The 461,373-nt window shown below is 40.9% G+C and carries 370 protein-coding genes, 11 tRNA genes, 3 rRNA genes and 11 pseudogenes (2 of these 395 cut by a window edge); 193 read left to right on the forward strand and 202 right to left on the reverse strand.

Annotated features, from left to right (window positions below):
- From ACZ5A8_RS05425 to ACZ5A8_RS05465, 9 genes are all read left to right on the forward strand, one after another.
- Positions 1–192 carry the 3' portion of a carboxymuconolactone decarboxylase family protein gene (locus ACZ5A8_RS05425; protein WP_229390919.1) on the forward strand. It extends 171 nt beyond the left edge of the window, so 192 of the gene's 363 nt are visible here — the last part of the coding sequence; its start codon lies off the left edge, out of view; its stop codon occupies positions 190–192.
- A 177-nt stretch (positions 193–369) separates the two neighbouring features.
- Complete coding sequence (locus ACZ5A8_RS05430) at positions 370–1,215, forward strand: TrmB family transcriptional regulator (RefSeq protein ID WP_464532673.1); 846 nt, start codon at positions 370–372, stop codon at positions 1,213–1,215.
- A gap of 305 nt (positions 1,216–1,520) precedes the next feature.
- Positions 1,521–2,561, forward strand: coding sequence for a prephenate dehydratase (locus ACZ5A8_RS05435; protein WP_464532674.1), 1,041 nt, complete (start codon positions 1,521–1,523; stop codon positions 2,559–2,561).
- Positions 2,562–2,853: 292 nt separating this feature from the next.
- Positions 2,854–3,747 (forward strand): DUF7502 family protein, encoded by an 894-nt coding sequence (locus tag ACZ5A8_RS05440; protein WP_464532676.1) that lies wholly within the window; start codon positions 2,854–2,856, stop codon positions 3,745–3,747.
- A 285-nt stretch (positions 3,748–4,032) separates the two neighbouring features.
- A complete protein-coding gene (locus ACZ5A8_RS05445; RefSeq protein ID WP_464532677.1) occupies positions 4,033–5,007 on the forward strand; it encodes an AAA family ATPase in 975 nt (324 codons plus the stop codon).
- A gap of 30 nt (positions 5,008–5,037) precedes the next feature.
- On the forward strand, positions 5,038–5,169 hold the full coding sequence (locus ACZ5A8_RS05450; RefSeq protein ID WP_464532678.1) for a hypothetical protein: 132 nt from the start codon (positions 5,038–5,040) through the stop codon (positions 5,167–5,169).
- Complete coding sequence (locus ACZ5A8_RS05455; RefSeq protein ID WP_464532679.1) at positions 5,166–6,047, forward strand: DUF58 domain-containing protein; 882 nt, start codon at positions 5,166–5,168, stop codon at positions 6,045–6,047. Before ACZ5A8_RS05450 ends, ACZ5A8_RS05455 begins: the two co-directional genes overlap by 4 nt.
- 2 nt (positions 6,048–6,049) lie before the next feature.
- A complete protein-coding gene (locus ACZ5A8_RS05460) occupies positions 6,050–7,927 on the forward strand; it encodes a DUF7408 domain-containing protein (protein WP_464532681.1) in 1,878 nt (625 codons plus the stop codon).
- Positions 7,924–10,413: a vWA domain-containing protein gene (locus ACZ5A8_RS05465; protein WP_464532682.1), complete on the forward strand. Its 2,490-nt coding sequence runs from the start codon at positions 7,924–7,926 to the stop codon at positions 10,411–10,413. Before ACZ5A8_RS05460 ends, ACZ5A8_RS05465 begins: the two co-directional genes overlap by 4 nt.
- Before the next feature lie 358 nt (positions 10,414–10,771).
- On the opposite strand, the gene ACZ5A8_RS05470 is transcribed toward ACZ5A8_RS05465, so the two are convergent.
- The 9 genes from ACZ5A8_RS05470 to ACZ5A8_RS05510 all read right to left on the reverse strand — a co-directional run bounded on the left by ACZ5A8_RS05470 (position 10,772) and on the right by ACZ5A8_RS05510 (position 18,468).
- Positions 10,772–11,368 carry a diacylglycerol/polyprenol kinase family protein gene (locus tag ACZ5A8_RS05470; protein WP_464532683.1) on the reverse strand — a complete coding sequence of 199 codons (597 nt, stop codon included), beginning with the start codon at positions 11,366–11,368 and terminating at the stop codon, positions 10,772–10,774.
- A 96-nt stretch (positions 11,369–11,464) separates the two neighbouring features.
- Positions 11,465–12,520 carry a lysylphosphatidylglycerol synthase transmembrane domain-containing protein gene (locus ACZ5A8_RS05475; RefSeq protein ID WP_464532685.1) on the reverse strand — a complete coding sequence of 352 codons (1,056 nt, stop codon included), beginning with the start codon at positions 12,518–12,520 and terminating at the stop codon, positions 11,465–11,467.
- An 860-nt stretch (positions 12,521–13,380) separates the two neighbouring features.
- Positions 13,381–14,559 (reverse strand): sugar phosphate nucleotidyltransferase, encoded by a 1,179-nt coding sequence (locus ACZ5A8_RS05480; protein WP_464532686.1) that lies wholly within the window; start codon positions 14,557–14,559, stop codon positions 13,381–13,383.
- A gap of 108 nt (positions 14,560–14,667) precedes the next feature.
- Positions 14,668–15,069, reverse strand: coding sequence for an OB-fold nucleic acid binding domain-containing protein (locus tag ACZ5A8_RS05485; RefSeq protein ID WP_464532687.1), 402 nt, complete (start codon positions 15,067–15,069; stop codon positions 14,668–14,670).
- Between the two features lie 178 nt (positions 15,070–15,247).
- A complete protein-coding gene (locus ACZ5A8_RS05490; RefSeq protein ID WP_464532689.1) occupies positions 15,248–15,718 on the reverse strand; it encodes an FKBP-type peptidyl-prolyl cis-trans isomerase in 471 nt (156 codons plus the stop codon).
- Positions 15,719–15,851: 133 nt separating this feature from the next.
- Positions 15,852–16,409: an FKBP-type peptidyl-prolyl cis-trans isomerase gene (locus tag ACZ5A8_RS05495; protein WP_464532690.1), complete on the reverse strand. Its 558-nt coding sequence runs from the start codon at positions 16,407–16,409 to the stop codon at positions 15,852–15,854.
- A gap of 3 nt (positions 16,410–16,412) precedes the next feature.
- Positions 16,413–16,895 carry an FKBP-type peptidyl-prolyl cis-trans isomerase gene (locus ACZ5A8_RS05500; protein ID WP_464534026.1) on the reverse strand — a complete coding sequence of 161 codons (483 nt, stop codon included), beginning with the start codon at positions 16,893–16,895 and terminating at the stop codon, positions 16,413–16,415.
- Between the two features lie 181 nt (positions 16,896–17,076).
- Positions 17,077–17,748: an SdpI family protein gene (locus ACZ5A8_RS05505; RefSeq protein ID WP_464532692.1), complete on the reverse strand. Its 672-nt coding sequence runs from the start codon at positions 17,746–17,748 to the stop codon at positions 17,077–17,079.
- 150 nt (positions 17,749–17,898) lie between these two features.
- Positions 17,899–18,468, reverse strand: a complete 570-nt coding sequence (locus tag ACZ5A8_RS05510; protein WP_464532693.1) for an HdeD family acid-resistance protein — start codon at positions 18,466–18,468, stop codon at positions 17,899–17,901.
- Positions 18,469–19,100: 632 nt separating this feature from the next.
- Between ACZ5A8_RS05510 and ACZ5A8_RS05515 the strand changes: the two genes are divergently transcribed.
- On the forward strand, positions 19,101–21,197 hold the full coding sequence (locus ACZ5A8_RS05515; protein ID WP_464532695.1) for a PGF-pre-PGF domain-containing protein: 2,097 nt from the start codon (positions 19,101–19,103) through the stop codon (positions 21,195–21,197).
- Between the two features lie 331 nt (positions 21,198–21,528).
- On the opposite strand, the gene ACZ5A8_RS05520 is transcribed toward ACZ5A8_RS05515, so the two are convergent.
- A tRNA-Ala gene (locus tag ACZ5A8_RS05520) sits at positions 21,529–21,600 on the reverse strand.
- Positions 21,601–21,826: 226 nt separating this feature from the next.
- Between ACZ5A8_RS05520 and ACZ5A8_RS05525 the strand changes: the two genes are divergently transcribed.
- Together ACZ5A8_RS05525 and ACZ5A8_RS05530 are read left to right on the forward strand one after the other, a co-directional pair.
- Positions 21,827–21,903: transfer RNA gene (locus tag ACZ5A8_RS05525), tRNA-Ile, on the forward strand.
- A gap of 63 nt (positions 21,904–21,966) precedes the next feature.
- Positions 21,967–22,040 (forward strand) — tRNA-Ile (locus ACZ5A8_RS05530).
- 640 nt (positions 22,041–22,680) lie between these two features.
- Here ACZ5A8_RS05530 and ACZ5A8_RS05535 read toward each other — a convergent pair.
- Both ACZ5A8_RS05535 and ACZ5A8_RS05540 read right to left on the reverse strand, forming a co-directional pair.
- A complete protein-coding gene (locus tag ACZ5A8_RS05535) occupies positions 22,681–23,094 on the reverse strand; it encodes a transcriptional regulator (RefSeq protein WP_229390902.1) in 414 nt (137 codons plus the stop codon).
- Positions 23,095–24,346: 1,252 nt separating this feature from the next.
- On the reverse strand, positions 24,347–24,748 hold the full coding sequence (locus tag ACZ5A8_RS05540) for a transcriptional regulator (RefSeq protein ID WP_229390957.1): 402 nt from the start codon (positions 24,746–24,748) through the stop codon (positions 24,347–24,349).
- Between the two features lie 662 nt (positions 24,749–25,410).
- Between ACZ5A8_RS05540 and hdrA the strand changes: the two genes are divergently transcribed.
- From hdrA to hdrB, 3 genes are read left to right on the forward strand one after another with little or no spacing between them, the layout of a single operon-like run.
- On the forward strand, positions 25,411–27,840 hold the full coding sequence (hdrA, locus tag ACZ5A8_RS05545; protein ID WP_464532696.1) for a ferredoxin:CoB-CoM heterodisulfide reductase subunit HdrA: 2,430 nt from the start codon (positions 25,411–25,413) through the stop codon (positions 27,838–27,840).
- The gene (hdrC, locus tag ACZ5A8_RS05550) at positions 27,837–28,547 is read left to right on the forward strand and encodes a ferredoxin:CoB-CoM heterodisulfide reductase subunit HdrC (protein ID WP_322222065.1); all 711 of its coding nucleotides are present in this window, start codon (positions 27,837–27,839) and stop codon (positions 28,545–28,547) included. The genes hdrA and hdrC overlap by 4 nt, the downstream gene beginning before the upstream one ends.
- Entirely contained in the window at positions 28,501–29,445 is a 945-nt protein-coding gene (gene hdrB, locus ACZ5A8_RS05555; RefSeq protein WP_464532698.1) for a ferredoxin:CoB-CoM heterodisulfide reductase subunit HdrB, read from the forward strand. Before hdrC ends, hdrB begins: the two co-directional genes overlap by 47 nt.
- 473 nt (positions 29,446–29,918) lie before the next feature.
- On the opposite strand, the gene ACZ5A8_RS05560 is transcribed toward hdrB, so the two are convergent.
- From ACZ5A8_RS05560 to ACZ5A8_RS05570, 3 genes are read right to left on the reverse strand one after another with little or no spacing between them, the layout of a single operon-like run.
- On the reverse strand, positions 29,919–30,455 hold the full coding sequence (locus ACZ5A8_RS05560; RefSeq protein ID WP_464532699.1) for a UPF0228 family protein: 537 nt from the start codon (positions 30,453–30,455) through the stop codon (positions 29,919–29,921).
- Positions 30,456–30,482: 27 nt separating this feature from the next.
- A complete protein-coding gene (locus tag ACZ5A8_RS05565; RefSeq protein ID WP_464532700.1) occupies positions 30,483–31,409 on the reverse strand; it encodes a C39 family peptidase in 927 nt (308 codons plus the stop codon).
- Positions 31,393–31,665 carry a hypothetical protein gene (locus ACZ5A8_RS05570; protein WP_464532701.1) on the reverse strand — a complete coding sequence of 91 codons (273 nt, stop codon included), beginning with the start codon at positions 31,663–31,665 and terminating at the stop codon, positions 31,393–31,395. Before ACZ5A8_RS05570 ends, ACZ5A8_RS05565 begins: the two co-directional genes overlap by 17 nt.
- Before the next feature lie 647 nt (positions 31,666–32,312).
- On the opposite strand from ACZ5A8_RS05570, the gene ACZ5A8_RS05575 reads away from it, so the two are divergent.
- Positions 32,313–32,516, forward strand: a complete 204-nt coding sequence (locus ACZ5A8_RS05575) for a hypothetical protein (protein WP_464532703.1) — start codon at positions 32,313–32,315, stop codon at positions 32,514–32,516.
- 116 nt (positions 32,517–32,632) lie between these two features.
- Here ACZ5A8_RS05575 and ACZ5A8_RS05580 read toward each other — a convergent pair whose 3' ends face one another.
- Positions 32,633–33,043 (reverse strand): pyridoxamine 5'-phosphate oxidase family protein, encoded by a 411-nt coding sequence (locus ACZ5A8_RS05580; protein WP_464532704.1) that lies wholly within the window; start codon positions 33,041–33,043, stop codon positions 32,633–32,635.
- A gap of 464 nt (positions 33,044–33,507) precedes the next feature.
- Between ACZ5A8_RS05580 and ACZ5A8_RS05585 the strand changes: the two genes are divergently transcribed.
- Positions 33,508–34,017, forward strand: coding sequence for a GNAT family N-acetyltransferase (locus ACZ5A8_RS05585; RefSeq protein WP_464532705.1), 510 nt, complete (start codon positions 33,508–33,510; stop codon positions 34,015–34,017).
- Between the two features lie 115 nt (positions 34,018–34,132).
- On the opposite strand, the gene ACZ5A8_RS05590 is transcribed toward ACZ5A8_RS05585, so the two are convergent.
- Complete coding sequence (locus tag ACZ5A8_RS05590; protein WP_229390887.1) at positions 34,133–34,552, reverse strand: pyridoxamine 5'-phosphate oxidase family protein; 420 nt, start codon at positions 34,550–34,552, stop codon at positions 34,133–34,135.
- Between the two features lie 174 nt (positions 34,553–34,726).
- Between ACZ5A8_RS05590 and ACZ5A8_RS05595 the strand changes: the two genes are divergently transcribed.
- The gene (locus ACZ5A8_RS05595; protein ID WP_464532707.1) at positions 34,727–34,915 is read left to right on the forward strand and encodes a hypothetical protein; all 189 of its coding nucleotides are present in this window, start codon (positions 34,727–34,729) and stop codon (positions 34,913–34,915) included.
- A gap of 408 nt (positions 34,916–35,323) precedes the next feature.
- Here ACZ5A8_RS05595 and ACZ5A8_RS05600 read toward each other — a convergent pair whose 3' ends face one another.
- From ACZ5A8_RS05600 to ACZ5A8_RS05610, 3 genes are all read right to left on the reverse strand, one after another.
- Positions 35,324–35,488: a hypothetical protein gene (locus ACZ5A8_RS05600; protein ID WP_464532708.1), complete on the reverse strand. Its 165-nt coding sequence runs from the start codon at positions 35,486–35,488 to the stop codon at positions 35,324–35,326.
- Between the two features lie 11 nt (positions 35,489–35,499).
- The gene (locus ACZ5A8_RS05605; RefSeq protein ID WP_464532709.1) at positions 35,500–36,051 is read right to left on the reverse strand and encodes a hypothetical protein; all 552 of its coding nucleotides are present in this window, start codon (positions 36,049–36,051) and stop codon (positions 35,500–35,502) included.
- Between the two features lie 382 nt (positions 36,052–36,433).
- On the reverse strand, positions 36,434–38,896 hold the full coding sequence (locus tag ACZ5A8_RS05610; protein WP_464532710.1) for a HEAT repeat domain-containing protein: 2,463 nt from the start codon (positions 38,894–38,896) through the stop codon (positions 36,434–36,436).
- An 824-nt stretch (positions 38,897–39,720) separates the two neighbouring features.
- On the opposite strand from ACZ5A8_RS05610, the gene ACZ5A8_RS05615 reads away from it, so the two are divergent.
- Entirely contained in the window at positions 39,721–41,031 is a 1,311-nt protein-coding gene (locus ACZ5A8_RS05615; protein WP_464532712.1) for an SEC-C metal-binding domain-containing protein, read from the forward strand.
- A gap of 63 nt (positions 41,032–41,094) precedes the next feature.
- Here the strand turns inward: ACZ5A8_RS05615 and ACZ5A8_RS05620 are convergent, their stop codons facing one another.
- Positions 41,095–41,961 (reverse strand): hypothetical protein, encoded by an 867-nt coding sequence (locus ACZ5A8_RS05620; RefSeq protein WP_464532713.1) that lies wholly within the window; start codon positions 41,959–41,961, stop codon positions 41,095–41,097.
- Positions 41,954–42,973, reverse strand: a complete 1,020-nt coding sequence (locus ACZ5A8_RS05625) for a hypothetical protein (protein ID WP_464532714.1) — start codon at positions 42,971–42,973, stop codon at positions 41,954–41,956. The genes ACZ5A8_RS05620 and ACZ5A8_RS05625 overlap by 8 nt, the downstream gene beginning before the upstream one ends.
- A gap of 236 nt (positions 42,974–43,209) precedes the next feature.
- Between ACZ5A8_RS05625 and ACZ5A8_RS05630 the strand changes: the two genes are divergently transcribed.
- The gene (locus tag ACZ5A8_RS05630; RefSeq protein WP_464532716.1) at positions 43,210–43,341 is read left to right on the forward strand and encodes a hypothetical protein; all 132 of its coding nucleotides are present in this window, start codon (positions 43,210–43,212) and stop codon (positions 43,339–43,341) included.
- Positions 43,342–43,466: 125 nt separating this feature from the next.
- Here ACZ5A8_RS05630 and ACZ5A8_RS05635 read toward each other — a convergent pair whose 3' ends face one another.
- The 5 genes from ACZ5A8_RS05635 to ACZ5A8_RS05655 form a co-directional block, all read right to left on the reverse strand.
- Positions 43,467–43,700 carry a DUF2795 domain-containing protein gene (locus tag ACZ5A8_RS05635; RefSeq protein WP_464532717.1) on the reverse strand — a complete coding sequence of 78 codons (234 nt, stop codon included), beginning with the start codon at positions 43,698–43,700 and terminating at the stop codon, positions 43,467–43,469.
- A gap of 22 nt (positions 43,701–43,722) precedes the next feature.
- The gene (locus ACZ5A8_RS05640; protein ID WP_464532718.1) at positions 43,723–43,845 is read right to left on the reverse strand and encodes a hypothetical protein; all 123 of its coding nucleotides are present in this window, start codon (positions 43,843–43,845) and stop codon (positions 43,723–43,725) included.
- Positions 43,846–44,361: 516 nt separating this feature from the next.
- A complete protein-coding gene (locus ACZ5A8_RS05645) occupies positions 44,362–45,633 on the reverse strand; it encodes a hypothetical protein (RefSeq protein ID WP_464532719.1) in 1,272 nt (423 codons plus the stop codon).
- A gap of 382 nt (positions 45,634–46,015) precedes the next feature.
- Complete coding sequence (locus ACZ5A8_RS05650) at positions 46,016–46,465, reverse strand: transposase (protein ID WP_464534028.1); 450 nt, start codon at positions 46,463–46,465, stop codon at positions 46,016–46,018.
- The gene (locus tag ACZ5A8_RS05655) at positions 46,462–46,836 is read right to left on the reverse strand and encodes an IS5 family transposase (RefSeq protein WP_464534029.1); all 375 of its coding nucleotides are present in this window, start codon (positions 46,834–46,836) and stop codon (positions 46,462–46,464) included. Before ACZ5A8_RS05655 ends, ACZ5A8_RS05650 begins: the two co-directional genes overlap by 4 nt.
- Positions 46,837–46,908: 72 nt before the next feature.
- Between ACZ5A8_RS05655 and ACZ5A8_RS05660 the strand changes: the two genes are divergently transcribed.
- The 10 genes from ACZ5A8_RS05660 to ACZ5A8_RS05705 all read left to right on the forward strand — a co-directional run bounded on the left by ACZ5A8_RS05660 (position 46,909) and on the right by ACZ5A8_RS05705 (position 56,803).
- Entirely contained in the window at positions 46,909–47,334 is a 426-nt protein-coding gene (locus tag ACZ5A8_RS05660; RefSeq protein WP_464532721.1) for a GNAT family N-acetyltransferase, read from the forward strand.
- A 152-nt stretch (positions 47,335–47,486) separates the two neighbouring features.
- Entirely contained in the window at positions 47,487–47,957 is a 471-nt protein-coding gene (locus ACZ5A8_RS05665) for a GNAT family N-acetyltransferase (protein ID WP_464532722.1), read from the forward strand.
- A gap of 621 nt (positions 47,958–48,578) precedes the next feature.
- On the forward strand, positions 48,579–48,878 hold the full coding sequence (locus ACZ5A8_RS05670) for a hypothetical protein (protein ID WP_464532723.1): 300 nt from the start codon (positions 48,579–48,581) through the stop codon (positions 48,876–48,878).
- A 180-nt stretch (positions 48,879–49,058) separates the two neighbouring features.
- Positions 49,059–50,465: an MATE family efflux transporter gene (locus ACZ5A8_RS05675; RefSeq protein WP_464532725.1), complete on the forward strand. Its 1,407-nt coding sequence runs from the start codon at positions 49,059–49,061 to the stop codon at positions 50,463–50,465.
- Between the two features lie 132 nt (positions 50,466–50,597).
- The gene (locus ACZ5A8_RS05680) at positions 50,598–51,512 is read left to right on the forward strand and encodes an ABC transporter ATP-binding protein (RefSeq protein ID WP_464532726.1); all 915 of its coding nucleotides are present in this window, start codon (positions 50,598–50,600) and stop codon (positions 51,510–51,512) included.
- 1 nt (position 51,513) lies between these two features.
- A complete protein-coding gene (locus ACZ5A8_RS05685; RefSeq protein WP_464532727.1) occupies positions 51,514–52,887 on the forward strand; it encodes a COG1361 S-layer family protein in 1,374 nt (457 codons plus the stop codon).
- 39 nt (positions 52,888–52,926) lie between these two features.
- Complete coding sequence (locus tag ACZ5A8_RS05690; RefSeq protein WP_464532729.1) at positions 52,927–54,156, forward strand: ABC transporter permease; 1,230 nt, start codon at positions 52,927–52,929, stop codon at positions 54,154–54,156.
- A 331-nt stretch (positions 54,157–54,487) separates the two neighbouring features.
- Positions 54,488–54,955: a MarR family winged helix-turn-helix transcriptional regulator gene (locus tag ACZ5A8_RS05695; RefSeq protein WP_464532730.1), complete on the forward strand. Its 468-nt coding sequence runs from the start codon at positions 54,488–54,490 to the stop codon at positions 54,953–54,955.
- Between the two features lie 167 nt (positions 54,956–55,122).
- Positions 55,123–56,355 (forward strand): homoaconitase large subunit, encoded by a 1,233-nt coding sequence (hacA, locus tag ACZ5A8_RS05700; protein WP_464534031.1) that lies wholly within the window; start codon positions 55,123–55,125, stop codon positions 56,353–56,355.
- A gap of 190 nt (positions 56,356–56,545) precedes the next feature.
- Positions 56,546–56,803 carry a DUF8180 domain-containing protein gene (locus tag ACZ5A8_RS05705; protein WP_229390878.1) on the forward strand — a complete coding sequence of 86 codons (258 nt, stop codon included), beginning with the start codon at positions 56,546–56,548 and terminating at the stop codon, positions 56,801–56,803.
- Between the two features lie 208 nt (positions 56,804–57,011).
- On the opposite strand, the gene ACZ5A8_RS05710 is transcribed toward ACZ5A8_RS05705, so the two are convergent.
- The 10 genes from ACZ5A8_RS05710 to ACZ5A8_RS05755 form a co-directional block, all read right to left on the reverse strand.
- Positions 57,012–57,956: a hypothetical protein gene (locus ACZ5A8_RS05710; protein WP_464532731.1), complete on the reverse strand. Its 945-nt coding sequence runs from the start codon at positions 57,954–57,956 to the stop codon at positions 57,012–57,014.
- A gap of 84 nt (positions 57,957–58,040) precedes the next feature.
- On the reverse strand, positions 58,041–59,603 hold the full coding sequence (flaJ, locus tag ACZ5A8_RS05715; RefSeq protein WP_464532732.1) for an archaellar assembly protein FlaJ: 1,563 nt from the start codon (positions 59,601–59,603) through the stop codon (positions 58,041–58,043).
- Positions 59,600–61,459 carry a type II/IV secretion system ATPase subunit gene (locus ACZ5A8_RS05720; protein WP_464532734.1) on the reverse strand — a complete coding sequence of 620 codons (1,860 nt, stop codon included), beginning with the start codon at positions 61,457–61,459 and terminating at the stop codon, positions 59,600–59,602. The genes flaJ (ACZ5A8_RS05715) and ACZ5A8_RS05720 overlap by 4 nt, the downstream gene beginning before the upstream one ends.
- Before the next feature lie 61 nt (positions 61,460–61,520).
- A complete protein-coding gene (locus tag ACZ5A8_RS05725) occupies positions 61,521–62,309 on the reverse strand; it encodes a DUF7125 family protein (protein WP_229390874.1) in 789 nt (262 codons plus the stop codon).
- 88 nt (positions 62,310–62,397) lie between these two features.
- Complete coding sequence (locus ACZ5A8_RS05730; RefSeq protein ID WP_229390873.1) at positions 62,398–62,940, reverse strand: flagellin; 543 nt, start codon at positions 62,938–62,940, stop codon at positions 62,398–62,400.
- Entirely contained in the window at positions 62,940–63,434 is a 495-nt protein-coding gene (locus tag ACZ5A8_RS05735) for a flagellin (protein WP_229390872.1), read from the reverse strand. The genes ACZ5A8_RS05730 and ACZ5A8_RS05735 overlap by 1 nt, the downstream gene beginning before the upstream one ends.
- Before the next feature lie 516 nt (positions 63,435–63,950).
- Entirely contained in the window at positions 63,951–64,658 is a 708-nt protein-coding gene (locus ACZ5A8_RS05740; protein ID WP_464532735.1) for a hypothetical protein, read from the reverse strand.
- 83 nt (positions 64,659–64,741) lie between these two features.
- Positions 64,742–65,332 (reverse strand): archaellin/type IV pilin N-terminal domain-containing protein, encoded by a 591-nt coding sequence (locus tag ACZ5A8_RS05745; RefSeq protein WP_464532736.1) that lies wholly within the window; start codon positions 65,330–65,332, stop codon positions 64,742–64,744.
- A 502-nt stretch (positions 65,333–65,834) separates the two neighbouring features.
- A complete protein-coding gene (locus ACZ5A8_RS05750; protein ID WP_464532738.1) occupies positions 65,835–66,686 on the reverse strand; it encodes a 2-oxoacid:ferredoxin oxidoreductase subunit beta in 852 nt (283 codons plus the stop codon).
- Entirely contained in the window at positions 66,673–68,397 is a 1,725-nt protein-coding gene (locus tag ACZ5A8_RS05755; protein WP_464534032.1) for a 2-oxoacid:acceptor oxidoreductase subunit alpha, read from the reverse strand. The genes ACZ5A8_RS05750 and ACZ5A8_RS05755 overlap by 14 nt, the downstream gene beginning before the upstream one ends.
- A 599-nt stretch (positions 68,398–68,996) precedes the next feature.
- On the opposite strand from ACZ5A8_RS05755, the gene ACZ5A8_RS05760 reads away from it, so the two are divergent.
- A complete protein-coding gene (locus tag ACZ5A8_RS05760; RefSeq protein ID WP_322221675.1) occupies positions 68,997–69,287 on the forward strand; it encodes a hypothetical protein in 291 nt (96 codons plus the stop codon).
- 251 nt (positions 69,288–69,538) lie between these two features.
- Here the strand turns inward: ACZ5A8_RS05760 and ACZ5A8_RS05765 are convergent.
- From ACZ5A8_RS05765 to ACZ5A8_RS05780, 4 genes are all read right to left on the reverse strand, one after another.
- Positions 69,539–70,670 (reverse strand): IS630 family transposase gene (locus tag ACZ5A8_RS05765; protein WP_464532739.1). Its coding sequence is split into 2 segments (ribosomal slippage): positions 69,539–70,238 and positions 70,237–70,670, totalling 1,134 coding nucleotides; the frame shifts between segments, so codons are not numbered across the junction.
- Positions 70,671–71,227: 557 nt separating this feature from the next.
- Entirely contained in the window at positions 71,228–72,484 is a 1,257-nt protein-coding gene (hmgA, locus tag ACZ5A8_RS05770; protein ID WP_464532740.1) for a hydroxymethylglutaryl-CoA reductase (NADPH), read from the reverse strand.
- 197 nt (positions 72,485–72,681) lie between these two features.
- Entirely contained in the window at positions 72,682–72,867 is a 186-nt protein-coding gene (locus ACZ5A8_RS05775; RefSeq protein ID WP_464532742.1) for a hypothetical protein, read from the reverse strand.
- A 271-nt stretch (positions 72,868–73,138) separates the two neighbouring features.
- Positions 73,139–73,507, reverse strand: coding sequence for a DsrE family protein (locus ACZ5A8_RS05780; protein WP_048065599.1), 369 nt, complete (start codon positions 73,505–73,507; stop codon positions 73,139–73,141).
- A gap of 816 nt (positions 73,508–74,323) precedes the next feature.
- Here ACZ5A8_RS05780 and ACZ5A8_RS05785 point away from each other — a divergent pair.
- From ACZ5A8_RS05785 to ACZ5A8_RS05830, 10 genes are all read left to right on the forward strand, one after another.
- Positions 74,324–76,345, forward strand: coding sequence for a methyl-accepting chemotaxis protein (locus ACZ5A8_RS05785; protein ID WP_464532743.1), 2,022 nt, complete (start codon positions 74,324–74,326; stop codon positions 76,343–76,345).
- A 356-nt stretch (positions 76,346–76,701) separates the two neighbouring features.
- A complete protein-coding gene (locus ACZ5A8_RS05790) occupies positions 76,702–78,699 on the forward strand; it encodes a methyl-accepting chemotaxis protein (protein WP_464532745.1) in 1,998 nt (665 codons plus the stop codon).
- Between the two features lie 88 nt (positions 78,700–78,787).
- Positions 78,788–79,267 carry a chemotaxis protein CheW gene (locus ACZ5A8_RS05795; RefSeq protein ID WP_464532746.1) on the forward strand — a complete coding sequence of 160 codons (480 nt, stop codon included), beginning with the start codon at positions 78,788–78,790 and terminating at the stop codon, positions 79,265–79,267.
- Positions 79,264–80,064, forward strand: a complete 801-nt coding sequence (locus ACZ5A8_RS05800) for a CheF family chemotaxis protein (RefSeq protein ID WP_229391850.1) — start codon at positions 79,264–79,266, stop codon at positions 80,062–80,064. The genes ACZ5A8_RS05795 and ACZ5A8_RS05800 overlap by 4 nt, the downstream gene beginning before the upstream one ends.
- A 17-nt stretch (positions 80,065–80,081) precedes the next feature.
- The gene (locus ACZ5A8_RS05805) at positions 80,082–80,444 is read left to right on the forward strand and encodes a response regulator (RefSeq protein ID WP_229391849.1); all 363 of its coding nucleotides are present in this window, start codon (positions 80,082–80,084) and stop codon (positions 80,442–80,444) included.
- Between the two features lie 13 nt (positions 80,445–80,457).
- Positions 80,458–81,510, forward strand: a complete 1,053-nt coding sequence (locus ACZ5A8_RS05810; protein ID WP_464532747.1) for a protein-glutamate methylesterase/protein-glutamine glutaminase — start codon at positions 80,458–80,460, stop codon at positions 81,508–81,510.
- The gene (locus ACZ5A8_RS05815; protein WP_464532749.1) at positions 81,500–84,244 is read left to right on the forward strand and encodes a chemotaxis protein CheW; all 2,745 of its coding nucleotides are present in this window, start codon (positions 81,500–81,502) and stop codon (positions 84,242–84,244) included. Before ACZ5A8_RS05810 ends, ACZ5A8_RS05815 begins: the two co-directional genes overlap by 11 nt.
- Positions 84,237–84,839 carry a chemotaxis protein CheC gene (locus ACZ5A8_RS05820; RefSeq protein WP_464532750.1) on the forward strand — a complete coding sequence of 201 codons (603 nt, stop codon included), beginning with the start codon at positions 84,237–84,239 and terminating at the stop codon, positions 84,837–84,839. Before ACZ5A8_RS05815 ends, ACZ5A8_RS05820 begins: the two co-directional genes overlap by 8 nt.
- Positions 84,836–85,498 carry a chemotaxis protein CheD gene (locus ACZ5A8_RS05825; RefSeq protein WP_464532752.1) on the forward strand — a complete coding sequence of 221 codons (663 nt, stop codon included), beginning with the start codon at positions 84,836–84,838 and terminating at the stop codon, positions 85,496–85,498. The genes ACZ5A8_RS05820 and ACZ5A8_RS05825 overlap by 4 nt, the downstream gene beginning before the upstream one ends.
- A complete protein-coding gene (locus ACZ5A8_RS05830) occupies positions 85,489–86,301 on the forward strand; it encodes a CheR family methyltransferase (protein WP_464532753.1) in 813 nt (270 codons plus the stop codon). Before ACZ5A8_RS05825 ends, ACZ5A8_RS05830 begins: the two co-directional genes overlap by 10 nt.
- A 114-nt stretch (positions 86,302–86,415) precedes the next feature.
- On the opposite strand, the pseudogene ACZ5A8_RS05835 reads toward ACZ5A8_RS05830, so the two are convergent.
- Both ACZ5A8_RS05835 and ACZ5A8_RS05840 read right to left on the reverse strand, forming a co-directional pair.
- Positions 86,416–87,432: pseudogene (locus tag ACZ5A8_RS05835) on the reverse strand (IS110 family RNA-guided transposase); the annotation flags it as partial.
- A gap of 386 nt (positions 87,433–87,818) precedes the next feature.
- Positions 87,819–88,055: pseudogene (locus tag ACZ5A8_RS05840) on the reverse strand (IS110 family transposase); the annotation flags it as partial.
- Between the two features lie 930 nt (positions 88,056–88,985).
- Between ACZ5A8_RS05840 and ACZ5A8_RS05845 the strand changes: the two are divergent.
- From ACZ5A8_RS05845 to ACZ5A8_RS05890, 10 genes are all read left to right on the forward strand, one after another.
- On the forward strand, positions 88,986–89,570 hold the full coding sequence (locus ACZ5A8_RS05845) for an archaellin/type IV pilin N-terminal domain-containing protein (protein WP_464532755.1): 585 nt from the start codon (positions 88,986–88,988) through the stop codon (positions 89,568–89,570).
- Positions 89,571–89,581: 11 nt separating this feature from the next.
- Entirely contained in the window at positions 89,582–90,175 is a 594-nt protein-coding gene (locus tag ACZ5A8_RS05850; RefSeq protein WP_464532757.1) for an archaellin/type IV pilin N-terminal domain-containing protein, read from the forward strand.
- A 71-nt stretch (positions 90,176–90,246) separates the two neighbouring features.
- Entirely contained in the window at positions 90,247–90,948 is a 702-nt protein-coding gene (locus ACZ5A8_RS05855) for a hypothetical protein (protein WP_464532758.1), read from the forward strand.
- Complete coding sequence (locus tag ACZ5A8_RS05860) at positions 90,930–91,409, forward strand: hypothetical protein (RefSeq protein ID WP_464532760.1); 480 nt, start codon at positions 90,930–90,932, stop codon at positions 91,407–91,409. The genes ACZ5A8_RS05855 and ACZ5A8_RS05860 overlap by 19 nt, the downstream gene beginning before the upstream one ends.
- Entirely contained in the window at positions 91,375–91,887 is a 513-nt protein-coding gene (locus tag ACZ5A8_RS05865; RefSeq protein WP_464532761.1) for a flagellar protein FlaF, read from the forward strand. The genes ACZ5A8_RS05860 and ACZ5A8_RS05865 overlap by 35 nt, the downstream gene beginning before the upstream one ends.
- 1 nt (position 91,888) lies before the next feature.
- Positions 91,889–92,605, forward strand: coding sequence for an archaellum protein ArlH (arlH, locus tag ACZ5A8_RS05870; protein WP_229391838.1), 717 nt, complete (start codon positions 91,889–91,891; stop codon positions 92,603–92,605).
- A 36-nt stretch (positions 92,606–92,641) separates the two neighbouring features.
- Positions 92,642–94,486 carry a type II/IV secretion system ATPase subunit gene (locus tag ACZ5A8_RS05875; protein ID WP_464532763.1) on the forward strand — a complete coding sequence of 615 codons (1,845 nt, stop codon included), beginning with the start codon at positions 92,642–92,644 and terminating at the stop codon, positions 94,484–94,486.
- A 12-nt stretch (positions 94,487–94,498) separates the two neighbouring features.
- Positions 94,499–96,124: an archaellar assembly protein FlaJ gene (flaJ, locus tag ACZ5A8_RS05880; protein ID WP_229391836.1), complete on the forward strand. Its 1,626-nt coding sequence runs from the start codon at positions 94,499–94,501 to the stop codon at positions 96,122–96,124.
- Positions 96,125–96,126: 2 nt separating this feature from the next.
- Positions 96,127–97,095, forward strand: a complete 969-nt coding sequence (locus ACZ5A8_RS05885) for a hypothetical protein (protein ID WP_464532764.1) — start codon at positions 96,127–96,129, stop codon at positions 97,093–97,095.
- Between the two features lie 144 nt (positions 97,096–97,239).
- Complete coding sequence (locus ACZ5A8_RS05890) at positions 97,240–97,419, forward strand: hypothetical protein (protein ID WP_464532766.1); 180 nt, start codon at positions 97,240–97,242, stop codon at positions 97,417–97,419.
- Between the two features lie 771 nt (positions 97,420–98,190).
- On the opposite strand, the gene ACZ5A8_RS05895 is transcribed toward ACZ5A8_RS05890, so the two are convergent.
- The 8 genes from ACZ5A8_RS05895 to cobA form a co-directional block, all read right to left on the reverse strand.
- On the reverse strand, positions 98,191–100,800 hold the full coding sequence (locus tag ACZ5A8_RS05895) for a valine--tRNA ligase (RefSeq protein WP_464532768.1): 2,610 nt from the start codon (positions 100,798–100,800) through the stop codon (positions 98,191–98,193).
- Positions 100,801–101,139: 339 nt separating this feature from the next.
- Positions 101,140–101,793 (reverse strand): HAD family hydrolase, encoded by a 654-nt coding sequence (locus tag ACZ5A8_RS05900; protein WP_464532770.1) that lies wholly within the window; start codon positions 101,791–101,793, stop codon positions 101,140–101,142.
- A 310-nt stretch (positions 101,794–102,103) separates the two neighbouring features.
- Positions 102,104–102,868, reverse strand: coding sequence for an HAD family hydrolase (locus ACZ5A8_RS05905; protein ID WP_464532771.1), 765 nt, complete (start codon positions 102,866–102,868; stop codon positions 102,104–102,106).
- A gap of 171 nt (positions 102,869–103,039) precedes the next feature.
- Positions 103,040–103,990 (reverse strand): phosphotransferase, encoded by a 951-nt coding sequence (locus tag ACZ5A8_RS05910; RefSeq protein WP_464532773.1) that lies wholly within the window; start codon positions 103,988–103,990, stop codon positions 103,040–103,042.
- A 354-nt stretch (positions 103,991–104,344) separates the two neighbouring features.
- Entirely contained in the window at positions 104,345–105,022 is a 678-nt protein-coding gene (locus tag ACZ5A8_RS05915) for a molybdopterin-dependent oxidoreductase (protein ID WP_464532774.1), read from the reverse strand.
- 620 nt (positions 105,023–105,642) lie between these two features.
- The gene (gene ahbC, locus ACZ5A8_RS05920; RefSeq protein WP_464532776.1) at positions 105,643–106,842 is read right to left on the reverse strand and encodes a 12,18-didecarboxysiroheme deacetylase; all 1,200 of its coding nucleotides are present in this window, start codon (positions 106,840–106,842) and stop codon (positions 105,643–105,645) included.
- Positions 106,843–107,135: 293 nt separating this feature from the next.
- Complete coding sequence (locus ACZ5A8_RS05925; protein WP_229391827.1) at positions 107,136–107,927, reverse strand: uroporphyrinogen-III synthase; 792 nt, start codon at positions 107,925–107,927, stop codon at positions 107,136–107,138.
- Between the two features lie 27 nt (positions 107,928–107,954).
- Complete coding sequence (gene cobA, locus ACZ5A8_RS05930) at positions 107,955–108,722, reverse strand: uroporphyrinogen-III C-methyltransferase (protein WP_464532777.1); 768 nt, start codon at positions 108,720–108,722, stop codon at positions 107,955–107,957.
- A gap of 593 nt (positions 108,723–109,315) precedes the next feature.
- Here cobA and rnz point away from each other — a divergent pair.
- Complete coding sequence (gene rnz / locus ACZ5A8_RS05935; RefSeq protein WP_464532779.1) at positions 109,316–110,233, forward strand: ribonuclease Z; 918 nt, start codon at positions 109,316–109,318, stop codon at positions 110,231–110,233.
- 149 nt (positions 110,234–110,382) lie between these two features.
- On the opposite strand, the gene ACZ5A8_RS05940 is transcribed toward rnz, so the two are convergent.
- The 3 genes from ACZ5A8_RS05940 to ACZ5A8_RS05950 all read right to left on the reverse strand — a co-directional run bounded on the left by ACZ5A8_RS05940 (position 110,383) and on the right by ACZ5A8_RS05950 (position 113,551).
- Positions 110,383–110,643 carry a hypothetical protein gene (locus ACZ5A8_RS05940; RefSeq protein WP_229391824.1) on the reverse strand — a complete coding sequence of 87 codons (261 nt, stop codon included), beginning with the start codon at positions 110,641–110,643 and terminating at the stop codon, positions 110,383–110,385.
- Positions 110,644–111,034: 391 nt separating this feature from the next.
- Positions 111,035–112,153 (reverse strand): AAA family ATPase, encoded by a 1,119-nt coding sequence (locus ACZ5A8_RS05945; RefSeq protein ID WP_464532780.1) that lies wholly within the window; start codon positions 112,151–112,153, stop codon positions 111,035–111,037.
- Between the two features lie 246 nt (positions 112,154–112,399).
- Positions 112,400–113,551: an ISH3 family transposase gene (locus tag ACZ5A8_RS05950; protein WP_464530343.1), complete on the reverse strand. Its 1,152-nt coding sequence runs from the start codon at positions 113,549–113,551 to the stop codon at positions 112,400–112,402.
- Between the two features lie 549 nt (positions 113,552–114,100).
- Here ACZ5A8_RS05950 and ACZ5A8_RS05955 point away from each other — a divergent pair.
- Both ACZ5A8_RS05955 and ACZ5A8_RS05960 read left to right on the forward strand, forming a co-directional pair.
- Positions 114,101–114,289, forward strand: coding sequence for a hypothetical protein (locus ACZ5A8_RS05955; RefSeq protein ID WP_464532782.1), 189 nt, complete (start codon positions 114,101–114,103; stop codon positions 114,287–114,289).
- Between the two features lie 266 nt (positions 114,290–114,555).
- Entirely contained in the window at positions 114,556–115,086 is a 531-nt protein-coding gene (locus ACZ5A8_RS05960) for a hypothetical protein (protein ID WP_464532783.1), read from the forward strand.
- A 188-nt stretch (positions 115,087–115,274) separates the two neighbouring features.
- Here ACZ5A8_RS05960 and glmU (ACZ5A8_RS05965) read toward each other — a convergent pair whose 3' ends face one another.
- The 5 genes from glmU (ACZ5A8_RS05965) to ACZ5A8_RS05985 form a co-directional block, all read right to left on the reverse strand.
- On the reverse strand, positions 115,275–116,468 hold the full coding sequence (glmU, locus tag ACZ5A8_RS05965; protein ID WP_464532785.1) for a bifunctional sugar-1-phosphate nucleotidylyltransferase/acetyltransferase: 1,194 nt from the start codon (positions 116,466–116,468) through the stop codon (positions 115,275–115,277).
- On the reverse strand, positions 116,465–117,769 hold the full coding sequence (gene glmM / locus ACZ5A8_RS05970) for a phosphoglucosamine mutase (protein ID WP_464532786.1): 1,305 nt from the start codon (positions 117,767–117,769) through the stop codon (positions 116,465–116,467). Before glmM ends, glmU (ACZ5A8_RS05965) begins: the two co-directional genes overlap by 4 nt.
- Positions 117,770–117,917: 148 nt before the next feature.
- A complete protein-coding gene (gene glmS / locus ACZ5A8_RS05975) occupies positions 117,918–119,774 on the reverse strand; it encodes a glutamine--fructose-6-phosphate transaminase (isomerizing) (RefSeq protein WP_464532787.1) in 1,857 nt (618 codons plus the stop codon).
- A 23-nt stretch (positions 119,775–119,797) separates the two neighbouring features.
- Positions 119,798–121,015 (reverse strand): bifunctional sugar-1-phosphate nucleotidylyltransferase/acetyltransferase, encoded by a 1,218-nt coding sequence (gene glmU / locus ACZ5A8_RS05980; protein WP_229391817.1) that lies wholly within the window; start codon positions 121,013–121,015, stop codon positions 119,798–119,800.
- Between the two features lie 223 nt (positions 121,016–121,238).
- The gene (locus ACZ5A8_RS05985; RefSeq protein WP_464532789.1) at positions 121,239–122,207 is read right to left on the reverse strand and encodes a calcium/sodium antiporter; all 969 of its coding nucleotides are present in this window, start codon (positions 122,205–122,207) and stop codon (positions 121,239–121,241) included.
- Between the two features lie 146 nt (positions 122,208–122,353).
- Here ACZ5A8_RS05985 and ACZ5A8_RS05990 point away from each other — a divergent pair, with 146 nt between their 5' ends.
- From ACZ5A8_RS05990 to ACZ5A8_RS06010, 5 genes are all read left to right on the forward strand, one after another.
- Positions 122,354–122,659, forward strand: a complete 306-nt coding sequence (locus ACZ5A8_RS05990) for a hypothetical protein (protein WP_464532791.1) — start codon at positions 122,354–122,356, stop codon at positions 122,657–122,659.
- Positions 122,660–122,956: 297 nt separating this feature from the next.
- On the forward strand, positions 122,957–123,160 hold the full coding sequence (locus ACZ5A8_RS05995; protein WP_464532792.1) for an ABC transporter permease subunit: 204 nt from the start codon (positions 122,957–122,959) through the stop codon (positions 123,158–123,160).
- Between the two features lie 965 nt (positions 123,161–124,125).
- Complete coding sequence (locus ACZ5A8_RS06000) at positions 124,126–125,379, forward strand: replication protein A (RefSeq protein ID WP_464532794.1); 1,254 nt, start codon at positions 124,126–124,128, stop codon at positions 125,377–125,379.
- On the forward strand, positions 125,380–125,949 hold the full coding sequence (locus ACZ5A8_RS06005) for an RPA family protein (RefSeq protein ID WP_229391813.1): 570 nt from the start codon (positions 125,380–125,382) through the stop codon (positions 125,947–125,949).
- Positions 125,950–126,350: 401 nt separating this feature from the next.
- Complete coding sequence (locus ACZ5A8_RS06010) at positions 126,351–126,572, forward strand: hypothetical protein (protein ID WP_229391812.1); 222 nt, start codon at positions 126,351–126,353, stop codon at positions 126,570–126,572.
- A gap of 144 nt (positions 126,573–126,716) precedes the next feature.
- On the opposite strand, the gene ACZ5A8_RS06015 is transcribed toward ACZ5A8_RS06010, so the two are convergent.
- The 5 genes from ACZ5A8_RS06015 to ACZ5A8_RS06035 all read right to left on the reverse strand — a co-directional run bounded on the left by ACZ5A8_RS06015 (position 126,717) and on the right by ACZ5A8_RS06035 (position 130,980).
- Positions 126,717–127,262: a metallophosphoesterase gene (locus ACZ5A8_RS06015; protein WP_229391811.1), complete on the reverse strand. Its 546-nt coding sequence runs from the start codon at positions 127,260–127,262 to the stop codon at positions 126,717–126,719.
- A 279-nt stretch (positions 127,263–127,541) separates the two neighbouring features.
- Complete coding sequence (locus tag ACZ5A8_RS06020) at positions 127,542–128,330, reverse strand: DUF7839 domain-containing protein (protein ID WP_464534034.1); 789 nt, start codon at positions 128,328–128,330, stop codon at positions 127,542–127,544.
- Positions 128,330–128,851, reverse strand: coding sequence for an ArsR family transcriptional regulator (locus ACZ5A8_RS06025; RefSeq protein WP_322222515.1), 522 nt, complete (start codon positions 128,849–128,851; stop codon positions 128,330–128,332). The genes ACZ5A8_RS06020 and ACZ5A8_RS06025 overlap by 1 nt, the downstream gene beginning before the upstream one ends.
- Positions 128,852–128,915: 64 nt before the next feature.
- Entirely contained in the window at positions 128,916–129,953 is a 1,038-nt protein-coding gene (locus tag ACZ5A8_RS06030; RefSeq protein ID WP_229391809.1) for a deoxyhypusine synthase, read from the reverse strand.
- Between the two features lie 529 nt (positions 129,954–130,482).
- The gene (locus ACZ5A8_RS06035; protein WP_229391808.1) at positions 130,483–130,980 is read right to left on the reverse strand and encodes a pyruvoyl-dependent arginine decarboxylase; all 498 of its coding nucleotides are present in this window, start codon (positions 130,978–130,980) and stop codon (positions 130,483–130,485) included.
- Positions 130,981–131,565: 585 nt separating this feature from the next.
- On the opposite strand from ACZ5A8_RS06035, the gene ACZ5A8_RS06040 reads away from it, so the two are divergent.
- A complete protein-coding gene (locus ACZ5A8_RS06040) occupies positions 131,566–132,216 on the forward strand; it encodes a hypothetical protein (RefSeq protein ID WP_229391807.1) in 651 nt (216 codons plus the stop codon).
- Positions 132,217–132,363: 147 nt separating this feature from the next.
- On the forward strand, positions 132,364–133,323 hold the full coding sequence (locus tag ACZ5A8_RS06045; RefSeq protein WP_464532797.1) for a nitrilase-related carbon-nitrogen hydrolase: 960 nt from the start codon (positions 132,364–132,366) through the stop codon (positions 133,321–133,323).
- Positions 133,324–133,520: 197 nt separating this feature from the next.
- Here ACZ5A8_RS06045 and leuS read toward each other — a convergent pair whose 3' ends face one another.
- The 4 genes from leuS to ACZ5A8_RS06065 all read right to left on the reverse strand — a co-directional run bounded on the left by leuS (position 133,521) and on the right by ACZ5A8_RS06065 (position 142,991).
- Positions 133,521–136,421, reverse strand: a complete 2,901-nt coding sequence (gene leuS / locus ACZ5A8_RS06050) for a leucine--tRNA ligase (RefSeq protein ID WP_464532798.1) — start codon at positions 136,419–136,421, stop codon at positions 133,521–133,523.
- A 361-nt stretch (positions 136,422–136,782) separates the two neighbouring features.
- Complete coding sequence (thrC, locus tag ACZ5A8_RS06055; RefSeq protein WP_464532800.1) at positions 136,783–138,000, reverse strand: threonine synthase; 1,218 nt, start codon at positions 137,998–138,000, stop codon at positions 136,783–136,785.
- A 535-nt stretch (positions 138,001–138,535) separates the two neighbouring features.
- Positions 138,536–138,925, reverse strand: a complete 390-nt coding sequence (locus ACZ5A8_RS06060) for a DUF1622 domain-containing protein (protein WP_464532801.1) — start codon at positions 138,923–138,925, stop codon at positions 138,536–138,538.
- Positions 138,926–140,117: 1,192 nt separating this feature from the next.
- Positions 140,118–142,991, reverse strand: a complete 2,874-nt coding sequence (locus ACZ5A8_RS06065; RefSeq protein ID WP_464532803.1) for a DUF3458 domain-containing protein — start codon at positions 142,989–142,991, stop codon at positions 140,118–140,120.
- A gap of 218 nt (positions 142,992–143,209) precedes the next feature.
- On the opposite strand from ACZ5A8_RS06065, the gene ACZ5A8_RS06070 reads away from it, so the two are divergent.
- From ACZ5A8_RS06070 to ACZ5A8_RS06090, 5 genes are all read left to right on the forward strand, one after another.
- Entirely contained in the window at positions 143,210–144,295 is a 1,086-nt protein-coding gene (locus ACZ5A8_RS06070) for a DNA cytosine methyltransferase (RefSeq protein WP_464532805.1), read from the forward strand.
- Between the two features lie 30 nt (positions 144,296–144,325).
- On the forward strand, positions 144,326–146,149 hold the full coding sequence (locus ACZ5A8_RS06075; protein ID WP_464532806.1) for an AAA family ATPase: 1,824 nt from the start codon (positions 144,326–144,328) through the stop codon (positions 146,147–146,149).
- Between the two features lie 23 nt (positions 146,150–146,172).
- On the forward strand, positions 146,173–146,604 hold the full coding sequence (locus ACZ5A8_RS06080) for a very short patch repair endonuclease (protein ID WP_464532808.1): 432 nt from the start codon (positions 146,173–146,175) through the stop codon (positions 146,602–146,604).
- A 198-nt stretch (positions 146,605–146,802) separates the two neighbouring features.
- Positions 146,803–147,552, forward strand: a complete 750-nt coding sequence (locus ACZ5A8_RS06085) for a DUF3427 domain-containing protein (RefSeq protein ID WP_464532809.1) — start codon at positions 146,803–146,805, stop codon at positions 147,550–147,552.
- Positions 147,553–147,978: 426 nt separating this feature from the next.
- Entirely contained in the window at positions 147,979–149,223 is a 1,245-nt protein-coding gene (locus tag ACZ5A8_RS06090; protein WP_464532811.1) for an IS110 family RNA-guided transposase, read from the forward strand.
- Between the two features lie 60 nt (positions 149,224–149,283).
- On the opposite strand, the gene ACZ5A8_RS06095 is transcribed toward ACZ5A8_RS06090, so the two are convergent.
- On the reverse strand, positions 149,284–149,826 hold the full coding sequence (locus ACZ5A8_RS06095) for a protease inhibitor I42 family protein (RefSeq protein ID WP_464532813.1): 543 nt from the start codon (positions 149,824–149,826) through the stop codon (positions 149,284–149,286).
- Between the two features lie 581 nt (positions 149,827–150,407).
- Here ACZ5A8_RS06095 and ACZ5A8_RS06100 point away from each other — a divergent pair.
- The 4 genes from ACZ5A8_RS06100 (at position 150,408) to ACZ5A8_RS06115 (ending at position 153,212) form a co-directional block, all read left to right on the forward strand.
- A complete protein-coding gene (locus ACZ5A8_RS06100) occupies positions 150,408–150,698 on the forward strand; it encodes a hypothetical protein (RefSeq protein ID WP_464532814.1) in 291 nt (96 codons plus the stop codon).
- 394 nt (positions 150,699–151,092) lie between these two features.
- Positions 151,093–151,341: a hypothetical protein gene (locus tag ACZ5A8_RS06105; protein ID WP_464532816.1), complete on the forward strand. Its 249-nt coding sequence runs from the start codon at positions 151,093–151,095 to the stop codon at positions 151,339–151,341.
- Positions 151,342–151,666: 325 nt separating this feature from the next.
- Positions 151,667–151,957 (forward strand): hypothetical protein, encoded by a 291-nt coding sequence (locus ACZ5A8_RS06110; RefSeq protein ID WP_229391264.1) that lies wholly within the window; start codon positions 151,667–151,669, stop codon positions 151,955–151,957.
- A gap of 553 nt (positions 151,958–152,510) precedes the next feature.
- Positions 152,511–153,212: a helix-turn-helix transcriptional regulator gene (locus ACZ5A8_RS06115; RefSeq protein ID WP_464532817.1), complete on the forward strand. Its 702-nt coding sequence runs from the start codon at positions 152,511–152,513 to the stop codon at positions 153,210–153,212.
- Positions 153,213–153,888: 676 nt separating this feature from the next.
- Here ACZ5A8_RS06115 and ACZ5A8_RS06120 read toward each other — a convergent pair.
- On the reverse strand, positions 153,889–154,083 hold the full coding sequence (locus tag ACZ5A8_RS06120) for a hypothetical protein (protein ID WP_464532818.1): 195 nt from the start codon (positions 154,081–154,083) through the stop codon (positions 153,889–153,891).
- Positions 154,084–154,173: 90 nt separating this feature from the next.
- On the opposite strand from ACZ5A8_RS06120, the gene ACZ5A8_RS06125 reads away from it, so the two are divergent.
- The 3 genes from ACZ5A8_RS06125 (at position 154,174) to fae (ending at position 155,553) form a co-directional block, all read left to right on the forward strand.
- Positions 154,174–154,314: a hypothetical protein gene (locus ACZ5A8_RS06125; RefSeq protein ID WP_464532820.1), complete on the forward strand. Its 141-nt coding sequence runs from the start codon at positions 154,174–154,176 to the stop codon at positions 154,312–154,314.
- A gap of 161 nt (positions 154,315–154,475) precedes the next feature.
- Positions 154,476–154,766 carry a hypothetical protein gene (locus tag ACZ5A8_RS06130; protein ID WP_464532822.1) on the forward strand — a complete coding sequence of 97 codons (291 nt, stop codon included), beginning with the start codon at positions 154,476–154,478 and terminating at the stop codon, positions 154,764–154,766.
- Positions 154,767–155,070: 304 nt separating this feature from the next.
- Positions 155,071–155,553: a formaldehyde-activating enzyme gene (gene fae / locus ACZ5A8_RS06135; RefSeq protein WP_464532824.1), complete on the forward strand. Its 483-nt coding sequence runs from the start codon at positions 155,071–155,073 to the stop codon at positions 155,551–155,553.
- A 310-nt stretch (positions 155,554–155,863) separates the two neighbouring features.
- On the opposite strand, the gene ACZ5A8_RS06140 is transcribed toward fae, so the two are convergent.
- The gene (locus tag ACZ5A8_RS06140) at positions 155,864–156,514 is read right to left on the reverse strand and encodes a potassium channel family protein (RefSeq protein WP_464532826.1); all 651 of its coding nucleotides are present in this window, start codon (positions 156,512–156,514) and stop codon (positions 155,864–155,866) included.
- A 176-nt stretch (positions 156,515–156,690) separates the two neighbouring features.
- Positions 156,691–158,166, reverse strand: a complete 1,476-nt coding sequence (locus ACZ5A8_RS06145; protein ID WP_464532827.1) for a TrkH family potassium uptake protein — start codon at positions 158,164–158,166, stop codon at positions 156,691–156,693.
- A gap of 869 nt (positions 158,167–159,035) precedes the next feature.
- Between ACZ5A8_RS06145 and ACZ5A8_RS06150 the strand changes: the two genes are divergently transcribed.
- The 3 genes from ACZ5A8_RS06150 to ACZ5A8_RS06160 all read left to right on the forward strand — a co-directional run bounded on the left by ACZ5A8_RS06150 (position 159,036) and on the right by ACZ5A8_RS06160 (position 161,395).
- The gene (locus tag ACZ5A8_RS06150; protein ID WP_015410979.1) at positions 159,036–159,443 is read left to right on the forward strand and encodes a DUF1699 family protein; all 408 of its coding nucleotides are present in this window, start codon (positions 159,036–159,038) and stop codon (positions 159,441–159,443) included.
- A gap of 531 nt (positions 159,444–159,974) precedes the next feature.
- Complete coding sequence (locus tag ACZ5A8_RS06155; RefSeq protein WP_464532829.1) at positions 159,975–160,772, forward strand: helix-turn-helix transcriptional regulator; 798 nt, start codon at positions 159,975–159,977, stop codon at positions 160,770–160,772.
- 17 nt (positions 160,773–160,789) lie between these two features.
- Positions 160,790–161,395 (forward strand): hypothetical protein, encoded by a 606-nt coding sequence (locus tag ACZ5A8_RS06160; RefSeq protein WP_464532830.1) that lies wholly within the window; start codon positions 160,790–160,792, stop codon positions 161,393–161,395.
- A gap of 37 nt (positions 161,396–161,432) precedes the next feature.
- On the opposite strand, the gene ACZ5A8_RS06165 is transcribed toward ACZ5A8_RS06160, so the two are convergent.
- Positions 161,433–161,885 (reverse strand): flavodoxin domain-containing protein, encoded by a 453-nt coding sequence (locus tag ACZ5A8_RS06165; protein WP_464532832.1) that lies wholly within the window; start codon positions 161,883–161,885, stop codon positions 161,433–161,435.
- Positions 161,886–162,090: 205 nt separating this feature from the next.
- The gene (locus ACZ5A8_RS06170) at positions 162,091–163,854 is read right to left on the reverse strand and encodes a PAS domain-containing protein (protein WP_464532833.1); all 1,764 of its coding nucleotides are present in this window, start codon (positions 163,852–163,854) and stop codon (positions 162,091–162,093) included.
- 565 nt (positions 163,855–164,419) lie between these two features.
- Here ACZ5A8_RS06170 and ACZ5A8_RS06175 point away from each other — a divergent pair.
- Entirely contained in the window at positions 164,420–164,554 is a 135-nt protein-coding gene (locus ACZ5A8_RS06175; RefSeq protein ID WP_464532835.1) for a hypothetical protein, read from the forward strand.
- A gap of 127 nt (positions 164,555–164,681) precedes the next feature.
- Here the strand turns inward: ACZ5A8_RS06175 and ACZ5A8_RS06180 are convergent.
- The 3 genes and pseudogenes from ACZ5A8_RS06180 to ACZ5A8_RS06190 all read right to left on the reverse strand — a co-directional run bounded on the left by ACZ5A8_RS06180 (position 164,682) and on the right by ACZ5A8_RS06190 (position 172,236).
- A pseudogene (locus ACZ5A8_RS06180) lies at positions 164,682–165,861 on the reverse strand (IS256 family transposase).
- Positions 165,862–166,442: 581 nt separating this feature from the next.
- The gene (locus ACZ5A8_RS06185; RefSeq protein WP_464532836.1) at positions 166,443–171,449 is read right to left on the reverse strand and encodes a PKD domain-containing protein; all 5,007 of its coding nucleotides are present in this window, start codon (positions 171,447–171,449) and stop codon (positions 166,443–166,445) included.
- Between the two features lie 436 nt (positions 171,450–171,885).
- The gene (locus ACZ5A8_RS06190) at positions 171,886–172,236 is read right to left on the reverse strand and encodes a cupin domain-containing protein (RefSeq protein WP_464532838.1); all 351 of its coding nucleotides are present in this window, start codon (positions 172,234–172,236) and stop codon (positions 171,886–171,888) included.
- 275 nt (positions 172,237–172,511) lie between these two features.
- Between ACZ5A8_RS06190 and ACZ5A8_RS06195 the strand changes: the two genes are divergently transcribed.
- Positions 172,512–172,652 (forward strand): hypothetical protein, encoded by a 141-nt coding sequence (locus ACZ5A8_RS06195; RefSeq protein WP_015411109.1) that lies wholly within the window; start codon positions 172,512–172,514, stop codon positions 172,650–172,652.
- 66 nt (positions 172,653–172,718) lie between these two features.
- On the opposite strand, the gene ACZ5A8_RS06200 is transcribed toward ACZ5A8_RS06195, so the two are convergent.
- From ACZ5A8_RS06200 to ACZ5A8_RS06225, 6 genes and pseudogenes are all read right to left on the reverse strand, one after another.
- The gene (locus tag ACZ5A8_RS06200; RefSeq protein WP_464534035.1) at positions 172,719–173,198 is read right to left on the reverse strand and encodes a GrpB family protein; all 480 of its coding nucleotides are present in this window, start codon (positions 173,196–173,198) and stop codon (positions 172,719–172,721) included.
- Positions 173,195–174,652: pseudogene (gene tnpC / locus ACZ5A8_RS06205) on the reverse strand (IS66 family transposase). The gene ACZ5A8_RS06200 and the pseudogene tnpC overlap by 4 nt, the downstream one beginning before the upstream one ends.
- A gap of 437 nt (positions 174,653–175,089) precedes the next feature.
- On the reverse strand, positions 175,090–175,422 hold the full coding sequence (locus ACZ5A8_RS06210; RefSeq protein WP_464534037.1) for an SAM-dependent methyltransferase: 333 nt from the start codon (positions 175,420–175,422) through the stop codon (positions 175,090–175,092).
- 698 nt (positions 175,423–176,120) lie between these two features.
- On the reverse strand, positions 176,121–176,375 hold the full coding sequence (locus ACZ5A8_RS06215; RefSeq protein ID WP_229391623.1) for a PRC-barrel domain-containing protein: 255 nt from the start codon (positions 176,373–176,375) through the stop codon (positions 176,121–176,123).
- Positions 176,376–176,522: 147 nt separating this feature from the next.
- Positions 176,523–178,889 (reverse strand): CDC48 family AAA ATPase, encoded by a 2,367-nt coding sequence (locus ACZ5A8_RS06220; RefSeq protein WP_464532839.1) that lies wholly within the window; start codon positions 178,887–178,889, stop codon positions 176,523–176,525.
- Between the two features lie 638 nt (positions 178,890–179,527).
- Positions 179,528–180,637: a transposase gene (locus ACZ5A8_RS06225; RefSeq protein WP_464529534.1), complete on the reverse strand. Its 1,110-nt coding sequence runs from the start codon at positions 180,635–180,637 to the stop codon at positions 179,528–179,530.
- A gap of 236 nt (positions 180,638–180,873) precedes the next feature.
- Between ACZ5A8_RS06225 and ACZ5A8_RS06230 the strand changes: the two genes are divergently transcribed.
- Positions 180,874–181,644 (forward strand): NAD+ synthase, encoded by a 771-nt coding sequence (locus tag ACZ5A8_RS06230; RefSeq protein WP_464532841.1) that lies wholly within the window; start codon positions 180,874–180,876, stop codon positions 181,642–181,644.
- A gap of 185 nt (positions 181,645–181,829) precedes the next feature.
- Here the strand turns inward: ACZ5A8_RS06230 and ACZ5A8_RS06235 are convergent, their stop codons facing one another.
- A complete protein-coding gene (locus tag ACZ5A8_RS06235) occupies positions 181,830–183,122 on the reverse strand; it encodes a TiaS agmantine-binding domain-containing protein (RefSeq protein ID WP_464532843.1) in 1,293 nt (430 codons plus the stop codon).
- Between the two features lie 156 nt (positions 183,123–183,278).
- On the opposite strand from ACZ5A8_RS06235, the gene ACZ5A8_RS06240 reads away from it, so the two are divergent.
- The 4 genes from ACZ5A8_RS06240 to ACZ5A8_RS06255 all read left to right on the forward strand — a co-directional run bounded on the left by ACZ5A8_RS06240 (position 183,279) and on the right by ACZ5A8_RS06255 (position 187,831).
- Positions 183,279–184,265: a transcriptional regulator gene (locus ACZ5A8_RS06240; protein ID WP_464532844.1), complete on the forward strand. Its 987-nt coding sequence runs from the start codon at positions 183,279–183,281 to the stop codon at positions 184,263–184,265.
- Between the two features lie 165 nt (positions 184,266–184,430).
- Positions 184,431–185,039 carry a phosphoribosylglycinamide formyltransferase gene (purN, locus tag ACZ5A8_RS06245; RefSeq protein ID WP_464532846.1) on the forward strand — a complete coding sequence of 203 codons (609 nt, stop codon included), beginning with the start codon at positions 184,431–184,433 and terminating at the stop codon, positions 185,037–185,039.
- A 665-nt stretch (positions 185,040–185,704) separates the two neighbouring features.
- Positions 185,705–186,943 (forward strand): bifunctional serine hydroxymethyltransferase/L-allo-threonine aldolase, encoded by a 1,239-nt coding sequence (gene glyA / locus ACZ5A8_RS06250; RefSeq protein ID WP_464534038.1) that lies wholly within the window; start codon positions 185,705–185,707, stop codon positions 186,941–186,943.
- 24 nt (positions 186,944–186,967) lie between these two features.
- Positions 186,968–187,831, forward strand: a complete 864-nt coding sequence (locus ACZ5A8_RS06255; protein ID WP_464532847.1) for a bifunctional methylenetetrahydrofolate dehydrogenase/methenyltetrahydrofolate cyclohydrolase — start codon at positions 186,968–186,970, stop codon at positions 187,829–187,831.
- A 1,015-nt stretch (positions 187,832–188,846) separates the two neighbouring features.
- Here the strand turns inward: ACZ5A8_RS06255 and ACZ5A8_RS06260 are convergent.
- On the reverse strand, positions 188,847–190,442 hold the full coding sequence (locus tag ACZ5A8_RS06260; protein ID WP_464532849.1) for an IS1634 family transposase: 1,596 nt from the start codon (positions 190,440–190,442) through the stop codon (positions 188,847–188,849).
- Positions 190,443–190,789: 347 nt separating this feature from the next.
- Between ACZ5A8_RS06260 and ACZ5A8_RS06265 the strand changes: the two genes are divergently transcribed.
- A protein-coding gene (locus ACZ5A8_RS06265) for an IS630 family transposase (protein WP_464531321.1) occupies positions 190,790–191,921 on the forward strand; the annotation gives its coding sequence in 2 pieces (ribosomal slippage) (positions 190,790–191,223 and positions 191,222–191,921; 1,134 coding nt in all).
- Between the two features lie 498 nt (positions 191,922–192,419).
- Here the strand turns inward: ACZ5A8_RS06265 and ACZ5A8_RS06270 are convergent.
- Entirely contained in the window at positions 192,420–192,620 is a 201-nt protein-coding gene (locus ACZ5A8_RS06270) for a hypothetical protein (RefSeq protein WP_464532850.1), read from the reverse strand.
- 339 nt (positions 192,621–192,959) lie between these two features.
- Between ACZ5A8_RS06270 and folP the strand changes: the two genes are divergently transcribed.
- The 6 genes from folP to ACZ5A8_RS06300 all read left to right on the forward strand — a co-directional run bounded on the left by folP (position 192,960) and on the right by ACZ5A8_RS06300 (position 199,564).
- Positions 192,960–194,186, forward strand: coding sequence for a dihydropteroate synthase (gene folP / locus ACZ5A8_RS06275; RefSeq protein WP_464532852.1), 1,227 nt, complete (start codon positions 192,960–192,962; stop codon positions 194,184–194,186).
- A gap of 2 nt (positions 194,187–194,188) precedes the next feature.
- Positions 194,189–194,803 (forward strand): methylenetetrahydrofolate reductase C-terminal domain-containing protein, encoded by a 615-nt coding sequence (locus tag ACZ5A8_RS06280; RefSeq protein ID WP_229391612.1) that lies wholly within the window; start codon positions 194,189–194,191, stop codon positions 194,801–194,803.
- 24 nt (positions 194,804–194,827) lie between these two features.
- Complete coding sequence (locus ACZ5A8_RS06285) at positions 194,828–195,706, forward strand: methylenetetrahydrofolate reductase (protein ID WP_464532854.1); 879 nt, start codon at positions 194,828–194,830, stop codon at positions 195,704–195,706.
- A 1,371-nt stretch (positions 195,707–197,077) separates the two neighbouring features.
- Positions 197,078–197,899 (forward strand): coenzyme F420-0:L-glutamate ligase, encoded by an 822-nt coding sequence (cofE, locus tag ACZ5A8_RS06290; protein ID WP_229391610.1) that lies wholly within the window; start codon positions 197,078–197,080, stop codon positions 197,897–197,899.
- A gap of 269 nt (positions 197,900–198,168) precedes the next feature.
- Positions 198,169–198,435 carry a thioredoxin gene (gene trxA / locus ACZ5A8_RS06295; protein WP_048141242.1) on the forward strand — a complete coding sequence of 89 codons (267 nt, stop codon included), beginning with the start codon at positions 198,169–198,171 and terminating at the stop codon, positions 198,433–198,435.
- Between the two features lie 721 nt (positions 198,436–199,156).
- On the forward strand, positions 199,157–199,564 hold the full coding sequence (locus ACZ5A8_RS06300) for a DUF1699 family protein (RefSeq protein ID WP_229391609.1): 408 nt from the start codon (positions 199,157–199,159) through the stop codon (positions 199,562–199,564).
- 133 nt (positions 199,565–199,697) lie between these two features.
- Here ACZ5A8_RS06300 and ACZ5A8_RS06305 read toward each other — a convergent pair whose 3' ends face one another.
- From ACZ5A8_RS06305 to ACZ5A8_RS06320, 4 genes and pseudogenes are all read right to left on the reverse strand, one after another.
- On the reverse strand, positions 199,698–200,579 hold the full coding sequence (locus ACZ5A8_RS06305) for a DUF1638 domain-containing protein (protein WP_464532856.1): 882 nt from the start codon (positions 200,577–200,579) through the stop codon (positions 199,698–199,700).
- Between the two features lie 374 nt (positions 200,580–200,953).
- The gene (locus tag ACZ5A8_RS06310; RefSeq protein ID WP_464532858.1) at positions 200,954–201,826 is read right to left on the reverse strand and encodes a DUF1638 domain-containing protein; all 873 of its coding nucleotides are present in this window, start codon (positions 201,824–201,826) and stop codon (positions 200,954–200,956) included.
- A 112-nt stretch (positions 201,827–201,938) separates the two neighbouring features.
- Entirely contained in the window at positions 201,939–202,517 is a 579-nt protein-coding gene (locus ACZ5A8_RS06315) for a TetR/AcrR family transcriptional regulator (RefSeq protein ID WP_464532859.1), read from the reverse strand.
- A 140-nt stretch (positions 202,518–202,657) separates the two neighbouring features.
- Positions 202,658–203,328, reverse strand: a pseudogene (locus ACZ5A8_RS06320) (nitroreductase family protein).
- Positions 203,329–203,878: 550 nt separating this feature from the next.
- Here ACZ5A8_RS06320 and ACZ5A8_RS06325 point away from each other — a divergent pair.
- Positions 203,879–204,127, forward strand: coding sequence for a hypothetical protein (locus ACZ5A8_RS06325; protein WP_464532861.1), 249 nt, complete (start codon positions 203,879–203,881; stop codon positions 204,125–204,127).
- 84 nt (positions 204,128–204,211) lie between these two features.
- Positions 204,212–204,397 carry a hypothetical protein gene (locus tag ACZ5A8_RS06330; protein WP_464532862.1) on the forward strand — a complete coding sequence of 62 codons (186 nt, stop codon included), beginning with the start codon at positions 204,212–204,214 and terminating at the stop codon, positions 204,395–204,397.
- A gap of 161 nt (positions 204,398–204,558) precedes the next feature.
- Here ACZ5A8_RS06330 and ACZ5A8_RS06335 read toward each other — a convergent pair whose 3' ends face one another.
- From ACZ5A8_RS06335 to ACZ5A8_RS06350, 4 genes are all read right to left on the reverse strand, one after another.
- The gene (locus ACZ5A8_RS06335; RefSeq protein WP_464532864.1) at positions 204,559–207,717 is read right to left on the reverse strand and encodes a type I restriction endonuclease subunit R; all 3,159 of its coding nucleotides are present in this window, start codon (positions 207,715–207,717) and stop codon (positions 204,559–204,561) included.
- A gap of 4 nt (positions 207,718–207,721) precedes the next feature.
- The gene (locus ACZ5A8_RS06340; protein ID WP_464532866.1) at positions 207,722–208,027 is read right to left on the reverse strand and encodes a hypothetical protein; all 306 of its coding nucleotides are present in this window, start codon (positions 208,025–208,027) and stop codon (positions 207,722–207,724) included.
- Positions 208,028–208,039: 12 nt separating this feature from the next.
- Positions 208,040–209,485: a restriction endonuclease subunit S gene (locus ACZ5A8_RS06345; RefSeq protein ID WP_464532867.1), complete on the reverse strand. Its 1,446-nt coding sequence runs from the start codon at positions 209,483–209,485 to the stop codon at positions 208,040–208,042.
- A gap of 107 nt (positions 209,486–209,592) precedes the next feature.
- Positions 209,593–211,332, reverse strand: a complete 1,740-nt coding sequence (locus ACZ5A8_RS06350; RefSeq protein ID WP_464532869.1) for a class I SAM-dependent DNA methyltransferase — start codon at positions 211,330–211,332, stop codon at positions 209,593–209,595.
- A gap of 422 nt (positions 211,333–211,754) precedes the next feature.
- Between ACZ5A8_RS06350 and ACZ5A8_RS06355 the strand changes: the two genes are divergently transcribed.
- The 4 genes from ACZ5A8_RS06355 (at position 211,755) to ACZ5A8_RS06370 (ending at position 218,367) form a co-directional block, all read left to right on the forward strand.
- Positions 211,755–212,774: an MBL fold metallo-hydrolase gene (locus tag ACZ5A8_RS06355; RefSeq protein ID WP_322223800.1), complete on the forward strand. Its 1,020-nt coding sequence runs from the start codon at positions 211,755–211,757 to the stop codon at positions 212,772–212,774.
- Positions 212,775–213,127: 353 nt separating this feature from the next.
- Complete coding sequence (locus tag ACZ5A8_RS06360; RefSeq protein ID WP_322223802.1) at positions 213,128–213,541, forward strand: EMC6-like membrane protein; 414 nt, start codon at positions 213,128–213,130, stop codon at positions 213,539–213,541.
- Positions 213,542–214,135: 594 nt separating this feature from the next.
- The gene (locus ACZ5A8_RS06365; protein ID WP_464532871.1) at positions 214,136–215,902 is read left to right on the forward strand and encodes a ribosome biogenesis/translation initiation ATPase RLI; all 1,767 of its coding nucleotides are present in this window, start codon (positions 214,136–214,138) and stop codon (positions 215,900–215,902) included.
- A gap of 272 nt (positions 215,903–216,174) precedes the next feature.
- Positions 216,175–218,367 (forward strand): ATP-dependent DNA helicase, encoded by a 2,193-nt coding sequence (locus ACZ5A8_RS06370; RefSeq protein ID WP_464532873.1) that lies wholly within the window; start codon positions 216,175–216,177, stop codon positions 218,365–218,367.
- Here the strand turns inward: ACZ5A8_RS06370 and ACZ5A8_RS06375 are convergent.
- Complete coding sequence (locus ACZ5A8_RS06375) at positions 218,354–218,629, reverse strand: hypothetical protein (RefSeq protein WP_464532875.1); 276 nt, start codon at positions 218,627–218,629, stop codon at positions 218,354–218,356. The two genes, ACZ5A8_RS06370 and ACZ5A8_RS06375, sit on opposite strands and share 14 nt — an antisense overlap.
- Before the next feature lie 38 nt (positions 218,630–218,667).
- On the opposite strand from ACZ5A8_RS06375, the gene ACZ5A8_RS06380 reads away from it, so the two are divergent.
- The 3 genes from ACZ5A8_RS06380 (at position 218,668) to ACZ5A8_RS06390 (ending at position 221,003) form a co-directional block, all read left to right on the forward strand.
- Positions 218,668–218,799, forward strand: a complete 132-nt coding sequence (locus ACZ5A8_RS06380) for a hypothetical protein (RefSeq protein ID WP_464532877.1) — start codon at positions 218,668–218,670, stop codon at positions 218,797–218,799.
- A 388-nt stretch (positions 218,800–219,187) separates the two neighbouring features.
- Positions 219,188–220,489: a histidinol dehydrogenase gene (gene hisD / locus ACZ5A8_RS06385; RefSeq protein WP_464532879.1), complete on the forward strand. Its 1,302-nt coding sequence runs from the start codon at positions 219,188–219,190 to the stop codon at positions 220,487–220,489.
- Positions 220,490–220,589: 100 nt separating this feature from the next.
- Entirely contained in the window at positions 220,590–221,003 is a 414-nt protein-coding gene (locus ACZ5A8_RS06390; RefSeq protein WP_229391593.1) for a DUF1699 family protein, read from the forward strand.
- Positions 221,004–221,254: 251 nt separating this feature from the next.
- Here the strand turns inward: ACZ5A8_RS06390 and ACZ5A8_RS06395 are convergent.
- Positions 221,255–222,412: pseudogene (locus ACZ5A8_RS06395) on the reverse strand (IS630 family transposase).
- 484 nt (positions 222,413–222,896) lie between these two features.
- Here ACZ5A8_RS06395 and ACZ5A8_RS06400 point away from each other — a divergent pair.
- Positions 222,897–223,304, forward strand: a complete 408-nt coding sequence (locus ACZ5A8_RS06400) for a DUF1699 family protein (protein WP_464532881.1) — start codon at positions 222,897–222,899, stop codon at positions 223,302–223,304.
- 233 nt (positions 223,305–223,537) lie between these two features.
- On the opposite strand, the gene ACZ5A8_RS06405 is transcribed toward ACZ5A8_RS06400, so the two are convergent.
- The gene (locus tag ACZ5A8_RS06405; protein ID WP_464534040.1) at positions 223,538–224,836 is read right to left on the reverse strand and encodes a TrpB-like pyridoxal phosphate-dependent enzyme; all 1,299 of its coding nucleotides are present in this window, start codon (positions 224,834–224,836) and stop codon (positions 223,538–223,540) included.
- A 402-nt stretch (positions 224,837–225,238) separates the two neighbouring features.
- Entirely contained in the window at positions 225,239–226,585 is a 1,347-nt protein-coding gene (gene thiD / locus ACZ5A8_RS06410; RefSeq protein ID WP_464532882.1) for a bifunctional hydroxymethylpyrimidine kinase/phosphomethylpyrimidine kinase, read from the reverse strand.
- A 578-nt stretch (positions 226,586–227,163) separates the two neighbouring features.
- On the opposite strand from thiD, the gene ACZ5A8_RS06415 reads away from it, so the two are divergent.
- The 3 genes from ACZ5A8_RS06415 (at position 227,164) to purF (ending at position 229,202) form a co-directional block, all read left to right on the forward strand.
- Positions 227,164–227,382, forward strand: coding sequence for an LSm family protein (locus tag ACZ5A8_RS06415; protein WP_048121098.1), 219 nt, complete (start codon positions 227,164–227,166; stop codon positions 227,380–227,382).
- A gap of 142 nt (positions 227,383–227,524) precedes the next feature.
- Complete coding sequence (locus ACZ5A8_RS06420) at positions 227,525–227,695, forward strand: 50S ribosomal protein L37e (RefSeq protein WP_229390947.1); 171 nt, start codon at positions 227,525–227,527, stop codon at positions 227,693–227,695.
- A 49-nt stretch (positions 227,696–227,744) separates the two neighbouring features.
- A complete protein-coding gene (gene purF / locus ACZ5A8_RS06425; RefSeq protein ID WP_464532884.1) occupies positions 227,745–229,202 on the forward strand; it encodes an amidophosphoribosyltransferase in 1,458 nt (485 codons plus the stop codon).
- Between the two features lie 552 nt (positions 229,203–229,754).
- Here purF and ACZ5A8_RS06430 read toward each other — a convergent pair.
- The 8 genes from ACZ5A8_RS06430 to ACZ5A8_RS06465 all read right to left on the reverse strand — a co-directional run bounded on the left by ACZ5A8_RS06430 (position 229,755) and on the right by ACZ5A8_RS06465 (position 238,325).
- The gene (locus tag ACZ5A8_RS06430) at positions 229,755–230,168 is read right to left on the reverse strand and encodes a secondary thiamine-phosphate synthase enzyme YjbQ (protein ID WP_464532886.1); all 414 of its coding nucleotides are present in this window, start codon (positions 230,166–230,168) and stop codon (positions 229,755–229,757) included.
- 1,242 nt (positions 230,169–231,410) lie between these two features.
- On the reverse strand, positions 231,411–231,545 hold the full coding sequence (locus ACZ5A8_RS06435) for a hypothetical protein (RefSeq protein ID WP_255680417.1): 135 nt from the start codon (positions 231,543–231,545) through the stop codon (positions 231,411–231,413).
- Between the two features lie 153 nt (positions 231,546–231,698).
- The gene (locus ACZ5A8_RS06440) at positions 231,699–233,135 is read right to left on the reverse strand and encodes an MATE family efflux transporter (RefSeq protein WP_464532887.1); all 1,437 of its coding nucleotides are present in this window, start codon (positions 233,133–233,135) and stop codon (positions 231,699–231,701) included.
- Positions 233,136–233,222: 87 nt separating this feature from the next.
- The gene (locus tag ACZ5A8_RS06445) at positions 233,223–233,552 is read right to left on the reverse strand and encodes a TrmB family transcriptional regulator (RefSeq protein ID WP_464532888.1); all 330 of its coding nucleotides are present in this window, start codon (positions 233,550–233,552) and stop codon (positions 233,223–233,225) included.
- Between the two features lie 40 nt (positions 233,553–233,592).
- Positions 233,593–234,054 (reverse strand): MarR family winged helix-turn-helix transcriptional regulator, encoded by a 462-nt coding sequence (locus tag ACZ5A8_RS06450; protein WP_464532889.1) that lies wholly within the window; start codon positions 234,052–234,054, stop codon positions 233,593–233,595.
- A 556-nt stretch (positions 234,055–234,610) separates the two neighbouring features.
- Complete coding sequence (locus ACZ5A8_RS06455; protein ID WP_464532891.1) at positions 234,611–235,531, reverse strand: cache domain-containing protein; 921 nt, start codon at positions 235,529–235,531, stop codon at positions 234,611–234,613.
- Positions 235,532–236,029: 498 nt separating this feature from the next.
- The gene (locus ACZ5A8_RS06460; protein WP_464532892.1) at positions 236,030–236,443 is read right to left on the reverse strand and encodes a hypothetical protein; all 414 of its coding nucleotides are present in this window, start codon (positions 236,441–236,443) and stop codon (positions 236,030–236,032) included.
- 409 nt (positions 236,444–236,852) lie between these two features.
- Positions 236,853–238,325 (reverse strand): MATE family efflux transporter, encoded by a 1,473-nt coding sequence (locus ACZ5A8_RS06465; RefSeq protein WP_464532894.1) that lies wholly within the window; start codon positions 238,323–238,325, stop codon positions 236,853–236,855.
- Positions 238,326–239,077: 752 nt separating this feature from the next.
- Between ACZ5A8_RS06465 and ACZ5A8_RS06470 the strand changes: the two genes are divergently transcribed.
- Positions 239,078–239,566, forward strand: a complete 489-nt coding sequence (locus tag ACZ5A8_RS06470) for a rhodanese-like domain-containing protein (protein WP_464532896.1) — start codon at positions 239,078–239,080, stop codon at positions 239,564–239,566.
- A gap of 212 nt (positions 239,567–239,778) precedes the next feature.
- Here ACZ5A8_RS06470 and ACZ5A8_RS06475 read toward each other — a convergent pair whose 3' ends face one another.
- A complete protein-coding gene (locus ACZ5A8_RS06475; RefSeq protein WP_464532897.1) occupies positions 239,779–241,056 on the reverse strand; it encodes an ATP-grasp domain-containing protein in 1,278 nt (425 codons plus the stop codon).
- Positions 241,057–241,172: 116 nt separating this feature from the next.
- Between ACZ5A8_RS06475 and ACZ5A8_RS06480 the strand changes: the two genes are divergently transcribed.
- Both ACZ5A8_RS06480 and ACZ5A8_RS06485 read left to right on the forward strand, forming a co-directional pair.
- On the forward strand, positions 241,173–242,324 hold the full coding sequence (locus ACZ5A8_RS06480) for an ISH3 family transposase (protein ID WP_464532661.1): 1,152 nt from the start codon (positions 241,173–241,175) through the stop codon (positions 242,322–242,324).
- Between the two features lie 248 nt (positions 242,325–242,572).
- Positions 242,573–243,784, forward strand: a complete 1,212-nt coding sequence (locus tag ACZ5A8_RS06485; protein WP_464529477.1) for an ISAzo13 family transposase — start codon at positions 242,573–242,575, stop codon at positions 243,782–243,784.
- 9 nt (positions 243,785–243,793) lie between these two features.
- On the opposite strand, the gene ACZ5A8_RS06490 is transcribed toward ACZ5A8_RS06485, so the two are convergent.
- The 11 genes from ACZ5A8_RS06490 to cfbD all read right to left on the reverse strand — a co-directional run bounded on the left by ACZ5A8_RS06490 (position 243,794) and on the right by cfbD (position 255,438).
- Positions 243,794–244,030, reverse strand: coding sequence for a hypothetical protein (locus tag ACZ5A8_RS06490; protein WP_464532898.1), 237 nt, complete (start codon positions 244,028–244,030; stop codon positions 243,794–243,796).
- 497 nt (positions 244,031–244,527) lie between these two features.
- Positions 244,528–244,893 carry a cupin domain-containing protein gene (locus tag ACZ5A8_RS06495; protein ID WP_464532900.1) on the reverse strand — a complete coding sequence of 122 codons (366 nt, stop codon included), beginning with the start codon at positions 244,891–244,893 and terminating at the stop codon, positions 244,528–244,530.
- 41 nt (positions 244,894–244,934) lie between these two features.
- Entirely contained in the window at positions 244,935–245,588 is a 654-nt protein-coding gene (locus ACZ5A8_RS06500) for a hypothetical protein (protein ID WP_464532902.1), read from the reverse strand.
- A 397-nt stretch (positions 245,589–245,985) separates the two neighbouring features.
- Positions 245,986–246,480 carry an SRPBCC family protein gene (locus tag ACZ5A8_RS06505; protein WP_464534041.1) on the reverse strand — a complete coding sequence of 165 codons (495 nt, stop codon included), beginning with the start codon at positions 246,478–246,480 and terminating at the stop codon, positions 245,986–245,988.
- A gap of 323 nt (positions 246,481–246,803) precedes the next feature.
- Positions 246,804–247,478 carry a PHP domain-containing protein gene (locus ACZ5A8_RS06510; protein WP_464532903.1) on the reverse strand — a complete coding sequence of 225 codons (675 nt, stop codon included), beginning with the start codon at positions 247,476–247,478 and terminating at the stop codon, positions 246,804–246,806.
- Positions 247,479–248,304: 826 nt separating this feature from the next.
- Complete coding sequence (hflX, locus tag ACZ5A8_RS06515; RefSeq protein ID WP_464532905.1) at positions 248,305–249,591, reverse strand: GTPase HflX; 1,287 nt, start codon at positions 249,589–249,591, stop codon at positions 248,305–248,307.
- On the reverse strand, positions 249,588–249,983 hold the full coding sequence (locus ACZ5A8_RS06520) for a DUF2209 family protein (protein ID WP_464532906.1): 396 nt from the start codon (positions 249,981–249,983) through the stop codon (positions 249,588–249,590). Before ACZ5A8_RS06520 ends, hflX begins: the two co-directional genes overlap by 4 nt.
- Positions 249,984–250,172: 189 nt before the next feature.
- Positions 250,173–251,225: a tRNA-intron lyase gene (endA, locus tag ACZ5A8_RS06525; RefSeq protein WP_464532908.1), complete on the reverse strand. Its 1,053-nt coding sequence runs from the start codon at positions 251,223–251,225 to the stop codon at positions 250,173–250,175.
- A 496-nt stretch (positions 251,226–251,721) separates the two neighbouring features.
- Entirely contained in the window at positions 251,722–253,257 is a 1,536-nt protein-coding gene (gene cfbB, locus ACZ5A8_RS06530; protein WP_464532909.1) for a Ni-sirohydrochlorin a,c-diamide synthase, read from the reverse strand.
- Between the two features lie 158 nt (positions 253,258–253,415).
- Complete coding sequence (gene cfbC, locus ACZ5A8_RS06535) at positions 253,416–254,213, reverse strand: Ni-sirohydrochlorin a,c-diamide reductive cyclase ATP-dependent reductase subunit (protein ID WP_322223397.1); 798 nt, start codon at positions 254,211–254,213, stop codon at positions 253,416–253,418.
- A gap of 112 nt (positions 254,214–254,325) precedes the next feature.
- Complete coding sequence (gene cfbD, locus ACZ5A8_RS06540) at positions 254,326–255,438, reverse strand: Ni-sirohydrochlorin a,c-diamide reductive cyclase catalytic subunit (RefSeq protein WP_464532911.1); 1,113 nt, start codon at positions 255,436–255,438, stop codon at positions 254,326–254,328.
- Here cfbD and ACZ5A8_RS06545 point away from each other — a divergent pair.
- On the forward strand, positions 255,437–255,580 hold the full coding sequence (locus ACZ5A8_RS06545) for a hypothetical protein (RefSeq protein ID WP_464532912.1): 144 nt from the start codon (positions 255,437–255,439) through the stop codon (positions 255,578–255,580). The genes cfbD and ACZ5A8_RS06545 overlap by 2 nt on opposite strands.
- Positions 255,581–255,774: 194 nt before the next feature.
- Here the strand turns inward: ACZ5A8_RS06545 and cfbE are convergent, their stop codons facing one another.
- The 4 genes from cfbE to ACZ5A8_RS06565 all read right to left on the reverse strand — a co-directional run bounded on the left by cfbE (position 255,775) and on the right by ACZ5A8_RS06565 (position 259,140).
- On the reverse strand, positions 255,775–257,307 hold the full coding sequence (cfbE, locus tag ACZ5A8_RS06550) for a coenzyme F430 synthase (RefSeq protein WP_464532913.1): 1,533 nt from the start codon (positions 257,305–257,307) through the stop codon (positions 255,775–255,777).
- A 27-nt stretch (positions 257,308–257,334) separates the two neighbouring features.
- The gene (gene cfbA / locus ACZ5A8_RS06555) at positions 257,335–257,727 is read right to left on the reverse strand and encodes a sirohydrochlorin nickelochelatase (RefSeq protein ID WP_229391692.1); all 393 of its coding nucleotides are present in this window, start codon (positions 257,725–257,727) and stop codon (positions 257,335–257,337) included.
- A gap of 650 nt (positions 257,728–258,377) precedes the next feature.
- Positions 258,378–258,536 carry a hypothetical protein gene (locus ACZ5A8_RS06560; protein ID WP_464532915.1) on the reverse strand — a complete coding sequence of 53 codons (159 nt, stop codon included), beginning with the start codon at positions 258,534–258,536 and terminating at the stop codon, positions 258,378–258,380.
- Positions 258,537–258,906: 370 nt separating this feature from the next.
- Entirely contained in the window at positions 258,907–259,140 is a 234-nt protein-coding gene (locus ACZ5A8_RS06565; protein ID WP_464532916.1) for a hypothetical protein, read from the reverse strand.
- A 293-nt stretch (positions 259,141–259,433) separates the two neighbouring features.
- Here ACZ5A8_RS06565 and ACZ5A8_RS06570 point away from each other — a divergent pair, with 293 nt between their 5' ends.
- Complete coding sequence (locus tag ACZ5A8_RS06570; protein ID WP_464532917.1) at positions 259,434–259,817, forward strand: hypothetical protein; 384 nt, start codon at positions 259,434–259,436, stop codon at positions 259,815–259,817.
- 498 nt (positions 259,818–260,315) lie between these two features.
- On the opposite strand, the gene ACZ5A8_RS06575 is transcribed toward ACZ5A8_RS06570, so the two are convergent.
- Both ACZ5A8_RS06575 and ACZ5A8_RS06580 read right to left on the reverse strand, forming a co-directional pair.
- Positions 260,316–260,669, reverse strand: coding sequence for a DUF488 family protein, N3 subclade (locus ACZ5A8_RS06575; protein ID WP_464532919.1), 354 nt, complete (start codon positions 260,667–260,669; stop codon positions 260,316–260,318).
- Between the two features lie 533 nt (positions 260,670–261,202).
- Positions 261,203–262,489: a hypothetical protein gene (locus ACZ5A8_RS06580; RefSeq protein WP_464532920.1), complete on the reverse strand. Its 1,287-nt coding sequence runs from the start codon at positions 262,487–262,489 to the stop codon at positions 261,203–261,205.
- Between the two features lie 587 nt (positions 262,490–263,076).
- Here ACZ5A8_RS06580 and ACZ5A8_RS06585 point away from each other — a divergent pair.
- The 3 genes from ACZ5A8_RS06585 (at position 263,077) to ACZ5A8_RS06595 (ending at position 266,138) form a co-directional block, all read left to right on the forward strand.
- The gene (locus tag ACZ5A8_RS06585; protein WP_464532921.1) at positions 263,077–264,825 is read left to right on the forward strand and encodes an SIR2 family protein; all 1,749 of its coding nucleotides are present in this window, start codon (positions 263,077–263,079) and stop codon (positions 264,823–264,825) included.
- Positions 264,826–265,345: 520 nt separating this feature from the next.
- The gene (locus ACZ5A8_RS06590) at positions 265,346–265,588 is read left to right on the forward strand and encodes a hypothetical protein (protein WP_464532923.1); all 243 of its coding nucleotides are present in this window, start codon (positions 265,346–265,348) and stop codon (positions 265,586–265,588) included.
- Between the two features lie 367 nt (positions 265,589–265,955).
- Complete coding sequence (locus ACZ5A8_RS06595) at positions 265,956–266,138, forward strand: hypothetical protein (protein ID WP_464532924.1); 183 nt, start codon at positions 265,956–265,958, stop codon at positions 266,136–266,138.
- 42 nt (positions 266,139–266,180) lie between these two features.
- Here ACZ5A8_RS06595 and ACZ5A8_RS06600 read toward each other — a convergent pair whose 3' ends face one another.
- Positions 266,181–267,533 (reverse strand): OB-fold nucleic acid binding domain-containing protein, encoded by a 1,353-nt coding sequence (locus tag ACZ5A8_RS06600; protein WP_464532925.1) that lies wholly within the window; start codon positions 267,531–267,533, stop codon positions 266,181–266,183.
- 477 nt (positions 267,534–268,010) lie between these two features.
- Here ACZ5A8_RS06600 and ACZ5A8_RS06605 point away from each other — a divergent pair, with 477 nt between their 5' ends.
- Both ACZ5A8_RS06605 and ACZ5A8_RS06610 read left to right on the forward strand, forming a co-directional pair.
- Positions 268,011–268,358, forward strand: a complete 348-nt coding sequence (locus ACZ5A8_RS06605; protein ID WP_464532927.1) for a hypothetical protein — start codon at positions 268,011–268,013, stop codon at positions 268,356–268,358.
- A gap of 133 nt (positions 268,359–268,491) precedes the next feature.
- A complete protein-coding gene (locus tag ACZ5A8_RS06610) occupies positions 268,492–268,923 on the forward strand; it encodes a hypothetical protein (protein ID WP_464532928.1) in 432 nt (143 codons plus the stop codon).
- Between the two features lie 778 nt (positions 268,924–269,701).
- Here the strand turns inward: ACZ5A8_RS06610 and ACZ5A8_RS06615 are convergent.
- Entirely contained in the window at positions 269,702–270,289 is a 588-nt protein-coding gene (locus tag ACZ5A8_RS06615) for a hypothetical protein (protein ID WP_464532930.1), read from the reverse strand.
- Here ACZ5A8_RS06615 and ACZ5A8_RS06620 point away from each other — a divergent pair.
- Together ACZ5A8_RS06620 and ACZ5A8_RS06625 are read left to right on the forward strand one after the other, a co-directional pair.
- Positions 270,276–271,427 carry an ISH3 family transposase gene (locus ACZ5A8_RS06620; protein ID WP_464530343.1) on the forward strand — a complete coding sequence of 384 codons (1,152 nt, stop codon included), beginning with the start codon at positions 270,276–270,278 and terminating at the stop codon, positions 271,425–271,427. The genes ACZ5A8_RS06615 and ACZ5A8_RS06620 overlap by 14 nt on opposite strands.
- An 832-nt stretch (positions 271,428–272,259) precedes the next feature.
- Positions 272,260–272,976 (forward strand): hypothetical protein, encoded by a 717-nt coding sequence (locus ACZ5A8_RS06625; RefSeq protein WP_464532931.1) that lies wholly within the window; start codon positions 272,260–272,262, stop codon positions 272,974–272,976.
- A 17-nt stretch (positions 272,977–272,993) separates the two neighbouring features.
- Here the strand turns inward: ACZ5A8_RS06625 and ACZ5A8_RS06630 are convergent, their stop codons facing one another.
- Together ACZ5A8_RS06630 and ACZ5A8_RS06635 are read right to left on the reverse strand one after the other, a co-directional pair.
- On the reverse strand, positions 272,994–273,353 hold the full coding sequence (locus tag ACZ5A8_RS06630; protein WP_464532933.1) for a hypothetical protein: 360 nt from the start codon (positions 273,351–273,353) through the stop codon (positions 272,994–272,996).
- Between the two features lie 586 nt (positions 273,354–273,939).
- On the reverse strand, positions 273,940–276,048 hold the full coding sequence (locus tag ACZ5A8_RS06635; RefSeq protein ID WP_464532934.1) for a KAP family P-loop NTPase fold protein: 2,109 nt from the start codon (positions 276,046–276,048) through the stop codon (positions 273,940–273,942).
- A 304-nt stretch (positions 276,049–276,352) separates the two neighbouring features.
- On the opposite strand from ACZ5A8_RS06635, the gene ACZ5A8_RS06640 reads away from it, so the two are divergent.
- A complete protein-coding gene (locus ACZ5A8_RS06640) occupies positions 276,353–278,479 on the forward strand; it encodes a DUF262 domain-containing protein (protein ID WP_464532935.1) in 2,127 nt (708 codons plus the stop codon).
- A gap of 1,570 nt (positions 278,480–280,049) precedes the next feature.
- Complete coding sequence (locus ACZ5A8_RS06645) at positions 280,050–280,892, forward strand: potassium channel family protein (protein ID WP_464532936.1); 843 nt, start codon at positions 280,050–280,052, stop codon at positions 280,890–280,892.
- A 643-nt stretch (positions 280,893–281,535) separates the two neighbouring features.
- Here the strand turns inward: ACZ5A8_RS06645 and ACZ5A8_RS06650 are convergent.
- Positions 281,536–281,985: a DUF1249 domain-containing protein gene (locus ACZ5A8_RS06650; RefSeq protein WP_464532938.1), complete on the reverse strand. Its 450-nt coding sequence runs from the start codon at positions 281,983–281,985 to the stop codon at positions 281,536–281,538.
- Between the two features lie 369 nt (positions 281,986–282,354).
- Here ACZ5A8_RS06650 and ACZ5A8_RS06655 point away from each other — a divergent pair, with 369 nt between their 5' ends.
- The 3 genes from ACZ5A8_RS06655 to ACZ5A8_RS06665 all read left to right on the forward strand — a co-directional run bounded on the left by ACZ5A8_RS06655 (position 282,355) and on the right by ACZ5A8_RS06665 (position 284,773).
- Positions 282,355–282,546: a hypothetical protein gene (locus tag ACZ5A8_RS06655; protein ID WP_464532939.1), complete on the forward strand. Its 192-nt coding sequence runs from the start codon at positions 282,355–282,357 to the stop codon at positions 282,544–282,546.
- A 177-nt stretch (positions 282,547–282,723) separates the two neighbouring features.
- Entirely contained in the window at positions 282,724–282,888 is a 165-nt protein-coding gene (locus ACZ5A8_RS06660) for a hypothetical protein (RefSeq protein ID WP_464532940.1), read from the forward strand.
- 166 nt (positions 282,889–283,054) lie between these two features.
- Positions 283,055–284,773, forward strand: coding sequence for a hypothetical protein (locus tag ACZ5A8_RS06665; RefSeq protein WP_464532942.1), 1,719 nt, complete (start codon positions 283,055–283,057; stop codon positions 284,771–284,773).
- Between the two features lie 595 nt (positions 284,774–285,368).
- On the opposite strand, the gene ACZ5A8_RS06670 is transcribed toward ACZ5A8_RS06665, so the two are convergent.
- Positions 285,369–285,593: a hypothetical protein gene (locus ACZ5A8_RS06670; RefSeq protein WP_464532943.1), complete on the reverse strand. Its 225-nt coding sequence runs from the start codon at positions 285,591–285,593 to the stop codon at positions 285,369–285,371.
- A 199-nt stretch (positions 285,594–285,792) separates the two neighbouring features.
- Between ACZ5A8_RS06670 and ACZ5A8_RS06675 the strand changes: the two genes are divergently transcribed.
- Entirely contained in the window at positions 285,793–285,918 is a 126-nt protein-coding gene (locus ACZ5A8_RS06675) for a hypothetical protein (RefSeq protein WP_464532944.1), read from the forward strand.
- A gap of 144 nt (positions 285,919–286,062) precedes the next feature.
- On the opposite strand, the gene ACZ5A8_RS06680 is transcribed toward ACZ5A8_RS06675, so the two are convergent.
- Positions 286,063–287,085 carry a sensor histidine kinase gene (locus tag ACZ5A8_RS06680; protein ID WP_464532946.1) on the reverse strand — a complete coding sequence of 341 codons (1,023 nt, stop codon included), beginning with the start codon at positions 287,083–287,085 and terminating at the stop codon, positions 286,063–286,065.
- A gap of 159 nt (positions 287,086–287,244) precedes the next feature.
- Here ACZ5A8_RS06680 and ACZ5A8_RS06685 point away from each other — a divergent pair, with 159 nt between their 5' ends.
- Positions 287,245–288,882 carry an IS1634 family transposase gene (locus ACZ5A8_RS06685; RefSeq protein ID WP_464532947.1) on the forward strand — a complete coding sequence of 546 codons (1,638 nt, stop codon included), beginning with the start codon at positions 287,245–287,247 and terminating at the stop codon, positions 288,880–288,882.
- Between the two features lie 299 nt (positions 288,883–289,181).
- Here ACZ5A8_RS06685 and ACZ5A8_RS06690 read toward each other — a convergent pair whose 3' ends face one another.
- The 3 genes from ACZ5A8_RS06690 to ACZ5A8_RS06700 form a co-directional block, all read right to left on the reverse strand.
- Positions 289,182–291,599: a PGF-pre-PGF domain-containing protein gene (locus ACZ5A8_RS06690; protein WP_464534043.1), complete on the reverse strand. Its 2,418-nt coding sequence runs from the start codon at positions 291,597–291,599 to the stop codon at positions 289,182–289,184.
- Entirely contained in the window at positions 291,559–291,756 is a 198-nt protein-coding gene (locus ACZ5A8_RS06695) for a hypothetical protein (protein WP_464532948.1), read from the reverse strand. Before ACZ5A8_RS06695 ends, ACZ5A8_RS06690 begins: the two co-directional genes overlap by 41 nt.
- Positions 291,757–292,020: 264 nt before the next feature.
- Complete coding sequence (locus tag ACZ5A8_RS06700; protein ID WP_464532950.1) at positions 292,021–293,010, reverse strand: tocopherol cyclase family protein; 990 nt, start codon at positions 293,008–293,010, stop codon at positions 292,021–292,023.
- Positions 293,011–294,089: 1,079 nt separating this feature from the next.
- Between ACZ5A8_RS06700 and ACZ5A8_RS06705 the strand changes: the two genes are divergently transcribed.
- The 5 genes from ACZ5A8_RS06705 to ACZ5A8_RS06725 all read left to right on the forward strand — a co-directional run bounded on the left by ACZ5A8_RS06705 (position 294,090) and on the right by ACZ5A8_RS06725 (position 302,551).
- On the forward strand, positions 294,090–295,631 hold the full coding sequence (locus ACZ5A8_RS06705) for a flippase (RefSeq protein ID WP_464532951.1): 1,542 nt from the start codon (positions 294,090–294,092) through the stop codon (positions 295,629–295,631).
- 528 nt (positions 295,632–296,159) lie between these two features.
- The gene (locus ACZ5A8_RS06710) at positions 296,160–296,975 is read left to right on the forward strand and encodes an IS5 family transposase (protein ID WP_464532952.1); all 816 of its coding nucleotides are present in this window, start codon (positions 296,160–296,162) and stop codon (positions 296,973–296,975) included.
- 692 nt (positions 296,976–297,667) lie between these two features.
- On the forward strand, positions 297,668–300,064 hold the full coding sequence (locus ACZ5A8_RS06715) for a glycosyltransferase family 4 protein (RefSeq protein ID WP_464532954.1): 2,397 nt from the start codon (positions 297,668–297,670) through the stop codon (positions 300,062–300,064).
- Positions 300,065–300,074: 10 nt separating this feature from the next.
- Positions 300,075–301,109 (forward strand): glycoside hydrolase family 130 protein, encoded by a 1,035-nt coding sequence (locus ACZ5A8_RS06720; protein ID WP_464532955.1) that lies wholly within the window; start codon positions 300,075–300,077, stop codon positions 301,107–301,109.
- A gap of 86 nt (positions 301,110–301,195) precedes the next feature.
- Positions 301,196–302,551 carry a glycosyltransferase gene (locus ACZ5A8_RS06725; RefSeq protein WP_464532956.1) on the forward strand — a complete coding sequence of 452 codons (1,356 nt, stop codon included), beginning with the start codon at positions 301,196–301,198 and terminating at the stop codon, positions 302,549–302,551.
- A 784-nt stretch (positions 302,552–303,335) separates the two neighbouring features.
- Here the strand turns inward: ACZ5A8_RS06725 and ACZ5A8_RS06730 are convergent.
- The 15 genes from ACZ5A8_RS06730 to ACZ5A8_RS06800 form a co-directional block, all read right to left on the reverse strand.
- On the reverse strand, positions 303,336–303,617 hold the full coding sequence (locus tag ACZ5A8_RS06730; RefSeq protein ID WP_464532957.1) for a hypothetical protein: 282 nt from the start codon (positions 303,615–303,617) through the stop codon (positions 303,336–303,338).
- Between the two features lie 1,968 nt (positions 303,618–305,585).
- Entirely contained in the window at positions 305,586–306,026 is a 441-nt protein-coding gene (locus ACZ5A8_RS06735) for a DUF2267 domain-containing protein (RefSeq protein WP_229388336.1), read from the reverse strand.
- Between the two features lie 146 nt (positions 306,027–306,172).
- Positions 306,173–307,465: a TIGR00341 family protein gene (locus tag ACZ5A8_RS06740; protein ID WP_464532959.1), complete on the reverse strand. Its 1,293-nt coding sequence runs from the start codon at positions 307,463–307,465 to the stop codon at positions 306,173–306,175.
- Positions 307,466–307,683: 218 nt separating this feature from the next.
- Entirely contained in the window at positions 307,684–308,163 is a 480-nt protein-coding gene (locus tag ACZ5A8_RS06745) for a YgaP-like transmembrane domain (protein WP_464532960.1), read from the reverse strand.
- 106 nt (positions 308,164–308,269) lie between these two features.
- Positions 308,270–308,731 (reverse strand): hypothetical protein, encoded by a 462-nt coding sequence (locus tag ACZ5A8_RS06750; RefSeq protein WP_464532961.1) that lies wholly within the window; start codon positions 308,729–308,731, stop codon positions 308,270–308,272.
- Between the two features lie 399 nt (positions 308,732–309,130).
- A complete protein-coding gene (locus ACZ5A8_RS06755) occupies positions 309,131–309,952 on the reverse strand; it encodes a transglutaminase-like domain-containing protein (RefSeq protein ID WP_464534044.1) in 822 nt (273 codons plus the stop codon).
- A 381-nt stretch (positions 309,953–310,333) separates the two neighbouring features.
- Positions 310,334–310,588: a hypothetical protein gene (locus ACZ5A8_RS06760; RefSeq protein ID WP_464532962.1), complete on the reverse strand. Its 255-nt coding sequence runs from the start codon at positions 310,586–310,588 to the stop codon at positions 310,334–310,336.
- Positions 310,589–311,061: 473 nt separating this feature from the next.
- Entirely contained in the window at positions 311,062–311,874 is an 813-nt protein-coding gene (locus tag ACZ5A8_RS06765) for an alpha/beta fold hydrolase (protein ID WP_464532964.1), read from the reverse strand.
- Positions 311,875–312,146: 272 nt separating this feature from the next.
- The gene (locus ACZ5A8_RS06770; protein ID WP_464532965.1) at positions 312,147–314,384 is read right to left on the reverse strand and encodes an amino acid permease; all 2,238 of its coding nucleotides are present in this window, start codon (positions 314,382–314,384) and stop codon (positions 312,147–312,149) included.
- The gene (locus tag ACZ5A8_RS06775; RefSeq protein WP_322223439.1) at positions 314,371–314,568 is read right to left on the reverse strand and encodes a hypothetical protein; all 198 of its coding nucleotides are present in this window, start codon (positions 314,566–314,568) and stop codon (positions 314,371–314,373) included. The genes ACZ5A8_RS06770 and ACZ5A8_RS06775 overlap by 14 nt, the downstream gene beginning before the upstream one ends.
- 197 nt (positions 314,569–314,765) lie before the next feature.
- The gene (locus tag ACZ5A8_RS06780) at positions 314,766–315,074 is read right to left on the reverse strand and encodes a hypothetical protein (protein ID WP_464532967.1); all 309 of its coding nucleotides are present in this window, start codon (positions 315,072–315,074) and stop codon (positions 314,766–314,768) included.
- A gap of 190 nt (positions 315,075–315,264) precedes the next feature.
- Positions 315,265–315,612 carry a hypothetical protein gene (locus ACZ5A8_RS06785; protein ID WP_229388356.1) on the reverse strand — a complete coding sequence of 116 codons (348 nt, stop codon included), beginning with the start codon at positions 315,610–315,612 and terminating at the stop codon, positions 315,265–315,267.
- A gap of 514 nt (positions 315,613–316,126) precedes the next feature.
- Positions 316,127–316,369, reverse strand: coding sequence for a hypothetical protein (locus tag ACZ5A8_RS06790; protein WP_464532968.1), 243 nt, complete (start codon positions 316,367–316,369; stop codon positions 316,127–316,129).
- 432 nt (positions 316,370–316,801) lie between these two features.
- Positions 316,802–317,308, reverse strand: coding sequence for an SRPBCC family protein (locus tag ACZ5A8_RS06795; RefSeq protein ID WP_464532970.1), 507 nt, complete (start codon positions 317,306–317,308; stop codon positions 316,802–316,804).
- A gap of 243 nt (positions 317,309–317,551) precedes the next feature.
- Positions 317,552–317,728, reverse strand: coding sequence for a hypothetical protein (locus ACZ5A8_RS06800; RefSeq protein WP_464532972.1), 177 nt, complete (start codon positions 317,726–317,728; stop codon positions 317,552–317,554).
- 461 nt (positions 317,729–318,189) lie between these two features.
- On the opposite strand from ACZ5A8_RS06800, the pseudogene ACZ5A8_RS06805 reads away from it, so the two are divergent.
- From ACZ5A8_RS06805 to ACZ5A8_RS06815, 3 genes and pseudogenes are all read left to right on the forward strand, one after another.
- A pseudogene (locus tag ACZ5A8_RS06805) lies at positions 318,190–318,456 on the forward strand (ISH3 family transposase); the annotation flags it as partial.
- A 69-nt stretch (positions 318,457–318,525) separates the two neighbouring features.
- On the forward strand, positions 318,526–319,737 hold the full coding sequence (locus ACZ5A8_RS06810) for an ISAzo13 family transposase (protein WP_464529477.1): 1,212 nt from the start codon (positions 318,526–318,528) through the stop codon (positions 319,735–319,737).
- 19 nt (positions 319,738–319,756) lie between these two features.
- Positions 319,757–320,662 (forward strand): annotated as a pseudogene (locus ACZ5A8_RS06815) (ISH3 family transposase); the annotation flags it as partial.
- Between the two features lie 86 nt (positions 320,663–320,748).
- Here the strand turns inward: ACZ5A8_RS06815 and ACZ5A8_RS06820 are convergent.
- From ACZ5A8_RS06820 to ACZ5A8_RS06840, 5 genes are all read right to left on the reverse strand, one after another.
- The gene (locus tag ACZ5A8_RS06820; RefSeq protein WP_464532973.1) at positions 320,749–321,363 is read right to left on the reverse strand and encodes a DUF5946 family protein; all 615 of its coding nucleotides are present in this window, start codon (positions 321,361–321,363) and stop codon (positions 320,749–320,751) included.
- Between the two features lie 108 nt (positions 321,364–321,471).
- A complete protein-coding gene (locus tag ACZ5A8_RS06825) occupies positions 321,472–321,990 on the reverse strand; it encodes a nucleotidyltransferase domain-containing protein (protein WP_464532975.1) in 519 nt (172 codons plus the stop codon).
- A 728-nt stretch (positions 321,991–322,718) separates the two neighbouring features.
- Positions 322,719–323,171 (reverse strand): hypothetical protein, encoded by a 453-nt coding sequence (locus tag ACZ5A8_RS06830; RefSeq protein WP_464532976.1) that lies wholly within the window; start codon positions 323,169–323,171, stop codon positions 322,719–322,721.
- Positions 323,172–323,770: 599 nt separating this feature from the next.
- On the reverse strand, positions 323,771–325,015 hold the full coding sequence (locus ACZ5A8_RS06835) for an acyltransferase family protein (RefSeq protein WP_464532978.1): 1,245 nt from the start codon (positions 325,013–325,015) through the stop codon (positions 323,771–323,773).
- Positions 325,016–325,659: 644 nt separating this feature from the next.
- The gene (locus tag ACZ5A8_RS06840) at positions 325,660–325,947 is read right to left on the reverse strand and encodes a hypothetical protein (RefSeq protein ID WP_464532980.1); all 288 of its coding nucleotides are present in this window, start codon (positions 325,945–325,947) and stop codon (positions 325,660–325,662) included.
- A 339-nt stretch (positions 325,948–326,286) separates the two neighbouring features.
- Here ACZ5A8_RS06840 and ACZ5A8_RS06845 point away from each other — a divergent pair, with 339 nt between their 5' ends.
- Together ACZ5A8_RS06845 and ACZ5A8_RS06850 are read left to right on the forward strand one after the other, a co-directional pair.
- Positions 326,287–326,658, forward strand: coding sequence for an alpha/beta fold hydrolase (locus tag ACZ5A8_RS06845; RefSeq protein ID WP_464532981.1), 372 nt, complete (start codon positions 326,287–326,289; stop codon positions 326,656–326,658).
- A gap of 194 nt (positions 326,659–326,852) precedes the next feature.
- The gene (locus tag ACZ5A8_RS06850) at positions 326,853–327,056 is read left to right on the forward strand and encodes an alpha/beta fold hydrolase (RefSeq protein WP_464532983.1); all 204 of its coding nucleotides are present in this window, start codon (positions 326,853–326,855) and stop codon (positions 327,054–327,056) included.
- Between the two features lie 158 nt (positions 327,057–327,214).
- Here ACZ5A8_RS06850 and ACZ5A8_RS06855 read toward each other — a convergent pair whose 3' ends face one another.
- Positions 327,215–327,853, reverse strand: coding sequence for a NosD domain-containing protein (locus ACZ5A8_RS06855; protein ID WP_464532984.1), 639 nt, complete (start codon positions 327,851–327,853; stop codon positions 327,215–327,217).
- 212 nt (positions 327,854–328,065) lie between these two features.
- On the opposite strand from ACZ5A8_RS06855, the gene ACZ5A8_RS06860 reads away from it, so the two are divergent.
- A complete protein-coding gene (locus tag ACZ5A8_RS06860) occupies positions 328,066–328,464 on the forward strand; it encodes a cupin domain-containing protein (protein WP_464532986.1) in 399 nt (132 codons plus the stop codon).
- Positions 328,465–328,885: 421 nt separating this feature from the next.
- Here ACZ5A8_RS06860 and ACZ5A8_RS06865 read toward each other — a convergent pair whose 3' ends face one another.
- The 4 genes from ACZ5A8_RS06865 to ACZ5A8_RS06880 form a co-directional block, all read right to left on the reverse strand.
- Positions 328,886–329,029: a hypothetical protein gene (locus ACZ5A8_RS06865; protein WP_464532987.1), complete on the reverse strand. Its 144-nt coding sequence runs from the start codon at positions 329,027–329,029 to the stop codon at positions 328,886–328,888.
- An 89-nt stretch (positions 329,030–329,118) separates the two neighbouring features.
- On the reverse strand, positions 329,119–330,975 hold the full coding sequence (locus ACZ5A8_RS06870; RefSeq protein ID WP_464532989.1) for a PGF-pre-PGF domain-containing protein: 1,857 nt from the start codon (positions 330,973–330,975) through the stop codon (positions 329,119–329,121).
- A 560-nt stretch (positions 330,976–331,535) separates the two neighbouring features.
- Positions 331,536–332,261, reverse strand: coding sequence for an Acg family FMN-binding oxidoreductase (locus ACZ5A8_RS06875; RefSeq protein ID WP_464534046.1), 726 nt, complete (start codon positions 332,259–332,261; stop codon positions 331,536–331,538).
- Positions 332,171–332,509, reverse strand: a complete 339-nt coding sequence (locus ACZ5A8_RS06880) for a hypothetical protein (protein ID WP_464532990.1) — start codon at positions 332,507–332,509, stop codon at positions 332,171–332,173. Before ACZ5A8_RS06880 ends, ACZ5A8_RS06875 begins: the two co-directional genes overlap by 91 nt.
- 335 nt (positions 332,510–332,844) lie before the next feature.
- On the opposite strand from ACZ5A8_RS06880, the gene ACZ5A8_RS06885 reads away from it, so the two are divergent.
- From ACZ5A8_RS06885 to ACZ5A8_RS06910, 6 genes are all read left to right on the forward strand, one after another.
- Complete coding sequence (locus ACZ5A8_RS06885) at positions 332,845–333,288, forward strand: SRPBCC domain-containing protein (RefSeq protein WP_464532991.1); 444 nt, start codon at positions 332,845–332,847, stop codon at positions 333,286–333,288.
- 256 nt (positions 333,289–333,544) lie between these two features.
- Positions 333,545–335,320 (forward strand): RNB domain-containing ribonuclease, encoded by a 1,776-nt coding sequence (locus tag ACZ5A8_RS06890; protein WP_464532993.1) that lies wholly within the window; start codon positions 333,545–333,547, stop codon positions 335,318–335,320.
- Between the two features lie 542 nt (positions 335,321–335,862).
- The gene (locus ACZ5A8_RS06895; RefSeq protein ID WP_464532994.1) at positions 335,863–336,534 is read left to right on the forward strand and encodes a phosphoribosylanthranilate isomerase; all 672 of its coding nucleotides are present in this window, start codon (positions 335,863–335,865) and stop codon (positions 336,532–336,534) included.
- 389 nt (positions 336,535–336,923) lie between these two features.
- The gene (locus ACZ5A8_RS06900; RefSeq protein WP_464532996.1) at positions 336,924–337,664 is read left to right on the forward strand and encodes a hypothetical protein; all 741 of its coding nucleotides are present in this window, start codon (positions 336,924–336,926) and stop codon (positions 337,662–337,664) included.
- 455 nt (positions 337,665–338,119) lie between these two features.
- A complete protein-coding gene (locus ACZ5A8_RS06905) occupies positions 338,120–338,848 on the forward strand; it encodes a transposase (protein WP_464532997.1) in 729 nt (242 codons plus the stop codon).
- Positions 338,849–339,479: 631 nt separating this feature from the next.
- Positions 339,480–340,097 (forward strand): 30S ribosomal protein S3ae, encoded by a 618-nt coding sequence (locus tag ACZ5A8_RS06910; RefSeq protein ID WP_229388636.1) that lies wholly within the window; start codon positions 339,480–339,482, stop codon positions 340,095–340,097.
- A gap of 219 nt (positions 340,098–340,316) precedes the next feature.
- On the opposite strand, the gene ACZ5A8_RS06915 is transcribed toward ACZ5A8_RS06910, so the two are convergent.
- Positions 340,317–342,839 carry a DNA topoisomerase I gene (locus ACZ5A8_RS06915; protein WP_464532998.1) on the reverse strand — a complete coding sequence of 841 codons (2,523 nt, stop codon included), beginning with the start codon at positions 342,837–342,839 and terminating at the stop codon, positions 340,317–340,319.
- Between the two features lie 680 nt (positions 342,840–343,519).
- Between ACZ5A8_RS06915 and thiC the strand changes: the two genes are divergently transcribed.
- Positions 343,520–344,806: a phosphomethylpyrimidine synthase gene (gene thiC / locus ACZ5A8_RS06920; protein ID WP_464533000.1), complete on the forward strand. Its 1,287-nt coding sequence runs from the start codon at positions 343,520–343,522 to the stop codon at positions 344,804–344,806.
- 71 nt (positions 344,807–344,877) lie between these two features.
- Here the strand turns inward: thiC and ACZ5A8_RS06925 are convergent, their stop codons facing one another.
- Positions 344,878–345,795: a DUF2156 domain-containing protein gene (locus tag ACZ5A8_RS06925; protein WP_464533002.1), complete on the reverse strand. Its 918-nt coding sequence runs from the start codon at positions 345,793–345,795 to the stop codon at positions 344,878–344,880.
- A 304-nt stretch (positions 345,796–346,099) separates the two neighbouring features.
- Here ACZ5A8_RS06925 and ACZ5A8_RS06930 point away from each other — a divergent pair, with 304 nt between their 5' ends.
- Positions 346,100–346,597 carry an N-acetyltransferase family protein gene (locus ACZ5A8_RS06930; RefSeq protein ID WP_464533003.1) on the forward strand — a complete coding sequence of 166 codons (498 nt, stop codon included), beginning with the start codon at positions 346,100–346,102 and terminating at the stop codon, positions 346,595–346,597.
- A 39-nt stretch (positions 346,598–346,636) separates the two neighbouring features.
- Here ACZ5A8_RS06930 and ACZ5A8_RS06935 read toward each other — a convergent pair whose 3' ends face one another.
- Positions 346,637–347,041, reverse strand: coding sequence for a DUF3303 domain-containing protein (locus ACZ5A8_RS06935; protein WP_464533005.1), 405 nt, complete (start codon positions 347,039–347,041; stop codon positions 346,637–346,639).
- Positions 347,042–348,445: 1,404 nt separating this feature from the next.
- On the opposite strand from ACZ5A8_RS06935, the gene ACZ5A8_RS06940 reads away from it, so the two are divergent.
- Complete coding sequence (locus tag ACZ5A8_RS06940) at positions 348,446–349,762, forward strand: DEAD/DEAH box helicase (protein ID WP_464533006.1); 1,317 nt, start codon at positions 348,446–348,448, stop codon at positions 349,760–349,762.
- 257 nt (positions 349,763–350,019) lie between these two features.
- On the opposite strand, the gene ACZ5A8_RS06945 is transcribed toward ACZ5A8_RS06940, so the two are convergent.
- Together ACZ5A8_RS06945 and ACZ5A8_RS06950 are read right to left on the reverse strand one after the other, a co-directional pair.
- The gene (locus ACZ5A8_RS06945; RefSeq protein WP_464534047.1) at positions 350,020–355,641 is read right to left on the reverse strand and encodes a tetratricopeptide repeat protein; all 5,622 of its coding nucleotides are present in this window, start codon (positions 355,639–355,641) and stop codon (positions 350,020–350,022) included.
- Between the two features lie 470 nt (positions 355,642–356,111).
- Positions 356,112–356,636 (reverse strand): annotated as a pseudogene (locus ACZ5A8_RS06950) (O-acetyl-ADP-ribose deacetylase).
- Between the two features lie 495 nt (positions 356,637–357,131).
- Here ACZ5A8_RS06950 and mtaA point away from each other — a divergent pair.
- Positions 357,132–358,151, forward strand: coding sequence for a methylcobamide:CoM methyltransferase MtaA (mtaA, locus tag ACZ5A8_RS06955; RefSeq protein ID WP_464533008.1), 1,020 nt, complete (start codon positions 357,132–357,134; stop codon positions 358,149–358,151).
- A 1,043-nt stretch (positions 358,152–359,194) separates the two neighbouring features.
- Here the strand turns inward: mtaA and mtaB are convergent.
- Together mtaB and mtaC are read right to left on the reverse strand one after the other, a co-directional pair.
- Positions 359,195–360,580, reverse strand: a complete 1,386-nt coding sequence (gene mtaB / locus ACZ5A8_RS06960; RefSeq protein ID WP_464533009.1) for a methanol--corrinoid protein co-methyltransferase MtaB — start codon at positions 360,578–360,580, stop codon at positions 359,195–359,197.
- Between the two features lie 13 nt (positions 360,581–360,593).
- Positions 360,594–361,376 carry a methanol--corrinoid protein MtaC gene (gene mtaC, locus ACZ5A8_RS06965; RefSeq protein ID WP_464533011.1) on the reverse strand — a complete coding sequence of 261 codons (783 nt, stop codon included), beginning with the start codon at positions 361,374–361,376 and terminating at the stop codon, positions 360,594–360,596.
- Between the two features lie 1,123 nt (positions 361,377–362,499).
- Here mtaC and ACZ5A8_RS06970 point away from each other — a divergent pair.
- The 5 genes from ACZ5A8_RS06970 to ACZ5A8_RS06990 all read left to right on the forward strand — a co-directional run bounded on the left by ACZ5A8_RS06970 (position 362,500) and on the right by ACZ5A8_RS06990 (position 369,410).
- Positions 362,500–363,977, forward strand: a 16S ribosomal RNA gene (locus tag ACZ5A8_RS06970).
- 84 nt (positions 363,978–364,061) lie between these two features.
- A tRNA-Ala gene (locus ACZ5A8_RS06975) sits at positions 364,062–364,134 on the forward strand.
- Between the two features lie 119 nt (positions 364,135–364,253).
- Positions 364,254–367,160, forward strand: a 23S ribosomal RNA gene (locus ACZ5A8_RS06980).
- A gap of 78 nt (positions 367,161–367,238) precedes the next feature.
- Positions 367,239–367,360 (forward strand): 5S ribosomal RNA (gene rrf, locus ACZ5A8_RS06985).
- Together the 16S, 23S and 5S rRNA genes with 1 tRNA gene alongside form the textbook arrangement of a ribosomal RNA operon.
- A gap of 529 nt (positions 367,361–367,889) precedes the next feature.
- A complete protein-coding gene (locus ACZ5A8_RS06990) occupies positions 367,890–369,410 on the forward strand; it encodes a NosD domain-containing protein (RefSeq protein WP_464533012.1) in 1,521 nt (506 codons plus the stop codon).
- Between the two features lie 238 nt (positions 369,411–369,648).
- Here the strand turns inward: ACZ5A8_RS06990 and cbiZ are convergent, their stop codons facing one another.
- Positions 369,649–370,251, reverse strand: coding sequence for an adenosylcobinamide amidohydrolase (cbiZ, locus tag ACZ5A8_RS06995; protein ID WP_464533013.1), 603 nt, complete (start codon positions 370,249–370,251; stop codon positions 369,649–369,651).
- Positions 370,252–370,792: 541 nt separating this feature from the next.
- Here cbiZ and ACZ5A8_RS07000 point away from each other — a divergent pair.
- The 6 genes and pseudogenes from ACZ5A8_RS07000 to ACZ5A8_RS07025 all read left to right on the forward strand — a co-directional run bounded on the left by ACZ5A8_RS07000 (position 370,793) and on the right by ACZ5A8_RS07025 (position 386,584).
- On the forward strand, positions 370,793–375,322 hold the full coding sequence (locus ACZ5A8_RS07000; protein ID WP_464533015.1) for a PAS domain-containing protein: 4,530 nt from the start codon (positions 370,793–370,795) through the stop codon (positions 375,320–375,322).
- Positions 375,323–375,838: 516 nt separating this feature from the next.
- Entirely contained in the window at positions 375,839–378,691 is a 2,853-nt protein-coding gene (locus ACZ5A8_RS07005) for a PocR ligand-binding domain-containing protein (protein WP_464533016.1), read from the forward strand.
- Between the two features lie 550 nt (positions 378,692–379,241).
- Entirely contained in the window at positions 379,242–380,156 is a 915-nt protein-coding gene (locus ACZ5A8_RS07010; protein ID WP_464533018.1) for a PocR ligand-binding domain-containing protein, read from the forward strand.
- A complete protein-coding gene (locus tag ACZ5A8_RS07015) occupies positions 380,116–382,365 on the forward strand; it encodes a PAS domain S-box protein (RefSeq protein ID WP_464533019.1) in 2,250 nt (749 codons plus the stop codon). Before ACZ5A8_RS07010 ends, ACZ5A8_RS07015 begins: the two co-directional genes overlap by 41 nt.
- A gap of 371 nt (positions 382,366–382,736) precedes the next feature.
- Positions 382,737–384,117, forward strand: a pseudogene (locus ACZ5A8_RS07020) (PAS domain S-box protein); the annotation flags it as partial.
- Positions 384,118–385,039: 922 nt separating this feature from the next.
- Positions 385,040–386,584, forward strand: coding sequence for a sensor histidine kinase (locus ACZ5A8_RS07025; RefSeq protein ID WP_464533021.1), 1,545 nt, complete (start codon positions 385,040–385,042; stop codon positions 386,582–386,584).
- A 536-nt stretch (positions 386,585–387,120) separates the two neighbouring features.
- Here the strand turns inward: ACZ5A8_RS07025 and ACZ5A8_RS07030 are convergent.
- The 6 genes from ACZ5A8_RS07030 to purD form a co-directional block, all read right to left on the reverse strand.
- Complete coding sequence (locus ACZ5A8_RS07030) at positions 387,121–389,715, reverse strand: CheR family methyltransferase (protein WP_464534049.1); 2,595 nt, start codon at positions 389,713–389,715, stop codon at positions 387,121–387,123.
- 12 nt (positions 389,716–389,727) lie between these two features.
- Complete coding sequence (locus ACZ5A8_RS07035; protein ID WP_464529477.1) at positions 389,728–390,939, reverse strand: ISAzo13 family transposase; 1,212 nt, start codon at positions 390,937–390,939, stop codon at positions 389,728–389,730.
- 79 nt (positions 390,940–391,018) lie between these two features.
- Complete coding sequence (locus tag ACZ5A8_RS07040) at positions 391,019–391,522, reverse strand: chemotaxis protein CheB (protein WP_464533022.1); 504 nt, start codon at positions 391,520–391,522, stop codon at positions 391,019–391,021.
- A 454-nt stretch (positions 391,523–391,976) separates the two neighbouring features.
- Positions 391,977–392,061, reverse strand: a tRNA-Leu gene (locus tag ACZ5A8_RS07045).
- Between the two features lie 239 nt (positions 392,062–392,300).
- Positions 392,301–393,209 (reverse strand): ornithine carbamoyltransferase, encoded by a 909-nt coding sequence (argF, locus tag ACZ5A8_RS07050; protein WP_464533024.1) that lies wholly within the window; start codon positions 393,207–393,209, stop codon positions 392,301–392,303.
- Positions 393,210–393,307: 98 nt separating this feature from the next.
- Entirely contained in the window at positions 393,308–394,609 is a 1,302-nt protein-coding gene (gene purD, locus ACZ5A8_RS07055; RefSeq protein ID WP_464533025.1) for a phosphoribosylamine--glycine ligase, read from the reverse strand.
- A 389-nt stretch (positions 394,610–394,998) separates the two neighbouring features.
- Here purD and ACZ5A8_RS07060 point away from each other — a divergent pair, with 389 nt between their 5' ends.
- Positions 394,999–395,310 carry a carboxymuconolactone decarboxylase family protein gene (locus tag ACZ5A8_RS07060; protein ID WP_464533027.1) on the forward strand — a complete coding sequence of 104 codons (312 nt, stop codon included), beginning with the start codon at positions 394,999–395,001 and terminating at the stop codon, positions 395,308–395,310.
- A 274-nt stretch (positions 395,311–395,584) separates the two neighbouring features.
- Here the strand turns inward: ACZ5A8_RS07060 and pyrE are convergent, their stop codons facing one another.
- Both pyrE and ACZ5A8_RS07070 read right to left on the reverse strand, forming a co-directional pair.
- A complete protein-coding gene (gene pyrE, locus ACZ5A8_RS07065; RefSeq protein WP_464533028.1) occupies positions 395,585–396,148 on the reverse strand; it encodes an orotate phosphoribosyltransferase in 564 nt (187 codons plus the stop codon).
- Positions 396,149–396,314: 166 nt separating this feature from the next.
- Positions 396,315–396,842: a CDP-2,3-bis-(O-geranylgeranyl)-sn-glycerol synthase gene (locus tag ACZ5A8_RS07070; protein ID WP_464533030.1), complete on the reverse strand. Its 528-nt coding sequence runs from the start codon at positions 396,840–396,842 to the stop codon at positions 396,315–396,317.
- Between the two features lie 296 nt (positions 396,843–397,138).
- Here ACZ5A8_RS07070 and ACZ5A8_RS07075 point away from each other — a divergent pair, with 296 nt between their 5' ends.
- From ACZ5A8_RS07075 to ACZ5A8_RS07095, 5 genes and pseudogenes are all read left to right on the forward strand, one after another.
- Positions 397,139–398,158: a cytochrome c-type biogenesis CcmF C-terminal domain-containing protein gene (locus ACZ5A8_RS07075; protein ID WP_464533032.1), complete on the forward strand. Its 1,020-nt coding sequence runs from the start codon at positions 397,139–397,141 to the stop codon at positions 398,156–398,158.
- Between the two features lie 24 nt (positions 398,159–398,182).
- Positions 398,183–399,244, forward strand: coding sequence for a cytochrome c biogenesis protein CcsA (ccsA, locus tag ACZ5A8_RS07080; protein WP_464533034.1), 1,062 nt, complete (start codon positions 398,183–398,185; stop codon positions 399,242–399,244).
- A 1,090-nt stretch (positions 399,245–400,334) separates the two neighbouring features.
- A complete protein-coding gene (locus ACZ5A8_RS07085) occupies positions 400,335–400,733 on the forward strand; it encodes a transcriptional regulator protein (RefSeq protein ID WP_048126797.1) in 399 nt (132 codons plus the stop codon).
- A 291-nt stretch (positions 400,734–401,024) separates the two neighbouring features.
- Positions 401,025–402,204, forward strand: a pseudogene (locus tag ACZ5A8_RS07090) (IS256 family transposase).
- Between the two features lie 284 nt (positions 402,205–402,488).
- Complete coding sequence (locus ACZ5A8_RS07095; protein ID WP_464530608.1) at positions 402,489–403,733, forward strand: IS110 family RNA-guided transposase; 1,245 nt, start codon at positions 402,489–402,491, stop codon at positions 403,731–403,733.
- A 179-nt stretch (positions 403,734–403,912) separates the two neighbouring features.
- Here ACZ5A8_RS07095 and ACZ5A8_RS07100 read toward each other — a convergent pair whose 3' ends face one another.
- The 8 genes from ACZ5A8_RS07100 to ACZ5A8_RS07135 form a co-directional block, all read right to left on the reverse strand.
- On the reverse strand, positions 403,913–404,119 hold the full coding sequence (locus ACZ5A8_RS07100; RefSeq protein WP_416182822.1) for a MoaD/ThiS family protein: 207 nt from the start codon (positions 404,117–404,119) through the stop codon (positions 403,913–403,915).
- Positions 404,116–404,244: a hypothetical protein gene (locus ACZ5A8_RS07105; RefSeq protein ID WP_255420867.1), complete on the reverse strand. Its 129-nt coding sequence runs from the start codon at positions 404,242–404,244 to the stop codon at positions 404,116–404,118. The genes ACZ5A8_RS07100 and ACZ5A8_RS07105 overlap by 4 nt, the downstream gene beginning before the upstream one ends.
- 498 nt (positions 404,245–404,742) lie before the next feature.
- Positions 404,743–404,814, reverse strand: a tRNA-Gly gene (locus tag ACZ5A8_RS07110).
- 12 nt (positions 404,815–404,826) lie between these two features.
- Positions 404,827–404,901: transfer RNA gene (locus tag ACZ5A8_RS07115), tRNA-Phe, on the reverse strand.
- 58 nt (positions 404,902–404,959) lie between these two features.
- A tRNA-Val gene (locus ACZ5A8_RS07120) sits at positions 404,960–405,033 on the reverse strand.
- A 69-nt stretch (positions 405,034–405,102) separates the two neighbouring features.
- Positions 405,103–405,174: transfer RNA gene (locus ACZ5A8_RS07125), tRNA-Gly, on the reverse strand.
- A gap of 15 nt (positions 405,175–405,189) precedes the next feature.
- Positions 405,190–405,261 (reverse strand) — tRNA-Phe (locus tag ACZ5A8_RS07130).
- Positions 405,262–405,487: 226 nt separating this feature from the next.
- Positions 405,488–405,561: transfer RNA gene (locus tag ACZ5A8_RS07135), tRNA-Val, on the reverse strand.
- Positions 405,562–405,848: 287 nt separating this feature from the next.
- Between ACZ5A8_RS07135 and ACZ5A8_RS07140 the strand changes: the two genes are divergently transcribed.
- Positions 405,849–407,165 carry a methanogenesis marker 16 metalloprotein gene (locus ACZ5A8_RS07140; RefSeq protein ID WP_464533036.1) on the forward strand — a complete coding sequence of 439 codons (1,317 nt, stop codon included), beginning with the start codon at positions 405,849–405,851 and terminating at the stop codon, positions 407,163–407,165.
- Positions 407,166–407,820: 655 nt separating this feature from the next.
- Here ACZ5A8_RS07140 and comE read toward each other — a convergent pair.
- From comE to ACZ5A8_RS07155, 3 genes are all read right to left on the reverse strand, one after another.
- Positions 407,821–408,975, reverse strand: coding sequence for a sulfopyruvate decarboxylase subunit beta (comE, locus tag ACZ5A8_RS07145; protein ID WP_464533037.1), 1,155 nt, complete (start codon positions 408,973–408,975; stop codon positions 407,821–407,823).
- Positions 408,976–409,073: 98 nt separating this feature from the next.
- Positions 409,074–410,324, reverse strand: coding sequence for a cysteate synthase (locus tag ACZ5A8_RS07150; protein WP_464533039.1), 1,251 nt, complete (start codon positions 410,322–410,324; stop codon positions 409,074–409,076).
- A gap of 626 nt (positions 410,325–410,950) precedes the next feature.
- Positions 410,951–411,496 carry a hypothetical protein gene (locus tag ACZ5A8_RS07155; protein WP_464533040.1) on the reverse strand — a complete coding sequence of 182 codons (546 nt, stop codon included), beginning with the start codon at positions 411,494–411,496 and terminating at the stop codon, positions 410,951–410,953.
- 2,209 nt (positions 411,497–413,705) lie between these two features.
- Here ACZ5A8_RS07155 and ACZ5A8_RS07160 point away from each other — a divergent pair.
- The gene (locus tag ACZ5A8_RS07160; RefSeq protein WP_229387132.1) at positions 413,706–413,915 is read left to right on the forward strand and encodes a zinc ribbon domain-containing protein; all 210 of its coding nucleotides are present in this window, start codon (positions 413,706–413,708) and stop codon (positions 413,913–413,915) included.
- Positions 413,916–414,122: 207 nt separating this feature from the next.
- Here ACZ5A8_RS07160 and ACZ5A8_RS07165 read toward each other — a convergent pair whose 3' ends face one another.
- Complete coding sequence (locus ACZ5A8_RS07165; protein ID WP_464533042.1) at positions 414,123–414,893, reverse strand: tetratricopeptide repeat protein; 771 nt, start codon at positions 414,891–414,893, stop codon at positions 414,123–414,125.
- A gap of 209 nt (positions 414,894–415,102) precedes the next feature.
- On the opposite strand from ACZ5A8_RS07165, the gene ACZ5A8_RS07170 reads away from it, so the two are divergent.
- Complete coding sequence (locus ACZ5A8_RS07170) at positions 415,103–415,597, forward strand: hypothetical protein (protein WP_464533043.1); 495 nt, start codon at positions 415,103–415,105, stop codon at positions 415,595–415,597.
- Between the two features lie 43 nt (positions 415,598–415,640).
- Here ACZ5A8_RS07170 and ACZ5A8_RS07175 read toward each other — a convergent pair whose 3' ends face one another.
- On the reverse strand, positions 415,641–416,405 hold the full coding sequence (locus ACZ5A8_RS07175; RefSeq protein WP_464533045.1) for a tetratricopeptide repeat protein: 765 nt from the start codon (positions 416,403–416,405) through the stop codon (positions 415,641–415,643).
- Positions 416,406–416,861: 456 nt separating this feature from the next.
- Between ACZ5A8_RS07175 and lonB the strand changes: the two genes are divergently transcribed.
- The 3 genes from lonB to ACZ5A8_RS07190 are packed head-to-tail and all read left to right on the forward strand — an operon-like array spanning position 416,862 to position 421,608.
- Positions 416,862–418,952: an ATP-dependent protease LonB gene (gene lonB, locus ACZ5A8_RS07180; protein WP_464533046.1), complete on the forward strand. Its 2,091-nt coding sequence runs from the start codon at positions 416,862–416,864 to the stop codon at positions 418,950–418,952.
- A gap of 2 nt (positions 418,953–418,954) precedes the next feature.
- Positions 418,955–420,295 (forward strand): TldD/PmbA family protein, encoded by a 1,341-nt coding sequence (locus tag ACZ5A8_RS07185; protein ID WP_322225102.1) that lies wholly within the window; start codon positions 418,955–418,957, stop codon positions 420,293–420,295.
- A gap of 2 nt (positions 420,296–420,297) precedes the next feature.
- Positions 420,298–421,608 carry a TldD/PmbA family protein gene (locus tag ACZ5A8_RS07190; RefSeq protein ID WP_464533047.1) on the forward strand — a complete coding sequence of 437 codons (1,311 nt, stop codon included), beginning with the start codon at positions 420,298–420,300 and terminating at the stop codon, positions 421,606–421,608.
- Between the two features lie 3 nt (positions 421,609–421,611).
- Here ACZ5A8_RS07190 and ACZ5A8_RS07195 read toward each other — a convergent pair whose 3' ends face one another.
- The gene (locus ACZ5A8_RS07195; RefSeq protein ID WP_464533049.1) at positions 421,612–421,806 is read right to left on the reverse strand and encodes a hypothetical protein; all 195 of its coding nucleotides are present in this window, start codon (positions 421,804–421,806) and stop codon (positions 421,612–421,614) included.
- A 157-nt stretch (positions 421,807–421,963) separates the two neighbouring features.
- Here ACZ5A8_RS07195 and ACZ5A8_RS07200 point away from each other — a divergent pair, with 157 nt between their 5' ends.
- On the forward strand, positions 421,964–423,250 hold the full coding sequence (locus ACZ5A8_RS07200) for a transposase (protein ID WP_464530109.1): 1,287 nt from the start codon (positions 421,964–421,966) through the stop codon (positions 423,248–423,250).
- 627 nt (positions 423,251–423,877) lie between these two features.
- On the opposite strand, the gene ACZ5A8_RS07205 is transcribed toward ACZ5A8_RS07200, so the two are convergent.
- From ACZ5A8_RS07205 to cooS, 5 genes are all read right to left on the reverse strand, one after another.
- Positions 423,878–424,327 carry a universal stress protein gene (locus ACZ5A8_RS07205; RefSeq protein WP_464533050.1) on the reverse strand — a complete coding sequence of 150 codons (450 nt, stop codon included), beginning with the start codon at positions 424,325–424,327 and terminating at the stop codon, positions 423,878–423,880.
- A gap of 901 nt (positions 424,328–425,228) precedes the next feature.
- On the reverse strand, positions 425,229–426,167 hold the full coding sequence (locus ACZ5A8_RS07210; RefSeq protein ID WP_464533051.1) for a nucleoside recognition domain-containing protein: 939 nt from the start codon (positions 426,165–426,167) through the stop codon (positions 425,229–425,231).
- A 220-nt stretch (positions 426,168–426,387) separates the two neighbouring features.
- Positions 426,388–426,846, reverse strand: coding sequence for a universal stress protein (locus ACZ5A8_RS07215; protein ID WP_464533053.1), 459 nt, complete (start codon positions 426,844–426,846; stop codon positions 426,388–426,390).
- Positions 426,847–427,586: 740 nt separating this feature from the next.
- Complete coding sequence (locus tag ACZ5A8_RS07220; protein ID WP_464533055.1) at positions 427,587–428,102, reverse strand: 4Fe-4S dicluster domain-containing protein; 516 nt, start codon at positions 428,100–428,102, stop codon at positions 427,587–427,589.
- Positions 428,103–428,115: 13 nt separating this feature from the next.
- Positions 428,116–429,990: an anaerobic carbon-monoxide dehydrogenase catalytic subunit gene (gene cooS / locus ACZ5A8_RS07225; RefSeq protein WP_464533057.1), complete on the reverse strand. Its 1,875-nt coding sequence runs from the start codon at positions 429,988–429,990 to the stop codon at positions 428,116–428,118.
- An 890-nt stretch (positions 429,991–430,880) separates the two neighbouring features.
- On the opposite strand from cooS, the gene ACZ5A8_RS07230 reads away from it, so the two are divergent.
- The 15 genes from ACZ5A8_RS07230 to ACZ5A8_RS07300 all read left to right on the forward strand — a co-directional run bounded on the left by ACZ5A8_RS07230 (position 430,881) and on the right by ACZ5A8_RS07300 (position 442,303).
- Positions 430,881–431,063 (forward strand): methytransferase partner Trm112, encoded by a 183-nt coding sequence (locus ACZ5A8_RS07230; protein ID WP_229387168.1) that lies wholly within the window; start codon positions 430,881–430,883, stop codon positions 431,061–431,063.
- Between the two features lie 14 nt (positions 431,064–431,077).
- Positions 431,078–431,836 carry a DUF7524 family protein gene (locus tag ACZ5A8_RS07235; protein WP_464533058.1) on the forward strand — a complete coding sequence of 253 codons (759 nt, stop codon included), beginning with the start codon at positions 431,078–431,080 and terminating at the stop codon, positions 431,834–431,836.
- Between the two features lie 402 nt (positions 431,837–432,238).
- Entirely contained in the window at positions 432,239–433,843 is a 1,605-nt protein-coding gene (gene pyrG / locus ACZ5A8_RS07240; RefSeq protein WP_464533060.1) for a glutamine hydrolyzing CTP synthase, read from the forward strand.
- Between the two features lie 246 nt (positions 433,844–434,089).
- Entirely contained in the window at positions 434,090–434,239 is a 150-nt protein-coding gene (locus tag ACZ5A8_RS07245; RefSeq protein ID WP_464533061.1) for a hypothetical protein, read from the forward strand.
- A 475-nt stretch (positions 434,240–434,714) separates the two neighbouring features.
- A complete protein-coding gene (locus tag ACZ5A8_RS07250; protein ID WP_229387174.1) occupies positions 434,715–434,852 on the forward strand; it encodes a hypothetical protein in 138 nt (45 codons plus the stop codon).
- A gap of 444 nt (positions 434,853–435,296) precedes the next feature.
- Entirely contained in the window at positions 435,297–435,881 is a 585-nt protein-coding gene (locus ACZ5A8_RS07255) for a DUF4013 domain-containing protein (RefSeq protein ID WP_464533063.1), read from the forward strand.
- A 592-nt stretch (positions 435,882–436,473) separates the two neighbouring features.
- Positions 436,474–436,998, forward strand: coding sequence for an outer membrane protein assembly factor BamB family protein (locus tag ACZ5A8_RS07260; RefSeq protein WP_464533064.1), 525 nt, complete (start codon positions 436,474–436,476; stop codon positions 436,996–436,998).
- A gap of 416 nt (positions 436,999–437,414) precedes the next feature.
- The gene (locus ACZ5A8_RS07265) at positions 437,415–437,792 is read left to right on the forward strand and encodes an ATP-binding cassette domain-containing protein (protein WP_464533066.1); all 378 of its coding nucleotides are present in this window, start codon (positions 437,415–437,417) and stop codon (positions 437,790–437,792) included.
- 123 nt (positions 437,793–437,915) lie between these two features.
- Positions 437,916–438,617 (forward strand): SAM-dependent methyltransferase, encoded by a 702-nt coding sequence (locus ACZ5A8_RS07270; RefSeq protein ID WP_322225089.1) that lies wholly within the window; start codon positions 437,916–437,918, stop codon positions 438,615–438,617.
- Between the two features lie 610 nt (positions 438,618–439,227).
- A complete protein-coding gene (locus ACZ5A8_RS07275) occupies positions 439,228–439,359 on the forward strand; it encodes a hypothetical protein (protein WP_464533067.1) in 132 nt (43 codons plus the stop codon).
- A gap of 3 nt (positions 439,360–439,362) precedes the next feature.
- Positions 439,363–439,668 (forward strand): RNA polymerase sigma factor, encoded by a 306-nt coding sequence (locus ACZ5A8_RS07280; protein WP_464533069.1) that lies wholly within the window; start codon positions 439,363–439,365, stop codon positions 439,666–439,668.
- 125 nt (positions 439,669–439,793) lie between these two features.
- Complete coding sequence (locus ACZ5A8_RS07285) at positions 439,794–439,964, forward strand: hypothetical protein (RefSeq protein ID WP_464533071.1); 171 nt, start codon at positions 439,794–439,796, stop codon at positions 439,962–439,964.
- A gap of 74 nt (positions 439,965–440,038) precedes the next feature.
- Positions 440,039–440,323 (forward strand): DUF4368 domain-containing protein, encoded by a 285-nt coding sequence (locus tag ACZ5A8_RS07290; RefSeq protein WP_464533072.1) that lies wholly within the window; start codon positions 440,039–440,041, stop codon positions 440,321–440,323.
- Between the two features lie 80 nt (positions 440,324–440,403).
- On the forward strand, positions 440,404–440,790 hold the full coding sequence (locus ACZ5A8_RS07295) for a hypothetical protein (RefSeq protein ID WP_464533074.1): 387 nt from the start codon (positions 440,404–440,406) through the stop codon (positions 440,788–440,790).
- Positions 440,791–440,926: 136 nt separating this feature from the next.
- Entirely contained in the window at positions 440,927–442,303 is a 1,377-nt protein-coding gene (locus ACZ5A8_RS07300) for an MATE family efflux transporter (protein ID WP_464533075.1), read from the forward strand.
- Positions 442,304–442,583: 280 nt separating this feature from the next.
- Here the strand turns inward: ACZ5A8_RS07300 and truD are convergent, their stop codons facing one another.
- The 6 genes from truD to nifS all read right to left on the reverse strand — a co-directional run bounded on the left by truD (position 442,584) and on the right by nifS (position 448,946).
- Positions 442,584–443,900: a tRNA pseudouridine(13) synthase TruD gene (truD, locus tag ACZ5A8_RS07305; protein ID WP_464533076.1), complete on the reverse strand. Its 1,317-nt coding sequence runs from the start codon at positions 443,898–443,900 to the stop codon at positions 442,584–442,586.
- Positions 443,901–444,083: 183 nt separating this feature from the next.
- On the reverse strand, positions 444,084–445,325 hold the full coding sequence (locus tag ACZ5A8_RS07310; protein WP_464533078.1) for a transglutaminase-like domain-containing protein: 1,242 nt from the start codon (positions 445,323–445,325) through the stop codon (positions 444,084–444,086).
- Positions 445,326–445,445: 120 nt separating this feature from the next.
- Positions 445,446–445,793 (reverse strand): peptidyl-tRNA hydrolase Pth2, encoded by a 348-nt coding sequence (pth2, locus tag ACZ5A8_RS07315; RefSeq protein ID WP_322221238.1) that lies wholly within the window; start codon positions 445,791–445,793, stop codon positions 445,446–445,448.
- Positions 445,794–446,029: 236 nt separating this feature from the next.
- Positions 446,030–447,046, reverse strand: a complete 1,017-nt coding sequence (mptN, locus tag ACZ5A8_RS07320) for a tetrahydromethanopterin:alpha-L-glutamate ligase (RefSeq protein WP_229387202.1) — start codon at positions 447,044–447,046, stop codon at positions 446,030–446,032.
- A 165-nt stretch (positions 447,047–447,211) separates the two neighbouring features.
- On the reverse strand, positions 447,212–447,601 hold the full coding sequence (gene nifU, locus ACZ5A8_RS07325) for a Fe-S cluster assembly scaffold protein NifU (protein ID WP_322221243.1): 390 nt from the start codon (positions 447,599–447,601) through the stop codon (positions 447,212–447,214).
- Positions 447,602–447,755: 154 nt separating this feature from the next.
- Positions 447,756–448,946, reverse strand: coding sequence for a cysteine desulfurase NifS (gene nifS / locus ACZ5A8_RS07330; protein WP_229387206.1), 1,191 nt, complete (start codon positions 448,944–448,946; stop codon positions 447,756–447,758).
- A gap of 235 nt (positions 448,947–449,181) precedes the next feature.
- Here nifS and ACZ5A8_RS07335 point away from each other — a divergent pair, with 235 nt between their 5' ends.
- Positions 449,182–449,643, forward strand: coding sequence for a CidA/LrgA family protein (locus tag ACZ5A8_RS07335; RefSeq protein ID WP_464533080.1), 462 nt, complete (start codon positions 449,182–449,184; stop codon positions 449,641–449,643).
- Positions 449,644–449,659: 16 nt separating this feature from the next.
- On the forward strand, positions 449,660–450,361 hold the full coding sequence (locus ACZ5A8_RS07340; RefSeq protein ID WP_464533082.1) for an LrgB family protein: 702 nt from the start codon (positions 449,660–449,662) through the stop codon (positions 450,359–450,361).
- Positions 450,362–450,546: 185 nt separating this feature from the next.
- On the opposite strand, the gene ACZ5A8_RS07345 is transcribed toward ACZ5A8_RS07340, so the two are convergent.
- Complete coding sequence (locus ACZ5A8_RS07345) at positions 450,547–450,951, reverse strand: FxsA family protein (RefSeq protein WP_229387212.1); 405 nt, start codon at positions 450,949–450,951, stop codon at positions 450,547–450,549.
- 821 nt (positions 450,952–451,772) lie between these two features.
- Here ACZ5A8_RS07345 and ACZ5A8_RS07350 point away from each other — a divergent pair.
- Together ACZ5A8_RS07350 and ACZ5A8_RS07355 are read left to right on the forward strand one after the other, a co-directional pair.
- Positions 451,773–452,036 carry a hypothetical protein gene (locus ACZ5A8_RS07350; protein WP_464533083.1) on the forward strand — a complete coding sequence of 88 codons (264 nt, stop codon included), beginning with the start codon at positions 451,773–451,775 and terminating at the stop codon, positions 452,034–452,036.
- 742 nt (positions 452,037–452,778) lie between these two features.
- Positions 452,779–453,966, forward strand: coding sequence for a tetratricopeptide repeat protein (locus ACZ5A8_RS07355; protein WP_464533085.1), 1,188 nt, complete (start codon positions 452,779–452,781; stop codon positions 453,964–453,966).
- 804 nt (positions 453,967–454,770) lie between these two features.
- Here ACZ5A8_RS07355 and ACZ5A8_RS07360 read toward each other — a convergent pair.
- Positions 454,771–455,454, reverse strand: a complete 684-nt coding sequence (locus ACZ5A8_RS07360; protein WP_464533086.1) for a metallophosphoesterase — start codon at positions 455,452–455,454, stop codon at positions 454,771–454,773.
- A 687-nt stretch (positions 455,455–456,141) separates the two neighbouring features.
- Here ACZ5A8_RS07360 and ACZ5A8_RS07365 point away from each other — a divergent pair.
- The 7 genes from ACZ5A8_RS07365 to ACZ5A8_RS07395 form a co-directional block, all read left to right on the forward strand.
- Positions 456,142–456,495, forward strand: coding sequence for a hypothetical protein (locus ACZ5A8_RS07365; protein ID WP_461653219.1), 354 nt, complete (start codon positions 456,142–456,144; stop codon positions 456,493–456,495).
- 1,554 nt (positions 456,496–458,049) lie between these two features.
- Positions 458,050–458,589 (forward strand): reverse transcriptase N-terminal domain-containing protein, encoded by a 540-nt coding sequence (locus ACZ5A8_RS07370; RefSeq protein ID WP_464533088.1) that lies wholly within the window; start codon positions 458,050–458,052, stop codon positions 458,587–458,589.
- A gap of 130 nt (positions 458,590–458,719) precedes the next feature.
- A complete protein-coding gene (locus tag ACZ5A8_RS07375) occupies positions 458,720–459,067 on the forward strand; it encodes a reverse transcriptase domain-containing protein (protein ID WP_464534050.1) in 348 nt (115 codons plus the stop codon).
- Between the two features lie 304 nt (positions 459,068–459,371).
- Positions 459,372–459,608, forward strand: coding sequence for a hypothetical protein (locus ACZ5A8_RS07380; protein WP_464533090.1), 237 nt, complete (start codon positions 459,372–459,374; stop codon positions 459,606–459,608).
- Positions 459,586–460,461, forward strand: a complete 876-nt coding sequence (gene ltrA / locus ACZ5A8_RS07385; RefSeq protein ID WP_464533091.1) for a group II intron reverse transcriptase/maturase — start codon at positions 459,586–459,588, stop codon at positions 460,459–460,461. Before ACZ5A8_RS07380 ends, ltrA begins: the two co-directional genes overlap by 23 nt.
- Positions 460,462–460,540: 79 nt before the next feature.
- Complete coding sequence (locus ACZ5A8_RS07390) at positions 460,541–460,843, forward strand: group II intron maturase-specific domain-containing protein (protein ID WP_464534052.1); 303 nt, start codon at positions 460,541–460,543, stop codon at positions 460,841–460,843.
- A gap of 52 nt (positions 460,844–460,895) precedes the next feature.
- On the forward strand, positions 460,896–461,373 hold the 5' portion of the coding sequence (locus ACZ5A8_RS07395; RefSeq protein WP_464533093.1) for a group II intron maturase-specific domain-containing protein. 140 nt of this gene lie beyond the right edge of the window; 478 of the gene's 618 nt are visible here — the first part of the coding sequence; its start codon is at positions 460,896–460,898; its stop codon lies beyond the right edge, outside the window.

The following is a 461,373-nucleotide window of genomic DNA, read 5'->3' on the forward strand; positions in this document are numbered from 1 at the left end:
ACCAAGATTCTAATCGCGCTTGCAGTCGTTGCATCCAAGCAGTGTGAAAGGTGTACTGTTGTACAGATGCAGAGTGCACTCAAGAACGGCGCTACCAAAGAGGAAATAATGGAAGTTATGGACGTCATATTCATCACCTCGGGGGCGCCTGCCGTAGCAGCTTGCAGAGACGCGTTGAAATTACTCAAATAAAGTTAAAATATAAACTGAGAACCGTTTCAGGCCAGGTATATCTTTTCCGGACCTTCCGGAGCCAGAAATTTTCTTATATAATCAGAAACTTTTTGCACCAGATGTCAGTATTTCCTGGCATCTTATGCACATATCTTTTTTCGAAACTGCTTTAAGATATTAAATCCAAGTTTCGGCATGCAAAATGAAAGGCTCCTCCAGGATATCGGCCTCAACGCCTATGAGGCGGCTGCCTATCTTTCTTTGTTGAAACTTGGTGTTTCCGAAGCAAGCGCCATCTACAGAGATTCGGAGGTGCCCTACGGGAAAATTTATTCTGTCCTTGAGTCCCTGGTCGGAAAAGGGTTTGTGGAAGTTCAGGCTTCAAGGCCCAAAAAGTTCAGGGCGGTTGACCCTGAGCTCTCTCTGGACACTATTTTTGAGAGGAGAAAGGCCGAAGTTGAAAGGGAAATCGCGGTTTTAAAAGGCTCTATCGAAGAAGCAAAACAGGCCCTGGCAGTTATCCCTATTCAAAAGCGAAAAAATGAAATTTTCTGGACAACTGCTATCACTGAATCTGAAATTAAAAAATTTGCTGTTTCTATTTACGGAGAAGTTAAAAAGTCGATCTGTATTCTTCCTCCAGTTTTCGGAATACCCATTGTTTTTTACCTGCTCCCGGAAATAACAAAAGCTATTGACAGAGGAGTCCGGATCAGACTGATGGTTTCCCCGCGTTTCAGAGCTCTTACTTCTATGCTCTCAAATCAGGAGGGAGAAATCCCTGAAAAACTGAAAAAAGGCCTTGATATCAGGCTGGTCCAGAATTTCAACTCCTGTTTCGGCATCGTTGATGATAGCGTAGTCGTCCTTTTCCAGCCCCATCCCGCAGACAGGGACAGAGTCCTTTCAGTCGTAAAAATCCGAGACACCGGGCTTGCAAAAAATCTAAAAGAAGAATTTGAACTCCTGTGGAATACAGGAGAAAAACTCGACCTCCACGAGGAACTGGAAAAGCAAACAATCAATGAGAAGAAAACCTGAGACGCCAAACACGATACCAGCTCCCATCAATCATCTCTCTCGATAGAAAATCGACATTAATCAACTATAGATTAACCTTCTCGAACGAAGCTAGCACCAGTATCTTATTAGTCCTCCTGAGCTCAGCTTATTGCTACACTTATAACTTAATCCTCTTGAGCTCAGCTTATTACTACACTTATAACTTAGTCCTCTTGAGCGAAGCGAAAAGGACCTCGTGCTCCCGAAGCGAAACTCGGGCAGCGAAACTCGGGCAGCGAAACTCGGGCAGCGAAACTCGGGCAGCGAAACTCGGGCGGGTAACTATGCCATCAAAAATTATTATTACCATCCCCCCAATTAACCTTCAGATGATTATAGGCGTAATGGGTCCGGAAGGCTCGTATTCGGAAAGAGCTGCAAAGCTCTGGGCGCTGGAAAATGGCATGAGGGCTGCAGAGTTTAGGTACTTCGCAGACATAGAAGATGCTTTCCTGGCTGCAGTTAAAGGAAAAGCAGATATCTCTGTGATTCCTGTAGAAAACTCCATAGAGGGTTCCGTAGGAGTAACTCTCGATCTCCTCCTTGAAAACGAGGCTGTTATAGTCGGAGAAATAGTCGTCAAAATAGAGCACTGCCTCCTCTCAAAAGGAGAGCCTGAGAAAATCAAGGTTATTCTTTCCCATCCTCAGGGGCTTGCCCAGTGCAGGCATTTCCTGAAGAAGCATTTTCCTGAAGCGGAACTCCGAAGTACGGGCAGCACTTCCCATGCAGCCAGACTGGCAGGGGAATTTGAGGAAATGGCAGCAATTGCCTCCCCTGAGGCTGCAGAGCGTTACGGGCTGAAAATCCTGCTCTCAAATATCCAGGACAGAAAAGAAAATCACACTCGTTTTATTGTTATCCGGGCTGAAGAAAAAATTTCATCGGAGAAAACCTTAAAGGCTGCAGGTGATAAAAGGGAGCCTTACTCTGAGCCCTGCAGAAGTGCAGGATCTGAGTTACATTCCAGACCCGAAACCCCCGAAACCGGGAAAGAAAAAATAAGGCTTTCTGCCTGCAAAACCTCCCTTATCGTATACCTGGAAAAAGACCGACCAGGAGCATTATATGAACTTCTGGGGGCTTTTGCAAAAAGAGGAATTAACCTTACAAAAATAGAGTCCAGACCCTCTAAAAAGGAGCTAGGAGATTACTACTTCTACATCGATTTTGAAGGTCACACAAGCGATGCACTTATAAAAGATGCCCTGGAAGATATAAAATCAAAGGCTGGTCCAAAATCAAAAGCCAATACATTAAAAGCACTGGGTTCCTATCCGGCCTTCAAGACTTCAGGTTCATCAGGCTTGAATACAGGAACGTAAACAGGTTCCTTCTGGCCGCAGAGGTGCTGCAAGCTTCTCTGGATTCCGGACAATCAAGGAGCCTTCAGGTTCAGAAAAGAGCTTCAGGTTCAGAGAGGGGACATGCTATGATACATGTGGGAGATACTCACAGTTGGAACTTACAGCTGGAACGTGTACCTTTATATAGTATCTTTATATAGTATCTTTCTATAATATCTTTCTATAGTATCTTCACATGTCTTTATGCAACTTTATAGAACATTCTTAAGTACAGCGAACGCCGGGACTTCCGGTTGCAGAAGGGAGCAGAATGGCTCTGGAGATTGAAAATATCGTAAATAAACATGAATCGGTTCTGAAAAAATATAGAGGACTCTATGTTTTTGCAGACCTTCTTGCAGCGTTTCTGGTTCTCTATGCCCTTTTTGTACTCCTTAACATGAGGGATATTTTTTTAATGTTCAGCACCTTCGAACCTTATACCGGTGCAAAATATAGCATACTTGGTGCCGAAATTGCCTTTGAGACTCTGGGGTTGGTTACTCTTGCCTTTATCTTCTCTCTTATACTTACAGCAGTCAGGTTTTACAGGGCTGATAAGAAAGATGCGATTTCCTTTCTCGAAGAAAAATACCCTATACTCAGGGAGAGGATGAGGACAGCCTATGACAACCGGGACACGGATAACATTATTGTCCGTGACCTTATAGGCGGCGTTGTAATCGATTCGAAGCCTGTGAAATCTTCTGTCTTCCTGGATCGAAAGAAGCTTGCAAAGGATCTCCTGGTAACCGTGTTTGCTGTCGCGCTTCTGGCATATGTTGCCCAGACAGGATACCAGACGACTCTCAGCCCTTACGACCTGAATGAAGTAATCGAAACCATTACCTTGCCGGGATCGGGTTCGGATCTTGTTTCTGTAGAGGAAGATGGCGGGACTTCCGGAGATCCGCAGAACGATGACGAACTTTTTGGAGAACCTGCCGTTATCGTAGTCGAAGGTACGGAAGTGGATTTAAAGATACCTCCGGGCGCAGGACAGGGCTTTACGAGCCAGGAAGAAGGAGAGCAGAATAACAAATCATTTGTCCAGTCAGGTATCTACAACTCGGACCCCACTGCTTCTCAGGCTTACTACGAGAACCTTCCTGAAGGGTACAGAAATGTTATTCAGAGTTACTTTGAACAACTTGCAGAAGAATGATATGAAAATTTATATTGAGTTGAATAAAAAATTATCTTAAGTTAGATTTAATTGAAAAAGAATTATCTTAAGCCAGACTTACCTGTATTCGGTTTAATTGAAAGTTATTGAAAGCAGTTTTGAAATTATAGGCTGTTTTTTTGAATAACAGGCTGTATAGGTAGCAGACTGTATTTGGAGTAACAGGTTGTTTTTGAATGGCATTCTGTTGCAGGAATGAATAAGGTTCAGCAAGAGCGGGCATCGGGACTCGCGAAAAACAGCAATCCAAAGGGTGAAGCAGATATGAGTGAGAATAATATTGATTCAGGTGAGGCCTCCACGACCTACCAGAACGCAGGCAGGATTTTTAAAAATTTCTTTGATGAAATAGGAAATGTCATCGTGGGTCAGAACAGGGTAGTAGAACAGATCATAATCTCAATCCTGTGTGAAGGGCATGCCCTTGTGGAAAGCAATCCAGGGCTTGGAAAAACCCTGATGATCTCCACAATCGCACAGGCAATGAACCTGAAGTTCAGCAGAATTCAATGTACTCCTGACCTGATGCCTTCTGACATCACAGGAACGAATGTGATTGAGGAAAAGGACAACAAAAAAGAATTCAGGTTTGAAGCCGGACCTGTCTTTGCAAACATCGTGCTTGCGGATGAGGTCAACCGTGCCTCCCCGAAAACCCAGTCAGCCCTGCTCGAAGCCATGCAGGAGAAACAGGTCACAGTCGGAAATGATACCTTTCTTCTTGACCGCCCCTTCTTTATTCTTGCTACCCAGAACCCCATAGAAATGGAGGGAACTTACCCCCTTCCTGAAGCCCAGTTAGACCGCTTTCTCTTAAAGGTCCTTGTAGATTACCCCTCCTTTGAAGAGGAGATGGAAATCATAAACCGTTATACAAAGTCCGAAGTCCCGAAGATTACAAGGGGTCTGGACAAGTCTACACTCCTCGATTTGCAGAAGCTTACGCGGCAAGTTCCTATCTCCGAAGAACTCAAGCAACGAGTCCTTTCTATTGTGTCAATGACCCGCAAAGACAAAGAGCATATTGAGTATGGGGCTTCTCCCCGTGCATCCATCGGCTTGATCCTTGCGGCAAAAGCAAGAGCCCTGATACAGGGCAGGAACTTTGTGAGCAAAGAGGACATTGATTATATGGCTTATCCGGTCCTTCGCCACAGGCTGATCCTGACCTTCGAAGCCGAAAGAAGCGGGATGAGCCCTGATGAAGTCGTTGAGGATATTCTCAAAAAAGTTAAATGAAACAGCCAGTCAATAACATAAATTGAAAAAATGAAATCTGATAGACCTGTAACTGAGCAGGCTCTGAGATTTGAAATGCATAAAAGTAATACAAAATTAAAACCCCATGGTTTTTTCCAGTTCCGGGCAAAACCGGGCTTTTCGGTTGACGATCCAGAATGACTCGCACAAAACAAAAAATCGAAACGGATTTTTTCAGGCAGCTTGATCGCTTTACTTTTTCGGTCCGGAAGAGAGTATCTACGGTCTATGCCGGAAACCGTCCATCAACCCGAAGCGGACACGGCATCGATACTATCGGGTTCAGGGAGTATGACTCAAGCGACGCTTTAAAAGATATAGACTGGAAAGCTTATGCCAGGACTGAAAAACTCTATGTGCGGCAGTTTGAGGAAGAAAAAACCCTTACAACCCATATCCTTCTGGATGCCAGCAAAAGCATGGACTATCCTGAAAAGGGGACATCAAAGTTTGAGTATTCTGCCATGCTCGCTGCAGGTTTTGCTTACATGGTAACGAAATATAATGATAGGTTTGCCATATCCACCTTTACGGAAGAAATTAATATCAATAAACCCCGCAGAGGCCGGAAGAACCTTATGCGGACAATCGATCGGCTTAGCGAACTTCAACTGTCGGGCGGGACTTCCATAGGTGAGGCGGTCATTAAATACAGCCGGGAGATCAAGTCCAGGTCCCTTGTAATCCTGATTTCGGACTTCATGCAGGACCCACAGGCAATAGAAACAGCTCTGTACCGGCTCTCAGACCACGACCTTATCGTTATACAGGTGCTTGATCCCACTGAAAAAGAGCTTCCCATTCAGGGAAACAGCAAACTTGTAGACCTTGAAACAGGAGAAGAAATAAGGACTTATATCAGTGAAAAGTTCAAGGAACGCTATACTCGGAAGCTTGATGACCACAGTGCAGGGATTAAAAAAACCTGTATGAAGGTCGGAGCCGAATTTTACACCTTTACAACCGATACTCCTATCTTTAATGCTTTCTACCATACAATCAGGAGACGGAGACGCTAAAAATGCCTTTTCAAAACCCCTTTGCTCTTGCTGCCCTCCTGAGCGTAATCCCGCTTATAATTATTTACATGCTCCGCCCAAAACCAGCGGTGCTTTCTATTCCCTCGTTAATGTTTGTCCTCAAGCTTGAAAGGGAACGAAAAAGGGTTTATGCTTCTATTACAAAAATCGTGCGTGACCCTCTTTTTCTGATTCAGCTCCTTATGCTGATCCTTCTTTCCATTGGTGCGGCAGGTTACTATTATACCTCAGAAGAGCCCCTTAGTGGAGAGCATACAGTGCTTATCCTGGACACTTCGGCAAGTATGCAGGTTGATTCCCGTTTTGAAGATGCGGTTGGAATTGCTGATGGCTATGTGAGCAAGAAAAACAGCATAATCCTTGCCTCCAGCACCCCTCAGCTCGCCCTCGAAGGCGGAAGCGCTTCGGCTGCCGGAGAAATATTTGATAAGGTCAACCCCGGAGCCGGTATTGCTGACCTGTCCGCAGCCATTACTACAGGTATGCGCCTTCTCTCTAATGAAGGAGGCAGAATTATTGTCATTTCAGACTTCACGAACTGGGGAGGAGACGACCCTGTAGCTTCCAAAAACCTGGCTGAATCTTACGGACTTGAGGTCAATTTCGTAAAGGTCGGAAAGCCTGCAGACAATATAGGAATCATTAATGGCTGGATTGAAGCCATGGATGGAGAATACGGTTACACCGGTGTGGTCAAAAACTACAGGAGCGAAAGCAGAACTGTTGAAATCACGACCGGAAGAGGGACTTCGGGAAATGCTTCAAAGTCGTTTACCCTTGATGTTCCTGCAGGTGGCACAAACCAGTTCACACTTGCAAACCTTGCTCCAGGGATTACCACAATCAGCCTCAATGTTAAAGATGACCTGTCTGTTGACGACAGGGCTTACATCTCCATTCCGGATACCTCAGGGCAGCAGATCCTCTACGTCACGGATAATGGAAAGCTGCCTTCAAAAACAGCGCTTTCCCTGCTTCCTAACAGTGACCTGAAAATCCAGAAATCCGTACCTTCTTCCCTTGACAACTATACGCTTGTTGTGCTTGCCCAGAAAGAAACTCCAATTGCCAACAGTTCGGTGGAAAGGATCGAAACTTATGTGCGGAACGGGGGTAATGCAGTTTTCATTGCAAGCGAAGCTCTTGCCCCTGAGAAAACCGAGGTCGACCTTATTAAGCTCCTGCCTGTAAAACCTATCGGAGTTGAGGAAGCAGAAAATGGGCTTGAGGTTGAAGAAGTCCTTCAGAGCAGCATTACACAGGACCTGCAAACCGACGAGATTTCGGTCCGCAAATACATGAACGCAACTGAGAGGACAGGTTCTACAACTCTCGTAGCCACGGAAAACGACGTTCCTGTCCTGAGCTACTGGCAGGTAGGTAAGGGGACCATCTTTTATATGGGGCTTAATGACGAGCTCGGGGACGGAGCCTGGAACAATTTCCATAACCTGCCTGAGTACCCGGTATTCTGGATAAAACTCGTTGAATGGCTCGGGGGCATTGGGGACATTTCGGAATACAATCTTGAAACTGGCACCCTGACCTCCCTTTCAAAGACCGAGGAAGTCCGCACGCCTTCAAAGACCCTGACAGCAAATCGTTTGCTCTTTGACGAAGTAGGGATATACGAGATTTCGGACAAAAAAATTGCAGTCAACCTCTATGATGACCGGGAATCGAATACTACGGTAGATGCGTCGGAACTTATCAGCCGGGCAGTTGCAAATGATGAGACCAGGCTGGTCCGGGCTGACACCTATACTGCAAGGAATGATATTACCAATTATATTATAGGAATTCTGTTCCTGCTTATACTGCTTGAAATCCTTATCGTCCGCGGGAGGGGTGAACTGTGAACATAGCTCTTGAGAGCCCCGAGATGCTTCTCCTCATAATTCCAGTACTTATTGCAGGTTTTTATTTACTGCGAAAGACAAAAACAAAACTTGTGGAGTGGAGAATGCTTGTTGCCCTTCTCCTTGTCCTTGCCCTGGCTTCACCCTACACAACTGTTACCCGGACTATCAATGAAGAAGACCCTTCGCTTGTGCTTGTTCAGGACCAGACAGCAAGTATGGGAATTTTCCCCGACGAAACAGGCACCGACCTGTACGAAGCCCTCACAGCGAACACCCCGACCACCCTCGTGCAGCTCACCGGGGAAAAGACCTCTATCGGGGACGCTGTGACCCAGTATTCCGGGCTCGGTAACCAGATTGTCCTTGTTACTGATGGGAATAATAATGCGGGAAAGGATCTTACTAAAGCCCTGGAGTTTGCAAGAGATACCAGTACTCCGGTCTATCTTGTCCAGCCCGAGCTTGAAACAAACGACCTCAGCGTTGAGGTGCTCGGGGACAAAACAGTGGTCGTGGACAACCAGAATGAGTTTGAGATAGTTGTCCGCCAGGCTTCGGAACAGAGTGTCAGCTATTTCCTTGAAATTTTTGTGGATGGACAGCTTTCCCAGAGCAGACAGTTCACGCAGGATGCCCGGAATAATACCATTCCAATTAATCAGAACTTTACTACCCTGGGTGCCCATAACATAAGTGTAAAAATTACCCCTTCCGGAGAAGACTTAAACGAAATTAACAATGAGTTCTATAAGTCTCTTTACGTAATCCCTAAACCGAAACTCACACTTGTAACAGGTGAGACCGGTTCTCCTCTGGCTAAAGTCCTGAGTAACCTTTACAAAGTCTCGGTTGTAAATGGCTACCCCGGAGCAGGGAATATTACAGATAGTAAGGTCCTGGTGCTCGACAACCAGTTCATAAACACTCTTTCAGAGGCTGAGATAAGGGAAATTAAAAGTTACGTCAGCAATGGGGGCGGGCTTATTGTCATCGGAGGAGATAGGGCTTATAACTACGGAAGCTACCTTAATTCTTCACTTGAGGAAGTCCTGCCTGTAATTTCAAAACCCTCCGAGTTTAGGGGAGGGAGAAACCTTGTCCTGATCCTTGATGTCTCCCCAAGCACAGTTGCTCATAGCACTCAGGCAGATATCCTATCAAATGCCATCAGGATCCTCGAGAATGATAACCTGAAAGATGCAAACGTTGGCATTATAGCATTCGGTAACGCGGCATATGATGTTTCAGGTGGATTTGTGTTTATGGGGCTTCCTCATAACCTCGCCCTTTTGAAAGAGAAAGTCTCGCAGCTGACCCCCACTAACCAGACTGAAACCTCACTGGACCAGGGGCTTGGTATAACAAAACAGATGTTTGAAGGCGAAGACGGTGAGCTTGATGCTATTATAATCTCTGACGGTGGAATTGAGGCCTCATACGACCAGAGCGTTCAGACTGCACGCGAGCTGAGAGATATGGGTGTAAACCTTTACTTTATCCATGTCCGCTCTTCTGCTCCTTCTCAAACTGATAAGACCCGAAACTTCTATGCTGAAAAATTAATGCAGGATCTGGGGCTTGAAGGCAACTATCAACATATCAACATGGGTGAGAGAGCAAATATCATATTTGAAGAGACTGTTGAGTCTCCTGATGAAGAAGAAGAGGAGGAAATTGAGGATATCGGGTCCTATTTGCTTCTTGAGTACTCTCCTGATCATTTCATTACCAAGAGTGTAAACCTTACCAGCACGACTATCACAGGATATAACCAGGTTACACCAAAAGCCGGAGCTGAACGCCTGGTCATTACGGTTACAGGGCAGCCTGTGCTCACCACATGGCGGTTCGGGCTCGGACGTGTTGCAGCCTTTACCACGGATAATGGGGAAGGTGGAGGCACTCAATGGTCTTCGGTCCTGTACAATGGGTCAAACAGCAGACTCATTTCAGGCATGACTAACTGGGCAATTGGAAATCCTCAGGCTGAAGAAGGAGCTGTCGTTGAAGCTCCGGATACATGGCTTGGCACCCCTTCTGATCTGACTCTGGTAATGTACGATGAAGGAATCCCACAGCTTAAACTGAACGGAGCCCGGCTTGACCTTGCCCTTACGGGCAGGAACACATATGAAACAAGCATAAACCCGAAAAATATCGGGATTAATGATATTTCCGGCTACCCGCTTGCAGTAAATTACCCTCTTGAGTACCTTGAAGTCGGGCTCAATAAAGATATCGAATCTCTTATTGTTGCGACCGGAGGGAAGATTTATACTGAAAAGGAGGCAAGAGCCCTTCTCCTTAAAGATGCTAGACAAAACTCCGAAAGAGAATCAAACGAGCCGGTTAGCCTGAAAATGTATTTACTTCTTGCAGCTCTTGTACTTTACCTTGGGGAAGTCCTGGTCAGGCGTCTGAGGGAAATGAAAAGACTTAAACAGGCACAGGGTGAAACAGGGGCGGGTGAGGTAGCAACCTGAAATTCTTCCTGCTCACCTTTCTCTTTTTCAGTCTTTTTACTTTTTACTTTTTAATTTTGCTCGTTCTTCTGTTATTTTTACTTTTGTTCGTTCTTCCGTTCTTTTTGCTGCCTGCTTTTTCAACTCGCCGACTGTTTTTTTGGTTTATCTTCTCATTTCTTTAGGCAGACCACCAGACAAACTGGCAAAGACGTTTATATTTACTGTGAATTGCGGTTTCCGGGGTCAATGAATATATTTCTCAGGCCGGTGGCTGGTTACCGCCGTGTAGCCCAGAGGAAAAGGCCTGAAGGTGTCTTTTTCAGTATTCCGAAATCGATCAACCGATTAATAATATGCCGCCCTTTTTCTATTCTAATTATAAATACACCAGCAGTAACAAGGTCATCTGCCCGAAGAAACCTGAAAAAACCGGAATCACAAGGTTATCATCTATCTGGTTTACTGCTGTTTCCGTAAGGGTTGCAAAAAAAGCCATAACAATGGACACAAAGGGATCCCCGACTATAACGAGTCCGACCAGCAGATCAATTATAAATTCGGAAGCCGAACCTTCAAGAGATTTATCATTTTTAAAGATTTTTTTGAAAATCCTTTTTTTTCCGTAGAATTTTCCTATAAGGGCTGCAGCCAGGTCTCCGAAGGTTGTCATGAGGATTGCAGCATAAGCTATTTCCCTGTTGAAGAGGGAGATTGCTGCAATTGCGCCCAGGGCGAAGAAAATGTGTCCTCCGCAGCTATCAGCTTCATGTTCCCTGTACATCATATAAAAAAAAGGAATTTTCATGCCCTGTTCTAGCCGGAAGTATTCCAGAAAAAGGACTACTACCAGGAAAAGCATGAGCACCCAGAGGATTGTCTCTTTCCCGAAAAGTTCGTAGATGAGCACTATAAAAATTGAGACCAGATGCACACTTTTTCTCAGGACTTCAAAGACGACTTCTCTGGAGGGCATAGCTAAGGTTTTGTGAGAATAGAATATAAATTTATACTGGTCTGTTGTCCTGAAGTTTTCTCTACTGTACTGAAACTTTCCAGACCTGATGTTTTTTCAGGCACTATGCTGGGGTTCGGCAGAGTCTCCGATTAGTTTTTTAATCAGGTTCATGTCTTTAATTATTTTCAGACTTATGAGCCCTCCTATTAAAAGGTTCATGTGGTATGTCAGGGCTCTCCAGGCAAGCACGGTAATTCCCAGAATGGATGAATCTACAAAAATAGAGAATATAGAGGCTGCTCCTAACTCAGCAACTCCGCTTGCTCCAGGAGTTGCGGGTATTACCATAATAACAGCCAGGAGCACCTGGGCTGCAAGCACAGTGGTAATTGAAGGTGTTTGCGAAAGACCCATCAGGATGAGGATGAGCAGTGAAAAATCTACGGTCCAAAAAATAAAAGTGCAGGCAATTCCCCAGAGCAGCCCTTTTTTACCTTCCGAAAAGAAGACCCTCACGCTGTCGTGAAAATGGTCTATTTCCCTGTCTATCTGCTCCATGAGGTGTGAAACTGCAGCATCTGTCTTTTTTCCAAAGAAAGGGGCAAACCTGCCTGTCAGCCTGCGAGTTACATATTTTACTTTTTCAGGTTTCCAGACACCGTAAATAAAGAAGACGAGAAGTACAAAGACAAGGAAATTTGCTGTCAAGAAAGCTGCATCGAACTTATAATCCGAAAGGATATCTCCAAGAATGTAAAAGGCAAAAGGCAGGCAGGAAAAGATGAAAATAGCATCAAGCAGGCGTTCCCCTACAACAATTGCAGTAGCCTTGCCCAGAGGAATTCCGCTCCTGTTCAGGCTGTGAACTCTGAGGAACTCTCCGCCTGCAGAAGAAGGTGTAATTCCGGCTAGAAATGTGCTCGATATAACTATTTCTGTCACCTTCAGGACGCCGATCCTGTAACCTAGGGCTTTGCAGAGAGCGCGTGTCCTCAGTCCCCATACCGGGTATGAGATAATATGAAGGATGGCAGCTGCCAGAATGTATTCCAGCCTTATCTTTCTCAGAGCTTCAACAGTATCCGAGTTAAAAGTCAGGCATGTAACCAGGGCAATTGATACTGCGCTGATAACCAGCGACCCTATAAGCCATTTTTTATACCTGGTCATTGAAATCTCTGAATTTTATTCTTTAGTAAAGGCCTTATCTTATTTAAGGAAATCTGTTTCTTCAATATATAACGAACGGCATAGGAGAAATGATACAGGCCCGACGAAACTGTTTTCTTAACTTTTAAGTAAAATATTAAAATAATTCCATTGTTCTTATAAGATTTTTATATATTCTAAGTATTTACGCCTATTAATTACCCACATTTATAAACAGTCCTTTTTTTAAGTATGTAGCACCAAAAAACAGGACATTGATAATGAAATAGTAATGAAATTGATAATGAGCTGATCCCAAAACTCAAAATTACTCTTACGAACTTCAAATTTGGAATAGTCAATCGAGGTTCGGATCATCAAAATAGTTCTAGATATAGGAATGAAAATGGTTTTGGGATGGGCTCAATGAAATAGATAGTGAAATAGATCGTGAAGTAGATAGTGAAATAGATAGTGAAATAGGTAGTGAAATGGATACTCAAAAAATAGATAATTATCCGTGTCACGAAACAACAATTATCAAATAAAAATCCAGCATAGAGCTTATGAATAATTACAAAAGCAAAATTCGGATCAGTGAAAAACTTAATTTGAATCTGAAAGAACCCGTATTTCCAGGCTATAAATAACTTTTACTTGAGTTTAGGGTGAATCCTGAACATGTCTTTTGACCTGGAATACGGGTCCTTATGTAGATTCTACATATGTAGATTCTTCTTACGTAGATTCTTCTTACGTAGATTCTTCTTACGTAGATTCTTTCTGCTTTTCTATTTATTCACTCTTAACTTTAGAATCCCTTAATTTCAGATGCATTCTTAATTTTAGATTGGTTTTATTCTTTTTTTTAAAGCTGTATTTCAGGAACCTTCATGAGTGATCTCATAATCAGAGTTGATGACAGTTTCCTTTATGCTGGAATTGTTACAGATCACCACTTCAGGCCAGATTTTTACTCCCGAATGTATGGTCGAACTATTCCCTATAATGACTTTATGCCCAATTACTGTCCCATTCTCAAGGCTGCACTCTTCTCCTACACTTGTTTCATCTGCAACTACAGCTCCAGAGATGTTGGAGTTTTTACCTATGCATACATCATCAAAAAGGTAAGAAGAAAGAATCTTTGCATTATTATCGATAGTGCAGTTTGAACCTATCACACTGTAAGGCCCTATAAGGACATTATCGCCAATTACGGTGTTTTCCCCTATGACAATTGGTCCAACGAGTGAAGAATTCGAACCTATGGACACATTGTTTCCTATGGATAGGGGACCTCGTATCCTTGCATTTCTTGTTGTAAAGTTTCCTTCTATGGTGGTTCCGGGAAGGGCATCCAGCATCCAACGCTGGGCCTGTCTGTAAGCTGCTGAACTTCCTACATCAGTCCATTTTCCCCGGACAAGCATGCCGTTAATTCTCCTATCTGCTGAAAGCAGAGCAGGGAAAAGATCTTTTGCAAAATCATACTTTTTATTTTCAGAAATCCAGTCAAAAATTTCAGGATCACAGATGTAAATGCCTGTACTTGCAAGGTTGCTAAAAATCTGTCCGGATTTGGGTTTTTCAAGGAAACGGTGAATCCGGTTGTTTATATCCATGTCCGCAATCCCGAATTCCCTGGGATCGTCAATGGAAAGAAGCCCTATGGTTACTATTGCATCGTTTGTCTCATGGAAGCGGTACATCTCTCTCAGGTCAAGATTAAGGACATGGTCCCCCCCAAGCACGATAAAGGGCTCATTTTTCAGGTACTTTTCTGCATTTTTAACCCCGCCTGCGGTCCCCAGCTTCTCTTTTTCATACACGTAGTCGATGTGCACTCCGAACATATGCCCGTCTCCGAGCTGTTCTTCTATGCGTTCTCCCATATATCCCAGGGTCATGACTATTTCATTGAACCCTTCTCTTGAAAGGTGTTCTATCAGGTGCCGGACTGACGGTTTATTGAGAATCGGTATGCTCGGTTTCGGGTGTTTGAAGGTCAGCGGTCTGAGCCTCGTCCCTGCGCCTCCGCACATGATACATGCTTTCATACTTCTTCAAATGCTGTTCTATGAATATATTGTTAACGATCTGTTTATTGTCAATGCTCGGTTTATCGTTAACGATCTGTCTTTCCTGTTTTAAAGCTTAAAAACGGCTTATTTAAGAGTAGTAATATCTTCTTTCCTTTCAACTCTTATCTCTTTCTTCCCCTTATACTCAGAGATAATGCCTGTTATGCTGATAAAATCCCCTTCATTAATTAATTCTTCCAGGGCTTCAGCCCCTGCTGTGTTCGGGATGAATACGCTTAGGACTTCGGAGTCGAAGTTCACTTCTAAAAGCAGATGATCTCCGGTATAAGTAAATCGCTTACTTAAAACCTCGGCGTCAAGAGACACTTTTTCCCCAACTTCGGATTCGTGGGTGTACTGCAGGGCTTTTCCTCCTTGTTTCTGTCCAGCTCCTGCAAGATCCTGCCCGAAGAACAGGTACGCTGTTGAAAGAGAGAACAATGCCATTACGAGCAGCACTACCACGACTTTCTCTTCCTTTTCCATCTTCCGCCACTTTCCAGTTTGTGGGTTCTGAAATTATGCTTTTGAATCACTTTAAAGATGAATTTATTTGAAGAATCAGCTTAATTTTTAATCAGCTAATTTTACAAGATCGGTTTGCAATAAAGATAAAACTTATTCCAGAATAGAGACAAGTTTTAGTTCACAATACAGATAAATTTTATTTAACAATAGAAACAAGTTTTATTTCAAGGATCAGAGTTTTGCCTGCAAGTTCATGGTTGAAGTCAAGGGTTGCGTAAGTTTCCGTGGAATCGAGCACTTTAACTTCCCTTCCCCCGGGAGTTATGATTTTTGTTCCTATCTCCGGAGGCTCCGTTAGTTCAAGCCTTGAAAGAGGAATTTTCTGAACGAGATAACTTTTATATTCTCCGTAGGCTTCTTCAGGTGCGATTTTAAGGGTTTTTTCTTCTCCTTCTCGCATTCCAAGGACCCCTGCATCGATACCTTTTACCACCTGGCCTGTGTCTGCCCTGAAAAAGAAAGGCCTGTATTCCTTTCCTTCGCTGTATATTCCAGCTTCAAGAGCTTTTTCTTTTATCGTAGTATCGAATACTGTTCCGTCCTCAAACTTTCCAGTATAACTAATAAGGAGATAATCTCCCTTTTTCACAGTACGAGAGTTCTCCATTATATTTTCTCCTGATAATTTTTTTCTTTACAGCTTTTTCGGCGCCCTTTTATCTTTTTCTGGCTGCCGGAGGGGTGCAGTTTTTTTAAAGAAATATAAACCGGGTTTTAAACCGGTTTACCTTATTCAAACTTCACTCTATTGAAATCAGCTCTAAATCGAAAACAAGAGTCTTGCCTGCAAGTTCGTGGTTAGAGTCAAAAGTAACATGCGTTTCATTTACATCAATGACTCTGAACTGGCTACCGTATATGCTGCTGTATGTCTGCCCGACTTCAGGCTTCTCCGACATGTTCAGTTCTTCAAGGAGAATTGCCTCAATTTTTGCTTTATCATATTCTCCGTAAGCTTCTTCGGGAGGAAGTGTAATGGTTTTCTCTTCTCCCACTCTCATCCCGATTACGCCTTCGTCAAAGCCTTTGATCATTTGACCCGCACCAACTGTAAAGGTTAGGGGGCTGTAATTTCTTCCCTCAATGTATATGTCTTCTTCCTGTGCTACCTCACTTATAGAGGTATCAAATACGGTGCCGTCTTCGAGTCTTCCCACATAGTCTACCTGGACGGTATCGCCGGACTTTACAGCCCTGCCTGTCCCGGTTCCATTATCCGTGCACCCGGTTCCAAAGATTATGCTCCCCAGGAGCAGCATTGTCAGGAAAAAAATTGCCCCCCTCCTCCCTGCCCTCATTTTTTACTCCTCCACTGAAACGACTTTTACCTTGAATATCAGGGTCTTGCCTGCAAGTTCATGATTGAAGTCCACAATGAAGCTTTCCTCGCCTACTTCTGTGACAGTGCCTTTGAGCCCGGTCTCCGTGGCCAGCTGCATCCCCACTGCCGGAACAAAATTTACAGCATCACGTGGCAGTTCTCTTGCGTACTCTTCCATATATTCTCCGTATGCTTCCTCGGGAGGGATTTCAATAGTTTTTTCTTCCCCAACTTTCATTCCGACTACACCCTCGTCAAAACCTTTAATCATCTGTCCCGCTCCCACGGTGAAGGTCAGAGGTTCATAGTCTCTCATTTCGTTGTATATTCCTGCCTCAGAAGCCGCTTCTTTTTCCGATGTGTCGAAAACCGTTCCATCTTCCAGTTTTCCCACATAATTGACGGAAATAGTATCTCCATTTTCGACTGTTTTATTCGAATTTTTAATTATATCCTCAGTCATAACAATCAATATGACAAAATGAGAACATCTTAGATAAACGTACTGATAAAAAAGGTGTTAGAAACCGGTTAAGATGATTCCTGGAAATAGGAAACGCAGGAATCTTTAAACCTTATTTTTTAAGTTTTGATTAAGAATTTCAAATTCTCTGAGTTCTCCCTTTCAGTTCTCTCATTTTCTTTCACTTACCGATTTCATTTTCTTTATTCCTTTTATTTTCTTTAAGTTCCTTTTGATATTCGATATATGAGTAAACAACAGTAAACCCGGCTACAAAAATTACTGGTACCAGTATGAAGTAGATTGCAAGTTCCGGAAAGAAAGCCCCGAAGATTGCTGCTATTCCTGCGATCTTGAATAGTTTCCCTCCAAGCCGGTTAGTCCTTTTCCACACTCTATCACTGCTGAGGGTCCAGGGTGTCCTGATACCGATGAACCAGTTCCGTTCCGCATTTTCCGTAAGTATCCCGATGTAGTAAAATAGAAGCCCTATCCCCAGAGGAAGTATGGCGTTGGGGCTGATCTTAATTCCTGTGTTCCAGAGCAATATCTGGATATGGACAGCGACCATAAATAAAATTAAAAGTACTATAAACCCGTCATAGTAGTTCCTGAATTTTGCTATATTTTCCTTCCGGGGGTCGATTCTGGGAATTACCAGGAACATAATTGTAAGACCCGTAATCACGAGAGGCATGAAAAATAGCCCCCAGAGTTTCGACATATAGCCGTCTACTTCTCCCTGAGAGTTCCAGTGAGTTGCCATCTGTTCAGGCACCTGCGGGTAAAAATAGATTGAAATGATGAAGGAAAGAAGGACCAGTCCCGTTATCGCTGCTGTAGCTTTCCGCATGTAAGTTTTTTAGATTTTTCATATATTTAAAAATACGGAATGCTTAAAGGCCTGTCAATGCCAGTCGACTTGTTGCGGGCCCTCTAAATCCTCTAATACATATAAAGTCGGGAGTGCCTATCTGCCTGTAAGTTTTCTGTGTCCGGAATCTTAACCCGTATATGAGTCACTTTTTCCGGACCTCATTCTAAGCCCGCCAATCAGTGCCGCAATTCCGCCTATCACAAGGGAGATACCGTATATCCAGGGCAGGACAATAGCACCTGCCAGGGGGTTGATCAGCAGAAGTATCCCGAGGGCAATTGTCAGAATCCCGAGAACCGCCATTCCCAGTCCACCTCCCTTAAATGCCCAGACAAGTCTGATTGCACCATATATAATACTCCATATCCCGAGTATCATTACAAGGATCGCCAGAATTACAAAGGGACTGAAAGGGTACACAATTACTACAAGCCCAATAAGAATACCCATGATACCGGAAAGTAATTTCCATCCCGCGTTCTCTCTATCCATCACCAGTGAGAGGATTGAAAGAACTCCTCCCAGAAGCCAGAAAATTCCGAGTATCCGAACCAGCGCTATGGTGGTCACTATGGGCGAAAATAACAGGTACAAGCCTATGATAACTGCGAAAACTCCTTCAAGTACAACCAGCCACCAGGGAACCTGCAGTACCTCGTATTCCACAGCACGGTATTCTGCAGTTTCTTGTTCCATAAACTTACCTCCAGAATGCTTTAAATAGCAAATTTGATGCTTTCGGCTACCCTGATAAAATTACAGGTATCAAAAAAAATATGTTTATCTAATTACAAGTCTTCTGACCCTTCTGTAAATTACAGCCTGGACAAGAGGGTAACCTCTGCTCTATATTATATATTGTATTTTATATAAATCAATACTTATTTATTTAATCTTCTAATGTTTTGTGCAGTGCACAGATTCTGTATGGGTTATTTCTCCGCTGGTTGATATTCAATTTTGAATGCCCTTGAACATCTCTATTTTCAATCTCTTCTGCACACAGAAAACCGGAAAGTACATAGATCGAAACGTGAGACGAATTAAAGTGTGTGAATATTCTGAAAAAACGTCAGCTTAATATTGACAGGCTAACTAAGAAATAACAATCTTTCAGTAGAAATGTAAAACGATTAGTTAATTTTATATAACATTGTCAATTTTGTAAAATAAATTCATTTTAAAAATTAAAGAGTCTATCTTAAGGAGTTTTTATGTCTGTAAATACAATGTCTCAACCATATCAGTGCACCTTATGCGGTCAAAAGTGAGAATTTGTGTTAACTATCGATGTTGGGATGCTAAAATAGTTTTTAGGGGTTTTTCTTGTGTGGCGAATAAAAAGAGCATTATCAATTCTATTTACAGTGGCTCTTGCACTTCAGGCTATTGCTGGCAGTGCGGCAGCTGCAATACTTTATGTTGATGACGATGGGTCTGGAAATTATACAACAATCCAGGATGCAGTTGACGATGCGGCTTCTGGAGATACTATAATTGTTAATCCGGGAACTTATACTGAAGAAATTACCATTTCAGTGCCTGACCTGGTTCTTGCATCAAGTAGTCAATATAATGCCGTAATCAGATCTACAGAGAATGCTTTCAATTTGAAAGCTAATAATATTACAATTAAGAGCTTCAATATAATAGGTACAGGTAGTGCAGGTTACTATGGCATTGCCGACTCTTCTCCCTCCTGTACTATTCAGAATAATAAAATTTCTAATTTTTATATCGGCATTGGAGTTTCTAATGTGGATGGAGGGGGAGGCGGCTCAATCATTAATAATGATATTTTTGATTGCGGTGACGGAGTTTTACTCTTTTCCAGTAGTGTTAATGAAATAAGTGGAAATAGGATTTCAAACTGTGAAACAGGAATAGATATAATAGATTCCTATGGCACTCGATTTTATAATAATAATTTTAACAACACCCGAAATGTACAATCTGCTGCTGATAGTCACTGGAATACTACGAAAAAATCTGGAAAGAACATTATTGGAGGCCCTTATATTGGTGGAAATTACTGGGCAACACCTGCAGGGGATGGCTTCTCTCAGACTCATCTAGACGCTAATGGTGATGGGTTTGCTGAAGTACCATACGAAATGAATGAGGTGAATATTGATTCTTTACCTCTGGTAACTCCCAGGACGGAGCCTGGACCGATACTCCCTGCAGCAAATTTCAAGGCAAATATCACCCAGGGACCTGCTCCTCTTGTTGTCCAATTTACCGACATTTCTCAAAATGCAACATCAAGGAACTGGGACTTTGATAACGATGGAAAGGTGGACTCTACAGCTGAAAGCGAAATTCATGTATATATAGATCCAAGAACTTATACCGTTAATCTCACCGCAATAAACGTGAATGGGACCACTTCAAAAACTGCTGTTATAACTGTGCTGGAAAAAGGAAATGATGTACTTCCTACAGCAGACTTCAGTACAAATGTTTCCAGCGGGATTGCTCCCCTTTCAGTCCTCTTTACTGACCTTTCACAAAACGCAACATCAAGGAGCTGGGATGTTAACAGTGACGGAACCGAAGACTCAAGTGAAGCAAGCTTTACTTATATATACACCTCTGCAGGGACTTACACAGCTAAACTGACCGCAATCAATGCAAATGGCACGTATACAAAAACTATGACAATAGCTGTTGAGGAGAAGAGTAGTGGAGGAAGTAGTGGAGGGAGCAGCAGTGGAGGAAGCAGCAGTGGAGGAAGCAGCGGCGGTGGTGGCGGATCCCCTGAGCTCGCAAAGAATGTAGAGGTTAAGGAGCTCTCCCAGGTATTTATCACAAATGGAAAAGCTGTAAAGTTTGACTTCACGAAGAATGCGACCTGTGTTGTGTATATTGGTTTTGATGCAATCAAGAACGTAGGCAAGACCACAACCATTGTTGAACAATTAAAGAATAAGTCTGCACTTGTTTCCGAACTGCCTTCCGGGGAAGTTTATAAGTCTTTTAACGTGTGGGTCGGAAACAGCGGGTATGCAACCTCAAAGAACATAGAAAACCCTGTTATTAGTTTCAAGGTTGAAAAGGCCTGGCTACAGAATCAAAAGATAGACAAGTCTTCCATTACCCTTAACAGGTACGAGGAAAAAGTATGGGTGCAGCTGCCAGCCAGCCTGTCAGGAGAAGATGAGAAATACCTGTACTTCACAGCAAAGGTTCCCGGTTATGCGTCCTTTGCAATAACAGGCAAGTCTACCCTGCAGGTTCAGGACGAAAACTCCCAGATTCCTGCCGAAAATAGATCGGCTGGTGCATTTTCCTCTGAAGACAATGGGACTGAGGGAGCTGAGCCAGATGAAAGCAGCAGGAATGGTAGTACCCTTTTAAGCGTCGGGATCGTTATCGGGGCTCTAGTGGTAGCTGGAGTGGTACTGAAGAGCATGAAGAAATGAGACTGGAACGTTTCATAACGTTCCATTTTACATACTTTTTTGTAAGAAATAATTGATTGTAAAGCCTGCTTCTCTGAAGCTTTTCTCCTTTTCGGGAAAGACCACTCTCCTGGATCGAGCGTGACAGCAAAGATCATTGCTATAACCCATAAATTAGTTCTCTTGAGCGTAGCGAAAAGGACGCGTACTCCCGAGGCACAATTCGGGAAGGACAGCAGGATTCAAAGGACTGAGCCTTCATTTTCAGGTTGGCTCATATAAAAAACAACTCTAAAAAAGGCATTGATCTGATAAAAGAGAAATCCAAAAATGTTAAGCTAATTATTTTCAGTGGACCGGTCGGGAATTGAACCCGAGGCCTCTACCATGCCAAGGTAGCGATCTTCCCCTGATCTACCGGCCCATGTTACGTTTTGCTTTGTCAGCACTCCCTCATACACTCAGTATGGTATATAAAACTGTCGCCATGCAGGCTCAGCTTCCTGTAAATAAAATTTAGAGTCTGAGAAATTCCGAATATTCGAGCAAAAGTTATAAGTAGTAATTCGAGTATTAGAAGTGTTGTCGGATTGGGACGCTTTCCCTAAAAAAGCCTTTCAACTCCGGTAATTAGAAAAAACCTGACATCTGGGCCCGTAGCTTAGCTTGGTGGAGCGCACGGCTGATAACCGTGAGGTCCTGCGTTCGAATCGCAGCGGGCCCACCACAATTCAACAATCTCTTTTCAGAGAAACTTTCAGGTTTTCTTAACTGCATTTACATTCATTTCGGGCCCGTAGCTTAGCCTGGTGGAGCGCACGGCTGATAACCGTGAGGTCCTGCGTTCGAATCGCAGCGGGCCCACATATATTTCTTAACTTTTTTCTTTACTTAACTTATTTCTTAACTTTTTTCTTTACTTAACTTATTTCTTAACTTTTTTCTTTACTTAACTTTTTTCTTTACTCTCTGTTAAATCTACTCTCTTTTGTTTTTACCATAAGATTTTTCTGTGGATCTTATCTGTCGCTCACTGTCTGTTTCTTGCTTATTTCTTCTAGATTCCCCTGATCACTTCTATTTATGAATTTCTTATAGGCGTCCTCATTTTTTACTATCTAGATTTCTCTTTTTTTCTCTTTTTTGCGGGAAAGGCTGCTCTTCTACGTCGGGAGTAACTGGAACAGTTTCGTAGAGCGAATAACGTTGTACTGTCAAAAATCTATAATTCGATCCGCTTGATCACAGCGAAAAATCCCGAAATGAAACTCGGGCGGCAAAACTCGGGGTTGACAAGAATATCAATAACTAAAGAATATCAATAACCGAAGAATATCAATAACCGAAGGATAGCAAACAACAGAAAAGGTGCAGGTAAGGAAAAAATTGAGGGTAGGGGTAATCCCCTTAAGACAGAACGGTTTTCAGATAGTATAAGTCGACGCAATTTTTTGTATGGGGGTTTGCACCGGACTCAGGACCATTCCATTCCCTATCATAAATTTCAGGCAATGTGCTTCAGGCGTTCTATATTCCTCAGCACAAGTCTGCTTTCGGCTATGATTTCTTCTTCGATCTTGCTGACAATACGATCCATAGGGACTGTGAGCCTGTACAGTTTGATCGGTCTGCCCTTTCCTTTTGATTTCTTTTCTTCCCGGATGTTTATCCAGTTGTTTTCGCGGAGGTACCGCATTGCAACACTGACTTCCGGCTGTCTCAGGCCAGATACCATTTCAATGCTCTGGGAAGAGATCTCCCTTCCTTTTGCAAGACAGGCAAGGGTAAGAGCAATTGGCCTGCTAACATTAATCTTTCTAAATAATTCTATCATTTCATATTCGCTTGATCCCATGGATATGGGAATCTCTTTCGTTATGTCAGTAGTTTCTATAGCTAAACCACTTTCATCTACCATTAAATCACCCGAAGAACCATTATAGAGTGAATTAATATAAATATTTACTTATGTTTTATTTTTAATATATGTCAATTTATAATTATATTTCATACTGTTACTGTGGTTGACATTTCAGTAAATCCGGCTGATGATTCTGTTTTCATTAAACTGGGTATGGTTAACTTTTCTGGTTCCTCTTCTAAATAAAATTCATTCAGTGCCCTGACCTTTCTCTCCTTAAATTAATTAATTTAATATGTGGGGGCGAATTCATGAAACTTTTCTATTTAAGTTCCTCTAATAACTACCCTGGCTCCAAAAGAGGTCTAAAAAAGCTTTAATTAGTTTTCGAATACTGTTTTTCCTTCGTTCCATTAAAGAACCATTTTAAATGCAGTTCATAGCACGAAAACTAAGTCCTCTGTAACTTAACTTCAGGATAACTGCATAATGAAATGTATAAATGAATCTGCAGGTAGAAAGTAACAAACAAAAAATTATGAGACAAAAGCAATGCACCTATAGCAATGTACCTAAAGCAGTGTACCTAAAGTAGTGTACCAAAGCAATCTACTTAAAATAATGTACCTGAATAATGTACGTAAAATAAAGTATAATAGTACTGATAAATAATGGACTGGCAATTATAGTGCCAATAATTGACTTATACAGACTGCATCAGGTAATTCGAGCAACTAGAATGGGTTGTGGAAGCAATGAGTTGTAGAAGCAATAAGTTGTAGAAACAATGAGTTGTAGAAACAATGAGTTGTAGAAACAATGAGTTGTAGAAACAATGAGTTGTAGAAACAATGAGTTGTAGAAACAATGAGTTGTAGAAACAATGAGTTGTAGAAACAATGAGTTGTAGAAACAATGAGTTGTAGAAACAATGAGTTGTAGAAACAATGATTGTTAGGGACATTGAATAATTGATAGCTAGCCAATTTCAAAACTTACAATTACCTCTCTAAATTGTGAATTTTGAGTGATCAATTGAATTTCTAATCACTGAAAATAGTTCTGAAGCTCTTATTGATACGGGAATAAAATTGGTTTGGGATAAGCTCAGAATGAATTTCGGGGTTCAAGCCTGGACCTGAATAAAAAAGAGAAGGTAAAAAGAGAATAAGAAAACTTTAATTTTAGTGCTTAAGTTATGGAAAGGTGTTTCCTGATTATACCATCAGATTTTTAATTTGAGATCGAACTTTTTACATATGAGCATGTAAGAAAAAACTATCATAACCTCAATTTTTTTACTAATTTTTCAAGAAAGATTTTTTAGACGTTCTATATTCTGGAGTATAGTCCTGCTTTCCTCAATGACGTTTTCTTCTATTGTGTTAATAATTGTTTCCATCTGGACTGTCAGTTTGTAGAGCTTTACAGGTCTGCCTTTGCCATGGTTCTTTTTTTCTTCCCTCATATTTATCCAGTCATTTTCACGAAGGTAGCGCATTGCAATACTGACTTCTGGCTGTCTCAGACCTGACACCATTTCTATACACTGGGAAGAAATCTCTTCTCCTTTTGAGAGACATGCAAGGGTTAAGGCAACTGGTCTGTTGATATTAAGCCTTCTCAAAAGCTCGACCATTTCGTACTCAACCTCTCCCATCTTAAAATCATTGTCTTCTGAAATTAGCCCATTATCTGCCACAACTATCATCTGCCATTTATACCGGTAGAACACCTCATACTAGGCTCCGGTATTATGTTTTATCCAGTATATCAGATCATAGAAACATATTATTCTCAAACGAGTAACTTTGATTAATTCTTTTAAAGATTTTCTTTAATAAATTATCTCAGTCATTATTTTCAAATAAATATTATTTCTTTTCCTTATATATCTCTATCTATATATTTTGGACATGAGAAATACCTGACAAATACCTGTAAGAAAAACCTGCCAAATCTGGTATCTCAGTCGATTTAAATAATAATACTCTCTCCCTATATATAATTATATGCATATAAAAACTTTCTGACAATAGGAGACGCTAAATTTGTTTATGAAATCTATCTAACGACAGAGTAAGGAATAGTCAGGCAATGAGCCCGGCAATGAGTCAGGCAATGAGTCAGGCAACGTGATTTTTCGCAGGGCTTCATTCAGGTATATATAGGATTAAAGCATTTGACATTATACTTTATTCGATACCTGGACACCAACCAGAACATAACTGCAACATCCGGGCATTGAACTATACCTTTCCTTAAAAATCTATCCTGATTTTGCAACAACTTCTTTTAAAATGGCCTTTCTGGGTCAGTTTGTATGCCTTTTCCGGCAAGCCTTAAATACAAATCCCTGAAAGATTTAGTATAATGACTGATGGGACGACTGACGGGCTGGACAAATCTGCCGTATTTATCTGCCACTGCAGCGGGAATATTTCCGAACATGTTGATATAGATGCGGTGAAAAAGACCCTTAAGGCAGAGGGGATCTCGGTTTTTGATTATGAGTACCTGTGCTCAAGCCAGGGGCAGTCCCTGATAAAAAATAAGATCCTGGAAGGGAACCTGGACAGGGTAGTAATAGGTTCGTGTACTCCTTCCAAGCATGGCACTCTCTTTAAAAAGTGCGTACAGGAAACCGGGTTGAACCGGGGAGGGCTTGAGATTGCAAATCTAAGGGAGCAATGTGCCTGGGTGCATCCTGACAGAACAGGAGCTACTGAAAAAGCTCTTTCCCTCCTGAGAGCCAAGCTAAAACGCCTGGAAAATATCGAGCCGCTGGAAGAGATAAAAGTGGATATTGCTCAACAGGCCCTTGTGATAGGTGGCGGGATAGCAGGGATTACAGCTGCTCTGAACCTTGCAGATAACGGAATTTCCACTTTCCTTGTTGAGAAAGATTCAAGCATAGGCGGGCAGATGGCGAAAATCGGGAAGATATTTTCACCTGATAAACTTGCGGAAGAGTGTGCAATGTGCTCTCTCAGCCCTCTTATGAATGAGGTCGCAGCCCACCCGAAAATTACACTTTTGACCTGGACCGAAATTGAAAGCCTGAGCGGAAGCGCTGGAAACTTTATGGTCAGGCTAAAGAAAAAACCGAGATACGTAAAGGACAGCTGTACAGCATGTGGAAGGTGTAGTCGGGTCTGTCCTGTCCCTGTTGAAGACGAGTTCAACTGCGGATATATGGACAAAAAGGCAATTTCTCTTCGCTTCTCTCAGTCAGTTCCCAAGATCTACTGTATTGATCCCGATTATTGCCTGCAGTTAAACGGGGAAGCCTGTGGAAAGTGCGCAACTACCTGTAAAACCGGAGCAATTGACTTTTCCCAGAAAGAAGAAATTATTGAACTTAATGTAGGTGCAGTTATTGTTGCCACCGGGTTTGAGGAGTATGACGTATCCCAGAAACCCCAGTACGGTTACGGGATTTTTGAAAACGTGCTGACCCAGATGGAACTTGCAAGAATCATGGGCATCAATGGCCCTACAAAAGGTGAACTTCTCAGGATTTCTGATTTCAGTAAACTCTCTAATGCTCCTAAGTCTACAACCTGTACTTCAGGGTGCGAAAGTTCCTCTGACCACTCTTCTGATAATTCCTCTGTCGCCGAAACACCGAAAAGAATAGTGATGATCCAGTGTGTCGGTTCAAGGGACGAAAAAGAGGGGGGGAACCGCTACTGTTCCAGATACTGCTGCATGGCGGCTCTGAAACACGCAAGCCTGATCAAGAAAAAATATCCTGAAACAGAAATCACCATCTGTTATATTGACGTGCGCGCTTTTGGTTTTTACGAAAACTATTACCGTGCAGTTCAGGAGACCGGCGTCAATTTTGTGAGGGGAAGGCCTGCAGAAGTCATTGAAAAGCCGGACAAGAGCCTTGTTGTAAGGGTCGAAGATACCCTTAACCAGAAAATAAGGGAACTTCCTGCTGATCTTGTCGTACTTTCCGCAGCAATGGTCCCTTCTCCGGGGACCAGGAAAATTGCGAGTGTGCTGAACCTGAGCCAGGATGAAAGCGGCTTTATTAAAGAAAGGCACTCCAAGCTAAAACCGGTAGACAGTTCTCTTGACGGGATCTTTGTTTGCGGCACCGCCCAGAGCCCTAAAGATGTTACTGATGCTATTGCCCAGGCCGGACTTGCAGCCGTAAGGGCACGGGCTTTCATTACGGACAGTCCGAAATCGCTGGATAACGAAATTGTGGCAATAAACCAGTTGCTCTGCACGCGGTGTGGAGAATGCCTTAAGTGTCCTTTCAACGCCCTCTCCTTAAATGAGAGCGGAAGGGTTGTACTTGACCCTCTTATCTGCACAGGCTGCGGATACTGTACCGAGCTCTGCAAGGATGGAGCTGTTCAGGTTGCAGGCTTTACGAAATCTCAGTTAAAAGCTGAGATTGAAGGTGTGCTCGAAGAAGGGGATATGCTTGGCTTTGTAAACAGCGGGATTGCTTCACTTACCTGCGATAATATTGGTAACAGCGTACTCACATATCCTTCAAATGTTAAACTGATCAAGGTTCCTACTACTCTGGTAGTTGGCGGAGACCTGGTGCTGCACGCCTTCAAGCATGGTGCGTCTTCTGTTCTTTTTGTAGAGGATCCGCCTGACAGCCCGAGAGCCGAAGTGATATATCCTCTTACTACCAGCCATTTTAAAAAACTCAAAGAAGAGCTTGGGGATTCAGGAAGCCGGATCTATTTCAAAAAAACCTATGTTCCGAACACGAAAGGGCTTGCAGGAACTTTTACCAGCCTTGCCCGGGAAGGAGAGATGATAAAATGATGTCATACGTAAACGAATACGACACCCCGGAGTGTAAAACTCTTGCAGAGACCGCAAAAAAAAGCATCCGAACCCCTGAATCTATGGGACTTGACCGCTGTATCCAGTGCGGAGCATGCACAGCTTCCTGTCCTGCAGCCCGGTTTACGGACTACAGCCCGCGACAGATCGTAAAAAAGGTGCTGGAAAACGATCGCAGTGTGCTTGAATCTGAAATGATCTGGTCCTGCTTCTACTGCTACTCCTGCAATGTTCGCTGCCCCAGGAACAATAGTCCTGTAACAATCGTACAGGTATTGCGGCAGATGGCAATTAACGAAGGAATCGGGGTTGAAAAGCTTGCCTATTTCCTTGAGATCGGAGAATGCCTTTCAGAAAACGGAGCCAGCAAGGTACCTGGCGCCGGCATCAGGAACATGGAAAAGGATCTTGGAGAACGCTGGATTAATATTAAAAGGAATCTGGAGCCCATCCGCTCCGAACTGGGGCTCAGTTCCAGGGATGTCAGGGACACCCATGGAGAAGTTCAGGCCATTCTTGAGAGCACAGGCTATTTTGAAAGGGAAAAATGGATTAAAGCAAGAATACATGAAAAAAAAATTCGCGGGTTCCTGAAGACAGATTGCAGTGAAAGCGAAAAAAAGAGCGGAGACTTCGGCTTTGAAAGCGATAGAGAGTATACCGGACAGGAAGCTCTTACTGTTTAAGAGCTGCATGGTCGGTCAGGAATACCCTGGTGTGGAAACAGCCACCTGTTATGTTTTTGATCGGCTAGGGGTAGATTACTGTATAAATGATGAACAGTCCTGCTGCACAGGGATCGGGCACTACACCGATATCTTTGAAGGGCTTACAACAACAGCAATTGCAGCCAGAAACTTTGCAGTCGCCAGGAAGTGCGGCTATCCGAACATTACCTGCCTCTGTTCAACCTGCTATGCCATAAACAAGGAAGCATGTGAACTCCTTAATACCAATACTGAGGTCCGGGATAAAGTCAATTCCATCTTTATAGAAAAGGGCTTTGACGACCTTGTTTACGAAAAGGGTGATATGAACCCCCGGACGAATTTCTATCATGCAGTCGAGATCCTTCTGAGTAAAGTCGGAAAGATACAGGAAGAGAAGAAGTTCGATTTCTCAGGCATTAGAGCAGCCGCTCATCACGCCTGCCACTATTATAAAGTCAAATACCTCGATGTTGTCGGAAGCCCCGAAAACCCTCAGCTTATAGACACGATAGCTGAAGCCTGCGGGGCATCTCCTGTCCGATGGTACGAAGACCGCACCCTTACCTGCGGAATGGGCTTTTCCCAGCTCCACCTTAACAAAAGCACCTCTCTCCAGGTCACCAAAACCAAACTCGACAGCCTTCAGAGAGCCGGAGTGGAGTTAATGATCCATATGTGCCCGAACTGCCATATCCAGTACGACCGCTACCAGCCTGTAATCGAAAAAGAGTTCGGGGTAGAGTACGACATGGTGCATATGAATATTGCCCAGTTCGTAGCTCTCTCACTGGGAGCAGACCCCTACAAAGTATGCGGTTTCCAGACTCACTCCGTGCCTCTGGAAGGTTTTCTTGAAAAGGCCGGTTTAATATAAAATTCCGTTTTAAAGTTCAACCGGTCATCTTTTTTATTACATCGGGAGTGAAGAGGTCACGGTTTGAAGCGTTTTTAAAAACATGTATCTAAGTTACTGATTATAAATGTAGTCAATAGATACAGTAAAAATACTTTCATTATTTTCAAGCTCGTTGTTAGCTGGCGTTCTAATCTCACTTAGTGGGTTTGTAAACAATCCCAAAAGCGCTACGAGAGTTAGAAATACAATAAAAATAGTGATTACCTTGCCGATTTTACTCATGCCAACACCTATAAAATGAGGGGAGCATAAATCCCACTTATATACGGTTGATTTTTGAATCAGAGACTTCAATTATTTTTATTTCGAACCAGAATCTAAATGCATATACTTTTCCAACGACTTTTGCTTATCCAATCCACTGTAACTTCTTTTTGAACTTCCACTCCCATATTGGCAAGCCAAGCTTCCCAATGACGAAGCTTGGAGTATTACCCTACAATATCATCCAGACCTACAATCAAAACTTTCTCATTTGTTTCGAGTTCATTTTTTATCCTGATTGCATCCCTCTCCAGAATACAATTCTCTCCAACAACCCAGGGCGCTGATCCATCTCCAAACTGGATATAACACACAACAGCCTTTTTCAACTGAAGGTTATTTTTTTCCAGCATTGCGAGAACATTTTCATCTGGAACAAATTCTTCAGATAACATAATTATGTTATAATTTCCTTTTTTGATTTCAACTACAGAAGTCCAGTTTTCATCTTTCCTTAATTCATATATTTTATCTTCATCAACTTCTATGTAGTACATTCCTCGCCCAATATTAGAATTATAGTCTATGGTATAATTCACGGGTATGTCGTAATTTTCAAGAATGTCTTTAACTTCCGCCTCACTAGTTTCATTTTCAAATTGAATAAGTAAACCAGGTGTTTTAACTTCTTGAGATTGCATCATCAGTGCTAAGAAGGTTAGAAGAGCAATAAAAACAACTACTACTTTGCTAATTTTATTCACATCAATCACCGAAGAAAATGAGGAGTTTTAACTCCTCACATATATACGTTTATTTTCAGAACCGAATGCTTCCCAATAAGGTACACAGAAATATATGGGATTAGGATCACCTATACGCAAATATTCATTCGAACCACTTATTTTGTATCCACGACACATTCGAACATGACCTGGAACTCCACTCGCGAAGGGTCCACCATTGTTAATTTCACTCATAGCTCCAGCAAAAGATACAGTGTCTGTACTGAATGAATCAGGTTTATTCATTCCGTTGCTTGAACAATAATAAAGTAACTGATTGGGATAAGTAACCCCATTAGGAGCTACCTCATTCATCATTTCATATATAGTAGTTTGGTGAGGACTTTCATCATTGTAATATTTAGTAAGCATTTTGGCAGTTGCTGGAGCACAGTAGTAACTCGTTATTTGCGCATACACAGTAGCACCAAGATCTACTTCAACATCGGTTCTCGATTTTGTCATATCGTCACTGAGTTTTTCAATATTTTCTTCCGTGACTGCCGCATAAATACTAACCCCCTTATTAACTGCTGCTTGTTCTATAGATTTAGCAAGTTCATCACTTTTTTGCCAGTGTTTTAGATTATTTTCTATCCCATTCTTTAATCTCTGCTCATATATTGACCATATTCCAGGTTCGGTTTCAGTTGCAGGTTTATCTGGTACCACATCAAGGGTATAAGCATCCACAAATATCCGATGTTCATCTCCTGTTGTTTTGTCCTTTACCGCAGTCATCGCCCCTATTTTAGGATAACTGTATACAACCATTTTAGTTGATTTTATTTCTCCGGTCGGGTAATTTTTTTTGGCAATTTCTTTTGACTTCTTCATGGCTTCAGCTACTTTATAGGGTTCAGGATCAAACGTAATGTCGTTGAATGAATGTCCCAGCGTTTTATTGGCATAAATATCAATTGTACCTATCAATTTTTTTTTCTTTGTATACTGAGAATTGATAAAATAATTTCTGACCATTTATGTCGTAAAGCTCAACCGGTTTGGGATCAACAGATGCCCCTGTCCAGCTTTCAAAGCCTGGTGCATCGGCTGCTATGAAACTTATCATGTTCGCACTGGCATGCTTAAAGGCTTCCTCAGCAGTTACATAATAATCTTTTTCTTCCTGTGCACTTACTGTTGGTATTAACACCATACCAACCAGCAGTGTTGCTAAAACAAGCATACCTACTCCAATTTTTTATGGTTCATACTTTTATCTCCTGTGTATCTTATATCCAGGAGGCAGAATCAGACAAGCTAAGTCTTAAATACAGACAAAGCTAACATAACTCATGCCTTCAAGGCGTGTTTTGTGGAGTTCGGGCGGTACCTGGAAAGCACTTCTGAACTCCATAAATCCCTCTTATCTAACTCCTTATAAGTTTTCTGTGTAAATTCTCAAACAATTCGATTTTCGAACTAATTTTGAGTCTGTAATAGTCTGTAATAATTCCTTGACCTTTGATAGTTTGATGATTTGGCCAGAAATTATATATAATCATATTGCCTCACAATATATTCAAAAACTTATATATAAACGCCTAGATCAAAATTTATACTCATATATAGTGATATTTATAAAATCTCGCCGTTTTATTGCAAAAAAATCAGTGTTTGTATCCAATACGGGCCTGTGGGGCATGTGAATAGTCTAAAATTTGACCGGCCTCGCCAAAAATTATATCATCTCTATTAGACAAATTCTGATAAAATACTGCCCGCACTCTTACCTGTGGAATAGGCTTTTCCCAGTTCCACCTTAACAAAAACATCTCTCTCCAGGTCACCAAAACCAAACTTGACAGCCTTCAGAGAGCCGGAGTGGAGTTAATGATCCATATGTGCCCGAACTGCCATATCCAGTACGACCGCTACCAGCTCGTGATTGAAAAAGAGTTTGGGGTAGAGTACGACATGGTGCACATGAATATTGCCCAGTTCGTAGCTCTCTCACGGGAGCAGACCCCTACAAAGTATGCGGTTTCCAGACTCATTCCGTGCCTCTGGAAGGTTTTCTTGAAAAGGCCGGTATAATCTAAAAACTTGAGTTAATCCCTATTTTAAGATTTTAGCCGGTTATTTTTTTTTCTTTTGATCTTTTTATTCCGTTTTTTTAATCTTTTATTTTGATTTACATCACTTCTGAAAACTCAGATCGATTTCTCCCAGCCCTGTCCCATATCAACGAGAGGCCTCAGCTCAATAATCTCGAAGGTAACCGTTGCATTCATCATCTGCGCAAACTCCTCTCCGGCCATTTTTGCGATCTGGCTTTTAATAATATCAAGCATTTTCCCGGAAGTTGCAGATTCCTTCATCTTCATATAAACCCTGATACCTTTCCATTCCGGATCTGGTTCCATTATCAGGTATATCGCGTAAGGGTTTTCCTGAAGGTTTGCAAACGTGCGGTTCTTCCCTGTTGCAACTACGACTGTTTTTTCATCGATCATATTGGGTGAGCCGAAAATAGCTGAATCTACCTTTCCATCTTTACTCGCTGTGCTGAGAATCCCAATTCTCGGTTGCTTGTTAAAGTAGTCCATCAGTTTTGACATCATATCTAAACCTCTTCTAATAGCCTGTTTTAGCGCTCTTTCCTTTAAGAGTTGAGTTTGCGAAGCTGCTTGGTCACAAAATACTGTCATGAAAAGAACTATAATTAATCTTCAGGCTGCAATAATAATCGTCTTAAGTATGCTTAAAACTTTTTACTCTGATAATCTGTATACTCGAGAGACCTTCGAGACTCTGTAGATGAACATATGTCCAAAATCCATGAAGAATAAGCTAAAGGTATTCAATCGAAACAAATTTACATATATGGAAGAAAAGAATATATTTCTTTTATGTTTATCGTGGTTTCAGTTGTTAAAAGCAAATGTTACAGGAGTAAGAATGAAAGGTATTGAATACAAAACGAGTCTTTTCGGACAAAAGGTAGCTTGCCGGTTTCTCAGCGTACCATTCTCAAGTCTGTACTCTATTGAAATCTGCACTAACTTGTTAACTTTTGAAGTTAGGAATGAGAGATATGGCAGAACAGGTAGAAATTTCTCGGGCCAGCCTTGAAGATGCGATTGAAATCTTAGCTCTCCAGAAACTGGCATACCAGAGTGAGGCTCAGATCTATGATGACTGGTCCATCCCCCCTCTGCTTCAAACTGTCGAAGAGATCAGAGATGAGTTCAGTACCAGTGTGTTCCTCAAAGCCGTTAGCGAGCACTCGATTATAGGATCTTTACGATCTCACGTAATAGAAAATACTTGTCATATAGGCAGACTGATTGTACATCCTAAATGGCAGAACCGGGGGATAGGTACTCGTTTGATGACAGAGATTGAGCTCATATATCGGGATGTAGCTCGATTTGAACTTTTCACCGGATCGAATAGCATCAGAAATCTTCACCTCTATCATAAACTGGGGTATCAGGAGTTCCGGCGGGAGCCGCTGGGCAGCAAAGTTGAACTTGTATATTTGGAAAAGATAGTGATTGGAAAAAAGAAAAATATTGGATATAAAAATTCTTGATTTTTAACAGCCACTACAACCGGAGCGGTGGCGCGATACCCGCCACTTGCAGCCGGGCGCGTCACCACAACTTTGATTTTGATTTGTTATTTTTATCTCTATAACTTCCGAAAATTCAGATCGATTTCTCCCAGCCCTGTCCCATATCAACAAGAGGCCTCAGCTCAATAATCTCGAAAGTGACAGTTGCATATATCATCTTTCCCGCTTCTTCGCCAGCTATTTTTGAGATCTGGCTTTTGATCATATCAAGCATCTCGCCGGAAGTTGCAGATTCCTTCATTTTCAGATAAACCCTGATCCCTTTCCAGCTCATAATATCTGTTCCTGGCTCCATTATCAGGAACATCGCATAAGGGTTCTCCTGGATATTTGAAAAAGTACGGTTGTTACCCGTTGCTATTACAACGGTCTTTTCATCGGTCATCTGAGGTGAACCGTAAACAGCCGAATCTACCTTTCCGTCTTTACTCGATGTGCTGAGAACCCCAATTCTCGGTTGCTTGTTAAAGTAGTCCATCAATTTTGACGTCATATTAAATCCCCTGTCACAAACTTATTTTCTCGCTCTTCCCCTGATAAATTGAATGAGCAGGCCGCCTGGTCCGAAAGTACTGCCCGGAAAAGAGCTTTATTAGATATGCAAGCTGCGATAAATATGAGTCGTAAGTATGCTTAAAACTTCGCCTGATGGGTGGGAATTCCATTTTTGAATTTTGAAAACTACGTGTTTGCCGAAAGCTCTAAAATCCCTATGGACCCTGAAATGCCTAATATCCTGAACATCGTTGCACAGACTGTAGAGACGGATTTTTGGATAATGGAGAAGCTCGATGTTCAGGCAATTGTAGCAGGGATCGGCTCTGTAGAAATCCCCTCAAAAAATGGTGCCCTTTAATCGAACCGGTACCGTATTCCTGGAACCGCCTTCTCGACCCATATCGGAGAAGATTTGTGTGGACTGGACAGAGTTGAATTTACAGGATTTCTACAAAGCCCAGGAATCAGAGTTTTATGTCAAGCAAATCAGAAAAATGGATGTAGAGAAAGTCGTGCTTTTACACTGTGTATTCTTTTATATAACGGATTAGAGAGTGTAAGTAAAAATGTCTAGGGATTGGAAAAAGAAGATGGGGGATAAAGAAGATAAACCCTGAAAATAGTTACCAATTAATAACAATACATCCAGAAAAATATCATTTCTTAGGTTATTTACTCCATTTTGAATTGTTTCCTTTTTTCTGCGAATTCTCCTTGAATTACTTTATCGTTTCTAGACTGGGAACCAGTAAAACATCTGTCTTGATTATTTTTTATTGATCCGTATTTTTTCACTGGATACTTTATCGTTTCTAGGCTGGGAACCAGTGAAACCTTCTCCTTGATTATTTTTTATTGCTGTGTAGTTTTCACTGGATGCTTTATCGTTTCTGGTTTGGGAACCTGTAAAACTTTTCTTTTCATTAGCCATTACATTCCTCTTCATTTTAATATACTCAATAACTGAATAAAGTAGAACATTAACACAATTATACTCGCCATAAATAAAATATATGACCGTTTTAACCAATTAGCTATTTGCTTATTCTGATTACGATTTTTGATAATAATTTCTGTGGTTTCTTCTGTGATCTTTGTATGTAGATCTTTTTTTGGTCTTATTTCTTTATTACAATAACTTACAAAATCCTCAGCTATTAAATACCACCATTCTTTAACGTTGAGTGCTATTATCCCACATAAAATTGATAATGTCATGAGTACTAATATCGAAAAGATTAGAATATGTAAATATATAGCTGAAAATATTTCTTCTTTAATTGCTTCATCAGCTGATGATACTATGGTAGATAAAGAAGCTATGGTTAAACTAAAAATTATACCTACAAAACCGACAATACCTGTTGCTTTACTTTCAATGTCACGAGTTCTTTGCCATTCTATTTGATACATATCAATTATTGAATCGTGTATTATCTTTGCAACCTCGATATCGTTTTGATTATGGTATTTTCGTCTTATTTCACCTGTCATTATTTAGCTCAACACCCTCATCATATAGATTTATACTTTCAATTAAAATAAACGAAAAGTGTATAATTTTTGATAGTATGTATATTTAATAGTTTTGATATTTTATGGATCAACAGGTTAATCTATCTTAGTTAATTTTTCGCTTTTTTATGCTACTTCAAAATAATTCCGATCATCTAAAACCGCCTTCGAAAAGAAGAGCTTCAAAAGCTTATAGGGTTCAAGGGAAGGATGAAACGAAGAAAAGGAGACTGGGGTCTGGAAAAGAGAAGGGGGATAAAGGGTGGAAGGGTGTTTTGAATTTAATCTTCATGATATAGATCATGTTCAAAAAACGGCAGATTTGCTATTGAAAACAACAAGAGGAAGATAGGTATCTACTTTAAACAGGTCCGTACTGCTGATACAGCTGCGCAAATGAAATTATTAAGCTCATTATTGAAGCAAATCCTGAAGATCTTTGTAGCAACATATCTGAGTCTGATTGTTTTAATTCGCTCAGTAAATTAGTAATTTCCTTAGTGTCTTCATTATTAGGAAGTTTCTTAACCAGGACTTCGATGTCCTCTAGGCGCTTTTTCAGATCATTTTTTAAATCGTTTAATTTCTCAGCCTGGGTGGAATTCAATTTATCTATAGATAACGCATTTCGGACTTCTGTTTCATTCAGTTTTTCCAATTCCTTTTTCATAGCATCAAGGTTTAAGATAACATTATGCGAATTCAGTTTGATTTTGAAAATATCATAGCTTATACAACTCAACTTCTGATCCAATTTCTCTTCAATTCTGTTTAAATGAGCCGTCATATCCAGTTGATAAGAGAATTTACTTAAGATATTAACCATAAGAGGGATTTTATCTTCAATTGATGGCTCTGCATACATCATTTCAAGCAATTCGCATGCTTCACCTTTCTGACCTTCTGGAAACTTGGAACAAATGGCCCTCAATGTGTTTTGCATGCTATTTACTTGTTTTCTAAACCCTACTGGATCTCTAACCTCTGAAAGAGACTGACTATTTTGATTTAATTCATCACCCAATTCTTCAAATTGAGTTCCTTTTGTCTGCTCACGAATTAGTCCCGTTCTCTTTTGAATTTCTTCGAGAAGCTCTTTTATATTTCTACCAAAGATAGGCAGTCCTTTTTTCAGAACTCCTGCAGCATGTGGTGCCGCCTCCTCAGAATCTATCATTAGCTCAGCTGCACGATCACAGTATTGCCTATAAAAATTAAGCTCCCTTTTTTTTGCATCTAAGTCCAGATTATCCAGATTCTGGACTTCTTTTAATGCGTTTGCAAGATTTTCAACAGCTTCTAAAAGTAGTTCTTTACTTTTTGAGCCTTCAACTGCATCTTTCGCTTCTTTTAGATATTTGTCTAGTTCTTCCTTAGCTTCCTGTTTTTTGAAAACTATTGTATGGAATGAACGGTAAAAAGGAAGGCAAAACTGAGAGGGATTGTTCCATACTGTAGATTCTTGTGAACCTTTTTCAAAAAATTCAATTGCACTTTCTAATTCCTTTCTATAATCCTCTTCGTTTTCTGCCTGCGAAGCCTTGAAAATAGATATTTTTCCAAGAGATTGGTTTAAGTAGGCTCTTACATCCATTTCTGGATCATTAGTCAGTTTAATTAAATCATTCCATGCCTTTTCTTTATCTATCACATAAGGAAAAACAGAACCAAGGGCAGAAGCAGTCCTTGACCTTGCATAACTGTATTCGTCATTGACCAGTCTATACAGATCATTCCATGCCTGTTGTTTATCTGGTACGTCAGAAAATACATAGCCAATAGTTTCGGCGGCACAAGCCCTCACATAACTATCTTCATCATTGGTCAGCTTGTGTAAGTCATTCCATGCCTGATGCTTATCTGGCATGTGAGAAAACGCAGAACCGAGGGCATTAACAGCCCCAGATCTTACTAAGCTTTCGATGTCATTGACGAGTGTATGTAAATCGTCCCATGCTTGGTCTTTATCTGGCACATAAGGAAACATAGAGCCGAGAGCTTTGGCAACACTATACCTTATATCCTTATTTTTATTATCTGTAAATCTATGTAAATCATCCCAAGCTTGTTTCTTATCAGGCACTTGAGGGAACACAGAACTGTAAGTATCAATAACCAACGAAGTAAAATGATCTCCTTCACTACTAGCTAGTTTAGTTAAGTCATTCCATGCTTTCTGTTTATCGGGTACGTGAGGGAAAACAGAACTATAAATATCGTGGGCCTTTGATAATAAAGTACTTTCTTTATTATTAGTCAGTTGGATTAAGTCGTTCCATGCCTGTTGTTTGTCTGGTACGTGGGAGAAAACAGAACTATAAGTGTAATGAGCCCAAAAAATAAAATTATTTTCTTTATTATCCAATAGGATTAAGTCGTTCCATGCTTGTTGTTTATCGGGTACGTGAGAGAAAACAGAACTATAAGTGTAATGAGCCCAAAAAATAAAACTGTTTTCTTTATTATTAGCCAGTTGAATTAAACCCTTCCATGCCTTCTGTTTATCGGGTATATGGGGGAAAAGAGAACTAAAAATCTCGCGAGACCCCATAGTAAAACTACCTCCTTTATTATTAGCCAGTTGGATTAAGTCTTCCCATGCGTTTTGTTTATCTGGAACTTCAAAAAAAGCAAAACTTAGGGCACCGACAGCCCCACTCCTAACCTCCCATTCTTTATCGGCCGTAAGTCTAATTAAGACATCCCATGCGTTTTGTTTATCAGGAAGTAACGAAAAATCATCTTCTAATTGCTTTAATCCCTTGATACATTCTTTTGGATCATCGCTAAGACATTGCTTGTGAATCTCCTCTTGATCTATCAACTGCCCAACACCAGAAATTTGTATAAAGATTAATGCTTAAAACGGTTTTGTTTTTAGTTCTCTGGATTCCTATTTTTACGACTAGCTGTCAATCTGATTAATAAACTCAACTTCATTATGTCCAAGGCTTTAAAATTTGTATTCAGGATTCCGGGGAGAGAGGAAAGGAAGAAAAGGAGGCAGGGGTCGGAAGGGTGTTTTGGATTAATTCCGGCATATTCAGAGAAAAGGCATCATTATGTAAAACATTCTTTTTGTTTCAGTTCACAAAAATAACAAAATAGTATTTTAATACAGAAACCTTATACATATATGATGAAAGGACGATTCAGTATTACTCTTGATAGTGATCTTCTTGATTGGATCGAGTCATTGATTAAAGAATAAGTGTTTTCCAGTAGAGCTTAAGCTGTCGAATTCTGCGTAGCCCAGCTAAAAAATATAAGCATTGAAAATGTAATGCTGATGCGCTGGGGCAAGAACGATATTGAACCTGTTTTCCTTTCGAAAAACGAAATTCAGACAATCAATAAGGTTTCAAAAAAATTAAATGTCAGTAAGGACGAGGCTTTAAAGATTCTTATCTACCGGGATTAGAGGAGATTAGCAAAGATTCTTAAGGATCAGAAAAAGAGCCGAAGAATAAAGAGAGTAAGCCCAAAAAAGTTATCTTAGATTAATTCATAACAACTATTTTTAGATTTGTTTTCTAATTTTTTGAATTAACTTAAAAGTTCTGCAAATAGAATCATCTCAGAACATATTGAGACACAAAATATGTCAAAGAGATGTGTGATATAACTTTTAGTTTATGTAGTGATACAATGAGTAAGATTGGTAGGAATACTCCCTGTGCATGTGGAAGTGGATTAAAATATAAAAGGTGTTGTATGAATAAATCAAAAGAAAAGATGAAAAATCTATTATTAGATTTTTTAAAAGATCCACAGTTTAAAGATCAATATTATCAAGGTTTAAATAATGGCATCCATCAGCAGTCAATAATCAAGTTCCCTGAAAGCTGGTCATCGTTGACAAAGGATGAAATAGATATTCGTCATGACTATCTCTCTATTTGTTCAGTTGAAGAAATTGAAAGAATTTTATTTCCTTTAAATGCATCAGATATACTACTCAAGTTACGTGCAGATTCTGTTTTGGATAATAGGAGAATTTTTCGCACAATTAGCAAAAGAGCATGCTATGTGAAAAACTCTGAATGGAAACTGACAAATCAATTTGATGATTCCATTTTTGAAATGTTTAAAAGAGAATTAGACGTACAGTATGCGCACAAAACTGATGAAATCTATTTTGGGACTGTCTTTACCGATGACACTTCTGGATGTGTTACTAAAACAGACCTCGGATCAATAATAATAATACCTGAGGCATTGAATAAGTTTTTATATTTTATGAATTTGGGCTTCTATCTTATTAACCACAAAGAAACCATAAACTCAGAAAATACAATTCGTGACGCTATAACCCTAGCTATGAGAATAATGCTATCTTCTGAAGCTTTTGATTTTGAATTAGATTCAAGAGGTGAAGTTCCGGAAAGCATAGATTCTCATGTTGAAGAAGTCACTAAAATTCATCTGTTATTTATAATAGCCCACGAGTATGCACATTTCTTATTAAACCATCTCGATGAAGAGAAGTTAATTGATGCCAATTTCTTTGATGTCTTACCATCTGATTCGGACAATAAATCTGCACCTCGTAGAGTATACACGCACACGCAACTCAAAGAGTTTGAAGCCGATAAATTTGCAATTGAAATATTGTCAGGCAATGACATTGATAAAAAAAGGGAACTTTTATTTTTGTCTTCAGTTTTAATGAGTTACATTGATATTTTTGAATCATTAAAATATTTTATTAAACCTAATTATCCATCAAAGACCCATCCTCCTTCAAATGAGCGCAGAGATAAATTAATGGAGTTAGGTAAGGAAGTATGGCTTAATGATGAGATCGAATTTCTCAGCGAACTGGTTGATGTATCAAAGAACATAAAGACCAGTTTGATAAAAAACTATCGTAATCATCCTTCGAATTTCATAACATATGGATCATTATATTTAAGTGAGTTCAAAAGTGAGAGGAAAATTGATAGGATTGATTACTAAATAATTTATTTTTTAGTGTATAAAGGTAGTTCAAATGGACTTGGTAAAATATTTATTTTGTAATTATTTCTTAACCTTTTTTTTCTTAGTCTTTTTTCCTGGATATCCGTTAAGCGTGGTCTGGGTACTGAATGCCCATTCTCTTATTCCATTAGATACATTTTCCCTTGCTACATGATGTGTTGCTTTGAATTTATCTGTTGCTCTGTATTTTCCATCTTTATATTCCAAGTATCCTTTAAGGTAGTTACTCATCAATAGTTCCATTTGGCTTTGTACTTGATTCTTGAGACGCTCTTTCTTTCCCACGGCTGTGATCTCTGCTAATTTGTCAAGCCCCTCATCTACGATCTGAATCAGAGATTTTCCTTCACAAGAAGGATCAAATATCTGCATTACGATATCCACTAATCCCCTCCTAATTTCTCCGGTCTTGGTGTCCATTTCAGGAAGTAAAGATATTGGGATCTGAGGGAGTTTGGATAAATCGGTACCATTTGATTTAATTAGTGCTTCAGCAAGGATTCTATTTTTTAAACAGTCTGGATTCTCCACTTCCAATTTGTCTTTGAGGATTAACTTACACACTTCACCATCATTTATAGACTCCAACCTTCCAGATATAATCTCTGGGTCTGAACTATGAACTTTAAACCCATATTGATTTAAATACCGAGGGTCTGCATTTTTATACTTATCCAAGTTGTATTCTTTGGAATTCTGGCTAAACGATAACTCTAAAATTAGCCACCCCTCGTTTGAACTGCTTAAGATATCGGGATTTATCAATATGCCATCTTTAGTATAAAGTAAAGTTTCTACTAGATATTTGTCAAAACCTGCGGCTTTGAAGGGCCCCACAAAATTTGTATATCTATGGAATAGCTGGATTGCATTCCTCCATAAAGTAATTCGCTCGTCTTTAGGCAAAAATCTCTACTCCGTCATGACATATTGATGTTTTACCAGCGCTGTTTTCTCCCTGAATTGTAGCGATTCGCGGAACCGCATTCACACAACCTTTCCCAGGAATAGTTAGATATGCATAATTTAGCCCTATATCCAGTAAAACGCGATCCCATGTATGTAGATCTAAGCCTTTAAATCTGCGGAAATCACCTTCATTTTCAACTTCAACTAGCCATAGTTTCATCTCTCCGGTTCCTTTTAATACCTTTTGTGAGAAGAAGTCCAGATTTATTTCTTGGCTGAAATTAATTTCAAAGGCGCCCATTGAGGTGTCACGAATTGTTGTGGCGTAATTTAAAGAATCAAAATACTTATTTGCTATTTCAGAAATTGTTAACAATGTCTCATCCACATCGGTTCCCCTGTTGACAGTAACTTTTCCGTTACTGTACCATTCAGTAGACATTGTTACATGTCCATTGTTTCTTTTGTCCCATCTTGAGCTATGGATCGCAAAATTTTCTTTTGCAGATTCGATAATTTCTTCTAAGCCTCCGATGGGTCTGTTTGGTCTATACCATGCTTTTAAACTAAAATTGCCAGCCTCTTCTTTTGAATAAAGTCCATCTGAAAACTTGAATCCATAGCCTCTGGAAGTCCAATATTCTTTTTTTCCCCAGTAGAGGAGTTGTTTTCTGGATAGCCAACAGTTGTCAAGTCCTTTTTTATTTTCGATCCAGCTTTTAATGAGTTGATCTGAAGTTTTGGCATCTAATAAACTGTAGAGTATCCACACCCTTTTTAAACCAGCATCTAAAAATAATTTGTAAGGGTGCTTCCCTGAAATATTTACATACCACTTCGTAGATTCTAGTTGTTTCCACTTCCCATCGGGAGCTATATAATCCCTTACTTCAATATTACTCTCAATCAGGTATGCTTTCAGCTGGTTAAAAACGGACTTCTTTTTTTCGCCTAATGAATCTTCGTTTTCATCAAATCCATACTGAACTAGCTTTTTGAATTCGTCCAACGTCGATAATGCAATAATCCTATCCCCTTTAATTTAATAATGTACAATATATAAAAGCTAAATGAATCTATCTTAATCCTATTCTTCCGCAATGTTGTAACTTAATTTCATATCTCACTTATTTATGTCTTTATTTTTTGTTCAATAAGATTTATTATTTTATTCTTAATATATTATACAGTCCTATCAAAATTTTATAACCAAATTATATTTAATGTATTCAAAACTTCCTTCCAATGGAAAGAGCTTCAAAAACCTATACTCTGGGATTCCGGAGAAGAAGGAAAGGAAGAAAAGGAGACCAGGGTCGGGAAAAGGGAGAGGGGAGGAGAAAGGGGATAAGGGTCGGAAGGTTTGAGAACTTCTAATTGACCGGCTCGGCATGAGAAATATCTGTTTTCCAGGCTCCACAGGGTACGTTTAAAAAAGAAATAGAGAAGGATTGAATTGATTATCGGTTACTAAAAAAAGGAAAAAAAGTAAGTTACGCTTTTCAGGCAGGGATCCCCATGTAAATTATATGAAGTTCCTCGGCGACATTCTCAACGCTATTGTATTCCTTATCCGGAAGCATGCCAAGTTCCCGCAGTATGTCCGGGATTGCTCCACTCTTCCTTGCTTGTTCAATAATATCGTTCCTTTTTACAGGATAAGCTATATTTTTTAATATAGCCTGAGTTTCCACAGGAAGTTCTGCAATAAATCCACTTTTACTCTCAGTTTCCATAATATTTCCCCTTTAATTTTGTTTAGTTTCCTTTAAATTCCCTGGCAACATCTGCAGCGTTTGTACACTCTTTTTCCGGAGATTGTTTGTATTCCGCAGAGTATCGTCTAGTATTATTACCCTTCGCGCTTAACAGCATCTTCATTTTTGCAGGAAAATCGATGCTTGTTAAGCTTTTTGAAGGAAACCTAACTTTTTTGTTAGTATGGATATTACGATTATCTACTATTTAAACGTTAACATGCTTTTACAAAAAAATAATAAAAATTAACATTTTTTGATATTTTTGTAATAATATGTGGATTATATTAGTAATATTTTGTGATAAAATTAATATAAATGAAATTAATATAAATAAAATGAATAGTAATTTTTTTTCCTTATGGATAAACGACCAGCATAGAGTCCTTAGTGTGTCCAATCATTGACCTGTTGCGGCGGTCTCGCTATGACTAAGGCTTTAAAAACTTATACCCGGGGTTCAGGGAAAAAGGAAAGGAAGAATAAGATAAAAAGCCACGGGGTTTTTGGCCCCATGGCAGTTTACTTCAATTTAATAATTTTTTAATGATTTTACATTCCTTTTTTAAGTAGAATTATTTTTCCAGTGTATGTCAAGAATAGTTTCAATACTACTCTTCACATCACAATTCCAGGGTGCTTATGTATACATCAGATCTTCAAACTCATCTGTGAGATTTTCAAGCTCCGTTGTGATGTTATTATCAAGCTCGGTCACCATATCTTTCTCAGAGCCAACTTTGATAAGCCAGACATCAGAAACCGTGCCGTATGAGGAGGTACGTCCTACCAGTATATATCCTCCATCACGGGTTTCCTGAGCAAACAGTATGGCATCATTATCTTCTCCACCAAAACTCATATTCAACGTTCTGTTCCCGTCAGAATCCGTTTTAATCAGCCACGCCTGGGTGAGGTTATAATCACTACTCGGCTGGGTACTACCGGCAAGCAAAAAGCCTCCGTCTCCGGTTTTCTGAACTGAATAGAAATAGTCTGTATAGGTACCGCCAAATGTTTTATTCCATTCTTCAGTTCCGTTTGCATCCGTCTTAATCAGCCAGCCATCAGTTCCGCCAGCCCCGAAAGATTCCGTAGTTCCTGCCAGTATATATCCTCCGTTATCGAGTTCCTGGACGGAGTATGCATAATCATAACCTTCCCCACCAAAAGTCTGATTCCACTGTTCGGTTCCGTTGGAGTCAATTTTTACTAACCAGGCTTCATCCCTCCCGGCTGAAGAATTGGTGTATCCTGCTATTACATATCCTCCGTCTTTGCTCTGATTGACAGAGGATGCATAGTCCTCATTTACTCCTCCGAAGGTTTTATTCCATTCTTCGGTTCCGTTGGAGTCAGTTTTTATCAGCCAGGCATCAGATGCGCCTGCCCCGAAAGATTCCGTATATCCTGCTAGTAAGTATCCTCCATCCCCGGTATTCTGAATAGAATATGCACGGTCTGTTTTTTCACCGCCAAATGTTTTATTCCACTCTTCAGTTCCGTTAGAATCAGTTTTTATCAGCCAGGCATCAGAGTCTCTTTCTTCGATTTCTTCTCCCTCTTCAAGATAGCCTGCTAGTACATAGCTTCCATCTTCAGCTTCCTGGACAGAGTATGCACAATCATATGCCGGGCCTCCGAAAGTCCTGTTCCATTCTTCAGTTCCGTTTGCATCCAGTTTCATCAAGAGGGCATCAGCATTAGCTTCATCGTAATTAACCATGGTCTCTCCTGCCACTACATATCCTCCATCCTGAGTCTGCCGGGTAGAATATCCACAGTCAAATTCTATGTTTCCGAAAGTTATGTTCCACTGCTCTGCTGGTATCGCACCAGCTGATGATGTACTCCCTACAATCAAAAGCAGGGCTAAAAAACAATAAATAAACAAAAAACCCTTGATTTTCACAATTTTCCCCTCATATTAATATTTTGATAACACTTTAGTAGCATTATCCGTTTAATCATTGTTCCGGTTGTATATAACAGTTAATATTTAATAAATTAATTTTATAAGGTAGGAGGATGATGTTTAATAAATGTGATATTTTTCCAGCGCTTTCTTTAATAATGAACGATTATTTCGTATAACCCGAAAAGATATTAATGAGTCTGTAATTTATTTCATCGGTATCCTCGTTCTACTTCAGGATCAACCATTACTGTTTTTCCTCATTTTGGGATTTTATCGCTTTCAAGGGAGGCATAATCTTTTCAAAAGCGGCTATTTATCTCACAAATCCATTAAGTATTTATATTTCGTTATTTTGGGTTTAAAGGTAGAGCTCGTTTCAAAACTTCTCCTGTAGCTTTTCCCAATAAATAAAGAATGTTGCTAATATCACTAATGCCCTGAATATTCTGTCCAATCTTTCATACCTTAGGATAATTCTTCTGAATCCTGTTCCTATCCTTGAGAAAAACCTTTCTACTGCTGACCTTTTCGCATACGATTTTTTACTAAATCTTCTAGGTCTTCCTCTTTTTCTTTTCTTTCTGTTTCTTTTGTTTTCAGGAATAGAAGCTTTGATTCTTCTCCTGTGCAGGTACTCTCGTACCTGCGTATCATTGTAAATTGAATCTGCTACTATTTCTTCTGGTCTTGTTATTGGTCTGTATCCGGTCCTTACCTTTATTGCTCCAATAGTCTCTTCAAATCTGTAAGGATCATATTCCGCTCCTGAACCAATAACAATGCTTATTGGAAGATCTTCTGAGGTTACGGCTGCATGAATCTTTATTCCTTTTCTCTTTTTGAATCCATTATACTCGACACTTTCCCCCCTTTTTTTGCTTCTACAAAACTGCTATCTATTGCAACAATTTCAAGGGAGAGTTGTCCATTCTGATAAGAATCACTTATGAGAGAATCAAAGATCTTATCCCAAACACTTTCTTCAGACCATCTTTTTAGTCGTCTCCAAGCAGTTACGTAAGATCCGTATTGTTTGGGCATATCTCGCCATTGACAACCTGTAACAAGAACATAAAGAATTCCGTTAATGATCTGACGATCATTTACTCTCTTCCTCCCAACCTTCGGTTGGGGAGGAAGGTGTGAGTGAATATGAGCCCATTGAGCATCAGTAAGTTCTTCGAAATGTATACTAATCCCCTATATAATATAAAATCAAATAATATATAATTTTGAAACAGGCTCAGAATAAAGATTCAGGAGCAAAGCATGAAAGGTATCGAATACAAAACAGACCCTCCTACCTGGCAGGAGTATTTTCAATTATTCTCAAGTACAGGCTGGATGCCAATCCTGAGAATTTCTGAAGGCGACTTAAAAAGAGCCTTTGATAATACTTGGTACTGGATAACTGCATACAAAGATCAGGAAATTGTCGGTGCTGGACGTTTGCTTTCGGACGGAGCTCTATATGCATTGATCTGTGATATAATAGTAGTGCCGGGTTGTCAAAGTAAAGGAATAGGTAGCATGATCTTGAAACAGCTGGTTAAAAAATGCAAGGAGACAGGTCTAAAAAGGGTCTGGTTATTCGCAGCTCCCGGCAAAGCCGGATTCTATGAAAAGTATGGTTTTTCAGTTCGTCCAGACGAGGCACCGGGTATGCAACTGGGAGAATTTGAGTACGAAAAGTAAAAGTATGCCTTTTTGTCAACAACTTGGAACTATTCCGGTATTTTTTTCGGACAAAAGTAGCTTACAGGTTTCTCAGTGTAATATTCTCAAATCTATAATCTGTTGACAATCTGCACTAACTTTATTAACTTTTGAAGCTTGGAATGAGAAACATGGCAGAACAAATTGAAATTTTCCGGGCCAGCCTTGAAGATGCAAATGAAATCTTAGCCCTTCAGAAGCTGGCATATCAGAGCGAAGCTCAGATCTACAATGACTGGACCTTACCACCTTTACTTCAGACCGTCGAAGAAATCCGACGCGAGTTCAATACTCACTTATTCCTAAAAGCTGTCAGAAAGCACTCAATTATAGGATCTGTAAGAACTCTTATAATGGGTGATACCTGCCATATAGGAAGGCTGATTGTGCATCCGAACTGGCAGAATCAAGGTGTAGGAACTCACTTGATGGCAGAAATTGAGATTATGAATCAAGAAGCAACCAGGTTTGAACTCTTTACCGGATCACATAGTGTTAGAAACCTTAGTTTCTATCACAAACTGGGATATCAGGAGTTCAGGAGAGGACAACTGAGCAAACAGGTTGAATTAGTATATCTGGAAAAAATAAACTCTTATTAACACGTTTTTGAAAAACGATTTTTTATGTTCTTCTCAAAGCTCACTTTGATTGTTTAGACGTCAGAACCATGCCGCATATGAGGTACTTCTATAAATTTGGTTTCATAAGGAACTTAAATACGCTTTTTAATTATGGTGATTGGATATCTCTCATGCCCTGGCAATCCACATATATTTATTATGTTATTATTTTTTCCATTGTCTTTTAGACCAGTATTTTTCACTTCAAGTTATTGATAATGAATCTATAGTATTTTTTTGTAGTTATTTTTGTAACGTGTGATGGTGGTGGTGACTTCTATCTTTTCTAAAAAAATCATTTACGTATTTTGGGTTTTTGTGTGTATATTAATTATTTCTAATTTTTATTTTGGTTTCATGAGGAACTATTATATACTTCCTGTATGTATTAAGTATTTGATGATTTCATATGGAACTATTCTATATCTGTCTCCAATTTCAATATAAACCCTCATAATCCCTAGAAATGAGATCTGCGCTACATTAAGCTCAAAAATATTTTCTCCCATGCATCAAATCTATTTCATATGAAACTATCAATTCTCATATTCGATTTCAATACAAGCCGTCCGGATTTATACAAAGTGAAGGATAAAAACTATGGAAAATCAAACAATATTGCTCGGTTCGATTGCCCACATTTACCGGAGTCATATTCCGTATATGGCAAAGGAATTCGAAGCTTATCGGATCGGAAGCGGGCAATTTGAGTTTTTACGGGTTTTATACCACAAAAATGGAATTTCTCAGGAAAACCATGCAAGAGCCCTGAAAGTAAACAAAGCAACAAGTGCCAGAGCCATTCAGAATCTGGAAAAAAAGGTTACGTGTACAGGCAAAGAGATGAAAACGACCTTCGAGCTTACAGGGTTTACCTTACTGAAAAAGGGAAGGAAATGAGATATATTATTTTTAAAAAGTTGAATTCTTTTACAGATATTCTTTTTTCGAACTTTACTCTGGAAGAAAAAGAAATATTCAAGTTATTTAGCCATAGGCTTCAATCAAACTTTTTGATCCTGGATTCGAGCCTCCATCTGACAGGTCGGATGAGATAAAGTAAAATCCAGAGGCGAAAGAATGGAAGAAAAAAGTGAATTTCTCGGTACAGAGAAGATCAGGAAACTCCTGTTTAAACTTTCAATGCCTGTCATCATCGGACTGCTGGTACAGGCCCTCTATAATGTTGTGGACACCTTTTTCGTGGGACTGGCCTATGGAGAAGAAAGTGTCCAGGCTATAGGCGGCCTCTCAATAGCTTTTCCAGTCCAGATGATAATAATGGCTTTTGGGGTCGTTCTCGGAACAGGGGGCTCTTCAATAATCTCACGTGCCCTTGGAGCAAAAGAAAAGGAAAAGGCCGAAAGGGCTCTTGGAAACGTTTTTTCCCTGAGCCTGATTTTCAGCATACTTATAGCCGTTCCCTGTCTTCTTTATCTTGACCCGATTTTGAAGATTTTCGGAGCAACTGCTGGAGTCCTGCCATATGCCAGAGATTATCTTAAATATATTATTTTAGGCGGGATTTTCTTTGTCTTTGGAGTGGCTGCTCAGAATATCGTCAGATCCGAAGGAAATTCCCGCCTTGCAATGAATGTTATGCTTATAGGAGGCGGCCTCAATATTTTCCTTGATCCGCTTTTCATGTTTGGTTTCGAGCTGGGTGTTGAAGGTGCTGCAATTGCAACCGTATTGTCCCAGGCCATAGCTTCAGTTTGTCTCCTGATATACTATATTAAAGGAAAAGGGGCAGTTCACTTCAGGCCAGAAAACTTGAAACTGAATCCTGGAATCATTAAGGAAATCGGGGCTATTGGTACCGGGTCTTTTATCATGGAATGCTCAAGCAGCGTCATGATGATTTTCGTGTATAATGCACTTGCAACTTATGGAGGAGATGTCGCAATTGCCGTTTTCGGCATAACAATGAAGATTAATTCCTTTATCTTCCTGCCCCTTCTGGGTCTGGGTTTTGGCCTGCAACCAATTGTCGGGTTTAACTATGGAGCAAAGAGATACGGTAGGATAGTCGAAGCTGTAAAATTGTCTCTTGTGGCTGCAACGACTTTTGGGGTTCTTGGTCTGATTATCGTTTACCTCTTCGCAGAAAAGCTACTCATTATTTTCAGTGCAGATCCGGAATATCTGGAACTTGGAAAAATTGCTGTAAGGATTATGGTTCTTGGAACGCCTCTGATAGGTTTGAATGTAGTCGCATCAATCCTGTTCCAGGCACTGGGTAAAGCCAGACCTGCTTTTCTTCTTTCCATTAGCCGGCAGCTTCTTTTCCTTATTCCTGCTGTTGTCATCCTTTCTGGTTTATACGGACTTGACGGAGTCTGGGCAGCTTTTCCGGTTTCGGACTTACTTGCATTTACACTTTCCGGATTTATGCTTCTCAGGATATACAGGATCTTCAAAGAAAATAAAGTTTATTCAAAAGTAGGTGCAGGAGAAGAAATCGCAGACACAATATCTCATATCTGACATCTCATAAAAGCTTTAGATCATGATAAAAAACGATAGGATGAGGCATGGAAAATATGAGCCTGGAGAAATTGAACTCAATTTTCTCAAAAAAGATTCGGCTTATCGACGACTAACTTTTAGAGGTTATGTATGACACTAACTAAAATAATAAATTCTTTCAAAACGGTATTGAATCCCTCTAAAATTATGAGCTCGCTTGAAGAGGTAGCGAGTTTCTCTGAAGAATCGGAGAATGATTCAGAGGGGGGTTTAAAGACCAACCCCTACAGTAACTCGGGGAGTGACACTGCTAAAAGTTCTACTGCAGTAAGAACCTCTCAAAACAAAGATGAACTACTTATTAAATTAACCAATGTCTGGAAAATTTACCAGATGGGAGAGGTTGAATTTGCAGCTCTCAAAGGAATAGATCTGGAGATCTATGAAGGGGAGTTCCTAGTTGTTCTGGGTCCCAGTGGAAGCGGTAAAAGTACGCTTATGAATTTGCTGGGCTGCCTGGATATACCCTCGGAAGGCACTGTTTACCTGAACTCAGAAGATATCTCAGAACTTGCTGAATCCGAGCTTGCCCGCATCCGGGGACAGATGATCGGTTTTATTTTCCAGAGTTTCAACCTCATACCCACATTGAGCACGGAAGAAAATGTACTACTGCCTCTGGAATTCCAGGAAGTGGATGTACAGTTAGCCCGGAAAAAGGCTACATACCTGCTTGACATAGTCGGGCTTTCTGACAAAAGAAAAAACCTTCCTTCTCAACTGTCAGGCGGCCAGAGGCAAAGGGTTGCCATAGCACGCTCCCTGGCTGTGAACCCGCCTATCATTCTGGCAGATGAGCCTACAGGAAACCTTGACAGCAAGACTGGGGATTACATCCTGGAATTTCTGGACGGGCTCCACGAAAGAGAAGGAAAAACGATCATTATCGTCACGCATGACCTTGAACTGGTAAAATACGCAACAAGAGTTGTGTACATCAGGGACGGGGAGATCGAAAAAATCGAAAAAATCGAAAAACGAACGAAAAATGAATTGAGGAATTAAAATGCGTAAATTTTCTTTGCTAATAATTTTACTAATATTCTCAGTATTCGTGTGCCTTGGAGCTGGAACAGCATTGGGCGCATCTAATGGAAACATAAACTCTTCATCCGTGCAGGTAAACCTGACTAACCAGAACCCGGACTCTGCTCGCCCTGGAGAACCTGTTGAGCTTACTGTCAGTGTGCAGAATGTGGGAACTAAAGATGTAAAAGATATTACCGTCACCGTCAAACCGGAATACCCTTTCACTGCGATTTCCGGACAATCTCTTGAAAAATCAATTTCCTACCTGAATGCGCGGCAGGATACTAACGAGGGAGGTGTCGTTAAATTCAAGCTCATGACAGATTCTAACGCATCTGCAGGTACCTATGATATAGATATCGTTACTACCTATAAAAGCGGATCCGGATCTTCGTCAACCACATACACTACTACAAAAACAGTTCATCTTGATGTGAGAGGTAAAGAATACGCTCAGATTGTAACCATAGATAAGGCGAATATTGACATTGCAAAGGAAGAGACTCTTGAGTTCATCATAACAAATACCGGAACTTCATCTCTGAAGAACATGGTTGTTTCCTGGAAAGACCCAAAAGGCGTGATTCTTCCCATATACTCAGATAATACCAAGTACATCAAGTACCTGGATGCAGGAGAATCAGTAAACATTACTTACGATGTAATGGCAGATGTAAACGCAGACCCTGGACTTTATACTCTGGACATAACTCTCAATATGGAAAATTATGACTCAAATCAACAAACTATCAACACTACAGCAGGAGTTTTCGTAGGAGGAGAAACTGACTTTGATGTATCTTTCTCTGAAAGTGATGAAGGAGAGATTTCACTTTCAGTTGCAAATGTAGGGAACAATATCGCATACTCGGTGAAAGTATCGGTCCCGAAACAGGACAATTACCAGGTATCGGGAAGTTCATCAACGATTGTAGGAAATCTGGAGAAAGGCGACTATACAATAGCTTCCTTTGACGTTAGCAGTAAACAGAGTTCAGGAGGAGCTACAGGTAGTCAGGGAGCATCGGGTAAAGCACAGGCTGCTGAAGGAGGAAATTTAACTGCTGCTTCCGTGGAAAATAATCCACTGAAAGTCCAGATTGAATATACGGATGCAAAAGGACAAAGAATAACTGTTGATAAGGAAGTTGAACTCGAGATTACTGGTGGTGTGCCTCAACAGAAAGATGGGGTGGTCAGTTCATACCTGCTTTACATTGCAGTAATAGTACTTGCAGGTGGAGCATTTGTGAACCGGAAAAAAATAAAGGAAAAGGTACAGGCAAGGAAAGAAAAAAAATCAGGAGACAAAACGCCTCAAGAAGAGAAATCTGACTTCAAGTCTCCCTGAGATTGAAAAATCAACATCCATAAAAAGGAAGGATGTAAGATGAGAAATTCAACTTACCTTAAAATGGGCATGAATATGCTTGTACACAGCAAGCTCCGAAGCTGGCTGACCATTATAGGAATAGTTATAGGGATTGGGTCTGTTGTCGGCATCGTCTCTCTAGGAGATGCCATGCAGGCAAATGTGGAGAGCAAATTAGCCGAGATGGACCTGACAAAAATAACCATAACCCCGGGATATACAAAAGCGTCATCCAATATGCCTGGACCCCCCGGAATGGGGGGATCATCAACAGATTCTGAATTAACAGATGATGATCTTGAAGCGCTCCAGGGTATGGATGGTATACTGTACATGGCTGGAGAAATTTCGGGTGATGAAAAGGTGAAATACGCAGGAGAAACTTCAACCCTTTCAATCACGGGTGTGGATCCGCAGGTCTGGCAGTACATGACCACTCTGGAAACACAATCCGGAAGGCTGCTTGAGCCAGCTGATAAATATGTTGCAGTCATTGGAAGTGACATCGCCACTGAAATTTATGACCAAAAAATTGGGATCAATCAGGTAATATCAATAAATAACAAATCAGTCCGAGTTGTCGGAATTCTGGAAGAAAAAGGAGAGGGAGATGACTCAAAGATCTACATGCCAATCGATGGAGCGGTAGAGTTGATTGAAGACGCGGAAGAAGATGTCTACGATACAATTACGGTAAAAGCCGAGAGTGAAGAACAGGTGGACACTCTGATGGAAGATATCGAGGAGAAGCTTATGATCTCAAGGCACATTATTCAGGAAGATGACCAAGACTTCTCCGTGACAGCCTCTAAGTCAATGGCTGAGTCCGTCACCGAAATGACCAGCACTATGACTCTTTTCCTCGGAGCCATTGCAGCCGTTTCCCTGCTGGTAGGATCAGTGGGTATTGCCAATACCATGTTTACCTCTGTGCTTGAAAAGACAAAGGAGATAGGGACCATGAAAGCAATTGGGGCTAAAAATCGGGATATCCTTATGATTTTCCTTTTTAACTCCGGAATGGTGGGTCTTGTTGGAGGCATCCTTGGAGTTATGCTGGGATGGATTGTTTCATCTGGCCTTCAGACGATGATGGGAAGTGAAATGACAGGTTCAGGAGGAGGAGTAAGCATTTCCCTGATGGTTGAAGGACTTCTCCTGGCAATTCTTATAGGTGTGATCTCAGGAGTTATGCCTGCGTACAGAGCCTCGAAACTAAAGCCAGTTGATGCATTGAGATATGAATAAACAGAAAAAAGAAAGGGATGATCCCTTTCTTAGTTTCTTACTTTTTTGAATAAATAGTTCTGTTCCATGCATATTGATTAGAAGAAGGATTAACAATCTGAGGATTATATTTAACGTGTAGATTATCTAAATTTCTAATCTCATAAAACACTGATACCAAAATTGTTTTTAATAATTCTTCAAAAAATTATCTCTGAATGGATATATGTTGGGTTAAAAATAAAGCCCGCGTAAACTATGAAGAAGATAATTTTTATCAAAAGTGTGTTTCTAATCTTTAATCTTTCATTTCAAAATAAGTTTTATAGATTAGTAAAAAGGGGTAAAAATTATGGAATACCAGATAATGTTACTGGGCCCGATTGCCCACATCTACCGGAGCCAGGTTGCCTATATGGCAAAGGAACTCGAAGATTACCATGTAGGAAGCGGACAGTTTGAGTTTTTATTGTTCCTTTACCATGAAGATGGGGTTTCTCAGGAAAAACTTGCAAAGGCTCTGAAAGTTAGCAAATCGACAAGTACCAGAGCGATCCAGAACCTTGAAAAAGAAGGTTATGTATACAGGCAAAGAGATGAAAACGATCTTCGTGCTTACAGGGTTTACCTCACTGAAAAAGGAACGGGAATGAGAGATATAATTTTAAAAAAATTGACTTCTTTTGTCAATACTCTCCTTGCGGATTTTACACTTGAGGAAAAGAAAATTCTCTGGCTACTTCTGAATAAAGCTTCGATTAAACTTTTTGAGCCTGGGTTTGAGCCTCCATCTGATATGCTACCTCCCAATTTTGGGTGATGTGAAATAAAAACTAGAGATAAAAATATCTTGGGATTGTTAATTAATAGCATTAGGCATAAAATATATTTCATTATAGTGAGTTCTGGAACCTGAACTCTTTACCATATTTATTGATATTACAAATTATCCTTTGATCATCGAAAGGAGGTTTACTTTTGGGAACAATCAGCGAAAAAATCTTTTCCCGCGCAGCAGGAAAAGAGGCAAATGCTAATGATTTTGTGCTGGCAGATGTGGACTATGCAATGGCACACGACGGCACATCAGTACTTGCAGTAAATGCTTTTAAGGAAATGGAGCTGGAAAAGGTCTGGGACCCTTCAAAGATCGTGATTCCTTTTGACCACATAGCCCCTGCGAACACCGAGACTTCAGCTACCCTGCAGAAGGAGATCAGGGAATGGGTACAGGAGCAGGGGATACCTAACTTCTATGAAGTCGGAGAGGGGATCTGCCACCAGGTGCTTCCGGAAAACGGCTTTGCATTGCCCGGAAAGCTGGTTGTCGGGGCTGACTCTCATTCCTGTACTTACGGGGCTTTCGGCGCTTTTGCAACAGGAGTTGGAGCAACCGATATGGCTGAAATCTTTGCCACGGGAAAACTCTGGTTTAAAGTGCCTGAAAGCTTCAGGATGACGGTTGAAGGCAACCTTGAGAAAGGCGTTTATGCAAAGGACCTTACCCTTTACCTGATAGGAAAGACCGGAATTGCCGGTGCGACTTATAAAGCAGTTGAGTTTTACGGGCAGGCTATCAGCGAGCTTTCAGTCGCAGGCAGGATGACACTCTGCAATATGGCGATCGAGATGGGAGCAAAGACCGGGATTGTCCCTCCTGACGAAAAGACCTTTGATTTCCTGAAAAACAGAGCGGCTGCTCCTTACGAACCCGTCTATGCCGATCCCGATGCTGCTTATCTGCAAGAGTTCACATACGATGCCGGAGATATCGAACCTCAGGTTGCATGCCCGCATCAGGTGGATAATGTAAAGCCTGTAACTGAAGTGGAAGGCACTCAAATAGACCAGGTCTTTATAGGAACGTGCACCAACGGAAGGCTTGAGGACCTCGAGGTAGCAGCAGCAGTCCTTAAAGGAAAAAAGGTTGCGGTCAGGACAATCGTGATCCCTGCATCCCGCTCGACTCTTCTTTCAGCAATCGAGAACGGGACAATGGAAACACTTCTGAAAGCCGGTGTGACGCTTGCGACCCCTGGCTGCGGGCCATGTCTTGGAGCTCATCAGGGCGTGCTCGGAGAAGGAGAGGTCTGCGTTTCGACAGCAAACAGAAACTTTAGAGGCAGAATGGGAAAAGACGGCTTTATTTATCTTGCATCCCCTGCAACCGCAGCAGCCTCTGCACTGACTGGCGAAATCACTGATCCGAGGGCAATCTGAATTCCGAAGGCCGTTTGAACAGGCAGTCCGTACGGCTGCCCTCTATAAAAAGAAGTAAAACCTGACAGAAATTAAAAAGATCCGGAAAATTTATTCTTTTCTTCTTTTTTTATTTTCTTTTTATTTTCCTTTTTCTGTACTTAACAGTATGAAAATCCATCTTAAATCCAGCGGGAATTTATACGATGAATTGCATATATCTGAACAGGAGGGAATAACTATAACTGAAGAACTTAATCACGATAACCTTTCCCATTTGATTGAGCACTGGATCGAGCATAACGAGAGCCACATACAGAGTTTTAGAGAATGGGCTCTGAAAGCCAAAAAAGACGGTTTTCTCGAAGCTTCCGAAGATATTTCTGAGGCTGCCAATAAAATCGAGGAAGCAAATAAACGCCTTAACAAGGCAAAAGAAGGACTTTTCCATCTTCATAGCCATAAATAACTGTAATGGCTAAATGCCGTAACAAATTCTTCATATTTATGTGCCGGGCCTTTTCCCGTCACCTTTTCTCTTTACTTCTGATTTTGTCTTTTTCCGTTAGCTTCTGTTTCTCACAGACTTTGATTTCTTCGTCAGCTCTAATTTCTTCGTCAGCTTTAATTTCTTCATCACCTTTAATTTCTTCATCACCTTTAGTTTTTCATCATCTTTAACCTGTATGTTTTGCTCGAGTCAGGAGAGCTCGCACATTTTTTAAATCAGTAATTAATTCTCCAACTTCCTGTTCTTCCAGATATTTCATAAAACCCTGCTCTTCTTCAGGGTTTAGATCCTCACTATTCAGTAGATCTTCAATCAGGTTACCTCCAAAAAGACTCGTAGCAGGGTTCTTTTTGCTTTCAGGCTTGTTCTTCTCAATAGAACTTTCGCTGGAATTCCCACTGGAAACTTTACTTTCGTTTACTTTCCCCGATGAGAAAGGATGTACGGTTTTTATTTTTTCTTCTTTCTTCGAAAAAACCTTATCCCCATCATTTTTTCCTGTTTTGCTTTTCAGGTCTGCTTCTTCCGCATCATTTACAATAATAGCCTGGCCAGTGGAAGGTATTACATCTTCAGAGATTTTTCCTTCAGATATTGTATCCTCAGGTATTTTATCTTCAGACGTTTTATCTTCAGGTATTTTATCCTCAGGTGTTTTATCTTCAGATATTTTGTCTATTCCTTTAACCTTTATCTCCATTCCACCTACTTTTACCTCTGACAATCCGGTATCTTCAGCATCCAAAGAATCATTTTTGGCTTCAAGAGACCCTGATATTTTTACATGTACTTTTCTGGAAAGCGGAGGAAAAATTTCTTCCCGCCAGGGGAGTTCCGATACTTCTTCGCGTTTTTCTTTTACTGCTTTCTGGATCAAATCAATACGGGTTTCAATCTCTTTTTTTTCTTTTATTAGCTCTCTTATTTTTCTCTTAACCTGCTCTCTACTTTTTGTCAAATCCTCTCTGTCTTCAATGTTTCTTCCGATGTTTACTTCAGCTATTTTTGGTTTGAGCATTAAATCCTTTAAGCTATTCACTTTCAGACTCTTTAACCCGTTATCCCTCAGTTCTCTTAATCCTCTAACCTTTATATTCTTCAGGCTGTTCATCCCATTATCTCCCATAAAGTCTGATTTACTCCTGTTTCAAAACTTTCTTCTAAGACCGTTCTTATGCCTCAATGAGAATATTTTTCATATCTGGAATGTGAATACCCTTGATACGACCGGCGGGACAAGGATCATACAGAGCCCTGAAATTCCGGACATTAGGCCCCCATAGAAAAAGAGTTTGTAATTCCCTCCACCTTCCACAATCTTTACTACGAGAGTGTTTGAAATCGTAAGGATAATTATCACGAAAAAAGTGAATTTATATAGCATGGGTATGCTTTCGGCTACACTAAACATGCTCATCCCTATTCCAGACATCCCACTCATTCCCCCTTCCACGGACGTGTAAGATTCACTCATCCTGGACACGAGTCCGCTGAATTTGGAAATAATCTCTGTTACAAAAATCAGAAGCCCAACCATTACAGTATGTAGGGTTATGGCAAGTCCCCTAAAACCGGAACTGACCAGCTGTCGTTTCATCCTCAGGAGGACAATTGTCAGGCTTGAGGCTGAAACTATGTTCCCTATCTCAGCCGGGTCACCTCCCAGTTCGACTGCATCGGTAAAGATCCTTGAACACCTGTTGATCAGTTCGGAGCCTGTTTCCCCTATGAATTTCTCCCAGCAAAGGCTGGATTTAAACCCCATAGAAAGGCCTGTGTGTAGCTCTTCGACTCCTGGCTTGAGACAACCTATGTTTTCCCGATCAAGTTTTTCCATTGCACTCCTTAAAGTGATCCCCGTTGCTCCGGCAAGGGCCCCTAACGTCTTTACAAAAGCAGGAAAACTGCTGTCCCTTTCATCGATTTTCCGATCATCAACCATAGCAAGGGCTCCTATCGGAAGAGTAAAAAAGGTCACTCCAATCAGGATAAATTCCGGTCTTATCCCAAGCAAAATCAGAGCAGTAAGAGAAACTGCACCCGGAGGTAGTAAAATTCGGCTCAGAAACCTGACCTGCTCCTGTTCTTTTGATTTACGACTGAGGGTATGTACTTTTTTTTCGGCAGGAGCTGATCTGTATATAATGTAAACGGCAAGTCCGCATATGAAAAGAGTTAACAATACAACCAGGGATGCAAGGGTTTCTATATTTGCTGTATTATAAATCATGACCGAAACAAGGACTGTGGTAACAACGAGAGTTACGGATACCATCAGGGCAGTATAACCCTCGGTCCATTTTTTCAGAGATTCAATACTTCGTTCGTACTCGTTAGAGTAGATCTCTTCCCTTGTGATTTTTTCCTGTTTTAGGAAATTTTTCTCAGGCTCCCCCGAAGAAAGGATATTTGCCATCGTGCCAAATAGTTTTGAAAGATAGGCGTCCTTTAATTTCTGGGAAATATACTTACAGGCCTTTGCGTATTCATATCCCCACTTTGAGGCGAGAATATGTACTTGCCTGAAATACTTTGAAGCCTCATATTCTTTCTGGCGCCCGGCATAATCGAATATTTTGTCCCTTTCAATATCCGCAGTTGAGATAGCTGCCATATATGTTAACAGGAAGAGCATATCATCATTGACTCTTTCAGCAATTTTTGTGCTCTTCTGTTTTCGAGCAAGGTTAATGTATTCTTCAACTTCCGATTTTGCAGCATTTATTTTTAAGCCCGGAGCCATCTGCACACACTTCATGATGTTAACCCCGCCTCCTCTAGCTGGATCAGCGTGTTAAATAGCTCATAAAAATTGGTGATATTTGCCTGGTGAATTTTTCTCAGGATTTTTGCCCTTCTGTCAAGTTCAGAATATATCTTTCGTACCTGGTTTTCAGAAATTCCGAGGCGTGGGGCAATTTTATGTTCCAGAAGGTAGGAGTTGTTTTTTCCTGTGAACTTGAATGTGTCTGTGCCTGGGTCCCATTTGAAGATATCCATAAAATTGAAAGCCTGATTTACAGAATCATAGCCCATGATCTCGTTTATGCTCATGACTCTTCGTCCAAGCCCTTTTCCCGGAATGTTTACAGTACTCAGAACAAGAACAACATTCAGGTTATCCACATAACTTTTGGGGACGTTTATAGGGTCACCCGTCAGCCTCTGGATAAGTTTCTCAACTGAGGCGGCATGGAAGGTGGACATTACAGGGTGTCCTGTTTGCATTGCCTGAAAAGCAATATTTCCTTCAACCCCACGGATCTCTCCTATTATAATTTCATTTGGGCGCTGGCGCAGGGATGCTTTTAACAGGTCAAACATAGAGACATCAGATCCGCTGTCATCTCTTGTAGTCCTTGTAACCTCTCGGGTCCAATTCTTATGGGGAACCTGCAGTTCCGGGGTGTCTTCAATAGAGACTATTTTGGAGTCAGGTGGAAGAAAGGTAGTTACTGCATTCATCATCGTGGTCTTTCCTGAGGCTGTTTCCCCTGAAATGAAGCAATTCATTCCTGCCCTGAGCATCATCCACATGTATGCAGCCATTGTGTAGTCGATTGTTCCGAACTCAATAAGTTCGAAGATTGAAATCGGGGTTTTCATAAATTTCCTGATGGTAAAATTGCTCCCCCGCCTTGACACATCTTCCCCGAAAACAATATTAATCCTTGATCCGTCCGGAAGAGCAGTATCGACTATAGGGTCCCTGTAGGTTATTGGTTTTCCTACTTTTTCGGACATCTGTATGACAAAAGAATTGAGTTCTTCAATTTCCTCAAATGAGATTGTTGTTTTAAGGGATGAGAATACCTTATGCTCAACAAAGATCCTGCCAAGTCCACTGCAGCTTATATCTTCTATATTTGGGTCAAGAAGTAAAGGTTCGAGCACTCCCATCCCCACCTTGTCCCTGATCATCAGGTATTTGATTGCATTGAATTCTTCAGGCGTTACAGAAATTTTCTGCAGTTTTCTCATCCGGAATGCTTTGCCAGCTTCCTTCAGGTTTTCAAAAATGCCGGGTTTTTCGTTGTTATTTTCGTTTCTCAGGGAGTCTTCTACCTTGTATCTCAGGGAGCTTTCTCCCTTATATGTATCTTTCTTCTTTCCCCTGCGTTTTCCTCCCAATGCCATTGTATTTTCCTTTAAATTTTCTTCTACTTCACAGATTTTTTCCAGGGCTTTTTCCAGGAGCTTTTTCTTTTCTTCAGGATCTTTTGTAGTAATGTCCTGATCATGTATTACATCGATGAGTAACTTTTCCACTGTCTCTACTGTACTATCCAGATTCTGGAAAAGGCAGGGCTCTATGGGGATATAATAATTTCTTATATCTTCCTTATCCGGATATATATGAACTGCAAGCCCTTTTCCGGAAGGATAGATCAGGTTAGGGGTTTTGATGTTTTTCATGGATCTCGAAATCCTTGGATAGAATTCCGGAAATCCTATTTCTTCTGTAGGGAGCCTGCAGATATAATCAAGGATATGAAGGTTTTCTTCCCTGCCAATAAATTCCTGCATTTCTAAAGAGAGGCTTGAGAACATCTCTTTTCTGGAGCGTCCCCCTTTCTCCGGTGCAGGCAAAGGTTCAAAAGGCAGAGCTTCCATCTCAACTCCTCATTCGGGTTTTTTCTCCGATTGCCGTCTTTCCGGACGCTCTTTCATCTTTTCAGGCTTTAACCTTTGAAAAAGGAATTATTTTCAGCCCGAATTCACTGTCCACATTAAAACTCAACAGATTTCCTGTAGTCTTTCTTGCACCCCTTAGTTTCTGGATTTCCATAGTTTTTACCCACTGGTCCCCTACCTGCTCTATTCTGAGCTCAAAAAAGGCACTGCAAATGGACCTTAGCCTGTAAAGCGTTACCTGAGAAAATGCGTACCCATGCACACTGATGAGAATAGTCTTTCCCCTGTCGCATAGCTTTACGCATTCAGTAAAGAAGTTTAACACCGCATTCTCTGAAGCGTTCACTGCAAAGATCGTCAGAGAATCTATAAGGATCAGTTCTTCTTCACACCTTTTTATGCATTCCAGAAGCATCTGCAGCAGGCTCTCGCTCAATTTAGGATTTTTCTCAATATAGTTTGCATTAATTTCGAATATCTTTGATCTCCCTATTATGAAGTAATCCGAAATCCCAAGCTTCAAGCTCCCCATCTGGTTTAGAAGTTCTTTTGAGGTCTTTTCCGTTGTTAGAGCAAGGACCTTTTTATCCTGGTTCAGAGCTCCCCACATTATTTGCTGCAAAAAAATGGACTTCCCACTATTGTTTCCTCCTTCGAGAAGGCAAAGTGAACCTACAGGGACGCCTCCTTCCAGTTTCCGGTCTATTTCCAGGTTTCCGGAAGATATGAACTTCAATAATGTTCTCTCTTCCTCTTGCAGGTCACTGAATATTTCTTCATAGACCAATTCTCTTTCAAACAGTATTCCCTCACTCTTATTTCCTTCCATTCTCTCTACCCTTCTCTGGAGCCCAGAATCCCTTAATTTTCCTGTCAGCTGGTTTAATTTTCCTGTCAGCTGGTTTTACGGAATAACTCTAAATTCCTAAGTCATCCTCTGAAAGATTATCACTGAAATACTGTGAAGTCTTCACTCCATTGGGGGCAGCTACCAGAAGCCAGTTTATGCTGGAGTTTCCCGGTGGATCTGAGGCATCCAGCCGGACCTGCAATTCCATTTTCTCTCCCGGGTCAAAGACTCCAGGGTTCATCAGGTCAGGAGCAATATCTAATTTTGTCCACCTGTTCTTAGAAAGGACTTCGCCTTCCTGGTAGGGAATCCAGACTGTCTTCACAGTGCCTGATTCATTTTGATAGGCGATGATTACGTCCATGTAAGTGAAATCCCCAATTTTTATCGAGCCTGTGTTCTGCAGGAATACCAGAATATCTTCCCTGTCTGTAGAGACGCCTGTAACCTTTATTTCTGTTTTTAATATTTCATTCCTGTTTTCCTGCATCTCAACGACTGAATTAGAGAGACCGTCTGCCATGTAGAACCCTCCTTTCGAGCAGACATAAGATGCCAGGAGAATAGTTGCAATCGAGACCATTGCTGCAATTATTGACCCGAAACCCATTATGACACCGTAAAATAGGCCTCTTCAGAAACCCCATTGTATGTACTGAACTTGATGAAATATTTCTCTCCGCTAATAGGTAAATCTACAGGTTTAATTTTTATGCGCAGAGTCTCTCCTTTATCCCAGTTATTGTCTTCATTTTGTTCAATCAGGTAGTTCCAACCCGGAACCAGAATTCCGTTTTCATCATAAGGGATGCGTTCAAAGTTCCCCGCCTCTCCGAAAAAGAGGTCAGACTCGGGAATTATGCCTGAAGATATTTCCTTGCATCCCACATTCTTTACCCATACGTGGATTTCAGTACCTTCAGCACCTGTTGCTTCATGCAGAATTTCTATATCTGTCATGATCTGGTCTCCCATAGAGTCCGTACGGCTCATTATGGGGTCTCCGGCAGAGATTACCGAGGGGTACACAGTTGAAACAAAAGCAAATGCACAGATAACGGATGCTATTGTCAGAATTGCAGAGCTTATCGATTCCCCACTCAATTTTTGACCCCCGCCTTACTTTCCTTTCTTTTCAGATCGGATATTCTCAGATCGAATAAATTGATGTTGATCCTGATTAAACTGGTTAACCGGATTGGCTAACTAAACTGGTTATAGACCGGTTAATATCTGACGACATTAATTCATGTCAAATGATACTAGTCTCAGATGAGACTGTTAAATGAAGGTTTTATTAATTCGGTAAGGTGAACCGATTAATGCAAGTCGATTAATTAATGTAAGTCGATTAATTAATGTAAGTCGATTAATTAATGTAAGTCGATTAATTAATGTAAGTCGATTAATTAATGTAAGTCGATTAATTAATGTAAGTCGATTAATTAATGTAAGATGATATTGATTAATCGTAAATCGGAATGTAAGCCGATATTAATCGATTGATGATTGGTTAATTGACTTCATACGAAACAGATTGAAGTTAGTTCAGACTGGACGAATCAGACCTTGGCCGAAGCAGTTAATTTCATTACCTTAGTTTTTCCTCAGCTTTCAAACTCAGTTGAAGACAATCCCTGTTTTCTTCTCTTTTTCTTTCTCTTTCCAGCTCGGGGAGGTTTCATAAAGCGGCTGAATACTCTTTTTAATGTCTTCCGGATTCAGGATTGCACTCAACTGCGAAAGCACCATGATGTTGTCCTTCATGCTAACCCTCTCTTCTACCGCGGGCTCTTCTATTGAAAGGTTTGCAATGTTCTTAATAATCTCTTTTGTGTGTTCAGGGAGCTGTCCAATGAGAGTATAAAGGTTCAGTAGTTCTTCGAGGTTGCTGTGTCCCACTGTTCTGACAGCGTAATCCACCCACCGCATAAGCTCGACAAGCATGAATGTGTCAATTCTTCGGGAACTCTCAGGTTCAGGTCTGTGTATTTCCTGTTTATGAACATTCTGCACAGAATATTCCTGGCCAGCCCCGGCTAATTTCAGGGATTTTTCATTATTTTTTGTAGTTTGATTTCTAGACTCCGAAATTCTTGGAGTGGGCTTGAGTCCGTTTTCTCCATTATCAGCCACAACTAGCTGTTTATTTGCAGATTCCTCTTTCTCCGGTACCCAAATCTTCACTGCTTCAACGCTCGGGATGCCGCAGAAAGGATTTTCATTTTTGTTCACCAGATCTCTTATATCCACAAGTAATTCTTTAATCTCCCCTTTAATGATTTTAAGTTCGGTTTCTATTTTATTTACTCTTTTATCCAGTTCCATACTGACCACCTGAAAACGAAAATGAAATTTTTCCCGTTTTCATAACAGTAAAAGAGGGGTAAGCATCCCTGATGCCCTGCGGATTACTTCAGGTTCATAACGTTATCAATCTGCGGGGGTGTGACTCTGGAGATAGGTACGATTGCACCAACTTTTGGTTTTACTTCAAGCCTGAACTCTCTGTTAACCACATCAGTCATGTTACCTCTCTGCAGCATTGCATCTTCGGGAACTTGAATGGTAATTTGCACTTTTTCGTGCTGCTCCAATATGTTATCTCCGTCGTTATTTCCTATGAACTCTTGAGCCCAGGTTGTATTTGCTTCATAAGCAGCGCTATCGGAGTAGGATACAACCATCATTCCTTCACTACTGTCAACCCCTATATCCATCGGGGACTGACCTGCGGTTAGTTGAAGAGTCAGTATTATCTCGTTCACTTTATTTTCGCTACTTTTTGCAATCACGTCGCCTGCAAGCCCAACGGAAGAAGTTGTCTGTTTTACACCCTCATCAATTGTTGACTTGGCGGTATCAGAGGTCGTAAACCCGGCCCCGAGAATTACATAAGAGAAAACGGCTGCCACCACCACAAAAGCAGTCAGCACGATTGCGGATTCAAGTCCCGTAAAGGCTTTTTCGTCTTTTCTAAAGATGCTAAAAATACCTTTCATTCTGTTTTCACTCCATTATTCAGATTTGAATGAAAGTATATAGAAAAGTCAAAAGGCTCCATTCCCCAGCGCCCTACATTCTAACTTTTTTGATTCAAATTTGCAATAGGAGATATCTACTCAGGAGCTGACATTCATGGTTCCAAGTTAATTGACCCCTATATACATACTCTCAATTTTACAACAGATACTATTATCTTCTAATTTATTAACTTTTGCCAAAAAATTATAAAGTTTTTATATTAGTGTTTATTTAATATTTTGAGGTTATTTAGAAAAGCAAAGATCTTCGGGTAGAGTGTTTTGAGGGGAAAATTAAAATTTTGGACCGAGTGAAGGTAATAAATATCTAAATAATATAGGGCTTACGCACTTGAAGCACAAAATAAAGCACATATGGCGTTGTTACTGGCGTAGTGTTTTAGGCAGTTGAAGATTTAATGCTATCGATTTCTTAGTTCAACCGCGTAAGTCCATAATAAATAGGAAGAAAGTGAAGTTTTCAATAAAACTTCTCAATTTCGTGCTTTACATCCTCAAATGAGAACTTTTTCCTCACAAGCGGTGTTTCGTGGATTGTCGGCACCATTTCTTCCAGGGTTTCCTTATCTTTTTTGTAAAATATGCCGTTAGGGATTTTATCTTCCCATTCCAGAGCCTTTTCGAATGCTTTTATCTGGTTATAAGGGTCATAGTCATCGTCAAGTTTGTAAACTCTTTCCCGGTACCACTTAAAGGTATTTATTTTATTAAAAGTGACGCAGGGCTGAAGAATATCAAGCAGAGAAAAGCCTCTGTGTGTTATGGCAGCTTTCATCAGTTCCTTCAGGTGTTCCTGGTCTCCTGCAAAGCCCCTGGCTACGAAACTGCATTCCTGAGAGATTGCGAGAGAAAGTGGATTAAACGGATGTGCAAGATACCCGAAAGGTTGAGCCGGTGTATGCGTACCTTTGGCTGATGTGGGAGAAGCCTGCCCTTTGGTCAGTCCGTAGATCTGGTTATTATGCACGAAAAGGCTGATATTAGGGTTCCTGCGGATCGCATGAAGAAAGTGGTTCCCACCTTCGGCATAACAGTCTCCATCCCCGGCAACTGCGATTACGTGCAGGGAGTGATTGGCAAGCTTTGCAGCAGTGGCAACAGGTAGTGTCCTTCCGTGAAGCCCGTTGAAGGTGTGGCACTTAATGTAATGGGGCAGTTTTCCTGCCTGTCCTATTCCCGAAACAAGCAGGACTTCCCAGGGCTCGATGCCAAGTTCAACAAGCGCCTGTTTGATGGTTGACAGGATCTGGAAGTTTCCACATCCGGGACACCAGGCAGGGACCTGGCCTTCATAATCTTCAGAGGTAGGCATCTACTTCCTCCTTCAGGTTTTCAATGGTAAACGGTCTTCCATCGTACTTTAAGATCTGGTGGGTAAATTCAAACCCTGTTTCTGCTCTTATGAATTTTGCAAATTGCCCGCTGGCATTGTTTTCTATAGAAATAACAAGGCCTGCATTTTTGAGAAATTCTATATAATCGAAACTATCCTGTTCGGGAAGAGGATAGATCTGGCTGAAATGCATCATCGCGATCTTTCTATCCTTAGAATAAATATCTACTATTTCTTTTATCACGCCATAGGTCGAGCCATGTCCTATAAGAACTATCTCCGGAGATGGATTCCCGTATAGCAACGGAGCTTCGATTTCTTTCTTTATCAGAGGCAGTTTTTTCAGCAGTCTTTTCTGGACCATTTTTATGCGAGTTTCAGAGTCTTCTATTATATGCCCTTCTTCATCGTGCTCATCGCTATCTGCCACAACCAGATGCTTCCCTGCTTCTCCGGGAACCGCAAGAGGGGAAACCCCCGTGTCCGAATATTTGTAGCGTTTGTACTCTTCTACCCCTTCAAGGTCTTTTTCTCTCACTCGATAATCATTATACACAAGGCGCTCGAAGTCGAAATTTTCAAAAGTCCATTCGGACTCTCCTAAATACTGGTCAGATTGGATAAAAACAGGTATCTGGTACTTCTCTGATAGCTCGAAGGCCTTATTGGTAAGATAAAAAGCCTGCTCCGGGGTTCCTGGCTCAAATATTACCCTTGGGAACTCTCCATGTCCTGCATACAGGACAAAAAGCAGGTCTCCCTGTTCGGTACGTGTGGGCAAACCCGTAGCAGGCCCTGGGCGCTGCATTTCTGCTACCACTAGAGGAGTTTCGGTAATCCCTGCAAGGGAAAGGCCTTCTACCATAAGGGCAAACCCTCCTCCCGAACTGCCGGTCATAGCTCTTACGCCTGCAAAAGAGGCTCCTATTGTCATATTAATTGCTGATATCTCATCTTCAGCCTGCTCAATTACCAGCCCGTATTCTTCTGCTCTGGAAGCCAGATAATTTAAAATCCCTGTTGAAGGGGACATAGGGTATGCTGAATAAAACTTGCAGCCTGACACAAGGGCTCCCATCCCTATTGCCTGGACTCCGTCTATGAGCAGGAGCTTTTTTCCATCCGGCTCCGGGATTCCGAAAGCTTCGCAGCGGGGACAATTAGAATGGGCATAGTTATACCCTGCCTCTGCGCAGGCTATATTTTTTTCAATTATTTCTTCCCCTTTTCCCCGGAAAGTTATCTTTAAAATATCATTCAGGACATCAAGCCCCAGGTCAAGCAGCCCGAGCACTGACCCTGTTGCTACGGTATTTGCCATCACACTATTTTTTCCTACATCAAGCGCGATTTTTCTGAAAGGGATATCTATAAACTGAGCCCCTTCAAATTTCTTTTTCATGCTCTCAGAGTCGTAGAGAATAAACCCCTCTTCTTTAACACTGTTTTTGTGAATTTCGATCGTATTCAGATCAAGAGCGAGAAGAATGTCAACAATTTCCTTTGAAGCCGATACTGTACGGTCAGAAAAACGGACCTGATAGAAATTGTGTCCGCCGCGTATCCTGGACATGTAGTCCTGGTGCGTGAATACATAGTATCCTTTTCTGGAAAAGATTTTTGCAAGAGCTCCTCCTATTGTTTGCAGCCCTTGCCCGGCTTCCCCTCCTACCCGAAGTGTATAGTCCAGAAACTAAACCCCCAATTTTCTTTTACTTTTTTACCTGTCCAGGTAAATTTGTTGTTTGAGACTCTAATGTTCCTTATTGATATATATTAAATCTTTAATCTAAACAATTCAGCTCTTTATTTTGATTATTCTAAGGGTCAACTGAAAAATGTTTTTGATACTTGAATAAGAATAAAGCCTGTGTATTTTAATAACTTACAAGAAAAAGAAAATTTTAATAAGCTTATTTTATTCGGCTTTACTTATTTTACCGGCTATTTCTTACCTTTTCTCCTCTCAGTCCCCTAAGGGTGTATTATAATTAAACCTTATATACTCTTGCCTCCGTGCCTGATGTGTAAAACCGAAAAAACCATACTAACAAAGAGTGATATATTACTGATAAAAAACTGCTGATAAAAAAACTGCTGATAAAAAAACTGCTGATAAAAAGGCGATATTCAAATACCTGCAAGAAGTTCACATATTGACAGGAATAGTCCATACAGAGAACCTAACTAAGATTCCTGTCCTTTTTAACTGCAATCAAAATATTCTGTTGACTCGACCTTTAAAGAGGGACGTACGGATAAGGCTGTTTACAAGGAGAATTCATTAAAATGTCACTTCTAGAGCCCGTAAAAAACTTCTTTATCAAAGGCAGGGGCGTCTTACTGGGGTTTCCCCTGATATTCCTGGGCGCTGTTCTGTTTACTCTTCACAAAGTTCTGGGCCTGGTTACAGTCACTCTCGGGATCCTTTTTCTCACGATGAGTGATTATGTTATTGAACATGAAGAGGAAAGTGAAGACGAAATAATAGGGAGGGAATTGCCCGGAGAAAAGGTTAATGAGAATGGAACTGGTGAAGATAACAAAGATAAGGGTGAAATAAACGAAAGAACGAAATAAACAAAATTAATAAAATAAAACAAACAGATACTAATTGCGTGTCTGGACATAATACGGGATAGTATAAACCATAAGCATGCGAATTAATTTAAATTGATAACAGTAAACTAATTAAAAATCAAATAAATCAGGAATTTTAAAACATATATAATATCTTCCCAAAAAGAATACAGCCTATCAAAACAATTCCCAGTATAAGTATATCCAGCTGAAGTACGGCGTATAATATGAAAAAGCAAACTAGTGTCTCGTCAATCCTCAATTGTCGGATAAAGACGTGACAATTTTATCCTTGCATCATCTGTTGTAAATTGCCAATTAACCTTTGAATTTTTGTTGTTTCTATAATTTTGCCATGCGAATACTTCTTTCCTAACAAGCTCGATGTTATCCATTCTCCTTTTTAAACATTGACCTGTAAGTACGTTCAGTTCAATCTCTGCCATATTCAACCAGCTTCCATGTTTTGGCGTGTACACGAACTCAAATCTATCCCATAGCGCCTTTGCTTTGGGTGGTGGAAATGTTTCGTAGAGAGATCCAGGTATATGCGTGTTTAGATTGTCCATTATTAACGTAATTTTATCTGCATTTTCATGTTGAACTTCTATTTCTTCCAGGAAATAAGCCCAGTCTCGCTTTGTTTTTCTTTCTGTAATCTTTACCATTCTTTTCCCTGTCAACGGTTCACAGGCAAGGAATACATTGCACATTCCATTTCGCTCATATTCATAATCGTACCTGGCTGGCTTTCCTGGTGAGCAGGGAATAGGAATCCTGGTTTCTGCAATCAGTTGTTTTGGGGATTCGTCCATACATATAACAGGATTTCGTGGATCGAACGGACGTTTATAAACATCCAGAACCATTTCCATATTCGCAACAAAGCTACTGTTTTGTTCTGGAGGAATTACCCATTGTTTCTTTTGCCAGGGTTTGATTTCGTTTTTTTAAAGTATGGCGTATTGTTTCGTGAGAAATATCCTCGAAATAGCCAAGTTCTACAGCCTTATCGGCTAATAATCTCAAAGACCATCTTGCAAAACCTTCAGGGGGTTGACTGCAACTAAGGGCAACTAAATGGGCTTCAGCATCACCATCAATTTTTTTAGTATAAACACGATCGCTTTCTTTCCCGTTGAGGGCAACTTCAAGGCCTTCTTCAACAAATCGCTTTTTAACACGGTCAATTTTTTTCATGCTAATATTCAGGATACGTGAGATTTCTTCATTGGTTGAATGGTTAACATTCAATTCACTTTTATCGCAATTAAGCAAGATCAGAGCATTGAGAATTTGTTGAGAGTTATGTTTTCCCTTTGAAGCAAGTTCACAAAGAGATCTACGTTCATCTTCGGTAAGTGTCACAGTATATCTAATCATAAATGATATTTATGAAGATCATTCAATATAACTCTTAAGACGTTTAATCGTTGACGAGACACTAGTGAAGTAACTGCACAGGCCAGAATATCAACAGGATTGCTCATACCTGCCTCCATTCTTATTTAGAAATTCACATTATGATAAACATTTCTACTTTGAATGAAATTTTAATATTAATCTAACTTATAATATCTCAAAAATATCATATCTCAAAAATATCTTTTATAAAAGATATTTAAAGTGCCTGAAAGTTGCATGGATTAGTAAATAGTTCTCTTACTCAGTAAAAGTTTACCTGAATTCGTAAAAAGTTTCCTCAATTGCTTAAGATCACCTTAATTACAAAAAAGCAACCTGAATACTTCAAGAAGTAACCTGAATACTTCAAGAAGTAACCTGGATATCTAAAGCAGTAAATTATGAAGAAGAAAATACAATACCCCTCCCTGCTGCTTTCATTATGAAGGGGTTTTTGCTTTTTTAGTGCATAGTCACGATTATGTTTTTCTTACCGGCTGGATTGGACTGAGTTTCCTGTATCTTTTTCCGTGGCTTCAAAACTTTCCACGGCCGAGCTGTGCGTGGGCGCGCGCCAGATGTCCGGCAGCCTGTGCTCCTATAAGAGAAATCTCTCCTGCAAGTACTGCAGAGGCTACGATTTCTGCAAACTTCCGGGAGTTTATGCCCGGAGAGTCTCCTGCTCCTGCCACACCAAGGATATTCAGGCAATCTCTCTGGGTCCCAAGGCCAGTACCTCCTCCGACTGTACCTACAGGAAGGGCTGGCAGTGTGACCGAACAATGGATTTCTTCATATTTTGTAAGTTCCATACTTGTAATTGCGGTGCTGCCTTCAACAACATGAGCAGCATCCTGCCCACAGGCGAGATAGATAGCAGCAATAACGTTTGCAGCGTGAGCGTTAAATCCAATGGCTCCTGCTCTTGCCGAACCAAGCAGATTTTTACTGTAATTTACCTCAAACATTGACTCAGGGGTACATTTGAGAGTTCCTTTGACTACCTCTCCAGGAATGGTAACTTCGGCTACTACAGTCTTTCCTCTCCCAAGGATGGTGCTTATGGACGCAGGCTTTTTGTCAGTGCACATATTTCCTGAAAGAGTAACAGGCTGTGCTCCGAACTCGTCTTCTATAAGGTGCATCACTGCGTCTGTAGCTATGGTGACCATATTCATGCCCATTGCATCTTTTGTATCATAGGAAAACCTGAGATAGACATACGTTCCGGTCACAAAGGGCTTTACTGAGAGCAGTTTTCCGAACCTGGTTGTCTTTTCGGCAACTTCTTTCATCCGCTTAAAAATTTCTGGACTCTTCACCCAGTCGTAAAATTTTTTGGTTCTGTCAAGGCTTTCAAGCTTAAAGACCGGTGCCCTGGTCATTTCGTCTTCAAAAACTCTTACATTTGCCCCACCAGACCTGGTAATAACTGAGCAACCGCGGTTTACACTGGCAACGAGGGCTCCTTCAGTTGTAGCCAGAGGAATATAGTATTCAGATCCCGCATATTCTCCATTTACCTTCAGAAGCCCGGCAACTCCCAGAGGGATCTGAACTGCCCCTATCATGTTTTCAATATTCTTCTTTGTTACAGTTTCCACTTCCAGAGAGAAGTTATGTATATGTTCAAATTCGAGTTTTGCATACTCCTGAATGGCAAGTCTCCGGATTTTTATGGCTGTTAACGGGTCTGCAAACTCTTCAATCTTACGAAAGGCTATATCCCCATCTATAACCTTCTGTAAAAGAAGCTTTTCTTCCTCACCAAGTTCATAATCTTTTAAAAACATGAAACCACCAATTAATCTCTTTATTTCCTTGCTAAAAACTGATATCTTATCATAGTACTATAGTAAGAAGCGCTAATCCGAATATTTTGCTCGTTTGAATATGGCACCCTTGTGTTAAGATCCATTTTTACTCTAAATATCTGCATATTAACATATAATTCATTCCTCAAAAACAGTTTCCATGCTTCTTAGATAGCTTATCTGAATATGTCTGAAAGAATAAAAATTTTTGTCTGTTTTACAGCAGCATTTATAAAAAATAGCTTAAGAATATTTTCTTTATCAAACCTATGTTTAGCAAATATGCCTTCAATTAACCAGCTTGTAATCTTTAGTTCTATCTCTAATTCTGTCTCTAATTCTGTCTCTAATTCAATCTCCAATTCAATCTCTAATTAGATCATTGAAATTAATGTTATTCAACATAATAATAGTAATAATAATAATAATAATAATAATAATAATAATAATAATAATTTTAAAAATATTTTTAAAAGTATGTTTAGAAAGGTAACTTTAAAAAATGGTCATTAAAAAACAGTTGTTAATTGATAATTTTTAACTAATTATTTTAAAAAAGATTTTATTGGAGTTTTAAATACTCTTTAAAGTTGATTTAAGATTGGCTGCTGGTTTTAAAGTTAGCTATCAGATTCAAAAATTTATAATAAGCTGGTTTTCCTCTCTGTACGTCAGAAATAGTTCAGCTACATCTTTTGAGCAAATAAACTCAATTCCCGGGATCAGTTCTTCCTTCTTAAGGCCAATCATATCTGAGGCAAGCTGACAGCATCGAAACTCTACTCCCATCTCAATGCATTCCTGAACTGAGGCATCGTATTTAGGTGACCCTCTCGTTTTATCTTTCTTTGCAAGCAATACTCCCATAGGTCCCCACAGAATAACCAGCACATCGAGTCCTTTACTCCTATAATACTTCGCAAACTTGAGAGTTTCCTGCGGGCTGGTGCTTTCATACACCATATTTTTGAGTAGCAGTAGTACCTTTTCGACTTTTGTCATAAGAACCCCAGGTCTGAATAATACATTTCTGAAACAGATTACCTGGATGTATATAAAGTTTCACATTGACAACGAGGGTATAATCATTTTTTCACTTCATTTATATAAATTTATCAACTCCCTCATAAGCCTATGAAATCTGTACGCTTATGCACAATTTAATTAACTTTATTGTAGTTCGAAAACATTAAGTTGCTTCTCAACTCTTAAGAGGTTTGAGTTCCCTAAACTCAATAAATTTATAAAGTCTAAAGACAATTATAGAACCAATTTTGAAATTGTATCTTGCTGAAATTATAAGTCTTATGCAAGCTGGTCATCTATCTTTACATGGTGCTCTGTTAAGTTACTACTGTAAGACAGTTTCCATGAAGGTATCTCTCAGTCAGGTAAAGTATTTTTTCTATAAACATTCTTCCTCTCCTTCTTCGTTTTTGCTTCTTATTGTACTATGGTGTCAGATCAGACTTTTTTATTTCATAACAGAGCATTTGTAGTTCTATACGGCATAAAGTTAGAAGGTGGAATATTTCATTTTCAATCACTTTTGGAACTGCTATTACAACCCGGAAACATATTTAAAAAATTTCTTAAAATTAACATTTCAACAAATTTTCTCCGCGTAAGTATTACTACACATTTCAATGTTAGATAACTGAATTGTTATGTTTGCTTTTCACTGCCCGAGTGAAGCAAATACTTAGCAGTAATTGAAATTTTATTGTTTGTAAGAGTTTTATTTTCACCTATAATCTTATATACTGCCTATAATTATATTAATAGTTTGTATTTATATATTTAGGAGATTGGTATTTTATGACTTCAAAAGATTGCGATTTGAAGTTTCAACCTCAAAATGACTCTGAAAAAAAATTTATTGAAAATGTGGATTCAAAAGCAAAAGAGATAAGCTGGTTAATAGATAACCTTCCTGTAACTGTTTTCAGAGTATCGAGTGAATCTTCCTGGGCTATACATTATATCAGTAAAAGTGTGGAAAAACTGACCGGTTATTCTAAGCTGGATTTCACTTCCCAAAATATATCGTGGTCTGATATTATTCTTCCAGAGGACCTTTCTCTTGTCGATAAGGTTGTACAGAAATCTATGAAAAACAAAACTCCTTATCAGGCTGAATACAGAATCAAAAAATCCGACGGTAGTATAGTCTTTATTCAGGAGCAGGCTCGTCCGGTAAAAGATGATGGAGGAAACATCAATTATATTGACGGTGTGTTTCTGGATGTAACTCCGCAGATAATACGGAGAGAAGAATCTCAAAGGGTAATTGTTAACAGCATACCCAAGCCATCACTTGCATATTATGTAGATTCGTCTCGAAAGATAAAATATCTTAATGATTACTTTGCAGAAGTTTGCAACCTTAATAGTTCGGATGAAATCGTCGGGATGTCGCCTTCTGAAATAGTGGAAAGTAGTAGTTTGGCACGCGGTAATGAGAAAACTAAATCGATTGCTGAAAAAGTACTGGAAACCGGAGAAGCAGTCTATAATCTTGAAGGATCCGTCAAACTCAGGGGTGCAGATAAATCTCTGTTTATAGTGCTCTCATCCGTCCCAATAAAAGATGAGGCTGGTTCCATTGTTGGCAGTCTTACAATCTTTACTGATATGACTGAGATGAAAGAAAAAGAAAAGGAAGTTGAGGACCTTTTAAATTATACTAATAGCTGTCTGAAGGAGCTTGGCGGAGGCATCAGGCAAATCAGCGAGGGGGACCTTGACGCTCATCTGGAAAAGATCAAGGACGATGATTTTGGCAATACTTTTGACGAGTTCAATAAGCTTGTTACTAATCTTAAATGTGTTATTGAGGATATCCTTGCAGACATGCTCACAACTCTTGAAGAAGCCCGGCAATCGGAAGAAGCCGTCGGCCAGATGAATACCGGTATGCAGCAGATTTCAACCGCAGCAGAACAGATCGCAACCGGTTCAGAAAACCTTTCAAGGCATGCAGGCACAGCAGCTTCGGATATAAAAGCTTCCGAAGAAATTTTCAAAAAGCTCAGCGAATCTTCCACTAAATCTTCCAGCTACGCTTCCCAGGCAGGCAAAACAAGCGAAGAAGCCCAGGACCTCAACAACATGGCTCTGGAAGGAGTGGAGCAGTTTGTTGCAGAAATTTTCAAACTCGGAAACATAGTTCACTCTCTGGATGACGCTGTCAACAACATAGGTGCTGTTACAGGGAAAATCAAATCTATTGCAGATCAGACCAACCTTCTCGCATTGAATGCTGCCATTGAAGCCGCAAGAGCCGGTGAATACGGCAGGGGATTTGCCGTTGTTGCCGATGAGGTCCGAAAACTTGCTGCCGATTCAAGGAAAAGTACTGATGAAATAAATGAGATTGTTACAAACGTCCAGAAAGAGACCAAAAAAGTGACCGAAGCTATTAATGCAGCGGATGTCCAGGCTAAAACCGGAAGCAAAAACATTAAACAGGCTTTGAATAAGAGCCACGAAATTGCCACTGCCGTTGCCACCATAAACTCCATGCTTATTGAACTGGACAGGCTTGCAGATGAAGGTCTGGCCAAGATTGAAAATATTGAGAAAAGTATCAGTGAAACCGCATCCACAGCTGAAGAAAATGCAGCAAGCAGTGAAGAAACCTCTGCCGCTATCGAAGAACAGACAGCTGCCATGCAGCAGGTAAGCACTTCGGTACAGAATGTCAGCGAGCTTGCCCAGAAAACAGTTGACATTCTTCTGGAAAATTTCAATGTTTCGGGAGAAAAGAAAAACAATCAACCCTCTTCTGGAAAGCCACAGCATTTCGATAGGAAGGGAAAGTCTAAAGCGAAATTCTAAATTGTAGTTTGTACTGAATTGTTTGATATAACTTTTCGAGTTCAGGCTAATGGAATTCATCAGTTTGTATTCTGCAATTCCCATTAGCCCTATTTTTCAGGTGTATAGAATGAGTTATAATACTCAAATTGTAAATGTGGATAATAAAGAAAGGGAGATAAAGTCTATTATCTATGGATAAATGAGTTATTATGTCTGTTTTATCCTATCCATATATAAAAGCTATATATAAAAGCAGTTAAGAAATATTTAAAATTTTGGTCAGACGAAATGTTTCTTTTTTTACCTATAAATTTAAATACTTCCTCTAATTATAATCATAGTTATTATATAAATCATTAGGGGATTGATTATATATGCCTTCAACAGTTCTTGATTTAGGAAAGACGAAACAAAAGAACTCACCAAAAAATTTAGTTGAGGATGAGGATTTAAAAGCGAAAGAGATAAGCTTACTTATAGACAGTCTTCCAGTAACTGTTTTCAGAGTATCGAGTGAGTCTTCCTGGGCTATACATTATATCGGTAAAAGTGTAGAAAAACTGACCGGTTATTCTAAACTGGATTTCATTTCCCAAAAACTATCATGGTCTGACATTATTCTTCCTGAAGACCTTTCTCTTGTCGATAAGGTTGTACAGAAAGCAATGAAAAATAAAACTCCTTATCAGGCTGAATACAGAATCAAAAAATCCGATGGCAGTATAATCTTTATTCAGGAACAGGCTCACCCAGTGAAAGATGATGAAGGAAATATCGCTTATATTGACGGTGTGTTTCTGGATGTAACTCCACAGGTTAAACGGAGAGAAGAATCCCAGAGGACTATTGTCAGTAGCATACCCAAACCATCACTTGCACTTTATGTAGATGTTTCCGGAAAAATAAAGTACATTAACGATTACTTTGCGAAAGTCTGTAAGTTTAAAAATATGGACGAAGCAATCGGTTTATCGCCTTCCGACTTAATGGAGAGCAGCACTAAAAAATCACTTGCTGAAAAAGTACTGGAAACTGGAGAAGGAGTCTATAACCTTGAACGGTCACTTAAACTCAAGGCTCTGGATAAGCCTCTACACACAGTAACCTCTTCCGTAGCTATAAAAGATGATGCTGGAGCAATTATCGGAAATCTCACAATCATAACTGATACGACTGAGATGAAAGAGAAAGAAAAGGAAGTTGAGGACCTTTTAAATTATACTAATAGCTGTCTGAAAGACCTTGGGGAGGGTATCAGAAGGATTGGCGAGGGGGACCTTGATGCTCACCTGGATAAGATCAAGGACGATGATTTTGGTAATACTTTTGACGAGTTCAATAAGCTTGTTACTAATCTTAAATGTGTTATTGAGGATATTCTTGCAGACATGCTCACAACCCTTGAAGAAGCCCGGCAATCGGAAGAAGCCGTCGGCCAGATGAATACCGGCATGCAGCAGATTTCAACCGCAGCAGAACAGATCGCAACCGGTTCAGAAAACCTTTCAAGGCATGCAGGCACAGCAGCTTCGGATATAAAAGCTTCCGAAGAAATTTTCAAAAAGCTCAGCGAATCTTCCACTAAATCTTCCAGCTACGCTTCCCAGGCAGGCAAAACAAGCGAAGAAGCCCAGGACCTCAACAACATGGCTCTGGAAGGAGTGGAGCAGTTTGTTGCAGAAATTTTCAAACTCGGAAACATAGTTCACTCTCTGGATGACGCTGTCAACAACATAGGTGCTGTTACAGGGAAAATCAAATCTATTGCAGATCAGACCAACCTTCTCGCATTGAATGCTGCCATTGAAGCCGCAAGAGCCGGTGAATACGGCAGGGGATTTGCCGTTGTTGCCGATGAGGTCCGAAAACTTGCTGCCGATTCAAGGAAAAGTACTGATGAAATAAATGAGATTGTTACAAACGTCCAGAAAGAGACCAAAAAAGTGACCGAAGCTATTAATGCAGCGGATGTCCAGGCTAAAACCGGAAGCAAAAACATTAAACAGGCTTTGAATAAGAGCCACGAAATTGCCACTGCCGTTGCCACCATAAACTCCATGCTTATTGAACTGGACAGGCTTGCAGATGAAGGTCTGGCCAAGATTGAAAATATTGAGAAAAGCATCAGTGAAACCGCATCCACAGCTGAAGAAAATGCAGCAAGCAGTGAAGAAACCTCTGCCGCTATCGAAGAACAGACAGCTGCCATGCAGCAGGTAAGCACTTCGGTACAGAATGTCAGCGGGCTTGCCCAGAAAACAGTTGACATTCTTCTGGAAAATTTCAATGTTTCGGGAGAAAAGAAAAACAATCAACCCTCTTCTGGAAAGCCACAGCATTTCGATAGGAAGAAGAGTTCTAGAATATACTGAATGTCGAATTCAGAGCTGTTCGATTTCAAGGCTAACGGAATGTTGCGGTTAGTATTCTGCACTTTTATCAGCCTTCAGGTGATATAAAATGAGTTATCATAGTCAGATTGTAAATGTGGATAATACTATTCAGGTAATTGTTTTCAGTCTTGGAGAGGAAAGATATGGAGTTGAAATTTCCCAGGTGAAGGAAATTATCCTGCCAACTCAAATCACCAGAATTCCAAATGTACCTGTCTTTGTAGAGGGAGTCTTAAACCTCAGAGGGCAGATAGCAGCCATTATCAACCTCAGGAAAAGACTTGGCAAAGAAGCTAAGAAAAACGATGAAAATACCCGGATTATTGTTGTTGAATACAATAATGCCACGATAGGAATGATGGTTGACAGTGTCAGTGAAGTAAAATACCTATCTTCCCAGAATATCGAGGAGATACCCAGGTTTTTGGCTTTAAGAGACGATTCAAGGTTTTTAAAGGGAGTGGGGAAACTTGAGGACGGGCTTCTTACACTGATGGACCTTAAAGAGTTGTTCAGTGAAGAAGAGCTGAAGGAGATAAAGGGATGACCGATAAAATCCACCTTCGAGCTCCTGTTAAAACTTACGATGGCGGATGGGTGGATGTGGGACTTGTAGTGACCGACAGCAGTCTTATTATAGGCAAGAGAAGCATCCCTCTCGGGGAAATAGAAGATCTGGAAGATATTGATGTAGAGGGTGTTAATTGCATCCAGATTAAAAAAGAGGGAAAATTCATACTTAAACTTCCTCCAAATCTTCATCACCAGGTTTTCAAATTTATTGCATTTAATCTCAAAGCAGACAAGTTTGCAGTGTTTTTCCTATCATCTGCTACTGTTGGTGGCGTTGTCTCATCGAATGCACAATGGGAAAAAGGGTATTTCAGTGTAACAGATGAAGGATTCTGGTTTTTGTCCTCTAAAAACCAGAAGAGAATTCCAATTGAAAATCTCGGGTCTGTTAAAACCGATCTTAGAGATGTAGGTGGGAAACAGAGAAAGGTTCTTGTCCTTTCTCATGTTGAAAAAAGTAATGTAGTAACAAGCCTGGTTCTCTGTCCGGAAAGCACGCTGGAAATGCTTGAAAGCTATCTTCAGCGACTTTTTGAAAAACATAAACCAGCGATTAAACTGTCCGAAGATGAGATGCAAATTCTCACTCTAATTTATTCTGGATTGGATTTTGCATCAATTGAAAATATTATTGGGATATCAACAGACGGACTTAACAGTTATTATGACCGCCTTGTCGATGCCGGGTTGGCTAAAGTTGTAAAAATCAGAAAAGAAATTGAATTGACCCCTCACGGGGTAAGTATGGTTGATAAAATATCTAAAAGATAATTTTTAGGGGGATAAATATGGCAAAAGTATTGATCGTTGACGACACAGCTTTTATGAGAAAACTTTTAAAAAACATTCTTTTCGGTGCCGGATTTGATATTGCAGGGGAAGCCGAAAACGGAAAGCAAGCTGTGGAAATGTATAGAGGGCTCAAACCGGATGTAGTTACAATGGATGTTGTCATGCCAGAAATGACAGGAATTGACGCATTAAAGCAAATAAAGTCCATTGATAAAGACGCTAAAGTTGTGATGTGTACTGCCATCGGGCAGGAGAATATAGTAAAGACAGCCATAAAACTGGGAGCAAGAGGCTACATTATAAAACCTTTCCAGGCTCCTAAAGTCATCGAAGAGATTAAGAAAGTAATCGGTGAATGAATTTCGGGGTAGCATGATCCGTACTCTTATTGTTGACGATTCTGCCTTCATGCGGATGGCAATAAGAAGCATGCTTGCCAGCAGCCCGGATATAAAGATAGTCGGAGATGCGTGTAATGGAAAAGAAGCTGTAGAAAAGTCAAAAGCATTACACCCTGATATTATTGTAATGGACGTTAACATGCCAGTTATGGATGGGCTGACTGCTGTTAAAACCATTATGAATACGGATCCGGTTCCCATCATCATGTTTAGCACTCTGACTACCGAGGGCTCAAAAGAGGCATTAGAAGCTTTGCATCTCGGGGCAATAGATTTTGTTACAAAATCCGAGTCCCACCATGAAGTAAGTAAAGTAGAGAGCGAAATTATTGAAAAAATAAAAAATATCCACAGATCAAACCCGAACATCTTAAGATTACTTAATATGAGGAAATTTAAAGGGGAGGTCGTCAGGGGAAAATGGAAATGTTCCGGGGATTTTGGAATTCTTATTGGCTCATCTACAGGTGGCCCTTCATCTCTTGAACAGGTGATACCCAGGCTACCCGGAGATTTGCCTGCCCCGGTTTTTGTTGTCCAGCACATGCCTGAAGGTAATTTTTGCAGGCAGCTGGCAGAAAGATTGAATTTTCTGTCGGAACTGGAAATAAAGGAAGCCAGAAATAATGAAAAAGTAAAGGCAGGTGCTGTTTATGTGGCACCGGGCGGCTACCACATGACCGTCAGAAAGGCTCTGGATGTCACAAGAATAAAGCTCATTAAAAGCCAGCCGGTCCATGCTGTAATGCCCGCGGTTGATGTAACGGCTGAAAGTATGTTAGAAGTGTATGGAAAAAATATAGTTGCTTCTATCCTTACAGGTATGGGAAATGATGGTGCTTCCGGATTTAAAAAAATACGAGATACAGGTGGCTCCACAATTGCGTGCAGTGAAGACACCTGTGTTATTTTTGGGATGCCAAGAGCTGCAATTGAAGCTGGAGCTATTGATGTTGTGAAACCCATTTTTGATATCCCTGAAGAAATTGTGAGCAGGTTGGAGGTGAAATGCAATGGAAAGTGATATGGCAGCCTATAAAAGCGATTTCCTTCAGGAAATATACGAGTGTCTCGATGTATTTAATCAATCTTTTGTGGACCTGGAAAATGGAGACGCTGCCGCAATTGACGAAATCTTCAGAATAACCCATACAATAAAAGGAATGGCTGGATTTCTCGGATATACATCACTTGAACATCTGTGCCATAGCATGGAAGAGGTCCTTTGTGGCATAAAAAATGGGGACATAGAGATAGATGGTGAACTGGTTGACATTCTGCTTTCGACAGTTGACCGAATCATGGACATTGTTAAACAAATAGAAAACGCAGATAATGATAGTGTAAAAATAGATGACCTCCTGGAAGCTTTTGAAAGTTACGAAAAAACGAAGGATAGTGGACAGGAGACTCTTTGTATACTACCATTGGAAAATAAGGTCTTATCTCCTAAAATAATATCCATGAATCAATCAGAAGAAAATACTTCTACAAACTCTGAATGCCCTGAAATAAAAGAAAATAAGGAAGCCTGCGATCCGGATGACTGTAATCTTGTTCTGGATGTAATTCTTGCTAATGACTGTGTTATGAAAGGTTTGAGAGCAGCGTTAATCATAGAATCTCTCAAAGATATAAGTAAATTAGCTAAAACAGAGCCAGATGAAAATGGGATGGATAAAAACTTTGATGGTCACTTTAAAGTATTCCTTTCAGGGGAAAGCGATGAGGTTGAAGGGCTAATGGATAGAATTTCAGAAATTGAACAATTTAATATTTCTGAAATTAAACCCCTTAATATTGACCGTAATGACGATACTAAATGTGATAATTCTTTCTCTGATAATAAATTTAATAATTCTGCCTCATATGACAAATTTAATAATTCTGTCTTATATGATAAATTTAATAATTCTATCTCAGAGGAATCTCAACTAGATGCCCCCTCAGCTCCAGCTATGGTGTCAGAAACAGCTGTTTCATCCACAAACAAATTAGATACATTTCACTCCTGTATATACAGTCTGGCAGCAAGACTGCGTTGCATTTTAAGTAGAATAAGTAACTCAATAAACTGTTTCAAAATAACCGAATCTGCTGGAGTACTTCCAAAGAAAAAATGTAAGGGTTCTTCTCCTGACGGGTCTAATTCACAGGAGATTCATGTTTTAGAAAACGACTCTGAAATAAATTCTGCAATTCCTTATCAAGAGTCAAAACTGGATGAAAACCGGATCTCAGAGCAAAGTTCTAAAAAATCTCCTGATGAAGGTATTCCTGATAAGAGTATTCCTGGTGAGAGTATTCCTGGTAAGAGTATTCCTGGTAAGAGTATTCCTGACCAGGGTATTCCTGACCAAGGTATTCCTGATAAGGATATTTCTGATAAAGGTATTTCTGATAAGAGTATTCCTGATAAAAGTATTTTCGATCAAGAGCTTCGATTAGATAAAATCCAATCTCTGGTAGAGGACTCTGAAGATCTCCATATTCAGGCATTAAAGCCACAGCAGATCCCTGAAATCGGAGAATCGGAAAAAGACCCAATCAATCACTTCTCTGAATCGGTAACATCCTCAAAAGAACCGCTGGAAACAAAAAGACAGGAAACTATCCGTGTCAGGACCTCCAATCTTGATAATATAATGAATCTTGTTGGTGAGCTTGTTATAAACAAAGGACGTTTGCTTCAGATCTCTCAGGAATATAACTTGCCTGAACTGGAAGAAGCAACCGGGACTCTGGATAAATCAATCTCAAGCCTGCAGGATGAAGTTATGAGAATAAGGATGGTAAAAATTGAGAGAGTATTCAGTAAGTTTCCACGTATGGTAAGGGATTTAAGTAGAAGATTCAACAAAAATATCGAGTTTGAAATTGAAGGGCAGGATACGGAACTGGACAGGACGATTTTAGATGAAATTAGTGATCCTCTGGTTCACCTGGTGAGAAATGCCGTTGACCACGGTGTAGAATATCCTGATGAGCGGAAAAAAGCCGGAAAAAGCGAAGTAGGGCACATAAAACTTTCCGCCAGAAGAGAGAAAAACAACGTAATAATTGAGATTGAAGATGACGGTAAAGGCATAGATGTTGAAGTATTAAAAAAGAAAGCTGTTGAGAAGGGCTTATTATCATCATTTGACGTAGAAAACCTCAGTGAAGAAGAAATTCGAATGATCATTTTTGCTCCGGGTTTTTCGACAAAGGAGTCCCCAACAGAGATATCTGGGAGGGGTGTGGGCATGGATGCGGTAAAAACTGCTGTTGAAAAACTGGGAGGAAAGGTCAGGGTATATTCAAAGAAAGGAGAGTTTGCCAGAATCAGAATTGATCTGCCTCCTACAGTTGCTATAATAAAATCTCTTTTAGTAGAGGTCGGGTCCGAGACGTACGCGATCCCGATTGCTAACGTTGTGAAAGCTTTGAGTGTTGATAGCAGTGATTATAAGCTCGTTAAAGAAACTCCTGTGCTTTATATTCGGGATAAGCTGATACCAACTGTAGGGCTGAAAGAACTTTTCAATGTAGAATGTGATAAATTAGATAAAGAAATCGCCATAATTGTTGAAAAAGAAAATGAGGAAATTGGCCTCATAGTTGATTCTATTATAGACCAGCAAGAAATTGTCATTAAACCACTGGGAAACACTTTCTCAAATTCAAAAGGATTTATCGGTGCCACAATTCTGGGTGATGGGCGTGTAATACCGATTATAGATGTTTCAATGCTTATAAAGGGTGATATTGATGACTGATTTGGAAAATCTTAGTGAAGTGGAACTGGATGTTTTAAAGGAACTCGGGAATATCGGGACCGGGCATGCTGCAACATCTCTCTCTAAATTACTTAATAAGGACGTCTTCCTCTCAGTTCCGAAGGTTAAGATCGGAGAAATAAAAAATCTCTCCAGTGAATTCATTGGCGAGGTTGTTGCAGGGGTAATCATAGCACTGCAGGACCTCGAAGAAAAAAGATCCGGATATCTATATATTATGTTTCCCGAAAAGTCGGCAAGAAAAATTGCAGGCGATTTATTCGGTCTGGAAGAGCTGGATGAGGAAATGTATGAGTCTACAATTATGGAGGTCGGGAACATATTATCCTCCTCTTTTTGTGATGCATCAGCTGATTTTATGGATATTATATTACTCCCGTCCCCTCCCAATTTCGCAGTAGACGTACCTACGGCAGTCATTGATTCGGTAGTTTCGCAAATGGCCAGGAAAAGCGATCATATAATTCTATTTGAGACCTCCCTCAGCTCTGATTCGGATATAGAGATTTATTTGGCTATGCTTCCGGAACCCTGTCTGCTTGATGATATGATGAAAATCCTGGGACAGCTATGAGTAGCAATATTTTATTCGTCTCGAATGAACGTGGGAAAGTGATTTTTTTAACCAGCAGGGATGTACTGGTGAAATCTTTTTGTTCACTTTCGAATACCTGCTCATTTCAGGATTCTTGCCGGTCATGTGATATGGTTAATGCTGCGAAAAGTCACCTGATGGGCACCAGATCAAATTTGAACATTAAAAACCTGGACGGAGAACTATCTGCCGGGATAGGAGAATACAAGATCGGGAAAAATGTCCTCTTAAAAGTAATGGGTCTGGGCTCCTGTATTGGCGTTATTCTTTCCGATGTTTCAACAGGCCTATGCGGAATAGCGCACGTGCTGCTCCCCGGGGCTTCAAATAACGGCGAAACCAAGTATGCAGAAACAGCCATAGAAAAAATGTTTGAAGATATGGTAAAAATGGGGGCAAGGAAAAACAGGATTACTGCAAAGTTTGCAGGAGGAGCCCAGGTTTTTAAGCATATGAACCTGGACATTCTCAAAATTGGCGATAAAAATGCAATATCCGTTGAAGAAACTCTGATTAGAAGAAATATTCCGATTCTTGCAAAAGATGTGGGTGGGGAAGTCGGCAGGAATGTTATTTTTAATCCTGCAGACGGCAGCATGATTGTCAAATATACTAAAGGGGAAGTACTGTGGTTGTAAATATTGACGATGACTTTAACTTTCTTGTACGAAAAATTTCGAAATCATCGGGTATTATTCTGACCGGGTACAGGGATACTTATCTTAGAAGAAGAATCGACCTGAGGATGAAAGTTGTAGGTGCGGATAACTATGCAACTTATTCCGGGCTTCTGGAAAAAAATAAGAATGAGATGAAAGAGGTTATAAATTCCCTTACGGTAAACGTTACAGAGTTTATGCGGGATAAAACTCCATTTATGTTTTTCCGGGAAGAAATATTGCCTGATATAATGGAAAGGAAAAAAAAGTCCAGAAGCAACATGGTCAGGTTCTGGAGTGCAGCCTGCTCCTATGGAGAGGAACCCTATTCGATCGGCATCTGCTCAAAAGAGGTTTTGCCGGAAGACTGGAGCGTCTCCATCTATGCAACGGACATTGACGAAAAATGCCTGAAAGGAGCTTCCCAGGGAATCTACAGCAAAGAGCAACTAAAAAATATGGACCCTTCCATTACACGCAAGTATTTCGAGCCTGCAGGGGAAGACTTCAAAGTTAAAAGCATCCGGAAGCTATTGATCAGATTTCAGAGACATGACCTTACCAGTGAACCTCCGATTTCAAAACATTTTGATGCCGTATTCTGCAGAAACGTTATGATCTATTTTAACGAGAATCAAAAAATAAAAATGCTGAATGATTTCTATAATTCTCTTTCAGATGGCGGTTATCTGATTATTGGCAAGTCCGAAACTTTGCCCGTTGAAATAAGGGAACTGTTTACTCCTGTCAGTGTGAAAGAGAAAATTTTCAAAAAAGTATAATTTGCTGCTTATCTTAAACTGGCTTCTTATTTTTACGGCTGTAAAGATAAGCCTTCGATTTTAGAAGGTTATTTATTTACTTATTTGGCATGAAAGTACATGAGGATATCTTCCTCACGTACTCTCTCTGTCTTCTTTTCCCATAATTGCGAATATTCCACTAATTATTTTGATCCGTTCATCAGCCGAAAATATTTCAGTTTCAACAATCTTTCTCTTTTGAACTTCTCCCTTTTCATACCCTGTCTCATCTTCATACATCTCATCACTTGTGATAAGATGCCATATTATCGTTGCAATTTTCCTTGCCAGGGCAATAATCGCCTTTGCATATCCAATTGACTTCTTTTTTCTGTTAAAAAACTCTTTTAACCTGCTATTCTTCTTTCTTGCTGCTGCTTGAGCAATCTGTGTCATAATCCACCTTGCTACTTTTGATCCTCTCTTTGTGATTCTTCCATTATGGTATTTATCTGCAGATTGATACACATTCGGAACTATCCCAAGCCATGAAGCAAGTTTATCCCCTGAAGAAAAGTCTTTGAAGTTTCCTATCTCAGCAATTAAAGTTGCCGCACTCAGTTCTCCAATCCCAGGGACTGACATTAAAATTTCCATTTCATGTTTATGATTTCTATAAGCGTAATTGAAAATTTCTCTTTCCAGAATTTCGATTTCTTCATCCAGATGTTTTATAATGTTCAGGCACATCTGAAGCCTTATTGCAGCACTCTGAGATATTTCTCTGTCCAGAATCTCTCTTATCTGACCAGCTTTCTTCCGAACATTTGGAGAAAGTGATTCTATAATCTGATCAATATTTTTTCCTGAAGAAATTCCTGATAGAATTGCTCTTCCATTTTTTCCGAAAATGTCTGTTAGCACATCACCTAGATGTAACATTTCAGAAGAAAGAATAGCATGAGCTTCATTTTTTATATCTGTCCTTTTTCTTACAAGAGTTAACCTGAGCCTGACATACGACCTGAATTCCCTGTGCTTTTTAGGAAAAACTCTTGACGGTTGAATCATTTTATTCAATGCAAGTTGTGCAATGACTTCCGAATCTATCTTATCGGTCTTTTTATGTGTAAATGCTTTCATATCTCGCGCATTTCCAACTATAACCGGAGTTTATACTTTATAGTATAAAGCCACATCAAGCGACATGATCTACTTAGGGTCTAACAAAAAATTAATTATGTTGGGTAACAATTCCAAGCATTTTAATATAAAACCGACAAATATAGAACCAATTAAATAAATCGGTGTGGCACAAAAATAGTTAATTTCCCACTATATGGGGTCTAACACAGGATCTCTGTAACAAGACGCCCTATTATGGTTTCTTTAGTATAATATGGTGAAAATCATATAAGTATCAATCGGTGAGCTAGTTCAATATGTGGTGACGCCAAAATTGAACGAAACGAGTTTGGAACTTAATTAATTTCTTGTTAGACCTACATAATATCCATAGCTGTACCACGATTTTTATGAGATCTTATAAACTCCGGTATAACAGGCAAATGATCTATCAATGACTCATAAATCGGAACCCAGAAGTCACTTGTTGATTCACAGGCAACAACATCACATTCTTCTGATGTCACCCAATTTTTAAGGTTTAAAATTCCATCATCATCTCTATCAAAACGTTGTAGCTGTTTTTCACCGGATCTGCTGAGAATAGTAGCAATGACAAAATGTTTGTGAATGTCTAAACCACAAGATTTGTTTATTTCTCCTTCCAATTTACATTACTCCATCATTTCAAGGACAGTGGAATTGCCTCAAAGGCAATTTGGCATCCGTAATCAAAGTCACATCTGGGCCTTCGATGGCAATTCGCTGATTAGTTTTTTGACGGTTTCACAGAACCAAAGAAAAGACAACCTTACTGTCCTAAGGTAATGATGGAGTTAATAAACAAAAAAGTTAGGTATAAAAGGACTTTCATCTTTTTGGGCATGTTATTCGAAGAATATCATGTGCGTTTTTTGTTTAAATTGTTTTATTCATATACTGGCATTTTTCAATTCATCTTATCCATTTTAACTATCGACAAATGTATCCTATGAAGAACAAATACGGAACGTGTGGGGGGTTCATACGCAAAAAAGCCTCTAATTCTATATTTTCATATACATGACTATAAATTGCGGCACTCTTTATTTTATAGAGAAAAGTGAATGGATATATCTGATCTTTGTGATAATCTTCTTTTATTTATCTTCAATTATAGGGTTTCCGTCTATCTGTCGCGGCAATAACGAAAAAAAAGAATCAACTGCCTTTCTAAATGCTTAAAGATGAGATTATTTATATATTAATAATTAGTTTCCTGTGAACTTTCTTATTTTTTTCATTAAAAACTAACTAAATTATATGCCAAAGAAAATTTATGTTTTTTGTTCGTAATGACGCTAAATATAAATACCTTTTTCCTACATCGAAATCGAATTTAAACTAAAAAACAACATCATTTGAATTGAATCCTGTCCTGAATATTCTCTAAAAAATATCCGTAAATTCTCTTTCTGCAGATATAAATCTTTTAAAAGTTCCTCTGTTATTTATTAAATTTTATATAAAGTTAACCCTATAACAGCCGAAACATTTATAATATTAACTGATATTCTATTTACTGTTATAATAGTCACACTATATTGAGGTGATTTATAATGTGGAATCGATTAATTAAAGATGAAAAAGGGTTTACGGGGCTTGAAGCAGCAATCGTGCTGGTAGCCTTCGTCGTCGTAGCTGCAGTTTTCAGCTATGTCATGTTGGGAGCTGGGTTCTATACTACTCAGAAAAGCCAGGAAGTTGTACACACTGGTGTAACGCAGGCAAGCAGCAGCATTGCACCTTCTGGAGATGTAATTGTCACATCAACAGTTAACGACCAGGCAAATGTGATCACATTTTATGTAACTAACACTGCTGGTGGAACAGCTGTAGACCTAGATAAGACAGTAATTACCTATACAGATAATGACGATTTTGTAACGAAGGCGTACAACGCTGGAGCTAATGGATGGGTTTATACCCCGAAGATTTTTGAGACCGGTCACGCAGCCAACCTGCTCGAAAAAGGTGAAAAATATAAGATCGTAGCTACTTTGGATACCCTTGGTGCTACTACACCACCAGAACCAAACGAAGCTGTCAAGATCCAGCTAAAGCCACCAGAGGGCGCAGTCCTTACTATTCAGAGAACAATGCCCGCTTCGCTTGTCGCTACACACCATTATCCGGTTTACTGAGGTGATCTGTAATGTGGAATAAATTACTCAAAAATGAAAAAGGTTTTACTGGTCTTGAAGCAGCAATCGTGCTGGTAGCCTTCGTCGTCGTAGCTGCAGTTTTCAGCTACGTCATGTTAGGAGCTGGATTCTATACAACCCAGAAGAGTCAGGAAGTTGTACATACAGGTGTACAGCAGGCAAGCAGCAGTGTTGAACTGAGTGGAGATCTAATTGCCGAAGGTGATACTGTTGCTGATCCTAAAGAACTTAAAAATATCAATTTATGCTTACAACTGACTTCAGGCGGATCACCAGTTGATATGACTAAAACTCTTATAGTTTATTCATCTCCAACTGTAGCACCAACTGAATTGACACTCGATCCTGATGCCCCTGAAACTGCCGTTGCAGATACCAATTTCGCTGTAACAGCAAGTTATAATGATAACGGTGATTTAATCCTGGAAAGGCTTGAAAAATTTGATATACAGATTGATGTAACTGGTAACGATATAGTCGCTAATAGCGAATTCCAGATTGAAATCAAACCTCCTCAGGGAGCGACCTATACTATTCACAGGCAGGCACCTCCATCAATTAGTGCAATAATGACACTCGTCTAAAATAGAAGTAATAATGACACTCTTCTGAGTGCCATTATTTATTTTTTTGAAAATGCTATAGCTTTGGTGATATGATGAGTGGGGAATCCTTTGACCAGTCAATGATTGATAAAATTGTGGCTACAGCTGAAAGCGACACTATAGAATCCAAAGTTGCAAATCTTGAAGAAGAGGTAACTGAGATCAAAGGCTCTATAAAAAATCTCCTTATGGACATAAGGGAAACGATGGGGGTCCTTGAAAACCCTTTCCAGAATATTCAGGGTATTGCTAATATTTCCGGGGCCATAATAAATCCCAGACCTGCTGAGGATGGTAAGAAGGAAGATCCTAAAAAAGAAGAAGTAAAAGAAGATGAGCCTGATGATACGGATCTGGAAATGGAGCAGGTTCCAAAAAATCCTTTTGAAGATATGAGGCAGGCTGTTAAGAAACTGCCTAAAAGGAATGATTCAAAACTTATTGATCCCCTGTCCTTTTACAGGACCATTGTCTGGAGCAAGGACATGGTGGGGAAATATGACCATGATGCCATAAAGGAATTGATTGAAGTATTCTCTCTCCTGGGATATATTCCCTGTGATATTAAGGATATTATTCTTAGGGTCATTGAGATCCTTGCCAAAAACAACAACCTCGATGACGCAGTAATGGATCTGTACAGACTTTATCATATACTTAATCCGGATGATCTGTCTCTTGATTCAAAGGTACTGGATTACGTCCTGAATGAAAATGATACGGTGAAGAACGCATGGCAAAGGAAGTCATAACTTCAGCAATACTCGTAATAGTGAGTGTTATAGCTGCAGTGACTTTTGTTAATGCCATACTTCCTTCCGTATATGGTCTATCAGAATCTTATAGCTCCGTTGCACGTAATATGGAAGATCAGTTTAAAACAGATGTCGATATCATATTTATTTACCCTGATGAGAACACTGATACTATTTACGTCTGGATAAAAAACGTAGGGTCATCAAATGTACCCCTTTCACAGCTACAATATTGTGACATCTTCATTCTTTCTTCTTCAAACTACTGGAACCCTGGATTTGAAGCGGATTCAAATCCATCCTGGGAATACACTCTTGAAAATGGGGACGGAGACACCTGGAATCGTGGAGAAACTATTAAGGCAGCAATAGAGCTTGATGCCCTGCCAAGTGACATTTATAAAATTACCTTTTTCCTTTACAATGGGGTATCAACATCAGACACGTTCTCGGTGTGATATTATGGGCCTTGATACAATAATCGTCGCGTTCTTTGTGATCGGAACGATTCTGGTTGTTGCAGGTACTATTACAATGGGGGCTAATAATCTTGTAGAATCTTCTTATAACGGATACGTTTCAGCCCATCAAACAATGATGGATAGGCTCCAAACCAGTATTGAAATACAGAATATGCGGTTTAACGTTTCAACTAATCATACCAGCTTCACAGTTGCAAATACAGGTGAAACCAAATTAAGTAACTTTGGACTATGGGATGTTATCCTGGTGAAAGAGGGTCAGGTGTCCTATTTGAATGAATCTCAGTACGATATAACCTATAATAATGATCTTCTAAACCCTCGTATTCTGGACCCTCATGAAAGTATTAACATTGAATTATTAATTGAGCTTGAATCCGATGACAGTTTTATTGTAAAAATTATCACGGAAAACGGTATCGTCTCTTCCGCAGAACATGTGGCAGGTGAATAAAATGGGACAAACAGAGGATAAAAAAGGCATTATTTCAAGTGGCAATGATGAAATCGATAAAAAATTAGGTGAGGGCATCCCGTTAGGTTCTCTTGTGCTCATTGAAGGCGAAAACGACACCGGGAAGAGTGTATTCTGCCAGCAAATGGTGTATGGCGGATTGAATCAGCTTTACAGGATAGCCTATTATTCAACCGAGAATACTGTTAAAAGCATGCTGGCTCAAATGGAAAGTCTGAGCCTCGATATCTCGGATTTTTACAGCTGGGGCTATTTCACGATTTTTCCGGTTCATCTCGAAGGTGTCGAATGGACTTCCGATCAAATGAAAGGAACTCTGCACCTTGTTACAAATCATATTAAAAGTATTAAGGAAAAAGTAATTATAATTGACTCCCTCACAATGTTTACGACTTACTCTGATGAGGATAATATACTTGAATTCCTCACAAGTTTGAAAAATTTGTGTGACAAAGGGTACACAATCTTCATCACTTTGCATCAACACGCTTTCAAAGAGGACACACTTGTCAGAATACGGTCCTCATGTGATTGTCATCTATTTCTGAGAAAAGAACAGCTCACTGACCGCTACATCAGTGTTATGGAAGTTTCAAAAATAAGAGGGGCTAAGAAAAGCACAGGCAATATAGTGAGTTTTGAAGTCCAGCCTGGATTCGGCTTAAAGATAATTCCAATATCACAGGCCAGAGTATAATTAAATTTGAAGTAACTAGTTGCGTATGGGGTTGACATGGATAGTATTGAAGAGAAGCTGAGTCTTGAAGATGGCCGTGCACTTAATGCAGGGGTATATACCAATTTTCCGTTTAAACCAAAAAAATATGATGGGCATGACCATTCAAACCTTAAAACATGCAACCTTTACAAGCTCCTCCCTCCGGAAATGAAAAAAGAGGTTGAAAGCAACCTTCATCTTCTGGAATACCTTCATATCCTGCCCATAGACACAATGGGTATACCCAGATATGTTCCCAAGCTGGAATCAAAACACGGCGATATAGAGGACCCCAATCTGATCTACAAGGTCAACGACCAGATCTATGTGCACATTTATCCAAACAAAAATGACATAAGGGATTTCTATATTCCTATTGAGCCCATACTTCTAACCGGTGTTGGGCGGCTCATTAAAGAAATAGAAATAAAACTTGTAGATCATCTTACAGGGATTGAGTTTGATCCTGAAAATCTGGATGAAAAAGAAAGGATACTGAAAGAATCTCTGGATGCTATTTGCATAATAGGCAATAAAAAGCATGTTGATAATTCTACTTCCGGCGTCAAAAAACTATTAGGGTCCAGATTATTTCCAGCTAAGGATGATCCTGATAAAAATCGTATGTACATGACAAAAGAACAGTATGATGCGCTGAAATATTCAGTTCTCAGGGACAAAATCGGAGTGGGGTTTCTTGACCCCTATATACATGACAATCACATTGAAGATATTACATGCAATGGTCTGGGGCCTATTTTTATTGAACATAAGGTGTTCAAGGGTCTGAGAAGTGTTATTGAATTTAATGACAATGATGCACTCAACCAGTATATCATCAGGCTTGCAGAAAGGATCGGAAAGCCCATAACTTTCAAAAACCCTATAGTGGACTCCACACTCCCGGACGGGTCAAGAATTAATATTGTTTTTGGTGACGATATCAGTAAAAACGGGAGTAATTTCACCATACGAAAATTCGCTGACATTCCGTTCAGTATCCTTCAGGTTATAAAAGGTGGAACCCTGGATTACAGGATGGCAGCTTACCTGTGGATCCTGATCTCCGAAGGAATGAGCGGTTTTATCTGCGGCGAAACCGCAAGTGGAAAAACAACTACATTGAATGGTATTACCGCATTTATAAATCCTGATTCTAAACTGGTTTCAATTGAAGATACGCCTGAATTGCAGATTCCTCATAAAAACTGGACCAGAGAAACAACAAGAGGAAGTACAAGAGGCGGAGGAATAGGGGAGGGTAGCGGTTCGGATGTTACAATGTTCGACCTCCTTAAAGCAGCATTGAGGCAGAGGCCAAATTACATCCTCGTAGGAGAGATCCGAGGTGTTGAAGGAAATGTGGCATTCCAGGCTATGCAGACAGGGCACCCCGTCATGTCAACCTTCCACGCTGCAAACGTAGAAAAATTGATCCAGAGACTTACAGCTGACCCTATAAACATTCCTAAAACGTATGTGGATAACCTCAACTTTGTCATAATCCAATCTGCGGTCCGGAGACCGGATGGTAAACTTGTGAGAAGAGTCCTCAGTATAAATGAGGTTCTCGGATACAATCCGGATAAAGGTGGAATTTCATTCATTGAAGCCTTTTCCTGGGACCCTGTTACTGACTCGTTTATTTTCAGTGCTATGGGAAGTTCATACATCCTTGAAAATAAAATTGCTACAAGGCTTGGAATTCCTGGCAAGAAAAAGAAAGCAATTTACGATGAAATTGAAAAAAGAGCAAAAATACTGGAGAGATTAAGCAATGAAGGAATTGTGAATTACTACGACTTTTTCAATACGGTCGCAAAGATTACAAAACATGGCATGCTGAGGATTCAATTCTAAATGGTGGTCTGAATGGAAGTCTCTGAAACAAAAAACGTTTTAACTAAAAGGTCTAATTCGAACTCCATTTTAGACTGGTTTTCTCGTAAACTCAGAAGTTACCAGAAAGAACTCTATATGAGTAATGATTTGCTTTTTTCTCTCACTTATATGGCGTCAATCTCAACTGCCAACCTGACAAGAGACAAAATATTCACAAGCATATCTGATAAGAAAGAATATTGTCCAAGTAAATACTTTGGTCAAATTAGAGAACTGGCCCAGAACTGGCACTATGATTACGCCAATGCATGTGAACTCATATCCACAAAAGTAAGTCACGAAAGAATGCGGGAACTTCTTAACAGGTTATCAAACGCTATAGCTGCAGGAGAACCTGATAACGAATTTCTCACCAAAGAATGGAAATTGTTTAAGACCAAAAGAAAAGATGAGTTCGAAAGAGAACTTGAAACCACCAAAGAATGGTCAAACGCTTACACAGCATTGCTTGTCTCTACATCCCTTGTAGCTATAATTATATTACTTTCAGTAATTTTATACAATATTGGTGACCCGGCGGATACGCTTTATTCCACAATGTTTATTATATTTTTTATGGCTTTTCTTGGGGTAGGATTACTCTTTTCATCCTCTCCTAAAGATTCTAAAGTCCACGATTTAAGCATAAAATCAAAAGAGCAGGCATACATCCATAAGTGGATGCCTCTTACACTTGTTCTATCCGCTCTGGCTGTTATAATATTTACCATTATACCGGCTTTTATCGGTTCATTTGATTTTTTCATTGATATTAAAGGAGTCGGAATGATTCTTGCAGGAGTTATTATGTTGCCTGTCGGAATTGCGGCAAATAGAGATATTGATAAAATTAACAAAAGGGATGAATGTTATACAACTTTTATAAGTAGCTTAGGGTCTATTGTAAGTGGTTCCGGTCTGACAGTTCCGAAAGCGCTTATAAAGATTGATCCAAAAAACCTTGGAGAGCTTAAAGAAATGAGTCAGGAGCTCTACAAGAAACTGGCAGCCGGGCTGGACCCTACACTGTGCTGGGAGAGATTTGTCGGAGAGACGGGCAGCTATTTGATCTACAAATTTACAAATGTTTTTGTAGATGCTGTAAATTTCGGGGGTAATGCAGGAGTAGTAGGAGAGCTTGTGAGCTCATCCAACCTTGAACTGGTTCTCCTAAGAATGAAAAGGGAACGCGTATCCAAAGGATTTACCAGTCTTGTTATACCTCTGCATGTAGCAATGGTTGCCCTTCTTCTTTTCATAGGGCAGATCCTGACAATCTTTTCTACTATCATATCGACTCTTTTTGCCCAGTTTGAGACTAATAACGGAGAACTTGGAGATCTTATGCCCAGCGGCATGGGTGGCATGAATTTAGGCATATTTGGCGGGGTTCCTGTCGAATTACTTGGCCAGTTTGTTGTAATAGTAATTATTATTCTAACTCTTGCTAACATATTAGCAATTGTTGCTGTAAAAGGGGGACCAATGTACTTAGCAGTCTATTACGGTATTTCTATATTTATCCTCTCAGGGATACTGATGATTATAACTCCTCCTTTAGTGGAAATGGCCTTTTCATTCAATGGCGCACTTGATAATCTAGCAGCAGGTGTATAAATATGGATTTAAAAACCATATACGAAACAAATTTTACGGTCTTCATAGGTATTTTTGTAACTCTGGCTGTAATGGGAACAACAACTCTATATGATAGATATAAAAGTAAAGGCGGAGCCTCATTCAATTTTGAAGAGGTTAAGCTTTTTTCGGACCTGAACCAGAAAATAAAAACATTAAGATCAGAGGGCTTGAAGCATTTTTCTGAGTACAGCAAAAAACTTAGCGGCATATCCCGGAAAAAATCCGGTTCAAGTCGGAAAAAATCCAGTGCAGTCCAGAAAAAATCCAGTTCAATCCATAAGAACTCCAGCAAAAATAATCTTGAAAAAGTGGAAACAATATTCCTGAAAGCAAAAGATGCTATTCAGAAGCTTTTTGTTAACTTACGCAATAAAATTTCATCTCTTTCATCCACTTTATCTCGCAGGAATAAGCATGATAATGAAAAATTTGTTTCTTTATCTGATAAAGAAGAAGCAGACTCAAAATTTGGCTTAACTAATAAAGTTAACAACCTTGATCAAGTAGTCGAATCCAAAAAAGACGAGTTAGATTTTGATGACGACCTTCTAACTAAAATGTCTACTGCAGGCACTTTAAAAACCAATGGTCTTGAAGCTAATATGGCAGAACCGTTTTTTGGTGAGATTTCTTCAGAGATCGATGTATCACTTGATAAGGATTCAATGTTTAATGAAAATGAATTTGAGATTAAAATTGAGGGACTGGACAATGAACCTGTTGAAGATAGTTTCTCGTTTAACGACAATTCTGCGGAGATAAAGTTTGGTGACGAAAGTGACAGCCTATTAGCTTCACTAAAGAATGATATCGTAGTTTCGAAAGAGAAAAGGATCAATTTCATGGATGATATGAAAGGGGAAGACCTGGATCTGAAACTGATGAAATCTGACCTTGAAGGAGTTCTCAGGGATCTGAGAAAATATAGGCGAGGTTCAAAATCATAACTGATCAACAGTTTATTTATTCAAAACTATAACTTCTCGACTGGTTATGATAAAATGGTAAAAATTTACAGTACTGTGAACTGATATCTAAACTTAAAGAACAAAACGAAGTTGTACAATAACACACAAAGTGAGTGATGAAAAATGGTAGATGCAAAATATATCGGACTTATAGTTTTAGCAGTGTTTTCAGGATCAATGCTCGTATACACCTGGCTGTCCCTGTATAATAGATTTGATTCCGGTGTAATGTTCTATGCAGCACTTCTGATCTTATCTTTTTCTCTGATGCTGGTAAGAGGCAAAACATCGGTATCGAATTAAAAATGTTTCTGAGGATTTCTAAATACCTGTACAAGCAAACGCTATGTTGTAAATTCCAGTGAAGACTTGCCTGAATTGCAGGTTAATTGAAATCCTCTACTTTCATGTTTTTCTTTAACCTTTACTCTCAATCTCTTACGAGTAATTAAGTAAGCAGGGCCTTACACAGCCTTCAGGATTTAAATATAATTTAATGTCGCGAAAATCAAGGCTATTTCTTTTATATTATTTTCTCGACCTCTTTCTATAATTCTCTTTGGACATTATGAACTTTTAAAATCAGTTGGTTTCTGATTAATTTGTTAATCTATACCTGAAACAGGAGAGAACCTTTCAGTTTTCTTTTCCCGAGTAGCACGTGGATAGGGGTCTGTCAACCAATAAATGTTACTCTTAACCGGAGCCCGCTTTTTCAATTCAAGCAAATATAAGCGCCTCCGCAGATTGTCTGACAGTCCATCAAAAAAAGAAGCCCGGAAAGCAGAAAAATAGGAAAAAGAAGGAAAAGAAGTCGCAGGTTATTATTTAACCTGTTTTCTTCTTTTTCCTCTTTTTAACGGGGAAGGCCGCTCTCCATCGTCGAGCGTGACAATAAAGATCCGGTATAGCTTATGAGGCTATGCGGGTAGATATATTGTAACTCAGTTCGAGTGAGCTCAGTTCACTGCTCTAACCTATAAATTAGTCCTCTTGAGCACAGCGAAGCGGAGCGAAAAGGACACCGTGCTCCCGAAGCGGAATTCGGGCGAAGCGGAATTCGGGTGCCAAAGCTTACCTGACAATAACGACTACCGCGCCTTTTACATCCAGAACGTCTACCTCACGGCCTCCGGAAATTACTTCTTTCCGGATCTCGACTGCTTCGGGTTCGAGTTCTACTTTTTCTCCGTTTACGATAACGGTTATTTTGCCTGAAGCCGCCTGAGCCTCAACTGAAGCAGGGTCTTCTGCCTGAAGGGCTTTCACAATGGTTCCGGCATCTTTTCTGAAGCGCGGTCCCAGAAAACCCATGTTGGGTTTAACTTCCACAGGCACGTACTCAAATGAAGGAGCACCTTTCATAACCTCCACTTCAGAGTTCGTAGCACCTGCAATATCCCCTGTATCGAGCCTTGCATTGTAGATCTCTATTTTTTTAAGGGGAGAGTTCAAGGCCATTCCAAGGTCTGATTTATATCTGCGAACCTCGCCTGTGATATCTTTGATCATTTCGCCTGCAGATTCGGCTTCTTCGCTTATCAGGCTTTCATTGACTTCAGGCCAGGCTTTCGTGTGTACACTTTCACTGCTGAACCTTGAGTACATCTCTTCTGCAAAGAAAGGTATGAACGGAGCAAGCAGAAGGGAGAGGGTCTTAATTGTTGTGTAAAGCACATACTGGGCTGCTCTCCTGCCCTCAGGATCTTCCCCGTAAAGCCTGCCTTTTACAAGTTCCAGGTAGTTGTCTGCAAGGATTTCCCAGGCAAAGCCGCGGATAGCCTTGAATGTGGAATCAAATTGATACCCGTCAAGGTCCTTTGTGGCAGTGTCCACAAGCCTGTTAAGCTTGCTCAGGAGCCACCTGTCAATTGTATGGAGAGAGTCCAGAGGGAAGCTGGCAGCATTCTCAGGCTCAAACTCCTTTAGGTGGGACATCGAGAATCGGTAGATGCTCCACATTTTCTGCAGGAAGCGTGAGGCTGAAACTACATCTTTCCAGCGGAACATTACGTCCGAACCCGTGGAACCTCCAACAGCTCCCCATTGTCTGAAAGCGTCGGCACTGTGCTGTGCGGTCACTTCTTCGGGAGATATAACGTTTCCGAGAGACTTGCTCATTTTATGCCCGTCAGGTCCAAGCACCATTCCATTGACCACTATAGAGTCCCAGGGCCTCTTTCCTTCAAGAGCCAGGCTTCTCAGGATCGTGTAGAAAGCCCAGGTCCTGATGATGTCGTGCCCCTGGGGGCGAATCTGTGCAGGCAGGCGGAGCTCGTGTTCGCTTTCCCAGCCTGAGACATGCAGGGCAGTAATCGAGGAGTCCATCCAGGTGTCCAGCACGTCTGTCTCGGGCTCAAATTCGGTTGAACCGCAGGCACAGGCTTTCTTTGGTGCATTTTCATTCGGGTCAATCGGGAGCCAGCTCTCTTCGGCAATCATGACCTCCCCGCATTTTTTGCAGTACCAGATCGGGATCGGGGTTGCAAAGATCCTCTGCCTGGAAATGCACCAGTCCCATTCCATTGTGCCTGTCCAGTTCTGGAGCCTGACCTTCATGTATTCAGGGTACCAGTTAATTTCGTCTGCAGCTTTCAGGATACCTTCATGGTTTATTTTTACGAACCACTGGGGCCCGGAAAGAGTTTCTATGGGGGTATCACAGCGCCAGCAGAGCCCGACGTTCTGTTCAAGAGGTTTCTGATCATAGAGGAAATCTGCAGCTTTGAGGTCGGAAATGACAGCTTCCCTGCATTCGGTAATACTCATGCCTTCGTATTTTCCTGCAGCTTCTGTCATCTTGCCCTGTTTGTCGATAGCTTTTACAAGGGGCAGTCCGTACTTTACCCACCAGCGCACGTCCTGCTTGTCCCCGAAAGTACAGATCATCACAGCCCCTGTGCCGAATCCAGGCTCAACAGCTTCGTCAGCAATCAGAGCAACTTTTTGCCCGAAGAGGGGTACTGTAATTTCCTTGCCAATATACTGGCTGTAACGTTCATCTTTCGGGTTTACGGCAACGGCAACACACGCCGCCATCAGTTCCGGCCTTGTAGTTGCGATATCGACCTTGTCGAAGTGGACAAAGTTAAGTTTTGTCTGCCCGGCATCATACTCTACTTCCGCAAAAGCAATGGCAGTTTCACAGCGGGGACACCAGTTGACAGGGTGGTCTTCGTGATAGATATGCCCTCCATTGTACATCCTGACAAAAGATTTCTGTGTTTTTACGAAGTATGAGGGCTCCATGGTGACGAATTCATTGCTCCAATCCACGGAAAAGCCCAGGCGCAGCATTGTTTTGCGCATCTTGTCGATGTTTCCTACCGTAAGCTCCCTGCACATTCTGCGGAACTCTGCCCTGGGGACCTGGTTTTTAGTAATCCCGTGAGTTTCTTCAACCTTAACTTCCGTTGGCAGACCGTGGCAGTCCCAGCCCTGGGGGAACATTACGTTATACCCCTGCATGCGTTTGTACCTGGCTATAAAGTCGATGTAACACCAGTTAAGCGCGTTTCCGATATGGAAATTGCCTGTAGGATAGGGTGGCGGAGTATCAATAATATACTGAGGGCGGGTATCTTCTCCCCAGTTGAAGTGGTACATGGAGAGGTTCCACTTCTCCATCCACTTTTCCTCGATCTCGTTTGCATTATATTCTTTTGGAATTTCCGATTCTGTCATAAAGACACTCCATGATTGGGAAATAAGTGTAAGAATTTCTTGGGTTTTAGAGTGCTTGCGATTATTTAAATATATCTGGTTTTGGATGAAAAGAAATCTCTTACTGTGCAGGAACTTTCAGATTATATGTTTAGTTTTTGTTGATTGCATTTTTTTGCCCGGGGAACCGGCTAACTGCAATGAAAATATTTATTATTGTTTAACAACAGCTAGTCTAAAGGCAAACAAAAAAGGAACAGACAAAAAAAGAGTAAATGGATAAATAACCGTAAAAATTATACAGAAGAATTTAATGGTGCAGTCCCTTTCCTTTACGCTTTCTTCTGTATTCTTATGCCCTTATGCATATTTCCATGCATTATGAATGTGCATCGCATTCATCCCGAGGCTTTGAGGTGGATATATGTCGTTTTCCGGCGTGTCTCCGATAGAAAGCACTTCCCAGGGCTCAAGCCCAAGGCCATCGAGAGCCATACTGAAAAGCCGGGTGTCAGGTTTTTTGATACGGTAGTCCGATGACATAATTACGAAATTAAAGCGATCGTACAGGCCAAGGAATCGAAGCTCCTGTTCCGTAAAAACCCTCTGAGCATTGGAAACAATGCATTTGGGGATATTTCTATATTTTTCAAGCAGGCGCAGGCTCTGAGGATAAGCTTCCAGTTTCTTTAAAGACGCAGTTCTGAAGACCCTGGCAGTTTCAATCCCAAGCCAGAAAGGATCGATTTCTCTAAAGGCATTTTCGGCACAGATCTCGGCAAAAATTTCTTCTATGCGGATATCAGGGTGCTGTTGGCCTGAGTTTCCAAGCCTGCCTATAACTTTCCACCTGTATTCTTCCCTAAATCGGTCGGGTTCTATCCTCACTCCCTGATAGAGTAACCATTTGATCACCCTTTTACTTGTTTCCCGGCTTCCTTCATCTGTTTTGATATCGATGAGAGTTTTGTAGCAATCGAAGATTAAACCTTTAATTTTTCCGTTTTGGAGCATAGAGATTCTCCACTTTATTTTTATAATTCTGTAGGTTTCTGGGCTATTCTATATTATTATTCCATTAATATTGAGATCTATCTCTTATTATATAGTCTTTACGACAATACCTATATTGCATACAAATAGCAATATATAGTTTCTCATTTCTATATAAATTCCTTTAGTACCAAATAAAAATTGATGAATCAGGAGCTAATTATTCAGAGAAACTCTAAAAATCGGAAACAAAAACTCTTAAAAAAAGAACCGCAAATTCTCATTGTCTGTATTTATCTTCACAAAAATAAAATACTCGGGTTTATGGGAATCAGTCAGTGATCCCATAATGTTTCCAGGCTTCTTCAATGGTCATTGCCCGCATCCCGAGTTTTCTAGCTGGAAATATTTCGTTTTCGTAAGAGTCCCCAAGGGACATAACACACTTGGGCTCAAGTTCAAGTCCCATCCTCTTGAGTGCAGTCATGAAAAGCCTGAGATCCGGTTTTTTGTATCCTACATCTGACGAGAAGATCACGAAGTCAAAGTAGTCGTAGAGCCCGAGGAACCGGAGTTCCAGTTCGGAAAAGACCCTCTGCCCGTTGGAGATTATACACTTGGGGACGTTTATGCAGCGCTCAATTAATTTTACGCTCTGAGGAAAGGGACGCAGTTTCCTTATGGAGGCTGCTCGAAAGACCCTGGAGGTCTCAATTCCTAGCAGTTTTTCATCAATTTTCCATATCGAGTTTTCCCCGCAGATCTCGGCAAAGATATCCTCCACCTTTATCTCAGGGTATATCTCCTTTGAGTCTTCCATCCTTTCGTGAACCTTAAATGTGTACATATCCCACAGTTTTTCCGGCTTTATTTTTACCCCATGGTAAGCAAGCCATGCGCTTACAGTCTCATAAGTCTCGATCCTGTGTTCTTCGGTGTGGATATCAATAAGCGTCTGGTAGCAGTCAAAAATAACCCCCTTTATTTGGCAGCTCTCAAATACATCTTCCCCTGCTCCGGCAAGATTGCCCAGAAAGGCTATAGTGTCCTTGCCTGCTTCCGATTCATGGTCCCTGGAAATATTCTTGCCTCCCATATCCCCTTAGTGACTGTTTTAATTCTCTCTATTTCCTTGATTCCTTTTACTTCCTTAATTCTCTCTATTTCCTTAATTTCCTTTATTTCCTTAATTCCTTTTATTTTCTTAATTCCTTCTGTTCCTTAATCCCCTTTATTTCCTTAATTCTCTCTATTAAAATTCTCCCTATTAATTCCCTCTATTAATTGCACCTAAACATTCACGTGCTTCTCTTATCAGATAATTTCTGTAATCGCCCTGGTGGAGCCTTGCCGAACGGAGCAGCCCTATACTCATGAAAAAAGGCAAAATTCTGGTAATTCGGAAAAAATCCTTTTCCCCGCGGCTATACTCCCAGAGAAAGTTCCCTATATATGGTTCGGCTTTCCAGCCTCCACCTTTGTGTAATTCAAACTCGTTCTTGAGTTCTGCAGTAAGAATTCCGAGGTCCCTTACAGGATGTGCCTCAAACCAGGAGCTTTCGAAATCAAGTGCATAGGGTTTTCCTTTGCAAAAAATATAGTTGGAGGGGGTAACATCCCTGTGGACCATACAGCCGTACTCCCTGTCGAGCCAGGAACTGTACCACCATTCCCCAAGGAGTTTGTTGAAAGCCTCTCTCGTGTCATAGTCAAGCTTCAGGTGGTCCAGAACGTCGTGATAGTTCCTGAACTCATTTTCTTTATTGTAGGAAGATTGTGTATTATCATGCAGCTGCCTGAGCATGTGAGCCACCGCAGCAAGTTTCTCATAAAGGTTCTCTTCGCGTTTGAGGTGCCAGCTAAGAGATTTTCCGGGTATGTGTTCGGTAACAAGGACACAATTAAAATCTTTATTTACTGCAAGGGGCTTTGCAACATTTATTATCGAAGCTGCTTTCTTCAGGTTCCGGTACTCGTTCATCATGCCTTTATAAGAGTTATATGCTTTCAGCTTCCCTGTAGGTTCGGCAAAAAATTTTGCCATTACGCTGAAATGCTCTCCTTTGAACTGGTACCTGCAGACGGTGTGAGATGAATTATACTTAAAAACTTTTACATAGCACTGTTTATCGCGAATTCTATTTCCAACAACTTCTTCTACAAGCCAGTCCCTGAATGGGTCTCCAGGGTTTAAAGTATTAACATGGCGATTTGCCACTTCAAATTACCCCCATTTTTCCAGAAACAATCTCAACAATGCTTTGCCTCGCAGATCTATTTCTTTTAAATCTCTTACTTAAACGGCTATATCTCTTAATTTCAAGAGTATTGCAGTGAAATTCTGGTTATGAAACTTAAGCCAATAACGAAATTTAGGCCTACTCAAAAATTTAGGCTGTTCATGAAACTTAGTTATCATGAAAGATAATTAGTAAAAGGTAGTTATAATCAAATCCTGTGATAATCAAACGTAGCTAAGGATTTGATTCTCTGATTTTGATTCTTCAATACTGACAAGAGTATACTATAGCCTGGGTATCTTATATTATTATTGGTGTTCCGATGTGGGCTTTTATCTCTGCCTTTCAAAAGCAGGCCCGCCGACATCAGCTATGTTATTGTATCCGCGTTCTTCCCAATACCCTCTATAAGACGAGTCACTGAGTTCGGTCCTTACTATCCATTTCGCCCATTTGTACCCATACTTGTCTTCAGCTACAAGCTGCAGAGGGAAACCTCTTTCAGGCGGCAGGGTTACGTCATTTAGTTTATATGCAAGTATGATGTCGTTTTCTAATAGATAGTCTTTATCAAGAGAAGTGGAATACCCGTCAGTGTTGTAAAAAATAACGGTTGTTGCATTTTCCATAACTCCTGTTTCTTCAAAGATCTCAGCTATTCTTACTCCCGTCCATTTTGCATTAAAGCTCCAGCCTTCCACACAATTAAGTTCAATAACCTTCGAAGTTTGAGGTAACCCGATTATTTCTTCATACGTAAAATTCCTGGGGTTCTCCACAAGCCCGTCAACCTGAAGCCTGTAACTCTCTCTATCAATATACTGAGTGCCTCTGATAGCATTGTTGCGCTGCTGTGCGATAGGGGTTAACTGTTCGCCCTGATACGAAAGAGTTTCTGTCTCGTTATCATAGATTACTGTTCTTTCCCTATCGGATACGCAGCCTGAAAAGTCTGTAAAAAAGACTGTAAAAGCAACTGAAATAATCAGGAGTAAATGGATTTGTTTCATGTATTTAACCTGCCTCCCCAAATCTTTTCCTTAAATGCTCTTTCCTAAAAATATGCATTCGACATGAATAAATCATTATTTATAAAAGAAATTTCTAGCGTCCCTGTCTCGCCCGAATTGCGCCTCGCCCGAATTGCGCCTCGCCCGAATTGCGCCTCGGGAGTACGCGTCCTTTTCGCTACGCTGCCGCTTCGCTCAAGAGGACTAATTAAAAATATTGGTACAGCTACTCGATGCAGGAGAGCGGTCTTTCCCGCAAAAAAGAAGAGAAATTTAATGTTTGTTGTCTCAAGAAATCGGGAAAAGTTATTCCGGCAAAGATGGCTGGATCCTCGAATTATTCTTTCAGCACCTCGTGCCGTTTAAGTCAGCCTGTGTACAGTATATATAAATGAAAAAGCTGGCTCTACCCGGATTTACGACTCCAAAATATCTACTCTGTAACCGGTAGAGACTCGAAAAATAAAAGGGATAGGAAAGGCCGGGTGGGTGCAAACAAAATAGAATTGGATGCTCTCTAAAAAACGCTTATTTCAGGTTATAAATAAATTCACAGGTAAAATAAGCTGGTAAAAAAGGCTAAAAGTAAAATCCAAAAGTAAAAAAGGGCCTGAAAGATTTCAGGCCTCGTCGTATCCGATTTCTTCTTTTGTGAGGTAACAGGCTGGGTCATCTGCCCAGACATCCCCGTAAATGGCTTCGGCTCGAACTCTGAAGTTTCCGTTGCAGACATCAAACCATTTACACTTTGCACAGCGGTCTCCGCGGGCCTGGATGAGGGGTTTTCTGTACTTGAGTCCGGCCATCAGTTCATCACTCAGGTCGGTCCAGATTTCACTGAAGGGCCTTTCCCGTACATTTCCGAAGGAGTAATGTCTCCAGAACTGGTCTGCATGAACAGAGCCGTCCCAGGAAACGCATCCGATTCCTATTCCTGAAGAATTGCCCTGGTTCATAGAAAGGAGCTCGAAAATTTCGGCAGCCCTTTCCGGGTTTTCTTTCAGCATTTTCAGGTAGATGTAGGGGCCGTCGCAGTGGTTGTCCACGGTAAGGACTTCGGCAGGGAAACCTTTTTCGTGCAGTTCCTTCGTCCTTTCCATAATCAGGTCCACAGCCTGCCTGGACTCTTCGAGGGAGAGGTCTTCGTCTACCATCTTCGAGCCTCTGCCTGCATAGACAAGGTGATAAAAGCATATTCTTGGGATCTTTTCTTTCTCAAGGAGGTCAAAGATTGCAGGTATGTCCCTGACGTTTTGCTTGTTGATGGTAAAACGCAAGCCCACCTTTATGCCTTCTTCCTGGCAGTTATGCAAGCCCCGTAGGGCTGCATCGAATGCCCCCTGCATGCCCCTGAACCTGTCGTTAGTTTCTTTTACGCCGTCAAGGGAGATTCCTACGTAAGAAAGCCCGACCTCTTTTAACTTTCTTGCCAGCTCTTTATCGATGAGAGTCCCGTTTGTTGAGATTACAGCTCTCATCCCTTTCTCTCTGGCATAGGCTGCAAGCTCAGGCAGGTCTTTTCGCATTGTGGGCTCGCCCCCGGAGAAAAGCATGACCGGAGATCCAAATGCTGCAAGGTCATCGATAAGGGCTTTTCCTTCTTCGGTAGAAAGTTCGTCTTTGAACTCTATGTCTTTTGCCTGGGCATAGCAGTGAACGCATTTAAGGTTGCATCTGCGGGTCATGTTCCAGACTACTACCGGTTTTTTGTCTTTTGAAAACTGCAGAAGGTGAGAGGGAAGCCTCTTTGAGTCCCTTCCATAGCGAAGGGCGTCAGAAGGTTCCACGGTTCCGCAGTAAAGTTTTGAAATTCCTATCATATCGATCGTTAATTTAAGATTGTTTTCCGCAATTTTAAGTATTGTTTTTTGAACCGGCTTTTAAGGAGCAGTCTTTTTAGCACACCTTTATCTTGCCGGTTCAAAAAAACGGCTTGAGTTAAACTTCAGACAGGTTTACCGAGAAAGGTTCTAAAGGTTCTGAGCATACTTCCAGCCGATTCTGCCTTATGTAACTCTTTCTTATAACTCTCGGCATGACCTTCTCCATAGCTGGTTTTTCATAGCTGATTTTCATAGCTCCTTCTTCATAGCTGGTTTTTCATAGCTGATTTTCATAGCTCCTTCTTCATAGCCTTTATCAGAGCATCGAAGGTGAACTCATCAGGGATTACATTCGCATTGACTCCGTGTTTTTTCAGGGTATTTCCCGTAGGGGTCCCAATTGCGCCTACAATAGCCCTGCTAAGAGTCTCTTTTATAGTCTCTCCTGCTCCCAGCTTTTCCGCATGTCTCATAAAGCCTCTGACCATCATCGAGCTTGTAAAAGCGAAGGCATCAATTTCTCCTGCGAGGGTGCGTTCTATGAGCTCTTTCTGGGCTGCACCTTCAGGAATGCTAAGGGTGTACACATGAGTCTCATAGACTGTTGCTCCGCATTTTTCAAGCCCTTCTATTAAGACTTTTGCCCCAAAAGCGCTCCTTGCAAGGTCGACTGTTTTCCCTTTTACTTCGGGGCAGAGAGCTTCTACGATTCCTTCGGAACTGTAGTCTGCAGGCAGGAAGGAGTTTTCAATTCCTATTTTTATAAGCTCTTTTTCTGTGTTGGGGCCGATTGCTATTACTCTGCACTTTTTGAGGGACGAAATAAAGTTTTCCTTTTCGGTTTCTGTGAGCTTGTCCAGTGTAAAAGTTATCCCGTTTGCGCTTGTAAAAACAACGTAATCCGAAGTCCCGTTAATGACCCTCTGTACAAAAGGCTCGAAGCCCTCGTCTTTTATGCCTTCAAGCTTTATCATGGGAGCATAGATGGGCTCAAAACCGCAGTCTCTGGCAATTGCCTCGGACTTTTCCCTGTAACTGTCAGGCCTCATGATTGCAAGCACGGGAATTTTATTTTCTGCCATATTCCTTTCTCCTGTCCTTTCAGCGGGTTAAAACTCCACTCCAGTCAGCTGTTCTCCGAGGATATCATGTAGCCGGACTACATCTCCTACAACCGTAATGGCAGGGGCTTTTACTTTTCGTTCTTCTGCCAGGTCAGCGATGTTTTCAAGGGTTCCCACGGTTACCCGTTGGTCAGGCCGAGTACCTTTCTCTATGACTGCAACTGGGGTTTTTGGGTCTTTGCCATACTTCATGAGCTCTTCGGTATTTCGCCCGAGCATTTTAACACCCATAAAAATTACAATGGTTCCGTTAAACTTTGCCAGGGTCTCCCAGTCCAGTCCGCTCTCCTCCTTTGTGGGGTCCTCGTGTCCTGTTATAAAGGTGACCATCGACGTGCTTTCCCTGTGGGTTACAGGAATTCCGGCATATGCAGGCACTGCAATTGCAGAGGTGATCCCGGGCACGACTTCGAATTTAATACCTTCTGCTACAAGCACCTCGGCTTCTTCTCCTCCTCTTCCGAATACATATGGGTCCCCTCCTTTCAGCCGGACTACCATCTTTCCTTCCTTTGCTTTCTGCACAAGCACTTCGTTGATTTCGGACTGGGTCATTGTATGGTTGCCCGCGTACTTCCCCACATCAATCTTCTCTGCAGTTTCCGGCATTGAGTCCAGAATTACTTTTCCCGGAAGCTGGTCGTAAATAACGACCTCAGCACTGTCAATCAGCCGGCGAGCTTTCAGGGTAAGGAGCTCAGGATCGCCTGGACCAGAACCCACAAGATAAACTTTTCCGTAATTTCCTGACATGTGACGACGGTTCCTTTTTTTTCCTTTACAATTGTTGATAAATAATTATCTCTAAATTCTCTTGAATAGTTCTCTTTATCCTTCAGTCCCTTTCCTTCACATCCTGATAGATGAGCTGATACCTTAATGGAGAAATTCCATAACAGGATAGTTTCTTCTGAAGGGGAAATCCATCTTCTAAGAAGGAGAGGTTTGATAGAAATGTAAATCTGTAGAGTTTAAAGAGCTTTTATAATAAATAATGTACTATCTTTATACAATTTTATTGCGTAACTTTTATATATTAATTCTCATGCTTATTTTATATTTCTTATGCCTATTTTGTACGTTACACTTTTGTTTATGGCTTGATTCTTGAAAAAGGGAGTGTAATAGGGAGTGTAATAGAGAGTGTAATGGGGTGAATAGGGAGTGTAATAGAGAGTGTAATGGGGTGAATAGGGAGTGTAATAGAGAGTGTAATCAAAGAGTATAGAGCGACTGGTAATTAATAAATACCTCCGATTTAATTACCTCTGATAGAATTAGTGGTTTATTATAACTGATAATTTCATTTTCCCAGTTAATATTTCATCATAATTAGTGAGTAAATCATGCTTCGCATAACTTTTCTAGGCACTGGCGGGTCCCTCCCGACCCGTAACAGAAATCCGTCAGCAGTAATGATCAATAGAGAAGGGGAGCTTATCCTATTTGACTGTGGAGAAGGCACCCAGCAGCAAATGATGAGGGCAAAGACAGGCATGATGAGCCTATCTTCTATTTTCATCAGCCATTTCCATGCTGACCACTTCCTTGGAATTCCCGGCCTTATTCAAACTATGTCTTTCCTTGGCAGGAGTGAGCCATTGACAATCTACGGTCCTGAAGGGACAAGAGAGTTTACCGAGTTTTTTAAGATCCTTGGCTATTGCAATCTTAAATACGAAATCCGGGGTGTCGAATTGAGACCTGACGACATTGTGGAAGGGGAAGGTTATGTGGTCCGGGCACTGAAGACCGAACACAGCATTCCGAGCCTTGGCTATGCCCTTATTGAAAATTCTCGCCCCGGACGTTTTAACAGGGAAAAGGCAGTCGGGCTTGGAGTTCCTCCAGGCCCCCTTTTTGCGAAACTGCAGAGGGGTAATCCTGTGGAAGTGAACGGAAAGATCGTAAAACCCGAGGAAGTTATGGGAATTCCGAGACCCGGAAGGACAATTGTATACACCGGGGATACCAGGCCCTGTGAAGCAATTCTTGAAGCCAGCAGGGATGCTGATCTCTTAATCCACGACGGCAGCTTCGCCGATGAGATGGCAGACTGGGCGGAGGAGTCCATGCATTCGACAGCCGGAGAGGTTGCAGCTCTTGCAAAAGGAGCCGGAGTCAGGAAACTTGTCCTTACCCACATAAGTTCACGTTATACCGATGATGCGGATCCTGTTCTGAAAGATTCAAAAAAAGTTTTTGAAAATGTTGTTGTAGCTGAAGACCTGATGGAACTTGAAGTGCCATACAGACCTGATTGAACATACTTGATTGAGCCTTCAAATGCCGGATAGGCCTTTTTGCGAAAGGTTTGAAGTTTCCCTTAAAAGCAAGGTTTAAAAATTAGATTAAACTTCTCTACAGGAAACAAACCTGCAGAAAGAATCCTTATCCAGTATAATCGGGTTGTTCAGACAAGTGTCCAGTCCAGTGCTTTGTTTTTAGCGTCGTAGAGTGTAACCCTCATGGTCTTGTCTTCTATTTCATATATTTGCTTGATACCTAGATAGAAAGTATCTCCAGGGTTGATTTCAATTTCACCGTTAACTCTTCCGAAGTATACCCTCCCCTTGGTATCTTTTTCCTCAACTGTCACACCTTTCCAGGCCAGGTTCTGGATCACGTTTATAATGCTGCATTCAAAGCGGTCAACTTCACGTATTTCATTCATGAGAATCCCTTTTAAATCTTGTTTCAGGTCTGGTTAAGACCTTGTTTAAATATGACTTCTGATAAAGAATAATGATTTCTATACATAAAACTATCCCAGAGGCTTTAACAGGGAACCCTCTTTAACGGAAAAATTCTCTTAACAGGAAGCCCTCCTATCAACTTTTTAAATTCTTCATATAAATGGTAAGAATCTGGAAAAAAGTTTCCTTAGACAGAAAAATTAATCTATATGGGGAAAAATTGCAAAAGCAGTCGAAAATAAAGCATCTCATTAACGAATACCGCATCAATGAATATTGAATTAACTGTATTGCATTAACGAAATGATGCATAAGAGAGGTGCTGCAAATATCTCAAGGTAAGGGATAAAAGGCACTTTCTCTTTCGGTTTAGACATATAGATGGGTTGGGTCCGGAGTGAAATCTTTCCTGCCCAATTTTGCAAGGGCTTTTTCAAAGTCTTTGACAGCGACGGTTTCTCTGTCTTCAATAATTGCCTGATGCAGGGCGGTTTTAAGGATTTTTTCGACAATATCCCTGCCTGAAAGCCCTTTAGCCTTCTTCGCAAGTGCCTCAAAGTCACATTCTTCTACCTGCAGAGGGAAGGTCTTCACGTTTGATCTCAGTATATGAACAATTTCTTCTTCCCCAGGAAGGACAAATTCAATCTCCTCTTCGAACCTGCTTCTTACAGCAGAGTCCAGGGAATTGATACGGTTTGTCGAGCAGATTGTACAGACTCCGTCACGTTCAACTATCCCGTCCATTTCTGTTAAAAGGGCATTTACGATTTCGCTTACATCTCCTCTTAGCTCCTGAAATCTCCTGTCGAGAGCTATGGCATCAAGTTCGTCAATGAAGATTATACAGGGAGACATCTCTTCTGCCCGGTCATAGAGCTGGTGGATCTGACGAGCTCCGTCCCCTACATATTCCCCTATTAGCTGGGTAGCCTTGACCGGAATGATCGGCACGTCAGTCTTGTTTGCAAGGGCTTTTGCAAGCATTGTTTTTCCAGTACCCGAGGGTCCGAAGAACAGGATGTTTCTTGGCGCCCATTTCCCGAAACGTTCTGGCTCTTCCAGAAAGCGTTCGATCAGTCTGCACTTCTGCTTTGCAAGTTCCTGCCCTATCACATCTTCAAATTTAACATCAGTTTTTATTTCTGCAGAGGAAGAGATTCCGTTTTCCTCTTCGGTTACGATAATTGACGTTGAGTTTCCTATTATGGATTCTGCAGGTTCCACATCTATAATGCGGTATGCAAAGTCTGGGAACATTCTTTTGTCAAAGAGATAGTCTCCTTTACGGGCAACATACCCGTTCCACTGTTCCCGTGCATAGAATTCAAAAACATCTCTGTTTTCAATAACAGGATATTCTTCCATCATGCCGCTCAGAGGATATCCTTCAGGTTTCAGGATGATAAGTTCGGATGTTGATTTCCCGAACTCGGTATTGCTCTCGTGAGTCTTTTTCGCGTTCACTCTTTGTGAGACCGGTCGCACTTTGTTATCAACTCGAATACTTTTCTATACCCTATAGTAATCTGAAGAGCTAATAAAATTAACCCATGAGCCAGTCTTGAGATTCGATTGCGAAAGCCTTATCTGACTCAGTAGAAAAAAACCAATTTCCTGAAATCACTTTTTCTGGATTTATTTCCAGTCGTTTATCTGTAAGTAAATTACATGGATTTGAGGTAACTTCAGTAGTTCGCTAAAATCTTTCCTCCACTTTTACTCTACCTTCATTTATCTCAAACACCACACTGTTGTCCTCACTCTTAACTTTCTTCTTATCCATTCCTTAATAATAAGTATAAATACTTCAAATCTGAACTTATCCTCATCTATGACCTGAGGTCCTCTTTTGACAATAGTAAAATGTTTATTCTGAATGTATAGCCATATATTTTTTAGTAGAAAGGATACCAATGCATAAAAGTACCTTATAGTTGCGTTTTTAGATGATGTCTTTGGTCTAACCACATTCCTCATCCTGTATGACGATTCAATAGCAAATCTTCTTCTGTAAACTGTACTGACCTTTCTTGGAGACCATTTAACTCCAAAAACAACAAAACCAAGGTTCTCACATCCCTTTTTACCTCTCTTTCCTTTCAGATACTTAACATCAATGATAATGTCTAAAAGAATCTTTTTCTTAGAATTCTTCATGACATATTGTGTACTTCGAGCCTTATTCCCATTCATAAGTTGCTTCATCTTCTCTCCTTTCTTGACAACAGGAACTATGTGAGGAACACCATTACTTTGCAAAAATTCAAACACATCTATAGAATAAAACTCTCTATCAAGGCAGAGAACCTTGATTTTAAAATTCAGTCTTTTGATGAGATAGAGAAAATAGGAGAGGTATTCAACCATTGGTTTTTTCTTTTCTACAGGAAGAACAGATACAGTAAACCTTTCGTTCTTGTTAGTGATGTAGAGGGAGATATATGAGTAAAAAGAGTTTGTTGACTTTTTAGCTTGGCTACGAATTACATATTTCTCGTTAGACGAATCTGTTTTCCCGTAATAAGGATCGTTGGTTAAATCAATGGCAAACTCATAGCTCTTACCTGTTTTGAGAGTTTTTAGGGGATTTTGAAGAAGAATCTTTTCATTGGATAGGATCAATTCGTCCATGTTTAGTTTCTTAAGATGGTAACGTAAAGATGTTTCACAAGCAACAGCAGAATACTGTTTTGAGACAGAATGGACTGAACTCTTATCGACTGCCAAACTCACAACAGTACGAATAATGTCTTCACTTGTAAGTGAACCATTGATCTTGAGGATTACATGAGATGTGAGAGGTTGTAATACAGAATCAATACAGTACTTTGACTTTAATTCGATTTTAAACCTATTTCTGAACTTATTTGTGAAAAAAGACATAGAGAGGCATTTTTCATTACATATAAAGGTATCGAGAAGCTTCCGTAATGAGGAAATCAAAATTAGCGAAGTACTGAACTTATATATTCAATTTCAGGTAACCATTATATATTCAGATACTTAATGTACAGATATGTATTTTCTGAAGAAATCTCAAGGATGTAAGATCTCTCACGGATGTAAAATATTTATAGGAGTAGGAGTAACGATCTTATTGTTTAAAATTTGCTTGAATAACCGTTTATGCAAGCTTTGATAAATATTTTATTCGAGTAAAGAGGCATCCATGGCGAATTCTTTGGCAAATCCTTCAGGTCTACTCATTTAACGAATAAAATTCGATCAAAAGGGAAAGCTAATATATTAAGTCAATAATATAAATATTTTAATTATCAAATTAAAACTATTTTCATAAATAGTTAAAAGCTGTAATTAATTACCCAGCGTGTTACCTATTAACATATTTATTGGTAATACCATATACATATATTCTAAATAACATAAAAAATCTTAAGCATCTAACTAAGTTAGTTCTAGAGTATGATTTATATGTTTACTATGGAGAATACGGAAGGTTTTGACCAGAAAACTCTTGATAAGATGAATGCTGAAGTCAAAAAGACTATGAGCAAGCACGACCAGAAGTCGAAAGATTATAAGAAAATCTGTGAGCAGGTTGAAGACCAGGTCTTTGACAGGTACTGTACTGAGGTGTTCAGACCCTCTCTTAAACTTTAACTCTCGCCGCTGGATAGCTGGATAGAACCTATCCCGGTGAGTTTTTAATTTTTGCTTTTTTTCTTCTTTTTTGCGCTTTTTTGTTTCTTTCGATAGATCTCCAGCAAGAATTCAATAAAACCCTGAAAGCCGGGAAAGTTATTGAATATAAGAAAGCCATGAATTTTTAGTCCCTGGAAAATTTAATTTATTTACTTTTATTAATATCCTGGAAACTTTAATTTATATTGAGAACTTTTTTATATCCTCAACTCTTATTTTCAACTATGGCTTCTTACAGTAAAAATAGAATTCTGGGTTTATTCTTAGTTGTGCTTTTGCTTGCCCCAATAACAGGTGCAGCTTCTAATGCGGGTAATATTACAGCAGCCAGCACCTTTACAACTTCTGTCAATTCCAGTACGGAGAACGATCTTTTTTCCGAATTAAGCGCACAGATGACGCTTTATAATGATAACATTGATAATGTCCCCTCGCTTGTTAAAAGACTGGTCGGAAGTGAGGAAATTGCCGGAAGAATTGAGCTTAATAATAATGAAATGCTCTATGTAACTTTACTTATGAACGGTGGAGAAGTAAAAGACTTTTACAGGTATGACACTCCTAATGACCCGAATTCGAAGTTCGGTCCTTCCATAATCGTTGAATCCGATGAAGATACGATAAGAGAGATACTCGATTCGGATTATCCTTTGAGGAAAGCTGTGGAGAACATGAATGAGGGATCCCTTGATGTGGAAATTGAAGGTTACTTCCGAAAAACCGTGTTATGGGGTATACAGCAACTTTATTCATAAGCCCGGTAGTGTGTTCATAGGTTCCACAAAACAGGCTTAAACAAACTCAAATAAAAAAATAAATTCAGTTAATAGAATTTCAGTTAATCGAATAAATCCGCATAATAAATAATACAGGAGATTTCCCTCCTTAACCCATCAGGTAAAAGGAGGGGTTCCGACTTCTTTTTACACTTTGATCCGGATTCTCAGTGCTTAACCACATCTCCGGGAAGTGTGGCTCTTCCTTTTCCCATCACCACACCTATATTTATACTGGTATTGATACCTGTGTGCACATCATCTCCCATAATTACCCCGAGTTTTCTTCTACCGGAGTCAAGAATCCTTCCTTTCAGCATTACCTTTATATTTTTCCCATCATGGCGGAGATTTGCGACTTTCGTACCGGCTCCGAAATTACATCGGCGTCCTATTACGCTATCTCCTACATAGCTCAGGTGCCCTATATGAGTGCCTTCCATGACAATTGTATTTTTTAACTCCACTGCATTCCCTATCCTGACACGGTTGCCTATTGCAGTTGAAGGGCGGATAAAGCAGTTGGGCCCTATATCACAGTTCTCCCCTATTACCACCGGTCCTTCAATATAAGCACCATTTCGGATGAGGGTACCCTTTCCGATTGAAACTTCACCTTTTATGGTTGCATTTGGCTCCGCTGTACCCTGGCAGTTACCCTTGAGACCTCTTAAGAGGTATTCGTTTGCTTTCAGGAGATCCCAGGGATATCCTATGTCAATCCAGCTGTCTGCAAGGGGACTGTATCCCGCAGGCGCTCCGCTATCGATCAGCATTTGAATAGAGTCCGTGATCTCAAGTTCCTTTCTTACGGAAGGCTGGGTTTTGTCAATGAAGTCAAAAATGGATTCACTGAAAAGATAGATTCCGGCATTTGCAAGGTTGGTAGGGGGGTTTCTCGGCTTCTCAATTATCCTGATTACTTTATTGTCCTCGGTTTCAAGAACCCCGAAGTCTGAGGGATTTTCCACCTCTTTTACGCAGATGACAGCTTCTTCTTTTCTTGAGAGCAGGGCTTTTAAGTCCTCCTGCCCGATGAGCATGTCTCCGTTAAGTACCAGGAATGCCCCTTCAACGTGCCCTCTTGCATAACCTATGGCATTTGCAGTCCCTAACTGCTCTTTCTGCTGCACGTACTCGATGCTCACTCCCCATTTGCTTCCGTCCCCGAAATGGGCTTTTATTTGCTCTTCGAGGTATCCCGTAATAAAGACAAAACCTTCAATGCCCGCTTCTACGGCTGAGTTCAGTATATGTTCAAGTATCGGTTTGTTTGCAACCTGAAGCATCACTTTGGGGCAGTCGGAGGTGAGGGGCTCCATCCTTGTGCCTTTGCCTGCAACAAGGACAACTGCTTTCATTTAAGCGCCTCCTTCACTATTTTTTCTGCCATATCATAGATCTCATCCACATTTTCCCGGGCTTCTGCCGTAATCCTTACCTTCGCTTCCGTGCCAGAGGGGCGGACAAGAACCCAGCCGTTTTCAAGTTCCACGCGGATCCCGTCAATGTCAAGGACTTTTCCGAGAGGTTCAAGTCTTCTTTTTACCCTTTCCATGAACTCTGCTTTCTTTTCGTTTGCACAGGGTAAAGCGCCCCTTTTTGTGGCATAAACAGGGAGTTCTGCCCTGAGTTCGCTTAATTTTTTTTCCCTGACAATCTCAACAAGCTTTGCAGCTGCATAGATCCCGTCAGGGCAGTAGGAAATCTTCGGGAAAATCCAGCTTCCGGAAGGCTCTCCGCCGTAGATGGCGCCGTACTGTTTTATGCCTTCTGCAACATAGACATCCCCAACTCTTGTCCTTATGATTTCCGAGCCTTCAAGATGGTCATCTACCATCATGGAGGTATCCACAGGCACGACCACGGCTCCTTTTTTATCTCCGCACTCAAAACGCCCGAATATTGCAAGCAGGTCATCTCCTGACACGAAGCTGCCTTTTTCATCGACTGCCATCATTCTGTCTGCGTCCCCGTCATGGGCTATTCCAAGGTCAGCTCCGAACGCCACAACTGCTTTTTTGAGCAGGGAAAGGTTCTGGTCGTTAGGCTCAGGGTTTCTTGCCGGGAAATGTCCGTCAGGCTGGGCATTCAGGGTTATTACCTGGCAGCCGAGTTCCTGCAGGAGGTAAGGGGTAATTGTACTTCCTGCTCCGCATCCGCAGTCGAGAACCACACGCAGCCCGGAGCTTCCTACAAGCCCCTCGATCATATCCATATGGTCCCTAATGGCATTTTCGTCTTCAGCAATTTTCCCTATAAGGTCCCAGGTAACCCGTGAAAAATTTTCATTTTCGATAGCGTCTTCAATCTCTTCCTGCTGGGCTGAGTCAAAAGCCATGCCGTCAGGGTTCCACAGCTTTATCCCCACATACTCTGAAGGGTTATGTGAGGCTGTAACCATTACTCCACACTCGTATTCTCTAGCTGCATATGCCAGGGTCGGGGTAGTTACCATGCCCACTTTCGTAACGTTACAGCCTGCTGCAGTCAGCCCTGCAACCAGAGCGTGCTCTATCATAGGCGCCGAAACTCTGGGGTCCCTCCCGATGACCGCAGTTTTTTTCCGGCTTCCGAGCACAAGCCCTACCTGCAGCGCAAGTTCGGGCGTAACTTCCTTATTTACTATACCTCTAATTCCTGAAGATCCGAAGAGTTTCATAAATCCCACTCCATATATCATGAAGTTCATTTCTGTTCTGAAATCCCATATCTGGTTAATTAACCTGGTTTTAAGTTTCAGATCCTGAAATTTTAAGCTTGAAATCTAAGATTTCAAGCTTAAAATTCTGAAGTTCTCAACCTTATCATTATTCGACAGTAACACTCTTTGCAAGATTACGGGGTTTGTCAATAGAGCAGTCCCTGGCAAGAGCAGTGTAGTAAGCAAGCAGCTGAAGCACGACAACACTCAGAAGAGGAGCCAGCAATTCATTGCTCTGGGGAACCCTGAGGACAATGTCTGCATATTTTCCTATTTCCGTGTCCTTACTGTCGGCAACAGCTATTACATAAGCATCCCTGGCTTTTACTTCTTTTATATTGCTAAGCATTTTATCATACGTCTGCCCCCTTGTGGCAATCGCAACTACAGGAGTCCCTTCGTCAAGCAGGGCAATTGGGCCGTGTTTCAGTTCTCCTGCAGCAAAGCCTTCGGCATGCACGTATGAGATCTCCTTGAGCTTCAGGGCTCCTTCGAGAGCTATAGGGTAGTTGAGGTGCCTGCCAAGGAAGAAATAGCTATTTGAACGGGCAAAGTTCTCAGCACATTCCTTTATCGTTTCCTTCTGGTTGAGAATCTGCTGGATTTCTCCCGGGACTTTCCGGAGTTCCGTAATGAAACTTTTTACATAATCAGGGCTTAGCTTGCCTCTTACAAGAGCGAACTTTACAGCGAGAAGATAAAGAAGAGTAAGCTGAGTACTGAAAGTCTTTGTAGCAGCAACTCCTATTTCAGGGCCTGCCCGTGTATAGAGCACACTATTTGCTTCTCTTGTAATGGTGCTCCCCACAACGTTTGTAATTGCAAGAGTAGGACAGTTGTAAGACATAATCTCCCGCACGGCTGCAAGGGTATCTGCGGTTTCTCCTGATTGAGTAATCGCAATTGCAAGGGTTCCATCATTCATAACAGGGTTTCTGTACCTGTATTCCGAGCAGATGTCAATGTCGCAGTGAATTCCTGCTAGCTGTTCAAACAGGTATTTTCCAAGCAAACCTGCGTGCCAGGAGGTTCCGCAGGCGAGAATCTGAACCCTTGAAAGCTTCTTTATTTCATCCTCACTGAGGTTCAGTTCATTTAAGTGTATAGCCCCTTCAAGCTCAGAGACTTTGCCTACCAGAGTATCGTGAATTGCGCTGACCTGCTCATGAATCTCTTTCAGCATGAAATGTTCATAACCTGCTTTTTCTGCGGCTTCAAAATCCCATTCTATCTTTTCTATCTTCTTTTCCCTGAGATTCCCTTCTCTGTCAAATATCTCTACACCGGCAGGGCTAAGCACCACCGTCTCAAAGTCATTTACGAAGATAACATCCCTTGTGTAGTTCAGAAAAGCGGTTACATCAGATCCAGCAAAATTTTCCCCTTTCCCTAACCCTATAACAAGAGGACTGTCTTTGCGGGCAAGTACGAGTTTTCCGGGTTCGTCAGCAGAGAGGATTGCAAGAGCATAGGACCCTTCAATCTCTTTTAAGGCTTCCCTGAGCCCTGCAAGAAGTTCGCGTTGAGCTTCCTTTCTATCCGGCCCTCCATAGATGTGTTTGTGCAGAAGATGTGCGATTACCTCGGTATCGGTTTCGGATTTGAATACGTAACCTTCTCCAATAAGCCGCTCTTTTAATGCCATGTAATTTTCAATAATCCCGTTATGCACAATCGATATTTTTTCCGGATTCCCCCCCGAATTGTGAGGGTGGGCATTTTCCGTACTTGGGCGACCGTGGGTTGCCCAGCGGGTATGTCCGATTCCTACAGTTCCTCCGAGGTTTTTCGGGGTTTCGGATTCTAGATTTATGATTTTCCCGACTGCCTTGTAAGTCTCAATTCCACTGCCAAGAACGGTAATCCCTGCAGAGTCGTATCCCCTATATTCAAGTTTTTTAAGAGATTCTATAAGAACCGGTGCAGCAGCATTTCGCCCTGCATATCCGACAATTCCACACATTTTTTTATCTCCTTCTTAAGAGCTCAGAGGACCACCGAATCACGGGGCAGGTCTCTGTAAATGGTATTTCCGGACTCTACCTGACAGTTGACAGCAATCATTACTCCTGCTTTCACGAGCACCTTGCCTCCTATCCGATTATCGTCCCCAAGTATAGTGCCGAGCTTCGGGGCTTTGTGAATCCTGCAGTTAATGTTTATCTCAAGGTTTTCTTTTTCCTCTGCAGTAAAACCAGGACCAAGGGTATTATTGCTTCCAATTATGGAGTTCGAAATTTGTCCATGGGAAGAAATCCTGCAGTCATTCATTATAATACTGTTCTGAATTTCGGTAAAAGATCGTATGGATACATTATCTCCTATAGTGGTGGAGGGCAAAATTACTACGTTAGGTCCTATATCACAGTTTTCCCCGATTACTACGGGACCTACAATATAAGTTCCGGCACGGATTTTTGTGTTTTTCCCGATTGCAACCTTTCCGCGAATTATCACTCCTTCTTCAAGTTCTCCTTCCTGTTTCAGGTTTCTGGAGGAATTTAACACAATCGCGTTTGCTTTCAGAAGATCCCATGCGTGGACTGCATCCAGCCACTTTGATTCGGTCGGGATTGAAGTAACTACTTTTCCCTCATCAATCATAAGCTGGAGAGTGTCGGTTATCGCATATTCCCCGTTTTCAGATATGGGGGTCTTTTCAATGGTTTCAAAGACTTGAGGTGTAAAAATGTATATTCCGGTGTTTACAATATGGCTTAGGCCTCCTGGCCTTTTTTCCAGAATTCGTGTGACTCTCTTCTTTTCTTTCAATACCACTCCATAACCTGCTGTGTCCTCCATTCTTACGGTTAGAAGGCTCGCATCCCCTTCATAATTATTAAGAAGATCAGCTATGGTTTTTGGCTCTACCAGGTTGTCCCCGTTCAGGACAAGGAATTCGGAATCCCCGGGATTTATTAGTTTTTTTGCCTGTTCAATCGCATGCGCTGTCCCGAGCTGGGCTTTTTGCTCGACATATTTTATATTGACCCCGAAATTCAGCCCGTCTTCAAAATAGTTCATTATGCGTTCTTTTTCATACCCGACAACCAGGATGATCTCATTGATTCCATTTTTCTCAAGCGAAGATATGACATGTTCCAGAATAGGCCTGTTGGCCACAGGAAGCATTACTTTGGAACGAGTAAGAGTAAGAGGCCTGCAGCGCAGTCCTTCCCCTGCTGCGAGGATAATAGCTTTCATAGAGTTAAAGAATCTTTTTTTAGAATTTATACATTGCCTTCAAAACCTGCAGGTCAAAATTATAAAAATATGTTTATATATAAAGAGTGTTCAAAAACATTGTATAATATATGGCAGTGAAAGGATGATCTATAAAAAATGAAAAAATATATATAAGAAGTGAAGATTTTAAAATTTAAAAAGTGAAGAGGCTACACATTTGCTTTAAAATTGGAATACAGGCTTACACATAGAAGATAAAAAGCCCTGCCACATACGCAAGATATGCCCCTAAAATTACGCCTCCTTCCCACCTTTCCAGCTTTTTTCCAGTAATTCCAAAGATTATGAGGGCGAGAGATATAAGGAACATGAATGGGAAATCGTACCCTGTAAGTTGTTCCGAAACGGGCAGCATCCTGATCTGAGATGATGCCCCAAGGATCATGGCAATGTCCATTGTGTTTGCCCCGAGAATATTCCCTATGGAGAGATCCTGGTGCCCTTTCCTGAGGGAAGTAATTGCAGTTGCAAGTTCGGGCAGGGATGTTCCTATTGCAACCGCTGTCAGGGCTATAATTACTTCAGGGATGCCTATCCATTCGGCTATTTTTATCCCGGAATCTACCAGGATTCTGCTTCCTATAACTACGGAAAGGGAGCCAAGAACAAAGAAAGCTATATCTCTCCGAATTTCTTTGATTCTAAGCTTTTCTCTACCTGTTTCTTTATCTCCAAATAATACGCGCTGGGTTTTTGAAGCATGGAACAGGAAAGCAAAAAACACAAGCAGAAGTAAAACTCCATCAAGCTGGTTAACATTTCCATCGCGGCTAATTATGATAAGGACAATTCCTGAAAGGAGCATGAGCCCGCTTTTAATGGGAAATGTATCATCCTTCATAGGGATTGCTTTAACAAGTATAATAGAGCCCAATACAAGCCCTGTATTGCATATGACCGACCCGACAGCATTTCCTATTGTCACATCCGTATGCCCGATATAAGCCGCTGTTGCGGAAACTGCAAACTCCGGAGCCGTAGTTGCAAAACTCACAATCGTAGCCCCTATAAGCATTTTCGGGATCCCGCTTTTGTTTGATATTGCAACTGCAGCTTCAATGAACCAGTCCGAACCTTTGCTTATCATGGCAAGGCTAAGTAGAAAAAGAAAGATCAAAAGCAAGTCCATGGCGTCCTTTAAAGTAGGCAAAGAATATAATTCAAACGCTCCTGTTTTTGCAGTACTTTATAACGTTTTTGGTCATAAAAAGTTATAACTATTATCGACAGTAAATTTACAAAATAAATCAGATGATTTTATAAGGGACAGGGATACCGAATAAATTATCGGGTACTGTGGGGGAACTTAGCCCGTTTTCCTTTCCCTTATCTCTTCCTTTTATTGCCGGCGGTATCAGGATTGCAGTTGTGTTTACAATGGGGGTCGTAACCCTTGGCGGGCTGATTGCCACAGGCGGGCTTGGGGCTGCCCTTCAGAACGGGATTCAGCTACTTGACATGGGGGACGATTTTCTTGTTACCGGGGCCTGGGTGGGGCTGCTTGCGTTGCTCCTGGACGGATTTGCAGGCATACTAGAAAGCAGTCTTAAAGAAGGTATGGGACATGGTCATAACCGCGGAAATCCTGGAGGCTACGCTTGAGCATCTTTTTCTTGCTTATACAGCTCTTCTTATCGGAACCCCTGTTTCTATCCCTCTCATACTCCTTTCCCCTGTATAATGCAAAGCTTGCCTCACTTGTTATAAGGTTTTCCAACCTTATTCAGGCAGTCCCCAGTTTTGCGGCTGTGGCTATAGTTGTGCTTTTTATTGGCATTGGCTTTACCCCTGCGGTTATTGCCATTATGTTGAGAATACTGCTTCCGATCATAAAAAACACTTATATAGGACTTTTTAATGTCGACCCTTCTCTAGATCGAGTCTGCAAAAGGAGTTGGATTGACAGAATTTCAGATTATCAGGCATGTAAGGCTCCCGAATGCATATCCTGCCATATTTGCAGGAATTAAGTTTGCCGCCATCCTTGCCAACAGTATTGCAGTTCTGACAGCTCTTATAGGTGGGATAGGTCTGGGGTCCATGATTTTTGAAGGGCTTACGAATTTCAATAATACCAAAATTCTGGCAGGACCCTGCCTGTGATAGGCATAGCTCTTTTTCTGGATTTTTCTTTCTCGAGAATAGAACGCTGTCTTACTCTGGAGTAGAACGCTGTCTTACTCTGGAGTAGAACGCTGTCTTACTCTGGAGTAGAACGCTGTCTTACTCTGGAGTAGAACGCTGTCTTACTCTGGAGTAGAACGCTGTCTTACTCCGGAGTACCTTAAAAGGTAAACAGGTTCATCTATTAAAATAATTGACAATCACTCTGAGACCATTCGCCTTTATAGAATTATTTTTTGGTAAAAAATTAATGGCGAGTTTGAAATTCTAAATTATGAATCCTGATCCGTACATTTTTACTTCCGGAAAACTATTGTATAGTGTAAAAAATATTTAATTCTTAAAGTTAGGGCATCGAATATAATACAAATCTTTTTATATGTTTTTTAATTCTTAGATGATGCCTGACATCCCAAAATATATCAATATTAAAACACAATCTATTCTAAAGTTACTAGAAAAACTTTCATATGAAGTTACTGGTGTTACGAACAGTGCGATCAACACTGCAAATAACTTTTTATTACAAAGTACCTTGTGGACAGATTATTGGATGGTTATTGGCAATCTAAACAACAGGTCTACTGATGAGCAATTGTATGATTAATGCAACTATCCTGTTACATAACCAATCAGAAAAGCATATAAAAGGAATTTGAGGCTAATTTCGAAGCAGAGGGCAGGGGAAGACAGTAAAGTTTCTTTGAGGATATGTGAGACTGCCTTGAAAGAATGAACTCATTCCTCTAAACCGGATTAATTGTACGGAGCAAATACTTTTTCGGGCTTTGCAATTCTCCATGTCAGGGCTCTTTCAGGGGCAGCCGCTTCCTGCAGGTTGAATACTTTCACCCCGCTTCACACAACTTTATATCCTCTGCGGCGATAATTTAGAGTGCCTCTCAATAAGATAAACTAACCATGAGGCTTGAGGTAGAATTAAGATGAAACAAACTGCAGAATCCATTAGAGACCGGTTTATGAAACTTGGTATCGATGTGCCTGTTGAGGACATCGAAAGCAGACTCGACGAGCTGATTAAGAAGTTCAAAGTGCCTTCAAATGAAGCACAGCGAAGCGTAACAAACTACTTTTTGAAGAAATATTCGATTCCTAAAAATGAATTTTATGTCAGGCAGGCTGAGCCTCAGCTTACCAAAGTTGCGGATATTACGGAAAATGGGCAGTGGGCAAACCTTAGGGCAAAGGTCGTTCAGCTCTGGGAAAATACTCATGAATCCATCTCTCAGGTTGGGCTTCTTGGAGATGAGACTGGAATCATAAAGTTTACCATCTGGAAAAATGCCGAACTTCCTCCCCTTGAGCAGGGAGAGAGCTATCTTCTCCGAAGCGTTGTTGTTGGGGAATACAACGAAAGGTTCCAGGTCCAGGTCAATAAGAACAGTTCCATTGAGAAGCTCTCCGAGCCTGTTGAAGTTGGAGGTGGCGATTTCACTCCTGCAGCAAGGGAAGCCGAACTCAGAAATATTGTAGACCTTGTTGGGAACCAGTGGGCTACGGTAAGAGGGAAAGTTGTCCAGCTCTGGGAAAATTCCCATGAATCTATAGAACAGGCAGGGCTTATCGGAGACGAAACCGGTGTCATCAAATTCACTAACTGGGCAAGTTCCGAACTTCCGGATATGGAAGAAGGCAAGAGTTACATGCTGAAAAATGTAGTCGTTAGCGAGTGGAATGGCAAGGCTCAGGTTCAGCTTAACAAGTCAAGCTCTATAGAAACTCTCGATGAAGATATTGAAGTAAGAACTTCCGTATTTACATACTTCGGGGCAATGATTGACATTCAGACCGGCTCCGGACTTATAAAGCGGTGTCCTGAATGCAAACGGGCTCTGGTTAAAGGCGCCTGTGCAGAGCATGGGAAAGTCAAAGGAGAATATGACCTCCGGATAAAAGCAGTCCTTGACTCGGGGACTTCCACGCAGGACGCCCTGATAAACAGAGAGCTTACCGAAGAGCTTGCAGGTATATCCCTTGACAGCGCCATAGCAATGGCTGCAGATGCCCTTGATCCTGGAGTTGTACTGGACAAATTGAAACACGAGCTTGTCGGCAAATATTATACTGTCAGCGGACACAAGCTTGACCGCTATATCCTTGTGGATTCGATTACTCCAATGGCTTCTCTGGACAGGGAGCTTCTTGATGAAATGCTTGCTGAACTGGAGGTGGAGTAAATGGCAGGTTTCTTCAGAGAAGTATCGCGCAGAGTTTTTGCCCAGGAACTGAAAGACTCGAACCTCACATCCAGGGACGAAAGCGACCAGTATGCTCCGCAGTATCTCCTTACCCCGACAGGGGCGAAAGTGAACCGCATTTTCATTGTGGGCACTCTTATCGAAAAAGAAGATATAGGCACTGACTCCGAATACTGGAGGGGCAGGGTTTCCGACCCGACAGGTTCCTTCCTTATATACGCAGGGCAGTACCAGCCAGAAGCCGCTCAATTCCTTGCCGAATGCGAACTGCCAGCTTTTGTTGCGGTGATTGGCAAGACCAGCACATACACTACAGATGATGGAAATGTCCTGACCTCTATTCGCCCGGAATCTGTCCAGCAGGTGGATGAACTGACAAGAAATCTATGGGTACTCGATACCGCAAAGCAGACCCTCGAACGGATAAGGGCAGTTGAGGCACAGGAAGATGCTAACTCAAAGCTTGCAAAAGAACACTATTCCACTGATATCGAAATTTATCGTGAAATGGTAAGAAAAGCTATCGAGTCCCTTAAAGATAATGTCTGAGTATTGTAAAAGCAATTGTAGTTTAAGTTCTAATTAAGTAATCGTGAAACTCAGGGTTTTTTACCCTGAATTCATTTTTTTAAATCAATAAGCATTTTGCTTCCTGAATGGTCCTGAATCCTTTTCTTCCGTTTATTGTTTTTCTTCCGTTTATTGTTTTGATTTGTTTTTTGCTTCTTGTTTCTTTTTGCTTTTTGTTTCGTTTTTTCTTACTTCTCTTCCATATAATTCACTCCAAAATTATTCTTCACTGAATAAGTTTTTTCCAGTTTTCACGGTATCAGAACAATAAGAGGCAAAATATAGATAAATAAACGAAACATGATATAAAATGAGCAACGAGTGTTTTAATAAGATTTAACGCTAAAATTAGTTAGTAAATTAGTATATGGGATGATCCTGTGAAAACATATCTTGTGGTCTGGTTCAGTAGTGAAGGAGTTCGCCCGTCTGAGGTCAATCAGAGACTGTTGTCCCTGGGTTTTGAACCCATGCAGGGCAGCTATGACTTTGTGTATAACTGGAACAGCAATGTCGGTGTAGAGAAGATCCTCGAGTTTGGGGACAAAGTCTACCTGAGCCTTCAGGGAACAGGTTCAATGTTCAAACTGGAGACTATGTGAACTGACGGAGTCCGTCAAATACATAGTTCCGGAGACCTCGCCTAGCGAGGCATGTGCCTGATTTCTAACAACAAAAACCTTAGCATGTTCTGTTTCTACCTTTTTAAGACTTGCTGGTCAGCCTCAGGCGCTCAGGCTCCTCTTTTATTTATTTTCTTCCTGTTTTTGTGTTTTCAGGGCATCCCGGAATTTTATATATTCACAGCTGTCTCCTTCAAGATTAAGTATCCTGCCTTTAATACTTCCTTTTTCAATTATGAGTTCCACAGCACTCGGATTTGACATTCTGGGTTTTGTCGGAGAACCCGGGCACACAAGCATTACATCCTTCTTTTCAATCAAAGGACGGTGAAGGTGCCCGAAAATCAGGACATCTACTCCCATTTCTTTTGCGAGGTAACCCTGGGCAGTTGTATCCATAACTGAAAGCCCTCCTTCATGCACCACCCCGATATTTACCCCTTCAACTTCAAATTTCAGCCTTTCGGGTAGGAGCTGCCTGAGTTCGAAAGTATCATCATTTCCGTAAACAGCTCTCAGCTTGCCACTGGCATTGAATGCCTTATATGCTTCTACGTTACTGAAATCCCCTGCATGGACAATGAGGTCGCAGTTTTCAAGAATGTTTTGGAGTTGCAGGGGAATTTCTCCTGTCTTAAGGTGGGTATCGGAAATTGCGATCAGTTTCATGGTAAGCCTCCATTATAACGTAAAATATGCCTTTTAAGAATAAAAATGTACAGCGTAAACTGTAAGACTTGAGAGATGCACCTGGACTTGAAATTTACGCTTAATATTGAAAGTTAAGCTTAAACTTGAAATTTATTTAGTCTTTATTTAATCTTAGATCTATTACCAACCAGGTTACCAGAACTGCTATTGATAAAAATTATGAAAAAACAGCAGGTTCGAGTCCCAAATCTATATGTTTAGGACTGTCGAACCGGAAATTAAAACTAAGGAAAAAAATTACTCAAGCGTCAGATCAACAAGTTCGTACTCAAGGTTCTCAGTTTCTAGCCTGTTCAGAAGAGCAGAGACCTGTTCATCCACTGAGACCACCAGGGATGAAAGTCCGTGATATGCAGCCTCGATAACTGATTCATTTGTCCCGAACATGACATTGGGGCTTATGCCTATCTTGCGAAGAGCAATTAACGACTCCACACCTATTGCTGCTATATAGGGTTTTGAACTTGCAAGCATCTTCAGGCGCTCGAGGTCCACTTTTCTTGACCCTCCGCGCTCAACTCTGGGAACCTTACAGATCGTTATGGTTGCGTTTTCCAGGTCTATAAGACCTTTGAGGCTGGTTACTCCCACATCATCTCCCTGGGCGGCATCGGATATGACAGTTCCTGATGCTCCTGTCTTTTCCGTGCTGCTAACATACAGGAGTCCGTGATCCATTTTCAGGTAAACCTGCTGGCCTTCTTTGACCTCTTCTTTTGTTATGGCTGTCCAGGTCGAGACATGGCTGATTATGTCCTCCATGACAAAGCGGGCATATCGCTTCATTTCGGCGGCGTTTTCAAGGACCCATTCTACGCCTTCTTTTGTTATCCTGTACCGGACGCGGCCCTCAGTGACAATCAGCCCATCATTTACAAGCTCCTTAATGTATTCGGAAACGGCCTGGGGGGTTATTCCGATCTTTGCGGCAATCTCTTTTTGCCTTACATTGGGCTGGTGGGCTGCGATCTCAATAAGGACCTGAAACTTGGTTACTCCGCTCTTTGTCTGGAGGATTTTAATCATCAATCGTAATTCTCCTCAACATCTTCAATTACTTTTAGCCTTTGCCCCATTACTGAAAGCCTTTCGGACCTGCGGGCAACAGCACAAATATAGAACGGATTCTTATTAAGAGTCCTTGTGAGGTTGCTCATTGAGGTGTTGCCCTCTTCTACCAGTCTTTCCAGTTCTTCCATAGCATCCTTAACTTCTTCATACGGCTTGAAGGTCAGCATAATGATGTCGCTGAGGTCTTCAAAGGAGCACTGAAAGTTAACCTGAACCTTTGAATAAGAACTGTGGTATTCTTTTGAGGGTTTTTGTCCTGCTTCGGGGACTCTCCACTGACTTTCAAGGAGCCCGGCTTTTTTCAGAATATGAAGGCTTTTTGATGAGTCCGAACCTATAAACTCATCGATTTCCGCTCTTGTCATCCATTTGTTAGAAAGTGCATCGAATATTCTTTTATGGGTTCTGGATCCAAAAGTCCTGAGTAATGGTACTAAATAGGAAGGATCGTTAATTATTCGAGTTCGTTTACCCATTTATGTCCTCTCCTTCTCGCCTTATGTTATCAGCTTTCAAATATAATAAAGATTTGTAATGTGATTATTCGTTATAAGTAATATCAAGCCCTTCGGGGCCATCCCAGGAAAAAACAGGGGCATTACGCTTCAGGTCACGTGATTTCTCGTGCAGTGCATGGACAACAATTGGGAGGGCTATGGTAGCATCCACAAAAACCTGTACCTTTTTTGCCTGAGCTGCGATCTTACCCCAGGAAACTGCTTCATCAAAAGTGCAGCCTGAGAGTCCTCCCCAGTGCGGAGAATCTGAAGTATACTGGATAGCATATTCATGCCCACCGATATCCATTCCCAGAATAGAAGCTATTACTTCTGTCTGCTGGATAAAGTTCTTCGGGACACCGCCTCCTATATAGACTACACCTGTATGTTCTGATTTTTCCACAATCTGAGTGATTTCGTCAACATCTTTTATCTGGTCTATTTCAAGTTTCAGCCCTCTTCTCCTTGCAATAGTAAGCCCTATGCCTATGGAACTGTCTGACAGTGCAGGTACAAATATCGGGACGTTGTGCCTGTATGCACTTACTACTATTGAGTCCTCAGCAGCTCCTCTCTTTACAAGCTCCTTTCCAAGAAGATACATGAACTCTCTTGAGGAACAGGTGATCTCTCCAATTTCCTCTGCAAAATCCGCAATCAGGTTATCTGCAGTTCTGAATTCTTCTTCAACTGCAAAGACATCATAAATCCTGTCCACACCGTGTTCAAAAAGTTTTTCATCATCAGCCAGATGTGAACCCACATAGTGCTTCCTGCCAAGGGCTTCGTGAGAGTCATGGAACAGGTTTGCCCCTGTGCTTACAAGGCAGTCGATCATTCTTTCCCGGATCATATAGGAAATTACCCTGCGCATGCCGGCAGGAACCATGGCTCCGGATAAGCCCATAAGCACAGTCGTGTCCTTTTCTTTGAGCATGTTATGCCAGGCCTGGACCGACTCAGCCAGTTTCCTGCCCTGGAAGCCGGTCTTTAGCATTCCGTCCATTAATTCACTTACAGACCTGTCCTTTACATCAATTGGAACGGTTGGGTTGTTTGTAAATACATTGTGATGCATACCATTCTCCACATAAATAAGCAGATCGCGATAGGTTTTGCCTGTGACCCTTAACATCCTGTCTTACAGGTGCCCGGCAATAAACGGTAAGAGACGCAAATAACGTTAAAGGATTATATATTTTTTATTAAATATCAATATATGCAGACCCTCTTGCCTGAGGACTCCTTACAGATACAGGCTTCTCCGAAGGAAGACAGATTTGCTGTATTTATGGTTATGAGTTAAGAGTGAAATGAGTGTAATAGATTGTTTCTAAGATAGTTGTAAATGGTTGGATAGCTTTCAATGATGTTCAGGTGCTGGATAACAACCTGAATACTTGATAATAACGCTCTGATGAGTGATCTTGGGGGTATATCGGTAAACAAAGCGTTGTAACAGACAGTATCAGTAAATATGTACTATCTGTAAATATACATCATCTGTAAACAAATAATGTCTGTATAATACTGCTATAATGTATATGAAGCAACAGTATTACCTGAGTCCGTGTAAGACTCGAAACCCTGTATGGAACTCATCTTGTTTAAATAATAAAAACTGCTGCGGATATTACTGTCATCCAGTTCCCGCTTTCTTGTAAGAAGGATGATCTGGGAATACTGAAGGTTTTTAGAGGTGCCTCATTTGTCCAGGTGCTGTACATGCTTCCTGCAAGTTTTATGGCATGTTCTCCTACATCCTGTGTATTTTCCCCGTAAGCATGATACTCGGAAATATAGCCATGCTTGCTAATGTCACCGGGAAGTGCGCATCCTACGGAAGTACTCAATGTTCTCCCGGGCTCATTGGAAGATATTCTGGACATTACACAGAAAACTACCTCTCCAGGGCTCAGTTCTTTCAAACCTTCTTCCTTTGTCACAATTTCACATTTGGGGGGCAAGATAGAACTTACAGTTACCAGGTTAAATTTTTCGATACCTGCATCCCGAAGTGAGACCTCAAATGATTCCAGTTGTTCGGGGTGTGTACCGACTCCGCTTGTAAAAAATACTTTTCTTGGAATTAACTTTGCAATCATTTTTACATCCTTGAAATATCACCAGTTTAAGCTTAAATCAGATAGCAATTATTATTTTTAAGCGTTGCCCTTCAATTTCGCTGGACAGAAATCCGATTTGTGTTTCTTCACATGTTAGTGGATTGTAGAAATTCATTTCTATACTATTATATTTTAATGAGTTTTTCAGGAGATTTTAACGTGTTTTTTTCAACCTGAAGTCCTTCTATTTTTATCCATCTCTGTTAATAATTCGATTTGCTCAAAGCTTGTCTGTAACTTCTAAAGTTTTTTACTTTTATGCATTTTTACTGATATTCTCTCTTTTTAATACTTTTTACCGAAATTCTTTTACTTTCCAGCCCTTTATCAAAATCTCTCATAAGCTTTATATCATGCAGGATAATTACATCGTGTGTTACTCCCTGCAATTTTCCTGTCCGCAGTTTTTTTAATCGGGAAAAAATTCAGTTTTTTCCGGAGGCTTTCGGAAGTGCGGACCTGATTACATGCGTTACTGTAGCAGGAGATTGTGTTTTTCTGGCCTAAGGCCTGAAGACAGAACTACTATTAATTAACCCTGATCTCGATATAAAGGCAGAGAAAATGGCAGAGAAACTCAACCTTAAAGTTATAGAACTGCTTGACGGCAGGCAGCTCTCAATAAGCGGACTCTCGCGGGAACTGAAAGCTGGAGGAATAGAAGAACACAGGCTGGTTCTTACTGGCTACCTCAGGGCACTCAGGGACCTTGAACTTCTGGAGGAGATCGAAGTCCCCCCTGCCAAAATCTATGCTCTGCCTGAAAAAGGTAGGGAGCCTCTGCAAGAAAAAAGCAGGGAACTCAGGCTAGCAGATTCCTCCAATCCTGATGACATTTACCTCACTTTCAGGACCCAACTCCTTAAAATCGATCTGGACTTCCGGATTCCTGTCGGAGTGTATGTAATTTCCAGACTTTTCGAAAGGCCCTGTTTCCGCAGGGAGTTAAAACTTGCAGGGATCACCCAGAAGCACCTTGACCAGTACATGGAAAAACCCGGAATTGTTTGTGAAGCCCCCGACTCTTACCTGAAAAAGGCCAGAGCCGATATAACTAAAATAGAGATCCCCCCTGATGACCCTGCATATGAAATCCGGGAGAACAGGGAAGAGGTAACAAAGCTTGCAAATGAAGTACTTGCAGGGATGATAAAACACAGGATAGACCTCGAAGGTCTCGTAGCAAAAAGCAAGCAAACCACTCTGCTGCCCTGAAAGACCAATAATACCAATCCTGAGATATTCAATCCTGAGATATTCAATCCTGAGATATTCAATCCTGTAAACCTTTATACAGATAGAAATTACAAGCAGGACTCAAGCTGCAAATATTAACCTATACCTTATACTGCTGGTCCAAATATGAAAGTTGCCTGTATCCAGATGGATGTGCTTCACTGCAAGAAGCAGGAAAACCTTGAAAAAGCCCTTTACATGGCTTTCAAGGCCGTTGAGAGAGGAGCCGAATTAGTTGTTCTTCCCGAGGTATTTTCCACAGGCTTTTGCTATGAAAATCTCGATCATGCATCAGAAAGCTTTCCTTCCCCGGTTCTTGAGAACCTGGCATGTTTTTCCGAAGCCAACGACTGTATCATCCTGGGTTCAATTATTCAAAAAGATAGTGGGGAAGATATTGGAGAATATATTAGAGAAGAAAGTGGAAAAGGTAGTGGAGAGTCTATTGGAAAATATATTGGAGAAGAAAGTGGAAGAGATGGTGGAAAAAACAATTTTACAGAGAGGGTAAATTATTTTTCCGGAGAAGAAAAGGAAGTACCGGAAAGTAAAAGCTCTGCTCTCTTCTACAATTCTGCTTTCTACTATAATCTCGGCTTTTGTTTTGAGTCCGGAAACCTTGCAGGCACTTACCGTAAAACTCACCCTTTCAAAAAAGAAAATAGTTATTTCTCAAAGGGCAGTTCAATAGAGCCTATTGCCCTGAAAAAGCAAAACCTGAAAATTGGCTTTGAGATTTGTTACGAGATTCGCTTTCCCGAAATTGCAAGAAAACTGGCCATTTCCGGCTCTGATCTGCTTGTGACCACAGCCGCCTTTCCTAACCCAAGGTCCGAGCACTGGAAGATTCTTGCAAAGGCAAGAGCAATCGAAAACCAGATCCCTCACATCGCCTGCAACCGTACAGGTTCTGCTCCTGACTGCAGTTACTTCGGAAACTCAATGATTATCGATGCCTGGGGAGAAGTAAAAGCCGATGCAGGGGATAAAGAATGCGTAATTGTTTGCGACCTTGACCTGTCCGGAAAAGATGAAATCCGAAAAGCAATTCCTGTTTTTGAAGATCGGAGAACCGAGCTTTATTGATTTTTATTTATTGCCATGTGCAAGATTCCTTACTAATTTTAAATCAAGTTAAAGCATACAAAAAAGAATAGAGGAGATACGGAATAGTTTCTTGGCGTTTCCCTCATCTTCGTGGTTATAGAGGTTTTTCCGTATCTTCCATGCTCTTATAGAGTTCCTTGATTATAGGGGTTTGAGAAAATCTCCCCTATTAGTTTTTACTCTTCCTTCTTTGCCTCAATATAAATTGCAGGCCTCAGAGGTTCTGCAAACCTGGACTTTTTCTGCGGGTCATACTCCGACGAATCAGCACTCTGGATTTCAATCGGGCAGCCAATTTCTTTTTCCAGGAAAGAAGCTGATTCTTTCAGGAGAGCCTGTTCATCAAGGCCGAGGTAGGCAAAGGTCTCGTAGCGCTCGGCACTCCCGCTCTTGAACTCGGGCACTATTTTCTGGACGAACTTCGGGATCTCCTTGCCAAAACGCTTCAGGTCAGGGTTTGCCATCAGGGTTTTGATCAGGGTGCCTACTTCAAGGGGAGCTTCTACCTGCAGTTCGCAGGCGCAATTTATGGCTGCGGATTTCCAGGCAGGCGAGGTGTAGAGGTAGACTTTTTGCGGGGTCATCTTTGTTACCCTTATGATCTCTTCAATATCGTTCAGCGTACTCTTTACAGCCTCTTCTGCAAGCTCTGCGCCATCATCTATAAGGTCTTCATTGTAGAGCGGATACTGGGCAAGGGAGATCGGGTCTTCGTGCCCCATGGCTTCCCAGATCTCCTCACAGAGGTGCGGGGTAAAAGGAGTCATAAGCCTTACCCAGTTGTCCAGCACGTAGTAAAGCAGATTTTCTCCGCCTCTCCTCTGGTACCACCTGATATCGTTAAGGAGCAGGAAGAAGGAGTTCTGGATAGCTTCCCGCGTCTGGATGGAGTCAAGGGCAATATTTGTCTCTTTTATGTAATTCTGCATCCTCGAAAGCATCCAGCGGTCGATCTGCTTTAGCTCTGTGCTGAGGTCTGCCCTTTTTCCGCTGTCGATAACTTCCTTTGCAAAGGAATAGAACCTGTCCACCTGCCTGCGGGCGGAATCGATTCCTGCTTTCTGCCAGTCGGCGTCCTGGGTCTGTTCGGCTGTTGAGAGGATATACATCCTTGTTATATCTGCACCGTAAGCGCTGACCGCACTTTCCAGGGTCAGGATAGGCCCTTTGGACTTACTCATCTTCTGTCCTTCAAGGGAGACAAAACCATTTACTGCAAGAGCCCTTGGCCAGTTTTCCTCTTCAAAGAGAGCTACATGATGGAAGAGGAAGAAGAGCAGGTGGTTCGGGACAAGGTCCTTTCCGGAAGACCGAAGGTCAACCGGATACCAGTAGTTGAAGTGGCTGCGAATTTCTTCCACGAGTTCCGGTTTGAGGCCTGTTTCCGCAGAAACTGCTGCAGAATCGCCTTTTCCGAGAAGGACATAGTCGAAGAATGAAAGGGTAAGCTGTTCAAGGGCAAGCTCGCCTCTCTCGATAAACCTGGCAATAATATAATAACTCATATAGATTGTCGAATCCCCGAGGGACTCAATCAACCATTCTTTGTCAAGGGGGAAGCGGGTCCCAAGCCCTTTCCTGCGGGCACATGCCTTGTCCTTGAGCCAGTCAACCTTGTTTTCGAACTCGACTCTGTACTCTGCGGGAATAATCCGCATCTGGTCGAGGCATTTGTAAACCTTTGCTTTCCAATCAGGATTTGAGTAGTTAAGGAACCACTGCCCTTTTACCATATTTACAACACAGGGAGTCCCGCAGCGGCAGACCACGGGTTCGCTGAATTCATAGAAGACTTCTCCTGCGTTTGAAGCAATTAAGTCCCTGGTCAGTATGTCTTTTATTTTGGAAACCGGGTATCCTTTATATTTCCCTGTAAGGTCCTTAAGGACTCCACCGTGGAACTCTCTCCTGTACACGATCTTTGTGGCTTCCTCAGCTTTAGGGTCTTTCTGGTTTGCAATTCCCATGCTCTCGACGATTTCTTTTGCAGGGAATTCACCGAATTCGGGCACCTGGATCAGAGAAATCAGTTCGATTCTCCTGAGGTCTTCGGTTATCCCGTACTCGCTCAGGTCGGCGTCATAGAGGTCGCGGAGGGCGAGGTAGTCAAATGGCGCATGTGCAGGGACACTCATCACTATCCCGCTTCCATTTTCAGGCCTTACGAAGGACGCGGGAAGGGAGATTACTTCATTTCCTGTTACCGGGTTTGTAAGTTTTATCCCTATGATGGATTTTGCAGGCACATCCTCAATATACTCAACTGTCCTGTCCGTAAAGGTGAGTTTCCTAAAAGCTTCCCTGCTGACAACCCAGAACTCTTCGTTTCCGTCTTTCTCAACCCTGGCTTTTACGTAGCCGACTTCGGGGTTGATCCAGAGATTAGTCACTCCGTATGTTGTTTCAGGCCTGAGGGTGGCACAGGGGAGGACCAGGTCTTTATGCCTGAATTTTATTAGAGTATACTCCACGATTGTAGCTTCTTCTCCGTGCAGGATATCGTGGTCTTCAACAGGGTTGTTGTCGTTCGGGCACCATTTCACCGGGTGAGAACCTTTCACGATCAGGTCCTTTTCTCCAAGCCTGATGTACTGCCACTCTATGAACTTTTTGTATGTGGGGTCAGTTGTTGTGAACTTTCGCCTCCAATCAATGGAGTACCCGATCATGCGCATGGCTTTCTCGGCTTCCAGCTTGAAATAATCCACAATTTTTTCGGGGGTATCGAGCGTAGGCAGGATATCTCCGGGGATCCCGTGCAGACGCTCATAGACGTCCATTGTCTGCGGGTCCCGGCTCGCAATCAGTTCGGCAAGTCCCACAATAGGTGTGCCGGTTACGTGGAAGCCCATAGGGTAAAGTACGTTGTACCCGAGCATCCTTTTGTGCCTTGCTACCACATCGCCTATTGTGAAGGTCCGGGTATGTCCTGCGTGCAGGTTCCCGTTAAGGTAGGGGTAGGGGATTGTTATGAAAAACTTTTCCCGCTTATCCGGTTCAGCCTGAAAAATCCGGCTCTCATTCCATTTTTTCTGCCATTTGTCTTCGATATCGTGAGGCTTATAGTCCTGCTCCATTCATTTTCACGCCCACAGATAATTATTATAGTATAAAAGAATCTGAAATAGAATCATAAGATGTGAATAATAACAGCAACGGTTAGGGAAGCTGATAAGACATCCGGAAAAATTTAAAGGATTAAAGGATTGAAGGATACCGGACACCGGCTATCAATCTTTCAACTGCTTACGGTTCCGACACGTAAATACTTATCTTCTTATCTAACTGGTAGGGTTCTCTGATTAATTGACTCTCTGATTAATTGACTCTCTGATTAATTGACTCTCTGATTAATTGACTCTCTGATTAATCTGATTTTTAAATTAATCTGATTAATCTAATTAATCTGATCCTTTAATCGACTACGTTTTTCCGGCTTTATTTTGCCTTTCCAAAAATTGCTTCCCGGATGGATTCTATGTTTGCATCAACAACCGTCGGCTCTTCGCAGATATCAATCACAGTCTGAGGGTCTTTAAGGAGGTGCCCTGTAGTAATGCAAACAACGGTTTCATCCCTGTCTATAACACCCATATCAACAAGTTTCTTAAGCCCTGCAACCGAGGCTGCGCTTGCAGGTTCGACCCCTATGCCTTCGAGCCTTGCCAGGTCTTTCTGGGCTGCAAGGATTTCTTCGTCGGTTACAGACTCCGCAGTCCCGCCGGATTCCCGGATTGCACTGAGGGCTTTTGTTGCGTTTACAGGGTTTCCAATCCTTATTGCAGTTGCAACGGTCTCCGGGTGCTCTTCAGGAGTAATTTCCAGAGCCCCGCATTTTATGGCTTTTACTATGGGACAGGAGCCTTCTGCCTGGATTCCGGTCATTTTCGGAAGAGAATCCGTTATTCCGAGTATTTTAAACTCCCTGAATCCCTTGTAGATAGCAGTAATATTCCCTGCATTTCCTACGGGCAGGACAATTCTGTCAGGCACTTTGAAGCCGAGTTGGTCTGCAATTTCAAAGCCAATGGTTTTCTGGCCTTCCAGCCTGTATGGGTTGATTGAGTTTAAAAGATAGATCTTTTCCTGGGAACAGAGTGTGCGCACAAGAGAAAGTGCATCATCAAAGTTTCCGCGGATGCTGAGGACCTTTGCTCCGTGCATCAGGGCTTGGGCTATCTTTCCAAGGGCAACTTTTCCTGCCGGAAGCAGCACAACAACAGGGATTCCTGCTTTTGCCCCGTAGATCGCAAGGGCGGCTGAGGTATTTCCGGTTGATGCGCAGGCGACGGTCTTCATACCGAGTTCAAGCGCTTTTGTAACCCCAACTGTCATCCCCCTGTCTTTGAAGGAACCGGTCGGGTTCATGCCCTCGTGTTTTACATAAAGTTCCTTAATTCCTATTTTTTCAGCAAGGCGGTCGCATTTGTAGAGGGGAGTCCCGCCTTCCTTTATAGTCACAGGCTCCCTTTCAATAGGGAGAAGTTTTGCGTATTTCCAGACCGAAGGGCATTCGGTCTTCAGTTTTTCCATGTCAAGTTCAATTGAGGAATAATCGTAAATAACGTCAAGCAGCCCATCACACTCGCTGCAGGTATAGATTACTTCATCTTTAGAATACTCTGCACCGCACTCGATACATTTCAAATGATACATTAAATTGCTCCTGTGTCTGATTTTTGGATTTAAGGTTAATGCCGGGTCTAAAACGGTACCTAACTTAAGGTCAGCACGACCCGGAGTTTCAGGTTGACAATCTGGACTTAGAATTTTAAGGTTAATAATCTGGATTTCGGATTAGTATAATATTAGAGTTTAATAATATTTTGTATCCTTAACACGTTACTTGCTTTTAAATTATGCTGTTTTCAGGTTACTCCCTGTCCTGAAGTTGTGCCTGCTCTCAAGTAGCCGTGAAAGAAATGTATGGGTTTTCATCTCCTGAGAATTTCAAGGAAAATAAGTAACTCGAATCTCCTGATAAGTTTATAAAAAGAATCCGATACTTCTGATAAAAATAATCCCATACTTCTGATTAAAAAATCCTATATTTTGAAAAGTTTCTCGAAAAGAATGTACGACCGTTTTTAAGGGCATTTATTCATTCTTTCTGTTTTATTCCCTGTGTTACACAGCAGCGAGGACATGCAAGAAAGGGTACGCTATGGTCTAACTATCTTATGTTCAGTTTTCAATCCAGATGATATACCGTGGCCTCTTTACTCAGGAAATACCCTAGAATTGTCCTTATCAGCACCACAGTTCCCAGTACAATCAGTTCTCCCTGAGTGGGGTCCCTCAGTGTTCTCAGGACATCGGCTGCAATGAAAAATTCCAGCCCAAATACGAGTTTGTTTGTCAGCTCTCTTCTTATATGCTCGTACTTATAATGTTTCTTAAAGGTTTCAAGCAGAATTATCTCTACAGTCGCCCTGAGCCCTCCGTACACTATAAGGACTGAGCCTACAACATTGAACAGGGAAGAGAATGTGTCCAGAAATAGATTTTCAAGGTCCCCTAATGTCCTTCTATCATCCCCGATACCTAAATCATGATATCCTGTAAAAAGCCCCAATAGCATTTATTTTTTCTGAATATATATTCTTCCTGTCTACTATCCTCAAATTGGGTTTATAATCTTCAAATTCGGCTTATAATCTTCAAATTGGGTTTATAATCTTCAAATTCGGTTCGTAATCTTCAAATTCAATTCTGGAAACTACTTCAATGGAGACTAAACTCTTTTTTCTAAAACACAGCTGTACAACAGGACTTCAAGAGAAAAATACATGAAATAGAATAGTGATCCATTATCTTCCGGTTAATATATTCCGGGAATCCGAAAACGGAATTTCCCGTTTTTCTCTTTTGCGTCGCACAGGGCTGCAGCCGGCCCTTCACAAGCTAAGAAAATAATCTCTCTAAATAAATACAACTAAAAGACACCGAAAAATATAGAGAAACGTCACCCTGCATGAAAAACTGTTCTTCTGGCTCCGGAAAGCTGAATTTCAATTTGTAGGATAAATAAATGCCTCCGCCAACCTGTCTGTCGATGTTTCAAAGAAAAAGAAGAAAGAGTAATTCTGAATGCAGTAAAAAGCAGACATTGAAAAGAGCATCTTCATATAGAATTTTATTCTATTTTGTTTGTATCTCACAGACTTTATGTCATTTTTACTTTCCAGTTTTTCTTTTCTTCTTTTTTCTTCATTTTCGTATTTTCGGAAAAGTCGCTCTTCTGCGTCGAGTGTGACAGGACGATCCGGTATGGTGAATAAGGTTGTACTGGTCATGAATATTTGAATAAATCATCCGAGCAAAGCTCACTACTAAAACTCATAACTTAGTCCTCTTGAGCGAAGCGCAGCGGAGCGAAAAGGACCGCGTACTCCCGAGGCTCAATTCGGGCGAGGCGCAATTTGGAAGGTAAAAGCTATAGTTTTATAAGTTAGTCTGCTTGAGCGAGCGAAGCGAGTGAAACAGACCTCGTGCTGTTGCACTTGCAGTGCAACTCCCAGAAAATCTTCGATTTCCTGTGATCCCGAAGCGAAACTCGGGCAGCGAAACTCGGGCAGCGAAACTCGGGAAGTGAAACTCGGGAAGTGAAACTCGGGAAAAATGAACCACATACGGTTGTAGACCAGCACAATTGAAGGGGTGCAAAAAAGATCCCGGAAGGAAAATATTCGTTTTAGGCTCCTTCCGGGCTGAATTGACTGACAGGGTTCAGAGTAACCGGTCCTGTCAGGCAGATTGCTTTTCAGAATAGCTTATTTCTTTTCCAGGCTTTCCGTCAGTAGAGCCGGGACTTTTCCATATATTTTCCCGTAAGTTCCGACAGCTTTCGGGGCTCCGAGAAGGAGTACTCTGGTCCTGTTGTAGACGCTGGGGAACTTCTGAGGGTCCAGTTCTTCAAGGAGGTCTGCTAGGATCTTTACCAGCGGAGCATGGTATTCTGCTTCCATCAGGTCTATGTTTGCAAAGGCATTGAGCAGGTTGACTGTGCTGTATTCGTTTACGGGAGACAGTTTTTTCAGGATCTCTGTAAAAAGAGTCCTGCCTTCTTCGGTCTGGAGGGACTTCTTGCGGTTGCGGGCAAAGCTTCCGTAAAGGGCACGCTGGTCGTTTGTTTGTTCAATCCTGAAGGCTTCTGACCTTTCCATTTCCCTTACCAGTTCGACTGCATCGACACTGCTGTTGTTTCCAATTACTGCAAGGAAGGCTTCCCAGGAAATAAGGTTCTGCTTTGACTCCGCTTCAAAGGCTCTCAGGACTCCTATCTTATCAGGAGCCGAACTGTTCAGGTACGCAGCAAATGCACTCAATCTGTCTGTTGCACAGGCTGCAGTTTCAAACTGCTGTTTTATCAGGGAGTGGATGTCAGGAGTATCGAGGGTTGCAAGGACTCCGAGGCAGATATTTTTGGCCTGCCTGCTCTTGATTACCCTTGCTGTTTCTTCGAGTGACGCATCCCCGGGAACCGAAACATTTTCAAAGAAGTGGTAGGCAGAAATCAGGGAGTTTTTGTATTTCCAGGCAACTGCCTTCAGTAGCTTCTGCTTTACATCATAAAGTGCCTGATAGCGGTGGGCGAATTCTTCATCTTCTACGGACTCAAAGATGGTCAGGAATTGCCCTCCTGCCCTTTCAAGGAGCTGCCGGTCATTAAAGAGCCTGTAGTAAAGTTCTATAAAGTCTTCAGAGGGGGCCGAACCCGAAACTTTAAGGAGCCTCAGCTTTTCCCGGTCCACAAGGGTATGGAAGGCTGTAAACCTGCCTGTGATATCGCTGTCCTTTCTGACCTGCAGCAGGAGTTCTTCCTGGCTTGCTCTGTAAACAAGTTTCCCATAGAAAGAGTACCCCCTGTTCAGGGAGAGGAAGGCAGGCATGTCCACGTTTTCAACCGGAATCTCTGCAGTCTCTCCGCTGACTCTTACCAGCACCTCAGCAAGGTCTTTTCCGTTTTCATCCACAAGGGCTGCTTTGAACGGGAACTCCCAGGGCTTTCCGCCAGCCGGGAAGTGCTGCTTGAGGAAGAAAGTAAACTTCCGGGAAGGCCTGTCGTATTCGGCAGAGACTTCGACCACAGGGAACTTTGTCTGCTTCAGCCAGGTCTCGGCCATCTCTTTTAAAGGCACTCCGCTCTCTTCTTCCATAACTTCTATCCAGTCCTGTGTGGAGGCATTGGAGTGCTGGAACTTTTTAAAATAACGGTCCAGGGCCCGGACAAAAGTATCCTTTCCTATGAGAGTCTCGACCATGCGTACGTATTCAGGGGATTTTACATATGTAACCGCAGTGATAAGGTCATTGGGGTCATTAAAACCGTCAGGGATAATAGGCATGGAAGCAGCTCCCGAGTCCAGGGCAAAAGTCCCGGACGCAGGTGCAAGCAGTTCGAGCACCCTCCCGAGCCTCTGGTAGTCCTCGCCGAAAAGGAAAGCATGGTACTGCTCTTCTACGTGCACGGTCACAGCTTCGTTCAGCCAGATCTCAAACGGGCTCTTTCCCGTGACCTCGGACCCGTTCTGGTTGTGGTAATATTCGTGCACCTTGACCCTTATCATGTACTCAAAAGCAGGGTCCGTTATCTGCGGGAAAGGCATGATGCGGTTTGTGGTAATCGTGGTGTTCCCCACATTTTCCATGCCCCCGAAGTCCGAGTTCTGCATCCCGATTTCCCGGTATACGGTCCCTGTATATCTGTACCCCGGAGTAATGGTTTCGACAAGCTCTGAAAGCTCTTTCCTGATCTTTTCGAGTTCTCCTTCTTCCTGCCCTGATTCGGGTTTTGCCTCAAGTTTAATTTTCTCCCGCCTGCGGACAAGCTCCCAGAGCCTTTCCCTGACCTGCAGCTTATCCTGGTCGAACTGTTCGGGCCCTGTAAAGAGGTAGACCCACATCACACAGTCGTGCAGGATATCGAGCGCTTTTTCGGCAGCCCAGGCATTTGAATCCGGCGGCACCAGGAGTTCGAGCGTGAAAATGCCCCCATCAGGGTATTCAAACTCCCGTACAAAAGTCGAATAAGTCCCTGCCCCGAGGAAGAAGAGATAGGTTGCCATCGGAGTTATCGAATTGTCATAAACAATCTTGTCCCGCCCAGGCTTTACGGTATGCCTCCCTACGAGCACGTCCCCGTTTGTGATAAGGTTCGTGTACCTCGAATCTGCAATAATGGTTGTCTTATAAGTGCACTTTGCAGTCATATCATCAATGCAGGGCACGATCCTCTGGAACCCCCACTGCTGGCACTGCGTGATCTGCTGCGGAGGAGCTCCTGCAGGCGTTTCGTCGTAGTACAGCCCCTCAAGGATATTCCTGGTCGGCCTGCATACCGTATCCGTAACAACCACAATCTCAGTATGCGGCGGGACCTCATCCCTGAAATTAATCTCAAGAATTGCATCATCCTGTCTGTATCTGTAAGAAACCTCAGACTGTATGCAGCTCACAGCCCTGATCTCAAGGTCCCTGCAGTTCAACTCCAGTTTCTCAATAGGAGCATCCTTTGTCCTGACCCTTAACAGGGACTTCACATTCGTCCTGTCGTCATAGATGTCAAACTCCATGTGCATATGCAAAACGTCAACAGTAAGCTCACCGAAGTCCTCGGGATAATATTTGCAAAGTCTACATTTCATAAAAGTGTCACCGGATGAAAGTTATGAGAGTTATATTGTGGATAGAAAAGGGAGGTATGGGATTTAAAGGTGTAGTTTGGGGGAATTCACAAAGTGATACAAAAGTATGAAGCAATTTTTCTATATCTTAAATAGTGATCTTTAATAATATTGAACAAGATACCAAAAGTCTCAATATTAAATTTTTTGATTCTAGAGAGTTAAGTGCAGGGTACAAGATGAAAAGTGAAGAGAAAAACGAATTAAAGGCGGTCGATTTTTTTTGCGGTGCAGGTGGTATGACGTACGGTATGTCTTTGGCGGGAATCAAAGTACTGGCAGGTATTGATAATGACCCCAACTGCAAAGAAACTTATGAAACAAATAACTTCGGGAGTAAATATATTGAGAGAGATATTCACAAATACTCTGTGAAAGAACTTGCCAAAGAAATAGGAATTGTAAAAAATGACGATTCATTAATATTCATAGGTTGCAGTCCGTGTCAATACTGGACGAGAATAAACACTGAAAAGGATAAAAGCCTTGAAACAAAAGACCTTCTGAGAGAATTCCAACGCTTTGTGAAATGGTTCAAACCCGGTTATGTTGTAGTGGAAAACGTGCCTCGTTTTTTAAAATACAAAGACGAAAATGTTTTGGGGGATTTTATCGTCTTTTTAGAAAAAGAATCATACAAGTGTGATCCTGCCATAGTTAATGCGAATTTATACGGAATACCTCAAAATCGAAAGAGATTTCTACTAATAGCAACCAGAGTTTCTGATCATATTCAAATTCCTAAGGGTGAACCTGATGATAAGCTGATTGTAAAAAATTTTATAGGTACACATAAAGGATTCCCGGCTATCGAAGCCGGACATAGGGATGAAACTGATTTTATTCACACTTCGGCAAATCTTTCCGAAAATAACAAAAAAAGAATCCGGAAAACCAAGAAAGACGGTGGGGATCGTTACGGATGGAAAGACGACCCCGAACTTCAAATTGATGCCTATAAAGGCAAAGATGATTATTTCAGGGATGTTTACGGCCGTATGAGTTGGGATAAACCTGCACCCACTATCACAACCAAATTTCATAGTTTATCTAACGGCAGATTCGGCCACCCTGAGGAAGATAGAGCCATATCTTTGAGAGAAGGAGCAACATTACAAACTTTTCCGTTGAATTATGTATTTAAAGGACCAAGTATAGCCTCAATATCCAGACAGATAGGGAATGCCGTACCACCGGAACTTGCCAGAAGAATAGGGGCCTACATTATTAAAAATTGGGAAATTGTTCTTTTCAATAGAGATTAAGATTTGTCAAAATGAATGAAGGAAAAAATAATGGATGAAGATATTGGAAGTCTTATTAATACAATTGACCGTATGAAAAGTAAGGGAGTTTTCAACCCGTTCATATATTATATTCGTTTTCCATATTATAGAAATCTCGAAAAAAATACTAAGGTTACTTTTGATTTCCCGTTAACTGTTTTTGTAGGTCAAAACGGATCTGGAAAAAGCTCTACATTACAAGCACTTTATGGGTGTCCTGCCGATCACAGCATTGGAAAATTTTGGTTTTCAACTAAAGTTGATCCTATAGAGATATCTGGAGAAAGACCTGCCATAATTTATGCTTATCATGAAGATGGGAAACGAGTTGAAGTACTTAAGCAAAGAAGTAAAAGAAAAGAGAATCCAGAGTATTGGGAAACGAGTAGACCAATAATTCGGTACGGCATGGAATTTGTAGAAAGGCGTGATGAAAAAGATAGGAATCCCCCAATCCAAATGGATGTTTTATATCTTGATTTTCGTTCTATATTAAGTGCTTTTGATAAATACTTTTATTATTTTACTCCTGATAACTTAAAATCCAAAACTCCCCAGGATTTTTTGCGAATAAAATCTACTTTTCTGAGAAATGTAATCGATACTGATAAAATTATCAAATGTGGCCCTAAAAAACAAAACAAAAAACCTGAAAATATCTCCAAAGATGAACTAGAAATAATGTCATCAATATTAAATAAAAAATACATAGATGGAAAAATCATAAATCATAAATTTTTTCAAGAGTGGGGCAATTCAATCCTTTTCACAACATTTGATGTTGTTTATTCCGAAGCCTTTGCAGGGAGTGGAGAAATTGCAGTTGCCACTCTTGTGCACGAATTAATGAATGTAAAAAAGAACTCTTTAGTATTACTAGACGAACCTGAAATATCACTTCATCCAGGGGCGCAGAAAAAGCTTAAAAAATTTATATTGGAACAAATAAAAAACAAACATCTTCAAGTAGTAATTTCAACACACTCAGCAAATCTAATAGAAGAATTGCCTCCAAATGCTGTCAAAGTATTCACACAACTTCCTGATGGAAAATTTCATGTAGAAAATGAAAGAATGCCTGAAGAAGCCTTTTATTTTATCGGTCAAAATCCAAACACAAAGAAAAAGATAATTGTCGAAGATAAACTATCTCAAAAAATACTTCAGTCCATTATAAATGAAATTGGTCCAGAAACGGCTCCATTGTTTGATATAGAATTTCACGCAGGCGGAGCTTCCGTGATCAAAACTGATTTTATTAGGGTGTACAGTCAAAATCCTGAATCGAACTTTTTTGTTATTTTTGATGGAGATCAAAAAGTTACAAAAAAACATTTGGATGTAGATAAACTCCCATACGGAAAAATTGATTCAATGGATTCTAAATTTTTAGAGAAACTGAAGGAAAGATTGAAAAAACAAACCGATTGTAACATCAAGTTTCATACTGATGGTAATTCAGAGGGGGGAGATAAAAATCAGGAGTTAAATTTTGTATTGAATTACCTAACATATTATTACAAAAATGTTTTTTATTTACCCCAACTCGTACCCGAGGAAATTATTTGGAACTCGGATCTAGCTAATCATTTGTTAGAATATAATCCAAATAAAAATGAAGTAATAAATAGACTTAACACAACAAAGGATTTCAAAGAGAAATTTAGGATATTGGGAAATGAAATATTTGTTGATAGTAAGAACTGCATTGATTCCACGCATGATATGTTTCTGAAAAGATGGATTCAGAAAAAAGATGACAACTTCATTGAAATTCAAACAACCATTAATAATATAAAATCTATTAATATAAATGAGAGAAAAACAAAGTAAAGAAACTCGGGGACATTTTAATCGTGGACATCTACTCAAAAGAAAAACGCAGTAAAATAATGTCCAAAATCCGAGGAAAGGAAACAAAGCCTGAAATTCTGGTTCGTAAATTCTTGTTTTCAGAAGGTTTCAGGTATCGGATTAATGACGAGAGGTACCCCGGCAAACCCGACTTAGTTCTCCCTAAATATAAAACCGTAATTTTCATACACGGCTGTTTCTGGCATGGGCACGAGGGTTGCAAAGCTTCCAAACTTCCGGAAACGAATGCCGAGTTTTGGGCAAAGAAAATCTCGGATAACGTGGCTCGCGACCGAAAAAATATCGAAAAATTGAAGGATGAAGGTTGGAATGTTATTATAGTCTGGCAATGTGAGATAAAAAGTAAGGCTAAGAGAGAGGAAAGGTTGAAGCTGTTGGTAGAGCAGATCAAAAAAGAGCCTCCGATGAATTGAAAATTGCGTAGTGTTATTCTAGCAAATGAATTTTTATTCACCCATAATATTTTTTGTTTATAATTTATCCACTTTTTTAGAAACTTGATTGGTTTATCCTTAACAAATTTAACACTGGAACCTTTTATGATAAAACTATGGCGTATGAGCCCGAACTTTTAAAAATAGCTTAAGTATTATTATGTATTTTATAGGCTTATGAAAACATCTTACTCTCTGAACCTTTTTTCTAGATACTCACGAAAAGATCTACAGAGACTATTCGAGATAATCGATGCAACAATCAATAACGGGATCTTTCAACCAAAAGGTCATTCTTCGATATGGCTTTTTGTGACTAAACACAAAACTCCCGATAGAACCGATTATAAGGATGATTTTGATGGTCAGATATTGAATTATGAAGGACAATTAAAAGGAAGGACAGATGATAAAATAATCAATCATTCAAAAGAAGGAAACGAAATACTGGTTTTTTATAGAGAAAGGAAAAATGAATATTCAGATTATGCCTTTAAATACCTGGGGAGATTCCGGTATATTTCCCATTCGGGGTATCAACCCAGAAAATTCAGTCTTCAAGCAATTGATATTCCCTTGGATGATGCCGAAAAAATCGATACGGTAAAGGAAGACGAATTCACAGAAGGCGAAGAAAAAACGAGAATTCAAACAAACTACGAAAGAAATCCAAAATTACGTGCTGAAGCCTTGAAATATCACGGAGCAAAGTGTATAGCATGTGGTTTTGATTTCTACGAAAAATATGGTGAGCATGGAGAAGGATTTATAGAAATTCACCATCTTTATCCGCTTTCATCATACGAAGGAAAAGAAATCGTGAATCATAAAACCGATATGGTACCTCTATGTTCAAATTGCCATCGAATGGTTCATAGGAATAAGAAATTATTATCAATCGAGGAATTAATAAATATAATAAATTAATGGTTTCAAGGTGGTTCAACTCGCATTCAAGGAAGTCCTTGACGTCTTCAAAGCTTTCAAAATTCCCAGTCAGGTAAGTCTTACCGTTTGCTATCGAGGCCACTTCAACAAATAAAAATTCTCTCTTAAAAATCTCCTGTCGCCTGAAAAGGTTCCAGCCCCAAAATTTTTCCAACTAAAAAAACGCACATGATATTCTTCGAATAACATGCCCAAAAAGATGAAAGTCCTTTTATACCTAACTTTTTTGTTTATTAACTCCATCATTACCTTAGGACAGTAAGGTTGTCTTTTCTTTGGTTCTGTGAAACCGTCAAAAAACTAATCAGCGAATTGCCATCGAAGGCCCAGATGTGACTTTGATCACGGATGCCAAATTGCCTTTGAGGCAATTCCACTGTCCTTGAAATGATGGAGTAATGTAAATTGGAAGGAGAAATAAACAAATCTTGTGGTTTAGACATTCACAAACATTTTGTCATTGCTACTATTCTCAGCAGATCCGGTGAAAAACAGCTACAACGTTTTGATAGAGATGATGATGGAATTTTAAACCTTAAAAATTGGGTGACATCAGAAGAATGTGATGTTGTTGCCTGTGAATCAACAAGTGACTTCTGGGTTCCGATTTATGAGTCATTGATAGATCATTTGCCTGTTATAGTTGGAAATGCGCGAGATATGAAAGCATTTACACATAAAAAGACCGATAAGATAGATTCGGAAGTCATTGCACAACTTGCATTGAATAAAATGATTCAACCGTCAAGAGTTTTTCCTAAAAAGCACAGGGAATTCAGGTCGTATGTCAGGCTCAGGTTAACTCTTGTAAGAAAAAGGACAGATATAAAAAATGAAGCTCATGCTATTCTTTCTTCTGAAATGTTACATCTAGGTGATGTGCTAACAGACATTTTCGGAAAAAATGGAAGAGCAATTCTATCAGGAATTTCTTCAGGAAAAAATATTGATCAGATTATAGAATCACTTTCTCCAAATGTTCGGAAGAAAGCTGGTCAGATAAGAGAGATTCTGGACAGAGAAATATCTCAGAGTGCTGCAATAAGGCTTCAGATGTGCCTGAACATTATAAAACATCTGGATGAAGAAATCGAAATTCTGGAAAGAGAAATTTTCAATTACGCTTATAGAAATCATAAACATGAAATGGAAATTTTAATGTCAGTTCCTGGGATTGGAGAACTGAGTGCGGCAACTTTAATTGCTGAGATAGGAAACTTCAAAGACTTTTCTTCAGGGGATAAACTTGCTTCATGGCTTGGGATAGTTCCGAATGTGTATCAATCTGCAGATAAATACCATAATGGAAGAATCACAAAGAGAGGATCAAAAGTAGCAAGGTGGATTCTGACACAGATTGCTCAAGCAGCAGCAAGAAAGAAGAATAGCAGGTTAAAAGAGTTTTTTAACAGAAAAAAGAAGTCAATTGGATATGCAAAGGCGATTATTGCCCTGGCAAGGAAAATTGCAACGATAATATGGCATCTTATCACAAGTGATGAGATGTATGAAGATGAGACAGGGTATGAAAAGGGAGAAGTTCAAAAGAGAAAGATTGTTGAAACTGAAATATTTTCGGCTGATGAACGGATCAAAATAATTAGTGGAATATTCGCAATTATGGGAAAAGAAGACAGAGAGAGTACGTGAGGAAGATATCCTCATGTACTTTCATGCCAAAGAAAAGGATCTGATAAGCAAAAATGCCTCTCAGTCAACCTCGACAGTGAGTGTAAAGTTATCCTCTGTGCCGGTTGTATTCTCCCAGGGTTGTTTGTATATGCCGCTTACCTGCTGGCTGCCCTCGCTCGCGGCTTCGATTATCCATGAATGAGTTCCGGGAACACCAGCCATATCTTCAGGAGCTTCATCCTGGGTATAATAATCGTTGAGAATAGTGAGCCCCTCGCTCAGGTTGAGTTGCCAGGAGTAGCCTGTGGACGGGTTTTCCCTGAGTTGAAGGGTAAAATCCTCTCCATTTTTGAGACTTATGCTTGTTCCGTTGTCAGCTTCGGTTACTACCTGCCCTGTTTCCACGGTTTCATTGACTTCGGTTGTTTTATTTTCAGCCGTGTTATTTTCAGTAACATTTTCGCCTGTCACGTTAGACGTTTCCGGAGTTTCAGGCGTAACCTGTTCGGAATCTTCAGGAATTTCATCTTCTGATGGCTCTGCATCTTCGGTACAGCCGGCTGCAAAGACAACAGCAGCAATGACAAAGAGCATTGCTATTATCTTTAAAATTTTCTTCATAACTATTCCCTCAAAAATTCTCTTCCTTTAAGTTCTCGTGTCTAATTTATTGTACTTTCTTACTGGTTATCGTACTTATTTCTGGTATTAATGGTCTCTGAAAATAAATTATTAAAAATTATTGATCATCATATTCTACAGTTTTTTGAAAATCAATATTTCTTGCAGAATTTTGACGAAGGCGGCCAGGTAAAAATAAATCAGGGAGGATTAATATGAAAAATGAAGGTATTATTTATACCGTTCAGAAAACATCCAGACATTCCTGGCAATAAATGTTAGTAGTAACTTTCTTTTGGATTAAAGTTTTTCGTTTTTATCAAAAATGTAAAGTAGAGATATAAAGTAAAGTCAGGTTCAGGTAATCTGCACGTTCCAGATATGTCCGGACTAGCAGGCCGCATACATAATAAATCCCTTAAAAAATCCCCTCCCGCCGGAGAAGTTTCCAGCTCCGCAAATCCCACTTTTATTCAAACTTCCAGTTTTAGAGAATGATTTTTTAATCTAATCCGGAAAAGCGGTATTTCTGAAATATCTTGTTATAAAATGAAGCATAATTTCTATTCAGCGACAGAAGCATGACTCTCACAGTGAATATAAAAGGCGATTTCGCGCCCCAGGAGGCAAGTGAGGTCATCCGCGAAGCTCTTGCGTATAACGAGCGCGTTGCAAAATACAAAATAAAGAAGTATTCGGATATTTGTGGGAATTTTGAGAACAAATATGGGATGAGTTCCGACCTTTTTATGGAGAAATTCGATTCCTGGGAACTTGGAGACGCGAGTGACTTTCTCGATTGGTATGCAGCAAAAAGGGGACTTGATATTTTAAATAAAAGGCTAAAAATTATCTCGGGAATCGATATATGACTCTCATATCCCGTAAACTAAAACCAGCTTCAGTCCCCGCCTTGCACATCTTATCCACATAAGTTATATATACTATCCCACTCAAATAGTAATATTGTATAAAAGTCTCTAAATTGGAGAGTGTTTTTTCAGGTAATGTTGCACCCAGGTATCAATTCCAGTGAACCTTCAGATGCATCCATTGAAGTTTTCAACTTTTTATCTCGTTTTAAGGGCTTCGTAGTACCTACGTTATACGCTTTAAAACGGGATTACTGCTCAATTTGAGCCTGTTGGAAACTGCATATAAATTACCTGAACTGAACCGCAAAAAACATAATTCAAACAAAATAAATTAAACTAAATCAAAAACAGAAACACCCCTTAGAGCTTTATCCAAGAGGTTTGAAACAAGATGTCAGAAGAATCAGATGATCCAGACAGTAGTGATAGTAGTGATAGTAGCAGCCGTCAGAAAATGTTCACAGCAGCCGGAATGGTCCTGTGTGCGATACAGTTTGCCTTCTTCGCATACATGATCTTGATGTTCATGGAGATGGACTTTGTCCAGGGCTTCAAGTTCATGCTGCTTGCATACTCTTCAGCGTTCATTTATAAGAACATGGAGAATTCCGGAATAATCCGTTTTGTAACCCGGAACTGATGACGGTGTGGGTTCATTCCCAAATCCACACTTTTGTATATCTCTATCCTTCTGTCCTGTATCTCAACCATTTTTATATTTCTTTTTTATTAGCTTTCTTTGAGCTTATAGCTTGCATAACTATGTTTTACTATATTTTTATAACTATATTTTACTAAATTTTTATTTCATTTTACCAAATTTCTCTTTCTCTATCTTTCCGGCCTGAACCCTTAATTACTTAAGGAAGGCAAGCTTTCTGAACAAATAGAAAAAGAGATATAGGATTAATTTTTAGTAACCGCAACATTTTTAGTATCATCAATAATTCTTCTATGGGATAAACATGGACCTTACATTGCAGATTGATACCGATTACTCGCTGCAGGAAGCAAACGAGGTTATTCGCTCGGCTCTGGAACATGAGAAACATCTTGCAAAATACAAGGTACAACGCTATGCCATGATCTGCGATGAATTTGAAGACCAGTACGACCTGATCTCCACGGAATTCGTGCAAAAATTCGAAGCCGGCGAATATATGGATGATGAAAAATGTTTTGACTGGTATGCCGCAAAAAGAGGGCTCGACCACTGGAAGATAAAGCTAGCTGTCCTTAATGCTGTCAGGTTCTAACTGGCAGAACGCCTCTCTTTGCAAGAACCATACTCTTTCCGGCAGCCTTTTCTGCCTGAACCTGTAGAATATTTTTTCTCATCTTTCTTTTTCCTTTCTTTTTCTTTTCCTTACTTTTTCTTTTCCTTACTTTTTCTTTTCCTTACTTTTTCTTTTCTTTACTTTTTCTTTTCCTTACTTTTTCTTTTCCTTACTTTTTCTTTTCCTTAATTTTTCTTTTCCTTAATTTTTCTTTTCCTTACTTTTTCTTTTCCTTACTTTTTCTTTTCCTTACTTTTTCTTTTCCTTACTTTTTCTTTTCCTTACTTTTTCTTTTCCTTACTTTTTCTTTTCCTTACTTTTCCTATTTCTTTATTTATTTTCTTTTTTTCCGTACAGTGCAAGAGTGTCTAAAATTTATGCTAATGTATAAATAGCTGTTCTGCCATAGTTTTATCAGTAATATTTTTTTAATGGTGTTTTAATGAAGGAAAAAATTAAATTAACAGATCTGGTTTTTCTGTCGGATAAAAGGAAGAAACTTCTTCTTTTTCTGAAAGATAAACCAAGGAGTATGGCTGAAATTCAGGAACACCTTTCCGCATATCCTGTTTCAATCCTCCCACAGATCAAAAAATTAAAAGAAGGTAAGCTTGTTGTACAGAAAGGGCATATTTATGAACTCTCTTTTATGGGAGTTGTAATAGCTGACAAAATGCCGCCTTTCCTGGGAACTTTGGAAGTCCTTGAAGATAATTTTGACTATTGGACAAAAAGGAATCTTGAAGGGATCCCTCCTTTTTTACGCAAAAGGATTTTTGAACTGAAGAATTGCAAGCTCATCCTTCCGGAAATGAGCCATATGTTCGAGCTTAATCCTGAATTTGTAGAGAAACTTCACCTCTCCACGCATATTCTAGGTTTCGCTTCCTATTTTCACCCCTCTTTTACCACACTCTACCCGGAACTTGCTGAAACAGGAGTTGAAATTTCTCTGATGCTTACAGAGCCAGTGTTCCAGAGGTTCAAAATGGATTACAGAGAAGAATTGTGCTCTTTCCTGAGTTTTAAGAACGTCAGCCTGTTTGTCTTTCCGCAGGATCCTAAAATTGCAGACTTTACAGTAACAGACAGGTTTTTTTTGCTCACTCTTTTCCCCAGGGAGAAGTTCTTTGAACACGAAAGCCTGCTCAGTTCAGAACCTGAAGCCCTTAAATGGGGTACCGATCTTTTCTCTCACATGTTAAAAGAAGCAGTTCAGGTAAAAGAGGTTTGAATTTTCATATTCCATAAAATTTGTTTTATAGCACCTGTTCTATAGCGCTTATTCTATAGCATTTGTTTTATTGCATTTATTTTATAGCACTTATTAATATTACTTATTGTAAATTTGTATTGTTTCAAATTCATTTCTGATAGCTATTTATAAGCTCTTTTCCATCTTTTTACTGGTTTATTTTTCCATAGCTTCTATTCCGTTACCCCACTTTCCGTTTTCTTTAAACCATAAATTTGCATCAAAGGCAAAAAACTACCTTAAAAAATTTGTAAATTATCTTTTTTCCAGCCCTGAATATGTCGGGTATTCTATATGTTTACCTCCAGGAAATACTGTTAATACTTCATTCTTCTCAATAAACCTTAGAGCTTTTCAGAAATAAGACCGGCTTATAAGACCGGCTTAACAGTTTATGAGATTTACTTCTCCAGAGGGAGCTAAGGAAATGATACTCTTCAAAAAATAAAAACAGCTCTATCCTAATTTAGTGATGAGGTGACTTAGTTTACTACCAGGGCATTAATTTGCCAGCACAAAAAATCCGTTGGGTTCATAGAAAATGGAAAGCAGTGTCAGCTAAGTGACTATAAACCGGGATCTAAGTTAGCTTCTAAAATTAGCTTAAATTATCTTTTGAAAAGCAGACAGGGTATGCGGAGAGGGTGGTGGGATGTCAGCAGAAAAGCGAAAATAGATAGGTGTGTGAATTGAAACGAATAGCGGTATTGATACTTCTGTTCTTAGTATCTTCGGTATTAGCGGTAGTTGTGGGTTCGAATTTGAGCTCTGCCGCGGATGTCGAAAATGAACCAATTATTTCAGGCTTTCTGGCATCTCCGGTGTCAGGCGAATCTCCGTTTGCAATCATAACACGCAAAAGGGCTGTTGAGTATAAAGAAGGTGAGCCAGAAAAACCACGGAACCCCTGGAGCTTTCCATAGCCACCAGGCGGTCCGAGATGCCTGAAAAAGCTTCCTGGTCCATACCGGCGGCTGAAGATAAAGACTGGTCAGGAACTTCCACGGCTATCAAAGTACTTGTCGGCGTTATGGTAATACTCCTGATAGGGCTTGCTGTAAAGGAAAAAAATAAACGATAAAAAGAAATTCTGAAACAAGAAAGGAATAAGGTAATTATGAAAATTAAATTCTAAAATGGAAGATTTGAAAAAGAGACTGTCTCAGGTAATAAACCTGTCCAATCGTTTATTTTCATAATTACTTTATATGGAATAGGAGACTATTCTTACTCGGGATAGACATGAGTTTCACGCTCAATATAGAAACTGATTTTTCACCTCAGGAAGTATGTGAGGCTATCCGTTCGGCTCTGGAACATGAAAAACATGTTGCAAAGTACAAGATCAAGCGGTACTCCATAATCTGTGAGGATTTCGAGGCGAAGTTCGGGTACAGTTCAAGTGAGCTCAGGGCGAGATTCGAAGCCGGAAACATGGGAGATGAAAGTGATTTCTTCGACTGGTATGCGGCAAAAAGAGGATTCGACCACTGGAGCAAAAGGCTTGAGATCCTTTCAGGGATTTCCCTGTGAGAAGCAGTCTTAAACTCGATTTTTTCCTGAAAGGCCTGCCCCCTGATTTCTGAAAGTAGACTTTGAAACCCGGAGCATTCTTCTACGGCATCGTATTTATTTTCCGGTTTTTTGCAGCAAATGGCAGGATAGAGCTCCGGACAGTCCTGTTTCCATTTAAAGGCTTTTTGTTAAAAAAGGTTAAACTCTTCTTTTATCAGGGCTGAAGATTGGTAAATTATTTATGTATGTTTTAAAGTATTAAGTGCTTATTTACTCTTTGTAGATCGAGGTGTTAAACCTGGTAAAAACTGTTTTAAAAAGCATGGTTGGAGAAGCCCTTATTGGTTCAGGTCCGGAAATTGCACACATTGACCTTATCATCGGGCCAAGAGGAGGACCAGTAGAAGCAGCGTTCATGAATTCCCTAGCAATGCCCAGGCAGGGGCATACCCCGCTCCTTGCAGTCCTTGAGCCGAATGTCCAGCCAAAACCTGTGACTCTGCTCGTAAACAAGGTAACGATCAAGAATGTGGCGCAGGCTGCCCTGATGTTCGGGCCGGCTCAGGCTGCGGTTGCAAAAGCAGTCATGGACTCGGTAGCTGCCGGAGTTCTACCTGAAGAGCAGGCAGATGACATTTTCATTATCGTCTCTGTATTTATCGAATGGGATGCAAAAGATAAAGATAAAGTCTACGAATACAACTATGAGGCTACGAAGCTTGCAATAGCCCGTGCAATGGAGAGCAGTCCGACAGTTAAAGAGGCGCTGGCCAAAAAGGATTCAGCAAAACATCCATTCGCATAAAATAAACCTGTTCCGGCTTTTTTTATTTCACGAATCTATCATGCTGGAATCCATTTAACTTATTCACTGAGTTTAACTGCAGGCGAGCTATTTCAGATATTGCCGGATTTTCCGAGATGTATCTCCATTATCTGAGATATTCTCTGTATATCTTTCTTTTTTCAGGAATAACTCTGCCTCAGTCTATTTTTTAATATTTTTTTCATCCCGAATTTACAAGGGACTCCACCAACTATCCTGGCGGGATCTCCAAAAAAGAAATAAAAAAAGCATTATAACGGCACTTTCAGGTCGTGTTTAATATATAGCATTATGTTTCTCGAAGTTTCTCATAAATCCTGTCTATATGTCCTGAACGTGTGATTATGAGGAGTTCGTCCCCTTCTTCAAGCCTTGGATTTTCCCGCGCAAGGATAAATTCATTTTCCCTGTAAAGCCCGATACATTCGGTATTTTCCGGAAACTGGACTTCAGAAATCCTTTTGCCGGAATGATGTTTCTCTGTTGTGAGGCTTATTACGCGTACGTCAGCCCTGACAAGGTTGCTCAGCTCGATTGTATCAACTCCGCGAAGGGCATCAGAAATAATAGTTGAGGAGATATGAGGTGGGTTAATCGGAGAGCTAATTCCCAGCTTCTTTGCAATTTCCATAAACTTCGTATCGTCGGTTTTGACAATAACCCTTTTTACTCCTGTTTCCTGTGCAATCAGACCTATCAGAATATTATCCTGGTCATGGTTGGTGCAGGCTACAACCGCATCCGTGCAATCCAATCCAGCTTTTTCCAGGATATTCGGGTGGGTACCCTCTGCATTGATCACGGTGCAGTCAAGTTCTTCAGCAAGCTCCCTGGCAACTTCCTCGTCCCTTTCTATAAGGACAACCTCATTTCCCTGCTGGATCAGCGTGCGGGTCAGGTGCATCCCCAGGGAACTCGCTCCAATAATAATTACTCTCATTTTTTTCTTTCCTTTAATACGGTCTTTTTCTTTTTTCGCAGTCTCTTTACTTTTTCTAATCCCTTTTTTCTAATTTTCCTTTTCTAATCCTTCTTTTCCAATCCTTTTTTCCAATCCTTCTTTCTTCATTTTTTACTTTTATCATCTCTTCTATTCTTTCCTCTTATTAATTTGTTTCAGGCTGTATCTTTTCGGGCTCTTTTTTCTCTGGTTTTACTTCTTCCAAACCATGTCCTGGGAAGTAGCAGGATGAAGAGCGGGATTATCTCTACTCTTCCAAGCAGCATATCGGCACAGAGCACAAGCTTGAGCAGGGAAGGCATGCTGGAAGAGGTCACGCCTGTGGACAGCCCTGCCGTAGCCAGAGCACTTGAAGTCTCAAAAATAGCATCTGCCGAGTTTATGCCGTGAAGCATGAAAATGAAAGCTGAGAACACAAGCACAACTGAATAAAGTAGCACATAGGTCATGATGCGGTAGACTTCTTCGGGATCAACTACCTGTGATTTTACCTTGAGAGGGGTAATTGCTTCCCTGGGGAGGAAAAAGCGGTAGAAAACCAGCCTTATAAGCTGCACGATTACAATCAACCGGAAAAGCTTAATCCCGCCTGTGGTTGAGCCTACGCTGCCTCCGATACACATAATTGCACTGAGAAAACCTTTTGAAGCATCTGAAAGGGGTGCTATGTCTATCGTGGCAAAACCGGTTCCGGTAAGGGCTGAGACCGTCTGAAAAACAGCATCAGGCAGTTTCTGGAGCAGTTCAAGCCCACCTTCTCCTCCTGAAAGTGTTAAAGCAAAAAGTGCTGTCCCGAGTACAGAAAGCCCGAGCATGTACCTTACCTGCGGGTCCCTTATAAGGGTCCCGGGATCCTTCAGGACTTCAGGGTAGAGCGAGAAGCTGATTGCACCCATTATACAGGAAACTGTTATCAGGAAAGGGATCAAAAAGCCCTCATATGCTCCGATGCTTTCAGCCTGTGTTGAAAATCCGCCTGTAGAAATCGCACTCAGAGCATGACAGACAGCTTCATAAAAAGGCATGCCGCTGAAGATCAGGAGTGTCAGTGAGAGCAATGTCAGGACAAAATAAACCGTACCAAGTGTCCTGGCAGTTGCAATTACACTCGGGCGGATCCGGCTTTCTCCGAAATTCACTCTGTAAAGCCTGAATGCCGTAGTCCCGGGACGGATAAGGATCCCAAGCACAAGCACGATTATACCTATTCCACCTATCCACTGCAGCCAGGAGCGGGTGAAGAAAAAGAGCCTTGTAGGAGAAGGCGGGGCAAGGCTCAGTCCTGTTGTTGTCAGGCCCGAGACACACTCGAAATAAGCGTCCAGAAAGGGCATTCCGGTCGAAAGCGCCATTGGCACTGCGGTAACTAAAGAGCAAAGCGGGAAAGTAATGGCTGCAAGGATCAGAGCTTCTTTTAGTTCAAGTTCGAAATCAGGAAGCAGTTTCTGTAGTATAGCACCCGTTCCCGCAGTTAAGAGGGCACTGCTTCCATAGACTAAAGCTGCGTCTGTTTCCCCGAGAACAAATGCAGCAAGCATCGGGACAAGCAGGACTGCTGAAAATACCAGCAGAAGATGTCCAATGTACTTCAGAACTGCAAGGGGATTTACCGGCGAGACAAGCTCATACATAAGAACTAATTATATTTTTTTCTTTAAGTCTGTTTCACTCTGGAAAGACAGTGTAGTAATTCTGTGCAACTGCTTATTTTTTTAAAAGAAGAAAAAACCAGAAAGGAAAAGCTACAAAAAAAGCAAAAAAAAATGAAAGAAAAACTACAAAAAAAGCCAAAAAAAGAAATGACACGAACTACTAAATAAGCTAAAAAAACGAACGCGGCTAAGAAGGGTCCTGTGCGGATATATATAGAACAACAAATAGAACAGAATTAAATATTAGGAAATTTGCAGGTATCTTAATCACTGTGATAAAATCGGGTTAACAGAAAAAAATAAGCCTGCGTTTTTCACGGGGTTTGCGATTTTTGTTTTTACCTGAGAGGGGCGAATCGAGCCGGACCTGAGCTTTACAACGAGTAATTACTTACAGGTAGGATGACCCGGGTTTTGTTCCGGGCCTTTTTGTTGTCTTATGAAAAATTTCCAGGAAATTCTCTACTTTGTGTCCTGTAAATTTTGAGGGCAGGGCAGCTGTTAAACTGTATCTCAAGTTAAAGGGCAAGCTCCTGAAAAAGTAGATCATGGGGCACAGATTTTTCCCTGATGATTTCTATTATTTCTCTCACTTGCGTTTTTTCGTCATTTTTTTCTTAGGGGAGGCTTACTATAGGGCTTGAGGAGTTCTCAAGCCCGAATACTTAAATCCGGTTTTTATTCCTTTTCCGAGATTTTCCTGTCTCTTTTAGAGTTCAGAAAGAGGGCTGAAAATACAGAATACTGTCTGAAAATTAACGGGCGTGGTAGATAAATATTTATAATAAGTATAAGTAGTTTATAATGAGGTAAAAACATAAAAGAACTTTACAGTGGGGGAAGACATAGTGAAAATTAGAGTAGTTAGTTCCAGGGAAGAAATCTTTACACTTAACCCTAATGAGCGTGTTGTTCACCTGGCCTTCAGGCCTTCGAACAAGGACATATTTGCGCTGGTAGAAACCTGCCCGAAAATTGAGGTAATCCAGTTACCCAAATCTTACAGGCGCACGGTCTCAAAGTCCATAGAGATGTTCCTTGAAATGCAGCGCATCCAGCTTATCGAAGGAGATGTCTGGGGTCACAGGAAAGACATTAACGAATATTACAGTATCCCGTCCTCAGTGATTGAGAAGATAAGAGAACTGAAGATGGAGGGCACACCTGCTGAGAGAATCGAAGAAAAAGTTGCAAGGGAAAGCAAGCTGAATCCTGAAATGGTGGCCTATATCTTGACCAAGGAAGCTTCTGCCTGAAATCCTGTCAACCGGGATTATCTCTCGGGATTTTCCCTTATATCTTCAATACAGATAAGATAATGCTGAAAGATTCTGAATCTTTCAAGAATCCTTATTTGTTATGTAATCTCCAGCTTGAAACTTTGAGTTTAAGGAAGATACCCTGACTTGAGATAAGAGAGAACAGCTTCTAGCGATAGCTCTCAAGCCAGGGAGATTATATTTGTTTTTCACTGTACTGCACTTATTCATGTATTACACTTATTCATTGTATTACATTTATTTTTTCACTGTAAATGTTTAATTTTTTAAAAATTTTCTTTGCCAAAATATTTTATTGGTGCTTTTAGAAGCAATTTTATTAGTTTTCAGGGATTAAGTTTATACTTTTGCCGCCGCTTCATCCAGGTGACTCAGATTTATTAAAGACTTTGCTTTTTTGAGTAAAAAGGTGAGAGAGTAATAACTTATATATTTCTGGCGGCTGTAATCTTTTAAGTCTTATTTGTAATCTTTTTAGCCTTATAGAACTAATAAGGAGACCGAAGGGTGAAACTGGAACTTATAGAGCTGATTTTTCTTTCCGATAAACGAAAACAGTTACTTCTTTTTCTGAGAAGTGGACCCAAAAATATGGATGAAATTACGGAAGCTCTTCAGGTAACTTCCACTTCCATTCTGCCTCAGATTAAAAAATTAAAAGATATGTCTCTGGTCACGCAGGAGGACAAAACGTATACGCTCTCACTCATCGGAAAAGTCCTTGTTGAAAAAATGCAGCCACTTGTCAATACTATAGAGCTTTTTGAAGATAATTTTGATTACTGGTCGGAAAAGGACCTGCAGGGGATCCCTTTTTCTTTTCGCAGGAGGCTCGGAGAACTCGGTAAATGTAAACTTATCCAGCCTGATCTCGACCGTATGTTTGAACTCGACCAGGAAGTCGTGGAAAACCTTTCCAGGTCAGGTCATGTTCTTGAAGCCATAGCTTACTTTCATCCACCTATGATTTATCTTTATCAAGAGCTTGCAAAAAAAGGAGTTGAATTATCCCTTCTGATGTCTGAGTCCGTCTTTCAGCGGTACTATATGGACTATATGGAAGACTTCCGGAGCATGATAGCTCTTGAAAATGTCAGATTTTTCCGGTATTCGGGCGAACTGAAAATTGCAAGTCTTACAGTTACGGACAGGTTTTTCCTGATATCCCTTTTCCCAAAGAACCAGAGGCATTTCGACAGGGAGAGTCTTACATGCTACGACCCCTCTGCCCTGAAACTGGGTACTGAGCTTTTTAACGAGCTATTGCTTGATTCGACTCAGATTACCAGTCTACCTAAGGAATGACTTATGCCCCCTAAGGAATGACTTACGCCCCTGAATACATTATTTGTACAGAAATATTTCGTACGGACTATATGCGGATTGCCTGCATATGTGTACAGGAATGCCGGCACAGAAAAAAATTATATTCTTCAAAAGCAGGAGGAATTTTTATAATAGGTTTTTATGAGCAGAAAGCAGCTTACAGTAAACAACTAAAACTGCTTATGTTTGCAGGCTTGCTACTTATCCTGGCATTTTATATCTTTTTTCGTGCAGGGTTTTTCGGCTTTGGCACCGATCCTGATGAAAGATATGCTCTGCCTCTTCTCCTTCTCATTTACCTTGCTGCAATGTGGAGTTTTTTTGGCATGAAATTCCTTATAACTTCCGACAGCGTTGTTGCGTTTTTTCCACCATTCAGGTACAGCATTCCCTTTTCAGATATCAGTTCGGTAGAGATTATGGAAGAATTCCCGTGGTATATGGGTTGGGGCGTCAGAATATGGGGCCGCAAGCTAATTTTTGTGGGAAAGCATGCAAAAGGTGTAGCAATCAGGAAAAATAAGGGTTTTTTCAGAACTGTTATCCTTGTTTCAGAAAGCCCAGATGAATTCCAAAAACGAGTGGAGATGGCCATGAGATAACGTCAGGCCACCCATTTCTTTAACCGCTCGGGCTGGCTTATGATTCCGCCTTTTTGATTTTATGCTTCAGTTTTTCTGCAATATCGATTCCTAGCCTCTTGCATTCCTGCAGATCCTTGTCGGTTGGCTTGTGAAGGATCCGAAGCACGGGGTCCACCACGCTCATTCCCATCTCACGCATCTTCTCGGCTATCATTATGGGTGCTTCTCCGCTCCACCCGTAAGACCCGAAAGCAGCTCCTATCTTGCCCTGCGGGTTTGCGGAAATAAGGGTTTCGTTCATGAACTTTTCCATGGGCAGCAGCATTTTGTAATAAAAAGTCGAAGAGCCAACTGCAATTGCTTGTGCTTCATTGAGCTCTTCGAGCTTCACATCATAAAAACTGACAACCTTTACATCCACATTCTTTGACTCAATCCCGTTCCCTATTGCTTCAGCCATAGCCTTTGTATTCCCTGAGGTACTGAGATAAACTACTATTGCTTTCAACCTGTATCCCCTCCGGCGATATAATAAGTCTTATTAATGCAAACCCCGGAAAATGAGAGCAAAAACCGGCAGTTGCGTATCTAAAGCTCAGAGCTCGAAGGCGTAACCCTGTGACTTTCCTCGCTCCCCAACCAGCATTAATTATAAAAATTATTTTAAATAAGGGTTTCGTCGTCGATATATTTAGAGCTTCAGACAGCTGTTTTTATATCAGGTCTGCCTCTATACGGATAGGCGCTATATAGTTCACAACATGGAGGGCAACACTCTCCAGGAAATTGCGGACATTTTGCGGAATCCTGTCCACAGTATGGGAAGCAAAGTTCAGACTGCCTATTATCTCTCCCCTGTGCTTCATAGGGATTACAGCAACTGCAGTTATCTTTTCGTTCCTCAGCATATCTGCCATTTCTTCAGCAAAAAAACTCAGTTTGTAAATGGGTTTCTCGGTCCAGACCTGCTTTGCTTCCGGGGAGTCTATCCTGTATGCAGAAATATTTCTCACAAATTCGGAGGAAAGTCCCCTGTGTGCAACCAGGTTAATCTGGTCCAGAAGCTCATCTTTCAGGTATATTCCTCCCGCATCTATCTCTTTTATTTGCAAGCAGGCATCAAGGATACGGGAAAGCATGGTCTGGAGGTTCCAGGTAGTGCTCAGCGACATCCCGAGTTCCCGCTGGATCTCAAGCATTTCCTGTGCTTCTCTTCTTTCGGTAACATCGACAACTATTCCTTGAAAGTGTGACGGGTTGCCTTTGCTATCCCGCTGGATATACGTCCTCTCCTCAACCCAGCGGATATTGCCGTCTCCTGTGAAAATTCGATATTCCATCTCAAAAGAGTCGTATCCTTCTCTAATCGAGCGTGCAAGACCTTCCGAAACCAAGTTGACGTCCTCTTTATGAACTATATCTCCGTAAAGGATTTTACCAGTAATGAAATCTTCTGCAGTATATCCAAACTGCGTTACATTTTCTGAAACGAACTCTACAGGCCAGTTCTCAATATTTTTCCAGAGAAAAGCTACTGCTGAGCTTTTATTGATTATCGTTTTCAGCAGTTTCTGCATTTCGAGGGATTTTCTCAGGGCTTTTTCAACTTTTTTCCTGGGGGTTATATCCAGCACTATTCCCTGAAAGCAGGTCACTTTCCCATCTCCCTCTCTCTGGATAAAGGTTCTTTCGTTTACCCAGCGCAGGTCTCCTGCTTTTGTAAAAATTCTATATTCCGAATTGAAGCTCACTTCCCCTTTCTGGATGTGTCTCTCGAGTTCTTCTTCAACTCTTATAAAGTCATCTGGATGTATAATCTTTCCGTACAGGACTCCTCGTGATATAAAATCGTCAACTGTATATCCAAACTGTACTACATTACTCGATACAAAAGCTGCGGGCCAGTACTTTTCATTCCTCCACAGGAAGACAACTGCCGGGCTGTTGTTGATCACTGTGGTGAGCACCTTCTGCATCTTAAGGACTTTTTCCAGTTTTTCTTCGCTTTTCTTCTGTTCAGTGATGTCAAGCACCACTCCCTGAAAGTGGGTTACCTCTCCTTCCGGATTTCTCTGAATAAAGGTCCTTTCATTTACCCAGTGTATTTTCCTGGCTTTTGTAAAAATCCTGTATTCCATATTGAAACCCGGAACCCCGCTTCTTATTCTTTTCTCAAGCCCCTCTTCAACTCTGGCCAGGTCATCAGGGTGTATAATGTCCCCGTACAGTACACTGCCTGATATGAAATCTTCTGCCGTGTATCCAAAGTTTAACACATTTTCGGAAACAAACTCTGCAGGCCTTCTTCTTTCGTTTTTCCAGAGGAATACCACTACCTGACTGTTGTTAATTATGGTCTTCAGGGCCTCTTCTCTTTCCAGAGCTGCATGGAGAGCTTTTCCCCTTTCGCCATCCGCAGCATCTGCTACGCTAGGATAGGTGTTCAGTTCTTCTTTTTCCGAAGTTTCGCTGTCCATTTTCTTCTAACCGCCTGCACAGGATTTTTTTAATAACCGCTTCAGGAATAATACTTTAGGAACTGTATATCTTCAGGATCGCAACCTGGCATGTGTGCGAATTTACCGGTCTGTACATTTGCCGCCTGCAGGTTTGCCTGTAATTTTGGTCCGCTTTCTTTTATATAATTGTGTTTTTATCGAATATCAGTTTATTTGATCCAGGGTTCTTCTTTTTCTATTTAGCTGCACCTTATACGGCCGAAAACTATTTATTCATAAAACTGTGGGTTCGGCTACAAACTTCCTTTATCAGTCGTATTCTTTTTTGCAGCTTCATAGAAATCTATTTATATAAGTTTATAGGTAATAAGATTCCGTATTCCGCATTCGCAGTACGAACCTGCCAGCCAGAAAAACTCCATCACACCACCAAAAATAACCGGCTGGAAAAACTGTAAATCCGCGAGATCCTTCATGAACCCCTTAACTAACTCCAGCAGAAGAATAGCAGCATCCAATCCGGATGTTAACCGACCAGATATGAAGCTAGAGCGGATTCAAAAAATTATGTTGAGTACAGTAAATGTCATCGAATACGGAATACCGAAAATGGCTAAAACCAAAAATGGCTAAAACCAAAAATGGCAAAAATCTAAAATGGCAAAAAAGTCCAACAAACATAAAAACCTCCATAAAAGAATCTGCGGTAAGGTTTTGAGGGAAACCTTACCACAGATTCCTTTGCTTCTAAAACTATTTTGCCCGTAGTTTACTTATTCTCATTTATGGCAGTGTGCTTAATTTTCTGTAAAATTTACTCTCTACCCCTTACTCTTCTTTTTTGATTACTGTTCCATTACTATATACTTGTTTCCTGTGATCCAGTCTTCATTTATATCAATTAGTATTGAGACTACCAGTCTCAATACTGAGTCTTGGTTAGGAAATGCTCCAACTACCTTGCTTCTTCTTTTGAGTTCCTTGTTGGTCCTCTCCATCATATTTGTTGTCCTTATTTTTTTCCAGTGTTTTTCTGGAAACTGCATATAGTTCATTACATCATACTGAAAACTTTCAAGGGTATCAGCTGCGCCTTCATACCCCATACTATCCAGTTCCATAATCAGGTCATTCAACTTCTGACGGTCTACTAATGCTTCTTTTATCTTCTCAGCCACTTCTTTCTGCTTCTTTTTTGGCACTTTCTTGAGAACTTGTCTTGCCAGATGTACATGGCACATCTGCCAACTTGATCCAATAAAGGATTCTCTTACTGCTTTCTGTATTCCTTTATGGCCATCAGAAATAATTAACTTGACACCTCTTAACCCTCTTTTTTTCAGATCATCGAATAGATCTTCCCAGAACATAGAGGCTTCACTGTCTGCTAATCTTGTTCCAAGAATTTCACGGTAACCGTCATCCCTGATCCCAGCAACTACAAAGAGAGCTTTGTTTTCGTAATGAAGCCCATCTCTTACCTTGAAATAAGTCGCATCGATAAGCAAGTAAGGGATTTCATGTTCTATTGGCTTTGAGAGAAATTCTTCAACCTTCTCATCCAGTTCTTTTGTAATCCTGGAAACAGAAGAGGCTGAAATTTCTCCTACTCCTAATGCAGTCATGACCTTTTTCACCCTTCGGGTGGAAACTCCTTGAAGGTAAGATTCAGCTACAGCGGTTAAGATGGCCTTTTCAACTCTTGAATATTTCTCAAAAACCTGAGTTTCAAAGGGAAACTCACGGAATTGAGGCTTTAATAATTCGAGTTTCCCATGCTTGGTCAGGAGAGTTCGGGGTTTGTAGCCATTTCTACTAGCTTTACGTGAATCTGTCCTCTCATAACGTTGTGCACCAGCTTGGAGGAGGGCTTCCTCCTCCATTACAAGGTTTAAAAACCAGGTAATTAGCTGGCGAATTCCATCTTCCTGATCGACAAGATAATCTTTTATGAGTGGGAATAAATTAACCATTGACTCTGCATCCTCTTTTTTTTGTGGTGAAAGGAAAAGGATACAGAGTCAATCATATTTTACAGAACTTTCGGTACACTGCCGGATAATGAACTGATAAATAATAATTTGGTATTATATCTCTCTATTGCAAGGCAAAAAAATTACTATATAATTGCAATTACTCTTATTGGACTTGGATTTACATCCTTCGTTAATCACTTTTCACAGCATCGCATAATATCCGCTATGCTTGCTGCGGGATTTGTTTTAATAGTAATGCTGCTAATACGCAATTCTCGTAGGTATCTATCCTAATTACACAACAAAGATTAATCAATGTAATATATCGAGAAATCACAAGAAGGTGAAAAAAGGAAAAAAAGGAGGATTTAAAGTTGCTGGAGTGGGTAATAAGTTATTTTTTTCCCACTGTTGCTACCGCTTTCTCTGTGAAATTTAAGTTTAATGCGACGGGAACTACTTTTAAGGAGCTTGCATTAAGGCATTAAAAGTTCGGCTTTGTAGAAATCCTCATAAATGACTAATTCCCATTAATTTAAACTGGATGTCTGATGTCTTCTTATCTATTTTTAGCCTCTTGAAGCTGGTATAGATGGTTTCTACAAAGCCGCTTTTTCCGATCTAAGATATTTACTTATTAACTGTGATATATCTAGACCTGGTTTCAGTACTCATGCTTTCTGAATTATTTACTGTTAAACTAACAGTAAATTGTCCTGTTTTATTGTATACGTGTACGGGATTCTTTTCTGTTGAAGTATTTCCGTCTCCAAAAGCCCATGTCCATGAAGCTGGTGATCCGGTGCTGTTGTCAGTAAAACTGACATTGAGCGGTACAGACCCTGAAGTCGGAGATGCGGAAAAAGCAGCGACAAGGGAGTTTGAAACAGCAATATAGCCGGTTTTTGCCAACGTATTACTGCCGTTTGCATTACTTGTTGTCAATGTAACAGAATATAGTCCTGATTTATTGTATGTGTGTACAGGATCTTTGTCTGTTGTTGAATTACTTCCATCTCCAAAAGTCCATTTCCATGCAGTTGGTGACCCTGTGCTCTGATCAGTAAAACTAACGATAAGAGGCGCTTTTCCTGAAGTCTGGGACGCAGAGAAATTAGTAACAGGAGTATTCAGAACGCCTGAGACCGCAATATAGCTGGTTTTTGTCAATGCATTACTGCCGTTTTCATCACTTGCTGTCAATGTAACAGAATATAGTCCTGGTTTATTGAATGTGTGTACAGGATTTTTATCTGTTGTTGAATTACTTCCATCTCCAAAAGTCCATTTCCACGCGGCTGGTGACCCTGTGCTCTGATCAGTAAAACTAACAGTAAGAGGCGCTTTTCCTGAAGTAGGAGACGCAGAGAAGTTGGTGGCAGGAGAAGCTAAAACGCTTGAGACAGCAACATAGCTGGATTTTGTCAACGTATTACTGCCGTTTGCATTGCTTGCTGTCAATGTAACAGTATATCGTCCTGATTTATTGTATGTGTGTACAGGATTTTTATCTGTTGTTGAATTACTTCCGTCTCCGAAAGTCCATTTCCATGCAGTTGGTGACCCTGTGCTCTGGTCAGTGAAACTAACTGTGAGTGGTGCTTTTCCTGAAGCTGGAGATGCAGAGAATTTGGAAATCGGGGCATCTAAAACGCTTGAGACAGCAACATAGCTGGATTTTGTTAATGCATTACTACCGTTTTCATTACTTGCTGTCAATGTAACAGTGTATCGTCCTGATTTATTGTATGTGTGTTCGGGATTCTTTTCTGTTGAATTACTTCCATCTCCGAAAGTCCATTTCCATGCAGTTGGTGACCCTGTGCTCTGGTCAGTAAAACTAACAGTAAGAGGCATACTTCCTATAGTTGGAGTTGCTAAAAAGGCGGTGACAGGGACAATATAGTCTGGATTCGACATCACAGTGCCGCTTTCAGAAATTACTTTTATATAGTTTGATTTTTGCACCCTATCACTGCCTCCCTCATTAGTTGTCGTTAAAGCAACAGTATAGTTCCCTGTTTTATTGTATATATGCATAGGATTCTTTTCTGTTGAATTACTTCCATCTCCAAAAGTCCATTTCCATGCAGTTGGTGCCCCTGTACTCTGGTCAGTAAAACTAACAGTTAAAGGCGCTTTTCCTGAAGTCTGAGACACAGAAAAGCTGGTAACAGGAGTATTCAGAATACCTGAGGTCGCAATATGGCCGGTTTTAGTCAATGCATTACTGCCATTTGCACTACTCGCTGTCAATGTAACAGAGTATAGTCCTGATTCATTGTATGTGTGTACAGGATTCTTTTCTGTTGAATTACTTCCATCTCCAAAAGTCCATTTCCATGCAGTTGGTGCCCCTGTACTCTGGTCAGTAAAACTAACAGTTAAAGGCGCTTTTCCTGAAGTCTGGGACGCAGAGAATTTGGAAACAGGAATAGCTAAAACGCTTGAGACGGCAATATAGTTTGATTTTGTCAACGTATTACTGCCTTTTTCATTACTTGCTGTCAATTTAACGGAATAAAGCCCTGATTTATTGAATATGTGTACAGAATTTTTATCTGTTGAATCGTTTCCATCTCCGAAAGACCATTTCCATGACGTTGGAGATCCTTTGCCCTGGCCTGTAAAATCAACAATAAGAGGCGCTTTTCCTGAAGTAGGGGAGGCAGAGAAGCTGGTGACAGGCCCATCTAGAACGTTTGAAACAATAATATAGCTGGATTTTGTCAATGTATTGCTGCCGTCTGCATTACTTGCTGTTAATCTAACAGAATATAATCCTGCTTTACTGTATGTGTGTACAGGGTTCTTCCCTGTTGAATGTGTGTCGTCTCCAAAAGTCCACTTCCATGACGTTGGAGATCCTGTACTCTGGTCAGTAAAACTAACAGTTAAAGGCACTTTTCCTGAAGCCGGAGACGCAGAAAAAGCAGCAACAGGGGCTTCAAAACCGTTTGAAACAGTAATATAGCTGGATTTTGTTACTGCACTCCTGTTTCCCGTTTCGTTTAATGTCAACGTAACAGAATATTTTCCTGATTTTCTATATATATGCTGAGGGCTCTTTTCCGTTGAATAAGTTCCATCTCCGAAAGTCCAGTTCCATGACGTTGGAGATCCTGTGCTCTGGTCAGTAAAACTAACACTAAGTGGCGTTTTTCCTGAAGTAGGGGATGCAGAAAACACTGGCTGTGCCAGAACAGTTACTGTGGCAAATTTCAAATCAGTACCGTTTGTATTGTTTACTGTAAGCGTTATGTTGTAATTCCCTGCTCTGGAGTAAGTATGTGCCTGGTTTTGCTTTGTTGAACCGGATCCATCTCCAAAGTTCCAGTTCCACCCATCCGCATTCTTCGAGAAATCCGTAAACTGGATAGAAAGAGGAGCATAACCGGATGTGAGATTACTGCTGAAGTTTGCAACAGGAAGTGCTGGTTGTGCTGGGGGATGACTTATAAACTGGCCGAAAGCAATAGGACTGGAACCTGTCTGTACCGTGGCTGCAACCTTATTTGTGGCTACGTCAATTACAGAGACAGTTTTTCCGAGACTGTCGTCGTTGCCGGAGTTCGCTACATATACTTTTGTTCCGTCCGGTGTGACCGCAATTCCGTAAGGATTTTTTCTGACACTAACAGTTGCTGCAACAGTGTCGTTTACCGTATCAATCACAGAGACATTATTGCTACCTGAGTTTGCCACATATACTTTTGTCCCATCCGGGCTGACTGCAATTCCCATAGGCCATTTTCCTACAGGCACTGTGGCTGTGACAGCGTTTGAACCCGTATCAATTACAGAAATAGCATTATTTTCGCAATTCGCCACGTATAGTTTTGTTCCCTCTGGATTGAATGTAATTCCACAAGGACCAAGTCCAACTTTCACAGTCGCCATAACAGTGTTTGTGACTGTGTCAATTATAGAAACATTATTACTGTAGCGGTTCGTCACATATACTTTTGTTCCATCCGGTGTGACTGTAACCCCCAGAGGATTGGCTCCTACAGGCACCCTGGCTGTAACGGTGTTTGTGCCTGTGTCAATTACAGAGACGCTGTTGACGTCACGATTCGCCACATATACTTTTGTTCCATCCGGTGTGACTGCAACTCCACAAGGACTGTATTTCTGTCCCACATCCACTGTGGCTGTAACCTCGTTTATGGCTGTGTCAATTACAGAAACAGTACCACTGTAGCCGTAGTTGGTGTTCGTCACATATATCCTTGTTCCATCCGGGCTGACTGCAATTCCGTAAGGATTTTTTCTGACATTTACAGTTGCTTCAACAGTGTTATTTGCTGTGTTAATTACAGAAACAGTGTTGCTGTTGAAGTTCGCAATATACGCATACGAAGGCGCAGGAGAACCTTTTGGTACAATATTTACTGTGGCAAGCTTTGAATCTGTGCCGTTTGAATTGCTTACTGTCAGCCTAACAGTATAGATTCCTGTTGCAGAATAGGTATGCGTGGGATTCTGCTTTGTTGAACCGGACCCGTCTCCAAAGTCCCAGTTCCATTTGGTTGCATTCTCCGATAAATCTATAAACTGCACAGGTGCAGAAAGAAAAACATAATCTGATGTGATATTGCTGCTGAAGTTCGCTAAAGGATAAGCTGGTTGTACAGGGATAGAACCTATAAACTGGCCTGAAGCATAAGGACTGTTTCCTACGAGCATCGTGGCTGTAACAGTGTTGGTCTCAGTGTCAATTACAGAGACAGCGTTATAGGGGTTAATCGCTACATATACTTTTGTTCCGTCAGGTGTAACTGCAACTCCCATAGGATTGGGTCCTACAGGTATCGTGGCTGTAACTTTATTTGTAGAAATGTCAATTACAGAGACAGTGCTGAAATATTTACCATTATTAGTCACATATACCTTTGTTCCCTCCGGGTTGACTGCAACTCCAAAAGGAGCTCCCTCTACCTTCACTGTGTCTGTAATACTGTTTGTTGCCGTGTCAATTACAGATATGCTCCCGCTATCGGAGTTCGCTACGTACACCTTAGTTCCATCTGGTGTGACCGTAATTTCTTTAGGACCTTTTCCTACTGATACCGTAGTTATAACAGCTTTTGTGGCAGTGTCAATTATAGAGACAGTTTTGTCTCCGTAATTTGTTACATATATCTTTTTTCCATCCGGACTTACTGCCACTCCCGTAGGACCTCTTCCTGTTTTCACCGTACTTACAACAGTATTTTTAGTGGTATCAATTACAGAAATATTGTTACTGGTTGGTTTTGTCACATATACCTGTTTCCCATTCGGGCTGACTGCAACCCCCTGAGGAGAACTTCCTACAGGTACCGTGGCTATAACATTATTTGTTGCCGTATCAATTATAGATACATCGTTGCTATGAGAATTTACCACGTATACTTTTGTTCCATTCGGATCAATTACAGCTCCCATAGGATTAGATCCTACAGATATCGTAGCTGTAACTTTATCTGTAGTTGTGTCAATTACAGAGATATTGTCACTCTCTCCATTTGTAATGTATGCAAATGGGGAGGCACCTGCGATACTCACCAACATTAACAAAGCAAGTGCCGTTATCCCCAAAGTTTTATTGAAGGCCTGCCCCCTAAATATTTTATTCCATTTTGTTCCTTTCATTTTAGACCTCTAAGTATATGGATTATTAGATTGGATTATTAGATTGAATTATTAAATTAGATTATTAAATTAGATTATTAAATTTGTTGAGAATTTTGAAAAATCTTGAGATTTGAACGATTTTTATAACGAATAATATAGTAATCCGTGAAGTTAGAGTTTTTTCGGGTTAAGTTGATTATCGCAACCGAGTGCGACTATATAAATAGCTAGATGAAAAATATTTCATCAGACTGTGCAAAATAATTATAACTTAAATGATAATAATCTTTCTTTTATTGGTTTTACAAATCCACTAAATTCTGTTTTTTCTCAAAAATTTTATAAAAATTATGCTGTAAAAGTGACCCTTATTTTTCGTCCCCACAGAGCAGATTCAATTATATTTTTTATACCGTCAATAAGGAGTCTGGTGTTTTTTGCTCTTACAAATCCACTATTCTTCAGCTCTATGAATACGTTTTCCCCCAAACGCATGAATAGTTCTCGTTCCGGCAATGCATTTTCCCCACTGTTCTGTCCCCTTTGGAATGAATAATTCGTCCCCGGGATTAAGAATAAACTCCCTATCATTTAATACTGCTGTATATTGCCCACTAACGCAAACCATGTACTCATCAAATTCGTGAGCATGTTTCCTGGAAATTCTGTCTGAATAACAGGTCCAGAAAGCCATCTGACTGCCATCTGCACCTTCGTAAAAGTAACCATCAATATTTTCAGTATTTTGCTCCTTACTGCTAATGTGATTACTTTTACTTTTCATAAACTCCGGAAAATCTTTCATGTCTAAAACCTCCCAGCATTTAAGTAATCTACATAATATCAAATTAATGCATGAATTGTAATGTCAAATCAAAAAACAACTCATAGAGAACTTTTATCCCTTGTTCGCAAGTTGAGGTAACATAAAGCAGTAATTGCAAGAATATCTTAATATTTTATGCTATTGATTTTCTTTTAACATAAACACAGGTTTGTATTAACAAAAACAGTTCAGTATCAGTAAGCATTTCAGTATATTTATTACTTTAGCAGACATCAAACTATTGAGGTGAACAAATGCCAGCAAGAAAAGTAAAGAATGATAATAAAGAAAAAGAACTAATGGAAAAACTAGAATCAATAGAAGAAAAAAGAGAAGATACAGCAGAACAAATAAACATAGAAGAGGAACCCGATGAAAGTAAAAGGCCTAAATAAACAGTATGTTACAAATTAACGTCAAAAAATACATGAACTTTATTTGACCAACAAGCAAATTTTTATTCAGAAGCTATTAATTTTTTTAAGAACATTTTGTACAAATTCGCGCTTAGCATTTACATAAGCCGTAATATCAGTTCTGAACTGTTCAGCTAATCTCATTTTGAGTTCTCCATAAGCTTTCACAGCTTCCGGATGATCTCTTAAATAATTGCGAAAAGCAATATGCTCAAGATAACCTTTGCCATTCTTCGGACATACGTAAAGGTGGTAGGGCATAAAGTCATCTAAAAAAGTTCTTTTAAAAGCCTCTCTGCCTTCAACACCCAGATTTCCTTCGTGTTCAAACCCAATTTTTGAAAGCCTGTCTTTTACAGCAGGAAAAATGTCATACGAATCAATGACTACATCAATATCAATAATAGGCTTTGAGGCAAGACCATCAACCGCTGTGCTTCCAACATGATCTGCACTATTTACAAGATCGCCAGCACAATCAACAATCATTGCTTTTATTTTTAAAAATTCGTTGTAACTACTCAGGGTATAGTTAGCGGTGCTCCGCTGAGCGCCGCGAGAATACCTTCTATAACAGGTAAATCGTTCTTTTTAATGGTCGAAATATAAGCTCTAATTCTGCAGAAAGCTTCCGCTCCTTGTATAGTTCTGAAAGTTCCTGATATTTTCTGCTGTAATTTCATCATCCTTATGTCTCTTTCTGCCTGGTTATTTTCAAATGGAACTCTCAAATCATTGAGGAATCTCAGGATCTGTTCTTTGTTTTCTATAAACCTGTCAAGTAGGTTCCTTGCTTTTGTTTTTGGATTTTTACCACGTTTTCCATGTTTTTCAGGGTTTAGAGAAGGTGGATTTTCTTCAATCCCTTTCATGACGATAGCATTGAACCTCTCTTCCAACGCTTTAATTTGTTCAAAATCCAGATCTTTGACTTGCTCTTTGCATTCATCAGTATACTTTTTCATTTCTGTTAACAGTTCATTCATCTCTTTAGCCCATTGCTGTTTATAGTTCTCCTCAATTCCAGTAAGTTCTCTCTGGAGATGAGCGTTGCAAAGAGCATGATCACATTCATAACTGTTATAGGGTTTCCATCCGTCATGAACTGCTATTCCTTTAAACTCTGGAAGAATTCCCATGGCATTAATTGCTTTTGATCCTCTTTTTGAGTGAGCAAAATAACAGGTGTATTTGTCATTAGAAGCTACATGAAGCCAATGCCTTTTTCCTTCAATTTTCATCCCAGTTTCATCACAATGGATAACAGGAGAAGTTATTAACTTCTCCTTACTCATATTTTCAAACTCCTCTAAATTCCGGAAGCATTCTTTTTCTGCTCTGATTATCGTAGCAGAACAGATTTTTATCCCCATAACGTCATCAAAAAACTCTAAAATCCTTTTATAGGGAATAAACTGGTAGTTTTTACAGTAAATTGCTGAAGCTAAAATATTAGGACCATACTGGACGGGATATTTCACAGATTCTGGAAAAGAAGCTTTATTTGATTTTCCACAGTGAGTACAGGTCTTAATCTGACTTCGATGTTCCGTAACAATTAGATTTACAGGAGGAATATCAAAAATTTGTCTTCTCTCATAAGCTTCAACTTCAACATCCTCAAGAGTATGTCCACATTCTTTGCAGCAGGTCAAAGAATGTTCAATTACCTAATCAGGATCATTAACCATATCAAGAGTTGTGCCTGGATGACCTTCTTGACCTCCAGGTTTCTTCCCACTCTTTTTCCGGAGACTCTTGGGATTAGGTTTTTCTTTGACTAAAAAGTCAGTAGAAGGAGGTTTACTGCTGTTTCTGCTATTTTGATTTAAGCGAGATTCTAAAATCCTTACACGTTCTTCTAGTTCAGCAATTCGAATAGCTTGTTCTTCTATGATAGTTTCAAGTCTCTGGATTACAGAAATTACAGCTTCAGGACCAGCTTCATAGATAACGAGGATCTCTTCACGTGTAAGCATAATAACGAAACAAAATAGGATTTAATTTATATGCAATTTTTCCTCGAAAAGAGGAAAAATTGTAGCCTTTCAAAGGCCACCTGAATTGTTACAATTCGTTTTTCCATCTAGGGTCTTATGGCACAACTCTTACAATGCCCTTCATTTTCGCATCCATACTTACCGCTCCTGAATCCGAGATAGCCACGGAAAAGGCTTCTTAAAAAATCCAATTCACAGCTTAGTATCTGTGATTGAAACCAGATTAAAGTAATTTCCACCCTCAGCTTCCATTACTCCAATACTTTACAGGCATAACCATTATCACACGAAAGCCAATCCTTCCAGGCTTCTTCTAATCACTTTAATTCCTTGCATTCTTTTATACTAACTGAATCAGAAGTTTTCCATAAATTATACCACCAGTCGCATGAGTGAAAATTCATATCATCAAACCACTATGGCAATAATTCTGCCGGAACCCCATGTGTAAATTTTTTTTTCAACTCCGGGACTGCAACTGCTATTTGTCCTCCTTTTTTTACAAGTGGGGCTAAATAGTTTTTTAAGTAACTCCCTTCAACTCCAAAATAGTGATAGGTATCCGCACATACAGCGACATCAAAACACTCGTGTGCAAATGGCAAATCATATGCTCCTGCATGTATTGGTATTATTTTATCTTCCAGACCCATTGACTTGATCCTTTCATAATTATCTGTTGCACTGATCCAGAGGTCAGCAGCAAAAACAGTAACCCCGTACTCTTTTGCTAAAAAGATGAAGTTAATCCTCTCTCAGTCAGGGTCAAGTACCCGCATGCCTTTTTCAAGCTTTAATGATTCTGCCATCTCTTCAACAATTTTCATTGAATTCGGTCCTATCACGTTTTTTTAACAAAAGCAGCATCATACTCACTGGATTTCCTAAATACCACAATGACTATTATTGAACTAAATATAATATTATTCTATATATCTGGTCTTTATTTTTGCTCATTTCTCTTTCTTTATTTTTGCTCCTTTCTCTTATTCCTTACGAAAAAAACCGCTCTCTTTCGTCGAGCATGACAAGAACGACTCGATATAGCGAATGACTCTGTATGGATCATAAAAATCCGGAATCCAGCCCTTTTGAGAAAACTCAATACTAAAAATCAGAATCAGTCTTCTTGAGCGAAACAAAGTGGAGCGAAAAGGACCACGCACTGTAGAGTCGTAACTCTGCCGTGATAAAAATAGTTAGTTACAGCGAATAGGCTGTCCTGGCTAGAAATATTTAGAATTCAGTCATTTTCAGCAAGGCTCACTACTATAAACCATAAATTAGTCCTCTTGAGCGGAACGAAGTGGAGCGAAAAGGACCGCATACTGCTGCGATTACATCGCAACTCCCAGAAAATCTCTGATTTCCTGTGAGATCCCGAAGCGAAATTCAGGGAGGAAATAGGCTGAAAGGAAAGTAAAAGATCTTTCCTTCCATTTTTCAATTATGACCTTGCTTTCATTTTGTCTACAATAATATAGTCTTTAATGGCGCTTACGGAATCGAAAGGAATCAGGATATAGTTATCCTCTTTTTTGTATCTCGATACATCAAAGGTTGGATTGGGAGTAACCATAAGGTCAATAATGTGCCCTCCTTTGATTTCGACTACAATATTGCTCAGCGTTCCTATCTCCGTTCCGTCGGTAGCCATCACCTGCTTATTGAAGAGGAGGTTTCTTGCAAATACTTTAGACATTCTGATCTTGTCTCCGTGCTCAGTGTTATGCGGGATTTGGGTAAAGCTGGCTTTTCAGTTTAAATACTTTTACTTTTAATATTTTATTCAATTTGAAGCTATCTTCTTTATAAACTCTTTCCTTTTAAGAGTTACTCATTTAAATTCTTACCTGTATCCCACAAGTCCAGCTGTCTCGACCGGTCTCTGACCTCCTTTAAACTGCTCCTCTATCTTCTCATAGAACTGAGCGATGTTTTCGTTAATTGTGGGTTTTACTTTCTTAAGGGCTTCTCTGAAGTGCCTCATTTCAATCGTTTCTACATCGAAGTTCTCTCTGAGGGCAAACATAACAGCTTCTCTGCATACCGCTTCTATATCGGCACCCACATATCCTTCTGTTATGCCGGCAAGGTTCTCAAGATCTACGTCCTCTGCAAGAGGCGTATTCTTTGTGTGGATCTTAAAGATCCTTATCCTGCCATTACGGTCAGGTGACCCAACGTAAACCAGCCTGTCAAAACGTCCTGGTCGCAGGATTGCAGGGTCAAGCAAATTAGGGCGGTTGGTTGCGGCAATTATGACCACATCTTTGAGAGTCTCAAGCCCGTCCATCTCGGCCAGCAGCTGGTTAAGTACTCTTTCCGAAGTCCGGCTGTCCGTAGATTCCATGCCCTGCATAGCAGCGATGGAGTCGATCTCATCAAAGAAGACAACACAGGGAGCAACCTGCCTTGCTTTCTTAAAGGTTTCCCGAATTGCTTTTTCCGATTCTCCAAGCCACTTTGAAAACATTTCCGGCCCTTTAACGCTTATGAAATTGGCGTGTGATTCCTTGGCAACAGCCTGCGCTATCAGGGTTTTTCCCGTCCCTGGCGGGCCGTAAAGTAGGATTCCCTTTGGAGCTTTTATGCCCATCTGGACAAACTTTTCCGGGTTTTTAATAGGCCACTCGACAGCTTCAATGATCGAATGCTTCGCTTCGGCCAGGCCTCCTACATCGTCCCAGCTAACCGAAGGTACCTCAACAAAGATTTCTCTCAGAGCTGAAGGTTCGGCTTCCATCAGGGCGTCTTCGAAGTTCTTTTTAGTTACAACAATCTTTTCCAGCCGTTCAGGAGGAATTGTTTCTTTTTCGAGGTCAAGGTCAGGCAGGCTTTCTCTCAGGCAGCGCATTGCCGCTTCCTGCACGAGAGCCAGGAGATCTGCACCCACAAAGCCCTGCGTCCTCTCAGCCAGGTACATAAGGTACAGGTTTTGCTTCTCTTTCTTTTCTCTCTCCATGGCACCTTCATCGACTTCGATTTCAGCTTCGATTCCAGTCCCTACTTCAATTCCTGCTTCAGTTTCGGTCCCGGTTATCTTGGTTTCTTCGTCTTTCTCAATTGGCATACCCCGTGTGTGAATCTGCAGGATCTCGTACCTGTCTTTGGTGTCCGGCACTCCAATATGGATTTCCCGATCAAAACGGCCGGGTCTCCTGAGTGCGGGGTCGATTGCATCCACACGGTTGGTAGCCCCAATTACCACGACTTGCCCTCTTTCCTCCATCCCGTCAAGAAGGGTCAGGAGCTGGGCAACCACTCTCCTTTCCACTTCCCCTGTTACGTTTTCCCTTTTAGGGGCAATGGAGTCGATTTCATCAATGAAAATAACCGATGGTGCGTCCTGGGTTGCTTCTTCGAAAATCTTTCTTAATCTTTCCTCACTTTCCCCGTAGAACTTTCCTACTATTTCGGGGCCGGCAATGTAATGGAAGCTTGCCCCGGATTCGTTTGCCACGGCTTTTGCAATCAGGGTCTTTCCGGTCCCGGGTGGGCCGTAGAGAATAACTCCCTTTGGAGGCTCTATGTTAAGGTGGGCAAAGAGCTCAGGGTGTTTCATGGGCATCTCTATCATTTCCCGGACACGCATGATTTCCTGTCCAAGACCTCCGATGTCTTCGTAGGTGGTGACGCCTCTAGTTGCTTTTTCGTAGCCCTGTACCGGCTTTTTCCGGAGCTCAATATTTGTGGATTCCGTGATCAGGACAATGGTGTTTGCAGGGTCAGTCTCAACAGCAACCAGGGGAATTACCTGGCTTGTTGTCAGAGACTCGGTCATTGGCTGAGACATGGAGTTTATAATCGGAATTATGTCTCCCCTGAACACGGGCCTTTTCAGGATATGCCGTTTTATGATCTCATTTGCATGTTCCCCAAACTGCAGTTCAGGTCCACCCTGAGTCATGCTTTCCGGAAGCGCCAGAATTAGCTTTTTTGCTTCCGGGGCTTCGACCTTTTTAATGGTCACTTTCTCCCCTATGGAAACCCCGGCGTTTTGCCGGATAAAGTTATCAATGCGCACGATTCCCTGTTCCCAATCCTGCCTGTCTGCTCTCCACACCTTTGCTGTGGTCTTTTTCTTCCCCCTTATCTCCACAATGTCACCGGGAGAGAGCTGAAGTTTCAGTAGTGCCGTAGGGTCAAGCCGGATAATTCCTCTTCCAAGGTCAATAGGATATGCCTTTTCAACCTTCAACTGTATTTCTTCCATGGATCATCCCGAAAATAGTTGTCTTTTTGATTGTAATTTTATCTGGTAATGACATAAAATGAAAGGATATCGGTTTTTCCCGAAATTTCCGGATCGAATAGTCCTTAACTGCCCGTTTTTTATGGATCGAGTAATTCTTAATTATCTGCTTTCTATATTAGATGCTCTTTTTATTTTAATGCCTGTCATCCGGGAAAATTTGTCCCGTATATGAATTTACCCTGGAACATACCAGAAATAGCATCTACTGTCCATAAGCGCTCAATCTGGCAATATATAGCTATTTTCGTTTTTACCCTTCCGGAAAGTGCACTTTTGCGAGTTTTAGGCGCTTTAATATTCAAATGTCTGAATATTCAGGCGCCGGACAGTTCCCTATCATATTTTTACACTCAAGTATTTATATTATAATGTCCGGAAAGTAAGTTTCTTATATTCTCCATTTATTTAATAAGTTTGCCCTTCTCTATGTTTTCTCTGGAAGGTTAATATATTTACAGCTTCTGTGTATAAAACTGTTTAACACGACCTGAATTAAGCTTTCAGACCTTATAGATCTTATTGATCTTATTATTCAGGCATTCTGAGGATCTCAAATTAGCTTTTAAAATCGCTAATCTAATTTGACATCCATTTCTTTAAAAGTATCTCCCAAATGAATTCTTATTTCCAACTTTATTTTGCATTTCTGTCAGCACCAGCAGTTGGTATGCTATGAAACTCAATAGAGAGTAGAGTCTTCTACTCTCATTTCTCACTCTTCTGATATCAAATTTTACTGTACCCTTAATATGTCCATGTATCTTTTCACATTCAGCTCTCTTTTTATATTGGTCATCAAAAAACTCATCTCTGATGTTCTGGTTTCTCAGGTACATTCCTACCTGTTCTTTCCTTCCAATCTCATATAGAAACTTGAGTTTGTTTTCCATTGGTGCATGAACATCTCCACCGACTCTCCACTTTTTATTTACCCAGTGATTGATTCTTTCCTCTTCACCTTCTTGATTGACTACGGCATTTGAAGCGTAGGAGATGATCGGTTTTGCTTCAAGGCGATACCAAATGTCAGAATGATTAAGGAATGAATCATAACCTCCATCTGCAGAATACAATTCGAGATTAGCGTTCATCTTATTTAGAGCTTCAATATGGTTGATAAGTTCTGGAGAATCACCAGCAACTCCTTTTGTATGAGTCATGAAAACAGGGTAAGTTCCAACCATTGTAATATGCGCTTTATCCATTTTGCATTCATAATGAGGATTGTAATCAGCGTGTTTATCGTATCTTGAAGCTTCAAGTGGAGTGGAATCGATCTTAGCTTCCTTTTCCGCAGAAAGTTTGAGAATTTTTTCACCTAAAAGCATCATTATCTCATTGATTCCTTCCTCTCCAAGCCTATACTTCACAAAATGATGAAGGGTTCCACCTGAAGGAAGTTTAATCTGACCGTTTTCATCAAAAAAAGAGAGCAAGCTACCTTCTTCCTCTGTTATGGAAGAAATGGTTTTATCATACGAAAGCTTCCTGAAACATTTCACAACAAAGAGTTTTATCATAGAAGAAACACTGTATTTAAAGTGCCAACTTTTGTTGGTATAATAAGTACGCTCGACGTGCTTTGCAATATCGTCAATGCAGAGGAAGTACAGGAATTGGCAAATTGAAGTGCTTTCTCTGCTAAGATAGTTATCGAAGGAGTCCTCGAAGAGGACTCCTTTGTATAACATACTGTTTTTCGACATGAGAACGGCATATATGGCATTGTTTAAAGTTGCCGTTATCCAATAAAGATAAGTGCTTATCAGAACTAGCTAAAAAAAGAATAAGTTTTTAAGTCAAAATTCTAATTTGAGATCTTTATTCTTGTGAACCATAATTTAAATTAAATCCCTAACTAAGATAACTTAATTTATAACAGAGTTTCTAACAGAATTTATAACCGAATTCCATCTAATTCATAATTTCAGGAACTGAGAGCATGGACCTTGAAAAAGCACAGAACGGGATTATTGATTTTATCCGGAATGAAACTGGTAAAGCAGGTGTAAACGGAGTAGTTGTTGGCATTAGCGGGGGAATCGACTCCGCGCTTACCGCAACGCTTGCTGTAAAAGCTCTCGGAAAAGACAGGGTTCTTGGCATTCATATGCCAGAAAGTAGCCTTACTCCTGCAGCTGATAGTGAAGATGCGAAAACTCTTGCAGACTGGCTCGGGATTGAGTACAGGACAATTGACATCACATGCGTTATTTCAGCTTTCATGGCTGCAGTTCCGGAGAGTGAATCTGCAGACAGGTTAACCAGAGGCAACCTGAAAGCAAGAACCCGGATGGCCCTTCTTTATTTCCACGCAAACCAGCTGAACCGCATGGTCATCGGGACCGGAAACAAAACCGAAATCCTTCTTGGCTACTACACGAAGTATGGGGATGGAGGGGTCGACCTTGAACCTATAGGCGGGCTTTATAAGACCGAGGTATGGGAGCTTTCCGGCAGGCTTGGGATTCCGGAACCTCTCATTACTAAAAAGCCGTCTGCGGGATTGTGGGCAGGTCAGACCGATGAAGCAGAACTTGGTATTTCTTACGTGAAGGTCGATGAGGTGCTCAGAATGCTTGAAGAAGGCACAGAACTGGGTAAAATTTTGAATAATGTCGGAATTTCTGCTGAACAGCTCAGCTCTGTTAACAGGCGCATCGAGAGAAACGAACATAAAAGAAAAGCTCCGCCTGTGCCGGAACTGTACTGAACTTACCGGATTGAGGGAGAAACAGGCACAGGTGCTGAAATAAGTATGGCATATAGTAGAACCTGCGGGTTGGCTTTACAAACCTGAGCAGTTTAAGTCTGTAGCATCTGAGTAGTTTAAGTCTGTAGCATCTGAGCAGTTTAAGTCTGTAGCATTCGGGCAATTTAAGTCTGCAGCTTTTTCCTTTATCGGGCAGGATAAAGCCTTATATCCAGGTGTTTTTCTCTTGCCAGCGGCTTTGCGAGGTGTCTCCTGGCACAGGGGGGTACTTCATAGAGTCCTGGTTCAAGGTCTCTTTCTGCTTCACACCTGATTTTTAAAAGAGATTGAGCCTGCGTCCTGCATTTTTTGCAGCGGAACCCCTGTCCCTGCCCTGCGGATTTCATGTGTTTTCCGCATTCAGGGCACTTTGGGTTCTCTTCCGTGTAAAGGGGAGCAAGAGCTTTAATCTCTATTTTTTCAATATTCAGGGTTCCGGAAGTGACACTCCCTGAGAGGACGACCCGGTCTCCAGGCACCAGTTTTCGGATAAGTGACCTGAAATTCTTTGTTGGCTCGAAGGCTGCACAGTCGATTTCGCCTTCCTCCAGGTCACGGACAGCAAAAATAACGTGTCCTCCTTCAATGGTCTTCGGGACTGCCGAGACTGTACTTTCAAGTCTATAAGAATGCATATCCCTGATTTCAGCAATCTTCTGTGCTGTCAGGAGGTGCATGTCCGTTCCCTGGTTTGTCCTGTATACGGTAAAGCGCTCAACAGGCTCTGCCCGGATCAGGGCTGCAGCTTTATTAACTATTTCAGGGCTTTCTCCTCTTATCCCGAATAATACCGGGTCTGCTGAATGAGGAACGCAGACTACGAGCCTGTTTGTAAGATCTACCGTATCCCAGGTTTCTGGGTACGTCTGCCTGTCAGCCTCAAAAAAACTTTCCTTATCAACATCGCGTGGAGTTCCCCATTTTTCCTTCTGTCTGTACGCCAGATGCTCGAAAGTACAGTCCCACCCCTCAGGGTTCAGCATTGCCCCACAGGCTGCAAGAGCGCCTATAAGTCCCCTTCCGTTCTTGAAGCTTCTCGAGATAATCCCCAGTTCAGCGATCAGGTTCTTTGCTTTCTCTATTTCGATTACGTCCTTTACAGCCTCTTCCAGAAAACTCATGAGGACGAACTTCAGGTTTTCGTAATCTTTTTCCTGAATAAATACGGCTCCCGGATTGGTTTTTTCGCATTCCATGCGTGCAAGCTCTTCTATTTTGGATGTTACATGTGCAATCACCCTTTCAGGGCAGGCAGTTTTAAGTTTCAGGGCTACTGCTGCGTTCCCTCTTGTCTTATAGGGAATGGTAGGGTTCAGGCGCACAAGGAGGGGTAAAGCTTCTACAGTACCGTATTCCTGCAGTTCTTCCAGCAGCAGTGCTCCCAGATATGTAGTGCACATGCCTTCGTTTGAGTCCGTATCGTCAATTCCGATGATCATTTTTTTTCCGTATCCAGTTTTCTACCTTGATATTTCTGCAATTCCGGAGCGGGGATACCTTAGTTTTCGGGATTCTCCGGCTTGTTTTCTCCCCGTAAACATTATCTATGTTGGAGAAATGTATATATAGATGTTCAAACAGAGATTGATATTGGAATGACAAAAGAGGTTCTCATACATCAAATTATTGATGTATTGTCACGTGCTGGTTTTGCACTCTCTGACAGATGTAATATACGTCCCAGGAGCTTTGACGTTGCCGCACGTAAAGATGAAACACTATTACTTTGCAAGGTTTTATTTAATATTGACGGCCTGAATGAAGAAACAGCAAGAGAAATGAAATATCTTGCTGAGTATCTCGGAGGTTCCGCTATTGTTGTTGGAGCCAAGACAAGGGACCAGCTGCTTGAAGACAGTGTTGTCTACATGCGCTACGATATCCTTGCCCTGAGTGTCCAGACTCTCCATGATTATTTTGTCGAAAATATCCAGCCTCTGGTTTCAGCAGCACCCGGAGGGCTTTATGTTTCAATAGAAGGAGACCTCCTCAAAAAGTCAAGGACAGATCAGTCTATGTCCCTGGGAACCCTGGCTTCCATGGTAGGGGTTTCAAGAAGGACTATCAGCAAATACGAAGAAGAAGGTATGGACGCGTCCATTGATGTAGTACTCCAGCTTGAGGACATTTTCGGAGTCGAACTGGCAAGACCCATAAATATCCTGAAATCCTGCGGGAGCAGAAAACCGAGAAAAAAGGCAGAGCCTGAAAAGGAAGAATCACAGGTAAAACATAATATGCTTTTGCCGGAAGAACTGATCCTGAATACGATTTCAATGCTCGGATATGACGTCCTTCACACTGCGCAGGCACCTTTCAAGGCTATCTCACGGGACAAGTCTTCAGTTATCCTTACAGGAGTCAGCGAGTTCAACACAACAGTAATCAAACGGGCTCATCTGATGAGCAGCATTTCCTGCATTACGGAAACTCAGTCCGTGTTCATCATTAACGGACGTTCCAAGCTGAAATCAGTCGAAAATACGGTACTGATAGAAAAGAAAGAATTAGACAATATAAGTGATTCTCAGGAACTTCTTGATTTCATAGAAGAGCGCAAGGAAACCCGGAGTGGCGCTTAAGCTTCTCTTTTCTCTTCTTTTCTTCTCCTTCCTTCTTCTTTTCCAGGTAATTATGCCCTTTTCTTCGACTGCCTAATTATATTTGGAGCCTTTTCTCTTAATCTGTCACCGATGCCACAAAGATGCAAAAACCTAATATATCACTGTTTCAATCTAAAAGCTTCAATGACGGTAAAGATTGCAGTGCTGGTCTCTGGACGGGGCTCAAATCTCCAGGCGATCATAGATAGCATTGAAAAGGGCTACATAAAAAACGCGGCAGTTAATGTTGTTATCTCCAACAAAGCCGATGCTTATGCGCTCGAACGTGCAGGAAAACACGGGATCAGTGCTGTTTTTCTTGATCCAGTAGGGCGTGACAGAGCCGGATACGATAGGGAAATACTGAATGTCCTCAAAGAGTATGATACGGACCTTCTCCTGCTTGCAGGCTATTTCAGGATCCTGGGAAGCGAAATTATCGGAGCATACAGGCACAGGATTCTGAACATACATCCTTCTCTTCTTCCGGCTTTCAAAGGGCTTCATGCCCAGAAACAGGCTTTTGAGTATGGAGTAAAAGTTGCAGGCTGTACTGTACATTTTGTAGATGAAGGACTCGATTCCGGGCCCATTATTATCCAGAAATGCGTTTCTGTGCTTCCAGAAGATACCGAAGAAACTCTTACTGCCAGAATTCTCGAGCAGGAACATATTATCTATCCCGAAGCTGTCAGGCTCTTTGTCGAGGGTAAACTTAAAGTTGAGGGCAGAAGCGTAATAGCCCTTGATTAATGGCCCTTATACAAGCAGATACTTTGAAGGAACTCACGGATCGGATTTTCAGCCATGCCTGAGACTCCGAGAAGGTACAGGTCCAGATCAAAAAATAAAGTGTTCAATAATATATTAAATGTTAAATGTTGGGCAATTTCCGGCAGATAGGTCATGACTTGCTCAAAAGTAGAAAATAGTCCCAAACCGGAATAGATTTTACCCATTAGTATCCTCATTAATATTCTGACAGTATAAGTATTTGAATATAATACTCACGTGAATATACTGGTCAATCGAAGACTTACTCTATTCCATAACCTCCTGAGTTATTAAATACTCGGGAAATATTTCATGGGTCTTTACCTTTGTACAGGATCCCCTTTCAATTAGAACTCTCTTCATTGGAGCTCCATTCAGTTATATTACTTTCAGTCTGGAGGATCCCAAGACATTTGATAATTCCAGCGTATTGAGAAACCCACAACTGTTTAGAACTTTCAGCCTATCTGGCTTTTCAGTTTGTCAGACAGTTCTTACAGGTTCTAGCAAACTTATTTATGTAAGTAAAAATCCCAGAACGTAAGCAAACTAGAACGTGAGCACCTAACAGTTAATCAATTCACGCTAGCAAGAAACCCTTAATTCGAATAAGTTTTAAATGCATGGACTACAAGGTGACAGTAATGTCTTATATTGAAAAAATCGATCCGGAATTGTTCGAGGCTATCGAAAAGGAAGCCGAACGTCAGGAATACAAACTGAACCTGATTGCGTCAGAAAATTATGCGAGCAGGGCTGTTATGGAAGCCCAGGGCTCAATCATGACCAACAAGTATGCCGAAGGATATTCCGGCAAGCGCTACTATGGCGGCTGTGATTTCGTTGATGTTGCCGAAAACCTCGCTATTGCCAGGGCAAAGGAATTATTCGGGGCAAAGTATGTAAATGTCCAGCCCCACTCCGGTTCAGGCGCTAACATGGCAGTCTACTTCTCTGTACTGCAGCCCGGAGATACCATCATGTCCATGGACCTCTCTCACGGCGGACACCTTTCTCACGGCAGCCCTGTAAGTTTCTCCGGAAAGCTCTATAACATCGTGCCCTATGGTGTAAGCAAAGAGACAGAAGCCCTGGATTATGACGAACTCATGAAAATGGCAAAAGAATGCAAACCGAAAATGATTGTATGCGGAGCTTCAGCCTATCCCCGTGAGATTGATTTCAAGAAGTTCAGGGAAATTGCCGATGAAGTCGGAGCTTACCTTCTTGCAGATATTGCCCATATTGCAGGGCTTGTAGTTGCAGGTGTACATCCGAGCCCTGTGCCTTATGCAGACTTTGTTACCACAACTACCCACAAGACCCTCCGGGGACCCAGGGGCGGAATGATTATATCTAGGACCGAAGAGCTTGCAATAGGGGTAAACAAGGCAGTTTTCCCGGGTATTCAGGGCGGCCCCCTCATGCATATCATAGCCGCAAAAGCAGTCGCCTTCAAGGAAGCCATGAGTGAAGAGTTCAGGCAGGACCAGGCCCGGACCGTAAAGAATGCAAAGGTTCTCTGTTCTTCTTTGAGACAAAAGGGTTTTGATATTGTTTCTGGCGGCACTGACAACCACCTTATGCTTGTAAACCTCAATAATATGAACATTACAGGCAAGGATGCGGAAGCTGCAATGAGCAAGGCCGGGATCATTGCCAACAAAAATACGGTTCCTTTCGAGACCCGCAGCCCCTTTGTAACCAGCGGTGTAAGGCTTGGGACTCCTGCCTGTACCACAAGGGGTATGAAAGAAAAAGAAATGGAGCTTATTGCCGACTATATCGAGGCCGCAATCAAGAATGCAGGAAACGATGTTCTGCTGTCGGAAATCAATGATAAGGTAAGGGATCTCTGTTCAAGGTTCCCGATTTACGATTAATTGAGGAAATAGGGGGTTTACCACTTGTCAGATGAAAGCTATGAGTCACGGATCATAGATGGAAAAGTCCTTGCACAGCAGGTTGAAGAAGAAGTGAGGTCAGGAGTAGAGGACCTCGAAAGCAACCGGGGAGTCACTCCCGGACTTGCTACCATCCTTGTAGGGGACGACCCAGCATCAAAAATGTACGTCCGCCTGAAGCACAGGGCATGCGAGCGTGTGGGTATCAGCGCAGAAGACTACCTTCTTCCTGCAGAAGCCACTCAGGAAGAACTCCTTGCCCTGATCGATTCCCTTAACAAGAACAGGGACGTGCACGCAATCCTGCTTCAACTTCCGCTGCCGAAGCACTTCTCTCCGCAGGAAGCAATGGAAGCCATATCTCCTGCAAAGGATGCGGATGGTTTTCATCCCTATAATATGGGAAAACTCATGATCGGGGATGAAGGGCTTGTTCCCTGCACCCCACACGGAGTAATCAGAGCACTCGAGGAATACGATGTGCCTGTCAAGGGCAAAAATGCGGTTATTGTCGGGCACAGCAATGTTGTAGGAAAACCCATGGCCGCAATGCTTCTGAATCGAAACGCAACTGTTTCAGTCTGTCATATCTTCACCGACGACCTGAAGAAGTACACCCTTGGTGCCGATATCATAGTGGTTGCAGCTGGGGTTAAGCACCTTATTAAAGCCGATATGATTAAAGAGGGCGCTGTAATCTTTGACGTGGGAATCACTAAAGAAGAAGACGGTGTATACGGGGATGTTGACTTTGAAAACGTAATCAAAAAAGCTTCCCTCGTAACTCCTGTCCCTGGCGGTGTGGGTCCCATGACAATTGCCATGCTCATGAAGCACGTGCTTATGTGTGCGGAGAAAAACTTCTGAAACTTTATCCGTTAAAGTCTTTTTCCATGGGTTTTGATGGAAAAACTCATGCATAGCAGCAAACTTGGATGTGAAAAAAATCCAAGTAAACTGCTCAATAATGGGACTCATACGGTTAAAATGAAAAATAAGCAGCATGAGACTTAAAACGGTCTAAGTCAGGATATTTATTACAGACCTCTCATGCTTTTTCGTCATCAAAAAATAGATTTGTTATTTATCAGGCTCCTTGCAAACTTAAGGAGCTTGTAGCCTTTTCACATTTTTAGCTCTTCTCACATTTTTAGCTCTTCTCACATTTTTAGCTCTTCTCACATTTTTAGCTCTTCTCACATTGTCGAGACCGTCACAATTCCTTTGTTGTCTTATCCTTATATTTTTGTATTATTTGATTTGCTTCTTCCATCATAATTGGAAATAGATCGATAGGCACGTTTTCTTTTCCGATTGAAGATGCTACCTTGTATCTAGCGCACAGATTTTATCCCCTTCACAGTACTTTTTCTTATGTATTCTACCCAGAGCACTTTCAATTGGCATCTTGTCATTATAAAAAGGACAGGTGTTTAAGCTTTCACAAACCATTTTTATTCCTTCCTATTATACCTTACTGATAGCATTTAAGCTGTCATGAGATTCCTCTAAGTTCTCTCTAACTTCTTCTTTTTCTTTTCCTCTAAATCATTTGATTTTTGGGTATATTAACTGATGAGTCCTTGTCAAGCTTTTGTTTTTCAGCCATCAATTACAAATATACAATTTTAAATAGATTACATTGTTATTTTTATATTAACTTTACTATAAAATTTATTCTTTGTGACTAACTTTTGATTCTTAACAATGCAAAATATTTGAAAGGCTTGCGCGTTGGTAAAAATTATGATCTGAAAAGTACCATGTTATTTCCTTTATTGAACGAAGAATGAGGGTAAGTCGGATGTATCAATTCTTCTGCACTATTTTCCGAAATGTATTGATTTTGGTATGCATAATCTGACTTTCCGCAGATCCCCACTCAAAAGTAGTATTTTTCGCAATTTTTCCCCATCAACCTTATTATCTTGCCCTTAATTTCATCCATGTTGGCAATTTGAGTTACTACTTTTGAATCAACTTCCACTTTTACTTCTGTAATCTCCCTCATTAGCATAAAAGCCCACTTCAAAGTGGGCTTTTGAGTTTGTTTTTTAACTTGGTCAGGTATTGTTTCCCCTGTTTCTTTTAGCCTTTCTCTTAGTTTCCATTCCGCTACCGAATAAACCATCAAAGTTAAGACCATTATCATTGAAAGAGCTTCAATTCTCTGAGGTTTTTTCAAATAAACTTCTGAAACTCTGAAGCTTTTGTCCTTTATGAACCTGAACCCTTTTTCAACCTTACTTTGATTCTTGTAGTAATCTAGCATCTTTTCAGCATCAAGATTGAGATCATTGCTTGCAATTATAAACCTTCCCTGATACTCTTTTTCAGTCAGTGTAATCTCTTCATTCCTGACTGCTGTTGCATTTACAACATAGTGGACGATAAGCTTTTCATCCTTCTTTGGCCTTCCTCTCTTACCGTTTTCCCTTGTTGAAACTGTGGAAATCTCTACAGTTTCAAGCAAACAGTAAGGATTCTCTTTTTTCCATCTTTCCAGAGCTGCCCTGGCATCCTCTTCACAGGCAAACTCTATCTTCTTTAGATCTTTGAGGTCTTTTTGAGCTTCTTTGACAATCCTTTTAATTTTCTTTTCAAAAGTAACATCTTTTCTTTTCTGCATCTCAGATGAGTGAACAACTACCCATTTTTGCTTGATATCACCATATTCAACAATGGTTTCGTAAAATGAATATCGGGGTTCTTCTCCTTGTTTAAACTCAAGATCAGAAATCAACAAATCTTTTGAAAGGTTTAGTGTTGAAGGTACACGAGTGATCCACTTCATTCCTTTTCTCATTGATTTGATGGTATTGTCAGAATAGAGAGCACTGTCAGCTATGTAATAAACATCATCAGGGAAAGTTATGTTTTCTTGAAGCATTTTCATTGCTTCAATTATGGTTTCTTTGTCTGATGCATTACCAGAGTAAGCTTTTGCAAATAATGGGATTCCATATTGATTTGTTATTATTCCAAGTCCAAAACGCTGAAGGTCATCTCTACCGTCTTTTGCATGACCATAGGTGATTTCGATGGCAGAACTGCAATCGATATGTTTGTAATCTCCATAAACGCTAAAATTAGTAGTGTCACATTGGAGAAGTTGAGTCCTGACGTTCACGATTTCCATCATTTTCAAGGCAAGTTTCATGAAAAGTTGAGTAGAATCTGCTTCATATATTTCGTCAAGAGTTCTACCTAAAACATCATCAGTAAGGTCAGATGCAATGATCCCGGAACCGAGGAGTCTTTCAACAGGAAGAGTTTCAAAATACTGAGAGTACATGTAAAGACGACTGTCTACGAAACCAAGACAGTTGAGGATCATTGCTTTTACTACAATAGAATGAGCTAACTTGTGCTGCCCAAACTTGGGCAGCACTTCATCAATCACTTTTCCAATTTCAAGTTCATCATAAATGCCAGAAACGATTCCATGATGATCAAGAGAACGTGTTGTAACAAACATAATGAAATCCAAAGCAGAATACGACATTTTTGATATTTAGATATTAGCGAGAAAAAGGAATAAATTTATCAGACATCTGCGGAAAGTCGGATAATAGAGAAAGAGTAGATTATGAAATAAATTTTGGAAACGTACTGATATGCATAATAGAGAAAGAGTAGATTATGAAATAAAAAAAGTAGAGATATTCTTAAAAGTGCATTGAAATAAGAATTATTAATGTTATTTTGTAACAAGCCAAATGTAAAGCCCAGTAAAAAGATAAAAATAAACTAGTGTCTCGTCAGCATTAAAATGTCGTAAGAATTATATTGTATAATATTCATAAAGAATCTCAGGGATTCCTTATGAATAGATACACTGTGACACTTACCAAAGAGGAACGTGAAACTCTTTGTGAACTTACCTCAAAGGGTAAACACAACTCCCAAAAAATTCTCAATGCTCTGATCTTACTTAATTGTGATAAAGGTGAATGGAATGTCAACCATTCAATCAACGAAGAAATCTCACGTGTCCTGAATATCAGTATGAAAAAAATTGATCGTGTTAAAAAGCGATTTGTTGAAGAAGGTCTTGAAGTTGCCCTCAATGGAGAAACAAGAGATCGGATTTATGCTAAAAAAGTTGATGGTGATTTAGAAGCCCATTTAGTTGCATTGAGTTGCAGTGAACCTCCTGAAGGTTTTGCAAGATGGTCTTTGAGATTGTTAGCTGATAAGGTTGTAGATCTTGGCTATATCGAAAATATTTCTCATGAAACAATACGTCGTACTTTAAAAAAACGAAATCAAACCCTGGCAAAGGAAAGAATGGGTAATTCCTCCGGAACAAAACAGTAGCTTTGTTGCAAATATGGAAATGGTTCTGGATATTTATAAGCGTCCATTTGATCTACGAAATCCTGTTATATGTATGGATGAATCCCCAAAACAACTTATTGGAGAAACCAGGATTCCAGTCCCCTGCTTACCCGGAAAACCAGCCAGGTATGATTACGAATACAAACGTTGTGGGATGTGCAATATATTCCTTGCCTGTGAACCATTGACAGGAAAAAGAATGGTGAAAATTACTGAAAGAAAAACCAAGAAGGACTGGGCTTGTTTTCTGGAAGAAATTGCACTTCAACAGGAAAATGCAGATAAAATTACGCTGGTAATGGACAATCTAAACACACATGTTCCGGGATCTCTCTATGAAGTATTTCCACCAGCAAAGGCGAAGGCAATATGGGATAGGTTTGAGTTTGTGTACACACCAAAACATGGAAGCTGGTTGAATATGGCAGAGATTGAATTGAATGTACTCACAGGTCAGTGCTTAAAAAGGAGAATGAATAACATTGACACTGTTAAGAAGGAGGCATTGGCCTGGCAAAAGTTCAGAAACAACAAAAATGCAAAGGTTAATTGGCAATTCACAACAGAAGATGCAAGGGTAAAATTAGCACGTCTTTATCCGACAATTGAGGATTGACGAGACACTAGTTTATTTTTTAGTGCTTTTACACGTACAGCTGTTTCACACATATTTATCTCTTCTTTCCCTGAACATCACTCCTCTTTCCCTGAATATCCAATAACATCATATGCTAATTCATGGGTCGATTGCCTGTGCTTCCTTGAGATTAAGGTAGATAACTATCAGTCTTATTATCAATTTAGACATACAGTCTTCAAGTGTCATGCCAAAACAAGTAAATTTGTTTTTTTGTCTCTTACATGTGGAAATTTAACCTTCTTTTTTGAGACCTGCTATTTACGGTTACTGAGTTCTGGTCTTATAAATGCTACTTATATAGCTGCAGTATACTTATCCTTATTGTGATAAACTAATTTTACACATCAATATTTTTATGTATTATTGAAGCCTATTTCATTATAGTCTTGTTTGCCATCAATAAATAGCCAAATAATTTATGGAATCTTGAATTGATAGTCCGGCTCTGATAAAATGTTCGGGCGCTAAAATGAGTTATTTGTAAACCCTAAGCAAATCTACCTGATATATTGATGGTGTACTGGTTCCGTCGTTAGTCTGCCCTGTTTCAGTATAATAACCCAAAAGAATGTCGATATCCCTAAATCCTGTCAGTTTCATATCGCAGGTCTCCGGGAATCCGACACTCCTTAAATTTGCAAACTTAACCGAACATTCACCCCGGTTTCCTTTCAAATCCTCCAGTGCCCGGTTTCGCAGTCGGAAAAATTATTTTTTCTTGCCTGCAGGAAGCCTTTCAGATGGCGAAGTGGAAGGATTTTCAGGGAATACTTGCGGACGACTGAATAAGGTACGTCTGCAGTTTCAATTTAAGGAAATATCGCTTAAAGGGCTTCATAACTGAAAAAGGAATCTCCGAATGGCTTAAAATTCATTGCTATTTAAGAGCAGTGTAAAGAATTATAACTGCTTGCTCACATATATTATTGCTTACGTGCGTTGTTGTCTTGTCACATTTATCGAGCGCTGTTGCGCCAACTGAGTTAAAAGCTATATAGCCTGGTTGTCAAAAAAATGGTCGTTGATACTGATATCTGCGGTATAAAAGTAGGAGATCAATATCCTGCACATATAATGGGCATTATTAATGTGAGCCCTGAGTCTTTTTACAAAGTTTCGATTTCAAGCCCGGAATCTTCACTTGAGGTCGCTCGGAAAATGGTTGAGGACGGAGCAGCTTTTCTGGATCTCGGTGCGCGATCAACATGGCTCTTTGCAGAACATATAAGCAGAAAGGAAGAACTTGAGCGTTTAATTCCTGTACTTGAAGTATTGGAAGGCAATGTAGATGCGGTAATTTCCGTTGATACGATGTTTTCCGAAATCGCAGAAGAGGCTCTCAAAAGAGGGGCTGAGGTCATAAATGATGTTTCCGGTTTTACAGCAGACCCTCGAATGATAGAAGTGGTGGCAGACCACGGCTGTCCGGCTGTGGTCATGGCCTCTAAAGAAATTCCCGGAGATCCTCTGGGCATGGATTCCATTATTGATGCACTCGATTCTATCATACAGGCTGCTGAGGCTGGAGGTATAGCACCTGACAGCCTTATCCTTGACCCTGCAATAGGCAGGTGGACAGAAGAAAAGCTGCCCATGTATGATTTTGAAACCCTTGACGATTTCGAACGTCTGAAGATTTTTGAAAAACCTCTGCTCGCAGCCCTCTCAAGGAAGTCCTTCATAGGAGATGTGCTTGGAAAATCTGCAACCGAAAGGCTCTACGGCAGCCTGGCTGCAGCAGCAATTGCTGTTCACAAAGGCGCACATATTATCCGTACACATGATGTCCCTGAGACTTCTGACGCTATTAAGATTTCAGGAGCCCTGAGAAGCCGGACAAGTGTTGTGAAGGAGGGCAGGTATGAGGTTTCGGTTCTGGAAGTAAAAACTCCTCAGGACGCAGGCATTGCAATGAGAAACATTGGAGCTACAAAAGTCGGTTCGCAGGTGATGCAGGGAAAAAGCATCCATATTATGTTAAAGATAAGGAATCTTACAACCACAGAAGCTCTGATAATAAAACAGGAGATGCTCGCAAGGGGAGGAGATGCAGCCCTTGCGAGGGATGCAGTTTCCCATGAAACGGAAACTACCGATGTGCTTGTTATGGGTACCCTGTTGCAATTTGGACGCCTTGCTCGAAAACTGGATGGACAGGCTCGTTCCCTCCCACTAATTGCAGAAATGATCCGTGAATGTATTGCAAATCGGACTAATCTGGAATACCGATATTTGAGGTAATTATGATCATAACTTCAGCAAAACCCTTTGAAGAAATTCTGAACCTATTAAAAAACGAAGATAATATCTTTGTTATCGGATGCAATGTATGTGCTGCAAAACTGAAGACCGGAGGAGAACCTGAAGTCCTTGAGATGTGCAGGCGTCTTGAAGAGAGTGGAAAGCATGTAGTGGGCTGGGCTCTTCCAACTGCAGCCTGTAGCATTCGGTCTTTTGAATCTCTTGCCGAGAAAAATGAGAAAATAAACGAAGCTAGTTGTATTCTTGTTATGGGTTGCGGCAGTGGAGTTTCTTCTGTTGCCAGTGTTGTCAATTTGCCTATATATGGTTCGAACAATACTCTATCTCTTGGAGGTTCCGGTGGAGGCAAACTTCTTTCTGATCAGTGCGTTATGTGTGGCGACTGTACCATAAGCGAGTATGGTGGTCTCTGCCCTAAATCCCAATGCCCTAAAGCGCTTCTTAATGGGCCCTGTGGAGGATCTGTGGACGGGATGTGCGAGGTCAACAGGGAGAAGAATTGTGTATGGACCCTTATTTATGAGCGTTTAAAAAGGATTAACAGGCTTGACCTTCTTTATGTTTCCCACGCCCCTCAGGAGCATGGTTTTAAATAATTTCATTTCTAATATTCTTATTTAATGCTTTTTAATTTTCGTGAAAAACTGAACTCCAGGAAATTTCTGGTTACTGCTGAAGTTTCTCCGCCCAAGGGGACCAGGTTTTCAGCTCCCCTGGAAGATGCCCGCCAGTTAAAAGGTGTTGCAGATGCTCTGAACGTTACGGATAATCAGTGTTCAATTATGCACATGAGTTCTCTGGCTTTCAGCAAGCTTCTGCTCGATCAGGGACATGAGCCTATCATGCAGCTTACCTGTCGCGACAGGAATAGAATCGGGCTTCAATCCGACCTTCTGGGAGCATACGCTCTGGGAATCAGGAACATCTGCTTGATGACCGGGGATTATCCTACCTGTGGGGATCATCCAGGCTCAAAACCCGTTTATGACCTTGACTCCGTACAGCTCATTGAACTTGTCAGGAAACTCGATTCAGGCATTGATTTTGCAGGAAACAGGCTTGATGGAGGCACTTCTTTTTGTGCAGGTGCAGTCTCAGGCATAGACCCTGAAAAGACAATGCAGTTAATAAAGCTTGAAAAAAAGGTAAGAGGCGGAGCCGATTTTATCCAGACACAGGCTGTGTATGATGTGGGCATATTCGAGGAATTTATGGAAGCAGTAAATCACCTTGAGGTGCCTGTAATTGCAGGTTTGATTCCTCTCAAATCCCTGGGTATGGCTGAATATATGAATAAAAACATCTCGGGAATTCATGTGCCTGAAGAAATCATGCTTCGAATGAAAGATGCATCTTCCCCTCTGGAGGAAGGCCTTTTGATAGCTTCCGAAACGATAAAGGAACTAATAAAACTTTCACGAGGGGTCCATGTTATGCCAATAGGGTCTCATAAAAACACTCCGAGATTGCTTTCCATGGCAGGAATTTCTGAAAAATGATTTGTGTTATATTAAGAAATCCAGTGTAACTGCAATATCTTTTCTGTTACCGAGTTTCGCTTCCCGAGTTTCGCTTCCCGAGTTTCGCTTCGGGAGCACGAGGTCTGTTTCACTCGCTTCGCTCGCTCAAGCAGACTAATTTATAAAAATAACAGATTTTATTTCCCGAGTTTCGCTTCGGGATCACAGGAAATCGAATATTTCCTGGGAGTTGCACTGCAAGTACAACAGCACGAGGTCCTTTTCGCTCCGTTCAAGAGGACTAATTTTTAAGTACTGGTGCAGTTACTCGACGCAGTAAGCGGACTTGGAGACGAAAAGGGACAGAAGCCAGCAGGTAAGAAAGAGTGATGTCACCTTTAGAAACCATCAAATAATTATCAAATAATTATCAAATAATTATCAAATAATTCTCAAAAGGCAACTGACAAAATATATTAATACAAATGAAATAAAAATAAATACTACCTGCAAAACATTCTTTTTCAAGCCTCTTTTTAATTGTTTTCATATTTATTATTCAAATTCTATCTTTCTTTCTGCTTTTTTTGACGGATTTCAGACAAAACGGAGAGGTGTCGTATAATCTTTGAGTTGAAACCTGAGTTTGACAGTATAAATTCAATGTGTAGTGAGAAACTTCAATTTTTTGTCAAAAATCAATTGACAGTATTCATAAATTTCATCAAATTTCCTCTGATTTTCTAGCTTCACAATCACTATAAGGCAAATTAGTAGAGATTTTTATCCAATTTTAGCACTTTTGGCACCTGACATTTTGAATAGTATCTATATTTTATCTGAGATTCATACTATCTGTCAAATTCTATACCAAAAATTTGATCAAAAATTATGAAAATAGCTATCCAGAGAAAGAGAATCATCTGTCAAATTGAATCGTAAAAAATGGGCAAAAATTTGTTGAAATAATATTACTTATTATTCCAACGGATATGAAAACAATCTTTCAACATAAAAATCAAACTGTCAAACTTAGGTTGAAAAGTTGCTTTTTGGGTCAGGAAAAGTATTTTCTAACCAGATGGAGTTTTTTCTCATATTCTATCTTATTTCGGAACAGCATCATTCAATATGTTGTTTTTATCAGGCTGGAAGGCGGCTGCAGATCTGTGGGGCTCAGGGGATGAAGGATGGGAAATGCCATTTCTGGGTGCGCTGGAATATCACCTGAATCTAGAATCGCTTTTAGCGTATTTCTCATTTTAAAACTCTTTTATTCTCTGAATAAGTTTTCTTGAGGCTGTGGATACATTTATCAATACCTTTCGGTATTTTACGGTTTGATTCTGTCTATATTGATTTTATTCTCTCTAAAAACGAGATTAATCACAGTTTTCTAAAGGCATCAAAATGAGTCCAGAAATCACTTCCATCCAGATGTTCGGGATTAAGACCCCTGTTATCAGAGCAGGGGACGACATCGTGCAGATTCTTGAAGCTTCGTTGCAGGGCGCAGGCATCGTTCCAGTTGAGGGGGATGTTTTCGTGCTGGCTGAATCTGCTGTTGCCACAGCGGAAAATAGAATTGTTGAGCTTGCCAGCGTCAAACCAGGGGAAAGGGCATTATCCCTAGGGGAAAAATATGGGATAGATGCGAGGGAAATGGAGCTTGTGCTTCAGGAATGTGACGAACTTTTCGGTGGCGTTCCCGGAGCCGCACTTACGATCACAAAGGGGATCCTTTCTCCTAATGCCGGAATAGATGCTTCGAATGCTCCCGACGGTCATGTAGTCCTGCTTCCTGAAGACCCGAGAGAAAGTTCGGAGAATATTCGGAAAAGGCTTGAGCAGCGATACTCTTGCAGGCTGGGAGTGATTATAGGGGACAGCAGGACTCAGCCTTTGCGGCTTGGCTGCACAGGGATCGCACTCGGGGTTTCGGGTTTTGTGCCCGTGGAGGACGCAAGGGGCACTTTTGATATCTACGGAAAACCCCTGCGCCTGACTTACAAAGCAGCGGCAGATAATCTGGTTTCAGCTGCTGAGCTCCTTATGGGGGAAGCTGGGGAGAGGGTTCCCTGCGTGCTTATCCGTGGCGCTCCGGTAAAAATGGTTGACGAGTCTCCGGAAATGCCAACGATCTCAATGGAAGGGTGTATGTACTTCGGCAATATTATTAAAGGTCGGAAAGAATTTCCGGAAAAAGAGAATCCGGAAACCGGGAATCAGTAAAAAGCTTGCCATAACTCCCTTTTCGGAATACGTTTAAATAGAAGCCCGCAGGATTGAGATAAGCGTTATATATTCTCGGCGATAATATATACAATAAATTGAGTCCCGACCCTGTATCCGGTAATTCCACCTTCAGGTCATCTATCATTCAGGATTGGGGTCCAGCAGCCGTGCCGTACGGACATATAAGATTCCTCTGCACGCTGACCGGAGTAAATAAACTAAAAACAGCAAAAGTCTCAGTCGCTTCAAGTATTGCAGGTGATTTTATGAAACCGATGTTATTGGACTTTTCCGCAACATGGTGTGGACCTTGCAGGATGCAAAAACCTATTCTTGAAGAGCTCGAAAAAAAGTACGGGGATAAGGTTGAGTTCAAAGTTGTCGATGTGGATGAAAACCAGGAGCTTGCCTCAAAGTACGGCATACATGCTGTCCCGACCCTGATCATTCAGAAGGATGGGACTGAAGTAAAGCGCTTTATGGGTGTAACCCAGGGCAGTGTACTGGCATCTGAACTCGATAAACTTCTCTGATCTCTGTATTTTTTCTGAAGAAAGCCGCCCGGGGTTCAGGGAACCTGAGGGCGCGTAACTTTTTAACCGATTTCTTTTTAGAAGGTTTCGTCACAGCCACGTAACCGGAGGTTTTTATTCCCTATATTTCTCCTTACATTTCTCCTTACATTTCTCCTTACATTTCTCCTTACATTTCTCCTTACATTTCTCCTTACATTTCTCCTTACATTTCTCCTTACATTTCTCCTTACATTTCTCCTTACATTTCTCCTTACATTTCTCCTTACATTTCTCCTTACATTTTCTCTGAAAATTTTTCCATCTGATGCTCTAAACCCAATAGTTTTTTATCAACCCCTATCGGAGCTTAATTATTCTTTCTTTCTGCAAAATCTCAGTTAAAATTCAAGTTGAAAATAAGAAATCCAGAGACTAATGATCAGAATTATTCAATTAGTATCTGAAAATATTTTTAGTAGGAAAAGGGGTAAAAGCTGGAGTGAAATCAAAAAGCTTACCTGTATATAGTGGCTTTAATCTTTTTTCGGGCTTTTTAAGGTTTTTTCCCAGAGCCATAATTAAAGAGGATTATCCGATATACTATCTAAATAATGTTAGTGCAATGAGATAACTATTTATAATAAGTATAAGTACTTTCTAATATAGTAAAAACATAAAACAGCTTTAAACAAACTAAAACAACTTAAAATGTAACAAAACTTTACAGTGGGGGAAAAACATGAGAATAAGAGTGGTTAGTTCCAGAGAAGAAATCTTTACACTTAATCCGAATGAGCGTATCGTCCACCTGGCTTTCAGGCCTTCGAACAAAGACATCTTTGGACTGGTTGAAACCTGCCCGAAGATTGAGGTGATCCAGTTACCTAAATCTTACATGCGTACGGTCTCAAAGTCCATAGAAATGTTTCTCCAGATGCAAAGAGTCCAGCTTATCGAAGGAGATGTCTGGGGGCACAGGAAGGATATAAACGAATACTACAGCATTCCATCTTCGGTGATCGAAAAGATTAAGGAAATGAAAAACGAAGGAAAACCTACCGAGGAGATTGAGAAAAAGGTTGCAAGGGAAAGCAAACTGAACCCTGAAATGGTCGCTTATATCCTGAATAAGGAAGCTTCTGCCTGATTTCTAGCAGGGGCATGCCCTTAAGACCGTACTGGAGATAGATCGTACACCTCATCGATTCCACATTTATCATCTAATCTCCAGTTTAATTTTTTAAATCTAACCGGTAAATTTTGACATCAGTAGAATTCACTCAACTCCTTTCCTGAGTCTGATGTTTTTTACAGACATTGTTCCTGGCATTAAGGTAGGAGTTTCTTGCAATTTTCATACTGCCCTTCATTTCAATAATGCTCATATCAAAAGCCCGGGCAAAATTTGAGACATTCTTGTCGAATTCTTCTCCTCTGGAGATCTCATTGCTGATTTTGACGACTCTTTTATATAAAGGGTTTTTCAAAAAATTTTCATCGATATCAGAAGTGCCGAATGATCCATTTTTCATTTCCTTCCAGCTGGAGGCCCACATTGGGGTCAGGTAGAACATGCCTGTGCCATTTCCACTCTGCATAACTTCAGCATAGGCATCGTTACCTCCAAGGGCTACACTGATACAGTCGTCTACAATATCTCCTTTTTCATCTTTAAGAAAATAGAGCGAGCAATCAAAATCTTTAAAATCAGCTTCCAGACTTCTCAAAGAGCGTCCGCAGTTTCCGTAAAACAGAAGGATTCCATCTGAAAAATCTGCCATTTCTTTCATGTTTCGGTAAATTTCAGATTTTAAAAGGTCACAATCTACATGCAAGCCAAGCCTGAGAATATTTACAACTACGGTAATTGTTTCTTTATTCTTTTCCTGTATACTATCATGCATTTTCCCAAAAAATGGAAACTTCAGTAGGAAATTCGGAATCTTCACGTGTGCAGGACTGTTCATCTGTTTTAAAATAAAAGGTATCCTGTCAAGAGGAAAAAGCCTTGCCTGGCAATTTTCGGATTTAAGCTTTCGAACAAACCTGAAGCATTGCCTGTTTTCAACCAGGACCAATCGTGCTGTGTTCTGATCTTTTGAGAGGACATAGACAAGTTCGTCTTCAAGCATTTCACAGGCAATTATGCTAAGTACAGGCATCAGTGAACCATCTCTCACGTTCTGTTATTTTTGAAAAATTAAAAATATGGTGCTATTTGGTTAAAGGTTGGTATTGCACAAAAAAACTAAACCGGGACCTCCAGTTATGAAATCGCCAGTTATTATGTTTCCAGCTATCACATCTACAATATAGTATTTCCAGCCATGACATTCCAGTTATTTCTTGCCATGCTCCTGATAAAGCCTGAGCCCGCCTGTACGCAATATAAAAGCGGAAGCATTGCCGCACTGAAAACTCTAATACTAAATTAAATAACAAATATAAAAATAAATATTATTCTTGTAGCAGAGGGCGACACAAAATTCTTTTTTGAATCATTTTTCTTTATTTTTGATTTCTACTTTCATTATTTTTAATTTACGCTTCCACCATTCTCGATTTCCACTTTCATTTTCCCATAACAATCTTCGAAAACTTCCTGGTTGCCATTATTAAATTCTAATATTTCAAAATCAAACAATTCTGCAAATTCTCTTATAGCGTCATCGAAATTTTCAGTATATTCAAGTCCGGTATTAATTTTTGCAACCCTCTTATAGCCAATTATTTCATGGGTTTTTTTCATCATTTTCAATGCTTTAGCCGGGTCTTTGTGCAGCTTCTCCAGTTCAATAAATTCTCTCCAGCCCTTACTGTACATGGGCGTAAAGAGATAAGTTCCAGCGTCACCAACGCTTTTGAGTAACTTCAGGTAGTTATCCGTTCCTCCCACAGTCGCTCCGATACAGTCATCCACTATTCTGTGCTTCCTGTCTTTAAGGATACGAACCGGACATGGAAAGGAATTTCCTTCGAAGTCTTTTTCGATATCCCCAAGTACATTTCCACATAAACCGTAAAAAACCAAAATCCCGGAAGAGAACGGGGCGAGGGTCTCTACGGTCTCATATACTTTGGTTTTCAACTCTTTCGGATTTTTATGCAGGCCCAACTCCATCAGGTAGATCAGAACCGTATATTTACCACATTTACTGTTTTTCTCACATTCAATGTTTTTCTCACATTCAATGTTTTTATTACGTTCACTATTTATTTCAGAAAGTAAAGGGATATTTTCAATGGGAAGTATTTTGTGCTGAAGGTTTACTTTATTTAGTTTTCCTGAGAATTCCCGGATATTTTCATTTTCAACTACAATGATCTCATCGACCGAAGAGTCATTTTCAAGAATCCAGACAACCTCATCCTGCATTATCTTGCATGAAAGAATACTCATAACGGGCATCAAATTTCTCCTCTATAAAATCAGTATATTAAAAATCAGTATATTAAAAATACCCTACTTACTTACATATAAGTAAGTAGCAGTTCGCAAAAAATCAACCCTTCCGTAAATATCAATCACTCCATCCAAGATCGGATTTTATAAGAGAAATTGATCTGACAAGCGTTTTTCTTCCCTTTATGCTGGACAGCTGCCTGGCGCCCAGCAAGATTTCAAATATTGCATCTGCACGTACCTCCACAGGGTCAGAGAAACTGAACTCTTCCCGCTCCAGACCGGTTTTCAGGACTCTCGAAAGCCAGGTCAGGATCTCATCCAGTAACAGCAGGTGCTGCTTTTTTACCTTTTCCGGAAGCTCTTCAAAATCAAGCATTACCGAACCTGGAGGGCAGATACTTTTGCCTTCATCAAATTCTTTCAGGGCGTAATCAAAATAATATTGGAGCTGCTCACGGGCTGAACCTCCGGATTCCGCTATTTGAGCAATATTTGCAGCAAATTTATATCTGCTGGCCTCCAGAAAGGCTGCAACCAGATCTTCTTTCTGGGGGTAGTAATGATGAATTGCTGCATTTTTTATGCCCAGTTTCCGGGAAATATCTCTATAGCTGAATCCATTATAACCCCGACACTGCAAAAAGTTCCCTGCATAATGGAGTATCTGTTGATTGGTCTTGTTCATCTCTTTCATAACAGCACACTTACTTACTAGTAAGTAACAAAGGGATGTCCATGCATATAAATGTTAGTTTCTCGATTTACTGGATAGATAGAGGCGATCAAACTGGAATCCAAAAACTCATCCTGCAAATATGAAGTTTATTTATTTTTTCATTCCAGCCAGCGTGTGACCTCATCGACCGGAGGGCGGATAGAAGGAGACAGTTCTTTAACCGGGTAGCCTACTGCACATCCTATAAGAGCCCATTCCCCGGGAGAAATTCCAAGGAGTGTGCAGAATGCCGGGTTATCCGCCATTTGAGCTGTAATGGAGACTAGCTGGAATCCAAGACCAAGCGCAGTTGCTTTCAGCCACATGTTCTCCAGACAGTGAGCAAGTGCCTGCTGCTCTACCGGAGGGAAGCTTTCCGCTCGGCCACCACTATGAAGTAGGGAGCCGTGCCGACTCCGGGAACCTGTCCCATTTTTTTGATCATCTCCAGCCGGTTTGCAAACCCGCTGGCCTGTATACGGAGCTGTGGGCCCTCTTCCATATTACGTTCGAGATTTGAAGCCATTTCCAGGACTTCCTTGAAGATGAGGGAAGCTGCCGCTATCATACTTTTCGAGCCATTTTTCATGACGAAAAATCTCCGGAAATAATTCTCTGTGCCATTCACAGCTGCAGCAGCAAAAGGCGCATGAAGCCCGGCGCGGATGATCCCCTTTATATCTCCTTCTGGCGGAAATTCCTGCTTAAACTGCCGATGAGACCTCCGCTCCATAAGGATTTTGTCCAGTATAACATTTTGTTGGTCAGGGGTTTTCGTACTCATGTCCATATCACATCCCAGGTTGTGTAAAACCTTACTTTAAGAAGTTCTCTTTATTTCTTAAGTTCTTTTGCTATACCTCTCAGGAAATTCATAATTTGGGGAGGAATCGGAATACCTAAAGTTGCCATAGACACTAACTGAAAAATACAGGATCAAGAGTAGAAGCGACCCCATACCTCACATAAACTTCTTGATTTATCAACTGCCCAAAATTATAAATTTGTATAAAACTCGTGCTTAATACAGTGAATATTTTGTTTTGTTGTGGTTAAGAGCCTATCCGAAAAGTGTTGTGATCTGTGTAGATGTCCGACATTATGATTTATCGTAACTTCTGCAATGCCGTTAATAGTATATCCTAAGTGTGGTAAAGAGTCTTAGAGACATCTGGAAGAGAGAAAGGGAAGAGCTGGGAAAAGATAGGTCACTCTTGTCCTAATCTTGAGAGTAATGATATCATAAAAGAAATTGTGAAGATAAAAGACATAGAAGAAGAGACCTAAACTATATTATATGCAGAATAAGAAAAGAACTTCTGGAAGGAGGAATAAAAACCATGACAGAAATGACTCTAATCGAAGCACTGGAAAAACTTGCATTAATCACGAAAAAAGGACTAGATGAACCGATTCATATCCCAGGTAATGCAAATGAACTTATAACAATTGGTGAAGCAATTAAAGAAATACAAGATCACGCTTCTGACATTTCTGAAACTGATGATTATATCATATGCAGTGACGGTATTCGGAAAACAGGGGAAGATGGAAGCGAGATTGTATATCAGGTTAAAGAAAGTAATTGACAGCCTTTATTCTCCATTCAAAAACTATATAGCTTCGGTGTCGCTATGCATAAAACTTTTAGGAACTTTAACGGTAAAACCTACATGCTCGATGAACTCAGTTATTTTGGACTTGATAAACCCGATGCCGAGAAGAGAAAAGCGATGTTGAAGAAGAGTGGACTTGGGGTTAGATGCATAAAGAAAGCAAATGGCAAGTACGTGATATATCGTGAGTATATTGGGGATATAAATAAAGAAGATGGCTCTTCATTTTTTAGGGTGGTTTAAGAGCCTATCCAAAAAATGTTTGACCCATTGTAACATTTACAGTAAGGGATATACACATGGAGTAGATACTTAGACATTATAAGCCTGTTATAGCTTTTCAACGTGTATTCTGACTTTTCGGATAGATTCTAAGTAGCCGTTGTTACCATTTTCAGTATTTATTAGTTTGTCCACGCATTTGAAAGTGCTTCGGCTTGCTTCAACACTAGCTCAATGGCATCTGCTGCCTTATCCGGCGGATACTTGTAGCGCTGCAATGTACGGCGGACAAGAATGCGTAGTTTAGCCCTTACACTATCGCGCACCTGCCAATCTACCGTGGTGGATCTGCGCAGTTTCTCGGTAATTTCTACGGCGATCTTTTTGAGAATTTCATCACCTAACTCACGAACTGCACTTTCGTTGTTCGCCAAGGCGTCATAAAAAGCCACTTCATCCGGTTGCAGGCCAAGTTCATCATTGCGTTTGAGTGCTTCTTGAAACTCTTTAGCCATTTGAATCAGTTCTTCAATTACCTGTGCGGTTTCAATAGCACGGTTGTTATACTTACGCAGGGTTTCCTCCAGACGATCGCTGTACTTCTTCTCCTGTACTACGTTATTACTGGTTTTCGATTTTATGTTGTCTTTCAGCAATTTTTCCAGCAGCTCTACTGCCAGATTACGGTAAGGCATCTGCCGAACGTCTTCTAAAAATTCATCCGACAGCAGACCAATATTAGGTTTCTCTAACCCGGCCAGCTTGAACACATCGACAACACCTTCGGCAATCACGGCATTATCCAGAATCTGCTTGAGAGCTGAGTTTATCTCTTCCTGAGTGCGCTTTTTATCGACATAGGTGAATTTACTGATGGCGGCTTTAATGGCTGAAAAAAAAGCGATCTCAGCACGCAGTTCTTTTGCTTCATCCAGGGTGCCGCATAATGAATATGCTTTGTTAATCGCCAGCACTGCATCTAAAAAGCGTTTTTTACCGTCATCAAGCCCCAGGATATGGTTTGACGCAGGCACCAGCAGTTTGTAAGATTGGTCTACAAAGTCACTGTAATCAAAACCATGGAAAAGCCCGTGCACGACATCCATTTTTTCCAGCAAGACCGAAAACGCTTCTTCGGCGCGTAGCGTGGGCTCGCCTCTCCCTTTGGCATCTGTATAGGTTTTCAATGCTTGCTTTAATTCATTTGCAATGCCGATGTAATCCACTACCAGGCCGCCGGGCTTGTTTTTAAATACCCGGTTTACCCGTGCAATGGCCTGCATCAGGTTGTGGCCTTTCATCGGTTTGTCGATATACATGGTATGACAACAGGGCACATCAAAACCAGTGAGCCACATATCACGCACAATTACCAGCTTGAGAGGGTCGTTATTATCTTTAAAACGCTTTTCCAATCTTTTTTTGGTTTGCTTGTTATAGATATGTGGCTGTAACAACTCACGATCGGATGCCGAGCCGGTCATCACAATTTTAATCGCGCCTTTGTTAGGGTCGGTATCGTGCCAATCAGGGCGCAATTCCACAATGGCATCGTATAAATGCACGCAAATATCACGGCTCATGGCCACAATCATGGCTTTGCCATCTATCGACTCCGTGCGTGCTTCAAAGTGCTCCACCAGATCGGCAGCTACTTGCTGAATGCGCGGTTCAGCTCCCACCAGTTTTTCTAAGCGGCTCCATTCCCCTTTAGTTTTCTCGCGGTTAGATGCGTCTTCTTCGTCTTCCACGATGTCTTCAACTTGATCAGATAACTTTTCAATTTCGGCATGATTTAAATCGAGCTTGGCCAGGCGGGACTCGTAATAAATGGCTACGGTTGCACCATCATCGACGGCATCTTGAATATCGTAAATAGAAACATAATCCCCAAATACCGAGCGGGTGTCTTTGTCTTCAAGGGCAATCGGTGTACCTGTAAAACCGATAAATGAGGCATTGGGCAAGGCATCACGCATATATTGGGAAAAGCCGAACACCAGCTTGTTACCTGTAACATTACCGTCTTTATCTTTCACTTTTACAAAGCGACCTTTATGGCCATACTGACTGCGGTGTGCCTCATCGGAAATAACCACAATATTGTGGCGACCGTTTAAGATTGGGTGGGCATCTTCGCCATCTAAAGGCGAGAACTTTTGTACCGTGGTAAAAATAATGCCACCCGATTCCCGCTCAGAGAGCAACTGGCGCAGTTCATCTCGGTCGTTGGCTTGCACCGGTGTTTGCTTAAATAGCTCCTGGGCGTTGGAGAATGTTTGGAACAGTTGACCGTCCAGGTCGTTGCGATCCGTTACCACTAACAGTGTCGGGTTATTCATCTCCGGTTGCTGCAGCAACTTACCGGCATAACAACACATAGAGATACTTTTGCCCGAACCTTGGGTATGCCACACCACACCAGCCTTTTTGCTGCCGGGCACCACCTCGTCCCCATATTTTGCGCGCTTTTCTGCCACACCTTTCGGTTCCTGTGCAGCAATGATCGTGGCTTTTACTGCTTCTCGCACAGCATGGAACTGGTGATAACCGGCTATTTTTTTGATGATTGCTCCACCATCGTTTTCAAAAAGCACAAAAAAGCGGATGTAATCAAGCAACATCTCGCGGTCGAAAAAACCCCGCACCAGGGTTTCTAGCTGCCATTCCAGCAATGGTTTATCATCTTCATTTTTTACAGCACGCCAGGGTGAAAAGCGCTCCTGGTTCGCTGTTAGCGCACCAATACGGGCGTTGTAGCCATCACTTACAACCAGTGCTTCGTTAAAGACAAAGAGATCGCTGATCTCATCTTTGTAGGTTTGCAGCTGATTAAAGGCATCCCAGATATCGGCGTTCTCATCGTTGGGACTTTTAAGCTCTAATACTGCAATGGGCAAGCCGTTAATAAAACATACCACATCGGGGCGGCGCGGTTGTTTTGTACCTTGAATGGTGAACTGATTTACTGCCAAAAAATGATTATTAGCAATGTTTTCAAAGTCTATTAAAAAAGCACGGTCGTGAATCGTCTTGTCATCTTTACGATATTCAACCGGTACACCTTCCAATAACAAGCGGTGAAAGGCGCGATTATTGGTTATCAAATCCAAACTTTCAGACTTTAAAACAAGGGCGATGGCTTGCTCAATTGCATTAAAGGGGAGATGCGGATTAATTTTCTCCAGCGATTCTTGTAGATAACGCTTTAAAATTACTTCGCGGTAATCTCTGCGTTCGGGTTTGTCTGAATCGGGGGCAATGTCAGGGCCATACTCTACTTCCCAGCTGTTAGCACGAAACCATTCAAGGCAGTGTTGTTCTAATTGGTCTTCGTTCATAATTTTACCCTGTTAATTCGGAAATAGTTCGGCCTGACCCGATTTTATCACGATTAAACGGCAGAATCTGTTTTAGCATCTTGTAAAGCAGATTCATATCGTCGGACTCGTTAAAAAATTCTCCCCTATCTTCCAATATTGTTTTATAGGTAGTTTCCAATAACGCTTTGGTTGTATCTAGCATTAATGCAGAATCTTTTTTTGCGACAGAAAATGCAACCCGTTGTATTTGCTCAATCAGGTGTAGCGCCTCTTCGTTATCTATAACTGATTTCGATGTACTCGGTAAAATAAATTCAAAGTCGCTCATTTTAACACATCATTATGGAGTAATTTCTCCTGAGAGTAATTTTGGCAATAAAGAATCACGAATATCTGATAGAGTTTTACATTCCATTGCGGTCTCAGCAATTTTGTTGTAAAAGCCAGATACTAGTTTAGAATAAGATTGCTGAATCTCCTTACTTGGAACAATTACAGGAATAACTTTGAAATTCTTTTTGCTTATTTCAGCAAATGTTGTACCGCTAGATCTCTGTTTGATTGTTTCCATTACAGAATTGCACCACTGAATAACAAACTCTGGTGAAAGTCGGTTATCACAAATCATTGCTATATAACCTTGATTAATAGCAACAGGTATCTTAGCTAATGCCAAGTATCCAACAGGTGCACGAGAGGACATCAAAACAGTATTTATTGGCAATAAACCTGAGCTTATATTTTTAAGTCCAGCAACAGTGATTTTTCGATCTGTTGTTAGTAATATTTTGTCACTTAGATTCGAAAGGTCTTTAGGTGTTGTCCAGTGTATTTCCCCCCCTTCCCAAAACTCGGGATTCTTAGTTGAAGGCGTGCCACCACCCACAACACCTACCTCATCACCAATGGTACTAATCTCCCACTCATCTGGCACTTCCCCCAATTCAGAATCCTGCATTGTGGAGGGAAACAATTCGGCGGTGGTTTTTAGTTGAGTATAATTGTCTGGCTGTTCGGCTTGCAGTTGTTCTAACTCTTCATCGGTCTTGCCGGAGACGGCACTCATGGCGGCGCGGGTTATACCCTCTGCATTTTCACCTGTTTCAATGGCGGCGATTTTGGCTTTGACCGGCTCAAAATCTACAAACCAGCTTTTGAACATAGCTTGCGCCATGGCTTCGAGTGTTTGATTGATTTGGCGATTGAGGTCGATTTTATCGTCAAAAGCTTCTAAAATATTGACAATCCTTTTTTGTTCTTCAAAACTAGGAAGCCCAAATTCAAAATTAAATATGTCTTTTAAAGTTATACTTGCTTGGTTAGCACTACCTTGTGCTCCTGATACAATATATTCTGAGAAATCCTTGTATTTTAATCGATAATATAAAAAAGATTGTGATGAGGCCTCTGCATCTTTGACTCTTAATCTAACAGCGTTTTGATTCAATAATTCTTTTGTAATGTTTTTGGGCACACGGATTACTTTGCCTACTATAGAATCTGGATTGTTTGGCCAGGAACCTACAGTTGCAATTATTATATCGTCGGGTCTTAGCTCATACTCTTCATATTCCTTGGCTAATTCTTCATCAATGTAAGTGCAGTTTTGGAAACTTATGGAATTATTAGTCAAGTTAGAAACTTTTATTATTCTAACTCCTTCATCCTTGTACCATTCTGATTTAAAGGCAAATCCCTTTTTGTGATTGACCAAGTTTCCTACTTCACTGACTTCCCAATCTTCAGGAATCTTCCCAATTTCTGTTTCTTTGAATTTTTGAGTCATTTTATCAATTCCAGAAAATTATGATTCCCCAGATACTTCTGCAATAGATATTATTTTTAGAATTTTAAGGACTCATTACTGGTTTCTTAGTTAAAATGCGTAAAGCCTTAGATGTTATAACTACCATATCCCAAGCCCTTCAAGTTATCTCGAATCATCTGCTCCAGTTTCGCACTATTGACAAACTGCACTTCTAATTCTTGTGTGAGCCGTGTCATCTTCGATTCAAAAGACTCACCATCGTCTTCCTCAGCTTCTGCACCTACATAGCGTCCAGGGGTGAGAACAAAGTCACTCTTTTGGATTAAGGTGAGATCGGCGGAGAAACAGAACCCCGCTTGGTTATTCTCCTCCATCCATTCTTGCTGCCAATTATGGAAAGTGTTTGCGATTTGCTGGATATCTTCATCTTTAAAATCCCGCAGTACACGGTCTTTCATATAACCCAATTTGCGGGCATCGATAAACAAAACTTGGCCTCGTCGATCACGCTTGCCATTCTTAGCACTTTTATCCTTGGTTAAAAACCAGATACACGCGGGAATTTGGGTGTTTGTAAAGAGTTGTCCCGGCAGCGCCACCATACATTCCACTAGGTCTTGCTCGACGAGAGTTTTGCGAATCTCCCCTTCATTATTGGTGTTACTGCTCATGGAACCATTGGCCAATAAAAGCGCCATGCTGCCTGTGGGGGCCAGGTGGTACAGCATGTGCAACATCCATGCGAAGTTGGCGTTACCTGTCGGCGGAGTAAGGATGTGTTTTTGGCCGTTGGTATTAATAGTCCAGCGTGGATCGTCGGCAAGCTTTTCGTGCCACCAATCCTTCATATTAAAGGGTGGGTTGGTCATGACAAAATCGGCTCGCAGGTCGGGGTGCTGGTCGTCTAAAAAGGAGTCGGCGTTCTTTTTGCCAAAGTTGAAATCAATGCCACGAATGACCATGTTCATGGCAGCGAGCTTCCAGGTTGTTGGGTTGGATTCCTGCCCGTACACCGAAATTTGTTTTTTCTGTTCGGAAGCATTGTAATGTTTTACATTGGCATGTCCTTCAATGAATTTGTCACTGGAAACAAAAAAACCGCCGCTGCCCATAGCGGGGTCGTACACACGGCCTTTGTAGGGTTCCAGCATTTCCACGATCAAGGTAACGATGGATTTGGGTGTGTAATACTGGCCTCCCTGTTTGCCTTCGGCAAGGGCAAATTGACCCAAAAAGTATTCGTAAACATGGCCGAGAATGTCTTTGGATTTAAGGTTAAGTTTTTTGCCGTTGTACTCGGGGTTATTAAAACTGGTAAGGCTAAATTCATTGATCAGGCCGATAAGCTTGTCCGCATCCAGCTGGTATTGGCTGATGCGGTTGAGAATGCCTTTGAGTTTTGGGTTGGCTTTTTCTATGTCATCGAATGCATTATCAATAAGCCATGACACGGATCTCAGTTTAACGTCTTCACCCTGTTCATTTTGCCAGATAACGCTGCCAGTAGGAAGAGTAATTACATCTCTCAGATTGTTCCAGCGGGCGGTTTTGGGTACCCAGAAGACATTTTTTTCGGTGTAGTAGTCACCAATTTCCAGCTCGTCTGCTATGGCTTGCTGGTAGGCTCCATCGCTGTCGTAATCTTCGCGGGGCAGGTAATAGATATTGTCGTCATCGTCCTTTTGAAATAGCTCAGTAAGCTCTTGCTGACGCTCTTCGAAGGCATCGGACACGTATTTAAGGAAAATAAGCCCTAACACCACATGTTTGTAATTGGCGGCATCCAGGTTAGAGCGCAGTTTGTCGGCAGCTCTCCAGAGCTGGTTGTCGAGATCCTTTAAAAATTCCTGTTCAAGATCAGTCATTGTTAATGCCTTCCGTTATTGAATTGTAAATCAACTTGAAAAAACAGTGCCGTAATTAGTTATCAACATTTTATAGGTAGTTATCAACAGTTTATAAGTAGATGTATTGGCCATAAATGGAACTTCGGTCCTTAAAGTTTGTTTTTTTCAGCGCTTTAAATTTGCTGAATTCCACTCTAAATCTTGTACCTTGACCGCAGTATGACCTGACTTAAAATTCGTATGAACTTAATAAAGCTTGTAATTCAAAATATGGATTTTGATATAAAACATTTACTAAAATTTGTTTAACTATGTTCAATTAGCGACGGCTCATATTTTAGAAATTATCTTCTATTTTTTTGTAGGAAGTAGTCTAATTACGAATTTATTCGCTTTCCCTATACTTAAATACCTTAAGTATTATCTCCTCAGAGATTGGCGTGATTTCTAAAAAACTAATTGACCTTGGTGTGCTGGCGCTCAGGCAGCGTAACTCCCGAGGAACCTTTAAACCCCATGTCTCACTCCGTTTCAGAGGCAATGAGGGAGATTTACGTACCTTTTCCATTGATACTACCCGGACTCTCGGAAAGCACCCCCAGCCCGACGCCTATCTTATTACCCATGCCCATTCCGATCATCACGGAAAATCAGCTATGCTCTCCCCCAGGGCAGTTTGTACGGAAAAAACCGCAACTGCTCTTGAAATCAGGCACGACAAAAAATATGTGGGCAGCATGTGCAGGCTCGGGGATGAAATTGAAATCGAGGGGGTCAAGGTAAGGACTTGCCCTACGGAACACACTGTCGGCGCCGCGGCTTTTTACTGGGAAAACGATGTAGGGACCAGAATCCTGGTCACAGGGGATGTCAAAGACGCCAGCAAGCTTCCTCCCTGTGATGTTCTTATTACTGAAGCTAATTATGGGGACCCTGAAGACCCTTCCTGTCATTTTGCGGATGATCTTGAAAGTATGAAATGCGCCCTTTTTGAGAGCGGTCCTGTTGCATTCGGGGCATATGAGTTCGGAAAAGCCCAGCGTGCGGTTGAATTAATGAGAGGCTTCGGGTACGACGGCGCAATCCGTATGGAGGCACGGACAAGGGCACTTACGCGGAGCATGCTTGAAGATGCAGGAGAACTTGCAGGGCTTGACTCCGGGAATGAGGATGATGTTTTTGTGGTGGCTCCCTGGGACCTTAACAAGCTTCCATGGAATGTGAAAAAGTACGTTCTAAGCTGTCGTGCAGATTATCCCTATCCAATTATTAAGATAAGCGATCACCTTGATGCGTGCGGGCTTGAGGATATGGTCAGAAAACTCAACCCTGAAGTCACCCTTGTCTACCACCCTGGAGGGCACAGACCCTCAAAATTTTCAAAACATTTAAATTCAATAGGAATCGATTCGATATCTATAGATCAGATAGGCAATGTTTTAAGCAATGAATTTATTTAAACCCTTTAAATCAGTCCTAATAATTTAATTCTAAAAATTTAAATATGATGATATAAATCTGGTACTTTAATTTAATAACTCCGGTCTGATATGTTTCAATTCAAACTTCAGATTCCAGTTTGATAATCTTGTCTAATAATCTTGTCTAATAATCTTGTCTAATAAGTTAAGTTCCAGCATTCTAATTTAAGCTTATGAGGTCAAATTTAACTTTAGTTTGACTAAAATATCATTTACTAGTATCACCGAATCAAATATGATCATTGAAATCTATAATCCCATTTTTAATCATCTTAAGCTTTTAATTATATATTCCCCAGGAAAGATAATCATCGTTCAGGAGAGAATGCAGGTTGAGTAAACAAACCCCGAAGTCAAAATCCAGAAAGGAACCCGCAAAAGTTACAGAGGCTTCCATAGAAAGTGCTGCAGCAAATGTTGAGGCTCCCGAAAAAAAGAGCTTTATCAAGCAAAAGACCCCTGAAGAAAAGCAGAAAGCTCACAGAGAGGGCATTATAAAAACAATTGTTGCTTCAATACTTGGGATAATCGCCGGAGTTGTAATGTTCAGCCAGTATGGGGCAGGCGAAGACAGGATCTGGTACGTCATACTAATGATCGTTATTGGAGTCACATATTATCTCCAGAAGCTTATTTATCCCGCGCTTAAGATAAGTACCAAGGAATTCAAAGCCAAGGACTGGCTTTTTGTCGAGTTCATAATTGTGGACTTTTTCCTTGTGACCTGGACACTGCTCCTGAATTAAAAAAGCTCTTTTCCTGGGCTTCAAAAAGGCTTTTCCCAAAAAAGATAGCCTTTTTACCCGGGCTCTTTTGCTATCGTTTTTTATCTTCGTTTTTAGTTTATCTCCATTTCAAGTTATCTTCATTTCAGTTTATCTTCATTTCAGTTATGCTCTTTACCAATGATAATATTTCACGCATACAACCTTCATGCCTGCGGCATTCCAACGGTTCATATACCAGAGCGGGTATTTCATAACCGATAACTGCTGTATGTGTTTGGTTGCTTTATATGCATTATAATTTATATGCATTATAACCTCGATCATAATTATCGTTACTGATTTGTGTGGCTACTTAGTTACTGAAACAATTAGACGAAAGCGAGTGTAGAATACTTGATGCTTGTCTGCTTCGATGTCTAAGGCATCTCAGTATCGTGCTTGAATAATGAAATAACTCCAAAAACTGAAATCAAGTAACCATATCACATTACTGAACTCATACAACCGGGTTTACATAAACAAATCCACAAACTGAATTTACATGAATAGCCCATATTACTAAATTAGTTTACAATTTAACCAATCAAAAAAACGTAATTTTCGGGGACTAATATGAGAATAGCTATACTTAACAAAGATAGGTGCCAGCCCAGAAGGTGCAGCAAGGAGTGCGAAAAATACTGTCCCAGAGTCAGGACAGGAGACGAGACCATTGTTTTTGAGGCCGACGGAAAGCCGGTCATCTCCGAAGAACTCTGTGTGGGCTGCGGGATATGCATTAATAAGTGTCCTTTTGATGCTATCATGATCATAGGGCTTCCTGAAGCCCTGCAGGAACCCACTCACAGGTACGGGCCAAACGGTTTTGCACTTTTCGGGCTCCCTGTGCCGAGAACAGGTAAGGTAACCGGTATCCTGGGGCCGAACGGGATAGGGAAGAGTACTTCAGTCCAGATCCTTTCAGGAGCCCTTGTCCCTAATTTCGGGCAGGGAAAAGGAGACTGGGATACGGTACTCGAACATTATTCGGGCACGGCACTTCACGACTATTTCAAAGCCGTTATTGACGGAAAGGTAAAGGTTTCCCAGAAGCCGCAGTACGTTGACCTTATCCCCAAAGCTTTCAAAGGCAAGACCTCGGAACTGCTCGAGAAAACCGATGAAAGAGGAGTTCTTGATAAGCTTGTCGATTACCTTGACCTGAAAGGTGTGGTAGACAGGAAAATCACGGAATTGAGTGGTGGGGAACTGCAAAGAGTTGCAATTGCTGCCTGTGCGGCAAGGGATGCCCAGTTTTATTTCTTTGACGAAATAAGCCCTTACCTCGATATTTACCAGAGGATTAACGTAGCCCGCCTTGTTCAGGAAATTTCAAAGGACAGGGCAGTACTTGTGGTCGAGCATGATCTGGCAGTCCTTGATATGCTCACGGATGTAATTCACATAGCCTACGGTGAACCTGCAGGTTTTGGTGTGGTAACTCTTCCGAAAAGTGTGCGTGTCGGTATCAACCAGTACCTGAAAGGTTACCTCCCTGAAGAAAATATAAGGATCAGGCCTGAAGCCATCAGGTTCGAAGTCCATCCCCCAAAGGAGGACACACAGTTTAAGTCCATGATTCCCTTCAATGGCTTTTCAAAGAAGTTCGGGGACGGTTTCTCCCTCAAGGCAACAGGCGGAAACCTGCGTGAAGGCGAGGTGCTCGGGATAGTAGGTCCTAACGGGATAGGAAAGTCGACTTTCGTAAAAGTCCTGGCAGGAGAAATAAAGCCAGACGAAGGGAACCCTGGGATCGAGGTCAAAATCTCCTATAAGCCCCAGTACATCAAAGCAGACACCCCTGTGAGTGTACAGGACTTTTTAAGGGGAATCACAAAGCGGTTCGGGACCAGTTACTATGAGGTTGAGATCTCAAACCCTCTCCAGCTTGAGAAGATCTATGACAGCCTGATCACTGACCTTAGTGGCGGAGAACTGCAGAGAGTGGCAATTGCTGCCTGCCTTTCTCAGGAAGCAGATCTCTATATCCTGGACGAGCCAAGTGCCCACCTCGATGTGGAGCAGCGTTCCATGGTCACCAGAGTCATAAACCGTTTTGCCGAAAACAACCAGAAAACGGCCATGGTTGTTGACCACGATATCTACATGATAGATCTGCTCAGCCAGAGACTCATGGTTTTTGAAGGCAAGCCCTCAGTCTACGGTGAAGCACATGGCCCGTTCAGCATGGAAAGCGGTATGAACAGGTTCCTGAAAAATCTCGGCATCACCTTCCGCAGGGATGAAGAGACCAGGCGTCCCCGTGTAAACAACCTCAACTCAAGGCTTGATAGGGAACAGAAGGAAAGCGGAAACTATTACTATTCTGCTAAGGACTAATTCTGCTAAAGGACCAACCGCAAATGACTGGTTAAGCAAATGACTGATTAAGCAAATGACTGATTAAGCAAATGACTGATTAAGCAAATGACTGATTAAGCAAATGACTAACCCTGCAAAAGCCTGAGTTTTTCTAAATTTTCCATCGAAATTATGAAAAACTCCGGGGTTCCTTAAAAGAGAGCCTCAACTTTTTTGCAGGATTAGTTTTTAGCAGTTGTATCGCGGTTTCAAAATAGTTTTTTATCTTATGTGTGAGTTTCTGGTTTTCAATGAAGATAGAAAGTCTCGACCTGCCCGATGAAATAAAGCGTTTTTATGAAAACTCCGGGATTCTTGAACTTTATCCCCCCCAGGCAGAGGCCGTTGAAAAGGGCCTGCTCGAAGGAAAAAACCTGCTTGCTGCAATCCCTACTGCTTCGGGAAAGACTCTGCTTGCAGAGCTTGCGATGTTAAAGTCCGTGCTTGCAGGAGGAAAGGCACTCTATATCGTGCCCCTGAGAGCTCTGGCTTCCGAAAAGTTCAGGCGGTTTCAGGAGTTTTCCGAACTGGGCATAAGGGTCGGGATCTCAACAGGGGACTATGACCGGCGGGACGAAGGGCTCGGGATAAATGATATCATTGTAGCCACGTCGGAAAAAACCGATTCCCTGCTCAGGAATGAGACTTCCTGGATGCAGGAGATCTCTGTTGTTGTGGCAGACGAAGTCCATCTTATAGATTCTGCGGACCGGGGACCAACCCTTGAGATTACCCTTGCAAAGCTCAGGAAAATGAACCCTTCCTGCCAGATCCTCGCACTTTCAGCAACAGTCGGGAATGCCGATGAGCTTGCAGCCTGGCTTGATGCCGAACTTGTTGTAAGCGAATGGAGGCCCACCGAACTTATGGAAGGGGTTCTTTTTAACGGGACTTTTTTCTGCAAAGATAAGGAAAAGCCTGTTGAGCAGCCCACAAAAGACGAAGCCATAAACCTTGTCCTTGATACCATAAAGGAAGGTGGGCAGTGCCTTGTCTTTGAAAGCAGCAGGAAAAACTGTATGGGTTTTGCAAAGAAAGCGGCTTCTGCAGTAAAAAAGACTCTTTCCGCAGAAGACAGGGAAGCTCTTGCGGGCATTGCAGACGAGATCCTGGAAGACAGTGATACCGATACCTCGTCAGTTCTTGCAACCTGCGTCCGTTCAGGGACTGCATTTCACCACGCAGGCCTTACCTCGCCTTTAAGGGAACTTGTAGAATCCGGCTTTCGAGAGGGGCATATAAAGCTTATCTCAAGTACCCCAACTCTTGCAGCAGGGCTGAACCTGCCTGCCAGGCGTGTGGTTATAAGGAGTTATAGGCGATATTCTTCTGAAGCAGGCATGCAGCCAATTCCGGTACTCGAATATAAGCAGATGGCAGGAAGAGCCGGAAGGCCGAGGCTTGACCCTTACGGGGAAGCTGTACTGCTTGCAAAGTCCTACGAGGAATTGGTTTTCCTATTTGAGAAATATATTGAAGCCGGAGCTGAAGATATCTGGTCCAAGCTCGGGACTGAAAATGCCCTCAGGACGCACGTGCTTTCAACGATCTCGAACGGATTTGCCCGGACAAAGGAAGAGCTTATGGATTTTCTGGAGGCTACTTTTTTCGCGTTCCAGTACTCAAATTTCGGGATCTCCACAGTCGTTGACGAATGCCTTAATTTCTTGAGGCAAGAAGGAATGCTTGAAAAGGATCATGATGTCCTTATTTCTACGGTTTTCGGAAAACTTGTCTCACGGCTTTACATTGACCCTCTCTCCGCAGCCCTTATTGCAAAGGGCTTAAGAGAAGCCGGAACCCTAACCGAACTTACCCTGCTGCACCTGGTCTGCAGCACTCCTGATATGCGCCTTATGTATATGCGGAGCCAGGACTACCAGGAAGTCAATGATTACGTAATGGCGCACGCAGGAGAGTTCTCAAAGGTCCCAAGCCCCTTCAATATTGTCGAATACGAGTGGTTCCTGAGCGAGGTAAAAACCTCTCTCCTGCTTATGGACTGGATCCATGAGAAGCCTGAAAATGAGCTTTGCTTAAAATTCGGTACAGGGGAAGGGGATATCCATGCAACTGCAGACATTGCCGAGTGGATCATGCATGTGACCACCCAGCTTGCCAGACTCCTTGACCTGAAAGGGGCAAAAGAAGCTGCAGAACTTGAAAAGCGGATCCACTACGGGGCAGGTCCTGAACTGATGGATTTACTCGATATAAGGAGCATCGGGCGTATAAGGGCAAGGAAGCTTTATGAGGCAGGCTTTAAATCCACAGCAGAACTTGCAGGGGCTTCCCCTGAACAGATAGCTGCTCTTGTAGGGCCCAAAATTGCTGAAAGGATCTTCAAGCAGATCGGAAAAAGAGTTGCAGTGCCTGAAGCCTTTGATACTGAGCCCCTTGAAAAAAGTTCTCTGGAAGGGCAGAGGACAATCAGTGATTATTGATCTCCCTCATGATCATTGACTCTCTCATGATTATTGATCTTCCCCTTAAGATTATTGATCTCTCCCTTAAGATTATTGATCTTTTAATCTTTCCTTTTTTATTTTCAATTCTTTGCGGTTCTGGATTAATTGTTTTATCTATCCCGGAATACAGAGAGGCATCTTTTGGTTTTCTCTCCCTGCACCGCACAGGGCACAGGCCGGCATGTATGACAGGAAAAAAAGAGCCGTAAATCAGTACCGCAATTATGAAGGATAACATATTAAGAAAAGTGCTCTGGTTTGAGGTAATATTTTCCTTTGGCTCCGAAAACCGGTTTTTCATTCATAGCTAAAATAAGAGCCTCCTCCAGCTTGTCTGGAGGCCCTTCTAAAAAAAAGGAAGAAGTAGAGAGAAGTAGAGAGAAGCAGAGAGAAGCAGAAAGAACTTGAAGGATAAAAGCTAAAAGAAGAAAAAGTAGAACGAAAAGCTTGGAAGAGCCATAATGAGCAATAAAAGCAAAAGTGGGTTACTATCCACCTATTTTCTTTTTCTCTTTTTTATCGTGGGAAAGGCCGCTCTCCTTCGTCGAGCGTGACAAAAACGACACGGAATAGCTAATAAGGTTGTACGGGTCAGAAAAATTTATGGTCATTTCTTATTTTTCTGTTCGTTTCTGTCCTGGAGTCCAAGGTAAAATATTAAATGAGATCAGGGATTTAATGAGAGCAATATTATCTCAAATTATACCAAATTATATCGGATTATACCGGCTTATACAGGACTTATTCCAAACTTATCAAGATCAATTTATATCAGTTTTACCAGGTAATTTCAGAGATGGTCACAATGTTATTCAAAAAGTTGTCTGATGTTTCGGAAGCTGAAATGCAGAAATTAATTTCCCGGGGGTCCGGGCTTGCAGATGTTGGAGAAACCGTTTCCTCCGTACTTTCTGATGTGCGCATGAATGGAGATGCAGCACTCAGAGAGTACACAAAGAAGTTTGATAAAGTTGAGCTTGCCGATTTTGAGGTAAGTGAGGAAGAGTTTAAAGAAGCCATTTCAGGGATCGGTCCTGAACTCCTAAGGCACCTTAAAATTGCAGCTGCAAATATCATGGCTTTTCATAAAGCCCAGATGCCTGAAACCACCTGGTTTATGGAACTTCAGCCTGGAGTTGTCCTGGGTCAGAAGGCAACACCGCTCGAAAGTGTAGGTGCTTATGCTCCAGGAGGCAGGGCTTCCTATCCTTCAACAGTGCTGATGACGGTAATCCCTGCAAGGGTTGCAGGAGTCGAGCAGGTTATCGTATGCACTCCTCCGAGAGCTGACGGCTCCGTACACCCTCTTACGCTTGCTGCTGCGAAAGTTGCAGGTGCAGGGAAGGTTTTCAAACTTGGAGGTGTTCAGGCAATAGGAGCAATGGCGTACGGAACCGAAACTGTCCCGAAGGTGGACAAAATTGTAGGTCCTGGAAATGTTTTTGTGACATCTGCCAAAATGCAGGTAAGGGATGTTGCCGAGATTGATTTCCCAGCAGGTCCGAGTGAAGTTCTTATTTTAGCAGATAATTCTGCAGATGCGGTCATGGCTGCCTCAGATATCATAGCCCAGGCAGAACACGATCCGAGTGCAGTTTCGGTGCTTGTGACAACTTCAGAGACTTTTGCAGAGACTGTTAAACGGGAGGTACTTGTTCAGGCTGAAAGTACTGCAAGAAGTGAGATTGTGAAAGCTTCTCTTGAAAATGCAGCAGTCCTGACTGCAGACTCTCTTGAGCAGGGTATTGACTTCAGCAATAAATTCGCTCCTGAGCACCTGGAAATTATGATGGAAGATTCAGATTTCGTGCTTGACAGAATTAAAAATGCCGGATCGATTTTTATAGGGAACTATGCTCCTGTTCCGGTTGGAGACTATGCCTCCGGTACCAATCATGTGCTTCCCACTGCGGGATATGCCAGGATTTATTCAGGTCTGAATATAAATCACTTCCTGAAGTATTCGAGTATCCAGAAAATCAGCAAGAGTGGGCTTGAAAGTCTGAAAGAAACTGTAATCTCATTAGCTGAGGAAGAAGGTCTGCAGGCACATGCTGACGCTATTAGAACTCGTTTCGGGTACAAACCCTCTAAATAATATTTCTGCTAATCGATATGTATATAAAATGTAAGTGCGTAAACAAAATTTGATTTTTAAATAAATAAAAATTTGATTCTAATAAGGAGTGGGGATTAATATGAAAATCAGAGTAGTTAGTTCACGGGAGGAGATTCCTACCCTGAACCCGAATGAGAAGGTTATCCACCTTGCTTTCAGGCCGTCTAACAGGGATGTATTCATGCTTGCTGAAACATGTCCTAAAATAGAAGCTATACAGCTTCCTAAATCTTACAGAAGGACTGTTTCAAAGTCAATAGAGATGTTCCTGGAAATGCAGAAGATAAATCTCCTTGAAGGGGATGTATGGGGTCACCGGAAGGACATAAACGAATACTACAATGTCTCTCAGAATGTCCTGGAGAAAATTCAGGAATTAAAAGCTGACCGGTTCTCCAATGAGGTGATTGCAGAAAAGCTTTCAAGAGAAAGTAAATTGAATTCTGACATGATTCTTTACATACTCAGTAAAAGAAGTATGGAATTGTCCTGAAGCATGGACTTACCTGCCCTTTCAACCACAACTTTTCGGGGCAAATAGGTTTTTGTTCTGTACCCGTAAAAGATGTCTTACTGAAAAGGGCAGTCAACTTTTTAAGACTAGGTCTTAAAAAGTTTTTTATATATTTTAGACCTTACTTTCTGGATGGGTTTACGGTCTGGGAATTCCATCCTTGATAAATTTTTCTCTAGTTCTCTAGTTTCTCTAGTTCTCTAGTGCATCGATTCCTAATTAACGCCATTTTAGACTGTGATTCCACCAGGCATTTCATCCATTTCTTCCATTTTATATCTCCACGTAAATATAACTTGTTTTTCGTTAATCTGGTTTATATATTGACTAATTCTTTCTTTTAATTCATTCATTGAGTCTACTCTTATTCCTCTCAACACGCTCCTTACCATTTTACTGAAAAAACTTTCGATGATATTCAGCCACGAGGCATGTTTGGGTGTGAAAACAAATTCAAATTTATCAGGAACCGTTGCCAGGTATTCCCGAGTTTCTTCTGATGTATGAACTTTTAGATTATCCAGTATAATTATGATTTTTTCTTCTAAGTATGTTGACTCAAGTCCTTTGAGATATTCAACGAATTCGCAGCGCTTCTATGCTGCTCAAATACTTTATAATAAATTATCCCAGATATCAAGTCAATTCCAGCTAATATTGAAAGAGTCCCATGTCTTTTATACTCATAATCTCTTGCTATTGTAGAATAATGCCCTTCTACTGGCATAAGATCTGGATAAACATTTCCAATTGCCTGAATACCTGGTTTTTCATCGTAAGAAATAATCACTGTTTTAATTTCTTCGTTTTTCTTTTTTTTCACTTAGTCTTTTAGACTCTCTATATGTATCCAGGACATTGGCTGCTTTTTGATCAAAATCGGGATCAACTTTAGCAATGTAATAGCTAATCTTATGTGGTTTTATTTTGCTTGCATTGAGAATCTTTGAAATTGTTCCCTGATTTATCGAAGATAAATCAGGATGTTTCTCTTTGATACAATTCTCCCTGATATATTCAACAAGGAGCCTCTGAGTCCATATTTCATGAGGATAACCAAGATCTTTTGGTTTCATACAAGCAAGTGAGACCACCCAAGCTCGTGATTCAGCATTAATATCTTGAGGTCTTCCACTTCTTGATTTGTCTACCAAGCCTTCTTTAACTCCAAGATCCAAAACTCTTTTTATCCATAGTCTTACAGTTTTGTAATCTACTTTTAACTCTCTGGAGATCTCAGTATCGTTTTTTCCCTGATAGCTTAAAAGTACAATCCTGGATCTTTCAACAATGCTTGCAGTTTGATTTCTGGAACGACTTAACTTGGTCAGATAGTCTAACTCTTGTTGAGTAAATGATAATTTGGGACGAAGACTTATGCGAGGCATAAGTACATTTATAGTCTTACTAATATAATGATTTATGCATATAATTCAGAATCGAAGCACTAGTTTCTCTAGTTCTCTAGTTTCTCTAGTTCTCTAGTTCTCTAGTTTCTCTAGTTTCTCTAGTTCTCTAGTTTCTCTAATTTCTATGTTTTTCCTGATGATTGTAAACTTTTCTCTAATTTCTACGCTTTTTCCAATAATTTACCTCTGATGTTCTAATGGTCAATCTCTAAGGAAACGCATGAATTTACACATAACTTACTTTTTATATTTATAAAAACAATATGAAAAATGATTTTAAGTCTGACGGTGTGAAATTTGTTTATTCATTTATGGACTTTTAATTCTACTTTTCTATATATCTTTTTTTCAAATCTCTTTGACTCAACTGAACAAAACTCCTGGAGAAACATAGAAAAATATTTAAATATTGCAGTATAATGAACTTTATTAACTTGAACTTAACTAGGGTCTGGGGAATGGTATGAAAATAAGAGTTGTCAGTTCCAGAGATGAAATTCTCTCTTTAAACCCGAATGAAAAGGTAATTCACCTTGCGTTCAGGCCTTCGAATAAAGATATTTTTCTGCTTGTTGAAACCTGTCCTAAGCTCGAAATAGTCCAGCTTCCGAAATCATATCAAAGGACTATTTCAAAGTCTATGGAGATGTTTTTAGAGATGCAAAAAATCCAGCTGATTGAAGGAGATGTATGGGGCCATAGAAAAGATATAAACGAGTATTATACCGTTCCTCCCTCAGTAATGACTAAAATAAGGAACATGAAAACAGAAGGAATTCCAGGCGAAAAAATTGCAGAAAAAATGGCGAAAGAAAGTAAGCTCAACCCGACGATGATCCTTTACATCCTGAACAGGAAGCAGTTTGAATAATGGAGAAAAAATCCGGAAAAGAAATACAGAAAAAATACGGAAAAAATTACTTAGATATAAAGGGTGCCTGAAAAGCACCCTTATCCTATTCTATTCTCTCTTTAATTTATATTTTTTAGCCTTTGAACGTAGCCTGTATGCTTAGCCTGTAAAGCCTGGTCTGCATGCTTGACCTGTCGGCCTATACTTATTTTGTACGTTTCCTAGACTGGATTTCTTATTGTCATTGTGGGTTAGACAAGTTCTCCGCTGAAATATTTGTCATAAGAGACCATGTCAAAGTGCCCGTGCCCGCTCAGGTTGAAGAGAATAGTCTTTTCTTCCCCTGTCTGTTTGGCTGCAATGGCTTCGTCGATTGCACAGCGGATAGCGTGGGCAGATTCAGGTGCAGGCACTATTCCTTCTGTCCTGGCAAACTGTACGGCTGCATCAAAAACATTGTACTGGTCATATGAAACAGCTTCTATAAGCCCTTCTGCACATAGCTTGCTTATAATCGGAGAGTCGCCGTGGTAGCGTAGCCCTCCTGCATGGATGGCAGGTGGTGTGTGCTTGTGCCCGAGGGTGTACATTTTAAGGAGCGGGGTCATCTCGGCAGTATCTCCGAAGTCATACCTATACTCTCCTTTTGTCAGGGAAGGGCAGGACGAGGGTTCGACTGCTACCACTCTTGCGTTGTTTTTTCCCTCAAGCCTGTCTTTTATAAACTCAAGCCCAATTCCCCCGAGGTTGCTCCCGCCGCCGCAGCACCCGATAACCACATCAGGATATTCTTCTACCTGCTCAAGCTGCTTTTTGCACTCAGTCCCTATTACGGTCTGGTGGAGCACAACGTGGTTAAGCACACTTCCAAGGGCATACTTTGTGCTCTCATGGGCTACGGCATCCTCTACAGCCTCACTGATTGCGATCCCGAGGCTTCCGGGAGTATCAGGCTGTTCTTGAAGGATCTTTCTTCCGAACTCCGTATCCGGGCTTGGAGAAGGCACGACATTTCCTCCCCAGAGGGTCATAAGGGATTTTCTGTAAGGTTTCTGGTAGTAACTGGAACGGACCATATAGACTTTGCACTCAAGGTCGAAGTAGTTACAGGCAAGAGAAAGTGCACTTCCCCACTGCCCCGCTCCTGTCTCGGTTGTGAGCCTCTCTGTGCCCTCTTTCATATTATAATAAGCCTGGGCAATAGAGGTATTTGTTTTATGGCTGCCTGCAGGACTAACCCCTTCGTACTTATAATAGATCTTTGCAGGAGTCTTGAGGACTTTTTCCAGCTGATGAGCTCTGAATAGAGGGCTTGGCCTCCAGAGCCTATAAACATCAAGCACTTCCTCGGGAATATCGATATACCGATCGCTGCTCATTTCCTGTCTGATCAGTGCCTTTGGGAAAATGGGCTCAAGAGCTTCCGGGCTTATAGGCTGCCAGGTTCTGGGGTCCAGAGGCGGGTCAATTGGAGTGGGAAGGTCGGAAAGGACATTGTACCATCTCTTCGGCATCTCATTTTCGTCAAGGATAATCTTTGTCTGCTCCATGAAAATCTCCTTCAGGTCATTTCTGTACAAAATCGAACTTTGATGTATTTAAGTGTTATCTGTTTTGCATGTCTGGCTTACAAGCCCCACCATTATACTTTTCGGAAATTAGGACAGTTGTTAAAGCCGAGAATTATAGGAATGAAAACAGAAAGGGGAATAATATAGAAATAAGTGAATGAAAACAGAAAAGAGGGAATAAAAAAGAAATAATGAAAAAAAGAAATAATGAAAAAAAGAAATAATGAAAAAAAGAAATAATGAAAAAAAGAAATAATGAAAAAAAGAAATAATGAAAAAAAGAAATAATGAAAAAAAGAAATAATAAAAAAAGAAAGACGAGAATAATTGAATAAAGAAATTGAATAAAAAGAATATCTACGCCAGTTTTTCTACCGGGTATTATTCCATCTCTCTGGCAAGTCTCACTGCAAGTTTTGCAAGCTCTGAAGCACATGTACCGAGGAGCCTGGTCACAGGTTCTTTTCCAACTCCTCCTTCATCATAAATTACTTCAGGCACTCCTCCATATTCCCTAATAGCCTCAGAAATGCCCCAGTCAGCAATATTGACATCTTCAGGCTCTTTAGCCCTGTCAAAAGAGGATATGCCAAGTCCCATCTCTCTGCAGGCATCAAGGATTTCTTTTGAACATTTTATGTTCATAGCTGCTCTAATGTCTGGTTTCTCGCGAAGAGCTGCCAGTGTTATCCCTGCCACGTGCCTGCTGGCTCCAAAGTTAACGCAGCCTACGGGACGTGCCCTTTCCCTGAATTTTACTATCCTGCTTTCAACAGCCGCAATGTCCTCATAATTTCTGGCACCCGGAATTGCCATCCCTATGTTACAGCCAACCTCAGGAATGAACTTTGCAAACTCAGGACTATCTTCCAGGATCAAAACGGCTTCTTTTACATCCTTCAAGACAAGGTAGCGCTCTCTTTCTTCAAGGGTCTTTCCGAGCGGGTTTACAGGACCCACTCCTCTTCCCACAGGTACGTTCCTCCGGATTGCCTGCTCCACGAACTCCTTTGCCTTTCTGGCAGCGGCTTGCAGGCTGTCTCCACAGGCAAGGCAGGCAGTCATTGATGCAGAATAGGTGCAGCCCGAACCATGGGTCCCTCCTTTGACAAAAACACCCGGGACGCGGGTAAAGTCACCGGAGACGGATTCGTATAGAAGGTCAGTTGCGTCAATATGCCCTCCTGTAACAATCACGGCTTCAACTCCAAGGTCTGCAATCTTTCTTGCCGCAAGTCTCGCATCCTCATGAGTTTTGACAGAAACTCCCGCAAGTGCGCCTGCCTCAGAGGCGTTCGGAGTTGTAACCTTACAGAGAGGCAGCAGCTCTTCGATAAGGGCTGAAAGGGCTTCCTTTCGAAGTAGGTCTCCCCCGGCTTCAGCAGCCATTACAGGGTCAAGTACAAGGGAAAGCCTGTGTTTTTTTACCTGCTTTGAGACCTCTTTAATTATTTCCGAAGAGGAAAGCATTCCGGTTTTTGCCCACTTTATATCCATATCCTTACAGACAGCTTCGATCTGGCTTCCAACAGCTTCAGGGGTAAGGTCAAATGCCTTAACAACTCCTGTAGTGTTCTGGGCAGTTACGGAAGTAATGGCACAGGTCCCGTGGACTCCAAACGCGGCAAAGGTCTTCAGGTCAGCAGCAATTCCGGCTCCTCCTCCTGAGTCCGAACCTGCAATAGTCATCACAATATGGGTTTTTGGCACTTGGGGCTTTCCTGTCATTGTATTCCTCTTTTTGATACTCATTTCTTTATATGTAATATACCGGCATATACTGACTTTTTTAAATGTCTGCTCTCTGCCTCTCGGGCCGGGCAAAGGAATTTTTATTTTAATTCCATGAATGATCTGTATTATCTGTAAATACTGCAGAGACTCCCGGACATCTGGTTTCTGAATACTGGTTTCTGAATAAACTGGTTTCTGAATAAACTGATTTTTGAAGAACTGGCTTATATAAAACGGGGTTGCATAAGGTTTTTCAATGTTATGAATTACTATTTTTTAGAAATGCTATTTACTGGAAACTTCTGGAAGCATTTCTTAGAGCGTTGTGTGAAAGTGTTTTAGTAATATTGTATTTTTCCCTCAAAAATAGGGTATTTTTCTTATATTTTGAGTTCATTTATAAATTAGCAATTGAATAGGGTGAATTTCTTCGATACATTTATATATTGTATTTACGACTTTGATGCAAATAATCAAATACTTAAGCGCGGCGATCAGTTTAAGTCTGGATTAACTATTTATATTGATATAGATAATGACTTGATTTATAATGTTTTAAGGGGATTGTAAGGATGGCAAACCGACCTCTGGATATTTTGAACAACGCACTGGACACACCCGTAATAGTTCGATTGAAAGGCGCACGTGAGTTTCGGGGCGAGCTGAAAGGATACGATATTCACATGAACCTCGTGCTTGACAATGCTGAAGAATTAAGAGAAGGAGAAATCGTAAGTAAATTCAGCAGCGTCGTTATCCGCGGTGACAACGTGGTATACGTATCTCCGTAATCTATATCAAGCACTTCATCTATTATCGTTAAACCTCGGTACAGCAGAATCTGTATGGCTGAGATCAATTCAGAATAACAAAATCGCTTCGAATTATCGAATATTACACACTAATAAGTTGATTTTATAAGGAGATTTAGGAATGAGTAAAGGTACGGCATCAATGGGAAAAAGGCAGAAGCGCACCCACGCCAAATGCAGGCGCTGCGGCAGCGTTTCGTTAAACATACATACAAAAGAGTGTACTTCATGCGGCTTTGGAAAAACATCCCGTATGAGAACTTACAAGTGGCAGGCAAAGTGCAAGTACTAAACCTGCCTTCTCAATTTTTTCTATTTTTTACCTGCTCCGGAGGTCAAGATTGAAAGAAGAATGCGGGGTTGCAGGCATAATCCTCCCTGGCGACAGGCCTCAGTCAAATGCTGTTGCATTCAAGCTCTACTACGCCCTTTATGCACTCCAGCATAGAGGACAGGAATCTACGGGTATAATGGTTCATGATGGCACTTCTCCGCTCTCCATCAAGGGCATGGGGCTTGTGCCTGATGTGTACAACAAGGATTCTCTTGGGCGTCTTATAGGGAATGCAGGAGTCGGGCATGTCCGCTACTCCACGACTGGCGGGTCAAAGATTGAAAACTGTCAGCCTTTTATCCTGAATTTCAAGGATGGAACAGTTGCCATTGCCCATAACGGAAACCTGGTAAATGCCAGAGAACTTAAGGATGAGCTGGAAAATGAAGGCCGGATTTTTATCAGCGATTCCGACACCGAGGTCATCGGTCACCTGCTTGTAAAAGAACTGATAAAGCACAATCCCATCGAGTCTATCAGGACTGTAATGCGCAAGCTTGTTGGCTCTTATTCCCTGGTCATCTTTATTAACGGCACTGTCTACGCTGTCAGGGACCCCTTCGGCTTCAAGCCCCTCTGTTTTGGAGAAGTTGACGGTGGATACGGAGTCTTTTCTGAGAGCGTGGCAATCGACACCCTAAACGGCACCCTTATTAGAGATGTCAGGCCAGGCGAGGTTATAATCTTTACAGGTTCAGGTTTCGAGAGCCACCAGCTTACAAACGAACTCCATCCGGCACATTGTGTTTTCGAGTTTATTTACTTTGCAAGGCCAGATTCCGTCATAGATGGTAAACTGGTCTACAAGGTCCGGGAAAGAATCGGAAGGGAGCTTGCCCGCGAGCATGACGTCGAAGCGGATATCATTTCTCCTGTCCCTGACTCGGGGATTACGTCTGCAATCGGCTATGCAAGGGAATCCGGGATCATGTACCTGGAAGGTCTTATGAAGAACCGTTACATAGGGCGCACATTTATTCTTCCGGGACAGGACCTGCGTGAAACTGCAGTCCGGCTCAAGATGAACGCTATTCAGGATAATGTCAAAGGCAAGCGCGTAGTTCTGGTAGACGACAGTATTGTCCGCGGCACGACCTCCAGGCGTATCATCGATATGGTCAGGAAGGCAGGCGCTTCAGAAGTCCACGCAAGGGTCGGAAGTCCGGCAATTATTGCCCCCTGCTATCTCGGGATTGACATGGCAACCAGGCAGGAACTCATCGCCTCATACAAGACTATAAAAGAGGTTGAAGGGCTGATCAGCGCTGACTCTCTCGGGTACCTCAGCATTGAAGGTCTCATGAGAGCTCTTGAGTGTGATAAGAACGATATGTGTGTTGGCTGCCTTACAGGCGAGTATCCTGTAGAAATCCCTGGTGAGAAATGCAGAAAAAAACAGACCCGTCTGGACGATTTCAGTAAGACTGGAAGCTCCTCTCAGGCAGTCTCTTCAGACAGCCTTTAAGGACTTTCTTCTTTTACTTTCTTCTTTACATTTCTTTCTAATATTTTTTGTGTTTTTTTAATTTTTATTAGTCTCTTCTGGTGTTTCTTTCTGGCTACCTTGCATGATTTTTTGGTTCCGTTCTGTGTTTTAATTCTTCCGAATTTTCATGCTCTTCTGAATTTTCATGCTCTTATTCTATCTTTAACCGGAGTTTATAAGATCTCATAAAAATCGTGGTACAGCTATGGATATTATGTAGGTCTAACAAGAAATTAATTAAGTTCCAAACTCGTTTCGTTCAATTTTGGCGTCACCACATATTGAACTAGCTCACCGATTGATACTTATATGATTTTCACCATATTATACTAAAGAAACCATAATAGGGCGTCTTGTTACAGAGATCCTGTGTTAGACCCCATATAGTGGGAAATTAACTATTTTTGTGCCACACCGATTTATTTAATTGGTTCTATATTTGTCGGTTTTATATTAAAATGCTTGGAATTGTTACCCAACATAATTAATTTTTTGTTAGACCCTAAGTAGATCATGTCGCTTGATGTGGCTTTATACTATAAAGTATAAACTCCGGTTTAATATCGTTATATTTATTGTCCTGTGCCTCGGGCCGTCCATCTCGGCAAAAAAGATGCTCTGCCAGGTACCCAGTTCAAGTTTTCCCTGTATGACTGGGAGGGCTTCACTTGCTCCAAGCAATACGGCTTTCAGATGGGCGTCAGCATTATTGTCTATTCTGTCATGTCTGTATCCGGCACCAGGAGGAACGAGCCTGTCCAGTAAGTTAAGAATATCTTCCCTGAGCCCGCTTTCATTCTCATTAATTATAATGCCCGCAGTCGTATGCCTGGTACTGATAATGCATACGCCTTCCTGTATTCCGCTTATTCTGACCTCTTCCTCTACCTCTGAAGTAATGTCTATCAGCTCTATGCGCCTGGAGGTCTCGATGCTAAGTTCCAAATCTTTCCCTCTTAAATTTATATAGTCTGCTGTATTTTTTGTCTGAAAACCTTCTTGACAAATAGTATTTTTGCCTCAGACCTCTTTATCTGTATGGTCTTATTTTATCTATCTTTACTCATATCCCGTTAAGTTTGAAGCCTGTCCACCACATAAATTCCCAAAACGGGAAAGAAATTGAAGGAAAAAATAAATGGAAAGACGAAAACTTGGGTAGAAGATGCTTAAAAAGTAGTAAAAAGGATGAGTAAAAAGTAAATTCTTATTTGCCTATTTTTTGCTCTTTCGTCTCAGGGCCGCTCTCCTTTGTCGAGTGTGACAAGAACGGTTGGTATAGTGAAATAAGGTTTTACGGGTTAGTATCAGTAATTCAGTCTTCTTGAGTGAAGCAAAAGGGACCTAGTGCCAAGAACGTTTAGTTATTGATCACCTGTCAAGATCCGAATCCTTATGTGCTGATGGGGTGCTGCCAAAGACTATGTGCAAGAATTAAATTGCCATGACACTAGCCTTAATTATCAGTCATATAGAAATAAGGCAAATTAGGACAATATCTTAAAAAGTGATTGAAAGCAGAACGGGAGAAATATCGAGAATAATTTATTTTTTGGAAAGAACTGGAAGTTATATCCGGTTCTCTCCTTTTTCCCTTCCCCGATTGTTGTTCGTTTTTTGGGGAGATTTGTATTTTCATACCGCCGTTTTTACATTTTTTGATTACTCCAGGGATGGAGCTGTTGGTGTCTTGATTTTATTTTCTTCAAATTGTTCCGGCTTCATTACCTGTTGGATGTTGTTCTTAAATACGTTTTTTGAAGACAGACTTGAAGACGTTTTTGGGAAGACTTGTTTATTTGAAATATTCCTGAATACGTTTTTTATCTCCTGCTCTTATTGTTTTTCTTTTTTATTGCTCTTTGGAAGTGTTGTTTTTTAAGAGATTTCTTCAGGCTCTTTTTAAGGAATATTTTTTCAGGGATATTTGTTGGGAGATTTTTCAGGAAATAATACTCTTTTCTATTGTCAGGGGTTGACTCTGCAGGGGTTGAATCCGGGCAATTTTTGGTTACAGGCTTTTGTTCTGCTAATTGGTTCAGGTAAATAGGCGTTTTTCGGTGGAGGAAATTTTAGCTTTAATTTCTTTTTTGTGTGTAAAGGTACCCGCCTTCCGAATAACTTTTTAATTTTAGCCTCTGTCACAGAGGGTTAACCCCTCCTGTACTTCAAGGACATTTTTTGGTCTTATTTTTTCTGTGTGGAAATAAGCCCGAAGAGATTAAGGATTTTTGTCTTCGAGGACGGGACAAACTTACGGTCTCTGAGCAAGAACCCGTGCAAAACTGGTTCAAGAGGCTTCTGAGTAACTGTTTCTTTCATTCTGGCTCACCTTTTTGAATTATGTTTTTTATTCAGACGGCAGACGGTATCTTATTACCTACTCATAATATATAAACATTTTCCAAAAGGTGCTTAAATTGCTTTTTCAAAATATTTCTGAGAAAATCTTCTCAAAATTTCCAGGAAATCTTTTCAAATTCCCTGTTCAAGAGGCTTTTTCAGAGACCTGGTTTTCAAAATTGTGCTGAGGTAGAGCCTTGCCCAGACAAAAGTTATTCCAGCTCCAATTGCATTGCCTGCAACAATTCCCCACCAGGCACCTACCTGCCCCATATCCAGAGTAAAGGCGAAAAAAGCTGCGAAGATCGGGGTAAATACTATGGTTCTCAGGAGGTTTGCTGTAAGCGCGCTCATGCCTTTTCCCGCCCCCTGGAAAAAAGATGTCGAAAGCATCCCGAAAGAAACGGATGGGTAGAAGATACAGATAACACGCAGGAAGTGGGTAAGATCTGGAGCTATATGGGTGGCTTCTGCTGTCTGTGTGAAAATAGCCGCAATCTGAGGGGCAAAAATGAAAGTCAATGCAGCAACTCCTCCTTCTATGAGGAGACCCAGTTTAATTGCATAAGTATGGGCAATTTCTGCCTTTTCATAATCTTGCGCCCCGAAAGCGGCTCCGGAAACCGAAACTACAGCCGTTGCAATCCCTATTAGAGGAGCAATTGCAATTGTTGCAACCCGCCAGCCAGTGGAATAGACCGCAACCCCGTCGGTATTGCTTACGTTCACAATAATAAGGTTGAGTATAAGCATGGATAATGACATCGAAAGCTGCTGGGCAGAAGCAGGGACCGTTATTCTGAATATGTCATTTACAATGTTTCTTTCAAAACTGAAGTCTTTAAAATCAAAAGAAACGAAAGTATCTTTTCTGAAAAAGAGCCAGTTCAGCATCATCAATGAAGAAACTGCAAGAGATAGCAGGGTTGCCCAGGCTGCGCCTGCCATTCCCATTTTAAAGGTGTATATGAAAATAGGGTCAAGGACAATATTCAGGACTGCGCCCAGGATCATTGCGTTCATTGCCCGCTTTGAATCACCTTCAGCCCTGAGAATTGAATTAGCTACGTTAGTAAAAAATATTACTATGCTTCCTAGAAATATTACCCTCGCATAAGCTACTGCGAGATCGGTTGTTTCCCCTGCTCCTACAAGAGAGAAGATCTGCGGGGCAAACACATAAAAGGGTATGGTAAATATGAGGGCGATCAGCAGCATCATTATAATTGTATGTACTGCTACGTTGTCTGCTCCTGTTTTATCCCGTGCTCCGATCTTTCGGGAGATGGCTGCTCCTCCTCCTATACCCAGCCCGTTGGATAAAGCCATGCTTATGAAATAAAAAGGAAATACAAAACCCATTGCAGCAAGCGCATCTGCTCCAAGCCCTGAGACCCAGAAGGTATCTACTAGCTGGTAAATAGTCTGGACAGACATTGCGACAATCATAGGGACTGCAAGTTTGATAATGGCTTTTTTCGGGTCCCCTTCAAGTATTTTTACGCCTGCAGTTCCCGGGCTTTTTTCAGGATTGCAGGGATTTGAATCTGCTGCTGTTCTGGATTTCATTTAATTATCTTCCTTTTAATACGGCTTTTTCCCTTCCATTTCAGGACTGGAATCCTTTTCCGGAGCTCAGAGGACTCAGACCTGGAACTAACAGCACCTGTTTTTTATCCCGTAACCTGCAGAATTAAGTTCTTTCAATGTTTCATTCAGGGAGAAAAGGAATTCGTCTCTCAATCGTTCGGTCAGCTGTTCCGGAGCTATGCACCTGAAATATGCCGGAGTTCCTGTTATGACTTCCACGTACTTTTTATTTGACATTCTCTCCAGCGTAGCATAAATTTTTGGTCTCGGAACGTGCGTAAATTCATGGATCTCCCTTGCTGTTGCCTCCCCCAGGCTCAGGAGCCCCACATAGATCTTCGCCTCGTTTTCTGTGAATCCGAGCTTCTTGAGTTTGCCTATGAGCTCAGTGTGCATTGAAGACCTCAATATAGTTTTCCGAAAGTATGGCTTTCCCTTATCGGGCACTTTCATTCAGTTTCTTCAGTGTGACAAGCATTGTCTTCAGGCTTTCCTGGTAAGCTGCAATATCTTCTTCAGCGAGTCTGTTAAGAATTCCGGAAGCATTTTTTTCAAGCTCTTCTTTGAACCAGTCTATGTAAATCTTTCCTTTCTCCGTAAGTGAAACCAGGACCTTTCTCCGGTCTCCGGGGTCTCCCCTCCTGCAGACAAGCTCATCTCTTTCCAGGGCGTCAATCATACTGGTCAGGCTCCCTTTCTGAAGGTCCAGGCATTTTCCAAGAGTTGTAGGCATTATCTCGCCTACTGCCCCTATAATCAGCATAGCCTTATTCTGATTTTTATTCAGGTTATACGAGCTGTTACCTGTCTGATGAAAAGCTCTGGCAAAGTTTTTATGGAAAAGATGGATCATCTCAAACTGAAGTTTTACCGTTTCTTTTATTCGTTCTTCTTTCATCGGTTATCACAATGAGGCGCTTTTTTCAGTCCTGATCCGGATGATAAAGCCAGGGATGGAGCCATCAGAAATTTTTTTACGAGGCGTTTCTGTCCAGTAGATCTTTTTGCGAGGCGTTTTTTAATCAATCTGACTGGTTTCTGACGGGTTTTTACTGGTTTCTATGGATTTTATGGGTTTGACTGGGTTTTAATTTATGTTTTATCATCCGAATCATGACCGTCTTTAATCTTACTATCTTTTTTCTTACTATTTGATTTCAAACTAAAAAGGGGATATGTTTTATTTATATTTTATGATTTGATAATCGAGGATATGTGCCAGTATAAGGATACATGCGAATATATAGAATCGAATCTAAACAGTATAAAAGAGTCAGGTGTATGTGAGTATCAGGCTTCCTGGTGTGATCAACACTTTTCCCAGGTTTCGCATTCGTTAACTGTCAATTCTAGCCTGTGAAAGATTCAAAAAGAGTTGAAAAGATGGTACAAAGAAAGATCTAGCAGACTGGATTCTACCTTATTTCACTATTCATTCTGATATTTTTTCCTGCTTATCCCACAATTTCTTCATTTTCAGCTTTCCAGGCTGGCTGATCTATCACAAGCAGGAGAAGGGAAGAATTTCCCGTATTTTCTACATACTGAACTTCACTTGCAGGAATAAGTACAAGTTTTCCTTTATGGAGGGTGACAGGCACATCGTCAACGAAGACTTTTCCGTTACCTTCGAGGGTATAATATATCTCGGGGTTTGAAAGCTTGTGTGGAAGGCTCTTTTCTCCGGGGTCCATAACCACATATGCAATGCTGTAATTGATCCCGGGATTGCTTTCCATTCTTTCCGGGTGCATGAGCTCACACAAGGAAATGCCTGTTGCATTGATGAATTCGCAATTTCCCGTATCTCTCGTGAAAAGGTAATCTTCCACATAAAAGCCCGAACCTACAAGATACGTTTTCTCTCCGAAAGTAGCTTCTTTTATGAAACCGTATTTTGTGGAGGGTTCTGTTTCGTTGGGTTTTGGCCATTCATAAGATATCCAGCCTTCTCCACTTTCACTGAGAGCGGTTTCAATGAAAAGTTTTCCTAGTGGCTTACCGTTGAAATCCGTAAGCCCACTTACGTCCTGCCCTTCTCCTGTAAGATCAGGAGGATAGACAACCCTGGTTCCATTAATATTCCATACAAAAATGTAGAAATCATCATAAAGCCATTTGCTGTCTTTTTCCCTGAATTCGGGAAAGGCTTCTTCTCCTTTTTCTTCTACAAGGTTTGCAGCCTCACGAACCTTTAGAGCGGTATCATCCTTCTGAGCCGAAAGTTTCGAATGCAGCTGAAGCTGGGAGCAATTTTCTTCCCGGTCTTCTTCACGGACCTGATCCTCCTGCTGGGAGTAGACTGAAATGCTCAGGAACAGAAGAATCAGAGAAATTGACAGGACAAACTGAATGCAAATTTTCGATATTCTCATATTCCAACCCTGGTCATTGTATATTTTTTATATGCTTTAGCAAAAGCCCTGATAGGAGTTTAAGCAAAAGTTCATTTTAGACTCTATTTCCCAAATCTGCCAAGAAAAAGATGATTCATATTTAAGAATCAATGGCTCTGTATTAGAGGGCTTTATTATAATTCAGATGTGTTTAAAAAAGGATATAATTTTGGAAACAGGGGTTCTGAAAAACAATACTGAATGAAGTGATGCATGTAAAACCTGCAGTTATAATTTGTACAGCGTGTTCAACAAAACCAGGTTAAAGATAAAAATAAACCAAAGTTAATACAATCCCGAAAAGCAAAAAAAGGTGATTTGCAGCAAAGGATCGATGCTATGGGAATAAAGGGTTATCTCCCCTGTTTTTCACCATTCATTCAGAGTATCTTTCTTATAAAAAATCTAATTCTACCGGGCTCTTGTAAAAAAAAGGGTTTCGGAACTGAGAAGATCCGGAAATACTGCTTTTATCGGTTAATATTTTGCGTGTATACGCCCGTTGAGAGTTGTATCTTTCTTTTCGCTCCATGTTGCAGTCACAGTGAGGTTTAACTTAAAGCCTGAATGGCAGCTGAAAGAAACCTGTTGATCTTTTGTAACTCCTTGTTTATCGAAAACCACTTTGTCGCCATCTTTTGCGATGAGATGCCAAGTGCCATTATCCGGGGCCGTTATCACCGCGTAACCATCAATAGTTACTCCCCAACTTGTTTTTGAATAATCATAAGCTCCGGTACCATTTTTGATAGACATTGAAAAATTCTGGTCTATGGCACCTCCTAAATTTTCCTCAAGCAATTTCTCCATTTTTTTAAGTTGTCCTTCATTTATTCCAGTTTTCTCCATGATTATTTCATTTAAGTCTTTTTGAATCAAAACTGTCATCATTTCACCTCATTTTTTGTTTAACTCTAGTATAAATTTTTGTTTTTATTCTAACTATAATTTTTAATAATCCTTCTATTATTAATCTGAAACTTCTGCAAATAAGTTAGTTAGATGACTATTTAAAGCTAACAATATAAAAAACTTCCTCACCTTAAAAATTATTTATAACCTCTAAAATTATTCAACGCACAAATTAGTACAATTTTAAACGCCAAAACTCAAATGCTATAACTATGAAATAAACCCGGGCACGAAAAAATTCAATAAAGGCTCTATAATCACAGATATCACGGAAAAAGGAACAAAATAAACAGAAGCATAGATGTTTCCATGCTTTCCGTAATTTATACAAAAATATTTGATTTTGAATGCATACATTTATCGGAGATGGCAGTAAGATTTTAATTTTTCAACACTTCCCTCCCGTCCTCTCGGTCTTTATCATGCATCTCAGGTAGAACTGAGCCCATACAAAAGTAACCAGAGACCCGATGACCGTCCCCATAACAAGTCCCCACCATACTCCGAGCAGTCCCCAGCCGAATTCGTAGGCAAAGAGCAGGGCAAACAAAGGTGTCAGGACCAGACTCCTCAGGAGGGTAGCAACAAGCGCATTTGTGCCCTTTCCTGCACCCTGGAAAAGAGAGGCAGAGAGCATTCCGAAGGCAACAGCCGGATAGAATACGGTCATGATTTTAAGGAGCCTTGTCAGTTCCGGAGCTATCAGGGCAGTATCTTCTGCCTGCGTAAAGGCGGCAGCAATATCCGGAGCAAAGATAAATACAGCAATTGCGATTACTGCTTCTACCAGAAAGCCGGTTTTTGTTGCATAGATAAGGGCACTCCGCGCTTTTTTAAAGTTCCGCTCTCCGAAAGCAGCTCCCGAGACCGAAACTACGGAAATCGCGATCCCTATCAAAGGAGCGACTGCAATGCTTGTGATTCTCCAGGCTGTGGCATAAACCGCAACCCCAACAGTATCGCTTACAGTCACGATAATGAAGTTCATTGTCAGTGCAGTAAGTGCAAGAGCAACCTGCTCTATTGACGAAGGTATGCCTACCCTGAAGATATCTTTGACAATAGCCCTGTTGAATTTAAAAGAACGGAAAACAAAGGAGATATAGGTATTTTTTTTGATAAAAAACCAGTAAAACATGAGCATCCCGGAACTGGCGAAAGAAACCACTGTCGCAAGGGCTGCTCCTGCTACGCCCAGTCCTAACACATATATAAAAAACGGATCAAGAACTATATTCAGGACAGATCCAAGGATCATCGACTGCATAGCCCTTTTTGAATCTCCTTCACTCCTTAGTATGGAATTTGCAACGTTTGTAAAGAAGAATACAAAACTGCCTGCAAAGATAACCCTGGCATATGCAACCCCTAGCGGTGTAGTTTCTCCTGCCCCGCTATACATGAATAAGTCTCTTACAACGGCAAGCCCTATCACTGTAAGGGCAACTGTCATTGTGAGCATAATCACAAAAGCATGCACTGCAACATTGTCCGCTCCGGCTTTGTCCCTGGCTCCTATCCTGCGCGATATCGCAGCTCCTCCACCAACCCCAATCCCGCTCGTAAGCGCCATTTGAATCACAAAAAAAGGAAAAGCAAACCCTACGGCAGCCAGGGCATCCGCACCCAGACCTGCAACCCAGAAGGTGTCTGTCAGGCTGTAAATAGTCTGTACGGACATTGCAACTATAATCGGAATTGAGAGCTTGAGCACGGCTTTTTTCGGGTCTCCTAGAAGGACATTCACACCTTCTGACACTTTTTGAGGCGGGATGATTATTTCTTTTTCCTTCTCATTCCTATTTTCCTCTGCCTCTCTCTCTCTGGTCTTCCCTTTTTCTTCTGCCGTTTCCCTGCTCATTTTTCCCGCCGTTTTTAGATTTTCAAATCTTTTATCCTATCTTTTTTCGGTCTCTTCTGCCTTTAACGTTTTCTTCTTTTAACGCCTTTTCTTTATTTGTTTCTTTCAAACAACTGGCTGGAAGCCTGAAGAGGTCCGATAACTCAAGAACGGTGTGACTTTAACTGTTTTTTAGTCCTTCTTACTGTCTGCAATTGGTTGTTTGATATTATTTTATTCCGGGGCAATATGGCTGCATCTTACATCTTTCCTATCCTGCCCTGCATCTAACGTGGCTGGGGCCGGTAAATTCAATAAAATAATAATCTTTTCAGGCGCTGGAACGATATGTTTCCCATGAACTGCATCCAAATTAAAATTCATTTAAGCTGCCTATTTATAGGGAATCTATTAAGAGATAAAATAAGCTGGATAATATATAGTAGATTATTATTATTATTATTATTATTATTATTATTATTATTATTATTATAGTGAACAATTATTCCTAATACCATATATATTTTAAGTTAATAAATTATATAATTATTGAAGTCCATATTTTGGGTTTTTGCTTTTTTGTACCAATTTACTGTACAATATGGTGGATTGTGACTGAAGAATATTGATAAATGTCTGCATAAAGCAAATGACTACCACTTCTGGGTACTACTTCTAAATGCGGATTTTAATAATAATTAGTAAGTTTGAACGAATGAACCTCAAAATCCCAATATTAAAATTCGGAAAGAACTGAATGTGGAGGAGTTCGATTGAATAAACAATATTTATCGTATTTTGCTGCAGTTCTTTTGGCGGTTCTTATAATCGCACCTGGAATGGCAGCTGCGCATACACACACATACACAAATATGAGTGCCTGTGATGCTAGACAGATGATCGAAAAAGAGGCTGTGTTCCTTCTGGACGTCCGTACACCGAGTGAGTACGAACTGGGGCATATCGAAGGAGCGGTATTGATACCACTGAAAAATGTAAAATCAGACCCTGATGCATTATCTCCCGAAGAACTATTACCAGCACGAATGAAAGAATTACCGTGTAATAAAAATACAAAAATACTTGTTTATTGTAAGGTAGGAACAAGAGGTGCTGAGACAGGCAGTCTGTTGGAAGATGCTGGTTACAAAAATGTATATAACATAGACGGGGGTCTCGACAGGTGGGTAAAGGAAGGATATCCAATTGTAGCTACCTATGAGTCATGGAATAAGGTGTGGTCTAAATTATTAACGCAGTAAAATTATTAGCGAGATAATAAAACATATGGAGCCACTTTCAGAACATTATGATCAGAAAAACATGAAAAAAGCAATTGCTAATGGGTTATATCCTGTGAAATTGCACTTAGCGATTCAATAAAAAAACTCATTAAATCCATTAGCTTTTTTATATTTATTGCAAAATTGTTCTGACTCTCTGTCAGGTATAAATCTCTAAATTTGGTTTTCAGTCAATTTCTGATTTTTACTCTTACGTACTCCTTCAAATCTGTCTTCAAATACCTATCAATCTCTCCAAGATTAATGTTCCTTGTTTCAGTAAAGAGAAACGCAAAAACCGGATACTGCCTGTAATCAAGCTTCCGGAGTTCCAGAGGCTTTTCAAAGCGAGAAACAAAACCCTCGTAATCAAAAGCTTCAATATCTTCCACTTCAATGTCATCCGGCTTTTTTGCAATCAAAAGGCAGTAAGTTCCGTTATCTTTCTCGTTCTCCTGAGCCTCATACTTATCTTTAATGATTTCTCTCCAGTCCGGCTCTAAACCCTCTAAAAAATATCTGTGAACGTTGATCCCGTAGGCATAATACGCGATATCGGCGGTGCACCACCCCGCAAACCTGATCGGATTCATCTCTATGGGTACCAGTCGGTTGTTTTTGTCCACGCGGAACTCGATATGCAGCGGGAAGTCCCTCATTCCCGGTTCTTGCAGCCCCGATCCCTTTAGACCTGCATCCGGCAACTCAGCACCCTGCAGCTCAGAATCCCACAGCTTTGTAGCTTCATTTATTTGCCGCAGCAGTTCCAGGGTTACTTCAAGATAGGTTTCAATAGTCTTTTTTGAAGTCACATAAACTTTGTCTTCAACATCATCTTTCGCCTGAAACAGGTGCTCCAGAATATTCAGGACCACCGGCTTTCCCTCGCCATTATAGTAAGCATCCACAGCCAGTTCCGGCCCTTCGATATAATCTTCAAGCACGAATTTCCATGAACTTAAGACCTGAGTCGGGAACAGTCCCCCGACAGCTTCCATTTCCTGCTTTAAGGCTGGCAGGACATTTTCCCATTCTTCTCTGTCACTGACCTTATAAACTCCCGAACTGAAGAACCCGATTGTCGGTTTGATTATGAACGGCTTTCTAATAGTTTCAATGTCCAGTTTATCCAGGTTTTCAAATTCCACTTCCAGGTAGGAAAAGTCAGGATATATATGCTCAATCAGCTGCCTGAACCTGAATTTATCTTTGAACAGCCCGATTTTTTCGAGGATACCGGTAAACCCGAGGTTATTTGCTATCCATACAAGGGAGAGTTCGGAATTGCTGTATATTTTGCAGGTTTTCTGGTTTTTAAGGAGTTCAATGAATTCGGCGTCTTCAAGAAGTTTTACATCTTTGCTGAAGCCCAGGCATTCAGAAGTTGCGTTTTTCAGGACAGGCAGTTTCATCTCTGTAATGGTGTCCTTTAAAATCCGAGAAACGTATGGCTCATCAAGTATGATCAACTATCCCACCCCTCTTATTGAATTATCAGTTATCCTACTTCAGTACTTCGCTAATTTTGATTTCCTCATTACGGAAGCTTCTCGATACCTTTATATGTAATGAAAAATGCCTCTCTATGTCTTTTTTCACAAATAAGTTCAGAAATAGGTTTAAAATCGAATTAAAGTCAAAGTACTGTATTGATTCTGTATTACAACCTCTCACATCTCATGTAATCCTCAAGATCAATGGTTCACTTACAAGTGAAGACATTATTCGTACTGTTGTGAGTTTGGCAGTCGATAAGAGTTCAGTCCATTCTGTCTCAAAACAGTATTCTGCTGTTGCTTGTGAAACATCTTTACGTTACCATCTTAAGAAACTAAACATGGACGAATTGATCCTATCCAATGAAAAGATTCTTCTTCAAAATCCCCTAAAAACTCTCAAAACAGGTAAGAACTATGAGTTTGCCATTGATTTAACCAACGATCCTTATTACGGGAAAACAGATTCGTCTAACGAGAAATATGTAATTCGTAGCCAAGCTAAAAAGTCAACAAACTCTTTTTACTCATATATCTCCCTCTACATCACTAACAAGAACGAAAGGTTTACTGTATCTGTTCTTCCTGTAGAAAAGAAAAAACCAATGGTTGAATACCTCTCCTATTTTCTCTATCTCATCAAAAGACTGAATTTTAAAATCAAGGTTCTCTGCCTTGATAGAGAGTTTTATTCTATAGATGTGTTTGAATTTTTGCAAAGTAATGGTGTTCCTCACATAGTTCCTGTTGTCAAGAAAGGAGAGAAGATGAAGCAACTTATGAATGGGAATAAGGCTCGAAGTACACAATATGTCATGAAGAATTCTAAGAAAAAGATTCTTTTAGACATTATCATTGATGTTAAGTATCTGAAAGGAAAGAGAGGTAAAAAGGGATGTGAGAACCTTGGTTTTGTTGTTTTTGGAGTTAAATGGTCTCCAAGAAAGGTCAGTACAGTTTACAGAAGAAGATTTGCTATTGAATCGTCATACAGGATGAGGAATGTGGTTAGACCAAAGACATCATCTAAAAACGCAACTATAAGGTACTTTTATGCATTGGTATCCTTTCTACTAAAAAATATATGGCTATACATTCAGAATAAACATTTTACTATTGTCAAAAGAGGACCTCAGGTCATAGATGAGGATAAGTTCAGATTTGAAGTATTTATACTTATTATTAAGGAATGGATAAGAAGAAAGTTAAGAGTGAGGACAACAGTGTGGTGTTTGAGATAAATGAAGGTAGAGTAAAAGTGGAGGAAAGATTTTAGCGAACTACTGAATCTATATGATAAGGAGTTTTTCTGTTTTTCCTGAAATATAGTGTCGGATCCCTCTCAGCTCCAAACTTTACGTTTGCTAATGAATGATATATGCTGGAAATTTCAAATTGTTTTAGGAATAACAAATATATAATTTAAAGTATTTTTATTGTCATATAATATTGATTAAAATCTGTTAGAAATGACAAGGAATTTACTTTAATGCTGCACACAAAATATTCTGAAAAAATTGAAAAACAGATGAAAGCGTTTTATAACACTTTAAATGAGAAAGATCGAAGAAGATATGCAGCCATAGAAGCAATGAAATTAGGACATGGGGGACAAAACTACATAAGTAGTGTTCTAGGCTGTCATTTTCAAACTGTTATGGCTGGAATTAATGAAATCACTAATGGTATAGAAAAACCAGGTAACAGGATTCGAAAGTCTGGCGGAGGAAAAAAGAAAATCATCGATACATTTGAAAATATTGATGAAGTTTTCTTTGACATTCTAAAACATCATACGGCTGGAAGCCCTACGGATAAAGAAATAAAATGGACGAATCTGAGTCTCAAGGGCATTTCAAAGGCTTTTGAAGCAAAAGGCATGAACATAAGTCCACATGTAGTAAAGCAGCTCTTAAAGAAACATGGTTTTGTAAAGAGAAAAATGCAAAAATCTGTCACTATGAAAGACTGTAAAGGCAGAAATGAGCAGTTTGAGAAGATTAACAAGCTCAAAGAAGAGTACGTAAAAAGCGAGAATCCGATAATCAGTATAGACGTAAAAAAAGAAGTCATCGGTAATTTCTACCGTGACGGTAAAATCTACTGTACCCAGACAGTAAAGGTATATGACCACGATTTCAATACATTTTCAGATGGTTTTGTAATTCCACATGGTATTTATGACCTGAAACGTAACGAAGGATACATCACTTTAGGAACCAGTAAAGATACAAGTGAGTTTTGTTGTGACTGCATTAAATACTGGTGGGAAAAATACGGTAAGGAAAACTATCCTAAGGCAAATAGCATTTTAACCTTAGCAGATGGTGGTGGAAGCAACTCAAGCAGGCATTATATTTTCAAGGAAGATCTGCAAAAGCTGGTAAATGAAATTGGGATTGAAATCAGAATGGCTCACTATCCACCATATACTTCGAAATACAATCCAATAGAACACAGGTTATTCTGTCATGTTACAAGTGCCTGCAAAGGTACTGTTTTCAGCACTATTGATGTTGTTAAAAGCCTTGTTGATAGGACGTATACATGCACAGGATTGAATGTGTTTTCAACCATCAAAAATAAAGTTTATGCTACGGGAAGAAAAGTAAGTGAAAACTTTAAGGAAAAAATGAAAATTGTCTTTGATGATTATTTGGGAAAATGGAATTATACAGCTATTCCAGAAGTTAAAACTTGAAGTTATTTTTCAATCATTCCTTAGCAGATTAATTACATCGGTAAGTGTCCCATGAAGAGGATAATTAGGATGCTCATCCCAGATAACATTCCAGTTGAAATCACCTGCAATAACTGTTGGGGGCTTGAATATATCTTTATAGTAATTCAATGACTGCCAAAATTCTCCAATGTATCTTCTTCTTGGATCTTCTTTATTATTCTGTGACCAGACAGCAATAAGATTTATTTCTCTATTATTGAGCATTTTGACTGGAAGGACATATTTGAACTTTCATAATATGACTCATGAATTGTAATTTTAAAGCCATTGAAACTAAAAACAGCTAGATCTTTATTTCTATTATCGCTTATCCATAAAACATTGCCATAAAATTTATTGTTGAATTTGTCTGGATGTTCACACTCTGAAACTATCAATAAGTCAGGCTCATAAAGAAGAATTTGTTCGTATTTCTTCCTGAAAGCCATATTACAATTCCAGGTTATAACTCTCATGTTAATATTATTAGTACAGCCATTGATCACTAAAAGTCGTTGATCACAAGCTAGGATACGAATTTTTTAAAAATAAGAAACATGAAACCAAAAACTTTGTTTTTGTCAATTAAGAAAAAGCCAGCCGTTTGTGGCTGGTGAGAGCTTTGGGGAGAGAAAAATTTAAAGATGTAGAGGCATCAAAAAAATGATTCAAGAACTCTTTTTGATAGGTGAACACAACCATTGTGAAAAGAGTTTCTGAGCTCATTCCACTAATTCCGTATCCTCATGCGAATACGCCGGCGCACAGCAGCAGAGAATTTTCAGTTCCTTTTTACCAGTGTTCCTTATCCTGTGCGAAGTCCCAGGTTGAATACAGACGGTGTCCCCTGAATGGACTTCAAACTCCTGGCCGTCCAGAGTCATTATCCCGCAGCCTTCTTTGATATGATAAATTTCTTCGCTCAGCCTGTGCCTGTGAAGCATTGTTTTTCCTCCGGCAGGCACAGTGGCTTCGGCAAGGCTCTGTTCTGAGTTGCCGTGGACTGCGGGATGCATGAGTTCACGGATTATTGAACCGTCTTTTGTAACGTAGGGTTCTACCTTTTCATACTCGATTTTTAGCTGCATTCAAAACTACTGAGACTGGCAACTATATAATAATTTTTATTTCAAAGGGGAGGCGAGGTTTCGTCTTCCTGCAAAAATTCGGAAAAGAGCGTGGGATAGTCCGGGATTTTTTCGGCATCTATCATAATCAAATTAAGATAGAAAGGTCCCCCACGTTTAACGTCTATAGGAGTGGGATCGACAAATTCCTGAATGTCAGCAGGATGTTCGAGATAAAACCTCTCAAGTTCCGGACGATTCAAATTTTCTTTGCAGGGGAGACCCACAGCATAAATTTTAGAATCTAAAAGGTCCTTGGCTCCTGCATCCAGAACAAGTGCAAAAAAGGAGTATAGCCCGTGAGGCAGGTCAAGCATATATCTGGTGTCTGCATCAAGCTCGGATAATAAAAGGTTCTGGGTCCTTTTCCTGTACACCATCAGAAGCAGTACCTTATCTTCGGAAAGGAGTTCCTGAACCGTGTCAGGCAGGAAAAGGTTTCCAAAGACGAATTCGTACTCTTCATAAGTCGAAGCCGTAAAATCGTTTCTAACAAACAGCAGACCGTCCTGATCCGAGAGAGAATAACCCATATTACCCTGAAGATCGATTATCGGATATTTTCCTGCAGAGGTATCTTCCCAAAACTTTTCAAGAGCTCTGTCCTCTATTTGGGACAAAAGGTGTATACACTTTCCAACAACAATGCCTTCCAACACTAAACCCCCCTGATGCTGCGGCTATTTTTAGCCAGATTTTCCCGGGCATAAAAACCCGCTTGTCGGATCAAAAGTCATAGAATACTAATCCCCGAGTAATATATAAAGAACATTATATAAATATATGAGTATGAAAACCTGATCAAATAATTCAGGCTTCCAGATAACAAATGCAAAACACGAATCCAGACGTAAACTCAAATGTAAACTCAGATGCAAAATCAAATAAAATCAAATGCAAATTCGGATACAAATTCAGATACAAATTCAGATACAAATCCAGGCAAAAAAGATGAATTCAAAAATAAATGCACAGCTGGAGAGAAGTAAAAATCAGTTTATAGATCCATTTATTATAAATTAACCCTTTATTAAAAATTGAGTTTTTATAGGCTCATTTGATCTTTTCTGCCCTTTTTTTAAGGGCATTGTTCAGATCCTGAAAACTGCGTGTTGTACCTTTGTCTATAGACCATGAAGCACTGATAATAGGAATTGCAATTCCATTGAATATCTCTTTCTGAATAAAATGTACTTTATGACCTGAAATTTCTTCGAGGATGAAACTGTGCTCCCCATCGAGCAGCCCGGGGAAAAAAAAACTTCCTTTCCAGGCGAGCTCTTTTCTTGGCTCCAGGCGAATGATTCTCGGGTGAAGGGTCACGCCTTTTTTTTCCCACTCCGGCTTCATATGGACTTTAATTTTACTCCCTACCTTTGCCTCCCCGCTGATTTCCCTTATATAAGGGTTCCACTGGGGATAGGCTGCAAAATCCATAAGTATCTGCCAGATGCGGTCCGCAGAAGCGAAGATTTCAATTTCTGTGCTGACTTCTTTTTTTAACCCGATGGTTGCAACTCCTCTTTCGCTTTTCCTGTTATTCTCAATCTATCGAAGGCAAACTTATTAACCCTGCTTATTTGAACCGAGAGTCAGAGAGATAATAGTAAAAAGAAGATCCGGGATATACGTTCAGTTAGCTCACTCAGTTGATCGTTAGGTTTGATCGTTAGGTTTGATCGTTAGGTTAGATCGCTCGGTTAACTCATTAAGTCAACTCATTCAACTGATCGTTAAGTTAAATTGTTAAATTACATGTTAAGGCTACATCGTTAAGGTTATATCATTACATATCACTAAGTTAGCTCACTCAGTCGTTATTCCAGGCCTGGTCAAAAGTCCTTTACTTAAAGTCCTTTACTTAAAGTCCTTTAAAATTTTCCGAATAATTTCCTCTTCAGTTTTCGTTTTACGCTTCCTGACATCTGCTCAAGAATAATTGGAGCGGGTGTGCTTCTCCCTGCAGGGGCAACTTTTCCTTCCCTTATTGCCCTGAGGACTGCTTCGACTGTGTTTTCAGAGGCGTCAATTTCAGTGTATGCCTGACCTACCATTTCGGGAATATGAGAATCACTTCCAGCAACGCCTGGAATTCCAAGCCTTTTTGCCTCGGTTAAAGCTTTCCTGTTGGCTCCGTTAAAAAGGCAGCGAGAATTGAAGACTTCAACTGCATCTATATCAAGGCCCTCAAAACTTCCTATCCCGTGGGAACTGCTCTTGAAAGGGTGGGGGATGATAATCGTGCCTCCAAGTTTTCTTGCCTGGAGGATCGTTTCTTCCGGGCTCAACAAAGGCTCAATATTTTCCCTGATCCCAAGAACCAGGATATGCCCTTTTGAAGAACTTACTTCCATCCCTGGAATGACTGTGATTTCAAGACCAAGGTCCATGGCTTTTTTCGCACAGGCAAGCCCGCCTTCAACCGTATCGTGGTCACAGATAGCAAATCCGTTAAGTCCTTTTTTCAGGGCAATCTCAAGGATATTCTCATGGCTTGAATTGCTATCTCTTGAATGGCTGGAATGTACGTGAAGATCGAATTTCATGCTAATATAAAAATGCGGGATGAATTTATATAAATTTTGAAACGGAAACGAAAAAGAGAAAAAGAAAGGAAGCAGGGACGTGACACAGTGTTTTAGATCAAATAAGAAATGGGTGAAAAAATAATGTGAAAAAATAATGTGAAAAAATAATGTGAAAAAATAATGTGAAAAAATAATTAACGAACGGCTTAGATGTAGGATCTCAGGATAGCTTGCTTCACATTCAAGATTAGAGGTATTGGCTCCAGAAAAAAAAATCCGTCCGCATTCTTATTTAGGGCAGGAAAAAATAAAAGCATTTCGTTTGAGTACGAACAAATTTAGGTTTAAACATGGGTAAATTTAGACTTAAACACGGATAAATAAACATGGATAAATAAACATGGATAAATAAACATAGATAAATAAACATGGATAAATTTAGATTTAACGTACGGATTGAGAAAGAAGGATCAAAATAGCTGCATCAGGATAAACAAGCAGAAAGAAGTGAAAGGAGGAAATTACGAACGGGCAAATGCATATAAAAAATCTGGTATAGGGGTAGTTTAGGATATTAGGAGGGTCTGATGTCTTCAGTAGACGCCCGTTCGCAGATAAACAAACGACTTTAGGGTATAAAGGTCTTTCGTAGTTATACGAACAATATTCAGGTTAGATAGAAAAATTTTCGGAAAAGAAAAATATTGGTAAATATAAGGACAATATACCAACGATTTTTATAGAATTGGAAAGTCTTATTATTTCCCCATACCGCCTGAAAAGGCACCATAAGCGTTATTTAACATTATTCGTCTCGATTCAACAGCATAAACGTTATTCAACTTTATTCGTCTCGATTCAGTTCCAGAGATCTTATCCTGCTGATTACCTCTGTCCTGGCTTCATAGTCCACTGAAATTCGTTCTCCATACTCAACCCTGTGAACGATACCCTCTTCGTACAGCCAGGAGAGAATTGACATCCCTTTTTCCGAGTTTGGAAGGGAAAAAGAGTAGAAAGACCATGCAGGAAGGTGTTTGATTATTTCGGCTTTTAATTCCTGCATACCAGCCTTTTCTTTTGCGGAAACAAACACTGGATTTGGAGCCATATAACCTATTTCTTCCATAACAGCTTCAAGTTCGGATGCCTCAAGCAAATCGGTCTTGTTAAGCACCGTGATTACCGGAATACCCTGAATGCGGTCCCAGAGAGTATCGTGAGCTGTGGAAAGTTTTTGCAGGATTATCTCAGGTTTTTCGCTTACATCGACTACAAGCAAGATAAGGTCTGAAAGAAAGATCTCATCGAGAGTGGATTTGAAGGCGTCAACCAGCCAATGCGGAAGCTCTTCTATAAACCCTACGGTATCTGTCAAAAGAGCCTTTCTTCCTCCCAGGTCAAGTGCCCGGGTAGTCGGCACAAGGGTTGTAAAAAGCATATTCTGTGCTTCAACGCTTTCATCAACAATAGAATTAAAGAGAGTGCTTTTTCCGGCATTGGTATAACCTGCAAGGGAGACAAGAGAAAAGCCCTTCCTGTGCCGAAACTCCCGAAGAGACTCATCATCTTTTTCTGCGGACTCAAGTTCACTTTCAATTCTTGTTATCCTTTTCTTCAGGCCCTGTTCATAAGCGTCCTCATAGTCTCCAAGCCCCATGAAACCTGCCTTTTCCTCTTTTTTCAGAATGGACACAATAGCTCTTGCCCTGGGGATCTCGTATCTTAGCCTCGCAAGTTCAACCTGCAACTTGGATCTGCGTGTGGTAGCTCTTTTTGCAAAAATCTCAAGGATAAGCTGGAACTTGTCTATAACCTGGCACCTGCAGATTTCCGAGATATTGAAAAGCTGAATTGTAGAGAGTTTGTTATAAAAGATGACCTTTTCAGCCCTCTTTATTCTCACAAGTTCGGCAAGCTCCTCTATCTTTCCTCTCCCCAGCTGATACTTGGAATCCGGAAACCTTATCTGCATAAGCTCCCCAACAGGAACATAGCCTGCAGCCTTTGTAAGTTCCCTGAGTTCCTCAAAGAGATATTCGCTGCGTTCAGGATCAGCCCGTGGGTTTGTTCTTTTTACAAGAATTACCCTGTTTTCGGTTTCTATTTTTTGTTCTGCCGGAATTTTCACGCCTCAATGTTAAGTTCTTTAATGAGTAGATTTCGAGCGCTCAAAGAAATATGGTGAGCAAGTTCGATAGCCCTTCTCTCAGCTATGGACTCCTGGTACTTAAATGCCCTTGAAAACATACTTTCTGGCACCCACAGGGGCTGGTTGTACATATCCCCTTTTTCTACCACAATTGTCCCCTCAAAGGAAAGCTGGTTAGCCGTATCCTCAATCAGCTGCACGATGTCAAGCAAGTCAGGTGCTCTTTTAAGCCAGAATGGAAGGATCTTCACCTGATTCACCTTTTCGATATGGTCAGCAGAAACAGCAAGGGCTGCTGCCGCACAGACCATGTAGTAGCCTTCTTTGATCCTGTGCCTGCCCGAAATGTCCACTGCAATAATGTCCCACATCTATGTTTCACCCTCTTTCCGGGATGAAAACCCGGTTTTTACGACCCTAAAGAGAACGGCGAGTGTGTCCATTCAGATCAATAATTTACTCGGATCAGTAATTCACCTGGATCAATAATTTACCTGGATCAGTAATATTTACTCAAATCTCTGCTCGAAAAAAATACAATATGAAATCGCATTAGAGGATCACATTTTGACCCTGCCGATATCCAGGTACTCGACCCCTTCCCCTTTCTCGACTGCAAAGAGCATTCGTTTGCGCACGCTGTTTGCAAGCCGGACAGCCCCGGACATAACCGGAAGCCTGAACTCGTAATCTGCAGGAACAACGTTCACAAGGTACTCGGAATGAGGAATCTTTTCTATGGTTTCGACTTTCCTGTAGACCCTGAAATGAGTCCCGAACTTGAAACCTGTCTTGACCACATGCCCGGAGTCCCTCAGGGCTTTATATGCACTGTATTTCCGCAGGAAAGAACCTTCGATTTCCGAGGCTTTCTCAACAAACTCTTCGAATGAGAAGACCTTTCCTTTTCTGTCCCTGACAACTATGACCCCTCTGGAAAAGAGGTAGAGAGACTCAACAAGGGACAGCTGTAACCTTTCAGGGTCGAGCATTTTCCCGTAGAAACCTCTGGTATAAAGAGCCCCGGAAGCCTGAGGGTCCCAGGCTATTACCCTGTCTTCGAGGAAAGTTGCATCGGTTTTAACTACAGGGGAAGGCTCAAGCATCTCCCCTTCAGGGGCAGCAGTTTTTATCTCGTAAAAGGTAAGGTCGCTTTCTTCGTCCACCACAGCCAGGATGAACTGCTTGTGTACATTTTCTGCCGAGGCGACAGAGTCCTCCAAAAGCTTCACAGGAAGGAGCTGCCTTTCGGACAGGACATGGACAAAAATTCTTGCTGCACTTTTTCCGGGATGGCTGCCTCTCGGATATACCCTGAAGTCTGAAGCTGAAGGCTGGACATAATACCCCCGTTCTTTGAGGTCTTTATACACTATATATTTCAGCTCGAAATTCTCCTGCCTCAAAGAAGCCTGTTCGAAAAAGACCCTGAAATCAAGCAGCCTTCCTTCAAGCTCGATATCGAGTTTTCCTCTGAACTGGAGGTATGCAGCTTCAACAAGGGATAGTTCAAGCCCGTCATCCCTGGGACGCCCGAAATAACCTGTTTTGTAAAGTTCGGCTACCGCTTCCTTTCCGGCAAGGACCCGGTCCCCTTTAAGTTGTGTTTTCAATAGATTCACCTGAAAAGAAAATAGAATAAAAATAAGTTTTATAAGAGTTTATTTTGTATAATTCTGGCTTTTAATAGTCTGGATTTTAACAGTCTTTCTTGTATCAATCAGATTGTATCAATCTGGATTATATCAATCAGATTGCGTCAATCAGGATTGTTATTACAGTATTTAAGAATCCTGCCTGTAAAAACTCATTTATAATAACCTGGCTTAATATAAGGCTTAATATAATATTGTTTTTTCTACCTGCAAAGATAAGTGATCTATGACCTGCAGGAGGATTATGCAATTCTGTGGATCATACCTTAAGATCATGTCTTGGAATAATGTCTTAGAATAATGTCTTAGAATAATGTCTTAGAATAATGTCTTAGGATAATGTATTCTGATTATATTTTCTGATTATATTTTCTGATTATATTTTCTGATTATATTTTCTGATTATATATTCTGATCATGTATTCAGACCATGCATTTCGGTTGAAAACCCGGATTAAGTCTGTGTGTTTTGTATATTTTCACTCGGAGTCCCTGAAATTCCTGAACCTCTGGAATCCCTGAACTTACGGGCAGCTTCGACAAGTGAACCTGCAAGTTCCCTGTATGCGACCCCATGCAGGTGGGCATAAGAACCAAGGGTATTGCAAGCGATAAGTCCATCCCTATCTCCTTTTATTCCGGTGCCCCGCGAAAGAGTTATTGCAAATTCCGCATCATCAGGGATTTCCCGGATTTCGGAGTGGTGGAACTCATGTCCTTTGAAGCTGCTGCCTTCTTTTCCTATAAGGCAGTCCCTATCAAGGGTCCCGATATTGTAACTGACAACCCTTGTCTGCCCCATAATCGTGTGGCCTGGAAGCGCCCCAACCATTGAATAGGTGGACTCTGGCATAGACGCATCGTGGTATGTGCCCTTTCCCGGAACTCCTGTACTGATTTTCTCCGTAAGGTACATGAGCCCACCGCACTCGGCGTATACAGGCATACCTGCAGCGGAAGCTTCTTTAATATCTGTTCGCATGGACTCGTTGGCTTCGAGTTCGGCTGCAAAAAGTTCGGGGTAACCACCTCCTATATAAAGCCCGTCAACATCAGGAAGCCGGAGGTCTTTTACCGGGCTGAAGTAAACAATTTCCGCACCTGCAAGTTCCAGCAGGTCAATATTGTCATGGTAGTAAAAATTGAAAGCTTCGTCAAGGGCAATACCTATCTTTGGTCTGTAAGACCCTGAGCTTACAGAAGGGGAAAAAACACTATTTTCCAAACTTTCCAGGGGGTTTGCGCTCCTTGCGATCTCCAGGAAGCGGTCCACATCAATTCCTTTAGTGATAATTTCTTCAATGCCCCGAAGCCTTTCATCAAACCCTTCGTTCCCAAGCCTCCGCCTTCCTTCAAGAGCTGGCATAAGCCCGAGGTGCCGCATGGAAATCTGCATGGAAGGGTCTCTTGGAATAATTCCTATAACCGGCACGCCAGTGTAATATTCTATTGCCTCTTTTGCCTTTTCTGCGTGGCGGCGGCCCCCTATATTGTTGAGGATTACGCCTGCAATCTCCACATCAGGATCGAAATTCTTGTATCCGCTTATAAGGGCAGCACTGGAGCGAGTAATGCTGCGGGCATTGATTACGAAAATCACAGGGCATTTAAGGATTTTTGCAATTTGGGCAGTGCTCCCAAGGTCGCTCAAGCTTTCAAAGCCCTCGTAAAGACCGCGGACACCTTCAATAATTGCAATATCCGCCCCGTCGCCGGTTTCACAGGCATGAGTATAGACATCAAGAATCCCGTTTTCATCCATAAGGTATCCATCAAGGTTCCTGCAGAACCTGCCTGTGATCTCAGTGTGGTAGCTGGGATCGATATAGTCAAGGGCGACCTTGAAGGGCTGGACTTTATACCCTCTTGAAACAAGGGCAGCCATAAGGCCTATGGAAATTGTAGTCTTGCCTGAAGAGGAACGGTCTGCAGAAATAAGTACTCTGGGAATGCTCCCTGCCCCTGTTCCGGATTGTTTTCTGTGGGTCATGCTTTCAACACCCCTGAGTTTGGTTTATTCATTTATTGCAGCACGGGTTGGCTTTTGCAGTTTATTATTACAATTTAATTCTACAGTTTATTTATACAGTTTATCTTTGCAGTTTATCTTTGCAATTTAGTTGTGCAGTTTAGTTTTCATTTTGCAGTTTATTTTGTCATTTCCCTTAACCGTTCATCGCTCAGGTGGCCTGCCATAACCTTCGTTTCGTTTTGAATGATTGCCTTTCCGAGCTGGCGGTAGATTTCGGCAATGTCGGATTCGGGAGCTTTTTCCATGACGGAGTACCCGTCTCGCTCGCAAACCTGGACTACATCCCGCTTGGGGATGAAAGCCATAAGCTGACTGCCGATCTCCTCAGCAAACTTTTTGACGATTTCCTCTTCCCGGATTGCGTTTCTTGAATTGCAGATAACCCCGCTAAGAGGCATTCCAATCTTAGAAAACCCTTTGCAGATGTTGTTTGCAGCATACAGTGGCATATATTCTCCTGAGGTCAGGACGTATGCCTCATTTACATAGCCCTTCCGGACAGGGGCAACAAATCCGCCGCAGACGATATCTCCTGGCACATCGTAGATTATAAGGTCCTGTTCTTTAAGGAGATTTTCTGAAATGGTTTTCAGCTTCTGGATTGCAACTATGATCCCGCGACCTGCACAACCTACGCCGGGCTCCGGGCCACCGGCTTCTATACATTTGACGCCTGCATATCCTTCAAAGACCACATCTTTTTCCTTTACATCCACACCTTCGCGGAGCAGGTCGAGGATGGTTGGGATTCTCCTGCCCCCAAGAAGGGTTATGGACGAATCGCTTTTGGGATCGCAACCTATGATCATAACTTTCTTCCCTGCTTCCGCACAGGCAGCTGCAATATTTGAGGCTGTGCTCGACTTACCTATACCGCCTTTTCCATAAATTGCAACGATCTTTTGTTTTTTCAAAGGATCTTCCTCCCGTTATCTGACTTTATCCTAACTTTACTTTATACCGGCTTTACTTTATCCTGATTTTATCTGAACTTTTATCCTGGCCTGTATCCTGACTCTTTTATGTTCAGGTTTCCTTTGCAACTTCCCTTAAAGTGGCTCCAAACTCGGATTCCACTATTTCGCTGACTCCAAGGGTCTTTGGGTGGAGGTCGATCTCAACCATAACGTGCTCGTGCCCCATCTCTTTTAAGGGAAGGACCTGCCTGGGACCATTCGTAATCGAGATCAGTTCCATATCCCTTATGTTCTCCATCGGGACTGCATGCGGAACACCCGTAATAACTGCAAAATCGTAATCACTGTATTTCGTCTTAATCAGTTCGCTGACCTTTTCCCCTGCTATAGGGTACTCATCCATGCCACCGATGATTTCATGGATCTCAACCCCATGGGCTATGAAGTCACGCATGATGTATTTTGCATGCTGCCTGACCCGCGGAAGCCCGAGTTCAGGGTCAATATTTGCCATATTGACAAGGTTTTCCTTTTTACCGAGAGCAGCTGCAACCTCATTGACTGCAAGGGTAATATCTGCAAACATATAGCCTGTTTCTTTTTTGGCATTCATTATGATGAGACCTTTCTTGCCTTCCTTGAGGAGTTCAATGACACGCCTGGCAACCTTATATTTGAGATCACCACGAGAAGGGGCAAGGTATTCCCTGCTTGCAGCCCCGAATTTTTTTTCAACCTCTGTAGCTTTTGTGAGGAGGTATTCCTGGCGCTCAAACTCTTTATGGTCAATTATCCCGGCATCAAGTGCAGACTCAAGGGCAAAGAGTACGCCTTTAGTGTTGTTGTGATAGCCTGCATGCACTTCGACTTCAATAACCGGGATATCCGGGTTTGCCTCGAGCACGGCTTCGTGCATCTCCTCTCCTATAATCATGCTGGCGCAGGTCCCGACAACACCCAGAATTTTCGGGTTGAAGAGTTCGATGGACTTGTTGATTAGCTGTACAAGCCGGTCATGCCCTCCGAAAACAAAACCATTCTCGTCAAGCCCTGTAGTAACTACATGGATGCCGTCCTCCTCAAGCAGCCTCGCATGCTTGAATGAGCAGCCAGGAGGCCCGTGAAGAATTGCAACATCGACATTCAGGTCTCTCAGGGTATAAAGAGCCGCAACTATTGAACTCGGGCGGGGGTGAATAATTGAAATCTCTTTTCCAGTCATGACAAATCCTCTTACTGATAAATCCTCTTATTCTGATTATACGAATGTTAATATGGGTTTTACCCGGGAAATTCCGGCATCCCGCAGGACAATTAACCCCGACCTGAACGGGAAGAAGGTATCCGGAAGCAGGATCAGTTGATAGTTAAACAAGCAATGGAAACGAATACAGATTAGAAGACCCTGTATAAAATTGTATCATAAAAATCCGGCGAAAAGTCAGCAGCCTGACCGGAAATCCTGCCAATCTTCCGGACCCGGACGGAGAATTTTCGAAGGAACAACATACATGGAACAAGTTGCATGAAAGATCATCCAGAGTAATAGAGTTAGCGTTTAGCGGAAACATTTCACGGAAGAGAGAATTATATCTTCTGTCCCTGCAAGTTCCAAAGCTTTCAAAAGCCCTTCCGGGAGGCTTTCTGCATAAGAGGCATTTTTACCAGCTACTGCTTTCATCCTTTCTCCAACGAGTATAATATGCCTGCATTTCGTACCGAAGCTCTCAACAAAACCCTGTACTGAGACCGGGGGAAGTCCCTCGCAGACCTGAGAGGCTTCCTCTCCGAGGACAAGAATTATGCTCCTTTTTTTTTCGTCCTTTTTCTTAAGGAGAGCGTATTCAAGAGCTTTTTCAGCAGAGAGGATGTCCATTCCGGAGTTAGAGTTATCAACAAGGGCAACCCCGTTAAGATCTTTTTCCTGCATCCTGCCTGAAAGCCCCCTGAATTCCTCAAGCACGGAAACTACAATTTTTCGATCAATCCCAAGTTCGAGAGCGGCTGCTGAGGCTGCAACAAAGGCGGTCCTGTATGCCGAATTGTGATACCCGGGGCGCAGGGAAGCTGAAAAAATTTCGTCTCCTCTGCGGAGAAAACGCAGGACAGAGCCTGAAACTCCGGGAGTAATTGACTGTTCCGGGGGGGCTGACTGTTCCGGAGAAGCTGACGGTTCTAAAACAGCGGATAACTCTGAAGGAATTGGTAATTCTTCAGAAGCTGGTAATTTTGAAGCCCCATCTTCAGTTTCAAGAACAAAATCAGGAACCTCAGACGGCTTTACATTGAGCTCTGTATAAAACGGATCCTTAAAGGTGAGAACCTTTGCCCGACTTCCTTTTGCAGCCTCAAGGGCTTTTTCTGCCCCGGCATTAAGAAGAAGGGTGCTTCCGGGTTTTGCATTCAGGATAAGCTGGAGTTTTGCATCACTTGCAAAGGCAGTGTTGTTTGCAATTCCGTAATCAGGGGAAAGGGTTGTAAGTACCCCGAGGTCTGCAGTACCCATACCTCCGATAGAGATTTCAAATATGAAGAAGTCAGGCCTGATCCCTGCCTCAAGACTTTTTTCAATGGCTGTCAGGATACTTCCCGGAGTAATGCTCAGGCCGCTGTGAATAAGAGAAGAAGTCCCCTCTTTCCAGGCTTCAAGCCCGCGCGAGGTATGTAGCACGACATCGAACCTGCGGGAGAGCATATCAGCGAGCAGGGATGCAGTGCTTGTCTTCGCTTTTACGCCAGTGATTTCAATTATCTTTATACCCGAAAGCTCAGGGTCGTCCTGCAGAATTTTCCCTACAGCTTCGTGGTGCGAGAGAACTGTTTTTCCTTCCGACCTGGCTTCTGCAAGCATGGGGTAAGCCGGATCCAGATGCACAGGCGCTACCAGAAAATCGAATTCGGATAAAGGGAGAGGAGCTTTTGAAAAGCGAATACCGCAGTTTTCTTCAAGCTCCCCGAGCAACGCCGGATCCACGGTCCCGTAAACATCTACTCCGGACACATCGTTTCCCAGAGCTGCAAGCTTTTTTGCGATTGGAATGCCGCCGTGTGTCAGGTCAAGCACGGCGAGCTTCTTCCGAAAAAGGTCCATAACAAAACCGGACCCAGATCTTTAAATCTACAGGGATTCCTGAACCCTCTTAAAGACGAGGTCAGCTATCAGTGAGTCGGCTCCGAGAGGTTTTGCGTAGCAGAGGGGAATTTCTTTTCCATCGATAGTAATGGTTCCGCAACCGTTTTCATCCAGGCTCAGGATTTTGGGGATATCCTTTGTGATATGTACACCTGAAGCCAGGAAAACAGGTACTGCTGAAATCTTTGTTACTCCTGTACCTGAAAAGCCTGCAATTGCTTCTTCAAGAGTGGGCTCACTGTTTTCCATAAACCCTGCTCTAACAATAACATCAGAGTGCTTCTGTGCGATGTAATCTGCGATCTGGCTGACTACCTCTTTGTTGTAAGGCAGTTTGCTCCCGTGGCCAATGGCCAGAATTCCGAGTTTTTCTGTCATTTTTGAAACCTCTTCTAATTTTAAGCTCAATATTATTCAGAATTTGTTTAACACAATTATTTTAATTTGTAACATCAAAGAGTTTAACATAGTTAGGATTTATCCGATATAAATCTTACATAATTAGAAGTTATATTTTTAGGGCTAGTTGGCACCCTAAAGCGATTTTGATAATTTCAATAAAGTAGATGCTATAAATAAGCTATGAGCCTAAAATATATAATAAAGTTGGCATTATTCATTTTAAGAAGTTTAGAAGTATATGGTGAGTTCAAGCCATGTATTCTATATATTTTAAAGAGCGGGTGACGTGGTACTGTGAGCGAGCATTGTAGAAGAGATTGTATGTATTGTTCGGGATATGGTAGATGTGGGGTGACTGCGAAAAATTATATTGCTTTATATAATTTTTATATTTTGAAGCAAAATCGTGGGATTGCGGCAACCCCGTGCCAGCGAAATGAATTGTAGAACCAGCTCAAAATATAATATATAGAAAATAAAGCCAACTAGCCAGTACGTATGTATAGAATAAAATATGGTAAAGAAGTAGTGTGTTATTTCAATCAATTGATTTAAAACAGGTCTATAGAATAAAATGTTTTGTAGACTATAAATCCTTATAAAGGTCTATAAAATAAAATGTGGTGTTAAGCTACCTCAGCTTCACCACTCACAGCTTCCTTTACGCGGCTTTCGACATATAGCACATCCTCTATCCTATTGAGATACTGCTTCCCTTCTTCGGTTATAACGTAGTAAGGTAATAGTTGTTCGGATGATATTTCAAGATCAGCCGCCGATCGCACGCTGTTCTGTGGGGATCTATTATACGTTTCCATATGCTGAGGCTTACCAACTCGTTTTAGACCCATCCCATGTTTGATCCTCTGTGTATAGTCGAAGTATGCTTCAACACCTTTCTTTGTTATCTTATATCGATACAAGCCGTTAGGACCTTTCTTTGGTAATCGCTCGATATAAGGTAGTTTTATTGTTGTGCCATTTCTTTTTCTCTTATATTGATACCTTGACATTGCGGCAGATATCGTAGTATACTGGACGCCTGTTATTTTTTCTATATCCCTCGTGGTTAGTGGCTTTTTCGAATTATATAATGCATCTAATATCCTGAACTTCAGGAAGTTCGTTCTATGAGCATATCCAAGCGCTACTATGTTAGCACCTCCCAGAATCTAGCAGATCAAACAGTGAAGGTTTCTTTCTTGGCTTGTTGCTAATCTCAGTGACTACTATATCCCGAACTTGTTTTTTTACTTCTTTTGGTCTCGATTTACACTCTTTCATCATTGCTTTCTTTTTCGCTATTACTTCCTCGGTAAGCCTTTTGGCTTCAGCCTGTTCGTTCGCGCGTATAATTTCATCTTCTCTCGTTACGGTAATCGTTGGCATACTTTATAATATTCTGTACAAAGTATAAAATCTTTTATTCTATATAGACAAGTAGGGCGATAATTTTCGGGACATGTTGAATTGGCGCCGAACTATCATATCCCGAACCCGTTTGTAAGCCTCGGCTATTTAGGGAGATATAAGTATGCCAACATCGTCCTGCACAATTGGCTATGAAGCCGCACGTGGCTTCCAGTAATATGCACATAGAAGGCTTGAGAATTAGTGTAAAAAGAAGAAATGATTTATATTTGAAAGTGTATTTTGTCTGAAAAACTATTTGGTGCGTAAACATGCAATGTAAACATTTATTAAAGGGAACAATAACCGAGATGTTTAAAGGTAAAGCCAATGATAGACATCTATGTGATAAAGATGGAAGTATTGGTGGTTATATTGAATACAGTTTCTACAATAAATACTGTATAACTGATAATCATGTGAATTGTCCCGTTTTAAAAGATTTGCAAAATAAATGTGAAAACCTATCGATATGTATGATGACCGACGTATGTGAAGAACAACCAGCGAACTTAACCAATGCTAAATATAAACATATATGTAAAAAAGTTGAAGGTAGAGTTGGTTATGTAGAAGATGAATACTATGGCGCCTACTGTAGCAAAGAGGATAATTATAAAAACTGTCCGACGTTTAAAGGTGAAGTTGACTCATAAGACGCGACTTCCAGTAATATGCATGTAGAAGGTTTCAGTCAGTTCTAATGATTAGTGCTCCCATTTATCTGGTTTACGAATATGACAATCTTCTATGTGATCTATTAACCCTTCGTGATGTCTAAAATCTTCACCGCAATATGGACACACGTAATTTATAGCTACATTAAATCTTGCACCACAGTCGGGACAGTAAACTCTACGCTCCATATTATTTATTGATTAAACGCTAATTTATAAATTTTACTAAAAGTAATCAGACAATATGTGAAGTCTTATCGGAGTTTCAAGGCCGTCCAACAATTTAGTTTCAGGATTAAAAGATGACAAAATGGGCAAGGCATTCATAATTGACGTCCTTTTATCCCGAGCGATAGCCCTTACCTTTGTACGTGGCTTCCAGTAATATGCATGTAGAAAGCTTGAGCGTCACAAGTGTTCAATGATGCGAATAAAGAAGTTTACGATTTATTTTTTATTTAAGGTTATTAGTTTTAACTATTTGAAGAGGTATATTATTTGCTTCTGCAACTCACCAATTAGGTCCATAAGAGCAAATCTATGACATTTTTCTTCGTCTTTATGATTACAAAGAATGTAAACATCTTCTTTGGCAGCTTTCTTTGCTATTCTAAGCATTTCTTTATAGCAATTAGGATCTTTCATTTCTTCTCGGAATTTATCAACAAATTCTTCCCGTGAAATTATATGGTTTACATATTCGCGTTCCAGTTCCTTACTAGGATGTAGCGGTAGAAAATGTGTTGGGTTTACGTCTTCAATATTCAACTTCGGATTCTTTTTCTTTAATTCTTTGTATGCCGGGCTTGCATTGTATGTTTCTTTAAGCATAATCGTTCACCAACAAAATATGATTTAGCGCTGCCACGGACTTGTTTTATCAATATGACAACGTTCTATATGTTCTCTTAAATCTTCGCTGTGTCTAAAATTTCCATAACAATATGGGCACGTATATTCTGCCGATACACTATATCTTGCACCACAGGCTGGACAACGACTCTAACCTCAATCATACTATTTATTGATTTAACGCTAATTTATAAATTTTACTAAAAGTAATCAAACCATATGTGAAGTCTTACCGGCCTTTACAGGCTTTCAGACAATTTAATTTCAGATAAAATATGACAAAATGGGTAAGGCATTCACGCTGGCGTCCTTTTATCCCGAATCCCGTTTTACAGGCTTCCATAATTAGTGAAGTGTACTAGAAAAGTCTATATACTTGGCTGCGTGGCTTAGCGTGGGTTGTAGCTATACGCACGTCTTCAAGGGTAGACTTGTCAAAAGAAGCTATGTTTGTAGTCTCGTATATACGACAGCTTCAATGATCAGTGGCTTAGATCGTATGAACGTTATCATTATTGAGATTGATTCTCAAATTCCAATCCTTCCTGGCTTCTAGAAGTTTGTAATGCTAGGAATATCCAGTATAAGGCATCAAACAATAAAATCATTCGAACTGAATTCGCACGAGTATTGAACGAAAAATCTTTTCCATGTAAAGAGGCATGTCTATTTATGCCTGTGTTCTCTTCGGTCCAACTGAATCTTTTGTAAAGATTGGAATTCTGAAGGAAAGTTATTAAACCATCAAGTATTCTGAGAGTTAGTCGACCAACGTCTTCAGATACAACAAGATCTTTAAAATCATTTATTAGATCGGGCCGCCAATGCTTTGGGTTTCCACTTTTATCTATTCCTTTTTGTTTGCTTATCAGTTCTCCGGTAATTATGCCTTCAACTTGGGACATTAATATAGTTATCACACCACTGTGAATTCCACACCTAAAACACTTAAAAACGTCAAGTAATATTTCCTTACGCATCTGAAATGCTTTTAGTGTCAACCAATTATCAATTAATGAACCTGCCTCTTTTATAGTTAGGACTTTTGACAGTCTTTTATCGAATTCATCTGATGTTTTGGCATCTTTTATGATTTCACACATCTTTTTAATGTTTTCAGATTTAAGTCCAATCGTAAATGGAACATCATATCTCCTTAATTGAGGAATGAGTAGTGATAAGTGCCCAAAACTTCTAGCCAACCAAGTTTCTAGCAAAGCATCTGCTAGCCATATCTCTTCATCTTTCCATTCGTCCTCACAAAAATTTGGATCATTGGGTCTAAAATCACCATATAATGAAATTTGTTTTCCACTTTGCGTATACATTAAAAAAGCTACAGGACGGTTATATAAAATAGGAGGTTCAACTTTATCGATATCACAGATTTTGTCAAAACATATATTTTCTCCATCTTTTATAGAAATGTTTGGTCTCAGCCTCATTTGACCTCTTAAACCACATTCTTCGTTGTACTTGAAAATTTTATTATTGTTTTTAAGATCAAATAATACCGTAACTGATTCCAATGGGAAAGGGATTGGCAAACCAGATTCTTTTCTTTTTTTCACTTCGGGTGTAACTATTTTTTCCCACATATGATTAAGTAAGTTACAAAATGTTTGAGTTTCTTCAGGGCTATTACTTATTAGACTACCTTGATTATCGGTAATAAAAGTTCCTCTTGTTACTACTGTTACCTTTGAACCTAGTTTAAAATGATTAAGATTTACTTCACCACAACTAGGAGTCCATTTCATATTAGTTATTATATCATAAGGATCCGGTTCATGATTCATATCCTTCACACCGTAAAATCGTATTACATTGGTAATATGATTTGTTTTTTGATTAACTTAGGTATATATGGTTGGTTAGGCGTGCGTAGAAGGCTTGGAATAGACATACAACGTTAGCCTTCATCACATCCCAGAAACCTCTCCGATAACTTAGATCTGAGTTATCGAGGAAACATAGTCGGAAGGTTATAAAGAAATGCTGACATAAAGTATTCATTTTACTTGTTTTAATTGCTTTGTGGGACCTTCCGGGATATATTTGGTCCATCTGGATACGAGCGATAGTCCTGGCCATTGTACGTGGCTTCTAGACATATGTGCGTGGGAATGTATGTGTCAATGTCGTGAAAATACCGCTGCAAACAATGGGGTGCGCCAGCGCAACTTTGGTTATATTTTCGCCTCATTCACTCAAATCCTCCTATGCGCCGCTGTTTTGAATCAATTCGGTTTTAGAGACGTAGCAACGAGCTGAGATTTTTTCAGAACCACTTAAGTGTGGATTTACAATAAGAAAAAAATTAAATATATCTTGTAATAGAACTTAACAACAGCATGTAGTAACAAATTTTTAGTGGGTGTACCTATTGAATATCAACAATATCATTCCTCTTTCTTACAATATAGCTGATGGAAAAAAAAGATACGTTCTTTTTTGTGGAGCTGGAGTTTCAAAAGATGCTGGGGTACCCACTGGTTGGGATATACTGATTGAGACTTTAAGAATAATTCGAATTCAAGATGAATTTGGAAATAAAGAATACTCGAATGATGAGATGGAAAAATACTATGAAGATAGCTACAAAAACAAAACATATTCAGAAATAATTCAATCTTTATTTCCATCACACGAAGAACAAAGAGCTTTTTTGAAAGAACAGTTCAATGGGAAAGCTTGTGGTGAATCTCATAAACTGATCGCCAAATGGGTAAAAGAAGGACTTATCAGGTTCATTATTACTACGAATTTTGATACTCTTTTAGAACAAGCATTGGACGAAGAGGGTTTAAGAGGACAATACACAGTGATCTCTAATGGAGAGAATGTTCTAACAAGCAAACCTTGGAATAATGTTGAATATTGTCGCATTTACAAAATTCATGGAACCATAGATCAAGGCAGAATAAGAAATACCGAAAAAGACTTGCTGCAGTTAGATGAAGATCTCCAAAGGGACTTTTCAGACATCATCGAAAGGCATGGTGTAATAGTATTAGGATATGCAGGAAACAAAGAAGATAAAGCAGTAATAGATACTTTCAATAAAAGAAGATTCAAAGGCTATACTCTTTACTGGTGTGTTCATAAAATGTGTAGTCATGGAATAAAAGAATTAGTAAATGAGAGACAAGAAGGCCGTTTTATTGAAATAACATGTGCTTCAGACTTTTTAGAAGAAGTATTAGATAGAGTAACACTGATAAGAAATGAAAAAGAGTTGACTTCTGGAAGAGTTTCTCAAATAAGATTTAAAAATATAATTGCCAGCGACTCAGATGTGAAAATCAGACAAACGATTAATGAAGAAAAAAGTAAACTTATAGAGTTTATTAAAAGAGAACTGAGAGAAGTGGATAAAGATGACTACAACTCTTTGTGGGAAAGTTATGTAAAAACCTTCAATTACTCAATGAACTTTTTAGTTCTAATTGATCAGATTGTTACATATAAGGATACATACTGGAAACATATTCTTCCTATTTTTGAAGAAATAAGTTCAATGAATGTTACGCAGGGCCGATACGGAAAAGACGGAATTATAAACTATTTTCACTTCACTTTACTAGAATTAATTGGAGCACTTTTACTAGAGAGAAAATCATTCCAGTGTCTAAATACTTTGTTGAAAATAAAGAAATTAAACTTCAGCAGAGATGGAACTGAAAATATTTTAGAGTGGGAGATCCAAGCGGATTTTATTGAAACGAAAAACAAAGATGAAGCAATCAGACGAGAAAGAGGAAAGCTTGTTGTTCCAAAAATGGGATATCTTCTTCAATTAGTAGAAACCCAAGAAGTTCCACTCGAATTTGATATAAAGGCCAAAGTACTTGATGTCGATTTATTATACTATATATATTCCATAGGCCGCCCTTTAGGGAAATATTTTGATTATTGGTATCCTCAATCCGTCGTTTATCTTAGACATGGATCTTCTAATACATTTAAACAAATAAAATATGATAAGGAATTTGGAAAGGAGATTGCAGAAGAATTATTCGAAATTGATTACGAGGGATTAATTGCTCAAATTGTTAGTGCAAAAGATCATTTCAAGGAAAAACTGAGCGAAAGTTATCAAGCTCCAATTGGACATCCTTTCCATGAATTCTGAGAAATGTATTGACAAGAGGCGATGATGTTATTTAGATACCTCCTACATATCATTCCCATAACTTCTTCGTACCTAACATAATTCCTTTCTGCAATCAGAATATCCCTACAAAAGCCTCTTCTTCCACCCTCATTTTTTCAATTATCCTTAATATGCAGCTGTTTCTTCGACAGGCAAGGAGAAATACCTATCCTTATCCCAGGCGATAGCCTTGGCCATTGTGCGTGGAAATGAGGGATAGACGTACCGCGCCAGCCTTCCACATATCCCAGAAACCCCTCCGATAACTCAGATCTGAGTCATCGAGGAAACATAGTCGGATGGCTATAAAAGAAGTGATGACCCAGTGACTAAAGTACTTGTTTTAATTGCGTTGTGGAGTCTTCCGGGATATATTTCTGTAGAAGGCTACTTATCTGTGATATGGAAACTAGATTCCGAAATCTTTATTTTAGCAGACAAATTAAAGTTCGTTGTGTAAATCCATCTTTGTTACATTTGAACTGGGGAGTTGATAGATATGTGTACGTTAGAAGCTATGGAAACCGAAATACTTAAGCATCTATATGAAAAAGGGACGCTTGGTATAAACGGCGGGTGGGAAAAAGAATCAAAGCTAGATAAAAATGCAGTCGATGAATTATATCGCGCTAAACTTGTGGACAAAAGCGTTTCAAAGGGATTTGTACGCCTGTCAGAACGTGGCGTGGGCGCAGTACTATTAGGATTTCAGAACGCAGATAAAATTTCGGAGTTGTTGTAAATTCCCAATCAATAGCCTTGGTTTTAGTTTTCCTTCTAGGTATATGTGCATGGTTTAGAGGTATGTGGGAAGTTACAAAAAAAGCTATGCTTGATTCTTAGCCTCGTATATGTGCCATTGGGAAAAACTTCCTGCCCAAGGTAATGATGAAATCAATAGTCAAAAATGGTCTTGGCTTTTTTGTATATTTAATGATTCTAATGATGCAGGCAAATCAAAATAATAAAATGAAGGCTGTAGTTGGCGCGTAGATCTCAACGATGCGCTAAGATAGCAAAATGTACTTACGCATCTGGTATTATAATACTAGAGCAATAAAATGAAATAAAAAAGCTTAATCGAAAATTAAAATAATAGAGGCGTGTCTATGACTGGGGTTAAAAGACTGTGCAAAAAAGCTGCAAAAATAGCTTTTGGTGTTGTTATGGGAGCCGGTTTAATTGGTTTTGTTAAAGGCTTATTTGTAGGCTATTTAATTTGTCATTACAAAGATAAGTGTTGTTGGCATAACATAAAATGTACTGATAAGACCGACGAAGAGCAAAAATAATAGAGGTCCGTGTTTATAAGTTGTCGAAAATCGGAGAAGAAATCAGAGAATGATCACTCTGCTCCGGTTTCCCACACTAAGTTCTACTTTTTCATTCAGACCATTTTTGGCATAAGCGTTAATGACCTGGATTTCAGAGTCGATATCAAGACTCTCGATCATATAAGCCTGATCTCCCCAGAGAGTCAGCTTGATACCGCCTGTTTCGTCTTTGAGTTCGAGATTTGAAACCGCACTTTCGGTTCCATCTTCCCGCTCAAACTCCCGGAGGTCCCCTATTTCGAAGACTTTCCCCTGGACCGAATAACTTTTCCCGGGGACGACATCGGCAATATTTGTGAACTTTTCCCTATACTTCACCTTCTTTCCGCTTTTCCTTATGACTCCTCTGGCTCCCAGGTTCAGTTCCACCTGCTGGCTGAAAGTATTTTCTTGAGAATAAGCGTGGAGTACTTCTACAGTCTCGTCAAAATTCACTTCTTCTAAAAAATCGATCTTTTCATCCCAGAGGCTCACCCTTATCTTGCCCGTGGCATCGCCCAGCAGGAGGTTTCCGACCCTTCCAGGTGATCCGTCCTTTTTCTCGAAAGCCCGCACCTCTGAGATTTCGAGCACTTTTCCTAAAATGTGTATATCGGTCATGTCAGCCGTTATATCTGCAATCGGGATGACCTTCTCTTCATATTTGATCTGTTTTTCGCTTTTTCGGATCATGCCCTGGTTTCCAATCTGCAGTTCCACTTTATGGCTGAAGGCATTTTCCTGGGTGTAGCCGTTGATGACCTCAACGGTATCTCCACACTCGATGTCGGTTAAAATATCTGTTTTTTCGTCCCAGAGAGTAACCCGGATTGTACCTGTGGCATCTCCGATCAGCAGGTTTCCCACCTTTCCGGCATTCCCGTCTTTGCGCTGAAAGGTCCGGACGTCTGAAATTTCCAAGACTTTTGCAGTGAGATTAAGGTCTACCATGCCGTCCTTGATATCCTTTATTTGCTGAACCCTTTTGGTCACTTCAATCTGTTCCTCACTTTCGGTTAGGATATCATTGTTTCCGACATGAATTTCTATCCCGGAATAACCCCGTTTAACATATCCACTGAGCTGGACGGTCTGCCCTACTTTGATTTTCCCCGTTTTTATAAGGCCTGCGATGTCGTCCCAGAGGGTTACCCGGATTTTTCCGGTTTCGTCTCCCGCTATCAGGTTTCCAACTCTTCCGATGGTCCCGTCTTCTCGAGTAAACTCCTTGACTTCAAAAGCAGAAACGATCCTAGCAATAAAATTAACAGTCTTACTTTCAGCTGTAATGTCTGCAACTTTCACACTTTCACCACTTACATCCGAGAAGCCCAATTCTTTGGCAACCAGCATAGGAGCCTTTACTTCGGGCAAATCTCGCCAATATTCGAACTTATTCCTTAATGAGTCGCAGGAAATACGTTTTACTGATGATGTATCTGAACTTTTTATAGATCGCGTCAATATCAGTCTTTGTTTTTCCTTCAATGTTGCTGCTAAAATCCTGTTACTCCATAATAAAGTATGCTATCAAAGGTTCTGTAGTTGATGTTCTTTATATGAAAAGATTGGAAGATGAAAATTGATAAAAATTTACGTTGTAGAGCCGTCGGGGATATATTTGGTCCATCTGGCTACGAGCGATAGCCCTGGCCTTTGTACGTGGCTTCTACGCATATGTTCGTAGTTAGGAACTTGAGATGAGTTGCAAAGGAAGGGGTATTCGTGATCCTCCGCACTCCCGGTGTAATAAATAGTGACATTTATTAATTAAAACATCTACAAGAAAAAGCATTTAATAAAATGTAACAAAAAATTAAAAAAATTAGTATATTTCAAAAAGAGGCACTAATGCAGGAAGAAAAATCAACAAATCCAGATACAGAAAGATGCAAGAAAACTTTGAGTATGGTAATCGTAGATCAATTAACAAACCACCTAATACTATCTGTATTTATTGTTCTGATATTGATAATAATAGTACCAATATTGCTCGTAAACGGTTTAATGTTTTACTACAATAACTCAACTGAAGCAGAAATGCATGTTACTGTATCGAGTAACTTATTAATTGCATTCGTCACCGCACTATATGTAGTTCTAACATGGGGATTAGTTTCAGAGACCCGTAAAATGAGAAAAATACAAACCGAACCTAATGTATACTTATTCATCGAACCTAGTGTCATGACAACTTAATTATGGGGCATTAGTATTTAGATTACCTCTCATACGTAGTCTTTTTCGTAATTATGATGGCTCATAAATAAATTTCCTCGACACTAGAAATGTACACAATGATATAACAGATTTTTTTATACAAAATATTGGTATGGGGGCTGCTTTTAATATAAAGTTTAATGTTTTATCTGATTACATATATGGTGAAAGTAATATTGATAATGAAGGTAAGCCTCGATACAAGATACTTCGGGCATCGGAAGCATTAATTGTTAAAGACGGGATAAAATACCTTGCTCCTACTCAAAAGAAGCGGCTTTTTTCAACCATGTTTTTTAATGTTAAAGAGTTAAATTTACAAAATAATCTGGATAATCACCTTAAAATACATATTAGGTATGAAGATAATATCGGCATAGAAAAAGGGGAAGACTTTACTATGAGCTTCTATGAAGTTCCAGCAAATGGAATAGGTGAGTTAACTAAATTCGAACGAGATTTCTTAAAAGAGCTTAAGGAAATTAAAGGAGAAATGCATAATATTTCTACAAAAATTGAAAATGTGGATGATGATTCAAATTAATAATATCCAGCGATTCAGTCGATGTGGTAGCTTTCAGACTTGGATTGGATCAAGGTCTTATAGATAGCATAAACCATTTGGCGTCGAGGAAACGTAGTCTAAAGGCTATAAAGGAAGTGCTGATATAGATTAGTCATTTTACTCATTTTAATCACGTGAAGCCGTCGGGGATATATTTGGTCCATCTGGCTACGAGCGATAGCCCTGGCCTTTGTACGTGGCTTCTAGGCACATGTGCGTGGAAATGAGGGGTGGACACCATCCTTCCACATATCCCAGAAGCTTTCATAGCACTTTAATTAAAAATCTCCTTAACTACGGGGCTTCCCAGAAGTAGGGATATATAATTGCCTTGGAAGGGTGTATACGAGGGTTGTACACCTTTAGAGTGGTTACTGGATATACGCACGTAGAAGACAACCTCTTAGAGCGTGTCTTAAAATTAAATTTGGTTCTATGATTAGGATAGGACTTATACACAAGGACTGAAAAATAGTAGCATTAAGCCATTAAATATCTAAAGTGCAACTTCAAACAAAGATGGATAATGCATTTGATTTCGTATATCGAGTGCGTAAGTTTCACAGGAAAAGTGCACCTAAACTTCGGAAAAAATTTACGGTAAAAATTTTAAAGTTAACGTTGTTCATTATCCAATTGTAGAAACGATTTGAATTTTAAGACAGCCTTTAAGACATTGGTGGTGAATTTCCTCTTGATCTATCAACTAACCAGCACCAGAATTTGTATACCATGTTAACGCTTAAAACAGTTTCTTTTATTTCACTTTCGGGTCGAAGAACCCAACTTGTACGTTAACTTTCAATTCCTCTTCAAAAATTTCTACAATATCTTTAATAAATTCCTTCAAGGCCTTTGTCTTGTCCTTATCTTTAGGGAATAAGCTAGGATTAGGATCATAATTCAAGATTACTTCGTCAATTTTAATTTTTTCACCGGTGACACCGAGTCCTCGACGGCGAACATAACGAAAACCATAATATTTATCAAGAGCTTCATAAAGATCTCCACTCACTAATTTAACAAGTTTTTCTAGACTCCTAACTTCAGTAAATTGGTGAGATTTAGTCGAGACTGCAGAATATCCTTCGTCACAACGTCTGAAGACAGTGTCAGGATAAAGCATCTGGGCCGGTTCTGGGTTAGGTACCTTACTAATTCCAAGATTATGAGCAGCCTTACCACTAGTAATATCACTAATGACATTGCCGGACAGTCCTTGATACAATCGACCTCTCAATGCAGCTAGCAATTTCAGTACTTCGCTAATTTTGATTTCCTCATTACGGAAGCTTCTCGATACCTTTATATGTAATGAAAAATGCCTCTCTATGTCTTTTTTCACAAATAAGTTCAGAAATAGGTTTAAAATCGAATTAAAGTCAAAGTACTGTATTGATTCTGTATTACAACCTCTCACATCTCATGTAATCCTCAAGATCAATGGTTCACTTACAAGTGAAGACATTATTCGTACTGTTGTGAGTTTGGCAGTCGATAAGAGTTCAGTCCATTCTGTCTCAAAACAGTATTCTGCTGTTGCTTGTGAAACATCTTTACGTTACCATCTTAAGAAACTAAACATGGACGAATTGATCCTATCCAATGAAAAGATTCTTCTTCAAAATCCCCTAAAAACTCTCAAAACAGGTAAGAGCTATGAGTTTGCCATTGATTTAACCAACGATCCTTATTACGGGAAAACAGATTCGTCTAACGAGAAATATGTAATTCGTAGCCAAGCTAAAAAGTCAACAAACTCTTTTTACTCATATATCTCCCTCTACATCACTAACAAGAACGAAAGGTTTACTGTATCTGTTCTTCCTGTAGAAAAGAAAAAACCAATGGTTGAATACCTCTCCTATTTTCTCTATCTCATCAAAAGACTGAATTTTAAAATCAAGGTTCTCTGCCTTGATAGAGAGTTTTATTCTATAGATGTGTTTGAATTTTTGCAAAGTAATGGTGTTCCTCACATAGTTCCTGTTGTCAAGAAAGGAGAGAAGATGAAGCAACTTATGAATGGGAATAAGGCTCGAAGTACACAATATGTCATGAAGAATTCTAAGAAAAAGATTCTTTTAGACATTATCATTGATGTTAAGTATCTGAAAGGAAAGAGAGGTAAAAAGGGATGTGAGAACCTTGGTTTTGTTGTTTTTGGAGTTAAATGGTCTCCAAGAAAGGTCAGTACAGTTTACAGAAGAAGATTTGCTATTGAATCGTCATACAGGATGAGGAATGTGGTTAGACCAAAGACATCATCTAAAAACGCAACTATAAGGTACTTTTATGCATTGGTATCCTTTCTACTAAAAAATATATGGCTATACATTCAGAATAAACATTTTACTATTGTCAAAAGAGGACCTCAGGTCATAGATGAGGATAAGTTCAGATTTGAAGTATTTATACTTATTATTAAGGAATGGATAAGAAGAAAGTTAAGAGTGAGGACAACAGTGTGGTGTTTGAGATAAATGAAGGTAGAGTAAAAGTGGAGGAAAGATTTTAGCGAACTACTGAATTTAGGGTTATCGGTATAGTAACGTTGGAAAGATTCAAAATTTCTGGGAGGATCTCTGAATGTCTTACGATTGGTAAGAATGTCTTCACGCATATTATTAATTCGCTCGTTGAAATACTCTACATAGAGTTCCCAAAAACCCTGATCTTCAAGTGTCTTCACAGAGTTCGGGGGGCTTTCCAGTTTAGGCCGAAAGATTTCAAGTTTGTCTATATCTTGCTCAGACACAATTTTCAGGTTTGAAGCAACTCGGTCAGATACCTTCACAGTATACCACTTCCAGCTTCGAAAATCCTAACCTCTGAAAGACCAGCAGACGTTATCACAATGGGGGTCGCTTACGCAGTTAAAGGAAGGTTCCGATTGAAAAATGCTTTAGTCGCCTTCACAGAGGTAGCATACCAAAAATGGGGAATGTAATCCACAACTCCAGCCTGGTACGTGCAAATTAAAGATAATTCTTTATTTTTTGTATTCATCTGTTTTTTTGATTCATCCCTTTGAACTATTTCTGTCTATTGTTTTATAGTTAAATTCATATATTTGTGAATTTACATAATATACATAATTAAGTTGTTTCTAGGTATGCTTTTTCATATTATTTCATTTATATAAAGTTAGGTAACATAACATATTAAATTATAAAATGTAGTAATTTATTTTCTGCTACTAGTGTCGCGTCAGCAGTAAAATGTCTTATAAAATCGGTTACAATAATTCAGGATCATCCAATCCTTGATGATTGACACGACACTAGGGATAAGAGACTCTAATGAGGGCTTTATATGGCAATGACTCATAGGACTTTTGCGAAATTTGAACCAACACAAGATCTTCAAAATGTAAAGACATTAAAGTATAAATTGAATAATTTCCTCATTACAAGAACAGAAGACGGACAACAGTTAAAGTCATTAATTAGACTAGATGATTTTCAAGGCAGCTTAGGGCCCAATTCCAAAGTTTTGTTTGGTACTGTTTTTGATGAATATATAAGATCAACCTCAAGAATTGTTACTAAAGGAAATGAGGGCAATGTTCCAAATTATGTTATTGAAAGTGATCCTTATACAGACGTTAGAGCTGGATTTTTTTGGATTTCAAATGATGGGACGGTCGTTTTTGCTAGAAAATATGGTAGAACTTTTGGTTCAAACACTATAAGTAAAGCATTAGGTATCGATGTTACCCCTACAAGAATTAACATAAAGAAAGTTGCAGAAGACTACACTGATAATTGGATAGGGAGTATTGTAGACAGGGAAGGGAATTGGCAGAAGGGAACTTTACATGGCGATAATCTCCGGGCTGATGATTGCATTGGTACAGAGTTTACTTCTTGTGCAAAGAACCAATTAGGTGGATATACAGGACATTTTGGTGGAAGTACTAAATTCAAAGTAACAAAAGAAGGGGTGATTACAATATATACTGATTTAAATGAAGATATCGGAAATTTTTTACGCTTTGCAAAAAATGAAATTAGTGTTTACTTCGAATGATGAATTTCATATAATGATTAATATCCTATATATTTCCTGACATTATCCATTAAATATTGAGAATTTCTCAATGTAATTTTTATATTCTGTTTAAAAAAGGAAATCTTTAAATTTTTTGTCTTGTCTATTATTTCCTTTTGATCAAATATGGTGTTTATATCACGAGTAATATCACATATTAAAAAAGATCTAATTTCAGTTTCTCCAGAGAAACAACATCTCCTGATTATATCTTTAATGCCTGAAAACAAAACTACATAATCTGAAAGTATATCTAATCTTTTATAGCTGAGTCTTAAATTTGAATCCAATTTTATAGTTAGCATATATTCTCTATTTTCTTTAATGTCATTATCTAATTCAATTTCTTCAGCCATCAGTTCATTTACTGAATCTAAGTAGATATTCACCTTTACATCTAATTTTCCAGGATTAATTGTAATCGATTCTGGTCTTACATTACCTTTTGTGATCTTAAAACTTTCATATTGGTCTTTAATCTCTTGAAATATCTGAGAATCTAAATCTCTTTCTTTTCTTGTAAAATAGTATTTGAATAGAAGATTATACTGAAAGTCATTAGAGAGGATTTTTATTTTTAAAGTTCTTAGAATAATCAGTATTTTTTTTTTAAATATACATCCTAAGGTTGAACAAACAAAGAATCCAACAATTATCCATAAAAGCTCCCATGATGCACTATGGATATTTGATGTTTGGTCAGTTAGATTCGTCTAGTTCACCTTCTTGACTATATATAGAAAAGAAACTTATATTAAGACTTTGATCCGGCTCTGTTACGGAGTGAAACTGCCCCCTAAGTAATAAAAATTTCGCTCTTTTTTCACTTTTTGCGAGCCGTCCGGAATATCTTTTGGTCCATTTGGCTTCGAACGATAGCCTTAGTCTTTGTACGTGGCTTCTAGATCTCAAATTTATCTCTACCCGCCTAATATAGTGAAATTATTGAATATTTCCCTGTTTTCTTCCGTGGTGTATTTGTGAAAATCTTTTTAGGAATACATTATCTTCATCATCTTCAAATTTTGAACTCTCCAAAATATCAGCGTAAGTGGCATAAAGCGCATTATATAAGATATCTGGATCAATGAGTTCTTTTATTGAATCGTAATTATCACTCTCAAAAATTCTGGGTTTACCAACCGTGGAAAGCTCTATCATATGGAAGCTTTTTAAAAATTTGAGTGAGTAAATGGGATCCCAAGAAAATGTTTTTACTATATATTTACCTAGGTCTTCTTTCCAACCGTAATCTCGCAAAAATCTTAATATGAGAGCGCCACAAGAATACCTCACATAAATTGGTTCACTTTCGGAAGTAATTTCATCATTTATTCTATTTATTATAATATTACTTAAGTCGTTAATGACTTCCGATGGAAATTGCATTTCCTTTCTCTCAACAGCGTAATAGATATTTATTCCAAAACAAATCGAGCTAGTTGACTCTATTATTTTTTTAGAGCAAGCAATCCTAATGTCTCGCGGCATCGTTTGTAATAAGTCTGATATAAAATATAGATGACTTCTCGAGAAATTAACCGAAAGGTTAGATATCGCTAATAACAGTTTATGAGAAGTTTGAGAATTTAATTTATTCTGTATTCGATAAATTTTTGAGATAAATGAGTCCGCAGATCCTGGACCGTTGACCTTTATAAGCTCTTTAATTTGAGATGAGACTCCCTTAATTTCTTCGTCATCTATGTTTTCAGTTCTACTAATACTTTCAATGAGACTATCTATCTCAAGATCTGATATATCTCCCGCTGGAACTGCATAGGAAAAATAACGATTAAAATAATGTAAAGAGGCAATCCTTTTTTTTCTTGATAATACTTCTTGGTTGTAATTTGGATAAGAAGAGTACAAAGTATTAGAGAAACGTTGTGACCCGGGAAATAAAAATGCTATTAAGTCTCGAATTGAATCTTGTTCTTGAAAAGGTAAACCTTCGATTTCAATATTTATTTTTCCAAATGATTTCTTTAATTCTTCTTCAAGTAATAAATTACTATTTAGAAATACAGTTGCGTTATCTTTTATCAAATTGTACATTTTCGGGTAAAACACTCTAACTCCCTCAATAAGCATCAAGTCTATAATATTTACTTCATTTTCTAACATCGGAAGAGCAAAAATGAGGGCATTTTGGTAACGTTTTGCCATTCTAGGAGTTTTAAGTCTTACTTGTAATCCTTTTCTGAACTGTTCTAAAAATATTTCGTACTCCTCTTCTTTGAGTTTCTGTTTAATCATTGGCAAAACATTATTGTTAATACCTTCACGTAAAAAATTGAATAGGGCGGTCTCACCAGCTTGTGGTAAATGTAAGGGAACGTTGATTACTTTTTCGAGGAAATCTCTACCTGATTCAGTATCACTAGAACCATACTTCTCTGCAATTGCAGATGCAACCATTTCTTCATCAAAGGCTAAAACATAATCCACATAGTTAAAATCTGCAGATAATTTGACTAACTTGAAGATACTTTGAATTTCTGTTTTATCAAGTCTGTCTATATCATCCATTAGAACTACAATCCTAACATTACATCTTTTTAAAATTGCTTGAATCTCTTTCTTTGATTCAGTTAAATTCAAAAAAGAGTCTGAGGAAAACGGGTTAAATTGAATAGGGCCAAGATTGATAGTAGTAGATTTACTTGTGGCAAATTGAGAAATATGTTTCCCATATTTTTTGACTTGTGCTTTTAGATTATTAGAAGATGATATTTTTCCAAGGTCATCCGCAAGAACATTGAAAAAATCTTGAAGTAACATTACTTCATCAGAATAATACCACGGGTTATATCGAATACAAATAATGTTCTCATTTCTTTTTAATTCTTTTTCAATGAAATTTAGTACTGTGGTTTTCCCTTCACCCCATTCACCATAAATCCCTATAACTATGCCGCTTGATTCCATTCGTGAGATGATAGTATTTGATATTTGTTGAGCAAAAGGTTTTCTTTTAAAAGAATCTTTTTCGACCTCTGGATCATCTGAGATAAATGCTTTTTTGAGTAGAGGAGGTTTTTCGTCCATAATATCTAATTCTTTAAGTGACGTGCATATTAATGAGGCTATTCAAATATCACTTGTATTTAATCATTAAATTTCTCATAATCAGAAACTCTTCTACCAGTTTTTAGGATATCCTGAGCCGAAGTATGATAATAATTCAATATCCAATTCTAACCTTGTGAAGAGGCTGCTAGATGGTTTCTCGGGGAAGTTTTCCATCGTCACAGCAAACTAGCGGGGTATTAGACTGAAATAAAAGCCTTTAAAAGATAGAAATTGAATATCTTGTAAAGTATCCAGTCAGGAAATAGGTGGAGTATTACCCATGAAGGCCAATGAGAAAGCTTTTTTACACTTTTTGGAAGGATCAGATAAGCATTTTATAATTCCTGTATATCAAAGGAATTACGATTGGAAGAGAGAACAGTGTGAACAACTGTTTTGTGATCTTATAGAAATAATTGATAACAAATTTCGTAATCACTTTATGGGTAGTATTGTCTCTATTTATTATTATGACGAAGCTGGCCGGGAGTACTTAATTATTGATGGCCAACAGAGGATTACTACATTATCAGTGCTCCTTTTAGCAATGTACAACTTGTTAGATAAGGGAGAAATTGAAGCTACCTTTAAAAAAGAGCAAATTAAAGAAGACTACTTGGTAAACAAATACTTGGAAAAAGAGAAAAAAATAAGGTTAAAGCCAATTAAAGAAGATAACGAGGCATTTTTGACTTTATTTGAGAATGATGAGGATTATTTCATTAATAACTCTCATATTACAGAGAATTATAAGTACTTTTGCTCAAAGTTGAAAGAATGTGAGAAATCAATTGATGATGTATTCGATGCAATAAAAAGATTATTTATAGTTGAAATAGAACTGAAACAGGGTGAGGACAACCCACAGTTAATATTTGAGAGCATAAACTCAACGGGATTAAGCCTAACAGCAGCAGATTTAGTAAGAAATTTCATTCTTATGGGATTAACTGACAAGGATCAGAAAAATTATTATGAGAAATATTGGAACAAAATAGAAAAAAATACAGACTATAAAGTAAGTGATTTTATCCGTCACTATTTAACATTTAGAGAAAGGAAAATACCAAAACAGGACAGTGTATATATTAGTTTCAAAAAATATACTTGGAACTATAGGTTAAATACTGAAGATCTATTAAAAGAATTGCTGGAATATTCAAAATATTATAATAGATTTGCGTTACTAAATGAGTCCGATAAAAATTTGAATGAAGTTTTAGAACGGATTAACAAACTTAATATCACTGTTTCATATCCTTTTTTCCTGGAAATTTATAGTGACTATACTCAAGGTGTAATTAATAAGGAAGATTTAAAAGAAATACTGCTACTTGTAGAATCATTTTCATTTAGAAGATCTATTTGTGATGTTTCTCCAAATGCCTTAAACAAAATTTATATGACACTTGGTAGGGAAATCAAAAATCATCCCGATTATAAAGAAAATTATGTAGTAATATTAAAATATTTACTTAAGAAGAAAAAAGGAAGTCAAAGATTTCCTGAAGACAAAGAATTTGCTGAAAAATTCATGTCAAAAGATATTTACAACTCGAAAAACTGCTCATACATTCTTGAAAAAATAGAAAATTTTGGGAACCTAGAAAAAATAGACGTTGAAAATCTTTTAATGTCCAATGAGTTAACAATTGAACATATTATGCCTAAGAATCTAAGCGATCAGTGGATTAAAGATCTTGGTGTTAATTGGAGGGGCGTTCACGAAAATTATCTGAATACTATAGGGAACATAACACTAACTGCATACAACAGGGAGATGAGTAACAAGAATTTCAACCAAAAAAGGATGATGGAAAACGGATTCAATAAAAGCAAACTATTTTTAAATGAACATTTAAAGAAAACCCCACGATGGAACGAAGGAACAATTAAAAGAAGAGCTACTATTTTAAAAGATGCTGCTTTGAAAATATGGATGTACCCTTGTACAGAGTACGTCTCTTCAATGGATATTTCTCCTGTGTACTTGTTGTCGGATGAACATAACTTTACAGGCGAAAAAATTAGCTCGTTTATTTTTTCAGGAAGAGAACGAAAAGCGGTATCTTGGAAAAAATTATATGAGTATGTAGCAAGAGAACTTTATATGATAGATCCTTCTAAATTCAAGTTGTTTATAAACGACAACGATTTTACAACTGCCAAGAACAAAAAATATATTTCTGAATTAGAGGCTGATTTACGCTCTCCGATAAAAATAAATGAATCACTGTTCTTAGAAGGTAACTTGGGTACAAACTATATTATAGAAAATATTCGCAAAATGATGAAAAAATTTGGTATCAGTGAGGATGAACTCGCAATAAAACTTCAAAAGGAAACAAAAACACTTGAGGAATTTAATTATATGGAAAGTGAAGAAGCCGAGCCCAACACAATGTAGATACCATGATTTAATCACACAAAAAAACATAAGAGGATTTCATTTGTATTCGGTTAAGGATTTTGAGCTGCGGATCTCGATTTCGACGGAAAAACTCAAACCCAAATGTTTAGTGTTTAAATTGAAATCGATATCAGATTCCAGTTTTGCATTTGATGAATAATTTAACAAATTTTATGAAAATCAATGCAAGTGATAACGATTTTTCCTTAACCGATGACCAATGAAGAGGATTTCGAGAAACCCCGATTTTTGGTCGGTTGTTTATAAGAGGTATAGAAGCAATTTATTGAAATCAGAGGTTTTTCGAAATTCTCATAAATTACTGGAATTTTTCGAAAACAAGGCAATTCAATCAAACACGTTTAACATTGAGAATTGAAAAACAAGAAATAATAAATTTAATGCGAGGGGTTGGATTCGAACCCACCTTTGATACCAGATCTTAAGCACGTCGTCTTTAGCTATAACTTACCCAAAAAAGGAATACATAATATGGAACGGCACCAGTATTTTTTGAAAACCCACATCATCACCTTTTATATACGAGCCGATGAAATTATTAATTGTCTTCTGGGTTGCAGGCTTGCCAAAATGATCACCAAACATTTGAAACCATTGTCCGCATATCGTTGTCTTATGCGGACACTATAACGCTTTACGGGAAAACACCTCAAATAATGCCATACTTCTCGTAAAGCTTTCTTCAAGGCTGTCTCTAATCCCTGGGACAGCCAATTCTGCTTTTTAAAAATTAGTTTTCATTTTCAGGCCTTTGTATGCTAAGAGGCTGTCTTAAAATTCAAATCGTTTCTACAATTGGATAATGAACAACGTTAACTTTAAAATTTTTACCGTAAATTTTTTCCGAAGTTTAGGTGCACTTTTCCTGTGAAACTTACGCACTCGATATACGAAATCAAATGCATTATCCATCTTTGTTTGAAGTTGCACTTTAGATATTTAATGGCTTAATGCTACTATTTTTCAGTCCTTGTGTATAAGTCCTATCCTAATCATAGAACCAAATTTAATTTTAAGACACGCTCTAAGAGTTTAAACCATAGTTCGGGATTATTCAAGTCCAGCATAATTTCCGGAGGAATAATTTAGAAGGGGGAGTCAATTTACGATGGCTAGAACTGATTAGCGTGGCTTCTTATGATATGTATGTAGAAGGCTCGGAGTGGTACAGTGCAATGAAAACACCCGTTGCTCATAAAGAGGTAGGCCACCGGTTCTGAGTAATCTGCGAGGGATAAAGACTTTTCTAACTGCAGCTAGTTTATCAATTGTCCATCCCTCATAGATTACACAGTACTCTTAAAAAACTTATATTTCATTATCATGATTGCGTTTTTTATATAAACTGTCACCCTAAATTAATAGCCATAATAAAATACAATAGTAAGTTACATATTTATAATGTACTTGTAAATAGTTACGACAATCTATATAAGGACTGTAATGGTGCGGGATCTGACTAAAGGTTGATGTCAGCTGAAAAATACTCTGACACCCAAAGACATGAAGGAGCCTAGAATTTTTACACACTATAATTTGAGGTAATATGAACAATCCCAGTAAAACGAGTTATAGATGGGTTAGTTGGATTCAGAAAATACCCTTTTTTTACTTGCTTCTAGGGCTGTTTTTCTTCTATCTCTCTATCAATGTTGTCTTTAGTATAGTTTATTACCAAATAAAGACCCTTGAAACTAGTGCTACATTCTTAGATTATGTCTACTTTTCATTTGTTACTGCATTAACAATTGGATATGGAGATTTCCATCCATTAACTTCTTTTGGTAAGGTCCTTGTTATTATACAGTCCTGTACTACTGCTTTATATTTTGCAGTTATGATAGCCACATTATCCGCTAATATGTTTTTCCCAAAAAATACCATACATTATTCTAATAACTTCTTATATGATAAAAAAACAGGATTTTTTGGTATTAGAATTATAAATTTACATAATGAAAGACTTGTTAATCCAGAAATACGTATTACTGTTACTGAACATTGCTGTGGCAATGTTATGGCGTCCCACCGTAAAGTCGCTAAGATCGATAGTTTGCCTTATCTAGGAAAGCATGATGAGACCATATCTTTTCAAGATATGTCCCAAGTAACTGCAAGACCTAGCACCATAAGTATCTATAATCAAATACAACAGGCAATGAGTGGCAAAAATTGTAAACCAGAAGAAAGTAGATTTAGAATTACTATTTCTATAACTGGCAACTATGGAATTCAACAAATTGTGTCTTACAAAAAATATTATGCTAATGAATGCAAATTAGGCGAGTGTTTTAAGCCTATTGAGTACACTGACGAAGATCAGAATAAGTGGGGTATTAATTACACTAAGTTTCCTAACTTCTGGAGCGACTTTAATAAAATTATTTAATAGCCTAAAAAGTCTTATGGAGCTAAATACTTTTATAGGTTAGAATATAGCTAAAAACTCATTGTTACCTAGAACACGTAATCTTAACAAATAGAACATTTATAAAGTGAGATTTATTTATAAGACTTTTAACAGGAGACTTAAGAAGATTGTTAATTATAGTTCTGTGTCGTCTGCGATGAATTAAATCTTTTCCAACTACATTGAGATTATCAATTGTCCTCCCTCGCAAATTACACAGTACTCAAACCCACACAATATCAAATAAAAACCATATCATCACCCTTTATATAAGAACCGAAAGAAATAATAAATTGTCTTTCTAGGTTTCTTGATGCCATATTTATCACCAAACATTTAAACCACCTTACGGGAAAACACCTCGATGATACCATACATCCCGGAAAGCTTTCCTCAAGATGTCTGTCTCTAATACATGGGACAGCCAATTCTGCTTTTTAAAAATACGTTTTTATGTCTACACCCTTCTTAGGAGATTCTCTAAAAAAGATATAACTATAGGTCCGGGATAATTAGAATTCAGTTTTTGGATGGGATAATTAGCAAGGAAGTCAATTTACGATGGCTAGCGCCTATTAGCGTGGCTTCTAGAGATATGTACGTAGGAAAAAGAGCAAAAAAATTATTCTTCTTGTTCAACAAGCTTGTACTGCTGAACCTCTATTATAGTAGTAAGCCAGTCGTGTAAGAAATCGTTAAGATCCTCCTTTAACTTTGGGTGATATTTCCCGGGTTCCGGGTAAACCTCCTGATAAATTCCAAGATAATCATTTTGATAGCTGAGCGCCTCGGCGTCTTTATGGTCTGCATGTATCCAAATTCTCATATCAGGGTCGCACATTACGTCCCCATTTTGAATACTATTGTGTGCTATAGCTATTGTGTTTTTTGTCAGTCGGTCTACATGTAGATCCATAAGCCCAGGACTTTGAAATCTTATGTACGAAGCCTTCATTATCCCGGTTTCATCAATAATCCCTAGAGTTTGAAGCCTGGAAAAAATTTGTTTGTAGATTTTACGGTCCATTTCTAAAATCTCCTGTTTTGTGGCGTACGCTATCGTTTTTGCCAATTTTAAAAATACATCGAGAGATATTTATATCTATTTGAGACTTAGGACGATATTTTTTCAATTTATATTAAAGGAAAAATTTAGACCTTACTTGAGATTTCTTCTATTCTTACATTCTCATAACCATTTTCAAAGAGATAAGTATGAGAGAGGCATGTAGGTACAAGACACAAACGGAATCAGTAGACAACGTACGATCTCAAGATATATATATCTTGAAGCCATGTATATTATTGTATTAAGTCGGATCGTATATACTTACGATTGTCGAAATACAATTGTAAAAACATAGCAGATTACTCCGGCTGACGATGTCGTCAGATGACATAATAACTGCTTTTCTAAATCAAAATTAGGAGGAAACTGCATATGGTAGACGCAATTAATGTTGCTTTCACCCCAGCATATGATCTACTGATAGTGGAAATTGACAAAGCTTGTGACGCTTGCGGAGTTTCACGTTCAGGGCTCATTAGATCGATTTTGTGTGACATATTTGAATTCACACCTGTAAAGCCCAGGAAGCTGTACAATTCACACAAGAAAAGAGCAAAACAGTGATATTTTATGCTTTCGCAATGCTGTGATGTTTAATGAGACCACGGGAGAGGTTCCAATTCCCCGTGAGCCCACAACAAAAGATATGGTAAGAACCTTTAATCAATAATTATATACTTTATATTGATATTTATATCTTTTGTTGGTACAGATCAGGGTTCATGATAGTGGTTTCGTTTAATGTCACCGAAAAAAATAAAGTTAAACGGTGATAATATGAAAACAAACGAAAATATAGATGTTAAAGATGTTAATGTAGAACAGATTAATGAAAGTAATGGTTTACCCGAACATAGAACGATTAAAGTAAAAACATCTAATGAAGACTCATTTGTATTCGGTTAAGGATTTTGAGCTGCGGATCTCGATTTCGACGGAAAAACTCAAACCCAAATGTTTAGTGTTTAAATTGAAATCGATATCAGATTCCAGTTTTGCATTTGATGAATAATTTAACAAATTTTATGAAAATCAATGCAAGTGATAACGATTTTTCCTTAACCGATGACCAATGAATGAAGACTTGATTTGTATAATATCATATAAGAATAACAAATGGTTTACTCAGTTTAAATATAAACTTGAACATCTTCCGCCAATACCCAGTAAAGCACCATTATATGAAGTAAACAACGTGAGAGATGGTCAATTAATTGACTCATTAATGGTAGGTAAAATTGTCGAAGACAAAAGTATAGCCAAAAAGATTTTACAGGAAGTTCAAAAGACTGCGTTTCAATTATCTGGTCAAATTGATCATTTAAAATTTGCTCCTGAGAAGAGCCATAAAGAGAAACCCGAAGAGCCAGAAAAACTGGATATAAAAGATGTTCTTATTGAACAATACAGTGAAACTGTTTTTGATAAAGCTCAACAATTAATTAATGATGGACAGGCACAAAAATTTATTGTTGAGAAGCATTGTTCTACCTATGCAGGTGTAAGTGATAGGATAAGCTGGGCCCTGTCCTGTGTTTTTGCAGTAACCCATATCTCATCATCGGTTGGTGGAGTGCATCTTAAATTATCTGGACCGGCAGGTAATGGTAAAAATACTCTGGTTACAAATTTTACTAATCTAACAATACCAGAAGTATGGAGAATGACAACACCGTCCGGAAAAAACATGTTTTATAATGACTGGATAAAGCCGAATATGGTTGTTATCATTGACGAGTTTGATAATGGCGATAAAGATATAATAAAGACATTGAAGCTTTCTACCAGCCGCTTTCAAGATAAGACAATGTTAGATACGGTTATTTTGTTTGCCGCCCAAACAAAAACAATGCCAGAGCGGATTGCATTTATAATAATGAGCGTATTACCGCTAGAAAATGAGGAAATGATTCAGAGATATCTTACAGTAGATGTGCCAAACAATATCAAATATTTAGCAGCTATAAATGAAAAACAGAAAGGCAGAGAGCATAATCTTCCTACTACAAATAATGCTCCAGATTTTGATACTCAAGTTTGCAGGTGTATATATCATATTCTTAACCAAGGAGTATATGACATCCGGATTCCATTCGCACCAGTAATTGAATGGCAAAATGTAGAACGTACTAGAAACTGGGAGCTATTTGCAGATATAATTAGGTGTTCGGCATTTTACAATATTCCTAACAGAGAGTATTTTCATAAACCAGGGGATAAAGAAACAGGAGTTTTTCTTGCAAGTTACGAAGATTATGAAAATGCCGTTGAAATATATGACAAGTTGGCAGACAATAATGTTACGAAATTATCCACCAACGAACTTAAACTAATAGATATTCTCATCCAAGAAAGGAAGCGAGATATTGAATCAAAGATGACCAGAGATAGTGCCGAGGCAATTAAAAATATCAATCGTGAAGCTAAACCATTAGATATGGAAGAACTTACACAATTTGGTGTAATGGATATAGCTGGATCTATGGATATAATAGGACTGGCTAAGGCTACTGGAATAAGCGATAAAACCATTGACTCTATGCTACATGGTAAACAAAATACCGAAGGACTTACAGGAAGAATAGTGGGATTACATAGCGAAAAAGTTGCTATACAGGGTACCAATCACGTTGTACACAAAAGAAAAATCTGGTATGATGGACCAGATAATATTGTAACTAGCATTCCAAAGGTCTCTCGGGATAAATGTGATGCTGAAACCATTAGATGTAAGCAGAATTGGATAGAAGCTTGGCAGCTTGAAGATGCGAAATGGAATAGATGTTCCTGAACCTAGTTTTAGGATCAGGTTTAGGTGCCTTTTTGAACCTTTTCAGGAACATCTATTAAGGCTCCAAATATTGCTTTTTCATTTTTAAAAATACATGTTCCTGAAATGGCTTCAGGAGAATAAAACGGGCTCCAAATATTGAAAAGAGAGCTGCTCCTGAAACTTTTGCGAATATACAGGAACAAAAAAAATAAAAAACTTTCTTCTAAATTTTGATCGTTCAAAAAAATATTTTTTATTCTTTTATACTTTTATTTTATTTCAGGAATAGCTATTCTATATATATTATAATTAAATAATATATAATGGGAGCAGGACTAGCTGGTCCTGAAACATTGATTCAGGAGCAATCAGGAATAGTCAGGAGAATCAGGATCAATTTTAGGCGCCATTCTAATAATTAACTCTTAGCCATAGGCTTTCATATTAAAATCCCAAATTCTAAGCCTCATTAGCGAAGCCCTATGAATTCCTTACTTTATCCCAAAAGCCTGGCTATGAAGATTAGAATAGGTCTATAGGGCTTGTAAATGACTCACTTACCTTCCTTTTTTCAAATTTTAAACAACTAGCTCTGTAGAAAGTCGAACTACCCTCAACCGACCCTAAATAACGAAGATCCGTCTTCTTCATTTATATCCCCAAGGTACTCACGATATATCACGTACTTTCCATTTGCCTTTTTAATGCATCTAACTCCAAGTCCACTCTTCTTCAACATAGCTTTTCGTTTCTCTGCAACTGACTTGCTAAGTCCGAAATAGCTGAACTCATCGAGCATGTAGGTTTTACCGTTAAATTCCCTGAAGGTTTTATGCATAGCAACACCAAAGCTACATAGGTTTTGAGTAGTAAATAGCTTGAAACAATATATGCATCCCGGAGATAAGAGTTTTAAGTAAAAAGGCATTGTCATAATGAGGATGTGGATCGCTTCTATATAACTCAATTATGTTACTCAAAATGTGTAATTTTTACGATATTGATTTGTAGTCCAAACAAAATCGGAGGTCAAGAACATGGATAAGAATACGGAAACAACAGACGAAAGGGAATTAAAAATTATTGAGAAACTAAAGACTTTCGTAGAGAAAGAACCTGAAGATGAAAAGGATAAGAAAAGAGACAAAATTGACTCTGTTTAAACCTATTTTCTCGAAGAACCTAATTTTAAAGCCCTAAAAAGTTGCACCTATCCAATTCCTTATATTTATCCTGAAAGCCTGGTTATGAAGCTCCCAGAGGGGATATCACCGCTATTAGAAGGCATAAATGCGGAACTTGAAGTTTTATAACTTTTCTTCTGTACTGAATTTTATTATAAATTCCGTTCCTTTATCCCTTTTTAATTCGATCGTGCTATTTAGTTGATCCACAAGAAGATTTACAAGCTGCAAACCAAGAGTGTCGGAACTTCTAAAATCAATTTTTTCTGGGATGCCAACTCCGTTATCTGATACATTAAGAATGTATTCAGTACTTTTTCCTTTATTGTCTTTTAGCCTATCTTTAGATTTTTCACTGAAGAGTTTAATTTGAACTTCTCCCGTTTCCCTATTTGGAAATGCATATTTTAAGGAGTTCGAGACAAGCTCGTTAACAATCATCCCTAACGGGACTGCAATATCCATATCAAAGAAAACATTTTCTTCCAGGTCAATGTTTAAGCTAATATCAGTATTTCCAAGACTGTATGTCCGAAGAAGGTTCTCGACGAGCTTCTCAAGGTATAGTGAGAAATTCAGTGCCTTTTCTCCTTCGCCTTCATGCAGTTCCTCATGGATAAGGGCAATTGATGTTATTCTGTCCTGGCTTTCTCTGAAAGCTTCAAGGACTTCTGAGTTCTTAATGCACTCTTTGTTGCTGAACTTTTCAGCTTGAAGGTCCATAAGGGAGGAAATAACCTGCAGGTTGTTTTTAATCCTGTGATGAATTTCCTTCTGACGGACAACTTCGAGATTTGCGAGGGCTGCTTCAGCTTTTTTATGCTCTGTAATATCTCTAACAATAGCTGAGATAGCCATAAGCTCCCCAGATACATCAAAAACCGGAGAAAGAGTTATTGAAACGTCTATTATCGTACCATCCTTTCTTAACCGTGAAGTCTCATAATTTCGAATTTTTTCTCCCTGCCTAAGCATTTCTCCTAACCGTTTTATCTCTCCTTTGAGATTGTCCGGTTCGAGTATTGATACATTTTTTCCTAGAATTTCCTTAGTTGAATAACCATAAATTTGTTCTGCGCCTTTGTTCCAACTGGTAATAATGCCCTCAAACCGGAGTTTATACTTTATGATTAAAAGTGATATCATTCGGCTTATTTTTCATAGGGTCTAACTAATTTTAATTATTTGTCACCAAATCTTACTCACATTACATAAAAAATAAAAATATCAATAGGATTATTTATGGCAAAATTAATAATAGAATAATTCAAAGAATTTATATGTATTTAGGGTCTAATAAATCCCATGCATTTCAAGATCAAAACTATAAAAGGCAATAAATATCTTTATGTCATCAAGAATGAATGGATCGATGGAAAAGTAGTTCAAACAATTCAAAAATATGTTGGAACCGCGGACCATGTTTATGAGCTCATAACAAAAAACACTGAAAAAAAGGTAGCTTCCTACTCTTTTGGTAAACCAGCTGCCTTACTCAAGGCAGCTGAAGACGTGGGGTTAATCAAAAGTCTGAACAAACACATTGATCGGAAAAACATAAAAGGTCTCACCCCAGCAGAATATCTTCTCCTAATCATCATTGGTAGATCCGAACATTCCTTAAGCAGAAACGTTCTTGATGACTATTTTAAAGAAAGTTCACTTCAATTTTTCATGAAGCCAAAGTACAAACTCTCAAGTCAGAACTTCCTGAATTACATGGAAAAATTGGATGAAGAAACAATCCGCAAAATCGAACTTGATATCTCTCAAACATTGATCAAAAAAGGAATAAGGCCAACGAAGCTAACATTTGATACAACTAACTTTTATACTCACATCGAGCATGGGGAGGATCTTCCAAAAAAAGGTTTTTCCAAAGATAAACGATATGATAAGAACCTCATCGGAGTTGGTTTGACAACTTCAAACGGAAACCTTCCTTTTCAGACAATTACGTATCCAGCAAACGTTCCTGATGTAACTCTGTTCTCCGATCTGATTGACAGTATCTGCAAACGTATAGAAGAGATAGGGATTCCTCTTAAGGAAATAACAATTGTTTTTGATAGAGGAATGAACTCTACAGATAACATAGAACATATTTTGGATAAAATGCACGTTGTTGGGGCTTTACCTTCTTCGATGTGCAAAGATTTATTCCATGTTCCTTTGTCCGATTTTGAAGAAAAATGGGAGAATGGAAAAAAGAATATCATCAAAGCTCATCGTGTAAACGGAAACTGGTATGATAAAGAATTTACTGGAGTCATAAAATACACTGAAATTACTAGTCGAAAACAGATGCATGAGTGGGAAGTTAAAAAATTTGATATCCTGGAGAAGATTGGAGAAATAAGCTCAAAACTTAACCGTAAAGGAAAATGCAGAAAAATGACATCAAAAGGTCTCATGAATCGTATTGTTGATACAATTCCAAAGCAATATAGAGGTCTCTTTGATTACAATGTCGTTGAAAAAGAGGGAGAGTTACAACTTTATTTCAGTTTAAATGATGATCAGGAAAAAGAATTTCTTTTAGGGATGGGAAAGACTGTTGTGTTTACTGATAAGGATAACATTGCAACAAAAGAAATTGTGGACATGTACGATTCCCGAAACATGATTGAAGAGGATATAAAGTGGCTGAAAGACAAGTTACTGATACCGGTAAAGCCTGTGTATGTCAGAAAGGATATGAAGATCAGAGCCCATGTGTTTCTCTGTGTAATGGGGTTACTGCTACACAATTATTTGCTTCATTTGATCGATGACCAGGAGCTAACAATTCAAAAGCTGGCCGAGAATCTTGAAAAGATAAGAATGGGATTAGTATACAATGGAAAAGGAGGAGAAAACGCAGAGTTTGTCGTAGAGGAAATGAACAAAGAAACTGCGGAGATCTTTACAAAACTTCAACTTGGGGAGTATATCCCAAGTTGAAGTCGTCAACTTAATTAATTTTTTGTTAGACTGTGAATAATCATAGCCAAGAGCCTTTCTTTTTTAATATCTTAGAAACTCCGGTTAGAGAACTCTAGCTTATCCCACTCAATGTGAGAAATATTGAGAATCTTTTGCCTTATGTTGTGGGAATCAACCATCTGACCCCCAAATTCAGGGCTAATAAAGTTTTCTGGAGTGGATTTAGAAAAAAAGACTTTTACGATCTCAAATTAACTTAAAAAGAAATAAAAAAATTAGATAGTAGGGTTGACTACCCGCTATCTAACTGTAATTTATCATCTTCTATACAGGAACACTCCAAACAGCCCGATAATACAATAAATTACTTCAAATCCAGGAATACCTATTCGTTCCTTCTGCTGAGGAGTCTGCTTGATTTCTGATACTGTATTTTTTTGTTTATCTTCCTGTGTTTCAGGTTTAGGCGTTATCACATTCCCTGTTTCTTCTATTATTGTCTTGCCCGTTGTTGCAAAAGGAGAGAATCCAGGGGTTTGTGCTGTGAAATACATATATTTGTCATCCTTCCCAAGAAGGGCGGTTGGAAGCTCGTTCCATTTTGTATCATTGTACCTGTTCAGGATAATTGAAGACTGGTCAATTCCTTTATCCTGTATCCAGGATTTTTCAACCTTAAAACAGACAACTGCATTTTCTATATTCTTTTCAGTTGCAAACCCGCTGTTTCCAACCCAGATATTCAGGTAGTTATAGATTTCACCTGCGGGCGCATCCGGAGTAATCGTAGATTTATTTTTCAGCATCTCAACAATAGTTGTGGTCTTTCCTACTGTCTTTTTTGAATCAAAGCCCACGTATACCACAGAAGTAGCATTCTTTGAAAATTCAAATTTTACAGGATTTCCGTTTGTAACAAAAGCCTGTGAAAGTTCCTTCACTTCAACATTTCTTGCAGGCTCAGGAGAACCACCGCCACCACCGCTTCCTCCACTGCTACTGTGACTGCTGCCACTGCTACCATTATCACTGATACCATTATCACTGCTACCATTACCACTGCTACCATTACCACTGCTACCATTATCACTGCTACTGTTACCCAGAATGCTTCCTGATATAGTATATCTAAGCAGGGGATAGAAATTTTCAATTGCCTTTTCTTCATCCTCACTTGCCCAATCGAGTATGATTTTAACGTCAGATACTTTCTGATCATTTTTAAGAGATACATTTGTTGTTCCAAACAAATATTTTCCCTGAGAAGGAATATACTTGAAAGCAGTTACAGAATAGTTTCCATATTCTAACCCACTGTAGTTGTCTAAATCACCGAACTTATAATTTCCATAGTCATCACACTTTCCAAGTCCAGTCATACCGTTTCCTCGGATTACAACGCGTGTGTTAGAAACATCTATGTTTTCAGATTCAATATTAGAAAAAACGCTTCCTGACAAAGAATATCTAAACATGAAAAAAAAGCTTTCAATTATCTCTTCTTCAGATTCGTTTGCCCAGTCTAATGTAACATTAATATCAGAAACATTTTCGATATTTTTAAGAGACGCATTTGCTGTTCCAAATAAATACTTTTCCTGAGAAGGAATATACTTAAAAGCAATTAAAGAATAATTTCCATACTCTAACCAATAATTAATATCGAGGTTACCAAACTTATAATTTCCATACTCATCAGTTTTTCTAAGTCCAGTTATACCGTTTCTCTTGATTCCTATATTTGTACCTGAAGCGTTTATACTTTCATTTACAATGTTAGAAAAAACGCTTCCCGACATAGTATACTTAAGAAAGGGAAGGAAATATTCAATTGTCTTTTCTTCATCCTCACTTGCCCAAGCGAGAATGATTTTTACATCAGCTACTTCCTGATCACTTTTAAGGGATACATTTGCCGTTCCAAACAAATACTTTTCTTGAGTGGGAATATACTTAAAAGCGGTTACAGAGTAATTTCCATATTTTAATTCACTGTAGTTATCTAAATCGCCAAACTTAAAATTTCCATAGCCATCGCAGTTTCTAATCCCCGTCATACCGTTTCCTTTGATTACAACGTATGTGTTGGAGACATTTACAGTTTCGTTCTGTAAATTGGAGGAAATGTCTCCTGACAGTGAATAGCTAAGGAAGGGATAGAGATTTTCAATTGCCTTTTCCTCATTCTCGTTTGCCCAGTTTAATGTGACATTAACGCCAGATACTTCCTGATTATTTTTAAGGAACACATTTGTTGTTCCAAACAAGTACTTTCCCTGAGAAGGAATATACTTGAAAGCAGTTACAGAATAGTTTCCATACTCTAACCAACTATAATTGTCTAAATCACCGAATTTATAATTTCCGTACTCATCACTTTTTCCAAGCCAAGTCATACCACTTCCTTGGATTACAACATTTGTAAAAGAAACATTTATGTTCTCATTTTGAACATTAGAGAAAGTGTTTCCCGAGATAGTATATCCAAGCATGGGAAAGAAGCTTTCAATAGTTTTTTCTTCATCCTCGCTTGCCCAGTCGAGTACGATTTTAACGCCAGATACTTCTCCATCATTTTTAAGAGATACACTTGTTGTTCCAAACAAGTACTTTCCCTGAGAAGGAATATACTTGAAAGCAGTTACAGAGTAATTTCCATACTCTAACCCGCTATAGTTGTCTAAATCACCGAACTTATAATAAATCACCGAACTTATAATTTCCGTACTCATCACTTTTTCCAAGCCAAGTCGCACCATTTCCCTGGATTACAACGTTTATGTCAGAGACATTTATGGTTCCACCTTGTACATTGGAGAAAAAGTTTCCTGATGCTGAGTACGGGCCCTCAATATCAAATGAAGAAGTGATAAAACCTTCATTATTACTCATCGAGCTTACTGGACATACAGTAAAAAAAAGTAAAGTCGTGATTATAAAATATCTGCAATAACTCAATTTATACCACCCAAATATGCCTAACAAACATTGAAATTATTTTTACTGAGTGGTACTAAAATTTGCTTCGATATACTTATACATTTGCTATTTCAGCAAGTGCGTGAATCAAAACATAACTAATAACGGTTTTCAATGTCTTTTTTTCTTCGAGCAGGGTTATAAAGGCTCAAACTGTGAAAGATCAATTTTCCAGATTTATTTTTTCAAGCCTTTTATCAGTTCTGCGATATCGCCCACGAATTCCAGGCCGGCGTTTCTCCCTGTCCCTGAATAGATAAGCTCTGTGCCAGAACCGTTTTTCTTCAATAGAGTCACATTGATACAGGAGCGTAACGACTCATTGACCTTTGCCGTCATTTCTCCCAGTTTCGGCGCCGGGAGCTCGACACCTTCCGACCTGTCCGCATCGATATCGAGCCGATATACCTTATTTTCCAGCCGGATCCAGATATTATCGTCGGTCACATCGAGCCCGGTGACCTTTGCCCCGGAATAGGTCGTAAATTTGTATAATTTTTTGTCATATAAGAAACCGAAGATGTAACCCGTGAAATAATTGCCGAGCCAGGGTATCTTCGCGATCGATCCAGAGAGTGATATACCTTCCCGGTCGAAGTGGTTAGTTTGCATCCATATCCAGGAGGAAGGCATCGAAACGCCCCAATCCTTTTCGATATAGCCCCTACCACCCGTGAGGTCTGTCCTTATGCTGTCAGCCTCTATGAACCCCTCGATGGCATGGTCCATGCTCAATATGCCATGATAGCATTCCATGCCCGGTACGAACGCATACCAGCCCATTACCCCAGGGGACAGTAGTTTCACGGGCCAGGGATACGTGTCCTTAAAACTGATGCGGGCAGTGATCAGGTCTCCTTTCTGCTCGAGGTTGAGCCTCATTTCGTCGATGCTGAACGAAGATCTGCCAATACTAAGCTCGAACTTTTTATCGCTCGCCTTAAGGTCGTCGAGCGGATACCTGAAATAGCGCATTCGCTGCGCTCTGGCATCCATGAACATGACGAACGCATGGGACTTCAACGGGTCCCTGGCTATGGAGACTCCGGGGATGATAGCATAGGCGTTCTTTTCGCTGCGGTCCACCATCTTAAAATACCAGCCCTCGAAAAAATCCTTCTTTTTTCTCCGGCCGTGGAATATTCCCGGCTTCCAGGTATCGAGCATCACATATAACAGGAGGGCCGTCTTTAAAATCTTGTGGATTATCCCTGCTTTTGCCTGCCTAAAAAGTCACAGCAGCAGGCGAGACCATCTTTAGGAGAATTTTTAATCTTTTCTGAAACGACAGGTTTACCATTATTCCTCGAGCATTCGACTGTAATCAAAAATAGAAGAATATGAGAATTCTCTCATTTGTATTTGAGCTGATCCCAAAACTCAAAAATACATATCTAAATTTCAAATTCCGAATGACCAATAAAATTTCTGATTCTGAAAATTGTTCTGAAGCACTTATTGATGTGAAAATAAATTCTACATCTATGTACATCTACGGGATGTAGGTTACCAGGTCTTTTTCTCCCATTAGTAATACAATTTTTGTTTTCCTTTTCTCTGTCGTTTGGAATATAAGGATTTAGTTTAATTTAATTTAGTTTAGTTTAGTTTAGTTTAGTTTAGTTTAGTCTAGTCTAGTCTAGTTTAATTTAATTTAGTTTAGTCTAGTTTGATTTAATTTTAACAGTAATATCACTTCAATTTTGATTTTAAACAATCAACAATTTAAAAAATATAACTCTTCTTATATGTAAATTATTACAGAAAAACTATAATTCGCCCTATTTGGTTAGATTTTAGAGAATATTATTTTGTTTGCAATTTTCGTAATTGACCATGCCCTAATCTCTTAACTTTTTTAAGCTTATTTAAATTTCAAGGCATATCTTAACGTTTCTTGTGCCGAAATACCCTGATGTCTCTATGCAGATTTGCTTTGATTCCGCCCTTATCCCGAGACAAATTCTCTCAAATTAGATTATTTCTGTAACGCCTGAATCCAAACGGAAATGTTTAAAAATTATAAGGAAGTAGTCAGTATTAAAATTATTTTAATGAGCTTTAAAGAAGGAAAAAAATAGAAGGAAAAAATAAGTGAAAAATAAAGAGATTGCAGAGAAGAATTTTCTAGATTTCAATCTTGAGTTGACTGAAATTGGTTTACAAGTCGTCACTGGCTGGGCAACAGAATTCTGTTTTTGTCCGTTAGTTCGAGAATATTGGAACGACAATAAAACGGTGTTAACATGTCAGTTAACGACTCTGTCAACCGAATAGTGCTAGGTTCCGGTGTAATATTTGCAGGCACATTTATTGGATTGCTCTTCGAGATTACTATTAAAGGAGTGCTCACTTCATATCTGTCGCCGGCCGATTTTGGAACATATACCCTTGCGCTTACAGTAATATCGATTACAGGGGCTATTGCAACTCTCGGGCTTAATGAAGGAGTGCCAAGGTATATTGCATACTTCAGAGGCAGGAATGAAGACTACAAGATTCATGAGTTAATTATATCAGCAGCAGCCATGGGTCTGATAGCAGCTGTACTTGCCATGCTGGTCTCACCGGCATTATTCGAGTGTCTGGTTGGAGAGGGATTCGACATACAGGGAAAAATCCTGTCCGTCGTTAAAATTATGATTTTTGCCCTTCCTTTCACTATACTTTTGAATGTGGCAGTAGCAATCTACAGAGGATTCGATCGTACCAACGTAAATATGTACTTCTATAATATCATAAGACCCCTGTCCCTGCTAGTATTTGCTTCAACTGCCGTATTCTTCGGCGTATCTTTTCACGGAATAGTGTTTGTGGATCTGCTTTCCATGATATTTACATTTGGTGTAATGTCAGTATACTTTATGAAAAGGCCCCCATTTAAACTGAAATTAAAACTTAAGTTTAATGAACCTACGAAGCAATTGATCAGATATTCTTTCCCGCTTTTAATAACTGCAACCCTTTTAAACCTCATGACCTGGACAGATACTATAATGCTTGGTTATTTCAAGTCAGCCGAAGTGGTCGGAGTTTACAGTGCAGTGTATCCCCTGGTAGGTTTTTTGTCCATGATAATCGGTTCTATGGGATTTGTATACATTCCTGTAATCTCAAAGCTTTGGGGAGAAAACAGGACTGAATTAATTGGACCTATCTACCAGATAACGACCAAATGGTGTTTCCTGTTCACCTTTCCAATCTTTGTGTTGATGTTTGTGTACCCCGAATATCTTCTCACGAGAATCTATGGAGCAGAATATGCAAGTGGAGTTACAGTCCTTCGCATCCTTTCCCTGGGGTTCATAACAAACTCATACTTCGGATTTAACTATCACACAATAATGGCATCTGGAGATTCTGACTTCCTTATGAAGTGTTCGATGGCAAGTGCGGGAATGAATGTCCTTCTCAACTTCATACTTATACCTCAATATGGAATGATAGGAGCAGCAATTGCATCTTCCGTATCTTTTGCGTCAATTGAAGTCTTTATGACCTTAAAAATCTGGAAGAAACAGAACATGCACCCCTTCACTTCGACGTACAGAAGATTAACCTTCATCGACATTTTTATGGTCGTGGCTATGTTTTCAGCCGGAAAAGCACTTCTGTTGACTGGAACAAACCTGGAATATACAGCTTTTATTATAGTTTACTTTGTGATTATCCGGTACGCAAATGTGCTGGACGACGCAGAGATGGACATGGCGAGAAAAATAAGTAAGTCCATTAGGTATAATATAGACATCCACATCCTTCAGGCACTTAAAGCTCTTGCATCCTAATTTACTTCCAGAATTGTCAAGAAGCCGGCAAATATCCCTTTGAAGAATGCCGGTAATTCTATTTTTGCGCAGTTTTTAAGTTAAAAAGTTCTGTATCATACTTTTGGCAGGTAACTTATTTTTTCCCGAGTATTATTAATGATAGTGCTTTTGTAGGAAAACATATCGCTTCCCAGACTAAACATCGTTGCAAAATGTTCGTTGCTTATTACAGTGGTGAGATTTGGGCCATATGTTAACACTTTAAATACAATTTATAGGATGTTCAAAAACAATATTGTCAAAATATCTAACTCTTTATGTCGACCCGCTGAATATAGGGCCTTGGGGAAGTTACTGAAAACAGCAAACAGAGAGTAATTTCAAATTTGTACAGACAAAACAAATATGCCCGCTTTGTCAGATTTAATCAATAACACACGGACACAACCCTTATTTTTGATCATTATTTCTATTAATCAATTTTCCAGGCTATATCTGAGAACCTGTCCTAAAATTAAATAATTCCTATAATCTGATTGTTCGTCAATGCCAAAACGATCTAGAAGACTTCCTTATCCTAGTGATTTAACCGATAAAGAACAGGAATTAATTAAGCTTTATTTCCGGAATCCCAGAACGAATCGAAGTAGAAAACGTGTTCATTCCTATCGAAAAATATTGAATGCCATCTTCTATTTGTTACGTTCTGGTTGTGCCTGGCGAATGTTACCTTACGAATTTCTACCATGGAAAACTGTTTACCATTATTTCCGCCTTTGGCGGATTAGAGGAATTTGGGAACATATCAATGCTGCATTGAGAACGGAATCGAGAATTGCATATGAAAGAGAAACAAAGCCAAGTGCAGCGATTTTAGATAGCCAGTCAGTTAAAACCACAGAAACACCAGGAATACGCGGCTATCATGCTGCCAAGAAAGTAAAAGGGAGAAAATGCCACATTCTGGTGGATACAATAGGATTACTGTTAATGGTTGTAGTCCATACAGCCAATATCCAGGATCGAGATGGGGCTAAAATTGTTCTGGAACAAGTTACTGGAAGATTTTCTCGATTGGAGCTTATTTGGGCCGATGCTGATTACTCGGGTAAACTGGTTGATTGGGTCAATGTAATGTGTGGATGGGTACTGGAAATAGTTGAGCGCAGCGGCGATGTCAAAGGCTTTAAAGTACTTCCTCACAGATGGATAGTAGAACGTACATTTGCATGGTTAGGTCGATATCGACGTTTGAGTAAAGATTACGAAGGTTTGACAGAATCAAGTCAATCATTGGTGTATGCTGCGATCATACACATAACGATTGGACGACTGAGTCGTATCAAAACGTTAACCGAATGAGAAAAATATAATATTCAGACACGCTCTGAGATATAGGTTTAAAAGGAGTTGGCTCAAAACCCAGTCTTCAGTATATTCAGTTTCCAATACGAATAGAAAAAGCCAGTTGCTATACCTAAATAACCGTCTTTTAACAAACGTTTGGGTTGAATTTTTTATATATACATCAACATAATATTTAATCAGGTTTGGAAAAAGACAACTATACATTTATATAGCATATAAACAGTATATAATGAAAGGTAGGTAAAAGACAAAAATGCCCTAATCTGGGAGGATGAACTCATCAAGAGAAGTCCCAGCCAGATAGAGAAGTTTATAAAAACATAAGGCAGTTATGGAAGTTTTTGATAAGCTAACTTTTTAATGAGCTAAGTTTTTGATAAGCTAACTTTTGATAAGCTAAGTTTTTGATAAGCTAACTTTTGATAAGCTAACTTTTTAATGAGCTAAGTTTTTGATAAGCTAACTTTTGATAAGTTAACTTTTTGGGGGACTTCCAGATTAAATCATGGAAGTTTTTGATGAGCTAACTTTTTGATGAGCTTCCAGACGGAGTCATAGAAGTTTTTGATGAGCTAACTTTTTGATGAGCTTCCAGACGAAGTCATGGAAGTTTTGATGAGCCAGGTATTTGTAAATAGATAATTGGGAAAGTGGGAAATAAATTAATGCAAGTTTGGAGGGATTACTTGAATAAGCAATTAAAAGTGTTATTTATAGGGACTTATGTTCCAAAAGAGTGTGGGATTGCTACATTCACTTCTGATCTTTTAAATTCGGTTTCTGGAGATGACAAAGGAGTTCGTTGCGAAGTTATTGCATTGAATGACCCTTCTGAAACTTACAATTATCCGAAAGAGGTCGTTTTTCAAATTCAAAGAGACAAGATAGATGATTACTACCGCGCTGCTGACTACATAAATCAATCTGATGCCGATATTGTTTGCCTTCAACATGAATTCGGCCTTTTTTGCGGGGATGCAGGCGACTACATATTTGCTATTTTATCAGGAATAAACAAGCCTGTAATAACCACAATGCATACTGTAATTCAGGAGCCTGACACTGAATATCTGGTATCCACTGAAAAGCTCATCAGGTATTCCGAAAAACTGGTTGTAATGAGCCAGACGGCAGTCGATATGCTAAAAGATGTTTATGAGGTTCCTGAAGACAAAATCGAAGTCATATTCCATGGAGTACCGGACTATCCGTTTAACAACTGTGAAAAATATAAAAAAATACTGGGTCTTAAAGGATCTCCACTTGTTCTTACTTTTGGTCTGCTGAGCCAGAATAAAGGGATAGAAAGTATGCTAGATGCTCTTCCTGGGGTTGTAAGTCGATATCCAGACCTTAAGTATCTTATTCTGGGCGCTACGCATCCTATGGTTAAAAGGAAGCAGGGAGAAACATACAGGCAATGTCTCAAAAACAAGGTTTCAGAACTTGGACTTGAGAATAACGTGATATTTCACGATAAATTTGTCGAAAAAGAAGAACTCTGCAATTATATCCTGGCCAGTGATGTTTACGTATCTCCTTATCTTTCCAGGGAACAGATTGTCAGTGGCGCTCTGACCTATGCCATGGGTATGGGAAAAGCGATAGTATCCACTCCTTACTGGTATGCCCAGGAAATGCTTTCCGATAACCGTGGGTTGCTCGTAGATTTCGGAGATAAGGAAGGTTTTAAAAATTCCCTTTTATACTTAATTGAAAATCCAGAAGAGTGCGATATTATGCGCAAAAAAGCGTACGATTTTGGTAGAAAAATGACTTGGAAAAATGTAGGTAAAGAATATAATGCCGTTTTTAGCAAGGCTTTAAAGAAATACAGTACCTATCCAAGAATACAGAACAGATTTAATTTCCTTCCAGACCAGCTTCCCGAAGTTAAATTTGATCACCTTAAACTATTGACCGATGATACAGGCATTATACAGCACACCAATCTTGGTGTACCTGCTCGCCGTCATGGGTACAGCACTGATGATGTGGGCAGGGCTCTTGTTGCTCTGACACAGTTAATAAATAATGGGGAAAGGTCTGACGAGTTCTGCAAGTTAATTACGACATACACGAGCTTTCTTGAACATGCCCAGACAGACACGGGTCATTTTCATAACTTCATGAGCTATGAAAGAGAATTTTTAGACGAAAAAGGCAGTGAAGATACTCTTGGGCGTGCGATCTATGGGCTTGGACACATGATAAGTTGTCCTTACCTTCCAGAAAATATGCGCACGCTTGCACATACCCTTGTAAGCAGATCCAAGCCGGAAATGGAAAATCTACGCTATCCGAGGGCAAAAGCCTATACAATGTGCGGCCTGTATGAGATACTCAAAAAAGGCGTGGATGCAGACGAATTTGGGTCTTTATTCTACTCACGCAGAGATGCTGTCAGGGTCAGAGACTCCCTTGCAGAAAAAGATACTTTTGAATCTATATTTACCAGCCATGCAGATTCTCTGGTTGACTTATATGAGGCGAACCATAAAGAGGACTGGGACTGGTTTGAACCTACAGTTACCTACGCCAATGCAAAGTTAAGTGAATCCCTTTTACTGGCATATGATTATACCAAAAACAGAACTTATAAACAAATTGGTCTTGCTACTCTTGATTTCCTTACTGGGATTCAGTGGAAAGGGGACTTTTTTGACATCGTTGGGAACCAGGGCTGGTATTCTTATGATGGAGAAAAGCCAATTTTTGACCAGCAACCTATAGAAGCAGGTTACCTGACTCAGGCTTATATTTCGGCTTATGAAATTGTGCGTGAGAAAAAATATCTGGAACTTGCAAAATACTCTTTTGAATATTTCCTGGGCAGAAACCGGTTGAAAGCTGCCATATACGATTATTCAACAGGTGCAGTCTGCGACGGGCTCAACAGCGACGGCATGAACTGTAATCAGGGTGCAGAATCCGTAATCTGCTTCCTTATGGCTTTGAGCTCTTTAAATAAACACACAAATAAGCTCTTCAGTACGATATTGCAATCCAAAGTAAGCGATGAAGCAGATAACGGGGCTCTGCAGAGAACAAAGAATCTATTATCAGCAAATCAGGCGGAATGAGGGAAGTAACATGACCTGGAAAGAACATGGAGAATTGTTCCAAAGGTATAAAAGAAATCCTATACTTACTGTTGAAGATTGGCCGTATCAGGCCCATTCAGTGTTTAATCCTGCAGCCGCTATAGTTGATGGTAAAACTCTACTGCTCGTGCGGGTTGAAGACCACAGGGGCTTTTCTCACTTTACAGTAGCCAGAAGTAGTAACGGGATCGATGGTTGGGAAATTGACAGCGAACCAACCTTATCTCCTGATCCTGTAAACTATCCTGAAGAGATATATGGCATTGAAGATCCACGTATAACTTATATAGACGAGATGGGAAAATGGGCTGTAGCATATACGGCTTTTTCAGATTCGGGTCCCTTACCAGCTCTTGCCTTTACAGAAGATTTCCGTAAATTTGAGAGAGTAGGGGCTACTCTGCCGCCTGAAAATAAAGATGCTGCTGTTTTTCCTGTAAGATTTAACGGCATGTGGGCTATGCTACACAGGCCTGTATCTGGTATGCAGGGCGCAAAGGCAAATATCTGGATCTCTTTTTCTCCGGATATGAAATACTGGGGTGAACATGAAGTTCTTTTATATGCTCGAGAAGGCGGATGGTGGGATGCCCATAAGATAGGTTTATCCCCGCAGCCAATCCGTACCCCTGACGGATGGTTAATAATGTATCATGGGGTACGCCAGACAACATCTAAAGCAAGTTACCGACTTGGGCTGGCCCTTCTTGACCTTGAAAACCCCAGGAAAGTCCTCCACAGGTCAGAAGGATGGGTTTTTGGGCCTCGTGAAATGTATGAACGCAGTGGGGACGTTAATGATGTCGTTTTCCCTTGCGGATGGGTTCTGGTGAATGATGAAATCCGCATTTATTATGGAAGTGCGGATACTTCTGTATCAATGGCCAGCGCAAAAGTAAGCGATATACTTGAGTATATCCATGAATGTCCTGAGATACAATGTCCTGAAGAATATTGTAGATCGTTTGAAGAAAACAGGGGGCTTTCCAATGATCCTAAAAAAGGTGATATAAAATTGAAATAAAATTACAATTAAAATAAACTTACAATTAGATTCGAAGATAAATTTTAAGAAGTAAGTATTTAGGGGGGATTATTATAAAAATTGCAATGTTATCTCCGATTGCCTGGAGCACACCGCCTAAAAAATATGGGCCCTGGGAATCGATAGTCTCTTTATTAACCGAAGGACTGATAAAAAGGGGTATTGACGTCACGCTGTTTGCAACAGCAGATTCGCACACCGCAGCCAAACTTCATGCAGTATGTCCAAGACCCTACGAAGAAGATAAGGATATAATCACAAAGGTCTATGAATGTCTGCATATCTCAGAACTTTTTGAGAGAGCAAATGAGTTCGATATAATACACAATCATTTTGATTATCTTCCTCTTACCTACAGTGCACTTGTCGATACGCCTGTTGTGACAACAATACACGGCATTTCTTCGAGGAAAATTCTGCCTGTCTACAAAAAATACAACAATCGAACTTTTTATGTGTCCATAAGTGATGCCTGCAGGTGCAATGAGCTGGACTATATAGCAACGGTCCGACACGGAATCGAGATAGAAAGCTTTCATTTTAATGATAAGCCACAGGACTATCTCCTATTTTTATCACGCCTGCACAAAGACAAGGGCACAAGAGAAGCAATAGAAGTTGCAAAAAAGACCGGAAGGAAACTTAGAATAGCTGGTTTTATTGCGGATCAGGCCTATTTTGAAAAAGAAGTCAAGCCCCACATAGACAATGAACAGATCATTTATGAGGGTCATGTCGATCCTGAGCGGAAGAAAGAACTCCTGTCAAATGCCCGTGCTCTCCTGCATATGATCAATTATGATGAGCCTTTTGGACTTGGTGTTATTGAAGCTATGGCAAGCGGTACACCGGTAATTGCAATGAACAGAGGTTCGATGCCTGAACTTATAAGTAATGGAGAGACTGGCTTTCTGGTTAATAGCGTTGATGAAGCTGCAGAGGCTGTCCAGAGGCTGGACACCATATCCCGCAAAAAGTGCAGAGAGAGCGTGGAAAAACGCTTCTCTGTTGACAGGATGGTGGACGATTACATCAAAGTGTACGAAACAATTCTTGAGAAATGCAAACGTGAGTCAGAAAGGCCCTGGGGGTACTATGAGGTACTTTTGCAGAAGCCAGGATGTAAAGTCAAAACTATTACGATTCTACCTCAGGGTGAAATCTCACTTCAGCGCCATGCTCATAGAAATGAGCACTGGTACATAGTGAGCGGAGAAGGGCTTGTAACTAAAAGCGGAAGTGAAATAAGGGTTCTTGCCGGAGATTCTGTCGATTTTCCGGTAAACGAGGTTCATCGTATAAAAAATATAGACGATGAAAATCTTGTTTTCATTGAAATTGCACGGGGAGACTATCTGGGGGAAGATGATATCGAAAGGCTTGAGGACAAATATGGAAGAGTTGAACAGATCTGTATTTAATTAGTTTTTAACTGGTTTTTAACCAGTTTTTAGGTTGGAAATCCTGTGCAGACATGAAGAAGTCGCTAAAGTTATAATATAATATTCAAAGAGCCGATCCCAAAACTCAGAACTACTCCTCTAAATGCGAATTTTGAATAATCAAGCGTGTTTTTGATCACGGAAAACAGTTCTGAGATTCTTATTGATTTTAGAGTAAACCTGGTTTTGGGATGAGCTCAAAATTAAAATGATTTTAAAACCCTCAGGGGACATTGAGGCGCGGTTAGCTTATAAGACAATTAACTAAAAAACTCCCACCTTCATGTTCAACTGAGAGAGCCTCAAGAAAATCGTTGAATAGAGCTTCGATTTCTTCCTGACCAGAATCATCGAGACAAAGATTGCTTTATTAAAAAATAGATACAAGAAACACTACAAGATGAACCACTAACCAGTAGAGAAATTTTTAAAATATCCAACTTTCATAAAAGTTATAAAACTTTATCTGTGCTTTTAATCCAGTTAGGACTTACGCAGTTGCCTGCTTTAAAGGCAACTTGTCATTTCCTCACTTCTCATACTAAGGATCCACCACGAAATAACATAGACCTTAAGGATCCACCGCGAAATAACATAGACCTATTTTTAGGCTGTACTCAACCATTTTCACACGCAAGCCCATCGATTTTGGTCCAAAATAATTATGTGTTGCCTAAGTTATTTAGTAACGGCCCTTTAGCTTGATTGCTAATACTGACTAAGTAGTTTTATCGAGCTCGACATTTTCAAGGCTCAATCCTTTTTAAACGAATATTACTTTCGAACTGGTGTTTTTAGCATACAGGTTTCGGGAAATTTTTTGTCCCGGCGTTTCTGAGGTAACCTCAGTTATTTTGAAATATGGCAGCCCTTTGACTGCCAGACGGGCCATAGAGTCTTCGATGCCCAGACTGTTGTGTTCTTTGATCTTTTCCGGACATGCTATGGTGTTGAGCAGCTCCTCAAGGGTTGGGCTGTTTGACTTCCATGTGCCATCGCTCCGTGTTTCTGCTGTAAAGATTTGCCATTCGATTTTTACTGACATAATATTCCCCCTCTTTAAAAGTGCTCTGTCCATTCGAACTGCAAACTCAAAAAAACTGATTACTACCAGGACATACTTAGAGTACAAAATCAAGTACAATAAACGTTGTGACCCAATTTAAATGTTATACAGTTAAACTTTTAATACAATTGAATTTTTCAGTTTAACTGCGTAAATCCTGTTTAGAGCCTGTCTGAATGTTCCTTATTGTTTACTTAAGGTTTGAGACTAGCCAATCTTTTAATCATTATATGGATCATAACAGCATAAATTAATGCTTGATTATTCTGGTAATCCTTCGTAGTTTTTACTTAGAAGCTGTCTTAATATTCGAGACTTTTATTATTTTCTGAATCTACTATTTTCTGAATTTACTATTTTGTGGATTTTTGATTGCAGTCACTGGATTCTGAAAATAAATATAAATTTTGGCAATCTCAGAAGATATTAAAAAGTCTCGGCATTTTTCATACAGAGTCCTCATCCGTAAATCATTATTGAATCGAGCCTTGCAGTACCTAGTTTTGTCCAGTAACTGCAAATACTACAATACTGGGTCTCGCCATCTAGGCGCAATTTCAGTTTAGCGTCACATTTTGGACATATGTTTAGATGTTTCATGAATAAAACCCTTGAATTGTTATTTTTAAACTTGATAAAGAATCTTCTGAATATGTAATGCAAGAAGAAGCCCGAAGGCGCTGTATCTACTGTATCCCCCAATACAGTCTCTTCGAATATTATGCTCCCCCAAGCATATTGATTCGAAGTGGACCAGCAACCCCAGGAGATTCTTTATGCGTTAGATTATATTGGTAGATACCCCATTTTACTTCCCAACTCCAATTATTACTTCCCAACTCCAATTATTACTTCCCAACTCCAATTATTACTTCCCAACTCCAGCACATAGTAATAGCATAAATTATATTAAATAAATTATACAAAAAATTGTTTTCAAGCAAAAAATTGCCTGGCGTAAAAAATTTCAGGCCTATTATAACCCTTTTCTGAAGTAGGACTCAGTGGTTATGTAAAACAAGTAACAAAAGCAGAGTCTTAAATTAAAGCCTGCAATTTATTTTAAAACTTGCAGGACAGGAGATTATAGATGATATGGCTGACAGCTAACAAGCAGTCCCGTATTTTCTCAGAGATTAAAGACTGGATTTTTCGGCCTGCAGTCATTACTGGTTCGCTTTTAAGTCATAAGTGTTTTCAGCTACGTGCCCTAGAATTTGCAATGATGTCATTCGATGTACACATTTTTTTGAATTTTTGGAGCTAATTTCGTCAAATTCGGATGTTTTTATATTAAATAATTTTTTCAGCATATATGTTAGAAGCCCAATACAGGATTTCTTTAAGCTTGAAATCTTTTGTATATCAGGTTTTTCGAGTCTCGTTATATAAGGGCTTGTAGTTAGGTTATGGTAGGGCTTTTCTGAAATTAGCAGACAGCTATATGAATGCAACAGTCAGATTGGTTAAAAACAAGAATCAAGGAACAAAATGAGGCTATCTGAATGGTTAAAGCAAGCATTTTATCGTTAATATTTTCCACAACACGGGCCTATAAAGATTACAAGCCATAGTCACCAATTAAAATAATACGACATTTTATAGCTCATCCAAAAAAACTTTATTTCCACATCAATAAGATTTCGGAGTCATTCTCATAATCAGAAACTTGACTGATCAACAGGAATCTGAGAATCCAGAGATACAATTTTTGTGTTCAGGAATGAGCCCAATAAGAGTTTCAAAACATATCAGAATCGGAAGCTCAACCGGTTATTTCAAATTTGAGAATCCAAGAAATAATTCTGAGCTGTGGATCCCACTCGATAAAAGACAGCAAGCAAGGGAAAAATAGATGAAATTATAAGTATAAAAGGAAACTGAGAGTAAAAAGAGAAAGCTCCTTCAAAAAAATACTCAATTTAGACTGACCTTGGACATACCTTTTTACTGTTTTGGTCTCATCTCTTCCGGGAACCATTCCTGAATTTCCGCGGGCATGTTGCTTTTTACATGTCCGAGCTCACCTTCACCCATGTGCCTGTACATGACACGTAGAACTCCCCGGATAACCTCAGCCGGATTTACACCAGAATCAAGCCCAAACTGCTCATGCACCCTTCTTGCAAATTCTTCTTTTTTAAACTTTTCCGGCTTGTCCCGGGGTGTCCAGCCGTCATAGTACATTCCTTTAATTACAAGAGGCAGCTGTGCCGCAAGCTGGACTGCTTCCTCCATCGGCAGCCTGTCTCTGAGTGCATGTAGCGTGCCCCTGAGAGCTTCGTATGCACTGTTCTTGCTCTGCCATTTTAACTGTTCAAGAATATCCTTAAGCCAGACATTGGTAAGTTCAATACTGCTGTCAAGATTGGTTACACCTGTACTCATTCCGTTTCCCCCTTGATGTTATGAAAATCAATAGCATTCGGCAGAATCAAATTAGGGTCTGTATTTATATAATTATATCTAAGAATAAAATTCGAGAAAGAAATCGGGAAAAACAGGGCCTAAAAAAAGAGTTTAAAGCAGCGGGTTTACGCAGTCTGCTGAGTCTCAATGAACCCGACATTGACCCGGAAATCTTTATCTATAACCCTGGTGAGGCGGTTGTCGATTTGAATAGCAATATCCTGAGGGACTTCCTGTGCAGCAGGATGAGCCACAACAACATCTACACTTACAGGCTCTTCGAAAAGAAAGTACGCAGGCTCATAATTGACAGTAACTTCGGCAAGTGTCAGCCCCATATCTGTGTAACCGGGTTCTTCAAACATAGTTGTAACTTCCTCGTTTACTTGCTGCTCAATAATATAAGCCTGGAAAGAAGCAAAACTTGTCAGGATCAGGATGACAGAGAGGACGGCAATTGCGCTGAAGAGCACTGCACTGCGTGATATTACAGCGTATCGGGCATGGTCTATAGCAGAAGACTCAAGAGGCCGAAAACCCGCAATCCAGAACAGAACGAGTGTGGATACATTAATGGCAAGCATGTTAATAACAGCAAGCAAAGCCGCAGCAAGAGCTACTTCCGGAAGCCCCCAGGCAAGCCCTAGCCCTGAAGTTGCTGCAGGAGGAATCAGGGCGATAGCAATAGCAACCCCTACTAGAGCAGAACCTACATTACGCATTACGCTGATAGCGCCTGCAAGGCCCGATCCCAGGGCAAGTAATACATACAGGAAATTCGGGCTTATGCGCTCAGCAATCTGGGGCACGCCCCGAATATCAAGACCTGGAGGGAGAAAAAAAGATTCTTTAATAAGGAAGCCGAGCAGGGCAGAAACTGCAATTGCCAGCAGGAGACCCGTAACCTGCAACAATACTCCTCGAGAGGCAAGTTTTCGGTCGTCCACTACTGTTCCGACGCTGGCAGTGATTGCGGGTCCCATCAATGGAGCAACTACCATTGCTCCGATAATGGTTGCAGCCGAGTCAAGCAGAAGCCCTGCAGTTGCAATAATTGTGCTAAGAATAAGAAAAGCAAAATAAGTTGAAGCTGCAGGTGCAAGGTGCTGTGCACGTGCGACCAGTTCTTCCCTTGAGATGCGCTCTCCGGAATACCGTCTTTTCAACACCTCAATATGTTCGGAAATAACTGTCTCAGGGGACAATACTATTGTGTATACCCCTTTAATTACTCCAGCGTCGCGCAGCTTTTCAAGCACAGGTTCGACACCTATGGGAGGGATGGGAAACTGGACAAGAGCCTCGAAGTCTCCTCTTCCGGTCTCATCCCAGACAGCGTAATCAATCTGTTCTTTATCGAGAACAGCCAGCACGGACTCTCGCTTTCCTACAGGAATAAGCACCTGGACGAGACGCATGACATAATATAAAGTTGTCCGAATATATGAATTATGAAGAATAATCGATATGTAATTGCATGGAACTTGCAAATCGGTTCTCAAATATCCTGCTACAAATATACTAAAAAACTCCGGGATCTCCTTTGATTAAACAACAAAAAACACTAAAACACAAATATTAAAAGGGTATTGAAAAAAGGCATCAAAAAAATAAATGTTCAGGGCTGCTCGTCGGCTCAGATACTCCTGCTGCCGTTGATAGCTTCCCTTGCACGGTCTATTTCACTCTCCTGAGAAGGGACCCTATCAAAATCCCCACGCAAAGCCTTCAATGAATATTTTTCGAGCTCTATTTCTTTTCTGGTGCGTATGAAAAGCCTTCTGAATACGGACACAGGGGGGCACCAACCCTGCACAGCGTGCTGGAGCAGAAAGATTGCAACCAGGATAGGCAGAATAAACCACTTCCTGCTCCTTTTTAAACCGAGCACTGCACCAATGAAAGAAAATATGGCTGCATTGGCTTCGATATAGCGTTCTATATCCCACTCATGATCAAGTTCTTTGATCCTTTCCAAAATCTCGTAATCGGTCTTACCTGCATAGAACCTGACTGTTGCTGCTGTTTCAGAGTCGATAGCCTCATTAATTTCTTGAGGCGTGTTAGCCCTGACCCGATCTCCCCTCACGAATTCTCCAAAATCAGTAATCAACATAACTTCCCCTTCTAAATAAACAGAGTTTCACTTTTATAAATGGATTTCAAGCATTTATAGACATTAAAAGTAAATGATTAAGGCCTGAGTCTTAAACCCTTTACTTTCATTGCCAGCCTGTGTTGTGCGCCCTGCTTTTACTCTCCTGAGAAGAAATCTCATCGAAATCCCCACGCAGGGCTTTTAAGGCATATTTTTCCACATCAATTTCCTGTCTCGTACGGATTCCAAATCTTCTGAGCACGGGTATCGGAGGAGCCCAGCCCTGTACAGCGTACTGAAGCAGGAAGGTTGCAGCTATTAAAGGCAGGATAAACCATTTCTTGCCCCTGTTCAAACCAAGCACCAATCCAATCATAGAAATTACAGCCGCCCGAGCTTCAACATGACGCCCTATATCCCACTCATTATCGAGCTCTTCAATCCTTTTTGAAATTTCGTAATCGGTCTTGCCTGCATAGAACCGGACTGTTACTGCGATTTCGCGATCGATTGCCTCGTTAATATTGGGAGATGTATTTGCCCTTACTCTGTCTCCCCTGATAAGCTCCCCAAAATCAGTAATCACATAAAATTCCCCCTCTTCATAAAGCATATTTTCAGGCTTTACCGTCTCCCCTGATACCCTGAACGGGAATACCTGTTACTAAAAGAGGGTGGAGGTATGACCATATAAAATTAATCATAAAAATTTATTTGATACTTATACTACGGGATAAAAAATTCGGGACGTTGCTCTGCTTTCTAAGCTTTTTCGATTTTTAAAATAGGTATCAGACACGTCTTAGGATCTCTTAATTGAGGTATCGGTCTTCAGCTCATATTATCTGGCTGACAGGCTGCCTGGACCAAGCGTGGTGCAGGGAGAAAAAATAAAAAGATCCTTTCTGGGTTCCGGAGAGGTCAACCAGTTAATCAGGCACTAGCTGAGAGTTGAAACCGGGCAAAGTTTGCATTTGTTTCTGCTTCAAAACTCAATCAGACCGTTCGGGTAATATATAATACATGTCCCCCGGAAGTATTCGCCTCCGGGATGTCTGTACCCGTTTGATCCGCTCCAGTCGAAGTTGAGCCAGTACTGCGTTTCCTGCCCATCTTCAAGCACTCTCTCCGAGTACCAGACATTTTCGGCAGAAGAGTATCTCTCTGCTATGTAGTCAAGTATCTCGTAAGCCGTATCCCTGTTATTCCCTATGTAAATTTCAGGATAAGCGTGCCCGTAAGACTCATTGTATGCCGTAACTATCCTTGTATTGAATCCCATATTTTTCAAAAGAGCAGACATAACAATTGAATAGTCATCGCAGTCCCCTGTATATCCGCTGTCGATAGTCTGTGAAGCCCCGAAAAAAAATTCGGCATTTTTGTCGTACCTGTACTGCCAGTGCCTGTTTACGTGATTAAAAACATTGCAGGCATCTTCCATATTGTATCCTGAAGCTTTTCCTGTGATATTGCAGACCTCTGTCTCTATCCTTTCCTCTCCTGATCCTATAGCCCTCCGAAAGTTCAGAGACAGCAACCTGTATTCTTTTGGATAAACAGCTCCTGATTTCTCTTCGGAATATGTGGGCACCTCAGGTATCCTCGGGGAAGGAGTACTTTCACTCGCCCCGATTCCGGCAAGATCAGCTTCTTCGGCTTCGAAATCTCCTGCCGGGACCGTACCTTCAGGCAGCAGTTTATTAACTTCATCAGTGAAGAGGTTCTCCTTAAGGTTACCAGTGTCCATACAGCCGGCTGTTAAGGAGACAAGAAAAATAAGGAATAAAAATTTTAAAGCCTTCATACAGGCCACAAAATCAGCTCCAGAAGTACGTATAAGAAATACTGTACAAAAAGTACTGTATAAGTTTAATAGATTATTAAACTTTTCTAAATATAATAGAGAAAATCTCTTTAAATTCTAATATTATCCTCTGGTTTCTATACCAGAGCTTATATTTCCCTTCTTCTTTTTAAAAATACCCCGCATTTAGGATAATCTAGCCCTTCGCAATATTTTCCTTTAGGTTGGAATTGAGGGCATGATGAACAATATTTGCATTTCACGTGTGAAATAATGGATAAGATTCCCATAAATCTCTCCTGCTATTATTTCATTATCAACTATGTATAGAATATCAAACTAAATTTCCCTGCAAATATTACATTTTCATATTTTTTCTCTTCAAGCATGGGCCTGCTCCGTTTTAATCCCTGATGCCCCCTTATTTCCTGAAGTAACCTCAGTTATTCTAAAGTACGGCAGTCCCTTAATTGCCAGTTGAGCCATCGAATGCTCGATATCCGGAGTATATTCTTTAATCCTGAGAGGGCTGGCTATAACGTTAAGCAGTTCTTCAAGACTCGGACTGTTCGATTTCCAGGTCCCGTCACTCTGTGTTTCAGCTGTAAAGACTTTCCATTCAATTTTTACAGACATTAGTATGATCCCCCATAAAAAATTGTTTATTTGGTTGCGCTAAACGCTCAAAAAAATAAATGGGTAATAATCAGATTTAAGTATTTTTATATGTTTGCATCTATAACCTTTTATTATTCATATAATCGGCTTTTTCCCTTTCAAAACCTTAAAGTATTGACCAGGAAAAAAAGTAGAGAATAAAATCAAAGGAAAGAGTCATTGTCTCAAGAAATTCAAGCCGGCAAGTGTACAGATGAGTGTGTACAGACTGAACATGAACAAATTGAGCGTGTACTGAATATGAACAGCTTGAGTATTTTACAGATTGAACGTGTACGGACTAAATATGACAGATTGAAAAAAAGGTTATTCAGCAGAGAGCTACTTTAACCTTAATTTAATCGAGCAGTTAAGGAATAGAAATATTTACGTTAAAAAGTGCTCCTGAAGGTTGCCTTTAAACAGGGAATTTCACTGATCTCTTTGCTGCCTCATAGATAACTCAGGAAATCCAGCACAATCCTATTAAATTCAGCAGGTTTTTCCATATTTGGCACATGGGCACTATCAGGAAGTATAATCTTTTTTGCCCCTTTAATTTCGTCTGCAAGCAGGTCAGCAACCCTGAGAATTTCAGGATTATCAAGAGAACCGACTACAATCAACGCAGGAACATTGACTTCATCTAGCCTCCCGGCAGCCGGCGGATTGAGAGGATTAAGAGGGTTGGCGTCGGCTATAGCCCATGTTTTATTTTCAACTGCAATCCGGTTCATTTCAGCCGCATATTGGCGGACGCGAGAGTCAACCTGCTCTGGCTGGCGGAAAGTACCATCAACCCAGAGACGGATTTGCAGGTCACTTGCGCGATCCAGATCCCCCTGCTCGAGAGCCTGCAGCATCTCCATAACCTGAGAAGGAGGAGCCCCTCTCATTTGAAAGCCACCCGGAGTCCCGCTAACAATGATCAGAGACAGCACCATCTCAGGGTGCTCAAGCGTGAAATCAATGGCTGTTTCTCCGCCCATGGAGCAGCCCAATATGTGTGCATGTTCAATGCCGAGTTCCTGCAGCAAAAGGTATAAATCCTGACGGCGGGAAACCGGCCTTGTTGCAGAATCGGATTTTCCGAACCCACGCATATCAAAGCGAAGAACCCTGTAATGCTGTGTAAAGTCATTCCACTGCCCGTCCCACATGCGGCTGTCAACAAAACCCGCGTGTATGAGCACAAGCACCTCGCCTTTTCCCTCAATTTCATAGTAGAGCTTCCCATCTCCAATGTCAGCGTATCCTGCAGTCATATCTGGTGCCTCTCTTCCTGCAATTCAGCCCTGATTACTATTATCGCTATATTTCATTAATTATCTGAATCCTGGCTCCTTATTTAGGGGCTTTCTCTCATTATTGAACCTGATAACCCCGGCCTTAATCCGGTCTTATGCAGGGTTTTAATCAGGGTCTTAGTCCGGACTTAATCAGGGTTTTAATCAGGGTCTTAGCCCAGGTCTTAGTCCGCACTTAACCAGGACCTAATACAAATAATTCGGGTCTAATCAGGATCTTAATCAAGACCTTAATCAGCATCTTCTTCTTTCCTGATCCTTGCATAGATCTTCTTAGCAGATTTTTTCAGCAGGTAATTCAGGCTCTCTTTTGATATCGGTTTTGATTTTTTAACTATCATTACAGGCTTCCTGGAATGCCTGGCAATCCTCTGCGACAGGGTCCCGAGAAAAGAAATCTTAAACCTCTCGCTCGAGTCGCCAATAATTGTCAAGTCGTAGCCGTTTGAAACTTCCAGTATGGCATCTTCTATAGAGTACCTTTCGAGCAGTTTGAAGCTGACAGGTACCGAAGTTATCTTTTTTGCCTGCTCTTCAAGTTCTCCAGCAATTTTCGCCTTTTTATCCGGGTCCTCATCGGGACTGATGATGCTGATTATTCTAATTGCAGCCCCGGTATTTACAGCAAGCTTTTTTGCCAGATAAAGACCATGTACCGAATTTTCTTTTCCATTATATGCTACAAGAAGTTTCTTAATGCTGTCAGGCAGATGTCCTTTTAATAGAGCAATCTGGCTTTTTGAGGATCCGAGAACATCATTTGTTACGTCTCCGAGTGAATACTTAAACCTCTTTGATTCATGCCATCCCATAATGATTATGTCTGCATTTTCAATTTCAGCCTGTTCAATAATTGAATTTGAGATTCTGTGGTCAAAAGCAACGATAAATTCTCTTTTATTTCCGAACTTTGCAGGATAAACATCGAAATCTTCTTGAAAACGATAATCCAGCTCTATTTTTTTCTCGTGATAGGCTTCCTGAGCCACCTTTAAGGTTGTCTGGCGAGGAACTTCAATTATATGCAGACAAATTATCTCATTTCCCAGGAAATCTGCCAGCTTCAGAAGGTCTCGTTCATGCCCCGGATTGGAAACCGGCACAAGTACCCTGCCAACAGAAACTGGTTCAACACTTACTCTTTCGACATTGTTTTCCAGCAGGTCAAACAGGTTATAAGCTGGCATGGCTTTGCCTTTTCCATAAAACATGTACCAGCCAGCTCCGGCAAATATCATCAATACAGAAAATAGTAAAGGTAAACCACCAAGAAGAGGCAGCAGTAATAAGCTCCCGACCACTCCGAATATTTGCGTGAAAGGGTATAAGGGGTCACGGAATGTTGGTTCATATCCGGGTAGAGTCCGCTTTCTAAGGATCAATACTGCCATATTTAGCAGGATGAAAATCAAAATGTTAAAAGCCCCGCCAAGTCTTGCCAGCTGCTCTATGTCGAACAAAAACAGGAGCGCAACCATTACAGACCCGGTGACCAGTATGGCATTGTAAGGAGTTTCATACTTTTTATGGATCATGACAAACCATTCGGGCATCAGTGCATCTCTGCTCATTGCGAAAGGAAATCTGGAGGAGGAAAGGATGGCACCATTGGCTGTTGAAAGCGTTGCAAGAAGGGCAGCAAAGGAAATAAAGAATTTCCCGGAATCTCCTCCAATCAGGCCTGCTATATCTGCCAGCGGAGTGACCGTTGTTGCGGTCCCTTCAGAGCCTGAAAATCCTACAACTACTGCCATTATACCAACATAGAATAAGGTCACTACAACTGCTGAGGCGATAAACGCCCTTGGCAAGGTTTTTGAAGGATTTTTTACTTCCTCGGCTACTGCGGCCGCTTCTGCCAGACCAAGATAGGAGATGAAAATAATCCCTGTTGTAGTGAATATTGAGGTTATCCCGTGCGGGGCTACCGGGAAAAAATTAGCTGGCTTAACCATGAAAGATACTTCGCCGATGAACAGGACCAGTATCACCAGTAGAATAATAACGATAATGTTCTGCAGTGAACCACTGCTTTTTGCACCGCGGTAATTAATAACTAGCAGAAGTATTCCTGTAACAGCTGCTACTAAATAGAGAGGTAGAGGATGAAAGACCTGAGAGTATTCTGCAAGCCCTATGAGTGCAAATGTACCTTTGAATACGAGTGCCAGCCAGGAACCGAGCCCGATTACTGCACCAAATGCGGCTCCCATTGTCCTGCTGATATAGTAATAGCTGCCGCCTGCTAAAGGCATGCCTGTTGCCAGCTCGGACATGCTGATTGCTGTAGCTATTGAAATGAGCCCGCCCAGCAGAAATGAGATTATTGCTCCTGAACCTGCATTCGCCATGGCAATTCCGGGAAGGAGGAATATTCCTGCCCCTATCATTGTTCCGGTGCCTATTGCAAAAGTTGAGAAAAAACCCAGGCTGCGCCCCAGTCTTTCCGTTGTTTCAACTGGCGCCATCTATATCTCCGTCTCTCCAGGGTTCGCGAATAGGTAAATCAGGCCCTGTATAAACTTTCATTTTATAATTATGCCTGCAGTATTGATTATACATTTCCGCACCATACATCCGGGCAGGCAAAGAGAGTTCAAATCCCTGCTTAATGGATCCTGCTTTCGAATAAAAATCTCCGAAAAACGTCATTTTCCTCCTGCAGTACGGTTTCAATCTCTGTTTTGGCGGGTCATGAATTACAAGTCTTTAGAGGAAGAAGGCAACCTATTTCTGATCAAAAGGCTTCGATCCTGTCTTAGTGATTCTTGCTTTCAAATAGTACATATAATTATCCGTCGAGGGCATATTTAAGTTTCAATTCACATTTAATGGGCACTGCTTTCGAATCAGTTACTTTCTGCACTTAACTTATTATTTTTACTGTCCTGCCTTGCTGTTTCCTGATATGATAATAGCTTTCCAGATCTTCTCAGCCTCGCTACATTCTTCTTCGCTACATTCTTCTTCGCTAGATTTTTCTTTATTGATATATCAACCTTAAAACCTTGCTCTCGCAATTCCCTGGACAAACCGGAAATGTCCAGGATACTGTTTTTAGAGTTCCACTGCTGTATCGGGTTGACCTGCTCTTCTCCGGCTGCCTGGAACTTATAACAGATAATTTTCGGAAAATTTAGCTGCTTCAGTATTACCATATGCCATTTTTCACTATATATGTTAGACTCACGAAATTCCTGAAGGTCACAGTGCTCATTTTTAGTAAATTTTGCTTATGAACTCCTTAGTTCCATATTATAAAATAGAAATTATTTTTGGAATAATTGAAGCGAGACCATAATGACTAAAGCTGAATAATATAAAAGCAAGAGTCCTTATAAGTTTAAATCAGGGATTATAGTATTCATTTATACACTCTCCAAATAGCTTTTTGGATTTTTCAAACCCTTCATAGATCCCATCTAAATGGTCCTGAGAATAATTTGGTTTTTCTTTAACAACAATCGTATCTATAATACGATTGAATCTATCCTGCAGGCTCTGTACCTTTACAGTCGGATCTTCGTCTGATACGGGTGAAAGAAAATTTTCCACGTTTTCCTCAAAAGTGTCTTTAGCTATTTCCAGACCTTCATTTACTCCTTCTTTATAATCTGAATAAGCCCGCCTATCTTTATTTCTTTCAATTAAGTCGCTAAATTTTCTCACTGTCCTGTTAATTTTTCGTTGATCCAAATTTACCCCTCCTATTTTAAGATACAAAAAAGGATATTGATATCTAAAGAAGCTCAAGTACTCGTTGATCAATTTGTTTTAGAAAACCGGTTTTTATAAAGTGGGAGAAAAAACGGAAGAATTTAAGACCCTATTTTAATAAATCTTGGTTCAGGATAACTAATTAATTTACTGTTATTTATATCTATTTTTAATAAAATTCCTGTTTCAGAGAACCTTATATCGAGGCGCACCTTGAGAGAGATATTGCTCGCTTATTCCTTACCAAAGCAATTATAATTTGCAGGTGTAACTGATTATTATAGCCGACATAAGCGGTCATTCTGACTAAAAAGCGGTCATGCTGATTAAAAAGCGGCCATGCAACTAAAACTCATGTTCTGTAAAAAATTGGAATTCATGGCTTCAATCAGGGATTATAGAATTCTTTAATAAATTCCCCAAATAGTTTTTAGACTTTTCAAACCCTTCATAGATCCCATCTAAATGGTCCTGAGAATAATTTGGTTTTTCTTTAACAACAATCGTATCTATACATACGATTGAATTTATCCTGCAAAGTATGTACCTTTGCAGTCTGACCGCCATCTGAAATAGGGGAAAGAAACGTCTCTATGTTCTCTTCAAAAGTATCTTTGGCTATTTCTAAACCGCTGTTCATTCCTTCTTTAAAATCCGAATAAGCTCGTCCATCCTTATTCCTTTCAATCAAATAACTAAATCTTCTAGCTGTCTTCTTAATTCTTTGCTGATTCAATTTTCGCCCCTTCCTAAATATAAAAGAGACTCTTTATGTCAATAACAATAGTCCCGATGCATGTTTTTATCGAATCTCGCTTTGAATAAACGCTGAACAGTTATGTAGATGTAGAGTCATTGTCCGAATTCCTGTTTTAATGGATCTGCTCCCGGATAATCAATATATTTAGTATTATTTATAATAGTTTAGTTTTTATTATTTAAAAGGGTCTTGCTAACGAGTTTAAAGCCAGTCTGAGAAAAAACAATGAGCTGCTGGTATCCGGTATCCATTCCTGATTAATTAGCCTTGCTTGTGGACCCAGTAACTGAACAATTTGGTGATAAAATCACAGATTTTACTAAGATTTATTAGATATCGAGATATTCATTTTTTTCTTTTCTTTTTCTTCTTTCTTTAGTCTTCCTTGTCAAATGGTTTTTCCTTTAATTATTTTAAGGCTCCTGCAAGCTTGTCGAAAGATTCGTTCCAGCCGGCCTCAGTTTGTTTACTCATCTCTCCGGCAGGGATTCCAGTGTGCTTCAGGGTCATTTTTGTCCTGCCATTGTTCTCTTCAAACGTCACCATCACCTGCAACTCCAGCGGGAAATCCGCACTCAGTCCGTAATGCGTCGCAGGAACCACGTTGCCATCTGCATCTGCAAAGGAATCGGTCATGACAAGCCTCTCCGACACAACGATTTCGCGATAGGTCCCCGTGCTCCAGAAATCCTGACCTTCAGGACTGCGCATAGAATAAAGATACCTACCTCCTACACGAAGATCGATTTTGCAAACCGGTGATGTGAAGTCTTTTGGTCCCCACCACTTTTTCATGATCTCGGGGTCAGTCCATGCCTTCCAGATAAGCTCACGCGGCACATCAAAGACTCGAGTAATGACAAGTTCCTGAACCTCAGAATTTTGTGTAGTATTGCTTTCTGCTTTATTTCCCATAAAACCACCCTGTTATTTTGTAACTGTTAATCCATTTACTGACCTGTGTTCACTTTTTGACTGTTACTCATTTATTGACCGGCTATACCTGATTGGTTGGAATTTATCTGCTTCCGGCTCTGGTCGTGGTTGCAGTATACCCGCCTCCAGGCTACTCCCAGGAGCCTGTAAGGGTGTTGCTATCATTGCTGAGCCTTGCCCTCTTTAGTCTCGCAGAAGAAACCACGTATACGGCCCAGATGATCAGGTGCTGCGGCTTATTTTCCAGATGTATTCGGAGATGTTGCCCACATTGCCAAAGAAATGCGAGGTGAAGGTTCTTTCAGAATCATCATAGCCGATGACCTCTATACCCCTGATATTCTGCCCTTTATGGTCGATATCAACGTGCTGGATAAGTAAAAGCCACCTTCTATCCATTCAAAAAAGATTACCTGCCCATTTATCACTCCATTCAGGCCTGATTCACGTCCTTTTATATACCAGGTTCCAACAAGTATATCAAGGCGCCTGAGTGCAGGGTCTATCCTGCGTGGCTTTTGCCCGGGCATCGAGTTCTGGCGATGTGGAGCGGTTATGTTTCATTTAGTCTCCCTGTTCTTTAATCGGATATTTACGTTTCAAGCAAAAAATGAATAGCCGGTTTTTAATAGTGATAAGAAAATAATGAGCATTGAGTTTGCCAGAAAAAGAAGTCAGAAGCAAAGTTAACTGAAAGTTACATTCAGTACTTCGCTAATTTTGATTTCCTCATTACGGAAGCTTCTCGATACCTTTATATGTAAATTTCCTGAATTGCTAATGTCAGTACTTCGCTAATTTTGATTTCCTCATTACGGAAGCTTCTCGATACCTTTATATGTAATGAAAAATGCCTCTCTATGTCTTTTTTCACAAATAAGTTCAGAAATAGGTTTAAAATCGAATTAAAGTCAAAGTACTGTATTGATTCTGTATTACAACCTCTCACATCTCATGTAATCCTCAAGATCAATGGTTCACTTACAAGTGAAGACATTATTCGTACTGTTGTGAGTTTGGCAGTCGATAAGAGTTCAGTCCATTCTGTCTCAAAACAGTATTCTGCTGTTGCTTGTGAAACATCTTTACGTTACCATCTTAAGAAACTAAGGAATAACAAATATATAATTTAAAGTATTTTTATTGTCATATAATATTGATTAAAATCTGTTAGAAATGACAAGGAATTTACTTTAATGCTGCACACAAAATATTCTGAAAAAATTGAAAAACAGATGAAAGCGTTTTATAACACTTTAAATGAGAAAGATCGAAGAAGATATGCAGCCATAGAAGCAATGAAATTAGGACATGGGGGACAAAACTACATAAGTAGTGTTCTAGGCTGTCATTTTCAAACTGTTATGGCTGGAATTAATGAAATCACTAATGGTATAGAAAAACCAGGTAACAGGATTCGAAAGTCTGGCGGAGGAAAAAAGAAAATCATCGATACATTTGAGAATATTGATGAAGTTTTCTTTGACATTCTAAAACATCATACGGCTGGAAGCCCTACGGATAAAGAAATAAAATGGACGAATCTGAGTCTCAAGGGCATTTCAAAGGCTTTTGAAGCAAAAGGCATGAACATAAGTCCACATGTAGTAAAGCAGCTCTTAAAGAAACATGGTTTTGTAAAGAGAAAAATGCAAAAATCTGTCACTATGAAAGACTGTAAAGGCAGAAATGAGCAGTTTGAGAAGATTAACAAGCTCAAAGAAGAGTACGTAAAAAGCGAGAATCCGATAATCAGTATAGACGTAAAAAAAGAAGTCATCGGTAATTTCTACCGTGACGGTAAAATCTACTGTACCCAGACAGTAAAGGTATATGACCACGATTTCAATACATTTTCAGATGGTTTTGTAATTCCACATGGTATTTATGACCTGAAACGTAACGAAGGATACATCACTTTAGGAACCAGTAAAGATACAAGTGAGTTTTGTTGTGACTGCATTAAATACTGGTGGGAAAAATACGGTAAGGAAAACTATCCTAAGGCAAATAGCATTTTAACCTTAGCAGATGGTGGTGGAAGCAACTCAAGCAGGCATTATATTTTCAAGGAAGATCTGCAAAAGCTGGTAAATGAAATTGGGATTGAAATCAGAATGGCTCACTATCCACCATATACTTCGAAATACAATCCAATAGAACACAGGTTATTCTGTCATGTTACAAGTGCCTGCAAAGGTACTGTTTTCAGCACTATTGATGTTGTTAAAAGCCTTGTTGATAGGACGTATACATGCACAGGATTGAATGTGTTTTCAACCATCAAAAATAAAGTTTATGCTACGGGAAGAAAAGTAAGTGAAAACTTTAAGGAAAAAATGAAAATTGTCTTTGATGATTATTTGGGAAAATGGAATTATACAGCTATTCCAGAAGTTAAAACTTGAAGTTATTTTTCAATCATTCCTAAACATGGACGAATTGATCCTATCCAATGAAAAGATTCTTCTTCAAAATCCCCTAAAAACTCTCAAAACAGGTAAGAGCTATGAGTTTGCCATTGATTTAACCAACGATCCTTATTACGGGAAAACAGATTCGTCTAACGAGAAATATGTAATTCGTAGCCAAGCTAAAAAGTCAACAAACTCTTTTTACTCATATATCTCCCTCTACATCACTAACAAGAACGAAAGGTTTACTGTATCTGTTCTTCCTGTAGAAAAGAAAAAACCAATGGTTGAATACCTCTCCTATTTTCTCTATCTCATCAAAAGACTGAATTTTAAAATCAAGGTTCTCTGCCTTGATAGAGAGTTTTATTCTATAGATGTGTTTGAATTTTTGCAAAGTAATGGTGTTCCTCACATAGTTCCTGTTGTCAAGAAAGGAGAGAAGATGAAGCAACTTATGAATGGGAATAAGGCTCGGAGTACACAATATGTCATGAAGAATTCTAAGAAAAAGATTCTTTTAGACATTATCATTGATGTTAAGTATCTGAAAGGAAAGAGAGGTAAAAAGGGATGTGAGAACCTTGGTTTTGTTGTTTTTGGAGTTAAATGGTCTCCAAGAAAGGTCAGTACAGTTTACAGAAGAAGATTTGCTATTGAATCGTCATACAGGATGAGGAATGTGGTTAGACCAAAGACATCATCTAAAAACGCAACTATAAGGTACTTTTATGCATTGGTATCCTTTCTACTAAAAAATATATGGCTATACATTCAGAATAAACATTTTACTATTGTCAAAAGAGGACCTCAGGTCATAGATGAGGATAAGTTCAGATTTGAAGTATTTATACTTATTATTAAGGAATGGATAAGAAGAAAGTTAAGAGTGAGGACAACAGTGTGGTGTTTGAGATAAATGAAGGTAGAGTAAAAGTGGAGGAAAGATTTTAGCGAACTACTGACATTGGTCTTAAAGATAAATTACCTGATTTTTCTACGAGATTACCTGTTCTCTACGAGATTACCTGCCTCTACGAGATTACCTGCCTCTACGAGATTACCTGCCTCTACAAGGTTACCTGCCTCTACAAGATTACCTGCCTCTACAAGATTACCTGCCTCTACAAGGTTACCTGCCTCTACAAGATTACCTGCCTCTACAAGGTTACCTGAATTTATTAAATCTTTGTAAATCGATTCAGCCCATTTTTGGACCAGCTCAGTATAGCAATTCGGACCATGAGCACAGACATCGGGTGCAGTCAATGACCATTTAATCTTTGATTGGTACGAACCGTGATTTTCCAGGGTTCCTTTAATCTTCCAGGTTCTCCCTTTTGAAGCTAAGGTTTTCCGGTTATTCTCAAGCAGTTCCTGAGCAGACATATTTTTTTCAATTACATCTCTTAAAAACTGTTTTGCGCTTTTCAATGCCTCAGGAGAATAAAGGCAGGGATGCTGAAGGCAATAGCATAAGACAGTGAGGTGGTGCAGCCTGCCCGTACCTGCAGGGTCCTCGAAATCCCAGGCAAGCATTTGATTGAAGTAATCCCGGCACGTTTGCTTGTTTTTTAAAAAACTGCCGCATTCAGGGCACATAATATGAGTACTGGTCATGGTTTCAATCCCTGCTTTAATGTTTCAATTCTCTTTTAGTATTTCAATCCTTGATTAAATATGTCTTGCTCACAAAGGAATTAGACATCCAGCTAAACGGAGCAAGATTTATTTATTCATAAATTCTTCGATGAGTTTTACTCTGTCCATCCTTTCCCTTCTTTTGTTTACATTCAGCTGCAATTCCAGAGGCGGGACCTTTATTTCATACCCATTCCATTTTATGGTCTCGAGGTTCGGTCTTGCATAAGGGCCGCAATCCACCGGTTCAGGGATGTCAAGGATGTCCTGAGTGTCGGATGCAATGCCTATTCTTGCATGCAGGAAAATTACTCCGAAATCCTTTGTCAGCCACCCGTTTGCATCAACAATGGGTTCGATCAGGTAGTCTGAGAAAACTTCAGTAATTTCCTCAATGCCCCTTGAATCAATCATGATATCCACATCATGAGGATTCATTTTTATGCCCCTTATGCAGACAGCACAGCTCCCTGTCAGCCACCAGTCGATACCCGTACCCTGAGTCCTCCGGCAAAATTCAGTTAAGGCTTTTTCCCACGGGACAGGAGCAAAATAACCAAGCTGGTCAAACATCAGCTTTGCATTCTCAGAATATCTTTTCTTCATTTCATCCAGATATTTATCATCCCCCGAATAGACTTTTACGTACCCTCTACCATCGTATCCATAAAAGCACATTTTCAGGACACTTTCTATTTCGGATCTAATTCTGAAATCCTGAATACTACCTTCCCCTCTGACTCTTCAAAGATACTCTCATAGACCTGATCTCCTAATTTGATCTCCTTGATTTGATCTCCTTAATTTGATCTCTTTAATTTAATCTTTTTAATTTAATCTCTTTAATTTAATCTCTTTAATTTAATCCCCTCAATAAACTCTACAATTTCCTTAATTAATTCCTTAATTAATTCCCCTAATTAATTTTCTTAACTTGATTCCCTTAATTCAATTATTGAGCAACTGATTTTTGCTGACAGTGCACTGTTCTCAGGCACTTTTCCTACACATTTCTTACATAATGTTTACTATTTAATACACGGATGATCTCAAAACCGATTATTCTTTGTCAACTGGATCTTTTAGAACAGATCTGGAATAAATTTGAGATTAAATTATTATGAAATATTATTATGGAAGAGGTAGAAACCAAGAATTGACTCTGAAAAAGACAAATCATAAGTCAAAGATCCATAGAATACGTTAACTAAGAACTAAACTGAAAATAAGAGAATAGAAAATAGAGCTGTTAAAAATATGGATATCGAAAAAGAATTCTTGAGAAAGGAGCTTTCAAGCTAAATCAAAGTTATAAAACTGATGGAGGCTTTTCATTAATTCTCCAGAGGAAAAGCCTCCTGTACGAAATCTCCAAATATTTTTTTGGATTTTTCAAATCCGCTGTGTATTCCATTCAGACGCTCATCAGAGCAATTTGGCTTTTTTGGCAGGATAATACCATCTAAAAGCTGGTTAAACTCATTCTGTAGGTTCCCTGTCCTTAAAGCCCGGTCTTCATCTGAGAGGGATAAAGAGAACTTTTCTGCGTTTTCTTCGAAAGTATATCTGGCTATGTCCAAGCCTTTATTCACTCCTTCTTTAAAGTCTGAATAAGCCTGATAATCCTTATTCATTTCAATAGAACTGTTAAATTTTCTGACAAGATTTTTTATTTTTTGTGTAGTCAAACTCTTCGCTTCCTTTTTTAGTTGATCTTGATTCTGGAAATGTATTTCAGATTGTAAACAGAAAACTTGTTTTGTGGACGTTAAATTATCAGTTGCCATAAAAAATTTCAAATCAAGCTATTTTGAAGCTTTCGGTTATAAAACCTCATCGCATTAAAATAAGTTTCTATAAATAAAAATAGTATTCACAAGTATTTAAGGTTATTGAAGTAGAATTAGAGGACTTTAAATCTTGCAAACACGGCCTTTGTTTTGTAGTCTTTAAAAGATCCTTTTTGTATGGTGCCACTTTCTCCCACTACTTTTTCTTCCTTTCGAGATTCCGGAGCAAGTCATAGCATTCCCGATCCCCTCAGCTTTTCCGTTCCTCCTGGGTAGCAGGAAGTTTTCTTTTTCTTTTTTTTGTCCACTTTCCCGGGCTCCGATTTAATTCATTACTATGGTCTGTCACGCAATTCAATTGATTATCTCAAGTCTGTTATCAGTTAGAGGCTATGAAGTTCCAATCTTTGTTTTAATTGATCCTGCTTGCGAATTTCCCGAATATAGTCGTCCTAGCAACCTGGAAGGTATCCGTACGCCGGCATATATTATCATCACACCGCAAAAATATAATATAATATAATTGAGTTATTTGAATTTTGGAGTTATTTGAATTTTGGAGTTATTTGAATTTTTGAATTATTTGGATTTTTGAGTTATTTGAATAATTTATTATATAGTGTAAAAATAGAGCTCGATAATGGTTCTTGTTTTATGTGTCCGGCACTGTTATGTGTGCGAGAATTGACCAGTTTTATATAAAAAACTCTAGAGAGTTCTACACCAGCCATATCGATGTACTTATAAAAAAGATAGCTTAACGGTATTATTAATAGTAGCGACAGTACGCATGAGATTAAAACAGCTGCGCCATATGATAATACCGGGTACAGGACCAGGAACAATGCACAGGTGAAACTGCTTATCACCAGGAAATGTATCAGGTACAGAGAATAGGATATTTTTCCGAGGAACACCGGCACCGGGGAAGAAAAAAAGTTTTGCAAGCCCTTGCTGTTCAATAAGGCATACATTACCATGCCGGCGCCTATAATATGATAGGTTACTTTTGGTGTTTCAAAGAAGCCGTTATTGAGAAACGCATATAAAGAACCGTTTGTCAGCGGGCTTATAGGATATGACCCAATAAACAACCCCGAAACCAGTATAACAAACAACACTATTTTATTACCTGTTTTAAATACCTGCAACACAGGGGTCTTATTGTTGAATGTGTCAGCGAGTGCCATTCCTATTACAAAAGCCAGATAGTAAGAGTTGAGGAAAAGCACGACTGCGGCAAGATAGAACGTCCAGCGGTTTTTCAGCGACCCGAACAGTAATGCCATTGTGAAAACAAGCATCGACCCATAAAACTCGATTGTCATTGTCCATAAGACCGGGTTGTAGTAGATGTTACCACCTAAAAAAAACGAATTCCACACCGCCTGTTTGACCGCATCGAAGATGTCCGGCGTAAAGGTCCAGTAGTGACGGTAATTACTGCCTGCAGAGACAATCATAGTTTCAATATAATAACGGTATAATCCGGCTGACGCTAATAAGAATGACAGCATTACTGCTGCAAATACCGGAATAAACAATCTTATATACCGGCGCAGTGCCCCGCTTATAATTATACTGTCGTCCCTTATTTTAAAATATTTTTGGGTCAATACATAACCGCTCAGGACGAAGAAGATGCAGACTGAAAAGTTACCAGCGCCAATTAACCCCAGAGGTGTGGTCGAAAAAAACTGTTCAAGGTTTCCACCGAAATGCGATGGCAGCTCACCACCATAGACCATCGCCGGAGCTAATGCGACAAAGAAATGCATTATCATAACATTAACCGCAGCTACACCGCGCAGCCCGTCAAGGTAGGTGATTTTCCCGGACATATTTATCGCTCAAAGAACATTCAGAGTATTTGGTTTAAGCTATTTGATTTAAGCTGATACGATTCTATAGTAAAGCAGTATGTAATTATGTAATATCCGGCTCATAATAGCACGAGTGAGGAACAGGATTGACAGTATCAGCTTCGACTTCGTCATCACTGTTATCTTCTGTTTCAATCCCTGTTTTAATGGGTCTTGCTCTGGAATATGAAATAGATTTCTATTTGTTCACGCATTGCCCGTTTGTTTCAATTCCTATCTTAATGGATTTTGATCTCGAATCAGAATGATATTCAAGATAATTAGTAATATATAGCTGAACTCAAGGTCAATAACGGAACTCAAGGGCAATAACTTAACTCAGGGTCAATAACTTAACTCAAGGTCAATAACTAAACTTAAGGGCAATAACTGAACTCCGGGTCAACGTTTAATGGTCAAAAAAGTTCTTCAGCTTCTAGATATACGACCTGATGCAAAAAAAGTATGTTGCAGTATACAAGAAACTATGTTTTTTCAGTTTAACTAAAAATTCTGGAAATGTTTTTTGAAAGAAACGATATGAAAGAAATTCGGGGGGATTAGCTTCAATCCCTCTAAAACCTTATTTTAATTCTAAATTTTAGTATTTCCTTCAACTTATTTCAAATAATACTCCCACTATCATTGTTAGCTATGAACACTCCATTATCAAGAATACCGCCAGGGACATTCATTATTCCGTCTTCTATCCAGACTCTGTAATTTTCAGAAATAAGACACCCTTCTTCTTTCTGGAATATTGAAGAGTGCTTAAAATAGTCCAGTTTTACAGTGTCCGGAGTTTCCTCATAGAGTCCGCATTCTTTGAATTTTCTATTTATATAAACGTCGAATGTACCATCGTCATGGAGGATGAAATGGGTTGTCTTGTTGGTATATTTTCTAGGCATGTTGGATCACACATTTTAACATCTTAAACAATTGCATGATTTACCTTTTCAGCTTCACGCAGAGGGTTTTGTTTACGATGTTGTTTTATTGAGGTTAGGGTTTCGTTTTTAAGTTTGTTTAATTTCAGGTATATATTACTTCCTGTTTTTATAATCCTTATAGAACTTAAAACGTTAACAGGCCGAAATAATAGAGATTCAGTTCATCATACCTGATTTTAACACCCTATTGTATTAACCGATTATTATATATATCGACTAAAAGATAGGGCTGTGTGATAAACACTGTAATCCATGAGGGCTCTATGTACGCATACCGTACGTTCGAAAGACTGGACCATGATCACTTTCTGGAAGAGCGGTTCAGGACCGCCTCTTGTTCTAATTCACGGCAGCACCGCAGATCACACTCGCTGGCACCTCATTCTTCCAGAACTTGAGCAAATGTTCACTGTGTATGCCGTTGGCCGGAGAGGGCGTGGTAAAAGTACCGATGCAGTAGAATATTGTGTTGAGCGCGAATTCGAAGATATTGTAGCGGTTGTGAATGAAATCGGCCAACCGGTTAATCTGCCCGGTCATTCATTCGGGGTATTCTGTTCTCTTGAAGCGGCACTGTTCATGGAGAACATCAACAAGCTGATCCCTTATGAACCGCAGGCTCCGGGCGTGAAACTTATGTCGTCGGACGTGGCGAACAAAATACAATAGTTACTGGATGTGGGCGACCGTGAGGCGGCCTTAAGCATATATATGCTTGAAGTCGGCAGGCTAACAATTGATGAACTCGAGATACTGCGTTCATTGCCAGCCTGGTCCGGACGCGTAGCAGCAGCACACACAGTACTGCAAGAAGACCAGAAGGTTGGAGACTCCCTCGTTTTAATCCGGATCGGTTTAAATCCATGAAGACGCCTACCCTGCTTTTTCTTGGAGGCGATAGTCCACCGGTATACAGCGATTTTATTAAGCAGGTAAATGCAGCATTCCCAAACAGCATAATAGTCGTGATGCCTGGTCAGCAGCATATCGCAATGAATGCTGCACCAGAATTATTCATTAAAGAAGTAGTGCGGTTTCTTACCAATCAGCATATTGAGACAGAATGACGGAAGAAAGGGAATTTTTCGCTACATCAATGGACAGGATATGAGGACGCTTGGCCGGACCAGTGACGTTCGGAGTTTCGCAGCCGCGGCCCACAGCCCAAGAATCCTAGATGTAACTATGTTATGCAGGAATTCGAAATCCCCCACTCAATTTTTTTTCAATAATCAGCTATTTTTATGTTTACCTTATTTCCAATGTATGTATTCCCTATCATTCCCGGGGGAACAGCAGGCAATTGCACGCCGATATCACAGTAAGAAAATGTATTTCCAGTTATACTTGTGCATGTCGCCCCTTCATACAAATGGAGACCGATTCTGGCTTTTGTAATTTTATTTCCTTTGACTACGTTATCCCAGGTCTCACACAGCGTAACAGTTCCATTTGTGATCTGGTTGTTCATAATGGTATTTTCGCTGCAAGTCAACCCTGTGATGTCCACACCACAGTTATAAAAATAATTATTACGGATGGTATTGTTACTGCCTGCACCCTGGAAATCAATGCCGTTCTTTTGTATTGAGAATCCGTTAATGACTGCTCCGCCCTGAGTCACCTTGAAACCGTTAACTTTTGGATAGCTTGTTCCGTATATGCTCACGAATTTCCCTGATACAGAGACATACTCGTTATATGTCCCGAAGGCTACCTGTATTGTATCACCGTTATTTGCCGCGTTTACCGCGCTTTGAATTGTTTTGTATTTGGCTGTACTTCCTGCATAAAGGGTAGCTGCTGACGCGCTCCCTGTGAGCAGGAGGGTTATTAGAATTGCCAGGATTAGTTTTCTTAACATTGTAAGTGCTCCTTTGTAAAAGAAAGAAAGCGAGAATACAATTTAAAGTTATTGATATAGTTATGTCCGGAATTTCAACTCCTACTTCGGATCTTAATCACGAATCTACCACAGTTCAAGAACAAAAGCGGGTGAAATATATTTCAATTCAGTTATTAATAGACTTTATTCTCGAATAATTCTATATACGATAAACCATTAATTAAAAGGATATGAAAGGATTTTCCATTAATATAGAAGAAGCCACTCTGGAAAACGACAATTTCCGCAAGGTGCTCTATACCTCAAAGCACAGCCAGCTGGTACTTATGACCCTCAAGCCCGAAGAAGACATCGGGATGGAAGTGCATGAGGAAAACGACCAGTTTTTCCGTTTTGAGGCAGGACAGGGTAAGTGCATAATCGACGGCAACGAATACGAACTCAGTGATGGGGTCGCAGTTGTAGTGCCAGCCGGAGCTCAGCACAATATAATCAACACCTCGAAAACCGAAGAGCTGAAACTCTATACAATCTATTCCCCGGCGCACCACAAGGACGGAATCGTGCGCGCCACGAAGAAAGAAGCCGAAGCCAATGAAGCGGAATTCGACGGAGTGACCACGGAATAAGATCATAAAAATCGCGAAATTGAAAAAGCAAAACAAAATGCTTTTATTTTTCATAAAGCGTTTTTACTTTTTTATCTTTAGATCTTTAGGATTAAAAGGCCGGAGTTTATTTACAAACGTTGCAGGCCTGTTGAGTTTGTATCTTCGGTATATCAATCCTTATTTCTGTGAGGTTTGTTCGCTTGTTCACGAACTCCCTGCTTTCCTACCTTATTTTCTGATAATGTCCATGCGTGTTATTTATCTTTTTGATAACGACTCCGATCTAATTAATAGAACTTAAATAGTTTAAAAGTATTGGAAACTATTACAAGTGTGCATACCTTGGAAAAACGTTGAGAATACAGGATCCCAATTGGATTCAACCCCTCCTTTCCACCAACCCCGAAGATTGAGAAGGAACCCTTATCTCTCAATTGTTTCAATCTCTGTTTAGTGGGATTATATTTGCAAATATACGGTCTATTCTTGAAAAAAATAGAAAAGATCTGAAGAAAAGCCTTGAAAAGATTACAAAAGAATCCCTGGCATAATCAGTATATTCATTATTGTATTCTACTTTCATTATGTATTCTACTTTTTTATATAATATTTAAATTATTTATTGAGGTTATTTTGAATTAAATATACCGAATGCCAGGTTTTGAATATTTTTTATTTTTTCATACCTCTTAGCACAATCCCAACTACTGCCAGAGCTCCAATCACGATTCCGATACTCATCACGGTATTGCTATTTTTCTCAGACTCTTTTTCTTCGGGATTTTCTAATTGAACTTCGCCCGCAGACCTGCCTTCAACAGGGATCTGGCCGCTCTCTTCCTGAATCTGTAAGATAGCCTTGCCTGTTATTGCAAAGGAGCCATACCCAGGGACCTCTGCTCTGAAGTACAGGTATTTGTCATCCTCTCCTGCAGGGATGACTGGCAGCTGCACCCAGACTTTTTCATCATACCTGTTCAGGATGATTGAGTCTTTGTCTACACCCTTATCCTGAATCCAAGACTTTTCGACCCTGAATATCAGGAAGGGATTTTCGATGTTCTTCGAGGTTGCATATCCAGCGTTTCCAACCCACACATTAAAGGATTTGTAGACTTCTCCGGCAGGCAGCTCCGAGACCAGGACTGATTTGTTCTTTAACTGCTCGATAATAGTTGTTGTCTTGCCTGCGTTCTTGATTGCATCGAAGCCTACGGATACAACACAGGTAGCGTTATTTTTGAACTCGAACTCTACAGCCTTACCGTTTGTAATGAAGACCTGGGAAAGCTCCTTTGTTTCTACGTTCTTTGCAGGCTCAGGGGAACCGCCGCCTCCCCCGCCTCCAGAGCTCTTGTGAGAACTGCCTCCACTACTTCCACCTGAACTGCTTCCACCATTTTCAGCAGCCGGGGTTTCTTCAGGCGTGGGAGTCGGAGTGGGTTCCGGGGTCGGAGTTACATCCGAACTATTGTTTTCTCCTGGAGTGGGAGTAGGTTCAGGTGTTGGGGTTGGTTCAGGCGTTGGAGTTGGAGTGGGTTCCGGGGTCGGAGCAGGTTCTGTTCTGGGAGTTACCAGAGGCATGTAGTCGATGATACCCTCAGAGATCTGATAGGGTTCTTCTGCAATCCCGTCTCCATTCATATCTAGGTGTGTCTGAGAAAAACCGTCACCCTCAGGTGTTCCCCAGTAGTTGCCACCGATGTAAGGACCGCCTATGATGTTCTTTCCCGAGGTTTTATCTTTATTCAATTTTTCGATGGATGCCCGTTCGTCTATCCAAATGTTGTGGGTATTGTTGAACAGATTGTTATAGACGATTTCGGCATAGACGCTTCCGGCATAAGCGTCTGAAACCATATAGAGCCCTACCCCACAACCTGAAATAATATTTCCGGAGATTTCACCACACCCTGTTCCATTAAGCAGCCGGATCCCATACTCTGCGTCGTAGATCCTGTTTCCGATTATCCTGACATCCCCATCTCCACCATGTAAGTATTTAAGACCGATCCCTCCACCGTGAAATTCGTTATTCATGATCACGTCGCCCATGCCGTACTCCATCGCACTCAAGCCCACTCCACAATTATAGAAGTAGTTGTTACGGATAGTATTTTCCTGGCTGTGTCTCCCGGACATCAAGATTCCGTCTTTCATTATTGAGAAACCGTTTATAGTTTCCTGCCCTGTCCCGAAATCGCCCCACCCTAGAGGGGCCCAGTTTATAAACCCGTCTACTTTTGGGTACTCCTTCCCAATAAACGTTAAATTTGAAGAAGTCATGTTCACGGTTTCCCTGTACGTCCCTGGATGCACGATGATAGTATCACCATCAACTGCATCGTTTACTGCCGCCTGGATTGTCGTGTAATTTCCAAGAAGTCCATCGTCATCAACGTAAAACGTTGTAGCTGCCGCACTGCCAGCAATGGCCTGAAGTGCAAGAGCTACTGTAAATAAAATTGAAAATATCCTTTCTGTATTCAGAATAACGCCCCTACATTTTTTAGTTCCGTTATAGTCCACACTATATAAATTAATATTTATTTTTTTCCTGATTCTATCTCTGATTCCGTTATTGAAATTTGCACTCTCAGCTGTATGTACAGTATGGAACCATTTTGTTTTACTATTTTTTGTTGCAGATAGAGAGGTCTTTAAATTTTAAATTCCCTCTTTTGCAGTATAGGGAAAACTCTATCCCTGTTTGCAGCACATCAAAAAGGGAAGCTTAAACAAAATAGTGAAGTTCCAGCACTAATCACCTTGCATCTAATAATCTGTAAATCATTAGCAAGCAAAGCATTTTCCAATATAGCTGCGATGTTAAAAATTTGTGAATTCAATCTCATAATCAGGATAAAACTCTATCAGAGCTAGATCAAAATATTTTAAAATACCCTTAACAATGACCTTACCTTATCAATTTTTACATGGTTCGTACGGTTGCCTATTCCATGAAATATATGAGAAATTGTGAGAATGTAAGGCAATTCCTTTAAGTAGATAATTTCCTTTGTTTAGCAAAACAAAAATAGTTTAATTGTAGCCCGATCATTAATAGCAAGCGTATAACCGGACAATGTTCAGATGATAACCTCGGACACAGGCCTCCTAAGAGATCTGGGAAGAGGCTCAGCATATCCCAGGCGCAATAAAAGCTGAGGATGCATGCTGCCTGTAGATAACAATTCCTGTAACCTCTTTTTGAGCTCCGGCACTTCGCATGGTTGATTGATATGGGCGTTCTTTATGCCAAGAGCTGTGGCGCATAGTGCCAGCCTTTCAAAACTGCGTCCCGTGTTGATCCAGGAATCTATGTCATTGTTTTCCGATAGTACGACCATCAATGCAGACGAGCTTCTTATGTATCTTTCGTCCTTTTTCGATTGTCTCTTAGCGTTCAAAAAGAATTTCATGAACAGTTTTCCGATCACGCGGGGCGATGAAGGGCTTCCTGTAGCCTTTGAGCTAAGACCGTCACGATACCGGTTTGCTTCAGCCTCGTTAAACCTTATCCATGACACTAGCTCCTGCATAAAATTTCTGTCATTCATCTGTATGCTGTTGCCTTCCTTAACAAGTTTTATGATCCTTTCTATTTTTTCCGGATCTGTCACAAAAAGCACAGATACCCCTTCTTCCAATGGCAATGATGCAAGCTTTTCCATGTCAGCTTCTGGAATGGGCCTTCCGTCATATTGTCTTCGAGTGCTCTGTCTTATAGGAATAGCATTGAAGAGCTGATCATTGCTGGCTTGTCGTCTGCAGGCTCGATACCATCTGCAGGCTCGATATTTACAGAAATAGATCCATTTTCAAAAGAATGTTCCACTGATGCCCGGTACCCTTCATGCCCGGCAGCTACTATCAAATTCTCCAGTGCGCACCCGAGGCTTATGTACAGCTCCCTGTCCAGAGGGTCAACGACCGGAAGTCTCCTTGAGAAATCAGGAAAGATACTAATCGTATTCTCCTGTATCCTGAATTTCCAGGGCTGCGTATTATGCCCCGAAGGAGCCATTATTGCGTAATGTACAAGTTCTATCATATCCGGCATCTATTCACCTGCAGTGATGTATACGATGTTTTAAAAGAGGTTTTCACTTTTATATTTCTTCCCGCAATAATAGAACGGGCAGGCAGGCGCATAACCCGACCACATTTCTCCAGATACCACATTTCTCGATATAATACAAATGGAGCCTGTCCGGACAGTCCATGCCCAGTTCTATTTTTAAAATTCCGGTTAAGTTTGATTTTTCAGCACAAGGCATGATTGCGTTCAAAGTTACCAATCAAGAACTAATCATCGTTATTCAAGGCAAAAAGGAAAACAAATAGAATTTGCCGCCAAAGAAAAGTCATTAGTAGAAGATTTGATAAAAGAAAACTATGAAAAGACTACGATTTTCAATTGATATTGATGCGCCTCGAGAAAAGGTCTGGAAAGTCCTCTGGGAAGACGCAACCTTTCGTGATTGGGCAGATATTGTTGATAAGGGCTCATATGCCGTAGGCGACTGGAAGGAAGGCGATAAAATACAATTTCTTTCCTCGGTAACCGGCTATGGGGTATTGAGCATGATCAAAAAACTCGTGCCTAATGAGTATGTGTCCTTCGAACAATTGGCAGATATAAAAGACGGGAAAGAGCAACCCTTCGATGATAAAGCAAAAGAATGGGCAGGCGGATCGGAGAGCTATTCGCTCAAAGAAAACGCAGGGGTAACGACGATATCTGTCGAGATTGATGTTCCTGACGAACACAAGGATGAGTTTGAGAACAAGTTTCCCAAAGCGTTGGAGAGAGTGAAGGTCTTGGCGGAAGAGTCGTGAAGGATATGGAATGACGATGTCGGGTTTGAAGTCTCGGATTCTGAAAATGGAATTAAAGGGAAGTTTCAATCCTTGTTAATGGATCTTACCCTCAAATCTGGAATGAACGATTTATCACGATAGCACAACGTGCCTTTTTTCACCACGGCGGCACGGCAGAAACAATAACTTGTAAAAATGGGTATCTCTTACCACTTTTTTACTTACCAATATACATATAAGGGAAGCATACCAAATTTTGCACCTAAGTGGTATTATGCCAGATATGCTCAGAGGTATTACGATCGATGACGTGACAACCCGGGATATGGACGATGCAATCTGGGTGGAAGTCACGGAAACTGGCGGCTGGCACGTCGTGGTCATGGTCGCGGATGTCGCAAAGGTAGTTCCCAGGCATTCAGAGCTTGATCGGCTTGCGATATCCCGGGTCGAGACCAGGTATTATGCAAACGGTAACAGCCCGATGTTGCCCAGGCGGCTCGCAGACGGGAAGCTTTCCCTGTGGCCGGGAGAGGCGAAGTATGTCCTCGTAGTGGATATCATCCTCGGCATAGATCTGTCGATCCTCGAAACAAGGCTTTTGCGGACTGCGATGACCAGCGAAGCCCGGCTCGCCTTCTCTGACATCCCCTGTATTCTATCCGATCGGGAGCACCAGCAGCATTCTCTCATCAAGCTCGCAAGCCAGCTCGCAAGCGGTCTTTTGATGCAACGCCGTAACCGTGGAGCTCTGGCATTCTATGACCTGGGGCGGGGGCTGGTGACGAGTGAGGAAGGATCGGTGCGGCAATTGAGATGCAGGGAGGATACCATTGGCTACGTCATCATCCAGGAGCTGATGATTCTCGCTAACATGGCCGTAGCAGAGTATGCGGTCAAAAATGACATTCCTATCCTTTTCCGTAACCATATAGCCCGGAGCGCCACCCCTGAGCGGGAGGACTTGCTGAAGCTGCTCGAAAGCATGGCTGTTATCCCTGAGGTAAATATAGCTACTGTCAGGCATACCGCGTACATGATGCTCAATAGAGCGGAATACGGCCCCGTCATCCTGGGCCATTTCGGACTGAACCTCGGAGCGTATACCCACTTCACCTCGCCCATCCGAAGGTATGCTGATCTTGTGAACCACCAGCAGATCCGGGCATACATCCGAAACGAGTCCTTGCCCCATTCTAAAGAAGAGATTCAGGCAATTGCATCACACATCAACCTGACGCACCTCGAAAACGACAAGGCTAAAAGCGAATACATGAAGGAAAAGGCGTATAGAAAAGCTGAGTCGGTCATCCTGGGGAATCGGATCGAGGATGCAAGCGATACAGACTTCGAGCGCATCACCAAATTCCTGATCCGCAAGAGAGAAGACTGCCCCGAGGCTTATTGCGATGCTTTCCGGAAACGCCTTGGCAAGCTGCCGATCATCTGTGCAGGGCTGGTACTCCTGCAAGCCCCTGATGGCGAAAGATGGAACGGGCTTAAAAGAGCACTGCTGGAGGAAATGGCAACTGCGCCTCACCACGCAGTCTCAATCTTCGACATCGCGCAGCATATACCGGGATGGCAGATGCCCGTATACGAAGTGACCGAAACTGCCCGGGGCAACCTGCCGGTATTCACTGCCCGGAGCGCCATTAGAGTCGATAATAGAGAGTACAGGTCCGCTGCATACGAGGACATGACAAAGAAAGGCGCCGTGCAGCGGGCATCCGTAGACCTGCTCGCGGCTATTGTGGGCTTACCCGCTCCGGACTTGAAGATCACGATAGCAGATCAGCCCGCCAGTAAGGAAGAGATGACGATTAACACGTCGAAAGACCCGATTTTTGCCCTGCAGGAGTATTGTCAGGCAAAGAAACTTCCCTTGCCAGCTTATTCGTTTGAGATGGAAGGCTCGACCAACAAGCCGATTTTCACCTGTACCTGCACCTTTGGCTCCTCGACCAGCACCGGACAGGCGGGAAAAAAGCAAAGGGCCAAACGGCTAGCGGCTAGAGCGATGATATACACTTTAGTGTCTGAGAGTTGATATCGAGTTCGAGATATAAAATCATCTAATGTTTTAATCTTTGTTTTAATGGATCTTACTCTCGAATTAAGCTTCGTACTGGTAAATGATGGCATTTTAAGAGCGTCTAAGTATCTAACGATTTTTATAAAATAACGCCCGTGAAAGTACTAACAGCTGCACTTCCTCAACATAAAAAATAAACATGCCGAGCTTATTTTTTGTGGTCACTATCAAAAAAGAGTGAGTTCGAATTGTTTTTCCAGCAATTACTTTACATTAGGGAATATTGGTTTTAAAATAAATAAAATGAAATTGTCTCATCCTTTTTAGGAGATCTTGCTCGTTAATCCAATCATCGTTAAACAAGAGTAAGTATAAAAGTTTCATTCCTTGTTTTAGTGGGTTTATAAATAATATACTATAATTTATTAAATATCAATAGCCAAATAGTTTGTTTTAGAAATGAAACTTTTTAAATTATTCACAGTCGAACTCTGTCATTACTGCGCTTACATTTCTTAAAATCCTTATTGTAATAATCAAAAAGCCACGGGATTGAAATGCTGGTGAAAATATGCGGGAACAAAAGCATCAGTGATGCTATCAATACCGCATCTATGGGAGCGGATTTTTGTGGCATACTGGTCGGTCAAAAATATCCTTCGAATGATTTTGTGGATCGTCAGACGGCATGTGCAATGGTACATGAGCTTAAGAAAACTAACTCTGGTGGTATCCCTGTAATGGTTACACATGAGGTCGATCCAAACTGGATTGCCGACACGACAAAGAAAATCGGTGTAAGTGCTTTACAACTGCATGGGGGTAGTACACCTGAGCAAGTGCAGCTAGTAAAAAAATTAATGCCTGAAGATTTTATAATTATTACAGCCGTTCATGTAACTACTTACAATGAGACTTTAAAAAATCTATTGCAGTATATGAAAACTCCTACAAACTATTATCTACTGGATACGAAAGATGAAGCTTTAAACAAAGTAGGCGGAACGGGAAGGGTGCATGACTGGTCAGTAAGCTCAAGAATTGTCAGTGAGTTTCCTAAAATCAAATTTATCCTTGCAGGCGGATTAAATCCTGAAAACATCCGCAGCGCCATTAGCAAAATCAGGCCTTATGGCGTTGATGTAAACAGTGGGACTAAAGGCAAAGACAACACAAAAGATATCTGTAAGATAAAAAAGTTTATAGAGCAGGCTAAAAATAGTGTTTAATCCGATTTTTGTGAATTGTTTTTTTTTAAACTATAAATTTCTTTAAATTTAATAGAAATATCACCTGTCAAAGGGGTGTTTTATAACTGTTTCAATCCTTGTTTTAGTGGATCTTGCTCGCGAATCAGTGGTGGATACGAAATTAGGATATTACTCAAAAAAGAATTCCCGGATTTCTTTTCTTAATGAAAATCACTTATAACTGAGCTTATGCCATTTTAGTTAATAGCCCTTATTTTGGAATAATGGATGTTAAAAAGATCTATTTTTTTAAAAAATTAGACTAAAACACTTTAATTTCAATTTAAAGGTAAATAGAAAGGATTATACCTAATTACACCAATATTATGTCGCCAAACAAATAATTGGGCTTTAAAAAGGTATAATCCATGATAAAGATTATTACAAAAGGATATAAGTACTTATTGACTCAAATCGACGATTTTTTAGGGTCTGCACGTACCATTGTTATAAGTCTTAAGAGTATTAAAGGCAGAAAAGAATACGAACAGCTTTTTGGTCGAAAATTGGACGATCAAAAGACAAATATTAAAATCCGTATCATATCTCTAAAACAGTCAAGACTCACAGATTTTATAAGCAATCTTTTTGAAAAATCGATGTCTATATACTCTATTTTCGATCCGATGTTGAGTGAATATTCTAACTTAAAGATCCTTTTCATTGAGAAAATTACTAAAAACAAAAGACATTGTAAAGTACGTAATGTGCTCCCTATTTTTCAAAAAGTGCTTTCAGACTTTTTTGGTGAAGGATTTACTTTTCTCAAAAGGAAAATTTGCATTCCTTATAAAATTAATCTTCTAGTTGTACATAGCAAAGATTATATGGAAAGTGTATTGCCCTGGAATCAAGTACTTGCCTTTCAACACTTCAAAACGTTTCATGGGTATATAGGAGACATGTTTGCATTAAATCCTTCGCTGGATAACTTTTTCATTGAATTACAGGCTTCAATGGAGTACCATCCTCAGCATGAATCGTTAAATTTCAACAACATTCTCAAGTTAGAAATTGCAAGATGTAAGATGGGGTATTCAAATTTTGAATCATTCATTAGAGAATTTAACCAGAATAAAGCTCTAACCGGAGTTTATAAGATCTCATAAAAATCGTGGTGCAGCTATGGATATTATGTAGGTCTAACAAGAAATTAATTAAGTTCCAAACTTGTTTCGTTCAATTTTGGCGTCGCCACATATTGAACTAGCCCACCGATTGATACTTATATGATTTTCACCATATTATACTAAAGAAACCATAATAGGGCGTCTTGTTACAGAGATCCTGTGTTAGACCCCATATAGTGGGAAATTAACTATTTTTGTGCCACACCGATTTATTTAATTGGTTCTATATTTGTCGGTTTTATATTAAAATGCTTGGAATTGTTACCCAACATAATTAATTTTTTGTTAGACCCTATGTAGATCATGTCGCTTGATGTGGCTTTATACTATAAAGTATAAACTCCGGTCTAAGAAAGGAATTAAATATTGAAAATCGTGATCGAATCACTCTTTCATCATATCGTAGAAATCTGAAATGTATTTATCCATATTTCGTGGAATATGCTCAATTACTGATACAAGAATGTAGAAATCTAAATCTTATAGGAGATAAAATCTGGATATGGGATAGAAGGTTCTTTGAGTGCAACTGCAGTGGATTAAAAAATAAAGAAACTGGTATGCTCTCAGATCCTGATGCAGGACATTATGTTAAAAAAACCGGAAAGTATAGTGTCCTATCTGGAACGGGGTATACTGATACATGTGTTGTTGATAGTTGGTGGGGTTTACCAGTTTATTGGGATGCAGTAAACGCAAGTAAAAATGACAACACTATATTTCAAGAAACTATCATTCAGTGCATGAAATCGGAAACTCATAAACCACTTTTTATGATTGCAGATGCTGGACCTGATAGTCATCCTTCTAACCAGGTGGTTATTGATCATGGAGTTATTCCAATTATAGCAGCCAGAGCTAACAGTGCAGGAACTATTCTTAAAACAGAAACAGGAACCCACTTCAGAGGAATATATATACCAAGGAAATTTCATAGACTCCTTGGTAAAATATACAATCTTAGAACCACTGTTGAAAGAAAGAACTCAAATGAAGTAGTGGGATACAATCGCTCGAAAACACCTACAAGAAGAATTGAATGGGCTAAAATGTTTGTCTCTATAGGCAACATTGCCGCTTTACTTACGGCATTAACGGCTTTTAAAGTTGGAAGAAAAGATTTGATAAGGGCACCAACTGCTTTTAGAAGGTTGCATTTTTAAGCTATTTAAGGAAATTTTTCCGGAAAATATAGAATTGAGTGCTTTTATTTGGGATTTAAAGCATTTTAAATGATTTTGGCATAAGCTCAACTCATTTTTAATTTTTAGCTTATCTAACTCTTTTCTAACTATTTTTTGCTCTTTTTTAGTTCTGTTGCCACTCTTTTTCAACCCTTCTCTAACTATTTCCAAGTTTTTTCACTCTTTTTTCTACTCCTGGGATGTGAACAATAGAGCAGAAAGCGTTTCTGACCGATTTCTTTATATACGGAAATGATGTGTATAGTGAGCCATTAACTAGTTAGTATCCGTTAATTTCTGAGAATATCTGGCCGATTTCCGGTCGCATTTTTGACTATCAGGAGCCTGTGGCTATCGGCAGATGGGATGGGGCCCCAGTCCGGAAATGCTAAGAGGCTCAGAGATTTTTGATATTGCAAAGAGAAGGTAATAAAAGAGCAAACCTGCGGCAGTGCAAAACTGTGCAGAAACGCCTGAAAAACCTTTCACACTCATTGATCATGGAAAGGCTCACCTGAGCATCCGGAAGACAAAGACCTGAGACTGCCTGAGGGCATCAGGGCAAAGCAAAATAAAACTATACAGAACGAATATACTTCGGAGGAATTACTTGGCAAGAAAGAAAGTACAGAGAAAGCTTGACGGATGGAAATCCAAGGAATGGTATAATATTGAAGCCCCGGTTTACCTAAACAGGGCTGTTGTCGGAAACACAATGGCAGGAGACCCTGCTCTGCTCTTAGGCCGCAATGTTGAGACTACAGTTGGAGAACTCACCAACGACATGACCAAGAACAACACAAAGGTTGTCCTCAGGATCAGCAACGTTGTCGGAGACACAGCAACTACCGACCTCATGGGCCACGAACTTACAACCGACTATATCCGCTCAATCGTTAAGAGGCAGACTTCCAGGATCGACGCCAATGTCGAGGTTAAAACCAAAGACGGCTACATTATCCGTGTAAAGCCGACCTGCTTCACCATCAAAAGGGCACGCTCAAGCCAGATGAAAGCCATCAGGGAATTGATGGTTGAGATCGTCAAAAGGCGCGCAGCAGAATCCGATTTCGAGACATTCATGCAGGAAGCAATCCTTGGCAGGCTCTCAGCAGCCATTTACAGGCAGGCCAAGTTCATTTACCCGCTCCGCAGAGTCGAGATCAGGAAGACCGAAGTCGAAAAAATGCCCGCAGCTGCACCTGCACCTGCATCAGCCGCAGCATAATTTCTTTTCGGTTCAAAAATTAGAAGCAGGAGAAAATCCGAAAGGATTTTCTTAACTCTCTTTTAATTGTTTAATTCTTACAACTTAATTCACAACTTTATTCGTGGCTTTTCTTATAATCCCTGCTAACTTGCTTGTTTACACTCTCTTTTCTGGACCTTTACTTATTTTCTTTTACTGACTCTTTAACGGATCCATACCGGGATCTTTACCGGGTCTTCACTTACTCTCTTTTCTGCTACCTGAAACCGATGGTGCTTTTGAAACTCTGGCTGGTGCGAGTCTTTCCACTTTCCTTGCTGCCGGGTTTTCTGCTTTCCTTGCTGCACTTCCTGTTTCAGGCCCTGTTGCAGCAGAACCCGCAGAACTCTTCGCCCTTAACCTTGCTTCATTTCTGGGACCTGCTTTTTTCCAGTACTGTATTCCTTCCGTGCAGCGTCGGTTTACGCAGATATCTTCTTCCGGATTTTCTCCTTCTCCATCTGCTTTTAGCCTGAATAGCTTCCAGCCACAGGTCTCACAGGTCTTATCAAGCAGGGTCAGTTTTCCGGTCTTAGGGACCGAATGAGTGTACCCACAGCGCTTTGTACAGCCCAGGAAGCGGCTGTCTTTGAACGCGATCAGGAACATGCTCCCGTCACATTCAGGACAGGGACCTACGGTTTCAGGTGGATAGCATTCCTTTTCAAGGTCGCATTTAAAGCAGGGCCCTATACCGACAGCCCAGTTGTATTTGTTTCCTACCTTCAGGACGGCTGCTCCTTCTTTTTTGCATTCCTTGCTCCTGAGTATGGTCAGAGCTCCGGTTTTTGGCAGGGGGAATGAGTTCCTGCAGTCAGGGTAGCCTGTGCAGCCCACAAAGCGCCCCGAATCTGTCTGCACGATTTTAAGAATATGTCCGCAAGCCTTACAGTTGCCGACGTAGTTTTTCTTGTCTTCAAGGGCAGCTTCGTCCTTGATTGTGCCTGCAATGCTTGAAGTCAGCTCTATTTTGTTTGCTTCAAGCTGGGCGTACATCTCTTTGATCAGGGTTGTGCCTTCGTCGAGAGCGGTTTCAAACTCTTTTTTACCGTCTTCGACTTCCTGGATAAGGGCTTCTATTTTTGAGCGGATGTCCGGCCTCACAAGGATTGGGACGGTTAGGGAAAGCCCTTCCATCAGGGTAAAGCCTGTATCAAGTATCGAAACTGTCTTTCCTTTGGTCTCGAAATAGCCTCGCTTTTTGTTTGTTTCGATATGGGTCGGGGCTGTTGCCTTTGTCCCTATCCCGTGCTTGTCCATAAGGGTCAGGAGTTCGGCTTCGGTCAATTTTTTCGGAGGGCTGGTTTTGGACTTTGTATTGCTTAGCTTTTTTACGTCTACCCTCTCTTTTTCCTCTACAAACGGGAGGAGCTTATCTTTTTTATTTTCAAAGGGATAGATTTCGAGCCAGCCTGCATCTTTAAGCACTGTCCCTGAAGAGTCGAAAGGTTCTTCCTGGACCTGCAGGTGGAGGTGAGTTTTTTCGAAAACTGCTGCAGGCATCAGGTTTGCCATGAAGTGCCTTGCAATAAGGTCATAGACTTCTGCTGCCTGTGGGATGTTTACTGTAGCACTTATTTCTCCCCTGGCAGCCGCCCGGATAGGATGGATAGGCGGATGGTCGTGTGCGTCTTTTTCCCCGTTTTTCGGCACTACGGGGGCAGCAAGGATTAATTCGGCAAAAGGCTTATATTCCTTCTGCCTCGCAAAATCGAAGAGTAGCGACTTGAAGTCGAAGTCATCTGCATATTTGTTGGTCTCTGTCCTCGGGTAGCTCGTAAACCCTGCAAGGTAGAGCTGTTCTGCAACCTCAAGGGCTACTTCCGGGCTGATCCCCAGAAATTTTGAAGCCCGCTTCAGAAACTCTGTCGTGTTAAGCGGGTTTGGAGGGCTGGTCTTTGCTTCTTTTACCGTTTTCTTTACAACAAGTCCTTCTTTTGCCCCTTTTAGCCTCTTGAAGATTTCAACCGCTTTCTCTTTGTCGTGGATATTTCCTGCTCTGTGAGTGCCTTCGAATTCCCCTTCTTTTGCAGCAAAGATTCCAGTAATCTTCCAGAAGTCCTTTGCCTCAAAAGCCCGGATAGCCTTTTCCCTTTCGTACACAAACCCGCAGGTAGGTGTCTGGCAGGGCCCGATTGAAAGGACGTCTTTTGTTCTTGCCTTTTCCCTGACCGAGAGCGTGACAAAACGCGTAAAAGCTGCTCCCATTTTCAGGTCCAGGATCTGCCTGGCCTCCGCAGCCATAGCGAGGTTATGGTCAGGATCTACAGTACTTTCAAAAGCTCTCCTGACCTCTTTTGGGGAAAGTGCTGAGAAGCGAGCCCTTGCAATAGGCACGTTTGTAACCTCTTCGGCAAGTGTCTTTGCTTCAAACCCTATATTTTCTCCTTCCCTGTCATAGTCGCATGCAAGGATAATCCTGTCTGCCCTTTTTGCCAGGTTTTTTATTGCAGCTGCATACTCTTTCCTGGTGACGAATTTTTCAGGGTCAACTCCAAGCAACGTACCAGGGTCAACCTCACTCCATTTATTGTACTTTTCAGGAAAATCATAGTTCATGATGTGCCCGGACAGCCCCATCACGAGCCATTCTTCCCCTTTCCACTTAAACTCATAAGCAGGCAGCCCTTCTACTGAAAATTTATCCACTTCCCCATCGCCCAGGATGCTGGCAATCTGGGCTGCTGCTTTATTTTTTTCTGCAAATGCGACAACTGTCATATAAAATACCTTAACCTCTATTATTGGGATATAGAATATTGTAAGGAAATATCATTTGTAAGGAAATATCATTTGAACGATGGCATGGAAATATTGCCGAAAACGTCAAGGAAGCATAATTAGGAGGTACATTGAAACGTTTCCAGGTTTGATTTTTTTAGCTTAACTGGCAGACTTTAATTATTTATTCTTGCTGTCTGTAAAGTCCCTGTCTTCTGTAAAAACCCTTCGCTTTATAAATAATCAACATAGATCTCATACATATACATACCCTGATTAGTATGCTTACATTATTTATATATTTGTCTGTTTATACATTATTGGATGACTTTTCCGGATGTAAAAAGCTATATATCAGTTCACTCTCTGTTCTAATCTACAAACTGAAATTCCCGGATTAATCGTCACATTCATTCTAACGGAAAGTTTGTTTAATAGAAAGATTGCTCAGTTAGGAAGATTACTCAATTATATTGTTACACTACACTGTTATTGACACATTTGCCGGTAGTCCTTATCTTCTTTACTGGTATGTCCTTATCTGTAAGCCCTTAGTTAAAATTGAAATATTTAAGGACTGGAATATTTCAGGATTGGAATGTTTCAGGACTAAAACACTGTAAGACCAGAATAGTTTTGACTGGAATACTATCTCATCCACCTCAACATACGGAGTAAAAATGACGCTGATGGAAGATGCAAAACGGGGAGCCATTACCCCTGTAATGGAAGCCGTGGCAAAAGCTGAAGGAATAGATGCAGAAACTGTCCGCTCCTGCGTGGCAAAAGGGCTCATAGCCATTCCAAGGAATATCAGGCGAGAAACCCTGCCTGTCGGTATTGGCAAATACATGAGCACAAAGATAAACGCCAATATAGGCACATCAAGGGACTGTATCGATATCGATGCCGAAGTCGAGAAAGCGAAAACTGCAGAATTATTCGGGGCTCATGCAGTAATGGACCTCTCAACAGGCGGAAACCTGGATGAGATCCGCACCCGTATCCTTAAAGCCGTAAATATACCGGTAGGGACTGTCCCGATCTACCAAGCAGCAGCTTCGCAGAAAGTTGTCGTGGAAATGACCTCTGACGACATGTTCAACGCCGTAAGGAAGCATGCCGAACAGGGCGTGGATTTTGTAACCGTACATGCCGGAGTAAACTTGAATTCCCTCGAGCGCCTGCGCCAGAGTGACCGGATTATGAATGTGGTCAGCCGGGGTGGCTCTTTTACCATTGCCTGGATGCTGCACAACGGGGAAGACAATCCCTTCTATGCCGAATTTGATTATCTCCTTGAAATCGCAAAAGAATACGATATGACCCTCAGCCTTGGGGACGGCATGCGCCCCGGCTGTATTGCCGATGCTTCCGACCGCCCCAAGTTCATGGAGTTTATCACCCTCGGGGAGCTTGTAAAACGTGCAAGGGCTGTCGATGTCCAGACTTTCGTTGAAGGGCCGGGGCATGTCCCCTTAAACGAAATCGAACTCAGTGTCCGGGGCATGAAAGAACTCTGCGACGGAGCTCCTCTCTACCTTCTGGGGCCCCTTGTTACCGATATTGCCCCCGGTTTTGACCATATCACCGGTGCAATCGGAGGAGCAGTCGCGGGAATGTACGGCACCGACTTCCTCTGTATGGTAACCCCCTCGGAACACCTTGCCCTCCCGGCTCTCGAAGACATTAAAGAGGGACTGCTCGTAACAAAGCTTGCAGCCCACACTATCGACCTCATAAAAGAAGGCCCGAGAGAACGCGCCTGGAAACAGGATACAACTATGGCTTATGCCCGCAGGGACCTTGACTGGGAGAAACAGTTCGAACTTGCAATCGACGGCGACCGCGCCCGCAAAATCCGTGACGCCAGAAAGACAGAAAGCGACGCCTGTTCTATGTGCGGAGAACTCTGTGCAGTTAAAATCGTAAAGGAAGCCTTCGGGGAAAAGAAGAAAGAAGAGTAAAAACGGAAGAACTAATTTTTTCACCTCTTTTTTCTTTCAATCCTTTTTCCTTTAAATTACTATTCTCCTTTTCAGACTTCAGCCGTTTTACTAAAAACAGTTTGCCGTTTGAGAGAATATACTTCAACCAGGTGATGCGGGTGATACCGCATTTTTGCTTCTCTGAGGCCACCGATGCCGAGGTCGCTCTCCCGGTTGATGTACTCCACTTCGCTGGCAAGAACTGCTGCCGTATCCGCGTTAATCGCCTTATAGATACCTTCACAGTCAGGCAGCCCTTTTTCGAAGTGGATGAGCGCTGTATCTGCATTGAGGAGCTCAAAGAGGGAGATTGCGCTCACCTCCGAATCAACCCTGATCAGAAGGCCCCTCAGGAGAAGTTCGGTGAAGTGCTCGACCGCGTAAAGAGCTGCTTCGATCTCATGGGTAAGGACTAAATTTTTCTCACACCCTTTCCAATCGTGCCATTTTCTCAGGAGTTCCCTTACCTCTTCCAGGTTTTCGGATGTAATCGGCTCAGTTATGTTCAGGCAGTTCTTTCGGAACCTGTTGAGGTGGCTCCGGATTTTCTGGTACTTCTTTCCCGGGAGTTCCGCAAGTTCGGAAGCCCTGTACACATACTCAAAGTTGTTCCTGTCCGGCACCAGCACGAGGCCGGGCTCAAGCTCCTGCATCCAACGTGCAGTCTCCGGGTCAATGAACACAAGGGGCATATCGTCGCTCATGTCCAGTGCCAGCCGTATGAGCTCACGCATAAGCACCGGGTCGCGGGGACCTATCGGTGGGTGGAACCTGGTAACCCCTTCAGTGGTGCACGAAATAATAATGTTCCCGTTAACGTATGCGTACCGGTATGGTGTAAAATGGTTCCAGCAGACCATGTTTGTAAATGTGTTGCTGCTGTGGGCTTGCGGGTAAAGCGCGTAATGTCGTTCGAAAAATTCCCTGTCAGCAAGAGTGACAGGTTTGAAGTCTTTCTGACAAAGCATCAGGAATCTCCTGAGGTTCGCAAATATAATATTCTGAAAGTAAAGCATACGGATTTATCGGTTTTCATCTACCCACCATTTTCTTGATTGATTCCTTCGATAGGTCTTTTATCAGCAATTGTGCCAGATAATTATCATCAAGGCCTGCGTAAATGTAGCTAACTTCTGGAAATTACATTAAAATACTATCTTCAATTTAATAGGGCTTACGCATTTGACTATTGGAATCAATTATATGCAACCTTTCATAACCCTGTCAAGCTTTTTAGAGTTCTATTAACCGACCAACAAAAAAGGAATAAAAATGGCTGAAACTGAGACAAAATCTGGTTTGAACATCCGTAGTGCAGAAAAAGAAGATATTCCCCTTATTTTTGAATTTGTCAAAGGGATTGCTGAGTTTGAAAACCTCTCCCACCTGGTCACAGCCACAGAAGAAACCCTGGAGGAGTCCATGTTCGGGGAAAAGCGTTATGCTGAAGTTTTCTTTGCCGAACTTGATGGGGTGCCTGCAGGTTTTACGGTCTTTTTCCACAACTTCTCCACTTTTGTTGGAAAACAGGGGCTTTATATCGAAGATATATTTGTGAAACCTGGGTTTCGGGGAAAAGGAATCGGAAAGGCAATGTTTATGCACTGCGTTAAGCTTGCAAAAGAAAGGAATTGTGGGAGGATGGAGTGGGCAGTGCTTGACTGGAACCCTGCAAGAGAGTTTTACGAATACTTCGGGGCCGGGCCTGTTGATGGCTGGCATATTTATCGTATGGGTGCGGATAAATTCGAAAGTGCGCTTGAAAAGTAAACCCGGTAGGTTTACCTGAAATTCTTCTTTTTAAAGGTTTCAGGTCGTATCTTCCTGCTGAATGAAAGAATGGTGCTCAAGGCGTTCGACTCTTTTTTCAAGCCCTTCTATCTGCTCAAGGATTCCTTCAGATGCTTCTTTACCCTGAGCAGCCCCTGCCCCTTTTTCCCCGGTTTTCTCGGCACGTTCCTGAGCCCTCTGCATATATTTGTCTGCTCTCATAACCAGGATTGTTTCGAACCTGCAGATCCCAATAAAGGGAGTGATTGAGGGTGTATACGTTTTTTCGTCTTCAGTTTCGTAAATTACAAACATGCGATAACCCGTAAGGTCAATCCACTCGTCGATTATCTTTATTCCCTCCGGGTATTCGTAGTTCTTATAAAGGCTCTGAACCCTTGCTGAGTCTTTCGGCTCCCAGGTTATTATATCCATCAATATCATTTGCCTGATACCCCCTGTATTAAAAATAGGTCCAAATTATGTTCAATATTATGTTCAATCGAATCCGAATCGGATTCAAAGTATATTTAGCAAAGTTAATGTTGTTTCTCTTCAAACGGGCATATACTTTCAGGAAGAAATGTTTAGAAAAAAAGATACGGAAAAGAGATCTGAAATGTGACTTATTCCAAAACCCGTCTTGTTAACCTATTCCGAAACCTTTTTGCTCTTAATTATTAAAATGTTTCAGAAACTCTTCTGTAGCATGAAAATCTTGTAGTCTATCTCGTATTACCCTGACAAAATGTGCCATGTCACCATATAGCAAATCTTAAATAGTTTTTCAGCTTATTTTATACCGTTAAAAAGGACATAATCATACCCTAAATGCGAATAGACCTGCTAGACCCGCAAAAAAATGTTTTTTGCGGGTTAAAACAAATAAAACTGGATTCTTTTTTTACAATGTATTACTTTCTATCGAAAGGGGTTTTCTAACTCTGCCCCTTTCCCCTCCCACCTCTATTTCTCAAGTTTCGCTTCCCTAGTTTCGCTTCGGGATCACAGGAAATTGGAGATTTTCTGGGAGTTGCACTGCAAGTGCAACAGCACGATGTCCTTTTCGCTCCGCTCCGCTCCGCTCCGCTTCGCTCAAGAGGACTAAATTATAATATCTCTGACCAGTACAGCCTTATTCGCTGTATCAGCTGTTTTTGTCACTCGCGACGAAGGAGAGCAACCTTTCCCACGAAAAAAGAAGAGAAAAGGCAAAAATTAAAAGCGAACAAAAAACTTTTAATAGTGCAAAGAAAACAAAATCAAATTCTATCTAAAGACACTCATTTTCAAATATCTTTTTTATTTTTTAGGTTTTTGCTCTTGGTAATGGACAGGCTCATGCCCGGAAAAAAGCGACCTGATAAAGTGAATTACGGTTTCTTCGGCTTTAGAATTCGGATTTTTTCGTCTCAAAAGTGTAAAACAATATCCAGAAAGGTTCTGAAAAGATCTAAATTCAGGAAATATATACCTTATAAATTGTTATATTATTTATTATAATTATATTTTTCATTGCACTACTGGCTGGATCATATTCACATAGTCAGTATTAAAAATTTATATCAAAATCCGATATTTAAATAGTTAAGATCTTTCTGGAGGTAGGGGATGAGAATTAAAGACAGGCTGTATTCGATAGTTGCAGGTTTTGTTTTTTCACTTTCTTTTTCCTTATTCTTTATTTAACATATCTCTACGTGCGGTAATGATGCCCTCAGGCCTGTTGCATGTCGCGGAAGAGAGCCAGATCATAGTCCGGAGATTCATTCATTAACACATTTCTACCATGAAGATAAAACCTGGTTGGTAAAATAACGGGTTGAGACTGAAAGAGGAGGGTTAAATATGGCAGATTCAGGGTTTAAAAACTTAAATCTATCAAAAGAGATACTGATGGCAGTAGAGGATATGGGATTTGAAGAGACTACCACAATTCAGGCTCAGTCCATTCCCTATATGCTGGAAGGCAGAGATGTTATCGGACAGGCTCCTACAGGGACCGGGAAGACTGCAGCTTTCGGAATTACTGTTTTAGAGAGGATAGATCCGAAAATAAAGGGGCTGCAGGCTGTGATTTTATGTCCTACAAGAGAGCTGGCGATTCAGGTAGCAGGAGAGCTCAAAAAGATCTCAAAATATAAAACGGACATCGAGATCTTACCTATTTACGGTGGGCAGCCTATAGACCGCCAGATTAAGGCATTAAAGAGAGGCGTACAGATTATTACCGGCACCCCTGGGCGTGTTATGGATCATCTGAACCGCCGCACTCTGAAAATGGAGGGCGTGAAAATAATCATACTGGATGAAGCGGATGAAATGCTGGATATGGGGTTTAGAGAAGATATCGAGACTATTATGAAGAAGATCCCGGAGCAAAGACAGACTATTTTCTTCTCTGCAACAATGCCTAAAACAATCCTGGATTTGACTAAAAAATATCAAAACAACCCTCATTTTGTAAAGCTTGTACACAAAGAAATGACCGTTCCTAATATCGAACAATTTTATTTTGAGGTCAAGCAGCAGACAAAATTTGAAGCTCTGGCTCGTTTAATTGACTATTATAACTTGCAATTATCGCTGGTGTTTTGCAATACGAAAAAACGTGTGGATGAACTGGTTGAGAATCTCAAGATAAGAGGATACCTGGTTGATGGCCTGCACGGGGACATGCAGCAGAAGCAAAGAGATATCGTTATGTCCAGGTTCCGGAAAAGAGAGATTGAGATACTGGTAGCAACTGACGTAGCGGCCAGGGGGATCGATGTAGGAGATCTGGATGCTGTCTTTAATTACGACATACCTACGGATGATGAGTATTACGTGCATAGAATCGGAAGAACAGCCAGAGCAGGAAAATCAGGACTTGCATTTACTTTTGTGGTAGGTAAAGAAGTATATCGAATAAGGCAGATCCAGCAGTTCACAAAGACTAAAATTATAGCTAAAAGAATTCCTTCTGTCAGTGATGTTGAAGAGATGAGAACAAACACAATTTTAGAAAATGTTAAAGATGTTGTTGATGCAGGACATTTGGGGGAGTATAATAATTTAGTTGAAAAACTTATTCAAGAGGAATATACTTCTTTAGACGTAGCTGCTGCTTTATTAAAGATAATGATTGACAAAGAGAGCAAAGAAATGTCAACAAGGGGTTAATTTTTCCAGGTTGTGGGAGTGATTTTCCCCTTCCTGTCTTTTCTTGAATAGACCTCACTCAATATCTTCCAGCGAATATCCTTCATATTCGGTATTTCTCACTTCATTGAAGATTCCTTCTGTCTCTCAATAATTGTGGTCTCTCAATAAGTGTCTACACTTAGGAAAAAGTATTCATAAAAGATTGGAAAAGATCCCTTCTCAGAAGGAATCCTCTCTTAGTGAGGCTTAATAGAATCTTTCTTCGTTCATGAGATTTAATAGGATCTTTCTTCGTTCTCAAGGGACTTTAATACCTCAAGTTTTTTCCTCGCATCCGCCATATCCGGGTAAACGCGCAGGATTTCATCAAAAGCCCTTATCGCTTCACTGTACCTTTCCATTTTTCCGAGGATAACTCCCCTGTAGTTCATGGACTGAACGTCCTGAGGGTCTATCCTTAACAGCTTTTCGAAGGCTTTCAGGGCTTCTTCATATTCTCCGATTTTTGCAAGAGAGATGCCCAGGTATCTGAGAGACTGTTCGTGCCAGGGGTTAATGGCAAGAGCTTCTTTAAAAGCCCTGGCTGCGGTCTCGTAAAGTTTCTGTTTGAAGCAGACCACACCCACGTTATAGATTGCCTTGATGTTATCGGGATCCTTTTCAAGCACGCCGTCAAAAGACCTGAGAGCTTCCCTGAACTGCTCAAGCATGCAGAAGGCAATTCCTTTATAGTTCATGGCATCGAAGTTCTCAGGGGAGAGTTCAAGGATGCGGTCAAAGTACCCAAGGGACTCCTGAGCTCTATTTAACTTGATGAGGGTCGTGGCTGCGTTGTAAAGGGCTTCTTCGTTTTTCGGGTTGAAAAGAGAAGCTTTTTCGAAGGCCTGCAGGGCTTCTTTCGGGTTGTCAAGTTCTAGGTGACAGAGGCCGAGGTAGTTAAGGCTTTCAGGGTCTTCCGGGGATGCTTCGAGAAGCAGCTCAAAGATCCCTGCAGCTTCTTCATACTCTTCCATGTTGAAGAGCACAAGAGCCATATTGTAGAGTGCTTCCCTGTGCGTGGGCTCATGTTCAAGGACCAGGTCGAGGGCCTGAAGAGCTCTTTCATAGTCCTGAAGTTCTATGCTAGCAATACCGAGCCTGTAGCAAGCTTCGGTGTAGTCCGGAAAATCAGGGGTAAAGAGGATCACTTTTTCCAGGTCCTTTGCAGCTTCTTCGAAGTTAAGGAGCTTGAAACTGGCTATTGCACGGCTGTAAAGGATATCTGCATTTTCAGGTTCCTGGATAAGAGCTGAACTGAAGGTGTTTCGGGCTTCTTCGCACCTGCAAAGTGCAAGGAGGGAAAGCCCTTTCTGCTCCTGGGCAGCTGTAAGAGAAGGGTTGAGTTCCAGGGCCTTCTCAAAAGCCTCCACTGCATCCTCGTTCTGGTCAAGCCCTCTCATAACAAGCCCGCTTAAGTACCACACGTCAGCAGCCATCGGCTTTTTCTCAAGGACTTTTTCAAAGGTCTCAAAGGCATCTTCATACCTTTCGGTTTTGAGCTGGGAAAGCCCTATTTTAGTCCAGGCGTCTTCTGATTCCAGATCATTTATTTTCGGCCCTTCTTCCTGGCTTTCCAGTACGGCATGTTCGAAGGCTTCAAGGGCTTCTTCGTAATTCTCCTGTGAGAATAGCACAAGCCCTTTCCCATACCATGCTTTCCTGCAGTTCGGATAAGCCTTAAGTAGCTCTGAAAAAACATCGCAGGCTTCCTCCTGCTTTCCAAGTTCCAGAAGTACCGTCCCTCTGTTGTAAAGAACCTCTTCTGAAGCCGATCCGTCTCCTGCAAGTTTCTCAAGCGGCAGCAGGGCTTCTTCAGACTTTCCAAGTTCTATCAGGGCGGACGCAAACTTCTCAAGGAGCTCCTGACATACCCGAGGAGTTTCTCCCGTGCTTTTTTCGATTTTCTCTCCTGTGTCTCCTTCGATTACATTTTCTACGGAGAGTTCAGGAAGGGCAAGAAGGGAATTTACCGCAGATACAGCTTCTTCTAACCTCCCAAGTTCGAAAAGAGAAAGAGCTCTTTTTTGCAGGATTTCGGGGTCCTGCGCTCCTACTCCGAGGACAATGTCAAAGGCTTCTACAGCCCTTTCATAATCTCCTATTTCAAAGCAGGAAAACCCTGTATAACAGGGGATGTCAGACTTCCGGCACCCGAGGGCAAGGGCTTCTTCAAATCCCTGCGCGGCTTCTTTGAAATTACCAGACCTGAAAAAGGAAATAGCTCTTAGATATTGCATACCTGCTTTTTCCGGAGAGTATTCCAGCGCTGCTTTAAAGGCTTCAGCAGCTTCTTCATATTTTCCGAGTTCGAAAAGGGTGTATCCTTTCTGGTCGAGGGCGTATGTGCAGTCAGGTTTCAGTTTTAGGATAAGGTCAAAGGCAGCCAGCGCATCCTGGATTTTTCCAAGGGCTTTTAAAGCAAGCCCTTTTCTGAAAAGAATGGTCTTTCTTCCCGGAGTCTGACCGAGCACCTTCTCAAAAATCTCAAGAGCCTCTTTATAATATCCCTGCTTAAAACAGGCAGTGCTCAGGTGTGCAAGGGCTTCATCATTTGCCGGGTCTCTGGCAAGAACTTCCTTAAAGCCGGGTGTGGCTTCTTCGTATCTTCCAAGCCTGAGCAGAGCAAGGCTCTTTCTATAGATAATATCCGTGTAGATAACATCCGTGTAAATAACATCCGTGCCGGCAATATCCCGGATTTTTTCCGGGTCGGGAGCTGTCTTAAGGGCTGCCTCAAAAGCTTTCAGGGCATCTTCATACTTCTCGAGTTCAGAGCAGGAAATACCCAGCCAATAATATGTGTCTTGTGCGTTCTGGAATGCAGGGTCGATTTCAAGGACTTTTTTGAGAGCCGTGTAAGCTTCTTCCTGTCTCCCGAGTTTTGAACAGGACAGCCCGACGAAGTACCAACCTTCCGCAAACTTCGGATCCTGCTCAATTAACCTTGAAAAGGCTTCAAGAGCCTTTTCGTAAGCTTCCTGCCTGATAAAAACAAGCCCTTTCCAGTAACGCACAGGATAATCTTTCTGAGAATAGCCTTTCTGAGAATAGGACTTCTGAAGGTTCCCTACTGTTCCTTCATTCTCTTCTTCGTTTTCGCTTACTTCTTCGCTCTCATTTCTTTCTTTATTTTCATTCTCATTATTTTCTTTCTCATTTATTTCTTCAAAAAGGGCAAGAGCCTCATTATGCTGACCGAGCTCGAAATGCTCAATCCCGAGCTTGAACTTCGCCTCTTCGAGCTTAAACATGGTCTCTTCCCTGGTCGGGTCAAGTTCAAGCAGGTTTGAGAGAGCTTCAACTGCTTCCTTATGCTTCTTGAGTTCAAGGAAACAAATCGCCCTTTTGTGCAGGGCTGAAAGGTTTTCCGGGTCTCTTTCCAGCACAGTCTCAAAAGCCTTGAGAGCTGCTTCGTACTGCCTGGTTTCAAAGAGACAGATTGCCCTGTATTCAATGGCATCATACAGCTCCGGATTAAGGCGGATAGCCGATTCAAAAGCCCGGGCTGCCTCTTCATGCCTGTGTAGTCTATACAGAGTCAGGCCGCTGTAGTACCAGGTCATGCCGGAGTCAGGTCTTTTTTCAAGTACACTTTCAAAGGTTTCCAGGGCAGGGATACATTTTCCGAGCTTCATTTGAGAAAAACCCTTGAGAGTTCCGGCGTCCTCATAACCTGAGTCCTTTGTAGCGTTCCTTATAGTTACTTCTTCAAAGGCTTTTACAGCTTCCTCAAAGCGTTCCAGCTTCAGGAGGACAAGCCCTTTATTATACCAGGCTTCTTTTGATTCGGGTTTTTCAAGCAATATCTTTTCGAACGCCTGCAGGGCAGTTTCATGTTTCTCGAGCTCCATTGCAAGCTTTCCTTTCCTGCACTGGATTTCTACATCTTCCGGGTTTTTTGCAGCAAGCTTTTCAAAGGTTTCCAGGGCTTTTTCCTGTTTGCCAAGTTCCGTAAGTGCAACTCCAAGGCTGTATGCAAGATCCGGATAATCGGGACTGAGGGAAACGACTTTTTCAAGGTATTCCAGGGCAACTTCTTTTCTTCCCAGTCTGAGAAGGGATATGCCTTTGTTATAAAGAGAATCGATATCTTCTGGGTTTGTTTTAAGGACTTCGGCAAAAGCTTTCTCGGCTTTTTCATACTCTTCCGAGGCAAAAAACAAAAGTCCCTTATTTTTCCAGGCGTCCTCAAAGTCAGGTCTGAGTTTTATTGCTTCTTCGAAAGCCTCAAGCGCTTCTTCGGTTTTTCCAAGCTTTCCGAGCACTATCCCTTTCTTGTTCCAGCCCTTCTCAAGGTAAGGATTCAGCCACAAGCCTTCTTTAAAAGCTTCAAGGGCTTCTTCATAACGCTCCAGAGAATAGAGGGCAAAACCCTTATTCATCCAGCAGATTTCATCTTCAGGCTTCAGGCATGCTGCATTTTCAAAAGCTTTAAGGGCAGGCTCGAATTTTCCGATGTCCAGGAGAATGAGCCCTTTTTGGAGCCACATGTTATGGTTTTCAGGCTCCTTCTCCAGGCTTTTCGTAAGGGGTTCGAGGGCTTCTTCAAAACGTCCGAGCCCTGCAAGCACAGTGCCCCTGAATTTCTGAGCTTCGGTAAAATCAGGGTCATATTCAAGCAGTTTTTCAAGGACTTCGAGGGCTTTTTCATACTTACCTGTTCTGGCAAGCAGGCGTCCCTGTTGAAACCATGCATCCGTATTTGTCGGGTCAAGCTCCGTAACACGGGCAAAGGACCGGATAGCTTCCGTAAAATTCTGCAGTTTCAAAAGAGCAAGTGCCCTGTTATACCAGATTTCCTTCATATCAGGATAGGTTTTAAGTACGGTATCAAAGGCTTCTAGGGCTTCTTCGTATACCTCAAGTTTCATAAGTGCAAAGCACTTATAATTCCAGGCTTCAAAATAATCAGGGTCGAGCCGGATAGCTTCTTCAAAAGCCTCAATGGCTTCGTTAAGCCTGAGCAGCTGTACGAGAGCAAAACCTTTCCTGAACCAGGCTTCTCTGTGCCCGGGGTTAAGCTTCAATACTTTTGAAAGAGTTTTTTCTGCGTCCTCGTATCTTGAAAGTTCGCTTAAAAGGATACTTTTATGATAGAGTGAAGCTTCATTTGCAGGAAACTTCTTTAAAAAATCATCAAGAGATTCCAGAGCTTCTTCTTTTTTCCCTAGCTTTGCAAGGGCAAGACATTTCTGCTCAAGGGCACTGGTATTTTTTGGGTTCTCCCTGATAAGGTGATCAAAGCATTCGAGGGCTTTCTCATATTTATCAAGCTTTGCAAGGACCAGGCCTTTTGCGTAGCAGGCCTCCGAATCTTTTGGGTTAATTTCAAGTGCACGTCCGAAATTCTCCAGTGCTTCTTCATATCTGTTCACCTTTCCGGCTACTGTCCCCATCGCACACCAGGCGGCTACATAATCTGGCTTAAGTTCAATAGCTTTCTCAAAGCAAAGAATTGAAGCTTCAGTTCTTTCTACTTCGGCAAAAGCAAGGCCTCTCATATACCAGGTTTCAGAGATATCGGGAGAAATTTCAAGTGAACTTTCGTAGGCTTCAAGGGCTTCTTCAAATTCACCCAGAATTGCAAAACAGATTCCTTTTCTATAGAGGGAATCGGAGTTCCCAGGTTCAAGCTGCAGGACTTCATTAAATGAGTTGAGGGCTTCCTGGGGTTTTTCAATTTCAAGGAGAGCAAGTCCCCTGTTGAAAAGGGCTCCCTTATGAGTTGGGTCTTTATCCAGAATTTTATTGAATGTGTTAATGGCTTTTTCGTACCTTTTGCGTTTAACCAGGTCAAGGCCTCTGTGAAAGGCTTCATCGTGAACGATAATAATTCCTCCGATTCCCTTTTTTGCAATAGATCCTGCAGCTCATTTGAGTATTATATTACTACTTTCCTTTTAGTGCGTTTCTTTTTTCAAAAGAATGTATATCAATAAACTGCGCCAGTGAATATACATTGATAAATCTGTGATAAGTGTTACTTATATGTGCTACCGATAAGTATTTACTGATAAATGTTTACCGATAAACTTGCATTACATTATATATTTTTATGTTTTTATCTGTCTTTTTAAGCCCTACTTTCGTTTTTCGGGCGGGCTATTATTGGATATCTGGGATTGCTATCATGTTTGTTATCATTATAATTTTTATTTAGAACCTATTTTTCTAACATACTATATAAAGAATCTCCCATAAATGTGAGTGGGAGAAAACTTTCCAAATTTGCTTTGAGAATTGTTTACCAGTATTTAAGCTGTCTCTTTGAAGAGAGTTTACATTATAAAAGAATATGTAAAAAGATATTCTAAAGATAAATTATTTTTTAAAGATTTCTCTCAAGGGCTTTTCTAATGCTTTTGCAGCTATCTTTATTATAGCAAACGAGGAAAACAGTTTCAGGTAGCTTATTATTCTGAAGAAATTCCCTTACCTGAGAAACTGCAATCCCGGCTGCCCTTTCGGAAGGAAAACCGTATGCTCCTGTGCTTATGGCTGGAAAGGCAATTGTTTTTATATTGTATCCTCTAGCAAGTTCAAGGCTATTCCAGTAGCAAGAAGCCAGAAGTTCATCCTCTCCTGTTCTGCCTCCATGCCATACAGGGCCGACTGCATGTATAACATACTTTGCAGGCAGAAGATATCCGGATGTAATTTTTGCTTCTCCTGTTAGGCAGCCATTAAGGGTTCTACACTCTTCCAGCAGCATGGGGCCTGTAACCCTGTGGATGGCTCCATCTACTCCTCCACCTCAGAGAAGTGTATTATTTGCAGCATTGACAATCGCATCCACTTTCATTTTTACGATATCCCCTTCAGATATCTTTATTCTATCCGGACTTACTTTCATACTTGACTCCTGTACTCGACTTACTCAACTTTTACTTTTGTATGCGGTTCCTGTACTCGGCTCTTTTATCTACACATTAGATAGTTTTTTTTCTTAAAAGTCATAGCTTTTTGATTTATGTGTTCCCAAACAATGATATAGCATAAAACATAGATTATACTAGTCAATCCGAAAGCGGGGATTTCGGTGACCTGCAGGCGTAATTGCCCGCTTAAAAAGTTCTAAAAACTCTTATATGCCTCTGGGGGTTACTGAGGCGACCCTGTTAAGAATTTGATCTGAAAGATTAAAAAATCTGAAAGGTCAAAAGTATATATCGATAAAATAAACAGTTGCACATAAAATAAGCAGTTGCACATAAAATAAGCCAGTAGTAGTTAAAATGAACAAGTGGCTAAAATAAATCGAGCCGAAATATTTCTTAAACATATTTTTTGACCATGGCTTATATAGCCAGGAATAAACCTCTGAATTATTTCAATGGGGAGACTAACCATGAGCGACATGACACTTAAGGAGAGACTTTTAAACGCATTGGAAGGTAAGCAAGTTGACAAAGTACCTGTTTGTTCCGTAACCCAGACCGGAATTGTGGAGTTAATGGACGAAGTGGGAGCTCCCTGGCCGGAAGCTCACTCTGATCCTGAACAGATGGCAAAACTGGCGATTGCAAACTATGAACGTAGCGGTCTCGAAGCTGTAAGGGTTCCTTACTGCCTGACCGTGCTTGCCGAAGCCATGGGCTGCGAAGTTAATATGGGTACGAAGAACAGACAGCCTTCTGTTACTGCCCATCCGTATCCCAAAGACCTTGAAGGCATGAAAATGCCCGAAAACTTGATTGACATGGGCAGAATCCAGGCTGTACTTGATGCGATTAAAATCATTAGAGAAAGAGTAGGTCCGGATGTGCCTGTTATCGGAGGAATGGAAGGACCGGTCACCCTTGCCTCGGACCTTTCGAGTGTCAAGTCTTTTATGAAATGGTCTCTGAAAAAACCCGAGCTTTTTGAACAGGTACTGGACTTTGCAACCGAAGCCACAATAGCGTATGCAAATTCCATGGTTCTTGCAGGGGCAGATGTTATTTCCATTGCAGACCCAGTAGCATCTCCTGACCTTATGAGCCCGGACTCCTTCAAAAATGTGCTTCAACCCAGATTGCAGAATTTCTCTTCAAATGTGGATTCGGTTACAGTCCTGCACATCTGCGGCAATGTGAACCCTATCCTCAACTATATGGCAGACTGCGGCTTCGAAGGTCTGAGCGTTGAAGAAAAGATTGGCAGTATAAAGAAGGCCAAAGAAATACTCGGGGACAGAGCAAGGCTCGTAGGAAATATTTCAAGCCCCTTTACTCTGCTTCCAGGCCCGGTTGACAAAATAAAATCAGAAGCCAAACAGGCTATCGCTGACGGCGTTGACGTGCTTGCTCCGGGCTGTGGAATTGCACCCATGACCCCGGTTTCTCATATTAAAGCTATGGTAGAAGCAAGAGACGAATATTACTCTTGATTAGTTGAAATAAAAACCCTATTTTTTTTAATTTTATTTTTTAACTTTCCCGAATTGTGCCTCGGGATCGCGTGGTCTGTTTCACTCGCTCAAGAGGACTAATATTATGTTATAGCGGTGATTTTTGAGAGACCGAATCACAAATCTCTCCTACCAGTAAAGCCTTATTCGTTATACCGGGTCTTCAAGTCTTTAGTGTTTTTTTCTTTTTTTCAATCGGCTGCCATGTAAGCCGGTGTGAACATCCTATTATCAGTAGACTGAAACACTTTCCGGGGTAAGGGGAAGTATTTCTCAATCTCTATGGTGTACCTTTTCCTGGGATCTGGTTTTTCTTAACAGCAGTACGGTTCCGTTGTGTTTTTTTCTTAGCTGGTGTGAGCTGGCTTCAGTCCAGTGCAGCGCAGGTAAAAATTTTTCAGAATAAATGGGAAGCAACTAGCAGTTAAAATCTTCAGGAAAAGTTCAAAATACAGGAAAAGTATCCTGAAAAGTATCTAACCGGAGTTTATAAGATCTCATAAAAATCGTGGTGCAGCTATGGATATTATGTAGGTCTAACAAGAAATTAATTAAGTTCCAAACTTGTTTCGTTCAATTTTGGCGTCGCCACATATTGAACTAGCCCACCGATTGATACTTATATGATTTTCACCATATTATACTAAAGAAACCATAATAGGGCGTCTTGTTACAGAGATCCTGTGTTAGACCCCATATAGTGGGAAATTAACTATTTTTGTGCCACACCGATTTATTTAATTGGTTCTATATTTGTCGGTTTTATATTAAAATGCTTGGAATTGTTACCCAACATAATTAATTTTTTGTTAGACCCTATGTAGATCATGTCGCTTGATGTGGCTTTATACTATAAAGTATAAACTCCGGTCTAAAGAAGAAAATATATAAAGAAAAAACTATCCAAAGAAAAAACTATCCAAAGAAAAAAATATTCGAAAAGAGATCTCCGGAAGTTCTCCAGAGACATTTATTAAAAACTTTTCCTGAAAAAAGAAAAAGGAAAAGGAGAACAACCTTGGTTAGAGGCCGTAATTCTCCGGCAGGAAGACTTTGACTTCCTTCTTATATTTGTCCAGGTTGTCGCTCATGAACTTGTCACTGTCGTCAGTGAGGGCTTCAAAAGCAGCCTTTGCATCTGCAAGAGCTTTGGTTTCGAACCTGGAAAGTTCGAGTTTGCCCCCTGCTCCTTCTTCTACGATTTTAATGCTCTCTATTGCTGCGTTTCTGGCACGGAGGTAAATATCATTTCCGTCCCTGGCAATTGCTTCTCCTACTCTGTAAGCATTCTGATATGCGAGTACGTAACCCTGGGCGTCTCTGTACATGTCAGAAGCTGCGAACAGATCTCTCAGGATCTTTTCATTACCCGAATTAAGAGCCACGTTCATCAGAGCACAGTCGTATGCAAGGCTTTCGGACCAGCACTGAACTGTGGTACCACCGAATTCACCGTGGTATTCAACGGATTCGTTGGACCAGAGGTCACAGCACTGCATGGTCAGGTTGCCCATAAGGTCAGAGTGGGCACAGGTTGAGGTCTTACCTTCCTGAGCAATCGGAACACCTGATACGGATTTGACGATTGTGTTTTCATATCCGCAGTCCTTTCCGGGACCTGTTGCACCTGCTTCATATGCAACGAGAGTTCTTGCTGCAGAGATTGCCCTTGCAATAATTGCAATAGTGTGGGCAAGGTTCTTGTCAAGCAGACCGCCTGCAATGAACATTGCTGTGTTTGCCTGGGCACAGTCCGTGTCACCGGCTGCAACTACCTTATTCTTCTTTGCAATGTTTGCAATATCGGACCAGATCATTTCCATGTCCATGCTGCCGAGAACACCAATGCCGAAAAGTACACCGGGCATATCGTTCCTGAGAATTGCGTAGTCAAAGACCTCCTTACCGCCCATGCTCTCTACTGAAAGCATATCAGCACCGTTCTGAGCGCACTGTTCGAATGCTTCTATAAAGGTGTTGTATTTGTCTCCTCTGAGCTGGAGGTAGTCTCTGCTCTCACGGATATCTCCTATGGTGTGGCGGAGTGCGCACTTTATGCCGTGTTCGTCATGGTAGTCTTCCATGATGGCTTTCTGGGCGTGTGCAACTTCTGCTCCCCAGGAGGGGTTATTGGACATCTGCTGAACGTGTTCAGTTTCGAGTACAACTGAAGGGGCTCCTATCTGGACCATCCTTGCCATGATATCGGTGGTGATCCTCTCGTACTCTTTAATCAGCTTCTCCTTGGATGCACCTGCTTCGGGCCTTGGAGCGTAGTTCACTTCAGGAGTTGTGTATCCGGCACCAATCTCAAGCCCGAGTCCTGTTTTGACGGGTTTGACAGCTCTTCCGAAGACCATCTCATCTGCTGTAGAATAAGCCATTTTAGTGAATCTGTTTACTGCCATCTACTCCACCTCCTCAGTGTTTATGGAATTTCTCCCTCAGCTTTACAATATTGTCCCCATTTGCCTTGACAAAGTCAGCCATTTTCGGGGCATCAGACGCTTCTTCACCATATACACCGAGCTCATACTGCGACACGAAGTCCTGGTTCACAGCACCACCTCCGCATGCAAAGGGAATCCTGTAGCCTTTCTCCATTAATTTGTCGTTGATCTCCTTAAAGGCATACATGGTCGTGGTCATGAGAGCTGTACCTGTCAGCATCAGGGGGCTCTCCTTTTCGACGGCAGCTATGACTTCATCGACAGGAACATCTCTTCCAAGATCTATTATATCATACCCGTTTGCTCTTAGCAGCGCAACCACAATGTTCTTGCCAATGTCGTGGACATCGCCTTCTGCAACGTGGCAGACAATTTTTCCTTTGACTTCAGGCGATTTTCCGGCTTTTTGCTTAAGGAATTCGATACCTTCCAGCATGGCGTCAGCAGACATCATAACGTTGGGCAGGAAAATAACTCCGTCATCGTAAAGCTTGGAAACAACACCCATTCCTACCATCAAAGAATCATTGATTAGAGAAATAGGGTCTTTTCCGGACTCGATAGCTTTCTTCAGCCCTTCAATAACGTCATCTTCTTCTCCCTCGAAGATGGCTTTTGCAACCGGGTACAGTGTCGAGTCTTTTGGATAAAGCTCTTCTGCGGCATCTTCCGGTGTCATTTCCTTTTCCATTTTAACGTTGTAACGAACCAGAATACCACTGGGATCTACGTCTATCAAATATCTAACCTCCATTTTAGATTTGAGGAGCAAATAATCCCTGGTTATTTACAGGGGCAAAAGCCGGGTTAAAACAAAAGAGTCCCTAAAAAGATCTTAAATAGGTTTAGATGTCTATTTACTTCCCCATTTTTAAATAGTAACAACTAATCGTGATCTAAATAGGTATAAATTCCCAAAATCTTCCCGATTTATTAATGGGACTTCTAACTCCCCTTAATTTAATTGTGTTCTATATATTTAAAACCCACTGAGCAAGTTTTAGGTTCTCAGACTGAAAACAAGTAATTTCAATTCCATTGCGTATCCCGTTTTTTTCCATTTATGGGGCTGGATTTCTCTCCAAACATATAAATTTTTTGTTTACTGTCAGTGTGCATACGGTAGTACTCGTATCGAAATATATCGGAAGAAATTATGCTGTGCATCTACATTTCTTGCATACTATCTGTATGCTACTCATTTTTCGTTTTTCATCTTCAGGATCACTCCGAATCATCTTAAACTGAGTACACGACAAAGCTGCCAAAAAGTATTTATAACAGTACTGCATTTAGAAGATTCCCTGATCAGGAGAGATCAGGTGGCAATAAGCTTGTTGATTTATGGCAAAATTACTTTTGCAATAAAATCAGTATGCAGGTAAATTGTCAGACAAAAGCTTTATATACAAGACACGTCTTGTATGTATCCCTCACACGTCAATTGTGCGAGGCTCGCCTGCTTCCGATCTTTAATGATTGGAGCTGCAGTATCTCTGTAGATTTAAGCAAAATTCGTTTTGCGCTGAATCTGCCTTGAAAAACTGCGAGGTGGGAAAAAGCTTATATACAAGGAATACCTTGTATGATTCCCTCACACAGAACAATTATGTGGGAGGACAATAAGAAGGTTTATATACAAGAAATACCTTGTATGATTCCCTCACACAAAGCAATTGTGTGGGTTGAATTTCAAAAATCTCTTTCATCTTTTAATGGAGACAGAAGTTGTTTTCTGTCTGACGAGGATTTGTCGGTTCGGTTAATTCTGGGTGATAGGTGTTTTCACATCTATCGCGAAATGAACTAACTGAATTTGATGTTGTTAGTGCAAGTTTCTGCGACCAAGACCTTTAATTTCAAAGTGTGCTATAACAATTCTGGTTGATCCTGCCAGAGGTTACTGCTATCGGTGTTCGCCTAAGCCATGCGAGTCATATGTTCTTCGTGAACATGGCGTACTGCTCAGTAACACGTGGATAACCTGCCCTTGGGTCCGGCATAACCCCGGGAAACTGGGGATAATTCCGGATACCGCATATCTGCTGGAATGCTTTATGCGTAAAATGGATTCGTCTGCCCAAGGATGGGTCTGCGGCCTATCAGGTAGTAGTGGGTGTAACGTACCTACTAGCCAACGACGGGTACGGGTTGTGAGAGCAAGAGCCCGGAGATGGATTCTGAGACATGAATCCAGGCCCTACGGGGCGCAGCAGGCGCGAAAACTTTACAATGCGGGAAACCGTGATAAGGGGACACCGAGTGCCAGCATCATATGCTGGCTGTCCGGGTGTGTAAAATACACCTGTTAGCAAGGGCCGGGCAAGACCGGTGCCAGCCGCCGCGGTAACACCGGCGGCCCGAGTGGTGATCGTGATTATTGGGTCTAAAGGGTCCGTAGCCGGTTTGGTCAGTCCTCCGGGAAATCTGACGGCTTAACCGTTAGGCTTTCGGGGGATACTGCCAGGCTTGGAACCGGGAGAGGTAAGAGGTACTACAGGGGTAGGAGTGAAATCTTGTAATCCCTGTGGGACCACCTGTGGCGAAGGCGTCTTACCAGAACGGGTTCGACGGTGAGGGACGAAAGCTGGGGGCACGAACCGGATTAGATACCCGGGTAGTCCCAGCCGTAAACGATGCTCGCTAGGTGTCAGGCATGGCGCGACCGTGTCTGGTGCCGCAGGGAAGCCGTGAAGCGAGCCACCTGGGAAGTACGGCCGCAAGGCTGAAACTTAAAGGAATTGGCGGGGGAGCACAACAACGGGTGGAGCCTGCGGTTTAATTGGACTCAACGCCGGACAACTCACCGGGGGCGACAGCAATATGTAGGCCAAGCTGAAGACTTTGCCTGAATCGCTGAGAGGAGGTGCATGGCCGTCGCCAGTTCGTACTGTGAAGCATCCTGTTAAGTCAGGCAACGAGCGAGACCCGTGCCCACTGTTACCAGCATGTCCTCCGGGACGATGGGTACTCTGTGGGGACCGCCGGTGTTAAATCGGAGGAAGGTGCGGGCCACGGTAGGTCAGTATGCCCCGAATCTCCCGGGCTACACGCGGGCTACAATGGATGGGACAATGGGTCCCTACCCCGAAAGGGGTTGGTAATCTCACAAACCCATTCGTAGTTCGGATCGAGGGCTGTAACTCGCCCTCGTGAAGCTGGAATCCGTAGTAATCGCGTTTCAATATAGCGCGGTGAATACGTCCCTGCTCCTTGCACACACCGCCCGTCAAACCACCCGAGTGAGGTATGGGTGAGGGCACGGACTCTGTGCCGTGTTCGAACCTGAATTTTGCAAGGGGGGTTAAGTCGTAACAAGGTAGCCGTAGGGGAATCTGCGGCTGGATCACCTCCTAAGCCGAAAAACACTATCACCCAGATGCCGATAAACCGAACAAATCCTCAAACCAGAGATCCATATGGATCTCTCGTCTCTCTCGGGCTTGTAGATCAGTTGGAAGATCGCTGCCTTTGCAAGGCAGAGGCCCTGGGTTCGAATCCCAGCAAGTCCATTTTTGTGCACCCGGTAAGTAGCTTATCGGGGAAGGATGGATAGCCTGCGCGGAACCGCGGGCATATGAAGTCGTGTATAGGTGCTGTATATTGAACGCTAACTGGACCTGGTTAGGTGTAACAGGAGTTATGCTATCAGGTGGATGGCTCGGCTCAAGAGCTGATGAAGGACGTGCCAAGCTGCGATAAGCCCGGGGTAGGTGCATGGAGCCAATGAACCCGGGATCTCCGAATGGGACCTCTCCATAGTGATCAGTAATGATCGGGAACGCTCCGAATTGAAACATCTCAGTAGGAGCTGGAAAAGAAATCAAACGAGATGCCGCTAGTAACGGCGAGTGAAAACGGCACAGTTCAAACCGAATCCCTTCGGGGAAATGTGGTGTTGTAGGGCTGTTCAAACGTCTCGCGGCAAAACCGAACTTGCCTGGAACGGCAGACCATAGAGTGTGACAGTCACTTAGGTGTAAGCCAGAAGACCGGAACATGTCCCTGAGTACCGTGCGTCGGATATCGTGCGGGAATCCGGGGGGCACCAACCTCCAAAACTAAATACTACTTGAGACCGATAGCGAAATAGTAGGGTGACCGAACGCTGAAAAGTACCCCGAGAAGGGAGGTGCAAAGTGCCTGAAACCTGATAGTGATGGAACGATACGGCATGAAAGGATCTTTGGTACGAAGGAAGCACCCGCGAGGGTGTTGTACGAGTATCACTGCCAGTGTCGTATCTTACGTTTTGAAGAACGGGCCAGGGAGTGTATCTTGGTGGCGATGGCTAACCTTTTATCTGGGCAGCCGAAGCGAAAGCAACATGTGCGCAACCCTCACGGGCGAGGCACGACGTATACAAGTGCGTGGAGTCACCGGGGTACGACCCGAAGCCGGGTGATCTAGGCGTGGGCAGGTTGAAGCGTGGCGAAAGCTACGTGGAGGACCGCAAGCGGTATTGATCTGCAAATCATTCGTGTGACCTGCGTCTCGTAGTGAAATGCTAATCTAACCCGGCATCCGCTGGTTCCTTCCGAAACATGTCGCAGCATGACCTGACTGGAGATTGTCGGTGGAGTAGAGCACTGATTGGCGGTTCCGGGGGGGAAACCCCTCGCCCGCCTGTCAAACTCCAAACCCACTGTCATTGAAGAAAGTCGGAGTCCGGACTACTGGGGTAAGCTTGTAGTCCGTAAGGGAGACAACCCAGCCCGTGGTTAAGGTCCCCAAGTGTCGACTAAGTGTTAACACTAAAGGGCGTCCCAAGCCCAAGACAGCTGGAAGGTTAGCTTAGAAGCAGCTACCCTTCAAAGAGTGCGTAACAGCTCACCAGTCGAGGTTTGGGGCCCCGAAAATTGACGGGGCTCAAGTCGACCACCGATACCACGGAGTACCGAAAGGTAATCTCGTAGGAAGGCGTTGTGTTCGGGCTGAAGCAGGGCTGTGAAGTCCTGTGGACCGTTCACAAACGAAAATCCTGGTAATAGTAGCAGCATAGCAGGGTGAGAATCCCTGCCGCCGAAGGGGCCAGGTTTCCTCGGCAATGATCGTCAGCCGAGGGTTAGTCGGTCCTAAGACGTACCGTAATTCGAGTACGCCAAAAGGGAAACAGGTTAATATTCCTGTACCATTTAGCACTGAGCTCTGACGTTTCAGGGCAGGCCGAGCGGCGTCGTCGCGCCGTCTAAGCAGCGAATCCCGTGGAGAGCCGTAATGGCGAGAAGCGGGCGAATCTGTTATGGCTAAAGTCGGCTGCACCCAGGAACCCGTGAAAAGGACAGCTAAATGTCCGTACCGAGAACTGACACTGGTGCCCCTAGCTGAAAAGGCTAAGGCGTGTCGGAGTAATTCAGTTAAGGGAATTCGGCAAATTAGCTCCGTAACTTCGGGAGAAGGAGTGCCTGCTGTGTAGACAGCAGGTCGCAGTGACCAGGGGGCTCTAACTGTCTAATACCAACATAGGAGATTGCAAACCCGTAAGGGCTAGTACAATCTCTGAATCCTGCTCAGTGCAGGTACCTGAAACCCCGGTTCAACGGGAAGAAGGGCCTGTAAACAGCGGGGGTAACTATGACCCTCTTAAGGTAGCGTAGTACCTTGTCGCTTAATTGGCGACTTGCATGAATGGATCAATGAGAGCCCTACTGTCCCTAACTGGAGTCCGGTGAAGCTTACATTCTAGTGCACAGTCTAGAGACCTCTAGGGGGAAGTGAAGACCCCGTGGAGCTTTACTGCAGCCTGTCGTTGGGTTGTGGTTCTGGATGTACAGTGTAGGTAGGAGACGTCGAAGCGGGTGCGCCAGCATCCGTGGAGTCGCAATTGGGACACTACCCTTCCGGGACTACGACCCTAACTCTGCGAAGAGGACCCCGATAGGTGGGCAGTTTGCCTGGGGCGGGACGCCCTTGAAAAGATATCAAGGGCGCGCAATGGTTGACTCAAGTGGGTCGGAAACTCACTGAAGAGTGCAAGAGCATAAGTCAGCCTGACGTTATTCAGCACAGCAGTGGATGACGAGACGAAAGTCGGTTCTAGCGAACTTTTGTGCCTCCTTGGTGGGGGCCAAAAATGACAGAAAAGTTACCCCGGGGATAATTGAGTCGTTGCCGGCAAGAGTACATATCGACCCGGCAGCTTGCTACCTCGATGTCGGTTCTTTCCATCCTGGCCGTGCAGCAGCGGCCAAGGGTGAGGTTGTTCGCCTATTAAAGGAGATCGTGAGCTGGGTTTAGACCGTCGTGAGACAGGTCGGTTACTATCTACTAGAGGTGCCAGAGGTCTGAAGGTAAGCTGCTTTTAGTACGAGAGGAACCAAGCAGCGGCGCCACTGGTGTACCGGTTGTCTGACAAGGCATCGCCGGGCAGCTACGCGCTAAGGAATAAGAGCTGAATGCATCTAAGCTCGAAATCTGACCTAAAAAGAGACCTCTTTAAGGATTCCGGTAAAAGACCGGTTTGATAGAAACGGGATGTAAGCACCAAGGCAACGAGGTGTTCAGTCCGCGTTAACTAACTATCCGTTCCTTTCACCTAATTCAGGTCCAGGCGAAATTCATTATGCAGCACACCTATACATGACTTCATCTTTCCATATCCCATTTATAGGTAGAGCTTGGCGGCCATAGCGGCAGGGAAACTCCTGTACCCATCCCGAACACAGAAGATAAGCCTGTCCACGTTCCTTACTGTACTGAAGTGTGCGAGCCTTCGGGAACTCTGGATCGCTGCCAAACTCACCCTATATTACTTTCAAACCTATTCTAATATTGTTTTTTACTCACCTTGATATTGTTTTTTGATCTTACTGATATTTTTAATCTATTTTTGTGTCTTTTCAGAACCTTTTCTTTACTAAACTTTGAAGTTTCAGATTTTTGAGCTGTGTTTATCCAAATCAGGTCTGTGTCTTAAAGTCCTTATATTTCCTCTATTGCTTTCAGATAATTCTCTGCTTCTTCAGAAAATAATTTCTGTATTTTGCATTCCATTTCAATGTGGCAATTCTCAGCAGGCAATAAGCCATCTAAAATGGGATGACTCTGGTTATTTTACGGAATTTTTTAGAGAACTAAAAAGAAGATGGATAACTTAAGTTCCTGCAGGCATGAAGATCTGTAAACTAAAGCCCAGAGTTTAGGTTTATTTTTCAGAAAATATGTTTCAAAATCGTTTTATTATCTCGAATTATATTCTCACTAATTATATAAATGCAAGATTTCTTTTTTCAGACTTAATATATTTAATTAAGGGGAACGCTGGCTCATGAAAGGAAAATCCATTCTAAATATTTGCATTCTCTTATCCTACGTGCTCGTGGCAACAGTAGCTCAGGCAGATGCTACAATTATTAATGTAGATATTAATGGGGAGGGGAACTATAGTTCGATTCAAGAAGCTATCGACAATGCACAAAATGGGGATACAATCCTTGTAAGCCAGGGAGTATATCAGGAAAATATAGAAGTGAATAAAGAACTCAGAATTCTTTCACATTCCACTCTCTCAGGTGACCAGACTAAAACCTATATTATAGGCGTGATTCCGAAAGCTAATGTTTTTGGTATCTATTCAAGCAATGTGACAATAGACGGTTTTTATATCTCAGGAGGCCCTTCTGGAACTGATTGGTATGAATCAGGGATTTACCTTGAAAGTGTGCAGAACTGTTCATTAACAAACAACATGCTGATACAGAATGATCTAGGTATTTCTCTCAATGGTTCGCAAGGCAACTACATTGTCAGCAATCTGGTAAGCCTTGGGAATTACGGTATCTCTCTTGTTGATTCTGAAGGAAATGTACTGTCCAATAATCTTGTGGTGACAAATAATCAGGGAATTTCGCTGAATAATTCGGCCAATAATACCCTTATGAACAACACTGCAGGCTCAAACGCAATAGGGGTTTTCCTGGAAGCATCTCAGAGGAATACTCTTGCCTATAACCTTATTTCTAAAAACGAATATGGAATTCTTGGCCAAGCGGCAGAGTCCAATACTTTAGTCAATAACAACCTTTATCTGAATGACATTGGAATTTGCTTTAACAAATCATCTGGCAATATAGTTTACCAGAATGATTTCATTAATTTCATTAACGCCATTGACGAAGGAAATAATTTTTGGAACAGCAGCTCAGCAGGTAATTTCTGGCATAATTATGCTGTACAGGATGCTGACAGAAATGGCATAGGAGATGCTCCGTACTTTATCAATCAGACAACCGGAAGCATAGATTACATGCCTGCGGTAAACGAAACTCATCCCGGCATTGATGGTTCTGAAAACATAATCAACGATAGCAGTACCATAATAGTTCTATTAAATAAAAAATACTCTACGAACCAGCAGAACACCCAGGAAGAAACCGCTGTCGTTGAAGCAACCGAGCTTGGGCAGGTAAACACATCCCTTCAGGAAGGTCCGGTTTTTTTGAGACTCGGGGCTGAGTGGTGCTCGAAATGCCAGTCTATGAAACCGATCATAAAAGAGCTGGCAGCAGAATATGAAGGAAAAGCCACTATCATGTCCGTAGATCTGGACCAGAATCCTGAACTTAAAACCTATTTCGGAGTAGAATATATTCCTGATTCCTTCGTAATCGTAGGTATTGAAGACGGAGAATATGTTTACATGCAAGGGGACGGGAACGTTAGCAAGGACAGATATCAGGCTAGGATCGTCGGACTAAAGAATAAGCGAGCATTTGAAAAACTTCTGGATCTTTCTCTTCTCAATGAAATGGGGACAAATCCAGATAAGGGACCTTACTGGCATACTTAATTTCAAAACCACTACATGCTGAGGATTTAAATCTCCGGTAAAACCCGAGTCCCGGGTTAGAAATATAATATAAAAATCATAATATGAAAATCAAAAGTGTAAAAACAATCCGAAAAGAAAGAGAAAGAGGCAGGAAGTAAAAGGTAAAGTAAGGTAGCACAGGCTATCTTACACGTCTTTTTTTGTTTTTGACTCATAAAAATGATAGTCTCTATGTACTACAGCTAATTACTTCACCTTATTCTCCTCTCAGCTCAAGCCCAACCTTAACTCCTCTAATTACAGCTTCAGTGATCTTTTTCCCGAACTCAGTACTCGAGCCTGCATAGGGGATTTCCCATTTTTCTTTACTTTCTGAGCCCGGTCCTGAGCTTTTTTCATAGGCAACAACCACAGCATCCGTATTCGTGCCAAGGAAAGTGTATCCTTTCTCAAGAAGAGCAAGCCCTTTAGCTTCGGTGGCTGTGATGATCGCGCCGAAGAGAGCTGTTTCAGATAGTTTTGCCTTTGATATTAGAATTATGTTTATAGTTCCTACCTTTACCCTGAACTCTGAGCCGTTACTTACGCCAGCAGTTATAAAAGCTGTTAGATAGTCGTCTTCAATGACCTGGAGGTATTCCATATTTACTGCTGTCAGGAGGCTAAAGTAAGTTTCTTCAATACCTAGTTTCAGGGCTGCTTCTTTTACGAAATCCTGAGGGCTAAGGGGATTAAAGGTTCTTGGCACCTGTTTGTTAAAAAGGTACTTTACCCGCGCGCGGCCGCCGTTTAAACCTGTGCTCACGGCTTCGAAATCGCCTTCAATAATAAGGGTGCTGTCTTTTATGTGATATTGCATGTAAGGGCTCCGTTTTAAAGAAGATGTGTTTCAGTATAAATGAAGAGTTTGTGAAATAACGCTTTCTGAACGAGAGCAACTTTATTTGCTTTAATGAATGGCTCTTAAAAAGACTGCTCTTACCAGATCCGTTTCTTTAAGATCAATTACAAGTTGCTCAAGAAGCTTAATTCCTATGAGATTATATTTTTCTTCATTTGTATTCGGTTAAGGATTTTGAGCTGCGGATCTCGATTTCGACGGAAAAACTCAAACCCAAATGTTTAGTGTTTAAATTGAAATCGATATCAGATTCCAGTTTTGCATTTGATGAATAATTTAACAAATTTTATGAAAATCAATGTAAGTGATAACGATTTTTCCTTAACCGATGACCAATGTATTTTTCTTAAATTAGTTAAAATTTTTATACAAAATACTCAAATATGTTGGTAGAAGAGACCCTATAGATTTGATATACAGGAATGAGCGAGAAATACCATATAGGATACCTGAATCAACGTATTTTTTGGCTTTGTTTTTAAAAGGCGGAGAAGAATATATGAAAAATGATATTAGAGATTCTGGCATCGGTTTTGTTGGGAATGTGCCTTCTGGAACTCACTTTTGCCAATTGCACCAGACAAAAGAAGATCTGATAGAGATACTCATCCCTTTTTTAAGAGCAGGATTGGAAAATAACGAACTTTGTATCTGGATAACATCACAGCTTTTTGAAGTAGAAAGTGCAAAAAAAATCCTGAGAAAGGATATTTCTGATTTTGACGATTATTTGAAAAAAGGTCAGATAGAAATTATTCCCTCAAATTTGTACATAATAGACGGTATTTTTGATTCAAAAAGGGCAATTGATGACCTGATTGATAAAATCAATCATTCATTGACCGGTGATTATAACGGGCTAAGATTGATTGAGAATGTTTGCTGGCTGGAAAGTGAGGGTTATAGTTATTTTATTGATTATGAGAAAAGCCTGGACCTTATCATAACAAAATACCCTGTAGTAACTCTATGTACCTATTCTCTTGATGAGTGTAACGCTGCTGATATCATCGAGATCGCAGCAAATCATCAATTCACTTTAGTTAAAAGGAAAGGAAAATGGGAACGGATAGAAGGCTCTGAACGAACGAATACCAGAGAGCTAAAACAAACACAAGAAGAGCTGGAAAAACTTCTCCCGGAATCCCAAGCTGCAAAATCTCGCCTTGAGGCAATATTGAAATATCTTCCTGCTGGCGTGATAATAGCAGAAGCTCCTTCTGGCAAAATACAGAAAGGTGAGGAGGTTATTAGAGAAGAGATTGAGTTCCAGCTGGCTGATGGAACCCGCAGGATCATGAGTGTTAGTGCGGCTCCAATCCGAGACGAAGAAGGCCGGATTATCAGCGGTGTCGTGGTAGATGAAGATATCACGGAGCGTAAACAGGCTGAAAAGACATCACAGTTTCATCGCCAACTACTTGTTACAGTCATCCAGAATATTCCGGTCGCCATCAATCTAATGAGTGGAAATGACCTGCGAATTGAGCTGGTGAATCCTGCTTATCAGGCTATTGCCCCTGGAAAAAAGATAATTGGTAAAACTCTGAACGAACTATGGTCGGAGACTAAAAAAGATTTTGTAGATTTGTGCCGCCAGGTTCTGGCTACTGGCGAGCCGTATCATGAAACAGACGAGCTGTATATGATCTCCCGTTTCCCCGGCGCTCCTATTGAGCCGGCATACTTCACCTGGTCATTATTCAGGTTGGATCTGCCCGAAGAAAAGGGCAAAGGAATACTCAATATCTCATGGGAAACGACTGAGCGCAAAAAGATGAATGCTGAGTTAAAAAGAAACGAGGAACGTCTTGACAACCTGGTTAACAGTATTAAAGATGGCTTCTTAGAACTTGATAGGGAGTGGCGGTTTACATATATCAATAAGCGCGCAGCCAATAACGGAAATTTTGAGCCTGAAGATCTGGTCGGAGAAAATATCTGGGAAAAATTCCCTCATATGGCTGGTAGTAAGTTCGAGGAAGTTTACAGGAAAGTCATGGATACTCGCCTGCCAGCTAATTTCGAGATCAAGGGTTTTATTCGAAATCGATGGTACGAAGTAAGCGTTTATCCCTCTACAGCAGGAATCTCGGTTTTCTGGAGAGACATTACAGAGCGTAGGCAAGTTGAAGAGGCATTACGTGAGGCATATGAGGAAATCCAGGTGCAATCCGAGGAGTTACAGGCATCCAATGAAGAATTACAGGTTCAGGCTGAAGAGTTACAGGTTCAAACTGAGGAACTTCAGGAAGCTTATGAAGCGTTGAGTGAAAGCGAAGAGCGCTACAGGATGCTTTTCACAAATATGACTGAAGGTTTTTTACTTGGAGAGATAATTTGTGATAATGCCGGCAAACCATATGACTACCGTTACCTTGAGCTAAATCCTGCTTTTGAACTTGAAACAGGCGTAAAGATTGAACAGGTACTGGGCAAGTCTGCCCTCGAGGTATTCCACAGTGTGCCCCCTATAGAGATAGAAGAATTCGGGAGAGTTGCACTCTCAGGTCGATCAACTCATTTTGAAGTTTTTGCCCCGCCAACGAATAGATACTTTGATATCTATTCATTCAGCCCTGAGAAAGGAAAGTTCGCGGTGATTTTTAGAGATATTACCGAACGCAAGAAAGTTGAAGAGGCTTTACGAGAGAGCCGGACAAAGCTAGAGGCTGCTTTTGCCAGCATGACCGATGCAATATTCATTTCCGATGCTCAGGGAAGGTTCATCGATTTCAACGATGCGTTCGCGACATTCCATAGGTTCAAGAACAGGGAGGAATGCTCCAGGACTTTCGCTGAATACCCGGATATCCTGGATGTATTTATGGCAGATGGGACGCCAGCACCTTTTGATATGTGGGCAGTTCCTCGAGCCCTGCGGGGAGAGACGGTTACTGATGCCGAATATATCCTGCAACGTAAGGATACTGGAGAAACCTGGGTAGGGAGCTATAGCTTTGCTCCCATTCGTGACAAGGACGGCGTAATCGTCGGGTCAGTTGTAATAGGCCGCGATATTACCAAGCGCAAGGCAGTAGAAGCAGAGCTATCACATCAACGAGAAATGCTCCAGCAAATCTTCGACAACATTCCTGTCCTGCTAGTTACATGGGATCCTTATCTGGAGCAGTTTACGCTGAATAGGTATGCTGAACAGGTGCTCGGTTGGACTACCGCCGATGCCAACAATGGAGATTTCATGGCCAAGGTGTATCCAGACCCAGCCTACCGTGCCGAGGTATCCTCATATATGCTGTCTCTAAAGGCAGGCTGGAGAGAATGGATCGGCACGACAAAGGACGGGCAGCATGTGCCTATCGGATGGGCTAATATATTCTTGACCGATGATACAATGATTGGCATCGGCGTAGATATCCGCGAGCGCAAAAAAGCTGAAGAAGCACTACGCCAGGCTTATAAGGAGCTTCAGATCCAGTCTGAAGAGTTACAGGCTCAATCTGAGGAGCTTCAGGAAACCAATGAAGTACTCCGCGAGAGCGAAAAACGATATTCTAAACTCTTTAACGCAAGAACCAACGGTGTAGCGCATTGCCAGGTTATCACAAACGAAAAGGGTAAACCCATTGATTATATTATTTTGCAAGTAAACAATGCCTATGAAAGTATCACCGGGATCAAGAAAAAAGATATTGAGGGTAGAAGGGCTACAGAAGTGTTTCCCGGGATCGAATATTTTGCTTACGATTATATCGGGAATTACGGCAAAGTAGCTCTTGAAGGCAGCGAACTAAATATCGAAGTCTTTTTCGAGACACTCCAGCAATGGTTATCTATCTACGTATACAGTCCCGGATATGGCGAGTTCACTGCCATCTTTACAGATGTCACTAGGCGGAAAGAAACAGAAGCTAAACTGAAAGAAACTCTCGATAATTTAGAAAATTTAGTTAAAGAAAGAACATCAGAGCTCGAAGAAGCCTATAAGTCTTTGAAAGATAGTGAAAAAGGTCTTGCTGAAGCCCAGAAAATGTCTCATATTGGTAACTGGGAATGGGATGTTGTAACTGATAGAGTATACTTATCTGATGAGATCTATCGAATTTTAGGGTTTAAGCCTCAGGAATTTGAAATGACTTTTAAATCGCTTTTAAGCTTTGTACATCCAGAAGATCAAGAATATGTGAGTAATGCTATCATAGGGACTTTAACCGGCAGCCCGTATAATATTGATTTCAGAGTAATTTCAGCCAATGGAGAAGAACGCATAGTTTACTTACAGGGTGAAGTTATCCTTGACGAAAAAAATAACCCTATTCTAATGAGAGGAATACTTCAAGATATTACCGAACGCAGGCTAACTGAAGAAGCATTGGCAAAAATTGAGGAAGCTCGTATAAAAGAGATTCATCACAGGATTAAGAATAACCTGCAGGTAATCTCGTCCTTGCTTGATCTTCAAGCAGAAACCTTCTCACACCTGGAGTTTTGTAAAGTTCCTGAGGTTATAAAGGCTTTTAAAGAAAGCCAGAGCCGTGTAGCTTCAATGGCTTTGATCCATGAAGAACTTTACAAAGGTAAAGGATTGGACAGTTTAGATTTTGCAGCCTATCTTCGAAAGTTGACTGCAGACATTTTCAATTCATATAATCTTGGAGACAAAGATATCAGCCTGAAACTTAATCTCGAACAGGTTGATCTTGGCATAGATACCGCAATTCCTCTTGGAATTATTGTAAATGAGCTGGTCTCAAACTCTTTTAAGCATGCTTTTCCTGCTGGGAGAAAAGGCGAAATTCAATTAAATCTTTGCAGGGCTGAAACTTCTGCCACCAAAACTGAGATTTTCAATTCAGATAAAGACTATAATGGAAGAAATGGGTTCCAATATATACTTAAAGTAACGGATAATGGAAAAGGGATCCCGCGAGAAATAAACCTTGAAAACATGGATTCTCTGGGGCTTCAGCTAGTAAATATTCTTGTTGAACAGATAGATGGCTGTATAGAACTTAAAAGAGACAGGGGAACAGAATTCACTATATGGTTTAATAATATAGAGATATGATCATCAGCCTTTATGAAGGACGTAACCGTCATTCAGTTACATTACCTCATAATTGCTTGTCCTCTAAAGGCTTTATAGAACTCATAAACAAACATGTTATGAATCATAAATTAATTAACAAGTTTATATATTAATAATTTCTTCTTGTTTTAGTAAGAAATCATTTATTTTAAAAACCTTTTATCTATAAGAGTTTCTCATAATTTTTTAATTATCGCGCTTTACTTCTATTTATAATAAAAGATCACACTCGATGATGCTAATAATATATTTTATAAATTCAATATTATATCAGGTTATGGTTTGTTGTAACAATTTAAAAACAAGAGTTCTAATCTGTATAAATCGAGGCGAATCAGCATTATAGAAGCTTAAAGTTAAAAAATACAACCAAACATAAATAACACCTTTTTATATAACGGGAAGTAAAAGAATATCAAAATTAAATAACTAATTCATTCAATAATCTTTGAAAGAAGGCTTTTTGCCATTTAAGAGAAGGAGACTTAAGGGACAATGAAAGCGAAAACTGAGCAATTCCCGGCAATAAACTTGAATCCTGTTCTCAGTGTGGCAAAGGATGGTACTGTTCTTTACTCAAATGAGGCTGGTAAGTCCCTATTGCATGAGTGGGGCGTGGAAATAGGAGAAAAACTACCTTCAACCTTCGGAGATCTTATTCAAAGGGTAATTACCCGAAATAACCCGGAAAAAATAGAAGTTAAAGTGGGAAATAGAGTCTACTTAATTGTGTTTCACCCCTTAACCGAGCAGGAATGTGTAAACATTTCTGGATTTGACATAAGCTACCAGAAAGAGTTTGAAAATAATCTTCAGAGAAGTGAAGCTCGAAAGATGGCAAATCTGGAGTTTGCCGATATCATTGATATCCATGCAGTCCAGTCCCTTATGGATGACTTTTATAAATTTGCTAATATCCCTATAGGCATATTCGATCCCAATGGCAATATTCTGGTAGGCGTCGGATGGCAGGAAATATGCACTAAATTCCACAGGGTCCACCCCGAGACTTGCAAATCCTGCATAGAAAGTGACACGAAGCTGTCCTCAGGCGTTCCTCAGGGAGAATATAAACTGTACAAATGTAAAAACAATATGTTGGACATAGCTACCCCAATCTTTATAGGCGGAAGACACATCGGAAATATCTTTTTAGGGCAGTTCTTTTTTGAAGGTGAAATTCCGGATTATGATTTTTTTCAATCTCAAGCCAGAAAATATGGCTTTGATGAGGAAGAATATATAAAGGCTCTTGAAAAAGTCCCACGGCTGAGCAAGGAAGCTGTGGATACAATCATGACCTTTTTCATGAACTTTGCCAATATGCTCTCACAGGTAGGCTACAGCAATATCAAGCTATCTCAATTGCTGGCTGAACGTGATGCAGTGGTAGATGCATTGCGAGAGAGTGAGAAACGTGAGCAGGCCCGCTCTAACGAACTTACAGTATTGCTGGACGCAGTTCCTGCCGCTGTGTGGATAACACATGATACCCGGGTAACTCAGATGACCGGTAACCGGCTCTCTTATGAATGGCTCCGGCTTCCTGAGGGTACAAACATATCCAGACCTGTTCCTGAAGGCGGAAAACCCGAGACTTATAGCATGTTTAAGAGCGGTGTGGAGATCAAGCCTGCGGAAATGCCAGTACGAATATCAGCTGCAGGCAAAGAGGTACGCGACTACGAATTCGACCTTATCTACCCTGACGGCACAGTGCGGCACTTGCTGGGTAACGCAAGCCCTTTGCGAGATGAGAAGGGCAACCCTCAGGGATCCATTTCTGCGTTCATAGATATAACCGAGCGCAAGCGGGTAGAGAAAGAATTACTGGAAAGTGAGTCGCGTTTAAGACTTGCCCAGGTCGCTGCAGGCGCAGGCATATGGAACTGGGATATACATTCCGACAGGCTAGAATGGTCTGAAGAACTGTTCTGGCTCTTTGGTCTGGACCCCGAGAAATATGATGCCAGCTTTGACTTATGGAGAGATTTGCTCTATCCCGATGACAGGCTGAGAGTGGACAGTCAGATCGCAACAGCAATTGACAACCATACTCCGATTGCGATCGAGTACCGGATAGTACTACCCTCGGCAGAAGTGAGATGGATCAATGCCCTTGGCAGTACTACCTATGATAGCAACGGAAAACCGCAGCGAGTGGCCGGGATCTGCATCGATATCACTGAACGCAAAAAAGCAGAAGAAGCTCTGAAAAAAACACATGAGAACCTTGAAAAATTGGTTAAAGAACGAACAGCCGAGCTTGAACAGGCTTATAAATCGTTGAAAGAGAGTGAAAAAGGTCTGGCTGAAGCCCAAAAAATGGCTCATATTGGAAATTGGAGCTGGGACCTTATAACTGGTGAAGCATACTGGTCTGAGGAGATGTATTATATTTTTGGTCTTAATCCTCAAAAATCAATCCCAGCTTATGACGAACTTTTTAATTATATACATCCAGATGATCGCGATTACGTGGATAATGCTATTAAGAAAGCTTTAAACGAAAAGACATTTGGCATCGATTATAGGATTATTATAGCTAATGGAAAAGAGCGCACAGTCCATGCAGAGAGTGAAGTTTTTTTTGATCCGAATAATAATCCTATCCAGGTGAAAGGAATAATTCAAGATATTACAGAGCGTAAAGAAACAGAAAAAGCCTTAGCAAATATCGAAATTGCCCGTAAAAAAGAAATCCACCACCGGATTAAGAACAATCTGCAGGTGATTTCTTCACTTCTTGATCTTCAGGCTGATAAGTTTGACAATCCGAAAGTTATTGAGGCTTTCAAAGAGAGCCAGAACAGGGTTATATCTATGGCTCTTATTCATGAAGAACTTTATAAAGGAGAAGGAACTGACACACTGAACTTTTCTACCTATATAAGAGAGTTAGCTGAAAATCTTTTCAATACTTACTGCCTGAATAGTAAAAATATCCGCCTGTGTATGGATATGGAAGAGAATGCACTCCTTAATATGGATACTGCGGTTCCTTTAGGAATAATTGTCAATGAGCTTGTTTCCAACTCTTTTAAACATGCATTTCCCGACAGAAATAGAGGAGAAATCGGAATTAAACTCCTTAGAGAAAAAAATGGAAAATATAAAGAGGAAGATGATAAGTCTACTAATTTTGTTATGGCTGTCTCAGACAACGGTGTAGGCATTCCCGAAAATCTTGATATTGAAGACCTTGATAGTCTTGGCATACAGCTGGTAATCACACTTGTGGAACAGTTAGATGGAGAACTTGAACTGAAAAGGGATAATGGGACCGAATTTATTCTCAAATTTAAAGTAATAGAAAAAAATAATCCGGAAGTGCCAGTAACACAATAATCAATCACTATACAGCTATTATATTACAGCTATCATTATCGCTATTAATTTCTGTTATTTTTACACGGTGCTTATGCATCTTATTGTCTCTTAAGTTTCATTCGCCTTCTGATTAATTAAGCTCTTAATTCCGGTATTAGGCTAGAACTAAAAATGTCAGACATATTTTGGAATCGTGTTAAATTTTGGAATCGTGTTAAAGTCTCAAATTTGGAGGGAACGCTGACAACGTTTATTATTTAATCAATAAAGCTCAATAAAAATTAGTTAGCGACAATGTCAATAGTTTATTTTATAGATTTAGAAGTATTATATTCAGGCTATAATTCATTGCACCAATATAAAAAAGAAAGTCTATTAAATCACCGAATCAATATGAACAGACTTGGAATAAATATCTTAAATTAGAAGCTAAAACTAAACGTAAATGGTGTTTTATTATATGACTTGTAAAATAATATTATGAAAATTAAATACTAATTTTCGATTATCAATGTCAGGCATCCTGTTGCATAATAGAGGGAAATCTAAGGGGAGAATGAACGCGAAAATGAAGCAATCTAAAGCAATAAATTTGAATCCTGTGCTTAGCGTTGATAAGGACGGGGTCATTCTTTACTCAAACAAGGCTGGTGAGCCCTTATTACGTGACTGGGGTGTGGGAATCGGAGAAAAACTGCCTCTACATATAGAAATTTTTGTTCAACGGGCAATCTCCCAGGAAGCTATTGAAAAAACAGAAATTAAAATGGGCAAAAGAGCATATTTCCTTGTTTTTCACTTCTTGCCCGAACAGGAATATGTAAACATTTACGTATTTGACATAACTAACCGTAAAAAGCTTGAAGGAAAACTTCAGGAAAGTGAAACTCAAGAAAAGAAGAACCTGGGACTTGCCAATATTATTGATGTTAAAGCAGTCCAGTCCCTTATAAATGATTTTTATACGCTTGCTCATATCCCCATGGCTTTACTTGACCTTAAGGGTAATATTCTGGTAAGTGTTGGATGGCAGGATATTTGCAAAAAATTCCATAGGACTAATTCTGAAACTCTCAAGCATTGCTTAGAATGTGATATAAATCTGTCTATGGACGTTGCTCCCGGTGGATATAAGCTGTACAAGTGCAAGAACAATATCTGGGATGTAGTGACTCCGGTTATGGTGGAAGGACAGCGTATAGGCAATATTTTCTCAGGACAGTTCTTTTTTGATAATGAGCCTCTTAACTACGAGCTTTTTCGATCTCAGGCTAGAAAATACGGCTTCAATGAAGAGGAATATATAAAGGCGCTTGAAAAAGTTCCAAGGCTGAGCAGGAAAGCTGTGGATACAAGCATGGCCTTCTTCATGACCTTTGCTAATATGATCTCACAACTAAGCTACAGCACTATCAAGCTATCTCAATCACTGGCTGAGCGTGATGCCCGTTGTAGATGCACTGCGAGAAAGCGAGAAGCGTGAGCGAGCTCGCTCGAATGAACTGGCAACAGTACTGGATGCCGTACCTGTCGCTGTGTATACAACACATGATCCCCAGGCACTTCAAATAGCTGGCAACCGTCTCTCCTATGAATGGCTAAGAGTCCCAATGGGTACAAACCTATCCAAATCCGCTCCTGAAAGGGAGAGACCAGAAGTTTTTAAGTTGTTCAAGAATGGAGTGGAGATCCCGCCTGAAAAAATGCCTTCACAGATGGCAGCTGCAGGTATAGAGATAAATGACTGCGAACTGGACATCGTATCTGCTGACGGCAAGGTACGGCATGTATTGGGCAATGCAAGATCCCTGCGTGATGAGCAGGGAAACCTGCGCGGATCCATTTCTGCATTCATAGATATCACAGAGCGAAAAAGAGCAGAAGAAACTATCAGGTTGTCAAATATTTATAACCGCAGTCTGATTGAAGCCAGTCTGGATCCTCTGATAACTATTGGACGTGATGGTAAGATTACCGACGTAAATAATGCTACAGAACAGGTTACCGGATATTCCAGAAATGAGTTGACTGAGACTGATTTTTCAGATTATTTTACCGAACCTGAAAAAGCTCGTAAAGGCTACCAGCAGGTATTTGTACTTGGTGAGGTTCGGGATTATCCTCTAGAGATTAGACACAGGGACGGACATATAACTCCTGTTTTATACAATGCTTCGGTTTTTAGAGATGAAAATGGCGAGATTATTGGAGTCTTTGCTGCTGCACGTGATATCACTGAACGCAAACGCCATGAAATGAATCTCGTCTTTCTAGCTGAAATCGACGAGGATTTTGCTCACCTTTCGTCAGTAGATGAGATAATGCAGACGGTGGGGGAGAAGGTAGGGAAATACCTGAAAGTAAAGACTGTAAACTTTTTTGAAGTAGATGGTGCTGAAGGTACGTTTACCGCCAGTTTTGGCTGGCAGGATATGGGCGTTCCCAGCTTGATGCACCAAACTTTCCTCATATCTAATTACCTTACCGAGGAGTTTAGCAGAGCTGGCCGCGCCGGAGAGACCATTGTCATTCGTAACACGCAGACGGACCCGCGAACTAATGCCAGGGCTTACACCTCATTCGATATCGGTTCAGTAATGATTGTACCTTTTCACGTAAAAGGCAAGTGGAAGGCTTTCCTCTCAGTAACAGACATGCGCTCGCGTGACTGGTTACAGGACGAAATAGAACTGTTTCAGGAACTTTCCAATAGAATCTTCCCACTTATTGAACGGGCTAAAGCCAAAGAAGCACTTCGGAAGAGCGAGGAGCGATTTCGCGCTCTTGTCACGGCCAGTTCGGAAGTGGTATATCGCGTGAGTTCAGACTGGAGCGAGATGCGCCATCTCTATGGTCGAGGTTTCCTTGCAAATACGGAAAGCCCAAGCCGTAAATGGCTTCAGGAATATGTTCCTCTGGAAGATCAACAGCACGTGATGGCTGTTATCAATGAAGCTATCCGGACGAAGAGCATTTACCAAATGGAACATCGGGTCCGGCTAGCGGATGGCAGCGTGGGATGGATTTTCTCGCGTGCGGTTCCGATGCTGGATGCAAATGGCGAAATCATTGAATGGTTTGGTGCCGCCAGCGACATCACAGAGCGCAAACGAGTGGAAAAAGAACTTCGTGAAAGCGAGGAACGGCTGCGCCTCTTGGGCGATAATTTACCGGATAGTGCAGTCTATCAGTATGTCTATGAGCCCGACGGCAGTGTCAGGTTCCTGTACTTCAGCACAGGCATCGAGCGACTCAACGGCGTCAAGGTCCAAGACGTCCTGCGTGATCCCGACACATTGTACAGGCAAGTTCCGTCGGAGTATTTAGAACGGATCTTCGAAGCCGAGGCACGCAGTGCCAGAGAATTGTCTGATTTCGATATGGAAACGCCTATGCAGCTCCCCGATGGCCAAATGCGCTGGATGCGAATGCGCTCCCGTCCGCGCCAGCTACCCGATGGCCGAACAATCTGGAACGGCGTGCAAATCGATATTACTGAGCACAAGCAGGCAGAAGAAGCCCTTAAAAAAGCACGTGAAACTTTAGAAGAAAAAGTTAAAGAGCGCACAGCTGATCTTGAGAACGCTTATGACTCATTGAAAGAAAGTGAAAAAGGTCTTGCTGATGCTCAAAAAATGGCTCATATTGGAAACTGGGATAATGATCTTGTAACCGGAGTTTATACTTTATAGTATAAAGCCACATCAAGCGACATGATCTACATAGGGTCTAACAAAAAATTAATTATGTTGGGTAACAATTCCAAGCATTTTAATATAAAACCGACAAATATAGAACCAATTAAATAAATCGGTGTGGCACAAAAATAGTTAATTTCCCACTATATGGGGTCTAACACAGGATCTCTGTAACAAGACGCCCTATTATGGTTTCTTTAGTATAATATGGTGAAAATCATATAAGTATCAATCGGTGGGCTAGTTCAATATGTGGCGACGCCAAAATTGAACGAAACAAGTTTGGAACTTAATTAATTTCTTGTTAGACCTACATAATATCCATAGCTGCACCACGATTTTTATGAGATCTTATAAACTCCGGTGTAAATGGTGAATTACACTGGTCTGAGGAAATGTATCGTATTTTTGGGCATAACCCTCAAGAATCTATAACTTACGATAAATTTTTAAATTACGTACATCCAGACGATAGGGACTATGTGTATAACTCCACTAAGGAAGCTTTTGACGGAAATACCTATGCGACTAATTATAGAATAGTTCGACCTGACGGAGAAGAGCGTATAGTCCATTCAGAAAGAGAAGTTATTTTCGATGAGAGAAATGATCCTGTTAGGATGAAAGGAACGGTTCAGGATATTACTGAACATAAAAAAGCAGAAGAGGAAATTCAGAACTTAGCGAATATTGTGGAATCATCAAGCGATGCCATTGGAACTATCTCTTGACGGCATTATTACAAGCTGGAATAGAGGGGCAGAGCAGATTTATGGTTATTCAGTGGAAGAGGTTCTTGGAAAGAGTGTATCCATCCTGGCTCCACCCCTTTTACATGACGAAACAAGAAAATTAACTGAAATGGTTATACGGGGAGAAAAAGTCCACCAATATGAGACTTTGCGGTTAAGAAAGGATGGTAAGATAATATATGTTTCAATAGTTCTTTCTCCGGTCTTTGATATTTATGGAAAGCTGACTGCTATCTCGTTTATTGTCAGAGATATAACCCAAAGAAAAGAAGCTGAAGAAGCTCTGGCAAAAATTGAAATTGCCCGCAAGCAAGAGATTCACCACCGGATAAAAAACAACCTTCAGGTAATCTCCTCCCTGCTGGATCTTCAGGCTGAGAAGTTCAAATGTAGAAAGGATATTAAGGATATAGAAGTTCTGGAAGCCTTCAGGGAAAGTCAGGATAGAGTAATATCAATGGCTCTTATTCACGAAGAACTCTACAAAGGTGGTGAGCTCGATACACTCGACTTTTCGCCTTATATCAAAGAACTTGCTGATAATCTTTTCCTTACATATAGGCTTAGAGCTGCCGATATCAGCTTAAATATGGATCTTGAAGAAAATCTTTTTTTCGATATGGACACTTCAGTTCCACTAGGCATAATCGTCAATGAACTTGTCACCAATTCTCTCAAACATGCATTTCCTGACAGAAAGAAAGGAGAAATCCGAATCAAACTGCATAGAGAGAAAAACGGAGAATACAAGAGCGAAGGCTGCAAGAGTAAAATTTTTGTTATATCTGTCTCGGACAACGGAATAGGCATTCCTGAAAACCTTGATATTGAAGATCTCGATAGTCTTGGATTTCAGCTAATAATTTCCCTTGTGGACCAATTAGATGGGGAGTTTGAACTAAAAAGGAATAATGGGACAGAATTCGTTATTAGATTTACTGTAACGGAAAAGAATAATCAGGTATCAGCGCCACATCAATTAGTTGATTTATGAGTGTTTATTTACCCACGAATACTTTTGTTAACGGACCTTAAGTTCAAGCCTTTGACCGGGATCTAGCCACGGCTCAAAACAAATGTAAAATGGTAAAATTTGAGTAAAAATAGGAATTAATTAAGAATTTAGTGCGAGAGGTGCGATTCGAACGCACGAACTCCTACAAGACTGGACTCTGAAAACAATATAGATATATTTAGCTTATCCATGCTCTTTTGTTTTCTAATAACTCATTGATTTTTCTACTCAAAAAATATTGGGACTTAAAATAAAACGTGGAGCTTTTCAAGCTCCCGATTGGGTTTTTAAGCTGGGGAGGAACTAAATAATCAGGCGTATCGTGGAATAGCCTTAAAACGTCTCATAATAGATGGCTTACTGATAATGTTTGTATTAACAAATATTCATTGAAAAGTGTTTCTCTGTGACTTATGGATGGAAGCATTGGGAAATACTGCACAAATTACAGGAATTGGAAACTGAAAATATACAGGGACATAGCATTATAGTTGTCATCCTAACGTTAACAACTAACTTTATTAAACTCAGTAACGTTTCATATAACAAATACAATAAAGATGGTATGAATTAAAATATTAATTTATTTGATTATCATCGAAGGCTAGGCAGTTTGTTACCTAAGAGAGGGAACCTAAGGGGATAAATGAAAGAGCAAATGAACTTCAGAATGTTGATCCTCTTGAACTCCGGCTTGTAACTACTCTTGTAGAACAGTTAGATGGCTGTATCGGACTTAGAAAAGACAAAGGTACAGAATTTGCTATTTAATTTACCAATATCGATAACTAAGCTTCATTCTTCCGAATGGAAAATATTAGATAGCCCATACAATTATATCTTTTATAAAATTATTAATTAACCTTAACCACTAATTTGCTTTGACTATAGGGAAGGGGAAATGAAAAAAATCGAAAATCCAAAGCCTACAGATACAGAAATTCAGACTAAGATACTAGCGAGTATTTTGGAATCATCAGAAGATGCCTTTATAACCACGTCCATTGATGGGCTTATTACCAGCTGGAATAAAGGTGCAAAGCAAATTTATGGCTATTCGGATAAAGAAGTATTGGGAAAACCAATATCCATACTAGAGTCGCCCACTTCGGCTGGAGAAATGCAAGAATTAACTGAACTGATTAAACAAGGAGATGGATTCCATCATTATGAAACTCTACAGTTAAGAAATGACAGGAAAATGATAAATGCCTCACTTACTCTTTCGCCGCTTATTGATGCCTCTGAAAATCTAATCTATATCCTAATTATCGCTAGAGATACAACCAAAAGTAAAGAAACAGAAGAAAAACTTCAGAAAATTGAGGGAAAATTGAGGAAGACAGAGGAAATATACAATCTTGCGATGGAACATACAAGGCAGATAATATATGATTACGATTTGAGAACAGATAAGTGCATCTGGGCAGGTGCTATAGAGGGAGTTACAGGATATAGTTTTGGGGAGTTCCAGACGCTTGGCAAAGATGTTTGGATTTTGAATATCATCCAAACTGATATGAATCGATTAGATGGAAGTTGCTGTGATAAGGAAGATACTGAATTTAAAGAAGAATTTAAGATGAGGAAAAAAGACGGGACTTTCATTAATGTTGAAAATGGAGGTATCTGCCTTAAAGACCATGAAGGTCATATTTACAGGACTGTCGGAGTACTGAAGGACATTACTACACAGAAGGAAACAGAAGTTACTCTGGCAAAAATCAATATTTCCCGCAAACAGGAAATTCATCATAGAATTAAGAATAACCTGCAGGTTATTTCTTCATTGCTTGACCTTCAGGCTGAACAGTTTAGAGGTAGAAAGGGTATTAATGATTCAGAAGTTCTGGAAGCCTTCAGAGAAAGCCAGAACAGAGTAATATCTATGGCTTTGATACATGAGGAGCTATACAAAGGTGGTAGGCTCGATACAATTAACCTTTCTTCTTATATTGAGGAACTCAGCAAGAGTCTGTTCTTAACATACCGACTTGACAATACCGATATCAGCTTAAAGATGGATTTGGAGAAGAACCTTTTGTTTGATATGGATAGTGCAGTACCATTAGGAATAATTGTCAATGAGCTTTTATCCAATTCTCTCAAGCATGCATTTACCAAGAGGGATAAAGGAGATATCAGTATCAAACTTTGTCGTAAAAATGCCGGAGAATGTAGAAACAACATGGAAGGAAGCAAAAAAGAAGAGTATAAGAGTGCTAATTTCATTCTAACCGTTTCAGATAATGGACTAGGTATTCCTGAGAACCTTAATTTTGAAAATCTGGATAGCCTCGGACTCCAACTAATAGTTTCTCTTGTTGAACAGTTAGATGGCGAACTTGAACTTAATAGGAACAATGGTACTGAATTCATTATAACGTTTACGATTGCAGAATATAATTATCTGAGATCAGTTCCAGCCTCCAAACAATTACTTTAATAAAGCTAGGACTCAAGCTGTTATCTGGGCAGTGTACAGAAAGTTCTGTAAATTTGAACGACTCTGTTTTCCTTTTGTCACTACAAAAAGTAGGATCTATCATTTTTTCCTGATGCATAGGTTTCATGTAAAAACCTGTGTAACTACAAATCAGAAAAATATAGCCATTTTCTTGGAATTTACAGCAAATTTGCGATACTGCCAAGTTGGATAAGGTACATACAACAGATATTCTTTGACCAAAGAAATTCTTGAGTATTCAATGTACATGAATAGATTTTACATTAAATTCTCTGCATCCTCAGCCCTTTTGTACAGTAAGCCACCATCCGAGAAGTCATTTATTACAAGGGGAGCGCGGAGGGTCACGAATACCCCGTCCTTAAGAGGTTGTCCGACAATTATTGATAGTAATAAAAAAGTGCTAAAAAGAAAGCAAATAAATCCTTTAAATCAAAAAAGAAGGAGTTTTTCTATTACTGAAGGTAATTGTCGGACAGCCTGTTTAGGGTGGGGTGGCCGCCCTCAATTTGATTTTAGTCATGGCCTTCCTTCTTCTTGTTTCCTGAGTTGATCTCCAGCTCAGTTGTTGCAATGGCATACACCTCACCAGCTTCATTCACCAATGAGGTGGCAGTCAGCCACACTTCCACGATCCGGCCGTCCTTGGCGAGCCGCTGGGTGCGGTAAGGTTCCAGGACCGCAGCGTTGTTAAGCTTCTTCAGCGTGGCCAACTCTTTTTCTTTTTTGCTCTCCGGGATAAGGCTACTAATGTTCATCGTGAGTGCCTCGGCTTCACTCCAGCCGTATATCCTTTCAGCCCCCTTATTCCAGGCAGTTATGTGGCCCTCCAGATCTTGCATTATTATAGCATCTCTCGCATCGTGCACCACTGCAGCCAGACGGCGAATAGCCTTAGCTTCTTTCATAATATCCTCTGCCCGTTTTATCTCGTTAATATCAGTGAAAGTAATCACAGCCCCCCTGATAACGTTTTCAATGGTGCGATAGGGTCGGATGCGCAGCAGGTACCACACGCTTTTCTTGGTCTGGACTTCAATATCTTTGGGCGCCAGAGTGTCTAGCACCTCCTTTATGTCCTCTACCAGGCGGTCATAACCCAGCAGGTTCGAGACTATGTGCCCAACAGGCCGTCCCACATCTGTCGGGATCAGATTGATCACCTGTGTCACTTGAGGAGTGAAGCGCAGGATGTGCATTTGATGGTCCACAAAAATAGTGCCTATACCAGTGCCGGCCAGAAGGTTATTCATATCATCAACGGCCTGAGAAAGATCTGCTACCTTATTTTGCAGTTCAGTATTGACCGTAGTCAATTCCTCGTTAACTGACTGCAGTTCCTCCCTGGATGTCTCCAGTTCCTCGTTGGTTGATTGCAGTTCCTCGTTGACTGACTGCATCTCTTCGTTTGAGGATTTGAGTTCTTCATTGGAAGTCTCCAGTTCTTCATTGGAAGCTTTGAGATGCTCTTCTTTAATCTGCAGTTCCTGCTTCAGCTCTAAGATGCGTGTGTCAACACCCGTTGATTTCTCGCAGGCGCCTTCACTGGCACCTAATATGATGTCCTTCGAGCTTTGCCTCTGCTCCGAGGTCTTCGCTTCCTCAATTATAACCAAAAACAGGTTTGGCATGTCTGTTTCGTCAGAGCCTACAACCACAGGTCTTAACGCCAGATTGACTGTAGTGAAATCACCATTGGTTTTGACCCGCAGCCCGGAGCGGAATACCGGCTCTTTACGTACCACTGCTATGTGCAGGGCCGTGGCCAACTCCTGCTTCAATCCCTCACGGGCTGTCTTCAGGATATTATTCGGGCCAGCCTCACCAGAAACTATTTCCAGGTACATGCCGCTACGACCATGAATATATAGGATATCTCCACGTTTGTCTACGAGCACGCCGACAGAGGTGTAATGTTGCAGCATAGCCTGTTCAGTCAGCTCACGTAGTTGAGGTTTGCTTTCGATAGGAGCCTTGCTGAAAGGCTTTTTGGTCTCTCCGGTTTTCGATCGTGGTGGGGTAAATGCCCCTATGAGAAGGGGCCCACTACTAATATCCTTTTTTCGAAACAGCTTCGACTTACGATCCAGCGTTTCAAAAAGGTTCTCGAATTCTCCCAATGTCTCAGAGGGGCCGAGGAAGAGATATCCATCTTTGTCCAAAGCGTAGTGGAAGAGGGGGATGAGCTTTTTCTGCAATTTCCTTTCCATATAGATCAACAAGTTTCGACAACTGAGCAGGGCAAGTTTGGAGAATGGGGGGTCTCTGATAATGTCGTGCTCGGAAAAAATTATCATATCACGGATCTTTTTCTGGATTATGTAATTTCCGTTTGAATCCTGGGTAAAGAAGAGCTTCAGCCTTTCCGGTGAGATATCGATGGAGATGGTGGGAGGATAGACGCCACTGCGAGCCTTTATGATAGCCCGGCTGTCGATATCGGTTGCGAAGATTTGTACCTTGAAATTTTTCTTCAACATTTGCGTCTGTTCTTTTAGCAGGATGGCAATTGAATAAGCCTCCTCACCTGTGGAGCAGCCGGGAACCCAGATCCTTATCGTTGACTCCTGGTGTCTGCCGTTAAAGAGATTCGGGATGACTTTTTCCTTGAGTGCCTCGAAAGCCGTATGATTACGGAAAAAACTGGTGACTCCGATTAGGAGATCTTGAAAGAGCGCATCCACCTCAGCAGGTTTTTGCTGTAAATAAAGCACATAATCGTCCAAACTATTGACATTGGTGATGGCCATACGCCGCTCAATACGTCGGTTGATGGTATTCTGCTTGTAGTCGGAAAAGTCGCGACCAGTTCTGGCGCTTATAATATTTAATATACTTTTCATCGCATCTTCGGGAACAACATGAGGTTTTTTGCCAAACAATTGATTTACATAGGCAATGAGCTGGGCTGGCATCTCAGCCGGCGGTAGGATATGGTCTGCCAGACCTGTAGCTATAGCGCTGCGTGGCATACCGTCGTACTCGCTGGATTCGGGGCTCTGTACCATCACCATGCCACCTGCATCCTTGATCGCACGAGCCCCCAGTGTTCCGTCTTCGCCGGTACCCGAGAGTATAATGCCGATGCTTAGCTCTTGCTTAGGAATGATTGAAAAATAACTTCAAGTTTTAACTTCTGGAATAGCTGTATAATTCCATTTTCCCAAATAATCATCAAAGACAATTTTCATTTTTTCCTTAAAGTTTTCACTTACTTTTCTTCCCGTAGCATAAACTTTATTTTTGATGGTTGAAAACACATTCAATCCTGTGCATGTATACGTCCTATCAACAAGGCTTTTAACAACATCAATAGTGCTGAAAACAGTACCTTTGCAGGCACTTGTAACATGACAGAATAACCTGTGTTCTATTGGATTGTATTTCGAAGTATATGGTGGATAGTGAGCCATTCTGATTTCAATCCCAATTTCATTTACCAGCTTTTGCAGATCTTCCTTGAAAATATAATGCCTGCTTGAGTTGCTTCCACCACCATCTGCTAAGGTTAAAATGCTATTTGCCTTAGGATAGTTTTCCTTACCGTATTTTTCCCACCAGTATTTAATGCAGTCACAACAAAACTCACTTGTATCTTTACTGGTTCCTAAAGTGATGTATCCTTCGTTACGTTTCAGGTCATAAATACCATGTGGAATTACAAAACCATCTGAAAATGTATTGAAATCGTGGTCATATACCTTTACTGTCTGGGTACAGTAGATTTTACCGTCACGGTAGAAATTACCGATGACTTCTTTTTTTACGTCTATACTGATTATCGGATTCTCGCTTTTTACGTACTCTTCTTTGAGCTTGTTAATCTTCTCAAACTGCTCATTTCTGCCTTTACAGTCTTTCATAGTGACAGATTTTTGCATTTTTCTCTTTACAAAACCATGTTTCTTTAAGAGCTGCTTTACTACATGTGGACTTATGTTCATGCCTTTTGCTTCAAAAGCCTTTGAAATGCCCTTGAGACTCAGATTCGTCCATTTTATTTCTTTATCCGTAGGGCTTCCAGCCGTATGATGTTTTAGAATGTCAAAGAAAACTTCATCAATATTTTCAAATGTATCGATGATTTTCTTTTTTCCTCCGCCAGACTTTCGAATCCTGTTACCTGGTTTTTCTATACCATTAGTGATTTCATTAATTCCAGCCATAACAGTTTGAAAATGACAGCCTAGAACACTACTTATGTAGTTTTGTCCCCCATGTCCTAATTTCATTGCTTCTATGGCTGCATATCTTCTTCGATCTTTCTCATTTAAAGTGTTATAAAACGCTTTCATCTGTTTTTCAATTTTTTCAGAATATTTTGTGTGCAGCATTAAAGTAAATTCCTTGTCATTTCTAACAGATTTTAATCAATATTATATGACAATAAAAATACTTTAAATTATATATTTGTTATTCCTTATTCAAAGCCAGAGATCTGAAGAACAAATTAATCGGCAGGTGAAGGCCACGTGGCTCGGTCCGTTCCTGCATCTGTAGCGTTCCATACTCAAGAATCATGTCGTAGTTAGGTGGAATTACATAGATGCAATTCGGCTGGACAACCATTCCGTCTTTTACTTCATAAACCGGTATATGTGTATATCGCCCAATCAGGTCAGTGAGCATGCTTTTGTGGATTGGATCCAGATGCTGAACTACGACAAAGGCCACGCCAGGATTGGTGTCGTCGGAAATAGCTGAAAAGAAATTTTCGAACGCAGCCAGCCCGCCAGCTGATGCACCGATCCCCACAATGGGAAAGTCCGATGTTAAGGATTTGTTCGAGTCTGTGTCCATAGCACGGGGGTTAATTACAGGGTTTTCTTCTGAAGTATGCAGCTGCTCTTCTTTTGATCTCCCGATTTTTTCCTTGATTTTAGCTACCTTTTCGACCATATTTTCGCATCCTTTCATGCCTGAAACCGAATTTTATAATGCCTTTAGCATACACTAGACGATCGCTAGTAGCCACCAGGTTTACGTATATATCCTATGCTTAGGTTTTGAACTATAAGCGATGGTAAAATCTGGAGTTTTTCCTCTTGATTTCACATCTTGATAAGGATTGATAAATGCAGTATAAAATACTTAAATTTATAAAGTCACTATGAAACAAAATATGTAATTATAGCCTTCTAAGTAAAAAAAGCACTCCTCAAATTACGAAAATAGGTGTGTCGTCAGAGCCTATCCGAAAAGTCAATAATTGCAATTGTAAAAATTGCAATCGATCCATAATGTCGAGTTCAATTCTAGTTTTGCATGTTGACAGTGGCAGATATCGTAACTCACAATACTTCTCGGATAAGATGAAATGCATATAAAATTAGATAATTTTAAGCACAAATAAGAGTTAATTAAAAACGAGTGCGAGAGGTGCGATTCGAACGCACGAACTCCTACAAGACTGGACTCTGAATCCAGCGCCTTTGACCTGGCTGGGCAACTCTCGCAAATTCTTTGACCTGGCTGGGCAACCCTCGCACGATATGGCTTATGTTGCAGCAGCACATAGTGGCGCTCTTTGTTCTTAAACTTTTTCCTTGAAAGCCCTCTCGGAGGATGAAAAAGCTCTTTAAATTGATAATATATTTATTTTTCCCGAGTTAAATCGCTTATATTGGAGTTTATTCTGCAACCATTCGGGAATTTGAAAATTCCAGAAATAAGTATGGAAAATTGATGAAATTTTTTATTTCATCAATTTCAGGATAAGGGCTTTCTGGGCATGCAGGCGGTTTTCTGCCTCTTCAAAGACTACGGAGTTCGGGCCGTCTATGACTTCGTCCGTAATCTCAAGGCCTCTTCGGGCGGGCAGGCAATGCATTACTATTACGTCCGGCTTTGCGACTCCAAGGAGTTCGGTATTGACCTGGAAAGAAGTAAAGGTTCTCAGGCGCTTTTCCTGCTCTGCTTCGTCGCCCATGGAGACCCAGACATCCGTATATATAATGTCTGCGTCTTTTGCAGCATCTCTTGGGTCGTCCGTGATGGTAAATTTGCCTCCGAGAGCTTTTGCCTGTTCAAGGAATTCGGCTTTGGGCTCATAGCCTTTAGGACAGGCAATCACGAACTCCATTCCCATAATTGCCGAGCCTAGCAGGGCGGAGTTGCAGACGTTGTTTCCATCGCCTATCCAGGCGAATTTCAGGCCTTCAAATCTCTGCTTGTATTCCATGATAGTCATGAAATCGCCAAGGATCTGGCAGGGGTGTTCCCGGTCTGATAAGGCATTGATCACGGGTATAGTCGAATATTCGGCAAGCTTTTTTACTGTCTCGTGACTCATAACCCTGGCCATGATTCCATGCAGGTAACCGGAAAGGGTTCTGGCTGTGTCTTCAATGGTTTCGCCTCTTCCTACCTGGATGTCCCTAGAATTAAGGTAGAGAGCATGCCCTCCGAAATCTGTCATTGCGACTTCAAAGGATACCCTTGTCCTTGTAGAGGATTTTTCAAAAATCATTCCAAGGCTTTTGTGCTTCAGGTATTCGGTAGGTTCTCCTGCCTTACGTTTTTTCTTCAGGTCCGCGGCCGATTCAAGGAGTTCGTATATCTCCTCCCGGGACAGGTCAGTTATAGAAAGTACATCTCTCTTCATCGTCTCAAACCCCGACTTCTTACTGGCTGAATTTAAACTTTATATTTACTGCATAGTACTTATCTACACACGGTACTAATGCATAGTTTTTCAAACGGTCAGCCTCTAAGTCCTTTCATATGGTCAATTCTTTTCTGGATAAGATCGGCAGTGCCTATGTCTTTCCGGAAGAAGAGTTTACCCTGAATATTTTCAAGGGCATTCTGGGCGATTTTTTCTGCAGCCTCTATTGTTTCTGCACACCCTACGACAGCAACGGCACGGGAGCCGGTGGTGTAAATTTTCCCTTCTTTTTCATACACGCTTGCATAATAGACTGAAGCTTCTCCTATATTCCCTACAATTACTTCGCTGTCTTTTTCAGGATTATCCGGGTAGCCTGCCGGGACTGCATACTTGCAGACTGTCGCTTTCCTGCTGAACTTTACAGGCAGGTTTCCGAGGGTCCCTTTTACCACAGCAGACATAATTTCTACAAAATCAGTCTCTATAAGGGGGATAACATTCATGGCTTCGGGATCTCCGAATCTGGCATTGAACTCCACGACTTTGGGCCCGCTCGTTGTAAGGATAAACTGCCCGTAAAGGACGCCCTGGTATCCTGCTCCTGTTTCCTCGTACAGGGCTGTTACTGTATGCTGCATAATCTTTTTTGCCTTCTCGATATCTTCCGAAAGCATGAAAGGTAGGATTTCTCCTGCATCAGTGTATGAGCCCATCCCGCCTGTATTTGGTCCGAGATCACCTTCATAAGCCCTCTTATGGTCCTGCACTGCAGGGAAAAAGGCAAGGTTTTTTCCATCCACAAAAGCCTGGAGGGTAAATTCTTCTCCTATGAAACGCTCCTCAATAACTACAGGCCCCTTTTCCAGGAGTTCACTTGTATATTCCATGGCAGCTTTGAGGTCAGGGAGCTGGTCACCCATAACTTTTACCCCTTTGCCGCCTGTAAGCCCTGAGGGCTTGACTGCAACATCGCCCAGCTTTTCAATAAAAGCATGAGCAGGAGCTTCTTCTGTAAAAACTTCATAGGCAGGGCAGCCTTCGATCCCATATTTCTTCATGAAATTCCTTGCCCATGCCTTATCAAACTCAATAACCGCACAGGCTTTTTTAGGGCCTACAACAGGGACCCCGGCTTCCCAGAGGGCATCTGCAACTCCTGCTGCAAGCGGAGCTTCAGGGCCCACAAAAGCCATCTCAATGTTCCTGGCTTTCGCATACTCAACAATTTTTGCAACCTCGGTTTCCTTTTCGAGCAGGAAATCCTCACAGAGTGCCGCAATTCCTGGGTTTTTCTTTGCCATTAACGCATAAAGGACCGGGTTATGCTTGCTTTTCTTAATTCCTTCGGCAATTGCGTGTTCCCTTCCGCCGCCGCCGATAAGCAAAATCTTCATTTTCATTCTCCTTGTTCAAAAAAACTTGTTTTTAACGTGAAATTTGTTCTTGATACTCAATGAGGGAATATAATGAAGAAAAGGTGATGGATTATGGAGTTCGCAAAACCTTTCTTTCTATTTTAAAAATATTTTTATCTTTATAATCAATATTTTTAATCAACAACACAATAAAGGATTCCCTAATTCTCTATTTCTTCCGATAAATATCTTCTCATTGTTAAGCTTCTAATTTATATAAAAATCCAGTTAGTTTTAATTTCTTTTATGAGTTTCGCCTTCCATTCTCCTTTAAAAAGTTATTTTAATACTTTTTACCAAAATAAAATTCTGACCAGTTATACTTTAAATAAATTTAGCCTAATAAAGTCCTTTAAGAGATGAAATCTATGAACCAAAATCCATACGAAATATTCCTGAATGAATGTCCTGAAGTTGCAGCACGTTTTAATGACCTTATTGAAGCTCAAAAGGCTTTAAAAGGACTGGATGCTAAATCAAAACAGCTAATCAACATTGCTATCCAGACCGCGAATAGAAATCCGAGAGGTGTGCAGATGCATGCAGTGATGGCAAAAACCGAAGGCGCAACTCGCGAAGAAGTTGTAGGCGCTGTGGTCTTAAATCTTCATCATTCCGGTTTTGCGGTAGTTCTTGATTGCCTTCCTGCAGCTATTAAAGGATTTGAAGGTGAATTTTGAGTTGTACTAAAATTTGAAATAATGCTCCACCATATTCTTTTTAAATTTTCTAAGCTTTTTTCCGGGAAGGGCAGCCAGGCAAGCTGGCAGGGCATTTATATCCCTGTGAATAAAAAGCGATTTTTGAGGTCAGGGGAAGCACCTCTTGTGCAAAATGGGGTACCTCTCTATAACATCCAGATTCCCTTAAAATACATAAGTTCAGAGTTGTTTTTTTCTAGCTGACATGCCTGTGCAGCCGAATGAGGCTTGGGAAAGTGCCGGAGCACCTACTCTACTTTAGCAGGTCGCTTGCACTTACCAGAGGCACAAGTTCAGCATTTGCTCCCTTCAGTTTTTCCCTGGCCCCTTCTTCTCTGTCCACCACTGTAATTACGTATTTGACATGGGCTCCGGTCTCCCTGACCACCTCAATTGCATCTCTAACCGAGCCTCCGCTGGTTGTTACATCTTCGAGCATTACTAGCCTGTCTTCAGGCTTCAGGTCTCCTACAAATCTGCTTTTTGTGCCATAGTCCTTGATAGTTTTCCTTACTATCAGCAGGGGAAGTTCAGTTTCCAGGGAAACAGCGGTTGCCAGGGGGACACCTCCAAGCTCTACACCTGCAACTGTATCCACATCCATTTCTTTTATCCTGAGGGCTGCCTGCCTGGCAATAATTTTCAGGGTTTTCGGGTCGGTACTGGCTCTCTTGATGTCGATATAATACTTGCTTTTCTTTCCCGAAGCGAGTGTAAAGTCCCCGTAGCGGACAGCTCCGCAAGCTTTGAGGGCTGCGATCAGTTCCTGTTTCTGTGTTTCGAATCCATTTCCTGTTTCTGGGTTTGATTTGCTCATTCTCTCACCGTTATTGCAGCCTTATTAGCGCTATAAACGTTTTCTAAGGTTTTTCCTGTAATTTATTTTTTTCTGTACTTTTTCTTCAGCAGTTATGCAAGGTTTTCTCATCTTTTTATTGAATTTTTCCTTCTTACAGGGTCTTCATGAATTCTCCACAGGGTTTTCACCAGGGTTCTTTCTTTACACCTATAATATATCCGATTATATTTGTCGTAAGATGGAGCAAAGGCGTCATTATAAGGACTGTAAGCATAATTCCTGTAGTGAAATTACTCACGAACCATTCAGGGGCTGCAAGGTATGTGAATACCCAGGCTCCAACAACAAAGTCAAGCTGGTCTACAAGAGGCAGGGACGCTCCCCTTTTCAGGCCCATTCTGCGCTTGAAAAAGCTCTTGAACATATCCCCGAACAGAGCGCCGGAAGCAAGGGCGAGCACAACTATCAAAGCGCTTGCGTAATCCGGGCCAAATGTGGGCATTTCAATCCCCATAATCTCAAACCCTTTCGAACCCAGCCAGATTTCAATACATCCGGCAAGAAACCCGCAGAAGATGCCTGAAAAGAGCCCTCTGTAGGTTTTCCCGTCTCCGAGAATCCTTCTCCCGTCTTTGTAAGTCCTGCCCCCGTCGATTGGTTTTCCACCTCCGAAAACAGCGGCGAAGGGATTGGGCAAGTATGCAGGAATCATTAGCCAGAATGCTTTGATTATCAGCTCGATCGTGGTATCATCTCTCTATCCGGTATTCCTTTTTTCCTGGGGCAGAAATTAACTCCCTTCCATAACTTCATCCTTTTTATCTTTCTCTATCTCTTGCCATCAAAGATAGAGCAGAAGATAGGATAATTGATCTCTCGCTGCCCTCTTCAAGAATCCTTCAACTTTTTCAGGTACGTTTAAATAATGGGCTTAAGTAAATATTATCCCTATTTAATTGTATTTATTTTATTAAGTTATATTTTTTATTCACATTTTCAAGGTTTTTTATGAGAAAGCTAAGCAATGTTCTCACAGTCCGCAACACCATGCTTGCCACAGTTTCAGTGCTGGTGCTGCTTGCCGCTCTGATAACGATGGGACTTTTAACCCCTTTCATCGTTAGAGTCAGTACAGGAGAAGAAATCCTGCTTGATGCTGCCTATTTTAATCTGCGTGCAGCTCTGCCTACTCTTGCCCTTGTAATGTTGCTGACTCTGTGTCTTCCGATCGGGAGCGCAGGGAAAAAAGAAGGTCTTCTGGTGCTGGGGTTAGGTATTGCAGGTTCCGCACTTTCGGTTGCTTTTTCCCCGTTTTCAAGTATGCCTGTTAATATCTCGTTTCCGCTCCTTGCAGCAGCCTTTTTTGCGGTTATTTACAGGCTGCTTTCTTCGAAAGAAAAGACACTGAAAGGAACTCTACGGAGGACAGGTTCTCATATTATCCACCTTGGAGCGGTCCTGCTCCTTATCGGGATTGTTTTCAGCACCAATATGAGCCTTGAGGATTCTGCTGTGGTTCCTATGGGGGAAGTGAGTACTTTCAAGTCCATGGGTTACAGCGTCCATATTACCAACATAACATCCGGAATCGAAGGAGAACCTTATGGAGGTTATTCGGGTTCTGCTTACATAAGCACAATCGATTTTGATGTGTACAGGTGGGGCCAGCCTTTTGACAGCGGAAAGATAAAATATATAAGTGACTTCAAATGGCAGCAGTCCTACACCGAGACCTACATTCACAGAGGACTTCTGGAAGAACTTTTTATCGCTCCAAAATCCGTAGATACACAAGCTCAGACTGTGGAACTTTATATCCGGAAGGTACCTTTCATGACCTCTCTCTGGGGTGGGTTTTATCTGATGGTTCTGGGAGTCCTGATTCTCTTCCTTTCGGATTCTCTTGCAGGGGAAAAAGGTGCCCAGGGAAATGACCTTTCCGGAAATCGTTCTTCTCAAAGAGGTTCTCAGGTAAATGAAAACAAAAATGGAAACACAAAGAAATGTGTTAGTAAAAAAAATGTATGAGACGGGTGTGCAGATGGTGATTGTATGAATACTGGAATGGGGCTCATCTGGATAGCTGGAGCTTCAGGGCTGCTTGCTTTTTTTACTTCCCTGCTTTACTTCTTAAGGCAGGACAGGAAATTTATAGCCCTTTCTGAAAAGCTGGAACTTATAGGAGGGTCGTCACTGATAGTCGCGATCCTCCTGCTTGCCTATCACCTGTTCGGAGTGGATACGCAATTCAGTTATGTTTTTCAGCACTCCAGCTCTGACCTTGCCTGGCACTACAGACTTTCGGCGCTCTGGGCAGGGCAGGAAGGGTCATTTTTAATCTGGACAGCTTTTATCTTTATAATGCTTGCAGTTACACGCTTCACAGGTGCAGGAAGAGTGCTCAGGGACACAGATCTCTTTGCCCTTATCAGATCGGTTTCACTCTTTGTAGCTTCTGTATTCTTGCTGCTACTGGCGTTAAAAAACCCTTTCTCAATGTATTATCTCGCAGGTGCAGGAATACCTGAAGTCACAAACTGGAATCTTTTTGCGGAACCTTTCGTTGTTTCTTACGGGCAGGGCATGAACCCTCTGCTCAGAAACCTCTGGATGGCTATCCATCCCCCTCTTCTGTTCCTGGGCTATGCGGCCTTTACCCTTCCTTTCGCTGCTGCAATTGCAGGCCTTGTCCTTAAGGACAGCAGGTGGTCCGAACTGGCAACAGGCTGGATGCGAGTTTCCTGGCTCTTTCTTACACTTGGGATAGGGTTCGGAGCCTTCTGGGCATACGAAGTTCTTGGCTGGGGTGCCTGGTACTGGACCTGGGACCCTGTAGAAACCTCTTCCCTGATTCCCTGGCTTACGGCAACTGCTTACCTGCATGCAAAGTTCAGGTTCCGCCAAGGAGAGTATGGTTTCATGCTTCCTATGCTCGCACTTGTTTCTTTTGTCCTGGTCATTTTCTCGACCTTTGTCACAAGAAGCGGGCTGTGGGTATCTGTACATTCCTGGCAGGACTTCACAACAGAAGGAATGATAATTGCTTCCTTCCTGCTTATCCTTACAGGTTCAAGCACGATCCTCCTTGCCAGGAGGTACTTTAGTGAGGAGTAATTTTGGACGAAAAGTAATTTTCAGTGAGGGTAGTTTAGCTAAAATTAGTAAGCTAAATGAGTAATCTAAATGAGTAATCTAAATGAGTAATCTAAATCAGTGGCTTAAATCAGCAATTAAAATCTATTAAGGATAAAATTAGCTAAAAGCCACTTGATATAGAGTAAGCAGATAGTTGATAAGCAGCAAGTAGAAATTAATCCGCAGCGAGTGGATAATTAATGTAGAGTAAGTTCCGCGAATAAGAAAGGTTCTGATAAATAAGCTGGGAAAAAAGAGCCCATGAATTTTTATTTCATTCCAGCTTTATCATTTTTATCATCTTTTAATTTTTTTCTTCAGATCTTCTATTTTTTCTCATTTTTGCCCTGATTGAGTGCTTTCCGGAGAAATCTCCTGGAGGTCAGGACGAGGCTGCAGATTTCTCCGATTTTGCGAGATAATTCTTTGAACTGCGCTGAAATGGGAATATAAACATTTCTAAATTATCTTTGACGTTTTATTGTCCGGGTATCTTCCTTTAATTTTTTTGATCAGTACAATTATAATAATTTTGTTGTGATGCCTTCAGGTTTTTATCCGGATCATGGGATTATTATGCCTCTTATGTTTGATTATTTTTTTACATTTACTAATGTCAGGTGTGGTTGAAAGTTTTTCAATTCCCTTTTAATATATACAACTTTAAATAGTATGAGTACATTATTAATTGTTGGAGATGAATAACCTTCTAATTATATACGTATACAGGTTTAATTACTGAACTGATACGTCTCTTCCCATCAATTTCATAAAACGGTTCTCTAGTAGTCGGTTATGAAAATATACTTATTTGTTTTTAATAACCGGTTGTTGGACTTAAAACGCAAACAATCCGCTAGATTGTGAAAAAACGCTTTTTATTTAATTCAAAGTTTTAAAACGGGATAGGTTACCATATAAATATATATATGGTGTAAAACTTTGGAAGTTGGAGTCAGCTTTAACAGGTGATTATGAAAGCTGCCTTTTAAGGTCTGAATAATAATTGCCATTATATTCTTTAGCTGGCAGACTAAATTATAAAAAATTGGAATATGAAGGGGTTATAATGAAAGACTATGAAGTAAAAGTGCTGGACGAAAATGACCACATTTTTATTGAAACGTTACGGAACCTCGGGATGTCAAGGAATGTTGCCACAACTATGGCATATCTTATGAATGTCGACGAAGCTTCATCCCGTGAAATTGAAATAAGTACCGGACTGAGACAGCCCGAAGTCAGTCTTGCAATGAGACTTATGAGGAATCAGTCCTGGGTCAATGTACGTTCGGAAAAGAAACCCGGTAAAGGGCGCCCGATAAAGATTTATTCCCTCGCAGCCCCTGTTGATGAGATCATAAGCTACTATGAAGATAAAATCTACAAAGAATCTCAGGCAACGATCTCAGCAATTAAAAAACTGAAGGTTATGAGCAAAAAGGTGCCTCTTACTCCCTCGAAGTAAAGGATCTCAAAAAAGGGTTAGCTCCATAATGGCTGACAGTTCTCCCTGGAACTCACCATTATGGAAATCAAATCCTTCTATGTTTTACTCATCTGATTTTATCTATTTCAGGCTCTTTTCCTTTCTTTTGTTATTCTGTTCTTTTTCCTTCTTTTCGCAGGCCTTTTTTATTGTCCGGGCTTTTTATTTTCCCTCAATCTTTTTTCAGGGTTTTTTAAGTTTCGGCCACTTAGTAAGTAATTTATAGAAAAGTCCGAATTGGCAGTGTACCGAAAGTTCTGTAAAATATGATTGACTCTGTATCCTTTTCCTTTCACCACAAAAAAAAGAGGATGCAGAGTCAATGGTTAATTTATTCCCACTCATAAAAGATTATCTTGTCGATCAGGAAGATGGAATTCGCCAGCTAATTACCTGGTTTTTAAACCTTGTAATGGAGGAGGAAGCCCTCCTCCAAGCTGGTGCACAACGTTATGAGAGGACAGATTCACGTAAAGCTAGTAGAAATGGCTACAAACCCCGAACTCTCCTGACCAAGCATGGGAAACTCGAATTATTAAAGCCTCAATTCCGTGAGTTTCCCTTTGAAACTCAGGTTTTTGAGAAATATTCAAGAGTTGAAAAGGCCATCTTAACCGCTGTAGCTGAATCTTACCTTCAAGGAGTTTCCACCCGAAGGGTGAAAAAGGTCATGACTGCATTAGGAGTAGGAGAAATTTCAGCCTCTTCTGTTTCCAGGATTACAAAAGAACTGGATGAGAAGGTTGAAGAATTTCTCTCAAAGCCAATAGAACATGAAATCCCTTACTTGCTTATCGATGCGACTTATTTCAAGGTAAGAGATGGGCTTCATTACGAAAACAAAGCTCTCTTTGTAGTTGCTGGGATCAGGGATGACGGTTACCGTGAAATTCTTGGAACAAGATTAGCAGACAGTGAAGCCTCTATGTTCTGGGAAGATCTATTCGATGATCTGAAAAAAAGAGGGTTAAGAGGTGTCAAGTTAATTATTTCTGATGGCCATAAAGGAATACAGAAAGCAGTAAGAGAATCCTTTATTGGATCAAGTTGGCAGATGTGCCATGTACATCTGGCAAGACAAGTTCTCAAGAAAGTGCCAAAAAAGAAGCAGAAAGAAGTGGCTGAGAAGATAAAAGAAGCATTAGTAGACCGTCAGAAGTTGAATGACCTGATTATGGAACTGGATAGTATGGGGTATGAAGGCGCAGCTGATACCCTTGAAAGTTTTCAGTATGATGTAATGAACTATATGCAGTTTCCAGAAAAACACTGGAAAAAAATAAGGACAACAAATATGATGGAGAGGACCAACAAGGAACTCAAAAGAAGAAGCAAGGTAGTTGGAGCATTTCCTAACCAAGACTCAGTATTGAGACTGGTAGTCTCAATACTAATTGATATAAATGAAGACTGGATCACAGGAAACAAGTATATAGTAATGGAACAGTAATCAAAAAAGAAGAGTAAGGGGTAGAGAGTAAATTTTACAGAAAACGCACATGATATTCTTTGAATAACATGCACAACTAAATGAAAGTACTTTACCCCACTTTTTTGGCTATTGAATTCCTTATTACTTTGGGCAGTAAGGTTGTCCTAATTTTGGTTTTTCAAAACCGTCAGAAAACTAATCAGTGAATTGCCATCGAAGGCTCAAGTGTGACTTTGATCACGGATGCTAAATTGGCCTTTGAGGCAATTCCACTGCCCAAATAAATTGGGTGATATTATTTGATGATTGAAGTCATAAACAAAGCTTGTGGTTTAGACATTCACAAACTCTTTTTCATTGCTACAATTCTCAGTAGATCTGGTGAAAAACAACAGCAGCGTTTCGACAGAGATGATGAGGGAATTTTAGCCCTTAAAAATTGGGTAATATCAGAAAAATGTAATGTTGTTGCATGTGAATCAACAAGTGACTTTTGGGTTCCTGTCCATGATTCTTTGATAAAGCATCTACCGGTGATAGTTGGAAATGCGCGAGATATGAAGGTATTTACACATAAAAAAACAGATAAGATTGATTCAGAAGTCATTGCACAACTTGCACTTAATAATATGATTCAGCCATCAAGAGTTTTTCCAAAGGATCATAGAGATTTTAGATCATATGTTCGACTTCGGTTAACACTTGTACAAAAAAGAACAGATCTAAAAAATAAAGCTCACTCAATTCTTGCATCTGAAATGTTAAACCTGAAGAATGTGCTGACAGACATTTTCGGCAAGAATGGCAGAATGATCTTATCAGGAATCTCTTCAGGTAAGACTGTTGACCAGATTATCGCAAGTCTTTCTCCAAATGTTCGTAAAAAAAGTGATCAAATCAGAGAAATTCTTGAGCGAGAAATCTCTCAAAGTGCTGCATTCAGACTTCAGATCTGTCTAAAACTCATAAAAAGTCTTGATGATGAGATCGAAGCTTTAGAAAAAGAAATTTTCAATTATGCTTATAGAAATCATAAGCGAGAAATGGAGATTTTAATGTCAGTTCCAGGTATAGGAGAACTTGGTGCGGCAATTCTACTTGCTGAAATAGGCAATTTCAAGGATTTTTCTTCTGGAGATAAGCTTGCTTCTTGGCTTGGTCTGGTTCCTAATGTGTATCAATCTGCAGATAAATACCACAACGGAAGAATCACAAAGAGAGGATCAAAGAGAGCAAGATGGATTCTGACGCAGATTGCTCAAGCAGCGGCAAGAAAGAATAACAGTAAGTTAAAAGAGTTTTTTAACAGGAAAAAGAAGTCAATTGGACATGCAAAGGCAATTATTGCCTTGGCAAGGAAAATTGCAACGATAATATGGCATCTTATTACGAATGATGAGATGTACGAAGATGAAACTGGATATAAAAAAAGGGAAATTCAAAAGAGAAAGATTGTTGAGACCGAGATATTCTCAGTTGATGAACGAATAAAAATAATTAGTGAAATATTTGCAATAACGCGAAAAGAGGATGAAGAGAGCATGTGAGGAAGATATCCTCATGTACTTTCATGCTAAATTAAGCACACTGCCTCCGAATTTTTAGCATGGCTAAGAAGAGCCTTATTATTGAAGAATAGTTAAACAAAAGTAACCTTGAAATCTATCTAAAAAAGGGGGAAAAAGAAGTTTGTAATAAAGAAGGGATCCTGCCCTTTAAGGGCAGGTCAGCCACCTGTCACAACTTTAAGGATTGTAAGTCTATCGGAACTTATTGCCCCGTCAAGAGGAACAGCATTCCCTCCGTTTAATACAAGTACTGTTTCCTGATTTATGTCCAGCGTATCAAGCAGGTCTTCGTAGGTAGCGGTTTCAGCTATTTCTACGGTCTGCTCGGAAATCTCTCCAGCTTGAATTGTTATGTGTACCTTCACTCTATTGATCCACCGCCGCTTACCTGAATTTCGTCTACAATTTCCTTTATTAACTTCTGCTCCAGTTCATATTCTTTTCTGATGCCTTTCCTTTCTGCATTTCTTTTCTGGAACTTTCCTGTCATGTTCAAAATCTCCTTACGATTTTTCAGGTTTGCAACAAAGTGGGTATAATCTCTTCAAGCAGACTCTTTTGTCTTTTCGAGATGTATATCCAATAATTATAATGATTTTCTATTTTAATTAACTTTGTGGTTAACAATCCCTGGGTTAACATTCTCACATTTTCAGCTGTTAGAACTGCAGTGTACTTTTGTTTCTGAATTTAATTAGTTGTTAACATTGTAACTGATCCCGTTCGAAACATTGACGTAATAAGCTCAGGAGTTACTATTTTAAAATCTATTTTGAGAATATTTGATCAGAAACTAATTGTATTATGAAAAGCCGGCACTTCGAACTTCGTTCTTTAGTATGCGTGTCCCTTTTTAATAATAGTTAAGGGTCTGAAGAGATAATTCTGACAAAAGGCACTCAAATTAAGAAAAAAGTTAAGTAATAAGTAGAAAATGCCCGAAAGAGTCCCAGTAATATTAATGAAAACCGATCAGCAAAACCAGTTATACACCAGCCGGGATTCGAACCCGGGTTCGAGCGTTGGCAACGCCCGGTGATGACCGCTACACTACTGATGTGCTGTGTTTCTATGGTGCCCAGACCCGGATTCGAACCGGGGACAACTGCCTCTTCAGGGCAGCGCTCTCCCACTGAGCTACCTGGGCAGGTAGATGTGACAGTAATATTATTAACTTTAATTAACTGCCAGATTGTTGATTTAAGTGGGCCCGCTGAGATTCGAACTCAGGACCTCCGCCATGTCAAGGCGACGTCATAACCGTCTAGACCACGAGCCCTCTCTGATACTTATTGTTTTTACTCCTTATAACAAAGAATTGCTTGAAATAAGGATACTAAAAAAGCTATACACCAGCCGGGATTCGAACCCGGGTTCGAGCGTTGGCAACGCCCGGTGATGACCGCTACACTACTGATGTGCTGTGTTTCTATGATGCCCAGACCCGGATTCGAACCGGGGACAACTGCCTCTTCAGGGCAGCGCTCTCCCACTGAGCTACCTGGGCACGTAGAAATACCACCGAATCTGCTTTTTAAGAATAAATCTTAAAAGAGACGGTAGTTCTTTTTCAGTCTTGCTTTCCTGAAAAATCTCAGGAAAGATTTTGATCAATTCTAATCAATTCTAATCAATTTTAATCAATTTTAATCAATTTTAATAATTTTAATAATTTTAATAATTTTAATAATTTTAATAATTTTAATAATTTTAATAATTTTAATAATTTTAAGTGGGCCCGCTGAGATTCGAACTCAGGACCTCCGCCATGTCAAGGCGACGTCATAACCGTCTAGACCACGAGCCCTCTACAATGTGTATTGCTTCCGTTTCTCGCACCGAAGTGCAACACCATAGTACGCATCATCATTTATATAAGTTTTGGGTGGTTCGGGCTTTTTCTACTCGAATCAGCTCTCAGAGAGGCAAAAATTTTGTATATTCCTTAAAAAATTTTATTTCTCAGTCCAGTTTACTGGTTATTAATTGTAGAGTGCCTGCTTTTCATCCCGAATATATAATGAGCGTGCCGTCTAAAATATAATGAACATGCCTCTAAAATAGAATGAATACAATATCTCCGCTGAGGGTAATATGAAAGGATCATCGGATAACTCAGAGATACGCAGGACAATCCCGGAAATCCAGGCAAAAATAGATTCCGGAGAGGCTGTGGTCCTTACGGCTGAAGAGATCAGTTCAAGGGTCAGGGCAGGAGACGAAATAAGGCTTGAAGATATTGATGTTGTAACTACCGCAACCCGCGGCATCATGAGCGGAACCTATGCAGTTCTCTCGTTCAAAGTCTCCGAACCTGACTCTTTTGTAAAGGCGTCTGAAGTCCTGATGAACGGGGTGCCGGCAGTCGTTGGGCCCTGCCCTAACGAAAGACTTGGGGTTCTGGACCTTATCGTACTCGGGACTGCTCACAGTAAATCAGATCCCCGCTACGGAGGCGGACACCTTTTCAGAGAGATGGTGGAAGGAAAGAGCATTACTGTTGATGTAACCACAAGCGAAGGCGACCGCTTTTCAGTGGAAACAAGCCTTCCCGAGATACCTTTTGCGCGGCTTCATGCAACCAGGCATGCCTTCAAAAATTACCGGGCGTTCGTAAATCCCGGAAAAGAGGCTATTAAGACCATTTTCCATGCCCTTCCCTTCGAAGGTGAGTTCAGGGAGATGACCTTTTGCGGCTGTGGCGAGTTAAACCCGATTGAAAACGACCCCAAACTCGAAACAATAGGAGTCGGGACAAGGGTACTTATCAACGGAGCCGAAGGGTTTGTTACAGGTCAGGGCACCCGCAGCGCTCCGGATAATCCCAACCTGACGGGTTTTGCAGACCTTCATGATATGACCCCTGAATACATGGGAGGCTTTGCAACTTCAGCGGGACCCGAGATTATCAACACATGGGCTGTCCCTATCCCGGTCCTTTCCCAGGAAATGCTGGAAAATATCCTTAAGCTCGACAGCCAGATCCCGCTCAAGCTGGTAGACCTTGCAGGCAGGATCCCTCTATGTGAGATCACTTACGGGGACGTCTGGAATAATACAGACCTGGATGTAAAATATGAACCGGAGAAATGCATTGACTGCAAGGTGTGCTGTGTAGCTGAAGCATGTCCTATGGATGCCGTAAGTAAAGGAGAAAATGGTGCTGTACACAATCCTGAGCTTTGCTTTAACTGCGGGCTCTGTATTTCAAGGTGCAGAGGGGAAGCCTTCAGCGCAAACATGGGCACTGTCAGATGTGCAACCGGAGGCTGTCTCAGAGATATCAAAGTAACCCTGCGCCAGTCGGACCGTGCCAGGGCAATAAAAGCCGCACAGGAACTTAAAGAACAGGTCCTTGCAGGGAAATTCAGGCTCAAAGAACCTGTGGAGAAAATAAGCTGGAGAGAATAAAACTTAAGATAATTAATCAAAGTTAGCTATTAAAAATAGAAATAAACGCCATAAATGTAAAACGACTGAGTGCGCCTGTAAAAAACAAACAGATAAAAGTAAACAAACAGATAGAAGGAAAGAAACAGATAAAAGGAAATAAATAGATAGAGAGCCGATCCCAAAACTCAGAACTACTTCTCTAAATTGCGAATCTAGAGTAATCAATCGAGTTTTTGATCGCGAAAAACAGCTCTGAGGTTCTTATTGATTTAGAGTGAACCTGGTTTTGGGATGAGCTCAGAAGGAAAGAAACAGATAGAAGGAAACAAACAGATAAAGTAACCGGGGAAACCGATAATTTCCTGTTTCTTTTTGCTTCTTTCTTTTTTTGCCGGGCAGCCAGACAAGCTGGTGAAGGCGCTTGTATTTACCTGTGAATTAAGAAGCAACCTCGGGGTAAAGGAAAGTATTCTCTCAGCCTGTGGGCATTTCTTCAGCTTATTGTTCCTCTTAATTGCGTTGTCGGTTTTTAGGTCGGTTTTTATCCGGCTGACGGCTGGTCCAGGCCCACTGCGGCGCAGGGATAAAAAAACGAAAGATTCTCTCTCGAGTTCTGGAATAGATCAATCAGTTAATAAAGGATCAACAAAACTTTTCTTTTGATATTCTTCTTTTAAAGCGTTTTTGCGTTCAGCGCTTCTTTGAAGCGTTTTGTGGCCTCTTCAGGGCTCATGGGAATGTTCAGGGCGTTTGTGTTTCCTGGCTTCAGGATCACATGGATAAAGGAGGTCTGCCTGGCATTAAGGGAATCTTTGTACACATCTACCAGCTCCTCTTCCGTATTGACCTTATGTGTGTTCTGGATTCCGCAGGCGTTTGCCAGTATTTCCAGGTCAATGTAGCGTAGAGCGCAGGTCTCTTGAGAGCCTGTAGAGCCGTAGGCGCCGTTGTCCAGGGCTATGATGATCAGGTTTTTCGGGGCTTCCTTCCCTATTTCCAGGAGGGCGTTAGGGTTCATGAGAAGGCTTCCGTCCCCGTCGAAGACCACAACCTTCCGGTCCGTGCGCAGGGCAAGGCCGAGACCGATGGAGGAGACAAGTCCCATAGACCCGAACATGTAAAAGTTAAGGTCCCGGTCTCTGGCAGCATAGAGTTCCTTACAGGGGACTCCGAGGTTTGTTACGGTAATTTCTCCGTCCAGTTCGGCTGCCATGGCGGAGATCGCATTGTTCCGGATCATCCGGGGTTCAAGAACTTTCTGTGTCATGCGGAATTTGCAGACCTTTTCTTTCTTCGGCAGCTCCGGGGACTTCTGCGCTTCCCAGGCACAGCAGTCAGAAGCTTCCCACACTTTAGGAGAGACAAGAGCTATGTGGGGCCTGAAATTTTCAAAGGCATCTTTGATCACATTTTCAAGGAGAGGAAGCTTTTCAGCTTCGTCAATTATTGTGTATGCGAGCCCTGCACCTTCCAGGATTGCTGGCAGGTGGACTCCCATGGGGACCTGCGCTTCTATGCCTTCTTTATAAACTCCGCGCCAGCTTGTCAGGATAGGCAGGGGGATTTTACATGTTACGTTCAGGGACTCAAGGACATTGATCATATTCCCAAGCCCAGTGCTCTGGATAAGCATCATGGGCTTCCCGCCTGCAAGATAGATGCCTGCACAGATTCCCACTCCGTTTTCTTCCCTTGTCAATTTGATTTCAGGAAAATTTTCCGAGACCAGGGGAAGCAGGTTCTTGATCCTGTCACAGGGGAGCGTTGCAGCAAGGTCAATACCTGTTTTTTTCATGATTGCTATTACTTCTTCTTCCGGGTTTACCATGCACGTGCCTCTTAAATGCATATATCTTGAGCTTGTTTTCTCTTTTTGTTAGAGCTTTATACAGGTTTTTATTACTCATATGTGGACAGAACAGGAACTCAAATGTTCAGTTCTTCAAGTGGAACATCAGAACTGCTTACAGTAACCGCAGGTTCAACCTGGAAGAGCTTAAAGTCTTCCTTCAGTCGCTTGAAACCTCCGCCTGCAATATTCAGGAGAATGATGTCGTCTTTTCCGACATTTCCGGCTTTTATGGCTTTCAACAGTGAAGCAGCCGCAACTGCGGAAGGTGGCAGGATATCTATCCCTTCAAGGGATTCAAAAAGCGCTTTTGCTTCAAGAGCTTCCTCTTTAGTAACTGCATACATTATCCCGTCCGTATCTACAAGTGCATCATAGAGTCCGCCTGTCACGGAATAGGGTGGTGCCCGGTTGGTAAGCACAGTTGCATAAGTCTCTTCTATCTGTTTCTTTGCATCTTTCATATCAATTTCTGGAATGATCTCTCTTCTTCCTGCCTGCCATGCACTGTACATGGGAACGAAAGGAAGGTTCTGGGCAAGCTGAAGCTTCGGAAGCCTTGAACCAAAACGCCCGTCAGCCCTGAGCCGCAGCGAGGCTTCCCAGGCTGAGATTCCACCTGTGCCACTTCCGACAGCCTGGAAATAGTGGTCAGGCATCTTTCCTATGGCTACGGCTGCGTCCAGCATTACAGTGCCCATCCCTTCCCTTCTTGCAACATTTCTGGCCCCTCCCTCCGGAACCATGCCCGGGAGTTTTGCAAGCCTTCCTGCAAGGTTGATAGCATCGGTATAATCATTTCCCGGAGTCATACTGATAAGGTGAATGGAATCAGACGGTTCTTCAGGTAGCCAGAGCTTCGGAATGCCTGAATCAGGAACCACTATGTAAACATCTGTTCCTGTAAGAGTCGAAGCATATGCAAACGCCCTCCCCGTATTCCCTGCAGAGGCGAGAGCAATGGCTTTTCCCCCGGACTCCTTGAGAAGCTGCATTGTCGGGTGGGCTTCGAGCTCTTTGAAGCTGCAGGTTTTGATAAAAGCCCCTCTCTCAGGCCAGTATCCGCTGAACCCTATGTACAGGTTCGAAAGTCCGAGTTCCTGCGCAAGGGCTTCGCTTTTATACGTGATGGGACCGGCTTCGGTAGTAAGCTCTTCCTGAACCGGGAGCCATGAATGAAATCTCCCTATTCCGGGCTGGTCTCTGAGCTCAAGCCTTTTTTCAAAGTACTCCGCCCGTAAAAGGGAGTCGTCGTCTTCACAGGTTAGCCTGTATTCCTGGCCGTATTCCCTTCCGCATTTCAGACATTTTAATATGAATCTTCCCATTGCTATCAAAGAAAATTGGGTTTCTTTTGCTAAATATATGTTCCTGAAAACTCAACTGGATATCCTTTATGTATTATTAATTGAAATGAATTGTCTTGTTGGGTTAATTGTTTGTAATGAATGGAAGACCGATGAAATGTATTAAGTTAAAAATAGAACGCTAAATGTTATGGCCACTTTTCTTGGGGAGGAGAGTGTCAATCAAATCTGAAACCCAAATTTGACAGATTCTAGTAATTAGTATAGTATATGATTACAAAAACACATAGCTTCAAGGCATATCTTTAGAATTATACAAAGTAGCAAGGAATTTAAAAACATTATACTCAATTTAAAACTGATTGCCAAAAACAAAAGCAACAGACCTATTTATTCATTAGGATATATATGCTTCTGTCAAACTAGGGCTGAAATACTAAGTTCGTCAAATACGCCAGCAATAAGACCATAATGACCAAGATAAGTTGTGAATTCAGAGCTGGGAGAGAGTCATCTAGGTAAAATTGGAAGATATTTTATAAAAAGTATTGGAAGAATTAAAAAATATAAAATTAAGAAATTTTACTGCGGAAAGTAGGTTAGAAGCTTGATATTAAACTTTTTAGCTATTATTAACTAGAGTATCTTTAGCGTGTTCCATATTTTACCGTTTTCTCATAAAAAACGTCTGAAGTTTTTTTAGCGTGCTCAATATTTTGCCTTTTACCGTTGGGGTAAACAAGTGTAAGTACATCTGGCTGCATTCCTAACTCTCTCGAGTCATGGAGGTAATTTTCGTCTCTTTGTCTGGAAATATCCTTTACGTGAATTAAAGCACTGTTTATTCCTATTCTCTGGATCTCTATGTTCTCAAAATCAAAGAAGATCTCCTCTATCTTAGGCTCAAGATGTTTGCTCCCGAACATAAACATATAGACCTGGGCGAAGGGACTTAGCCGGTATTTTATCTGAACATCCGCGTCCGTCTTATCGAATTCGATCACCATACTGTCAATATGGATATATTTCCCTTCCCTGAACTGCTCCATATTAACTCCAGGCGAGACTCTTGCAGCCATTAAAGCAGCCGAAATGATCAGGGCGATTGTAATTATAGCCTTTATTTTCATGTGTCTAACGCTGTATTTGTCTTCTTTTCTATTATATTTATTTCCTGCAGAGGTTTGTTCCATAAGGGTAGATTTCGCTTGATCTTTCCGACGTCCAATTTAACTTTTTATCGGAATATGTGAATTACGAGCTAATGAAGTCTATTGAAGGCCTAATAACGGCAAATAATCATCCAATAGATACTAATCATCCTCTTATTTCAACATATTTTTTATTTCTGGAGTTGTTCTTATAGCCATTAAAGTAGCTGAGATTATCAGGACAACTGCAGTTATCAGTTTTGGGTTCATAGCCCTTATTCAGTAGTAATCTTCTTTACTACATTTATTCATTATAACAACCCTGTTTTCCTTTGCATTTATAATTGCTTAAATTCTAAAATTAATTTCCCTTACTCCATAACATAGGATATTGGCCTTTTTTGCAGATACTTCCAAATATTTTCTATTATATTGTTTAAGAAATTTATAAAACCTTTCAAGCCCGCCTCTGAAACTTGACTTTAAGGAGTGGTGACTTTTATTCTTGTAATTGAGGTTTTGCCATTTTCCACCAAATTCCTTTATTTCCAATAATATTCGACAAAAATACTTATCTTACAAAAAAGTTTATTTAAATCCAGTTAAAATTGATTTAATGCAATTTTATGTCAATAAATTTCATTAAAGAGATTATTAATCTTGTGATATAGGAAAAGCCCCAGTTTAAATTTTCAATACATAATTAATATTTATAATTTTATGCAGTTTGTTGTAATAAATCTTACCAAACATGATTTTTCTAAAAATACCTATTATTATTATTATTATTATTATTATTTAAGTTATCATCATGGATTCAGTATTCAACACCATTTAATTATGATATTTTAAAGGCATTTGATGTAATCTTTTGATCAAATAAATGATTATATTTCATTTTTCTGTTTTTAAAGCATTTTCATCAATTTTGGTAAACCCTCAATTGTGAAAAAATAATTGAATTTATGAGTGTGGATCCAGGGAAAAAATTGAAAAAAATTTCCCTATAAATTTTTTATAGCTACTATAAATAATCTATGATTTCTTCTGATCCATATGTTTGGGAAAAATATCATCATAATATTCTTAATTTTATAGAATATATTCACATAAAGTAACTCTATTCTGTTTTTAAAAACTAATAATTTTAATATTTATATTTATGCAAATAATAAATAATAAGATTATTTTGATGATCATGATTAATTATTTATACTATAATTTTCTAACTTTTTTGGTGATACTATGAAAATATGGAAGTTGTTTGTATTATGCATCGTTGTTAGCATGATGGCTGTTTCTGTAGTTTCAGCCAAAGAGGAAACAACAAGCCCCGCCGAACAGAATCATTGTTAAGCCTGTTAATTTTAATTACATCGAGGATATCGGTTCTATGTTGACTTTAAGTCGTGGTGACTTTTATGTATCCCAGGGGGAAACAGATACCACAACCCTATGTATAGGCGAGTCAACTAATTCACTGACAGTGCACTGTACTTGGAATAACCCCGATAATTCCCTATTACTTACCATTATTTCACCATCCGGAACAAGCCATGGACCTTTCTCTGATACTTATAATGGAGCAAAAGATGATGATATTGGCGTCACAATATCAAAAAGCAGTGGGACATGGCCAGCAGACGGAGTATGGACATTTAATGTATATGGTCAGTCTGTAAGTGGTACTCAGCGTTACTATATATCTGGAACGTGGGCTTAAAGCCATCTGCATCGCTGATCATCGAATTACATTATCTATTACAATGGGAGCGCGGAGGTTCACAAATACCCGTTCTTCAGGTAGGGATGATGTGAACCCTCGCCTCTTTTTGTTTTCAATTTAAATATCTAAATAGTGGTTCTTTGAGAAATGATCAGAAACCGGACAGGGGTTCGATAGCAAGTTTCAATCACTTAAGTCAACGGAACCTTGTTAAAAGACACTTTGAATCATTTCCGAGTAACTGGGTGGGTGGCCCGAAGCATATTCTGTCCTTTTTAGGCTGTCCGACAATTACTTTTAGTAATGAAATAAAATAGTCTCTGGTAGATTGGAATTTTTTATGAGATTTGTTTTCTGTTCCTTATTACTCAAACCTTAAAGTGAAAATGTCTATTTATTTCCATTTCTCTTTCTAATGATCTCATTTTTAGTTTTTTACCCAATTTCTGCAATAATATTAAATAGCGTAAAAGTAAAGCTATTCCATCCTTCAGACTACCTGAAAAACCAGAGTGAGGTTAAAAAATGAGCAAAAATATCAATTTTGTCTGCCCCAAATGCGGGAATAACTCCTTCGAAACCGGCGAAATCCGCACAACCGGCGGTTTCATCAGCAAAGTCCTCGACGTCCAGAACAAAAAGTTCACCCATGTCACCTGCAAGCGCTGCAAATACACCGAATTCTACCAGGCTGACAGCAGCATGCTCGGGAGCATTTTCGATCTGTTCACGTAAATAAGAGAACAGGGGAGTTTTCAATGGAAACTTTTCTGCTACTTTTTTAATTTGTTTGGTGGTTTATTGGCCGGTGTGAGGGATTAGCTGTCTTTAACGGAGCTTTTTACGCTCGACGAAGGAGAGCGGCCCGTACAAGGCAAGCGAAAAGGCCTGAAAATGTAGTTTCTTTTTTGGGGCGCTTAATTCGGTTGCAGAAACTAAATTTTAATTCACTTCAAGCTTTTCCCGCCTAAGGTTAATTTTCTCCTTGAGATCTTTATTGTTAGGGTCTTTTTTGCTCAGGACTTCCAGAATGTCTAGAGCTTCTTTGAAATTCTGTTTTGCTTCTTCCTTTTGACCTTTTTCAGAAAACAGGATTCCGAGATTATTGTAAGTCATTTCTTTATCTGATAGGTATTCCATGTCTTTAGGGCAATTTTTAATGAGTTTTTCATATATTTTCAGGGCTTTTTCATATTTTTCTTTTGCTTCTTCTACGCGCCCCATTTTGAAAAGAAGTTCTCCCAGGTTGTTGAAGGTGTTTCCGGCATACATCTGGTAGAATTCGTTTTCTGGCCGGGACTCAAGCCGTCTCTGGCATATTTCGAGGCCAATTTCATAGCACTGCTTTGACGAAGTAAAGTTGCCCACTCTCTGGAAAATGTTTCCAAGGTTTCCGATATTGTTGAGATTCAGACGGACGGTATCGAGATAGAGTTTGTTTTCAGGGTCTTCTGAGATGAGTTTTTCGCTGGTTCTTAAGGAAAAGGCATAGGTTTCAAGTGCTTCTTCGAGCCTGCCCACGGACTGCAAGATTTGACCCCTTACTTTTAAAGTGTGGAAAAGAATGGCTCCATCTTTTGCTTCCTGTGCGGCTTTTTCAGCTAGCTGGAGAGATTCAAGGGACTCTTCAGGCTTCCCTTTTTGTATCAGGTCCACGGTCTCATTAAAGTATTTTACTGCTTCCTCTCTCAGTTTCTCTGGCTTCTCAGGCATATTAAAAAAAGGGTTTTTATTGTTTTATAGGTTATGTTATAGCTCGTGTTTTTTCCCGCTGTTTCTCCCTTTTTTCCAACTCCTTTATATGTTACTAAAAGCTTAATTATAGATGCCCGAAGTTCTATACCTTTCTTTAACACACGTTTTCTGGAAATATTGCTGCTTATCGACATTAAAATGGGTTATAGGCATGTAGGGAGGTCAGCATGGCCGGGGAAGCAGAGAAACAAAAAAGGGATAAAAATGCAGACAGGGGTAGAAGCAAAGCTGCCGGAAATAGCAAATATGCTGGAAAAAGCAAATATGCTGGAAAAAGCAAATATGCTGAAAAAAGCAAATATGAAAGACTCTATATGATACTTGTTGGTATCTTCCTTACCGCTGTCTTTTTCTACACCCTTTACATAGGTCAGCTTTTCTGGGGCATATTTATTGATATTCTTATCCTGAGGCTTTACTTCCTCATGCAACAGGAGCGGCGTTACTTCAGGGAATGCAACTTGAATGAGGACGAAGCCGGAACTGCGCATGACCCTGGGGTGAAGCGGAGGATCAGGCTGGCAAATTTCCTGATTACTTTATTCGTGCTCGGGATTGTTGTCTACTCATATTTTACTTTGCAGTTTATCTGGGGGATTGTGGTCGGACTGATGATCCTGCTCTATGTTCATATGCTGTTGTTTTCGGAGAAAAACCTCTAAGGGAAGCCGGTGAGAAAAACCGATTACAGAATTAACCGAATTATTAAAGTCCTTCCAGCCTCTCTTTTGTCAGGGTGATGGCTTCTTTGATTTTTTCGTTTTCAGGCTGCTGGGCTAGCAGATTTTCCTGCATTTTGAGGGCTCTTTCAAGGTTCTTTTTTGCAATCTCAGCTTTTTCAGGCTCCTGCTGTTTGAGGCAACTTCCTAACTGGCTGAGAGCAACTGAGAGTTCTGCCTGGTACCCGGGATTGTCAGGCTTATCTTTCAACAATTTTTCATAGTTTTCAACTGCTTCTTTAAGGATTTCACAGGCTGTTTCCTGGGAGCCGGACTCTATGAGGAGAGCACCGTAGTTATTCAGGTTTTCTCCGGCATAAGAGTGGAAAACTACGTTTTCAGGGTTCTTTGCGATGAGGTCCGAATAGATTTCACGGGCACGGGAATAGGATCCGGCAGCTCTGTCCATTTCTCCTTTCTTTTTAAGGAGATTTCCCGTATTGCTCAGGGTTGTGCCCATGTAATGCTGGTAATCGTCATTCTCCGGATCGGTTTTCAGGAGGTCGGAACCTACTTCGAGGGCCCTCTCATAGGTTTCAAGGGCCTGGTCATACTCTTTTGCCGAATAGAGGATACCTCCGCGAGTAAAGAGAATATAGTAGAGAGCATCTGTGGATTTCGCCTGTCTTGCAGATTTCTCGGCTTTATCAAGGGTATCGAGGGCTTTATCCAGCTTTCCTTTCTTGATCTGGGTTACAGCACTGTGAATCTGCTTCAGAAGGAGAAGATTTTTTACCTTGCTTCTGGACATAAGAGAAAAGTCCTCTTTGTTTTTTAAATAGCTGTCGATGTCGTTTTACAGATACTGGATGGGCCCTTCAATGAAAAGTCCTGGGTAAGGGCGATGTTTAACTATATATAGGGGATATAGCATAAGTATGTAAAAAATATTTTCAAATCCTCCTGGGATTAATTTAGTAATTAATTTTCTGATCAAGTTTTCGACTCAAATATCCAGCCAGCAAATAGTATAATAATGAAAGGTTTCTATATACTGTATATATAGTGGTAGGTTAATTTTATATACAACAAGTTTATATAATTAACCGAAGTATGGATGGGGTTACAGTAACTTAGGAGTCTGTTATTGTAGCAGCCGTTTTTGCCCATTATTCTACCTTAAGTTCGTTATTTTTTCAAAAGCGTCAAGTATATAATCTCGATCAGATAACGTCTATCTAATAACGTTCGAATATGTGAGCTAACCATGGAGTATAATAATAATCAGAACATAGACGGGTCTTCGAAGAATATGGACAGGCAAGCCCATGAAGTTGAGGAGGCTGTTCCAAAAGTAGACACGTCTGCGGCCGACCAGATGAAGGATGAGCCTACTCAGGTGCCTACTCAGGTGCCTACTCAGGTCGTGGCCGAATCTGAGTTAAGTGAAGACATAGATGAAGATGATATTGGCTTCCGTTTTGAAGACACTTCTAACATAGAGGTCCCAAAACTCCTTATTGACCAGGTACTGGGACAGGAACATGCAGTAGAAGTCGTAAGGAAGGCAGCAAGCCAGAGACGGCACATAATGATGATAGGGACGCCAGGAACAGGAAAGTCCCTGCTTGCAAAGGCAATGGCAGAACTTCTTCCTAAAGAAGAGCTCAAGGATATCCTGGTATATCCTAACCTGGAGGACCTTAACAATCCCAAGATAAGAGAGGTTCCGGCCGGGAAGGGCAGAGAAATTGTCATGGCTCACAAGATGGAAGCAAGAAAGAAAGCCCAGGCCCGGAACATGCTCATGATGCTCTTTGTTGTGGGTATTATCATCTATTCTTACTTCGTCGGCCAGTTGCTCTGGGGTATCATTGCAGGCATTATGATTCTCATGTTAACCCGCCAGTTCCTTCCTAAAGAGGAAATGATGATCCCGAAAATGGCGGTTTCAAATTATGACAAGGAACACGCACCCTATATCGACGCAACCGGAGCTCACGCAGGAGCCCTCCTTGGCGATGTCAGGCACGACCCCTTCCAGTCCGGAGGGCTTGAAACCCCCGCACACGACAGGGTAGAAGCCGGAGATATCCACAAAGCCCACAAAGGGGTGCTTTTCATTGATGAAATCAATACTCTCAGGCTTGAGTCCCAGCAGAGTCTTCTGACCGCGCTTCAGGAAAAGGAATACGCGATTACCGGACAGTCCGAAAGGAGTTCGGGAGCTCTTGTTAAGACCGAGCCTGTGCCCTGTGACTTCATTATGGTCTCTGCAGGGAACCTGGATGCAGTACAGAAAATGCACCCTGCGCTCAGGTCAAGGATAAAAGGTTACGGATACGAAGTCTACATGCGAGATTCCATGGAAGACACTCCCGAGAACAGGAAGAAACTGGTACGTTTCGTTGCCCAGGAAGTTGTCAGGGACGGGCATATCCCTCACTTTGACGAAGGTGCAGTAGAAGAAATAATCAGGGAAGCCAGAAGGCGTGCAGGCAGGAAAGGCCACCTTACCCTGAAGCTCCGTGACCTTGGCGGGCTTGTGCGTGTGGCAGGAGATATTGCCCACTCCGAAGGGGCTCCGGTCACAACTCCTGATCACGTGCTTGCGGCAAAGAGGATTGCAAGGTCCATCGAACAGCAGCTTGCAGACAGTTACCTCGAACACCGTAAGGAGTACGAGTCCTTCATGAAGAATGGTTCTGCTGTGGGCAGAGTCAACGGGCTTGCGGTTATGGGCGGAGATTCAGGAATCGTGCTTCCTATCGTATCCGAAGTCACCCCTGCTCTTTCCGGGGCAGAAGGGCGAATTATTGCAACCGGTAAACTCAAGACCATCGCAAAGGAAGCAGTGCAGAACGTATCCGCAGTCATCAAGAACATGACAGGCACTGATATCTCCCGCCATGATATCCATATCCAGTTTGTCGGGACATATGAAGGTGTGGAAGGAGACAGTGCATCGGTTTCCATTGCTACGGCCGTTATTTCGGCAATCGAGAGGATCCCTGTGGACCAGACTGTCGCAATGACGGGTTCTCTTTCTGTCAGGGGAGATGTCCTGCCTGTTGGCGGGGTCACCTACAAGATCGAGGCTGCAGCCCAGGCCGGTATGAAGAAAGTCATTATTCCCAAAGCTAACGAAGCAGATGTTCTTGTCGAAAAGGCATACAGGGAAAAGATTCAGATTGTTCCGGTTTCCTCTATTGCGGAAGTGTTGGAACACAGCCTTGTGGGTCCAAGAAAGAACACAATTATCGAAAAACTCAAAAATATTACAAAACTAAGTTTTGATATTCCGGAAGTATCACCCGCTTCCGTACAGGCTATTAACCTCTTCGGGTGCAGGAACTAATCATGACAGGCATTATGCAGGACATAAAGTTTTATGACTGCAGGGTGATAGAAGGCAGTTCCACTTCTATCGTCCTGGATAACGGAAAGATCGAAGAAATATCCAGAAACTTCACAAGGGGGGCCGGAGTAAGGGCCCTCTGCGGAGGTTCATGGGGCTATACGGCTGTTGAAGGGGATATCGACCTTAAACGCGGGGTCGAAGCTGCCTCAAAACTTGCTTTTTCTATGAATTCGAGCACCCCTAAAGAAGGAGTAGAACTCGCAGCCGTAACTTCTCCTGATGTAAAGGATCTTCCTGAAGTCAGGATCGATCCGAGAGACATTGCAATTGAAGAAAAAGTAGACCTTTTGAAGAGTATTGAAGAGCACGCAAAGATTGCAGGTGTTCACAGTACAAAGGTAATGTATCTCGAATCCGAATTCAAAGTCCAGTACAGAAGTTCCGAAGGTCTGGAACGTGAATATGAACTTTTGAATGTCGGTTTTGCAGTCTCTGCTGTTGCTTCGGAAAATGGCGTATACCAGGCAGGTAGGGAAAGCCGTTTCGGATATGGCTACGAGCTTTTCGAGAAAGAAAATGCCCTCGAACTTGCCGGAAAAGCAGGAAAAACTGCAATTGAGCTCTTGAAGGCTAAAACCCCTAAAGGAGGGGAAATGCCTGTAGTACTCGACCAGGAGCTGGCAGGAGTATTTGCCCATGAAGCCGTAGGGCATGCTTCGGAAGGTGATCTTGTTCTTGAAGGGGATTCCATTCTTGAAAACAGAATAGGAGAACAGATTGCATCCCCGCTTGTTACTATCATCGATGACCCGACTCTGCACGAATTCGGGTATTATCCCTTTGATGCCGAAGGTTCCGAATCAAGAAGGACCGAGATAATCAGGGATGGAGTTTTTAACTCTTATCTCCACTCCAGAGAAACCGCAGCCAAACTCGGGGGAACTCCCGGAAACTGCAGGGCTCAGGGTTATTCCATGCCTGTCGTCAGGATGAGCAATACCTTCATTGACAATGGGGATTCCAGGTTTGAAGAGATGCTGGAGGAAGTAAGGAATGGCATGTACCTTGTAGGGTCAAGAGGCGGGCAGGTAAATACCGGAGAAGGCATATTCCAGTTCAATGCCGAAAAAGGGTACCTTATAAAGAACGGAGAACTTACCGGGCTCGTAAGGGATGTCTCCCTCTCAGGAAAGACTCTTGAGATCCTGAACCATGTAACCCATGTGGGCAATGACCTGAAAATGACTGCCGGAAGGTGCGGAAAAGCCGGGCAGCTTGTACCTGTATCTGACGGTTCTCCACATATCGCCATCTCAAAGGCCCTCGTAGGAGGTGCCTGAAAGTGTACGATCTTGCAAGAAAAGCCCTGAAACTGGCAGAACAGGCAGGGGCTGAAGAAGCTGAAATTTATTACGCCGCAAACCACTCAACAGGCGTCAATTTCAAAAAAGACGCACTTGAGAACGCTAAAGACCGTTTCTCGGAAGGTCTGGGAATTCGCGCCATTGTAAACGGTGCAGTGGGCTTTGCCAGCACCAACTCCGCGGAAGAACTTGAGAACGCCGTAAAGATTGCGGTCGCAGAAGCCCGCGTCCGGGAAAGTGACCCTGACTGGGTATCTCTTCCTTCCAACGGAAAATATCCTCAGGTCTCAGGCATCTTCGATAAAAAAATCGAAGCCCTTGAGCTCGAAGAATGCATTGTCTATGCCGTGGAACTTGTAAAAGGTACAAAAGAGGTTCCAGACACGCTTCCCACCTCAGGGGGCTTTACCCGTTCAAAGAGCAAACGGCTTATCCTTAACACAAACGGGATAGAAATCGAAGAAGAGTCCACCGCTGTATCCGGCTTTGTTGATGTGATAACCGTGAACGGAGATACCTCAACAGCCTATGACTTTGCTATCTCCCGTTCCCTTGACATTGACTTTTTTGCCCTCGGAAAAAATGCTTCCGACCTTGCCCTTAAATCCAGGGGAGGAATAAAAATCGAGCCGCAGAAAACCGATGTTATCTTTCATCCATTTGCCTTTTCGGATATCCTCGAAGAAGCACTTGCTCCTTCGCTTGATGCGGACAACGTGCAGAAAGGAAGGTCAGGCCTGATAGATAAGCTCGGAGAAGAATTGGCTGTCCCTGAACTATGCATTTATGATGACGGGCTGGTTGAAGCAGGCATAGAGACCTCGGCTTCGGATGATGAAGGGGTTCCTTCACAGCATACCACAGTTATTGAAAACGGTGTGCTTGAAACCTATCTCTATGACAGCTATACCGCAGGAAAAGCCGGTGTGAAAAGCACAGGAAACGGCTCAAGATCCTCCTATACAAGCCCTCCCTCGGTAGGGCTCAGGAACTTCGTTATCGATTACCCGCAGGAAGATATTATTGCAAATACTACCTCAGGGATTTTCGTAAACACAATTATCGGCGCCCATACTGCAAATTCAATTTCCGGAGACTTTTCCGTAGAAGCCAGAAATGCCTTCACAATCAAAGACGGAGCCCTGGACAAGCCTGTAAAATCCCTCATGATTTCGGGCAATGCCTTCGAACTCCTGAAGAATATCACAGGCGCAGGCTTTGACGTCAGAAAAGTCGGAGGCATAATCACGCCTTCAATCCGGGTTTCCGGCATGAGTGTAATAGGATAAAAGTTAACACCTGAAGCCAGCAACTAAGTTTTTTGACCTCAAGGTTCTGCCGTTAAGAACTTTTTCCTGGAGTAAGCTCCTGAGGTCAACTCCTTTTTCCGTGAAATTCGATCCTGTTTCTATATTCGATCCTGTTTCTATGCTCCTTGTCAGCTTCTGGCCAATTTCTGGCCAATTTCTGATCAACTTTTTTTCCATCTCTTTTGAGCGATTTTGTCCGATGGGGATATTTTGGAAAACGCCTTCAAATGACCCTGAATTATGAGACTTTTTATTATTTTCTGGTCTTCATATTTTCTCCATAAATCATGCAAAACAATAAAATTTTAATTATATTGAGATAAATTTTCTATTTATGGGAAAAGGAAATGTCTCAATAGATAAGTCAATGATAAAAACGGTAGTTGACGGTAAAATAATGATTCCTTTGCCAAAAGTTTTGGTTGGAAATCGATACTATCCTATGTTTTCCGTATTATCTCCTACTCATTGTGCTGATTGTGGCAATAAGTTACATGTGAACTCTCACTACACTCGTTTTATTTTATCAAGTCACGGCACTATAGCTCTCAATGTTACATACTGGTTTTGTCCTGTTTGTAAGAAACCTTTTCATGATCAGATTATTGGTGTTCCTGGTTCTGCAAATTACAGTTCTGAATATTATGATAAACAAATGAATGTTAGATATGATGGACGATGCAGTCTACACAATTCTCGGCAAATTGGAGAAACATATACAGAAGGCTTGACAGCCTTCTGTGGTAGAGCTCCTTGTGCAACTTCATTATGGTTATATGAACAGAAACATGCAGAACTTTCAAAGCAAGAACTTTTAGATCAAAAGATTGGCTTTGATGAAACATTGTATGTTGATGGGGATTGGATCAAAAAAGGCTGGAAAAAGAGACTTGAAGAGTTGATTGGAAGAAAGCTTACAGAAAAAGAATGGAAAAAAATGCGATATCAATCTGTTTACGTTATTGCTACTAAAGAAAAGGTAGTTTTGGATTTTGAGGTAACTGACAGATTACCAACGATTGAAGCTCTGATTCCTCTTTTCAGACGAATAAAAAACCGATTTCCTGAAGGCAAAATACAAAAAATTGTTTCTGATGAAGATAAAGCAATCATTGGAGCTGTAAAGAGTGTCTTCCCTGAAGTAGCTCACTCCTTTTGTGTGTTTCATCAATTAAAAAACGTTAGCAAGAGATACTATGAAGAATTCAACTCTGTTGAAGATATTCCAGATAATGATAAGGTTGTGTCCAATGAAATATATCAGTTGATACGTTCTGATACGGTCATCAGTGCTGTTGTATGTATTCAAAAGATACGAGAATTCTACTCTAATCTGGAACTTTCAAAAGCGTCTCAGAAAGCGATTTCTTATGCAGAAGAGATTTTCAAGAAAAATGTAAGCTTCTTGAAAAAAGGGTTTACACCTGAGACAGATAATACAATGGAACAGATATTTTCTTTGATAGGTGATATCGTAGACAAAGCAAGATCATTTAAAACCGATAGTGGCCTAACTAATTTTTGTTACAATTTATTTACTTATTTCAACAAACGGTGTTTCAGTACTGGTAAATGGAAAGGATTCTCACCCTTAATGAGGGCAAGATTCCAGTATGGATAAAAGTAAAGAGTAAATGGAAACTTTCAGTTTTAATCTGCAGCTTTACAGCGGTAGCTATCGAATAATTATGGCAAAAATAAGAAATTGATGTACAAAATCTAGATATTAGTGGAGCGACTTTTCCAAAATGAGGAAAAATGTTAAGGGATTTGGGTGAAATTCAATTGTTTTTTTAAAATTGGAGAAGAACCATAAAAAATTAAAAAGACTCTGAATTATTTATTTGGTCTTCATAGCCGTTTTTGAATCCAAAATATATACAGTGCCTCCGCCAGCCTATCTGGTGGCCCTTTCCGAAAAAAAGAAGTCGAAGTAAAAAGTAGAAGGAAAGGAGAGAGACTGATGAAATAATCGGCTTGAAAGCTATTTAAAAAAAACAATAAAAAAATGCATGGAAAAAAGTATTTTTGGTAGGATTTATTTCTGTTTTTGATGCCTTTTGGACTTTTAACGTCACTTTTACTTTCCGACTATTTTTTTTGCTTCTATTTTCTCTTCTTTTTTATCTTTTTGGGAAAGACCGCTTTCCTGCGTTAAGCGTGGCAAGCACGACAAGATATAGTGAATAATGTTGTATGGGTTCTGATTTTCTGCTCTTCCGTTATCCTATTCTAGCTTTTTTTATTTTTATTCCTGAACTTCCCCTCTGACCACGAGTACAGGTATCTTTGAGTGTCTCACCACGTTTTCAGCTACGCTCCCAAGCAGGAACCTGTCGAGTCCGGTTTTCCCGAGTGTTCCCATCACAATCATCTCAATGCCATTCTGTTCCGCAAATTCCATGATTTTATCTGCAGGATGTCCTTCCAGCATTACAGGTTCCACTTCTACTCCGGCAACCTCAGCAGCCTCCTTCACAAAAAGAGTAGCTCTTTCCCCTTCATTCCGGAAGTGCTCCGTGGCAGCTTTTTCCCAACCGAAGTCCCTGGCGGAATGGGTCGCCGGGAGTATCACATATACAGCGTAAAGTTTAGCTCCGCTGAGTCTGGAAATCTCAATCGCCATATTAACCGCTTTTTTGACGAGTTGAGAACCATCGGTCGCAACCATTATTTTTTTATAAGTTCTCTTTACCATACCATATCCCTCTATTTTTTCTATTTTATTCTTCTACAGTCTCTATTTTTTCCTTCAGCTTTCTGAAGAATTATCCGGTGAAGTTTCTCCTTTTCAGCGCATTTATGCGTGTAAGTGCATATCTGCTCCATATTCTATATGCTCTTTTGTATATAAATGGCTTTTTCACTAAATATTAAGTGATTAAAGCTGCCTTCTGGTGGTATGACCGCAAAAAGAAAACGGTATATCTCTGGCAGATATCTATACTCTTTTTATTTCTATTTTAGACTCTTTTATTTTTAGCTACATAGCAGACTCTTTCGATTATGTGCTAATTCACTGTTAACTTGCCATTTCAGGAAAAAAAATCTTAAAACTTTGAGTTTTTTCTTTTATTCCGGCACAAAAAGGTATGATACTTTTTACATGCCAAAATGTTTATATATTGGTTAATCCTCTGATGTGCTTGGTGAACGGGTAAAGCTCAAAATCAAATATTATTGCTCATAATCAAATCCAACATATTTTAACCTCCTCCAAAAACCCCCGTTCACTGATTTGTTTTTTATATCTTTACTATGTGAATACAAGTATACTTTAGTTCCGACTTGTCTATTTTCCTTTCCTTTAAAAACTTCTTCAGGTATTTTTTAAACACTATTCTATGAAAAAGTTTTTTTAGGAATTAATTTTCTGCAATTGGTACCCCCACTGTCTTGAAAAATTCTTTTTTCTGGATAATCCCTATTCTTTTACCCCGGACATCATTCCGGTCTGCAGAGTAAAAAGAAAGGCAAAATAATTAAAAGCAAAAGAAAAAAACCAAAATTAAAAAACTAAAAAACCTGCTGTTTGCAAATAAACCAGAAATAACTATGATTGAAAATGCCCTTTTTTTCCTGGGAACTGTACCGACTTCTCAAGAAGCCATATTGAGCAGTAATAACAAAATTACAAGCCTTACAAATATGCTCATTGCAGTAGAATAAGCAACGATCTGGACTCCAAGGCGTGTTCCGAAAATAGCTACTTTTCTTGGAAGCTGGCTACGAATGGCAAAAATCGGGAGCATAAACATACTGCCCAGCATGAGCACGATCATTGCCTGTACATTTGTTATCTCTCCTGAATGGATCATGGGACCGAGAAGTGAAATTCCGAGTATAGGGCTTGCAACGTAACTTGTCAGGGGGATAACCGTTTCAGGGGGTATTTTAAAAAGCTCGGCAAGTGGCAGCACACTGAATACCTCGAAAGCTCCCTGATCCTGAAGGATGAAAATTATGGTGGTTGCTATAAGGTAAACTCCTGCAATCTTCAGAAAAACCCTTGACTCTTTTTTGAATGCGCGCTTAAATGCGGTCTTCAGAGATGCTTTCTCCTTACTGCTGGTCTCAGGAGCTCTGCAGGAATCGCCTTTAAGAAAAAGCTTGCTTGCAATTGCAATTACCAGGATCTTAAATACTGCAGTAACTATGAACACAAGAGTGTAAAATCCCCCTACTACGAGACCAAGTGCAGGCAACACGATAGGAATTTGGTAGGTGAAGAGTTCACGGAAATAGGCAGGGGTTGCGTTCATCATTGAACAGAGCAGGACTTCCCTATCATTAAGGCAATTTTCATTTTTTGCCTGAGAAAGCATACTGTTTGCAGCAACAGTAGAGCCTATTGCCACAACGAAAGCTGAAGCACAGGTTTCTGGCAGGTTCGTATATGCAAAAATAGGGCTTACAAGTTTTGAAAATTTCTGCATCAGGCCAAGTTCCACGAGTATACTGGTGCCCACAAGTCCAACAAAAATCATTACAAGTATCGGAAGCGCAAAATCCAGTACGTCGAGGAAAAGCCCTATCATCAAAAGTTATTTGGGTTGGGCAGGTAAATCAACCTATCCCGAAAAAGTCCGGGACTCCTGCCCTGAAAAGTCTCAGTTTTTGATTTAATATTTTAACATTTGGCGTTTTATATTAATATTTTACACTTTAGTAACTTACACTTAGCATTTTACAATTATTATTTTTACACTTCATATTTTTACTAATTCTCAACTTTTGTTTGGTACTTTATATCCCCTATTACTTTGCTTCCATCCCTTTTACAACCAGTACCGCTTTTCTGGAATGCCTGACCACGTTCTGAGCCACGCTACCCAGTAAAATCTTCTGGAGTCCCGTCCTTCCCAGTGTTCCCATTACGATAAGGTCAATATCGTTTTTTTCTGCAAAATCAACAATCTCATTTGCAGGGCTTCCTTCAAGGAAAATGGATTCTACCTCGACAGCCGCAGCGTTTCCGACGTTTTCGACGTAAGCTGTTGCTTCTTTTCCTTCTGCACTGAGATGCTCTTTCATCGCTCTTTCCCATCCTATATCTCTGGGATGGCCAACCGTATACCCTCCCGAAGCGACAACATATACAGCATAGAGCTTTGCCCCGCTCAGTTTTGCGATTTCAACAGCAGTATCAACCGCTTTTTTGACGGGTTCCGAGCCATCGGTAGCAACCATTATCTTTCTGTAAATATTACTGTTCATATCTGACTCCCCTTTTTTCTTTTTCAGTTCTTCATGTTAATAGGGTAATAATCCTTTATATAGTATCATCCTGGGAGATTAATGCTCTAAAGGCGGGCAGCTCTCTGTTAGATATCTTCCCAGAAAAGAAAAGAAGCGGAAATTAAGAGCGACGGGTAAAAGAATAAACAAAAAATAACAAAAAAAACTATAAGAGTGCAAAATCAAAGTTACGGGGGCGCATCCCTCTACAAGCAACGGGGTATGTTTACGCCCCCGCCCCAAATTCCATTAAAGTAGACGATAGCCCCAAAAAACTTCGTTTGAGCAGAAGTTAACAACCAAAAAATGGAATTGATAAATCGTACTATCATTGACGGTTGCCGGGGAGGTTTTTCATCCTGCAGCAAGCCAGCGGGGTATTCGACTGAAATAAAGAAGGATGTAAACTAAACAGAATTGAGAAAGTAAGAAAAATAAACAAACGTGAAAAACTCCCGTTTTCGTGATCTTTCTATTTCTTTCAAAGGTATTCTCTATTAAGTCTCTTTTTCTTTCTCTCTTCTATTTCTTCCTTATTCTGTGAGGCGCCGTCAGAAAGGCTGGCGATGGTATCCTATAAACAAACTATAGAGCAGGTCGACTGCAGCCCTGTGGTTCAGGGAGATAAAGCCGGAATAAGCCGTTCCGTCTGCCCCTGAATAGTATCAAATCAAGCCGGACGAAACGCCCCACCTATTTAACCTCGTTATTATTGTTCCTTAACGCCTTCCCGCCTCCGAAAAAACGAGGGCATGTGTGGGACAGGCCTCCACACAGGCAGGCAACTCTCTTCCTTCACATAAATCACATTTTATTACGGTCCCCTCTTCGGTCCGCCTGCCGATTACTCCGTAATTGCAGGCCATGGAAGCGGTCCAGCACCCTACGGCAAGAATTAACTGGTACAGAGAAGAAAAACGAGTGCAAACCGTAGAACATGTCCAGCAGTCCACGCAGCGTTCCGGGTTGTGGCTTACAGTACCGGTAGCTGTGTCCTTAGAAAGAGCTTTTGTAGGGCAAACCGAAACACAGGGTGCATCCTCGCAGTGGCGACAGGTGATAGGCATGGAAGCTTCAAGGGCAGGAATATGCTCAACAGAGATGCGTTTTTTTGGGACTGGTACTTCTCCCGGAGCCAAAAAGAGGTTTTTGTTCTTTGAATGTGCAACAGCACAGGCAACTTCGCAGGAGTGGCAGCCCATGCATCGTTCAGGCCGGATTATCACGTCTTTCATGTGAATTTCTCCCTTATTTCAGGCCCAGTGCCCTTCTTTTTCCTTCGATGTGCTCAAGCATCAGGCCTGCAGCTTTAAAGGGGTCAGGCTCAACTGCAAAGCTTGCTCCAACAACACTGTCCAGGCCTTTTGTCAGAAGAGATGTGACTTCCTGGCTGCCAAGAACAGGTGGAATCGTGCCGAGTACAGTAAACACTCCGGAGGAAACAACATAAGCCCCTATACTCACTGCTTTTTCACTCATCCATTCCGGAGCTGCACCGGCAGCAGGGAGGTCGCTTATGTCCACGCTCAGGCGGTTTGCAATTGCCGAGGCAAGGACCAGGATGCGGCTAATATCTACACAGGAACCCATGTGCAGGACGGGAGGAATGCCGAGGGCTTCACAGATGCCTTTTAGTCCATCTCCTGCAAAAGCAGCAGCTTCCGGTACAAGCAGCCCGGCTTCTGCACAGGCAATCGCATTGCATCCGGTGGTCACTACAAGGACATTATTTTTGATCAGCTCTTTTACAAGGTTCACGTGCCCGTAATTGTGCTGGATTTTTACGTTATTGCATCCAACAACTGCTCCGATTCCTTTTACTGTACCTCCGGCAATTGCCTCAATGAGGGGATCAGGGCTCCCGCCAAGGGCATTGAGGATTGCTTCGACACTGAAACCGACCATACATTCCTGCTTTTCTTCCGGGATACTCACCTTTTCGCGGATCCGGTTCGGGAAATTTTCTACGGCTGTCCTTATAATCCCTTTTGCAGTCTCATAAGCCTCTTCTTCATGGAACTCCATTCTCACAGTTCCCGGGAAATCTGCTTTCGGAGACGTGGATATAAATTTCGTGTGATAACAGCCAGTAAGACTCCCAAGGGATGGCATAATGCACTGGACATCCACAACCATAGCTTCCACAGCTCCTGTAATCACTGCGAGTTCCTGCTGGAGGAAAGTGCCTGCTATGGGTGTCCCGTGACGCATTAGAGTTTCGTTTCCGGTACAGCAAATTCCGGCAACGTTGATGCCTTCTGCTCCTTTCTCCTTTGCAAGTTCCAGAAGCCCGGGGTCTTCCGCAGCTTCCACAATCATTTCCGAGAGGATTGGTTCATGCCCGTGGACAATTACGTTTACCTTATCAAGGGCGAGCACTCCAAGGTTTACAGTACTCTTCTTAGGTTCCGGGGTTCCAAAGAGTATGTCCTGGACATCTGTTGCAATCATGGAGCCTCCCCACCCGTCCGAAAGCCCTGTACGCAGTCCCTGCAGCAGAATATGAGTTGCGTTATTGTCAACACCTATATGGGTTCTGTGCATACATTCAACAATTTCCCGATCAATTCCTCTAGGTTCTATTCCAAGTTCCGACCAGAGCCTGAGCCTTGATACGGGCGCTCTCCTTGTGCATAAAAGAGGTCCATTCTGTTTTCCAAACTCCAGAAGCAGCGCATTTGCAAGTTCGGCTGCCACTTCTTCACGATTCTTTCCCTCTGCGGGAATCCCGTATTCAGAGGCAAGGGAGAACAGCTTTGCTTCATCTTTTATCCTGTAACTTCCAGTCTCTCCTTCGCTCATTTTCTTAAAGGTCAATACTGCATCTCTGGCATGGTCGGAATGTGCGGCTGCCCCTGCTGCAATCATCCTTAAGAGATTTCGCGCAACTATAATGTCTGCTGTAGCGCCGCATATTCCTTTCTCAGCCCTTTCCCCGAAAGGATCTATCCTGCAGGGACCCATGTTGCAATTCCTGCAGCAGATTCCGAGCTGTCCGAAACTGCACTGAGGCAGTTGCTGCTCGTACCTATCCCAGGCAGTTTCGATGCCTTCGTTTTCTGCTTTCTGGAGCATGGTCTGGCTTGCAGAGTCAATACTTTTCTCAAATACTGTCTGTTTCATATTTTATCCCACATCTCTATTGTATCTTTTATAAATTACCCGGAATTCCAGCTCTAGTTTCCAAGTTTTCCAGCTCTCGCTTCCGGTTTTAAGAAGGATTAGTGAAGCCGTTATAATCCAAACCTGTTATAATCAAACCTGTTATAATCGAACCTTTCATCCTTAATTGAATTTAGTCGAAGTAATTTTGTTCAAGAAGTCTAATCTATCCAGCTGGTAAAAAGTATTTAGGGTTATCAAATGTTATTCTTTTAAATACTTTTTTAAAAAAAATAATATGTTAATATATATTTAAAGTTAGTACTTCTGCTAGAAGTACTAAAAACTCAACTTACAAGCAGTCTGTAGAATGATAAGTTATCTGTAAGTACTTAGATCACATTAAATAGGAAGATAAATTGAAAAAAGAGCAACTGAACACAGTAAGTATTTGGCATATCGTAGATCAAAGAGTAAAGGCAAGAGAAGTCAGTGGTATTTATAAGTCCGAAGCAATCAATAGAATCTATATAAGTCAAAAGTAAGTTTATGTAATCTATAAATAGGTTAATGAACAGGAATTAAATCTATAAATAGGTTAATGAACAGGAATTATCAGAACAAATTGATGCCTGGAAAAATAAAAGTATCGGAAAATCGAATGACAGGGACGAGAAATACGAGATCTGCGAAAAAATGCGAGATCTGCAAATGATATAGGTAAATAATCCTGGCGAATATACGAGAATTAAATCATATACGAGAATTAAATCTAAATCTCAGGATAAGCTTTTCATGTCCGTGGATGAATGAAAGTAAGAAGCATGAGTATGAAAGTAGAACCTGAAATCTCCCTGCAAATGTAAAATTCTGTTTCCTCTATCGCAAAAGTGCTTTGATGGTGAATTTTTGTGAAAAAAGATCTTATGGATATTCTGGCCTGTCCTGTGTGTAAGGGCGACCTGATTTTGAACGTTGTTGAAGAAAATGAAGAAGAGGTCATATCCGGAACCCTTTACTGCCCTGCCTGTAAAGAGCATTATCCCATAGATGAGGGGATTCCGAATTTGCTTCCTCCAGACCTCAGGAACTGATGCGAGGGTTGAACTTGGAGCAAATATTCCAGAATGTTATCATTAACCGGCAGGAAATAAACTCTATTGAGTTTGAAAAAGAAAACATTGAGATTCCTCTTTATCCCGGCGGAGAGCAGACCTTTGAAATCCTTGTTACGAACTACGGGTCTCCAACCCATATTCACCTTTCCGTGAGCGAAGAATTAAAAGGTCAGATCACTTTTTTGCGGGACAATCCATATGTGCTCCAGAAAGAGTATGTTTCCGCAGTTGCAAGGATTTCGCAGGAAGGCAGGGTACTTACAAAGGGTCATATCTATATCACTGCAGGTTATGGCTCGAAGAAGAAAGGTTTTCCAGTCCAGCTCGGAAAGGTAGAGGCAAAGCCGCAGGAGCTCTCAAAGGTTGAAACCGCAAAATGGGAAGAGGACACCGAAGAGTTGAAACCATCAAGGCCTTCCGTATCAGAGCCTGTAAAAAAAGCTTCCCGTCCACGGACAGGAAGCGGAAGCGGATTTGGTGGGATTTCATCTTCTGTCCTCAGGAACTTTAAAGGAGGATTTCCATCAACGTCGGGAAAAAGGACCCGAAAAAGTACGGGACAGAACGAAAGGCTTCCTCTTGCCCTGGCTCTTGGAGGTTTTTTACTGCTTATATTCTTATTCTTCCTTTACTTCATCCTGCCAGCCGGACTCCAGTTCAGTGTCAGTTTTACTCAGGCTCTCCTATTCTCAATCCTGTTTGTGACCTGTACAACCTACATTCTGCTAAAAATTATGGAAGAAGGTTGAGCAAATCCGGGAAACCGGGCTCATATCCAATTTTGCAGTCCGGAAGACAGTCTTTTCTCGGCTAAAATAAGATTTTCAGGTAAATAAATTCTCAGTTAACCGGGTTCTCAGATAAGCTCGCTTATCTGAATTTCTTCCCTATTTTAATTCTTTACTGAGCTTGCCGGGTTCTTTTTTAGCTTTTTTGTAAGCGTGCTCTGGTTTCGGTTGCTATTTGAAATTATTTTTCCTGAAATTAGAGAGTAATTTTTATATCATGAAGATATTGGTATTGTGATCGTACGCAATAATTGGAATGAATAATCTGTATATGTTATCCATCTGATTGCTTTTTAGTCTAAAGTTCACAGGAATCTTTTGATTTAAAACCCTCTATTAAAAAATTACCTAGGAAGCTTACCCATGAAATATATAGTAGTTACCGGTGGGGTGATGAGCGGGCTTGGGAAAGGCATCACCATCGCATCTATCGGCAGGAACCTGAAAAACAAAGGTTATAAAGTTACGGCTATCAAGATCGACCCTTACATCAATATTGATGCAGGCACCATGAGCCCCTACCAGCACGGGGAAGTCTTTGTGCTCAGGGACGGAGGCGAAGTTGACCTGGATCTCGGAAATTACGAGAGGTTCCTTGACACGGAACTTACCAGAGACCACAACCTCACCACAGGCAAGGTTTACCAGGAAGTGATCGCCAAGGAAAGGAGAGGAGACTACCTTGGAAAGACCGTCCAGATCATTCCCCATATTACGAACGAGATCAAGAATAAAATAAGAAAGGTAGCAGCCAGGAGCGGAGCTGATGTCTGTCTTGTCGAGATCGGAGGGACTGTCGGAGACATTGAGAGCATGCCTTTCCTTGAGGCTGTCCGCCAGATGCACAGAGAAGAACCTTCCGAAAATATTGCCTTCATCCATGTGACCCTTGTAATGGAAGATCTGCAGGGCGAACAGAAGACCAAACCTTCGCAGCACTCTGTAAAAGAACTCCGGGCACTTGGTCTGAGCCCTGAAGTGATAGTTACAAGGTCAAAGACTCCTCTTCAGGAAAGCGCCAAGGAAAAAATCGCCTTATTCTGTGATGTGCCCCAGGAATTGGTTATAAGCGCTCATGATGCAGACGATATTTATGAAGTGCCTCTTGAGATTGAGGAGCAGGGACTGACCACCCAGCTTATGAAGCACCTGAAGCTAGAGTCCTGTATTGAGGACAATGGATGGAGGGAAATGGTTTCAAGGATGAGATCCACCACAGAAGAGGTCAAGCTGGCAATCGTAGGCAAATACACAAATCTCGAAGATTCTTACCTCAGTATCCTTGAGGCTGTCAAACATGGTGGAATCGACAACGCTTGCAGAGTTGATGTCAATATGGTCGAGGCAGAGACTCTGGAAGAAAACCCTGCAGAGATTGAGAAACTCATGCAGTTTGACGGCATCCTGATTCCTGGCGGGTTTGGAGGGCGTGGAACTGAAGGCAAGATGCTTGCAATCAAATTTGCCAGGGAAAACAATATCCCGTTCCTTGGGATCTGCCTGGGTATGCAGCTTGCGGTAATTGAGTTCGCAAGAGACGTGGCAAACCTCGAGAACGCAAATAGTACCGAGTTTGATGAAGACACTCCTTACCCGGTCATTGACATCCTTCCGGAGCAGACCGGAGTTGCTGATATGGGCGGCACCATGCGCCTTGGGGACTACGAAGCCATCCTTAAGGAAGGCTCTATTGCCACAAAGCTTTACGGAACCAATTATATTGTCGAGCGCCACCGCCACAGGTATGAAGTAAACCCTGAGTTTGTGGACAGGCTGGAGTCCTTTGGCATAGTCTTTTCAGGCAAAAACAAAAATAGAATGGAAATCGCCGAAATTCCTGGCAAACGCTTCTTCTTTGCCTCTCAGTTCCATCCGGAGTTCAGGTCAAGACCCGGCAGGCCGTCTCCCCCGTTCAAGGGCCTGATAAGGGCAATGTGCAAATACAAAAAGGAACGGGAAGGGCGATAATTCTGTCAGAGTGATGGAGGGAATTTTTTTCTCTTTAATCCTCTTTTCTGGCTCATTTTTACCCTTTATCGGGATTTCTAAAAAGCCAGTTTCTAACTTATTAACTAATACCCAAATCAAAGAGTTCCCCTTTCGCGGGAAACTGATAAATAGTTTTAAAAATGAAAATAATGGATTAATGTGATATCTGTTGAGGTACTGTATTGATGTGGTATCTGCACGGATATTCTAATTTCATTAAATTCTATGAAGGTATACACCATGGCAATGTCTAAAAAAGATATGGATAAGAAAAAGATCGCTAAGAAAGAAAAGATGGGAGAGCTGGAAAAACTGGCTTCCGCAGGCAGCAAGGACGCAAAGAAGAAGCTTGCAAAGGAAATGAAGAAAAAATAATCCTTTGACATCTTTCTCCTTTTTGTCTTATATTCGTCAGAGGGTCCGGGAATTTCTAAGCCCGGCCCCGGAAATTTCTTCACAATAGATGGTATAGTCTCTTTTTTTCCCTTCCTTTTCTTGCTGGAAATCGTTAGCTTGCAGGTAATAATAGTTAAATTAACTTTTTTTCTGACCTCTTTCATGTTCTCGTTAGAAGCTTTAAGCTCTCTAACTTAAAAGCTTTAAATTCTGAAGCTAGAAATGAAATGCATATTCCAGCATCATGTCTTTGAAGTCCAGCCTTTCAGGGTACTTCCTTATTCATCTTCTGCTTTTCTTATTTTGATTCTGCCGTATTTGCGTTTTTCCTCTGGTCGAAACTATTAAATATTTTTGACACTTAAAGTATTTACTTGCAGTAGTATCTAATAGAGTTAAACTGCAGAGGTATTATGGAGAGATTGTGTAAGCAATCTCGCTGAAGGTTCGTCATATGGTAATGGCTAAGAAAGATATGGAACAGATTTCTAATTCCAGAGCTCGTAAAGAAACGGAAAAACTGCAAAAGAAAGCTTCCTCAGGCGATAAACAAGCAAAGAAAATGCTCGAGAAAGATAAAAAGAAAAAATGACCAGGTAAGTTTTTCCATTCGATAAATATATGAGAAAATCCGGAGGGGTTAGAAAAAAACCTTATCTGAAAGTTTTCCATTTCAAAATCAAATTTAGGCTATTTACAAATATGTGTCTATAAGCACATGTTTATGAACAGACATGAACCTGCATCTCATTTAAACTGATAATATTCTTTCATTTTTATTTTTTACTTGCTAATTCAGGCTTCTAATGGTGGCGCTTTCAGGTTAAATGGGCTCTATTTCCTGTATGAAAAACATGTTTCCTGCGTGTCATTTACTATAATTTCCTGATTGTCACTTACTATAATTCCCTGCGTGTCACTTACCAGATTTATTTTTCAGGGGCATTATCTTTACAAATTTATTCGTCAAAAATCTCAGATTTCTTTGAACTTAATTTTACAAAGTTTTATATACTTAATAAATAGGATTATTCTGGTGATTATTATAGAAACTATAAGTTTTTCAGAAGCTTTCAAATATCCCTTTAAAGTGCCGCAAAGGCTTCTTTACATTCTCCTGTTATTTATTCCAATTATAGGGTGGCTTGCGCTCTTCGGCTATGCTGTAAGGCTTGTTAACGAATTTATTGAGGGCAGGTATGAGGGGCTCATCAAACTCGACTTTATGGAGGACCTGAAACTTGGGTTCATGGTTTTTCTGAAGGCTCTTCCTTTCTACATCGGGTATATGGTTATACTCTCTGCTGCAATGTATGTCAATGAAACCCTGGGGAGCATTCTCAACCTGGTGTTGGGGTTCTTTGTGATCCCTATGCTTGCAGTTAATTTTTTCAGGAAACAGACCGTTGAGTCTTTCTTTGAGTTTGATGTCCTGAATGTTGTCAGGGATAATCTTGGAGAATATATCGTTACAGTACTGAAACAGTATGCTCTTGTTATTATCTTTTTGATCCTCTCAATTGTGCTTGTGGGCATACCTGCAATGTTCTTCACAAATTCGATATTTGTTGCAAACATGTACGGAAGGTTAGTGGAAAAGAGAGCGGGCTCCGGGCTGTAAAAACGATTAAAAGGATTTTATATAAATTTCTGGCCGGATTTTTCTGGTCTGAATATTTTTTCTTTAACCTGATACAGTTTTTTACGTTGATTCGTTTTTATCACTAGTTGTTGATTCCAAGGCATTAATAGAACCGTTTGCTGGGTTGAGTATGTAGGCAGTGTCACGAATTTGCTGTAAATTCAAAGTAAAGTTATTGTGTACTGTGGGGAAAATGGATCTTTTGATATGGAATTTTTGACTCAAAAACTTATTAAAATTTGTGATTTTACAGAAAAATCGGCACACTGCCCATATGTATCCTCTAATAAAAAATTCATTTACTCTCGCATTATTTTTAATTATTTCTTTATTTGCTTCTTGGCGATGATTTTAAAGAGGGATTAACCCCAGGCAATCCGGAAGGCTTGGTATACGTCACAAATTTTACCCTGAACTCTTCAATATATGTAGAAAGTGCAGAACTAACAGCCACAGTCAAAAGTGTTGTTCCCGGGCCGACAGACGAATTTCTAGATAAAGTATACATTAACGAAATAGATCTTGGGCCCTCAACAGCTATATCCCTGAAAACATTTCGGATTCCACTGCAGTGGATATTACAATTCCTGTTCACTCTACTCTTTTAAATTCCGGAGCCAATACCATAAAAATCAGTTCCGGGAGTAGTGCAAACGGCAGCAGTTACAATGACTTTGAATTTTACGACCTTACGCTCCATCTAAGCGAAGCCGAACCTGTAACACTGGCTCCACCTTTAAAAGTTGCCTGGACTTATGAATTGCCCTGGAAACTCAGGTCCGATATGCAGTCCTGGGTAAACCTTGTTGCGGACGGTGTCCTTTACCTTAGTGAAGGTGCCTTTGGAGAGAACGGTATTATAGCCGTGGATGCGGAAACAGGCGAACTACTCTGGAGTAAGGAACGGAGCGCTGACCTTGGGTATAAAGATGGGGTTTTGTTTGCTGTGCACTATCCGAATATTGATGCACTGGACGCAAAAACCGGTGAAATGTTATGGAGTAAAAAATATCTGGATGTCGTGTGGAGTCTGCTACCTTTTATTTTCCCCCGATTGCTATCGATGGAATGCTTCTTCTGCTGGCAGTACTTCTGAGAAAAAGCAATAATAAGTCCCTTGTCTTTGGCTCCTGGCTAATAGCTTTAGTAGGGGTTCTTTGTCTTTCTCTTAGAGCCCTGGACCCGTATACTACTGGTGTGGGGGTATTATGGTTATTGGCTGGTCTGACCTTCTGGTCCCTGCCTGTAATCCTTTTGTCTGGCATTGTGTTTCTTGTATCTGGGGTCCGGAAGAGGAGGAAATGAAAGAGAAATGGAAAAAAATATAGAATAGGAAAGCAAAATTAGAGTTTCTATTGATGGTGAATGATGTCCGATTTGTTTCCGGAGTGTGATTTTTTATCATCAGATATTTATATCAAGAGTTGATTTTATCCACTATTGTTTCTGCTTTCATTTTTTTGGTGCCCGAATAGTTCAATTTATCTGGTTCGGGGAAACGGTGAATAAACAATGGAAATTGAAATTAGAAACCTGTCAAAAGCGTACAGTTCGGAAAAATCCGTGCTTTCAGGAATCGATCTCGAGCTTCGGCCTCCTTCAATCGTAGGATTAATAGGGCCAAACGGGGCAGGGAAGACAACATTTATGAAAATTCTTGTCCGACAGCTCCTTGCGTCTACAGGGTCAATAACAATTGATGGAATGGATATAAGTAAAAATGAGAATTACCTTAAGAACTGGCTTGGGTACCTGCCCCAGGAGTTCGGACTTTATGAGGAGCTGACCGTATATCAGTTGCTGGATTATATGGCGCTTTTAAAAGGTCTCGGTCCCGAAAAAAAAGAGCGGATCGAAAGCTGCATCGAAAAAAACCGGGCTTTCCGATAAGCAGAATTCCGGAATAAAAACTCTTTCAGGGGGCAGAAGCAGGGTATAATTGAATTATGATTAAGAGATATAAGGCGAAAATTAGAAAGGAAGAATACCATGTATCCATTTACAGACCAGTTTATGTCCAATGATGAAAATGTTGAGTTCCTGAAAGCCACAATGATGGGACCAAACGCCATGCGGTTATCAGAGGAATTGTCGTCGCACCTGAACATCAATGAGAATATGCGAATCCTTGACCTCGGCTGCGGGTGTGGTCTTTCTACGCTGTTGTTGGCAAAAAAATATGGCGCGTCCATTTTCGCCGCCGACCTTTGGATTTCGCCAACTGAAAACTATGAGCGTTTTCAATCTATCGGAATTGATGATAAGGCCGTTCCGATTTCCGTAGACGCGACCAAAGGGTTGCCTTTCGCAAACGGATATTTTGACTTGTTGTTCACCGTGGACGCTTACCATTATTTCGGTGATACGGTAGAAATGCTCCCGTCGCTCATTCCTTTTGTGAAAAAGGGCGGCTATATCGCCGTGGCTATTCCCGGCATAAAATATGAATTTGGGGAAAATGTCCCTGATGAAATGAAGCCGTTTTGGAATGATGAGGTGGCAAGGACTATTCATTCTCTTGATTGGTGGAAAAACTTATGGGAAACAGAAAAAGGTATTGAAATTATTGACATTCGTGAAATGCTCTGCTGTAAACAGTCGTGGGATGAATGGCATACCAGCTATTGGCAAGGTATCGAGGAAGATATAAAGATGAGGGAAGCTGAAAACGGAAAGTATTATAATCTTATTCAAATGATTGCTAAAGTAATCTAACCTTAATAACCAAGACGCAGAAAATAAGCATATTGCGCAGTCAGCCTTAGCACCAATAGATGAAGTAACATCGGTCAAATTGGCTTGATGTGCCGGGATAAAAACAGAATAGGTAACATACCCACCGCCCCAACGAGAAATAAAAAAACCGTTGTTGCGGCGGCTGATTAGCTTTGCCTAAAACAGTATAGCGTAGCCTGACGGCGGTTTTGATAAACGAAAATCAAAGCCGCCGTTTTCCTTTTGAAAAATTGGATTGCGGAGGGTGTATTAAAGTCGCCCTTTTTTCAGGACACGGCGGTAACAAAGAGGTTGCCGCCATGTTCTGCTATGTCTATCGACAAAATAATCCTTATTTTGCACCATCAAAAAAAGCCCTTACCCGAAAGGGGCATACCATGCCTATCAATGTATCTACACACATTACACGATAGGAAATATTTACCTATCCTCTTGCGCCCGCCTGGATTGTGTCCAGTCGGGCGCATTTTTGCATTTGCCCTGTTTTTTTCAAAAACCACTCCGTGAGTTTTGCAAATTTGCAATGCTCACCGTAATAGTGGCGAAAGGGGAAAAGCCATCACCGCCCTTGCAGAGAGGGGGTGAGAATGTGACACCCTCAAGCCATGAGCGAAACAAGCAACACGCTTTTGACAGCTTTTGCAAAAAGGTACTCAAGAACGAAGCCCGCGACCACTACGACGAAATGAAACTGCAACGTGAACGTGAGGTATCCTTTTAGGAGTTGTCGGCGCAAGAAATGGAGCAGCTTTTTACAGTGGATAGATACTTTGCCACGGAACAGGTTTTCAATGTTTTAGGCCGCAAGGTAGTCGTCAATGACGAGCTTATCGCGGAAGCCCTGCGAACTCTGCCGGAGCGCAAACGCGATATTATCCTGCTGGCCTATTTCCTTGAAATGTCTGACCGGGAAATCGGGGAAATGCTGAACCTTTTACGCGCCACTGTCCAATATCAGCGGACAAGCACGTTGCGGCAACTAAAAAAGTATTTGGAGGAAAACGCGGATGAACAGCAAGACAGCAAATAATTTGCTTCCATATTTTCATTTGTTCCACCTACCGCAAAGACCGTACCTTATGCACAACTCACTCTATCCGCAACGTGACATTAGAAGAAATCGTTATACGCAACCTACGGGAAGCAATCGCGTATATGACGCAGTATGAGGATGATTTTATCCGTGAAGCTGCGGAAACCGACACGCGAGCGAGGGATAAAGCGTTAGCGCAGAAAAAGGATACCCTTGTGAAAGCGGAAAAACGGATTGCTGAGCTTGACATGATTTTCAAACGCATTTTGAGGACAACATTACGGGGAAGCTGACCGACGAGCGTTTCATAAAGCTATTCCGTGATTATGAGCTTGAACAGGACAATTTAAGGGCTACGTCTAAAATCTTGCGCGAAGAAGTCAAGCAGCAGGAAAAAAGCAAGTCCAATGTCAAGAGCTTCATTGCAACGGCGAAGAAGTATACCAACCTGACCGAGCTCGACGCAACCATATTGCGGGAGTTTATCGACAAAATCCTTGTGTCGAAAACTTCCGGCAAGCGGGGACGCGGAGCCGGTGACAAGGTACAGGAAATCGAAATCGTCTATAACTTCATCGGTGCGTTTGACTTTGGAAAAGCCATTGAGCAAGCCCAGAATAACCATGAAATAGCGAAAGTCGGCATAGCCTAATGTGCCATGCCGACAATCGCATTAAATGTTTTCTTAACTCACCGCCGCTAATCACGGCTGTTTTTTTATTTGCCGCGTCCTTGCCGATTTTATTAAGCTTTGTGTATTATGCTTATTATTTTAATTTCTATGCTTATGCTGAATTCGTGCTGCCTTTACTGTTATTTTTATTGCCTTCCCAGGTCTTTGTGCTGGGGCTTGCCCTGGCGGTCGGGAGAATCAATTCCAGACTGCTTTACCCTCTTTTGCCTCTTGTGCTGTTTCTGGGATTTTTTAATCCGAGGTTTCCTGTATGGGTTGACATTTTCGGGAATAATTTTCTTTCGTGGCCCCTGCGCTGGTATCTGGGGGTCATGGAGGGTCCAATACCTTATACTTTGCCAGAAGACTTCCTCTACAGCAGACTGATTTTTTCATTTATGGGTGCCGCTCTGCTGGCACTCGCTTGCAGGAAGTCTAAAACTTGAGTTTCGCCGTCTCTTCCTATAGATCTTGTCCTGAATGCAAAGGCGGATTTATCAATTATATTTTTTAGCCGAAGAAGATCTTATATATTAGTTACCCTAATTAAATACCCCCTTTTTCGTTTATGGAGAGCAAAGTATGACAGATGAACGGGAAATGAGGTCTGCAAGTATCGGAAAGCTTTTCCTGAAATTCGTTCTCCCTGCAACTATCGGGCTAATTGTCGCTGGAATCCAGGGAGTTATTGACGGTTTCTTTGTCGGGAATGCTGTGGGTAGCCAGGGGCTTGCAGGGATAACTCTTGCGTTTCCTGCACTTTTGGCCATAATTGCTGTAGGACAGATGATCGGGATCGGGACTTCAAGCCTTGTGGCCCTGGCCCTTGGCAGAGTTAATCGGCAGGAAGCCCTCAAGCTCATACATAATGCTTTTCCCCTGCTCCTGCTTGTGGGAATAGGGCTCACCACCATCGGGCTGGCCGTCTCGGATTCTTATCTCCGCCTTCTGGGAGCCTCTGGCCCGGTCTTTGACATGGCAAATAGTTACCTCAGAGTCATATTTTCAGGCTCGGTGCTTCTGATTCTGTCTATTGCTCTCGAACCTCTGGTACGAAATGATGGGAAACCAAGACTTGCTATGATATGTGTGGTTGCAAGTGTTCTCGTAAACCTGATTCTTGACTACATCTTTGTCATGCGAATGGAAATGGGGGTTACCGGGGCTGCAATAGCCACGGTTATTGCTTTCTCTCTTTCCGGAATTCTGCTAGCTCTGTATTTTTTCAGCGGATGGGCCGGGCTGAGGCTAAAACCCCGGTCCCTCTCTCTGGAGTCGGGAATAATTCTCAGAATTATGAAAGCAGGCTTTCCTTCCTTTGCAATGCAGTTTTCAACATTCGTCCTGCTCTTTACGAACGAGTACATGCTGCTCAGTTACGGCTCGGAACTCGCAGTTTCAGGCTATGGAATTATAGGTTATGTCTTCTCGATTTTCTCCTTGATTTTTGAAGGAATAGCAGTTGGCACCCAGCCAATCATCGGTTTTAATTACGGAGCCCGTTGTTATTCCCGGGTTGCAGGGACCTTGAAGATAACTGTTATCTCCTGCCTCGTGACCGGATTGATTGGTTTCATGCTTCTCTCTATGTATCCGGAACAGCTTATCTTTATCTTCAACCGCGACAGCCCCGAGCTCCTGAAAATTACTCTTAACGGCATGGAGATTTTCATGTTTGCCCTCCTTGCCCATGGGACGGTTATGCTGGGTTCCGTATATTTCCAGTCGATAAACAAAGTCAGATACGCTCTTTTCATCCAGCTAGGAACAGTTTTTCTCTTCTTCCTTCCTCTGCTCTGGATTTTACCCCCCTTACTTGGCCTTAATGGAGTCTGGCTCGCAACCCCGGCTGCGGAATTCCTGATGTTCCTGGTCGTGCTGGGCTTGCTCTGGAAAGAGTTCGGTTTTCTCAAGAATGGAAAACCTGTAAGTGAGGAAGGCCAACTTCCCTGCTTCTGAGATTGTATTAACTTCCAACGATTAAACGGAGACTCGTGACCCCTGAAAATACTGCCGTCAGGACCCCCTGCATAAGGAATTTAAGGACCACTATGTCAAGGGGGCAAAAACTGCATTACCCTTTTCCGAGGCCATAATAACCCGCTATTTCCTTGTGAGCATTGCGAGCACAGGTTTTGGAAAAAAGACGGCTGCCCGGGATATAAAGAGTAGAGAGCGCCTTGAACAGTCCGTTTTTCCTGAGGACTGGTTTTCCTGCAGCCCGAATTGTTTCGAGTTCTCAGCTCATCTGCAGCGGGTCCACTTTCATATATTCTCGCAACACGGTTGTCGCATAGCTTCCCTTTGGCAGCATAAACTCCAGAACCGCCTTTGATTTTCCGGGGTTCAGCTCATCCTCTCCAACCTCAAACTTCGGTTCCACCTGCAGGAGGAGTTCCCTGCGGGTACCTTTTGAGCTCATTTCCGGAAACTCTTCTATATTAAAACCTTCAAGAGAGACTCCAAGTTCTTTAAGGACCTCACTTTCGATTTCTCCCGGTACTCCGGATGCAAATGCAGTCTTAAAGCCCGGAAGTGGGGCTGTAACGAAAGCACGGCCGAGCTTTATCAGGCGGTTCATCGCATTTACAGTTTCGGAGGTGACTTTCTCAGTTTTTGAGGAATCCGGAAGGCCGGCTTCGTTCCTGAAGCAGACGATATCTCCGTCCACTGCCTGATTTAACGGAATACCGCGTTCGATTCTGCGGCAGATGATTATGTTATATATGTAAGACTGGTATCCGTGTACGAACATCCTGTAAAGGTTCTGAGGAAGCACGCGGAAAGCTCCGGGATAATCTTCCGGATTTGCGATCAGGTGGTTCATCATTGCCCTTTCGTGACCCAGGCGGAGAGGATAGGTTTTGAGCCCTTCCTTATAGTCGCGGGTATCTTTTACAAACTGGCGGGCTGCTTTTGTCTCATCGGGCTCATCCGGGAAGGGTTCGGCGATATAAAGCATTGCAGCTTTTTCAAAATCCCCTTCAATGATGGCTTTTCCTACTATATGGGTGACAGGGCGGACAGAGCCGAAACGCTGGATCCCGAAGAAATTGGGGACGCCGCCCTGGATTAGGATTTCATCTGTTGTCTTTTTGAGCAGAGGTCGTGTCTCTTCGGGAGAACTCTCAATATCCCGGATTGTGATTATGAAATCATTTCCCCACAGGTCTCCAAGTTCCACAGACTTCCGTGAGCGTCCCAGCACTTTCATCTCTATGTCTTTTAAGTAAATTTTTTCAATTTGGGAGGCATCGGTATCAAATATGCTGATTTTCTGGGTGGTCAGCGCCCTTTTGTCTTTTGTGCCTGCAACGCTGATTCTTTTCTGGCTTACCTGCAAGATTTTTGCGAGAGTCCGGGTAAAATGATGTGTATCCCAATCTCGTTTTGTGAGTTCGAGAATGAGGTATTTTCCTTCCTTTCCTTCCTCCCGGTTTGTAACTTCTTTTACAATGAAATCCTCAATTTCCTGGCGGAGTTGCCCTCCAAGACCTTCTGTATCAGTAAAGTAAAGTTTTATTCCTATCTGTTTTTCAATCTCCGGAACTTCCATAGGTTGCAAACACTCCTTAAATAAATTAGTAAAATTTCTGGGTAAGATTTGTAGCTGGATTTTTTGACCAAGAATTAAAAGGATAAGATCTGCTGACTAATAGATTTACTGATTAGTAGTACAGATCAGCAGCTTCCAGGGAAGTGTTTTCTTCCCCTGTGTATACCGAGTTTAAAGTAGAACTTATTTAATTGCTCTGGTGCTGATGTCAATCACTTTTACCGTGCTTGTGTTTACGAATGTCCAGCTCCTGTAAGTTTCATTTTCTCCAACTGCCTGAACCTTTACCTGAGCTGTTTTCCCGGGAAGTCCGCCTGCGTAAAGACTGGAAGTCGGGTCCAGCATCAGCCAGGAACCGTATTCGTCGGTCAGGTAGTTTACATCAACATTTCCGTAATAAGCCCTTACTCCTTTAACTGCAGCTTCAGTTGAATCGTTTCCTTTGCCTATATAGGCAGCTGCGAAGGCATGGTTATCTGTCAGACAGACTCGAGTCGTACCTCCAACAGCTTCGAGCATGGATGAAAGAAGAATTGCCTGATCTTCACAGTCCCCTGCTCCTATCCTCAGGGTAACATTGGCTGGCTCCCATACATCATTGCCCCTCGGGTCACTTACGTACTCGATTTCCTCTTTTACCATGTCAAAGAGGGCACAGACCTGATAGATATTATAAGCTCCGGGATATGAGCGGGCTACCTGGGCTGCTCTGCCTCTTACATCGGGTTCGGCCGGTTCCACCAGTCGGTTTATTGTTTTAAAATAATAATCAGGATTGTACCTGTATTTTGGAGTATTTTTTTCGGGCATCGGCTTCAGGTCTGCAGTGAGCCCGTTCAGGAAATAGGGCTCATATTCATGCCATTTGGCTTCCGATGTCGATGCAAGAAGCCAGAGTACGATACTGAATCTGGCTTTTTCCTCTTCAGGCACCTGAACTGCAATTACTCCGAGACTCTGCTCTTCTCCCGGTGAAAGCAGCGCTCCACAGTCTTCGGAAAAGATCCGGTTTTCGGAGGCGTTAACCGAAACTCCGTACCTATCAATAAAGATTGGGTTCCGTCCTTCATTTTTTATACTGATTTTAAAATAACTTACCCCTCCCTGGAAAAACTCTGAAGTCTGATAATTACTGCTCAGAGAAAAACCAGGTTGCAGTGGAGTTCTCAGGATGGGAGTAAGTTCGCTTTTCGAAGTGGAATACGAAGGTATTGCCGGAAGAGTAAAAGAAGCCATATCAGGCATGAATACCTCTTCAGAGCTTTCAGTCTCCGCACCCAGCCCAAGATAATCTCTTAACTCATTCGTAAAATTGCCAATAGAATCCGAAAAAATAAATCCGGTAATCATAACCAGTACGAGGCATATAAATAAGACCGCAATCATCGAGGGTGCGTTTTTTTCTAAAACCTCTGAGTTATTCATTAATGCCCTCCTGAATCGAATGACAGGCAGAACTTTTTTCTGTCAATGAAAACATCTCTTCAGGTATCTTCTGATAACTTTTTTATAACGGGACAGTCCTTTTTATGGGCACACTGACAGTTAAACAAGTTTAAGGTCCCTTGTAACTTTATCTATAATCTCTTCTTTTGCCGGTCCGATTCCGAGCACCGTGACTGTCCCGGGAGGAATTTCCGTAAGTCCTGCATCCTGTATCATAGCTGTCGGAAGCCCTTCCCTTCTTGCTTTCTCCTTAAGCTCGTAAAGGTCCTTAAGAGTGGGGACTTTCAGGACAACTTTTTTTTGCCCTCCTTCCTTCCATTTTTCAAGGTCGCTTTTGCTTGCCCATTCAGCTGCAGAAAGGGCAGCGTGAGCCACCTGTACAGCAAATTTGCCTTTAGAAAGCTTCAGGTCATCCCGGGTAACTATACACTGTTTGTATTCGCTCATCTTTTGCCTCGGGCTTATTCAAAGACAGCCTATATCTTAAATGTTTTCTGTGCAGCCTTTTTGGATCGGATTTGAGTGTTAACCTCAGGATCTCTTGTAGCTTTTCTCAGACTGCTTCAGATATACGGCTGCTTTTACTGCTTTCACATATCTGATAGTTTACAGATTTGAGAATACCTCTATTAATAATCTTCCTAAAATATGTTATACTATCTCCAATAACATTTATAGTTAATTCATAAAATATTTTGCAAGTATTCCAGGATATGCTCGGCCGGATTTATTCCCCACGCATCAAAAATTCCTTTTCCTGAAGGCGTTCCATTTACTTCAAGTATTCGGGAGCTCTGTTTACCTTCATTGCTTTGACCTTTACCTTTCTTATTTTTGTTTTCGATAAAGCCTTCAGGCCCTTCTACACGTTCAGATCCTTCTATAATTTCAGTCCCTTCTATAATATCGATACCTGCAAATGTTGTGCCTATCGTAAGGGAAGCTTTTTCGGCAATTTCTTTCTGTTCATCGGTAAGTACACACCTATCTGAACTTCCTCCCTGACTCAGATTGTTCACCCAGGAACCTGCAGCGGCTTTTCGGTAAATTGCGCCTATGACTGTGTCTCCCACAACAAAAGCCCTTATATCCCTCCCGGGGTTTTCTATAAACTCCTGGATATACAGCATTCCCCTCTCTTCGAGCAGACTTTCGAGTGTCTCTTCCACAGGTACAGGCCCTGTTTTTTTATCTGAAAACCGGATTTCTCCTTCTTTTACCCTTGCTATATCTTTTCCCTTATAACCAAAAACAGGTTTTATGACGGCATCCCCGAATCTTGATATTACCTTTAAGGCTGCTTCTACACTCTGGACAGCTCTGGTTTCAGGCACCGGAATGCCGGCTTTTGCCAGAAGATAAGAAGCATGATACTTGTTTGCCGCATTCTGGATAGCTTCTGGAGAGTTAATAACTGGAATTCCCTGTGCTTCCAGTTCCCGCAAGATATCAAACCTGAAAGATACTCCTTCAAAAGCCCCTGCACCTGCATCTCTAACAATGAGTGCATCAAGGTCTGAGAGCAGGGTTTCCCCTGCCTTAAAAAGAGCTGCTGACTCAGAAGCTCCTGAACTTACACTGACCTCTGCTGCCCTGAGGTCAAGGACAAAAGGAGAAAACCCCTTTTCCTTCGCTGCCTTTATGAGTGCCCGGGCTGTCCAGTCTTCCGGGTCAGTAATCGCAATCCCTATTTTTTTCATAGGGTATGATCAGGTGTCATTATTATCAAGTTTACGATAAAGATATACGGAAGACTTGCAGAGGTTTCAGAATGTTGAACCTCCTGGGTAAGCCTCCTTAAGCCTCAAGCCTCAGGCATTTTTCAGTGAACGGCGATTTATGAAAACTTTATATGTTTTTTTCTTTCAGGTCTGCTCTTTCAGGGGTTCAAGTCCCTGCTTTTTGCGGTAATCATTAATCGCCCTATGGGTAGCCTGCCTGGAAACCACCGAGCACTCCAGTTTTCCCGGAGGTAGCCCCTCAAGTGCTTCGGCCACAGCTTCGTTTGTAAGCTCCCAGGCTTCTTCAAGGGTTTTGCCTTTTATCAGTTCGGTCGCCATGCTGCTGGATGCGATTGCCGCTGCACAGCCAAAAGTCTTGAATTTTACATCTTCAATTCTGTCGTCCCGGATTTTCAGAAAAATTTTCATCTGATCCCCATGAGGGTTTCCGGCTTCTCCAACCCCGTCTGCATCCTCTATTTCCCCCACGTTCCTAGGATTCATAAAATGATCCATCACTTTTTTATTATACACAGAATTCCCTCGCTTCTTAGATTGCTATCTGTTTATCAGGATTCTCAGCCTTCATCGGCTCTAAGTTTTCTCAGGATTTTCAGCTTCTGTCTACACTAATGCCCCTTCCGATTTTCAAGGTACTTACTTCCTAAGATAGGTATGTATTTTGTATTTATTTTTCACATACACTCGCTGGCTTGTAGAATGGAGATATAGCCCTCAATTTTCCAACGACCTCAGGCAGCACCTCGAGTACATAATCAATATCTTCTTCGGAATTTGCATCCCCAAGGGTCAGGCGCAGAGAACCCTGGGCTATTTCCGGTGGCACTCCTATTGCACTGAGCACATGTGAAGGGTCGAGAGAACCCGAAGAGCAGGCACTGCCTGTTGAACTGCAGATCCCCATCTGGTCAAGCATGAGCAGCAGGGACTCCCCTTCTATATACTCAAAGCTGAAGTTCAGGTTCCCGGAAAGTCGTTTTTCCGGATGCCCGTTTAGCCTGCAGCTGGGAATTTCAAGTATTCCTGCCATGAGCCTGTCTCTCATCTTCTTTATCTTTTTACTATGCTCCTCGATCTTCACAGTTGCAAGCTCTATTGCTTTTCCCATGCCTGCAATGCCTGCAACATTCTCTGTTCCAGCCCGCCTTCCCCTCTCCTGCGCTCCCCCGTGCATATAATTGTCAATTTCTGTCCCTTCTCTGATATAGAGGGCTCCTATCCCTTTTGGTCCATAGAACTTATGCGCGGAAAGGGAGAGCATATCCACATCCTTATCTTTCCCCTGCAGGTCAAGGGGGATATTGCCTATTGCCTGTACGGCATCGGTATGAAAAGGAATATCGTGCTCTCTGGCAACCTTACCTATCTCTGAAATGGGCTCTATAGTCCCCATTTCATTATTTGCGTACATGACCGAAATCAGGATGGTATCTTCTCTTATTGCGGCTTCCAGCTTTGCAGGGTCCACAAGCCCGTACGTGTCTACAGGCAGATAGGTTACGTCAAAGCCCTGCGTTTCCAGATACTCGCAGGGGTAAAGCACTGCATGGTGTTCGATTGGCGTGGTGATAATGTGTTTCCCTTTCTTTCGCCTGGTGAAAGCTGTTCCTTTGACAGCCCAGTTGTCAGACTCGGTCCCTCCTGAGGTAAAGTAAATTTCGTCGGGATCAGCGCCAAGAGCTTTTGCAAGCTTTTCCCTGGCGGTTTCCACAGCTTCCTTGCCTTCCCTGCCTATTGAGTACAGGGATGAAGGATTCCCGAAATGTTCTTTCAAAAAAGGCAGCATAGTCTCAACCACTTCAGGTTTTATGAAAGTGGTGGCTGCATGGTCCATGTATACGAATCGATTCTCTCCCATCAGAACACCCTAGGAAAATAGGAGTTTGCTCGATATGAATTTATTGTGTGCCCTTTAAGAACTTTCAGTTTGTACCTGGCTATTCGAAATATCCAGGCTTTGATTATCCCGGCTTTGATAACGGCTTGAGTACACTGTAAGTAATCTTCATCGTAAACAATTTTCCAGCATCCCGAAGGTATTTATAAGCCGGTTTCTTTAGTCCAGTTTCAATCAACAGGAGGAAAATGAGGTCTTGCTAAAGCAATTCTCAATTATTCTAAGTATATATTTTCTGGGTGAACTGTTTCAAAAGGCTCTCGAGCTACCTGTTCCAGGCAATATTCTGGGTATGTTAATCCTTTTTTTCGGTCTGCTTACGGGTGTAATCAAGCTCGAAATGATAGACCGGATAAGCGATTTCCTGCTCGATAACCTGGCATTTTTCTTCCTTCCCGCAGGTGTCAGCCTGATAACCTGCTTTGCCCTGCTTGAAGGAAAATGGACTGCAATCCTCGGGGTTTCCATTATCTCAACAGTAATAATCCTGGGTGTCACGGGGCTGACAGTAGAGTTTGTCAAAAAGGCCCTTCAAAGAAAGCTGATAGATACGGCTTTTTTAGATAAAGAGACCGGTAAAGGCGAGATAAATAAAAAAGAGATTCAGGTTCACGAAAGAATACAGGCGCATGAAAGAAATACGGAAAAGGTGAGCTGAAGTGCAGGCAGACTTTTTGAATAAATTCCTCAACACGCCCCTATTTGGAATTCTTATCTCTTTAGCCGCTTTTCAGATAGGCATTCTGCTCTATAAAAAGACACGTTCCTCTATCTTCAACCCTCTTCTTGTAGGCTTTATTCTTGTAATTCTTTTTCTTCTTTATTTCGGAATAGATTTTGAGACTTATAATGTGGGTGGGGACTACATTTCCTTCTTCCTCGGGCCTGCAACCGTTGTTCTTGCCGTGCCTCTCTATCAAAAAATCCAGCTCCTTAAACGCGATGCTCTCCCCATAATTGCAGGAATAAGTGCAGGCTGCATTGCAGGAATCTCAAGCATTCTTATCTTCTCCAACTTTTTCGGGCTTGATGAAACCATAACTAATTCTCTTGTCCCGAAATCCGTAACCACTCCCATAGGGATAGAGATTTCAAAACAGATAGGCGGTTTGCCTGCAATAACAGTGGCTGCAATTATAGTAACAGGAATCATAGGAGCTGTGCTTGGACCATTTATCTGCCGCTGTTTCCGCATAAAAGACAGCGTCGCAGTTGGCATTGCAATCGGCACAGCCGCCCACGCTCTCGGGACAACGAGGGCAATAGAACTCGGGGAAACCGAAGGGGCAATGAGCGGGCTTGCAATAGGGATTGCTGGCTTGATTACGGTTTTTCTTGCTCCAGTGATGCTTTACGTGTTCAGAATCCTGTTCTAAGAATCTTATTTCCCAAAAAAACGAAATAAAAGAGAACGAAATAAAAAAGATGTAAAATAATATAAATGAAAAAGAATGTTTTCAGATAGTGTTTCAGATAAACTGTTCAGATGGTATTTCAGGTTGACACCAAATTCTATTTCGCTTAATCCTTGAAGACTTTTTTTGGCTTCGGAGGTTGCGGGTTACCTGAAGTCCGTGTACATCCGCATCTGGAAGTTGCCCTGCTGTATCCTTTTCTTTATTAACCCTTTTGCTATCCCCACATAGATTTCTCGAATTTGAGGGATTAGCATGGAAAAACCTATGGCATCGGTCAGAAAGCCAGGAGTCAGGAGAGCAAAGCCTCCAATTAATACAAAGAGCCCGTGCAGGAGCTCGTTTCCCGGCACATATCCCTGTGCTGTTGCGTTCTGGATCTGGCGAAGCACCCGAAAGCCCTGACTTTTTGTCAAATAAGCCCCAAGGCTTGCAGTTATCAGAATGATAAGCACGGTGTTTATAGCTCCGATTATGCCCCCGATCTTGATCAGGAGATAGATCTCCACAAGAGGAATAATCAGGAATAGGGAAAATAGTTTAAAAAACATGGTGGTCAGTTTCAGAGATTATTGGATGATTGTTAAATGTCTATTAGTTTGTGTCAGTACCAGAGTTCATTTTAAATTTTTAGGCAATAAGGAAAGTATGGTTCTCATATATTGTTTTTTTGGAGCTTTATCCAGCAAGGTTTTCCGGAACACGTTTCGCGATTGAATAGATTATTTTCCCTTTGTTTTTTCGGTAGCCGCATAATTAACTGGTTGATCTATTCCGGCATTCAATGATGAACCTTTCAGTCTTCTTTCCCTGTGCAGCACTGGCCGAAGCCAGTCCGTTGGCGGCCCTTCCCAATAAAAAAGGAAAACAATTTGAAATACGAAAGAAAAAAATATTTGAAAAACAAATGTAAAAATAATAAAAACGAGCTCCGGCTTACTCGATTGCTTTTACTTCGGGCTTTCTCTTATTGTTCTCTCTTTTCCTTCTTTTTTGTAAAATCGCTCTCCTGTGTCGAGCGTACAAGAACGACACGAGACAGTGAACTAGTGTCGCGACAATTTAATTATTGAACATAATATTTTGATAGTTTGTTATCTGTATAAAGGGATTCATAGCTTATTAGGTGATCAATAATTAAATTTTCATAACACTAGTATTGCGATTCCGAAGTATGTTCACAAAAGTTGAAGTTTGAATATATCCAATGGTCATCAATTTTCCCATTAAATAAGGAATTTATTTTGGAATCGAAGCACTAGAGAATAGATAAACTAGAGAATAGATAAACTAGAGAATAGATAAACTAGAGAATAGATAAACTAGAGAATAGATAAACTAGAGAATGTAAAGAATGGAATAAGCGAGAGAAATGAAAGAAACAAAAAGCATGAAAAAAGAAGTAAAAAGCGAGAAAAGAGAACAGCCTCAGGGAAGATGGATGCCTGCCGGAATTGGAGCTGGTGTGACACTCGGGATATTGTTCGGGAACTTTGTCCTTGGTCCTGCAGTGGGTTCCCAGACTACAGGGCTGGTTCTCGGGATGTCAATGGGAGCTGGTGCAGGACTGGTCATGGGATTGTCATTGGGCTCGAGATCAAACTCGGAATCCGTATCTGAGAAAAAGAAGAGCTAAACCGTTGTGAGGTTCATTTTCTAACAGATTTGCTTTTTGAGGTATATTTGTTTATTTTCCGCATTCTCAGCTGCTTTCCTTGTTGAGTCTTTCTTCATTTCAGTAATTTGTCTCGTTTTTTCTCATATTTTTTCTCTTACTTTCATCTTGTTTTCGTCCTATCAGTTTCTCTTTTGAAATGATCCGTAATTTTTGAAATATAAAACTGTTTTTCGACCCGATAATTTAAAATGATTATTGTCTATATCTTACTACTATCAGTTATTTTTCAATGTCTGATTTATGCCTTATTCGAAATTTTTTAATTCCTTTCTCCTCTTTCTAATACTATTATTCGATATGCTTTTCTTTTCCATTCGTATTTTTATTAATCTATTTTTCGCTTTTTCTTTTCAGTTCATCGTATCATTTTTTATGTTTTTATATACAAACATTTATTTTTATCACTTCTCCTACCTTACCTCGCTTGATTTTTATCCTACCGAACTTATTTTATTAGGAAAACGGTGTCGTTCAATCCAACTGACTGTTTTATTTTGCGTTATAAAGGGATAAGGTGTTATATGATTATTGTAATATTATACTGGTTCTCTTATGCACTATTCAAACACTAATGTTATGTCAAATAGTCTTACGCACTATTCACTCACTAATATATTCAATTAAACGTAAAACTATACTCCGGATGTTACACTGACAATCCCCCTATCTAAAACACTCACTTTTCTGAGGTGCCGGATATATGGACTTTGATGCTATTGATGACTTTATGTACGATGTAATAGGAATAATCGGATCTGACCAGAAAAACCTATCCTGCGCAGCCGATTTTGCTCTGGAAAGCTCAAAAGAAAAATCTTTTCCCCCAAAACTCCTGCTCGACCTTTCTAACGCATGCAGGCAGCAAAAAATGCATCTGGAAGAATATGTTTTTGCAAAAGTCTGCTTAATGCAGGCTTCCGGAAAGCTCCGTGAAGATTCCTGCTATGCACTCGGTACTGCAGCACACGTACTGGGCTTTTCCCCTGAAGCCGAAGCAAGCTATTGCGAAGTTCTGAACGAAAACCCTGAAAATGCAGATGTAAGGTGCGCTTACGCTGAACTTCTCTTAGAGCTCGGAAGGATTCAGGAAGCAGAAAATGAATATAAAACCGTACTTAGAACCTCTCCTGAAAATGTAAAGGCAAATGCCGGGTACGCTTATCTTCTGGCTGAATACGGATATTTGACAGAAGCAGAGGAATGTTACTCGAGAGCACTTGATGGTAACCCGGATTATGTCCCTGCAAGAGGTGGGTATGCAAACCTGCTTTTTGAACTTGGAAGGCTCAGAGATGCCGAGAAAGAGTACAGGCTTGCAATGAAGCTTGACCCTGAAGACCCGAGTCTCCACCACAACTTTGGCGTTTTGCTCTCCTTCCTGGGCCGCTCTTCGGAAGCTGAAGTTGAGTACAGGACGGCTCTTTCCCTTAACCCCAGGCACAGGAGAACTCTTTTCAACTACGGAAACCTTCTTGCAAGGGAAGGCAGAGTTTCGGAAGCTGAAGAACAGTACATGGAAGCCCTTGCCCTTGACCAGAACGATGCAAAAGTCCATTCCAATTATGCAAACCTCCTTGCCCGCTTCGGAAGAAGGTATGAAGCTGAAATGGAATACAAAAAAGCTCTCAGTCTTGACCCGGAAAGCGCTGAAGGACATTACAGCTACGGAAACCTTCTTTCGGAGCTCGGGCGCTTACCCGAAGCAGAGGAAGAATACAAAAAAGCACTTGTCCTCAATCCTTATTATCCTCCGCTCCACTACAGCTACGGACTGCTTTTGAGAAAAATGAGGCGTTTTGACGAAGCTAAAATGCAGTATATGAAAGCAATGCAGCTCGATCCTGATATAGGGAGCAAAATGACAGAAACTTGGATTATTCTGGACTAAGGACAGTTAACCAGAATATATAATCTAAAAATTAACAACAATGCAATCAATCAAAGGTTTAACCGGCAAGTACAATCCATAGTCCGAATCCACAAATCTACTGAAAAATCCGAATCCGCAAATCTAACTAAAAAACCCAGGCATTCAAAAGCATCTCTTGATATCCTGGAATACATATGTTCACGGCATCAATCCGACATCCGTCTTTAAATTCTAACTTTTTATATTTTTTCCTTCAGATAAAAAAGCTCTCAGATAAAAAAGATTAATGATCCGGCACTATAATAAAAACTCCAGTCTGGAGTAGTGACTCAGGCTGGAACGATTTTTATTCTATTTTAACTAATTTTTGCTTATAGGAAGAAGCGTAAAACCCCGAAGTCTTTAGCTTCGTGGGATATAAGCGTCAACTTCCAAATTGTTAACAGTTGTTGATTATACAAATTATTAAATATTTTCAAACCTTATTTGATATTAGATTTTGCTGTCACCACAACCTCACAGTTCATAAGAATGTTGCCAAGTTACAAAGCGAAAACCAAGCGAGGTAACGTTTGAACATCGGGGAGTTGGATAACAGGGCAAGAATCATCCTGAAGGGATTGGGATTAAGCCGTGGAAAGACGGTAGCTATAAGCATCTCAAGTATATCACGCTCATATTCCATTTCGCCGAAGGGACTTCGGGTAGAGCCTGTGGACTTGTGGAGGTTGCTCCGAGGTATGAAGCAGGAAGCCGCTAGGTCTTAGCCTAGCGGTAGTTCACCAGGCTGTATCTTTACTTACTCAAGCTAAATTTTCTGCTTTACTGAGGCTGGTTTCCAAAGTTAATTATTCTTAGCTTCCCTTTTTCAATAAAGGCAAAAGCAGCATCGTTTCCAAGCCCCACGTAGTCCGGACAGGAAAAAAGAGAAAGCAGTTTACCGTTGAACCACCATTCATATCCGGTTTTAAGAGCTGTGTGTCCTCTTACAATTCTTTTCAAACCATTCGTTTCTAAAAAGCCGTCAACAATATCAGGCCCGAATCCTTTAACTGTAGAACCCCTTGATGAAATACTCAGCCCCGGAAGTCTGGATGGATCATTCCATAGGTAGGGAAAAGCATCTTCTTTTGTAATGGTATCAACACTTTCGGTCCCATTTATTCCTCCGTGTACGCAGAAGGTATGCCCCGAGATTACTGTTGCTACCGGCAGTCTGTCATATGTCCTGCTAATATTCAGGAGAAAACCCTGGTCAAACCCTATTTCCTCAAAAAAGCCGTAATATATGTTCATATCCGCGGTTTCGTGGTTTCCTCTGAGCAGGAAAATATTCTGAGGCTCCTCAAGTTTCAGCCGGAAAAGCTTTATAAGAACTTCTATGCCCTGCATCCCGCGGTCCACATAATCTCCCAGGAAAAGCATGTGTTTGCAGCTAAGTTCTTCTCTCATCCTTATTACAAAGTCAAGGGCATCAAGATCCCCATGTATGTCCCCGATAAGCATAATTGACTCAGGATCAATCCGGAGTACGGCAGGTTCGGACTCCAGTACGTTATTTATCTCCGGAAGGAGAAGGCCCAGTTCTTCTTTTGTTCTTGCTTTCTCAAGGTCATTTACTGATGTTATGGAACCACCCCGATAATCCCTAAATAAGTCTGAAGAGGCTTTAAAGACTGCCTACTGAAGGTTTTCTTATGAGATAAGAGGGGCTTTTACTCGATAAGCATTTCTGAGCCGGACCCACAGGAAGATCAGTCTGCAAAGGTAAGTATGCAGCTCTTATCCGATGGAAAAAAATGGTCATTGAAGCACAAGCTTAAAAATGCCGGAATCTAAAATCAAGGTGTTAATCAGCTTCTCAAACTGTAGCCTCAAACTATGTAATAATATTAAAACCAAGGAAAGTATCGGATATATTCCTGCAAGAATGTACACCTATAAACCTGATTACCTGCATATACTAAAACAGGAAACATCGGTTCAAGCGGAAAGTCATAAAGCAAGACCAAAGACAGCAAGACCGAAGACAGCAAGAAAAAAGACAGCACGAAAAAAGACCGAAAACAGGAAAAATCTTGAAGAATAAAGAGTGAGCGAAAAATTAGAGAAAAAGAAATATCCGAAGTTTAAGGATAAGAATGGGGGTATGAAACAATAGAACTTGATATCAGTGAGCAGGATCCTGAAGAGATGGATCTTACCGATGTTGTGCTTGAGTATGATGAGCTTGTCTCTGCAATATCTACTCTTGAAAAGAGACGGGAAGAGCTTAGAAACCGCATTATGAATACCTTCAAGGAGAAAGGTATTGATGTCATGAGAATAGGAAATGTGGAGCTCAGGCGGCACAGGGTGGATTGGAAACTCTGGCGCGTCCGCAGGCTAAAGCCTTATCTTCAGGAGCGGGAACTCTGGGATATGGTCGAATCAGTTGACAGAAAGACTCTTAGTAAGCTAATAGAGAAAGGTTTCCTGACCGAAGAAGAGCTCGAGGGCATGTATGATGTTGAGACAAGGTACAGTTTGCATGTGAACAGGGTTTAATAAAGTTGCCCGGATATTTGATCTATCAATTTTATTTTTAGATTCTTAATTTTTCCAGTTTCATCTGATTCCTATATTTTTTTAAGCCTCTTTTTTTGGATTTATCCAGACAATTTAATATAGCTAATTATTTGCAGTACGTTATTTTTGACCTGCTATTCCTCCACTTCCAAAGAATTTAAACCCTTGGATTCACTTTAATTTCTGGAGGGAGTATTGTATGCACAGTAATGCAATTTTATGCAAGCTTGCTTCTTGAAAATCTGGATAGGCAAAATAAGGCAAAGAATTTTATAGCAGGCTGATTTTATAGCAAGCTGGATACTAAAAAGATAATGCTTAGGGTTCGGGAGCTATAATCACCCTATTCCGTGCGCTCCAAGTACAAAAATTACAAACGGAGTCAAGGAAATCTTAATTCCATAAATCTTATAATGAGCTTATCCCAAAAGCCATTACTTCCATTTATTAACAATTTTTTATGATCATTTTCAAGATCAAGAACCCTCTCAAGAATTCAGGATACAGGATTCGAGAAGCAAATCCTGAGTTTTGGGATCAGCTCAACCATTATTTTAAGCAATTATATGGCATAAAATCATAGAAAATGCATTAATAGCTTTTTTACTTCATTGGTTTTTATATTCACTTTTCCATCTTTTAAAATTTTATCCTTTATCTTTTTTAAAGTGCTCCTGTATTTTATCCCTAGTTCCTTAGCTTCTTTTGGAATTTAAGCCAGATTTTCTGTTTAATCTCTTCTTCATTAATGAAAACCTGAGGCTTGATAACATCCAAAGTCTGATCTTTAATATTGGCTTCTTTCCTAATATAAGTCAGACCGTCAGCCGGAATTCTACTTTTTCTCTGTCCTTTCCATTTCACAACTATACACTAACGGATCAAATCGGAATCGTTCATTCCGCTCTCTCTGTATGCTACAACAAGAATGTCAAAAAAGGTGAAAGAAAAATGATAGACCTTTCACCTTTGGAGGCAGTGTAGCGAAAGTTCTGTAAGTGCGACAAGAAGTTATGTCACAAATTGCCTTGTGCTACCCTTTCCATTTGGGGTAACCCTATTATGAGGTGCATCAGTAGCAATGCAAGTGTGCTAAGCTCGTAAGACAATGTGGAGAAGCCTGAAAGTATAATTCGGGTCATCTGCTAGGGTTAAAAAAATGCCATGAAGAAACACATGTTGAACCATTGTACGGGTCGTGACTTTTGACAAGCGAAATTAGACTGATACGCTTGAACCAAACGGTATGAAAGCAGGCTGCGATGGTGTTACAGACATCGCAGAAAATGGACAGACGCTTTCCGGTTTATAGATGGCTTCTAAAGAATTTGCATTATTTATGACATAGAACTTGGTAAGCCCTATATGCTTCTTTTTTTTAAAAAAAAAGGTAGAGACTCTGTAAGGGGAATTAATTGTATAGAGGGTACAGGATTCAGTAAAAAGCGAATGCCAATCTTTAATCGATTGGATAAAGGTCCAAACTTTACCTCGATCCGAAAGGATGCCGACTTACTGATGGTGTTCTATTGTATGAAAGGAGGCAAACTTTTGAATGTAAGTATTTCAAAGATATCCCACCAAGATAAGAAACTTACAGACGCTCAGCTCTGCCAGAAATGGAAAAGCATCAACTGGCATCAAGTAGAGAAGAATGTTAATAAGTTGCAAACCCGAATTACAAAAGCAGTCTTACAAAACAAATGGAACCTTGTCAAGAGATTACAGTATCTATTAACTCATTCCTACTCTGCCAAACTTCTAGCAGTGAGAAGAGTTACCCAAAATAAAGGAAAAAGGACATCTGGAATCGACGGTGAGAAATGGTTAACACCTGACTCCAAGATGAAAGCTGCCCTTAGTCTCACTGGTAAAAGATACAGAGCAAAACCCCTTAAAAGCGTCTTCATCAATAAACCTGGTAAGAAAAAGAAACGTCTATTAGGTATCCCTACAATGTATGACAGAGCTATGCAGTCTTTATACGCATTAGCTCTTGAACCCATAGCTGAAACTATGTCTGATATAAGATCCTTTGGATTTGGAAAACACCGAAGCACTAAGTATTTGTAACGAAATAACTTAGGCAATGAATTATTTAGTTGAAATTAAATCAGCCTTCTTGCTCGCGAAAGTCATTTGACACATTCTTAAATATTGCCTAAGTTATTTCACCATAGATCCTAAGGATGCTCGTGAACAAATCTTTCTATGTCTGAGCAAGAAAAACTCAGCCCAATGGATCTTAGAAGGCGATATTAAAGGATGCTTCGATAATATTAATCACCAGTGGTTGCTGACCAATATTCCAATGGAAAAGTCAATACTAACTCAATTTCTTAAAGCAGGATTTATTTATAAACGTCATCTGAATCCGACGAAAGCAGGCACGCCACAAGGTGGGATTATCTCTCCCATTCTGGCTAATATGACATTGGATGGTATCGAGAAGTTACTTATGGCTAAGTATCCTAAAACAGGAAAACATTCCAAAAAGGTCAACTTCATCAGGTATGCTGATGATTGTGCGCCACGAAAGCGAACCTTGTAACAAAGTTGTTGCATTGGATAGCCATGCTATAGAGAAGATGAGGGTGGGCCCCTCGGAGTCGCTGTACAGGAAGAGATTCCAAACCACCATAAGCTGCTTTGGTCAAAAGCCCCGGTAGTGAGCGTTATGGAAAAGGCGAGGCTTGACCTCGTCAGGTATGTGCTATGGAGAAGAACACAATGAACCATTAATAACGTGTCGAAAGCGTAGGGACGTCATCAAAACCAGGGGGTAGTCGTTAACCTGGGATGAGTCTGGAAGATATCCTGTCTACTGACCAGACGGTGACCGGCATGAAGATGGCTTGAACTTAGCACAGGCTTCTCTGTGGAACGTGGGAACCTGCACATTGATGTTAAGAGAAAACTCCAAATGGTGGACCCACAAGGACGAAAGTATCGATGCATTGTGCAGGGGCGGAACAATTCGTAGTAGTGATGAAGTGCCTGTAATGGGCATGGAGCGAAGGGATTGTATTATCCAGTTTTGGACTGCGGTCAACCGAGAGGGAGGAACCCTTGGACAAAACAAAGCCTTATGAAATCTCTAAAGACATAGTACTGGAAGCATTTCAGAGAATAAAAGAGAATAAAGGTGCTGCTGGCATTGATGATGAAAGCATTGAAGCTTTCGAGTCAGACTTGGATAACAACCTCTACAAGATCTGGAATAGAATGTCCTCCGGCAGTTATTTTCCTCCACCAGTTAAAGCAATCGAAATCCCTAAGAAGAGTGGTGGAACTCGCATCCTGGGAGTTCCAACTGTGTTCGATAGGACTGCACAAATGGTTGCTAAACTCTATTTTGAACCACAATTAGAACCCTACTTTCACCCCGACTCTTACGGATATCGACCAGGCAAATCGGCTGGTGATGCTCTTGATGCAACACGTAAACGTTGTTGGAAATATAATTGGGTACTGGAGTTCGACATCAAGGGTTTGTTTGACAATATCGACCATGATTTGCTGATGAAGGCAGTCTGCATGCATACTGACAAGCCTTGGGTCATCCTTTATATTCAGAGATGGCTTAAAGCACCTTTTCAGATGCTTGATGGAACAGTCGAAGAAAGGACGAAAGGAACTCCACAGGGCGGCGTCATTAGTCCGCTTCTGGCTAACCTGTTTCTTCACTACGTCTTTGACATATGGATGACCAGTCATCATCGGGGCAAACCGTTTGCTCGATATGCCGATGATGCAGTTGTACACTGTCGAAGCAAGGAAGAGGCAGAGAGTCTTTGGGTTGAGTTGGAAAAGCGTTTATCGGAATGTGGTCTTGAGCTACATCTGACAAAAACGCGCATCGTCTACTGTAAAGATGATGATCGTCAAGGTGACTATCCTGAAACAAAATTTGACTTTCTGGGTTATACCTTTAGACACCTTTAGACCCCGTAGGTCAAAGAACAAATATGGGAAACACTTTGTCAACTTTACTCCAGCAGTCAGCAACATGGCTAAAAAGGCTATGCAGCAACAGATACACGATTGGCGTATACACCTAAAACCAGATAAACCGTTAGAAGACCTATCCCATATGTTTAATCCAATACTGATAGGATGGGTCAACTACTATGGTCTCTTTTACAAATCTGAATTGTACTGTGTACTCAAGCATATGAACCGTGCCTTGACTCGCTGGGCCCTGCGCAAATACAAGAAACTTGCAGGCCACAAGCGACGAGCAAGATACTGGCTTGGGAAAATTGCCAGAAGGGATTCAAAGCTTTTTGTCCACTGGCAAATGGGGATCTTTCCTGAGGCTGGATAATGGGAGCCGGATGAGCTGAGAGGTTCATGTCCGGTTCTGAGAGGGCCTAAGGGTGAAATTCCCCTGGGCTACTCACCTCATAGTTACTGCTAATTCAGAAGAAACTGCTAGAGAAATTAGGGAAGTGATTACTGCTTTTCTCAAAGAACGAGGTCTTGAACTCTCCGATGATAAAACTCTGATCACAAACATTAATGACGGCTTTGATTTCCTCGGCTGGAATTTCCGCAAGTATAAAGGTAAGCTTCTGATTAAACCTTCCAAAAAGTCCATAAAAAGATTCACTGAAACTATCAGTCAAACCATAACAGCAGGAGCTGCGTGGTCTCAGGAAGTATTAATTACCAAATTAAATCCCATAATAAGAGGCTGGATCAACTATCACAATTCTGTGGTCTCCTCGGATATCTTCCAGACACTTGACCATAGAATCTGGGAATTGTTATGGAAATGGGCTAAAAGAAGACATCCAGACAAATCTAAAGATTGGATTGTTAACAAATACTGGAAAAGAAGCACTTCCAGAAGGT

The sequence above is a fragment of the Methanosarcina subterranea genome (genome assembly GCF_055385895.1).

What these genes read in the sequence shown, in the direction of transcription:
- ACZ5A8_RS05475 (WP_464532685.1), bottom strand. Translation starts at nt 12,520, where the DNA reads ATGACCAGGTATAAAAAATGGCTTATAGGGTCGCTGGTTATCAGCGCA.
- ACZ5A8_RS06460 (WP_464532892.1), bottom strand. Translation starts at nt 236,443, where the DNA reads ATGATGACAGTTTTGATTCAAAAAGACTTAAATGAAATAATCATGGAG.
- ACZ5A8_RS07270 (WP_322225089.1), top strand. Translation starts at nt 437,916, where the DNA reads ATGTCCAATGATGAAAATGTTGAGTTCCTGAAAGCCACAATGATGGGA.
- ACZ5A8_RS06810 (WP_464529477.1), top strand. Translation starts at nt 318,526, where the DNA reads ATGCTGCACACAAAATATTCTGAAAAAATTGAAAAACAGATGAAAGCG.
- ACZ5A8_RS07160 (WP_229387132.1), top strand. Translation starts at nt 413,706, where the DNA reads ATGAGCAAAAATATCAATTTTGTCTGCCCCAAATGCGGGAATAACTCC.
- ACZ5A8_RS07140 (WP_464533036.1), top strand. Translation starts at nt 405,849, where the DNA reads ATGAAAGGATCATCGGATAACTCAGAGATACGCAGGACAATCCCGGAA.
- ACZ5A8_RS06795 (WP_464532970.1), bottom strand. Translation starts at nt 317,308, where the DNA reads ATGGGAAATAAAGCAGAAAGCAATACTACACAAAATTCTGAGGTTCAG.
- ACZ5A8_RS06745 (WP_464532960.1), bottom strand. Translation starts at nt 308,163, where the DNA reads ATGTTGATTACTGATTTTGGAGAATTCGTGAGGGGAGATCGGGTCAGG.
- ACZ5A8_RS06800 (WP_464532972.1), bottom strand. Translation starts at nt 317,728, where the DNA reads ATGGATAGAAGGTGGCTTTTACTTATCCAGCACGTTGATATCGACCAT.
- thrC (WP_464532800.1), bottom strand. Translation starts at nt 138,000, where the DNA reads ATGTATCATTTGAAATGTATCGAGTGCGGTGCAGAGTATTCTAAAGAT.
- ACZ5A8_RS06230 (WP_464532841.1), top strand. Translation starts at nt 180,874, where the DNA reads ATGGACCTTGAAAAAGCACAGAACGGGATTATTGATTTTATCCGGAAT.
- ACZ5A8_RS07220 (WP_464533055.1), bottom strand. Translation starts at nt 428,102, where the DNA reads ATGAAAGACGTGATAATCCGGCCTGAACGATGCATGGGCTGCCACTCC.
- ACZ5A8_RS07040 (WP_464533022.1), bottom strand. Translation starts at nt 391,522, where the DNA reads ATGAAAGGATGCGAAAATATGGTCGAAAAGGTAGCTAAAATCAAGGAA.
- ACZ5A8_RS05630 (WP_464532716.1), top strand. Translation starts at nt 43,210, where the DNA reads ATGGAAAGAGCTTCAAAAACCTATACTCTGGGATTCCGGAGAAGAAGG.
- ACZ5A8_RS07300 (WP_464533075.1), top strand. Translation starts at nt 440,927, where the DNA reads ATGACAGATGAACGGGAAATGAGGTCTGCAAGTATCGGAAAGCTTTTC.
- ACZ5A8_RS07345 (WP_229387212.1), bottom strand. Translation starts at nt 450,951, where the DNA reads ATGTTTTTTAAACTATTTTCCCTATTCCTGATTATTCCTCTTGTGGAG.
- ACZ5A8_RS06310 (WP_464532858.1), bottom strand. Translation starts at nt 201,826, where the DNA reads ATGCCCGTTATGAGTATTCTTTCATGCAAGATAATGCAGGATGAGGTT.
- ACZ5A8_RS06220 (WP_464532839.1), bottom strand. Translation starts at nt 178,889, where the DNA reads ATGGAAGAAATACAGTTGAAGGTTGAAAAGGCATATCCTATTGACCTT.
- pyrG (WP_464533060.1), top strand. Translation starts at nt 432,239, where the DNA reads ATGAAATATATAGTAGTTACCGGTGGGGTGATGAGCGGGCTTGGGAAA.
- thiC (WP_464533000.1), top strand. Translation starts at nt 343,520, where the DNA reads ATGACGCTGATGGAAGATGCAAAACGGGGAGCCATTACCCCTGTAATG.
- ACZ5A8_RS06235 (WP_464532843.1), bottom strand. Translation starts at nt 183,122, where the DNA reads ATGATCATCGGAATTGACGATACGGACTCAAACGAAGGCATGTGCACT.
- ACZ5A8_RS05470 (WP_464532683.1), bottom strand. Translation starts at nt 11,368, where the DNA reads ATGCCCTCCAGAGAAGTCGTCTTTGAAGTCCTGAGAAAAAGTGTGCAT.
- ACZ5A8_RS06780 (WP_464532967.1), bottom strand. Translation starts at nt 315,074, where the DNA reads ATGGTAATACTGAAGCAGCTAAATTTTCCGAAAATTATCTGTTATAAG.
- ACZ5A8_RS06725 (WP_464532956.1), top strand. Translation starts at nt 301,196, where the DNA reads ATGTTATCTCCGATTGCCTGGAGCACACCGCCTAAAAAATATGGGCCC.
- ACZ5A8_RS05760 (WP_322221675.1), top strand. Translation starts at nt 68,997, where the DNA reads ATGTCACTTCTAGAGCCCGTAAAAAACTTCTTTATCAAAGGCAGGGGC.
- ACZ5A8_RS06635 (WP_464532934.1), bottom strand. Translation starts at nt 276,048, where the DNA reads ATGGACGAAAAACCTCCTCTACTCAAAAAAGCATTTATCTCAGATGAT.
- ACZ5A8_RS06440 (WP_464532887.1), bottom strand. Translation starts at nt 233,135, where the DNA reads ATGAAATCCAGAACAGCAGCAGATTCAAATCCCTGCAATCCTGAAAAA.
- ACZ5A8_RS06035 (WP_229391808.1), bottom strand. Translation starts at nt 130,980, where the DNA reads ATGATTGCAAAGTTAATTCCAAGAAAAGTATTTTTTACAAGCGGAGTC.
- ACZ5A8_RS06160 (WP_464532830.1), top strand. Translation starts at nt 160,790, where the DNA reads ATGACTTACGCCCCTGAATACATTATTTGTACAGAAATATTTCGTACG.
- ACZ5A8_RS07195 (WP_464533049.1), bottom strand. Translation starts at nt 421,806, where the DNA reads ATGGAAAAAAAGTTGATCAGAAATTGGCCAGAAATTGGCCAGAAGCTG.
- ACZ5A8_RS05730 (WP_229390873.1), bottom strand. Translation starts at nt 62,940, where the DNA reads ATGGGTTTCGGGTCAATAATTGCAGCAATGGTCTCGATTGCAACTATT.
- ACZ5A8_RS06890 (WP_464532993.1), top strand. Translation starts at nt 333,545, where the DNA reads ATGCCAGATATGCTCAGAGGTATTACGATCGATGACGTGACAACCCGG.
- ACZ5A8_RS05890 (WP_464532766.1), top strand. Translation starts at nt 97,240, where the DNA reads ATGGTAGATGCAAAATATATCGGACTTATAGTTTTAGCAGTGTTTTCA.
- ACZ5A8_RS06685 (WP_464532947.1), top strand. Translation starts at nt 287,245, where the DNA reads ATGCATTTCAAGATCAAAACTATAAAAGGCAATAAATATCTTTATGTC.
- ACZ5A8_RS05825 (WP_464532752.1), top strand. Translation starts at nt 84,836, where the DNA reads ATGAGTAGCAATATTTTATTCGTCTCGAATGAACGTGGGAAAGTGATT.
- ACZ5A8_RS06620 (WP_464530343.1), top strand. Translation starts at nt 270,276, where the DNA reads ATGTCTTTTTTCACAAATAAGTTCAGAAATAGGTTTAAAATCGAATTA.
- ACZ5A8_RS06850 (WP_464532983.1), top strand. Translation starts at nt 326,853, where the DNA reads ATGAAGACGCCTACCCTGCTTTTTCTTGGAGGCGATAGTCCACCGGTA.
- ACZ5A8_RS05845 (WP_464532755.1), top strand. Translation starts at nt 88,986, where the DNA reads ATGTGGAATCGATTAATTAAAGATGAAAAAGGGTTTACGGGGCTTGAA.
- ACZ5A8_RS06860 (WP_464532986.1), top strand. Translation starts at nt 328,066, where the DNA reads ATGAAAGGATTTTCCATTAATATAGAAGAAGCCACTCTGGAAAACGAC.
- ACZ5A8_RS06405 (WP_464534040.1), bottom strand. Translation starts at nt 224,836, where the DNA reads ATGGAGCAGACAAAGATTATCCTTGACGAAAATGAGATGCCGAAGAGA.
- ACZ5A8_RS06075 (WP_464532806.1), top strand. Translation starts at nt 144,326, where the DNA reads ATGGATGAAGATATTGGAAGTCTTATTAATACAATTGACCGTATGAAA.
- ACZ5A8_RS07370 (WP_464533088.1), top strand. Translation starts at nt 458,050, where the DNA reads ATGAAAGGAGGCAAACTTTTGAATGTAAGTATTTCAAAGATATCCCAC.
- ACZ5A8_RS07075 (WP_464533032.1), top strand. Translation starts at nt 397,139, where the DNA reads ATGAGAAAGCTAAGCAATGTTCTCACAGTCCGCAACACCATGCTTGCC.
- ACZ5A8_RS05500 (WP_464534026.1), bottom strand. Translation starts at nt 16,895, where the DNA reads ATGACTGAGGATATAATTAAAAATTCGAATAAAACAGTCGAAAATGGA.
- ACZ5A8_RS06675 (WP_464532944.1), top strand. Translation starts at nt 285,793, where the DNA reads ATGGATAAGAATACGGAAACAACAGACGAAAGGGAATTAAAAATTATT.
- ACZ5A8_RS07215 (WP_464533053.1), bottom strand. Translation starts at nt 426,846, where the DNA reads ATGAACAGTAATATTTACAGAAAGATAATGGTTGCTACCGATGGCTCG.
- ACZ5A8_RS06450 (WP_464532889.1), bottom strand. Translation starts at nt 234,054, where the DNA reads ATGAAAGAAGAACGAATAAAAGAAACGGTAAAACTTCAGTTTGAGATG.
- ACZ5A8_RS06740 (WP_464532959.1), bottom strand. Translation starts at nt 307,465, where the DNA reads ATGCGTCTCGTCCAGGTGCTTATTCCTGTAGGAAAGCGAGAGTCCGTG.
- ACZ5A8_RS06060 (WP_464532801.1), bottom strand. Translation starts at nt 138,925, where the DNA reads ATGCTATTGGGGCTTTTTACAGGATATCATGATTTAGGTATCGGGGAT.
- ACZ5A8_RS06370 (WP_464532873.1), top strand. Translation starts at nt 216,175, where the DNA reads ATGAAGATAGAAAGTCTCGACCTGCCCGATGAAATAAAGCGTTTTTAT.
- ACZ5A8_RS06885 (WP_464532991.1), top strand. Translation starts at nt 332,845, where the DNA reads ATGAAAAGACTACGATTTTCAATTGATATTGATGCGCCTCGAGAAAAG.
- ACZ5A8_RS07000 (WP_464533015.1), top strand. Translation starts at nt 370,793, where the DNA reads ATGAAAAATGATATTAGAGATTCTGGCATCGGTTTTGTTGGGAATGTG.
- flaJ (WP_229391836.1), top strand. Translation starts at nt 94,499, where the DNA reads ATGGAAGTCTCTGAAACAAAAAACGTTTTAACTAAAAGGTCTAATTCG.
- ACZ5A8_RS06000 (WP_464532794.1), top strand. Translation starts at nt 124,126, where the DNA reads ATGAAACAAACTGCAGAATCCATTAGAGACCGGTTTATGAAACTTGGT.
- ACZ5A8_RS07175 (WP_464533045.1), bottom strand. Translation starts at nt 416,405, where the DNA reads ATGTCCAGAAGCAAGGTAAAAAATCTTCTCCTTCTGAAGCAGATTCAC.
- ACZ5A8_RS05640 (WP_464532718.1), bottom strand. Translation starts at nt 43,845, where the DNA reads ATGAAGATGCTGTTAAGCGCGAAGGGTAATAATACTAGACGATACTCT.
- ACZ5A8_RS05585 (WP_464532705.1), top strand. Translation starts at nt 33,508, where the DNA reads ATGAGAGATATGGCAGAACAGGTAGAAATTTCTCGGGCCAGCCTTGAA.
- ACZ5A8_RS06760 (WP_464532962.1), bottom strand. Translation starts at nt 310,588, where the DNA reads ATGTCTGTAAAAATTGAATGGAAAGTCTTTACAGCTGAAACACAGAGT.
- ACZ5A8_RS06350 (WP_464532869.1), bottom strand. Translation starts at nt 211,332, where the DNA reads ATGACTGATCTTGAACAGGAATTTTTAAAGGATCTCGACAACCAGCTC.
- ACZ5A8_RS06390 (WP_229391593.1), top strand. Translation starts at nt 220,590, where the DNA reads ATGAAAATCAGAGTAGTTAGTTCACGGGAGGAGATTCCTACCCTGAAC.
- ACZ5A8_RS06590 (WP_464532923.1), top strand. Translation starts at nt 265,346, where the DNA reads ATGTGTACGTTAGAAGCTATGGAAACCGAAATACTTAAGCATCTATAT.
- ACZ5A8_RS05680 (WP_464532726.1), top strand. Translation starts at nt 50,598, where the DNA reads ATGACACTAACTAAAATAATAAATTCTTTCAAAACGGTATTGAATCCC.
- ACZ5A8_RS07185 (WP_322225102.1), top strand. Translation starts at nt 418,955, where the DNA reads ATGACAGGCATTATGCAGGACATAAAGTTTTATGACTGCAGGGTGATA.
- ACZ5A8_RS06935 (WP_464533005.1), bottom strand. Translation starts at nt 347,041, where the DNA reads ATGATATTGATGGATATAATAACCTGGGAGCCGAAAGACTCAGCAAGG.
- ACZ5A8_RS05815 (WP_464532749.1), top strand. Translation starts at nt 81,500, where the DNA reads ATGGAAAGTGATATGGCAGCCTATAAAAGCGATTTCCTTCAGGAAATA.
- ACZ5A8_RS05635 (WP_464532717.1), bottom strand. Translation starts at nt 43,700, where the DNA reads ATGGAAACTGAGAGTAAAAGTGGATTTATTGCAGAACTTCCTGTGGAA.
- trxA (WP_048141242.1), top strand. Translation starts at nt 198,169, where the DNA reads ATGAAACCGATGTTATTGGACTTTTCCGCAACATGGTGTGGACCTTGC.
- ACZ5A8_RS06045 (WP_464532797.1), top strand. Translation starts at nt 132,364, where the DNA reads ATGAAAGTTGCCTGTATCCAGATGGATGTGCTTCACTGCAAGAAGCAG.
- ACZ5A8_RS06735 (WP_229388336.1), bottom strand. Translation starts at nt 306,026, where the DNA reads ATGAGTACAGGTGTAACCAATCTTGACAGCAGTATTGAACTTACCAAT.
- ACZ5A8_RS07355 (WP_464533085.1), top strand. Translation starts at nt 452,779, where the DNA reads ATGGACTTTGATGCTATTGATGACTTTATGTACGATGTAATAGGAATA.
- ACZ5A8_RS06595 (WP_464532924.1), top strand. Translation starts at nt 265,956, where the DNA reads ATGACTGGGGTTAAAAGACTGTGCAAAAAAGCTGCAAAAATAGCTTTT.
- ACZ5A8_RS05915 (WP_464532774.1), bottom strand. Translation starts at nt 105,022, where the DNA reads ATGAAACAAATCCATTTACTCCTGATTATTTCAGTTGCTTTTACAGTC.
- ACZ5A8_RS05905 (WP_464532771.1), bottom strand. Translation starts at nt 102,868, where the DNA reads ATGGGAGGCAAGAATATTTCCAGGGACCATGAATCGGAAGCAGGCAAG.
- ACZ5A8_RS05570 (WP_464532701.1), bottom strand. Translation starts at nt 31,665, where the DNA reads ATGCTTGTTTTAGCAACACTGCTGGTTGGTATGGTGTTAATACCAACA.
- cfbD (WP_464532911.1), bottom strand. Translation starts at nt 255,438, where the DNA reads ATGACTGGAAAAGAGATTTCAATTATTCACCCCCGCCCGAGTTCAATA.
- ACZ5A8_RS05695 (WP_464532730.1), top strand. Translation starts at nt 54,488, where the DNA reads ATGGAATACCAGATAATGTTACTGGGCCCGATTGCCCACATCTACCGG.
- cbiZ (WP_464533013.1), bottom strand. Translation starts at nt 370,251, where the DNA reads ATGCAATATCACATAAAAGACAGCACCCTTATTATTGAAGGCGATTTC.
- ACZ5A8_RS06825 (WP_464532975.1), bottom strand. Translation starts at nt 321,990, where the DNA reads ATGAAGAAAAGATATTCTGAGAATGCAAAGCTGATGTTTGACCAGCTT.
- hmgA (WP_464532740.1), bottom strand. Translation starts at nt 72,484, where the DNA reads ATGTTTTTAAAAGATTATGAACTTGGTGAGGAAGAAAAGCTTCTTTTA.
- ACZ5A8_RS06125 (WP_464532820.1), top strand. Translation starts at nt 154,174, where the DNA reads ATGCCTGAAAAAGCTTCCTGGTCCATACCGGCGGCTGAAGATAAAGAC.
- ACZ5A8_RS05490 (WP_464532689.1), bottom strand. Translation starts at nt 15,718, where the DNA reads ATGGAGAACTCTCGTACTGTGAAAAAGGGAGATTATCTCCTTATTAGT.
- thiD (WP_464532882.1), bottom strand. Translation starts at nt 226,585, where the DNA reads ATGACAGGAAAGCCCCAAGTGCCAAAAACCCATATTGTGATGACTATT.
- ACZ5A8_RS06225 (WP_464529534.1), bottom strand. Translation starts at nt 180,637, where the DNA reads ATGTCGAAAAACAGTATGTTATACAAAGGAGTCCTCTTCGAGGACTCC.
- ACZ5A8_RS06710 (WP_464532952.1), top strand. Translation starts at nt 296,160, where the DNA reads ATGCCAAAACGATCTAGAAGACTTCCTTATCCTAGTGATTTAACCGAT.
- ACZ5A8_RS06695 (WP_464532948.1), bottom strand. Translation starts at nt 291,756, where the DNA reads ATGAGTAATAATGAAGGTTTTATCACTTCTTCATTTGATATTGAGGGC.
- ACZ5A8_RS06005 (WP_229391813.1), top strand. Translation starts at nt 125,380, where the DNA reads ATGGCAGGTTTCTTCAGAGAAGTATCGCGCAGAGTTTTTGCCCAGGAA.
- ACZ5A8_RS07165 (WP_464533042.1), bottom strand. Translation starts at nt 414,893, where the DNA reads ATGCCTGAGAAGCCAGAGAAACTGAGAGAGGAAGCAGTAAAATACTTT.
- mtaA (WP_464533008.1), top strand. Translation starts at nt 357,132, where the DNA reads ATGAGCGACATGACACTTAAGGAGAGACTTTTAAACGCATTGGAAGGT.
- ACZ5A8_RS05580 (WP_464532704.1), bottom strand. Translation starts at nt 33,043, where the DNA reads ATGATGTCAAAACTGATGGACTACTTTAACAAGCAACCGAGAATTGGG.
- ACZ5A8_RS05600 (WP_464532708.1), bottom strand. Translation starts at nt 35,488, where the DNA reads ATGGCTAATGAAAAGAAAAGTTTTACAGGTTCCCAAACCAGAAACGAT.
- ACZ5A8_RS06105 (WP_464532816.1), top strand. Translation starts at nt 151,093, where the DNA reads ATGTCAGAAGAATCAGATGATCCAGACAGTAGTGATAGTAGTGATAGT.
- ACZ5A8_RS05590 (WP_229390887.1), bottom strand. Translation starts at nt 34,552, where the DNA reads ATGACGTCAAAATTGATGGACTACTTTAACAAGCAACCGAGAATTGGG.
- fae (WP_464532824.1), top strand. Translation starts at nt 155,071, where the DNA reads ATGGTTGGAGAAGCCCTTATTGGTTCAGGTCCGGAAATTGCACACATT.
- ACZ5A8_RS05495 (WP_464532690.1), bottom strand. Translation starts at nt 16,409, where the DNA reads ATGAGGGCAGGGAGGAGGGGGGCAATTTTTTTCCTGACAATGCTGCTC.
- ACZ5A8_RS06720 (WP_464532955.1), top strand. Translation starts at nt 300,075, where the DNA reads ATGACCTGGAAAGAACATGGAGAATTGTTCCAAAGGTATAAAAGAAAT.
- ACZ5A8_RS06120 (WP_464532818.1), bottom strand. Translation starts at nt 154,083, where the DNA reads ATGATTGCAAACGGAGATTCGCCTGACACCGGAGATGCCAGAAAGCCT.
- ACZ5A8_RS05505 (WP_464532692.1), bottom strand. Translation starts at nt 17,748, where the DNA reads ATGCGGAAAGCTACAGCAGCGATAACGGGACTGGTCCTTCTTTCCTTC.
- ACZ5A8_RS05480 (WP_464532686.1), bottom strand. Translation starts at nt 14,559, where the DNA reads ATGAAAGCATGTATCATGTGCGGAGGCGCAGGGACGAGGCTCAGACCG.
- ACZ5A8_RS06145 (WP_464532827.1), bottom strand. Translation starts at nt 158,166, where the DNA reads ATGTATGAGCTTGTCTCGCCGGTAAATCCCCTTGCAGTTCTGAAGTAC.
- ACZ5A8_RS06575 (WP_464532919.1), bottom strand. Translation starts at nt 260,669, where the DNA reads ATGCTTAAAGAAACATACAATGCAAGCCCGGCATACAAAGAATTAAAG.
- ACZ5A8_RS07200 (WP_464530109.1), top strand. Translation starts at nt 421,964, where the DNA reads ATGGGAAAAGGAAATGTCTCAATAGATAAGTCAATGATAAAAACGGTA.
- ACZ5A8_RS06700 (WP_464532950.1), bottom strand. Translation starts at nt 293,010, where the DNA reads ATGCTCGATACCTGGAAGCCGGGAATATTCCACGGCCGGAGAAAAAAG.
- ACZ5A8_RS05955 (WP_464532782.1), top strand. Translation starts at nt 114,101, where the DNA reads ATGTTTACTATGGAGAATACGGAAGGTTTTGACCAGAAAACTCTTGAT.
- ACZ5A8_RS05795 (WP_464532746.1), top strand. Translation starts at nt 78,788, where the DNA reads ATGAGTTATCATAGTCAGATTGTAAATGTGGATAATACTATTCAGGTA.
- ACZ5A8_RS06770 (WP_464532965.1), bottom strand. Translation starts at nt 314,384, where the DNA reads ATGGCGCCAGTTGAAACAACGGAAAGACTGGGGCGCAGCCTGGGTTTT.
- ACZ5A8_RS06030 (WP_229391809.1), bottom strand. Translation starts at nt 129,953, where the DNA reads ATGCATCACAATGTATTTACAAACAACCCAACCGTTCCAATTGATGTA.
- ACZ5A8_RS05720 (WP_464532734.1), bottom strand. Translation starts at nt 61,459, where the DNA reads ATGGAAGCTCTGCCTTTTGAACCTTTGCCTGCACCGGAGAAAGGGGGA.
- ACZ5A8_RS05540 (WP_229390957.1), bottom strand. Translation starts at nt 24,748, where the DNA reads ATGATAGTTGTGGCAGATAATGGGCTAATTTCAGAAGACAATGATTTT.
- ACZ5A8_RS05660 (WP_464532721.1), top strand. Translation starts at nt 46,909, where the DNA reads ATGAAAGGTATCGAATACAAAACAGACCCTCCTACCTGGCAGGAGTAT.
- hisD (WP_464532879.1), top strand. Translation starts at nt 219,188, where the DNA reads ATGGTCACAATGTTATTCAAAAAGTTGTCTGATGTTTCGGAAGCTGAA.
- ACZ5A8_RS05745 (WP_464532736.1), bottom strand. Translation starts at nt 65,332, where the DNA reads ATGAAAGGTATTTTTAGCATCTTTAGAAAAGACGAAAAAGCCTTTACG.
- ACZ5A8_RS05455 (WP_464532679.1), top strand. Translation starts at nt 5,166, where the DNA reads ATGACTCGCACAAAACAAAAAATCGAAACGGATTTTTTCAGGCAGCTT.
- ACZ5A8_RS06215 (WP_229391623.1), bottom strand. Translation starts at nt 176,375, where the DNA reads ATGTCTAAAGTATTTGCAAGAAACCTCCTCTTCAATAAGCAGGTGATG.
- argF (WP_464533024.1), bottom strand. Translation starts at nt 393,209, where the DNA reads ATGAAGAGAGATGTACTTTCTATAACTGACCTGTCCCGGGAGGAGATA.
- glmU (WP_229391817.1), bottom strand. Translation starts at nt 121,015, where the DNA reads ATGAAAGCTATTATCCTCGCAGCAGGGGAAGGACTGCGCTGCAGGCCT.
- ACZ5A8_RS07015 (WP_464533019.1), top strand. Translation starts at nt 380,116, where the DNA reads ATGCCCGTTGTAGATGCACTGCGAGAAAGCGAGAAGCGTGAGCGAGCT.
- ACZ5A8_RS07085 (WP_048126797.1), top strand. Translation starts at nt 400,335, where the DNA reads ATGAAAGACTATGAAGTAAAAGTGCTGGACGAAAATGACCACATTTTT.
- ACZ5A8_RS06545 (WP_464532912.1), top strand. Translation starts at nt 255,437, where the DNA reads ATGACAAATCCTCTTACTGATAAATCCTCTTATTCTGATTATACGAAT.
- ACZ5A8_RS06280 (WP_229391612.1), top strand. Translation starts at nt 194,189, where the DNA reads ATGATCATAACTTCAGCAAAACCCTTTGAAGAAATTCTGAACCTATTA.
- ACZ5A8_RS05885 (WP_464532764.1), top strand. Translation starts at nt 96,127, where the DNA reads ATGGATTTAAAAACCATATACGAAACAAATTTTACGGTCTTCATAGGT.
- cfbA (WP_229391692.1), bottom strand. Translation starts at nt 257,727, where the DNA reads ATGACAGAAAAACTCGGAATTCTGGCCATTGGCCACGGGAGCAAACTG.
- ACZ5A8_RS06670 (WP_464532943.1), bottom strand. Translation starts at nt 285,593, where the DNA reads ATGCATAAAACCTTCAGGGAATTTAACGGTAAAACCTACATGCTCGAT.
- ACZ5A8_RS07025 (WP_464533021.1), top strand. Translation starts at nt 385,040, where the DNA reads ATGAAAAAAATCGAAAATCCAAAGCCTACAGATACAGAAATTCAGACT.
- ACZ5A8_RS06510 (WP_464532903.1), bottom strand. Translation starts at nt 247,478, where the DNA reads ATGAAATTCGATCTTCACGTACATTCCAGCCATTCAAGAGATAGCAAT.
- ACZ5A8_RS07150 (WP_464533039.1), bottom strand. Translation starts at nt 410,324, where the DNA reads ATGGGAAGATTCATATTAAAATGTCTGAAATGCGGAAGGGAATACGGC.
- ACZ5A8_RS06940 (WP_464533006.1), top strand. Translation starts at nt 348,446, where the DNA reads ATGGCAGATTCAGGGTTTAAAAACTTAAATCTATCAAAAGAGATACTG.
- ACZ5A8_RS06025 (WP_322222515.1), bottom strand. Translation starts at nt 128,851, where the DNA reads ATGGGTAAACGAACTCGAATAATTAACGATCCTTCCTATTTAGTACCA.
- ACZ5A8_RS06285 (WP_464532854.1), top strand. Translation starts at nt 194,828, where the DNA reads ATGCTTTTTAATTTTCGTGAAAAACTGAACTCCAGGAAATTTCTGGTT.
- ACZ5A8_RS06195 (WP_015411109.1), top strand. Translation starts at nt 172,512, where the DNA reads ATGCCAGCAAGAAAAGTAAAGAATGATAATAAAGAAAAAGAACTAATG.
- ACZ5A8_RS06020 (WP_464534034.1), bottom strand. Translation starts at nt 128,330, where the DNA reads ATGATTAAAATCCTCCAGACAAAGAGCGGAGTAACCAAGTTTCAGGTC.
- ACZ5A8_RS05665 (WP_464532722.1), top strand. Translation starts at nt 47,487, where the DNA reads ATGGCAGAACAAATTGAAATTTTCCGGGCCAGCCTTGAAGATGCAAAT.
- ACZ5A8_RS05675 (WP_464532725.1), top strand. Translation starts at nt 49,059, where the DNA reads ATGGAAGAAAAAAGTGAATTTCTCGGTACAGAGAAGATCAGGAAACTC.
- pyrE (WP_464533028.1), bottom strand. Translation starts at nt 396,148, where the DNA reads ATGAGCAAATCAAACCCAGAAACAGGAAATGGATTCGAAACACAGAAA.
- ACZ5A8_RS06730 (WP_464532957.1), bottom strand. Translation starts at nt 303,617, where the DNA reads ATGTCAGTAAAAATCGAATGGCAAATCTTTACAGCAGAAACACGGAGC.
- ACZ5A8_RS06100 (WP_464532814.1), top strand. Translation starts at nt 150,408, where the DNA reads ATGACTCTCACAGTGAATATAAAAGGCGATTTCGCGCCCCAGGAGGCA.
- arlH (WP_229391838.1), top strand. Translation starts at nt 91,889, where the DNA reads ATGGGACAAACAGAGGATAAAAAAGGCATTATTTCAAGTGGCAATGAT.
- ACZ5A8_RS05685 (WP_464532727.1), top strand. Translation starts at nt 51,514, where the DNA reads ATGCGTAAATTTTCTTTGCTAATAATTTTACTAATATTCTCAGTATTC.
- ACZ5A8_RS06765 (WP_464532964.1), bottom strand. Translation starts at nt 311,874, where the DNA reads ATGACTGCAGGATACGCTGACATTGGAGATGGGAAGCTCTACTATGAA.
- ACZ5A8_RS06895 (WP_464532994.1), top strand. Translation starts at nt 335,863, where the DNA reads ATGCTGGTGAAAATATGCGGGAACAAAAGCATCAGTGATGCTATCAAT.
- ACZ5A8_RS06040 (WP_229391807.1), top strand. Translation starts at nt 131,566, where the DNA reads ATGGCAGAGAAACTCAACCTTAAAGTTATAGAACTGCTTGACGGCAGG.
- ACZ5A8_RS06990 (WP_464533012.1), top strand. Translation starts at nt 367,890, where the DNA reads ATGAAAGGAAAATCCATTCTAAATATTTGCATTCTCTTATCCTACGTG.
- ccsA (WP_464533034.1), top strand. Translation starts at nt 398,183, where the DNA reads ATGAATACTGGAATGGGGCTCATCTGGATAGCTGGAGCTTCAGGGCTG.
- ACZ5A8_RS06305 (WP_464532856.1), bottom strand. Translation starts at nt 200,579, where the DNA reads ATGCCTGTACTTAGCATAATTGCCTGTGAAATGCTTGAAGACGAACTT.
- glmU (WP_464532785.1), bottom strand. Translation starts at nt 116,468, where the DNA reads ATGAAAGCAGTTGTCCTTGTTGCAGGCAAAGGCACAAGGATGGAGCCC.
- ACZ5A8_RS05925 (WP_229391827.1), bottom strand. Translation starts at nt 107,927, where the DNA reads ATGGCAGAAAATAAAATTCCCGTGCTTGCAATCATGAGGCCTGACAGT.
- ACZ5A8_RS06915 (WP_464532998.1), bottom strand. Translation starts at nt 342,839, where the DNA reads ATGACAGTTGTCGCATTTGCAGAAAAAAATAAAGCAGCAGCCCAGATT.
- ACZ5A8_RS06645 (WP_464532936.1), top strand. Translation starts at nt 280,050, where the DNA reads ATGAACAATCCCAGTAAAACGAGTTATAGATGGGTTAGTTGGATTCAG.
- purN (WP_464532846.1), top strand. Translation starts at nt 184,431, where the DNA reads ATGACGGTAAAGATTGCAGTGCTGGTCTCTGGACGGGGCTCAAATCTC.
- ACZ5A8_RS07095 (WP_464530608.1), top strand. Translation starts at nt 402,489, where the DNA reads ATGATTGAAGTCATAAACAAAGCTTGTGGTTTAGACATTCACAAACTC.
- ACZ5A8_RS05960 (WP_464532783.1), top strand. Translation starts at nt 114,556, where the DNA reads ATGGCTTCTTACAGTAAAAATAGAATTCTGGGTTTATTCTTAGTTGTG.
- ACZ5A8_RS05605 (WP_464532709.1), bottom strand. Translation starts at nt 36,051, where the DNA reads ATGACAGGTGAAATAAGACGAAAATACCATAATCAAAACGATATCGAG.
- cobA (WP_464532777.1), bottom strand. Translation starts at nt 108,722, where the DNA reads ATGTCAGGAAATTACGGAAAAGTTTATCTTGTGGGTTCTGGTCCAGGC.
- lonB (WP_464533046.1), top strand. Translation starts at nt 416,862, where the DNA reads ATGGAGTATAATAATAATCAGAACATAGACGGGTCTTCGAAGAATATG.
- ACZ5A8_RS06115 (WP_464532817.1), top strand. Translation starts at nt 152,511, where the DNA reads ATGGCTGAAATTCAGGAACACCTTTCCGCATATCCTGTTTCAATCCTC.
- ACZ5A8_RS07010 (WP_464533018.1), top strand. Translation starts at nt 379,242, where the DNA reads ATGAAGCAATCTAAAGCAATAAATTTGAATCCTGTGCTTAGCGTTGAT.
- glyA (WP_464534038.1), top strand. Translation starts at nt 185,705, where the DNA reads ATGTCTTATATTGAAAAAATCGATCCGGAATTGTTCGAGGCTATCGAA.
- ACZ5A8_RS07265 (WP_464533066.1), top strand. Translation starts at nt 437,415, where the DNA reads ATGGAAATTGAAATTAGAAACCTGTCAAAAGCGTACAGTTCGGAAAAA.
- ACZ5A8_RS06880 (WP_464532990.1), bottom strand. Translation starts at nt 332,509, where the DNA reads ATGCCGGATATGATAGAACTTGTACATTACGCAATAATGGCTCCTTCG.
- ACZ5A8_RS06865 (WP_464532987.1), bottom strand. Translation starts at nt 329,029, where the DNA reads ATGAAAGTAGAATACAATAATGAATATACTGATTATGCCAGGGATTCT.
- glmM (WP_464532786.1), bottom strand. Translation starts at nt 117,769, where the DNA reads ATGAAACTCTTCGGATCTTCAGGAATTAGAGGTATAGTAAATAAGGAA.
- comE (WP_464533037.1), bottom strand. Translation starts at nt 408,975, where the DNA reads ATGGTAAACCCGGAAGAAGAAGTAATAGCAATCATGAAAAAAACAGGT.
- ACZ5A8_RS07105 (WP_255420867.1), bottom strand. Translation starts at nt 404,244, where the DNA reads ATGACAGGAAAGTTCCAGAAAAGAAATGCAGAAAGGAAAGGCATCAGA.
- ACZ5A8_RS05895 (WP_464532768.1), bottom strand. Translation starts at nt 100,800, where the DNA reads ATGACAGAATCGGAAATTCCAAAAGAATATAATGCAAACGAGATCGAG.
- cfbB (WP_464532909.1), bottom strand. Translation starts at nt 253,257, where the DNA reads ATGACCCACAGAAAACAATCCGGAACAGGGGCAGGGAGCATTCCCAGA.
- ACZ5A8_RS06625 (WP_464532931.1), top strand. Translation starts at nt 272,260, where the DNA reads ATGGCAATGACTCATAGGACTTTTGCGAAATTTGAACCAACACAAGAT.
- ACZ5A8_RS05940 (WP_229391824.1), bottom strand. Translation starts at nt 110,643, where the DNA reads ATGAATGAAATACGTGAAGTTGACCGCTTTGAATGCAGCATTATAAAC.
- rnz (WP_464532779.1), top strand. Translation starts at nt 109,316, where the DNA reads ATGCTTCGCATAACTTTTCTAGGCACTGGCGGGTCCCTCCCGACCCGT.
- ACZ5A8_RS07155 (WP_464533040.1), bottom strand. Translation starts at nt 411,496, where the DNA reads ATGGAACAAACCTCTGCAGGAAATAAATATAATAGAAAAGAAGACAAA.
- ACZ5A8_RS06095 (WP_464532813.1), bottom strand. Translation starts at nt 149,826, where the DNA reads ATGAAGAAAATTTTAAAGATAATAGCAATGCTCTTTGTCATTGCTGCT.
- ACZ5A8_RS05855 (WP_464532758.1), top strand. Translation starts at nt 90,247, where the DNA reads ATGATGAGTGGGGAATCCTTTGACCAGTCAATGATTGATAAAATTGTG.
- ACZ5A8_RS06340 (WP_464532866.1), bottom strand. Translation starts at nt 208,027, where the DNA reads ATGAGCGACTTTGAATTTATTTTACCGAGTACATCGAAATCAGTTATA.
- truD (WP_464533076.1), bottom strand. Translation starts at nt 443,900, where the DNA reads ATGGAAGTTCCGGAGATTGAAAAACAGATAGGAATAAAACTTTACTTT.
- ACZ5A8_RS06065 (WP_464532803.1), bottom strand. Translation starts at nt 142,991, where the DNA reads ATGAAATGTAGACTTTGCAAATATTATCCCGAGGACTTCGGTGAGCTT.
- ACZ5A8_RS05440 (WP_464532676.1), top strand. Translation starts at nt 2,854, where the DNA reads ATGGCTCTGGAGATTGAAAATATCGTAAATAAACATGAATCGGTTCTG.
- ACZ5A8_RS06835 (WP_464532978.1), bottom strand. Translation starts at nt 325,015, where the DNA reads ATGTCCGGGAAAATCACCTACCTTGACGGGCTGCGCGGTGTAGCTGCG.
- ACZ5A8_RS05535 (WP_229390902.1), bottom strand. Translation starts at nt 23,094, where the DNA reads ATGGTAGATGAAAGTGGTTTAGCTATAGAAACTACTGACATAACGAAA.
- ACZ5A8_RS06900 (WP_464532996.1), top strand. Translation starts at nt 336,924, where the DNA reads ATGATAAAGATTATTACAAAAGGATATAAGTACTTATTGACTCAAATC.
- ACZ5A8_RS06140 (WP_464532826.1), bottom strand. Translation starts at nt 156,514, where the DNA reads ATGAGAGTAATTATTATTGGAGCGAGTTCCCTGGGGATGCACCTGACC.
- ACZ5A8_RS06015 (WP_229391811.1), bottom strand. Translation starts at nt 127,262, where the DNA reads ATGAAACTGATCGCAATTTCCGATACCCACCTTAAGACAGGAGAAATT.
- ACZ5A8_RS06375 (WP_464532875.1), bottom strand. Translation starts at nt 218,629, where the DNA reads ATGTTATCCTTCATAATTGCGGTACTGATTTACGGCTCTTTTTTTCCT.
- ACZ5A8_RS05810 (WP_464532747.1), top strand. Translation starts at nt 80,458, where the DNA reads ATGATCCGTACTCTTATTGTTGACGATTCTGCCTTCATGCGGATGGCA.
- glmS (WP_464532787.1), bottom strand. Translation starts at nt 119,774, where the DNA reads ATGTGTGGAATTGTCGGATATGCAGGGCGAAATGCTGCTGCACCGGTT.
- ACZ5A8_RS06435 (WP_255680417.1), bottom strand. Translation starts at nt 231,545, where the DNA reads ATGAAAGAAACAGTTACTCAGAAGCCTCTTGAACCAGTTTTGCACGGG.
- ACZ5A8_RS06830 (WP_464532976.1), bottom strand. Translation starts at nt 323,171, where the DNA reads ATGGCAACTGATAATTTAACGTCCACAAAACAAGTTTTCTGTTTACAA.
- ACZ5A8_RS06660 (WP_464532940.1), top strand. Translation starts at nt 282,724, where the DNA reads ATGTCACCGAAAAAAATAAAGTTAAACGGTGATAATATGAAAACAAAC.
- ACZ5A8_RS05575 (WP_464532703.1), top strand. Translation starts at nt 32,313, where the DNA reads ATGATCCATATGTGCCCGAACTGCCATATCCAGTACGACCGCTACCAG.
- ACZ5A8_RS07070 (WP_464533030.1), bottom strand. Translation starts at nt 396,842, where the DNA reads ATGATTCCTGCATACTTGCCCAATCCCTTCGCCGCTGTTTTCGGAGGT.
- ACZ5A8_RS06610 (WP_464532928.1), top strand. Translation starts at nt 268,492, where the DNA reads ATGGGGGCTGCTTTTAATATAAAGTTTAATGTTTTATCTGATTACATA.
- ACZ5A8_RS06495 (WP_464532900.1), bottom strand. Translation starts at nt 244,893, where the DNA reads ATGCAGCTAAAAATCGAGTATGAAAAGGTAGAACCCTACGTTACAAAA.
- ACZ5A8_RS05875 (WP_464532763.1), top strand. Translation starts at nt 92,642, where the DNA reads ATGGATAGTATTGAAGAGAAGCTGAGTCTTGAAGATGGCCGTGCACTT.
- ACZ5A8_RS06930 (WP_464533003.1), top strand. Translation starts at nt 346,100, where the DNA reads ATGGCTGAAACTGAGACAAAATCTGGTTTGAACATCCGTAGTGCAGAA.
- ACZ5A8_RS05790 (WP_464532745.1), top strand. Translation starts at nt 76,702, where the DNA reads ATGCCTTCAACAGTTCTTGATTTAGGAAAGACGAAACAAAAGAACTCA.
- ACZ5A8_RS06925 (WP_464533002.1), bottom strand. Translation starts at nt 345,795, where the DNA reads ATGCTTTGTCAGAAAGACTTCAAACCTGTCACTCTTGCTGACAGGGAA.
- ACZ5A8_RS07365 (WP_461653219.1), top strand. Translation starts at nt 456,142, where the DNA reads ATGGATCTTACCGATGTTGTGCTTGAGTATGATGAGCTTGTCTCTGCA.
- leuS (WP_464532798.1), bottom strand. Translation starts at nt 136,421, where the DNA reads ATGGAGCAGGACTATAAGCCTCACGATATCGAAGACAAATGGCAGAAA.
- ACZ5A8_RS06130 (WP_464532822.1), top strand. Translation starts at nt 154,476, where the DNA reads ATGAGTTTCACGCTCAATATAGAAACTGATTTTTCACCTCAGGAAGTA.
- ACZ5A8_RS07170 (WP_464533043.1), top strand. Translation starts at nt 415,103, where the DNA reads ATGGCCGGGGAAGCAGAGAAACAAAAAAGGGATAAAAATGCAGACAGG.
- ACZ5A8_RS05670 (WP_464532723.1), top strand. Translation starts at nt 48,579, where the DNA reads ATGGAAAATCAAACAATATTGCTCGGTTCGATTGCCCACATTTACCGG.
- ACZ5A8_RS07005 (WP_464533016.1), top strand. Translation starts at nt 375,839, where the DNA reads ATGAAAGCGAAAACTGAGCAATTCCCGGCAATAAACTTGAATCCTGTT.
- ACZ5A8_RS05710 (WP_464532731.1), bottom strand. Translation starts at nt 57,956, where the DNA reads ATGAACAGCCTGAAGAATATAAAGGTTAGAGGATTAAGAGAACTGAGG.
- ACZ5A8_RS05850 (WP_464532757.1), top strand. Translation starts at nt 89,582, where the DNA reads ATGTGGAATAAATTACTCAAAAATGAAAAAGGTTTTACTGGTCTTGAA.
- ACZ5A8_RS06330 (WP_464532862.1), top strand. Translation starts at nt 204,212, where the DNA reads ATGCTCGATGAACTCAGTTATTTTGGACTTGATAAACCCGATGCCGAG.
- ACZ5A8_RS05485 (WP_464532687.1), bottom strand. Translation starts at nt 15,069, where the DNA reads ATGGAAAAGGAAGAGAAAGTCGTGGTAGTGCTGCTCGTAATGGCATTG.
- ACZ5A8_RS06420 (WP_229390947.1), top strand. Translation starts at nt 227,525, where the DNA reads ATGAGTAAAGGTACGGCATCAATGGGAAAAAGGCAGAAGCGCACCCAC.
- ACZ5A8_RS05865 (WP_464532761.1), top strand. Translation starts at nt 91,375, where the DNA reads ATGGGGTATCAACATCAGACACGTTCTCGGTGTGATATTATGGGCCTT.
- ACZ5A8_RS06315 (WP_464532859.1), bottom strand. Translation starts at nt 202,517, where the DNA reads ATGAAAGAGATGAACAAGACCAATCAACAGATACTCCATTATGCAGGG.
- mtaC (WP_464533011.1), bottom strand. Translation starts at nt 361,376, where the DNA reads ATGGAGGTTAGATATTTGATAGACGTAGATCCCAGTGGTATTCTGGTT.
- cooS (WP_464533057.1), bottom strand. Translation starts at nt 429,990, where the DNA reads ATGAAACAGACAGTATTTGAGAAAAGTATTGACTCTGCAAGCCAGACC.
- ACZ5A8_RS07310 (WP_464533078.1), bottom strand. Translation starts at nt 445,325, where the DNA reads ATGAATAACTCAGAGGTTTTAGAAAAAAACGCACCCTCGATGATTGCG.
- ACZ5A8_RS06840 (WP_464532980.1), bottom strand. Translation starts at nt 325,947, where the DNA reads ATGCCTAGAAAATATACCAACAAGACAACCCATTTCATCCTCCATGAC.
- ACZ5A8_RS07250 (WP_229387174.1), top strand. Translation starts at nt 434,715, where the DNA reads ATGGTAATGGCTAAGAAAGATATGGAACAGATTTCTAATTCCAGAGCT.
- ACZ5A8_RS06775 (WP_322223439.1), bottom strand. Translation starts at nt 314,568, where the DNA reads ATGACGTTTTTCGGAGATTTTTATTCGAAAGCAGGATCCATTAAGCAG.
- ACZ5A8_RS06520 (WP_464532906.1), bottom strand. Translation starts at nt 249,983, where the DNA reads ATGTGGGACATTATTGCAGTGGACATTTCGGGCAGGCACAGGATCAAA.
- ahbC (WP_464532776.1), bottom strand. Translation starts at nt 106,842, where the DNA reads ATGATAGGAATTTCAAAACTTTACTGCGGAACCGTGGAACCTTCTGAC.
- ACZ5A8_RS06240 (WP_464532844.1), top strand. Translation starts at nt 183,279, where the DNA reads ATGACAAAAGAGGTTCTCATACATCAAATTATTGATGTATTGTCACGT.
- pth2 (WP_322221238.1), bottom strand. Translation starts at nt 445,793, where the DNA reads ATGAGCGAATACAAACAGTGTATAGTTACCCGGGATGACCTGAAGCTT.
- ACZ5A8_RS06755 (WP_464534044.1), bottom strand. Translation starts at nt 309,952, where the DNA reads ATGAAGGCTTTAAAATTTTTATTCCTTATTTTTCTTGTCTCCTTAACA.
- folP (WP_464532852.1), top strand. Translation starts at nt 192,960, where the DNA reads ATGGTCGTTGATACTGATATCTGCGGTATAAAAGTAGGAGATCAATAT.
- mptN (WP_229387202.1), bottom strand. Translation starts at nt 447,046, where the DNA reads ATGAAAAAAATAGGGATTGCGATTACTGACCCGGAAGACTGGACAGCC.
- flaJ (WP_464532732.1), bottom strand. Translation starts at nt 59,603, where the DNA reads ATGAAGTGTGTGCAGATGGCTCCGGGCTTAAAAATAAATGCTGCAAAA.
- hdrC (WP_322222065.1), top strand. Translation starts at nt 27,837, where the DNA reads ATGATGTCATACGTAAACGAATACGACACCCCGGAGTGTAAAACTCTT.
- ACZ5A8_RS06565 (WP_464532916.1), bottom strand. Translation starts at nt 259,140, where the DNA reads ATGCCAACGATTACCGTAACGAGAGAAGATGAAATTATACGCGCGAAC.
- nifS (WP_229387206.1), bottom strand. Translation starts at nt 448,946, where the DNA reads ATGGGAGAGAATCGATTCGTATACATGGACCATGCAGCCACCACTTTC.
- ACZ5A8_RS06665 (WP_464532942.1), top strand. Translation starts at nt 283,055, where the DNA reads ATGAATGAAGACTTGATTTGTATAATATCATATAAGAATAACAAATGG.
- ACZ5A8_RS07210 (WP_464533051.1), bottom strand. Translation starts at nt 426,167, where the DNA reads ATGATAGGGCTTTTCCTCGACGTACTGGATTTTGCGCTTCCGATACTT.
- ACZ5A8_RS06580 (WP_464532920.1), bottom strand. Translation starts at nt 262,489, where the DNA reads ATGAATCATGAACCGGATCCTTATGATATAATAACTAATATGAAATGG.
- ACZ5A8_RS06110 (WP_229391264.1), top strand. Translation starts at nt 151,667, where the DNA reads ATGGACCTTACATTGCAGATTGATACCGATTACTCGCTGCAGGAAGCA.
- ACZ5A8_RS06630 (WP_464532933.1), bottom strand. Translation starts at nt 273,353, where the DNA reads ATGGCTGAAGAAATTGAATTAGATAATGACATTAAAGAAAATAGAGAA.
- ACZ5A8_RS06365 (WP_464532871.1), top strand. Translation starts at nt 214,136, where the DNA reads ATGAGAATAGCTATACTTAACAAAGATAGGTGCCAGCCCAGAAGGTGC.
- hdrA (WP_464532696.1), top strand. Translation starts at nt 25,411, where the DNA reads ATGACTGATGGGACGACTGACGGGCTGGACAAATCTGCCGTATTTATC.
- ACZ5A8_RS05615 (WP_464532712.1), top strand. Translation starts at nt 39,721, where the DNA reads ATGAGTAAGATTGGTAGGAATACTCCCTGTGCATGTGGAAGTGGATTA.
- ACZ5A8_RS06680 (WP_464532946.1), bottom strand. Translation starts at nt 287,085, where the DNA reads ATGATATCACTTTTAATCATAAAGTATAAACTCCGGTTTGAGGGCATT.
- ACZ5A8_RS07205 (WP_464533050.1), bottom strand. Translation starts at nt 424,327, where the DNA reads ATGGTAAAGAGAACTTATAAAAAAATAATGGTTGCGACCGATGGTTCT.
- cfbE (WP_464532913.1), bottom strand. Translation starts at nt 257,307, where the DNA reads ATGGACCTTTTTCGGAAGAAGCTCGCCGTGCTTGACCTGACACACGGC.
- ACZ5A8_RS06070 (WP_464532805.1), top strand. Translation starts at nt 143,210, where the DNA reads ATGAAAAGTGAAGAGAAAAACGAATTAAAGGCGGTCGATTTTTTTTGC.
- ACZ5A8_RS05950 (WP_464530343.1), bottom strand. Translation starts at nt 113,551, where the DNA reads ATGTCTTTTTTCACAAATAAGTTCAGAAATAGGTTTAAAATCGAATTA.
- ACZ5A8_RS06465 (WP_464532894.1), bottom strand. Translation starts at nt 238,325, where the DNA reads ATGAGCAGGGAAACGGCAGAAGAAAAAGGGAAGACCAGAGAGAGAGAG.
- ACZ5A8_RS06185 (WP_464532836.1), bottom strand. Translation starts at nt 171,449, where the DNA reads ATGAAAGGAACAAAATGGAATAAAATATTTAGGGGGCAGGCCTTCAAT.
- ACZ5A8_RS05740 (WP_464532735.1), bottom strand. Translation starts at nt 64,658, where the DNA reads ATGGAACTGGATAAAAGAGTAAATAAAATAGAAACCGAACTTAAAATC.
- ACZ5A8_RS05435 (WP_464532674.1), top strand. Translation starts at nt 1,521, where the DNA reads ATGCCATCAAAAATTATTATTACCATCCCCCCAATTAACCTTCAGATG.
- ACZ5A8_RS06490 (WP_464532898.1), bottom strand. Translation starts at nt 244,030, where the DNA reads ATGCTCAATAATAGAGAAATAAATCTTATTGCTGTCTGGTCACAGAAT.
- ACZ5A8_RS07245 (WP_464533061.1), top strand. Translation starts at nt 434,090, where the DNA reads ATGAAGGTATACACCATGGCAATGTCTAAAAAAGATATGGATAAGAAA.
- purD (WP_464533025.1), bottom strand. Translation starts at nt 394,609, where the DNA reads ATGAAGATTTTGCTTATCGGCGGCGGCGGAAGGGAACACGCAATTGCC.
- mtaB (WP_464533009.1), bottom strand. Translation starts at nt 360,580, where the DNA reads ATGGCAGTAAACAGATTCACTAAAATGGCTTATTCTACAGCAGATGAG.
- ACZ5A8_RS06640 (WP_464532935.1), top strand. Translation starts at nt 276,353, where the DNA reads ATGAAGGCCAATGAGAAAGCTTTTTTACACTTTTTGGAAGGATCAGAT.
- ACZ5A8_RS06170 (WP_464532833.1), bottom strand. Translation starts at nt 163,854, where the DNA reads ATGGACAGCGAAACTTCGGAAAAAGAAGAACTGAACACCTATCCTAGC.
- ACZ5A8_RS06455 (WP_464532891.1), bottom strand. Translation starts at nt 235,531, where the DNA reads ATGAGAATATCGAAAATTTGCATTCAGTTTGTCCTGTCAATTTCTCTG.
- ACZ5A8_RS06705 (WP_464532951.1), top strand. Translation starts at nt 294,090, where the DNA reads ATGTCAGTTAACGACTCTGTCAACCGAATAGTGCTAGGTTCCGGTGTA.
- ACZ5A8_RS05430 (WP_464532673.1), top strand. Translation starts at nt 370, where the DNA reads ATGCAAAATGAAAGGCTCCTCCAGGATATCGGCCTCAACGCCTATGAG.
- ACZ5A8_RS06485 (WP_464529477.1), top strand. Translation starts at nt 242,573, where the DNA reads ATGCTGCACACAAAATATTCTGAAAAAATTGAAAAACAGATGAAAGCG.
- ACZ5A8_RS05725 (WP_229390874.1), bottom strand. Translation starts at nt 62,309, where the DNA reads ATGGAAGGAAATAAGAGTGAGGGAATACTGTTTGAAAGAGAATTGGTC.
- ACZ5A8_RS06085 (WP_464532809.1), top strand. Translation starts at nt 146,803, where the DNA reads ATGAAAACATCTTACTCTCTGAACCTTTTTTCTAGATACTCACGAAAA.
- ACZ5A8_RS06845 (WP_464532981.1), top strand. Translation starts at nt 326,287, where the DNA reads ATGATCACTTTCTGGAAGAGCGGTTCAGGACCGCCTCTTGTTCTAATT.
- ACZ5A8_RS07035 (WP_464529477.1), bottom strand. Translation starts at nt 390,939, where the DNA reads ATGCTGCACACAAAATATTCTGAAAAAATTGAAAAACAGATGAAAGCG.
- ACZ5A8_RS05900 (WP_464532770.1), bottom strand. Translation starts at nt 101,793, where the DNA reads ATGCTCCAAAACGGAAAAATTAAAGGTTTAATCTTCGATTGCTACAAA.
- ACZ5A8_RS05820 (WP_464532750.1), top strand. Translation starts at nt 84,237, where the DNA reads ATGACTGATTTGGAAAATCTTAGTGAAGTGGAACTGGATGTTTTAAAG.
- ACZ5A8_RS06175 (WP_464532835.1), top strand. Translation starts at nt 164,420, where the DNA reads ATGTCATCGAATACGGAATACCGAAAATGGCTAAAACCAAAAATGGCT.
- ACZ5A8_RS07390 (WP_464534052.1), top strand. Translation starts at nt 460,541, where the DNA reads ATGCAGCAACAGATACACGATTGGCGTATACACCTAAAACCAGATAAA.
- ACZ5A8_RS06570 (WP_464532917.1), top strand. Translation starts at nt 259,434, where the DNA reads ATGCAATGTAAACATTTATTAAAGGGAACAATAACCGAGATGTTTAAA.
- ACZ5A8_RS06480 (WP_464532661.1), top strand. Translation starts at nt 241,173, where the DNA reads ATGTCTTTTTTCACAAATAAGTTCAGAAATAGGTTTAAAATCGAATTA.
- ACZ5A8_RS06655 (WP_464532939.1), top strand. Translation starts at nt 282,355, where the DNA reads ATGGTAGACGCAATTAATGTTGCTTTCACCCCAGCATATGATCTACTG.
- ACZ5A8_RS07350 (WP_464533083.1), top strand. Translation starts at nt 451,773, where the DNA reads ATGAAAGAAACAAAAAGCATGAAAAAAGAAGTAAAAAGCGAGAAAAGA.
- ACZ5A8_RS05800 (WP_229391850.1), top strand. Translation starts at nt 79,264, where the DNA reads ATGACCGATAAAATCCACCTTCGAGCTCCTGTTAAAACTTACGATGGC.
- ACZ5A8_RS05445 (WP_464532677.1), top strand. Translation starts at nt 4,033, where the DNA reads ATGAGTGAGAATAATATTGATTCAGGTGAGGCCTCCACGACCTACCAG.
- ACZ5A8_RS06855 (WP_464532984.1), bottom strand. Translation starts at nt 327,853, where the DNA reads ATGTTAAGAAAACTAATCCTGGCAATTCTAATAACCCTCCTGCTCACA.
- ACZ5A8_RS05750 (WP_464532738.1), bottom strand. Translation starts at nt 66,686, where the DNA reads ATGCCTACCTCTGAAGATTATGAAGGCCAGGTCCCTGCCTGGTGTCCC.
- ACZ5A8_RS05785 (WP_464532743.1), top strand. Translation starts at nt 74,324, where the DNA reads ATGACTTCAAAAGATTGCGATTTGAAGTTTCAACCTCAAAATGACTCT.
- ACZ5A8_RS05780 (WP_048065599.1), bottom strand. Translation starts at nt 73,507, where the DNA reads ATGACAAAAGTCGAAAAGGTACTACTGCTACTCAAAAATATGGTGTAT.
- ACZ5A8_RS06400 (WP_464532881.1), top strand. Translation starts at nt 222,897, where the DNA reads ATGAAAATAAGAGTTGTCAGTTCCAGAGATGAAATTCTCTCTTTAAAC.
- ACZ5A8_RS06190 (WP_464532838.1), bottom strand. Translation starts at nt 172,236, where the DNA reads ATGAAAGATTTTCCGGAGTTTATGAAAAGTAAAAGTAATCACATTAGC.
- ACZ5A8_RS07060 (WP_464533027.1), top strand. Translation starts at nt 394,999, where the DNA reads ATGAACCAAAATCCATACGAAATATTCCTGAATGAATGTCCTGAAGTT.
- ACZ5A8_RS06415 (WP_048121098.1), top strand. Translation starts at nt 227,164, where the DNA reads ATGGCAAACCGACCTCTGGATATTTTGAACAACGCACTGGACACACCC.
- ACZ5A8_RS06445 (WP_464532888.1), bottom strand. Translation starts at nt 233,552, where the DNA reads ATGCACACTGAGCTCATAGGCAAACTCAAGAAGCTCGGATTCACAGAA.
- ACZ5A8_RS05510 (WP_464532693.1), bottom strand. Translation starts at nt 18,468, where the DNA reads ATGGAACAAGAAACTGCAGAATACCGTGCTGTGGAATACGAGGTACTG.
- ACZ5A8_RS06605 (WP_464532927.1), top strand. Translation starts at nt 268,011, where the DNA reads ATGCAGGAAGAAAAATCAACAAATCCAGATACAGAAAGATGCAAGAAA.
- ACZ5A8_RS05860 (WP_464532760.1), top strand. Translation starts at nt 90,930, where the DNA reads ATGGCAAAGGAAGTCATAACTTCAGCAATACTCGTAATAGTGAGTGTT.
- ACZ5A8_RS07285 (WP_464533071.1), top strand. Translation starts at nt 439,794, where the DNA reads ATGACGCAGTATGAGGATGATTTTATCCGTGAAGCTGCGGAAACCGAC.
- ACZ5A8_RS06260 (WP_464532849.1), bottom strand. Translation starts at nt 190,442, where the DNA reads ATGTTTGTTACAACACGTTCTCTTGATCATCATGGAATCGTTTCTGGC.
- ACZ5A8_RS05805 (WP_229391849.1), top strand. Translation starts at nt 80,082, where the DNA reads ATGGCAAAAGTATTGATCGTTGACGACACAGCTTTTATGAGAAAACTT.
- ACZ5A8_RS06345 (WP_464532867.1), bottom strand. Translation starts at nt 209,485, where the DNA reads ATGACTCAAAAATTCAAAGAAACAGAAATTGGGAAGATTCCTGAAGAT.
- ACZ5A8_RS05450 (WP_464532678.1), top strand. Translation starts at nt 5,038, where the DNA reads ATGAAATCTGATAGACCTGTAACTGAGCAGGCTCTGAGATTTGAAATG.
- ACZ5A8_RS05460 (WP_464532681.1), top strand. Translation starts at nt 6,050, where the DNA reads ATGCCTTTTCAAAACCCCTTTGCTCTTGCTGCCCTCCTGAGCGTAATC.
- cofE (WP_229391610.1), top strand. Translation starts at nt 197,078, where the DNA reads ATGAGTCCAGAAATCACTTCCATCCAGATGTTCGGGATTAAGACCCCT.
- ACZ5A8_RS05690 (WP_464532729.1), top strand. Translation starts at nt 52,927, where the DNA reads ATGAGAAATTCAACTTACCTTAAAATGGGCATGAATATGCTTGTACAC.
- ACZ5A8_RS06300 (WP_229391609.1), top strand. Translation starts at nt 199,157, where the DNA reads ATGAGAATAAGAGTGGTTAGTTCCAGAGAAGAAATCTTTACACTTAAT.
- ACZ5A8_RS07360 (WP_464533086.1), bottom strand. Translation starts at nt 455,454, where the DNA reads ATGCTTATCGGGGACATACATGGGGATCTTGATGCCCTTGACTTTGTA.
- ACZ5A8_RS06820 (WP_464532973.1), bottom strand. Translation starts at nt 321,363, where the DNA reads ATGACCAGTACTCATATTATGTGCCCTGAATGCGGCAGTTTTTTAAAA.
- ACZ5A8_RS06335 (WP_464532864.1), bottom strand. Translation starts at nt 207,717, where the DNA reads ATGAACGAAGACCAATTAGAACAACACTGCCTTGAATGGTTTCGTGCT.
- ACZ5A8_RS06325 (WP_464532861.1), top strand. Translation starts at nt 203,879, where the DNA reads ATGACAGAAATGACTCTAATCGAAGCACTGGAAAAACTTGCATTAATC.